We start from the raw sequence: 353,393 nt of genomic DNA on the forward strand, positions 1-353,393 counted from the left end.
CGAATCCTGGCGGGCGAGTATGGCGGCGAACTTGGACACCGCCTTTTTCACGCTGCGGGAGACCTTGCCGGCTTTGCTGCAGAGCCGCGGCAGCGCGGTCTTGGTTTCTTCGACCCTGGGGCTGTCCGCCGGACCGAAGGTCGCCGAATACACGACCGCGAAACATGCCGTGATCGGCTTGGCCAAGTCCGCGGCACGCGACTACAGCGGAGCCGGAGTCCGGGTCAATACGGTGTGCCCGGGCTGGGTTCGGACCGCCATGTCCGAAGCCGGCATGGCCCAGCTCGCCGCCTTGACTGGATTGCCCGGAGTAGCCGAGGCCTATGCCAAAGTCACGGAACAAGTGCCGATCGGTCGGGCCGCGGACCCCGCAGAAATCGCATCGATCATCAGCTTCCTGGGTTCGGCGGAGGCATCCTATGTCACCGGCGCGACCATCGCGGTCGACGGTGGCGCGGACATCGTCGACCTGCCGACGCTGCCGATGACCGGCGTTTTCTAAAGCCGGCTCAGGGGCACGGTTCCGCGGGACCGGTAGCGGTTCAACACCACCCCGGAGGGCAGTGCGCGCGAGTCGGCGAGCTGGAAGGCCTGGGCTGCGGTGCCCTCGGCGAAGAGCCGTTTGCCGGTACCCAGCAGCACCGGGTAGACGATCAGCAGCGCTTCGTCGGCGAGCCCGTGTGCCAGCAGCGTCGAGGTCAGGGTGGAACTGCCGGAGAGGATGAGATCGGGGCCGTCCTCCGCCTTGAGCTGCTGGACGCTGTCCACGAGGTCCGGTCCGAGTCCTGCTACGGGCCCCCATTCGAGGGATTCCGGGCGATGCGTGAGGACGAATTTCGTGGCCGCATTGAGCCGGTCCACCATGGGACTGCTCGGTACGTTGGGCCAGATCGCCGACCAGGAATCATAAGTGCGCCGACCGAGCAGCAGGTCGAAGCTTCCGCCGTGCTCGGCGAGCACCAGTTTGCCGCCCTCGGGTGTTCGGTAAGGCGCGGTCCAGTCATGGTACGGAAATCCGTCGCCGTCGGTGGAGTTCTGGATCACACCGTCGAGCGAGACGTGTTCGATGATTTTGAGTTTTCGCATGGGAAGTCTCCATAGCTAGGGGTTGTCGGCTGGGCAGCGGTTCGTTTTTCCCGGTGGTCGGGGTTCCGCCGGTTACTCGAGCTGTTGTAGGCGGCGCCGCAAATATGCTGCTTCGGCACGATTTCCGGCCAGCTCGATGGCTTTGCGGTATGCCGGCCGGGACTCGGAGTTGCGGCCCCGCCGACGCAGCAGATCGGCGCGGACGCCGTGGAAGGCGTAATAGCCGTCCAGTTCCCGGGCGAGCCGGCCGACGTGTGCACCGCGTTGATCGCGGCCAGCCGCTGGCGCAGCAATTGGTGGCCCTCGGCGATCTGGGCCGGATTCCACAAGCCGCGGTCTTGTTCGTCGAGCGGGACCAGATCGCCGGCCGCGGAGGTCCGACTGGCGCTCCGGGCTTCGATGAGCAGCATCAGGGCGAGCAGGCCGGCGACCTCGCCGTCGTCGGGCAGGAGCGTGTGGAGCAGCCGGGAGAGCCGGATCGCCTCGGCGGTCAACTCACTGCGGACCGGCTGAGGGCTGGCCCCGGTGGCCAAATAGCCTTCGTTGAAAATCAGGTACAGCACCGCGAGCACGCCGGAAGTCCGGGCGGGCAGGTCCGCAGCAGACGGCACCCGGTAAGGGATGCCGGCGACGGCGATTTTGGTCTTCGCCCGGGTGATCCGCCGGCCCATGGTGTTCTCCGGAACCAGGAAAGCCCGGGCGATTTCCGGCATGGTCAAGCCGCCCACCAGGCGCAAGGTGAGCGCAACCCGGGCTTCGATGGACAGGGCCGGGTGCGCGCAGGTGAAGATCAGGCGCAACCGGTCGTCGTCGATGGCACTGCTCCGCGCGGGGCTTTCATCGAGCAGCACGAGCGCCTCCTGCTGTTTGCCGTCGCGTTTGTTTTCGCGGCGGAGCCGGTCGATGGCCTTGCGGTTGGCGGTGGTGAGCCAGGCGCCGGGGTTGGCCGGAACGCCGTCGGCAGGCCAGTGTTCGACGGCGGTCGCGAAAGCCTCCGCAGTTGCCTCCTCGGCGATGTCCAGATCGCGGAATCGCCGGGTCAGTGCGGCGACCACCCGGGCCCACTCTTCGTGGTGGACCCGGGCGAGCGTCGCATTGAGGTCGGAGCGGTCCACGTGCCGGCGCTCAGAGGAACGGACGGACTTCGATTTTCCGCTGGCAAGCCCGCGAGGCCTGCTCCGCGAGGCTGAGCGCGGTGTCCAAATCAGGCACGTCCCAGATCCACAGGCCGTTGATGAATTCTTTGGTTTCCGCAAAGGGGCCGTCGGTGACTATCGGGGAGTCGTTCCGGTTGTCGACCGTGGTGGCCAGGTCCGGATTGCTCAGGCCGCCGGCGAAGACCCAGTAGCCGTCGGCTTGGAGTTGCTCGTTGAAGACGGTGATTTCGGCCATCCGGTCGTCGACGACGGGGTTGGCCGTGTTGTTGATGACTGAAACGAGGTACTGCATGCGGATCATCTCCTTGGTATTGGCTGCCGCGTGCGGGCAGCTTCACCTGCACTACGAACGTACCTGGGTCAATCCGACACCTTGGCCGGGAATCTTTCAAGGAATTTTTTGCGCCGCGCCCGCCGGGGCCGGGATCAGGCGGCGTCAGCCGCCCGGATAGCGCTGAGCACCGTCCAGAGCAGGCCCGCGATGAAGACCGTGATCGAGCCGATGGAAGCTGCCGGGGTGATGGTTCCGAGGATGCTGCAGAGCAGGCTGAGCACGAAGGCGACGAGTGCCGGGAGCACCGCGGCGGCATGTCCGGCCCGCCATGCCGCGGCGCTGCGCCGCAACGGCGGGATCCGGATGCCGAAGAAATGGTTCGGCGGAATCATCCCGCGGCCGGCCGCGAACGAGGCCAGGCAGAGCAGGAGCAGCAGGCCGGTGAACACCCAGCCGAGAATGACGATTTCCATGGCAGCTCCTTGCGCCGTCAGCCGTTCGTTGCGATCGACGAGCTAAGCGTACTGCGGGATGGGCTATTCGTCGTCGAATTCGCGCCGGGCTTTTTCGATCGCCGGCAGCTTCTCGTCGACCCAGCCCAAGAGCACGTCGATCGGGTCGCGGAGCGTCTTGCCCAGAGCGGTGATCCGGTACTCGACGGCGACCGGCCGGGAGCTGACCACGGTGCGGCAGACCACGCCGTTGCGTTCCAACCTGCGTAAGGTCGCGGTGAGCGATTTCTGCGTGACTTCCGGGATGGCGCGGCGCAGCTCGTTGAATCTGCTGGGGCGTTCGCAGAGTTCGTTGAGGACGCTGAGCGACCATTTGTCGAGGACTTGATCAAGCAATTCGCGATGCGGGGCGCTGATCACGAACGGGTCGTCGGTGCCGGTATCCATGCTGAAACCTGGTCTCGTTGTAGTGTCCTGGGGCGATCAAGTATCAATAGTATACCGCTTGATTCTGAACAGAGGAGGCTTCGATGCCAGTACGTTATTTCACCCCGGAAGGCCTGATGCAGCCGGTCCCGTACCACCATGTTGCGGTGGGGACCGGATCGCAGCAGATCCATGTCAGCGGGCAGATCGCCAGGACCGCGGACGGTACGCCGGTGGCGCCGGGGGATTTGGCCGGCCAGATGGTGCAGGCGCTACGGAACACTGCGGTCGGCCTCGCTGCGGCAGGGGCGACGTTCAGCGATGTGCTGCGGCTGAAGTTCTATCTCAAAGACTGGGCGCCGGAGATGTATCCGGACTTCATGGCCGGCTTGCAGCGGGCCGCCGTTGAGGTCGGATTGCCGCTGCCGACGCCGCCGTTGTCCGCGATCGGGGTTTCGTACCTGTTCGAGCCGGATGTGCTGGTTGAGGTGGAGGCGTATGCGGTGCTGGGCTGAAGGTTTAGCGAGCCAGTGATCTAGACGAACTGGCGAAGATATTCGCGTAAGTCGGGATCGCAAACATATAGATAGGATCCTTTCATGCCACGCGTCATCAGCACACGGTAGACATTGACGATGTATTTCAGCAGCTCGTCATCGCTGTACGGCTTGGCTCGCAGCCGGTTGTTTTCTTTGCCTTTGACGTCGAAATAGGAGGCGCGATCAAAGTAGGTCCGGTGCCGAATGGGATCGTAGCGGAGATCGTTTCCAATTATGACGCCGGCATAGTTGAGGTCGTACCCCTGCACGGTGTGTATAGACCCGACCTCCTCCAACGAGCCGGGGGAGCTAATCCAATCGACGATCTGGCTGTTCCAGCGCAGCCGTCGTCCGTCGAGTTCGATGTCGAAGGCGGTTGGTTCCCTCTTGCTTGCCCACGGCCAGGCATAGCCGGCAATCAAGCGAGACAAGCCATAGACGGCATCTTTGTCACGGATTGCTTCCTGCATCTGCCCGAAGTCATCGAACATCCGAAGCTCGTACTCGGGGAAATCCAGACGGCCGACCTGCGAGCCGCCGAGAATTTCGTGGATGTATCGGATGTAATCGCCGCCTGTTTGGAGGCGCATTTGCGATTGCAAGCGGTGATGGCGATGTGCGCTTCGAGCCTCGTAAACCAGCTCGGTGGTAGTTTTTCGAGGCAAATCAGCCGGCCGAACTGTTTGCTCAGTGTCCAAAAGCAGGATCTGATGTTTGCTTTTCTTCTTGATCCAATCAAGTTGCGTCCAGTTGGAATCATCGTTGCCGAACAAGTTTTGGTTGATCTCGATGAACTTCTTGTTCTGCGCACCTGACGATTGATTCGCGCGCTGGTTCAGGCGATGGGTTTCGTCCACGATCAGAAGATCGAATTCTTCTTTGCTTTCACCAACATTGAAGGGAGTCAGCACCATGCTCTTCGCAAGCCCGGGAGTCTTGTCGAAAACGCGTTGGATCGACTTCCGCAGGGACTGCTGTGGCACAACGAGTCCGATGTGGAAGCCCTGCAGCAACTCACTATGCCCTTCGAGGAAAAAGTCGGCGAAAAATGAGTCACTGTCCAACTCGGGTCCCGGCACCGTCGCAGCAATATCGCGCAGTAGCTTCATCAAATAAATTGCGACGATGGTTTTGCCTGTCCCCGGGTCGCCCTGAACCACGCTGGTGCTGTTCTGGTCCAGTTCGATGTCCTGGAAGAGTGCTTCGAGAATTTCGGTGACGGTGCTTGCTTGTTCGGGGTTCAACGCTTTGAAGGGCGAGAGTTTATACAACTCACTGTTTTCGATCTCGGGAATCTTGCGAGTGAACATTCCCGCGCGACGAAGCTCCTCGAAAATCTCGTGGAAGGTGTCCTGATAGGCGGCTCGGTTAAAATAGTCGGCGTCGATGATGCCTTCGTTACGGTTCAAGACCTGGTATTTTTTATCACCGGCGAACAACTTGATGAGAAAGGATTCGAGGTCGAGGCAGGCCGATTTGTTGAACGAGTCCCCAATGATCAGATTGATCTCGTGAAAGTTCTTTTTGTTAGGGGAAGCGCGGTGCTGGCGCATTCTTTTGACGGCCTTCAGCGATTCGCCGACGTACACCTCTTTGCGATTGTTGAGCGTATAGACGACGGGCCAGTTCTCATGCCGAGGATCTGCATCGACCCATGTTCTGACGGCTTCGGGTAGAAAGGAACGCTTATCGATCCTAAAATTCGTCATATTTATTACTCCGGCCGCGAGCTTTGTCCACCGGGTACTTGGTGCGAGTCTGTTCCAGCTTTTCTCGAACTATCTGCTCCGGGTCGACGCCAAGGCGGTCCGCGAGAAGCAAGCAGTAGGTTAGAACATCGGCAAGCTCCGCTTGCACGCGTTCTGATTTTGCATCGGTATTCCATTGAAAACACTCAAGTAGTTCGGCAGCTTCGATGGAAATGCTCTTCGAGAGATTCTCGGGGGTGTGGAATTGAGCCCAATCCCGTTCGGCCACAAAGGCTCGTAACGCATCGCGGAGAGATTGTTCGATCATCGTCTCAAAATAGCACGCGAGACTTCCCTCAACAGGGTGCCGCGCATAGCGGTCGAATTCGCTGGACGCACGCTGTGGCGGTATCGATGCCGAGGCCCAGTCTGATCACTTCGGATGTTGAGCTACCGGACCCGCAAATCAAAAGGCGGTACCGGCGAGTTGCCGGTACCGCCTTTTGCGTAAGGATCTGAGCCTACGAAGCAGAGACTCCGCTCGTGCTCTTGATCCACGATGCCGCGGCAACCGTGGACGCGTACATCACGGTTCCGCTGATGGTTCCGGGGGAACCCTGCAGCGGACCGGAGCACACGCCGACCTGCTTGCCGTTGACGATCAGCGGTCCGCCGGAATCGCCCCAGAGCGCCTGGCCGTTATCGCCCTTTTCCACGATCGACGGCCCGGGCCAGTTGCTGTTGTTGGTCCCGACGACCGTCACTTTCGCGGTCTTGAGGTAATCCGGGTAGGTCGGTGCAGTGTTGATCGCGCCCCAGCCGAAAATGTCACCCGGGGTATTGGCTGCCGGAGTGCTGGCGCCCAGCTTCGAGTAGGTGTTCTGGTACGGGCTGACCAGTTCGATCAGGGCCACATCGCCGCCGCTCCAACCGAGCGCACGCTTGGCCTTGATGGTGGTGCCTTGGCCGATCTTCGCGGCACCCAGCTGGACGCTCATCGAGCTGACGGATTGTTTCTCGATGCAGTGCTTGGCGGTCAAAACCCAGGTTGCGGAAATCTGCGAACCTGAGCAGTTGGCCTGGCCATTCACCAATTGCAGTGCGGCGAACGGGGCCTGCGAGATGTCCGCGGCATTGCCGCCGACGATCCTCGGGCTCGGCGTGCTCGACGCGGGGTGGCTTCTGGAGCCGGTGCTGCAGTGGATACCGCTGCACCGGACAAGGTCAAGGCTGCGGCTGCGCCCAGCGCTGCCGCTAGTCTTACCAATTTCATGATGAACCTTCCGTTGTTCTTGTAGGAATCGGGTGTTCAAACAAACCGGACCTCGTTGTCCGAATTAGTCGTCAAGGCTAGGTACAAACCCTGGCAACAACCCGGCAATAGCCTGGAAGACACCTCGATGCCGGTGCGGGGCCCCGGCCCTAGCCCAACTTTCACGCCCGGAAGTTGGGCAGGAACGCCGCTGCTCCACTTTCAGGCGTGAAAGTTGGGCTGGGGTGAAAGGGCCAAGCCCGGTCACACCGTCGCCTTGGCCTCCGCCGGTCCGCCGCAGCGGTCATCGCCGCCGACCCGGATCCAATCCGGGGAAACCGCGACGCTGCGCCGGACTGCGCCGTCCGCGCCGAGAACCTGTACCGTGAGCGCGTGGGGGCTGCGCATCGGGAAAGCGAAGGTCCAGTTCTGGCCGTCCCGGGAGTAGAAGCTCGCTCCGGAGAGATCCGTGCTGCTCGGCGGCGGGTCAGTGGCCGGCCTTGCCGTAGGCGCTGGGCTGGACGATGCCGGGCTGGGCGACGATGATTCCAGTGGCATCCGGTCCGTCGAGGAGATGCATTCGGCGTCGAGGCAGATCCGTACTCCGCCGACCGGCTCGAGCTCCGGGTCGACGGAAAGCACCAGATCGTTCGACCAGCCGATGGCGGTGCAGGCGGTCGGCGGAACGCAGCCGCCGAGCATCACGGCACCGGTCAACCCGAGGGCCGGAACCGGGACCGCCGCTGCCGTGCGGGTGAGCCGTCGCATGGAAACAGCGTAGACCGAAAACCGGATTCAGCCCAGGTTCCAGGCCGGAAATCGGCCTCGGCCCGGGTACGCCGGGGGTCGGTGCTGGCCGTCTACGGCAACGCGTAATAGGCTGGCCGGAAGACGCCGTCGAGCTTGTGGGGGAACTGGAATGAGTGCCCAGAGATCCAACCGGGATGAAGCGCCGGGCGCGCTGCCGGCAGGACTCGGACCGGTGGCTGGCCTACTGCCGGCGATGCCGCGGCAGGGCGGCTATGGTCCGGTTTCCACCCGGGACTGGTCGCAGCTGGACTACCACCATCCCGCTGCCGGGTGGGGTGCGGCGATGTCCGTGGGCAAAGTTTTGCTGACCCAGGGCGAAGTCGTCTCCGGCAGCTTGGCGATGATCAAGATGAACCATCCGGTGAAGGGTTTCGATTGCCCGGGGTGTGCCTGGCCGGACGACAACAAGGGCTTGATGCTCGACATCTGCGAGAACGGGATCAAGCACGTCACCTGGGAAATGACCCGAAAACGGGTGGACCCGCAGTTCTTCGCCAAACATTCGGTCACGGAACTCGCCACCTGGACCGACTTCGAGTTGGAGAACCAGGGCCGGTTGACCTACCCGATGGTCTACAACGCGGACACCGACCATTACGAACCGATCAGTTGGGATGCCGCCTTCGAGCTGGTCGCCGAAGAGCTCCGGGCCCTGGCGAGTCCCAACCAGGCTGCTTTCTACACCTCCGGACGGCTCAGCAACGAAGCTACCTTCGTTTACCAGCTGATGGTCCGCGAATTCGGCACCAACAACCTGCCGGACTGTTCCAATATGTGCCACGAGGCCTCGGGACGCGCATTGCAGGCCTCGCTCGGCACCGGCAAGGGCACCTGCGACCTGGACGACTGGGAGGAATGCGACGCCCTGTTCATCATGGGCGTCAACGCGGCGTCGAACGCGCCCCGGATGCTCACTGCGCTTTCCGAAGCGACTAAACGGGGTGCGGCCGTGGTGCACATCAATCCGCTCGTCGAGGCCGGTGCCACCCGGACCATCGTGCCGCACGACATTGTGGACATGGCGCTTTTCAAGACCTCCTCGACCAGCACCTTGAACTTGCAAGTGCGGCCGGGCGGGGATCTGGCTTTGCTGCGCGGCATGGCGAAGGCACTGTACGAAGCCGCCGAATCTGATCCCGGTGCGATCGATCAGGACTTCCTGGACGCCTACACCAGTGGCTCGGCGGAGTATCGCGAGTTGGTGGCGGCCACGAGTTGGGCCGAACTGAGCCGGCAGGCCGGGCTGGGCGAAGCCGAGATCCGCCAGGCCGCCGAGGTCTACCGGCAGTCCGACAAGTCGATTTTCAGTTGGTGCCTGGGCATCACGCAGCACGAACACGGCGTGGACACGGTACGGGAGATCGTCAATCTGCTGGCCTTGCGGGGAAACCTCGGCCGGCTCGGGGCCGGTCCGTCTCCGGTCCGCGGGCACAGCAATGTGCAGGGCAACCGCACGTGCGGCATCGATCACCGGCCGGCCGGGGAGTTCTTGGACCGTCTCGACGCGGTCTGCGGAATCACTTCGCCGCGCGAGCCCGGCTTGGACACGGTCGGCATCATCAAGGCGATGCACGACGACGAACTGAAGGTGTTCGTCGGTCTGGGCGGGAACTTCGTGCTCGCCGCCCCGGACACCATTTATACCGCCCGCGGTATGCAGAAATGCGAACTCACCGTGCAGGTGAGCACGAAACTCAACCGCAGCCACTTGGTGCATGGCAAGAAAGCCTTGATTCTGCCGTGTTTGGGCCGTACTGAGGAAGACCTGCAGGCGAGCGGTCCGCAGGGGGTCAGCTGCGAAGATGCCATGAGCATGGTCCAACTCTCGGTGGGGCGGCGGAAACCGGCCTCGCCGCATTTGCTCTCGGAGACCGCGATCATCAACGGGATGGCCCGGGCGCTGCTGCCGCAGAGCGCTACCCCGTGGGAGTCCTACACCGAGGACTACGATGCGATCCGTGAGGTGATGGCCCGGGTCCTGCCCGGTTTCGAGGATTACAACAGCCGGGTCCGCGAGCCGCTCGGCTTCCGGATCGCCCAGCCGCCGCGGGAACGCGAGTTCCAAACGCCGTCGGGCCTGGTCGAGTTCTCGCAAGCTCCGTTGCCGGACGTGATCCCAGCCGATGCCGAGGTACTGGTGTTGCAGACCATGCGCTCGCACGACCAGTGGAACACCACGATCTATTCGGACAACGACCGCTACCGCGGGGTGAAAAACTTGCGTGAACTGATTTTCCTCAATAAAGCCGACATGTCCGAGCGGGGCATCGGCCAGGGCGATTTCGTGGACATCACGGCTACCGCGAAGGACGGCAGCCTCCGCTCGCTGCGCAAGTACCGGGCGCTGGAGTACAACCTGCCGAGAGGGTCGGCGGCCGGGTACATGCCGGAGATGAATGTCTTGATCGGTTGGAGCGACTACAGCACGCAAAGCGATCAACCGCTCATGAAAAACCTGAAGGTCCGGGTGGTTCCGGCGCAATAGCGGCGGCCCGGGGTTGCCGCCGCTATCCGGCGTCGATCGTCAATTCGCCCATCTCGTCCCAGCCCGAACCGTCCACCTTCCGGGAAACGATTTTCGGGGTGGCGGCGAGCACCGGCCGCATGGCTTCCAGGCCGGCAGCGAAGTGCTGGCTGGAGACGTGCGCCGCGGCCGCATCGTCGCCGTCGAACGCTTCGATCAGCACATATTCGTTGGGATCCGCCAAGCTCCGCGACCATTCGAACCAGAGATTGCCCGGCTCCTGGCGGGTCGCTGCCGTGAACTCGGCGGTGATCTCCGGGAAACGGTCGGCATGTTCGGCTTTGACCGGGAATTTGACCACGATGAAGTACATGTTTTCAGCCTACCCCGGCACCCGGCTGAACCGTCGGGCGCGGAAGGCTCCGGCCACTACGACCCCGCCCGCCAGGAAGGTGATGATGCTGGCCGCGAGCAGGGCGGTGTCCGCTCCGGTGGTGAACGCCGCGATGATTGCGGCGTGCTGTTCCGGTGCCTGGAGCAACGCCTGCGCGACCGTGTGCGAGGTTTGCAGGCCAACCGGCAGACCCTGGGTGAAGCTCACGGTCAGCACGGTGCCGACGACCGCGACGCCGATGGCGCTGCCGAGTTCCCGGGTCGCGGATTGCAAACCGCCGGCGATGCCGGCTTGTTCGGCGGGTAGCGCTGCCGCGATTTCCGTGGTCAGGCTGGGCAGCGCCAGAGCCAAGCCGGTCCCGATGACCAGCAGCCAGAGGGCATAGACGGGGTGCGGCTGCTGTGCGGCCTGCGAGATGCCGAACAAGCCCAGACTGGTCAGCAGGAATGCCGCGCCCAGCGTCAACGGGACGCCCAGCCGGTTGCGGGTTTTCCGCGCATAGAGCGGGCTCAACAGGACCGGAATGGTGGTCGGCAAGATGCCCAGACCGGCCTGCAACACGGAATAGCCGCGGCTGTACTGCAGCACCGAGGCATTGACGTAGAACAGGCCGAAGTTGCCGAAGAACATGATCAACATGCCGAAGCAGGCACTGCTGAGCAGCGGATTCCGGAACAGGCGCGGATCCAGCATCGGGTGGCGTACCCGGAGTTCGACCAGAACCCAGGCACCGATCAGCACGGCGCCGAGGCAGAAGGCGAAGAGCACCGTGAAGCTCGCCCAGCCTTGTTCGGGTCCTTCGATGACGCCGATCAGCAAGGCCAGGACGGCCAGGACGAAAAGAAGCGTCCCCATCGGGTCGAGGTTTCGTTGGTGGCGGGCTGTCCGCGGGGCCGCGATCCCCATGCAGACGGCGAGCAGGGCGGCGATTGCCGCCGCTGCGATGAAGAGGCTTTGCCAGCTGCCGGTGCTCAGCAGCGCACCGCCGCCGAGGTTGCCGATCACGCCGCCGAACCCGGTGGTCGCCGCCCAGATGCCCAGGGCCCGGTTCCGGTGCTCGGCCGGGGTGACGTTGACGATCATGCCGACGCAGTTCGGCAGCACCAAGGCCGCGCCGAAGCCGGTGACGGTCCGGCCCAGCAGCATGAGCAGCACGTCGGGAGCCAATGCGCACAGCGCCGCGCCGAGCGCGAAGACGATCAAGCCGGTGGTCAGCACGCCTTTGCGGCCGAACCGGTCTCCCGCAGCACCGGACGGAAGCACGAACGAAGCGAAGATCACCACGTAGATGTCCACGATCCAGAGCAGGTTGGAGGCGCTGGGTTGCAACTGGCTGCGCGAAATCAGCGGTGCCGCGAGGTTGATCGAGGCGACGAACCCGATGACCAGGATGGTGCAAGCGCACATGAGCGCCAATACCAGGCCGGGGTGCGGAGCTTTCCGCTGCGGCTTGGGGCGGGTCGTGGTCGAGGTCATGGGTGAATCTCCTCAGTTATGAGTCATCGTGTATCGAAACTAAATATAACGATACACGATGTCCAGGTATCATGGATGCATGATTGAAGAATCGGGACCGGGCGGGCGGCCGCGAAGTGAAAAAGCCCGCGTCGCAGTGCTGCATGCGGTCGACGACCTGCTGGGCGAGGTCGGCTATGCGGCGATGAACATGAAGGGCATCGCCGAGCGGGCCGGGGTCTCCCGGATGACCGTGTACCGCTGGTGGTCCACCAAAGCGGAGATCCTTTTCGAGGCCAGTGTGATCGACGCCGAGCAGGAGCTCGCGGTCTCCGCTGAGGGGTCTGCTGCGGAGATTCTGGCCGACTATTCGACGAAGCTGGTGCGCTTCCTCACGGAATCTGCGGCGGGTGCGGCTTACCGTGCGCTGGTCGGCGAAGCGCAGCACGACCAAGTGGTCGCGGAGCTGATTTCGTCGAACGACGTGTTGCGGAGCAGTGCGCGGAAAGCCCTGCTCGCCTCCGGCTATTCGGACGGCTCCGGGGTTCCGTTGGAACAGGCTTGCGGACTGTTGGTGGGGCCGGTGTTTTTCTGGGCAATGAGCGGGCGTCTCGGGCGGGTTGACATCGAGGGTTCGGTGGCGGCGTTCCGGCGGGCGGTCGGATCGGAGCATTGACGCAACCGTTAGGTTGCAATAGCGGGTTGCGATCTGCCGAATCAACGAGGAGATGTCATGGGATTCCCGAATCACATCGAACGCACCATCGAAGTGCCGCAATCGCCGGAGCAGGTTTGGACGGCGATCACCTCAGCCGAAGGCCTGGGCAGCTGGTTCGGCAATCGGGCCACCGTCGACCTCCGCGTCGGCGGCCTGGCCCAGGTGGATTGGGATGAAGGCAGCGACGCCGAATTGCGGATCGAGCGTCTGGAGGAGCCGAACGTCTTCGGTTACACCTGGCGGGTCGATGAAGTACCGGCCGACAACCCGCAGCGGACCTACGTCGAATTCAGCTTGACTCCGATTCCCGGCGGAACCCGGATCCACGTCGTCGAGAGCGGGTTCGCGCAACTGGCCCAGGATCTGTACGACAAGGGGTTCGCCTCGCACACCGAAGGCTGGCCCCGGGAACTGGGCGAGTTGGTGGATTACCTCAATGCCGCGTGACAGCGCGGTGCCGTCCGGCGCGGCGACGCCGTCCGGCACCGAATCGGTTGCGGAACAGGTGTTCGCCGCGCTGGCGGATCCGAACCGGCGAAGCATCCTGGCCAAACTGGCTGCGCACGGTCCGCGCACCGCAACCGAATTGAGCCAGGCGTTGCCGATCACCAGGCAGGGCATCGCCAAGCATCTGGGACTGCTCGCCGACGCCGGGCTGGTCACGGCCGAGCCGGGGGAGGGCCGCCGGGTCAGGTTCCGGTTGTCATCGCAGCCGATCCGGGTCGCGCAACGATTCCTGACTGCCCTGGCCCGCGATTGGGACGGACCGCTGCAGGCGCTGCGCGAAGAACTCGACAAAAGATGACGCCGTCGAAATTGGCTGACGCCGCGGAAATTTCTCCGGCGCCCGCCAATTTCGGCGGCGTGGATCTGGATTGCGGACCCGCTCCCTATGGCGTCCCCGCTCCCTATGGCGTCGCCGACGCCTAATTCTTTTTGCGGGATTTCAGCCAGGGGAACAGCGAACCGATCGCGATGCCGACCACGAGCAGCACGAGGATCAAAGCCCACAGCGGCGAATTCACCGCCCAGACCAGGATCTGGACCCGTACCGTGCCTTGGTTCGTGACGATGAAGATCACGGCAAGGATCGCCAACCCGACGGCGGTGATCAGCCGGGTGGTCAGCCAGGCGGGGCGGGAGGACTGCGGGGGCGTCGCCGGGGAGTTCGTCATGGTCCTGCCTTTCGGAGTGCGGCTGTTCGGTGTGCCAACTCTATCCAAAGCGATTGCTGAGAAAGCCAAAAAGTATCCGATACCGGCCGTTTCACTCTTCTCCAGCGCGGTATAACCGAAGAAAGGCTGCGGTCTAAGGAGAGCGTCATGACAGCGACGGCGTCGTCGGGGATCAAGCGAAAAGACATCAGTGCCTTCCGGCCGGGAAACGGCTTGCCGGACGGTCCCAAGCTGCCGATCGCGCTGCAGACATTGATTTACTTCACCGCCCGGCCGCAATTGATGCGGTATTGCCGGGCGAAGTACGGTCCGGCGTTCACCGTGCGGTTCATGAAGCGGTCCGTGGTGGTGATCACCGAAGTCGAAGAGATCCGGAAGCTCTTCAGCGGTTCGCCGCAGGCGTTCCACGCCGGTGAAGGAAACCGGGTGCTGCAACCGATTGTGGGCGACCAGTCCTTGCTGATCCTCGATGAGGATCCCCATCTGCGGCACCGCAAGTTGCTGATGCCGGCCTTCGCCGGCGCTTCGCTGCGCGGCTATCGGGAACTGATCGCGGCCATCGCCGATGAAGAAGTACCTGGCTGGCGCCCCGGACGGACCCGCTTGGCCGAGCATACCCAGGCGATCACGTTGGAGATCATTTTGCGAGTGGTTTTCGGGGTGACCGATCCGGTGCGGCTCGCGAAAATGCGGACGTTGGTGCTGGGCGTCACCGGTGCCAGCCTGTTCACCATGGCCGGCACGCTGTTCCCGGTGCTGATGAAGCGGATTTGGCCCTGGAACCGGTTGCAGCGGACCCTTGATGGCTTGGATGAGTTGTTGTATGCGGAGATCCGGGAGTGCCGGGAGGCGCCGGATCTGGCTGCCCGGACGGACGTGCTGGCCCGGATGGTGCGGGCCGGTGACGATGCTGATGGCTTGTCGGATGTGGAGATCCGGGATGAGTTGGTGACCTTGTTGTTGGCCGGGCATGAGACGACGTCGAATGGTTTGGCGTGGACGTTGCATGAGTTGATGCGTGCTCCGGTGGAGCTGGCCCGGGCGGTGGCGGCTGCGGATCGGCAGGACAAGGAAGGCGATGAGTTCCTGGAAGCCTGTTTCAAAGAAGGGTTGCGGCTCCGCCCGGTGATCGGCGGCGTGGCCCGGCGGCTGACCGAACCAGCCGAAATCGCCGGCTACCAGTTGCCGGCCGGCGTCGTGGTCTCGCCCTCGATCGATCTGGTGCAACACGATCATGCGCTGCATGCCGATCCCGGGGAGTTCCGGCCGGATCGGTGTTTGGACGGCAGCCTCACGACGTCGAACTGGTTGCCGTTCGGCGGCGGGGTGCGGCGCTGCATCGGCGCCGGCTTCTCAATGCTGGAATCCGTGGAGATCCTGCGCAAGGTGCTGCAGACGTGGGAGCTGGCACCGGTGGCCGAAAAACCGGAAGCCACCAAGACCCGGCACATCACCTTGGTGCCGGCCAAGGGCGCCCGGGCGATCCTGAGCCGCCGCCGATGAGCCGGTACGCGACGCTGCCGCCCGGACCGGCATGGCCGGCAGTGCTGCAGGGGATGCTCTACTTCGTCGCCAGGCCGGAGCTGATGCGCTACGGTCGGAAACACTACGGAACCGTGTTCACGGTACGGTTGCCGCGCCGGCCCACGGTGATGATCGCGGACGTCGAAGCAATCCGCAGCCTGTTCAACGGCCCGGCGAACGTCTTCCACGCCGGGCAAGGGAATCGCGAGGTGCTCAAACCGGTGGTCGGGCAGCATTCGATGCTGCTGTTGGACGAGGATCCGCATCTGCGGCACCGCAAGTTGCTGATGCCGGCCTTCGCCGGCGCTTCGCTGCGCGGTTATCGGGAGCTGATCGCCGAGATCACGGCTCAGCAGACCGCAGGTTGGGCCGAAGGACGGGTCAAGCTGGTCAAATACACCCAAGCCGTGACGTTGGAGATCATTTTGCGGGTGGTTTTCGGGGTGACCGATCCGGTGCGGCTCGCGAAAATGCGGAAGTTGGTAGTAGGCATCACCGACGCCAACGTGGTGGTCATGGCGGGCAGCCTGAGTCCGTTCGCCACCCGCTATCTCTGGCCCTGGAAAACGTTCAAGCGGACCCTTGATGGCTTGGATGAGTTGTTGTATGCGGAGATCCGGGAGTGCCGGGATGCGCCGGATCTGGCTGCCCGGACGGACGTGCTGGCCCGGATGGCCCGGGCCGGCGGCCAAGACGGTGACGCATTGTCGGATGTGGAGATCCGGGATGAGTTGGTGACCTTGTTGTTGGCCGGGCATGAGACGACGTCGAATGGTTTGGCGTGGACGTTGCATGAGTTGATGCGTGCTCCGGTGGAGCTGGCCCGGGCGGTGGCGGCTGCGGATCGCCGGGACAAGGAAGGCGATGAGTTCCTGGAAGCCTGTTTCAAAGAAGGGTTGCGGTTGCGACCGGTGATCGGCAGTGCCTCCCGGCTCTTGACGCAGCCGGCGGAAGTGGCCGGTTACCGGCTTCCGGCCGGGGTGATGGTTTCGCCGTCGATCGACTTGGTGCACGAAGACCGGACCCAGCACGTCGACCCCGGGGTGTTCCGGCCGGATCGGTGTTTGGACGGCAGTGTCACGACGTCGAACTGGTTGCCGTTCGGCGGCGGGGTGCGGCGCTGCATCGGTGCCGGATTTTCCTTGCTCGAAGCGGTGGAGATCCTGCGCAGCATCCTGCAGACCTGGGAACTCCGCGCGGTGCAGCAACGCGTGGAACGGCCCAAGAGCAAGCACATCACCTTGGTCCCGTCGAAGGGTGCGATGGCGGTGCTGCGACGGCGCGACTGAAGTGCAACGTCGGGCGGCGGGATCCGTCTGGAAGCAAACGCGAAGCGCTTCAGCAGATTGCGGGGGATACCTTGGTTTCACACCTGAATGGTTTATTGCAGGACGATAACGAGGGTTGAATTTTGCGAAGTTGAACCAAATCTTCCACGCTTTTCCACAAATTGTTCCAACCAGATCGATTGAACCAGCGGCTCCTATCGAGTGTGCTTAACACAGGGTTCGCACAGCGAACCAAACCAAGCTGGCTACTCGAGAAGGACTATAGATGTTGATGGAAATCGGAGATAATCAGCTTCGAGGGCAACAAGCGTCGGGCGAAACGCCGGAGACCGGTTCCGGCCGCCGGCTCGACCTTGCCGCACAGACCTTGCGGGACGAAGTCGTCGCCCGTTGGGGGCGTGAGGTTCTCGCCGGGGACGGCCTTGGCTTCGACGACGAAGCGGTCTGTGAATCGCATCGACTCGATCCGGAAGGCGTCGACCATGCCTTGGACCTCCGCGTCGATTTCGAAGGCACCGGTCTCGGTTTGAGCGTAGAAGACGGCATGTGGCTGGCCGAATATCTGCGCGGCGTCGGCCGGCGGACCGGACGATTCTCCTCTTTGATCCACCGGGGCCAAATCGCCGGCGCGTTCTCCGGCTGGCGTTGGGGCCGGTACCGCGGTCCCGGCGCCACGATGGACCGGATCCACCTCAGTGTCTGCGAGGTTCATTCTGGCGAAGCCTCGCTGCTCGATCCTGCGATCTTCGATTCGACCAAGCCCTGGGGGATCAGAGCCGCATAATCCAGCTGCGTCGGGCCCCGTTTGTCCTTCCGGCATCCGCTTGGCAGAACCGGGGATGCCCCGTGACGCCGTGCCGCGCAAAGCTCGTCGACCGGCTTGCGCCGCAGAAAAAAGCAATGGGTCTTCGGCGATGAAGACCAAGCGGGTCCGTGGTTCCTGGGCTTTAGGGCGTTCAAGCGAGCGATGTCCGGCAGTCCGAATATCGGCTACCTGGCGAATTCCGGTTCAGAATGGTCGACCAAAACGTGGGCTCCGCCGGCCCACGTGCTATCCCCATGGGGCGGCCTTTGTCATCGAAACCAGGGACTTCGACCCGGCGTTGATCCGGCTCGGGATGGCGCAGGCCCCGGAGTGTTCCTGGGTCCATCGTGCAGATCCGCAGAGCACCGGACTGATCGGAATCTCCGAGATTTCGGCTTCTTCAGGATGCTGAATGCGAGCATTTCCACAGTGGAATGACCCGGCCAAATGACTGGAAGCTGTGGAATAATCGGTGAGCGCGGCATCTGCCGGTTCATTGCCGTGCAGTGATCGGCGGGGACTGAACAGACAGGACTACGGTGGCAGTGGATCGCACGGCGCTCGACGAAGCGACGATATCAGCATGCTGCGCAGAAATCGCGGAAAGATTTTCGCCGCGACAAAAAATCAACAGTTTGCGGGTCCAGGCCTGCCCGGCATTGGTCGGCGTCGCGAAACGGCTTTTTGGTTCCACGAGCGAGTCCGAACGCGATCTCAATGATCTGGTCCATTTTGCCGCGATGTTCACCGAGCCGACGCTTTCCGAAGCCAAAGAACGTGCCCTGTTGCGGGCCGGGGAAGCGTTCCTGTTTTGTTCCCGGGTGCCCAACGACCATGATTTCTTCCTGATCCAGCGCGGCAACCCGGGGCCGCGGATAGCTTCCCGGGACACCAAGAAAGTCCGCGACACCTGGGCGTTCATGACCTACAAGCGGAGCTTGCTCGGAAACCCCGAGGACAGCTTCACCGCGAAATCCGGTCAGAAGATGCGCCCCGACTTCCGCGACGCGACCATTGCCGCTGTGGCCAAGTCGCTGCGCAATTGGGACGAATTCCAGCAGACGGCTGCCGGATTCCGCGCGGAGCAACTAGCCAGCCGGCTGATGACCCGCCCGTACGACAAAACCTCGCCGCAGGTCGATACCTGCGAATTCATCACCGAGACGGTTCCCGATGGCAGCTTGATGCCCTTCGGCACCGCTTTTGTGAAAACCTGGACGATTCGCAATACCGGGAACGTGCCGTGGATCGGCAGGTCGAGCAAACGGATCACGCCGCTCACGCCGCTGTTTCCGCATACTGCCGAACTCACTCCGATTCCGACCACGCTTCCGGGCGAGACGGTGACGATTTCCGTCGACGTGGTCTCCAACCGGCTGCCGGGGTTCTCCGAAGTCCGGTTCAAAATGGTCGACGAGAACGGGGAGTTCTGCTGGCCGGTTCTGTACCCGTATGGTTTGACTATGGTGATTGAGACCAGGGACATGATCTGGACTGAGCGCAGTCCCGGAGCCGAGGACACTCCGTGGCAGAGTTGAGTCCCGGAGCCGCGGCCGAGCACGGCCTGGCAGTCTGGTTCGACGGGCCGATCGCACATCTCCAATTGGCCAGGCCGGAGAAGCTCAATGCGATCGATACCGGGATTCTCCAGGCGCTGCCGCGAGTTGCGAAGCGAGTGCGGCAGAATCCGCAGATCCGCGCCGTGGTCCTCAGCGCGCAAGGCCGCGAGTTCAGCGCCGGAATCGATATCGGGGATGTCTTCGGAAAACCGGAGAAGATCATCCGCGGCCTGATCCCGATGCCGTTCCGCGGCACGAACACCTTCCAAGAGGCTTTCTGGGCGCTGCGCCGCTTGCCGGTCCCGGTGATCGCGGCGGTCCATGGCCGGGCTTATGGCGCCGGTGCGCAACTGGCGCTCGCCGCGGACTTCCGGATTGCCACCGCGGACAGCGAGTTCTCCATCATGGAAGCCAAATGGGGGCTGATCCCGGACATGGCCGGCAGCGCTGCGTTGGCACAGCTGGTGGGCATCGACGTCGCCAAACGGTTGACCATGACCGCGGAGAAATTTTCCGGAGCCGAGGCCAAGGACTACGGATTGGTCAGCAGCCTCAGCCCGGATCCGGTGTCCGCTGCACTTGCCTTGGCCGAAGAAATCTCGACGCGTTCGCCGGACTCGGTCGCTGCCGCCAAATTCCTGTTCGAGAAGACCTGGCAGAAACCGCCGCTGCGGGCGTTCGCCGTCGAGCGGGCGCTGCAGGTCAGGCTGATCCTGGGCCGGAATTCCAAAATCGCCCGGAAGGCCGGGTTCCGCAAAGAGCAGCCAAGCTTTCCAGCACGGCAATTCTGGACTTAGCCGGTCACCCGGCGGAGCGGTCGACGAAGCGCAACTCGGCGCGTGGCGCCGGATTCGGCAGGTTTCCACGTTGCCTGCAGCGTGCTATTCCGGCCATTCGCTGCCCAGGACCACCTCGACGAAATCACCGCGGACGAAGCCCGGCGAGTAATGCGCCAGTACATCCGCATTGACATTTCCGAAAGTGCTTTCCGGGCGGTGCCGGATTTCTTGCGCGAAGGCGGAGAGGATCTGCCGTTTGAAATCCGGCCGCGGGTGCGCGGCGGTGACCTGTGCCACGTCGGCCGCGGGCAGGTCACGGTACCCGATGCCCAGCCAGACTTTGCGGATGTCCGCGGCAGACAAGCCCCGGGTGCGGAGGAAATCCTGTGCCGCGGTCCGTTCCGCAGTGGCCGGCCTGTACCGGAGGTTCCGCGCCGAGCGCGGTGGCGGCGATTTGGGCGATGCTGCCGCAGAAGTGCTCTCGGTGCTCTGCAAGTCCGGTCCGCAAACCCTGAAGGATCTGAGCGAGTTGCAACGGGTCACTCCGGCTTCGATGAGCCAGGTGGTCAACCGGCTGACCTCGGCCGGTTACGCCGAGCGGGGCGGCGATCCGCGCGACGGCCGGAAGGTGATCTTCACCGCCACCGCGCAGGGCGAAGAGCTCTTCCTGGCGGACCGGGCCCGGCGTCACGCCTGGTTCGACGCGAACCTGGTCGGGCTCAGTGCCGCGGACCGTGCGGCACTGGCGCGGGCTGCGGAAATCATGGAGCGGATCGCAGTATCGCCGAATCCCGGACTCTGATCGGCCGACGGCGTTGGGCGAGAAAGCCGAAAGCGGTCGTGGCGTCTCAGGGGGGTGGACGCCACGACCGCTTGTTTCGGGGGAGGAGCACGCAATTCCTCAGGAACCGGTCCTCACCGGCCCGGGGTCAACAATTGCCCAGCAGCTGCCAGGGGTATCCGTCGGCGGTTTTCGGAGGTTCGTTCTGCGTCCACCACTTGGCCTGCCACTTCTGGCCTTGATAGCTGACCTGGTTGCCGGCGGTGTACACGGCTGAGGCCGACCACGCCGCCAGGCCGCCGCATGCACCACCGGGCGGGGTGGTCGTCGGCGGGGTCGTCGTCGGCGGCGTGGTCGGCGGAGTAGTGGGCGGGGTGGTCCCTCCGGTGACCGGGCCCGGTTTGGCTGCCCGGAACTTGTCGACCAACGCCGAGCCCAAAGTGAAGCTCTGATCGCCGGAGAGATCCCACCACATGCCGCCGCCCAAGCCGTTCGCCTCGATGTAATCGGCTTTCTGCTTGATCGTCTGGGCGTTGTCGTAGCTCCACCACTTGTCGCCGTCATAGCGCCATGCGGCACCGATCGCGGCGTTGTAGTAGTCGGTTCCGACGTTCTTGATGTCGTCGTAGTTGTTGATCCCGGTTTCGAAGCGGCCCGGCGCGCCGGAGGAAGCAGCTCCCCAAGGCGTCGAACTCGTCACGCCTTGCCAGCCACGACCGTACATGGCCAGGCCCATGGTCAGTTGGCTAGGTTTCACACCATTGGAAGTGTAGGCCTTGATCGCCTTGTCCACACTGAATTTCTGATTGGCCGGGCGGGGGTCCTGCGGGTCGTCGTACAAGTTTCCCTGATGCCCGTCCATGGTCGGCGCCCAGGCGCCCCAGAGGTCATAACCCTGGACGTTCCCGAAGTCCAGGTAGTTGAAAATCTCCGGGTCGTTCCAGCCTCCGGAGGCGATGTCGGCAGGATTCGCCGGAGTGAAGGCGCTGAGCTCGTAACGTTTGCCGGTCTGTGCGCCGAGGGCATCCATCTGGGTGCGGAATTCTTTAAGCAACGCCTTGAAATTGGCTTTGTCATTGACCGTGTCGACGCTATTGCCGACGTTGCCATTGTTCGATCCGGGCCATTCCCAGTCGATGTCGATGCCCTCGAAGACGCCGGCCGCCGCGCCGTCGCCGCCGCGGCCGTCGATCACCGGAAGATTGCCTTTCAGGTAGAGGTTCACGCAGCTGGAAACCAGTTTTTTCCGTGACGCGTCGGTCGCCGCTGCCCGGGAGAAGTTCTTGGACCAGGTCCAGCCGCCGATCGAAATCATCGGCTTCAGCTGGGGATTCTTGGCCTTGAGCTGTTTGAGCTGGTTGAAGGAACCGGCGAGCTTCTGGTCCCAAGCGTCGGCCACGCCGGCAACCGAGTTGGCCGCGGTGTAGCCCATGCCGAAGTCGGCCCAGGCGTCTCCGGCCCCGTCCGAGCCATTAGGGCCTTCGCCCTGCGCCTTATTGGCGATGAAGCATTCAAGGGACTGGTTGTTGATGTTGCCGAAGGCGTAATTCAGGTTCGTGAGCTTCGATGCTCCACCCGAATCCTGCAATTTCTTGAGTTTGAAATCTCGTGCATAGACGCCCCATTGTGGGAAGTAGCCGACGTTGCGGTACCCGTTGATCGTGCTGGTCTGGGCAGCGGCCGCGGGTGCCGCGGAGGGGTTTGCGGAGGCGGCGCTCACGAACCCGGCGCCGAGGACCGCAGTTGCGGCTACGGCAGCGATGGTCACCGTGAGCGGAAGGCGTTTCTTCATGTTTTCAGACATATCCGACCTTCTGTTGATGATCCGTTGCGGCGGCCCGCACCGGTCTTCAAAGATTAGAAAGTCCAGTGCCTCCGCGCGTCCGTACTTTCCACATCATTAGGGCGGCGAAGGCCGTCCGGGTAAGTAGTTCCACGTACTCCGGCAACCACGTCCGCGCCGGTTCAGCCGACGCTGCGGCCCAGCCCGGCATCGGAACGGTGCGCCAGGATGCTCAATTCGACCCGGGACCGTACGCCCAACTTCGCGAAGACGCGGCTCAGATGGACTTCCACGGTGCGCACCGACAAATGCAAGGCGAGCGCCACCTCGCGGTTCGCGCTGCCGTCGGCTACGAGCAGGGCCACTTCCGACTCCCGCTCGGTCAACGGCCCAGTCCACTCCGGGCATTGTGGCGGCAAAGCCGTGAGCACCGGTTGCGGCAGGCCTTCCGCGGCCCCGGAGAGTTCGGATTCGGCGGTTTGCCGCCAAAACCCGGCACCGGCCTCTTCGAAAGACGAGGCGGCTGCCAGGAGATAGTGCCGGGCGGCATCTCGATTGCGGTAGCGGGCGAAAGCCCGGCCCAACTCGAATTCGGTACGGCCGCGTTCGAAGGGCGAGGTCGGAGCCTGGCCGAGGACGACGGCGGCGGTAGCCAGCTCCGCGAGCCCGGCTTGCTGGCTGCTGCCGATCCGTGCTCGGAGCCGGCTCGATTCGCGCTGCCGGGCGGAGTTCCCGAGGAGGCCCCATCGGTCACCGCCGTCGGGTTGGGGCAAATAGATGCTCTGCACCGCGGTATTTCCGCGTTCTGCGGCCACCGCCAAGAGGGTTTCCGCTTCGGCGCGCTGGCCGGCCAGATAGGCCAGCGTGGCGCGGTCCAGCAAGGAACCGGTGGAATCCGCTGGCTGGCTCTTCCGGGTCTTCAAGGCCGCAGCCATCGGGCCGGGTTCGCCGTAGATGTCGATGCCCAAGCGCTGTGCGAGCGGTCCGGAGATGCCACCCAGCACCGATTCGACCGGCAGGCGCAAGGCCGCTTCCTGCAGTTCCGCCTCGGCGGAACACAATTTTCCGGACCAGTAGTAGACCAGCGACCTGGCCACCCGCCGGGTTGCCAACCGCAACGGCGTCGGCGACCCGGGGCGGGCCGGAATGCCGGGGGCCGCATTCGGCTCCACCGGATCCGAGAGCGTCCGCAGCGCGGCTTCGAACTCATCCTGTTCGGCCAACCGGAAAGCTTCGGCGACCCGGCGGTATTCAGCGCCCAGTCCGTCGTCGGCCGGCTCCGGCAGCTCCCCGGCCGAGCCATCCGGGCGGAGCAAGGCCGCGGGCAAGCGCCCGGCCAAAAGCGTTGCGATCTGCTCGGCGCAGTGCTGGGCCCGCCGGTGCAGGTCGGGGTGCGCTGTGCTTTGCACCGAACTCGCCCAGCGATCAGCCTCCGCGAGGCAACCGGCGTGCAGTGCGGTCTCGGCGGCGAGCAATCGGGCTTCGTCGACGAGTTCCGCCGGGGCATGGCAGACCGCCTCTTTGGTCACCGAATGGGCCCAAGCGGCTTGCCCTCTGGACAAGGCCCGCCGAGCCACCCGCAGCAGTCCCGAGGCAAGGTCTTGATCGCCTTCGACGGTACTGAGCGTGCGGTGCCAATGGGCCATGTCGATTTCACCGGCCGCGGCGAAGGCCAAAGCCAAATCGGCATGCGCGGCATTGCGCTCGCCGAGTGTGGCGCCGGCGTGCACTGCGGCTCGGATCCGGGGATCTTCGAACTCGAAACCACCGGCGACGAACCGCAGATGCACTGCGGCCCGACTGGCTGCCGCCTCGGACATCGAAGCATTGCAGGAAACCAGTAGCGGCTGAGTCCGGCGGAAGACGCAGACTGCAGCCCGCAGCAGCATGGCACGTTCCCGCTCCGACAGTTCGGCGATCCGATCGCGCACTGCGGCCTGCGTCGCCGGTGACAAAGGCATCGGGTCTGGGAGCAGGGCTTGGCCGGAACGTTGCTCAGTGGAGAGCGTCCCGGCGGTTTCCAGGATCGCGGCCCAGTCGCCTTGCAGCGAATGATGCAGTCGGAATGCGACATGCGGCGCGAGTTGCAGTTCTTCGCCGGTGAGTGCGGCGAGGATTTCGAGAACCGGGTGCTTGCTTGCCGTGGCTGGCATGCGTCCTCCTCAAAAGTGCCCGATGGCCGGATGCCGCAATGGTACCGGGTGCAGGCTGGAGGAAGCTGGAGGCCTAGTTCGGGCCCGGATTTCCAGGGCGGACCCAGCCGAGCTTCGGTGCCAAGGATCCGGCGATGTCGCTGAGGATCTGCCGGTAGTCTTCGGGCTCGAAACTGAACGGAAGCGCAAAAGCCACTTCGTCGACCATGCGGAACGCCCGGTTGGCTGCCAGTTGTTCCGCGATGTCCGAAGAGTCGCCCACCAGGTCCGGAGCGAAAAGCATCCGTCGGGGGCCTTGCGGCGATCGGGTCCGTTCCAGCCGGCTGGCGGCGTATCTGCGATAACGCAGTTTTTGTTCCGCCGAGGCGTGGTCGGTGGGGATCACCACCAGCCCCTGGGAAACTCGGGCGGCCCCGCCCTGCCGGTGCCGTTCGCGGAAAAGCTCGATCTGCCGGGATTGAGCCGCGTCGAAGTCCGCCGAATCCTCGGCCGTGGTCACGCTGCTCACCAGCAGATTGAGATTCTGCTCGCCGGCCCATTGCGCCGAGCGCAGGCTGCCGGCCCCGTACCAGACCCGATCGGCCAGGCCCGGGGAGTGCGGTTGGACCCGGTTGGAGTACTCTTCGACCACGCCCGCTTTGCCGGCGAAGCTGCTCACCGGCTCGCCGCGCAGGTTGTGCAATAGCCGCTCGACCCTGGTGTAGCTGAAATTTTCCTGTTCCCAGCTGTCCGGGTAGAGGTGGGTTTTGAAGTCATCGAAACGCATCGGCGGCCCGACGCTCAGCCCCGGGTTGAGCCGGCCGCCGGAAAGCACATCGACGGTGGCCAGGTCTTCGGCGAGTCGAAGCGGATTTTCCAAGCCCAGCGGAATGACCGCGGTGCCGAATTCGATCCGTTCGGTGAGCTGGCTCGCCGCCGCGAGCACCGCGACCGGCGAGGAAATGCCGAATTGCAGATGCCTTTGCCGCAGCCAGACGCTGTCGAAGCCGAGTTCTTCGCCGAGCGTGATGAGCTGGAGCGTGTTCTGGTGGCCGGTGAATGGATCGGCCTCGTCGAAGAGGCCCATGGTCAAGAAGCCCAGTTTTCGCAGTGGGCGATTGGCCGACGTCATGGTTTGCCGGGTTTCCCTTCAGGTCCAGGGGGATTGAGTCGAGCGCGCGTCGAAATCCGAGCGCGGGCATCCAGTAGGGGCCGGCAAACCCTGGATTTCCAGCCAGGCGTCCTGCAGCCCCGGGTTGACGTTGTTTGCCTGACCGCCCGCCGGGTACTTCGGAGGTGGGCACCCCGCTGCGGAGAACGCTCCGATCGACGCGGAGGGCAGCTCAAATCCGACCACAAGATCGGTTGCCGCCGGTTTCACCGTCTGCATGATCGCTTGGATCCGCGGCCAAGCGGCGGTTCCGGTGATCGCGGCAAGGTCGTTGTCTGCTTTCGGCTTGAAATCCGGGGGAAGCGCCGCGGGCAGCGTGAACTCCACCATGATTTTCTCTCCGGGAGCAGTCCGGAACCTGAAGGCCCGTTCGTTCTGCGGATCGATCTCGGCCAACTGGGCGAAGGCCGCCTCGAAGCCGCGCAGCGTGGCCGGCAGCGCGGGCTGCATCGGCGGGTCGACTCTCGACTGGTCGGAGGACCGTGGGCCAGATTGGATCCGCACCAGCATCGGATCTTCCCGAGTCGCCAGATTCAGCCGTTCCAGCAGCGCCGCCTGACCGGAGGGGGAGATGCCTGGCCGCACAATCTTGGTACTGACTGGAACGTTGTTCAGCACTTTTCTCGAAATCTTGGTCTCGCTCGGCAGGCGGTCAAAAGCGTTCTGCGCCCATTCCGCTGCGTACGGGGTGATCTCCGCTTCGCGCAACCCCGGGTCGACCATCAGCAGAGCCGTCGGCTCTGCGGCCAGCTTCAGGTTGAGGTTTTCGCCCTTGCCGACCGGAAACGGTTCCGCACCGCCTTCCGGCAGCGAATTCCAGGTCGAAACAACCGTCTGGATTTGCGCCACGGTGACCGGATCGTCCATCGTGACCACGGTGTATCGCCTGATCCCGGCATCGAACCCGCCGTCGTCGACTTCACTCAGCACGCTCTGCACTGCGGGGAGCGCAGAGAGTGCGTCATGGACTTTCGCCGCCGCACGTTCGGCATTCGCGACGTCGGCGGGCAGCGAACAGCCGGCCAGCACCAAGCCCAGCGAAACCGCCGGCAGCAGGGCGCCGGCGAGCGGGCGCAACCTGGTCATCCGGCATCTCCCTTCCCCGCAGCACTTCCGATCTGAAGCCCAAATCTACCGGTCCGGCGGATCGGTCCGCCAGCTGATCGGGACCGCCGGGCCGCGGAGTCCTGCGATGGAACGTAGGCTGGTGCACATGGACCGGAGCCTGGGCAGACGATGGGGCCAGCGGGCCGCCGATTACGCCGCGGCGGTACGGGGCCAGACCTTGGCCTGGGTCTCCCGGGAGCAACCGGGTGCGCTCGCCGCAGGCGACCCGGAGAAGCCGTTGCTGGTGCTGATTCCCGGGGTCTATGAATCCTGGCGGTTCATGCTGCCGCTGGCCCGCAAACTCAATCGGCACGGCTACCGGGTGCTTCCGCTGCCTGGCCTCGGCGACAACCGGCGCCCGGTGATGCATGGTGCACGGCTGCTCAGCGCAGAACTCGAACGGATCGCAGCCCGGGCCGGGTCCGGCACCGAACGGGTGGTCCTGGTGGCGCACAGCAAAGGCGGATTGATCGGCAAGCAGGTGTTGCTGGATTTTGCTGCCGGGCAAACGGAATCAGGTGCGGCAGGCGGCCGCTTGGCGGTGCTCGGCATGGTCGCCGTGGCAACGCCGTTCCAGGGCTCGCGTTACGCCGCCCGTGCGGTGGGGCGGACCTTGCGCGAATTCCGCCCGGACAGCGAAACCATCCGGGCGCTTGCCGCCCAGGCCGAAGTCAATTCCCGGATCGTCTCGGTGCTGCCGAGTTTTGACCCGCACATCCCGGGCGACCGGACGCTGCCCGGTGCAGCGGAATTCCGGCTGCACGGATCCGGACACTTCCGGATTCTGGCCAGCCAGGAGGGCTTGGCTGCGGTGCTGGCCGGAGTCGAATCGCTGCAGTAGCTAGAATTCGAAGATCTCCGGCAATCCGAACAGAACAGGACCAACAGCATGCGGATCGTCGCCGAAAGCCCGGACCATCCGGAGGTCCGCGCTTTGTTGGCCGAACACCTCGAGGAGATGCTTCGAACCTCCCCGGCCGAAAGCGTGCACGCCTTGGACCTCGACCGGCTGAAGCAACCGGACGTCACGTTCTGGACGGCACGGGAACCAGGCTCGTTGCTGGGCTGCGGTGCTTTGAAGCAGCTGTCCGCGACCTCGGGGGAGATCAAGTCGATGCGGACCGCGGGCGGCGCCCGGCGCCGCGGCGTCGCCGGCGCGATCCTCGGCGAGATCGTGCGGGAAGCCGGAACGCGCGGTTATCGGAGTTTGTTCCTGGAAACCGGTTCGCAGGATTTCTTCGCTCCGGCCCGGCGGCTTTACCGGGCGCACGGCTTCACCGAGGCGGAGCCCTTCGCCGACTATTCGGCCGATCCGCACAGTGTTTTCATGGCCCTGCGGCTCGACTCCAACGGGCCGGTATCGCCTGCATCAACAACGCATGGTCGAACCTCGCGGAATCCGCCGGCAGGGCATTGAAAAACGACGACTCCAGTTCGCGGACCTCCAGCGGCGAGGTGGCCCAATACCCGGTCCGGAGCCGGACCCCGGTGAGCACCCCGGTCCGGGCTGCTGCGGACCAGGCAACTGGACTTGCCGCGACGAATTCCGAGGCCGCTCGATGGCTCGGGAACAGGTCGCTGTGCCAGTTCTCGGCCCGCTTCGCATGTACTCGGGTGAACTGTTCGCGCGCATGCATTTCGAGGCGGAATTCGCGGTCGGTTTCCTGGACCCGGAAGGTGCCGCGCTCGCCGGGGCCCGGCAGCCACCGGCCGCTGGCTGCCGCGAACCGCGAACCGGAAAACTGCTGCGGCAAGAACACCCCGCGTTGCACGCCGTCGGGCCCGTCCCATTCGACCGCGATCCGGTCCGCGGCATTTTCCATCCGCCAGCCCAAGGAAGCGGGAATTCCGGCCGGCCGGGCCTGCGCCAGGCGGATGAAACAAGTCCCGGCCACCGCGTTGCCCTGGACGATCTGCGGGCGCAACGGTGCGGGCAGCAAGTCCCGGGCAAGTGCCCGGTCGAGCTGGTAGTTGAGCAATATCCGTCGTTCGATGACTGACCTGATCTCCATCCGTCGAGTCAACCCTGAATCCGGCCGCGTTTTTGAACGGCAGGCCCGACCTCGCGCTGATTCCCAGCAGCACCGATTCGAGTTGCCGGACCGGGCCGGGGGCGCGGCATTCTGCAGTACCGTGGGAGGTACGTGGGGACCGGCAGGCCGAGTCCCTGGAACCAAGCGGAAAGGCAGTTCAATGGCGAAAGATGCCCTGGTGAGCGTCGGCTCGAAGTTCATGGTTTCCCCGGAGATCAGGGCGGCCGGTGAAGCGATCGGCATGCACGGATCGGCGTTGTACTTCCGCGGCCGGGTTGCGGCGCTGGGCGAGGTCAATGCGGTTGCGGCCGCAGAAATCATGGGCATCTTCCAACCCAGCCTGATCGAGCATCTGTGGCGCAAAACGGCGGGCGTCAGTGCGGCGGAGGCGCTTTCGGCCTACCTCGGAGTCTGTTCTGCCTGGGGCAGGAGCCATTTGGCCGGATTGAGCGATCCGGAGCGGCTGGTGGAACTCGCCGGCCGGGTGGTGGACCAGACCGGAATCTCCGCCTTGGCGCTTTTCGGCGCTTGGCGCCGGGTGGAGCGCCCGGAAGATCCGTTGGCTGCCGCGGCCTTTCTGCTGATGCTGTTGCGTGAATTGCGCGGCGGACTGCACTTCGCAGCACTCGCCGTGCAGGGACTGGAAATTCCATGGGCCATGATCGCTGATCCGGCGCTGAGCAGCCCGAAACATTTCGAGAGCCTGGGCTGGCGCGAGGCGGATATCGAAGCGGCTAATCGCGAGGCTGCTGCGGTGCCCCAGCTCGCCGAGCGTTGGGCGGCCGCGGAGGAACTCACGGTGGCGGCTTTCCGGAAGCGGCTGTCGGTATTGGACGACGCGGAACAAGCTGAACTGACCCGATTGATCGCAGAGTCGGACGAGCTCAGCTCGGCGCATTCCGCCTGACCGGAGTTCGCCGGACCAGGGATCGCTCCCGGGCCGGTGGGTCCGGACTGTTTCAGGTCTCGATTTCAGGTCTCGATCCAATAGCGCCGGACCGCTTCCGGGGCGTCCGGTGGAGTCCGGGAATCTTCGTAGACGCCGCGATTGGCCTCGATGGTCCGGCGGGAACCCTCGTTGGATTCCAGACAGGTCACCAGGACCCGGGGCAAGCCCAGCTCCGCCGCCTTGCCGAGCGCTTCTGCCAAGGCCCAGCTCGCAATGCCTTCCCGACGCCGGCTCGGCCGCACGCTGTAACCGATGTTCCCGCCATAGTTGAGCAGATAGTCGTTCAGCCGGTGCCGGATCGAAACTCCGCCGAGATACTCGGCTGCTTCGGTGATCCAGAAATAGCTGCAATGCACCATGCCCGGAGCAGGCGCCACGGCCGGGTCGTCCTGTAGCAGAATGCTCGCCAGCCAGGCGTCGAACGCGGCCGGGTCTCCGGCGTCTACACTCGGCAGCAGCCCGGTGCCGTCTTGGTGCGCGCCGGCGAATTCCCGGTGTGCTGCGAGCCAGGAATCGTATAGCCGGCCGTCCGGCCGGATCAGGGTGCGCATGCCATCAGATTAGTGCAGGCAGCGGCGTTATCGGGTGTGGTCGGGGGTTTCGAAATTGCGCAACCAAACCGTGAGCAGCCGTTCCAGCTGTGCGGCATCTTCGGCGGAGAGCGCGTCGAGGAGGCGCCGCTCGTTTTTCATGTGCTCCGTGAAGGCCTGATCGATCAGGCTTTTGCCGGCTGCGGTCAAACCGACGACCCGGCCACGGCCGTCGTCGGCACGCACCGATCTGACCACCAGGCCGGCCTTTTCCAAGCGGTCGATCCGTTTGGTGATCGCGCCGGTGGTCACCATGGTGAACCGGGCCAGCTCGCCGGGCGCACGTTCGTAAGGGGCGCCGGCCCGACGCAATGTGGCCAACACATCGAAGTCTCCTTCGCCCAGGCCGAACCGGCGGTACACCGTGCAGAGTTCTTCGGTCAGGAATCCGGAAAGCCGGTGCAGCCTGCCGATCACCCCCTGCGGATGCACGTCGAGGTCCGGCCGTTCCTGGCGCCATTCTGCCTGGATCCGGGCAACGTGGTCATGCGGCGTAGTCATGGCAACGATCATAATCTTCCGTGGAAGGTATGATAACTTCCATGGAAGGTAATTTTCGGTGGGCGCTCGTCGCGGCCATCGCGCCGATCGCCTGGGGCAGCAATTATTTCGTCACCAAGCAATTGCTGCCAGCGGACCATCCGCTTTACGGTGCCGCGATCCGCGCCCTGCCGGCCGGAATTCTGCTGCTGCTGCTCAGCCGGAGGATTCCGCAGGGCTCATGGTGGTGGAAGTCGGCGGTCTTGGGCACGCTCAACGTGGCTGCTTTCTTCGTGCTGATCTACGCTGCCGCGCAACTGCTGCCGACCAATGTCGCCTCGACGATCATGGCGACCTCGCCGGTGGTGATGATGCTGTTGGCCTGGCTGCTGCTTGCGGACCGGCCGAAGCTGTTGCACCTGCTCGGCGCCGCCTTGGGCATCGGGGGAGTCTGCTTGATGCTGTTCAGCGCGGAAGCCCCGGCGCGCCCGCTCGGCGTGCTGGCCTCGGTGGCCGCAATGCTGATGTCTTCGCTCGGCTACGTGCTGGCCAAGAAATGGAGCTCCGGAATCGACATCATGGCCCTGAGTTCTTGGCAGCTGCTGGCCGGCGGGATCGTGCTGCTCCCGGTGGCAATGCTCTTTGAAGGCGCTCCGCCGGCTTTGGACGGGGCGGCGCTTTGGGGCTTCGGCTATGTCACCATCGTGGCGACCGCACTGGCCTATGTGGCCTGGTTCTCCGGTCTGCGGCACCTGGGCGCCGGGAGCGTCGGCTTGATCGGGTTGCTCAATCCGGTGACCGGGGTGTTGCTCGGTACGCTGATCGCCGGCGAAGCCTTGGGGGCACAGCAGGCCGGCGGCTTGCTGCTGGTGCTGGCGGGCGTGCTGCTCGGGCAGCCGGTGGCCGCGAAGCTGCTCCGGCGCCGTCGTGCCCGGCCGGACGAGAGCTCGCCCCGCGGGTCTACTGGCCCGGTTGAATCGATTCGACCGGTCGCCGCGGACCCCGCGCGGCCGAAGTCCTCGCTTCGATCGCGCGGATGACGGCGGCCATGTCGGCGCTGCCGTGCCCCAAGGCGTCGGTCTCGGCGAACAGGGCATGGCAGGCATCCAGAACCGGCGTGGCGATGCCGGCGGCCCGGGCCGCCGAGGCGATGAACTGGTTGTTCTTCAACACATCGGCGATCGCGGCCTGCGCGGCGAAGTCGGATTCCACCAGCTTCTCCGATTTGATCCGCGAAACGCTGCTGGACATCGGGCCGGAATCCAGTATGCCACGCAGCTGCTGCAGGTCCAGGCCCTGTTGCCCGGCGAAATGGAAGGATTCGGCCAACCCGGTCACGGTGCTGATTAGGAAGATGTTGACCGAAAGCTTCATCATGAGCGCTGCCGGAACTGCGCCGCAGACCACGGTCTCCCGGCAGATCGGGGCCAGCAGCGGCCGGACCTCGGCCACCACCTCGTCCGGACCGGCCAGCATACCGATCAGCTCGCCCGCTTCGGCGGGTTTCCGGGAGCCGGAAACCGGCGCCTCCAGATAGGAGCCGCCGGCGGCGAGGATCTCGGTTTCCAGGCCGAGCGAATACTCCGGAGGCGTGGTCCCCATGTGCACGATCACCCGGTCCCGGACGTTTTCCGCGAACTCCTCGGTGCCCCGGCCGAGGACCGAGTCGATGGCATCGCCATTGGCCAGCATCATGATGGTGACCCGGGCGCTGCGGAATACTTCGGCAGCATCGGCTGCCGCCCGGGCACCCGCGGCCAGGAGTGCCGCGGATTTTTCCGGCCGACGATTCCAGATCAGCAGATCGGTGCCGGCATCGACCAGGTTCCGGGCCATCGGCTCGCCCATGATGCCGATGCCGATGAATCCCACAGTTGTTCGCATCACTCTGTTCTAGCCGAGATTCCTTCCGGAAAACAGGTCCAAACGGGCAGGTTAGTTCCACTTCGCGCCGGCCGGCTGCGCGATCGCCATGTTGATCCGGTTCCAGACATTGATCGTGCTGATCGACAAGATCAAGGAGGACAGTTCATCGGCCGAATAGTGCTCGGCTACCGCCGACCACAGCGCATCCGGCACTGGATCGGCCTGATCCGCGATCCGGGTCAGCGCTTCGGTCAAGGCCAAGGCTGCGCGTTCGGCCTGGTTGTACAGCGGCGAGTGCCGCCATGCCGCGATCGAGGCGATGCGTTCTGCGGATTCCCCGGCTTCGCGCAATTCCCGGGAATGCATGTCCACGCAGAAGGCGCAGCCGTTGATCTGGCTCGCCCGCAGGTGGACCATTTTGTGCGTGGTCTTGGGCACGGCTGAAGCTTCGGCGGCCTTGCCCAGGGCGAGCAGCGCCTGCATTGCTCCGGGGGCGGCGATTGCGGGGTTTTTGATCCGGGCTTCCATCAGTTCTCCTTGGTTTTCGCGGCATTGTCACATTCGGCGCGAACGCGCCGTCATACTGATGACGAATCCCCGAGGGAGAATGTGACAGATGGTGCGAAATGATCTTTTGACCGAGCAGTTCGAGGCGCAACGGCCGCGGCTGCGAGCGGTGGCCTACCGGATGCTGGGCAGTTTCAGCGAAGCCGACGACGCCGTCCAAGAGGCGTGGCTGCGGTTGTCCCGTCAGGATGCGACCACGATCGAAAACCTGGCGGGCTGGCTCAGCACAGTGGTCGGCCGGATCTGTTTGGATTTCTTGCGCAGCCGCGGTGCGCAACGCGAGGGTCCGTTGGAGGCGGCCGAGGAGCGGATCCGGCTCCCGGAGCTCATGCTGCGCCGCGCGGATGCCGCTGACCCGGAAGAACAGGCGATTCTGGCCGATTCCGTGGGGGTGGCGCTATTGGTGGTGCTGGAGACCCTGTCGCCGGCGGAACGGCTGGCCTTCGTGCTGCACGATGTCTTCGCGCTGCCGTTCGAGGAGATCGCCGAAGCGGTCGGCAAGTCGCCCGAAGCGACCCGCCAGCTCGCCAGCCGGGCTCGGCGCAAAGTGCAGGGCGTCGCGACGGTGCCGGATCCGGATCTTGCCAAGCAACGTGCCGTGGTGGCGGCTTTCCATGCCGCCTCGCTGACCGGCGACTTCGACGCGATGGTGGCGGTCTTGGATCCGGAAGTCGAGTTGCGGGTGGACCAAGGGGCGTTCAATGCGAATACCCAACGGATCCAGGGTGCGGCAAACGTCGCGTCGCAAGCATTGATGTTTTCGCAGTTCGCCCGGTTCGAGGTGCCGGTACTGGTCAACGGCGTCGCCGGGTTGGCGACGGTCGTGGACGGCAGATTGTTCTCGGTGCTCGCCTTCACGGTGTCGGGCGGTACGGTCAAAGGCATCGACATCCTGGCGGATCTGGAGCGGCTCGGCCGCATCGATATTTCGCAATTGACCGGCTGAAGGGCCTTGCCAGCGTGGTCGTTGCCGGATTCAATGAGGCATGAGCCTTATCGATCCGTCCGCAGCGGCCCGGGAGCGTGCCGCCCGGAAACGCGGCCCGTTGCCTCTGCTGGTCACCGGGGCGCTTCTGATCGGCTTCGGCGGATTCGCCGGTTACGGTTGGTCGGACTTCACGGCCGGCGGGTTCGAAGCGGCTCCCGAAGTACTCTCGATGGTCGCGATCCCGCTGGGCATGACCGGCAGCATCATCTCGTTCATCGCCTGGTCGGCGATGTCGTTGCGGCGGGAACGCTTCAACGTGGGGCTGGGCCTCGGCCTGATTCTGCTCGGTTTCGGCTCGGTGTTCCTCTGGACCGCGAGTTCTGCCGAGGCCGCGCGCTCGGACACCTCGGTGCTTTGGATTGTCGGTTCGGCCGCGCTGGCGGTCTCGGCGTTGCTGATTCTGCTCAGTGTGCTCGGTGCGGTCAGGCGGGCCGGCCGCGGCCGTTTGGAGGAAGAGATCATGCGCAATGGCCGGGAGACCGTTGCCGCGGTCTCCGATCAGGGGTACGTCCGGTTCCGGGAGAGCGCCAATATCCTGACCACGGTGACCTTCACCTTCCATGACGCCGAAAGCCGGCAGCGTTGGGTCCGCCGGAGCATGCTGATCAGCGAAAACGCCCCGGTGCTCAACGGGCAGAAAACCCGGCTCTGGTATGACCCGATGGAGCCGGGCAATGAGAAGAAGATCGTGGTCGAGATGGCCCGAAGCTCGAAAGTCTTCAGCCGGGCACCGGGGACTCAGGCGTAACGCTCTTCCGGAATCGATGCGAGCACCGACTCGGCGGTGCGTGGTGCCAAACCGTACAGCTGCTGGAAACCCATGATCATCGGATTCCAGACATCCGGATTGATCCGATTGGCATGTCCGGCGAGCTGCAGCTCGGGCCGGACGTGCACGGCGAGCACCTCGAGTTCCACGCTCAGGATCTTTCCCGTCTGCTCGGGCAGATCGGACATCAGGGGCGTGGCACCGACCAATCTGGTTTCCTGGTGCACCGGGCATTGCTCGATCCTCGGGGTGCTGATTTCGGTGCTGGGCAGGAAAACCAGGCCGGCCCGGCCGGCCTTGTCCGGCACCTAGCGGTAGCCGCGTTTCGCCTTGCCTGCCAAGAGCACCGGGGTTCCGAAATACAGGATCGACGGTGCGATCCGGCGGTGTTCGGCAGAGAACGGCATATGCCAAGTCTGCAGTTTCGACCCGGTCCGCGCTGGCGGAAATCGGACGGAGCGCTCCGCCGCCGGAAGATTCGGCTCAGAGCGCGGCGGCCAGTTCCGTCGCCTGTTTGATCGCACGTTTGGCATCGAGTTCCGCGGCGACGTCCGCCCCACCGATGACATGCGAGGCACCCGCGGACAGCTCGCGCACCGAGTCCTGGCCGGCGCACAGGATGATCGAATCGACCTCGAGCAGCCGGGTGCTGCCATCCGGCAGGCCCAGGTGCAGACCGGCGTCGTCGATCTTCTGGTAGGCCACACCGCCGATCAACTCCACCTTGCCGGCCCGCAGCGCGGCCCGGTGCACCCAGCCGGAGGTCTTGCCCAACCCGGCGCCGAAGGAACTGGTCTTGCGCTGCAGCAGGAACAATTCGCGTCGCGGGGGAGCGGCGACTGCGGTGCCCAATCCGCCCACCACGTCTGCGCCGTCGCTCACACCCCAGCGGGCCTGCCATTCGGCAAGCGATTCATGCGGTTCGTGCAGCAGGTATTCGCCCACGTCATAACCGATTCCGCCGGCGCCGATGATCGCGACCCGACGGCCGGCGGTCTTCTCGCCGCGGAGCAGTTCGTCGTAGCGGATCACCGAGGAGTGGTCGACGCCGGGAATCTGCGGCACCCGGGCTTTCACCCCGGTGGCCAGCACCACGTCGTCGAACCCGGAGAGCAGTTGTTCGGATGCGGTAGTGGAAAGCCGTACCTGGACGCCTAGGACTTCCAGCCGCCGGGTGTAATACCGCAGGGTCTGCGCGAATTCCTCTTTGCCCGGGATCTGCATCGCGAGGCGGAATTGGCCGCCGAGCTCGGCCCGGGCCTCGAACAAAGTCACCGCATGGCCGCGTTCGGCGAGCCCCACCGCGGCGGAAAGCCCGGCCGGTCCGGCACCGACCACGGCTATCGATTTGCGCCGTTGCGGGGGTACCGGGAGCAGCTGCAAACGGGTTTCCCGGCCGGCCCGGGGGTTCACCATGCAGCTGGCCTTCTGGTTCGCGAAGGTATGGTCCAGGCAAGCCTGGTTGCAAGCGATGCAGACGTTGATTTCATCAGCTCGGCCGGCCGCCGCCTTGTTCACGAACTGCGGGTCTGCCAGGAAAGGGCGGGCCATGGAGATCAGATCCGCGTTGCCTTCGGCCAGCACTTGCTCCGCGGTCTCCGGGGTGTTGATCCGGTTCGAGGCGACCACCGGGATGCCGACGGCGGCCTTGAGCTTCCCGCTCCAGGCGGCGAACGCGGCGCGCGGTACCGAGGTCACGATGGTCGGCACGCGGGCCTCATGCCAGCCGATGCCGGTATTGAAGAAGCTCGCCCCGGCGGCTTCGATCTTCTGCGCGAGTTCCAGGATTTCGGTCCAGGTCTGCCCATCCGGAACCAGGTCCAGCAGCGAGATCCGGTAGCTGATCAAGAAGTCGGGACCCATTGCTTCGCGGATCCGGCGCACGATTTCCACCGGGAAGCGCATCCGGTTCTGCGCGCTGCCGCCCCATGAATCGGTCCGGTTGTTGGTGTGCCGGGCCAGGAACTGATTGATCAGATAACCTTCGGAACCCATGATTTCAACGCCGTCGTAACCGGCTGAGCGCGCCAATCTGGCGGTTCTGAGATAGGCCCGGATGGTGCGTTCCACGCCGCGGCTGGAGAGGGCCCTGGGCCGGAACGGGGTGATCGGGGATTTGATCTTCGAGGCGCCCCGGCTCAACGGCTGGTACCCGTACCGGCCGGCGTGCAGGATCTGCAGCGCGATCAGTCCGCCTTCAGCGTGCACCGCATCGGTGATGATCCGGTGTTTCCGGGCCGTGTGTTCGGTGCGCAGCATGGAGCCGGCCGGCAGCAGCGCGCCTTCCAGGTTCGGCGCGAAACCGCCGGTGATCAGCAAAGCCGCACCGCCGGCGGCGCGCTCGGCGAAGTAGGCGGCGAGTTCCGGAAAGTGCTTCGCCCGGTCTTCCATGCCGGTGTGCATCGAACCCATGATGACCCGATTGCGCAGGGTCACCGAGCCCAGCTGCAGGGGTTCGAGCAAGTGCGGGTAGGTCATGGCTTCTCCTGCCGTGTCGGGGTGGGGTGCGCGGGGTCGCGGTCCAGCAGTTCCAGCATTTCTTCGCACCAGGCGATGTACCCGGTTTCGGTGCGGATCCCGCCGCGCAACACCAGATACGGTGGAAGCCGCGCGGCATCCAGGGCTTCCGGATCCGGGTAGTTGCGGGCGGCTTCGGCCAGATAGTAGGCCAGCCGTGCGCGGTGCGCTTCTCGTTGCCGCTCGATGTCCAGCCGCACTGCGGTCGGGTCGCCGAAGTTCATGCCGCGGATCTTCACCGCGAATTCACTGCGCGGCTGTTCCGTGGGGGTCGGTTCCCTGGTCCACTCATGCAGCGCCCGGCGGCCGGCGTCGGTCAAGCGGTAGACCTTCCGGCCGGGTTTCCCGGTGCCTGCCTGCAGCTCTGCGGCGAGCTCCCCGGAATTCTCCATTTTGGCGAGCAGCTGGTAGATCTGCTGATGGCTGGCTTGCCAGAAGAAGCCCAGGGATTTGTCGAAACGGCGCGCCAGGTCATAGCCGCTGGCCGCCTTTTCGGCGAGCGAGACCAGAATCGCGTGCTTCAATGCCATGCATCAAGTTTCATATGCAATAACTTGCATAGTCAAGCGTCGGGCCGATTTTCCGGATGTGTCCCAGACGACAGTCCGGGCGGAAATGATTTTGCGGCATCGCCGGTTGCTCCCTGGTGGAAGACGCGATTCCGATTTGAATGCCCGGTCCCGGGTGCCTGAGGAGGCAGCTATGTCCAGATTCGTCCAATATGAAGAATTCGGTGGCCCCGAGGTTCTGCAGATCGTCAATGTGGCCGATCCGGAGCCCGGTCCCGGAGAAATCCGGATCAAGGTGGCGGCTGCCGGGCTCAACCCGGTGGACTTCAAGATCTTCCACGGCGGACCGATCGCCGAAGCTTTCGGCGCCAGCCTGCCGTCCGGAGTGGGCAATGACTTCGCCGGAGTGGTGGACCGCGTCGGCGCCGGCGTTTCGGAGTTTGCGGTGGGCGATGAGGTCTTCGGCGCGGCGCGGAACCATGCGATAGCCGATCTGGTGGTGGTTCCGGTGGAATCGGTGCTTCCGCTGCCGGCAGGATTGAGCCTGGAAACCGCTGCTACGCTGTGGGTCGCCGGGCGCACCGCGTGGGCCTTGGTGGAGTCGCTGGAGCTGACCGGCCAGGACACCGTGGTGGTCAGCGCTGCTGCGGGCGGGGTCGGCGTATTGGCCGCCCAGTTGGCCAAGCGCAAGGGCGCCACCGTGATCGGCACCGCGAGCGCCGCGAACCACGAGTACCTGCGCAGCATCGGGGTGCTGCCGGTCGCCTACGGCGAAGGCTTGGCGGACCGGCTGCGCGCCGCCGCCCCGCAAGGATTGACCGCGATGGTCGACGCGCAGGGCGCGGCCAGCATCTCGGCGGCGCTGGCGGTCGGGGTGCCGACGGCCAGGATCGTCTCGGCTGCGGCCCATGCCCCGGACGAACTCCAGGGCGCCCGTGCGGTCGGCGGCAATGACGCGACGACGGAAGAGCTCGCGGTTGTCGCGCAGCTCGTGGCCGACGGCGCCCTTGAGGTGCCGATCGACTCGAGGTTCCCGCTGGACCAAGTCCAACAAGCGTACGTCCGGGCCGAAGGCGGCCACCTGCGCGGCAAGATCGTCGTTTCCCTGGCCTGAGCCACTGAGCCACTGAGCCACTGAGCCACTGAGCCACTGAGCCACTGAGCCACTGAGCCACTGAGCCGCGCCAACCTCGCGCTTTTTTGTGCCGTTTCTACTGTCGACTAGTCTCGAATCTGTCGGAATTTCGGCGCATGCTGCCGCGATGCGATTCCGGTCAGCAAGGACTTCAGGCTGCGGCTGCGCTGGCGTCCGCCAGATCGGCGAACATCGCGATATTGAGCTTGAACGCCGCGTGGACTTCGGCGACGACGCGTTCCTGTTCGGCCGGAGCGAGGCCCAGGGCGTTCAGTTTCGCCCGGTACCGGTCCTTGAAGGGCTTGGTTTTGGGGATCGCCGGGAAGCTGTAGAAACGCACGCCGTCAAGATTGAGTCCGAACTGCCGTTGCAGCAGCCGCTGCATGATCTGACCGCCGGACAGATCGCCGAGGTAACGGGTGTAGTGGTGCGCGATGAAGCCGACTGGCCATTCCGCGCTCCGGTCGATCTGTTCGAGGTAATCGGCAGTGGCGGGCAGCGGTGAAATCAGCTCGCGCCATTGCGGCCCGATCAGGAAGGCCAGGTCCTTTTCGATCTCCGGCACCCGGCTCAGTTCCGCGGAATGGAACCCGCCGACCACTTCGTCTTCGGCCAGTCGGGCGGCCATCGATTCGAGCGCGTGGTAGACGAAGTATTGCTGCGCGGCCAGTGCGGTGTAGTCGGCGAGCGAGCGTTTGCCGGACATCAACTCCGAGATGAACGGCGAATCGTGCGCTTGCTGATGCAGGAATTGGGTCGAATCGCGCAATGTTTGGGAAAAGCCGGTGCTGCTGGACATCTGGACCTCATACGCTGGGAACGGAACAATGCAAGTCTATTAGGTAAGGCTAACCTTTGCTATACTTCGAGTGTAACCAGCTAAGGCCTTGCTGACAATATGTCAGCAAAAATTCTTTGCCGGTTTCCGTCCGCTCGAAGCAAGCGTGCGCCGGTTCGGCTGTTTAGGATGGCCGGATGGCGAACTATCTGCTGGGAGCTCTCGAAACCGTGCCGGCGCTGAGCCGGCTTGATCTGTTGGCCCCGTCGACGGCGGATTTCCTGCGCGGGTTCGCTGCTGCGGACCGGGTGGGCGTCGTCGAAATCGATCCGGAGTTCTCGGATACCGCAGCGACCCGGGACGCCTATGCCTTGGCTCCGGAAGCGCTGGTCAACTGCGTGATCGTGGCCGGCAAACGGGAGGGCATCGAGCGGATCGCGGCTTGTCTGGTCCCTTTTACGAAACGGGTTGATGTCAACAATGCGGTCAAACGCCGGCTGGATGTGCGCAAAGCGTCGTTCTTACCCCAAGACCGCGCGACCGGACTCAGCGCGATGGAGTTCGGCGGGATCACCCCGTTGGGCCTGCCTTGGCCGGTGCTGCTCGATGAAGCGGTGGCGGAACTGCCGCTGGCGTTGATCGGGTCCGGGATCCGGAAATCGAAGCTGATCCTGCCCGGCGACCTGCTGGCCCGGCTGCCACAAGCCGAACTGCTGGCCGGGCTAGGGGTGCGGATCAGCGGCTGACCCGGCCGCCGGCGCTCAGACCGGCAAGCGCTCCTTCGCGAGCACGTTCTCGATCGCGTCCACTGCGGCCCGGAGGCCGCCGGCAGCACGCAGCGCCTCGGCGTGGGGCCGGGCGTTTTCCCGGTACTGCGGATCGCGGAGCACCTGTTGGGTGGCTTCGGCGATCTGCGCGGCGGTGGCCCGGGAGAACCGCACCGCGATGCCGATGCCGTATTCATCGCTCTTTTCCGCGAGCAGCGGCTGGTCGTCCCGGATGCCGGCCAGGACCATCGGGACTTGATGCCAAATGCCCTCCAGAACGCTGTTGTAGCCGCCGTGGTTGATGAAGCCGACCACGTGCTGGAGCAGTTCCTGCTGCGGCACATGCGGTACCACCAGGATCTCCGGATCGTCGAATCCGGCCAAGGCGTTCGAAGGGTCCGCGATGATGGCCCGCAGCCCGGCTTCGCGCAAACCCTGCGCGGCGGCTTGGATGAACCGGTCCCCGGCACCGACGTTCGTGGTGCCCAAGGCCACCAGGACGGTCGGCGATTCCTGGGCGAACCGGATGATCCGCCGATTCTCCGCCGCCGCTTCCGGGGAAACCGCAGCTGGGCGGAACACCGGCCCGACGAACTCCACCGGCCCGGGCAGCTCGGTGCGGGCGTCGAAGAGTCCGCCGATGCCGAAGGCGATGGTCAGGAAAGGGGAGTAGAGCGGGTCAGCGCCGGAATCCGGATCGCCGATGTCCTGGCGCAAGCCGCGGAACAGCTCATCGCGCCATTCCAGGACCTTCGGCAGTTTGCCCACCGGGTTGATCAGTTCGATCATCGTGGTGGCCGAAGTCACCCACGGCACGCCCAGGCGTTCGGCCACCATCGAGCCGGCCAGAGCCTGCTGGTCGACCAGCATCAGATCGGGCCGGAAATCGCGGACCGCAGCCTCGACGTCGGCCGCCATGCCGCGGGCCAATGGCACGAAACCGTCCTCCCAGAGGAATTTCAGCGCGCCCGGACCCATCAGCTTCACCGGCCGCTCCGGCTGCACATCGGCTTCCCAGCCGGTGCGGTAGTTGTAGAACTTGGTCTCCGGCGCCAGGAACCGGGAATGGAATTTCCACAAACCGGACCAGGCCACCTGGTGGCCGCGGCGTTCGAGTTCATCGGCGATGGCCAAGGGCGGGCTGCTATGGCCCACCAGCGGCGGGACGACGATCAAAATGCGCATGCGAGGGCACCAATCAGTGGGAAGGTTCGTGGTTGGGGACGGGGCTGAGGGCCTTGCCGGAGACCACCGGGTGTTCCAGCACCCAGTCGATCAAAAGCTCTTCGAGCAGGCGGGGCACATCGGTGAGCAGCGAATGCCCGACGCCGGGCACGATCACGGTCTTCACGTTCTTGATCAGTTCCCGGACCTTGGGCTCCTGTTCGACCAGTTTGAATTCACTGCCGTAGACCGCCAGGACCGGCATCTCCAATCCGGCGATCGCATCGTCGGCGACCAACTGGGCTTGGGGCAGTTCTTCGAAGAAATTGGTGTCCTTGGCCATCCGTTTGCCGTTTTTGAGCATTTTGACCCCGGGCATGCCGAAGCTGGCGAGCATCCGGACCATGGCATCGGGCCGGCGCATCTCGGCATAGCTCTCTTCGAAGGCCTGGACCATTTCATTGGCCCAGAACGCGGTGGGCGGCTCGGCCTCCAAAGAACCGAGACTGGCTACCCGCTCCGGGAACTTGAGCGCGAATCCATAGGCGATGGTGCCGCCGTAGGAGTTGCCGGCGATATGCACCGGAGTACCGTCGTGGATGGTGTCCAGCAATTCGGCGATGTCGTCCAGGATGTGCTCCATCTGGTAGCCGGATTTGATCCGTTCGCTTTTCCCGTGCCCGCGATGGTCGAACATGATCACGTCGATGCCCGCTGCCGCGATCGCCGGCGCGATGGTCAGGTAATAGCTGGCCAGATTGTCGATCACGATGCCATGGACCAAGACGAGCGTTTCCCGCGGCTCGTCCGGCGCCAGGTTGCTGGCCCGGAGGATTTCGTAGTTGAGCTTGAGCCCGTTGATGGTCAGGATGGTCATGGCGATTTCCTCAGGGTTCGGGGCGATCGGGTGCGGTTCAGGCTTGGCTTGCGCCGGTTCCGTTCAGGCTGCTGGTCACATAATCGACCAGCTGGCCGACGTTCATGCTGATGATCTCCTCGAGGTCCAAGGATCCGAGGAATTCGGCGAAATTGATTCGCTCACCGTAGATTTCGCGCAGTTTCCCGCCGAGCGTGACCAGGTCGATGCTCTCCAGCTCCAAATCCTCCTGGAACTGGGTCTCCCTGGTCACTTCGATGTCCTCGATGTCGTATTCGTCGAGGATCTCTTCAATGACCCGGGTGATTTCGGCGAGTACGGACTCGGCGGTCGGAGCAGTGGTCGGAAGTTCGATGGTCATTGCGGTGTCCTTTCAGAGTCGTCCAGACCGGTTGTCCAGGCGACGATGTAGCTTCGTTCGGTGAGTATTTCGAGGTTGTGGATGGTGCTGACCGCCACCCGGTAGCGCCGCCCGGCCGCAGTGTCGACGTCGAGCCGGTAGTCGCAGTCCGGGGTTCCCGGATGCACTGCGACCACTTCGAGTTCCCGCGGCCGGCCGGCCAGGCCGGTGCCCAAGGCTTTGCCCACCGCTTCCTTCGCGGAGAAGAACCTGGTCAACCAGGCCAGCGCCTCGGCCGGCTCGGCGTCCTTGCGCAGCGCATCCAGCCGAGCCTGCTCGGCGTCGCCGAAAAGCACTGCTTCGATCGATTCCGGCCGGCTTTCGATGGCTTCGACGTCGATGCCGACGCCGGCCGATCCGGGCACCCGGGGCCGGGCGATGGCGACGCCGACGTCGTTGCTGTGCGCGATCGAGAACTCGAGTTCGGGCAGTTGCCGCCCGTGTACGCCGGACACCGTCGGTTGCCCGCTGGGCAGGTGCCCGATGGCCAACTCGGCCGGGAAGACGCCGGACGGGTCCGTGCTCCACAAGACGCGCCGGATCGCGTCTTTGGCCGCGATCTTCCCGAGCAGCCGCTGCCGTCGGCCGCGCGGCGGGCTGGCCAGGTGTTCCTGCCGTTCGGCCCGGCCGAAATACTTGCGCAGGGTCAGGTCCCGGCTGGCCAAATCGGGCCAGAAATCCGGCAGCAAGACCCAACCGCCCGGCTGCGGCAGGGAGAAGGTGTGTTTCTCGATCGCCTCGTCCATGTCGTGGATATTGGGTTCGTTGTCGAAACGGTGTTCCTGCCACCCGGTGATTTGGCACCATACCCGGCCGTCGTGCACCAATTGGCCCGTCACGGCGAACGAATCTTCGGTGAATTCGGTGATCTTCAGGTGGCATTCCAAGACTTCGCCGGGCAGCGGCTCCGGCCCGCTGAACGCCATGGTCTGCACTCCGACCGGGAACACCCGGGAACGACGGCTGAACTGGAGCTGGACCCAGTACCCGGCCAGCTGGCCGATGCTGTCCATCAGCGAACCCTTGGCGTCCTTGGCGACCAGGCTGGCCCGGATGTGCCGTTCGCCGACACCGTGCACCGCCGTAATGATCTGGTATTGCGGCCCGTGGAACATCCAGCCTTCGCTGTAGAGCTGCGAGGCATGGCTGATTCCGGCGGGCCGTTCGGCCGACGTGTCGACCGGCCAGACCTCGCTGGCCGGAGCCGGGTACTCTGCGGCCAGTTCGATGGTGCCGTGGGCGAACCCGCCGAAGGAGACGGCCAGCCGGTGGTCATCCAGCCAGTCCATCGCGATTTCGACGTCGGTCGGCTCGCTGAGGTCCACCCAGCGGTCCAGCCGGACCTCGTGCAGCGCGACCGCGGACCGGCCGGTGGCGGCTTCGGCGGCGTCCATCATGAACCGGATGATCGCGGTTCCGGGCACCACCGGGAACCGGTCGCTGACATCCGGCCAATCCTCGCGTTGCCGGAAGAAGCTGTGGTCGATCAGGTAAGGCATCCGGTCGAGCGAAACCGTCAATGCGCGCGGCGGAAGCTTTGGCCTCGAGTCGGCCACGGGTTCCGCCGGCCCAGCGGTTCCCGGCGCTTCCGGCGGAAGCTGCGGTGCCGGAAGCGCCGCGGGCGGGAGGCTTGCGGCAACTGACGGTGGAACCTGGATTTGCCGGAGCGCGCCCGGCAACGCGGCGGCCCGGGCCAGCGAGCCATCGAGCAGGGCGGCGACCAGGGCCTCCGATTCGGTGAGGAACGCGTCCAGCTCCGCGGCGAGCAACGGCGAAAGATTGCTCCCGCTGCGGAAGCCCGCGGCGCGTTCGGAAGCGTCGACGGGGGAAGCCGCTCCGCCGGCCGCAGCCGCAGCTGGGGCTTTCGGCGGCCCGGCGGATTCGACCGGTGTGTCAGATTCGGCCGGTGCGCCGGATTCGACCGGTGCAGCAGCGGGCGAACTGACGCCCAAAAAGCCCAAATCCACCTCCCGGCCGCAGGCCCAAAGCGCCGTGAGCACACTGCGCAGCTGGTTCAACCCGGTGCGGTGCGAGGCATTGGCGCTGACCACCACATGCTCGGTGTGGTGCAAGGTGTCCGAGATCAAACTGCCCAACTGGCCCGGACCGAGCTGAATGAAAACCGTGCTGCCGTCCGCGTGCATATTCGCGATGAGTTCGCGGAACCGGACGTGCTCGACCAAGTGCCGGATGAAGATTTCCTGGATCTGCGCCACGTCTGCCGGGAACGGCCGCATTGTGGTGGCGGACCACACGGGCCGCTGCGCCGGGGAGATCGCCCAGGATTCGGTCAGTGCCTGGATCTGGCCGACGTGTTCGCGGAACATCGGCGTGTGGAAACCGGAAGCGAACGGCAGCACCCGCGAGATGAAGCCTTGTGCCCGGAATTCCGCGACGATCTCCTCGACGGTCTGCAAGGGGCCGCAGATCATCGATTGCTGCGGCGCATTGTCGTGCGAGAGCACCACATCCCCGCGGCCCTGCAGAGCTGCGGACACGGTCTCGGCAGAGGTGCCGATGACTGCGAAGGCCAAGCCCGGGAACTGGATTTCGGTCATTCCGGATTCGTCCAGGAACCGGTCGACGGCGCCGCCGTCGTAAATGCCGCCGATGATCATCGCGGACCATTCGCCCACGCTGTGCCCGGCAAGTTCATCGGGAATCACCCCGATCCGCTGCAAAGCCGCGGCCAGCACCCGGGAGACCTGCAGCACCGCGCTACTCTGCAACTGGGTGCCCTGCAGCGCATCGCCCTTTCCGGCCGCGCCACGCAGCGCCGGCAAACCGAAGTGCTCGATGACGTCGTCGATCCGCGGGCTGAAGTCGGCCTCCAAACCGGGGCAGACGAAAGCCAGTTTGCCGCCGCCCCCACCCGGTCCGGAATCCGCCCGAGCGCGCAGCAACGGGCCGGGCCGGAACCAGACATCATTCCGACCGTGCCAGGGATTGCCCCGGCTGACTGCTTTGCGGGCCACGTTGAGCTGCTTCTTGCCGGGCGCCACGATGCCCAACCGCACTGGCCCGTCTCCGGGCGGCGTGCCGATCCGGGCGAGCAGTTCGGCGTCTTCGGCCATCAGGAGCTGTTGCATCTCCGGCAGGCTGCCAGCGCTCAACAGCAACACCTGTGCGGCATCGGGCTCGACCGCGGACCGGACGGCGGCGGTGCGCGGCAGGTTGCCCAGTTCGGTGCTCAACTCACCACTCCGAAGCGGTGTAGACGACGGCGTTCACATGGCGCTCGCCCCAAGCGAGCTCCTTGAGCAGCGCATGCGTCCCGGCCTCGGGGTCGATCAGTTTGATGCCGCGCCGGACGAAGTCGCGGCCGAGTTCGTCGCTGACCATTCCGGGATTGCTGCCGGAGGGCGCCCAGGGCCCCCAGTGCACCGTGACGGCACGCTGCCCGGTGCGCAACGACCAGGCGGTGCCCATGGCTTCCAAGGCGTCGTTCGCGGCGGCGTAATCGCTTTGCCCCCGGTTGCCCATCGCGGCCGCGATGCTGCCGAAGAAGACCACGAATCCGGGGCTGACCGGCAGCGAATCCAGCACCGCCAGAATCGTGGCGGCCCCGTCCACTTTGGTGCTGTACACCCGGCGGAACGATTCCGGGTCCTTGTCCGCGACCAAACCGTCTTCGATCACTCCGGCCGCATACACGATGCCGTCGATCCGACCGTTGCGGTCATGGATCCGGCCCAGCGCCTCCCGGACCGCATCCGCGTCCCGGACGTCCACCGATTGGTATTCCACGCTGCTGCCGTTGGCGCGCAGCCCTTCGATGGTGCCGGCGACCTCGCGCCGGGCCAAAATCGCTGCGGCTTCGCGTTCGATCGAGGCCGCGCTGGCTCCGGGGCGGCCGGCCAAGACGCGGCGCAGGGCCGGAAGATCAGCGGCTGCCGCGGTGTCCGCGGGCTCGGCCAGGCCGTCGAAAGCGGTACGGCCGATCAGCTCGATGCGGCAGCGGCTGGTGCTGGACAGGGTGTTCGCGAACTTCGCGGTGATCCCGCGGGCGCCGCCGACCAGGACGACGACAGAGTCCCGGTCCAGCTGCAGGGCTTCGGCTTCGGCAGCGCCTTCGCCGGCCGGACCGGCTCCGGTGGCACCGAGCAGGCCCAGATCGGTGTTGACCAGTTCCAGGCCGGTGCGTTCGCCGTTGAACAGATCCACGATCGGTTCATTCGAGACATCGGTGAGTTCGGCCAGCAGCGACGCTGCGACCGCATCGGCCGGCTTGGTGGGCTCGATGTCCACGAGACGGACCAAGGACTGCGGGTATTCGCGGGCCAGGCTGCGGAACAGTCCGCGCAACCCGATCGTGCGTTCGGCCCGGCCGGATCCGTCCGAGGCGATCGGCCGGGCGGCCAGCAGGTACCGCGGCCCGAGCGCCATGGCCGCTTTGAAGAGCGGGAACAGGTCCGGCACCGCGGCGGTCTGCGGATTGTCCAACGGATCGAGGTAGAGCACGCCGTCGATGCCCGGTTGCAAGGCCTCGGTTGCTTGCTCCGGCCCGGCCAGCACCGCAGTGGCGCCGAGTGCGGCGGCGGCCGACACAGCCTGGCCGGCGATCTCGCCGGAACCGATGATCAGCAGTTGCCGGCCGGCCAGCGCGCCCGCGGTGGCTTGCGGCAAGTCCAAACGGGTTTTCTTGAAGAGCAGCCGTTCCGGAGTGTGGCCCGGTACCGCCGAACCAGCCTGGGCGGGCTCTGCCGGTTGCTGATCCGCCGCGGCCGGTGTGGCCGGTTCGGCCGGGGTTCCACTGAGCGATACCAGGAGCCAGTCGGCGATCGCGCCGGTGGTGCGGGCTTTGGAAAGCTCATCGAGCTGGTTGTCGCTGAGTTTGCTGCTGCCCCCGGCCTCCGCGAAGCGGGCGGCCAGCTCTCCGGCGATTTCGGTGCGTTTGATCGAATCGACGCTCAGATCGGCTTCCAGGTCGAGGTCCGGTTCGATCATTTCGGCCGGGTATCCAGTCCGTTCGCTGATGATCTCCACGACCGCGTCCAAAATCGCCGAGATGTTCAACGCGGCGGCTTGCGGGCTGACGGCTGAGCCGGTTGCCGGACCGGCGGGGGCGCCGATCGGGGATCCGGCCGGGGCCGCTGCCTCGACGGCGCTGCCGATCCGCGCGCTGAGCCAGTCGGCGATCGCGCCGGTGGTGCGGGCCTTGGAAAGTTCTTCGAGCTGCCGGTCGTCCAAGGCGATCGCGGAACCTTCGACCTTGCTGAGCCTGGCGGCCAGCTCACCGGCGATTTCGGTGCGCTTGATCGAATCGACGCTCAGATCGGCTTCCAGGTCGAGGTCCGGTTCGATCATTTCGGCCGGATACCCGGTGCGTTCGCTGATGATCTCCACGACCGCGGCCAGGATCGCGGCAGGGCTCAAGCCGACCGCCGGGGCCGGGTTCGCCTGCGGTTGCAGCAGCGTCGCAGTGGCCCCGACCGGAGCGCCTCCGGCCAGGCCCGCTCCGGCTGCGACGGGGCTGGCCGGCGCCGGCGCGGGCGGTCCCGGCACAGCCGGAGCCGCGGCGGCGAACTCGGGCGTCGCGGCAGGGGTAGGAAGGAAGGACTGGGATCCGGCCGATGGCGCGGACGGCGTGCCGGAACCGGATCCGAAGTAGCCCAGGAGCACGTCCCGTTGCGCGGCGACCATTTCACGGCTGGTCTTGAGGAACTCGGCGACCAGGGCATCCCGCTCGGCGAGTTGTTGCGGCTGTTGCGCTGCGGATTGCTGCACTGGGGTGACCTCCTGGAGACGTCGTGCTGGGGCGAGCGCGCCGGGGACTACTTTCCCGTCGCGAGTTTTGATGGTGGCGCCGTTGACGGTCCAACCCGGAGTCAGCGGAATGATCGAGCTGTTGATCGTCTGGGCATCGCGGCCGCGGTAGAGCCAATCGACCGATACCTTGGTCCCGGCCGTGGCCAAGCTCGCGAAGGCGACTAGGAGCTCGCGGATGCTGCCGCGCGAACTCCTGGCCAGCGGAACCACGGTGTGCGGCCGTTCGCCCAGGATTGCCGCGACCAATTTGCTGAGCACCTGGCCGGGGCCGACCTCGACGAAGGTCCGGGCACCGGCGGCATACATCGATTCGATCTGCTCGACGAAGCGCACCGGTGCGGTCACTTGGGCCGCGAGCTCGGCACGGATCGAAGCCGCACCCTGCGGATACGGCTGGGCGGTGCGGTTGCTCCAGACCGGGAATGCGGCTTCCGCCAGCGGCACTCCAGCCAGGGCAGCGTCGAAGCTGCGCGATGCCGCGGCGATCACCGGGCTGTGGAAAGCACAGGCCACCGGGAAGGTCTTCACCCCTAGGCCGGCCTCGCGCGCGGCGTCAACGGCCGCATCGATGGCTGCACTGGCACCGGAGATCACCGTTTGGGCCGGTGAATTGCGATTCGCCAGGGTGACGGTCGCAGCGAGCCCGGCCTGCTCCAGAGCGGCTTCGACGGCTTCGGCGGAGGCCGAGACGGCAGCCATCTTGCCGGGGTCTGCACCGATTGCGCCGACCACCGAGGCCGCACGGTCCGCGCTCATCGAAATCAGCGTCTTGGCATCGAAGACCCCTGCTGCGCTGAGCGCCGCGAGCTCGCCGTAGCTGTGCCCGGCGGCCAGATCCGGCCGGATGCCGGCTTTGCCGAGCAGCTCGCCCAAAGCGATGGCGGCAAGGCCCAAAACCGGTTGCGCGACCCTGGTATCCGTGATCCGGAGCGATTGCGCCTCGGATTCCTCCGCGGTGAAGGCCGCCGGCGGAAGCATCGCACCCAGCCAGGGGCGGCCCAGGGCCAAGGTTTCGTGCAGCTCCGGGAAGGCGACGAAAAGCTCCCGCAGCATCCCCGGACGTTGGCTGCCCTGGCCGGGGTAGAGGAACGCCAAGGACCCGGGCTCCGCAGGTTTCGCGGCCGTGAACAAGCCTGCGTCCGGGTCGTGTTCGCCTTTCGCAGCGCGGGCCAGCAGTACTGTGAGCTCGTCGATGTCGCGGGCCACCAAGGCGATGGACGCCGGTTTGCCGGCGTTCGCCGAGCGGACGGCGTTGCTCGCGGCCAGGTCCCGCAGCCGCCAGGGCCGGCCATTGTCGTCGCCCAACGAGACGACGGCACCGAGCTCCTTCACCGATCGCATCGCGTCGGTGGCGTCGCCGTGGAAGAGGAACAGTTCGGCCGGCCACTCGTCGATGCTGTGCCGCGGCGGGGCGGATTTCTTGTGCCCACCCAAAACCACGTGGAAGTTGGTCCCGCCGAAGCCGAAGCCGCTGACCCCGGCAAAGCGTTCGTCCAACGGGGCGGTCCACGGAGTGGCTTCCTTGTTGAACACGAACGGACTGCTGTCCAGGTCCCAAGCCGCGCTCGGCGTGGTGACGTGCAAGGTGGGCGGTTTGACCCCGTTGTAGATCGCCATCGAGACCTTGATCATGCTGGCCATCCCGGCCGCGCACTTGGTGTGCCCGATTTGCGATTTCACCGAACCGATCGCGGCGTTTCCGGCCGGCACGCCGGACTCGGTGAAAACCTTGGTGAGCATGGTCAGTTCGGTGCGGTCGCCGACCACGGTCCCGGTGCCGTGCGCCTCGACCAGGCCGACCTGGGCCGGATTCACCCGGGCGTTTCGGTAGGCGCGTTCCAACGCCGAACGCTGGCCTTCCGGACGGGGTGCGGTCAAGCCCAGTGATTTCCCGTCGCTGGAACTGCCGATGCCGCGGATCACCGAGTAGATCCGATCGCCGTCGCGTTCGGCGTCCGCGAGCCGTTTCAGCACCAAACAGCCCACGCCTTCACCGAGTGCGATGCCGTCGGAGTTCCGGTCGAAAGCCCGGGACCGGCCGGTCGGGCTCAACGCCGTGACCGAGGCGAACAAAAGGTAGTCGTTGATCGTGTTGTGCAGATCGGCGCCGCCGCAGAGCACCATGTCCGCGGTGCCGAGAGTCAGTTCCTTGCAGGCCACGTCGAGGGCGGCAAGCGAGGAAGCGCAGGCCGCATCCATGGTGTAGTTGGCGCCACCGAGGTCGAGCCGGCTGGCGATCCGGCCGGAAATCACGTTGGAGAGCATGCCGGGGAAGGAATCTTCGGTGAGCCGGGGCAGCTGTTCGGAGAGCTCTGCCGGAATGTTCGCCACATAATTGGGCAAGATGGTCTGCACCAAGCTGGCGTTCGCCAGGTCGCTGCCCATCTCCGCGCCGAAGAACACCGCGATCCGGGAACGGTCCGCGGACGAGTTGAAGTTGGCGTCGTCCAGGGCTCGGCGGGTGACTTCCAGGGCGAGCAACTGGACCGGCTCGATCGCGCCCAACGACGCCGGCGGAATGCCGTAACGCAGCGGATCGAAGGGGATCTCCGGCAGGAACCCGCCCCACTTCGACGGGCTCTTGATCCCGTTGGAGGTGGCGCCGTCGTAGTAGACCGCCGGATCCCAGCGATCCGGGTGCACCTCCGTGACTGCATCTTTGCCGTTGACGATGGTGGACCAGAAGGCGGCGAGGTCCGGGCTTCCGGCGAACATGCCGGACATGCCGACGATCGCGATGTCCAGTGGCGCGGCGGTGGCCGGTTCGGCGTCGACGGGCTTCGCCTCGGGGGAGTGCCGGGCCAGGAATTCTGCGGCGTCGCTGCTCAGCGTGCGGTGCAAATCGGCCACCGTGGTGACCGCGGAACGCAAGGCGACGACTTCGCCGGCCATGAACATGCCGTCGGAGAGCTGCCGTTCGGCGGTGACTTCGTGCAGTTCGGAGCCGATGCGTTCAATGCCCTTGCTGGCCAGACGCAACCGGCCGAGATTGAGCGATTCGAGCTCTTGCCAAGCGTCCCGGTCCGGGATTCCTTCTGCGGACATCCGGGCTTTGATCGCCAGGAACTCTTCGGTGAACGGACTGCTCACGCACCGGGTCGCGTGCCCCGGGGCGGTTTCGAGCATCGCGGTCGTGGTGCCTGCGACGACTTGCTGCTGGAATACCTCGCTGATCGCACCGGAGGCAACTGCTTCCTCGGTGAAAAGATACGCGGTGCCGATCAGCAGGCCGATCAGGGCTCCTTTGGCGGCCAGCGGAGCGGCCATCGCGGCGACCATCGCCGCGGAACGTTCATCGCTGATGCCGCCGGCGAAATAGACCGTGACCGGGTCGCCGTCGAGCTTGTCGATGCGGTCTTCGAGGACCGCGATCTGGGCTTCCCAAAGCGCGAAGCTGTTGCGCGGTCCGATATGGCCGCCGCATTCGGAACCTTCGAAGATGAACCGGCGGGCGCCGGCGGTGAGGAACTGCCCGAGCAGGGCCGGCGAAGGAACGTGCAGGAAGGTTTTGATCCCCGCAGCTTCCAGCGCCGCGGCCTGGGCCGGGCGGCCGCCGGCGATGATCGCGTGGCTGGGCTTGACCTCGTGCACGATGGCCAATTGGGCGTCCTTGGTCGCATCGTCGGCGAAGCCCAGGATCCCCACGCCCCAGGGCTTGGCACCGATCCGGTCGCGGGTGCCTTCGAGCATTTCCCGGGACTGTGCGGCATTGGACAGGGCCAGGGCGATGAACGGCAACGCGCCCTCGGCCGCGACGGATTCGGCGAAAGCGGGCTGATCGCTCACCCGGGTCATCGGTCCTTGGGCCAGTCCCAACCGAGTGCCCATGTTCTGCGCCAAGGGCGAATCCGGAAGCAGGATGTCGGCGTGCTGCGGCTCGCGGATCGCCTTGCGCAAGCCTTTCACGCTGCCGGAGACATTGCGCCAGAGCGAGGCGAAACGGGCGGCCAGGAATCCGTCCTGGCCGATCGGCACCAGCTGCCGGTCCAGATCGGTGCTGCCGAGGTCGGCGGGCAGCTGCGGGTTGCCGCGCTCCGGTCCGGTGCCGGCTTCCGGTTTGCGGGCCGGGCCGCGACGGCGCAGCACCCGGTAGCCGTCGACCAGGAGGGTTTCCGAGCCGTCCATGGTGGCCAAAGCCGAGGCCAGTTCGGCCGAAGTGCCGGCTTCTTCCAGCAAGGCGAGCTGGGTGTCCAGGAGCACGCCTGCAGCCCCACCTGTGATGGCCGCCCGGGCGGTATTCGGTCCGATGCCGCCGGCCGCCCAGACGGGCAGCTCGACGTCGGCTGCAGCGACCAACTGCTGCAGCAGCACGAAAGAACTCAACGAACCGACCAGCCCGCCGCCGTCGCTGCCCCGGGCGATCAGGCCGTGCGCGCCCAGGCGCTGCGCGTTCAGCGCGTCCTCGAGGCTGCGCACTTCCACCAAGACCAGGGTGCTGCCCGGGACCTCTCCGGGTTTCCAGCCGGGCAGCAGTTCTGGATCCTGCGCCAGCAACAGGTGGCTCGGCGCGCTCAAGTGCTCCGCGAAGACCTCCTGCGGACTCACCCGGCAGCCGGTGTCCACCCTGATCCCGAACGGTTCCGAGGTCCAGCGGCGCACTGATTCGAGCGCCTGCAGGGCCGGCTCGGCGCGCGACCCGAGGTCCAGGATTCCGAGGGCGCCACAATTCGAAGCTGCGGCCACGAGCCGGGCGTCCGGCGTGGCGAACGGGCTCACCGCGAGGATCGAGATGCGGTTTGCAGTGTCAGCGCGCATGGAAATTCCTGTCTCTAAAGCGTTTAAATACCGCCATGGTGTAAAAAATTTAACTGGTTGAGGCTCCAGATGGAAGATTCATTCCTAAGGCCACCGCAATCTTTATTGTAGAGTCGTCGGGGTTGGCGTCAAGCAACAAATCTTCAGGTGGCAATTTGTTTACCCAATACGTACCCAAAGTTATTTTTCTTGAAATATATTGAAACGTCCGGGTGCGGGCAATTCACCTCGGGTATTGTGCTCAGGAGCGATCCGGCGATTTATTGCGACTTAGCGTCGCAATAGTTGTCCGGTCGCGGCTTGAAGGGGCAAGTTGCCTTTAAATTCAAGGATCGGGAGCCGCGCTGTGAATTTTTTGCCGGCGTGCGCGACGGTCTGTCGCCGTGATTTTGTGACCTTGATTACATTGCCGACTTTCCCCAGAATGCTCCGGTTGAAAAGTAGGCAAAGTGGCGTATAAGCGGGTTGGGTCGCCTTGGTGCAAATTTGGGATCGACTACCGCAAAGATAGGCGCAGCGGGCGCCTCGGCGGGCGCTTCCGCGCTATCACTGAGATGGCCATTCGGTTATCCGAGTGGTTAGAAATTTAGCAATTCGCTGGCTATTTTGAGGCGGGTTGCCGGTCCGGGGTGGTGAGCGCGCTGAGAATGCATTGCAGGGTGAGCGGGCTCAGGTCTGCGGGCTCCGGGGCTCCAGGGTCCGGGAAGTGGCTGTGCGTCATGGCGCCTTCGTGTGCGGCCATGACCACTCGGATCAAGACCGAGATCGGCACCGTCGGTTTGCGGCCGGCCCGCTCGATCGCGCTCAGCAGGATCGGTTCCAGTCTTTCCCGGAGCCGGCGGCGGTGTTCGGAGAGCGCCGCAGCGGCCAGCGGGTTGCGCAGGGCTTGGGCGGTGAATTCGGCATTGAGCAGCTGCCAATGGCTGCCGACCTGAAGCAGGTTGAGCACTTTGCCAACGATCTCGCCGACGTCCGGCGTCGCCGCAGTGCTGGACAGGACCTCTTCGAGGCGATCCAGATAGAGCTCGATGTTCCACTCGTAGAGGGCGAACAGCAGCTCGTCCACGGACTCGAAGTTCGAATAGAAGGCGCCCCGGGTGAATCCTGCGCGTTCGCAGATCTCTTCGATGCTCGCCTTGTGGATCCCGTGTTCCACGAGAAGCTCGCCGGCCGCTGCGATCAGGCGTTTGCGGGTTTCGGACCTGCGCCGCGGAACTTTCTCGGAACCAATCATGGAAAAAGTCTATCCAATACAGAATGTTTTGAATACATTGTGTATTGAGACTCAACGAAGAGAGGTTCATGATGCCTGTTTTGCCCCCCGGCCTCAGCCTGAAGCGAATTTCGGTCAAGGGCCGCAGCACCCGGTATGCAGATCTGGGCGACGGTGCGCCGCTGGTGCTGTTGCACGGCATCGTGCGGAGCCTGGAGGATTGGGGCCAGGTGATCGAACCCTTGTCCAAGCAATACCGGGTGCTGGCTCCGGATCTGGCCGGATTCGGTTTTTCTGAAGGCTTGCCCAGCTACAACCTGGAAGCCTTGGCCGAGCACGTTTGGGATTTCCTCGATGCGCTCGGCGTCTCCGGGCCAGTACGCCTGGTGGGCAATTCGCTGGGCGGTGCAGTCACCATGAAAGCCGCGGTGCAGGATCCGGACCGGGTGGAGCGGGTGGTCCTGGTGAACAGCGCTGGATTCGGCAAGTCGGTGACCGTGGCGATTCGGGCATTGGCCATTCCGGTGATCGGCGGAAAAGTGATCAAGCCGCTGCTGCTCCGGCCGAATATGCGGATGGCCCGGGCGGTGGAGAGTTCGTTGTACCGGGACCAGCGCATCGTGACCCGGGAACGGGTCAACCTCGGCTACGACCTTTTGGGCCAGGAGCAGGCGATGCGCGCCTCGGTCGAATCCGGCGTCGCCCTGGGCAGCTTCTTCGGCGCGGCCGAAGGTTGGCGCCGGGAGCTTCTGGACGGCTATCGTCCCTTGTCCCATCCCACGCTGGTGCTGTGGGGCAGCCACGACAAGATCCTGCCGGCCAGTCATCTGCCCAATGCGCGGCGCGAACTGCCGGCCGCCCGATTCCACCTCTTCCAGCGGGTGGGCCATATGCCGATGACCGAGGTTCCGGAACAATTCCTGGCGGTCGTCGGGCCGTTTTTGGCGGAAAACGCCGATGCCTGAGGCCAGCATCGAAATCGCCGTGATCGGAGCCGGGTTCTCCGGGCTGGGAGTCGCCTGCGAACTCGTCCGGCACGGTCGCCGGGATTTCATCGTGCTCGAACGCGGCAGCACGGTCGGCGGCACCTGGCGGGACAACACCTACCCGGGTTGCGCCTGCGATATCCCCAGCGACCTCTACTCCTTCTCCTTCCAGCCGAATCCGCACTGGTCCAGCAATTACGCCGCGCAGCCCGAGATCCTGGCCTACCTGCAGCAGGTTGCCGCGGACTACGGCTTGCTGGAGCCCGACGGCGCGCCGGCCGGCTCGGACCTCTCGGCGGCAGCCCCGGGCAGCATCAGTTTCGGCACCGAACTGCAAGGTGCCGATTGGTTGCCGGATCGGCAGCGTTGGCGGATTTCGACGAACCGGGGCAGTTTGCTCGCCAGATACCTGATTTCCGGCCACGGCCCCTTGATCACGCCGAAATGGCCGGATTTGGCCGGGCTGGACGAGTTCCGAGGGGTCCGGTTCCATTCGGCGCAATGGGACCACACCGTCGATCTCGCCGGCAAACGGGTCGCGGTCATCGGCACCGGTGCCAGCGCCATCCAGTTCATTCCGCAGGTGCAAGGCGTGGCCGGCGAAGTCCACGTCTTCCAGCGGACACCACCATGGATCGTCCCGCGGGGTTGGCGGGAGACCTCGGCGAAACGCCGTGCCGTGTTCGCCAAATACCCCGTGCTGCAGAAACTCGACCGGCAGCGGAAATTCCGGATTCTGGAGACCCGGCATCTGGGCCTGAGTACCGCACGGTTCAACCGGGTCATGCAGGACTTCGCGCTGAGCTACCTCAATCGCAAGGTCAAGGATCCGGGGCTCCGGGCCAAGCTCACCCCGGACTATCGGATCGGCTGCAAACGGATCCTGATTTCGGACAACTATTTCAATGCGCTGCAAAAACCCAATGTGGAGCTGGTCACCGACGCCGTGGTCAGGGTCACCGAACGCGGCATCGTCACTGCGGACGGCGTGGAACGCGAAGCCGACGTCTTGATCTGCGGTACCGGGTTCAATGCCACGCAGCCGAAGATCGCCGGTTTGATCCGGGACGGCGACGGCGTCTCGTTGGCCCAGAGGTGGGGCGCGGATTTCGAGGCGCACCGCGGGACCACGGTGACCGGTTACCCGAACCTCTTCCTGATCGTCGGACCGAACACCGCCCTCGGCCACAATTCGATCATCTACATGATCGAAGCCCAGGTGCGTTATGTCCTGGCTGCGCTCAACGCGGCAGAACGGCGCGGCGCGGTGGAGTTGGCGCCCACGGAGGCCGCCCAGCGGGCATACAACCGCTGGCTGCAGAAACGCCTGGCCCGGCTGGTCTGGACCCGCGGCGGCTGCTCGAGCTATTACCTCAGCAGCACCGGCAAGAACACCACGCTCTGGCCGGAGCGGGCGGCTGCGTTCCGGCGCAAGCTCGGCCGCTTCGATGCGGCCAGCTATCGGTTTTTCAAACCCCGTCATCCTGTCCTGTCCGCCATCCCGACCAAGAAAGCGGTATCTCCCCATGTCTGAGTTCCCCTATGTATCCGGCGCCGCAGTACTCACCGGGGCCGCAAGCGGCATCGGCGAAGCGACCGCCAAAGGTCTGGCGATGCGCGGTATGGATATGGCAATCATCGACAAGGATGCGGCGCCGCTGGAGGCCCTGGCAGCCGGGTTGCGGGCCAATTATCCGAAACTGACCATCAGCACCCATGTGGTCGACCTTTCCGAAGCAGCACCGATTGCGGCTCTGCCCGAGGAAGTCCGGCGCAGTCACGAGCGGGTCAGCATGCTGATCAACAACGCCGGGGTGGCCTTGGGCGGCACCTTCGAGGATGTTTCGCTGGCTGACATCGAATTCGTGATGGCGGTGAATTTCTGGGCCGCGGTCCGGATGAGCAAGGCATTCATGCCAGATCTCCGCGCGGCCGATTCGGCCCTGATGATCAATATTTCAAGTCTCTTCGGCTTGATCGGCACTCCGGGGCAGACTGCGTACACGGCGAGCAAATTCGCGATCCGTGGCTTTTCCGAGTCATTGCGCACCGAGGTCTCGCGCTTCGGAATCAAGGTGCTCCAGGTGCATCCCGGCGGGATCAAGACCAATGTCGCGAACAACGCCCGGCTCGGCGCGAATCTCACCCGTGGGGATGTGGACCAGGTCCGCAGTTCGTTCAACAAGGTGCTCACCATGGATCCCCGCGTCGCGGCAGAGCAGATCTTGAACGCGGTGGCCGCCGGGAAAAACCGTTTGGTGATTACCAAAGAGGCCAAAGCGCTGGATCTGCTCGCCAGATTGTTGCCGGCGAAGCACGGCGAAATCATCGCCAAGGAAATGCTCCGCAGAACCGGGGTCAAGCTCTGAATCAGGCGCAAAACGCCGTTGTGGCCAGAATCTCAGCGACTTCATAGCCGCCGGCGCGGATCGCCGCGCTGGCGGGGATTTCGAATTCTGTGTTTTCCGGAATCAGCCGGTTTCGCGTCGTTATCAGTTTGTTATCGTTTGGTGCTTCCCGTAGCGTCGATGGAAAGCTCCCGTTCGGCATTGCGCCGTCGGAAGCTGAGCAGGCACCTCGCACCCGGCACCGCCACGGAGGATTGCCTATGATTTGTCCCCACATGAGGAAGCGGGCGGCGGTGGTTCGGTAGCGGAATGCTCCGTTCGGGTGACCGGAAGTGTCAAAACCAATGATGCAGAATTCAAAATTTCGTCGTACCGCTGGCCGGGTTCTGGCCATTGCCGCGATTGCCGGAGCCGGCGTCGCCGTGACCGGCACGGGTGCGCAAGCAGCCGACAGCAGCACCTGGGACGCACTGGCACAGTGCGAATCGGGCGGCAACTGGTCGATCAACACCGGCAACGGCTTCGGCGGCGGGCTGCAGTTCACCCCCAGCACTTGGGCTGCGAACGGCGGCGTCGGGAGTGCGCAGAACGCCTCCCGCGAGCAGCAGATCGCGGTTGCCGAGCGAGTGCTCCAAACCCAAGGCTGGGGTGCTTGGCCGGCTTGTTCGGCCAAACTCGGCCTGAGCGGCAAGAGCGGAGCCGCGCCGCAGGCGTACCAGGCTCCGGCTGCCCAGGCTCCCGTCGCCCAAGCCCCGGCGGCCCAGACCCCGGTGCGGCAGGCTCCGGTGCAGCAGGCTCCCGCGGCACAAGCTCCGGCGCATGCCGGCACGGTGCCGGTCTCGGGCGAGACTTACACGGTCAAAGCCGGGGACACGCTCAGCAGCATCGCCAAAGCTTTGCAGATTTCCGGTGGTTGGGATCTGTTGGCGGACGCCAATGCGGACAGCATCAGCGATGTGAACCTGATTTACCCCGGCCAGGTGCTGAACCTGCCGGCATGATCTGAGCGGCGACCAGGCCCCGGTCACCGGGGCCGGGAGCCCGTTGGAGAGGGCGGGGCGGCTTTGCGCAGGCAAGGCTGCCCCGCCCTCTTCGGCATCCCGGGGAGCGGCACCCCGGACGGACTCGGCGCTGCGGAACGTGGGGAACGGTCAGTTTTGTGATTCGAGTCCGTCAGTTTGTCCGGTGCACCAGGCCATCCGGCAGGCTGGGCACTTGCCCTGGGCCATCGGCTCACTGTTGACTGGGGGTAGCAGTTTTGCGCTGCTGGTCGTCCCGGCCCGATCCGTTGCAGAATTTAGACCTGAAAGGCGCCCCATGAGCAACATTCCCGCTGAATTTTCCTATACCGCCGAGCATGAGTGGGTCAGCGCACCCGATGCCGAAGGCGTGGTCCGGGTGGGCATCACGGATTTCGCCCAGGACGCCTTGGGCGACGTGGTCTATGTCCAGGTTCCCGAAGTCGGCAGTGCGCTCACCGCCAATGACGTGGTCGGCGAGGTCGAGTCCACGAAGAGCGTCAGCGACATCTTCGCTCCGCTCAGCGGCGAGGTGGTGGCCCGGAACGAAGGTCTGGACAGCGACCCGGCACTGATCAACTCGGACCCGTACGGCGAAGGCTGGTTGCTGGAGATCAAACTCGACGATGCATCGTCCCACGAGAGCCTGCTCAGTGCCTCGGAGTACGAACAGCAGGTAGGGTAGTCTGATACCTCGCATCGCGCCGGGCGGAGCAATCCGCAGCCCGGCTCCCGATGCCGGAATAGACCATTTGGAGCTTCCGGAACAACGGTTCTGGAAGGATTGCAGGAATGAAAACAGGGGAGGAACTCAGATGGGTGGCAATGAGCGCGACGCCGTGAACGCGACGCCGGAAGAGGCTCACACGCCCAAGGCTTCCGAAACCACGTCGATCCATGTGCCTTCGGCTTCGGCCGAGCCGGCGATCCAGCCGAATTTGAGCAATGAAGAACTTTCTGCGGTAGCGGCGCTCCCGGCTGGTTCGGCGCTTTTGATCGCGCACTCCGGGCCCAATCAGGGAGCCAGGTTCCTCTTGGACTCGGAGACCACGTTGGCCGGCCGGCACCCGGATGCGGATGTCTTCCTCGACGACGTCACGGTATCCCGCAGGCACGTGGAGTTCCGCCGCGAAGGCAATGGCTTCCGGGTCGTCGATTCGGGCAGCCTCAACGGAACCTACGTCAACGGCGACCGGGTGGATTCCGTGCTGTTGCGAACCGGCAGCGAGGTTCAGATCGGCAAGTTCCGCTTGACCTACTACGCCAGCTCGAAAGCCTAGGGCGGCTTGAGTGGCAGTACAGGGGGCGCGTCGGGCGGCCGGTGAAAACCGGCTCGGTGACGCGCACGCTTATGCCGGGCGACCGGTCATCTTCAACATCGGCGAAGTGCTCGCGCAGCTCACCGAAGACTTTCCTTCGGTCACCGCGTCGAAAATCCGATTCTACGAGGAGAAGGGCTTGGTCACGCCGCAGCGGACGGCAGCGGGATACCGGCAGTTCACCGAATCGGACGTGGAACGGCTGCGCTTCGTGCTGGCCTTGCAGCGCGACCACTATCTGCCCTTGAAAGTGATCCGGGACTACCTCGATTCGATCGACCGCGGCGAAGGGCCGGAGAACCTCCCGCCCGGAGTCAGCGCCTCGATCGCGCCGCGTCCGGTGAACCCGGAACTGGCCGCCGAAATGGCCGGCCGGGCCCGGCGGCTCAGCGTGGAGCAACTCCGAGTCGAGTCCGGCGCGAGCAACGAGCTGTTGGAGTCGCTGCTCAGCTTCGGCTTGATCGCTGCCGAGGCGGGCCATTTCGACGACCACGCGCTGCGGGTGGCGAAAGCCTGCGCTGCGCTTGCCGCGCACGGCTTGGAACCGCGCCACCTGCGCCCGTTCCAGGCCGCTGCGGAACGCGAGTTCGGTCTGGTCGAACGGGTGGTATCGCCTTTGGCCTCGCGGCGCGACGGCGCCTCCCAAGCCCGTGCGGCCGAGTCCGCCCGCGAAATCAGCGATCTGTGCCTTTCCCTGCATTCCGCCTTGGTCCAGGGCCATATTGCCCGGATGGACAGCTGAACGGTGAACGGCATGGGTTCAGATGATTGAACTCGAACTCGTCGGCGTCCGGATCGAGATGCCGTCCAGTCAGCCCCTGGTGCTGCTCAAGGAAGTCGACGGCGAGCGGCACCTGCCGATCTGGATCGGCACTCCGGAAGCCAGTGCGATTGCGATCGCCCAGCAAGGCGTCGCGCCGCCCCGGCCGTTGACCCATGATCTTTTCGGCGATCTTCTGGCTGCCGTCGGGTTGAGCCTGGCGCATGTGACGATCACCGCGGTGGAAGACGCGGTGTTCTACGCCCAGCTGGTGCTCGACGACGGAACCGTGATCGGATCCAGGGCCTCGGATGCTTTGGCGCTCGCGCAACGCGCGCATTGCCAGATCTGGTGCGCCGATGTCGTCTTGGACGAGGCCGGAGTGCGGATCGGCGACGATGACGGTTCCGCCCCCGAGGACGATGAAACGGAAGTGCAGCGGTTCCGGGCCTTTTTGGACGACGTCGAACCGGAAGACTTCGGCAACTGAGCGGATCGCTGAGGTTTCATTCAGGTTAGACCTGAAGGTTAAACTTTCGACACGCCGGAAGATTTTTGCTAGCGTCTTTGACCAATGCCCGCTGCGGTTCTAACGTCGGATTAGACAGTTCCCATTGCATGTCCGGCGATCTATCGTCACACTGGATTGAGAAGTTACACCGATGAGCTTCTGATCGTGCGTACTTCCGCACAGTGGTGACGGATTCCGGACGTACCTTCCCCGGGAACTTTGACAGATCAACGACGGAGGGTCCGATGAGTCCGAAAGGCGAGGGTGGCGAGCTGAAACAAGCCGCCAGTCCCACCACGGTGATACCTGCCGGGGCGCAAGGATTGCTTTTCACCGAGGACCTCCCTGTTCTGGATGAAGACGCGGGTTACCGCGGACCCACGGCTTGCAAAGCCGCCGGAATCACCTATCGTCAGCTCGATTACTGGGCACGTACCGGTCTCGTCGAGCCGACCGTGCGCAACGCCGCCGGCTCCGGCTCGCAGCGGCTCTACGGGTTCCGTGACATCTTGGTGCTCAAGGTGGTCAAACGCCTGCTGGACACCGGGGTTTCGCTGCAGCAGATCCGTTCTGCAGTCGAGCACCTGCGGGAGCGCGGGGTCGACGATCTGGCCCAAATCACGTTGATGAGCGATGGCGCCTCGGTGTATGAATGCACCTCCGCCGACGAAGTCATCGACCTGGTGCAGGGCGGCCAAGGCGTGTTCGGAATCGCGGTGGGCAAAGTCTGGCGCGAAGTCGAAGGCAGCCTCTCCGAATTGCCGAGCGAACACGCTGAGGACCAGTCCTTCCCGGACGACGAGTTGGGCAAGCGGCGCGCGGCGCGACGGATTTCCTGAGCCTGCTTCCCGGCACCGGACTTCCGGTCGCTGTTCGCCTGCTGTTCTTTTGCCGGGCGGAAAACGTTCACTCCTTGCTGGCAGCGTTTCAGCATGCCCGTCAATCACTCAGTCTTTGCCGCTGGCCGCCTCCGGAAAACCCTTGATTCCAAGGGCCGCCGGGTAGCCGTCATCGTGCTCTCCGGCCTCCTGCTGGCCGCAAGCGGGCTGCCCGCCCAAGCCGAACCGCCCGGCAGCGCAGAAACCCCGGATTCGATCAGCACCGCGATGAACACCGCGGTTTCCGGCAATGCCTTCGCCGGGAATCCCGACTACCAGCACACCGTGGTCGGGCACAACCAACCCTCGCACGGCCGCTTGGCGATCGCACCGAACGGCGATTACCGCTACACCCCCGAACCGGGCTATCTGGGCCCGGATTCATTCCGGGTGGACAGCTCGGACGCGGTGCAGCTCTTCCAGACGGACCTGCCGGCTTTGGCTTCCTTCAGCTCGGTGCCGATCACGGCAGGGGGATTCGGTTCGTCAGTGGCACCGGTGCCGGGCAAACCCGGACGCGTCTACGGGTTGACGGACCGGGGCCCGAACGTGGACGGACCGGCGAAAAACCTCAAGATCGAGGCGATTCCGGACTTCACCCCGTCGATCGGCGAGTTCCAACTCGATCAAGGCAAAGCCGTCCTGTTGCGCAGCATTCCGCTCAAGGCCGCGGACGGCACCCCGATGAACGGGCAGGTGAACTCCTCGGCATCGACCGGCGAGACCATCCAGGACCTCGATGGCAGGGTGCTTCCGGCCTCGCCCTACGGACTGGACTCCGAAGGCTTGGTGGCGATGCCGGACGGCAGTTTCTACGTCTCGGACGAATACGGTCCATTCATCGTCCATTTCGACGCCACCGGCCGGGAAATCGGTAGGATGAGCCCGTTCGGCGGCGGTCTGCCGGCGGAGCTTGCGAACCGGACGCCGAATCAGGGCATGGAAGGACTGACCATCACCCCGGACGGCAAGACCCTGGTCGGCATCATGCAGAGCGCCCTCAACCAACCGGATCTGGCCAAGGGCGTCAGCGCGAAGAAAATCGCGGCCACCCGGATCGTCACGATCGGCTTGGCAGACCGGGCAGTGCATGAATACCTGGTGCTGCTGGAGGATCCGGCGACCACCAAGGACGCGGTCAGCGAAATCACCGCACTGTCGGCGACCGAATTCCTGATCGACGAACGGGACGGCAACCTCCAGCCCGGCGGGCGCAAGCTGTTCTATCGGGTGGACATCAGCGGCGCCACCGACGTCGGACCGGCCGCGCAGCTGCCCGGGGCCGGGTACGACGGCGGAAAGGGCGGCTTGTTGCTGGCCGGCAAGACCATCGAGGCCACGCTCGGCGAGCGCCCGACGGCCGCAGCCGGCGCCGCGCTGGCGGACCTCGGGATCAAGCCGGCGGCCAAAAAACTGAGTTTGGACCTGGGTGCTTTGGTCAGCACGCTCAACCCGAGCGGGGCGTTCTTCGGGCACGACAAGATCGAGGGTGTCTTCCCGTTCGACGGCGGCAACAAGCTGCTGATCTCCAACGACAATGACTTCGGCATCGACGCGGTGCAACCCGGTAGCCAGAATCCATACGTGCTGCATCCGAAACTGCTGCCGGACGGCAAACAGGACGACGGGGAATACCTCGTGGTGGATCTGCGCAAATTGCCGGCTCGGCCGGTCTCCAAAACCATCGACATCTCGGTGACTGCTCCGGCTACCGAGGCTCCGGCCCTGCCACCGGCATCCGGCACCGCCGCTGCCACGGTGCCGGTGGCTGATGGCGAACCACTCGCCGCAACCGGCGTCGACCTCTGGGCGCTGGCTGCGGCAGCGCTGCTCATCGCGGCAGGGTTGGCCGGTTCCGGCTTCAGCCGGCGCCGGAAGCGGTAGTCAGCGGCCGAGGATTTGCTGCAACAGGGCGTCGAAGCCTGCTGCAGCGGTCTTCGCCGCGTCTCCGGGCCAGTGGTGCACCGCGCGGGCAGCGCCCTGGATCTGCTGCCAGTTGGCCTGTTCGGCGATCGTCGGCGTCAGCAACAAGGAACCGAACATGGTGGCCATTTCATCGAGCCGGTACTCGTGTTCGGCAGAGGACTGCCGGACCCGGTTCGCCACGATTCCGGCGGCGCTGAGCTTCGGCGCGAACTCATTGCGGAAAAGTTCGATGGCGCGCAGCGTCCGTTCCGTGCCGGCAACGGAAAAAAGCCCTGGTTCGGCGACCAGGAGGACTTTGTCCGAGGCGGTCCACGCGATCCTGGTCAGCCCGTTCAACGACGGCGGGCAATCGACCAGGACGAGTTCGTAGTCCGGCTTGCCGCCGATCACTTGGGTGTTCCGGGTGAGCCCGGCCAACACCGCGGAAAGCCGGCGCAAATCGCGGCGGCCCAAATCCGGCCGGTCGAAGATCCCGGAATAGGCGGAGCCGACGGCGACGTCGAGCACGGTCGAGGTCGCCCGTGCATCAGCCCGGTGTCCGGCACCGCGCCGCGAACTGGGGCGTTGCGCAGCTGCTTCCGTGCCGGCCGGGACGTGTTCCAGCCAGCCGGAGGGCTGGACTTGGCGGGTCAAATCGGCCTTCCGCGGGTTCTTCAGCATCCGGCCGATGTCGAGCTGCCCGCCGGGTCGCACCCCGAGGCCGGTGGTTGCATCGGCATGCGGGTCGAGGTCGATCACCAGCGTGGGAATGCCCGCGGCCAGAGCTGCCGAGGCGAGCCCCAAGGTCACGGAGGTTTTGCCTACGCCGCCCTTCAAAGAGCTGATACTCACTACCTGCACTCGAGATCCCCACTGAATAGATTTGATCGTCGTCCGGTCTGCCTGAACCTCTCCTCATCATATGTGCGACCGGGGCAGAATGCCGGTTATTGCGGGAACTGCGGTGCGGATCTACCCGGATGCAGGTGCCCGGGCAGATCCGCTTGGCGTAACCAAGTGACGGCGGACACTAAATCTGCACCGGGGAACCGGTATGCTGGCCCAGCAGTATCGGGGGGATTAAAAGTCGACTCAGCAAACAAGGGGAATGCATGTTTTCCAAGATTCTGGTGGCCAACCGGGGCGAAATCGCAATCCGCGCGTTCCGCGCGAGCTACGAGCTCGGCGCCAAGACGGTCGCCGTTTTCCCTTATGAGGACCGTAACTCGATCCACCGGCAGAAAGCCGATGAAGCCTACCTGATCGGCGAAGAAGGACACCCCGTCCGGGCCTATCTGGACGTCGCCGAGATCGTGCGGGTGGCCCAGGAAGCCGGAGCCGATGCGATCTACCCCGGCTACGGATTCCTGAGCGAAAATCCGGATCTGGCCAGAGCCGCTGCAGCTGCCGGCATCACCTTCATCGGGCCACCGGCCGAGGTGCTGGAACTGGCCGGCAACAAGGTGGCTGCGCTCAAGGCCGCGCGCAAAGCCGGAGTGCCGGTGCTCAAATCCTCCGAGCCGTCCAAGGACGTCGCCGAACTGATCGCGGCCGCGGACGAGATCGGTTTTCCGATCTTCGCCAAAGCCGTCGCCGGCGGTGGCGGACGCGGCATGCGCAGGGTGGAAACCCGCGAGGACCTGCCCGAAGCCCTCAACGCGGCGATGCGCGAGGCAGATGCCGCGTTCGGCGATCCGACCATGTTCCTGGAGCAGGCCGTGCTGCGGCCCCGGCACATCGAAGTGCAGATCCTGGCCGATGCGCAGGGCAATGTGATGCACCTGTTCGAGCGCGACTGCTCGCTGCAGCGGCGGCACCAGAAGGTCATCGAAATCGCGCCGGCCCCGCAACTGGACGAGTCGATCCGGCAAGCGCTCTACCGCGATGCCGTGGCCTTCGCGAAAGCCTTGGGCTACGTCAACGCCGGCACCGTGGAGTTTTTGGTGGACACCGCGGGGGAGCGGGCCGGGCAGCACGTTTTCATCGAAATGAACCCGCGGATCCAGGTGGAGCACACGGTCACCGAGGAAATCACCGACGTCGACCTGGTGCAGGCCCAGATGCGGATTGCTTCGGGGGCGAGCTTGGCGGACCTCGGGCTGAGCCAGGAGACCGTGTCGATCAAAGGCGCCGCGCTGCAATGCCGGATCACCACGGAGGATCCGGCAAACGGGTTCCGTCCCGACGTCGGCAAGATCACCGGGTACCGTTCCGCCGGCGGCGCGGGGGTGCGGCTGGACGGCGGCACGGTCTACTCCGGGGCGGAAATCAGCCCGCACTTCGACTCGATGCTGGTCAAGCTCAGCTGCCGCGGCCGGGATTATCCCGCCGCAGTGGCCCGGGCCAGGCGGGCTTTGGCCGAGTTCCGGATCCGCGGGGTCTCGACGAACATCCCGTTTTTGCAAGCGGTGCTGGACGATCCGGATTTCATCGCCGGCAATGTGGCGACGAGCTTCATCGAGGAGCGCCCGGAACTGCTCAAAATCCGGCCCTCGGCAGACCGGGGCACGAAGCTGCTGACCTGGTTGGCCGATGTCACGGTGAACAAACCGCACGGTGAACTCACCGTGCATTCCGATCCGGCAGCAAAGCTGCCGAAGCTGCCCGAAGGCCGGCCCCCGGCCGGGTCGCGGCAGCGATTGGCCGAGTTGGGGCCGGAAGGCTTTGCCGCCGAGTTGCGGGCGCAAACCGCGCTCGCGGTCACCGACACCACCTTCCGCGATGCCCATCAGTCCTTGCTGGCCACCAGAGTGCGCAGCCGCGACCTGTTGGCGGCCGGCCCCGCGGTTTCCGCACTGACCCCGCAGCTGCTTTCGGTGGAGGCCTGGGGCGGTGCGACCTATGACGTGGCCCTGCGCTTCCTCGGCGAAGACCCCTGGGAACGGTTGACCGCCTTGCGCGAAGCCTTGCCGAACATCTGTCTGCAGATGCTGCTGCGTGGCCGCAATACGGTGGGCTACACGCCCTATCCGGAGGAAATGACCGAGGCCTTCGTCCAGGAGGCGGCGGCGAGCGGCATCGACATCTTCCGGATCTTCGACGCGCTCAACGACGTCAACCAGATGGCTCCGGCGATCAAAGCGGTCCGCGCCACCGGGACCGCGGTGGCCGAAGTCGCGCTGTGCTACACCTCCGACATGCTCGACCCGGAAGAAAAGCTCTACACCCTGGACTACTACCTGGAGTTGGCGCAGCGCATCGTCGATGCCGGCGCGCATATCCTGGCGATCAAGGACATGGCGGGCCTGCTCCGCCCGGCTGCCGCGGCGAAACTGGTCAGCGCGCTCCGGGAACGGTTCGATGTGCCGGTGCACCTGCACACGCACGACACCGCGGGCGGCCAATTGGCGACCCTGCTGGCGGCGTCCGAGGCCGGCGTGGACGCGGTGGATGTGGCCTCGGCGTCCCTGGCCGGCACGACGAGCCAGCCTTCGGCTTCGGCTTTGGTCGCGGCATTGGCCCATACGCCGCGGGACACCGGGATCGCTCTGGCGAACGTCGGCGCCTTGGAACCGTACTGGGAAGCAGTCCGGAGGCTCTACGCGCCGTTCGAATCCGGGCTGCCGGGACCGACCGGCCGGGTCTACCAACACGAGATCCCCGGTGGGCAGCTTTCCAATCTCCGGCAGCAGGCGATCGCGTTGGGCCTGGGCGAACGGTTCGAAGCCATCGAAGACATGTACACGGCGGCGGACCGGATTCTCGGCCACCTGGTCAAGGTGACCCCCTCGTCCAAGGTGGTAGGCGATTTGGCCCTGCACCTGGTCGGCCTGGGCGCCGATCCGGCCGACTTCGAAGAAAACCCGCAGAACTACGACATTCCGGATTCGGTCATCGGCTTCCTCTCCGGAGAGCTCGGCGACCCGCCGGGGGGCTGGCCCGAGCCGTTCCGCAGCAAAGCGCTGCAGGGTCGGGAAGTCAAAGTCCGCGATGTGGAGCTCAGCGCCGAGGATTCGGCCGGGCTGGCTGGCGAGTCCGCCATCCGGCGCAGCACGCTCAACCGGTTGCTGTTCGCCGGCCCGACGAAGGACTTCCAGGCGGTCCGGGACAGCTTCGGCGATGTTTCGGTGCTCGACACCCGGGACTACCTGTTCGGCCTGCAACAAGGTCAGGAACACATCATCCCGCTGGGCAAAGGGGTCCGGTTGATCGCTTCCTTGGAAGCCATCTCGGACGCCGACGAAAAGGGCATGCGGACCGTGATGTGCACGTTGAACGGCCAATCCCGGCCGATCAGCGTGCGGGACCGCAGCATCGAGTCGAAGGTCAAAGCGGCTGAGAAGGCCGACCCAAGCAGCCCGGGCCAGATCGCGGCACCGTTCGCCGGCGCGGTGACCTTGCTGGTGGAAGCCGGCAGCGCGGTCCAGGCCGGTCAGACCGTGGCGACCATCGAAGCGATGAAGATGGAGGCCTCGATCACCAGTCCGGTCGCGGGCACCGTGACCCGGGCCGCGATCGGCCCGGTGGAGCAGGTGCAGGGCGGAGATCTGTTGATCGTGGTCGGCAGCTGAAGCCGCAGCATCCGGCGGAGCTTCAGGAAATTCCCAGGAGGTTTCGACATCTCGGCTGGTTCTAGGAATCTCCTGTGGGTTAGGGTGAATGCTGATCCATGCTGAACTCCGAACAGCATGCCGAGAGATAGAGAACGCAATGGCACAGGACACAGCTGAGACTGAACCGCGCTCGAACGGGGATCTCAGCCACGACGCTGCAGGGGACCCGTCGAGTACTGGAGTGATGACGGCGGTCGGCCCGGTCATCACGGTCGCCGGTGCGGAAACCGACAACCCCGGCGAGCCGGCGGAGCCGGGTTCCGGAACCGTTGATGCTTCGGCAGACGCTTCCGAAGCGGCTGCCGAGGAAGCCGCTCGGCTCGCGCCCGGCACTGAAGAAGCCCCGGCTGGCCAAGAGCCGGCCGCTGCGGCGACGCAGGCTGTGCAAACCGCAGTGGTCGCCGAGACTCCGGCGGCCGCGCCGCCGGCTTCGACGGAGCCGGTCTACGACGAGCTCAGCGCCTGGCAGCCTTCCGCGGGCAGCAGCAGCTCGCCGAAAACCGAAGCCGCGGAGTCGGAAACCCGGCCCAGTGCGCGGCGGGAACGCGAGGACGGCCCGGAGCCGGCTGCCGCCTTGACTGCGGACCGGCTGCTCGCCGGCCGGGAGACCCCGCCGGTTTCCGGTTGGCGGCGCCTGCTCTACTCGGCGTCGCTGGGCTACATCAACGTCGGCGATTCGGACAAGGTGCGGTTGCGCCGGGCCCAGGAACACCGGATCGCGATGCGTCTGGGGCGACGTACCCGCTATGTTCCGGTGCTTTCCCGCAAGGGCGGCGTCGGCAAGACCACGGTGACCACGCTGCTCGGCATGGCGCTTGCGGACCTGCGCGAAGACCGGGTGATCGCGATGGATGCCAATCCGGACCGCGGCACACTGTCCGACCGGTCCCCGGGACGCGCCGATTTCACCGCGCGGCAACTGGTGAAGAACCGTTTCGACGTGAACACGTTCTCCGAATTGGCTGCCTATGTGGCCCGGGACGGTTCCCGGCTCGATGTGCTCGCCTCGGACACCGATCCGGCGGTCGCCCAGGCGTTCGACGACGCGGACTACCGCGCGGTGACCGAGATCCTGAGCCGTTATTATTCGATCGTGCTCACCGATTCCGGTACCGGAATGGTGCACTCGGTCATGAAGGGCACCTTGGAAAAGGCCGATTCGGTGGTCTTGGTCTCCGGCGGCAGCGTCGACGAAGCCAGGCTGGCCTCGGAAACCTTGTCCTGGCTGGAGGCGCATGGCCGGCAGGATTTGGTGGCCCGGGCGATCGTCGTGGTCAACATGTCGGCCGGCGAAGGCACCCTGGTCAATATCGAGGAAATCGAAGACCACTTCCGTTCCCGGGTGAAATCGGTGTTGCGGCTGCCCTACGACCGGCACTTGGCCGAAGGCAGCCGGGTGAGCTTGGACCAGCTCAAGCCGGCGACCCGGGCTGCCGTGATCGAACTGGCGGCGCTCGTGGTGGACGAGCTGCAAGGACTCTGAGCGGGGGCGAGAATTCGCGGCTCGGTCCCACCGAGTCTGCCCGCTGAGTGGGCCACAACCATTTTGTCCCACTCGAAATACCGACCCGGTGGGACAAAACCGTTGGGACACATCCAGTGCGCCAGCCAGGCGCATCTAACCGCTCGAAAACGAGAAGCCGCCCCGGATCAGATCCGGGGCGGCTTCTCGTCGCTCGACGGCTTGCCGGGGCTAGGCCGGCTTGGGTGCCGAATAAATGTCTTCGACCACCGCGGAGAAATCTTTGAGCACTTGGGCCCGCTTGATCTTCAGCGACGGCGTCAGATGCCCGGAGGACTCGGAGAAATCGGTCGGCACGATCCGGAAGGCCTTGATCGCTTCGGCGTGCGAAACCGATTCATTGGCCCGGTCCACGGCTTTCTGCACCGCGGCCAGGACCGTCGGATCGGTGCTGGCCTGCTCCGAGCTGATGTCTTTGGCCAGGCCATTCTGCCCGGCCCATTGCGGCAGGGCTTCTTCGTCCAGGGTGATCAGGGCGGCGATGAACGGTTTGCCCTCACCGACCACGACGCATTGCGAAATCAGCGCATTGGCGCGGATCTGGTCTTCCAGCTGCGCCGGCGCGACGTTCTTGCCACCCGCGGTGATGATGATTTCCTTTTTGCGCCCGGTGATCCGCAAGTACCCTTCGGCGTCGAGCTCGCCGATGTCGCCGGTGCGCAGCCAGCCGTCTTCGAAGGTTTCGGCGGTCAGGTCCGGCCGGCCGTAGTAGCCCCGAGCTACGCAGACGCCTTTGACCAGGACTTCGCCGTCGGCCGCGATTTTGACCGCATTGCCCGGCAGCGGTTTGCCGACGCTGCCGATTTTGAACTGATCGGGCCGGTTCACCGTGACCGGCGCCGTGGTTTCGGTCAGACCGTAGCCTTCGAGGATCATCACGCCGACGCCGAAGAAGAAGTGCCCCAGCCGTTCGCCCAGCGGGCCGCCGCCGGAGACGGCGTATTGCAGCTGGCCGCCCATCGCGGTGCGCAATTTGCTGTAGACCAACTTGTCGAAGACCGTGTGCTGCAGGTTGAGCCAGAACGGCACCTTGCCGTCCTGCCGGGCACGGGAATACGCGATGGCCACTTCGACTGCTTTGCCGAAGATCTTCCCTTTGCCCTCTGACTCGGCCTTGAGCACCGCTCCGTTGTAGACCTTTTCGAAAACCCGCGGCACGGCCAGAATGTAGGTCGGTTGGAAGCTCTGGAAATCGGCGAGCAGGTTCTTGATGTCCGGGGTATGCGCCACCCGGGCTCCGCCGGCGATGTTCATCACCGCGATGTAGCGGCCGAAGACGTGGGCCAGCGGCAAGAACATGATGGTCTGCGCGCCTTCGGTGACGACTTCGTCGCCGAGCACTCCGAGCGCATTGTCGGCGAGTTCCACGAAGTTGCCATGGGTGAGTTCGACGCCCTTGGGCCGGCCGGTGGTGCCCGAGGTGTAGATGATGGTGGCCAGATCCCGCAGTCCCATTCCGGAACGACGGCGTTCCACCTCGTCGTCGCTGATCTGCGCGCCGCCGGTGCGGAGCTCGTCCAGGCCGCCATCAGTCAACTGCCACAGGTGCTGCACCGCATCGAGGCCTTCGGAAGCCACCGCTTGGCGCAGGCCGGCAAGGTGCTGTTCGGCTTCGCCGAAGGCTGCGATCGCGCCGGAATCAGCCAGATTCCAGGCGATCTGGCTCGGCGAGGAAGTTTCGTAAATCGGCACCGAAACGCCGCCGGCGTACCAGATCGCGAAGTCCACCAGAGTCCATTCGTACCGGGTCCGGGACATGATTCCGACCCGGTCGCCGGGCTTGATGCCGGCGGCGATGAGCCCCTTGGCCAGGGCGACCACATCGGCGCGGAATTCGGTGGCTTTGATGTCCTGCCATTGTCCCTGCGCGTCCAGGACCGCGAACAGGGCGCGGTTCACCGGATCGCTGGCCCGCCGTTCCACGAAATCGGTGCAATTCGCCGTTTCCGGAATCTGGACGACGGGTGGTACGGAAATTTCCTGCACGATAGCTCCCTCGATATCTTCGGCTAAACCGAGTAGCTGTCCGCGGAAAGCTACTGGTCAGTAACATTAGTGTGCCACAGAGTCGTTTCCCAACCAACGCGTGCAGATCCCGGTAGGTTCCGCGACTGCGTTCTCCTAGAATGATGCCTGATGAGCAGCGAAATTTCGCCCCTTTGCGGGGAAACCACAACAGATCGTCCTGAAATCGTCAATCCGGCGGAGAGCCCGAATCTGGCGATCGGGATCGATATCGGCGGCACCAAGGTCGCGGCCGGGGTGGTTGATGAACAGGGCACCGTGCTGGCCGAGCTGCGCAGGCAGACTCCGGGCCGGGATCCGCGGGCGGTGGAAGCCACCATCGTGGAGTTGGTGAGCGAACTCGGCCGAGCCTATCGGATCGCTTCGGTGGGCATCGGTGCCGCGGGCTGGATGGACCTCAGCGGCAGCACCGTGTTGTTCAGTCCGCATCTGGCCTGGCGCAATGAACCGCTGCGGAGCAACCTGGAGCGGCTGCTCTGCCGTCCGGTGATGCTCACCAACGACGCCGATGCCGCGGCCTGGGCCGAATGGCGGTTCGGCGCGGGCCGAGGCGAGAGCCGACTGGTCTGCATCACGTTGGGTACCGGGATCGGTGGCGCGATGCTGATGGACGGCCGGATCGAGCGCGGCCAGTTCGGCGTCGCGGGGGAGTTCGGCCACCAGGTGATCATGCCCGGCGGGCACCGTTGCGAATGCGGCAACCGTGGGTGCTGGGAACAATATGCGTCCGGAAACGCCCTGGGCCGCGAGGCCAGGGAACTGGCCCGGGCCAAGTCTCCGGTGGCCCAGGAAATCCTGCGCGCGGTGGACGGCGACGTCGAGGCGATCACCGGGGCGGTGATCACCGAACTGGCCCGGCAGGGCGATCCGGCTTCGATCGAGTTGATCGACGACGTCGGCGGCTGGCTCGGCCTGGGCATGGCCAATTTGGCGGCCGCGCTCGATCCGGGCATGTTCGTGGTCGGCGGCGGGCTCTGCGAAGCCGGGGAACTGCTGTTGGAACCGGCCCGGCGCGCCTTCGGCCGGAACCTCACCGGCCGCGGGTTCCGGCCGGCTGCGCCGATTGCGCTTGCCGCTCTGGGACCGCGGGCCGGACTGATCGGTGCGGCGGACCTGTCCCGGAATCCGCCGCGCTGAGCCGGCACCCGCCGGCTCAGCCGACGGGCGAGCCGGGTGAGAGGGGCAGGGCTCAGACCTGGGCGCCGTCGTCGTCGTGGTCCCGATGGCCGGGCATCCGGTAGATCAGGTAACCGGCCGAACCGATGAAGGCCAGCACCAGTCCCACGATCGCGAACCACGGCAGGCCGCGCCAGAACATCGCGGCCAGCAGCAACGCGATCGGAGCGCCGACGGCGCCGACCCAGCCGAGCGCGATCGCCGGTTCCACCGTGGCCAGCGAGGCGGGTTCCGCCGGCACGAACTCGGCGTCGGAATCGTCTTCCGGCGGGCTGTAGTCCCGGGGACCGGCCATCGCTCCGGACACCGGACGTGGTGGTGGGGAGTCGTCGGCTTTGCTGACATTGAGCGGATCAAAGCGGCTGAAGCCGGCGCCGGCCGGGCGCGATGGTTCGCTGGCCGCGGCGGGCCCGACCGGGCCGTCCGGGGTTTCGGCCTGGCCGAGCAGCGTGCTGTCCGAGTCCTCTTTGAGCCGGGAGACCAAATCCGCCCAAACCTCGTCTTCGCTCGGCTCGTTCCGCGGTTCAGGAGTTGTGGACACCGGCCAGCTCCTTGAAGAAGGCGGTGGAACGCTCGAAGATTTCAGGCGCATCGTTGTCCAGGGTAGCCACATGGTAGCTATTCGCCAGTTTGACGATGTGCAGATCCTTGCTGGAAACCCCGGCCCGGATCCGGTCGGCCGAGGAGCCTGCCACGATGTGGTCCACGGTCGACTGGAAGACCATGATCGGCGCGGTCACCTTGGGCAGATTGCCGGCGGTGTCTTTGATCAATTTCATCAGCTGCGCCACCGCGGCCACCGGGGTCCGGTCGTAGGCGTATTCCTCGACTCCGGGTTTCAAGATGTCGTTGCCGATCGCCGGCGTCGATTTGAGCACGTGCCGCATCACTCCGGCGAGTTTCGCGCGCGGGTCGACGACCGCCAGCGCCGGGTTGACCAGGGCCAGCCCGGCCACCGGATGGTGTTCGGCGATCCGCAGCGCCAGCGCGCCGCCCATCGAGAGCCCGGCGACGAAGACCCGGTCGCATTGGGCGCTGAGTTCGAAGTAGGCCCTTTCGACTTCGGTGTACCAGTGCTGCCAGGGAGTGCGCGCCATTTCCTCCCAGGTGGTGCCGTGGCCGGGGAGCAACGGCATGTTCACCGCGAAACCTTGGCCGGCGAAATATTCGGCCCAGGGCCGAACGCTTTCCGGGGAGCCGGAGAAGCCGTGCGAAACCACGACGCCGATCCGCGCCAGTTCGCCGTGTCCGGCTGCCGTCATTGGTTCGTGCAAGGCCATCTGCAGTGCCTCCGTTTGGCTTTCATGCTTCGTCTGCGGACTGTTCTGTTGCGTGCACAGTCCCACTGAGCAGGTTATCTCACTAGAGTATGGTGACAGAGAGCTTTGCCGCGACTGGACAGAGAGCAGTGCTGCCCGCGGCGTTCCGGAGCGAACGAAAGTGAGCAGCGTGTTCTATTGGGTGATGAAACGGATCTTCTTGGGTCCGGTGCTCAAACTGCTGTTCCGCCCCTGGGTCAAGGGGCTGGACAACTTGCCGGAGAACGGGCCCGCGATCTTGGCCAGCAACCACCTTTCGTTCTCCGACTCGATTTTCATGCCCTTGATGGTGCCGCGGCCGGTGGTGTTCTTGGCCAAGGCCGAATACTTCACCGGCAAGGGGATCAAGGGCAAGCTCACCGCATTGTTCTTCCGGCTGACCAATCAGCTGCCGATGGACCGGTCCGGCGGGGCGGCGTCGGCGAACTCGCTCAGCACCGGAGCGGATGTTCTGGCGCAGGGCGGATTGCTCGGGATCTACCCGGAAGGCACCCGCAGTCCGGATGGGAAGCTCTACCGCGGCAAGGTGGGCGTGGCCAAGCTGGTCCTGGCTTCCGGGGTCCCGGTGATCCCGGTCGCGATGATCGGCACCGACAAAGTGCAGCCGATCGGGCGCACGCTGCCCAATATCCGACGGATCGGCTGATCTTCGGCGCGCCGCTCGACTTCAGCCGTTATCAGGGCTTGGCGGACGACCGGTTCGTGCAGCGCAGCGTCACCGATGAAATCATGTACGAGCTGATGCGGCTCTCCGGTCAGGAATACGTGGATGTCTACGCGAGCACGGTCAAAGAACGGCAGGCTGCACGCAAGGGCGGAAGCACCGAAGCAGCCCTGGTGGACCTGCCGGTCGCCAACAGCCCGTTGCGCGAGGACGAGGCTGTGGCGCAGCCCGAAGCCGTTGAACCAGCGGCCGATTCCGAGGCCGCCGACGGTGATCCGCCTGCTGTGTGACGAAGATCGCCGGGCAGGTTACGGGTGGGCCGCACACCCGAGCCGCGGAACAACTAGGCTTAAGCCGTGCAAGATCAGACGAATTCACCCTTCATGACCATCGACGACTCTGCTGTCCGGCTTGGCCAAGCCGGTGCCGCGAACTACCCGGGCCTGGATGCCTGGCGCTCGCTGCCGATTTCCCAGCAGCCGACGTGGCAGGACGAAGCGGTTTATCAGTCGTCGATCAAAGAACTTTCCTCGCTGCCCCCGTTGGTTTTTGCCGGTGAAGTGGACATCTTGCGGGACCGACTCGCAGCTGCTGCCCAAGGCAAGGCGTTCCTGTTGCAGGGCGGCGATTGCGCAGAGACCTTCGACGGTGCCACCGCGGACAAGATCAGTGCCCGGGTCAAGACGATCCTGCAGATGGCGGTAGTGCTGACCTACGGCGCTTCGCTTCCGGTGATCAAGATGGGCCGGATGGCCGGCCAGTTCGCCAAACCGCGTTCGTCCAACGATGAGACCCGGGACGGGCTCACCCTGCCCGCCTACCGCGGCGATATGGTCAACGGCTACGAGTTCACTCCGGAGTCGCGCGGCCACGATGCGCAACGCTTGGTGCGGGCCTACCACACCTCGGCGTCGACCCTGAACTTGATCCGGGCGTTCACCCAGGGCGGGTTCGCCGACCTGCGGTTGGTGCACCACTGGAACAAGGGGTTCACGCAGAACCCGGCGCATGCCCGCTACGAATCGTTGGCCGGGGAGATCGACCGGGCGATCCGGTTCATGGAAGCCTGCGGTTCGGACTTCGAGGCGCTCAAGCGCACCGAGTTCTTCGCCAGCCACGAGGCGTTGCTGCTCGACTACGAGCGGGCGCTGACCCGGATCGACTCGCGGACCGGAACTCCGTACGCCACCAGCGGGCACTTCCTCTGGATCGGCGAGCGGACCCGGCAATTGGATGCCGCCCACGTTGACTTCCTCTCCCGGGTGCGCAATCCGATCGGCGTCAAGCTCGGCCCGAACACGTCCGGCGACGACGCGCTGCGGCTGATCGACAAGTTGGACCCGAACCGGGAACCCGGCCGGATCACGTTCATCACCCGGATGGGCGCGAACAACATCCGGGAGAAGCTGCCCGCGTTGGTGCAGAAGGTCACCGATTCCGGAGCCCAGGTGCTCTGGGTTACCGACCCGATGCACGGTAATACCGTGACCTCGCCGAATGGCTACAAGACGCGGAATTTCGACGACGTGATGGACGAAGTGCGTGGCTTCTTCGAAGTGCACCAGGCGTTGGGGACGTTCCCCGGAGGCTTGCACGTGGAGATGACCGGCGACGATGTGGCCGAGTGCTTGGGCGGTGCTGATCCGATCGACCAGGAGGCGTTCCTGACCCGTTACGAGTCGGTTTGCGATCCGCGCCTGAACCACATGCAGTCGCTCGAGATGGCGTTCCTGGTTTCCGGAGCTCTCTCCAAACGCTGATTAACCCCCGTTTTAGATAGTCGTCTGCTTTTTGGTTAGCCGTTTGCGCGTCAACCGGCTAACCAAAAAGCAGACGACTATCTGAAGTTATACACAGATCTGGGCCGGGTCTTCCACTGCGCTTAGCGGAGCCCAATAGTGATGACATGGCAGAGTCAATCCGCGACCAGATCCGTACTCCGGCAGAAGACCCACTGGATTCGAAGCTTTCACGGGATCTCCTCCGGCAGTTCCGTTCCGGAACTCTGGTGCGCTTGCGGCGGGCCAGCTACATCGCGCAGAGTACCTGGCTGTCGATGGATGAGATCCCGCGACATCTTGCCCGAATGCACGCGATCGATGCGGCTGCCAATAGCCGACCGGTATTCGCCGCGGAATCGGCGGCCTTATTGTGGGGGCTGCCGGTGCAGTCCATCCCGGAGCGGGTACAGATCAATGTGCCGCCAGGCAGCGGCCAGCGCAGTCGTGGTCCCGCGGTTCGACGGCAGTTCCCACAGCTAGACGACGGCGAGTGGTTCGTAGACGGACTGAAGGTGACTTCGGCGGTGCAGACCGCCGTCGAACTTGCCCTGCGTCAGCGCTACGCCTGGTCAATCGCATCGCTGGACAATTATTTGCATGGTCCGACCTCGAGCGCTGCGTGGAAGCCTTCGGCGCAGGGGCTTCGCGAAGCGGCGTGCCGCCTGCCGAGCCGGGCAAAGACCCGACGGGTTTTGGCGCTCACGGAGTTGGCCGATGCCGGCTCCATGTCAGTTGGCGAATCGATCAGCCGAGCGAATATGCATTTGGCCGGTTTGCCGAAGCCAACGCTCCAAGCCTGCTTCCATGACGACGACGGATTGATCGGCTATACGGATTTTTGCTGGCGGGAATTCGGCGTTGTCGGCGAATTCGACGGAAAGGTGAAATACCGGAAGCCGGAGTACCTGCAGGGGAGGGATCCGGCGGAAGTGGTCATCGAGGAGAAAATAAGGGAAGACCGACTCCGTGCGCTAGGGCTGAAAGTTGTCCGCTGGACCTGGGCAACGGCCAATTCGCCGAATCAGTTGCGGAGCAGGCTCGTGGCTGCGGGGCTTCCTCGCTAAACCCGCTGTTTCAGATAGCCAGTTGCCTTTTAGTTTCCGATTTGCGCGTCAAGAGGCTATCGGAAAGGCAGGAGGCTATCTGAAACGGGGATCAGACCACGGTGAGGTTGATGACCGTGCCCTCGGGGACCGAAGTGTTGACCGGATCCTGGGCCCGTACCGTGCCGAAGAACCCGCCCAGGACCTCAGTGATCTTGTAGGGCAGGTCGAGCTTCTTCAACTCGTCGATCGCCTGCTGCACCTGTTTGCCCACGAAGCTCGGCACGGTGACCATTTTCGGACCCTTGGAAATCACCAGGGTCACCTGGCCACCCTTGGTCAACGTGCCGCTCGCCGGAGTCTGCGAAACTACCGCGCCGGCCGGGACTTTCGCGTCATTGACCTGCTCCGGAGCCACCGCCGGCACCAAGCCGGCATCGGTGATGGCCTTGACCGCGGCGTCCTGGGTCTGCCCGACGACGACGGGCACCGGAATCGGTTGCGGACCTTGGGACACGACGAGATTGATCTGGGTTGCGGCTCGTTTCTGGGTTTCGGGTGCCGGGTCCTGGCTCAGCACCTGCCCCGCTGGCGCCTGCTCATCGTATTTCTGCGTCACCGTGCCCAGCGCCAGATGATTGGCGTTGAGCGCGGTTTTGGCGGCGTCCAAGGTGCCGCCGACCATGGCCGGCACCGGATAGAGCGTGGGTCCCTGGGAAACCAGCAAAACCACCGACAGGAACTTGCGCTGCTGGGTCTGCGCCGGCGGTTGGCTGCTGACCACGTTGCCTTGGGCGATGAGCTCGTCATTCACGTTCTGCGTGGTCGAGGCGAAACCCAGGCTGCTCAATTCGGCTTGCGCCTGCGAGACGGTCTTGTCTTTGAGGTCGGGGACCGTGGCCAGGGCACCGGGCCCCATGCCGAAGAACCAGCCCGCAGTGGCCCCGAGCAGGGCCAACAGCAAAATCAGCACCAACCAGATCAGGCCCTTGCGCCGGGTGTTCCCCTTGCGCAGCGTGGCCACCGGGGTGGCGGCGTTGCGAGCCGCATCGCGGGCCGCGAGCTTGTCCGCCTTCTTCTTCGCGGAGCGTGCCGCCCGGGGCGCGATCCGGGGCGCCTCCCCAGTGTCCACGGTCAGCGGGGGAGTCCGTTCCAGCATCGCGGTCGGCTGCACCTGCCGGTCGAACACCTCGGTGTACTGCCCCGCGGCGTCGTTGCGGTCGGCGACCAGTTCCGTCGGCCGCGACTGCGGGTCCAGAGCTTCGGTCAGATCGGTCGGGTCCACCGGTCGGGCCGAAGCCACCGGCCGGGTCAGCGCCGACGTCGGCGGGAAGGCCGGTGGGGCGGGCAGGCCTCGGCGGGTACCGGGGCCGAAGTCGAGTTGGGCATCACTGAGCGAGGTCCGGATGTGCCGGATTTCACCCAACAGCGCGCTCGCGTCGTGCGGCCGGCCTTCGGGATCGGATTCGGTGCACCAACGCACCAACTCGTCGAGGTCCGGAGCCAGGCCCGGCCGGACGCTGGACGGCGCCGGCACGGCGGAGTTCACGTGCTGGTAGGCAACCTGGATGGGCACCTCGCCGCGGAAAGGCTGTTCGCCGGTGAGCAGTTCGAAGAGCATGATTCCGACGGCGTAGATGTCGCTGCGCGTGTCTGAAGGCTTGCCCATCACCAGCTCGGGCGAAAGATAGGCCACGGTACCGATCAGAGTGCCGGTGCTGGTCGAAGTGGTGACCGCGCGGGCCAGGCCGAAATCCGCTACCTTGATCCGGCCGTCGTCGGCGATCAGGACATTTTCCGGTTTGATGTCGCGGTGCACCAGGCCGGCGCGGTGCGCCGCGGCCAACCCGTCCACGACCGCGTCGAGGTAGGCCAAGGCCAACCGCGGAGTCAGCGCGCCCTGGTCGTTGAGCACATCGCGGAGGGTGTGCCCGGGCACGTACTCCATGACCAGGTAGGCGAGCTGCGCGCCGTCGCGCAGCTCTTCGCCCTGATCCAGGACCCCGACGACGTGCGGGTGGGAGAGCCTGGCTGCGGCTTTGGCTTCGGTGCCCAGCCGGTCCAGGAAAGAGTCGTCCATGCTCAGATGCGGGTGCAGCACTTTGAGCGCCACTTCGCGGTCCAGGCGCAAGTCAGTGGCAAGGTACACGGTGGCCATGCCACCGCGCGCTACCTTGCTCAGCACCTGGTACCGCTGGTCTACCAGTGAGCCCACCAACGGTTCTTGAACCTTATCCTGCACCCTTCGATCCTAGGCGCAGATGCGAAAAGCGCCCGAATCCAACACGGAATCGGGCGCTTTTCGTTATCTTGTCGACCAGGTCGGGCCGGGCTGGGCCAGCTAGCTGAACATCTTCTGCTTGGCCAGAACTTCCGCCACGTAGACCTTGGTGTCCGGGTACATCCCGTAGAGCTTCACCGCAGTCTGTCCCTGGTAGTAGCCGGCAATCGCGGTTTCCAGCGAGGGCGACGTGCGGACCAGGGCGCGGATGATCGCGATCCCGGCGACGATGTTGTCCTGCGGGTTCAACAGGTTCAAGTGCCGGCCCACCAGCTCGGAAGCCCACTGCCCGGACTGCGGAATGACCTGCATGGTGCCGATGGCGTTGGCCGGCGAGACCACATGGGCCTGGAAGCTCGACTCCTGGAGCGCGAAGGCCAGAGCCAATGACGGATCCACGCCCATCTGCGCCGCTGTGCTCGCGACCAGTTGTTTCACCTCGGCGATGCTGGGCAGCGGTGCTGCAGCCAGTGCCGCGCGGTTCAGATTCGCCTGCGAAACCACGGCCTCGGGGTAGGTGTAGTTGCCGAATGTGCTCGGCCCGGTCGCCGGGGCCACCGGGGTGATGTTGCTGGCCGCCACGGCGGCGCCGGGGATGGTCAGTTTCTTGCCCGCATAGATGACGCTGTTCATGCCCAGGTTGTTGGCCCGGAGCAGCTCGCCGAGGCTGACGCTGTTCCGGGCGGCGATCGAGGTCAGGGTGTCGCCGGGCTTGATCGTATAGCTGCCACCGGCCGGAGCCGGAGCCGGAGCGGGGGCGGTGGTCGCCGGCGCGGGTGCTGCCGGGGCCGGTGCGGCGGGAGCCCCCGCGCTGAGGCTGAGCACCTGGCCGGGACGGATGATGCTCATCACACCGAGTCCGTTGAGCTTGAGCACATCGTTGACGTTGAGCCCGTTCCGCGCGGCGATCGCGCTGACCGTATCGCCGGCCCGGACCGTGTAGCTCGCGCCCCCGGTGCTGGGGGCGGCCGGAGCCGGTGCCGCGGCCGTGCCGCTGAGCTTGATTTGCTGGCCCGGGAAGATCAAGGAGTTCGCGCTCAGCCCGTTGAGTTTGAGCACATCGTTGACGTTGAGCCCGTTCCGCGCGGCGATCGCGCTGACCGTATCGCCGGCCCGGACCGTGTAGCTGCTGGCCGCAGGGGCGGCAGGCTTCACCGAGCCGGTGAAGGTCGGGACCAGTCCGGCCACTTGCCCGGCAGGTACCACCGAAGCTTGGCCGCGGTTCGCGATGGCTTTGGCGACGGCGTTTTTGACCGCGGCGCTCAACGAGGCCGGAGCAGAGTTCGCGGGGTTGGATCCGGTCCGTGGATTCTGCGGCTGATTGCCGGCAACTGCATTGGCGGGCTGCGCCAATGCGAGTGAGGAGAGCATGATGACGGGCAGAGCTGCCGTACTCACGGCGGCAAGCTGCTTTGCTTGCCTGCTCGCCCCGGGTTTGGGCTGGCGGGGGGATGTCATGGGCGATCCTCATCGTCAGTGGCTAAAGTTGCCAGAGTTGTCTATGTTTCCTATGTGACTAATGTGAATTTACACGATTTTTCGATTATCACAAGTGGCCCTGAATACTAGGTATTTGGATTTTCCGCGTGTCGCAAAATGTGGTATCCGGTGATTCAGCCGGAACGGATCGTCGGCAATGGCCGGCAAGAGGCCGAAAATATGGCAGTCTTGTCTGGTGAGTACTGCAGAAAACCCTGAATCGAACCCGGCGGAAACCCAGCATTCCCGGGTGGAAACGCTTGTAGGGCAATGGTTGCCGTTGCCCGACGTAGCGGAGCTTTTGGACGTTTCGATCACCCGGGTGCACAGTCTGATCGATGAGCGCGCGGTGTTGGCCTTGCGCATCGGGGAACGGAAAATCCGATCGATACCGGCGGAGTTCTTCGCCGAGAACCGGCCGCTGGACAGTTTGAAAGGAACTTTCGCGGTTCTTTTGGACGCCGGTTATTCCGATGACGAGGCGATCGCCTGGTTGTTCACCCCGGACGATTCGCTGCCCGGGCGTCCGGTCGATGCGCTGCATGCCGGACGGAAGACCGAGATCCGACGTCGGGCCCAAGCACTGGCCTGGTGACCCGGCCTGAGCTGCCCCACGGGGCAGCTCAGGCGCTGCGCTGGACCGCGGCCTGAGCCATGGATTGCAGCGCTTGGCCGCTGAGCGGATCCAAAGGCAGGGCAGACAAGGCTGAGAACGCCGCATTGCTGTAATCGTCGATGAGCGATTCGGTGGCATCCACCGCGCCGCAGCTTTGCATGATCTGCCGGACGCGCGCGATATCGGCTTCGCCCAAATCCGGAATGCCCAGACGCTGGTCGACGAATTGGGCGTCGTCCGGCCCGGCCAGCCGCAGCGTGTAACCGATCAAAACCGTGCGTTTGCCTTCCCGGAGGTCGTCGCCGGCCGGTTTGCCAGTGGTCGCCGGATCGCCGAAGACCCCCAGCATGTCGTCCCGCAGTTGGAACGCTTCGCCCAGCGGCAACGCGAAATCGGAATAGCCACGCAACAGGCTTTCCGGCGCCCCGGCCAAGGCCCCGCCGAGAACCAGGGGGTGCTCGGTAGAGTATTTGGCCGATTTGTACCGGATGATCGATTGCGCCCGCTCCACCGCGTTTTCGGGTCCGCGCGAGGGGCCGGCTACTTCTTCCAGGATGTCCAGGTATTGGCCGGCCATCACTTCGGCCCGCATCGTGTTGAACACCGACCTGGCGCGCTTCGGCTCGGGCACCTGGAAACTGGCGAACACTTCTTCGCTGAAGGAGAGGCAGAGATCGCCGGCCAGGATTGCCGCCGCATGGCCGAACCGCTCCGGGTCCAAGGCCCAGCGTTGCCGCTGGTGCAGCTGGCTGAATTGCCGGTGCACGCTGGGTGCGCCGCGCCGGATGTCCGAGCGGTCGATGATGTCGTCGTGGATCAAGGCCGCGGCCTGGAACAATTCGAGGGCGGCGCCTGCGGTGGTGATCGGGGTGGTCGGTGCCGGGTCGCCGCCGGCTCCGCGCCAGCCCCAGTAGCACAACAGTGCGCGCATCCGCTTGCCGCCGGTGACCAGGCCCGAAATCGTCTCGATCAAGGCTTGGGCGTCGCTGGAGATCACCGCCAGCTCGGAGCTCTTGACCGCCAGGAAGTCCTGCAGCTCCTGATCCAGTGCGCCGGTGTAGTCGGCCTGGTCCTGTTGAATGCTCACTTGAGGGCGGCTTGGGCGACGTTGGCGCCCAAGGTGAAGGTGTTCAGACCGTTTTCCGAGGTGATCGACAGGCTGATCGTCTCTTTTCCGTCACTGCGGACGAAATCCTTGCTGAGCAGACCGCCCGAGGCGTCGCCGGCCAGCAAGCTGAAGCCCTGATCCGTGAAAGCCTTGGTGTAGAAGGCCACGATGTCGTCGTTGCTGGCGGTGGTGGTGGCGACGAGCGATGCCGCGGCAGGGTCTTTGCTCTTGTCGAAGGCGCTCTGCTTGACTTGGGCTCCGGTGAACAAAGGCAAGAGCGTGCTGGGGAACCCGCCGACCAGATTGCCGACGGTCGAGGTGGCTTGGGCGGAGGCGGTGCCCGGGGTGGACTCCGACGGCGTCGCCGGGCTGCTCGGCGAATCGGCAGACGTCGTGCTGGTGCTGGGCTGCGGCTGCGGTTCCGCGGTGCTGCAAGCGCCCAACGCCGCGATGCAGAGCAAAGCCCCGGCCGCAATCGAAAGGGTCTTCGTGGTCGATGTCTGCGGGGTCCTGGTCTTCGCGGGCGCTGCCGGCGAAGCCGCTGGGCGTTCAGTCATGGTTTCCAGTCTAACTGTCGGTGCCTGGAACTATCATGGAGTTGCTATGGCCCCCGGTGCAATTGACCCCCAGGAGCCCGGTGGCGGACTACCGGCCGGGCGCGATTTCCAGGCTGCTCCGGGCCGGGGGGAAACTCCTCAGCAGCATGCCGATTGCGGCATCCTGCACGTTGACATGGATGCCTTTTTCGTGGCGGTCGAACAGCTGGAACGGCCGGATCTGGTCGGCAAACCGATGATCGTCGGATTCCCGCACGGGCGCTCGGTGGTGCTTTCGGCCTCCTACGAGGCGCGGGCTTTCGGTGTCCGTTCGGCGATGCCGATGGCCGCGGCGATCAGATTGTGCCCGCAGGCGGTGATTTGCGAGCCTCGGCACCAGCGGTACTACGAAGTGTCCAAGCAGCTGATGGCGATCTTCGAATCGATGACCGACAAAGTGGAGCCGCTCAGCGTGGACGAGGCTTTTTTGGACGTTTCCGGAGCCCGGTTGCGGCTCGGTTCCCCGCTTGAGATTGCGCGGTTGATCCGGCGCCGGGTCCGGGCCGAACTCGGGATCACGGCGTCGGTCGGCGTGGCCGCGAGCAAATTCGTTGCGAAAATCGCGTCGACCCGTTGCAAACCGGACGGGCTGCTGCTGATCCCGGCCGAGGAGACCGTGGCCTATTTGCACACCTTGCCGGCCCAGGCGCTGTGGGGCGTCGGCGCCAAGACCACGAAAGTGCTGGAAAGCCGGGGCATCCACACTGTGGAGCAGATCGCCAAAACCCCAGTAGCGCTGCTGCGCCGGATGCTCGGCGCCACGGGCGAGCACGTGCACCGGCTCTCCTGGGGGATCGATCCGCGTCCGGTGACTGCGCTGCGGGTGGACAAAAGCATCGGGGCGGAGGAGACCTTCGGCGAAGACACCACCGACGATGTGCTGCTGCACCGGGAATTGCTCCGGCTCGCGCACCGGACCGGGAGCCGGTTGCGGGCTGCCGGCTATTCCGCCCGAACGGTTGCGATCAAACTCCGCTATGAGGACTTTTCCACGATCACCCGCTCGCGCACGGTTCCGGTTCCGGTGGACAGCGCGCAATTGATGTACCAGGAAGCGGTGAAGCTGTTGCGAAATCTGGGTGATCGTCCGATGGCGGTGCGGCTGATCGGCTTGCGTGCGGAAAATTTGGAATCCAGCGCGCAGGCCGCAGTGCAGCTGAGCTTCGAGCGCAGTGAAGACAATTGGCGCAGCGCCGAAGCGGTGATGGACGCCGTCGGCCACCGCTTCGGCGCCGAGCAGGTGGTTCCGGCCCGGCTGCTGCGCAAGGCCCCGCCAAAGCTTACCGATGGGTAACGACTGCGGGTAGGAAGGCTTCCCGGCTTTCGGTTCTCAGCCAAGAAGCCTATTCTTAAAGGTACGACGACGATGAATCGCTTCCGCCGGCAGTGCGAGTGTGAAGTCCGAGTCAACACTGGGAACCAGAAGCATGCCGCGGTTCGTTGGGTTGGTTGAGGCCGAGCCAATGGCAAGGCGTGATGACGGCATTGACCTGAAGGAGGTCGTGATGCCCCTGTCGGAGCACGAACAGAGGCTGCTCGATCAGTTGGAGCAGCAGTTGCATGAGACCGATCCGAAGTTTGCCAGCGCGCTCGGAAACGATCGCGCCCGGACGCTGTCCACCAGGCATATCGTCTTCGGCGTCCTGATCAGCATCGTCGGCATCCTGGTGTTGCTCCTGGGCGTCGGCATCCAGCAGATCGTGGTCGGCGTGCTCGGATTCCTGGTGATGGGCGTCGGCGTTTATGTGGCGACCGTCCGCAAGGGAACGGTCAAAACCCCGGCTTCTGACGACGGCGCGAAAGTCGGCAAGGCGAAGAGCGGGTTCATGAGCAACCTCGAAGAGCGTTGGGACGAACGGCGTCGTGGCGAGTAGCCGCGATTGTGCTGATTGACGATCGAAGCCCTGCAGTAGTCTGCGGGGCGGGCGGACCGGCTCGGTAGGAGAGATTCGGTCCGCAGGATAGGCCCCGGTAGCTGCCGGGGCTTTTTTGTGCCCGGAAACCGGGGCGAACCGGAGCGCCCCGCGTTGCGCGTGGCAACTCCCGGGTGAATGCCTGAGCTAGCCAGCCGGAATCGGCATCGACCCGGGCGACGGCTTCCGGACTTGAGCCGCAGTATTGCCTCCACTTTCCTCCACGCTGGCTGGACTGTGCCGCAAAACAACTGGACTGTGCCGCCAAAAACTAAGCGCATGGCGGAACGCGCGGGATCCGAGCTCCGTGGCGATGCGTTACAGCGGGTGTTGGTCAAATTTCCCTCCACTTTCCTCCCTGTGCAAAAAGTCCCTAGAAATAAAGGGAAAAGAAGTGAAAATTTCGGCGACACACAGGAATGAAAGCCAGACGCGCGTTGACGGTGGTGGATTGTGGAGTAAAGTGGAGCGTGTAAGAGGGCGGTGGTGAATCGGGAGGTGGCGAGGTGTTCCTTGGGACTCACTCACCGCGCCTCGATGAAAAAGGGAGGTTGATCCTCCCCGCCAAATTCCGGGATGAGCTCGGCAACGGTTTGGTCCTCACCCGAGGGCAGGAACGTTGCATCTACGTCTTCAGCCAGCGGGAATTCGAACGAGTGCACGAGCAGATGCGGGAGGCCCCGATTTCCTCCCGGCAGGCACGCGATTACATTCGGGTTTTCCTTTCTGGAGCGTCGGACGAAATGCCGGACAAGCAAGGGCGGGTCACGATTCCGCCGGCGCTTCGGGCGTATGCCGGCTTGGACCGGGAGTTGGCCGTGATCGGCGCCGGCACCCGGGCTGAAATCTGGGATGCGGCAGCCTGGAACGACTACCTCCTGGAGAAGGAAACCGCCTTCTCCGACACCGACGACAACGACATACCCGGAATCTTCTGACGGATCTTGGATGAGATCTCCAGCCGCCCGGCCCCTCCTGACGCACCTTCCCCGGTGTCAGGCGGAGCGCATGGTGCGGAGGGGGATCTGGTCCAAGAACCACAGACGGGCCGGAGAGCTTCGCATCAGACCGCAGGGAACCAGGCAGGGGAGAGCAGCAGTGGCAAACACACCACCGCCCGAGGCGTCTTCCCGGCATGTACCGGTGCTGCGGGACCGTTGCGTCAACTTGCTCGCGCCGGGCATTGAATCCGCGAATGCGCAGGGCCGCCGCGCAGTGGTCATCGATGCCACGCTGGGCATGGGCGGGCACAGCGAGGCCCTGCTGCAGCGCTTCGAAGAACTCCACCTGATCGGCATCGACCGGGACCTCCAAGCCTTGGATCTCGCCGGTAGCCGATTGCAGGAATTCGAGGACCGGACCGATTTGGTGCACGCGGTCTACGACGAGATTGCCGAAGTGCTCGAGGATCTCGGCATCGATCCGATCGGCGGCGTGGACGGGGTCCTGATGGATTTGGGCGTGTCCTCGTTGCAGCTCGACGAAGTGGACCGGGGTTTCGCCTACTCCTATGACGCTCCGCTGGACATGCGGATGGACACCAGCCGGGGCCAGAGCGCTGCCGAGGTGGTGAACAACTATTCGGAAGCGGAGCTGGCCGCTTTGATCCGCCGCTGGGGCGAAGAAAAATTCTCCGGCCGGATCGCCAACCGGATTGTTGCGGCCCGGGCGGATCGTCCGTTCCGCACGACCGCGGAATTGGTCGAAGTCATCCGGCAGGCGGTGCCGGCTGCGGCCGCACGCACCGGCGGGCACCCCGCGAAACGCACCTTCCAGGCGCTCCGCATCGAAGTCAACGAAGAACTCGTGGTGTTGGAGCGGGCAGTTCCCGCCGCCGTCGACGCCCTCGGCATCGGTGGCCGGGCGGTGGTGATGTCCTACCACTCTTTGGAAGACAAGATCGTGAAGAAGGTCTTCAGTGCCGGAGCGACTTCGGCGGCGCCTCCGGGGTTTCCGGTGGAGCTGGATTCGCAGAAGCCGGACCTGAAGATCCTGACCAAGGGCACCGAAGTGCCCACTGAGGCCGAAATAGCAGAAAACCCCAGAGCCGCGTCGGCGCGGCTGCGGGCAGTCGAACGAATCCGGCAGAGGAGAACCCCATGAGCGCCGCCGCACAGAACGCAGGCAATGCCCGGAAGGCGTCATTGAGCGCTGTCGTGGGCAACACCGCGCGCAAATTGTCCGGGGACAATCTGCCCGGCCGCCCGGGTGCGGGCGCCAAACGGGAACGCACTCCGTTGTCGGTCGTGGCCGGGGCTCCGGCCCGGCGGACCGTGCCGTTCGCGGTTTTCTGCCTTTTGGCCCTGGTTGCCGCCTTGGCCACGGTACTGGTGCTGAACATCTCGGTTTCTTCCAGCCAGTACGAACTGGTGAAGCTGAAAAATGACCAAAGCAGCTTGAACAAGACCAACCAGGATCTGACACAGCAGCTGCAAAATGCCCAGGCTCCGCAGAATCTGACCAACAAGGCGCGAGAATTGGGAATGGTCAGCGCGGCGTCGACGGGACAGATCAATGTGGACACGGGAACAGTTGCCGGGAATCCCAGCCCGGCAGCAGCGGCGGACAAGCCGCTGCCGATCATTGCCGCGCCGGCGCTTCCCGGAACCGCGGGCAACCCCGCAAATCCGGGCAGTGCCGGGAATCCGGGAGCTGCTGCCAACTCGGGCGCTCCCGCGGGCCAACCGGCCGGAACTCCCAGCGGCCAACCGGCCGGCACGACACCGCCGGCCGCTGCAGCAGCACCGCCGGTGGAACTGTACGGCGGAAGCATTCCGTCGCCGCTGCAGAAGGCTCCTTGATTCCGAGACCAACCCAAGCCATGAACCCGATGTGAAATGTAATGAGGACTTTCCGTGCCAGGACAGCTGAACGGCGCCCCGCAAGCGAGTAAGCCGAAGAAAATCCCGCCGGCGAAGCTCTCCGCCAAGGCGAGACGGAGGCTCCGCTTCGGCTTGGGCTTCATGCTCGCCCTGCTGCTGCTGATCTCCGGCAAGCTGGTGTTGGTGCAGGGCCTGGACCTGGGCGGCTATGCCCAGGCCGCGACCAATCAACTCACCGAGACGCAGACGCTTGCCGCGAACCGCGGCCAAATCGTCGATGCCAACGGCAAGGTGCTTGCGCAATCCGTGGTGCGTTACGACATCGTGATCGATCAGGTCAACAACGTGGCCGGCGATCCGTTCAAGCGGGTCAACCAGAGCAAACAGGTCACCGAAGAGATCAGCCGGGACCAGGGGTTGAGCGAACTCGCCGATGCGCTCGGCATGAAGCCCGAAGACGTCCGGACCCTGGCGACCGGTACCGCGAAATACCAAGTGTTGGCCAAAGCCGTCACCCCGGAGGTGGAAGCCAAGGTCGCCGCGCTGCGGGTGCCCGGCGTCGCCTCGGTGCCGATCGAGCAACGGGTCTACCCCTTGGGCCAAGTGGCCGGGAACATCGTGGGTTACACCGGGGAAAACAGCGACAAACCGGGTGTCGTGGCCGGCAACGCCGGAATCGAACAGACCTTCAACGAGCAACTGACCGGCCAAGACGGCTCCCGGACCTATCAGCGAGGCCGGGACGGCATCATCATTCCGAGCGCCCCGGCCCAGGTCAAGCCGGCGGTCGACGGCCAGACCGTCAAGCTGACGATCAACAGCGACATTCAGTATCTGGCCCAACAGGCGATCCGCAACCAGGTGCAGACCCTGAATGCGCAATGGGGCAATATCGTGGTGGTCCAAGTGAAGACCGGCAACATCATCGCGATCGCCGAGGACACCACGGTCGACCCCAACAACCCCGGAGCCACGGCTCCGGAGTCCAGGGCCTCCCGAGCAGTCACCAACGCGATCGAGCCTGGATCGACTGAAAAGTCGGTCACCGCATCGGCAGCGATCGAGGAAGGCAAGGTCACCCCGGGAACGCAGTTGACGATTCCGCCGACGTTCACGATCGACGGGCAGACCTTCACCGATGCGGAGCCGCATGGCACGATCAACCGGACTTTCGCCGGGGTGATCGGGGAATCCCTGAATACCGGAACCGTGATGGTGGGATCGCAATTGACCCCGCAGCAGCGCTACGACTATCTGAACAAGTTCGGCGTGGGCCAAACGACCGGAATCCCGCTGCCCGGTGAAGCCCAAGGCATTTTGGCCACTCCGGACAAATGGGACGGGCGTCAGCAGTACACGGTGCTCTTCGGCCAGGGTGTGGCGCAGACTCCGCTGCAGACCGCGATGATCTACCAAACCATCGCCAACAATGGCGTGCGCTTGCAGCCGAGGCTGGTCGATTCGGTGACCGATGCCAACGGCAAGGAGACCAAAATGCCGGGGGCCGCGGCCACCGACGTGATTTCACCGAGCACCGCCCAGCAGATGCGGGACATCTTGGAAGGCGTTGCGACGCAGTATTCCTACAACAAGCTCGGGATCCCGGGTTACCGGGTCGGCGGCAAGACCGGCACGGCGGAGTCTCCAGGGGCGAATGGCGCCTTCGACGGCTATACTGCTTCTTTTGTCGGTATGGCTCCGATGGAAGATCCGGAATACGTGGTCCTGGTGACCGTGCAGCGGCCGCAGGGGAACATTTTCGGGATCACCCAGGGGCCGGTGTTCGACCAAGTGATGGGACAGGTGTTGCAGGACTATTCGGTGCCGCCCTCGACCACGCCGCCGGTGAAATTGCCGCAGACATGGTGATCTGCATGCCCGGGATCCAAGGATTCCGGGCAACGGGCCACCAGAACGAATTCCAAAGAAAGTAACCGCAGTGACCGAAAGCCAGCCGCCCTCCGGCGGCACTCCGTCATCCCCGCAGCGCAGTGCCCAGCGGCCGAGCGCCGTGCTACCGGTCGAGGTGGCCGAACTGGCGGTGTCCATCGGCCTGGTTCCGGATGCCGGAGCCGGCCGGGTCGAAGTCACCGGCATCAGCTTGGATTCGCGCACCGTGCAGCCGGGCGATCTTTACCTGGCCCTGCCCGGGGAACGGGTGCATGGCGCCAGTTTCGCCGCCGCTGCCATTGCGGCAGGAGCAGCGGCTGTGGTCACGGACGAGGAGGGTGCGCAGCTGCTGGCCGCAGTGCCGCCGGTTCCGGTACTCGTGGTCGAGAACCCGCGTTCGGTCGCCGGCGGTTTGGCGCAACGGATCTACCGGCATTCCCCGGTGGAGCTGTTCGGGCTGACCGGGACCAACGGCAAGACCACCACCAGCTATCTGATCCGGTCTCTGCTGGCTGCCCTGGGCCGGGGCAGCGGGCTGATCGGCACGATCGAGACCCTGGCCGGGGATACCGCGGTGCCCGCGACCCTGACCACCCCGGAAGCCACCGATGTGCATGCCTTGATTGCCCTGATGGCCGAAAAATCGCTCGATGCGGTGGTCATGGAAGTGTCCTCGCACGCCTTGGCGTTCGGCCGGGTCGATGGGCTGGTGTTCGACGTCGCCGGATTCACCAACCTCACCCAGGACCATCTGGACCTGCACGGCACGATGGAAGCGTATGCCGCGACCAAAAGCCGTTTGTTCAGCAAGGCGCACAGCAGGACGGCGGTCGTCACCGTCGACGACGCGTGGGGCCGGTGGATCGCCGATGCGGCCGAGGTCCCGGTGCTGACCCTGCAGACCGAACCCGCGGAAGCGGGCCCGGCCGACTGGCGGGTGGAAAGCGCGGTGCCACAAGGGCTGGGTTGGCAGATCGAACTGCGCGCCGACGCCGCGCAGGGTGAGGACCGGAGCTTCCGTTTCCGGACGTCGTTGCCGGGCCGGTTCAACATCGCGAACGCGGCTCTTGCCGTGTTGATGGTCTTCGCCTCCGGGGTTCCCGCCGAGCAGTTGCAACGGGCCCTCGACGAGCAGGATCCGCTGAGCATCGACGTGCCCGGTCGGATGCAATTGATCGGCCGCGAGCCGGTGGCGGTAGTGGACTTCGCGCACAACCCGGATGCGCTGCAACGGGCCATGGACGCGGTACGGCCCAACCGTCCGGGCCGGCTGATCACGGTCTTCGGGGCCACCGGCCAACGGGACCAGGGCAAACGTCCGATCATGGGCGCCCTCGCGGCGCGCGGCTCGGATGTGGTGATCGTCACCGACGACGATCCGCACGATGAGGACGCTTCGCAGATCCGGGAGCAAGTGCTGGCCGGTGCTCTGGAGGCTGTCGCGACCGATGCCCCCGACACACTTCTGGAAACGGTCGCGCCGCGGGCGGCCGCGATCGAGCGCGCCGTGGCCATGGCCGGCCGGGCAGACACGATTCTGATCGCCGGGCGGGGGCACGAGCACTGGCAAGAGGTGCGCGGGGTGAACCTGGCCCTGGACGACCGCCAGGAGCTCAGAGAGGCTTTGCTGCGGCACGGATTCACCCCCGAACCGGTTCCCGGGATAGAGTCCTGAATCGAGATGATTGAACTTTCCGCGGCTCGAATCGCCGCTTTGACTGAAGGCCGGCTCACCCGCACGGTGGCCGGCGACCTGACCATCGACGTCGCGAAGATCGGCACCGATTCACGCGAAACCGGTGCCGGATCGGTGTATGTCGCAAAGGTCGGCGAGCATGCCGACGGGCACGATTACATCCCTGCGGCGATCGCTTCCGGTGCGGTTCTGGTGTTGGCCGAACGCGAACTGAACGCGGCGGACGGCGCGCCTTACCCGGCCGTGATCGTGCCTGATGCGGTGGCCGCGATGGGCTTGCTCGCCGCCGAAGTCGTCCGGGTCATCCGGGCCGCAGGCGAGCTGACCGTCGTGGGCATCACCGGTTCGGCCGGGAAGACCACCACGAAGGATCTGCTGGCCGGGGTTTTCGCCCGGGTGGCGGAAACCGTGGCACCGCAAGAGTCCTTCAACGGCGAGATCGGGGTTCCGCTCACGGTCTTCCGGGCGGATCTGAGCACCCGTTTCCTGGTGGTCGAGATGGGCGCGACCAAAATCGGGCACATCCAGTATTTGGCCCAGATGGTCAAACCGGACATCGGGGTGGTGCTCGGCGTGGGCAGCGCGCACTCCGGCGAATTCGGCGGAGTTGCCAACATCGCGCAAGCCAAGGGCGAGATGGTCGAAGCCTTGGGGCGTAGTGGCACCGCGGTGCTCAACCTGGGGGACAGCCGGGTTTCGGCGATGGCCGCCCGGACCGTGGCCCCGGTGCTCTGGTTCGGCGAGGCCGGATTGCCGGTGCCGGACGGCCAGCCTGCGCTGCTCGCCGAAAACGTCCGGAGCAGCGCCCGGGCCACCCCGGAATTCGACCTGCGTTTCCCGGACGGTTCGGCGTGGCCGATTCGGTCCGAGCTGATCGGCGGCCATCATCTGAACAATCTGCTGGCCGCCGGCGCAGCGGCCTGGGCAGCCGGTCTGCCGGCCGAACAGATCGCGGCCGGACTGAGCGGGCAGGGCGCGAAGAGCCGTTGGCGGATGGAGCGCACCGAACGGGCCGACGGCGTCACCGTGATCAATGACGCGTACAACGCGAATCCGGAATCCATGCGGGCCGCTTTGCGGGCCTTGGCCGAATTGGGCCGCGGCGACGGCGACCCGGCCAACCGGCGTCGCACCTGGGCGGTTCTGGGCGCCATGCTGAACCTGGGCGAGGAATCGATCCAGGCGCACAGCTCGCTGGGCCAGACCGTGGTCCGCTTGAACATTTCGCGGCTCCTGGTGATCGGCGCGCAAGCCCGGCCGTTGCACATCGGCGCGATCAATGAAGGGTCCTGGGGGGAGGAGTCCGTGCACGTGCCGGATCTCGACTCGGCTTTCGACTTTTTGCAGGAGGAACTCCGCCCCGGAGACATCGTGCTGTTCAAATCGTCACGCGACTCGGGGCTGCGTTACCTAGGCGATCGGATAGCATTGGCCCAAGCACAAGACGCCGAGCAGCATCCGGTGACTTCCCCGGAAGACAGCATTTCGACTGTCTCAGACGAGACCAGCGGAGAGGACTGAGCCGACGATGATTGCAATATTGTTGGGCGCCGGAATCAGCCTTGCCCTGGCCATGATCGGGACGCCGCTGTTCATCCGGCTCCTGGTCAAGAAGGGCTACGGCCAGTTCATCCGCGACGACGGGCCGACCTCGCACCACACCAAGCGCGGCACCCCGACCATGGGCGGTGCCGTGGTGGTCGGCTCGGTGATCCTGGCCTATCTGCTGACCCACTTGATCATCTGGATGATCAACCCCAGATCGCAGGGCCCGACGGCGTCCGGCTGGCTGCTGATCTTCCTGATGGCAGGCATGGGCCTGGTCGGGTTCCTGGACGATTTCATCAAGATCTCCAAGCAGCGTTCCCTGGGCCTGAACGCCCGGGCGAAACTCATCCTGCAGGCCGCGATCGGAATCATCTTCGCGGTTTTGGCGCTGAATTTCCCCGATCACGGCGGCCGGACGCCGGCGTCCACGAAGATTTCGTTCACCCGGGATATCTCCGGGCTGGACCTCGCTTTCGCCGGAGCCGGGCTGGGTGTCGTGCTGTTCGTGATCTGGTCGAACCTGATCATCACGGCGGCAACCAATGGAGTCAATCTCACCGATGGTCTGGACGGGCTTGCTGCGGGAGCATCGGTGATGCTCTTCGGCGCTTATACGCTAATGGGGATCTGGCAATCCAACCAGAGCTGCGGATCTGCCCGGGCGGTCTCCTCGACGGTCTGCTACGAGGTGCGCGATCCGCTGGATCTGGCCTTGCTGGCCGCGATCCTGTTCGGCGCATTGATCGGCTTCCTGTGGTGGAACACTTCGCCGGCGAAGATTTTCATGGGCGACACCGGTTCGCTCGCGATCGGCGGCGCGATTGCCGGCTTCGCGATCCTGTCCCGGACCGAGCTGCTGCTCGCCATCATCGGCGGCCTGTTCGTGCTGATCACGCTTTCGGTGATTTTGCAGGTGGGCTTCTTCAAACTCTCCGGGGGCAAGCGGATCTTCAAGATGGCTCCGTTGCAGCACCATTTCGAACTCAAGGGCTGGGCCGAGGTGACCGTGGTGGTCCGGTTCTGGATCCTCTGCGGCTTGTTCGTGGCCGTCGGGCTGGGTGCTTTCTACGCCGAATGGGTGGTCTTCCAGCTGTGAGTCCTACAGATGATTCCCGGCTGGCCGGACTGACCAGCTGGGATTCTGATTGGTCCGGATTGCGGGTCGTGGTGACCGGAATCGGCAAAACCGGTTTTTCGATCGCGGATACCTTGGCGGAACTCGGGGCCCGGGTGGTGGTGGTCGCCGCTTCCGACGATGCCGCCGCCGAGCAGGCTGCGGAAACGCTGAAGATCGTGGGCGTGGACGAGGTGCTTCTGGGTGCCGAAAGTTCCCTGGATTTGCCGCTGGTCGGCGGCGAACCGGCCGAACTGGTGGTGACCTCGCCCGGCCTGCCGCCCGCGCACCCGCTGCTTGTGGCCGCGCAGCAGTCCGGGATCCCGATTTGGGGCGACGTCGAGCTGGCCTGGCGGGTACGCCAGCGTGCCGGGCGCAAAACCGCCGACTGGATCACGATCACCGGGACCAATGGGAAAACGACGACCACCACGATGGTTGCCGCGATCCTGCAGCAGTCGGGACTGCAGGCCATTGCCGCCGGCAATATCGGTACGCCGATCCTGGACGCGATCCGGGATCCGAACGGCTATGACGCACTGGCTGTGGAACTGTCCAGTTTCCAATTGCACTGGACCGAGTCGGTGTCCCCGGTGGCGAGTGTCTGCTTGAACCTCGCCGAGGACCACGTGGATTGGCACGGCTCTTTCGAGGCTTATGCGGCAGACAAGGCCAAGATTTACCAGCACACCCAGAAAGCCTGCGTCTACAACGCGGAACAGATCGAAACCGAGCGGATGGTCGAGGCGGCGGACGTCGTCGAAGGCTGCCGGGCCGTGGGTTTCAGCACCGGAACGCCCGCGGTCAGCATGGTCGGAGTAGTCGAGGGATTGCTCGTGGACCGGGCATTCATCGCGGAACGCAGAGACTCCGCGGTGGAACTGGCGAAGATTTCGGACATCGGCGATCTGGTGCCGCGGCACTTGGTGGCCAATGCGGCCGCCGCAGCGGCATTGACCCGGGCCTACGGGGTTGCCGTCCCGGCGGTCAAAGCGGGCCTGCTGGCTTACGACAACGGCGCGCACCGGATCCAAGCCGTGGCGCAGCAGGACGGGGTGCTCTGGGTCAACGATTCCAAAGCCACCAACCCGCACGCGGCCTCGGCCTCGCTCGCGGCCTTCAAACCAGTGGTCTGGATCGCCGGCGGAGATGCCAAAGGCGTGGGTTACGACGAGTTGGTCCAAGCCCATGCCGGCCGGTTGAAAACCGTGGTGCTGATCGGTGCCGACAGCTCCGCGCTGCGTGCGGCGTTGCAACGACACGCGCCGAATGTCCCGGTGATCGCCCCGGATCCGGGCGAGACTGGAGGGGTGCAGCAGACCGAGGCCGTCCCGAACGGGACCCAGGCTGAACCGCGATCCCTGCCAGGGGACGCGGTAATGGCATGGGCCGTGAAGTCGGCCGCCGGCGTCGCCACCGAAGGCGATACGGTGCTTCTGGCTCCGGCTGCTGCCTCCATCGATCAGTTTTCTTCCTACGCCCATCGGGGCGATGCGTTCATCGACGCCGTCCGTGGGCTCCTGGAAGGCGCAGGCAACAAGTAGCGAAGGGCAGGTAGTCGTGGTCAACTCGCCCGTTCGCAGCAAGCCGTCCGTCCGCCAACCGAGCAGCGGCGCGCAAAAGCGCACGGTCCGCAGCCTCGGCAAAAACTTCTGGTCCAAGTTGGAGGGCCGCAGCAGCTCCGCGGGCTCCAGCTATTACCTGATCCTGGGCGCGACCTTGGCCCTGGTGGTGATCGGCTTGATGATGGTCTTCTCCGCCTCTGCGGTGGAACAGACCTCGAGCAACAGCAATCCGTTGGTGCTGGGCACCAAGCAGTCGGTTTTCGCGGTACTCGGCATCATTGCGATGCTGGTGCTGTCCCGGATGAGCCCGAGACTGCTCAAAGGCGCTGCCTGGCCGCTCATGGCGCTTTCCTTGGTCACGCTGCTCCTGGTGGTCTTCGTCGGCTCGAACCGGGGCGGAAACCAGAACTGGATCGGCATCGGCGACTTCAGTTTCCAACCTTCGGAACTGGCCAAGTTCTCCTTGGCCCTGTGGATGGCCACGGTGCTCGCGGCGAAAGAGAAACTGCTCGACCAATGGCAGCACATGTTCCTGCCCGTGGTCCCGGTGGCGGCCCTGGTCGTGGGCTTCATCCTGCTCGGACGCGACCTCGGCACCGCGATGATCGTGATGGCGATTGCGGCTTCCGGATTGTTCTTCGCCGGGGTGTCCCGGAAGATCTTCATCGGGGCGGCGCTGATCGGTTTCCTCGCCGCGGTGGCTTTGGCGTTGACCAACAGCAACCGGCAGGACCGGCTCGGCGCCTGGTTGGGGCGCTGCGATCCAGGACAGGATCCGCAGGGCCTCTGCGACCAGGCGCGCAGTGGCATGTACGCCTTGGCCTCCGGCGGTTGGTGGGGCGTGGGCCTGGGCCAGAGCCGGCAGAAATGGAATTGGATCCCGGAGGCGCACAACGACTTCATTTTCGCGATCATCGGCGAGGAGTTCGGGCTGTTGGGCACGCTGGTGATCATCGCGCTGTACGCCGTGATCGCGATTGCGATGTTCCGGGTGATCGTCCGGTTCAACGACATGTTCGTCCGAGTGGTTTGCGGCTGCATCATGACCTGGGTGATCGGACAGGCCTTCGTGAACATCGCGATGGTCACCGGGATCCTCCCGGTGATCGGAGTGCCACTGCCCTTGGTCTCCTACGGCGGAACGGCGTTGACCGTGGGGCTCGCCGCGATGGGCGTCGTGCTTTCTTTCGCCCGGAACCAGCCCGAAGCCGACGCTGCCGGCGGCCGCAGCCGAACCCTGAAGAGAAAAACCAAGGTTTCATGACCAACCCTTCGCCGAACCGCCCGCTGTCAGTCGTCCTGGCGGGCGGTGGTTCTGCCGGACACGTTTCCCCGCTGCTCGCCGTCGCGGCCAAGCTCCGGGCCCTCGTGCCGGACGCCAAGCTGCTCGCGGTGGGCAGCGCGTCCGGCCTGGAAACCCGATTGGTGCCTGCGGCCGGGCTGGAACTGGCCTTGATCGACCGGGTCCCGATGCCGCGCCGGCCCAATGCCGATGCGTTGAAATTCCCGATGCGGATGCGTCGGGCGATTGCCGATTCACGGCGGATCCTCCGGGAGGCCCGGGCCGATGTGGTGTTCGGCGTCGGCGGCTTCATTTGCACTCCGATGTATTTGGCCGCGCATCGGGCCGGAATCCCGATCGTGATCCATGAAGCCAACCTCCGGCCGGGTTTGGCCAACCGGCTCGGCGCCAGGTACACCGGCACCATCGGCACCGCCTTCGAGCAGACCGCGCTGCGCGGCTCGGTCTGGGTGGGCATGCCGATGCGCGCGGAGGTCGCCGATTTGGACCGGGCGGCCGCCCGTCCGGCGGCACGGCAGGCACTCGGCCTCGACCCGGGGAAGACCACCCTCGTGGTCACCGGCGGTTCACTCGGCGCGGTCCGGATCAACGAGGCGTTGAGCCGTTCGCTGCCGGCGCTGGCCGAGTCCGGGATCCAGGTGCTGCACATCACCGGCGCGGGGAAGTCGCTCAAGGACCAGGCGGGCAACCTGCTCCGCGCCCCGGGATACCACCAGGTCGAATACGTGGACGGAATGGAACTGGCCTACGCCGCGGCTGATCTGATGGTCTGCCGGGCCGGTGCCGGAACTGTGAGCGAGGTGGCAGCCACCGGCACCCCGGCCGTTTTCGTGCCGCTGCCGGTCGGCAACGGCGAACAGGCGTTGAACGCCGGGACCCTGGTGCGCCACGGTGCCGCGTTGGCGGTAGCGGACAAAGACTTCTCGGCAGACTGGATCGCAGCGAACCTGTTGCCGTTGCTGCGCGACGAGCCCCGGCTGATCGCGATGGGGGATGCCGCGGGCCGGCACGGCATTCGCGATGCCGCGCTGAAAATGGCCGAACTCGTGGTCGGAGCCGCCCGATGAACGGAGAATTGAGCACGGTGACTCGAACAGCTGATCTGGGCCGGGTGCATTTCATCGGGATCGGCGGAGCCGGGATGTCCGGAATCGCCCGGATCCTCCTGGCCAGGGGGGCGGCGGTCTCCGGCAGCGATGCCAAGGATTCGGCAAGCGTGGCGCAGCTGCGCGAGGCCGGTGCCCAGGTGTGGATCGGGCATCACGCCGAAAACGTCGACGATGTGGACACCGTGGTGGTCTCCAGTGCGATCCGGCCGAACAATCCCGAGCTGCAATGCGCCCGGGAACGCGGCCTCCGGGTGCTGCACCGGTCCGAAGCGCTGGCCTCGGCGATGGCCCAGGACACCGTGGTGGCGGTCGCTGGAACCCATGGCAAGACCACCACCACGGCGATGATCGCGGTAGTGCTGCGCGGTGCCGGGCTGGATCCCTCATTCGCGGTCGGCGGAAACGTGCCGGCTTTGGGGGTCAACGCTGCGGCCGGAAGCAGCGGGATCTTCGTCGCGGAAGCGGATGAGTCCGACGGTTCGTTCTTGAACTACCGGCCCCGGATCGAGGTGCTGACGAACGCCGAGCCGGATCATTTGGACCACTACGGAACTGCCGAGGCCGTGATGGCTGCCTTCACCGCGTTCATCGGGTTGCTGCCTCCCGAAGGGCTGCTGGTGGCGTGCGCCGACGACGAAGGCGCCTTGGCCCTGGCCGAACAAGCCGAAGCCGCCGGGAAACGCGTGGTCGGCTATGGCCGCGCGGCCTCGGCCCGGGTCCGCTTGATCGGGACGGATCTGGAGTTCGACGGTCCCACCGGGCGACGGAGCCTGCCGCTGGAACTCCAAGTCCCCGGGGAACACAATGCGCTCAATGCCGCCGCGGCCTTCGCCGTCGCCACGGAATTAGGCGTCGCTCCGGAAACCGCCTTGGCGGGGCTGGCCGGCTTCACCGGAGCAGACCGGCGCTTCCAGCTTAAGGGCGAGGCTTCCGGGGTCCGGGTGTTCGACGACTATGCGCACCATCCCACGGAACTCCGGGCGGCACTGGCCGCGGCCCGGACCGTCGCTTCCGGGCACCGGGTCCTGGTGCTGTTCCAACCGCATTTGTTCAGCCGCACCCGGGAGTTCGCAACGGAATTCGGCCAGGCTCTCGGCTTGGCCGACGCCGCCGTGGTGCTGGATGTCTTCCCGGCCCGGGAGGATCCGATTCCCGGCGTCGACGGCGGCCTGATCACGGCGACGGACCCGGCTTTGGTTTTCCAGCCGGACCGGGAAGCGGCAATCGCCCTCTTGGCGGCGCAGGCCCGGCCAGGAGACATCGTCCTGACCATCGGTGCCGGAGACGTGACCGAAGCGGGCCAAGCGCTCCTGCTGGCCTTGCGCGCGGCCGGCACCCCGGCGGCGGGAGGCGGATCCCATGGCGGGTAAGCGGAAGCCCCCGGTGATCGCAACCGGCGGCGGCCAGGCGCAGACCCGGCGTCCGGGGAACCCGGCCGAAGCCGGGCCGGCAAGCCCGCGCACCGAGCCACCGGCGGCGCAATCCACTCCGCTCCCGGAACCGAACCGGACGCCGGAACCGAAGCGGGCCGAAGCGCCGTGCAAAGTCTCGGTTGCGCCGATTCCGGGCGGCGAAGCGAAGCGGCCCGAAGCCAAGCCGGCGCAGGCCAAGGTTTTGGCATTCCCCGATTCGAAGCAGCGCCAACGCAAGCAGCAGGCCGCCGGGGGAGGCCGCCGCTGGCGGCTCTGGGCAGTACTGGGCGGGTTTGCGGTAGTGCTGGCCCTGCTGATGCTCGCCGTGATGTTCTCACCGCTGCTGGCGCTCAAGACGATCACCGTGGACGGGACGAAATTGGCCTCTTCGGACCAGGTCCAAGCGGCCTTGGCGCCGCTGAAGGGCAAGCCGCTGACCCAAATCGACCAGGGCCAGGTCCAGCAGCTGCTGACCGGCTTGGTCCAAGTCCAGTCGGTGAGTGTCGAAGCGCGGCCGCCGAGCACCTTGTTGGTACACGTCGTGGAGCGGATTCCGGTAGCGGTGCTCAAGAACGGCGAACAGTTCATCCTGGTGGATCCGCAGGGCACCCAGTTGGGTACCGTCGCGGACCCCGCAGCGGCGAAACTGCCGCTCATCGACGGCGGCACGGCGGCGATCGGCCAAGCGACGTTCAGCTCGATCACCGCGGTCCTCGCCGCGTTGCCGGAAGAAGTCCGAGCCCAAATGCAATCGGCTGCGGCGAGTTCGCCCAACGCCGTGGAACTGACCTTGCTGGACGGCAAAAAGGTCGTCTGGGGCGACGCCTCGCAAATGGCGCTCAAAGCCAAAGTGCTGCAAACCCTGCTGAACAACCCGCCGGTTGCCCAGCCGGGGAAGCCTGCGCCGGCGCCGATCAACACCTACGACGTGAGTACGCCGAAGTACCCGGTGACCCGATGACGGGCGAGCTGGAAACAGGCGATTTCATGGGTATTCGTACGACACGCGGGCAGGGTTATTGCATGAGCGGGCTTAGCCCCATAGCGTCGCAATCAAGAGTTACTTGACATAACTATAACCCTCAAGTAGAGGGTTAAGGTTTGCAAGCTTCAAGCACCGTTGAACTTCAGGCACTATCGAACAAGGGACAGCAACCGTGGCAGCACCGCAGAATTACTTGGCCGTCATCAAAGTCGTCGGCATCGGCGGCGGCGGCGTCAACGCAGTCAACCGCATGATCGAGGTGGGTCTGCGCGGCGTCGAGTTCATTGCGATCAACACGGACGCGCAGGCGCTGCTGATGTCCGATGCGGATGTGAAGCTCGACGTCGGACGGGAGCTGACCCGCGGGCTCGGTGCGGGAGCTGATCCCGAGGTAGGCCGCAAGGCTGCCGAAGACCATGCCGAGGAGATCGAAGAAGTGCTGCGCGGCGCCGACATGGTGTTCGTCACGGCGGGCGAAGGCGGCGGTACCGGTACTGGCGGTGCGCCGGTGGTCGCCCGGATCGCCCGCTCGCTCGGTGCGCTCACCATCGGCGTGGTCACCCGGCCGTTCACCTTCGAGGGCCGGCGCCGGTCCAACCAGGCCGAGTCTGGAATCGAGGGCCTGCGCGACGAAGTCGACACCCTGATCGTGATCCCGAACGATCGGCTGCTCTCGATCAGCGACCGCAACGTCTCGATGCTCGATGCCTTCCGTTCGGCGGACCAGGTGCTGCTCTCCGGTGTGCAGGGCATCACCGACCTGATCACCACGCCCGGTTTGATCAACCTCGACTTCGCGGACGTCAAGTCCGTGATGCAAGGCGCCGGTTCGGCTTTGATGGGCATCGGCTCGGCACGCGGTGAGGACCGCGCGGTCAAAGCCGCGGAACTCGCGATCGCCTCGCCGCTGTTGGAAGCTTCGATCGATGGCGCGCACGGCGTGCTGCTCTCCATCCAAGGCGGTTCCGATCTGGGTCTGTTCGAAATCAACGAAGCGGCGCGCTTGGTCCAAGAGGTCGCGCACCCCGAAGCGAACATCATCTTCGGTGCCGTGATCGACGACGCACTCGGCGATGAAGCCCGGGTGACCGTCATCGCTGCCGGCTTCGACAATGTGGACGCGACCAGTGCACCGGCCGGCGACCCGGTGGCCAAAGCGGCCGCGAAGAGCGCCGAGGACGAAGCGCCACGGCAAGCGGCGCCGGCCGCGAATTTGTCCAACTGGAGCCAAGGCGGCCAGGGGGCTTCGATTCCGGTCGACAACGGCTTCGACCTGGACCTGCCAGCCGTGGTGGAACCGGACTTGAGCAGTGCCCGGCAGGACGACCTGGACGTTCCCGACTTCCTCAAATAAGCCCGATGTTCTTCTGGCGCCGTGAAGTCCGGCCCGGCTGGAGCGTCGCGTTCACCGATGTGGCTGCGGGTTCGATGAGCACGTCGGTGCCGGCAGATTCCACCGCTGCGGCGCACCGGGCCGCAGTCGGCGGTGCCCTCCGATTGGCCTCCGGGTTCCAGTTCATGAACCAGGTGCACGGCTCAACAGTCGCCGTGCTGGAAAAGGCCGGGGCGCAGCCCGAAGCCGATGCCTTGGTGTCGGAAACCCTGCCGTTGGCCGTGTTGGTCGCCGATTGCGTTCCGGTGCTTCTGCTCTCCGAAACGGACGACGGTGCCGGAATGGCGGCCGCTGTGCATGCGGGCCGTAAGGGGTTGGCGGCGAACATCGTGGCCGAAGCAGTTGCGGAGCTGCGCAGCCAGGCGGATTCGGATCGGCCCGGCGGCAACCGGATTGCCGCCTGGGTCGGCCCTGCGATCTGCGGGAAGTGCTATGAAGTTCCGGAGGCGATGCGTGCCGAAATTGCCGCCGGCAATCCGGCCAGCTATGCGGAAACGTCCTGGGGCACGCCCTCGATCGACCTGCGGGCCGGTGTGGGCAGCCAATTGGCAGCGCTCGGCGTCGAGGTGAACCACATCGAGGTCTGCACGCGTGAAGAACCACGGCTCTTTTCGCACCGCCGTGCCGTCGCGCGACCCGGGATCGAACCAATCGGCCGGTTCGCCGGACTGGTGTACCGCACCGGTGCCGGGGAGCCATGAGCACGCCGGATGCGGCGCGGCAGACCGTTCTGCGCCAGCGACTCGACGCGGTCAAAGCCCGGATAGCGGCCGGAACCGCTGCGGCTGGCCGTAGCGTCGAGCCGGAGTTGATCGTGGTCACCAAGTTCCACCCAGCCGCCGACGTCGTGCTGCTGGCCGGCCTGGGCGTGTCCGACGTCGGCGAGAACCGGGACCAGGAGGCTGCGGCCAAAGCCGCCGAATTGAATGCGGACGGCGTCCGGTTGCGTTGGCACTTCATTGGGCAATTGCAGAGCAACAAGGCCAAGTCGGTGGCCAATTACGCCTCTGCGGTGCATTCGGTAGACCGGCTTTCCTTAGTGCCGGCCTTGGCCAGGGCCGCAGCGGCAGCACTCGCCGAAGGGCGCCGGGCGGAACCGCTGGGCTGCTTCATCCAAGTGGACCTCGATGCCGAACCGGTCGGCACGCAACGCCTCCGCGGCGGAGCCCGACCCGGCGAAGTACCCGGAATCGCCGACGCCATCGCCGCGGAAACGAGTTTGGAACTGCGCGGCGTGATGGCGGTTGCGCCGCTGGGCGCGGATCCGGTCGCCGCCTTCGCCCGGTTGTCCCGGGTCAGTGCCGAGCTGCGCCGCAGCCACCCCGGTGCCACGGAGATTTCTGCCGGTATGAGCGCAGACCTGGAGGCGGCGATCGCGCACGGGGCGACACACCTGCGTGTCGGTTCAGATGTTCTCGGTCCGCGGCCTGTGGTGCGGTAGCGTCAAAGTACCGCAGCAACGTGGATTTCTAGACACCGGGAGCAAAAATGGCTGGCGCTCTGCGCAAGACAATGATTTACCTTGGGCTCGCTGACGGCGACGAGCAGTACGAGCCCCAGTACGAGGGCAAGCAGACTCGAACCGCTCAGAAGAATGAGGAATACGTGGATCAGGACACTCGTCACGCAGAGCCAGTCGAGGCTCGTCAGCCGGCCGAAGAGGAGTACCGCGCGCCGGTCACTCCGATCAAGCGGGCCGCTTCGAGCCGGGACGATTCGGCCAGCCTGCGCCAGATCACCACGGTCCACCCGCGTTCGTACAATGACGCCAAGCTGATCGGCGAGAGCTTCCGCGACGGCATCCCGGTGATCATGAACGTGACCGACATGGGTGAAGCCGACGCCAAGCGTCTGGTCGATTTCTCCGCCGGGTTGGTGTTCGGCCTGCACGGTTCGATCGAGCGCGTGACGAACAAAGTGTTCCTGCTTTCGCCGGCCTTTGTGGAGGTCATCGGCGATGACAAGAAGGCCAGCGAGAACCAAGCCAGCTTCTTCAACCAGAGTTAAGTCTTAGACTGATCTCGTGGGACTGATTTTTACGCTGCTGTATCTGCTGCTTTTGCTGTTCTTCCTGGCTATGATGGTGCGCTTGGTTTTCGACTGGGTGCAACAGCTGGCCAGGGAGTGGCGGCCCAGCGGAATCGCCCTGGTTGCTGCGACCGGGGTGTACTCGGTGACTGATCCGCCAGTCAAGTTGGTGCGGCGATTGCTTCCGCCGCTGAACTTGGGCGCGGTCTCCCTCGACGTCGGGTTTTTGCTCCTGCTTTTCGTGACCGGAATCGCGATGTCGATCACTTTCAACTTCGCTGCATGAATCCAGTTCGTTTTCGAGGGTGAATAGTTATACTCTGATTCACGAACGAAGTACCCGTAATGCCCAAGATTCACTTGATAGAGAATCCTATTAGGTATCGTAGTTGAGATGGCCGCAGGCGGTCTGAACTCACTAAACCCAACGAGGTGACTAGATGGCTCTGACGCCAGAAGATGTTGTCAATAAGCGGTTTCAGCCGACGAAATTCCGGGAGGGTTACGACCAAGACGAGGTCGATGACTTCCTGGACGAGATCGTCGTCGAACTGCGCCGATTGACCCAAGAGAACGACGACCTCCGCAAGAAGGTCGCCGCGCTGGAATCCGGCGCGCCGGTTGCTGCCGCTCCGAATTCCGCTGCGCCCAAGGCCGCGGTGAAGGACGAAAAGGCCGACGACGCTGCCAAGGGCAACAAGTCAGAGCCGGCTGCCTCGGTCGCTGAAGAGAAGGCAGCCCCGGCCGCCGCTTCGGCACCTGCCGCCCCGGCGGCAACCGCTGCGCCGCTGGCCGCAACGACCGCCCCTGCGGTGACCTCGAGCGTTCCGGCAGCTGCGGTTTCGCCCAGTGCCGAGTCCGCCGCCGGTGTCCTCGCCATGGCGCAGAAACTGCACGACGAGTACGTCAACGCCGGTGTCGAACAGCGTGACAAGATCATCGCCGAAGCCCAGATCGAAGCCTCCAGCCTGGTCAACGATGCACAGGAGAAGAGCCGCAAGACGCTCGGCGCCCTGGAGCAGCAGCGGTCGGTGCTCGAGCGCAAGGTCGAGCAGCTGCGCGGCTTCGAGCGTGACTACCGGGCCCGCCTCAAGACCTACATCGAAGGTCAGCTGCGCGATCTTGACTCGCGCGGTTCGGTTGCCGCCCCCGACGTTTCGGACGGCAACACCGAGTCCTGATTTCGGTAGCTTCCTCAGTATCCGATTTCGCAGCATGCGAAAAGCCGGTGGTCGGGTAATGCCGACCACCGGCTTCCGCGTTAAGTCCATCCCCTGGCCGCAGCCAGGAATACCGTGCAGTGTGAAAGACCATGACTGAATCACCTTCCGCCTCAGCCCTGCCGCAGCCCGCCAAAAAGCACGCCCGGGGGGTGCTGCTGTCCTGGTTCATCGGCTTCGCCCTGCTGGCCTATGCCCTGGACCAATTGGTGAAGCTCTGGGTTACCTCGAACATGGTGTTGGGCCAGAGCATCGAGGTCATCCCGTCGGTGCTGCGTTGGTACTACATCACGAATTCGGGTGCGGCATTCTCCATCGGCGAGAACTTCACCTGGGTTTTCAGCCTGATCTCGACTGCGGTGGCGGTCGCCATCATCACGCAGTTCCGGAAGATCGGCTCGGCCTGGTGGGCGGTTGCGGTGGGCATGGTGCTCGGCGGCGCTTTGGGCAACTTGACCGACCGTCTGTTCCGGCCGCCGTCGTTCGGTATCGGCCATGTGGTCGACTATATTTCGATTGGCAATTTCGCGATCTTCAACCTGGCGGACTGCGCGGTGGTCGGCGGAGTGATCCTGATCTGCATCCTGACCCTGCTCGGCGTGCCGTTCCGCGGCGGGCCCCGGCACGGGGCTGCGGCCGCGGACAGCGCCGCCGCTGAATCCGGGACCGGGCCAGGGGCCGCGGGCGGCAATGGCTGACCGGGCTGTGGAAACCCGGCAACTGGAAGTCACCGAAGAGTTCGACGGGGCGCGCGCGGATGCGGCTCTGGCCAAATTGCTCGGGGTCTCCAGATCGGTGGCGGCGGGATTGCTCGAGGCCGGGCAGATCAGCAATGCGGGGAAAGTGCTCGGCAAATCCAGTCGGCTCGACGCCGGGATGCTGATCCGGGCGGAGATACCGGCGCAGCGCGACCCTTTGGCAGTGATCCCGGAACCGGTGGAGAATCTGCACATCCTGCTCGACGACGAGGCCTTCGTGGTGATCGACAAACCGGTCGGCGTGGCAGCCCACCCGTCCCCGGGCTGGGTGGGGCCAACCGTGGTCGGCGCCTTGGCCGCAGCGGGCTACCGGATCGCCACATCCGGGGCGGCGGAGCGCGCCGGCATCGTGCACCGCTTGGATGTGGGCACTTCCGGAGTGATGGTGGTGGCCAAAACCGAGCAGGCGTACACCGCGCTGAAACGCGCATTCAAAGAGCGCACCGTGGAAAAGATCTACCACGCGGTGGTCCAAGGCATGCCGGATCCGTTGCAAGGCACGATCGATGCGCCGATCGGCCGGCACCCCGGGCACGATTGGCGGTTTGCCGTGATCGAAGACGGCCGTCCGTCGATCACGCACTATGAAACCCTGGAAGCTTTCGGTCGGGCATCATTGCTGGAAGTCCATTTGCAGACCGGCCGCACGCATCAGATCCGGGTGCACTTTTCCGCGCTGAACCATCCTTGCGTGGGTGATTTGACCTATGGTGCAGATCCGCGGTTAGCCGCAGAACTCGGCCTGACCCGGCAATGGCTGCACGCCAAGCAGCTGGGGTTCGAGCACCCGGTGAGCGGGGCCTGGGTGGAGGTCTCCAGCGAGTATCCGGAAGACCTCGATTATGCCTTGCACGCTTTGCGTGGTTGATTCTGCTAACTTTGGCTCCATCATTCAATTGAGACGCGTTGTCGCGTTAGCTGAATGGGGATTGAAATGGACGTTCGCGGAGCCACCGCAACGGAGTACCGGCAATCGGCGGGCGCCCTGGTCGCGGCCGCAGTCGGCGGACTGGTCATCGCCGGGCTGGTGACCCTTGCCGGACTTGCATTCCTGCCCGGCTGGAGCATTCCGTTGCGGACGAATCGGCCGTTGGTGGCTTCGATTTCGTTCAGCGCCGGCGGACTGGTGCTGCTGCTGAGCTGGCTGTCGGTGTTCTGGTGGAACCGGTTCTCGGTCCTGGTCGACAGCAGCCGGGTCACCGTGTCCAAGGCGTTCCGGACCGTGGCGGAGTTCGATGCCCGAGCGGTCAAGGTGCGGAGCCATGTGCTCAAACGCACGACCAACGGCGTGCCCAGTTCGACCACGCGGACGCTGATCGTCGAAGCGGGCGGTTTGGAACAGCGCTTCACCTGCCCGCGGTTCAGCCGGGAGACCTTCAGCGCGATGATTTCCCAGTTGCAGGCACTGGCCGCGCCGCAGCCGGTTCCGGTGGGCAACGGGTTGCCCGCCGGAACGCAGCGCTCCGGGCAGAACCAGGCTCCGGTGCAAAGCCAGGGTTTCCAACTCAACCGGGAGGCGCTGTCGCTACGGAGCCGCAGACTGCTGATCGTGATCGGAATCCTGATTGCCGCGGTGCTCGGGTACGTGGCGTTCCTGCAATTCAGCAGCGGTCCGGAGGACGTCTTCATCGGACTGGTGCTGGCCGGCTCCTTGGCCGGGATGGTCCTGTTCTTCTGTTTCATCGCACTGGCTGCGGTCGCCCGGGTCAAAAGCCGGACTCCGGACCGGGTCGGCGTCGACCACGGCGGAATCTACCTGGACCAGGAGTATTTCCCGTTCGCCGGGCTGCGCCGGATTCAGGCGACCCCGCCGGACTACGGGATCAGCCAACACAACCGGCTCGAGCTGCTCGCCGCCGACGGGCGCAAGCGCAGCGTGCTCCTGGGCTTGAACAGCGATCGGGGGAAGCGGCCGGTCTTCTCGGAATATCCGCAATTCATCGCGCTCCTGCAGCGTGCGGCAGCGCCATGGCCGGGACTGCTGGTCATGGACCTGCAATAGCGACCCGCGAGTGCACACGTGCGCGTTCGCGGGGATCTGAGGGGTCGAGCGCGCGTCGGTCGCCCGGGCGGCCGAGGCGGTCCTAGAATGGACGGGTGGCCGGCACCGATTCTTCCTTCGTACATCTGCACAATCACACCGAGTACTCGATGCTGGACGGCGCGGCCAGGCTGACCGATCTTTTCGAGTACACCGCCGAACTCGGGATGAATTCCCTGGCGACCACCGACCACGGCTTCGTTTTCGGGGCTTTCGATTTCTGGTCCAAAGCCAAAAACGCCGGGATCAAGCCGATCATCGGCGTCGAGGCATATCTGACCCCGGGCACCGCCCGTCAGGACCGCAGCCGGGTCAAGTGGGGCGACGGCTCCGGAAAAGACGTGGCCGGCGCCGGCGCCTACACGCACATGACGCTCTGGTCCGAGAGCACCGAAGGCATGCACAACCTCTTCCGGATGTCCTCGCTGGCTTCGCTGGAAGGGTACCTCTACAAGCCCCGAATGGACCGGGAACTCCTGCAGACCTACGGCAAGGGCCTGATCGCCACCACCGGTTGCCCCTCCGGAGAGGTGCAGACCAAGCTGGGCCTGGGCCTGTACAAAGAAGCGGTCCAGGCGGCCAGTGACTTCCAGGACATCTTCGGCCGGGGCAATTTCTACTGCGAGCTGATGGACCACGGGCTGGACATCGAACGCAATGTGAAGGCCGATCTGCTCAAATTGGCCAAAGAACTCGACCTGCCGCTGGTCGCCACCAACGACCTGCATTACACGCACGCCGAAGACGCGCCTTCGCACGCTGCCTTGCTCTGCGTGCAGTCCGGCTCCACGATGGCCGATCCGAAGCGGTTCAAATTCGACGCGGACGAGTTCTACCTCAAATCCCCGTACGAAATGCGCGAACTCTTCCGCGATTTCCCGGACGCCTGCGACAACACCCTGGCGATCGCAGAGCGCTGCGAAGTCGAGTTCAACACCAAAGCCAACTACATGCCCCGGTTCCCGGTGCCCGAAGGCGAAGACGAGCAGTCCTGGTTCGTCAAGGAAGTGGAGCTGGGCCTGCGTTACCGGTTCCCGCAGGGGATTCCGGAAGCGGTTCGCAAGCAGGCCGAATTCGAAGTCGGAGTGATCACCCAGATGGGTTTCCCCGGCTACTTCCTGGTGGTCGCCGACTTCATCAACTGGGCCAAAGACAACGGGATCCGGGTGGGGCCGGGCCGTGGTTCCGGCGCCGGTTCCATGGTGGCTTACGCGATGCGGATCACCGACCTGGATCCGCTCAAGCACGGTCTGATCTTCGAACGCTTCCTGAACCCGGAGCGCGTCTCGATGCCCGACTTCGACGTGGACTTCGATGATCGGCGGCGCAGCGAAGTAATCCGGTACGTGACCGAGAAGTACGGCGACGAGCGGGTCGCCATGATCGTCACCTACGGCACGATCAAAGCCAAGCAAGCGCTCAAGGACTCCTCCCGGGTCCTGGGCTATCCGTTCTCGACCGGCGAGCGGCTCACCAAGGCGATGCCGCCGGACGTGATGGGCAAGGGCATGCCTTTGGCGGATGTGCACAACAAGGACGCGAAACGCTATTCGGAAGCCGAAGAACTCCGCGAATTGGTCAAAACCGATCCGGATTCGCAGAAGGTCTTCGACATGGCGATCGGCCTGGAAGGGCTGAAGCGGCAATGGGGTGTGCACGCGGCCGGGGTGATCATGTCCTCGGATCCGTTGATCGACATCATCCCGATCATGCGCCGCGAACAAGACGGCCAGATCATCACGCAATTCGATTACCCGACCTGCGAAGGCCTCGGCCTGATCAAGATGGACTTCTTGGGTCTGCGGAACCTCACGATCATTTCCGACGCGATCGAGAACATCAAGCTCAACCGGGACTTCGAACTGGACCTGGAAAGCCTTGAGCTGGACGACGTCGCCTCGTACGAATTGCTGGCCCGCGGCGACACGCTGGGCGTGTTCCAACTCGACGGCGGGCCGATGCGTTCGCTGTTGAAGCTGATGAAACCGGACAACTTCGAAGACATTTCCGCAGTGCTCGCGCTGTACCGTCCGGGCCCGATGGGCGTCAATTCGCACACCAACTATGCGCTGCGCAAGAACAAGCAGCAGGAGATCACCCCGATCCATCCGGAGTTGGAGGCGCCCCTGGAGGAGATCCTGGGCGGCACCTACGGCCTGATCGTGTACCAAGAGCAGGTGATGGCTGCCGCGCAGAAGCTGGCCGGCTTCTCGCTGGGCCAAGCAGACATCCTGCGCCGTGCCATGGGCAAGAAGAAGAAATCCGAGCTGGACAAGCAGCAGGCCGACTTCTTCGCCGGCATGGCCGGGAACGGCTATTCGCAGGCCGCGATGGACGCGCTCTGGAAAGTGCTGGAATCCTTCGCCGACTACGCCTTCAACAAAGCGCATACGGCGGCCTACGGATTGATCTCCTACTGGACGGCTTATCTGAAAGCCCACTATCCGGCCGAATACCTTGCTGCGCTGCTCACCTCGGTGGGCGATGACAAGGACAAATCGGCGATCTACCTCAACGAGTGCCGCAGGATGGGCATCACGGTTTTGCCGCCGGACGTGAACGAATCTTCGTTGAACTTCACTCCGGTCGGCACCGATATCCGGTTCGGCATGGGCGCGATCCGCAACGTGGGAGCGAACGTGGTGCACGCCATGGTCGCCGCGCGCGAAGAGAAAGGCGCCTTCGAGAGTTTCACGGACTATCTGCTCAAGGTGCCGGCGATCGTCTGCAACAAGCGGACCATCGAATCGCTGATCAAAGCCGGTGCCTTCGACTCCTTAGGGCACCCGCGGCGCGCTTTGGCCGCGGTGCACGAGGAGGCGATCGATTCGGTCGTGGTGCTCAAACGCAATGAAGCGGTCGGCCAGTTCGACCTCTTCGCCGGATTCGACGAAGCAGAGGCGGAGCCCGGCTTCAGCACCGATGTGCCGGATCTGCCCGAATGGGAGAAGAAGGACAAACTCGCGTTCGAACGGGACATGCTCGGCCTCTATGTCTCCGACCATCCGCTGCGCGGCCTCGAGGGCGTGCTCAGCCAGCATGCCGAGCACTCGGTCAGCTATCTGCTCGGCGAGGACAGCCCGGCCGACGGCTCGATCGTGACGATTGCCGGAATGATCACCTCTTTGTCCCGGCGGATCGCCAAGGCCAGCGGCAACGCCTATGCCCGTGCGGAGATCGAGGACCTCGGCGCCTCGATCGAAGTGATGTTCTTCGGGCAGGTCTACGGGCCGATTTCCACGATCCTGGCCGAAGACCTAATCGTCACGGTGAAAGGCCGGCTGCAGAAGCGCGACGATGGCTCGATCACGCTCAACGCGATGGAGCTGACCGTGCCGGACGTCACCGACAGCACCGGCGGGCCGGTGGAAATCTATATTCCGCACCACCGGTTGCCGGAGGGGCGGGTCAATGAGCTGGGCGATATCCTGCGCAACCACCGGGGAAATTCGGAAGTGCGTTTGCATATCCAAGAGGATCGGAAAACCGTGGTGTGGGGCCTGCCGCTGCACTTGCGGGTCAACCCGAACCCGGCACTGTTCGGCGATCTGAAGGTGCTCCTGGGCCCGGCTTGTCTGGAGGCCTGATGCCGGATCCCAGGTTCCCGCAGCCCGGCCCGGACGCGCCTTACGGTTCCGCCGAGCAGGTCTATTCCGGCCCGGTGGCAGCGGACGCCAGGACCGCGCCGTCGGCCTCGTTGCTGCGCTGGTTCTCGACCCCGGCGCTCGCCGGGATCCTGGTCGGGTTGCTCTGGTGGTGGCTGGCACCCGGTGGCGCGTTTTACGGCCAGGGTACGGATGCCGCCAGTTGGTTGCCCAGGGACTTGGTGCTGGCCGGGCTGTGCTTGCTGGCCGGGCTGGTCACCGCTGTGGTCCTGATTCCGCAGCGGAGCAACCCCGCAGCCTGGCTCAAGCTCTGCGCAGCGCTGTTGGGCGGTGTGCTCGGGGCGGTGGTGGCTTGGCAGATCGGCACCTTGGCCGGAGCGGTGTGGGGTCCGGAAGTCACCGGCAGCGTGAATGAGTCGGCAGCATTCTCGCTCCGGAGTTATTCGGCGCTGCTGCTCTGGCCGCTCGGCTGCGCCCTGTTGTTCTTCGTGGTCTCCCTGGGCAGCATGCTGCGTTCCCCGGATCGGCCGGGGACATCCTGAAAGCCGGAAGCGGCTAGACTTTTTCGGTGAGCATCCCTGGCGAATCCCCGATCCTGCGCACCATCGACTGGCGCGGCAGGGCGTTGTCCCTTGCCGAACTCCGGCGCGAGCTGCCGCGCGTGGCGAGCGCCAGCACCCACGACGCCGAGTCGAGCGTGCGCAGCATCCTGGACCAGGTCCGCAGCGCGGGGCTGCCGGCGCTGCGTTCGTTCGCCGAAAGGTTCGACGGCGTGGCGCAGGAACAGCCGAAGGTGCCGCAGGCGGCCCTGGACCGGGCCTTGGCCGAGTTGGATCCGGAAATCCGCCGGGCATTGGAAGAGTCCATCGCCCGGGCCCGGACCGTTGCCTTGGCGCAGCGTCCTGAGGATGTCCCGGTGCAGCTGGCCCCCGGCGCCAACGTCACACTGCGCTGGGAACCGGTACGGCGGGTCGGCCTGTATGTGCCCGGGGGATTGGCGGTGTACCCGTCATCGGTGATCATGAACGTGGTTCCGGCGCTTGCCGCCGGAGTCGGTTCGATCGCCTTGGCCTCGCCGCCGCAGAAGGAATTCGGCGGCTTGCCGCATCCGAGCATTCTGGCTGCCGCGCAGTTGCTCGGCGTCAGCGAGGTCTACGCGATCGGCGGTGCCCAGGCGATCGGCGCGTTCGCCTACGGGATTCCGGCCAGTGCGGGCTTCGCGGGTTTGGAGCCGGTCGATTTGGTGACCGGACCGGGAAACATCTATGTGGCCACCGCGAAACGATTGGTCAAAGGCGTCGTGGGCATCGACGCCGAGGCCGGTCCGACCGAGATCGCGATCCTGGCCGATGCCAGCGCCCCGGCGGATTACGTCGCGGCAGACCTGATCAGCCAGGCGGAGCACGACCCGTTCGCCGCATCGGTCCTGGTGACCGATTCGGCCGAACTCGCGGATGCCGTACAGGCCGAGCTCGCCGCGCAAATGGGCTGGACCAAACACCGCGAGCGGGTGGCCCGGGCGTTGGCCGGGGAACAGTCCGCCGTGGTCCTGGTCGATACCGTGCAGCAGGGCATCGACGTGGTCGACGCCTATGCTGCCGAGCACCTCGAAGTGATGACCGAAAATGCGGCCGCGGTCGCGGCCCGGGTGCGCAGCGCCGGTGCGATCTTCGTGGGGCCGACCGCACCGGTCAGCCTGGGCGACTACTGTGCCGGGTCCAACCACGTGCTGCCGACCAGCGGCACCGCCGCCTTCGCGTCCGGGCTGGGCGTGCATACCTTCCTGCGCGCGATCCAAGTGATCGACTACGACCGGGCCGCCCTGGCCGCGGTCGCGGAACACATCGTGGTGCTCGCCGGGGCCGAAGACCTGCCGGCCCACGGGGATGCTGTTTCGGTGCGTTTCGCAGACCGCGGTGCAACACCCTGATCGGCGCGCCGAAATACTACATCTAGTAATTACGTTCTTGTAATTCACCCATATCTAGTTGTAAAGTTGCTCTTAGCAGCATCGATCCAGTGCAGAAGGAGGCCCGTCGGATGTATTGCCCCTTCTGCCGGCATCCGGATTCCCGCGTCGTCGATTCCAGGGTGGCCGACGACGGTTCCTCGATCCGGCGGCGGCGGCAGTGCCCGCAATGCGAACGCCGGTTCACCACGGTGGAGACCACCAGCCTGACGGTGATCAAGCGTTCCGGCATCGGAGAGCCGTTCAGCCGCGGAAAAGTGATCAACGGCGTGCGCAAGGCCTGCCAGGGCCGACCGGTCACCGAAGACGATCTGGCCCTGTTGGCCCAAGAAGTCGAAGAGAACATCCGAGCTGCCGGCGCGGCGGAAATCGAAGCGCACGAAGTGGGCTTGGCGATTCTCGGCCCGTTGCAGAAGCTGGACAAGATCGCCTACTTGAGATTCGCCAGCGTCTACCAGGCGTTCGAATCCCTCGATGATTTCGAACACGCCATCGAGATCCTCCGGCACGAAGCGGAGCTCGATCCGGCCGGGCAAACGCAGACCGGGGAAAACCCGGTCCGCCCCTGAACTCCGGTGGTGGCCAGGGAGGGGAAGCCCGGGCCACCACCGGCACCATCGACTAGCTGTTGAGCTTCAATTCAAAGCTCGGCGCAATCTGCGGCACGTTCGCCCGGGCATTTTGCAAGTACTCGTCCAGGTAGCCGGAACGGTCGCCCTGGGTGGCCAGGTCGGAGGCGGGATCCTGCAGCAGCAGGTCGATGCTCCCGCCGGTGACTTTGATCGATCCCTGGTTTGCCGGACCAGACCAATTGCGTGCATCATCGGAGGATATCCGCACCGCCAGGCTGTGCCCCTTTTCCAAGGTCCAATCCGTCGATTTGAGTGCGAAGTCAGTCCGGCCGTTGCCGGCCAGCACCGAGATGTTGAGATCGATCTGCACCGCGGAGCCGTCGGCCGCCACATCGTACAGGGCGGCCACGGCGTTGCCCTTGGTCGAGGAACTCTGCAGATGCACCATCGGGGTCCCCGTGATCCGGGTGCGTTGGGCGACCGGCTGGGAGCGGGTCCAGACGCCGGAGCTGCCGGCCGCTGCCGGGCTGCTGAGTGGAGTTCGGCGCATGGTTTCCATATCGGTTTGCGGGGCCGGTTGCTCCGACTGCGCGGAGAAGGCGTTCTTGGTCGTGGCCGAGTAGCTTCCGGAGCCGATTTTCGCCGAAGCCGCGGTGCTCTGGCCGGGCCAGGAACCCTGTTGCCGCCAGATTCCATCGCTGCCCTCGATGGCGAAGGCCGGATCCGTTACCGACGGGGTGATGCCTTTGAGGTTCCGGTCGTAGAAGCGCATCACTTCGTCGAACCAGCCGGCCCGGCCCATGGCGAGGTTGCCCTCGGCATCAGTGTCGTTGCCGCGCACGTGGTCCCATTGGCCGAACCAGCCGCGGACCGGCCCTTTGAGCACGCTCAAGAGTTCGTCGACGCCCTCCGGTTTGGTATTCGGTTCGATCATGCCCTGGGTCAGGAACAAGGGCACCGTGGAGCCGGCCGCTTTGGTGATGAGATTCCGGTCCTGCCAGAAGGCCGCCGAATGATCCGGGTTCTGGGTCAAGGTGTCATTGTTCCGGACGCACTCCGGGTGCGATTTCTCGTATCCGGCGTTCTTCGCATAGTGCGCATCGTCGCCATTGGCGCCGCCCACCGGCGCGATCTGCGCGATGCCGTCGTAGGCAGCCGGGGTGCCCGAATGGTTGGGCCGGGCCACCCCGTTGCTGTACAGGTACCGGTAAGCGTCGTAGACCGGTTCTTGGGCGACCACGGCTTTGAGACCGGAAGCACCCGAGCCGAGTCCCATGAGCCCGGTGCTGGCATCGTAAGATTTGCCGTACAGACCGACTTTCCCGGTGGACCAGGGCTGGCTCGCTGCCCAGTTCACCGAGGCCGCCACATCGGCTTGCTCGCCGAGGCCCTGCCAATCCAGGCAGCCGGTGCTGCCGCCGAAGCCGCGCAGATCGACCAGCACCACGGTGTACCCGCGGTCCATGAGTTTGGCTCCGTCGATCAGATCGGTGAACCGGGAGGACGGTCCGGTTTGGCTCCGGCCCTCGGATCCGGTCTGCCCGGCATGGCTGAAATACGGGCCGACCGAGAGGATCACCGGGGTCTTGGCGTCCGCGGCCAGATTCTTCGGCCGCAACACGTCGGCGTGCAGTTCCACGCCGCCGGTCGAGCCGAAATAGGACTGCGTCCACAGCGCGCCGGCGGGCACGTAGGGGTTGCTCGAGTTGTCCACGCCCGGCGCCGCCGGATGCTGGCCGGACGCCGGTTGCGCAGTGGCGGCACCGGCGCCCAGGGAGAGCAAAAGCAGAGCAGTGCTGGCGGTGGTGGCCAGCGCAGAAAGAGCGAACTTGCGGTTTTCCATCGGATTCCCTCGTCGTCGAAAAGACGCCGGATCCGATCAACGGCCCGGCCCTGTGCCAAAACCTTAAGGATCAGGACTGGAGACAAGCTGGGCGTGGCATGGCATTTCTCCGCAAGCCGACCGGGAGGTTCAGGCCTCGTACACGAAGCCGCCGTCGATCATGGTCTTGACCACCTCGGCTTGCGGCAGGCGGGCCGGATCGCTGCGGAGGAGGTTCCGATCCAAAACGCACAAATCCGCCACCTTGCCCACCGATACCGTGCCTTTCCACTGCTCTGCGCGGTTCTGCCAGGCCGGCCGGGAAGTGTAGCAGCCCAGCGCCTCGACGAGCCGGATCTTCTGTTCCGGTGCGGTTTGGTTGCCGTCGAGATTCCGTCTGGTGGCGAGCAGCGCCACATGTTCGCGCCAATCGGGAGCCGCGACCGGGGCGTCCGAACTCGCCATCGCGACCACCCCGGCGTCGAGCGCGGAACGGTAAGGCAGCAGCGCTCGGCCGGGAACCGTGGGCGGCACGCCGCGGACGAAGAAGCTCGGCTGCATATTGAGCCCGATCCCGCCCTGGGCGGCAGCGCGCAACGAATCCTTGCCGATCCAATAGCCGTGGATCAAATAGTGCCTCGGATCCGGCCGGGTGTTCTGGGCCTGCGCGGCGAGCAGCGCCTCGACCGTGATCCCGGTGTCGTCCGGGCCGATCACATGCACCCCCAATTGGAATCCGCGCTCGTGCACCGTCCGGGCGATGTCGAAGAGTTCCTGGCGCCGTTCTTCCGGGGAGTCCCCGCCGGTATTGAGCGGATCGTCGAGTCCGTCGGCGAAGGCTTTCACGGACTCGATCCGCAGCCACCGTCCGTCGATGCCCGACGGCGCTTTCCAAGCGTCGAGGAAGTCCCGGAATTGTGCGGCCCGGCCGCCGGACTGGCCCACCGGGGCCAACTGGATGTCCACCCGCATGGGCAGCTTCCCGGCCCGGGCCAACTCCAGATAAACCGCCAAAGTGTCCATGCCGAGCCCGGTGCCGTCGCCCATGCCCGGGCCGATCACCGGCTCGGTGTAGCTGGTCAGGCCGAGCCGGTGCAATTGTCCGAAGGACTGGGCCAGCGCGGTGCGGTGCTCCTCCGCGGTGTACGGCGGGACGACGCCGTTGACCAGATTCTGCGCCGCTTCGTAGAGCACCCCGGTCGGCTGGCCCTGCGCGTCCAGGCCGACCCCCGGATCTTCGCCGCCGCGGATCCCGGCCAGCTCCAGCGCCCGGCTGTTCACGATCGTGATGTGCGAGCTGGACTCACGGATCGCGACCGGATGGGCCTCGGCGACCGCATCGATGTCGCGCCGGTTCAGACTCGCCCGCTCGGCGGCGGAAAACAGCTCGAGGTCCAGGCCGAAGCACTTGATCCAGGATTCCGGATCGGGCTGCCGTTGCACGGCCGCACGGATCGCGCTCTGCATTTGCGCAATCGTCACGGCTGCGCCCAAATCGACGGTCAACGGCGGCCTGGTCAGGGCGTACTGGGCGAAGTGGAAATGCGAATCGTTGATTCCGGGCAGCAGGGTTCCGCCGCGCAAGTCGATGCTGCGCGCACCTTTGGCGCTGCGCCGCAGCTCGTTCCCGCCCACTGCGGCGATCCGGTTCCCGCGGACCAGGACCGCGCTGGCCTCGGGGCAGGCCGGATCCATGGTCAGCACGGAACCGCTGTGGAACAGCACCGCGTCTTGCGGGCTTTGGCTCCGCGGCGCGGTGGACGCTGCTGCCGGCGCCGCCGCCGAGGCGGCAAGGCCGGTCAAGGCGAACCCGGTTCCGGCTACTTTGACCAATGACCGTCGGCTGATGGCTTGCATGAAGTACTCGCTTCCTGGCTGAGGGGCGGCCGTTGGAGAAGCTCGCGACCGGTGCTTACATGCTGCTGATCGCAGAACCGAAGAGTCCAACAGATTCTCCTCTGAGGAATTCGACCGGGGCATTCCGGTTCCGAGGCCATGCGACGTTTTGTTACGGTGGAGGAAGCCTGCCGAGGTTTCCGACCCGGCCGGTACGGAGATGACGGACGATACGAGAGTGTGGCGTGCTGCCAACGATGACAAGAAGTACTGGAAAGGCCCGACGGAACCCGATATTCGCGGCAACGGCGACATTGCTGGCGCTCCTGCTGCTCGGCTCGGGCTGCAGCATCGGGCCACAGCAATCCGACGCCGGGCAATCCGGGGCGAATCCGCCGTCGGGCACTGGCCAGGAGGCTTCTGGTGGATCGCCGTCATCGGCCGCGCCGCTGCCGCCGAAGCCGCCGGAGCTGATCGGCGGCGGGCGGGCGGTTTTCCCGGATCGCCGATTCGTCGCACTCTACGGCCATCCCGACACTCCGAGTCTGGGAGCCCTGGGCGAGCAGGACTTGGCCGGCTCGATTGCCCGGGTCAAGGATTTGGCCGCGCAATACCAACCCTATTCGTCGGTGCCGGTGGTTCCGGCCTTCGAGATCATCGCCACCGTGGCGGCCGGAGCGGCCGGGCAGGACGGGAACTACTCCAACGAGACCCCGGTCGAGAAGCTCCGGCCCTGGGTGGCCGAGGCAGCCCGGGCCGGGGTCTACGTGGTGCTGGACCTGCAGCCGGGGCGAACCGATTTCAGCACCCAGGCCCAGCAGTACCAGGAACTCTTGGCCCAGCCGAATGTCGGTCTGGCACTCGACCCGGAATGGCGGCTCGGCCCGGAGCAGCTGCCGCTCGGACAGATCGGCTCGGTGTCCGCGGAAGAGGTCAATGCCACCGGGGCTTGGCTGGCCGGGATCACCAAAGCCGGCAATCTGCCACAGAAGATTTTCATGCTGCACCAGTTCCGGATGAGCATGGTGCAGCACCGCGAGCAGTTGCAGAACCTGCCGGAGCTGGCCACCGTGGTCCATGCGGACGGCCAGGGCGCCCGCGGCGACAAGTTCGCCACCTGGACGGCATTGCAGGCCGGTCTGCCGGAGTGGGTCCGGTTGGGTTGGAAGAATTTCCTGGACGAGGACCCGGAATTGCTCAGTCCAGCGGAAACCATGCAGGCAGTCCAGCCGGTGCCGTGGTTCATTTCCTACCAGTAGGCGGCGTCAGCGGCCGCCGCTGACCGGCAGCACTGCTCCGGTGATGTAGGACGCTTCGGGGGAGAGCAGCCAAAGCACGGCCTCGGCGACCTCGGCCGGTTCGGCGGCGCGGCCCATCGGGATTGTGCCCGACAACCGGCTGACCCGGTCGGGCATCCCCGCGGCCTGGTGCAATCCGGTCTCGGTCAACCCCGGGGCCACCGCGTTGACCCGGATGCCGAGCCCGGCAGTTTCCGCAGCCAGGCCGCGGGTGAGCACGTCGATCGCCCCTTTGCTCGCCGCATAGTGCACCCATTCGCCCGGCGATCCGGCCTTCGTCGCGGTGGAGGAGATGTTCACGATCGCCCGCGGCGGACCCGGATGCGGTTGCCAGTGCCGCAGCACGGCTTGGCTCAGCAAGAGGGTGCCGAGCAGATTGACGTCCAGGGTGCGGCGCAGCACCGATTCCGGCACATCCACCAGGTTCCCGGGCGAATTCCCCGTGATCGCGGCGTTGTTCACCAACGCGGTCAGCTCGCCGAGTTCGGCGGCCGCAGCCACCAGCGCATCGCAGTCCGCGGCATCCGCGACGTCGCCCTGGACCGCCCGGGCAGTGCCGCCAGCCGCGGAAATCCGCTGCAAAACCGATGCGGCGCCCTGCCGGTCAGCCGAATAGTTGACGATCACCGAATAGCCGGCCCGCGCAGCGCGCAACGCAACGGCGGCGCCGATTCCGCGGCTGGCGCCGCTGATCAGCACGACCCCCGGCGGCTGGGCGGCGGTCATTTCTTCTTGAAATGCCTGGATGCCTGCAGTGCCGCGCCGACGATGCCGGCATTGTTCTTAAGTTCCGCGGTGACGATCTTGGTCTGCAGGTTCAGCTTCGGCAGGAAATCTTCGCTTCGCTTGGAAATCCCGCCGCCGACGATGAAGAGTTCCGGGGAGAACAGGAACTCGACGTGCGCGAAGTAGCGCTGCAGGCGTTCGCTGTAGGTGTCCCAATCCAAGTTCTCACGTTCCCGGGCCGAGGCGGAGGCCCGGGACTCGGCGTCGTAGCCGTCGAGTTCCAGGTGCCCGAGCTCGGCGTTCGGCACCAGCTTGCCGTTGAAAATGAACGCCGATCCGATTCCGGTGCCCAGAGTGATCACCAGCACGGTGCCGTCCTGGCCTTTGCCCACGCCGTAGGCGACCTCCGCGACGCCGGCAGCGTCGGCGTCGTTCATCACGTGCACCGGACGGTCGAGTTCTCCGGTCAGCAGAGCGTCGACGTCGGTGCCGATCCAGCTTTTGTCCACGTTCGCGGCGGACCGGGCCACGCCGTGCGCGATGATCGCGGGGAAGTCCACGCCGACCGGGTTTTCCGCCGAAGGTGCTTCGTCCCGGCTCATCAACTCATCGACGATTTGCTTGACCACCTTGGCCACGGCCTGGGGCGTGGAAGGCTGCGGGGTGTCGATCCGGAACCGGTCGCCGACCAGTTCGCCCTTTTTGAGATTGACGATGCCGCCCTTGATCCCGGTGCCGCCGATGTCGATACCGATGACGTAATGGGGTTTCTGCGCGTTCTTCGACATGGTCACTCCGGATAGCTGGAAGGGAAGGGAAAGGCGGAACTGGAATGGTTCTGGAGGCTCAGGGCAAGGTCAGGATTTCGGCCCCGGAGTCGGTGACCAGGAGCGTGTGTTCGAACTGGGCGGTCCGCTTGCGGTCTCGGGTGACCACGGTCCAGTCGTCGTCCCACATGTCCCATTCGACAGTGCCCAAGGTGAGCATCGGTTCGATGGTAAAGGTCATCCCGGTCTCGATCACCGTGCTGTAGGCCGGAGCGGCGTCATAATGCGGGATGATCAAGCCGGTGTGGAAGGCTTCGCCGACGCCGTGCCCGGTGAAGTCCCGGACCACACCGTACCCGAAGCGCTTCGCATAGGACTCGATGGCCCGGCCGATCACATTGATCTCACGGCCCGGCGCCACCGCCTTGATCGCGCGGCGCAGCGATTCTTCGGTGCGTTCGACCAGCAGGCGGGACTCCTCGTCGACTTCGCCGACCAGGAAGGTGTAGTTGGTGTCGCCGTGCACCCCGTCTTTGTAAGCGGTAATGTCGATGTTGACGATGTCGCCGTTGTTGAGCACGGTGGAGTCCGGGATGCCATGGCAGATGACTTCGTTCACCGAAGAGCACAGCGATTTGGGGAATCCCCGGTAGCCGAGGGTCGACGGGTAAGCCCCGCTGGCGATGACGAATTCGTGGCCGATCCGGTCCAACTCATCGGTGCTGACGCCGGGTGCAATGTGCTTTCCGACTTCCACGATGGCTTGCGCCGCGATTTTCGAGGCCGCCCGGATTCTGGCGATCGTGTCCGCGGACTTCACCTCGGAGCCGGTGAACACGGCAGGGCCCGCCTTGCCGACGTATTCGGGGCGGGCGATGGCGGCAGGCACGGCGCGTTCCGGGCTCAGGGTTCCGGGCAGCAGGGTTCCGAGGGGCGCATGAAGCATGAATCCATCCTACGCATTCGTCCCCTTCATTGCCCGTCCCGGTTAGGCTGGAACTGCCGGGCCGAAATGTCCGGCATGCAAAAGAGAAGCCAGCCGTGACAATGAACGGAGCCGGAATGCCGCAGTTTTGGTACAACGTGAAGACCCATGAAGTAGAAGAAGACGCCCAGTCTGACTGGACGCAGCTGATCGGCCCGTATGAAACCCGGGCCGAGGCCGAACAGGCCCTGGCCAAGGTGCGGGAGCGCAATGAAGCCTGGGACGGCCAAGACGACGACTGAGCCGTCGCCCCCGGAGCGCCGGGTGGTCCTGGTCAACGGGATCAGCGGTGCCGGGAAGACCACGCTGGCGAAGCAATTGGCATCCCGGCTCGGCATGCCGCTGTTCAGCAAGGACGACTTCAAAGAAGCCTTCTACGATTTCGGCCCGCCCAGCATCCCTCCGGCCGAGTTGGGCATGTTGTCGATGGAGGCACTCTGGACTGCGGCGGCGGCGGCGCCGTTGTGCCTCGTGGAATCGCATTTCCACCGGCAACGTGACCGGGCTTTCGCCGCGGCCGGATTGGCCCGCGCCGGCCTAGTGCCGGTGTTGGAGATCTACTGTCGGCTCGACCCGGAAATCGCGCGTGCCCGCGCGATTGGCCGGGCCGCGGCAGGGAACCGGCACCGGGTGCACGCAGAGGATTCCTTCAGCTCGGAACAGTGGGCTTTGCTGGCCCAAGGGGCAGAACCGCTCGGCTTCGGTGCGGTGCTCGAACTGGATGCGGCAAACCCCATCGATGTTGCCGGCGTGGTCGACCGGGTGAGCTGGAAGCTGCGCTGCTGAGGCATAGATTTCTCAGCCTGCGGCACAGGGAACTTGGCAAAGACTCAGCCCGGGTTTAGCTGCGTTGCGGCCGCGGCACAAGTCGCGTTGGGAAACTGGTTGCCCAAGGCATTTTACTAAGGAGCCACAGTGATCTATTCACCCCCCTCGGAATCGCCCGAACGGCCGCAACGAAAAACTGGCCGGCGCTGGATCCGGAACGCCGCGATCGGTACCGCCGCAGTCGCCGTCGTGATCGGAGCCGGTGCCACCGCGGTCTACGCCGCGGACGCCTCCGACAGCGGAACGCTGGCTGCCGCGAGCAGCCAAACCGCAGGTCAGCACAAAACGCATGCGGGCAAGGTCCTGCACAGCGAATCGGTCGTGGACCGGAACGGCAACACGGTGACCCTGGACCGGCAGTCCGGAACCGTCGAATCCGTTTCGGCGACCTCGATCACGGTCAAGAGCAGCGACGGCTTCAGCCAGACCTATGTGCTGGACAGCTCGACGAAGCTCCTGCAGGCGCCGGCCAAGCCGGCAGCCGGTGAAGCGAAGCCGGCCCAACCGAAAGCCGAGCGGCCGAAGCCGACGTCGATCACCAGCCAAGACCTCAAGGCCGGCGACTCGGTGCGGGTCAGCGCGCTCAAAGCAGGATCGACCTTGACCGCGGAACAGGTGGTGCTGGCCGCCAAGTAGTCCGGGCAACCGGGTCGAGGAGCTCACTTGGGCGCAGTTCAGCAGGGTTCGCAATGCTCAGACCCTGCTGAACTGCGCCCAAGTGCCGAAACGGGCTAGCGGGTTCTTGGCTCAGAACGAGTGTTCCGGGCCGGGGAAGACCCCGTCCCGGACTTCGGCGCCGAACTGCTGGGCCGCGTCGCTGAGCGCCGAGCGCAGGTCGGCGTACTGCTTGACGAATTTCGCCACTTGGCCGCCGCGCAGTCCGGCCATGTCCTGCCAAACCAGCACTTGGCCGGTGGTCGCGGAGCCCGCGCCGATGCCTACCGTGGGCACGCTGACTGCGGCGTCCACCGCTGCGGCGACGTCGGCAGGGACCATTTCCATCAAAACGCAGAAGGCGCCTGCTTCGGCCAGGGCGACCGCGTCGTCCACAACGTCTTGCCCGGCGTCGCCGCGGCCCTGCACCCGGTACCCGCCCAGGGCGTGTTCGCTCTGCGGAGTGAATCCGATGTGCGCCACCACAGGGATCCCGGCGTCGGTCAGGGCCCGGATATGCGGCGCCAACCGGGCGGAGCCTTCGACTTTGACCGCGGCGACCAGGCCTTCTTTCAGGAACCGCACCCCGGTGGCCACGGCTTGCTCGGGTGAAACCTGGTAACTGCCGAAGGGCAGATCCGCGATCACCAGCGCACGTCGCGCGGATCGGGCGACGGCCCGGCACAAGGGCAGCAGCTCATCCACGGTGACCGGAATCGTGGTGTCGTAGCCGTACACGTTGTTCGCCGCGGAATCGCCGACCAGCAGGGTTTCGATGCCGGCTTCGTCGAAGATCTGGGCGGCATATTGGTCGTAGGCGGTGAGCATGGCGAATTTCCGGCCTTCGTCCTTTGCCTGCTGCAAGTGGTGCAGCCGGATTTTGCGCGGTGAAAGCGGGGCCGGCGAGGCCGAGGCAGATGCGGGTTTTTCGATGCCCGAGCCGTAGGGGGCGGGCAGTTCTGCGGAACTCATGGCTTGAGCCTACTTGACCCCGGTCACATCGCTGCCGACATGACGGATTGCTCGGTAGAGTTGGGGGAGCTCGCCAGGAGCAGAACTCGATCATTGAGGAGCCCCGATGGACCGTCAGCAAGAATTCGTCCTCCGCACCATTGAAGAACGCGATGTGCGTTTTGTGCGGCTCTGGTTCACCGACGTCGTCGGATCGCTCAAATCGGTGGCCCTGGCGCCGGCCGAAGTCGAGGGAGCCTTCGAAGAAGGGCTGGGTTTCGACGGCTCTTCGATCGAAGGGCTGGCCCGGGTGTTCGAATCGGACATGTTGCTGCAGCCGGACCCTTCGACCTTCCAGATCCTGCCCTGGCGCGGCGAAACCGAGCAGACGTCGCGGATGTTCTGCGACATCCTCACCCCGGACGGCCAGCCTTCGACGGCGGACCCGCGGAACGTGCTCAAACGGACCTTGGCCAAGGCCGCGGACATGGGGTTCACCTGCTACACGCACCCGGAGATCGAGTTCTACCTGCTCAAGTCGGAAGAACTCGGTGCGGATGGGCAGCCGGTGCCGGTGGACCGCGCCGGATATTTCGACCATGTCCCCGGAGGGGTCGCCCAAGACTTCCGCCGGACTGCGGTGGCGATGCTGGAGAGCGTCGGAATCTCGGTCGAGTTCAGCCATCACGAGGCCGGCCCCGGGCAGAACGAAATCGACCTGCGTTACGCCGATGCGCTGCAGACCGCGGACAACATCATGACCTTCCGCACCGTGATCAAAGAGGTCGCCTTGCAACAAGGCACTTACGCGACCTTCATGCCGAAGCCGTTCTCCGACCATCCGGGTTCCGGGATGCACACGCATTTCTCGCTGTTCGAGGGCGACTCGAACGCCTTCTACGAAGCCGGCGCGGAATTCCAGCTTTCGGCCACAGCCCGGCAGTTCATCGCCGGAATCCTCAGACATGCACCGGAATTCACCACGGTGACCAACCAGTTCGTCAACTCCTACAAACGGCTCTGGGGCGGCGGCGAAGCGCCCAGCTACCTTTCCTGGGGGCACAACAACCGCTCCGCCCTGGTCCGGGTCCCGTTGTACAAGCCGGGCAAAGGCCAATCGGCACGGATCGAATACCGGGGCATCGATTCGGCCACCAATCCCTATCTCGCCTATGCGGTGCTGCTGGGCGCAGGGCTCAAGGGCATCGAGGAAGGCTATGAATTGCCGCCGGCCGCCGAAGACGACGTTTGGTCGTTGACCTCGGCCGAACGCCGGGCCCTGGGCCACGATCCGTTGCCTTCGAGCCTGCATGACGCGATCCGGCTGACCGAAGAGTCGGAGCTGATGGCGGAAATCCTCGGCGAGCAGGTCTTCGAACACTTCCTGCGGAACAAGCGGGCCGATTGGCTGGACTACCGGCTGGAAGTCACCCCGTTCGAGTTGCGGCGCAACCTCGGCATCCTCTGAGCCGATGCCGCAGATGGTCCGAATATGGTGAAAAGTCCGCAACGCGCCCTGATCGCACAAGGCTTCGCCGACCTCGAGAAGAGCGCGCGGTTCCTGGCCGCACCGGAATTGGCGGATCTGCCGCAGGCGCAGATTTTCGCCGGGCTGGCCTTTTCGGCGGATCCGGATCTCGCGCTGCAATCCCTGGTCCGGATGCTGGCTGGACCGCCCGCGCTCGCGGAACAAGTCAAGTCCCTGCTCGGTGCCGGGCCCGACCGGATGGAACCGATGTTCCGGCTGCTGGGCGCTTCAGAGGCTTTGGCCGACTTCCTGATCCGCAATCCGGAGCACGCCGGGGCCTTGGCCGCCGAAGCCGGCGCCGAACCGGTGGGCACTCCGGCAGCAGGTTTGCGGGCTTCTCTGCTCCAGGCCGTCGGCGCTGATCCGGAGGCCCGGGCACCGATCAGCACGTTGGGCATTGCGGAAGCGTCTACGGCGCTGCGGCGGCAGTACCGCCGGCATCTGACCGAACTGGCGATCCGGGACCTCTGTGCCGCATCGCCGACGGATGTGCTGCCGATCGTCGCGGCGGAATTGGCCGATTTGGCCGGTGCGGCAATCGACGCCGGACTGGCGGTTGCCCGGGCCGAGCTGGTCGGCGCGCACCCGGTCGAGGAGGTCGCCGCAGTGCAACTCGCGGTGATCGGCATGGGCAAATGCGGAGCCCGGGAGCTGAACTACATTTCCGACGTCGATGTGGTCTATGTGGTCGCGGCCCCGGACCTCCCGGAGCGCACCGCGCTCCAGATCGGCGAACAACTGGCCAGCCGGCTGGCCCGGGTGGTGAATGCCCCGGACCGGGAACCCGGGCTCTGGGAAATCGACGCCAATCTGCGCCCCGAGGGCAAGGACGGGCCGTTGGTCCGGACCTTGGACTCGCACCTGGAATACTATCGGCGCTGGGCCGCCAGCTGGGAGTTCCAGGCCCTGCTCAAAGCCCGGACCATCGCCGGGGACCAAGCGCTGGGCGAAGCCTACGAAGCCGCACTGGCGCCGATGATTTGGAGCTCCGCGGAACGCGACGGATTCGTCGAATCAGTGCAGTCGATGCGGCGCCGGGTCGGAGCGAATATTCCGCAGGAAGAGCAGAAACGACAGCTCAAGCTCGGCCCGGGCGGCTTGCGCGACGTCGAATTCACCGTGCAATTGCTGCAGCTGGTACACGGCAAAGCCGATGCCGGCCTGCGCACCAGGGACACCACCGGGGCCATCGAAGCGCTGTCCAACGCCGGTTACGTCGGCCGGACGGATGCCGCCGAATTCGATGCGGCTTACCGGTACCTGCGGGTCCTGGAACACCGGATCCAGCTCGTGCACCTGCGCCGGACCCACCTGATGCCGGTGGCCGAACCCGCTTTGCGGGCGCTCGCAAAGGCAAGCCAGGGTTCGCTGCAGGCCGGCCGGCCTTCGGCGCAGAGCCTGCTCGAGCAATGGCAAACGGTGAAGCGCCGGGTCCGAACGTTGCACGAACGAATTTTCTACCGGCCACTGCTCAATACCGCAGCGCACCTGAGCGCCGAAGAGGCCGCTTTGAGCCCGGAAGCCGCCCGGGCCAGACTCGCCGCGCTGGGTTACCAGGACAGTGCCGGAGCGATGCGGCACATCGAAGCCCTGACCGCCGGGGTATCCCGCCGGGCGGCATTGCAGCGGCAGCTGCTTCCGGTCCTGCTGGATTGGCTGGCCGACGGCGTGGACCCGGACGGTGGTTTGCTCGCCTTCCGCCGGCTCAGCGAGTCCTTGGGCACCACGCACTGGTACCTCGGCATGCTGCGTGACTCGCGGGCGGCAGCCGAGCGGCTGTGCCATGTGCTGTCCAGCTCGAGGTTGATCGCGGACTTGTTGGAAGTCTCCCCGGAAGAGACCAAATGGCTCGGCTCGGACAAAGACCTGATGCCGATCGGATTCCAGGCCCAGTGGCAGGAAATCCAGTCGAAGATGTCCCGGCACCCGGATCCGGCCGAGGCGATGCGGTTGATCCGGCTGATCCGCCGCCGTGAAGTGCTGCGCATCGCGCTCGCGGACAGCGCCGGGTTGCTGGACCAAGACGCGATCGGCGCAGCGCTCTCCGATGTGGACCGGGCCGCAGTGCTGGGTGCATTGCACGTTGCAGAGGCGCAGGCGGGCGAGCCGAAGACCGACGTCCTGGTCGTCGCGATGGGCCGGCAGGGCGGCCGGGAAATCGGCTACGGCTCAGATGCCGATGTGCTTTTCGTGCACAAAGCCCGGCCGGGCGCGGATCCGGCTGAAGCGCAAGCCCAGGCGGTGCAGATCGTGAGCCAGCTTTCCGCGCTGCTCACCCAGCCGTTGAAACCCGCGATCCGGGCCGAGCGGGTGCTCTCGATCGATGCCGATCTTCGGCCGGAAGGCAAAAGCGGCGCCTTGGTCCGCTCCTTGGACTCGTACCGGGAATACTACGGTCGTTGGTCTGCGGTCTGGGAGGCGCAGGCCTTGCTGCGCGCCCGGCCGATGGCCGGCAGCGACGAATTGGCCGCCGAGTTCATGGCGCTGGTGGATTCCGTGCGTTATCCGGAGCACCTCGAGGAAACGGACGTCCGGGAAGTGCGCCGGATCAAAGCCCGGGTGGAGTCGGAGCGATTACCGCGCGGCGCCGACCCGGCACGGCAGATCAAGCTCGGACGCGGCGGGCTCAGTGATGTGGAATGGCTGGTCCAATTGCTGCAACTCGAGCACGCCCGGGAGCACCGGCAATTGCGCACCACGTCGACCCTCGAGGCTTTGCAGGGCGTGGCCGGGCTCGGCCTGATCCCGGAAGAGGACGCCGAGGTCCTGGCCCGGGCGTGGCGGATGGCCAGCCGGATCCGTTCCGCCAATGTGCTCTGGAGCGGCAAAGGGTCGGACTCTTTGCCGTCTTCGCGCCGCGATCTGGAAGCGGTGGCCCGTTGGTGCGGATATCCGGCCGGACACGGCAGCGCGTTCGAAGAGGATTACTTGCGGATCACCCGGCAGGCCCGGGCGGTTTTCGAGCGGCTTTTCTACGGGGAGTGAGCCCTGAGCCGGCCGCCCGGGACAGCTCCCGGGTAGCCGGCTCGAACCGGGCATTACGTGATATGACGCACTTTTCGGTACTCTCTATGGGTGCAATCACTCTTTCGCAAGCCTCCCGGGTCCAGACTGTTCCGAGCCAAAAACCCTCTGATCGCGGTGTTCGCGACCGTGCTGACCGCGGTCGTGGTGATCTTCGGGACCGGGTTCTTCGGCCTCGGTGCGGCCAATGCGCAGCCGGCGCCGGGAGCCGTGCAATCGGCCTCGGTGCAAGGCAAAACCTTCACGATCGGCACGGACACCACCTTCGCGCCGTTCGAGTTCCGGGACGGCAACGGCAATTTGGCCGGCATCGACATGGACCTGATCCGGACCATCGCCAAGGACCAGGGCTTCAACGTCGAGATCAAATCGCTGGGCTTCAACGCGGCGCTTCAGGCGCTCAGCTCCGGGCAGGTCGACGGTGTGATCGCGGGCATGTCGATCACCGACACCCGCAAGCAGGTGTACGACTTCTCCGAGCCGTACTTCGATTCCGGCGTGCAGATGGCGGTGGCGAAGAACGACGAGACGACCAAGGGGTACGGGGATCTGCGCGGCAAGACCGTGGCAGCGAAGACCGGCAGCGAAGGCGAGAGCTACGCCAAGTCGATCGCCGACCAGTACGGCTTCACGGTCAAATCGCTGGACCAGTCGGCCACGATGTACGAGCTGGTGAAATCCGGAAACGCCGTCGCGGTGTTCGACGACTACCCGGTATTGGCCTACGGCATCGCGCAGAACAACGGACTGAAAACCGTCACCGACAAAGTTCCGGGGGCTTCCTACGGCTTCGCGGTGAACAAAGGGCAGAATCCGGATCTGCTCGCGGCGTTCAACGACGGTCTGGCCAAACTCAAAGCCAATGGGGAGTACCAGAAGCTGCTGGACACCTACCTCAAGGCGCCGCCGGCGGCCGCGACCTCGTTCTGGGAGCTGCTTGCGCAGAGCATGCCGGCGCTGCTGAGCGGTTTGGGCAACACCTTGCTGGTCACCGTGATCTCGTTCGCGTTCGCGATGCTCCTGGGCTTGTTGTTCGGCTTCCTCAAGGTGTCGCACAATGTACTGCTGCGCGGCATCGCGACCACCTTCGTGAACGTCTTCCGCGGCACGCCCTTGCTGGTCCAAGCATTTTTCTTCTACTTCGGCATCCCGCAATTGACCGGGCAGCCGATCAACATCTGGGTGGCCGGGGTGCTGACCCTGGCGCTGAATTCCGGGGCCTATGTCACCGAAATCGTCCGCGGCGGCATCCAATCGGTCGATCCGGGACAGCTCGAAGCCAGCCGGAGTCTCGGCCTGGGTTATCTGACCTCGATGCGCAAGGTCGTGGTGCCCCAGGCGTTCAAGATCATGACGCCGTCATTGATCAACCAGTTGGTGATCCTGCTCAAGGATTCCTCCTTGCTGCTGGCCATCGGCTTCGCCGAACTGCTCTATCAGGGCCAGCAGATCTACGCCGGCAACTTCCGGGTGGCGGAGACCCTGCTGATCGTCGGCGTGATGTACTTCATCGTGATCATGGCGCTGACCAAACTCGCCAACGTCGTGGACAAGAAGGTCAACAAATGAGCGTGCCCACAGCCCAGAACCCAGCCAAGATCGCGGTACACGGTTTGCATAAGACCTTCGGCGCCAATCAGGTGCTCAAGGGCATCGATGCGCAGATCGCGGAAGGCGAGGTGGTCTGCGTGATCGGCCCGTCCGGTTCCGGGAAATCGACGTTCTTGCGCTGCCTGAACAAGCTCGAGGAGATCACCGGCGGCACTGTGGTGGTCGACGGATTCGATCTGACCGACGCGACGATCGATCTGAACCAGGTCCGCCAGCGCATCGGCATGGTGTTCCAGCACTTCAACCTGTTCCCGCACATGACGGTGCTGGAGAACATCATGCTGGCTCCGGTGGAATTGAAGAAACTGTCGAAGCCGCAGGCCCGCGCCAAAGCCGTGGAGTTGTTGGAGCGGGTCGGCCTGGCCGAGAAGGCGGATGCCCGGCCAGCCTCCTTGTCCGGCGGGCAGAAGCAGCGCGTGGCGATCGCCAGGGCGTTGGCAATGGCCCCCGGGATCATGCTCTTCGACGAAGCGACCAGTGCGCTCGATCCGGAAATGGTCGGCGAGGTGCTGCAGGTGATCAAGGATCTGGCTGCCGAGGGAATGACCATGGTGGTGGTGACCCATGAAATGGGTTTCGCCCGGGAGGTTTCCGACCGGGTGATCTTCATGGCGGACGGCGTGATTTGCGAAGAGGGCACTCCCGAGCAGATTTTCGGCGCTCCGCAACAACCCCGATTGCAGGATTTCCTCGCCAAGGTGCTCTGAGTGCTGGAACTGCTTCTGCTCGAGGACGTTCCGGATGCCGAGCGGGCCGCGTTGGAGGCCGGGATCGCCGGACTGGCGATGCTGCCGGGCCAGGAGGCTTTCGTGTCCGGTCCGGAACGGTTGCTCCGTGCCGCGGCAGCGGATCCGGATCGGAAGCTCTTTGCGATCCAGTACCAGGACGAAGTGGTCGGCACCGGAACCTTGCACCGCGGCGGCGGCGCGGCCGCGCTCGGCTGGCCCGGCGACTGGGTGTTGCTGCGCGGTCTGCTGATCGCCGCGCCAGGGCAGGGCCGGGGTTATGGCAGTGCGGCGGCGGCTGCCGCGGTCGCGTTGGCCCGGCAGCTCTTCCCGCAGGCCGAAGGCGTGGTCCTCGGGGTCAATATCGCGAATCCGGCCGGGCAGCGGGCCTATGCCAAGGCCGGGTACGCCGTCGTCGGGGAGTACCTGGAGCCGCGGAACGGACCGCAGTTGGTCATGGCCCAGGGCTTTTCGTCAACTAAGGTTGACGACTGGACTGCTGTCAACTAAGGTTGACGCATGGAGGTGGAGCGAATGCGGACTCTGCTCGGAGACATGGACGGGAACAGCCCCTCGGACGCGTTGTCCGCCTTGTCGGAAGTGCAAAAAGAACTGGGCCGGACTGAGGCGGCATTGGTGCGCCGGGCCCGGCAATCCGGCATGTCCTGGGAAATGATCGCGGCGTGCTTGGGCGTGAGCAAACAAGCGGTGCACAAAAAATTCGGCAAACGCTGAACTGGCCGCCGATCGATTCAACGGGTCAGGAACTCGTTCCGGCCGGTGACGAGGCGATGTAGGTAACGCTCCAGGAAGATCCGTTCGGCGAGCCAGCCCAGCGGACCCAGTGGCGCGGTGACCACCAGGGCGTCGGTCATCAGAGTGCCTTCGGCGGTCTCGGTGAACCGGTGTTCGTGGCGGAAGCGCTTGAAGGGGCCGCGTTGTTGCTCGTCGACGAAGCGCCAAGGCGCCTCCAGCTCGGTGATCTTCGAGGTCATGGTGAACCAGACGCCGAAATGCCGGGCCCGCCAGGTGACCGATTCACCCCAACCGATCTGCCCCTGCCGGACGCCGGCGATCGCGGTTTCGGCGCTCTCCGCCATCGAGGCGGTGTGCTCGTCAATGCTCAATGAACGGTCGAAGAGCTCCTGGACGCCGAGGCTGGAGACGGTGCGCAGCACCAGACGGAAAGTCACTGCTCCAGCCTACGGCGTGCTCAGGCGGCTTTGCCGTAGGCGGCGATTTCGAAGATCGAGTACCCCCACGAAGTGGCCCGCTTGATGCCTTGGATCTTGATGAATCCGATCGGTTGGCTGGCACTGACCGCGACGGTTTGCACCCCGCAGACCGGCTTGTCCACCGGGTAGTCGGTCCAGTTCACACCGTCCGGCGAAGTCTGCACTTTGTAGGCCGAGGCGCAGGCGGATTCCCAGTTGATCTGCACTGAGTCCAAACGGGCCGACTGGGTCAGCTTGACCTGGATCCAGGCGTTGTCCGCATAGTTGGAGGCCCAGCGGGTGCTGGAATCGCCGTCGACCGCCTTCGGCCCGGTGAAGGAGGTGCCTGGCTCGACGCCGCTGACCTTCACCTCGGGTGAATTGAGCGCGAAGTTCGAGGTTTTGGTGACGATATTGTTGAGCGTGCTGATCAGCGTGTCCAGGACGCCGTCGCCGAGCTTGGGTGCAGGAGTGGCCTTTTCGCTCCAGGTGTTCTTCTTGTCGGTGATTTTGACTGCCCGCGCCTGGTCGACCGCGGCCTGCGATTGTTGCACCAGGGCGGTGGCTGAATTCTGCTCGCCGGCCCGGGCGGCCTCGACCGCTGCGGCGGCCTTTTGCAGAGCGCGTCCCCAGAGCGGCTCCGCGTCGAGCCAGGCGCTGGCGTCCTGGACGAAGATCCGGTCTGCCAGCTGATTCCGGATCAACGGCGCTCCGGTGACCATCGAATCGGCATAGTCTTTGATCGCAGCCAGCGAAGCGGTCTGCGGAGCGGCATTGAACGCGTCGCTCAATTGCTTCAGCGCCGGGGCCTGGGGGAGCCAGAAAGTGTTCCCGAAGGTGGGCGCGGCGTAATTGAGGTCCGCGAACGTGGTCAGCGCTGCGGCCAGTGCCGGATTGCCCTGGTTCGCGCTGCCCTGGGCGAGATAGGCCAAGGCCCAGCGCCAGGTGCTTGCCGCATCGTAGGCCCCGTCGTTCCAGGCAAAGCCCGCGACGCCGATCACCGCAGGTTTGCTCGCGGAAGCTTGGTTCATCGGGTTCGAGACGATGCCCTGCAAAGAGGTGGAGAGTCCGGCTTCGCGTTTGGCATAGGCGCCCATCAGCAATCGGCCGGTGGTCTGGCCGAAGTCGTTGACCGGGTAGTTGTCCCAGAGGAAGACCTTGCGCCCCCAAACCGCAGCTGCCGCGGCGGCGTCGGAATTGCTGATTTTCGGCGGGACCACATCGGTGCCGGTCCACATGATCACGATGTCCGGTTGCAGGGTCTTGAATTGCTGCTTGTAGGCCGTGGGCCTGACGTCCGAATACTCCGTGGGCACCATCTGCAGCGGGAAGATCCCGGACTTGGTTTTGATGAAGCTGCTGTTGAGGTAGTTCAAGAAGTCGACCTGGGCTTTGCCGGCATTGCCCGAGCCCGGAGCGCCATAAGCGGTCTGGTCTGCCGAACAATTCCACTTCGTGTAGGAGATATCGTCCAGCGGGATCGAAAAGGCCCGAACGCCGACGTCGTACATCGCCTGCATTTTGGCGATCGCCGCATTCCGATCGGCTTGTGAGGAGAAGCACACCGATTCGCCGGGGGAGAGCGCGAAGGTGAACCGGACGTGGTTCGCGGTGCTGGCGTCGACCAGGGCCTTCAGCTCGGCCAGTTTGGCCGCCGGATAGGGATCGCGCCATTGCGAGCGGTGATAGGGGTCGTCCTTGGGTGCATAGATGTAGGTATTCATTTTGACGTCGCCGTAAAAGGCCAGCTGGTCCAAGCGGTCCTGTTGGCTCCACGGGGCGCCGTAGAAGCCTTCGATGGCGCCCCGGATCGGCATTGAAGGGCTGTCCGTGATCGCGAGTTTGGCCACGGCGGTCTGCGCGCCTTCGCCGGCGAGCAGCTGTTTGAGCGTCTGCACGCCGTAATACTGCCCGGCGCCGTCCGAGCCGCCGATCACGACGTCGGTATCGGTCACCAGCAACGCATAGCCTTCCGCTTTGCCCGGCACGCTGTTGCCCACGGCCGGCGTGATGTCCGCCCGGGACCCGGAGCCGAGCCGCAACTTGCTGCCGTTGCCCGGTGCCGCGGGTGAGTTGATCGTGACCTGCACGCCGCGGGCCTGCAGGATTTTCTGCGCCAGTGCCTGTGCTGCGGGGTCGGTGTCCGGCGAAACCACCAAAGAAACCTGGCTGCCCAAGACCACAGGGGCGCCCAACGACGTCGTGGACTGCGGCGTCGGCACGATCACCGGCGGCGGCGGGGCTACGGCCTCAGGCGTCTGGCTGTTTCCGGCCAACGGGCTGAGCCCGAGCAATCCGGTAGCCATAAGTGCGCTCAGGCCGAATTGCACGGCCCGACGACGCGTGCTGGGCAGTTGATTGGTTTTCGAAATCGGCATCTTTCCCCCTGATGTTGCTTCCGCAGATCGCGGACAACGGCTACCGTCATTTGCTTGTAGAGCAGAATGCCGTACTTTTCTGGGTAAATCCATGGATTTCCGGCCTTGATGCCGGCATCCCGCAATACTCACAGATTGCGGTGCACCGTTCAGCCTGGAAAGCCGTCCAATACCGGCCGAAAATCGGCGTGTTCCGCCGACACGCCGTGCGGCCACGCCAACCTGCTATCCGGCTCGGTTGGATCAGAGCGGAAAAGAAGCGCCCCTGCCGAGGAATACCTCGAGGAGGGGCGCGCAAACCGTAAAGGTTTATGCCGGGGAAGGCGATTTCAGTTTATCCCAAGAAGGGCGTAAGTGGTAGGGGGCTTTCAATTCGAAAGTCCGATTCCTGCGGAGCCGGAGCCGGCCGGAATTGGTTAGGCTGGCAACCATGAAAAGAAATGGCGCCATTGGAGCCGGAGCCTGCCTCGTTCTGGGGGTGGCCATCGGGTTGGCAACCAACCAGTTGATCTGGGGCATCATCATCGGCTTGCTGGTCGGAGCGGTCGTCGGGGGCACCACTTCGCGCCGCAAGAGCTGATCCGGCGCGAAAACGGCCCGGTCACCGAAAAGGTGACCGGGCCGCCGTCGTGCGTCGGCTGGTTACACGCCGTAGTAGAGCTCGAACTCGTAGGGGTTCGGGCGCAGTGAGAGCGGCTTGATTTCGTTCTCCCGCTTGTATTCGATCCAGGTGTCGATCAGGTCCTGGGTGAATACCCCGCCGGCCTGCAGGAACTCGTTGTCCGCTTCCAGCGCGGCCAAGGCTTCTTCGAGCGAACCCGGGGCCTTGGGGATGTCCTTGGCTTCCTCCGGCGGCAGCTCGTAGAGGTCCTTGTCCACCGGAGCCGGCGGTTCGATCCGGTTGCGGATGCCGTCCAGGCCAGCCATCAGCTGCGCGGCAAACGCCAAGTACGGGTTCGACGAGGGGTCCGGTGCGCGGAACTCGATGCGCTTGGCCTTCGGGTTGGATCCGGTGATCGGGATCCGGATACCAGCGGAACGGTTGCCCTGCGAGTAAACCATATTGACCGGAGCTTCGAAGCCCTTGACCAAGCGGCGGTAGGAATTGACCGTCGGATTTGTGAAAGCCAGGATCGCCGAGGCGTGTTTGAGCACGCCGCCGATGTACCAGCGGGCCAGATCGGAAAGGCCGGCGTAGCCCTTCTCGTCGTAGAACAACGGCTCGCTGCCGTTCCACAGCGACTGGTGGCAGTGCATCCCGGAGCCGTTGTCGCCGAAGATCGGCTTCGGCATGAAAGTAACCGTCTTGCCCCATTCGGCGGCGGTGTTCTTGATGATGTACTTGAACTTCTGCAGGTCGTCCGCGGCGTGCACCAAGGTGGAGAACTTGTAGTTGATCTCGGCCTGGCCGGCGGCGCCGACTTCGTGGTGCGAACGCTCTACCTCGAGGCCGGAATCGCCGAGCGCGATGCACATCGCATCGCGCAGATCTGCCTGGTGGTCCACCGGCGCCACCGGGAAGTAACCGCCTTTGAACGGCGTCTTGTTGCCCAGGTTGCCGCCCTCTTCTGCCCGGCCGCTGTTCCACGGGGCTTCGATCGAATCGACCTTGTAGAACGCGCCCTGCGGCGAGGACTCGAACTGGACGTTGTCGAAGACGTAGAACTCGGCCTCCGGCGCGAAGTACGCGGTGTCCGCGATGCCGGTCGATGCCAGGTAGGCTTCGGCCCGCTCGGCGACGCTGCGCGGATCGCGGTGGTACGGCTCACCGGTGCGCGGGTTGACGATCGAGAAATTCAGGGCGAGGGTCTTTTCGATCCGGAAGGGGTCGACGAAGGCCGTGGTCACGTCCGGGATCAACTGCATGTCGGATTCATGGATGCCCTGGAACCCGCGGATCGACGAGCCGTCGAAAAGCTGCCCGTTGACGAAGAAGTCGGCGTCGACGCTTTGCGCCGGCACATTGAAGTGCTGCTGCACTCCGGGCAGGTCGGTGAAGCGGATATCGACGAACTTGATGTCTTCGTCTTTGATGAACGTGAGGACTTCGTCCGCGGTGGTGAACATCTATGCTCCTTCGGCATTTCGGCTGGTGCCGCGGGCAGGCCAGAAGCCCCCGCAACTGTTAACAGCATAGTCAGAGGGCATTTCCCGACCGTGTCGGCATTGTTTCGGGCAGGTTACAGACGCGGCGGCCGCCGGGATTGCCGGTAAACTCGAGTGGTGGTAGATCGCAAAGACCTCGGTTCCTGGCTCTCCGGACCCGACACGAGTCATATTTCCAAGTATCCGGGGGAGCGCTTGGGCTTGCCGGAATCGGGTCCCGGCTCGATTGCCCGGGCCGGCCGCCGGATTCTGGCGATCTGCATCGACTGGCTGCTGTGCCTGCTGATCAGCCAGTTCCTGTTCGACGGCGCAGCTTTGGCCACGATTGGGATCTTCTTCGTCGAGCAGGTGCTGTTGGTCGGAACGCTCGGTTACAGCGTGGGGCATCGGATCATGAACATCCACGTGGTCAGATTGGCGCCGCGCGCCGGAGCGGCTTCCGGAGCCAGCGGCCCCGGCGGCCCGGGCACGCTGCCCGCCGGCCCTTTGGCCGCCGTCGTCCGGACTTTGCTGCTCTGCCTGGTGATCCCCGCAGTGGTTTTCGACCCGGATCAACGCGGGCTTCATGATCGCGCAATGAACACGGTGTTGTTGCGGCGTTGACGGTACTCTCGGGCTAGGGGCGCATCCGGCGCACGACGAGTTCAAAGGAGAACCTGTGTCAGAAAAAGCCGTGGAAGCCCAGCCTGGAGCGGGTGTCGAATTGAGCCGCGAAGAGATATTCGCCGCCCATCTCGGCGGGAAATTGAGCGTGGAAACCCGACTGCCTTTGCTCAGCAAACGGGATCTGTCGATCGCCTACACCCCGGGCGTCGCCGAGGTCAGCCGGGCGATCGCCGAAGAACCCGGATTGGTGGACAGCTACACCTGGACCAAGCGGCTGGTGGTCGTGGTCAGCGACGGCACCGCGGTGCTCGGGCTGGGCGACGTCGGCCCCCGGGCCTCGCTTCCGGTCATGGAGGGAAAGTCAGCGCTGTTCAAGACGTTTGGCGGGTTGGATTCGATTCCGTTGGTCCTGGACACCACCGACGTCGACGAAATCATCGAAACCCTGGTCCGGTTGCGGCCGAGCTTCGGGGCGGTCAACCTGGAGGACATTTCCGCGCCGCGGTGTTTCGAATTGGAAGCCCGGCTGATCGAGGCTTTGGACTGCCCGGTGATGCACGACGACCAGCACGGCACGGCGGTGGTGGTTCTGGCCGCGTTGCTCAATGCGGCCCAGGTGGTGCAGCGCGAGATCGCCGGTTTGAAAGTGGTGATTTCCGGGGTCGGCGCCGCCGGCGTTGCGGTGGCGAAGATCCTGCTCGCGGCCGGGGTGCAGGACTTGGTCCTGGTTGACTCCCGGGGCATCATCCACCACGGCCGGGAGGACCTTACCGCGGTGAAAACCGATCTGGCCGGACAGAGCAATCCGCAGGGCCTGACCGGCGGACTGGCGGAAGCGTTGCGCGGAGCCGACGTTTTCGTCGGGGTTTCTTCCGCGCAGGTCCCGGAGGCCGAAATCGCACTGATGAGCGATGACGCGATCGTCTTCGCCTTGTCCAATCCGACGCCGGAGATCCACCCGGAGATTGCCGCGAAGCACTGCCGGGTGGTGGCCACCGGCCGCAGCGACTTCCCGAACCAGATCAACAATGTGCTCGCCTTCCCGGGGATCTTCAAGGGCGCTTTGGACGCGGCAGCGCTCCGGATCACCGAACCGATGAAACTGGCCGCGGCCTAGGCGATTGCCGGAATGGTTCCGCAGCCCTCGGCCGCGATGATCGTGCCCAGCCCGTTGGATCCGGAGGTGGCTGATGCGGTAGCCGCCGCGGTGGCTGCCGCGGTGCACTTGACGGACTGACCCGGAACGTGAAAAGGCCCCGATGCACGCGCGTGCATCGGGGCCTTTTCACGTAATTTCAGCGGCCGCGGGCGGCCTTGCGGTCCGGTCTGGCCTTGTACGGATCGATGCCTTTGGGGATCGGCAATCGGGAGCCCAGCGAAGAAATCCGCTTGCCGACCGCGCTGACTTCGGCTTTGGTCAGTTCCTTTTTGAGCTTCTGCACCGTTTTGGCGACCTTGGCCAGCGGCACCTGGCCTTCTTCCCGGCCGGACTCGATCACGTGCACCGTGACATTGGGCAGGATCCGGTTGAGCTTCTTCTGCTCGGCCTGGACCAGCGTGCGGACCCGGTGCGAGGGGCCTTCGGTCACCAGGACCACGCCCGGGCGGCCGACGGCACGGAACACGGCATCCTGGCTGCGCGGGTTGACCGCCACCGGTTGTTCTTCGACCACCCAGCCGCGGCGCAGCGTGTTCAAGGCTGCACCGGAAGCACCCGGCTTGCCCTCGATCTGGCCGAACGCGGCGCGCTCGGCACGCCGGGAAAGCACCAGCATGGCGCCCAACAGGCCCAAGGGGATGCCCAGGATCAAGCCAGTGATCCAGTTTCCGTTGAACGCGAAGAAACCGACCGCGAGCGAGACCGCGATCACGCCCAGGAAGACCAACAGCATCAGCCAGACCACCGTCGGGTCGCTGCGGCGGGTCATCTTGAAGATGTCCACCATCTGCTTGAGCCGGCCGGGTTTCTTTTCCGGTTTGGGCTTGTTGTCTTTGGGCTTGCGGGCGAACAGGCTCCGTTTGGGCTTCGGTTCGGAGGCAGCGTCGGGTGCGGAATTCTTGGCCATAGTGCATCCATTCTAGCCGGTCGGCGAGGTTCGCACCCGCCGCCGTCGGTTCGCTCGCCGACAGCTGAATGACGGGCGTACGAGTTCGGTCTGGAATGAGGAGCGGCTCAGCTCCGCGCGGCGACCAGGCTGGCGGCTTCTTGCCGGGTGCTGCCGGCGTCTTCGATGCCTTCGGCGATATGCGCCAACTCGGCCGGAATCTCCAGGCCTTTTTTGCGCATCGCGGTGGCCCACAATCGGCCGGCCCGGTAGGAGGAACGCACCAGCGGGCCGCTCATCACGCCGAGGAATCCGATCTCCTCGGCCTCGTCGCGCAGATCCAGGAACTCCTGCGGCTTGACCCAACGGTCCACCGGCAAGTGCCGTTCGCTGGGCCGCAGATACTGGGTGATCGTGATCAAATCGCATTTGGCCTCGTGCAGGTCGCGCAGCGCCTCGGAGATCTCCTCCCGGGTTTCGCCCATGCCCAGGATCAGGTTGGACTTGGTCACCATGCCCAAGTCGTGGCCCTGGGTGATCACATCGAGCGAGCGTTCGTAACGGAAGGCCGGGCGGATCCGCTTGAAGATCCGGGGAACGGTCTCGACGTTGTGCGCGAAAACCTCGGGCTTGGCATCGCAGATCGCCTGGATGTTCTCCGGTTTTCCGGAAAAATCCGGGATCAGGATCTCGACGCCGGTGCCCGGGTTGAGCTCGTGGATCTTCCGGATGGTCTCGGCGTAGAGCCAGACGCCTTCGTCTTCCAAATCGTCACGGGCGACGCCGGTGACCGTGGCATAGCGCAAATTCATCTTGACCACGCTGCGGGCCACCTTGGTCGGCTCGAAGCGGTCCAGGGGGGAGGGTTTGCCGGAATCGATCTGGCAGAAATCACAACGGCGGGTGCACTGTGCTCCGCCGATCAGGAAGGTCGCCTCGCGGTCTTCCCAGCATTCGAAGATGTTCGGGCAGCCGGCTTCCTCGCAGACCGTGTGCAGCCCCTCTTTTTTGACCAAGTTCTTCATCCCGATGTATTCCGGGCCCATGTTGACCTTGGCCTTGATCCATTCAGGCTTGCGTTCCACCGGGGTCTGCGCGTTGCGGGCTTCGACGCGCAGCATTTTGCGGCCTTCAGGTGCCAGGGTCACTGGAGAACTCCTTCTGCGGCTGTTAATTCGGGTTTTTCGGCGGCGTGCACCGTGCTTCCGGTCAACGCGTTTTCGCGTGCCGAGAATTCCCGGATGATGTGCGGCAGCACTCCGGTGGGCGAAATGTCGGATCCGGTTTCCGCCGACATCGTGGTGGTCCCGGCGTCCGAAATCCCGCAGGCGATGATCTGCGCGAAGGGCGCCAGGTCGTTGTTGCAGTTGAGCGAGACGCCGTGCATGGTCACGCCGTTGTGCACCCGGATGCCGATCGCGGCGATCTTCCGGTCCGGCCCTTTCGCGTCGGCGGGCAACCAGATGCCGGCCCGGCCCTCGACCCGCTGGCCTTTGATGCCGAATTCGGCGAGCACTGCGAGGAGCACGTCTTCGAGCAGCCAGACGTATTCCCGGATCGCGTGCGGATCGCGCAGCGCGATGATCGGGTAGGCGACCAATTGGCCCGGGCCGTGCCAGGTCAATTTGCCGCCGCGGTCAACCGGTACCACAGGGGTCCCGTCGAAAGGCCGTTCGTGGTCTTCGGTGCGTTTGCCGGCGGTGTAGACCGCGGCGTGCTCCAGGAGCAGCACAGTGCTCGGGGCCTGTCCGTCGACGACGTCGTCGTGCAGTTTCTGCTGCATGTCCCAAGCCTGCATATAGTCAACAAAGTTCGGTGCGAACCCGACTTCGGAGAACTCAAGCGTCATGCCTAACAGCGTAGCCCCGTTGCTTCCAGCGCCTAAATTCATGACCTGTGGATAACATCTGCGCGAAGTGCCGGTTCCGGGGCACACTGGGGTATGGAGACCAGCTTCCCGCCGGGCATTCCGATTGCCCCCGGCTACCGGTTCGAGCGCTTACTCGGGGCCGGCGCGAGTGCCCAAGTCTGGCTTGTGCTCGGCGATGCCGGGGTCGAGCGGGCGATCAAGTGTTTTCCAGCCGCGGCATGGCCGACCGGCGCGACGGCTCCCGGAGGGCGTGCCGGGCAGCTCCGCCGGGAGATCCGGATCCGGGTGAACGTGCAGCACGAGCATTTGCTCGCCGTTCATGATGTGGTCAAACTCACAGGGGCCTGGGCCGGCGGTACCGGCTTGCTGATGGACTATGCCGCTGGCGGGTCCCTGGCCGCCGTGCTGGCCAACCGGGGCCGGATCAGTCCCGGTGAACTGGTCACGGTCTTGGTCCCGATGTTCCAGGTACTGGCTTTTCTGCACCGGCAAGGCATCGTGCACGGGGACGTTTCGGCGGCGAACGTCCTGTTTACCGAAACTGGCAAACCGCTGCTGGCCGATTTCGGCACGGCAAAGCTCCGCGGCGACCGGTCCGACGGCGAGCTTTTCGGCACCGACGGCTTCGTGGATCCGGCGTTGCTGCGGCCGGCCGGCGGCACTGGGCGCTTGGCGGTGGACGCCGCTGCGGATGTCTATGCGCTCTCGGCCTTGGGCTGGTGGTGTCTCAGCGGGGCGCTGCCGGGACCCGCGAATCCCCGCTTCCCGATGCCCGGCGGGGTTCCGACGGCGGGCAGCGCCGAGCTGTTCAGCCTCTTGGCTTCCGGAATGGATCCGGAACGACGACGGCGTCCAGCTGCGGGCGACTTGGCCCGGGAACTGTTCCGTTCCGCAACTGCCGAACCGCTGGACCTGATGCCGTCGGTGCATCCGAGCGTGCTGCCCCGGTTGCTCACCCGACGGCAGCTGCGCGGCGGCCAGGCGTCGTCGCTGCCGACCGCCGCCGCTGTCCGGGCGGCCGACGCCCCGGCGAGCACCACTCCGGCCGGCCGCAACGCGTCAGGCAGACCGGCCGGCAGCAGGCGGCGCAACCGGAGTTTTCGGTGGGCGCGGAGTTCTCGGGGCGGACGGCGTCGGGCCGGCTTGCCGCGGCCCGATCTGCGTCGCTCCGGGCTGCCCGGCCGTGCCGTGGCCTTGTTTGCTCTGCTGGGCGGCATCTCCTGGTTGCTCGCGGTGCTGCCCGACCACGGTCCGCCCGGCGAAACCACGCCGGTCCCGGCGCGGCAGAATCCGGCCCAGCAGAGTCCGGCGCAGCAGAGTCCGGCGCAGCAGAACCCGACGCAGCAGAACCCGGCCGAGCGACGTTTGGACCAAGCCGCGCCGTCGGCCGAGGACGCTGCTGCGCTGCGGCTTTCCGGGGATCCGGTCTTGGCGCTCCATGGGCTGAGCCGGTTGCGGGCCGAAGCCTTCCGGACCGCTGACGCGAGCCTCCTGGCAGCGGTGAACGCCCCGGATTCGCCGGCCTCGGCGGCGGACCGGCAGACCATGGCCGAACTGGTCAGCCGATCCCGGGTGCTCGCCGGGTTCTCGGCGACGGTTCGGGCCGCGGCGGTCCAAGCCGGCGATGCGACACCGGATCCGGTGGTTTCGGCCACGGTCGAATTGAGCCCGTTCGTGGAGCAGGACGCCGCGGGTACGGTGTTCAACCGGCAACCCGCAAGCCGGCTCCAAGTGCTGAACTTCCGGATGGTGAACCAATCCGGCCGGTGGCTGATCGCCGAGGTGCGGAACGCCGGATGATCCGGGACGCTAACCTGGTGGAATGGACACCGCCGGCAAAGTATTGGAACTTCAGGGCATCAATCGGTCGTTTTCCGGCCGCCAGGTGCTCGACGACGTCGGCCTGACGGTGCGACCGGGCCGGATGACCGGCTTCGTCGGGGCGAACGGGGCGGGCAAAACCACCACTATGCGGATCATCCTCGGCGTGCTCACCGCGGACAGCGGGAGCGTGACCCTCGACGGGCAGCCGCTCGTGGCGGTCGACCGCCGCCGTTTCGGATACATGCCCGAGGAACGCGGGCTCTATCCGAAAATGAAAGTCGCCGAACAGCTCGGCTACTTCGCCCGCTTGCACGGCCTGGGGCCGGCGGCTGCCAAAGCCAACACCAAGGTGTTGCTCGAGCGGTTGGGCCTGGCCGAACGGGCCGCCGAGCCGGTCGAAAAGCTCTCCTTGGGCAATCAGCAACGGGTCCAAGTGGCCGCGGCGCTGGTCCACGACCCCGAAGTCCTGATTCTGGACGAACCCTTCTCCGGTCTCGACCCGGTCGCGGTCGAGACCGTGCAGACCGTGCTCACCGACTATGCCGCCCGTGGTGTGCCGGTGCTCTTCTCATCGCACCAACTCGATATCGTCGAGCGGATCTGCGACGACGTGGCGATCATCGCGCGAGGCAGCATCCGGGCGAACGGGGAACGGGAGGCCCTGCGAGCCGAATTCTCCGAACCGGAGTATGAAATCCAGTTCGGCGGCGACCTCGGCTGGCTGTCCGGATCGCCGGGCCTCACGGTGCTCGAAACGTCGGCCGGCCGGGCCCGGTTCCGCGCCGAGGACCCGGCGGCGGCGCAACAAGCACTCAGCCGCGCGGTGGGCTTGGGCCCGGTCATCAGTTTCGCGCCGTCCAGGCCTTCACTGGCCGATATTTTCAAGGAGATCATCCAATGACCGAGCAGACCGCGCCCGCGGGCAACGCAACCTGGTTGGTCGCGCAACGCGAAATCTTGGCCAAGCTCCGCAGCAAAGCCTTTTTGTTCTCCACCGGATTCCTGTTGGCCGCGGTCCTGGTCTCGGTGCTTCTGGGCGGACTTCTGGGCGGCCAGCAGAGTTCCAGCAAGGTCGCGGTGATCGGCGGCAATGTCGAGGTGCTCGGGCAGTTCAAGGGCATGGAACCGATTGCCGCCCGCGACGCTGCGGAGGCCGAATCGATGGTCCGTTCCGGTGAAGTCGAGGCGGCGATCGTACCGGATCCCAGCAGCCCGTTCCTCGGATTCAAAGTCGTGGCGCTGAACCAGGCACCGACGGCGATCATCCAATCGTTGAGCATCGCCCCGAGTCTGCAGTTGCTCGAACCGGGAGCGCAGGACCCGTTGCTGGCCTACTTCGTGGCGATCGGCTTCGGCTTGGTCTTCTTCGTTTCATCGATGATGTTCGGGCAGACGATTGCGCAAAGCGTGGTGGAAGAGAAACAAACCAGGATTGTGGAGATCCTGCTTTCCACGGTCAGCGCCAGAACCTTGCTGACCGGGAAGATTTTGGGCAACAGCGTGCTGGCGTTCGTCCAAATCGGCTTGATCGCGCTGCTCAGCACCGGAGGGCTGCTGCTCACCGGACAGCAGAACCTGTTCGCCGCGCTGGGTCCGAGCATCCTGTGGTTCCTGGTGTTCTTCATCATCGGCTTCGTGATGATCGCGGCCCTCTACGCCGGTGCGGCGGCCCTGGTTTCCCGGCAGGAGGACGTCGGTTCGGCGACGGCCCCGGTGATGACCCTGGTGATGTTGCCGTACATCCTGGTCATCGTGTTCTTCAACAATCCGACGGTGCTGACTATCATGTCCTACGTGCCGTTTTCAGCTGCAGTGGGCATGCCGATGCGGCTTTTCGCCGGTACCGCCCAGTGGTGGGAGCCGCTGCTGTCGCTGTTGATCCTCTTGCTGAGCACGTTGCTCATGGTCTTGCTCGGCGCGCGGATCTACCGGAACTCGCTGCTGCGCACCGGTGCCAAAGTACGGTTGTCCGAAGCCTTCAAGGCCTGAGTTCAGCGCCGTTTGAGTTCTTCGGCCACCCAATCCGCGGCGTCGGCCAACTCGGGATAATCGAAGTCGAAGCCATGGTCCAGCAGCACCGCCGGACGCATTGTGGTGCTGGCCAACAGGACCTCTTCGGCGGGCGCGCGGCCCAGCGCCAACTTGAGCAGGGCCGCGGGCACCGGCAAGACCGTGGGCCGGTGCAGGGCACGGCCGAGTTCGGCCACGATGGTCCGCACATCGGCGTGCTGCGGAGCGCTCAGGTTGACCGGACCGGAAATCCGGTTTTCCAGGATGAACAGCATGGCTTTGCTCAAGTCCGGCAACGCGATCCACGGCCAGAATTGCCTTCCGTCACCCAACCGGCCGCCGACTCCGGCCCGGATGGGCAGCAGCAGTTTGCCGAGCGCGCCGCCCCGCGGACCGAACACGATGCCGGTGCGCAGGAACGCGGTTTCGGTCACCGCCGGGGCGGCCTGGGCAGTCGCCTCCCAGCGTGCGCACAAATCGGAGAGCACGGTACCGCCCTGGTGCGGCGAAGATTCATCGAACTCGCCGCCCTCGCCGTAGAAATCCTTCCCGGACTGGCTCAGGAACATGGCCGGCGGGGCATCTGCGCGCTGCATCGCTTCGACCAGCGTCCGGGTCGACCCGATCCGCGAGGCGTAGAGCTCTTCGATGAAGCTCCTGGTCCAGCGGCGCGGCGGTTGGATCACGAGCGAGCCGGAGAGATTGACCACCGCGTCGACGTCGTCGAACACCGAAGGGTGCAGATCGCCTTCCGCTGGATTCCAGAAAACCTCCTCCGGAGCCTGCACCGGGCGCCGGACCAAGCGCCGGATCTGATGCCCGTTCTGCTGCAAAGCGGCGCGCAGCGCCGAACCGACCATTCCTGAGGCTCCGGAGACCAATACTCGCATACCCCCATTTGACCACTGCCGCCTGGGTTTGGATCGTTTTTCCGAAGACTTTCCGGCGCCAGCCGGCTTCCGGAGGGCAGTTTCGCACCGTTGCCTGCCGGAGCCGTATGACTAAGATCGACACATGACCGAACAGGCTTCGAGCTACCTCCGTTACCCGCACCTCCACGGCGATTTGATCAGCTTCGTGGCAGAAAACGATGTCTGGCTGGCGCCGTTGGCCGGCGGAAGGGCTTGGCGGGTTTCGTCCCTGGGCCTGCCGGCCAAGAATCCGCGATTCAGCCCGGACGGCAGTCGGTTGCTGTGGACTGTGGTGCAGGGCGCTGCCCCGGAATTGGTCTCGGCCGCAGTGGACGGCGGGGACTTCCGCCAGCTGACCTGGTTCGGGCACGCCTCGACCAAGTTCCGCGGCTTCACCCCGCAGGGCGCCGCCTTGGTGGTCAGCGCCTTCGAACAGCCGGATGCCCGGCACACTTTCGGTTATGCGGTCTCCATCGAGGACGGCTCCCGGAGCATCCTGCCGTACGGACCGATCGATGCGGTGGCCTATGGCCCGGTGGTCGGTGATGAAAAGCCGCTGCTGGTCGCCTCGCCTGCTTCGCGGGAGCCGGCTTGGTGGAAGCGTTACCGCGGCGGCACCGCGGGCAAGCTCTGGTTGGACCGGGACGGTTCGGGGGAGTTCGCGCGGCTGGTCCCGGAGCTGGACGGCAATCTGGTCGATCCGATGTGGATCGGCGACCGGATCGCCTTCCTGTCCGACCACGAGGGCTACGGAAACCTCTACTCGGTCAAACCCAATGGCAAGAAGCTCCGCAGGCACACCGACCACCAGGGCTTCTACGTCCGGCACGCGAGTTCCGATGGCCGCCGGGTGGTTTTCGAGTCGGCGGGAAACCTGTTCCTGCTCGACGGCCTGGACGCCGAACCCGTGCAATTGGACATCACCCTGGGCTCAGCCGGGACTTCGCGCCGGCCGTATCCGCTCAATGTGGCGGAGCATTTGGGCGGCGTCCGGCCGCTGGGCGACGGCAAAGCCAGCCTCGTGGAATCGCACGGCACCGTGCATTTGCTGAGCCACCGGGATGGTCCGGCCCGGGCCATCGAGTCGACGTCCGGGGTCCGGGCCCGCCTGGCCCGGCCCTTGGGCGAGGCCTCAGTCGCCTACATCGCCGACCACGACGGCGTGGAAGCGCTCTACCTGGCGCCCCTGGACAAAACCTTGGCGGCCGATGAACCGCAGCCGGCCCCGACGCGGGGATCCGGCTCGGAAACCTCCGGGGACGCTGAAGCCGGAGCGGTCCTGCCGCAACCGGTCCCCGCGGCCTCGGTCAACGGCTCGGTGCAAAAGCCGGCGACCACCCCGCAGCCCGGGCCGAGTCCGGAACCTGCTGCAGCGGAGCACGCGGCGGATGTCCCGACGGCGGTCGGTGCCAAGCCGGCCGCTTCACCGGAAGCGGCCCGCAGAGTCGATTTCGCTTCGCCGACCCGGGCCTGCGCAGTGGAAACCAGCCCGGATGGGAAATTCGTGGCGGTTGGCACCGAGTACGGGCAGGTTTTACTCGTGGAAGCGGCCAGCGGCACGGTCCGCGAAATCGCGGCACAGAAGATCTCGCATGTCTCAGACCTGGTCTTCAGCCCGGACTCGCAGTGGCTGCTTTGGTCGGAGTTCACCAGTGCCGAGGCCGAACGTGCCAGATTGCGGATCGTGCCGGTCGCCGGAGGCGAGATCGAAGACCTCACCGATGGCCGGTTTGCGGACTTCTCGCCGTCGTTCACCCCGGACGGGAAATTCATCGCGTTCCTCTCCAGGCGCAGCTTCGACCCGGTGTACGACACACACAATTTCGACCTGGCATTCCCGACCGCGGTCAAGCCATATCTGCTGGCGCTCGATGCCGAAACCCCGTCGCCGTTCGGGCCGGCGGTGTCCGGCCAGGAACCCGCAGCGGCCTCGGCCGCCGAGGACGATCAGCGCACGCCGGCCGGCTCTGAGCCGCGGAAGAATCCGGTCCCCACGATTCGGCTCAGCCGCGACGGCTTGGCGGAACGGATCATTCCGGTACCGGTGCCACAGGGTGACTATCTGAATCTGCGCGCGGTCGACGGCGCGCTGCTCTGGCTCAACCGCGAACTCCAGGGGGTCACCGGGGACGGCCGGGGGAGCAGTACGGATCAGGCACGCCCGCCGAAGCTGGAACGGTTCGAGTTTTCCAGCAAGGAGAGCAGCACTCTGCTCGATGCGGCGGACTCCTTCGAGCCCACGGCCGCCGGTGCCAAACTCGTGGTCCGGGACAAAGCCAAGATCCGGGTGATCCCGAGCGACAAGAAGGCCGAGCCGGATTCCCCGGAGCACACCCTGGTCGATCTGGGCCGGATCCGGGTAGTCCTGGAACCGGTCAAGGTCTGGGGACAGGCTTTCGACGAGGCTTGGCGCCTGCAGCGGGATTTTTTCTGGACCGAAGACATGGCCGGCATCGATTGGCAGGCGGTCCACCGGAACTACCGCCCGATCGTGGAACGCCTGGGCTCGCACGACGACTTGGTGGACCTGCTCTGGGAGATGCACGGTGAGTTGGGCACCTCGCACGCTTACGTGACGCCGAAGCCGGCCAAGGAGCCGGGGGCCGGGGCGCAGGGCCGGCTCGGTGCGGAGTTCGAAGCGGGCGCCGAAGGCTGGTTGATCGCCTCGATCCTGCCCGGTGAGTCATCGGACCCGTTGGCGCGCTCCCCGCTGAACGCGCCGGGCGTCGCGGTTAAACCGGGCGATCTGCTGCTCGCCGTGGACGGGGTGGAGTTGGGCTCGGCCGGACCGGAACCGCGGTTGGCGGGCGCCGCCGGGAAGATCGTGGAGCTGACCGTGCGCAATGGCGCCGGGCACGGCGATGCCGCGGGCCGGCAGCGCCGGGTGGCGGTGTTGCCGATCGGCGACGAAGAACGGTTGCGTTACCAGGAATGGGTGCGGAAGAACCGGGAATTGGTGCGACAAGCATCGGACGGCACGTTCGGCTATGTGCATATTCCGGACATGCAGGCCAGGGGTTGGGCCCAGCTGCACCGCGACATCGACGCGGAGTTCGGCAAGGACGCGCTGATCGTGGACGTGCGCCGGAACCGCGGTGGCCATACCTCGCAACTGGTCGCCGAGCTGATCGGACGCAAAGTCACAGCCTGGAACAAGCCCCGAGCAGTCGAAGACATCACGTATCCGCACAACGCGCCGCGCGGGCCGGTGCTGATCTTGACCGATGAATTCGCCGGTTCGGACGGCGACATCATCACGCAGGTGGCGAAACTGCGCGGCATCGGGCCGGTGGTCGGCACCCGGACCTGGGGCGGCGTGGTCGGCATCGACGGCCGGTTCTCTTTGGCCGACGGCACCGGGGTCACCCAGCCGCGCTATGCCTTCTGGTTCACCGGAGGCGTGGGCTGGTCGGTGGAGAACTACGGCGTCGATCCGGATATCGAGGTCGGCTTCCCGCCGCATGCGTATGCGGCCGGTCAAGACCCGCAGTTGGAGTACGGCCTCGGGGCGTTGCGCGAAATGCTCGCCGAGTTGCCTACCGACCGGCCGCCGGCCCGGACCGGCTATCGGAACCTGCAGCCTGGAGCCCTGCCGCCCCGGCCGCAGGCAGCGGACTGACCCTGGACGGGAGGCAGGTCCGGCCAGCCCCGGGGCGCGGTCCGATTCAGCGCTTTGCCGGGCTGAGCCGGGTGCCTACGCCGATCCGGTTCCAGGCATTGATCGTGATCGCGGTCGCCATCACCCCGGCGAGCTCCGACTCGCTGAATGCTGCCGCGGCACGCTGGTAGACGTCGTCGGGCACTCCGGCAGCCGGGAGCAGGGTCAGCGCTTCGGTGAGCGCCAGGGCAGCCTGTTCCGGTTCGCTGAACAGGGCGCCGGCTTCATGCCAGGCGCTGAGCACGTCCAGGCGCTGCTGCGACTCTCCGGCGCTGCGGGCGTCATTGACGTGGATGTCCAGGCAAAAGGCGCAGTTGTTCAACTGCGAGGCCCGGATCCGGATCAGCTCGACCAGAATCGGGTCCAAGCCCGCGGCCCCGGCGGCATCCAGGGCGCCGAGCGAGGCGTAGAAATCCGGGCGGAGTTTCGGAATGCGGATCCGGCGGGCGGTTGGGTTCGGTGTGTTCATGGAGCCAGCTTAAACCGCGGCGGCCGCCCCGAAGTACCGGAGCGGCCGCGAGTTCGGCGAATCGGACGATTACGCCTCGAGGCTGGCCTCGAGCGTGATCGTGGTACCGGTCAGCGCTGCGGAGACCGGGCAACCGGTTTTGGCGCCTTCTGCGATTCGCTGGAAATCGGCTTCGCTCAGGCCCGGAACCGAAGCATTCAGGGTCAGATGGATGCCGGTGATGCCTTCACCCGGTTGGAAGCTGACGTCGGCCGTGGTCTGCACCCGGTCCGGAGTCTTGCCTTCTTCGCCGAGCGCGTGGCTGAATGCCATCGAGAAACAAGCCGAATGCGCGGCCGCGATGAGTTCTTCGGGACTGGTTTTGCCTTCTGCCTGTTCTGCGCGAGCCTTCCAGGTCACGTCATAGGTGCCCAAACCCGAACTGTCCAAAGTCACCTGGCCGCTGCCGCTGGGCAAATCGCCCTGCCAAACCGTGTGGGCTGTGCGTACTGTCGCCATCGAAGGCTCCTTCATGTGGTCCGTTAATCTTCCGGTTCCATCCTAGGCAGGTCGCGGCTAGGAAGCCCAGGGCCTTGGCCAAGCCGGGGCAGGCTGTTAGCATGAGCGCATGTTGCGGCTTTCCACGGTGATGATCAATACCGAAAACCCCGAACGGCTGGCCCGGTTCTGGGCGCAACTGCTGGGCACCGAGCCCGTTTCGGAGCACGGGGATTTCATTTGGCTCAAGGCCGTCGAGGGCCAAACCGGCTTGGCTTTCCAAGCTGTTTCCGAACCCACCAGCGGTCCACGGAGGCTGCATTTGGACCTGGTCGCCGACGATTTGGCGGCCGAGCTGGCCCGGGCCGAGAGTCTCGGCGCGAGTCAGCTGGCCGACCATTGGTCCGGATCCTTTCATTGGTACGTCATGGCGGATCCGGATGGCAATGAATTCTGCATCTCGCCCGGGCACTAGTCCCGGACGTCACCGGGATGGCAGGCTAACCGGTCAGTTCCAGAGCGTGGCCACCGCGATATTGATCAGGGCCATGCCGCCGACCGCGTGGGCCAAACCGGTGGAGACCTGCTCGCCCTTTTTGGCCTTCCGGTAACCGATGATCGCCGGAACCAGAACCGCGATGGCGATCAGCAGTTTGACCGTGATCTTGATGTAGTTCAGCGGGTCGCGGCTTGCCCCGGCCAAGCCCACAAGGGCCAGGCCGGTGATCAATTGCGCAGTGGCGCCCCAGAGCTGGATCGGCAGCACCGTAGGCTTTTTGAAAGTGGCGAACCAGCCGCCGACGACGGCCGCGGCACCGAGGATGTGCAAGAAGATCAGCAGGTATTTGACGAAGTCCATATGGTTATTCTACGGGATGTAGAAGGTGCTTGGTGACACTGCGTCGACAAAATTTCTACCAATCTCGTCCACTTTCGCCGGATCCGGCCCCGGCAAGCCTCCGGGCACCGGAACTCGCCGGCAGCCAAAAGCTGTGGGAGCGGCCGGAACCCGGCCACTCCCACAACCAACCCTTCGATGCCGTCGGCCGGTGTTGGACCGGTTGATTATTGGACCGGTCAATTACTGCGTCGGTCGATTACTGGGCCGGTCGATTACTGGACGAAGACGGCCTTGGCCGGCCCCCAATTGCCATCCGCGTCCTTGGCCCGGACGAAGATGGTCTGCTTGCCGTCGGCGACGTTGCCAGCGGTCCCGTTGAACGATTCCGTCGTCGAATTCGCCGACCCGTCGGACAATGCGAGTGCGGTGCCGCTGCCGGCCGCAGCCGGCAATTTGCCCACCGAGTATTCGGCTGCAGTGACGTTTTGCGCCGCGGGTTTGCGGTTCGACGGGTTGGTCCCGAAGGCGTTGTCGTTTCCGGTGGCGTTGATCGACACCGACTTGTCGCTGTTGCGGCTAGCGGTCAATGAGGTGACCGTCGGCCCGGCCGGAGTCTTGTACGGTGCCGAAGCCGCGTTGGCGGCGTAGAAGATGCCTCCGCGGTACTGGTTGTACAAACCGGCAGTCCGGGAGAATGCCGGGAAGAATCCGCCCTGGCTGCTCGTGCCGATTTCCCAGGTGTAGGCCGGAATGCCGTTTTGCTGGTAAATGGTGTCGATATCGCCGCCGGCCGCGTTGTAGATGACGTCTCCGGCGGCACCGGTCTTGAAACCGTTGTAGAAGCTCTGCCGGAAGCCCAGATTCTTGATCGCCGCGATGTTCGGCGGGATCACCGTGTTGTCATAGGCATAGGGGTAAATCACCAGGTTCGAGAAGCTGTGCAGGTTCAGCACGGTTCCTTGCCGGCTATCCGGCGCCGGGGTGTTGCCCGTGACCGTGAATTTGCCGAACAGCTGGCTGAAGAAATCGGCTTGCTGCTTGGACTCCGGCTCGGAGAGCGGCCCCTTGCCCCGGTACGACTGGTCGCTGGGATCGTTTGAGGTGCCTTGGCCGCCCCAGCCGGTGGACCAGTTGCGGTTCAAGTCGATGCCGGGCTGGCTCTGCGTGTAGTCGCTGCTGCCACCGGTGTAGCCGTCGGTGTCCATGTTCTTGCGCTGCCAGGCGGTGTTGTTGGCCGCCGGGTTGCCATCCCCGCTCGAAGTGGTCGCCGCGGTTTTGAGGCCCTTCTCAACGGTCGCGATGCCATCGGGGTTGGAGCCGAAAACCACCCAGACTTCGGTCGAATCCAGCAGTGCGGTGGCTTCCGGATCGGTGCCGTAGCCGTTGAGGATGTCCGCGGTGAAGCGGGAGACGAATTCACTGCCGATGATTTCCCGGGCGTGGATCTGGCCGCTGAACACGAATCGAGGTTTGTGGTTGGTGTTGGTCTTCCAATCGCTGCCGTCGTTGGCGTTGGCCGTGATCCGCAGGGCGAACAGATCGTGCCCGCCTTGGCCTTTGGTTTTCTGCCAGGAATCTCCGTAGTCCACGTACTGCGCGAACTCGGGGTATGCGCTGGCGATGTCAGTGGCGAGTTTTTGATAGGCCGCGATGGTCTTGTATCCGCCGAAATACGTTTCGTAGCTGTTGTTCTTGACCCGCTCCGGCAGCGGGGAGGCTGCCGCGGCGGCCCGGGCGTTGGCTCCCGGAACCGGAGTGAAGTCGCTGCCGTAGGGCGTCTCTTTCACGACCTTGATGCCCTTGGCAGCCAGGTCCAGGGCTACCCGGTGGCTGCCGATGATGGTTCCGCTGTTGGCCGAGCCCGGGTCGACGTCGTAGCCGGCGAGCAGCGACTGTGCTTTCGCCGGGTCCATGCCGTCGGTTCGGAACTCGATGACCTGGACCACATTGTCCAAGTTTTGCGCAGAGGGGGAAGCCGCGGCGGAAACACCTAGGGTGCCGCCGGAGACCGCCATGACGACTGCTGCAGCCAGCAGTCCGTATCGGGTTTTCTTCATCATGGGAAGTTTTCCTGACCGTCGGGGCGCTGGGTGTGCGCCGGTTGGATGGATCTGGGCCCGTTCAAACTATTGGAAAACTTCCTCCATCTTTGGGGAGTTCTTGCTGTGAATTCACCGGCAAGCAGGATTGCCGCCACGGCTGACGGTGGCCGAGGCGCAACAAAAAGGCCGGGGCGGACATCAATGGATGTCCGCCCCGGCCTTTTACTGGAAAGTGCTCAGAGGCCCAAATCGGCTTCGAAGGCTCCTTCTTCGAGCCGGGCTTTGAGCGTCTGCAGGAAGCGTCCGGCGTCCGCGCCGTCGACCAAACGGTGGTCGTAGGTCATCGACAAGTACATCATCTGCCGGATCGCGATGGTGTCGCCGCCGTCCGCGTCGGTCAGCACGACCGGGCGCTTGACGATCGAGCCGATGCCGAGGATCGCGACCTGCGGTTGGTTGATGATCGGGGTGTCGAAAAGCGCGCCGACCGAACCGAAGTTCGTGATCGAGAAGGTCCCGCCGGAAAGCTCGTCCGGGCCGATCTTGTTGTTGCGCGTCCGATTCGCCACGTCGGCGATCTTTCCGGCCAGGCCGGCCAGGTTGAGATTGCCGGCGTCGGAAATCACCGGAACCAGCAGGCCACGGTCGGTATCGACCGCGATCGCCAAGTGCTCGGCATCGTGGAACGTGATTTCCTGCTTTTCTTCATCGTAGGAGGCGTTGACCTTGGGGTGCTGCTTGAGCGCCTCGGCCACCGCCTTCGCGATGAAGGGCAGGAAGGTCAGTTTCACGCCGCCGTTCTGTGCCTGGAAGGTGTTCTTCGCGGCATTGCGCAGCTTGGCGATTTTGGTCATGTCGACCTCGTGCACCTGGGTGAGCTGCGCCGAGGTGTCCAAAGACTCGCGCATCCGCCGCGCGATCACCTGGCGGATCCGGGGTGCCTTCTCCACCGTGCCGCGCAGCGGCGACGGAGCCGCCGGGGTGCTGGCCACGGGGAGCTTTGCCGCTGGAGCCGTGAGCGGTGCGGCGGCTGCCGTCGCTGCGGGGGCCGCGACGGCCTTTGCAGCTTCTGCTGCGGCGAGCACGTCCTGCTTCCGGATCCGGCCGCCGACTCCGCTTCCGGTCAGGGCGCTGATCTCGATTCCGTGCTGGTTCGCGAGCTTGCGGACCAACGGCGTGACATAGTTCGACTCGCTGCCGGAGGCAACCGGAGCTGCGGCCGGAGGAGTAGCGGGTGCGGCCGGTGCCGGAGCAGCCGGTACTGCGGGAGCCGGTGCCGGAGCGGCCGGTGCTGCTGCGGGAGCCGCGGCCGGGGGAGCCGGTGCCGCCGGGGCAGCAACCGGTGCCGGAGCGGGCGCTGCCGGTGCGCTGGAGCCGATGACCGCGAGCACGGAGCCCACTTCCGCGGTCTCATCTTCGGCGACCTTGATTTCCAGCAACGTCCCGGCGACCGGCGACGGGATCTCGGTGTCTACCTTGTCCGTGGAGACTTCCAACAGCGGTTCGTCCACTTCGACCGTTTCGCCGACGGCTTTGAGCCAACGGGTCACGGTGCCTTCGGTGACGCTTTCGCCCAACGCCGGAAGGGTCACATCCTGGCCGGCTGCGGCGGGTGCAGCGGCCGGAGCTGCTTCGGCGGCCGGCGCGGCCGGAGCCTCGGCGGCAGGAGCCGGCTCGGCAGCCGGCGCCGCTTCGGCGACCGGTGCGGGCGCGGCTTCGGCAGCGGGTGCCGCTTCGGCGGCCGGAGCCGGGGCGGCCGCGGCATCGCCGGAACCGATCCGGACCAAGGGCGCGCCGACTTCGGCAGTCTCGTCTTCGGCGACCAGAATTTCCTCGATCACTCCGGCAACCGGGGAGGGGATTTCGGTGTCGACCTTGTCGGTGGAAACCTCCAGCAGCGGTTCGTCGACTTCAACCCGGTCTCCGACCTGTTTGAGCCAGCGGGTGACCGTACCCTCGGTGACGCTTTCACCAAGAGCCGGCAAATTCACGGATTCAGACATGTCGTCCCCGTTTCTCCTTCAGAGATGCTGTTGTACTTTCAATCGTCTTCGTATCGAGCCTAGCGCCTAAGCCGCTTGCAGCCATGCTCCGCCGTCCTAACCGTGCAACGGCTTGCCGGCGAGCGCCATGGCGGTCTCGCCCAGGGATTCGTTCTGCGTCGGGTGTGCGTGCACCAGTTGCGCCACGTCTTCCGGGTACGCTTCCCAGTTGACGATCAACTGGGCTTCGCCGATCTGTTCGCCCATCCGGGCGCCGATCATGTGCACGCCGACGATCGGGCCGTCTTTCTGCCGCACCATTTTCACGATGCCGCTGGTGCCCAGGATCGAGCTCTTGCCGTTGCCGGCCAAGTTGTACTCCTGCGCCTGGACATTGTCCGCGCCGAACTTCTCTTCGGCGGCCTTCTGGGTGAGGCCCACCGAAGCGATTTCCGGGTCGCAGTAGGTGACTTTCGGGATGTTGACGTCTTGCACCACTACCGGGTTGAGGCCGGCGATTTCTTCGGCGACGAAGATGCCCTGCTGGTAACCGCGGTGTGCCAGCTGCAAGCCCGGCACGATGTCGCCGATCGCGTAGACGTTGCCGACTCCGGTGTGCAGCCGCTCGTTGGCGAGCACGAAGCCGCGGTCCATCGGGATGCCGGCTTCTTCGTAGCCCAGTCCTGCAGTGTTCGGTCCACGGCCCACCGCGACGAGCAGCAGCTCGGCCTCAAAGGTGGTGCCATCGACCAAGGTGACCTTGACGCCGTCGTCGTTCTGTTCGACGCCCTGGAAGAAGGTGCCGGTGGAGAACTTGATGCCGCGCTTCTTGAAAGCGCGCTCCAGGTTCTTCACGATCGTGGCGTCCTCGTTCGGCACCAACGACGGCAGACCTTCGACGATCGTGACGTCGACGCCGAAGGACTTCCAGACCGAGGCGAATTCGCAACCGATGACGCCGCCGCCGAGGATGATCGCGCTCTTCGGAATGAAGTCCAGATTCAGCGCGGATTCGGAGGTGATCACCCGGCCGCCGATTTCCAGTCCGGGCAGGGTCTTCGAGTAGGAGCCGGAGGCCAACACGATGTTCTTGCCGGTGTAGGCGGTTGCCTTGCCGTCGGCATCGGTCACGGTGACGGTGTCGGGGGCGGTGAGTTTGCCCTCGCCCTCGAGCACCGTGATCGCCTTCTTGGACTTGATCAGTCCCTGCAGGCCTTTGTATTTGCCCGCGATGATGTTGTCTTTGTACGCGACGACCGCGTTGATGTCGATGCCCTGGAGTTCGACATTGACGCCGTATTTCGCCGAGTCGCGGGCGTGGTCGGCGAGTTCCGCAGAGTGCAGCAAAGCCTTGGTGGGGATGCAGCCGGTGTGCAGGCAGGTGCCGCCCAGCTTGCTCTTCTCTACCAAGCCCACGGTGAAGCCCAGCTGGACCGCGCGCAAAGCGGTCGCATAACCGGCGCTTCCGGCGCCGAGAATAAGGATGTCGAATTCTTGCCCAGTTGCCTGTTCGGCCACGTGAACGCTCCCTCGCGTGTATGACTGTTCAACGGTGTGATGGTCGGTAGGACAGTCGATTGCTGAACTTCCCTGGGCGCCCGCCGAATCCACACTTAAGCCCGGCACGTTCGGGAAATACTTTCAGGATTCACCTTAGCGTCCGGCGCACGCCGTCTCCACCTGTGACAGGGTGTCAGCGTCCGTTTGTGGTGCGATTCACTCAGGGTTGTGATTCAGCAGCCATCCGGGACTACTTGGCGCCTGCGGCTAGGCCCTCCGCGTAACTCACCAAGGTCCGCACCGATACTCCGGTGCCCTGTTTCGGTGTGTATCCGTAAGGCGCGGATTCGTTGAAGGCCGGTCCGGCGATATCCAGGTGCGCCCAGGGGATCTGCTCGCCGGACTTCGCCTGGCCGACGAATTCGTTCAGGAAGGCCGCTGCGGTCATCATGCCGCCGGCCTTTTCGCCGATGTTCGCCAGGTCGGCGACCGGGGAATCCAGGCTGGGCCGGAGTTCTTCGGGGATCGGCATGGTCCAGAACAGCTCGCCGGCCTTGTCCGCCGCGGCTTTGACCGCGTTGCTGGTCTGCTCATCGCCCATCACGGCACTCACCCGGTTGCCGAGCGCGACCATCTGGGCGCCGGTCAGCGTGGCCACATCCAGGATCACGTCGGGGTGTTCGGTGGAGGCGACGGCCAAGCCGTCGGCCATCACCAGACGGCCTTCGGCATCGGTGTTGAGCACTTCGACGGTCTTGCCGCCGAAGATGGTGATCACATCGGAGGGGCGGGTCGCCGTAGCCGAGGGCATGTTCTCGGCGATGCACAGCCAAGCGGTGACCTTCACCGGCAAGCCGAGCTCGGCTACTGCCAGGGTCGCGTTCAGGATCGCCGCGGCACCGCCCATATCGCACTTCATGGTCATCATCGATGCTGCCGGCTTGAGCGAAATTCCGCCGGTGTCGAAAGTGATGCCTTTGCCGACCAGGGCCATGTGCTTCTTCGCCCGGGCCGGCGCGTACTCGACCTTGACCAGGCGCGGCGCCCGGGAAGAACCCTTTCCGACGCCCAGGATTCCGCCGAAGCCTTCCTTTTCGAGCTTTTTCTCGTCCCAGACGGTGACCTTGACCGGCAGGCCTTTGGCCAAGTCTTTGGCGGCCTCGGCGAAGGTCTCCGGGAACAGGTGGCTCGGCGGTTCGTTCACCAGCGAGCGGGTAGCGTTCACCGCTTTGCCCACCGCCGTCGAGCGGTTCAGGATGGTTTTCGCGGCCCGGGAGTTCAGCGACGTCGCAATCACCGCTTTCTGCACCGGGGATTTCAGTGCGGCCGGATCGCTCCGGCGGGCTTGGTAGCTGTAGGCGCCCAGCGCAGCGCCCTCGGCGATCGCGGTGAGCTGGGCGGCTTCGGCGGCGGGCAGGGCCAGCACCACGGTGTCGGTTCCGGCGAGTTGCCGCAAGGCGGAGCCGGCTGCGCGGCGCAGCGCTTCCGGGCTCGGCGCGGCGTCCGGGCCGGTGCCGATTGCGCCCAATCCGGCCAGGACCAGGACTTTGGCTTCGACTCCGGCCGGAGCCGGCAACCGGTGGAATCCGTCCGCGTTGCCGGTCACCCCGAGCGAACTCAGCGATTCGTTCAACGCTGCGGTCTCCTCCGCAGCCAAGGGGCTGTCCAAGAGCGCCGGACCATCGCTTCCTTTGACCACGCCGATCACCAGGGCATCGCCCTCGATCGATCCGGCGGGAGAATTGCTTGCTGCAAGCGAAACGACACTGTTCAAGGCCACGGGGGATTCCTCACTGCTCTACGCTGATTCTTTTCGGGCTGCTGGAGGTTGCACTGCAACCTCCGCGTTCTTGATCGTAGTCTTTTCCGCGCCGCGGTGTTCGCCGGACCGTGTTCGCTGCCGGAGAACCCGGCCCGGCGTCGGAATGTTTCGGCCGGGTGCCGGTGTTGCAGAAGTAGATTGTTAGGCTTGTAAGCCCAGAGTTGCGGGAGGACCGGGATGAAAGAAATCAAGTACGTGCCGTTTTTGGATCCGGAGTCCCTTTACGCCTCGAATGAAGATTTGCTGCACGACGGAGGCCTCAAAGGGCTGAACTTGTTGATGGGATTCACCGGATTCACCGATGCCGGCCATGTGGTGAGCCAGATCAATGCCGAGCTCCTGGACAAATTGGATGCCGAGCCGGTTGCGCTGTTCGACATCGACCAGTTGATCGATTACCGTTCCCGCCGCCCGCAAATCAGCTTCGTCGAGGACCACCTCACCGACTACCAGCAACCGGCGATGATCCTGTACAAACTGGTCGACGGTTTGGGCCAGCCGTTCTTGTTCCTGGCCGGAAACGAGCCGGATCTGCAGTGGGAGCGGTTCAGCGCCGCGGTCGTCGACCTGGTGCAGCGGCTGGACGTGAACCTGGTGGCCTGGGTGCATTCGATCCCGATGCCGGTGCCGCACACCCGGCCGATCGGCGTCACGGTGCACGGCAACCGGCCGGATCTGATCGAAGGCATGTCCACCTGGAAGGCCACCGTGCAGTTGCCGTCGGCGATCGGGCACCTCTTGGAAGTGCGTCTGGCCGAGGCCGGGCGGAACATCGCCGGCTACGCGGTCCATGTGCCGCATTATCTGGCGGATGCCGAGTACCCGCGGGCCGCAGTGGCCGCCTTGGAGTACTTGGGCGCAGCCGCTTCGTTGATGCTGCCGACCGACCGGTTGCGCGAGTCCGGGCGCGAGGTGGAGCGTCAGATCACGGAACAGGTGAAAGGCTCGACCGAGGTGCAGGGCGTGGTGCAACGGTTGGAGCAGCAATACGACGAGCGGCAGCAGGACGTGCCGGTGCGGTCCTTGTTGGCCGCGGACGGCGAACACCTGCCCGACGCCGACGAGCTGGGTGCCGCGATCGAGGCCTATCTCGCCGACCAGGACTGATTCGCCGACCAGGACTGATTCGCCGAGCAGGGCTGATTCGCCGAGCAGGGCTGGGCGGTTGGGCTGGTTCGGGCAACGCTTCCCGGGTGGGGGCTCGGGCCGCCGGGCCTGTGCCCCGTGGCCGCTTGCCGCTCCCTGGTCTTTTCCTCCGCTCCTTGTCTCTTCCTCCGCAGGGGCGAGTTCAGCCGGTTTCCCCACATCCGCTGTTCCGCCGTTGTACCGAGCCGGCGTCGTTGGGCAGGCTGGGGAAATGGATCGCGAAGAGGTAGTCTCCGTCGCTTCACCCGAGGACGTTTTGGCTTACGTGCCGCATTTCCTGGGTTATTGGCCGCAGCGCTCGCTGGTGGTTCTGGCCTTGCGGGGCAAGCAGCTCGGGGCCAGCCTGCGGCTGGATTTGCCGGACCGTTCCGCTAGTTTCCCGGAGCAGATCCGGTATGCCCGCAATGTTGCCGGGCACCTCTCGGTGGATGATAGGGCAGACGGTGCTTTGCTTGCCGTGTATGCCGGAATCGACTGGCGCGACGCTGCGGATCCCGGCTATGACCGGTTGATGTTCTGCTTGGCCCAATCCCTGGCATCGGCGGGGCTGCCGGTGCGCGAGGCTTGGTGGGTCGGCGAAACCAAGTGGCGGGATTACTTGTGTCGGGACGCCTCGTGTTGCCCGTTCGACGGCTATTCCCTGAAAACCGTCCTGAACAGTGCACTGAGCGCAGAGTTGGTGTTCCGCGGCAGCTGTTACGAACCGGATTTGGCGGCAGCGATGGAACTGCCGGAGACGAGCCCGGCGCGGCGCGCAGCCGGCCGGGCGGCATTCGAAGCTGCAGGGCGCGGTGTTTCCCTCGGGCAGCCGGAGGCCGCGGAATTCGACCGGGCCCTGCGCCACTGGGAGGCCGCGTTGTCCACTGAAGATTCCGTACCGGACGCCGTCGTACCCGACACTGCCGTACCCGACACTGCCGTACCCGACGCGGTTCGGCCGGATGCGGCCGCAAGCGGAATGCCGGGGGCCGGGACCAGTGCCGGAGGCATGGGCCAGGCGGGTCGGCTCGCCGTTTGGCTGTGCAATCCGCATCTCCGGGACGCCATTTTGGTGCTCGCGCTTGCGGATCGCAGTCGGGCTGCGGAAAAAGGTGCTGCGGAGCTGCTGCTGGGCAGCCCGGAGCTGGTGCCGGACTGGCCCAGGTTGGCCCGGCTCGAAGCAATCCTGCGTCAGATCGTCGCTTTGCACGGAATCAAGGCGGTTCCCGGAACGGCCGGATCAGGCGGAGTGCTTGCCGAAGAATCTTGCTCCGGAGAACCCTGCTCCGGGCCGACGCTCCGTGGCGCGGCCGTAGCGGCGCTGACCGGTCTCGGCTGGCTGGAATGGTGCCGAGGCCGGGGGAGCCGTGCCGGTGCCCATCTGGATGCCGCGCTCGCCCTGCAGCCCGGCTACCGTCTGGCCGCGCTTTTCCTGCAGCTGATCGAATCCGGACTGCTCTGCAACTGGGCCAAAAATGAAGCGACCGCTTGGCAGCGCGGCCCGGAAGCTGCCTGACCGGAAACCGGGGAATGCCCGCCGCTGCTCGGTTCACGGAGCTTTCCTAGCCGGTCTTCAGGGAGTCCGAGGGTGCGTCCCGATGAATTCGGCTCTTCGTTCAAAAGCGGCCCGCAAGTCGTGAGACAATATATGGACGACCCGGTGGGGTCCGTGAATGATTCGCGTAGTCGGTTTCCGAATTCCTCAGTGGTTTCGGGAACAAGATGACATTGTCGGCAGTTGTAACCATTGACCCTGCAGGCTGTGATCGCGAGTGATAGCGATCACGGACTTGACAGGGTCATAGTGGTGTTGCGCGCAGGTAACGCTACAAGCTGCAAGGAAAGGTAATCAGTGTCTCCAACTGCACGGAAGATCAGCGCAACCGCTGCCCCCGAGGAACCTGCCGTGGCAGCGACGTCCGGCACCCGTACCGCGGTGAAGGATGCCCCGGCGACGAAGAAGCCGGCCGCCAAAAAGACCGCCGTTTCAGCCAAGGCTGAGCCGGCGGAGGAAAAATTGACTCCGGCACAGAAGCGGGCAGCCACTGCTGCCGCGAAAAAGGCCGAACTTCCCGACGGGGAGGCTGCAGCCAAACCTGCCCGTGGCCGCAAGCCCAAGGCCGAAGCCGAAGAGCCGGCCGCTGAGGTCGACGAGGATGCCGAAGAGCCGGCAGAGCCTGCCGAAGGCGAGTTGGGCGAAGCCGCGGCAGTTGCCGAGGAGCCGACCGGTTCCGGTTTCGTCTATTCCGATGCCGACGATGACGATGCTCCAGTGCAGCAGGTCATGTCCGCCGGAGCCACTGCGGATCCGGTCAAAGACTATTTGAAGCAGATCGGCAAAGTCGCCCTGTTGAACGCGGAGCAGGAAGTCGACCTGGCCTTGCGGATCGAAGCGGGTCTTTACGCCGAGGAAAAACTTGCTGCGGACGACGGCAAGCTCGCGGACAAACTCAAGCGGGAATACCAGTGGGTCATCCATGACGGCAAGCGGGCGAAGAACCACCTGCTCGAGGCCAACTTGCGCCTGGTGGTTTCGCTCGCGAAGCGTTACACCGGCCGCGGCATGCTGTTCCTGGATTTGATCCAGGAAGGCAACCTCGGGTTGATCCGCGCGGTGGAGAAGTTCGACTACACCAAAGGCTTCAAGTTCTCCACCTATGCCACTTGGTGGATCCGGCAGGCGATCACCAGGGCCATGGCGGACCAGGCGCGGACCATCCGCATTCCGGTGCACATGGTCGAAGTGATCAACAAACTTGCCCGGGTGCAGCGCCAAATGCTCCAGGACTTGGGACGCGAGCCCACGCCGGAAGAGTTGGCTCTGGAACTCGACATGACGCCGGAAAAGGTCGTCGAGGTGCAGAAGTACGGCCGGGAGCCGATTTCGCTGCACACGCCCTTGGGCGAAGACGGGGATTCGGAGTTCGGCGATCTGATCGAAGACTCCGAGGCCGTGGTGCCGGCGGATGCGGTCAGCTTCACCTTGCTCCAGGAGCAATTGCACTCGGTGCTCGATACCCTCTCCGAGCGGGAAGCCGGAGTGGTCGCGATGCGCTTCGGACTGACCGACGGACAGCCGAAGACTTTAGACGAAATCGGCAAAGTCTACGGCGTCACCCGCGAGCGGATCCGGCAGATCGAGTCCAAAACCATGTCGAAACTTCGGCACCCCTCGCGGTCGCAGGTCTTGCGCGACTACCTGGACTAAATCGGTTCCACATCGCCGGTCGGCCCACGGCTGCTGCGATGCCGGATTGAACGGAAGGGCGGAACTCCCAGGAGTTCCGCCCTTCCGCGTACTCGGCCCGTGAATCTCCGGTAGACGCAAAGGGCACCCGGCGGATTGCCGGGCGCCCTTCAACGCTACTGTTCAGTTCGGTGCAAATCTTCAGTCGTCGACGAGGACGGCGTCCTTTTCGAACAGTCTCGAGGTCTCGTCGTGCCACTCGGAGGACATCGGCTTGAGTGTCGCTTCCACGGCACGAGCATGGTGTCCGCAAAAAAGCAGCTCGCCGCCAGAGGACTCGAGGATCACTCGGACATATGCTTGCGCTCCACAGCGGTCGCAACGGTCCAAGGCGTTCAGTTCACGACTTACGGTTGCAGTTGTCATGATCCCTCCTTCTTCTCTGGCCTATCTTCGGCTCTATCCCGATACAAGCTCCAGCCTTATTGCTTGTACATCTATACAACCATTATTCGGTTCCAAACCATCTCAGGCTGGGTGTTCTTTCGCTGTGCGCGTATTGCAATTTCATAACCGAAAAGATTCCCTCCGGAATGCCGTGACGCCCGTCACGGCACGCCTAAGCCCTTGCGGCGGCCCGAGGAGATAGCCTGAATAAGCTCACTGTGCCCAGGAAACTGCGGCTGCACGACCCGAGGAGGAACGCCCTAGTGGCCGCCACCAATTCCGATTACAACGCACGTCACCTTTCCGTCCTGGAGGGACTCGAAGCGGTCCGCAAACGACCCGGCATGTACATCGGCTCAACCGACTCCCGGGGGCTGATGCATTGCCTCTGGGAAATCATCGACAACTCGGTCGACGAGGCCCTCGGCGGGCACGGGCAGAAGATCCTGGTGATCCTGCACAAGGACAACTCGGTGGAAGTCCACGACGACGGCCGCGGCATCCCGGTGGACATCGAGCCCAAGACCGGGCTCAGCGGCGTCGAAGTGGTGCTGACCAAATTGCACGCCGGCGGCAAGTTCGGCGGATCGTCGTATGCCGCCTCGGGCGGTTTGCACGGCGTCGGCGCTTCCGTGGTCAACGCGCTTTCGGCGCGGCTGGACGTCCAGGTCGACCGCGGTGGCAAGACCTACCAGATGTCCTTCCGTCGTGGCGAGCCGGGCACCTTCAAAGACACCGGTCGTTCGTTGAGCCCCTCGGCTACCTTCGAACCGTTCGTGCAGAAGTCCAGCCTGGCAGTGGTGGGCAGCACGAAACGCGGGATCACCGGAACCCGGATCCGGTATTGGGCGGACCGGCAGATTTTCACTCCGGACGCGAAGTTCTCCTACGACGAGTTGGCCGCCCGGGCCAGGCAGACCTCATTTCTGGTCCCCGGCCTGAAGATCACGGTCCGGGACGAACGCGGTCTGCCGGGTACCCCGGGCGAACTCGGAGCGCATGAAGAAGTTTTCCACCACGACGGAGGCATCTCCGAGTTCGCGGACTACCTCGCGGTGGATGCCCCGGTCACCGACATTTGGCGCCTGCACGGCACGGCGAGCTTCAAGGAGACCGTGCCGGTACTCGATGCCAACGGCCATATGATGCCCACCGAAGTTGAGCGCGACTGCGAGGTGGACATCGCGGTCCGCTGGGGCATCGGCTACGAAACCACAATGCGCAGTTTCGTGAACATCATCGCCACGCCCAAAGGCGGCCGGCACCAGGAAGGCTTCGAGCAGGCGTTGCTGAAGACCTTCCGCAAGGTGATTGAAGCGAATGCGCGCAAGCTCAAGGCCGGCAACGACAAGATCGAGAAAGATGACGTGCTGGCCGGGCTGACCGCGGTGCTCACGGTGCGCTTGGCCGAGCCGCAGTTCGAAGGCCAGACCAAGGAGATCCTGGGCACGCCTGCGGTCCGGGCGATCGTGGCCAAGGTGGTCGAACAGGAGATCACCGCGAAGCTGAATTCTTCGAACCGGAATGACAAGGCCCAGTCGGCACTGCTGCTGGAAAAAGTCGTCTCCGAAATGAAGTCCCGGATTTCGGCCCGGGTGCACAAAGAGACGCAGCGCCGCAAAAACGCCCTGGAGACCTCCTCGCTGCCGGCCAAGCTGGCGGATTGCCGATCGGAGGAGACCGAGCGCACCGAGCTGTTCATCGTCGAGGGCGACAGCGCTTTGGGCACCGCCCGGCTGGCTCGCTCTTCGGATTTCCAAGCGCTGCTGCCGATTCGCGGCAAGATCCTCAACGTGCAGAAGGCCTCGGTGGGGGACATGCTCTCCAACGCCGAGTGCGCCGCGTTGATCCAGGTGGTGGGTGCCGGCTCCGGGCGGTCCTTCGATTTGGAAGCGGCCAGGTACGGGAAGATCATTCTGATGACCGACGCCGACGTCGACGGCGCGCATATCCGCACGCTGCTGCTGACCTTGTTCTTCCGCTACATGCGGCCGATGGTGGATGCCGGCCGGGTTTTCGCCGCGGTGCCGCCGCTGCACCGGGTGGAGGTGATCAACCAGGGCCAAAAGGCCAACGAGCTGATCTACACCTATTCCGAGACCGAGCTGAACACGCTGCTCAAGCGTTTGGAGCAGGAGAAGAAGCGTTACAAAGAACCGATCCAGCGTTACAAGGGCTTGGGCGAGATGGACGCCGACCAGCTGGCCGAAACCACCATGGACCCGCGGCACCGGACCTTGCGCCGGGTGACTGCGGCGCATGCCGAGGCTGCCGAAAAGACCTTCGAGTTGTTGATGGGTTCCGACGTGGCGCCGCGCAAGGAGTTCATCATCGCCGGCTCGTCCTCGCTGGACCGGGAGCGGATCGACGCCTGAACCTCGGATTCCGCCGAGTATCGGAGTCCAGCCCGAATATCCATGACACCCCGCGCGAGTGCACACGTGAGCGTTCGGCCCTTTCGTGTCGAACTCCGTTCGCCACGTAGGGACCCTGGCGAACGCACACGTGAGCGTTCGGCCCTTTCGTGTCGAACTCCGTTCGCCACGTAGGGACCCTGGCGAACGCACACTTGGCGCGGGTGTTTCGCGGAATTACCCGCGCCAAGTGTGCACTCGCGCAGGGTTTGGGGCTGCGGGGTTCGGGAGGTTCAGCCCAGGGCGGGGAGGACCAGCAGCGCGGTGGGCGCCGCCAGCAGCAGCACCGAAGCGGCCAGTACCAGGGCCTGCAGTGGGGTGCTCAAGGGCGGTTCCGGGTTGATCAACCGCTGGATCCGCGAGGCGGTGGTGGCTTCGGTGTCGAAACCTTCCAGCGGGACCGCGTGGCTGCTGCCCTCGAGCGAGCCCGAGGCGACCAGGGCGATGGAGCGGACCAGGACCGGCTCCGAGACCACGGTCAGCGCCGCGTCGTCGGCGAGCATTTCGATCAGCTCGTTGACCGAGCGCTGGGCCAATTTCGACGTCGGCAACCAGGGCAGGGCGGATTTCCAGGCGGCGAAAGCCCAGAGCAGCAGGTGGTGCCGTTGGGTCAGGTGCGTATTTTCATGGGTCAGCACGGCACGCAGTTCTTCGGGCTTGAGCAGTTCGAGCAACCCGTCGGAAAGCACGGTCACCGATCTGGCCCCGCCGGGCAGGCAATAGGCGACCGGCATCCGGTGGTTGATGACGACCGTGCCCGGCTGTTCTGCCGAAGGCGAAGAAAGCAGGAGCAGCAGTTCCCGGTGCCGGCCGCGTTGCCGTTGGATCCGCACGTAGGTCAGCAGCAAGGTGAACAGCAGATGCGCGCCGAGCAGTCCGGCCGCGGAGAGGGCGAAGGCGTGCCAGAAGCGCAGGCCGCCGATCGGCGCGTTGAAGAATACGATGTCGATCAGCCGGTGCGAGGCCGAGAAGATGTTGCTGCCCAAGGGCGCCAGGCCCCAGGTCAGCATGGCGCCGATCATCGACAGTCCGCCGGCCAGGCCGATCGCCTGCCAGAGGATCATCGCACTGGCCGGCGAGCGGCGGGGCCACTGCGCCCGGGAGAGCAGTACCGGTGCGGGCCAGGCCAAAATGACCGCCAGGGCGGCCAGCACCCAAGCAGCGACGGTGAGCGGATCCAGGCTCAAGGAGATCCTCCCTGAACCGGGGTCAGTCCCCGCTGCGTTCGAGCAGCTTGCGCAGCGTTGTGGCTTCGTCTGCAGAGACCGAGCCGATGAAGCGGGCCAGAACGGCTTCCCGGTCCGGAGCGGAACCGAGCACTTCGTGCATCAACTCCGCGGTGTGCTCCGCGCGGGAGGTCACTGAGCGGTAGCGGTGCGGACGGATGTCCCGTTCACGTTCCACCAGCCCCTTTTTCTCCAATCGCGACAACACCGTCAAAACCGTGGTCACCGCGAGTTCTTTGCCGTGCGAAGCCTCCAGGTGCGAGAGCAGATCCCGCAACTCGTTGGCCGTGAGCGGCTCGGGTTGCTGCCACAGCAGATCCATTACGGATCGCTCCAGTTCACCCAGTGTCGCCATGCTCGTCCTTCGTTCGTCTGCCATTGCTGCAGATACCAATGTAGCTTGTTTCCCGGGTTATTTCTACGACCAGTAGAAAATGTTCTACACTGTGTAGAAGTTATATTTCTACAAGACGTAGAAGAGGATGGGATGGAAGCCCTCGACATCGCCCGCTGGCAATTCGGCATCACCACGGTGTACCACTTCCTGATGGTGCCGCTGACCATCGGCTTGGGTCTGGTGGTCGCAGTTCTGCAGACCGTGTGGCTCAAAACCAAGAAGCCCGAATACTTGCGGATGACCAAGTTCTGGGGCAAGTTGTTCCTGATCAATTTCATCCTCGGGGTGGCTACCGGCCTGGTTCAGGAGTTCCAATTCGGCTTGGCCTGGAGCGAATACAGCAGGTTCGTCGGCGACGTCTTCGGGGCGCCGCTGGCGATGGAAGCCCTGCTTGCCTTCTTCATCGAATCGACCTTCCTCGGTTTGTGGATCTTCGGCTGGAAGAAGCTCCCGGCGAAGCTGCATCTGGCTTGCCTGTGGATCGCGGTGCTCGGCTCCGTGGTGAGCGCCTATTTCATCCTGGTCGCCAATTCCTGGATGCAGCATCCGGTGGGCGTCACCATGGTCGATGGCCGTCCGCGGATGACCGATGCCTGGGCGGTCTTCACGAACAACACCGCGCTGGTGGCCTTCCCGCACACGATTTTCGGTGCACTCGCGGTGGCCGGGGGATTCCTGCTCGGCATCTCCTGGTACCACCTTTGGAAACGGCGGCGTCTGGGCATCGACACCGTGGACGCGAAAAAGCGCGTGGTGGTAGGCGAAAGCCCCGTCGTGGACGGCAAGATGCAGTACCCGGGGCGGGACAAAACGGACCACAAGGTCTGGATCCGTTCCTTGCGGATCGGCGCCGTGGTCGCGATGATCGCTTTTGCCGGAACCGCGATCAGCGGGGATTTGCAGGGCAAGCTGATGTTCGAACAGCAGCCGATGAAAATGGCCGCGGCCGAGGCCGCCTGCCAGAACGGCACCAGCTTCTCGATCCTGTCGATCGGCGACGTCGGCGCAAAAAACTGCAATGACGTCGCGGCGCTGATCGAAATCCCCGGTCTGCTGTCCTTCTTGGCGCACGGCGATTTCGACACCGAGGTGAAGGGCGTCAACACCCTGCTGCCGGAATACCAGGCGAAATACGGGACCAACCTGCCGGACAATCCGATTTACGGCGACCGGGCCGGCCAGCCGATCCAGTACGTTCCGGTGATGGCGGTGACCTACTGGGGATTCCGGATGATGATCGGCTTCGGCGGGATCGCGGCTTTGGCGGCCTTCGTGGCCTTCTTCATCGCCAGACGCGGCACTGTGCCGGAATCCAAGTGGCTGATGCGGCTCGCGGTCTTCGGCATCCTGGCGCCTTTCGGGGCCAACTCGGCCGGTTGGATCTTCACGGAGTTGGGCCGGCAGCCCTTCGTGGTGGCGCCGAATCCGCAATTGAGCGGCATCGACCAAGTCTTCATGTTCACCGCGGCGGCGGTATCGCCGGGGGTGAGCGTGGGCGAGCTGGTCTTCTCGTTGGTGGCCTTCATCGTGGTCTACGCGGCGCTGTTGGTGGTCGAAGTGTTCCTGTTGTTCCGTTATGTCCGAGGCGGAGTGGCCTCCGCGATGCCGGAGCTGGCGGCGCCGCCACCGGACCCGGACGACGAAGCCGACGACGGCGACGCTGAAAACCAGAAAAAGGACGACGACGATGTGCTCGCCTTCGCCTATTAATGTCACTGGGCATACTGACCGCAAACCCGAGACGAACGGAGCACTCTGATGGATTTCCTGCCCACCTTGTGGTTCGTGGTGATCGCGGTGCTGTGGACCGGGTACTTGTTCCTGGAAGGCTTCGACCTGGGCGTCGGCATGCTGATGAAGCTGTTCGCCCGCGACAATGCCGAGCGCCGGGTGCTGCTCAATACCGTCGGGCCGGTTTGGGACGGCAACGAGGTTTGGCTGATCACGGCGATCGGCGCGACTTTCGCGGCGTTTCCGAGTTGGTACGCCTCGCTGTTGTCGGCGCTCTACTTGCCGATGATCCTGGTGCTCCTGGGCCTGATCTTCAGAGCGGTGGCTTTCGAGTACCGCGGAAAGGTCGATGCGGTGCGCTGGCGCGGAGTCTGGGACTGGGCGATCCTGCTGGGCTCGGCAGTGTCGGCCTTCGGGGTCGGCGCGGCATTGGCTTTGACCAGCACCGGGCTGCCGTTGAACGCGAACGGAGACCGGATCGGCGGCGCCTTCGCCTGGTTCAACGGCTATGCCGTGCTGGGCGGTGCTGCGGTAGTGCTCTTCTGCGTGGTCCATGCCGCGGCGTTCCTGGCGCTCAAAACCGATGGCACGGTGCGCGAACGCGCCCGCAAGCTGTTCCGCCGGGCGGCGCCCTTCGCGCTGCTGCCATTGCTCGCCTGGGGGCTGGCGGTGCAACTGTCGAACCAGAAGCCGCTCGGTTGGGCGTTGCTGCTGCTCGGCGTGCTGGCGGTGGGCTTCGCGGTGATCGCGGCTGCCCGGCGGCGTGAAGGCTGGGCGTTCGTGGGTTGCGGCGTGTTCCTGCTCAGCATGATGGCCACGATCTTCCTCAACCTGTTCCCGAATGTTCTGCCCTCGACGCTCTCCGCGGACTTTTCGTTGACCGTGCAGAACGCCTCGGCCTCGCCTTATACCTTGGGCCTGATCAGCATCATCGCGAGCTTCGGCGTGCCTCTGGTGCTGGCTTACCAGGGTTGGACCTACTGGGTGTTCCGCAAGCGGATCAGCAGCCGAAGCCTGCCGGCGCACTGAGGACCGGCAGATGAAACCCGAAATTCCGCGTTCCAGTCTGCCGGGGCTCTATCTCCTGGGGGTGCTCAACGCGCTCAAAGCCGCCTCGATGGTGGTTTTCGCCGACGGCCTGGCGAATGCGATCATGGCCTCGATCGAGGGCCGTCCGGTCAACGGTCCCTTGGGCGTTGCCGCGGCCGCGGTGGTGCTCCGCGCTGCGATGGTATGGGCCGTGCAGGCGAGTGCGAAACGGACCGGGCTCGGTGCCAAGGAGAAGCTCCGCGCCGAGCTGACCCGCAATTGGCTGGACAAGGCCGGGACGAAACGCACCGAGGCGGCTGGCGGAGCTTCGGTTTTGGCGAGCAACGGCTTGGACGCCCTGGACGGGTACTACAACCAATATCTGCCGGCCCTGGTCAGCGCGGCGACCGTGCCGCTGGTGATCGGCACCCGGATCCTGACCGCCGATTGGGTCAGTGCGCTCATCGTAGTGCTCACGATTCCCCTGATTCCGATCTTCATGGCTTTGATCGGCTGGTACACCGAAGAAAAAGTCAGTGCGGCGACCGGCGCCTTGTTGCGGTTGTCCGGGCAGCTCGCCGAACTCGCCCGTGGATTGCCGGTGCTCATCGGGTTGCGCCGGGCCAAAGAGCAGCGTGCGGCCCTGGACCAACTGGGCGAAGCATACCGGAGCACTACCATGGCGACGCTCCGGGTCGCCTTCTGGTCGGCATTGGCCTTGGAACTGATCGCAACCCTGTCGGTGGCGCTGGTCGCGGTATTCATCGGCGTGCGGCTGGTCTACGGCCAGCTCGGTCTGGGGACCGGACTCCTGGTGCTGATCCTGGTCGCGGATTGCTACCTGCCGTTCCGGGAGCTCGGCTCGGCGTTCCATGCCAGCGACGACGGGCGCGAGGCCTTGCGTCGCAGCCGGAAGGAGCTGGCCGCGCCGGCGGGCCGTCGCTTGCCGGAGCATTCCGGGCCGGACGCTGCGGGATTGCAGGTCGAGCGGCTCAGCGTGCGCTACTTGGACCGGGCAGTACCGGCTTTGAACGGCGTCCGCCTCCGAATCCCTGCGGGCTCGCTCTGTGCAATTTCCGGCCCGAGCGGGTGCGGCAAATCGACTTTGTTGGGTGTGCTGGCCGGGACCGTGACCTCTGCGGATGCCGAGATGTCCGGCAGCGTGCAAGGCCTCGATCCGGAAAAGCTGGCATGGCTGCCGCAGAACCCGGGCAGCACCGAAACCACTGCGGCCGATGAACTGGTGTTGTGGGGTGCCAGCGGGGAGGCGCAGATCTCTGCTGCCTTGGCCGCGGTGGGACTGGCTGGACGAGAAGCGCAGCACCCGGCCTCGCTGAGTCCCGGGCAATTCCGGAGGCTCGCCTTGGCGCGGATTCTGCTCCGGGTGGAGGCGGGAGCCACCGTGGTCCTGGTTGATGAACCGACGGCCCATGTGGACGCTGCTTCAGCGCGACTGATCGAAGCGGCTCTGGTCTCGCTGCGCGGCCGGGTCACGGTGTTGTTGGTGAGCCACGATCCGCGCGTCGTGGCGCTCGCCGACCAGCATCTGGAGTTGGCCGGGCCGGTGGTCCCGGAATTCCGGACGCAGCCGGCTGCGGATGCACCAGCAGTCCGTCCGGCCGGGAATCCGGCAGCTCGGGAGCTGTCTGCTGCCGAGGCCGGTGCTGAATCACAGTCGGACCCTGATATCGGAAGCGGCCAGGCGAGGTCCCGGGCCGGATCGACGTTCCGGATCTGGCTGCGGGTTCTGCAACCCTGGCGGCCGGGTTTCCTGGGTGCGGTGGGCTTCGGCGTCTTGGCCGCCTTGGCCGGTCTGGCGCTCACTGCGCTTTCCGGCTGGCTCATCGTCCGGGCGAGCCAGCAGCCGCCGATCCTGTATCTGCTCACCGCGATCGTCGGGGTGCGGTTCTTCGGTCTGCTGCGCGCGGTTTCCCGTTATCTGGAACGGCTGAGCACCCATCAAGCGGTCTTCGCCGCCGCCGACCGGTTGCGTGGGCGGCTGTGGGACGCCTTGGCCAAAACGCTGCCCGGGAACCGGGCCTTGGGCAGGGGAGAGGCGGTGCTGCCGAGGCTGGTTGGCGAAGTGGACGAACTCCGGAACTTGATGCCCCGGGTGCTGCTGCCGCCGGTCACCGCAGTGCTGGCTTCGGTCGCGGTCCTGATCTGCACTTCGCTGCTGTTCCCGCAAGGTTTCGGACTGCAGCTGGCCGTAGTCCTCGGCGCGGCACTGGCGGCTCCGGCGTTGGCGCTTTGGGCGGATCGGCGCTCGGTACGGTTGGAACAACAGCAACGCGATCAACTGTTCCGCGGTCTCACGGTGCTACTCGGTGCGGCCGCGGAACTGCGGACGAACCGGGTAGACGGGCCGCTGCTCGCCCGGCTCTCCGCGGTGGACCGCGGTGCGACTGCCTCGGCGCAACGCGGAGCTTGGGCCGAGGGGCTGGCCATGGCGGCGCTGACCTTGTTCGGCTGCCTGGCGGCGCTGGGCATGGTGTTCATCGGCGCTCCGTTTCTCAGCTCCGGCCAACTCCGACCGGAAGTGCTGGTGGCGCTGGTGCTCCTGCAATTGGGGTTGGTGGATGCGTTCTCGCCCTTGGTGCAATCAGCGCCGGGCTTGCCGCTGCTGCGGCGCATGGCCCGGTCGCTCGGCGCCCAACTGCAGGTTCCCGAGCTTCCGGTGGTCCCCATCGCGGCACCGGGCCGGGCGATCCAGGCCGAAGCCCTGGCGATCGGCTGGCAGGGCAGCACGGTGGCCGAGGCGCTGGAGGTGGATCTGGCGTCCGGGGATTGGCTGACTGTGACCGGGCCTTCCGGATCCGGCAAGTCGACCTTTCTGGCGACCTTGATGGGTTTCACGCCTGTGCTCGGCGGGCGGCTGGCCGTGAACGGAAAGCTTGCCTGGTGTCCGCAGGAAGCCCATCTGTTCAACTCGAGCCTGCGCGGGAACCTGGCTTTGGCCAGAGCCAAAGCGGATGCCCCGTCGGCAGAGGAGATGACCCGGGTTTTGACCGAGGTCGGCCTGGGCGAGTGGCTTGGCGGGCTCAGCCGGGGACTGGATACCCCACTCGGCGTGGCCGGCGGATTGGTTTCCGGTGGTCAGCGGCAGCGAATCGCGGTGGCCCGGGCATTGCTGACCCGGGCCGACATCGTTTTGCTCGATGAGCCGACGGCGCATTTGGACCGGGCATCCGCTGCCGAGCTGATGGCCGATCTGCGGCGCAGCCTGGCCAGCAAAGCGGTAGTGCTGATCACCCACCATGTGGCCGACCGGAGCGCCGGGGATGCGGTGCTCGACCTCGGCACGCTCGAGCCTGCCAGGCGCTGAGCCGCAGCGCTTCCGCGCGCGAACGAGCACAGGAATCCTGATTATTCGCAGCGGATCTTGACGATGATGTTATCGTTTCGTTAGGAATTGGTTTGGACTAATAAGAAGTTCGCGATGAAGAGCCTGTTCAGATCTGGTGTCGCTTTGTTGGGCGCCAGTGCGGTATTGGTTACTCCGGCATTTGTGGCTTTGCCGGTTGCGACGGCCGCAGAAGACACGGGATTCACGGTGCGGGTGACGGCGGTGGATGCGGACGCTGCAGCTTCGTCGCTGGACCGGACGGTGACTGGAACCTGGTCCTGCGTGCTGGGCGATGCGCCCGCGTTGACCGGGAAATGGTCGGCCACTGCGGCAAAGGAGGCCCGGGTCAGCGAAGCTCCCGAAGGTGCCTCGTGCACGATTTCGGTCGACCCGGATGCGCAGCCTCCGGCTGCTGCTCCGGGCTCGGTCTGGGCCCAGCCCGCGATCGAAACGCCGACGCAGACCGTGCCGGCCAAGGCTGCGGAGCCGGTGGTATTCGCGGTGCGGGCGCCGATGGTCAAAAATGCGGTTGCCGAGCCGGTGCCGACTGATCAAACCAAGGAACCCGCTGCGGAGCCTGCGGCTCCGTTGAATCTGACGTTCAAGGTCAATGTCGTGGATCTGCAGGGTAATCCGGCTCCGTTGTGGGGGAAATACGACTTCAATTGGAGTTGCACCGCGCCGGACGGCCAGTCCCTCCCGCTCACCGCGAACCAGCCGGTTTCGGTGCCGCCGAACGGCACTGCGACTCCGGATGCGCGCGATAATCCACCGGTTGGCAGTACCTGCTCGGTAGGAGAGCCATCGCCGTTGTTCCGGGAGAACCGCACGGCTTCGTTCCTCAGCAGCACACTTTCAGTTGAAGGTGGCCCGTACACCAAAGAACTGACTCCGATCAACGAATTCCAGTTCGTCGAGTTTACGATCCAGGCCCCGATGACGGTCACTCTGCAGGTGGTTCTGGGCCCGCAGATCGTGTCGCAAAACGGCGCAGTCCCGGGTTTGAAGTTGGTGGCGGATGGGGGCGGAAAGGCTACCGTGGGGCAGCCGATGGGGTTTACCCTGCGATTCGACCCGGCCTTGGCAAGCTCGCAGCTTCCGGTGGAGCCTCGGATCTCGTTGGCTAATCTGGGCACGTCGGCAACTTTGGTTCCGGGGTCCCTGACGACCAACCTTGGCACTGCCCAGGTGCAGAGCTTTCCTAATTCCACGTCGCAGATGATCGTCTGGAAGGCAGGTGTGTTGCCCGGTACCGTGGTTCCCGAATTGCGATTCCAGGTGCAAATCGATCTGACTGCATTGGGGAAGACGTTCGAACTCAGATACACATCCTTCCCGGGAGAGTGCTTCGTGAGCGTGATGTACCAGGTAACGACGCCAATTGCTGCGCGAAGGGGCAGTGATTTGAACTGGTGTCGGAGCAGCTTCACCGTCTCGGCGCCGGACCCCGTGGTCCCGGCTGTTGCGGTTTCCTCCGGGGACGAACTGGCCGCGACCGGAAGCAACGGTTTGGGGCTGGCGGGTCTTGGTGCTCTGCTGTTGCTGAGCGGCACAGCTGCAGTGGCCTATGGCTCGAGAACTATGCGGAGCAGCGGTCGCTGAGTACGAATTCGAGCGACTTGGCAGGTTCCACAGCCGACGCCGAGCAGGATAGCGTTGCGGTATGACACTGCCTGGCCGGGAACAAGGACTCGAATTCCGTCCGATCACCGAAGCCGATCTGGCCGCTTGGTACGAACTCGTGTTGCGGATTTCCGAGGCCGAAAAACCGCCTTGGCATGATCAGCCGGAAGATCTGGCCAATGCACTCAGTTCGGCCAAGAACGATCCGCGGCAGAACACGCTGCTCGGTCTCGACGAATCCGGCGTGCCGCGCGCCTTCGGCCGGGTGTCGAAGAACCCCGGGGGCGACAAGGCCCACGTCTTCGGCGGGGTGGACCCGCAGTGGCAACGCCGGGGGATCGGCTCGGCCGTGCTCAGCTGGCAGCTCCGGCAAGTCGCCAAGCGGTTTGCGGAGCAGGGGCAGAGCCCGGCGCGGGCCAGGGGGTTCCTCGAAGCGGACAATGCTGCCCAGCGGGCGCTCTATGCCGCCCAGGGTTTCGAAGTGGTCCGGTACTTCTCGGAGATGCGCCGGCCGTTGGCCGAAGCCATCCCGGACATCGATTTGGCGCCAGACCTGCAGTTGGTCCGGTACCGGCCGGAGCAGTCGGAAGCGGTCCGGCTGGCGCACAATGCTGCCTTCGCCGATCATTGGGGCTCGGAACCCCGGGACGCCGAAGCCTGGGCGAACACGGTGGGGCATCCGCAGTTCCGGGCCGACTGGAGTTCGGTGGTGCTCGACGCCGGCAGTGGAGACGTAGTCGGCTACCAATTGGCCAGCTATGACGATGAAGTGCTCACCAAGTTCGGCCGACGCGAGGGCTACACCGAGTTGCTCGGCGTCCGCCGGGAGTACCGGGGCCGGCGGATCGCGGCCGCACTGCTCGCTGATGCGCTGCAGCGTTTCGCGGAAGCCGGGATGGACTATGCCGCCCTCGACGTGGACACCGAGAGTCCGACCGGAGCGGTGGGGCTGTACGACCGAATGGGCTACCGCCCGACGCACCGGTCGATGGCATTGGATCTGGTACTCTAGGCACGTTCCAACCCTTGCAACCGGGAGTCCTAAATGCCCTATGTTTTCCTCGCGGTAGCGATCGTCTGCGAAATCATCGCCACCTCACTACTGAAGGTCTCCGACGGCTTTTCCAAGCTCTGGCCCTCGGTCGGTGTGGTGATCGGCTATGGCGCGTCGTTTTATTCGCTCAGCCTGGCGCTCCGCGAAGTCCCAGTGAGCACCGCCTACGCGATTTGGTCCGGGGTGGGTACCGCGGTGATCGCGGTGATCGGTTTCTGGCTTTTCAAAGAACCGCTGTCCCTGACCAAAATCATCGGGATCAGCTTGATCGTGGCCGGTGTGGTCGCGCTCAATCTGGACGGCGGGCATTAGCCGGCCCTCCAGATTAACCTCATTCGGCAGATTCCGGCAGCATCGGTTGTGCATCGGCGCCGGCGTCCGAAGTGGCGGCTGGCGGCTCTTCAGCCGCACTCTGGTGCAGCGTCGGCCCGATCTCATCGATCGATTGCGCCAACGGAATCCCGGACCCGTCACGCCGGCCGTGTTCGGTCGGCAGCGCCCGGGCCACCCCGGCCGATGAAGCGGCTTTGGCCGGCCCCGGACCGGCCCAGGCCAGCAGCAGCACGTCTTCGCCTTTGAGGAACCGGTGTGCCCGGACCCCTGCAGTGGCCCGGCCCTTCGCCGGATACTCGGTGAAATCGCTGACTTTGGCGGAACCCGGCGCAGTGCCGGGCAGAGCGTCGGTGCTGCCGGAGACGGTCACCACGACCGCGCTCGGATCCCCGGCCGGAACCACGGTGAAACTGAGCACCGCATCTCCGGCACCCAGTTTGATCCCGGCCATGCCTCCCGCGGTACGGCCTTGCGGTCGGACCGCGGAAGCCGCGAAGTGCAGCAATTGGGCCTGTTCCGTGATGAAGACCAACTCGTCGTCGTCCTTCGCGGCCGCCGCGCCCACGACCGAATCCTTGTCCTTGAGCGCGATCACCTCCCAATCCTCACGGTTGAGCGGGTACTCGGGGGTGACCCGTTTGACCACGCCGTATTTGGTGCCCAGGGCCACCACGGCGTCGATCGGCACGAAGCCGACCAGGCTTTCGCCCTTGAGCAAGGTGATGAACTCCTTGGCCGGCACACCGCCGGCCAGATTGGGCAAGCCGGCGGTCGGCGGCAGCACCGGCATGTCCAGCACTTGCAATCGGAGCATCCGGCCGGCCGAGGTCACCGCCGCGACTTCGCCGCGGGCACTCGTGGCGATCACCGAACGGAACACATCGTGCTTCACCCGGCCGCCCGAATCCAGCAACGGCTCGCGCGAGCTGGTGCGCGCGATCTGTCCCGAGCTGCTCAGCAGCACCCAGCAGGGGTCGTCGGCGATCTCCAAAGCCAGCGGCGCGGCCTTGCTGCTGGCCGACGTTGCGGCCAGGGCTTTGGCCACGGTGGCCGAAACCGCTTCGGATTCGAGCAGCACAGTGCGCCGCGGGGTGCCGTACTTGGCGGCGACTTCGGCCAACTCGTCGGAGACCAGGGCGCGCAGGACCGACTCGGAACCCAAGATGCGTTCCAGCTCGGCGATTTCGCGGCGGAGTTCGTCTTGTTCTTTTTCCAATTCGATCCGGGAGAACTTGGTCAGCTGACGCAGCCGCAGTTCCAGGATGTAGTTGGCCTGCAATTCGCTGAGGTCGTAGATCGCGATCAAACGTTCCCGGGCCGCGGCGGTCTCGTCGGAAGTGCGGATGATCTGGATGACCTCGTCGATGTCCAGGATCGCAATCAACATGCCTTCGACCAGGTGCAACCGGTCCTGCTTCTTGCGCAGCCGGAAAGCGGTCCGCCGGCGCACCACATCGATCCGGTGCGACACGTAGACGCTCAGCAGCTCGACCAGGCCCAGAGTCTTCGGTTGGCCGTCCACCAGGGTGACGTTGTTGATCCCGAAGGAGTCTTCCATCGGCGTGAGCTTGTAGAGCTGCTGGATGATGGCTTGCGGATTGAAGCCGTTCTTGAGTTCGATCACCAGACGCAGGCCGTGGTTGCGGTCGGTCAGATCCATGATGTCCGAGATGCCTTGGAGCTTCTTGGCGGTGACCGCGTCCTTGATCTTCTCGATCACTTTTTCCGGGCTGACGGTGTAAGGCAGCTCGGTGACGATCAATCCGGTGCGCCGGGCGCTGAGCTGTTCCACCTCGACTTTGGCGCGGGTCTTGAACGACCCCCGGCCGCTTTCGTAGGCGTCGCGGATGCCGTCCAGGCCCACGATCCGGCCGCCGGTCGGCAGATCCGGCCCGGGCACGAAGCGCATCAGGTCATCCAGCGTGGCGTCCGGGTGGTCGATCAGATGCCGTGCGGCGGCGATGACTTCGATCAGGTTGTGCGGCGCCATATTGGTGGCCATGCCGACCGCGATGCCGGTGGCGCCGTTGACCAGCAGATTCGGGAAGGCCGCCGGCAGCACTTCCGGCTGGGTGAGCTGGTTGTCGTAGTTCGGCACGAAGTCGACGACGTCTTCGTCCAGGTGATCGGTCAAGGTCAGTGCGGCGGCGGCCAACCGGGCTTCGGTGTACCGGGGGGCGGCCGGGCCGGCATCGAGCGAACCGAAGTTGCCGTGCCCGTCGATCAGCGGCAGCCGCAGCGAGAAGTCCTGCGCCATCCGGACCATCGCGTCGTAAATCGCGGCGTCGCCGTGCGGGTGCAGCTTGCCCATCACTTCGCCGACCACCCGGGCGCTTTTCACATGGCCCTTCTCCGGCCGCAGGCCCATCTCGCTCATCATGTACAGGATGCGGCGTTGCACCGGTTTGAGGCCGTCCCGGGCATCGGGCAGCGCCCGGGAGTAGATCACCGAATAGGCGTACTCCAGGAAGGAACCTTCCATTTCCTGGGACACATCGATGTCAATGATGTTCTCGGTGAAGTCTCCGGTTTCCGGAGGTTTCGGTGGCGTGCGCCTTGCCATGCTCTGCGGGTTCCTGCCGTGTACGTGTGGATGCGGGTTGCGCGCGTGCAATACATGCGCAACTCACATCCTATGGTGCAAGGGGCCGGAATCCGCGGATTAGCGCGGCTGCCGGCCTTCGGAGCCGAACCCTCCGGGCGCCGGTCCGGGCGCCGGTCGGGACGCCGGGACGGGCCCGCGCGCCGGGGCAGCCGACCCGGTACAGTGAAAACATGACCGAGCCGCCGGCGGAGCCGCGATATCCGCACCATTGGGAGGCCGACGTCGTGCTCCGGGATGGCGCGACGGCCCACTTGCGCCCGATCCGGGCCGCGGACGTGGAGGCGGTCCGGACATTCCACAGCGGGCAGTCCGAAAACTCGATCTACATGCGGTTCTTCACCTACAAATCGGTGCTCAGCGACAAGGAGCTCCGCCGCTTCACCGAAGTGGACCACCGGGACCGGGTGGCGTTCGTGATCACCGTGGCTGGTGCGATCATCGGGATCGGCCGCTACGACCGGTTGCCGGATCCCTCGGTCGCCGAAGTCGCCTTCAATATTTCGGATGCCCACCAGGGGCGCGGCCTCGGCTCGATCCTGCTCGAACATCTGGCGGCGGCCGCAAGGGAAAACGGGATTACCCGGTTCACCGCCGAGGTCCTGCCGGAAAACCGCAAGATGCTCACGGTCTTCGCCGAAGCCGGTTACGAAGTGAGCCGGCACTTCGACGACGGCGTGGTCAGCCTGAGCTTCGACATCGATCCGACCGAGAAATCCCGTGCCGTGATGGAATCCCGGGAGCACCGGGCGGAGGCGCGGAGTGTGGCCGGGCTGCTTTCGCCGGCCTCGGTCGCGGTGATCGGTGGCCGGGCACCGGATGCCGGCGCCGCTACCGGTGGGGAATCCTTGGCCGAGCAACTGCTGGAGAACTTGGTGCGCGGCGGTTTCACCGGGCCGGTGCACCGGGTCAACCGGCTGGATCCGGAGAGTTTTCCGACCATCGCGGCGGTCGGTTCCGTGGTGGATCTGGTGATCATCGCGGTGCCCTACGATCAGGTTCCGGCGACGGTCGCCGAATGCGCGGCGGCCGGCAGCAAAGGGGTGCTGATCGCCACCGGAGGCTTCGCCGACGACGGCGAGCTCGGCCTGGTGGCGCAACGCGGCTTGGTGCGCACAGCACGGGCCGGCGGCATGCGGCTGATCGGGCCGGCTTCGTTGGGCGTGGTCAACACCCGGCCCGGGGTGTCTTTGAACGCCTCCCTGGCACCGACCATGCCCAAGCGGGGGAGCCTCGGTCTGTTCAGCCAATCGGCGGCGCTCGGCGCCGCACTGTTCGCCGCCACAGTGCAACGCGGCTTGGGCTTTTCCACGGTGGTTTCGGCCGGCAACCGGGCGGACGTCTCCGGCAACGACATCATGCAGTACTGGGAGGACGACGCCGACACTGCGGTTTGCGGGCTGTATCTGGAATCGATCGGCAATCCGCGGAAGTTCTCCCGGCTGGCCCGGCGGCTGGCCCGGAGCAAACCGGTGATCGTGGCGAAGTCGGACGCTCTCGGCTTGCAGCTGCCGCCCGGACACGCGGTACGGACCACGCAGGCTCCGGTGGGAGCCTTGGACGCGATGCTCCGGCAATCCGGGGTGATCCGGGTGCGGACCATCGACGAGCTGGCGGATGTGGCGCAGATCGCGGTGAGCCAGTCGCTCCCGGCCGGACCGCGATTGGCCGTGCTGAGCAATTCGCTTGCCTTGGCCCGGGTCGTGGCGGATTCGGCCGCGCAGCGCGAACTGAGCGTGACCCGTACCGAGGCCGGCCTGCGGCTGGACGGCGGACCTGAGGCGGCCTTGCCGAAGCTGCGCGAAAAACTGCTTTCGGCGCTGCGCAGCAGCGACGTGGATTCGGTGATCCTGACCATGCTTCCGGTCCGGAGCTTGAGTGTGCGGGAGATCGCCGGAACCCTCGCCGAATGCGCGGCAGAGGTCGGCAAACCGGTATTGGCGGCGTTCAGCGGATTCGTCGACCAGCAGGTGACGGTCAACGGGCTGCTCCATGCTGAGACGGCTGCCGGTCCGCTTTCGGTGCCCGGTTACACCAGCCCCGGTGCCGCGATCGCCGCGCTCGCGGCTCTGGTGCGCTACACCGCCTGGCTGCGCCGGGAACAAGGCCATTTCGAGGATCCGCCGGGCATCGACCGGGTGGCTGCCGAGGAGTTCATCGAGGCCAGGCTTTCCGGCACCGAGAGCGCGGAACTGCTGACTCTGTCAGCTGCCGAGACGGCACGGCTGCTGGCCTGCTACGGGATCGAACCGCTGCCCTCGATTCCGTTCGGCACGGTCCGCGAAGCGGTCGCCGCCGCGGAACAGCTCGGCTGGCCGGTCGCGATCAAGACTTTGGACTCGGCGCTGCGGCACCGGCTGGATTTGGGCGGCGTACGGTTGAACATCGACGACGCGGCAGCACTGGGCGCCAATATCGCGCAGATGCGCGAATCCCTGCGCGCGTTCGGGAACTTCGACCTGGAAGTCCAGTCGATGGCCCCGGTGGGCCAGTCCTGCGTCCTGCGGGCCATCGAGGACCCGTTGCTGGGCCCGGTGGTCTCCTTCGGCCTGGCCGGCGATGCGGTCAATCTGCTCGATGACTGGGCGCACCGGATTCCGCCGCTTTCCAGCACCGATGTCAGCGAGTTGGTCCGCTCACCCAAAGCGGCCGCCCGGCTGTTCGGCTACCAGGGCCTGCCCCCGGTGAACATCGCGGCGTTGCAGGACTTGGTGGCCCGGCTGGCCGCGCTCAAGGACCACCACCCGGAAGTCGCTTCCGTCGAGTTCCACCCGGTGCTGGCCGGCAGCGCGACCGCGACGGTGCTCTCGGCCCTGGTGAAACTCGGCAATGCGGAACAGCGTACGGACAGCGCCCGCCGCGCGATGAATGCCTGAGCCGGTGGATCGGACCGCGCCGCAGGCGGGACCGGTTAGCTTGCCGGGGAGCTTTCTGGGAAAATGTCCACTATGAACGCATTCCGCGCGGCCGGCTCCCACTCGGCGCAAGGCCAAACTTTGGACCAAGCTTTGCAACGCGCGGGCTTTTACCCGCGTTTGGTGGGCGACGTGGTGATCGATGCCTTGGACGGACGCGAATGCCTCTCCCACCTGGCCCACTTGGAAACGCATTTCGACCGCACCGAGGTGCACCGGCACATCACGGTGCTGGCGCTGACCGAGGACATGCTCGTGATCGTCCACGTGGACGACCAGCAGATGGACGACGCCGGTGAGCAAGTAGTGGCCCAAGTTTCCACCGAATCGGTTCCGGTCAGCCAGATCCGCTCGGTGGTGCTCAGCTACCTCTACAACCAGCCGCAGGATTACCGGCCTTCGGATCCGATCCGGGAGCTGACCCTGTCCATCGGCTGGTCGGGCGGCCAGCGGATCGACATCGCCCCGGCCGCCTGCGGCGACCCGCAGTGCGAGGCCGATCACGGGTACACCGGAAATCTGGCCCAGGAAGACATCGCGCTGCGGATCAGCGCAGAAGCGGACGGGCTGCAGGCGGTCCAGGACGCCAAGGTCTTCGCCCGGGCGCTGCGGGCAGTGAACACCAGGGCGCTGCCGGAACAGCCGGCGCCGCGGACCGGGCTGTCCACCTTGGGTACCAGATTGGGCCGGAACCATCACCGCTGAGTTTTCCGCGCGGCCGGGAACCCCCGAGCTGCCGAAAGCCTCCGGCTACGCCGCAGCGTCGATCGCCCAGGTCTTCAGCAGCTCCGCAGCGGCCATGGGGGCGCCCGGTTTCGAGAACGCGCTCGCGCTCCCGCCGGCCAGACGGGTGTGCGTGGTCCTGGTCGACGGCTTGGGTTCGGCGTTGCTGAAGCGCAAGATCGCGCATGCCCCGTTCCTGCGCAGCGTGCTCAATGGAACCCTGGCCGGTGCCGGGCACCGCACGATCCAATCGGCTTTCCCTTCGACCACCGCGAGTTCGCTCTCCAGCCTGGGCACCGGCGTCGAACCCGGACTGCACGGCATGGTCGGCTACGACGTGCTCGACCCGGACCAGGACAAGGTGGTGAACCTCCTGGGCAATTGGGACGCCGGCGTGGATCCCTTGCGTTGGCAGCCGTACCCGACGGTTTTCGAAAAGCTGGACGGCGTCCTGCCCAGTGCGACGGTCAGCCTGCCGAAATTCGCCGACTCGCCGATGACCCGGGCCGCTTTGCGCGGCAGCCGCTTCGTACCGGCTGGCTCTCCGCATGCCCGGACTTCGGCTGCCGCGGAGCTGATGGCCGCCGAACCGGAGCTGTTGATGTACTTCTACTGGTCCGAATTGGACAAAGCGGGGCACCGGCACGGGGTGGACTCGGCGCAGTGGGAACACGAATTGGAAGAACTCGATGCCGCGGTGCGGCGGCTCGCCACGCAATTGCCCGCCGGCACCCTGCTGTTGTTGACCGCGGACCACGGCATGATCGATGTGCCGGAAAGCGCCAGGATCGATTACTCGCGCTCCGCCGAACTGGTGGCCGGAGTCAGGCATACCGGCGGTGAACCGCGATTGGTACAGCTTTATCTGGAGCCGGACGCCGATGCCGCAGCCCTCGCGGACGCCTGGCAGCAGGCTTGGGGCCAACAGGCCTGGGTGCTCAGCCGGGCGGAAGCGGTGCGGAGCGGCTACTTCGGCACGGTGCGTCCGGAAGTGCTCCCGCGGATCGGCGACCTGCTCATCGCGGCCCGTGAACCGGTGGCGTTCTACGATTTGCGCCGTTCCGCACCGCACGCCATGGCGATTGTCGGGCAGCACGGATCATTGACTAAAGTGGAGCGCGACGTGCCGCTCCTGCGAATTCCGGTCGACGGGAAAGCCGGCGGAAAAGGAAGAACGGGCAAGCGTGGCTGAATTGGTTTTCTACTCCGGGACCATGGACTGCGGCAAGTCGACGCTTGCCCTGCAACTGGACCACAACCACAGTGCCCGGGGCCGGGCCGGGGTGTTGTTCAGTTGCAACGACCGGGCCGGGGAATCCATGATCTCCAGCCGTCTGGGATTGCGGACCGGGGCCGTGGAAGTCGCGCCGGAGACGGATTTCTGGGCCGAAGTGGTCCACCGGCGCACCCGCGGCGGGGCGGTGGATTACCTGATCTGCGACGAGGCCCAGTTCTACACGCCGGAACAGGTGGAGCAGCTGGCCCGGGTGGTGGACGAAATGGGCGTCGATGTCTTCGCCTTCGGGATCACTGCGGACTTCCGGACCCGCTTGTTCCCCGGCTCGCAGCGGCTGATCGAGCTGGCCGACCGGGTGCAGGTGCTGCAGGTCGAAGCGTTGTGCTGGTGTGGTTGCCGGGCCACGCACAATGCACGCACGGTGGACGGTGTGATGGTGGTCGAGGGCGACCAAGTGGTGGTCGGCGATGTGGCCGGCGCATCGGCTGACCCTGAGCCGTCGACCGAGCCGCATATCGGATATGAGACTCTGTGCCGCAAGCACTACATGCGGAGGGTTACCGAGTTCACCGCCAACCGGCTGGTGGAAGCAGACCAATTGCTGCCTTTCGAGCCGAGCGCGTAGCACCTCGGCGATTGCCCGGAGGCGCGGCACCGGCCCGGGCGTTGCCGGTGGCCGGCCATTGCCCGGCCGCCAGTTTCCGGCTCAGTCGCCTTTGGTGCCGAAGACGATTTCGTCCCAGCTCGGCACACTCGACCGTTTCGGTTTGACGGTTGGCCGCCGGTCGTTGGCTGCCGGGGTTTCTGCCGCGTCTTCCTTGCTGTCTTTGCCAGGTTTTTCCTGGGGCTCAGCGGGTACATTGTGGCCCGAAGCCGGCGCCCGGTTGGGCGTGGCCGGCCGGATCGGCGGAGCCGCCGAGATCCGGATTTCCCGAGTCTGGGTGCTGATGCCCTCGGACAGATCCAGTGGATCCGGCCGCACGGTGCCGGCGAAATCTTCACTCTGTGCCGGCCGTTCGACCGGATCCGGGCTGAGCGCGGGCGCCAGGCTGAGCGCCGGGAAGAAAGCGGGTTGTTCCGATGCCGATTCGTCAGCTTCCGCAGGCTGCTCCGGGGAACCCCTTTCCTCCCGCGGTTGCGCGGCCGGCACGCCGTCGGTGAGCAGCAGGGCCAAAGCGTCGTCGTCGTCCTCGTCGATGCCCAAACGCTGGCCGCGACGCGAGCGCAAAAGGTCCAGCAGACCGTCCGAGCTGTCGGCCGCGGGCTCAGCGTCGGTGGGCTCGGTGTCGGGCGCCGCCGAGCCGGATGCTTCCGCGCCGGGTTCGGCGGTGGCCTCCTCGGCTTCCGGGCGATCGGTTTCGAAATCGAAAGGACGGTCCGCTACCGCGGCCAGACGCCGGGAGGGCAGCGGAGCGTCCAAGGGCTCCATTTCGCTGAGCAACTGCGCCCAGCGGTTGGTGTTCTGGATGGTTTTCCGGGAAACGCTGTAAATCCATTGCGCCGGCGCGGATTCGCCGACGCCGGTCAGCTTCGCCTGGCTGCTGTCGAAGTCCGCAGTAACTGCCCATTGGCCGTCCGGCCGGCGCCAGGCGTCCCAGACCAGGGTGTTGGCGTCGATGCCCATCGCGATCAACCGGTGCGAGACCATTTCATCGAGGCTGGCCGGGTCGTCGCCGAAGGCGGAGCGATAGCCGTCGTGGCTCGGAATGGCATCGGAGACCTCGACGCGGCGGGCCTGCAACGCGATGTGTTCGCGTTCGGCCAGTACCGGGCCCTCATAGCGCTGCACGTGCGCCAAGGGGACACCGGCCGCCTCGGCGACTTCTTCGGCGCTGGCGCCGCCACGGATCCGCTGCTGGATGTCTTTGGGCGACAACCGTCCCGGAGCCGAATCCTGGCTCATCGGCGCCGCCGGCCGCGGTGGGGTGCGCGAAGACGCCACACGGAGTGCTTCGTCGATCCGCAACCGGTAGATTTCACCGCCGGCGCCACTGAGCAGCAGGTGTTCGCCATCGTCGTGAACGCCTACCAATCTAAGATCCTGCATGCTTTTACCCACCCGATTCACCGACCTCACTGGAATCTCGGTCCTCCCAGCTATTCATCTGAAACTCTGCCACTGAACGCGGCCATTTCCTACGACCGGCACAGGCGTGGCGGATGTTGTATGGTGGCGTATGCCATTTGCGTTACGTAACCATGAAACGCGGTGGCAAGGGGCCGCAATGGCTGCCCGAACCAGTGAGAATGCTGTGATTTTCCGAGGTTTTTGCCGCAGTGTGAGCAGGAACATAGGGGATTATGGCGCTTGAATTGGCGTTTGGGAAGATTTTCGGGAAAAATCACCCCGTTACCGGGCACAAAATCGACTTTCATGACGTTTGATCTGAGAGGCGCCGAGAGGGCCTGAGTTAGACATTGAGAAAAGACCGGAGCGTGAGCATAGAACTATGGCGACTGATTACGATGCGCCGCGGAAGACCGACGACGAACTCAGTGAGGATTCAATTGAAGAATTGAAGTCCCGCCGCACCGACAAACAGTCTGCGGTTGTCGATGAGGACGAGGCGGAAGCGGCTGATAGTTATGAGCTCCCCGGAGCGGACTTGTCCGGCGAGGAGCTTTTGGTACGGGTACTGCCCGCCCAGGCGGACGAATTCACCTGTTCGTCCTGTTTCCTGGTCCGACACCGTTCGCAGATTGCGCGGGAGAAGAACGGCTTGCTGTACTGCAAGGATTGTGAGGGCTGAGCCCGAGCAGGTGCCGCCGGCCCGTTAGCGGGGCCGGCGGACCGGAGGAAAATCTAACCGATACGCGAGGTGGTCAAGGCGGCGACGAGCTGCTCTGGCCGCCTCGTCGAGGTTAACCAGTAAGGCGTCGGATCGGATTCGTCCGTGACTTCGATCCGGACCACCGGACCGATCCAGCCCCGGATGCACAAATAGGCCAGTCCGTTGAGCTGGGTGCCCCGTTGGGCGACCGCATCATCGCGGTTGAAGCCTTCGACTTTGCCGATGAAAGCACGGTCGATCGTGGCCCTGCCGACGGTCAGCGTCTGCCCGTCCACCTCGATCCGCGGGGTGCTCATCAGCAGGAACAGAGCCTCCAGTGCGAAGATCACTACGGCCGCGGTGTAACCGGCCACGATGCTGATCGGAGCCAGGATCAAGATGCCGGCGACGGCGATTCCCGCCGCCACGACCCAGATCCAAAGTGCGGGCCAAAGTTTTTCGGAATAGACGACGTCGGCATTGCCATGGTCTCCAGGTGCATTCTGCGGCATGGCATCAGCTTGTCACCTTTCGCTGTGCGTCGCGAAATCAAGCTGCGCCGCCCGGCCGCTGCTCGGCACCCGGCCGGGCGGCGCAGCTTGATTTCGCGACGCACAGCCGCTGCTCGGCACCCGGCCGCGCATGATCCGCTGTGGGCTACGCTCGGTTCAGGGAGAACAGGGTGCCGGCTGTCAGGAACTCCCGATAGAGTAATTCGCGGAGCCACCGGTTCCGACGTTCCGCGGAACGTGCAGATTTTGCCGACGACGACCGTGCCGACCCCGGAGGACGACCCCGTGCCAGAGACAACCGAGCCGACGCTTTCGGTGCAGCTCAAAATGCTCGATCCGGAGATCGAAGCGCCCAGTTATGCGCATCCGGGCGATGCCGGCGCGGACTTGCGGGCCAGGGTCGATGTGCTGATCGCGCCGGGCGAGCGGGTTCTGGTGCCGACCGGGGTTTCGATTGCGCTGCCCGAGGGATTCGTGGCCCTGATCCACCCGCGTTCCGGACTCGCCACCAAACACGGCCTGACCATCGTCAACGCTCCGGGTACGGTCGATGCCGGGTACCGCGGCGAGATCGCGGTGACCTTGCTGAACACCGATGCGCGGCAGTCGATCAATCTCGCACGCGGCGATAGAATTGCCCAAATGGTGATCCAACGCGTCGAGTACGCCAGGTTTGTTCCGGTTGCGGAGCTCCCGGACTCGGTTCGCGGGGCCGGTGGATTTGGTTCGACCGGCGGCTTCACAACGACCCCTACCCAGGATTAGCAGGAGAAGCAGATGGCATTCGGGCGCAAACGATCCAAAGCGGGCAACGACGAAGCGGTGCCGGCCGCAGCAGAGGCTCCGGAAGAATCGGCGGACTCGACCGAATCGGCTGACCCCGGGGCGGCCGGTGCCAGCGCGGCGAACCCGCTGGACTCGGCGTACGAGCGCGAGGTGCACGGGCCATTCGACGTCGACGAGATCGAGAGCCAGGACGGCTACGTCGACCTCGGCGCGCTGTTGATCACGCCGCACGAAAATCTCCAGCTGCGCCTCGAAGTGGAGGAGGCGAGCCAACGGGTCATCGCGGTGACCCTGGATTTGAACGGGTCGAGCCTGCAGCTCCAGGCCTTCGCAGCTCCGCGTTCCGAAGGACTCTGGGCCGATATCCGGGAACAGATCGGCATGTCGGTCGCCTCCCAAGGCGGCAGCATCGAAGAGCTCGACGGCACCTTCGGCGCCGAGATCCTGGCCAAGCTGCCGGCCGAAGCCTCCGACGGCAGCCGCGGCTTCCGGGTGGCCCGGTTCATCGGCGTCGATGGCCCGCGTTGGTTCCTGCGCGGCGTGATCGGCGGCCAAGCCGCCTTGGAGCCGGAAGCAGCCACCGAGCTCGAAGCCTTGTTCCGCGCCGCGGTGGTGGTCCGCGGCGAGACTCCGATGCCGCCCCGCGACCTGCTTCCGTTGTCACTGCCCAAGGATGCGGTGGCCGATGCCGAAGGCAATGTGCCGGCCGAAGAGCCGGCCGCGGGCAAACCGAAGTTCGGGCCGGTGGAACGCGGTCCGGAGATCACCCAGATTGGGTAATTTCGCGGCCAAGGTCGAACTGAGCGCGATCAGCCAGCTGCCGGAGCGCGGCCGGGCCTTGTGCCGCGGCTACATCGAGTCGATCACGATTGCACCGGCCAATCGGGCGCCGGAATTCTCCGCCGTGGTCACCGACGTCGACAAGTACGCTCCGCGGCAGCGGCGGGAGCCTGCCGGCGCAGACGCCGAGCGGAAGCCGCAGGGCAGCCGGGTCCGTCTGGTCTGGCTGGGCCAACGCACGGTGCCCGGCATCGAAGCCGGCACCGAGCTTCGCTTCGAGGGCATGGTGGCCCGCCGGGACGGGATGCCCACGGTGTTCAACCCGCGATACGAAATCATCGGCAAACCAGAATTCCAGGAGTACCCGGCGTGAGCGAAGATACCCCGAAACCGGAGTCCGAGCCGGTACCGCCGAGCTTCGCGCAGATGGCGGAGAGCTATGCGGCGAAATCCGGGCTGAAACGCAATGAGCACGGGCACATCGACATCATGTCGGCGGTCGGCGGATGGCGTGGCTTGGCCGAGACCCTGCTGCCCGGATTGGTCTTCCTGTTCAGCTTCATCATCGGGCAGAACCTCACGGTGTCGCTGGTCGCGGCAATCGCGGTGGGCGCCGGGTTCACGGTGCTCCGGCTGATCCAGCGCAGTACCGTGGTCCAGGCCTTTTCCGGGCTCGTAGGCATCGCCATCTGCGCATTCTTCTCCGGGAGCACCGGAAGCGCCCTGGACTATTACGTGCCCGGTTTCATCACGAATGTGGTCAGCATCGTGGTGGTACTGGCATCGATCCTGGCCGGTTGGCCGATCACTGGATTGCTGTTCGGCTTCATTCGGGGGGAAAACCTCGAATGGCGGGCGAATCCGCTGCGCCGGCGGGCCTATGTGCTGGCGGCATGGATCGTGTTGTCCTTGTTCGTGCTCCGGCTTGCAGTTCAGGTGCCGCTGTATTTCGCCGAGAACCTCGCCGCACTGGGCACCACCCGATTGGCCATGGGCGTGCCGCTGTACGCGCTGGCACTCTGGCTGGCCTGGATGGTTTCCCGGCCGGTGCCGACTAGCTCGGCGTCGGATCCGGATGCTCCGGATCCGAGCGGCGACGGGCGCCCAGCAGTTCCCTGAGATCGTCCTCAGCCGGAATCGTGCTGATGAAGAACAGTTCGTCGCCGCCGTCGACCACATCGTCGATGCTCGGCGTGATCGGGGCTTCGTCGCGCAGGATCGCGACCAAGGTCGAATCGGCCGGCCATTGGATCGAGCCGACCGTGGCGCCGACGATATATGAATCGCTCGGAACCGTGAATTCGACGAGCGAAGACACTCCGGTCTGCAGGGTCAGCAGCCGGACCAGGTCGCCGATCTCGACGGCTTCCTCGACCAAGGCGGTCATCAGCCGGGGCGTGTTCACCGCGACGTCGACGCCCCAGGAATCATCGAACATCCAGTCGTTTTTCGGATTGTTCACCCGGCCCACGGTGCGGCCGACGCCGAACTCGGTTTTGGCCAGCAAGGAGACCACCAGGTTGACTTTGTCATCGCCGGTCGCCGAGACCACGACGTCGGCCTCGTCGAGCTTCGCTTCCCGCAAAGTGCTGATTTCGCAGGCATCGCCGACCAGCCAACGCGCGCCGCGCAGGCCGCTGCGGCCGATCACTTCCGGCTTCGGATCGATGAGCAGGATCTCATGGCCGTGCGCCAGCAGTTCCCGGGCGATGGACGAGCCCACGCTGCCGGCCCCGGCAATGACTACCTTCACTCTGACTCCTTAGCTGGCGCACTGGCCAGAATCCGTTCGATGTCCGCCATTTTCGCGACCTCCAGGATCACGTGCACGGTGTCGCCCTGCTGGTAGCTGGTTTCGCTGCCCGGCAGGATCCCCTCGCCGAAGCGGGTCAAATAGGCCACCCGGGCGCCGCTGGCATGTTCGATGTCATCGAGATGCCGGCCGATCCAGCCGTCATGCAGTGAAACTTCGCTGAGGATCAGCCGCCCCGACGGCTCGCGGAAGTCGCCGCTGATGCTCTGTTCCGGCAGGATCCGGCGCAGCACCTGGTCGGCGCTCCAACGCACCGCGGCTACCGTGGGGATGCCCAACCGCTGGTAGATTTCGGCTCGGCCGGGATCGTAGATCCTGGCCACGACGTGTTCGACATGGAAGGTTTCGCGGGCGACCCGGGTGGCCAGGACATTGGAATTGTCACCGCTGGAGACCGCTGCGAAGGCGTAGGCCTGTTCGATGTCCGCCTGCTTGAGGGTTTCCCGGTCGAAGCCGATGCCGGTCACCTTGCGTCCGCTGAAGCCATTGCGCAGTCTGCGGAAGGCCCGGTCGTCCTGGTCGATGATGGCTACCGAGTGCCCGGAGTCTTCCAGCGTATGCGCCAGCGTGGCGCCCACCCGGCCGCACCCCATGATCACGTAATGCGCCACTGGCTCTCCTCTTTTGTCGTACTGCTCGTGCTGCCGCGGTTTGCTGCGGTACCGGAGCCAATTGTAGGCACACGCTCCTGGTGGCTGCAGCGTCGAAGCGGTCGGGTTCCGCAGCCCGGGTACCCGGGCTGCGACCGGCAGGCCCGTGCACCGTGGTACAGCGGTGGTACATTTGTGCAGTTGCGGGCAGCTGGACGTACGCAGCACCAGGGCGGGTTCTTGCACTTGCCGCCGAATTTACGCAGAGTGGGAATCGTGCTGACCTTTTTCAACGCCCTGAAACGGGTTCTCGTCGGACGGCCGTTCCGCAATGACCGGCTCGCGCACACCCTTTTGCCCAAACGCATCGCCTTGCCGATCTTCGCTTCGGATGCGCTTTCATCGGTGGCCTACGCACCCGATGAAATCCTGCTGACCTTGGCTCTGGCCGGAGCCGCCGCGGTGACCATTTCGCCACTGGTCGGGCTGGCCGTGATGATCGTGCTGATCACCGTGGTGGCTTCCTACCGGCAGAATGTGCACGCTTACCCGTCCGGCGGCGGCGACTACGAGATCGCGAACACCAACCTCGGCAAGTTCGCCGGTCTGACCGTGGCTTCTGCGCTGCTGGTCGACTATGTGCTCACCGTCGCAGTTTCGATGTCCGCAGCGGCGAATTACTTGGCCACCGCGGTGCCCGGAATGCACGGCAGCCAGGCCTGGATCGCGGTGATCGGCGTGGTGATCCTCGCCCTGGTCAACTTGCGTGGGATCAAAGAGGCCGGCACCGTTTTCGCGATCCCGACGTACATCTTCATGGTCTGCATCTTGGGCATGACTGTGGTCGGCATCATCCAAGGCGTGACCGGCACGTTGGGGCAAGCGCCGAGTGCGCAGTTCGAAATCATCCCGGTGCCGGAGTACGAGCAGGGCATTGTGGGGCTGGCCGGCGCCTTTTTGCTGCTCCGGGCTTTTTCCTCCGGGGCTGCTGCCCTGACCGGCGTGGAAGCGATCAGCAACGGCGTGCCGAACTTCCGCAAGCCGAAGTCCAAGAACGCCGCCACCACGTTGTTGCTGCTCGGCGCGGTTGCGGCAGCGATGCTGGCCGGCATCCTCTACCTGGCCAATGCCACCAAAGTCCACATCGTGCAGGACCCGGCGACCGAGTTCCTGATCAATGGCCAACCGCCGCCCGCGGACTACGTGCAGAACCCGGCGATCAGCCAGATCGCTTCCACGGTCTTCGGTTCCGGATCGGTGATCTTCTTCATCATCGTGGCGGCCACCGGGGTGATCCTGGTGTTCGCTTCGAACACCGCCTTCAACGGGTTCCCGGTGTTGGCCTCGATCCTGGCCAAGGACGGCTATCTGCCGCGGCAGCTGCGCACCCGTGGCGACCGCTTGGCGTACAGCAACGGCGTGCTCGCTTTGGCAGCTGGCGCGCTCGTGCTGATCATCGCGTTCGACGCCGACGTGACGAAGCTGATCCAGCTGTACATCGTCGGCGTGTTCATCTCCTTCACGGCCAGCCAACTCGGCATGATCCTGCACTGGGGACGCCGGTTGAAGCTGGTCAAGGAGCGCGCGGAGCGGCTGCGGATCATCAAGTCGCGGACCATCAACACGCTGGGCTTCTCGATGACTTTGTCGGTTTTGGTGATCGTGTTGATCACCAAGTTCGAGCAGGGGGCTTGGATCGCCTTGTTGGCGATGCTGGTCCTGTTCCTGATCATGTGGAGCATCCAATCCCACTACCGCAATGTGGCCCGCGAGCTGGCGGTCGACGAGGATGCCTCGCCACGGGCATTGCCCACTCGGGTGCACGCGGTGCTGCTGGTTTCGCACGTGCGCAAACCGGTGCTGCGGGCCCTGGCGTTCGCCCGGGCTTCGCGGCCCTCGCAGCTGGACGCGATCGTGGTGGATAACGATTCCGAGGAGACCCAGGAAACCGTTGCGCAGTGGGAGAAGCTGAAAATTCCGGTGCCGCTGACGGTCTTGGCCAGTCCGTACCGGGAAACCGTGACGCCGATCATGGAATACGTGAAAAACATCCGACGCGAATCGCCGAGGGACCTGATCGTGGTCTACATCCCGGAATACGTGGTGGGCAAATGGTGGGAACAGCTGGTGCACAACCAGACCGCGTTGCGAATCAAGACCAGGCTGCACTTCGAGCCCGGCGTCATGGTGGCATCCGTGCCGTGGCAGCTCAAGTCCTCGGAATCCGCTCGGCGTTTCCAAGAACTCGACTAGATGACTGAAACGCAGATGACTGAAGCACAGATGACTGAGGCACGGGTAGATGACTGAGGCGCAGGGCAAGCGCGAGGTGCCGGGAACAGCCGGCGCTGCGACGAAGGAAGTAATTCTGGAGATCGGTCCGGTGGCGCATGGCGGCCACTTCGTCGCCCGCTTGGCGGGGGATGCCGGTTCGACGGGATATGCCGATTCGGCGGGGGATACCGATTCGATGGGGAATGCCGGCTCGGCCGGGGACCGATCCGGTGCAGTGTCGGATGATGCTGCCGTCGCCGGGTCCGGGCTGGCCAAAGCCAGCCGCCGGGTGGTCTTCGTGCGGCATGCGGTGCCCGGCGAACGGGTCCGGGCGATCCTGACCGAAGCTGAAGCAGATGCGGCATTCTGGCGCGCCGACGTGGTCGAAGTGCTTGCTGAATCGGTGGAATTCGCCGGGGCCCGGGTGGCCCATTTCTGGCCGGAGGCGGACTCCGGCCGAGCACATTCCGCAGGGACGTTGCCGATCGGCGGCGCGGAATTCGGGCATCTGCGTCTGCCGGCGCAGCGGGCCTTGAAAGCCATGGTTTTGGCCGAGCAATTGCAGCGGCTCGCCGGACTCGAGGTGACCACTGAGGTGCAGGAGGTTCCGGGTGAAGATCCGACCGGCCTGGGTTGGCGGACCCGGACCGGATTCGCGGTCACTCCCGAGGGCCGGCTCGGCATGCATGCGCACCGCTCGCATGAGGTGATTGCGGTCCAGGACATGCCGCTGGCCGACCGGAGGATCCGGGATCTGGCGTTGTGGGATCTGGACTTCAGCGGACTCGATCGTGTCGAAGTGGCAGCGCCGACGTCGGGGGACGGTCCGTTGGTCTTGCTCTCCGGAACGAAGCAGGCGGCGGCGCGGCTTGCCCGGGAACTGCCCGGCGGAGTTTCCGCAGCCCACTGGGACGCCAAGAGCAGCCGGGTCTCGGCGCTGCGTGGCCGCCCGTGGTTGCGCGAATCGGTGCCGGCTACGCCGGGATCGGGTTCCGCCCCGGAATTCCGGGTCAGTGGTGACGGATTCTGGCAGATCCACCGCAAGGCCCCGGAGGTGCTTTCGGACACGGTACGCGCGTATCTGGGCGACTTCCTCAGTGCCGGATCGGCTGCTGCGGACCTCTATGCCGGAGCGGGATTGTTCACGTCGCTGCTCGCCGATGCCGTCGGCCCCACCGGGAGGGTGCTTTCCATCGAGGGCTCGCCGGTGACCAGCAAAGACGCGATGCGCAATTTCGACGGCCGCGCCGAGGTGCTGGTCCGGCCCGGCCGGGTGGATCGGGTGCTTGCGGCGGTGGCTCGGGAAAACGGGGTGCTGCCCGGTGCCGGCAAGCTCGATGCCGTAGTTCTGGACCCGCCGCGTGCCGGGGCGGGCAAAAATGTGGTGAAACAGATTTGCGCCAGCGGGGCGCGAGCGGTGGCTTACGTTTCCTGCGATCCGGCATCATTCGCCCGCGACGTGGCGTACTTTGCTGCTGAGGGTTGGCAGTTGGCCGAGTTGCGCGCCTTCGACCTCTACCCGAACACTCACCACTTGGAAACCGCGGCCCTGCTGCTGCCGACCGCCTGAGCCGACCCCGACGAGGCGCACCGCACAAAGCGCCTGTGGCCAGGCGCACGTGACGGGGTGGCTTGACTGGCTTGGCCCGGCCTAGGCCACCGCATCCAGTCGGTGATAATTGTTCCGCAAGGCGCGCTGTTGCGGATCGATCCATGGCGGCGGTCTGAACCGGGGGAGTCCTAGCCGGTTGTCCAGCTGCCAATCGCCTTGGTGGATCAGATGGTGGTGATGCGAGCAGAGCAGCGCGCCGTTCTGGACCGAGGTCGCACCGCCGTCCCGCCAGCTTTGGATGTGGTGCGCTTCGCACCAACTGGCCGGGATCGTGCAATCCGGGAAAGTGCAACCGCGATCCCGGGCGAAGAGCGCAGCCCGCTGGCTCCGGCTGAACAAACGTCGTCTGCGGCCGAGGTCGAGCACCTCGCCGGCTCCGCCGAGGACTACCGGGATCAGCTCGGCGTCACAAGCGATCCGGCGAATGGTTCCCGGGTTGATCGGGCCGGTGAACTCTGCGGAGGAAACCATGGCAGCAGCGCCCCCGGAGCCGGAGCGCCCGGGACGTCGGGAGTGGATTTCGCCGAGCAAATGCCGGTAGTCGATGGTGACTTGGACCTGTGGCCTGTGCCCGCCGGTTGCCGGCAACGAATCGGTGCTCAGCGCTGCGGCCAGGGCACTGACCAGGGTGTCGAGCTGCCGCTGCGGCGCACTCCGTCGATCTGCTGGGGCGTCCGCCTGGCCGCGGTTCCCGCTACTGTTCCCGCTACTGCGCGGGTTGTTCCCAGCATTCAGCACGGCCAGCAAGGTTTCGGTCTGGGCTGGATCGGCCCAAAGCTCGAAATGGTTCAGTCCGCGGTATTCGCCACGTCGGAAAAGCCCTTGCCGGTGTTTCAGCTCGGATTCCTCCGGCGCAGTGCCGTCCTGGTCCAAAAGCGTCAGCCATCGTTTGACCAGCGGGCTCAGGAAATCAGGGTCCCGCGCAACCAGCGCTTCGGCCAGACTCGTTTCCATCCGGCCCAGCAGCTCGGAATCCTGCGGGTGAAGCTGCTGCGGCCAGGACCGGCCACGGAGGATGCTCTGCGCGGTGTCGAGCGCATCCATCGCTTTGCTGAGCCCCTGCAGGCAGGCGGCACCGCTGCTGGCCACCACGCCGAGCCGCGGGTATCCGGCCGGAACCGGTTCTCCGGTCAGGCTGTGCGCCGGCAAGAGTTTCCCAGCCACGCCGAGCCGGCGCTTGGCCTCGCTCCGGGGGATGCGCAGCCGGGCCTGCAGGAAATCCGCGGTATTGCGGAACGGCGCCCGGGCTGCGGCCGGACAATCACGATCGATGGCTGCTGCGGCCAGGACTTGGCCGTAAGCCACCTGCCGGGCCAACGCCTCGAGGGCATCGGCCGCGGCCAGCAGTTCGGCGGCATTTGACGAGTCGAAGCAGCCAAGGAGTCCGGCAATTGCCTCGGCCGCCGTGCCCCGAGCCCGCGCTATGCGGGCTTCGGCAGTCGACGGAGCGTGGGTTCCCATGAACTGATTTTACTAGAACAAATATTCGATGACCAAGCTGCCATTGCAGCACTGTGGATAACCGGAGACGCCCCGGGCCGCCGGCGTCCGGGCTTCCCGAACAGCCCTGTCTACTCCCGGTGGCTGGGCTTAATTCATACTCAAGAGTGATTTCCGGGTTCCGGCAACCGCATAGAGTTGAACCTAATATGAGCAGCTCAACTCGCCCCGCGCCCAGTCATGCCGAAGTCAAACAACGCGCTCGCCTCGAGTCGATGGCGGCGGCCAAAAAGCAGCTTGCCGCCGTCGACGAAACGACGCTGGCCGCGTCCGGGCTGAGTTCCGGCCAGGTCGCGGAGCGGCTCGCGTTGGACCTGGGAAACGCGGTGCCGAACGATTCCAGCCGGACCATCGGCCAGATCCTGCGCGCCAACCTCTTGACTTTGTTCAACATCGTGCTGGGCATCTGTCTCGTGATCGTGCTGCTGGTCGGCAAGTGGCAGGATGCGCTTTTCGGTTTCATCGTGATCGCGAACGCCGCGATCGGCGTCGTGCAGGAATACCGCGCCAAGCGCACCCTGGACCGGTTGGCCGTGCTCAACGCGCCCAAAGCCCGGGCGCTGCGCGACGGCGTCGTCCAGGACATCCAGGTGGAACACGTCGTCTACGACGATGTCCTGGTGCTGCGCACCGGAGACCAGGTGCCGGCGGACGCCGAAGTGCTCAGCGTAGCGGGCCTGGAAATCGACGAGTCGCTGCTGACCGGAGAGTCCGATCCGATCGACAAGAGCCCCGGCGACGAGGTGCTGTCTGGTTCCGCGGTGGTTTCCGGATCCGGCACCGTGCGGGTGCAGCGGGTCGGCATCGAGTCCTTCGCCTCCAAACTCACCGCCGAGGCCAAGCGGTTTTCCCTGGTGAACTCGGAGATCCGCAACTCGATCAACAAGATCGTGCTCTACATCACCTGGGCGTTGGTGCCGATCATCATTCTGGTGATCAACGGCCAGATGCAGGCCAAAGGCGGTTGGGGAGTGGCCCTGGGCAACGGGGACTGGAAGGAAGCGGTGGTCTCCGCAGTCGCCTCGATCGTGGCGATGATCCCGGAAGGCTTGGTGCTGTTGACCAGTATCTCCTTCGGCCTGGCCGCGATGACCTTGGCCCGGCGCCAGGTTTTGGTCCAGGAATTGCCTGCGGTCGAGGGGCTGGCCCGGGTGGACATGGTCTGCCTGGACAAAACCGGCACGCTCACCGAAGGCGAGATCGTGTTCGACGCCGAGCAGCAGCTCAATGATGTGCCGGGCTGGCGTGCGGCGTTGGCCTGGATCGGCGCGGACGACAACGCGAATGCCACCGCGGCCTGCCTCGCCGTCGAGTACCACACCGGGCCCACGAAGCCGGCCTTGTCCAGCGTTCCGTTCAACAGCGCGCGGAAGTGGAGCGCGGTGTGCTTCGAAGCCGAAGGCGCCGCCGGTGACGGGGTTTCGACCTGGGTCTTCGGCGCACCCGAAATGGTCCTCGATGCCGGAGCCGCGGAGCACCGGGCAGCGCTGGCACAAGCCGGCAGCCTGGCTGAAAAAGGCTTGCGTGCTTTGATCCTGGCCAACAGCGGCGAGCGGATCGAAGACGAGGCGATCCCGGCGGCGCTGGTCCCGGTGGCGATCCTGACTTTCCGCGAGAAAGTCCGTCCGGACGCCGGGGAAACCTTGGCGTATTTCCGCGAGCAGGGCGTGCAGCTGCGGGTGATTTCCGGGGACAACCCCCGGACCGTGGCAGCGGTGGCCCGCGAAGTCGGCTTCGAAAACGTCGGTCAGGGCTACGACGCCCGGCAGCTGCCCGAGGACCTCGACGAACTCGGCGAAGTGCTGGCGAAGGAGCAAGTGCTCGGCCGGGTCACCCCGGAACAGAAGAAGTCGATCGTGCTGGCTTTGCAGAAGCGCGGCCATGTGGTGGCGATGACCGGGGACGGCGTCAACGACGCGCTCGCGCTGAAAAACGCGGACATCGGGATCGCGATGGGTTCCGGTGCCGCCGCGACCAAGGCGGTGTCCCGTCTGGTGCTTTTGGACGGCCAGTTCTCCCGGATGCCCGGGGTGGTGGCCGAAGGGCGCCGAGTGATTGCCAACGTGGAGCGGGTGGCGAACCTGTTCCTGACCAAGACCGCGCACGCGGTGATCATTTCCCTGGTAATCGGGGTGCTGCTCTGGCAGTACCCGTTCCTGCCCCGGCAGCTCTCGATCACCAGCGCACTGACCATCGGCATCCCGGCGTTCTTCCTGGCGCTGCTGCCGAACAAGCGCCGGTACCAGCCGGGATTCCTGCGCCGGGTGTTGTCCTTCTCGATCCCGGTGGGTGCCGTGATCGCGGCCTGCATCATCGGCGTCTACAGCTTCTCCAGGGCCTTCCCGGACGCGAGCCTGGATCCGGCCGGCCAGTTGCAGGACGGCCGGACGGCGGCGACCATGACGATCCTGTTGCTTTCGCTCTGGGTGCTCGCGGTGCTCGCCCGGCCGTTCGACCGCTGGCGGGCGCTGCTGGTGGGCGCGATGTTCCTGTTGCTGGTCCTGGTTTTCGTGGTGCCGTTCTCGCGGACCTTCTTCGCGCTCGCGGTGCCCAGCGGAACCCTGTTGGCGGTTACCATAGGAGTAGTGGTTCTTGGCTGTGCGGTGATCGAAATCCTGTACCGGATCCTCAAACGCCGTGGTGCCGTCTCCGAACGGGAGTAATTGCTTAGGCGTACCTAACTAGCGACCTGACTCTCGCGAGACAAAGATAAAAGCTGAGGCGAGAGGAGTCCTGTTGTGAGTAAAGTGGACAGCTTCGGATCCAAAGGCGTACTGAATGTCGCCGGGACCGAATACGAGATTTTCCGTTTGAGCTCGGTCGAGGGATCGAACGACCTGCCGTACAGCTTGAAGATCTTGTTGGAAAACCTGTTGCGCACCGAAGACGGTGCCAACATCACCGCGGACCATGTCCGCGCTTTGGCCAACTGGGACCCAAACGCCCAGCCCGATACCGAAATCCAGTTCACCCCGGCCCGGGTGATCATGCAGGACTTCACCGGCGTGCCCTGCGTCGTGGACTTGGCGACCATGCGCGAGGCGGTCAAAGAACTCGGCGGCGACCCGACCCGGGTCAACCCGCTCGCCCCCGCCGAACTGGTGATCGACCACTCGGTGCAGATCGACGTGTTCGGCACCGCCAACGCCGTCGAACGCAATGTCGAAATCGAATACGAGCGCAATGGCGAGCGGTACCAGTTCCTGCGTTGGGGCCAGACCGCGTTCGACGACTTCAAGGTCGTCCCGCCGGGCACCGGCATCGTGCACCAGGTCAACCTGGAGTACTTGGCCCGCACCGTGATGACCCGCGAGGTCGACGGCGTGCTGCGCGCTTACCCGGATACCGTGGTCGGCACCGACTCGCACACCACCATGGTCAACGGTCTGGGCGTGCTCGGCTGGGGCGTCGGCGGCATCGAAGCCGAGGCGGCAATGCTCGGCCAGCCGGTCTCCATGCTGATTCCGCGCGTGGTCGGGTTCAAGCTCTCTGGCTCCATTCCGGCCGGCGCCACCGCGACCGATGTGGTGTTGACCATCACCGAGCAACTCCGCAAGCACGGTGTGGTCGGCAAGTTCGTCGAATTCTTCGGCGAAGGCGTCGCCGAGGTGCCGTTGGCGAACCGCGCCACGATCGGCAATATGAGCCCGGAATTCGGCTCCACGGCTGCGATGTTCCCGATCGACCAGGTCACCATCGAGTACTTGAAGCTGACCGGACGCTCGGACGAAAACGTCGCCCTGGTCGAGGCCTACGCCAAGGAACAGGGCTTGTGGCACGACCCTTCGAAAGAGCCGAAGTTCTCCGAGTACTTGGAGCTCGACCTTTCCACTGTGGTTCCTTCGATCTCCGGACCCAAGCGTCCGCAAGACCGGGTCCAGCTCACCGACGCCAAGGAGCAGTTCCGCAAGGATCTGCACAACTATGTCGCGGTGGGCCATGAGGACATCGAAGACGGCAGCGTGGACGAATCGCTGGCCGAAAGCTTCCCGGCCTCGGACTCGCCGTCCTTCAACCACGCGGACAACCACGCCACGGATTCCGAACGCAAGGTTCTGGTTTCGGCTGCGAACGGAGCCTTCGGCCGCAGCTCGAACCCGGCCAAGGTCAATATGGCGGACGGCCGGGAATTCGAGCTGGACCACGGCGCGGTGACCATTGCCTCGATCACCTCCTGCACCAACACCTCCAACCCCTCGGTGATGCTGGCCGCCGCGGTGCTGGCCCGCAACGCGGTGGAGAAGGGCCTGGTTTCCAAGCCCTGGGTCAAGACCTCGGTGGCGCCCGGCTCCAAAGTGGTCACCGACTACTACGAGAAGTCCGGGTTGAACCCCTACCTCGAGAAGCTCGGCTTCTTCACCGTCGGTTACGGCTGCGCCACCTGCATCGGCAACTCCGGGCCGCTGGAAGAAGAGGTCTCCGCCGCGATCCAGGGCAACGACCTGGCCGTCACTGCGGTGCTTTCCGGCAACCGGAACTTCGAAGGCCGGATCAATCCGGACGTGAAGATGAACTATTTGGCCTCGCCGCCGCTGGTCATCGCGTACGCCCTGGCCGGGTCCATGGACTTCGATTTCGACGTCGACCCGCTGGGCCAGGACGAAGCCGGCAACGACGTCTTCCTGCGCGACATCTGGCCGAACCCGGTCGAAGTCCAACAGGTCATGGACGACTCGATCGACAAAGAGATGTTCGTCGACAGCTACGCTTCGGTCTTCGAAGGCGACCACCGCTGGAAGAGCCTGCCGACGCCGGAAGGCAATACCTTCGAGTGGGATGCGAATTCCACCTATGTGCAGAAGCCGCCGTACTTCGAAGGCATGACCATGGAATTGACCCCGGTCCAGGACATCACCGGTGCCCGGGTCTTGGCAACGCTCGGCGACTCGGTGACCACGGACCACATCTCGCCCGCCGGATCGTTCAAATCGGACAGCCCGGCCGGAAAGTACTTGTTGGAAAAGGGCGTGGCCCGCAAGGACTTCAACTCCTACGGTTCCCGTCGTGGCAACCACGAAGTGATGATCCGCGGCACCTTCGCGAACATCCGCCTGCGCAACCAGTTGCTCGCCGCGGAGAACGACGGAGCCGGGGTCGAAGGCGGTTTCACCCGGGACTTCACTCAGGACGGCGCCCCGCAGACCACCATCTACGATGCCGCGCAGAACTACGCTGCCGCGGGCACCCCGCTGGTGGTCTTGGCCGGGAAGGAATACGGTTCCGGCTCCTCCCGCGACTGGGCGGCCAAGGGTACCGCCTTGCTGGGCGTCAAAGCCGTGATCACCGAAAGCTTCGAGCGGATCCACCGCTCTAACCTGATCGGCATGGGCGTCGTCCCGCTGCAGTACCCGGAAGGCGAGAACGCCGCTACGCTCGGCCTGGACGGAACCGAGACTTTCTCGATCACCGGTCTGACCGAGCTCAACGAAGGCCGGACGCCGAAGACCCTCAAGGTCACCGCCACCAAGGCGGACGGCACCGAGAAGTCTTTCGATGCCGTGGTGCGGATCGATACGCCCGGCGAGGCGGACTACTACCGCAACGGCGGCATCTTGCAGTACGTGCTCCGGCAGATCGCGAACAGCTGAGCGTTGCTCGCGGCAAATAACCCCTGAATGGTCCGAAGGACGGCTGGCTCTCGCAGAGCGAGCCGTCCTTCGGTCGTTCGGCAGCGAAGCACAGATGGACACGAAGTAAACTATTAGCTGAGGCATAAAGCGCAGACACAGGAAATGGGGAACGATGGGACTTCTGGAGACGATCCACCATCCGGCGGACCTTGCCCGGCTCAGCGACGGGCAGATGCTCCAGCTGGCTCAAGAGATCCGCGATTTCCTGATCAGCAACGTGGCGCAGACCGGCGGCCATCTCGGCCCCAATCTGGGTGTCGTCGAACTGACTTTGGCGGTGCACCGGATCTTCGACTCGCCGCGGGACTCGATTGTTTTCGACACCGGCCACCAGTCCTATGTGCACAAGCTGGTCACCGGACGGCAGGACTTCTCCACGCTGCGCCAGCAAGGTGGCCTTTCCGGCTACCCGGAACGCGCCGAATCGGTGCACGACATCGTGGAGAGTTCGCATGCCTCATCCTCATTGTCCTGGGCTGATGGGATTTCCCGGGCGCGCAAGCTCACCGGCGAAGGCGACCGTTATGTGGTCGCGGTGGTCGGCGACGGTGCATTGACCGGCGGCATGACCTGGGAAGCCTTGAACAACATCGCCGCGGACAAAGACCGCAGGGTAGTCATCGTGGTCAATGACAACGGGCGTTCCTACGCGCCTACCGTGGGCGGCCTTGCCGACCACCTGCGTTCCTTACGCCCGGCGATCGACTCGGTCCGGACGCACCGCGCCTATGAAAGCACCTTGGGCTGGGGCAAAGCCAAACTGCAGAACGGCGGCCCGTTGGGCCAGTTCATGTACAAGTCCTTGCATGCGGCCAAAAAGGGCGTCAAAGACTGGTGGGCACCGCAGGGCCTCTTCGAGGATCTGGGCATGAAGTACATCGGCCCGATCGACGGCCACGACCAGAAGTCCCTGGAATCCGCACTGCAGACCGCAAAGAACTTCGCCGGCCCGGTCATCGTGCACGCGATGACCGAAAAGGGACGCGGCTATGCGCCGGCCCGGGCGAACGAAGAAGACCAATTCCACGCGGTGGGCGTGATCGATCCGGAAAGCGGCTTGCCTCTGGACTCTGCCAAGGGGCAGTCCTGGACGTCAGTGTTCGGCGACGAGATCGCCGCGATCGCGGATGAACGGCAGGACATCGTGGGGATCACCGGGGCGATGCTGATCCCGGTGGGCCTGCACAAAATGGCCGCGCGGCACCCGGACCGGGTGATCGACGTCGGCATCGCGGAGCAGCATGCGCTCACCACTGCGGCCGGCATGGCCTATGGCGGGCTGCATCCGGTGGTCGCGTTGTACGCGACGTTCCTCAACCGGGCCTTCGACCAACTGCTGATGGACGTCGCGCTGCACAAGGCCGGCGTCACCGTGGTCCTGGACCGGGCTGGGGTCACCGGCCCGGACGGGCCCAGCCACCACGGCATGTGGGATCTGTCGATTCTGCAGGTCGTGCCGGGACTGCATCTGGCCGCGCCACGGGACGCCACCCGGTTGCGCGAAGAACTGCGTGAAGCGGTGCAGATCGCCGATGCGCCGAGTGTGCTCCGCTACTCCAAAGGCACCGTCGGCGCCGAGGTGGAAGCCTTGGACCGGCTCGACGACGGAGTCGACGTGCTGAGCCGCCGACCGGCCGGTTCGACGGAAAACGACGTGCTGATCGTTTCGGTCGGTGCGATGAGCGAAATGTCCTTGCAAGTGTCCAACTTGATCGGTGCGCAGGGGATTTCCTCCACCGTGGTCGATCCGCGCTGGGTGCTGCCGGTGCCGAAGTCGGTAGTCCGGCTGGCTGCAGAGCACCGCATCGTGATCGTGATCGAAGACGGGGTCCGGGCCGGCGGAGTCGGTTCCCGGATCCGGCAGGAAATGCGGGCGGCCGGGGTGGACACCGCGCTGAACGAAGTGGGCCTGCCCGTGGAGTTCCTGGCCCATGGGACCAGGGGAGAAGTCTTGGAGCGGATCGGACTGACCGCGCAGAAAGTGGCGCACGACGTCGTCGCGCAGGTTCTCGGTGCAAAGGTCCCGTTCGCGCGGCCGTTGCCGGGTCAGCAGATCACGCATACCGGACAGCTGCCCACCCTGTGACCGCCTCAGCCAAGCGCGCCGGGCTCGGCACCGCGCCGGCACTGGGCGACTTGGTCGTCGCCCGAAACCGGAAGTGGGACGGCTGTTCGCACTGGACGGTGCCCGGCCGGTATCTGGGCAGCGATGACATCGGGCATTGGGTGCACCAGGCCACGGGCGCCTTCGTGGCGAAACCCGGTTCGGGCTTCCTGGCCGAGTCGCCGGCGGTGCTGCTGGTGCCGTTCACCGGCGAATGGGTGGCCACGTTCTACGATGAACGGCATCCTGACCACTGCAGCCTCTACGTGGACATCGTCACCGGAATCGACTGGCATCAGCTGGACCGCGGGAACGGCTGGGAGATGACGCTGATCGACATGGATCTGGACGTGATCATCGCCGATGGCAGAACCTGGGTGGACGACGAGGATGAATTCGCCGAGCATCAGGTGCGCTACGGCTACCCTGCAGAAGTCATCTCCCGGATGGAAGAAGCCTGCGCCGCGGTATACCGGGACGTGCTTGCCGGGGTGCCGCCATTCGACGGCCGCGATGCGGTTTGGCGCGGCAAGGCTCAAGGCTTGGGCTGGGATGCCCCGTTGCGCGAAACGTCGCTCGGCGAAGCGTCGCTGGCCGAAGTCTCGCGCGGTTCCGTGCCGGGCTGATCGGGCAGAACTGCGGCGGCCCGTTTCGGGCGGCCGAGGAAAAGGAAGCCGAGCAGGAAGCTCAGCGGAGTGATCGCGACGAAGACCGCGTTGGTGCCGAAGTCCGCATTGGTGAAGGTCGCCAGGGTGAGGATCAGGGTCGTAGTCGTGGCGATCAGGCACAGGGCGGCGATCGCCGAGCAGATGATCACGGCCGGACGGGAATCGGAACTCCGGCGTTTGGCGAAGAAGACCACTGCGCCGATCGCGGTCAGCGCCTGCAAGCTGCTGATCCCGACCAGGCCGGGCGAGTTGATCCAGAGCATCAGCTGCAGGAACGGGTCTGCATCGGCCGCAGCGAAACTGAGCACGATGACCAAGGCCAGTGCGGATTGCAGCAGGCCAGCCACGTAGGGAGTCCGGAACGTCGGATGCACCTTGCCGAACAAGGGCGGCAGGATCGCGTCTTTGGCCAGGCTGTAGCAGTATCGGTTGTTGGCATTGTGGATCGCCAGCTGCGAGGCGAAGATGCTGATCACGATCAGAATGGACATTGCGGCCGAGGCCCAGGGGCCCAGGTAGATTTCCATCGCGCCGAAGAAGAGACCTTCCAATTCTTCGCCGGCAATGGCTTGCACTTCGGCAGCGCCGAAACCCTGCACGATCGACCAGGTGATGAAGGAATAGAACAGGGCCAGAAAGGCGATCGCGACCACGGTTGCGCGCGGTATCGTGCGGTTCGGGTTCCTGGCTTCCTCGCGGTACAGTGCGGTGGATTCGAAGCCCAGGAAGGCCGCGAACGCCACGGTCAGGATGACCGCCATCCCGGGGGCGAAAATCGCTTCGGGCGAGAAGGACTCGAGGCCGATGCCGTTGGCTCCGCCGCGGAACAAGATCGCTGCCGCGAGCAGGGCCAGGATCGCGGTCTCGGCGGCGAGCACCAGGGCCAGCACCCGCGCACCGGTGTTGATGCCGCGGAAGCCCAGGAACCAGACCACCGCGATGGTGGCCAGTACCGGCAGGATCCAAGGCACGTCCCAACCGAACAGATTCCGGAACATCAAACTCGCCTGGGCGCCGAGCAGGCCGTAGAGCCCGATCTGCAAGGCGTTGTAGGAGACCACCGCCACGATCGCGGCGCCGACTCCGGCCCGCCTGCCGAATGCCGCCGCGATGAAGCCGTAAAAGCCTCCGGTGGAACGGACGAAGGGCACCATGGCGATGAATCCGACCGCGAACAAGCCGAGCACCGCTCCGGCGACCAGGTAGACGACTGGTGTGCCGATGCCGCCGATGCTCAATGCCAGCGGTGCGACTCCGGCGAGAACCGAGAGCGGTGCGGCGGCGGCGATCACCATCAGGGCGACACCGGCTGTGCCGAGGACGTTCCCTTTGAGACGGGCTGAATCAGTCATTCGTCCAGCGTCCTCGGTCAGCTGTCCAACGGGTAGCAAATTCTTGTGAGCAGAATCACATTCATTTACTTTTCGCCGGACCTCCAGTTTCCACCCGATTGCCGACTAGTAGTCTGGAGCCATGACTGATTACCGCCCGCTGGGCAATTCCGGACTCATCGTTTCCACCGTCGGACTGGGCTGCAACAATCTGGGCCGGCCCGGAACCGTGACCGAGAGCCAGGCCGGCACCGACGCCGTCGTGCACGCTGCGATCGACGCCGGAATCACGCTTTTCGACGTCGCCGATGTCTACGGCAAAACGCCGGGGGTCAGCGAGGAGATGCTGGGCAAGGCCCTGAGCGGGCGGCGCGACGACGTAGTGGTCGCGACCAAGTTCGGTTTGGACGCCAAAGGGGTCAACGGAGCGGACTGGTCGGCCCGCGGATCCCGGCGCTATATCGTCAAGGCGGCAGAAGCATCTTTGCGCCGCTTGGGCACCGAGTGGATCGACCTGTACCAGTACCACAGCCCGGACGGGGTGACCCCGATCGAAGAGACCCTGGCCGCGTTGGACGATCTGGTCCGGGCTGGAAAGGTCCGCTACCTCGGGCACTCCAACCAGACCGGGTGGCAAATCGCCCAGGCCGCCTACGAGGCCCAGATCGGCGGTTATGCCCCGTTCATCTCGGCCCAGAACCATTACAACCTTTTGGATCGCCGCGCGGAACTCGAAGTGCTGCCGGCCGCCCGGCAATTCGGCCTGGGCGTGCTGCCGTATTTCCCGCTGGCTAATGGTCTGCTCACCGGAAAATACCGGGCCGGCCAGGCTCCGGAGGGCAGTCGGCTCACGCATTCACGGACCAACCTGCTCACCGACGCGGACTGGGGCCAATTGCAGGAATTCAGCGAATTCGCGAAGCAGCGCGGGGTGAGCGAGCTGGACCTCGCGTTCTCCTGGTTGGCCGCCCAACCCGGGGTCGGTAGTGTGATCGCGGGGGCGACCAAGCCCGAGCAGGTCCGGGCCAATGCGCAGGCCGCCTCGGTGCTACTGAGCGCCGCGGACCTGTCCGCGCTGGACTTGATCTTCCCGAAGACGCCGAAGGTCGCGTTGTTCTGATTCCTGCGGCCGAGCGGCCAGCTCTGCAGGTTATCCGGCCCGGAGAACCTGCAGAACTGGCCGCTCGACGGGGAAGCCGGGCCGGTTCAACTCGTCAGGCTAGTTCAGCCGGCCGGGACCTTGTCCACGAATTGCGTGGTGTAGGTTTTGGACATGTCGATCGAGCCGCCCTTGCCTTTGAGGTCCGCGGCGTAGGTATCCAGGATCCGCAACACGTTTTTGGCTCCTTCCGGATCCATTTTTCCGTCTTGGTTGAAGATGCCCTTTGAATCGTTGACCGATTTTTCGTAGAGTTCCTTGCCTGCAGCGGCGTAATCCGCAGGCATTTTCGCAGCGATCGTCGCAGCGTCATTGGCATTGATGTAGCGCAGCGTCTTGACCAGGGCATTGGCGAGTTTCTGCACGGTCTCCGGGTTCTTCTGGACGTAGTCGCAGCTCATGTAGAGCGAGGACGCCGGGTAGAGCCCGCCGAGCGCGGCCTTGGTGCCGTCCGCGGTGCGCATTTCCACCAGTACTTTGCCTTCGCCGCTGCTTTCCAGCTGGGCGATCGTGGGGTCGGTGGTCATCCCGGCATCGATGCTGCCCTGCTGCAACTGCGCGATGAACGTGGGTCCGGCGCCGACTTTGACCGGAGTGTAGTTCTGCACTCCGGCCTGGCCGGCCAGCGCCTGGGTCAGGAAGTCGGTGGACGAGCCGAAGGAGGTCATCCCGAGGTTTTTGCCTTCCAGGTCCTTCATGGATTGGTAAGCCGCCGCGTTCTTGGTGGAAATCACCTCCGCTTCGCCGGGGATGTTGGCGAATTGCACCACGGATTGGATGCACTGCCCTTTCGGCTGGACCATGATCGTGTGGTCGTAGAAACCGACCGCGCCGTTGACCTGCCCGGCGAGCACCGCATTGGTCGAGTTCGCCCCGGACTGCTCCTCGAGCAGCGTGACGTTGAGCCCCTCGTCTTTGAAGTAGCCGAGCTGTTCGGTCAACTTGGCCGGCAGGTAGATCACCTTGTTCAAGCCGCCGACCATGATCGAGACTTCTGGGCTGTTGCCGTTCCCGCCGGCATTCCCGCCGCAGGCGGCGGTGCTGAACAAGACTGCTGCAGCGATCAGAGCGGCGCCGGCCAGTTTCAGCCGACGGCCGGTTCGTGCAGCACGGTAGAGTTTGCGGATTTCCATCAGAGTCCTTTCGTGTGGGAACCGGATTGCGACGGTTTCCATTTCAGAAGTTTGTTTTCCGCCACCGTGAGGATCCACTCGGCGAGCAGTGCGATCACCGTGACGATGATCATGCCGGCGAAGATCCCGGCGGTGTCGAAGGAGCCTTGCGACTGGTTGATCAGCAGCCCCATGCCGCGCTTCGCGCCGGCGTATTCGCCGACGATCGCGCCGATCAACGCGAAGCCGAAGGCGGTGTGCATGGAAGAAAGGATCCAGCTCGTGGCGCTCGGCAGCACGATCGAGGTGAGCACTTTGCGTTTGCTCGCGCCGAGGATCCTGGCGTTGTTGATCACGTTCTGGTCGACTTCCCGGGCGCCGGTGAAAGCGTTGAAGAAGATCACGAAGAAGACCAGCACGAAGACCGTGGCGACTTTGGAGTTGATTCCGCTGCCGAACCAGATGATGAACAAGGCGGCAAGCACGATCCGGGGGATCGCATTGGATGCTTTGATGAACGGGGCCAGGACTTCGGCCAGGAACCGGTTCCGGCCCAAGAACACGCCGACGACGATGCCGGTAATGGTGCCGAGGATGAAGCCCAGCACCGCTGCGGAAACCGTGTAGCCGATGTTCTCCCAGATGCTGCCCACCGGGGTGCCGACGGTGAACCACTGGACCAGCCGTTCCCAGATCAAGGAGGGCCGGGAGATGAAAAATGTCCCGCTGAGCCCGACGATATTGGCCGTGATCTCCCAGCTGCCCAACCAGATCGCGACCAGGGCGGCGCGAAGCCCCCAGATCCGCAGCCTGGTGTTCCGGGCATTGGCCCGGACCCGGTTCATCAGGTCCTGTTCGGTTTCCTGAGCGAGCACCGGTGGGCGCGTGATGATGCTTGTCATGGTTTGATCCTCCGCGCTCAACCGGCGACCGCGACGGCGGCGCGGGCGACTTCGACTTCTTCGCGCAGGCTGTCCCAGACCTGGCGGTAGATGTCCAGGAATTCCGGAGTCAGCCGGATCTCTTCGACATCCCTGGGCCGGGGCAGATCGACCGCGAAGTCGGCCTTGATCGAGGCCGGGCTCGCGGTCATCACCACGACGCGATCGGCCAGCACGATGGATTCCTCCAAGTCGTGGGTCACGAAGATCACCGCGGAATCGGACTCGGCCTCGGACCACAGCCGCAGCAGTTCGGCTTGCATCAACTGCCGGGTCTGCACATCGAGGGCGCTGAACGGCTCGTCCATCAAGATGATTTCCGGGTTGTTGACCAGGGTTTGTGCCAAAGCCACGCGTTTGCGCATGCCGCCGGAGAGCTGGTGCGGATAATAGCCTTCGAACTTGGCCAGACCCACCCGTTGTACCCAATCCCTGGCGTTTTCCCGGGCTTCGGCCTTGCCGATGCCGCGATAGCGCGGCCCGGAGGCCACATTGTCGAGGACCGTGAGCCAGGGCAGGGTGGCGTCGGTCTGGAACATGTATCCGATGCCTTCCGGGATCCCTTCGACGACTTGGTCGCGGACCCGGGTTTCGCCTTCGGAAGCCGGTTGCAGGCCGGAGATCAAGGAGAGCGCGGTCGACTTCCCGCAGCCGGTGGGGCCGACCAGGGCGACGAACTCGCCGGGCTCGACGCGCAGGTTCACCTCGCGGATCGCAGTGTGGATGCCACCGCCGGTTTTGGGGAAACGTTTGGTGGCGTTCCGCAGTTCGATCAATGGAGTGCTCATGGACATCTTTGTCCTTTCGTTCAGTTTTCTTTCAGAAATGTGTGCTGAGTCACATGCAAAGCTGGGATGAGCCTAGGCCGCGGATGCGGTCCGGCAATGGTTGTGTGCGCAAATCCGGATTCTGCTCATTACGCGCTTTGATCCGCTTGTGCGCGAGCAGATCGTCAGGGTCCGGTATTGCGCATACTATTGGCGCAGAAAACTTTCCGGGATCGACTGCGGTGCAAAGGGGCATGGAGTGGGTATTCTCGATGCCTTCGCCCGGCGGCGGCGCAGCTTGCCGAAACCGGGTGGGATGAGCTTTTCCAGCCGATTGTTGATCCAACAGATTGCGATCATCTTGTTGATCATGCTGCTCTCCAGCGGCATCTACGGGTGGTTGACGTACCAGCGGCTGGTCGCCGAAGTCGGCGCCAAGACTCTGGCCGTGGCGCAGAGCCTGGCCGAAGACGAGGACCTGAAGCGGATTCTGGATGCCGACCGGACACCGCCGGATCCGAGTACCCTGCCGGCCGGTCCGGTGCAGGCCCATGCCGAAGTAGTCCGGGCCCGGATCGATGCGCTTTTCGTGGTGGTCACCGATCGCAATGGGATCAGGCTGGCGCATCCGGATCCGTCCCGGTTGGGCGAGATGGTCAGCACCGACCCCAGCGCCGCGTTGAGCGGCGAGGAGGTCACGGTCCAGGAGGTCGGCACGCTCGGTCCGTCGGTGCGGTCCAAGGTCCCGGTGTATGCCGCGGACCGGGAGATCGTCGGTGAAGTCAGCGTCGGATATTCGACCACGGACATCCTCGACGCGATGTGGCTTTCGGTGGGTCCGATCGTCGCGGTCGCCGGTTTCGCGGTGCTGCTCGGCGCCGGCGGCTCGGCGTTGTTGATGCGGCGGTTGCGCAAGGTGACATTGGGCCTGCAACCGGAGGAGATCGGCGAATTGGTGAAAGACCAGGAAGTGGTGCTCTACGGGGTCGACGAAGGAGTGATCGGGGTATCCGCGGACCGCAGGCTGACCATTTGCAATGACAAAGCCAAGCGGTTGCTGAACCTTCCGGAGGCGGCGGGCCAACCGTTGACCGAATTGGATTTCCCGCCGGCGATGCTGGCGCTACTGGAACAGGAATCCGGCCAGGAGAGCGCTCAGATGCTGGTCGGCGCCACCGTGCTGATCGTGTCGGTCCGCAAGGTGATCCATTCCGGGCAGGATCTGGGCTGGGTCGTGATGGTCCGCGACCGAACGGACGTCCAGGAACTGAGCCGGCAATTGGATGCGGTGGGGACGCTGAGCCAGGCCTTGCGCGCGCAACGGCACGAATTCGCGAACCGCCTGCATGCGGTGTCCGGCCTGTTGGACATCGGACAGCCGGCCGAAGCTTCCGCCTACTTGCGCCGGACCTTGGAAACCGGCCCGTTGAAGTATCCTTTGGAAAACGGGGGGTTGCTCACAGACACCTTCCTACTGGCCTTCTTGGGTGCCAAAAGCACCCAGTCCGCCGAGCGCGGCGTCAATTTGAGGCTGGGGCAGAACACCTTGCTGCACAGCCCGTTGGCGGACGCCCAGGACGTCACCACGGTCCTGGGAAATCTGGTGGACAATGCGATCACGGCAGCGGTGCAGGGCACCTCGCCGGACCGCTGGGTGGAGGTCGAGTTGCTCAGCGACCGCAGCACCTTGCACCTGACGGTCTCCGACTCCGGCGACGGGATTCCGGAACAGCTGCGCGGCAGCCTGTTCGAAGAGGGGATTTCCAGCGCTGGTGCCGGCTACTCCGCCGGCCGGGGCGAAGGCATCGGTCTGGGCTTGGCCAGGCAATTGGCACGGCTGGGCGGCGGTGAATTGCGGTTGCTTTCCGCCGGGACGCCCGGTGGTCCGGGCGCGGTTTTCGTTGCCCGGATGGAACGGGTTTTGGAAGAGACAATCATGGGGGGCCAGGTTGACTGAGGATTTTCGGGTATTGATCGTCGACGACGATTTCCATGTGGCGCGGCTGCACTATGCCTACGTCGAGGCGACGCCGGGGTTCATCGCGCTCGAACCGGTGGGCGGCGGCGAGGCAGCCCTGCGGGCGGTGGCCTCGTTGCGTCCGGACTTGGTGCTGATCGATGTGTATTTGCCGGATTGGAACGGCTTGGACGTGCTCCGGAATCTCGACGTGGACGCGATGGTGCTGAGCGCGGCGAGCGATTCCGACTCGGTGCACAAGGCGATCCGGCGCGGCGCCCTGGGCTACCTGATCAAACCCTTCGGCGCTGAAGTGCTGACTGCCAAGCTGCGCGGATACGCGCGTTACCGGCGGTTGCTCAGCGCCGTCGGCAGCATCGACCAGGAAGGTCTGGAGCGGGCGCTGCGGCAACTGCATCCGGTGGACAGCGCGGCCAAACCGCGTTCGGTGACCGAGCAGGCAGTCGTCGGCTCGCTGGAGCGGGCCGGTGCGCTCAAGCGCACCGCAGCGGAGGTGGCGTCCGACGTCGGCATCTCCCGGGCCACGGCGCAACGTTACCTCTCCGCCCTGGTCGAGGACGGCGCGGTCGAAGTCTCGTTGCGCTACGGAACCGCGGGGCGGCCGGAACACCAATACTCCGCCCGGCCTTAAAACGGACGAGCGTTGACTTATGGCTGGTATCAGAAGCCCAAACCAGCCATAAGTCAACGCTCATCGCGGGGGACTAGGCCCGGGAAGCGACTCCCGGAGCGTGGAACCGCTTGCCGTTGACCCGTTCCGAAGCCCCGACCCGGTCCAGGTACGGCGTGATGCCGCCCAAGTACATCGGCCAACCGGCGCCGAGGATCATGCACAGGTCGATGTCCTCGGCCGCTGCGACGACGCCCTCATCGAGCATCAAGCCGATTTCCTCGGCCAAGGCGTCCTGGGTGCGGGTGAGCAGTTCTTCGCCGCTGATCGGAGTGTCGCCGAATTCGAGCAGGTCCAGGGTCTCCTGCGGGACGAACGGCTTGCCGTCCTCGCCGATTTCCCAGATGCCTTTCTTGCCGGCATCGATCAGCCGCTGTTGGTTCTGCGAGACCCAGAATCGGTCGCCGAAGGCAGCGTGCAGCGATTCCGAAACATGCAGCGCCACGGGCACGCCGACCATCGAGAGCAAGCTGAACGGAGTCATCGGCAAGCCCATCGGACGCAATGCGGTGTCCGCGGTTTTCGCGTCGGTGCCCTGGTCGAAAGCCTTGGCGATCTCGCCCATCAGGCGCAACAGGATCCGGTTGACCACGAAGGCTGCGGCATCCTTGACCAGCACGGCATTCTTTTTCAACGCTTTGGCGGTCTGGAATGCCGTGGCGAGCACTGCGTCGGAAGTTTCCGGCGCCCGCACGATCTCCAGCAACGGCATGACTGCCACCGGATTGAAGAAATGGAAGCCGACCACGCGTTCCGGATGCTTGAGCCCTTCGGCCATCGCGGTCACCGAAAGCGAAGAGGTGTTCGTCGCCAGGATGCAGTCTTCCGAGATGATCTCTTCGAGTTCCGCGAAGACGTCCTTTTTGACCTGCAGCTCTTCGAAGACCGCCTCGATCACGAAGTCGGCGTCGGCGAAGGCCTGCTTCGACACCGAACCGGTGACCAGGGCCTTGGTCCGATTGGCCGCATCCGGCGAAATCCGCTTCTTGGCCAGCAGCTTGTCCACTTCGCCGTGCACGTAGGCCACGCCTTTGTCCACGCGGGCCTGATCGATGTCGGTCATCACCACCGGCACCTTGAGCTGCCGCGCGAACAGCAGCGAGAACTGTCCCGCCATCAGCCCGGCGCCCACCACGCCGACCTTGGTCACCGGCTTGGCCAGCGATTTGTCCGGTGCCCCGGCGGGCCGCTTGGCCCGTTTCTGCACCAGGTCGAGGAAGGCATACACCGTGGCCCGGAATTCGTCGGTCTGCATCAGATCGGCCAACGCGTCGTCCTCCGCGGCGAAGGACTCCTCCTTGCTCCAGGTCTTGCCCTTTTCGAACAATTCGATGAGCCGCAATGGCGCCGGAGCGGCGTTCGAGGTCTTGGCCTTGACGATCGCCTTGGCCTTGGCGACCGCGGCATCCCAGGCTGCCGACTGGGTTTCGGTCAACGGATCCGAAACCGCGTTCGGCCGCTGCACGGTGATTTCGCCGGAGATGACCTTGGCCGCCCAGGCGATGGACTGCTCGAGGAAATCAGCGGGTTCGAACAAGGCATCGGCGATGCCCAGGCGGAAGGCCTGCGGCCCGGAGGTCGTGCGGTTGTTGTTCAAGGCGTTTTCCACCATCACGGTAACCGCGTTCTCCGGACCGATCAGCCGCGGCAGCAAGTAAACGCCGCCCCATCCTGGAACGAGACCGAGGAAGGCCTCGGGCAAAGCGAGTGCTCCGGCGCCCGTGGACACCGTGCGGTAATTGGCGTTGAGCGCGATTTCCAGTCCGCCGCCGAGCGCCAGTCCATTGATGAAGACGAAACTAGGCACCTCCAGCTCGTTCAGGGTCCGGTAAACCTCATGGCCCAGCTGCGCCATCCATTTGCCCTGTTCGCGTTCGCCGAGCGAGCCGACCGCGGAAAGATCCGCACCGGCCACCAGGAAATAAGGCTTCCCGGTCACGCCGACGCCGACGATCTCGCCCCGGGCGGCCCGTTCGCGCTGTGCTTCGAGCAGGGTGCCCAATTCCACCAAGGTGTTCGGACCCAGCGTGGTAGGGCGCTGGTGGTCCAGACCGTTGTCCAAGGTGATCAGGGCGAAGGTGCTGCCATCGGGCAGTGCCACGTCGCGGAGATAAGAGTGCGTCACGACCTCGTTCGGGAACAATTCCGCGAGCTTGTTGAATTGCTCGCCAATGGTTTGCTCGGGGGTGCGGTTCATGCTGCGGCTCCTTCGTCCTGCTGACCGGCGAAATGCGGCCCGACAAAATGGGGATTGGCCCAGATCACGGTCGCGCCCATGCCCAGGCCGATGCACATCGTGGTGATGCCGTACTGGACCGAATGGTCTTCTTCGAACTGCCGGGCCAACTGGTTCATCAAGCGGACGCCGGACGAGGCCAGCGGGTGGCCTACCGCAATCGCTCCGCCATAACGGTTGACCCGGGGGTCGTCGTCGGCGATGCCGAAGTAGTCCAAGAACGACAGGACTTGGACGGCAAACGCCTCATTGATCTCGAACAGGCCGATGTCTTCGATACTGAGTCCGGCATTTTTGAGCGCCTTTTCAGTGGCCGGAACCGGTCCGATGCCCATGACTTCGGGTTCGACGCCGGCAAATCCGTAGCTGACAAGTTTCATCTTGACCGGAAGTCCGAGCTCCTCGGCTGCCTCGGCCGAGGCCAGGATCGCGGCCGTGGCGCCGTCGTTCAATCCGGCGGCGTTGCCCGCAGTGACCCGGCCGTGCGGGCGGAACGGGGTGCGCAGCCCGGCGAGGTCTTCCATCGTGGTTCCGGGCCGCGGCGGTTCGTCTGCGGTGTTGAGCTGCCAGCTGTGTCCGGGGTTCGCTTCAGTAGCGCCGGCCTCGGCTTTGAACGCCGCGACCGGCACCAGATCCGGCTGGATCTGGCCTTTTTCGTAGGCTGCGGCGAGCTTGTTCTGCGAATTGACCGCATAGCGGTCGGTGCGCTCCTTGGTGATCGCCGGGAACCGGTCGTGCAGGTTTTCCGCGGTATTGCCCATGTTCAGCGCAGCCGGATCGACCAGGCGTTCGGACATGAAGCGCGGGTTCGGGTCGGCGCCGGAGCCCATCGGATGGTGCCCCATGTGCTCGACGCCGCCGGCGATCACCACATCGTAGGCGCCGAAGCCGATGCCTGAGGCCGTGGTGGTCACGGCCGTCATCGCGCCGGCGCACATCCGGTCGATCGCGAAGCCGGGAACCGACTTCGGCAGGCCGGCCAGCAGAGCGGCGGTGCGGCCGATGGTGAGGCCTTGGTCCCCAGTTTGCGTCGTCGCCGCGATCGCCACGTCATCGATGCGTTCCGGCGGCAACGAAGGGTTGCGGCGCATGAGGTCGCGGATGCATTTGACCACCAGATCGTCGGCCCGGACGTTGGCATAAATGCCCTTTTCGCCGGCCTTTCCGAAGGGGGTCCGCACGCCGTCGACGAAGACTACTTCACGGACTTGCCGTGGCTTTGGGCTCACCTGTTGCTCCTCTTGTCGAAAACTCGCAGGAGTTCGGCGGGGCTCCATTGGCACACCGCTCCACTAAGGCTATGTTACTCATTGGTAACATAGCCTTCAAGCGAAACGTCAGTCGGTTGCCTCGGGATCTGCCGCAGTGTTCGCTTTGGCCGGCAGCTGATCCGGATGCCGGAATGCTTCCGCGAGCAGGGGTGCCGTCTGCCCGATTTGCCAGGGCCGGGCACCCAGGTCTGCCAGGGCTTCGCCGATCCCGGATTCGGTGAGTTCGGCCGGCGGGCGCCAGGAGATCCGACGCACGAAGTCCGGGGTGAGCAGGTTTTCCACCGGCAGGTTCAGGGTTTCGGCCAGCGCGAGCAGCCGAGGCCGTACCGTGGCGAACCGGGCTGCGGCCGCCGGGTCTTTGTCCGCCCAGGCGCGCGGTGGTGGCGGCGAACTGCTGGGCAGGTGCAGCGGTGGCAGCTCCTTGAGCGCTTTGGCCTCGTTGATCGCCCGCATCCAGCGCGGTGCTTCGCGTTGCGCGGCACGGCCGTGGAAACCCGAGGTCGCCAAAAGTTGCGGCACGGTGTCCGGCATTGCCCGGGCCACTGCCACCAGGGCTGAATCCGGCAGCAAGCGGCCCGGGGCGACGTCCCGGTTCTGCGCCAAGGAATCACGCTCCAGCCAGAGTTGCCGGACTACGGCCAGCTGCCGGCGGTCCCGGAGTTGGTGCACTCCGGAGGTGCGGCGCCAGGGGTCGGTCCGCGGCGCGGGCGGGCCGGCGTCGAGGATCGCCTGGAATTCCTGCTCCGCCCACTCGAGCTTTCCATCGGCTTCGAGCAGTTCCACGAGTTCGTCGCGCAACTCCGCGAGGACTTCCACATCCAAGGCCGCGTAGCGCAGCCAGGGTTCGGGAAGCGGCCGGGTCGACCAATCGGCGGCCGAGTGCTCTTTGGCCAGGCCGAAGCCGAGCAGCTGCTCGACGACGGCGGCCAGGCCGACCTTGGGCAGACCGGCGATCCGGGCGGCCAATTCGGTATCGAAGAGCGAGCTGGGCCACATGCCCAGCTCGGAGAGGCAGGGCAGGTCCTGGCTGGCCGCGTGCAGGATCCATTCCACGCCGGCGAGCGCCTCGTTGATGCTCGTGAGGTCGTCGAACGGCTCCGGGTCGATCAACCAGGTCCCAGCTCCTTCCCGACGGATCTGCACCAGGAATGCACGTTGGCCGTAGCGGAAACCGGAGGCGCGTTCGGCGTCCACTCCGGCGGGACCGGTGCCGGCGGCCAGCGCCCGGGCAGCCCGCTCGAGTCCTTCCGGGGTGTTGATCACCAAGGGCACGCCGTCTCGGGGGGTATCGAGTTCGATCACCTCGGGCAAGGCGGACAGGTCGAGCTCCGCGGATGGTTCTCCGGATCGAACCGCGGCCGACGACGTCGGAGCAGCCGGTTCGGCTGTGGATTTTCCGGCTTCCGGCGCCGGAACCTTCCGGGCCGGTGGTTTTTTGCCCGTCGCTTTTGCGGCTTTCGTCTTCGTCGCCGTCGCTTTCGTCGTCGTCTGCGTGGCCGATGGCTCATCGGCAGGCGGTACGGTGTGGTTCGAGGCCGGGGCATCGGCGCGACGGCTCTGCCGTGCGGAACGGTCGCGGGTTCGTTTTTCGATGGGATCTGCCGGATCGGCTTGGAATGTCATGATGAGACCAGTTTATCCATCAGCTGGCTGGAGCGGTGCGCCACGGCCGGATGCCGCCGGGATGGAACGACGGTCAATTCCGGCGTCGATTCGGCAGGGCGCTGACGCCTTCCGGCAAGGGGGGGGAGCCCGGCAAAGGTGCAGACCATGTCCGACCAGGCTTCCAGGTGGGCCTTGACGTCTTCGCTGGCCGGAGTCCAGGAAGCGCGGAGTTCGATGTCGATCGAATCCGGCCGCCCGGCCAAGGAGCCGTAGCTTTCGGAAAGGATCCGGGTGGCGGTGCCGCCGGCCGCCCGGTAACCGGCGCGGTGCGTGTCGAGGGCTTCGACCAGCCAGGTCCAGGCGACTGAGCCGAGCATCGCATCGGTGCCGATGTCCGCCTCAAGCTGCGCGCGGATATAGGTGACGATCCGGAAAGTCCCGTCCCAGAGGGCGGAACCCTCCGGATCGTGCAGCAGAATAAATCGCCCAGTGGCCAATTCATCGGCGTCGTCGGGCTCTTGGCCAGGAGCGACTCCGGGTGTGAAAACTTCGGCTCCGAGGGCCACCGCGTAGGGTGCGAGCCGGGACGGCGCGGGGATTTCTTCCAACCGCAATTCACTGCGACACGTTGCTTGTCGCAGTGTTCCTAAGGCAGTCAGGAAGTCTGAGGGTACCTGTGCTAGCGCGCTCACCCTCGCAGACTATGCCCGGGCACCGACAATTAGGCTCAGGCGCGCCGCCGGAGCTCAGTCGGCGCCGTTGCTTTTGTTCGAAACTTCGGTTCGGATCGCGGCCAGAAAAGCGTCGATGTCTGCTTCGGTGGTGTCGAAGGAGCACATCCAACGCACTTCGCGCCGGGCCTCGTCCCAATCGTAGAAGCGGAACTTCTCCCGGACCCGGTCGGCGACGCCGTCCGGCAGGATCGCGAAGACCCCGTTGGCCTGGGTTCGCTGGCTCGCTTCGACGCCCGGGATCTGATCGATTCCGGCGCGCAGCCGGGCTGCCATCGCATTGGCGTGCGCTGCCGAACGGAGCCAGAGGTCGCCGTCGAGCAGTGCGATGAACTGGGCCGAAATGAAGCGCATTTTCGAGGCGAGCTGCATATTGAGCTTGCGCAGGAATTTCATGCCGGGCGCTGCCGCAGGATTCAGCAGCACCACGGCTTCACCGAAGATCATGCCGTTCTTGGTGCCGCCGAAGGAGAGCACGTCCACGCCAGCATCGGTGGTGAAGGCTTTGAACGGCACACCGAGTGAGGCTGCCGCATTGGCTAACCGGGCGCCGTCCATGTGCAGCAGCATGCCGCGTTCGTGCGCGTGGTCGGCGATCGCCTTGACCTCTTCCGGCGTGTAGCAGGTGCCCAATTCGGTCACCTGGGTGATCGACACCACCAGCGGTTGGGCCCGGTGCTCGTCGCCCCAGCCCCAAGCTTCCTGGTCGATCAACGCGGGGGTGAGCTTGCCGTCCGGGGTTTCCACGGTGAGCAGCTTCAGCCCGCCGACCCGTTCCGGGGCGCCGCCCTCATCTAGGTTGATGTGCGCGGTCTTCGCCGCAATCACGGCACCCCAACGCGGCAGCATGGCCTGCAGGCCGAGCACGTTCGCTCCGGTGCCGTTGAACACCGGATAGACCTCGATCTCCTGGCCCGAAAGCGATGGTCCGAAGTGCTTTTCGAACACTTCGGCCAGCTTTTCGGTGTACACGTCTTCGCCGTAGGAAACCTGATGGCCTTCGTTCGCAATGGCCAGCGCGGCGAGGATTTCGGGATGCACGCCGGCATAGTTGTCGGAGGCGAATCCGCGCAGCTTCTTGTCATGGAGTGGTTCGGTCACAGTGATGTCCTCGGGTTGATGCGTTTGGGATAGCGTTGTGTCGTTTCGATAGCGTTTCGACTGCCAAAAGGCTATCGCAGATGCAAAACGCTATCCGAGACTGATGATGCTGCTGTTGAGTTCGGCAGTGGCTCCGGTGAAGGAGTCATAGATGCTGGCCGCGAGTTCATCGACGTGCGTGTAGCCCGGGAACTTGCGCTCCGGTTGCGCGGCTTTCATTTCTTCGGTCAAAAGCGCCTTGACGCGGAAAATGACGGCGGCTGCGGCCGCGGAATTGCGGCCTTCGACTACTTTGGCGAAGCCGTCGGCAAGCGCCAGCGTCCAGGCTTCGGCTGCGGCTTTGGCCGCGACGTAGTTGGCGTTCGACGCCGTCGGCTTGGCGAGGCCAGTCGAGGAGACGATGGCGAGCCGGCCGGAATTCTCCACCAGCTCGGTGAAGAACTCGCGGCTGGTCAGCCGCAAGGTCTGGATGACGTTGTTCGACAGGAAGTCCCAATCGGCGTCGTCCTGTTCCGGAATCGAGCCGCCGCCGCGCCAACCGCCCACCAGGTGGGCGAGTCCGTGGACCGGGCCGTATTTCGCCGCGATTTCTGCGTGCAGACGCGCCACGTCGTCGGCGCTGGAGAGATCGGCGACCATCGCCACCGCGCCGCTGATGCCGGCAGCGGCGGCGATCCGCTCGGCCGAGGAGCCGACGGTGAGCACCCGGTGCCCGGCCGCAACGAAGACCTTGGCGGTGGCAACGCCGGCGGCCGAGGAGCCGCCGGCGATCAGAATATTCTTCATGCCCCCATTGTCTCTGCCGTGCCGGCCGGATCGGCGATGCTGTCCTTGCCGGTAATTCCGGTGGTGGATTCGATCACGGTGCGCATCTTCTTTTCCAACGCTTCATAGAACATCGAGAGCGGGAATTCGTCGTCGAGCACCTGATCGGTGAGTGCGCGCGGCGGTTCGTTGAGCGGCAGCGCGTCCGGGCCCTTGGCCCAGACCGAAGCCGGGTTCGGCGTCACGGTTTCCGAAACCAGTTCATACGCAGCCAACCAGTGCGCGGTCTTCGGCCGGTCGATGGACCGCCAGTACAGATCGTGGATCTTCTCGCCCAGTGCCACGACGACGTCGGCGACCTCGTCCCAGTCGATGGTCAGTTTGGTGTCGGTCCAGTGCAGCACATGGTGCTGGTGCATCCAGGCGAAGAGCAGCTGGCCGCCGAGTCCGTCATAATTGCGCACCCGGGAACCGGTGATCGCGAAGCGGAAAATCCGGTCGAAAATCACCGCGTACTGGACCAATTTGGCGTATTTGCGCACGTCTTCGGAGGCGTTTTCGTCCTTTTCGAGCTTCACCGATTCGCTGAACGCGGTCAGATCGCAGCGCAGCTCCTCCAAGGAGTACAGGAAGTACGGCATCCGCTGCTTGATCATGAACGGATCGAAGGGCAAATCGCCGCGCATATGCGTGCGGTCATGGATCAGGTCCCACATCACGAAGGTTTCCTGGGTGAGCTTCTGGTCATCGAGGAACTCCGCGGCATCGGCGGGCAGCTCCAGAGAGGTGATTTCCGCTGCGGCCTTGAGCACTTTGCGGAACCGGGCAGCCTCGCGGTCTTGGAAGATCGCGCCCCAGGTGAACTTCGGCGTTTCCCGCACCGCGACCGACTCCGGGAACAGCACCGCGGAGTTCGTGTCGTAGCCGGGCGTGAAATCGATGAAATTGATCGGTACGAAGAGCCGGTTGGAATAGGCGCCGGCTTCCAGCTCAGCGATGAACTCCGGCCAGACGACCTTGATCAGCACTGCTTCGACGAAGCGGTTGCTCGAACCGTTCTGGGTGTACATCGGGAAGACCACGAGGTGACCCAAGCCGTCGATCCGGTGCGCTTGCGGTTGGAATGCCAGCAACGAGTCGAGGAAATCCGGCACGCCGAAGCCGGTCGCGGCCCAGCGCCGGAAATCCTCCACCAGCAAGGAAAGGTACTCGGCATCGTGCGGGAAGCTCGGGGCGAGGGCTTCGACCGAGGCGGTGATCGCGGCGACCAATTCGCCGGCCCGGGGCAGATCCGCCGCTTCCGGAACCGATCCGTCCTTGATTTGGAGGCCCTGCAGTTCAGTTGCTGCGCGCTTGAGCTGCAACCAAGCCGAGCCATGGGCAATCGCCTCGAGGTCTGGCGCACTGGTAGGGGCGATGCTTTCCGGGGCAGTCACAGTCTGGGTCATGGCTCGGTCCTTTCAGGTGTTCTTGATGATTTCTTTACACCGTAACAAGGGATCATCAAATCTTATGCCTGAATGCTTGGAAAGATAAGTGATGCTGTTGCTAAAGCTCTCTGCCGCGGCTCTGACCACGAGCAGTGCAGGCGCTCGGCCGAAACGGCGGCGCGGTGGCCCGCCGGGCATGAAAATACCGCCTGCCTGGCCGGGGCCTGCAGGCGGTATTTCGATTCGGTGCTTATCCGACGGTGGCTTGCCGAATCACTCTGCGGGCACCAGCTTCATGGACAGGGAATTGATGCAGTACCGCTTGTCCGTGGGGGTGCCGTAGCCTTCGCCTTCGAACACGTGGCCCAAATGCGAATCGCAGTTCGCGCAACGCACTTCGACCCGGTCCATGCCCATCGACCGGTCGTGGATGTAACGCACGGTGCCTTCTTCGGCGGGGGCGAAGAACGACGGCCAGCCGCAGTGCGAATCGAACTTTTCCTTGCTGCGGAACAACTCCGCGCCGCAGGCCCGGCACTGGTAGACGCCTTCGGTATGCGTATCGGTGTATTCGCCGGTGTAAGCGCGTTCGGTTCCGGATTCGCGGAGTACCCGGTATTCCTCCGGGCTGAGTTCGGCCCGCCACTGCGCATCGGTTTTCACCACGGCGGGGGTGTAGCTGTTCTGGAAGTAGCCAGCATTCGAATCAGTCATGTCCGGTTAACGCTCAGGAGTCGCCAATAAATCCCGAACCGGCATACAAATGCAGCACCGGCAGGCCGAGCTTGGTTTGCGCCTGAGTGGCCCAATCGGTGCGGAAGGTGTCCTCCACGGCATGCGGTTCGGTGATCACCACCGCTTGGCGCGCGCTGCTCGACTGGACCTCGGCGACCAGCCCGGCCACCGCGTCGCCGTCCAAGATTTTCCCGAACACCGTTGCGCCGCTGGTTTCCAGCGCGGCGACCGATGTCTGCAGCGTCTGCACTGCCTGGCTGCGTGCCTCTTCGGCGCTCTGCCGGCCGCTGATCTCCTTGAGCGCGGCGGGAATGTCCCACAGGCTCAATTGGTCGATCACATCCACGAGCAAGTTCCGCCGGACGTCCGCAGGAACCAGCACGGTCAGCTCGATCTGCTCCCCGTCTTCGTAGAGCCCGGTGATGTTTTCCACATCGATGGCGGCCAGTGCGGCTTCGGTGAGGATGATGATGCGTTCAGTCATGGCACAAGCGTATCGGCTCGGCCCGCTGTGTCGACTCGACGGCGCCGGCGAACTCGGCGAGAATGGACGCATGGCGGCTGTCCAGGATCCGGATCACACAGGCACGGCGGGCGGCTGGCTCAAATGGGCGGCCCTCGGAGCGGCGGCCGGCGCCGGAGCGCTTTCGCTCGCTGCGGCAGGAGGCTCTGCCCTGGCCGGCTATTTCGCTCGCCGGGTGGTCACGCCGGAGCGGGTGCAGCCGGAGGACCTGCCGATTCTCGCGGTGCTCCGGGAAGCCGACGAACTCCACATCGTGTTCCCGGCAACCGAAGAGACGATCGTGGACGGCTGGTACGGCCTGAGTTTCACCGGAGGCACTGGATTCGCCCGGATCGGGCCGATCCGTTCCTATGTGCCCCGCGAAGGCACGGTGACCAGAGTGGTCGACCGGGTGCTCGCCGGCAACCTGCACGAAGCGCTCCGCGGCCGTTGGACCGGAGCGCTCTACCGCAGCCCCGCGGAGCTCGGACTGCCGGCCCAGGACGTGCTGATCGACTTGCCGGTGGGCCCGGCCCCGGCCTGGGTGATCCAGCCGAATCCCGGCACCGAGATTCCGACCTGGGCGATCATGGTGCACGGGCGCGGAGTGCAGCGTTCGGAAGGTTTGCGTGCGGTGCGGACCACGCAGGATTTGGGCATGACCTGCCTGTTGATGTCCTACCGGAACGACGGCGATGCTCCGGACGCCGAAGACGGCCGTTATTCCTTGGGCCTGACCGAGTGGCGCGATCTGGAAGCCGGGATCGAATACGCTTTGCAGCACGGAGCGAAAGACGTGGTGCTTTTCGGCTATTCGATGGGTGGTGCGATTTCACTGCAGTTGCTGGACCGGAGCCGCTACCGGCGCAATGTCCTGGCCCTGGTGCTGGACGGGCCGGTGATCAACTGGGTCGATGTGCTGGCCCATCAGGCCACGGTGAACCGGGTTCCGGCGGCGATCGGCCGGTATGGCCAGCTGATCCTGAGCCATCCGCTGGGCCGCCGGATCACCGGGCTCGCCGCGCCGCTGGATTTGAAAAGCCTGGACTGGGTCAGCCGGGCCCAGGAGCTGCGGACGCCGACATTGATCCTGCACAGCAAGGACGACGATTTCGTGCCGTACGGTCCGTCCGCGGAATTGGCCCGGCGCAATCCGGAATTGGTCGATTTCGTCGAATTCGATGCCGCGGCGCACACCCGGGAATGGAACGTGGACCCGGAGCGCTGGGACGCGGTGGTCAAAGCCTGGCTCGGGCCGAAGCTGGGCCGTTACGAGTTGCCGCGGGACAATGTTCCGGAGGAGTTCCGCGACTGAGTGCACCGCCGGCCCCGACCGGGGTTCATGCGGTGATCCGGCCGGACACCTCGGCGAGTTTGACCACGGTCCCGCCACCGCCCGGATGCCGGAAAACCGGGGCCGGGCATGGGTTTCCTCCGGATCGGCTGGGCATTTTGATTCGTTGAGCGAACTTCATGCTACGGTTTCGCTAATTTAGTTCACCCCACGAACCACTGAGCCGATGAGCCACGGTGCATCGCCGAAAGTGAGGGCAGCATGTCGCTACCGGGTTCTGCCTCCGGCGGTCCGGATCCGGCCGGGCAGACGAGGGCCAAACTGGCGAGGGTTCCCGGGCTGGCCGTCGCCGCAGCCGGGACGTTGCTTGCTTTGGTCCTGTTCACCGGTCCGCTGTCCAGCACCCCGACGCTGAGCCGACTGCTCGGCGCGGATGCCGCACAGCAGTCCTGGATCCTGAGTTCGACCTCGCTCGGGTTGGCGGTGGCGCTGATTGCCAGCGGATCGCTGGGCGATGAGTGGGGCCGGCGCCGGGTCTTCCTGCTGGGCACAATGTTGGGAACCGCTGGCTCGCTGCTGTGTTTCGCCGCCGCGGCGGTGCCGCCCGGTGCGGCCGCGGCAATCTTCATTGCCGGCCGGGTGGTCCAAGGGCTCGGCGCTGCGGCGATGATCTCCTGCAGCGCGGCGCTGATCGCCGCGGGAGCTGCCGATGCGGTGCAACGGACCAAAGCGATGGGGGTCTGGGGCGCTGCGGTGTCCTTGGGCATCGCGCTCGGGCCGATGCTCGGTGCGATCACCTCGGATGCCGGGATCTGGTACTTGGCTTATGCGGTGATGGCGGTCAGCGGGGCGGCCCTGGCGATCTGGGGGCGGCTGCGCCTCGCCGAATCGAAAGCTGCAGAACCCCGGCCCGTCGACTGGACCGGCGCCTTGCTGTTGGCTGCGGCCTTGGCACTGATCTTGACCGGGTTGACCGAAGGACGCCGCGGCTGGGGGCAATGGGGCGTGCTCGCCGCTTTGGCCGCCGGCGGTCTGCTGCTCCTGGTTTTCGGCTGGCAGCAATGGCGCGGCAAGGACCCGATGCTGGATCTGCGGATCTTCCGGCTGCCGGGATTGCTGGGGGCTTCCGTGGCGGCGTTCGCGATGGGCGCCGGCGCGATCACCATGATGAGTTATGCCAGCGTGATCTTATTGCAGGACTACGGATTGCCCGCTGTGGTCGCGGCCATGTGCCTGGCCGTGTGGGCCGTGGTCGGAATTTTCGCCTCGCTGCTGGCGCGCAGGCTGCCGCACGGGTTCGACGGTCCAGGCCGGTTCGCCGTCGGGTTCCTGCTCTGCGTCATCGGATTCCTGCCCTGGGCGTTCCTGCGTTTCGGTGCCGGTCTGCTGCTGCCGGTCCTGGGGCTGGTCGTCGCCGGAGCCGGAACCGGCTTGGTCAATGCCACGCTGGGCCGCGAAGCGGTGGCGCACCTGGCTGCCCGGCAAGCCGGCATGGGCTCCGGGTTGAACAACACCGTGCGCTATCTCGGTTCCGCGATCGGGGTCACGGTTTTCGGGGTTCTGGCCACGGCCGGGTTGGGCGCGCGGGCGGCGACCATCGGAACCTCGGCCGCTGCGGTCGAGGGCTGGGACCGGGCAGTCTGGGCCTGCCTCGGAGTGATGCTGCTCGCTGTGCTCCTGGTGCTGTGCTGCGGGCGGGCGATGCGGATCGCGGAACGGGCTGCCGCCGGTACCGTGCGCTAGGCCTTCGCGATCGCCGCGACGTCGGCCGGAATCAGCCGGGCCAATTCGGCCGGGGCGAGTTCGATTTCCAGGCCGCGCCGCCCCGCGGAGCAGAAGACGGTCTCGAAATCGAAACTGCTTTCGTCGAGCACCGTGCGATGCGGATGCTTCGAACCCAAGGGTGATATCCCGCCGAGTACATAACCGGTGCGGCGCTGCGCCAGCAGCGGGTCGGCCAACTCGGCCTTTTTCGCGCCGAGCAGGCCCGCCAAAGCCTTCAGATCGAGGCTGCCGGAAACCGGGACCACGGCGGCCAGCAGCACCGGATCGGGTTCGCCCGGCAATCCGCTGACCGAGACCATCAGAGTTTTGAAGACCCGCTCCGGTGCGACGCCGAGCGCCGAGGCGGCTTCCAGACCATAGGCCGGAGCAGAAGCCGCATGCGGAAAACTGTGCAGCCGATAGCGTACCCCGGCCGCGTCGAGCAGATCTGTGGCCGGGGTGCCGCTGGGGCTCCGTTTTGGCATGGCCTCAGGCGGCGTCCAAATCCCGCAGTTGGCGCTTGATCCGGCCGAGCATCGCGGACATGCCGCGCAGTCGCAGCGGGGTCAGCGCCCGCATGAGGCCGAGCTTTTCCGGCATGTCGTCCGGTACCGCCAAGATCTCCGCCGAGGTACGGCCGTTGAGTCCTGCATAGAGCACGCTTGCGAAGCCGCGAGTGGTCGGGGCTTCGGCCGGTGCCGAAAAGTACAGCTGCACCGCGCCGTCGTCGGCCTTTTCCAAGGTGAGGAAAAGCGGCGACTGGCATTCGACCACTTGCTCCAGCAACTCCAAGTGGTTTGCCAGCCGCTCCGGCAGCGCAGGCAGGCTGCGGGAGAATTCCAGCAGCAGCTGCAGCCGTTCCTTCTCCTCGAGCGCCTGGAAGTCGTCGATGATCTCCGCCAACGCGGTCGGGATAGCAGTATCAGTCACGTTTCCAGCGTAGTCCTAGACCGTGCCGGGTGCTTCACCCTTGACGATCGGAACCCGTACCGCATTGCCCCACTCGGTCCAGGACCCGTCGTAGTTGCGCACGTTTTCAAAGCCCAGCAGGTGCTTGAGTACGAACCAGGTGTGGCTGGAGCGCTCGCCGATCCGGCAGTACGCCACGACGTCGTCGCCGCTTCTGAGCCCGGCACCGCCGAGGTAGATCGCTTCCAGCTCTTCGCGGCTGCGGAAGGTTCCGTCTTCGGCCGCCGCCTTCGCCCACGGCACCGAAGCGGCGGTCGGGATGTGGCCGCCGCGCAGGGCGCCCTCTTCGGGGTACGCGGGCATCGAGGTCCGGGCCCCGGTGTATTCCTCGGGGGAGCGGACATCGATCAGCGGGCCCTGGCCCAAATGCTGCAGCACATCGTCTTTGAAGGCGCGGATCTCTTCGTCCTCGCGCTCCACCGTGGGATATTCGGCGGCAGCCGGAGCAACGGTCTCGGTGGAAACTTCACGGCCCTCGGCGAGCCACTTGTCCCGGCCGCCGTCGATCAGGCGCACGTCTTCGTGCCCGAACAAGGTGAAGACCCAAAGCGCATAGGCGGCCCACCAATTGGACTTGTCGCCGTAGATGACCACCGTGGTGTCCCGGCCGATCCCTTTGCGGCCGAGCAGTTCGGCGAACGCGGCGCCGTCGATGTAATCACGGGTATCCGGGTCGTTGAGATCGGTATGCCAGTCGATTTTGACCGCCCCCGGAATGTGCCCGGTCTCGTAAAGCAGCACGTCCTCGTCGGATTCCACGATCGCGAGTTCGGCGGTCCCGGTTTTGCCGGCGGCAATCGCATCGGCAACCCATTGCGTGGAGACGAGTCGCTCGGGGTGTGCGTAGCCGGCGAACTTCGTTGCGTTCGCGGCGTCGGTTTCGGGGGCGAGACTCATGGTGGAACTCCTGTCAGATCGGCTGGTCATCGGCGGTGCATCACCTTGGCATCAGCTTAACGATCACGGCAACAAGCACCGAAGCGAATTGCTTCCCGAGGTCACGGAAAGACACATGGCCGCCCCGGTGCCGGTATCCTTGCTGTGCATCGCCGATTCCCGACGGCGGAGCTTTGTGGAGTTTTTTTCGGTGCCGCGGGCACCCGGAATGGATTGATTTTGGTTCAGGTCGAACACCTCGCTACGCGCAAGCCCGCGGTCTCCGTCGACGAGTTGCTGCAGGGTTTCTATCCCTCGCCGCGCTTCGGTGACGTTTCCTTCGACAGCTACCGCCCGGACCCGGCACAGCCCACGCAGAGCACCGTAGTCGAAGCACTGCGGAAGTTCGCGGCGTCGGTGGGCGGCACTGAGGCGCATGGTCTGCGGAAGCTTTTCAGCGCGAAGAAACCCGCATCCCGCGCCGGGATCTACTTGGACGGCGGCTTCGGCGTGGGCAAGACCCACCTGCTGGCCTCGCTCTGGCATGCGGCGCCCGGGCCCAAAGCCTTCGGGACCTTCGTCGAGTACACCAACCTGGTCGGCGCTTTGTCCTTCCGGAAAACCGTGGACGCGCTGAAGCAGTACAAGTTGGTCTGCATCGATGAATTCGAATTGGACGATCCCGGCGACACCGTCTTGATGTCCCGGCTGATGCGTGAGCTGGCCGATGCCGGAGTGAAACTGGCAGCGACCTCCAATACCCTGCCGGGTTCGTTGGGCGAGGGGCGGTTCGCCGCGGTGGACTTCCAGCGCGAGATCCAGGTTCTGGCCGACCAATTCGAGGTATTGCGGATCGACGGCGAAGACTTCCGGCACCGGGGCCTGCCGACGCCGCCGGAACCGTTGGAACCCGCAGCGCTCGACGCCGCGATGGAAAGCGAGTTCGCCGGCAAAACCGTGGCGGTCGACGACTTCGCTGCGCTGCTGGACCACTTGGCCGGGGTCCACCCGAGCCGGTACCGGCAACTGGTCGACGGCATCGATGCCGTGGTCTGGCGGAATGTGCAGACCATCACCGAGCAGAGCGTGGCCCTGCGTTTCGTGGTGCTCGCAGACCGGCTCTACGATCGGGATGTGCCGATCCTGGCCAGCGGGGTGCCGTTCGACCAGCTGTTCAGTGCTGAGATGATGGCCGGCGGGTATTTGAAGAAGTATTTCCGCGCGGTGTCCAGGCTGACCGCTTTGGCCCGCGAGGCGCAGAAAGCGGCCTGAACCGGCGGCCGGATCCGGCATCGGCTCAGGCTGGCCGGTCCGGAACCGGCGGGGCCGGCGCCTCGGGAACCGGGACGGGGCGGGGATTCCGGGCAGCCAGCAGCCAGCGGACCAAGAGCCCGGCGAGCAAAGCCCAGAAAGCCGCACCAATGCCGCCGAAGCTCAAGCCGGAGGCGGCCAGCAAAAACGTGATCCCGGCAGCGACCCGTTCTTCGAGTTGCGCGAATGCCGCCGAAATCGAGCCGATGAAGGTCGACATCAAGGCCAGGCCGGCAACGGTTTCGATCACGCCGCGCGGAGCGGCCACGACCACGGTGACCAGTGCGGCGGACAGCGCCGCCAGTGCCAAATAGGCCCAGCCGGCACTGAACGCGGCGATCCAGCGCCGGTTTTTGTCCGGTCCGGCTTCGTCGCCGGCGGCCAGCGCCGCGCTGAGCGCGGCCAGGTTGATCGCGTGCCCGCCAAACGGCGCGCCGAGCACGGTGCCGAGCCCGGTCACCAGCATCGACGGGCGCCACGGGGTGCGGAATCCGAAGGAGCCGAGGACCGCGACGCCCGGGATGTTCTGCGAAGCCATGGTCACGACGAACAGCGGCAAAGCGATGCCGACCATGGCCTGCCAGCTGAACCCCGGGGTGGTCCAGGTGAACGCGGGCAGCATGCTGCCGATGGCGATCCGGGTTCCGCTGCTGGCCAGCGAGATCCCGATCACCAGCAAAGCCACGGCGAACGCCACCGGCACGGCCCAACGGGCGGCGACTTTGACCATGATGAGCCAACTGAGGATCACCGGTGCGATCAGCAGGGGATTGGCGCTGAGCGCGCTGAAAGGCTGCAAACACAGCGAAAGCACGACACCGGCCAGCATCGCCTGGGCCAGCGCGCTGGGGATTCGGCTCAGCAATTGGCCGAAAGCCGGCAGCAACCCGGTCAGGATGATCAGCAGCCCGACGAGCAGGAAGGCGCCGACGGCCGCGGGCCAACCGCCGTCGACGGTGCCGGTGCTGACCAGCAGCGCCGCACCCGGGGTGGACCAGGCCAAGGTGATCGGAAGCCGGCTGCGCCAGGCGAGGAAGACGATGCCGAGCCCGAAGGCCACGGTCAGCGCGAGCAGCCCCGAGGCGGCTTGCGCGTCGTCGGCGCCGACTGCGTGCAAACCGGCGAGCACCACCGCGAAAGAGGAAGTGAAACCGACCAATGCGGTGACGATTCCGGCAACCACTGGACGCGAGAGGCTAGGGCTCAGGGTACTTGCGGGCATGCTGGATCCTCGGGCTAGATCGATCGGTTCGGAACGATCCTAGGCCCTAGCCGCTCCGAAACAAGTGCCGGCTAAGCATTTTTGGCCGCAATTCGGGGCCGCACGACGGGGCACAGCCGAGAGGGGGGGGCAGTTGGCGGGGACCGGTTAAACGCCAAAGGTGCCGGTGTCGCCTCTCGGCGGTGCCGGCACCCCTTTGACAAATCGTGGAACCGGGACTCAGCCCTGCTGCGCTTCGCCTTCCGGCGCCGCTTCAGCGGCAGGAGGTGCTTCTGCCGGAGCCTCCGGGGCAGCTTCGGCGTTTCCACCGGAAAGCTTGTCCACGAGACCTCCGACAGTGCTCTGAACCGAGTCGATTTGGTCTTTGAACTTGTCACCGGTCTTGCTGTCGATGAAATCGCCAGCCTTCTCGATGCCGTCCTTGATGGCGTCTTTATTGCCACCGACCAAATCCCCGGCTTTGCCCTTGATTTCGTCAAATAAACCCACGGGCACCTCCTTTCGATTACCGGAGCCAGATCGCCCCTCTGCATTGATCCTAGTCCGCGGGCTGCGGGCATTGCTAGAGCCTGTCGCAGATCTTCGCCGAACTACGCCGAGGGCGAATGTGAAAGGATTGGATCGCCGAAGGCACCCGGACGAGGTGCGCCGTACCCGGCCAGCGACAAGACGGCGCAAGGAGTGAATCATGGCATGGATTATTTTGGTGATTTCCGGCGTCCTGGAAGCGGTGTGGGCAACGGCCCTGGGCAAGTCCGAAGGGTTCAGCAAGCTCTGGCCCAGCGTCGTCTTCGGGGTCTCGGTCACTGCGAGCATGATCGGCTTGGCCTGGGCGATGCGCACGCTGCCGGTGGGTACCGCTTATGCGGTGTGGGTGGGCATCGGCGCGGTATTGACCGTGGCCTATGCCATGCTGACCGGGACTGAGACCGTGTCCTTGCTCAAGATCCTCTTGCTGCTGGGCATCGTGGGCTGCGTGATCGGGCTCAAACTGCTGCACTGATCTGCTGCCCCCCGCGATCCGTGGGCCGAGGTGTGCTCGGGGCGCGGACGTTATCGGATTAAGCCGATGGTGGGCTAGAGACCAGGTTAAACGAGTGCGGCCCCGGTGTTTCAACCGGGGCCGCACTTTTGGTGGGCGATACTGGGATCGAACCAGTGACCTCTTCCGTGTCAGGGAAGCGCGCTACCGCTGCGCCAATCGCCCAAAAACAGTCGTGCACACATGCAGCACTCGAGGTGGGAACGGGATTCGAACCCGTGTACGCGGCTTTGCAGGCCGCTGCCTCGCCTCTCGGCCACCCCACCGTGTTGTCAAACTCCGGAACAATTAGACTAGCTAGCCGTTGAACCGGGCACGATCGACAGTTTCCTGCGAGCGGATGACGAGATTCGAACTCGCGACCCTCACCTTGGCAAGGTGATGCTCTACCACTGAGCCACATCCGCAGAAGGAACCAGTTTGCACTGTGATTCCGGGTTTTTCGAGCCGGCCGATTGGCCTTTTCGAAGAACATTTCCTCGTGTTCCTGCGAGTAAAAACTCTATAGGACGATCGGGCAAACGCAAAATCCGCATTTCGGCAGAGTGTCGGGCTGCCGGAAATTTCCCGGAATGACGCGGATTCCGCCGACGTCGACAAGAATATTCCGGGATTTTGCCGAAACCACGGCTTCGGCCTGCTGCGGAGGGTGCCGAGATCGGGGCCGGCGTCGATGAGCCAGAAGCGTCGGATGGCGCGCGCAAATTCCCCGATTAGGCGCTGGGCCGAGAAATCCGCTACGATCTTTTAGCAGCTTGCGGGCGATTGGCGCAGTGGTAGCGCGCTTCGTTCACACCGAAGAGGTCACTGGTTCGAACCCAGTATCGCCCACCGCAACGAAAGGCCCCGGACTCAGGTCCGGGGCCTTTCGTTGTCCGGCAGCAGGCCGGTCGAAAACTCGGCACTGGACGTCGCGCGACTGTTATCGTGAGGCAATCACTCGGAGTCCGAACCCGAGGGCCAGCGAAGGAGCTGATCCCAGATGAAATACGCCCGCGCCCGATTGCTCGGCTACGGAGTGTTGATCTGCGCGCTGGGCGTGCTGTTCATCCTAGTGGCGACGAACCTCTCCGCTTACCTGTTCGGGCTGCTGGGCCGCCCGGATCCGATCGCCGGGGTACTCATCGACTACCTGATCACGCTCCTGCGGTTCGGCATGGTCCCGCTCGGCGCAATGCTGATTGCCGCCGGAATCGCGATCCACCTGCTCGATCGCGGCCGGGAAATCGAGGCGGCCGGCACCGGATCCGCGGAGCTGCCGAGCGCCGATGGAACCCCTTCGGACAACCCGAAACTGATCGACTAAACACTCCGCCGGCCGTAGGGTTGGCAGCACGGGACGGAAGAAGGGCGGGCTCCATGGGCCAGTGGATCGAGTTGGGCGACCAGGCCGGCGAACTCGGCGGCAATCCGCAACTGCGCGGCTATCTCGCGACACCCGAGGGTGCAGGGCCTTGGCCCGGTGTGGTGATGATCCATGAAGCGACCGGTCTCGACGCGATCCAAGAACGGCATGCCGAGCGTTTGGCGCGTGCCGGGTACCTGACCCTGGCCGCGGATCTCTACTCCGGCGGGAACATGCGCAGTTGTCTGGTGGCAACCATGAGGTCCTTGGTGCAGGGCCAGGGCCGGGCTTTCCAGGACATCGAAGCCTCCCGGCAATGGCTGTTGGCCAGTGCCGACTGCACCGGGCAGACCGGTGTGATCGGATTCTGCATGGGTGGCGGGTTCGCCTTGCTGACCGCCAAAGACGGCCATGCCGTGGCGTCGGTGAACTACGGACGACTGCCCAAGACCGACGCGGCGCTCGCCGAAGCCCTGGCCGGCTCCTGCCCGATCGTGGCGAGCTACGGGGCCAAAGACCGTACCTTGCGCGGCGCCGCAACCCGGTTGGAGAAGGCGCTCGACGACGCTGGCGTGCCGCACCAGGTCACCGAGTATCCGGCGGCCGGACATGCCTTCCTCAATGACGAAAAATCCGGTCCCTGGATCATGCAGCCGCTGCTCGCGGTGCTCGGCATCGGCCCGGAGCCGGAATCCGCAGCAGTCGCCTGGCAACGGATCGAAGACTATTTCCAAGCGCACCTCAAAGCCGGTTAACCGGTTCAACGGACACCGGGCAGCATCGGTTTAGGCTGATTCCATGGTGGCCAGCGATGCACAAAAGACCCAGTATGCGACCGAACACTGGTTCCGCGAACAGGGCCTGCCTTATTTCGTGCAGCCGAGAAACCGGGGCCGCCGGCTGTTGGCGCGCTGTGCGCCGATGCTGCTCTTCCTGGCTATGTCATCCTTCGCCTGGTCGTTGTATGCGCACAGTTCGGCAATCCAGCTGATTTCCGACGAGGCGGACAGCGAGTTCGACCTCGGGCCCGGTCAAGCGGTGTTGCTGTTGTCGATGCCGATCGCGGTCGTGCTGTTGCCCGTACTTCTGGCGATCGTCGGCCGGCGCTTCCTGGCCCGGCACCGGGGCTGGGCGCGGCTGGTCTCCGCGGGCGCCATCGTGACGCTGTTGCTGATCAACCCGCTCGTGGCGATCGGCTCCCGCGAGTCGTCCTGGGGAATCGAGTTCTCGAGCAATCTGATCACCGTGCTCCTGGTGCTCGGTCTGGCCTGGTTGGGCATCGGTTCGTTTCTGGGCTGGAGCGTACGGGCTGCGGTCCGGCAGCTGTCCGCGATCTGGTTGCTCGCCGCGATCGCCTTGCCACTGCTCATGCTGGTGGTGATCTTCGCCTTCTATTCGCAAGAGACCTGGCAGATGACGGCGGGCTTGCAGCGCGGCCAGATCTTCTGGTTGCTGGTGTTCCTGCTAGCCACCGGATTGCTCTTCGTGGTCTACAGCGCACGCAAGGAATTGCGCGATCTGCCGGCCAGCCTGACCGAAGAGAGCCGGGCGGAATTGCGTGGCGGGACCCCTTTGGCCCTGGTCGACGAGCTACCCGGCGGAGCCGGCGAAGGCTGGCAGGGGCTCAACCGCGCGGAGCGGGCGAATGTGGTCTGGGTGCTGGTGCTGGCGCAGTGTTTCCAGGTGTTGATCTTCGGATTGCTGGTGTTCAGTTTCTTGATGGTGCTCGCGATGCTCTCGGTTCCGGAGCCGCTGGCCGTGCAATGGAGCGGCCAAGCCGCGGTCCCGCTGCAGATGTTCGGGTTGAACCTGCCGATCGGACAGGCCCCGGTCCGGGTATGCGCGTTCCTGGCTGCGATCGCGGCCCTGAATTTCGTGGTTTCGGTCAATTCGAGCAAGGCCTACCGGGATGCGTTCTTCGATCCGCTGATCGAACAGACCAGCCGGGCGCTCGCGGTGCATGCCGCTTACCAGAGCCGTTTCTGCCGCCCCGAACCGGGTCCCGACGCACCGCAGGATCCGGTGCGGAAGCCCGGGCTGTCGGCACCGGATGACATAGTTGATGCATGACCCAGCCTGCCCTAGCCCACGCCACCGACTTCGGCCGGATGTATGCCCGCTCCCTCGCCGAGGCACCTTCGGTGCCGTCGATCACTACGGTGATCGGGCTGCAGGCGATCGATCTGGACGGCTGGATCGGCTATATGGCGGCGAAGGCGCTGGCCGACCACCCGGGGCTGCCGGAAGCTGCCGGCCGAAGCGAGAAATTGCGTCCGTTGGTCCGGGAAGCCGCGAATGCCGCAGCTTCGTTCCGGGACGCGGCTGCAGAACGCGGGGACCGGGTGCATTTCTATGCGGAACAAGTCTCACTGCGGGCCTTGGACCGGGAACATGAACTGGAACGGGCCCGGGAACAACTGGCGGAGCGCGGCGAGTCCGGATATGCGGACCGCTTCGACGCTTGGTGGGAAGACTATGCGGTTCAGCCGCTGGCGCCCGAGGTGACGGTCTGGAACCGCACTGTGGGCTATGCCGGCACCCTGGACCTGGTGGCCCGGATCGCTGGGCGCCTGGTGCTGATCGATTTCAAAACCAAAGGCACCGACCGCAACGGCCAGGTCAAAGCGCTGGACCCCAAGGTGGTGATGCAGCTGGTCGCCGGGATGAAGGCCGAAGAAAGCCTGCTCGACGCTGCCGCGGGCCAATGGGAGGAATGGCGGTACGGCGGTGATCCGTTGCTGCTCGCGGTGGCGATCGGCGAGACCGAGGTCCGGCCGATGCGCGCCAACCCGGACGTGCTGCCGCAGCAGTGGTACAAGTTCTGCGCGTTGCGCCGGCTCTGGGAGCGCAATGCGGATGCGGCCGGTGCCGGGGCCCCGCTGCTGCCGGTGGCACCGCCGCCGGTCCGCTGAAGCCGGTGCCGCCGGTGCCGTGCGCCGACTAGAATCAATTGACGATTCACAACGAGCAGACAGGGTTCTACGGGCATGGCCATTCTGGAAATACGGATCATGGGGGACCCGGTGCTGCGCACTGCGGCCGAGCCGGTGACCGAGTTCGGGCCCGAGCTGGCCAAGCTCGTTGCGGACATGTTCGAAACCATGGACGACGTCGACGGCGCCGGTTTGGCGGCCCCGCAAGTGGGCGTCGGAAAGCGGATTTTCACCTATCGGGTGGCTGAAGTTTCGGGTTACGTCATCAACCCGGTGATCGAAAACGGCGAAGTGCTCCAGGAATCCGGTGCCGAAGGTTGCCTCTCGGTGCCCGGACTGGGGTTCGGAGTACCCCGGTGGCAGCGCAGCGTGGTGCGTGGCGTGGATTTGGCCGGCGAGCCGGTTCTGATCGAAGCGGAAGGCATGCTGGCGCGTTGCATGCAGCATGAAACAGACCATTTGGCCGGCAGCCTGTTCATCGACCGGCTCAGCGGGGAGGACCGGCGGGACGCGATGCGGAGCATCCGGCACGCCCGGTTCGATCAGCTGACCGCCAAGACCAATGCCCACCGGGCGCAAACCGTGGGCTCGAGCTTCGGCACGAGTTTCGGAGGCCAGGCGTGAGGGTGCTCTTCGCCGGCACCCCTGCGGTGGCCCTGCCCGCGCTCGAGGAACTCCGGGCTGCGGGATTCTCGGTGGTCGGTGTGCTGACCAGACCGGATGCACCGGTCGGCCGGAAACGGATTTCGACCCCGTCCCCGGTGGCGGCGCGTGCTGCGGAATTGGGCCTGCCGGTGATCAAAGCAGCCCGCGTCGACGAGGCAGCGCAAGCCGCGATCGCCGCGCTGCGCCCGGATGTCGCCGCCATCGTCGCCTATGGGGCGATCGTTCCGCCGTCGGCCCTGGTGCTGCCCGAGCACGGTTGGATCAACCTGCATTTCTCGCTGCTTCCGGCCTGGCGCGGTGCTGCTCCGGTGCAGCACGCGGTGATCAACGGCGACGACCTGACCGGTGCTTCCACGTTCCAGCTCGAGGCGGGTCTGGACACCGGGCCGGTTTTCGGCACGGTCACCGAGCCGATCCGCGCCGAGGACACCGGGTCCGCCTTGCTCGACCGGCTCTCCCGTTCCGGCGCGGTGCTGCTCGCGCAGACCCTTGCCGCGATTGCGGACGGCTCGGCGGTCGCGATCGCCCAGTCCGGAACGGTCTCTTTGGCTCCGAAGCTCACCATCGAGGACGGGAAGATCGACTTCACCGCGCCGGCGTTGGCGATCAGCCGAAGAATCCGCGGGGTCACTGCGGAACCGGGGGCTTGGACGTGGTTGGACGGGCAACGCTTCAAAGTGGGCCAAGCGGTGCTGCGCCCGGACCAGCGGGACCTGCCGCCTGGCCGGTTGGCGGTGCTGGGCAAGTCGCTCCTGGTCGGCACCGGATCGCACGCGATAGAACTGCTGGCCGTGCAACCGGCCGGGAAAAAGATGATGAAGGCCGCCGATTGGTTGCGCGGGATCGGAACGGTCGAGGGGATGGTATTCGGTGGATGACAGGGCCAATGGCCGGAAGCACAACGGCCAAACACACAAAGGCCAGGGCAGCGGCCCGGATCGGCGCCGTCGGGATCCGGACGGCGAGGGCCGGCGCAACAACCGCGGGCGGGAACGCAACCGCGGCGGCAATGCGCCCCGCGGATTCTCCGAATCGACGCCGGCACAACGGGTCCGCGAGGCCGATGCGGCCCGCCTGGTGGCGTTCGAAGTGCTGCGCGCGGTGTCCAAGGACAATGCCTATGCGAATTTGGTGTTGCCGGCCAAAATCCGCGCCAACCGCTTGGATAAACGCGATGCCGGTTTGGCCACCGAGCTCGGTTACGGCGCCCTGCGGGCGAAAGGCAGCTATGACGCGGTGATCGCAGCCTGTGTCGACCGGCCGTTGGCCGACGTCGATGAAGCGATCCTGGACGCCTTGCGGCTGGGCGCGCACCAGCTGCTCGCGATGCGGATCCCGCCGCACGCCGCGGTCAATCAGACCGTCGGCTTGGCGCGAGCCGTGATCGGCGCCGGTCCGGCGTCGTTCATCAACGCGGTGCTCCGGAAGATCGCCGCCAAAGACCTCAGCGAATGGCTGGACGAACTGACCGCCGGGCTGTCCGATCCGGTGAAGATCGCGGCCATCCGGCAGGCCCATCCGGAATGGATCGTGCGGGCGCTGCGGCAGTCCCTGGTAGCGCACGGCCGGCCGGTCGAAGAAATCGATGCGCTGCTCGAAGCGGACAACGCCGCGCCGGTGGTCAATCTGGTGGCGCTGCCGGGCCTGGGCGATTTGGCAGAGGCCTTCGACGCGGATTTCACTCCGGGGCCGTTGGTCGCCGATTCGGCATTGTCCGCAGGCGGCGACCCGGGGCGGCTCGGCAGCATCCGGGAAGGCGTCGTCCGGGTGCAAGACGTCGGATCGCAGTTGGTGGCCCGGGCCTTGGCCGCAGCGCCGCTGACCGGGACGGGCGGCGCCCCGGAACGCTGGTTGGACCTGTGCGCCGGGCCCGGCGGCAAAGCGGCCTTGCTGGCGGCTTTGGCCAAACAACGCGGCGCGACGCTATTGGCCAATGAGCCGGCCGAACACCGCGCGGAACTCGTGCGCAAAGCCCTGGCCGCGGTGCCCGGTGAACTCTGGCAACTGCGGGTGGCAGATGGCCGTACGATTGCCGAGGACTACCCCGAAACCTTCGACCGGATCCTGGTCGACGCCCCGTGCAGCGGGCTTGGCGCCTTGCGTCGGCGCCCGGAATCGCGGTGGCGTCGGACGCCGGCCGAAGTGGCCGAATTGAGCCAATTGCAACGCGAATTGCTCGTTGCCGGCTTGGCCGCACTCAAACCGGGGGGAGTGCTCGGCTATGCGACCTGTTCGCCGCACCCGGCGGAGACCCTTGCCGTGGTCACCGATGTGTTGCGCAAACGCGATGATCTGGAGCTGCTCGATGCCGGCGAAGTGCTCGACGGAGTCGCTTTGAAGCCGCTGCACGCCGGGCAGCCGGCTGCTGGATTGGGCAATTCCGGCTCGGGTGCCTCGGCCCAGCTGTGGCCGCACCTGCACGCGACCGACGCGATGTTCCTGACTTTGATCAGAAAAACCAACAGGGAGAACTGAGCATGAGTTGTGCCATCCATCCGAGCATCCTGTCCGCGGATTTCGTGAACCTGGAATCCGAATTGCTCCGGATCGGCAATGCCGATGCGGTGCACGTCGACGTCATGGACAACCACTTCGTGCCGAACTTGACGTTGGGCCTGCCGATTGTCCGCCGGATTCAGGAAGTCAGCCCGATTCCGCTCGACGTGCATCTGATGATCAGCGATGCGGACCGCTGGGCCCCCGAGTATGCGGACACCGGAGCCGCTTCGGTGACTTTCCACGCCGAAGCTTCGGCGGCTCCGATTCGTTTGGCGCGCGAACTTCGGGCGCGCGGTGCCAAAGCCGGCATGGCGTTGCGCCCGGCCACCCCGTTGGAACCGTACCTGGACATGCTCGACGAGCTGGACTTGCTGTTGCTGATGACCGTGGAGCCGGGATTCGGCGGCCAAGCCTTCCTGGACCTGGTGCTGCCGAAGATCGTCCGGGCGCGGGCCGCGATCGACGGATCCGGAGCTGCCGTGGCCCTGCAGATCGACGGCGGCGTCTCGCCGGAGACGATCGAACGGGCGGCTGCTGCCGGTGCCGATGTGTTCGTCGCGGGATCCGCGGTTTACAACACCCCCGACCCGGCTGCGGCGATCGACCTGCTCCGCAGCCTCGGAACCCGCTAGCCGAGGCCCGATCCGTGAGCGGAGCGGCCCCCGGACGGTTCGTCGTCGAGCTTCCGGACGAAGACGTCGCCAGGATGCTGCAGCTGATCGACCAGGAACGCCGTCGGGCGCCCGCGCCGGAGGCCGCTTGGGCGAGCGCGGCGGACTGCCGAGGCTTCGACCGGCTGTGCGATTACTGGTTGAACGGCTTCGACTGGTCCGCGCAACAAGCACGGCTGAACGAACAACCCCAGTTCACCCTGGAGGTCGACGGTGTGCTGGTGCATTTCGTCCACCAGCGTGCCGCCGGCGGGCCGGGGATCCCGCTGCTGCTGGCGCACAGCTGGCCCAGCACGTTCCTCGAATACCTGCCGCTGGTGCCGGTTCTGACCAATCCTTCGGCATACGGCATCCCGGGTCCCGGCTTCGATGTGGTGATCCCTTCGCTGCCGGGCTTCGGATTCTCCGAACGCCCCCGCGGCAAAGCGTGGAGCTACGCCGCCACCGCCGGTTTGTGGCACCGGCTGATGCAGCAGTTGGGCTATTCCGAGTTTGCCGTTTCGGGAACCGGATTCGGTGCCGGAGTGGCCTCGATGATGGCCTGGCAACATCCGGAACGGATGTCCGCTTTGCAATTGAACAGTGTGGACGTGCCCCCGCCGCCGAGCCCCGAGCAGGCTTTGTCGACCGCGGAACTCCTGGCTCTGGCGCAAAGCGGCTGCTGGGATGCGGCGGCACCGGCCCAGCCGTGTGGACTGGTGCCGAAGTCGAACATGCTTTCTTTTGCCCTGGCGGATTCGCCCTATTCGGTTGCCGCCTGGATCGTCCAGCGCTGGCGGTTGTGGGCCGGCCCAGCGGCCGATCTCTCCGAAGCCTCGGACCACGACTCGCTGTTGACCATGCTCAGCCTGTACTGGCTTACCGGGACCACTGGAGCGTCGATCCTCGACTTCTACGACAACCGGGCCGAGCCGCCGCGTCTGGAGCCCGGCCAGAAGATTACCGTGCCGACGGCGATCGGCGTGTTTCCGGATTCGGCCGGAAACCGGGGCCCCGACGGAGCGGAATTCGAGTGGCAGAAGCGGCTCTACCGGCTCGAACGAATCACCGAGTTCCCGCGGATCGGCAGCTTCGGAGTGATCCACGATCCGCAACTGCTGGCCCGGGAGCTGTTCCAGTTCGTCCAAGATTGCGCCCGATGACGGCGAACCGGCAGCTGCCGGGCCGGCCAGGAATAAGCGTGCCGGCAATGCGGTTCGACATGTCATAATCGTTAGATCAACGTGCTCCGGGGTCGGTGTAAGTCCGAACCGGCGGTAATAGTCCGCGACCCGTGCGCGGCGGCTGGGAACGGTCGTCGCAATCGGTTGAACCGGTGAAATTCCGGTACCGACAGTTAAAGTCTGGATGGGAGAAGCACGTGTGATGCAGTGCGCTGTGACGAGCGCGCAGCATTGACGTTCCCCGGAGCCATCGCAGTGGATGGAAAGGGAGAACATGATCGACTTTCTGCGATGGCTCTTTGACGCCAAACTCGAATTCGCCGGTGGCGGGTTCTTGCTCTGGCGCGAAGTGCTAGGCAATCTTTTCGGGCTGCTCAGCGCCCTCGGCGGAATGCGCCGCAAAGTCTGGGCCTGGCCGGTCGGCATCGTCGGCAATGTGCTGCTCTTCACGGTATTCCTGGGCACGGTTTTCGGCGCCCCGAATCCGGTGAACCTCTTGGGCCAAGCCGGTAGGCAAGTGATGTTCATCGTGGTCTCGGTATATGGCTGGTACCGCTGGCGACAAGCCCGCAACGGGAATCCGGGGCAAGCCGCGGGGGAGTCCAACGCGGTGGAACCGCAGTGGGCTTCCTGGTCGGCCCGGATCTTCCTGGTGGCCGCGCTGATCGCGGGTACTGCGATCCTGACCCCGGTGTTCCGGGCGCTCGGTTCCTATGAGCCGGTGTGGGCCGATGCCTGGATCTTCATGGGCTCACTGTTGGCCACCTATGGCATGGCCCGGGGCTGGGTCGAGTTCTGGCTGATCTGGGTCGCCGTCGACGTGGTGGGCGTACCGCTGCTGTTCAGTGCCGGCTACTATGCCAGCGGATTCATGTACATTTTCTACGGCGCATTCACCCTGGTCGGCTTCTTCGTCTGGTGGCGGGTCAAACGGCGCAGCGACCAGGCGGTCTCGGTGGAGACCGGGTTTCCGGATCCGACGGTCAATGTAGGGGAGCGCAAATGACCTACGAAGCGGCCATGCGCTTGGCGCTGGAACAAGCAGTCAAAGGCGTCCGGGGTGCGAATCCGCTGGTCGGTGCGGTGCTGCTGGATTCGAGCGGCGGGCTGCTCGGCGTCGGGCACCATGAAGGCGCCGGGACGCCGCACGCGGAAGCCGCCGCCTTGGCCGGGTTGCCGCCGGAGCGGATCCGCGGGGGAACCATGGTGGTCAGTTTGGAACCGTGCGGGCACGTCGGCCGGATGCCGGCCTGCAGTCAGAGCCTGATCGAGGCCGGGATCGCCACCGTGGTCTACGCGGTGGCAGATCCGGCTCCGTTGGCGCGCGGCGGAGCGGCGCAGCTCCGGGCGGCCGGCGTCACCGTGGTCGAGGGGGTTTCGGCCGGGCCGGCCGCAGAACTGAACCGCCGGTGGTTCGCCGCAGTCCAAGCGCAGCGCCCCTACACCAGTGTGCACATCGCGCAGACTCTGGACGGCCGGATCGCGGCGGCCGACGGAAGCAGCCAATGGATCTCCAGCCCGGAGTCGCTCGTCGCCAATCACGCCCTGCGGGCCCGGGTCGACGCGATGCTGGTGGGCACCGGCACGGTGATCGCGGACGATCCCCGGCTGACCGCCCGGCGTCCGGACGGTTCGCTCGCCGCGAAGCAGCCCCGGCGGGTGGTGCTGGGCCTCCGCGAGGTCCCGGAGCAAGCGGCATTGCGCGGCGACGGCAATTGGGTCCAGATCCGCAGCCACGATCCGGAAGCGGCCGGGCGGATCTTGAAAGCCGAAGGCGTCGACCATTTGATGGTCGAAGGCGGGGCGAAGGTCACCGCGGCGTTCCTGCGCGCCGACCTGGTGGACGAATTGATCGTGTCGATCGCACCGACCGTGCTGGGTGCCGGGACTTCTTCGATCGGCGACCTCGGCATCGAAACGCTCGGTGCCGCGCGGCACTTCGCGTGGGATCCGGCGGCAGCGGTTCGCCGCGACGGCGATGATCTCACCTTGAGCCTGATCCCGCAGCCGTTACCTACGACCTTCATGAAGGAGAACTGAGATGTTCACAGGAATCATTGCCGGGCGGGGCTCGGTGAAAAGCATTGTCCAGGATCCCGACGGCAGTGCCAGATTGCAGCTGGACGCCGGCGGGTTGGCCGAATCGCTCGCTTCGGGCGGCTCGATCGCGGTGGACGGAATCTGCCTCACCGCGGTCGCTGTCGACGCCGGAACGCTGCGGATCGATGTGATGGGCGAGACGCTCTCGCGCAGCACACTGGGCGAACGGCAGGCCGGCGATCTGGTCAATCTCGAACGTTGCGTCGCGGCGGGGGAACGCTTCGACGGGCACGTGGTGCAGGGCCATGTGGACGGCGTCGGGACCTTGTTGCGCCGCGAGGACTTGGCTGCTTGGCAGCGGCTCCGATTCTCCCTGCCGCAGCAGTTGGCGCGCTATCTGGCGGAAAAGGGTTCGATTGCGATCGACGGGGTTTCACTCACGGTCACCGCGGTGAGCCCGGTCGCGGAGGCGGAGCCCTGGTTCGAGGTGGGTCTGATCCCGATCACGCTGGAACAGACCGGACTGGGCACGAAAGCGCTCGGCGCGGGGGTGAACCTGGAGGTCGATGTGCTGGCGAAATACACCGAACGGCTGCTGGACTTCCGGACGGAGGCGGCGGGATGAGCATCTTGGATCCGATCGAGCGCGCGGTCGCAGCCATCGCTGCGGGTCGGGCGGTCGTCGTCGTCGATGACGAAGACCGGGAGAACGAAGGGGACATCGTGTTCGCCGCGGAACACAGCAGCCCGGAGCTGATGGGCTGGACGATCCGGCATTCCTCGGGAGTGATTTGCATCCCGATGTCCGCGGAGCGGGCCGAGCAGCTCGGCTTGCCGCCGATGGTGGAATTGAACCAGGACGCCAAGGGCACGGCGTACACGGTCAGTTGCGATGCCGCCGGGGTGCTCAGCACCGGAATCAGCGCTACAGATCGCTCAATCACCGCGAAGACCTTGGCCGATCCGGGAGGAACGGCCAGAAAACTGACCAGGCCGGGGCATATTTTCCCGCTCCGGGCAGTTGCAGGAGGTGTCAGGCAGCGTCCTGGGCACACTGAAGCCGCGGTCGAGTTGTCGGCGCTGGCCGGCTGCACGCCGGTCGGTGTGATCAGCGAAGTGGTCCGGGACGACGGTGAGATGATGCGGCGTGACGAATTGCGTCGATTCGCCGATACGTACGGTTGCCCGATGGTGTCGATCGCCGATTTGGCGGATTATCTTGACTTGAAAGACCAAGAATCCGTCGGACATTTGGATACAGCGGAGGTAGCAAGATGAGTGAGCCAACGAACCCCAGTGATCCCGAGGTCGTGTTGACCGGCGGTCCGGTGGTGCAATTGCCGACGGTGCACGGCACATTCCAAGCGCAGGCTTGGCATGAGGAGGCCACCGGGATCGAGCACATGTCGGTGACGGTTCCGGTCGCCGAGGGTTCGCTGCCCCTGGTCCGGGTGCATTCGGAGTGCCTGACCGGAGACGTCTTCGGCTCCTACCGCTGCGATTGCGGGGAGCAGTTGGATTATGCGCTCCGGCAAGTGCAGGAACACGGCGGAGCGGTGGTCTACCTGCGGGGTCAGGAAGGCCGCGGGATCGGGCTGTCCAACAAACTCCGGGCCTATGCTTTGCAGGAGGCGGGAGCGGACACGGTGGAAGCCAACGAACAGCTCGGTTTGCCGGTCGACGCCCGCTCTTACGGCGCAGCGTCGGCGATCCTGCGCCAGCTCGGGTTCGAACAGATCCGGCTGCTCTCCAACAATCCGGTCAAGGCGGAGCGGCTCCGGGCGCTCGGCATCGACGTGGTGCAGACCGAGCCCGCCGAGGTTCCGTCCAGGGCGGAGAACCTGCGCTACCTGCAAACGAAGCGAGACAAGATGAACCACCAGCTGACGTTGGCCGATTCGGCCCAGCAGCACCGGAACGGACGTCCGGCATGAGCCGGGCCGGAGCTCCGCAGGCGCCGAAACTGGACGCCGGCGGATTGCGGGTGCTGATCATCGCGGCATCGTGGCACGAAAAGGTGATGGACGGGCTGCTCGGTGGTGCCTTGCGCGCGGCCCGGGACGCCGGGATCGATTCGCCCACGGTGCTGCGGGTTCCGGGATCGTTCGAACTCCCGGTGGCGGCGGCCCGGCTGGCTCCCGACTACGACGCTGTGGTGGCACTGGGCGTGGTGATCCGCGGCGGCACGCCGCATTTCGATTATGTCTGCCAGGCGGCGACGCTGGGGCTGACCGAGGTTTCGGTGCGCACCGGTGTACCGATCGGCTTCGGCGTGCTCACCTGCGACGACGAATCGCAGGCGCTCGACCGGGCGGGGCTGCCCGCGGCTGGCGAATTCGCCGGTTCGAAAGAGGACAAGGGCTTCGAGGCGACGTCCGCGGCCTTGCAAACGGCGCTGTTGCTGCGCTGAGCGTCGACTTGTGGCGGGTTTCCGGGCGTAATACCCGCCACATGTCAACGCTCAGCGAGGTCCGAGGGGCGGAAACGGGTTAGGCTTGAGCACGTGAAATCATTCGAAGACCTCTTCGCCGAACTGGGCGAAAAGGCAGTGCAGCGCCCGGAAGGGTCCAAAACGGTCACCGAACTGGACTCCGGCGTGCACGGGATCGGCAAGAAAATCGTCGAAGAGGCCGCTGAAGTTTGGATGGCCGCCGAGTACCAGAGCGACCGCGAAACCGCAGAGGAAATCTCGCAGCTGCTCTACCACGTGCAGGTTCTGATGATCGCCAAAGGCCTGTCCCTGCAGGATGTCTACGAGCATCTATAGCCGCCGGCCTTTCGGCTGGTGGCAAGATTTGTGCGTGACCGCTCTGCCCTGATTCCACCACTTGCGAAAGAAACCACCATGCTCCGTGTAGCTGTCCCGAATAAGGGATCCCTGTCCGAATCCGCAGCCGCGATGCTCTCCGAGGCCGGTTACCGGCAACGCCGCGACAACCGGGAACTCGTTCTGGTCGATGCCGAGAACGAGATCGAATTCTTCTACCTCCGCCCGCGCGACATCGCGGTCTATGTCGGGTCCGGAACCCTCGACGTCGGAATCACCGGCCGGGACCTGCTGCTGGACGCCGCGGTCGACGCCGATGAGTTGCTGACCCTGGGGTTTGCCGGATCGACCTTCCACTTCGCCGGGCCGGTGGGCGATTTCACCGAGATCTCCCAATTGGCCGGAAAACGGCTCGCCACCAGCTACGACGGACTGCTCCGGAACTACTTGGCGGAGCGCGGGATCGAAGCGAAAGTGGTCCGGCTGGACGGCGCGGTGGAATCTTCGGTCCGTTTGGGCGTCGCCGATGCGATCGCCGACGTCGTGGAGACCGGCAGCACCATGCGGGCCGCCGGGATGGAGATCTTCGGCGAACCGATCCTGCGATCGGAGGCGGTGCTGATCGGTCGTTCCGGCGAAGCGCCGGCCGGGCTGGATGTGCTTTTGCGGCGTTTGCAGGGGGTTCTGGTCGCCAGGCAGTACGTGATGATGGATTACGACATCCGCAAGGACCTGGTGGAACAGGCCAGCGCGCTCACGCCAGGCCTGGAATCCCCGACGGTTTCGCCGTTGCGGGACTCGGAATGGGTCGCGGTCCGATCGATGGTGCCCAAGAAAGACACCAACCGGGTGATGGACGAGCTCTACGGCATCGGCGCCCGGGCGATCGTGGTGTTCTCGATCCACGCGGCCCGGATCTGAGATGAGCCTCGCGATCAGAGTCATCCCGTGTCTGGACGTCGACGCCGGGCGGGTGGTGAAGGGCGTGAACTTCGCCGAGCTGCGCGATGCCGGCGATCCGGTCGAGTTGGCCCGGCGGTACGACGGTGCCGGCGCCGATGAACTGACTTTCCTGGATGTCACAGCCTCTTCCGGCAACCGGGAAACCACTTTCGACATGGTGGCCCGCGCTGCCGAGGAATTGTTCATCCCGCTGACCGTCGGCGGTGGCGTGCGCGGAGTGCGCGACGTCGACCGACTGCTGCGGGCCGGCGCCGACAAGGCGTCGATCAACTCCGCTGCAGTGCTCAAGCCCGAGGTGATCGACGAGATCACCCGGCATTTCGGCTCGCAGGTCCTGGTGCTTTCGCTCGACGCGCGCCGGGTGCCGGACGGATCGACGCCGTCGGGCTTCGAAGTCACCACGCATGGCGGGCGGCGCGGTACCGGGATGGACGCGATCGCCTGGGCCAAAGAAGCCGCTGACCGCGGGGTCGGTGAAATCCTGCTGAACTCGATCGACGCGGACGGCACCAAAGCCGGCTTCGACGTGCCCATGATCCAGGCGGTCCGGGCCGCGGTTTCCGTCCCGTTGATCGCTTCGGGCGGGGCCGGCCAGCCCGAAGACTTCCCGGCCGCAGTGCTCGCCGGGGCCGATGCGGTATTGGCCGCGAGCATCTTCCACTTCGGCCCGGTCGATGCGATCGCCCAGGTCAAGGCCGCAATCCGGGCTGCCGGGTTCCCGGTCCGCTGACCTGCGCGCCAGGTAGGGACCTCCCCAGTCGCCCCCTCGCCTCGCAAGCTCGGCCAGGGAACCCTGCGACTGTTGGCCCAGCCGAACGCACACTTGGTGCGGGTGTTTTCGGAAAACACCCGCACCAAGTGTGCACTCGCACGCTGGGGTGTCGGGGCGCCCGGCGTTGGGGGAGCGTGGGGTGTGGATCGCCGAGTGTGGCGCGGCCGAGTGGCTAGACCAGGGGGATCCAGGCTTCTTTGAGCCATTGTTTGCGCCGGAAGTCCCGGGCCGAGATCCTGACCTGGTCCGGGTAAACGGAAACTTGCAAACCGGTGTTCTCCAGCCGGTCCAAGGCCCTTTCCCCGCCGGTGCCGTTGTCCGTGTAGAGGGTTTCGATGGCGCCCGTATTGAACACCTGGAAACCGAGCAGATTGCCGCTGCCGGGCACCGTGCGCCGGACTTCCCAATCGGCCAGGGTGAGTGCCCAGTGGGTGTGCGAACTGAACAGGAAGACATTCGGGTACGGGCCCAGAATGCCCAATAGCCGATCCGCCTGCAGGTAGTCCGCCGAGTAGAGCTTGTTCCTGGTTCCGGAGACGGTGTCCGGCAACGGGTGGTGGCTGAACACCATGACCGGCTTGCCGCGGGCGGCCCAGAAAGCCAAGCGCTCCCGCAGCCAAGCCAACTGCGCATCGCTCAGCCAGACTTCGTCCCATTTGCTTGCGTCGTGGTACTTCATGTACTTCTCGGTGCCCAGGATCAGCCCGGGAACGCCGCCGAGCGAGATTTCGGTGTAGACCTGGTCGCGTCCGGTGAACTTGTAGAAGCTATTGAACAGCGACGCTTCAGTGGTGCCGTTGGGCCAAGCGGCTTGGTTGAGCGTGTTCGGGTCTTTGTATTTGGGGACATAGAACTCGTGGTTGCCGATGCCCCAATGCACCTGCCCGGCGTGCGGGTGTTCGTCGAGGGTCTTGCGGACCGCAGCGTACTCGAAATCGTAGCCGCGAGGCGTGATGTCGCCGTTGACCACCAGGCCGGTGCTGCGCGGATTGGTGCTGGACATGTCATCCAGCGCGCGGCCGAAGTCGCCGAGGTCGCCTTGGATGTCGCTGATCACATTGAAGCTGCTCAGTACCGGGCCGGGATCGGTGCTCGCGGACCCGGAGACGGAAGCGGTGCGGCTTGGGCTGGCGTTGGCTGGAGCCGCGGCGGCGACTGCGGCCCCGGCACCGGCAAGCGCGGCGATGGAAGCAACCATCGCGTTCCGGCGGGATAGCGGGGAGCGGCTCGGGAAGGTCGGTCCTGGCATGGTTCGGTGGCCTTTCGGTTCGAAAGTGGTGCGGACACCACGAACCTATGCGGGCCATGTGAACATGTTCCAAACTTGTCATGACATCTTTGAGGATGCCGCCGTCGGGGAGGCCGACGGCTCAGAGGCCCACCTCGGCGGTCTGCAGAAGTGCGACGGCGTCCGGTTGCCCTTCAAAGGTCACCAGGGCGTGTTCCGTGCGACCGTGCGCGTGCATCAGCAGCTCGCCCGGCTCGCCGACGATCGCCACGGAGACCGGAGCACGTTTGGCCACGTGCCGTGGCCCGGAGGGCTGCACCAGGACAATGCCCAGGTCCACGCCCCGGTAGAGGATCGCCGCACGTTTGACCAGCTCGGACCACAGGGCGTCCGAATATTCTTCGTCGAGCGCCCGGGGAGCCCAACGGTCCGTGGCGCGTCGGACGTCCTCGGTGTGCACGAAGTATTCGATCAGGTTCGAGCTTTCGTCGACCGCTTTGATCCGCATCGGGGACAGCGCCGGAGGACCGGAGCGGAACTGTTCCACCAGCCGTGCGTAGGCATCGGCAGTGGAGGATTTCGCGGCCAATTTCCGGGTCGATGCGTCAGAAGCGCGGGCAAAGGCCCGCAGGATCAAGCCGAGCCCGACGCCGGCATTCCGCTCCCGCAGGAACAGGTGTGCGGCCAGTTCTTGGGTGCGCCAGCCGGTGCACAGGGTAGCGGCGTCCGGGCCGGCTGCGAGCAGCGTTTCGGCCAGGACTTCGCGGGAAGGATCTACAAAATGCATCACTTGTGAAATTAGCACGATCTGGCCGCAAAATCCCGGTCCGAACCGCCGGGGATGAAGTTGTTCTACCGCGGCCCGCCGACGACGCGGCGAATGCCGCCGGATACCAATAGAATTGAAAGGATGCCCGCAGAAATCAGCTCCGACAATGAACAGCTTCCGGTGAAAATCGCCGAACGGCTCAAACGCGACCCGGCAGGTCTGGTCGCCGCCGTGGTCCAGCAATTCGACAGCAAAGAAGTGCTGATGCTCGGCTGGATGAACGATGAAGCATTGCAGCGCACACTCAGCACCGGCCGGGTCACTTTCTTCTCCCGGTCCCGGCAGGAATTCTGGCGCAAGGGCGACACCTCAGGCCACATCCAACTGGTCAAGTCGGTGGCCTTGGACTGCGACGGCGATGCGCTGCTGATCACCGTCGACCAGCACGGGCCGGCCTGCCACACCGGCACCCGAAGTTGCTTCGACGGCCGGTCCTTGCCTGCCGTGGTGCTGACCGCGGAAGACCAGTCTGAAAACCCGAGCCGATGAGCACGAAGGAAACCCCCACCATGCCGGCAGCCGCCCGCCCAAGCCAGGCCCGCCTGGGCCAGATCAGCCCGAGCCTCGAAGAATTCCGGGTGCTCGCCCGGAACCACCGGGTGATCCCGGTGACGCTGCGGGTGCTCGCCGATTCGCACACGCCGATTGGCTTGTACCGGGCTTTGGCCGACGGGGCGCCGGGCACTTTCCTGATGGAATCCGCGGCTCCCGGCGGAGTCTGGTCGCAGCACTCGTTCATCGGGGTCCGTTCCCGGGCCACGTTGACCACCGCCGACGGCCAGGCCCATTGGATCGGCGAGCCGCCGGTCGGCGTGCCGCTGGACGGCAATCCGGTGCAGGCACTCGCGCGGACCGTCGAACTGCTGCAGACCGAACGGTTCGCCGGCCTGCCGCCATTCACTTCCGGGATGGTCGGCTTCCTGGGCTGGGAGTCGGTGCGGCACTGGGAGAAGCTGCCCCATCCGCCGGTGGACGACTTGGGCCTGCCGGAGTTGGCGATGAACCTGGTCAGCGATATGGCGGTGCATGACAACACCGACGGTTCGGTGCTGTTGATCGCGAATGCGATCAATTTCGACGGCAGCGACGAGCGGGTCGACGAAGCCTGGCAGGACGCGGTGCAGCGCTTGGACGAGATGCTTTCCGCGATGGGCGCGCCGCTGCGCCAGCCGGTCAGCACCGTGGCCGCTGCCGGAGACCCGGTCGACGACGAGGCAGGCTTCCGGGCCGCGGTCCAGGAACGCTGGGACGAGGCCGAGTACCTCGGCGCGATCAAACTGGGCAAAGCAGCGATCGTGGACGGCGAAGTTTTCCAGGTGGTGATTTCCCGGCGCTTCGAAATGGCGAACGCGGCCACGCCGCTGGATGTCTACCGGATGCTGCGGGCCTCGAATCCCAGCCCCTACATGTACCTCTACAGCTTCGTCGATGCGCAGGGGAACGACTACGCGATCGTGGGATCTTCGCCGGAAGCCCTGGTCACGGTCACCGGGGACGAGGTGATCACCCATCCGATTGCCGGCTCGCGGCCGCGCGGGAAAACCGTGGAGGCGGATCAGGCGCTCGCCGAGGACTTGCTCGCGGACGAAAAGGAACGGGCCGAGCACCTGATGCTGGTGGATTTGGCCCGCAACGACATCTCCAAGGTCTGCCTGCCCGGCAGCGTGGACGTCACCCAGTTCATGGAGGTGGAACGGTTCAGCCACATCATGCATCTGGTCTCCACCGTAGTCGGCACGCTGTCTCCGGAGAAGACCGCCTACGACACGCTGGCCGCGACCTTCCCGGCCGGCACGCTCTCCGGTGCGCCGAAGCCGCGGGCCATGCGGCTCCTGGACGAATTGGAACCGCACCGGCGCGGACTCTACGGCGGAGTGGTCGGGTACCTGGATTTCGCCGGCAATATGGATACCGCGATCACCATCCGCACCGCATTGCTCCGCGACGGCGTAGCCTATGTACAGGCCGGCGGCGGCATCGTCGCGGATTCCCAGGACGCGGCTGAAGCCTTGGAAACCGTGAACAAAGCGGCAGCGCCGCTGCGCGCAGTGTATTCGGCGCAGCGGCTGCAGGTGTTCGAGGCGTCCGCCGCGAACGCCGGCGAAACGAAGGGTTCTTCCGATGACTGATCCAGAAGGCGTCAAGCCCGCCGAGGCAGCGGACGGCGACAGCATGCCGGCCGAAGCCGCGCCGGAACACCACTCGGCTACGGCCCCGCTCGCCTGGTACCGGAGGAAATCGATCCTGGTGCTGGCCGCGTTGCTGTTCGCGGCTGTGGCTTTCGGCGCGAGCACGCAGACCTGGCTGCACGTTTCAGCGAACCAGGGCGCGATCCGGGCCGACAACATCGCGATTCCGGGGTCCAAAGCAGCCACCGCGGTCACGGCCTTGACCCTGGTCTCGGCCGCGGGGGCACTGGCCCTGTCGATTTCCGGCCGGTTGGGCCGGATCATCGCGGGCAGCATCGTTTTCCTCGCCGGCATCGGGGTCGCAGCCACCGCGATCGCGGTCCTGGCGGATCCGAAAGGTTCGGCCAATGGCCCGCTCGGCGCGCAGATCGGCGTCACCGGAATCCCGATCGAGGCCAGCACCACGCCTTTGGTCTGGGTCGCCCTGGTGGCCGGTGTGCTGCTGAGCTTCACCGCGATCGCGGTGCTGGTCTGGGGACGCAATTGGGCCGGATCGAAAAAATACAGCTACCGACGGGCCGCCGAGGCGCAACCGGAGGGCGAGCCGCTGGACGACATCGACAGCTGGGACCGGCTCAGCCGGGGCGACGATCCGACCAATCCGCAGCGTGCCTGAGCCGGTCCGGCTGCCTACGGTCCGGCCCGAGGTGCGGATACTCCGGGGCAATCTGGCAGAATGTAAGCGAAGCAAACGACAACCGCTACCTCTTCAGGAGAGATCATGAGCAGCAAGACCACCACGACCAACGCCTCCACCGCTACCGAGCCGGTGCAGCGTGCTGTGGTGGAGAGCCACGGCAGCAGCCCGGCAGCCTGGACCACGGTCTTCGTGGCGCTTGCCGGTGCTCTGGTCTGCTCGATCGCCTTCGTCTTCGCGAACACGCCGTTGTTCATCGTCGGCCTGGTGGTCATGGTGATCGGCGGGATCATCGGAATCGTGATGCGCAAGATGGGCTTCGGCGTCGGCGGATCCAGAGTCAAGCAGACGTCGGGCCACTGAACGTGAGCGTTCTCGACGACATCATCGCGGGAGTCCGCGAGGACCTCGCAGAGCGCAGAGCGCAGCTTCCTCTGGAGCAGCTCCAAGCGCTTGCCGCGGCCCAGCCTGCCGCGCTCGATGCCCTGGCCGCATTGCGCGCACCGGGATTGCAGGTGATCGCCGAAGTCAAGCGGCGCAGTCCGTCCAAAGGGCAGCTTGCCGAAATTGCCGACCCGGCCGGGCTCGCCGCGCAGTACGCGCAAGGCGGGGCGTCGGTGATCAGCGTGCTCACCGAGCAACGCCGGTTCACCGGTTCTTTGGCGGATCTGGACGCGGTGCGCGCCGCCGTGCGGATCCCGGTGCTGCGCAAGGATTTCACCGTAGACCCCTATCAGATCTGGGAAGCCCGGGCGCATGGTGCAGACCTGGTACTGCTGATCGTGGCGGCCTTGGACGACGCGCAGCTGCGCGAGTTCCTGGCGCTGACTGAGGAGCTGGGCATGCAGGCCCTGGTCGAGACGCACACCGCCGAGGAGATCGATCGGGCGCTGGCCCTCGGGGCGAAGATCATCGGCGTCAATGTGCGAAATCTGAAAACCTTGGAAGTGGACAACGCAGTCTTCGCCTCGCTGGCCGGAGCGGTTCCGGCCGGCAGCGTGCTAGTCGCGGAGTCCGGGGTCAAGACCGCCGACGACGTAGCGCACTACGCGGCGCACGGCGCCACTGCGGTGCTGGTCGGCGAAGCGCTGGTCAGCTCGGTTGAGCCCGCGGCTACGATCGCGGCTTTCCGGGCCGCAGCGGAGACGGCGCAAGCGCCGGCCGTCTGAGTTCCAACTCCGGCAAGCATCACCTTGTTCGAATCGACTCGAAGGAATCCCATGGCAGAGAACGCCGTCCCCGGCGCCCCCGAAGAGGCAGCGGATGCCTTTCTTTCCGATGCCCGTGCCGACCGTGGCGCAGCGGCTTCCGGCCCGGCAAGCCTCAAACACGCGAGCGGGCCGTATTTCGGCGAGTACGGCGGCCGTTGGATGCCGGAGTCTTTGATCGCGGCGATCGACGAACTGGAAGACACCTTCGAAAAGGCCAAGGCGGATCCCGAGTTCCTCGCTGAGATCGCCCGGCTGAACAAGACCTACTCCGGCCGGCCTTCGATGCTGACCGAGGCCAAACGCTTCGCCGAATACGCCGGTGGCGCCCGGGTCTTCCTCAAGCGGGAGGATCTCAACCACACCGGTTCGCACAAGATCAACAATGTGCTGGGCCAGGCCCTGCTCGCCAAGCGGATGGGCAAGACCCGGATCATCGCGGAGACCGGGGCCGGCCAGCACGGCGTGGCCAGTGCTACCGCCGCAGCGCTGTTGGGCCTGGAATGCGTGGTGTACATGGGGGCCGAGGACACCCGGCGGCAGTCGCTCAACGTGGCCCGGATGAAACTGCTCGGGGCTACCGTGGTCCCGGTGACGAACGGCTCGCAGACGCTCAAGGACGCGATCAACGATGCGTTGCGCGACTGGGTCGCGAACGTCGATACCACGCACTACCTGCTCGGCACCGCAGCCGGTGCCCACCCGTTCCCGGCGATGGTCAGGTTCTTCCATGAAGTGATCGGCGAGGAGGCCCGGGAGCAGATCCTGGAGCAGACCGGCCGGCTCCCGGATGCGGTCTGCGCCTGCATCGGCGGCGGATCGAATGCGATCGGCATTTTCCACGGCTTCCTGGATGATCCGGAGGTCGCGATCTACGGTTTCGAAGCCGGCGGCGACGGGGTGGAAACCGGACGGCACGCCGCCACGATCACGCTCGGCCGCCCGGGTGTGCTGCACGGCGCCCGGTCCTATCTGATGCAGGATGAAGACGGCCAGACCGTGGAATCGCATTCCATTTCGGCCGGGTTGGACTATCCCGGCGTGGGCCCGGAGCATTCCTACCTGGCGGACATCGGCCGGGTCGCCTACGAGCCGGTCACCGACGCCGAAGCCATGGAAGCATTCCGGTTGCTCTGCCGGACCGAAGGCATCATCCCGGCGATCGAATCCGCGCATGCTCTGGCCGGTGCGATGCGGGTCGGCAAGGGGCTGACCGAAGGCCTCGCCGATCCGCAGCAGGTGATTTTGCTGGTAAACCTCTCCGGCCGCGGCGACAAGGACGTGGGCACTGCCGCCGAATGGTTCGATTTGATCGACGCGGACGCTTCCGAAGGAGTGGAAAAATGAGCATCGGGGACCAGCTGGCACGGAGCAAGGCCGCGGCCGCGATCGACCGGGCGCATGCGGCCGGACGCACTGCGCTGATCGGGTACCTTCCGGCTGGCTATCCGGATGTGCAGAGCACCATCGAGGCCGGGGTCGCGATGGCCCGCAACGGGGTGGACTTGATCGAGATCGGGGTGCCGTATTCCGATCCGGTGATGGACGGGCCGGTGATCCAAGCGGCTACCACGGAAGCACTCGCCAACGGATTCAAAGTTTCCAGCGTGTTCGACGTGGTCGCCGGGATCACCGCGGTCAGCGAGGTCGCGGTTCTGGTGATGACGTATTGGAACCCGGTGATGCAAATGGGCGTGCGCGAATTCGCGGAACGGTTGGCTGCAGCCGGGGGAGCCGGCTTGATCACGCCGGATTTGATCCCGGATGAAGCAGCCGAGTGGCTCGCCGCTTCGGACGAATTCGGCCTGGACCGGGTCTTCCTGGTGGCGCCTTCGTCCAGCCCGGAACGTTTGGCCAGCACGGTTGCTGCCAGCCGGGGATTCGTCTACGCGGTATCCGTGATGGGCGTGACCGGAACGCGGCAGAATGTCTCCTCGAGTGCGCAGTCCCTGGTCGAGAAAACCCGACAGGCCGGCGCGCAGCGGGTCTGCGTGGGCCTGGGCGTCAGCCACGCCGGGCACGTGCGTGAAATCGGAAGTTATGCCGACGGGGTTATTGTGGGCACAGCGCTGGTGGCCGCAATCCGCGATGGCGGGGTGGCCGCCGTCGCGCACCTGACCGAAGAACTCAGCGCGGGAACTCCGCGCGAGACCCTTGCAGAAACACCTCGGCAGTTCCCGGAAGGCCAATGATTTGAGCACCTTTGCACTTGCCGGCCAGGCATTGAGCGTTCTGCCCGCCAGCATTCCCAGCCCGACCTGGTCCGGGTTCGAGATCCCGCTGCCCTGGGGGCAGCTCTCGATCCGTGCCTACGCCCTGTGCATTCTGCTCGGCATCATTGCGGCCTTGTGGCTGACCAGCGTCCGTTGGAAAAAACGCGGTGCTCCGGAAGGCTCGCTCTGGGACATCGCGATTTGGGCGATCCCGTTCGGGATCGTCGGCGGCCGGCTCTACCATGTGTTCTCCTCGCCAGAAGCCTATTTCGGTCCGGGATTCAACGGCACCGGCGACCTGTCGAAGATCTTCCGGATCTGGGAAGGCGGCCTGGGCATCTGGGGCGCGGTCCTACTGGGCGTGGTCGGCGCCTGGATCGGATGCCGCCGCGCCGGGGTGAAGATCACTGCGCTCATCGATGCCGCTGCGCCCGGATTGCTGCTGGCCCAGGCCATCGGCCGTTGGGGGAATTACTTCAACCAGGAACTCTTCGGCGCGCCCACTACGCTGCCTTGGGGACTGCAGGTGGATCCGAACAACCCGAATTTCCCGACCGGATACGCTGCGGACACACTGTTCCAACCCACCTTCTTGTACGAATCCTTGTGGAACTTGGTAGGCGTGCTGATCCTGCTGCTCATCGACCGCCGGTTCCAACTCCGCCGCGGCCGGTTGTTCTGGCTCTACGCGATGTACTACACCTTGGGCCGGGTTTGGATCGAAGCGTTGCGCATCGACACTGCGGAACAGATCACCTTCTTCGGCATCACCACGCGGTTGAACGTCTGGACGTCGATCTTGGTCTTCCTGGTGGCCCTGGTGGTCTTCCTGGTGCTCAGTTTCACCGGGCGCAAGGACGGATCCGAGGACTCGGTGCTGCTGCCCGGCCGGGTTCCGGCGGGCGTTGCCGCGGAACCTGCCGAAGCGGCGGGGGAGCCTGAGCTGTCCGAGCTCGATGCCTCGGGCGAAACACGCGTCCAGAATGTGGACAAAGCGTCTCACGATGCTGTCGAAGATTCCGCGCGTGGTAATCTCGCCGATAACCCTTCGGAGGTGCAGACCAGCGCCGAAACCGAAGCTGGGAAGCAGGCCGGAAGCACAGACCGGCTCTGAGCATCCGGCAACAGAACAAAGTCGCCGGAGCGCCTCCCACCGGTTGTGACGGACACCCGTGTGCACCCGTCTGCAACCTGACGAGTGTGACCGCTGTCATATAATTCCGGTTAAGGAATGCTTTATCAGCTCGGCTGCGTGCCTCTGGCGCGAAGCCCGAGCGGGGCCAGTGTTGTCCCCTCCGAATGCTCTCTCAGGGGGAAGGACTCAGCTATGACTCAGAACCAACCGGCAGTTCCCACGTACACTGCCGTTTCCCCGTTCGAACGGTTTTCCACGATTCCGGCAGCGCAGGGCCTGTATTCGCCGGAAGCCGAAAAGGACGCTTGCGGTTTGGCGATCATCGCCACGCTGCGCGGCGAGGCCGGACACGATATCGTCGACGCGGCCTTGACTGCGCTGCGGGCCCTGGAACACCGCGGCGCGGTGGGCGCGGACGAAGGCACCGGAGACGGTGCGGGCCTGCTCACCCAGGTGCCGGATGAATTCTTCCGCGCGGTGCTGGACTTCGGGCTCCCGGCACCGGGTCACTACGTGGTCGGCACGGCCTTCCTGCCGGTGCAGGAGGACGAGGCCCGGATCGCCACCGAGGGTTTGGCGTCCTTGGCCGCCGAAGAAGGCCTCCGGGTGCTCGGTTGGCGCAAGGTCCCGGTCGTCGCCGATCTGGTCGGTTCGATGGCGCGCACCTCGATGCCGCAGTTCCGGCAGCTTTTCCTGGCTTTGCCGGACGGCGAAACACCGGCCTCGGGCGAGATCGCCCAGGTCTTGGACAGCCGGGCGTTCCGGGTCCGCAAGCGGGCGCAGAACAAACTGGGAGTCTACTTCCCGTCGCTCTCTTCGCGGACCATCGTGTACAAGGGCATGCTCTCCACGGCGCAGCTCGAGCCGTTCTATCCGGACCTTTCGGACAGCCGGTTCAAGACCAAGCTGGGCATCGTGCATTCCCGGTTCTCCACCAACACCTTCCCGTCCTGGCCGCTGGCCCAGCCGTTCCGGACGATCGCGCACAACGGCGAGATCAACACGGTCAAAGGCAATCGCAACTGGATGCGGGCCCGGCAATCGACTTTGGCGAGCCCGCTGCTCGGCGACAACCCCGAGGAGTTGTTCCCGATCTGTACGCCCGGGGCTTCAGACTCGGCGTCTTTCGATGAAGTCGCGGAGCTGCTCTGGCTCTCCGGACGGCCGATCACCCAGGCGATCATGATGATGATCCCGGAGGCCTGGGAGAACCACGCCACGATGGATCCGGCCCGCCGGGCGTTTTACGAATACCACTCGCTGTTGATGGAACCCTGGGACGGTCCGGCCGCGGTGTCCTTCACTGACGGTTCGCTGGTCGGCGCGACGCTGGACCGCAACGGCCTGCGGCCCGGACGGTATTGGATCACCGAGGACGGATTGGTGGTGTTCGCCTCCGAAGTCGGCGTGATCGACATCGAACCGGCGAAAGTGGTCAAAAAGGGCCGGGTCTCGCCGGGCAAGATGTTCCTGGTGGATACCGAAGCGGGCCGGATCGTGGACGATTCGGAAATCAAGTCCGAGCTGGCCAGTGCTGAGCCCTGGGCCGATTGGCTCAAGGACAATCTGATCAAGTTGAGCGATCTGCCCGAGCGGGAGCACGTGGTGCACACCTCGGCCTCGGTGAACCTGCGGCAGCGGACTTTCGGTTACACCCAGGAAGAACTGCGGATCCTGCTCGCGCCGATGGCCCGGACCGGAGCTGAACCCTTGGGTGCGATGGGCTCGGATACGCCGATAGCGGTGCTGTCCACCCGGCCGCGGTTGCTTTTCGACTACTTCGTGCAGTCCTTCGCACAGGTGACCAACCCGCCGCTGGACGCGATCCGCGAAGAACTCGTGACCTCGCTGAAAACTTCGATCGGCCCCAATGGCAACCTCTTGGCCAGCAACAAGGTGACCAAACCCCAGGTCGCGCTGGATTTTCCGGTGATCGACAATGACGAACTGGCCAAGATCGCCAACATCGAGTCTTCCCAGGGCGAAAACGAAGGCGAGCGGCTCGCGATCAAGGTGCGCGGCCTGTACCGGCCCGACGGCGGCGAGGCCGCACTCCGGGCCCGGCTTTCCGAGATCTGCGAACAGGTTTCCGGCGCGATCAACCGCGGTGTGCATTACGTGGTGCTCTCCGACCGGGACTCGAATGCGCAATGGGCGCCGATTCCGTCGTTGCTGCTGATCAGTGCGGTGCACCACCATTTGCTGCGCAGCGCGAACCGCACCAAGACCTCGCTGGTGGTCGAAGCCGGAGACGTCCGGGAGGTGCACCATGTGGCCCTCCTGGTCGGTTATGGAGCCGCCGCAGTCAACCCCTACCTGGCGATGGAATCGGTCGAAGAACTGATTCGCAGCGGAGACGTCACCGGGGTCACCCCGGAGGCGGCAGTCCGCAATCTGATCAAGGGCCTGGGCAAAGGCGTGCTGAAGATCATGTCCAAAATGGGCATCTCCACCGTGGCTTCCTATTGCGGGGCGCAGACGTTCGAGGCGCTGGGCTTGGCGCAGGACCTGGTGGACGAGTTCTTCGCCGGTACCCGCAGCCAGCTCTCCGGCGTCGGGCTGGGCGTGATCGCGGCAGAAGTCGCGGCCCGGCACGCCATGGCATACCCGCCAGAAGGCGTCGAGCAACCGCACCGGCCGCTGTTGGGCGGCGGCGAATACCAATGGCGCCGGGAAGGCGAGCCGCACCTGTTCAACCCGGATACCGTGTTCCGGCTGCAGCACGCCACCCGGGAACGCCGCTACGACATCTTCAAGAGCTACACCAGTGCGATCGACGACCAGTCGAAGAGCCTGATGACGCTGCGCGGCCTGCTCGGCTTCAAAGCCGGAGCGCGGGCCGCAGTCCCGATCGATGAGGTGGAGCCGGTTTCGGCGATCGTGAAGCGCTTCTCCACCGGCGCGATGAGCTACGGCTCGATCTCCAAGGAAGCACACGAAACCCTTGCGATCGCGATGAACCAGCTCGGCGCGAAGTCGAATACCGGTGAGGGCGGCGAAGACATGGACCGGTTGTTGGACCCGCGCCGCCGTTCGGCGATCAAACAGGTCGCCTCCGGGCGATTCGGGGTCACCAGCCTGTATCTGAGCAATGCGCAGGACATCCAGATCAAAATGGCCCAGGGCGCCAAACCCGGCGAAGGCGGCCAGCTGATGGCGCAGAAGGTCTACCCGTGGGTAGCGGCGACCCGGCACTCCACACCCGGCGTCGGACTGATTTCGCCGCCGCCGCACCACGACATCTACTCGATCGAAGACCTGGCGCAGCTGATTTACGACTGCAAGCGGGCCAACCCTTCGGCCCGGGTGCACGTCAAACTGGTCTCCGAAGTCGGCATCGGCACGGTGGCCGCCGGCGTGACCAAGGCCAAGGCCGACGTCGTCCTGGTTTCCGGGCACGACGGCGGAACCGGTGCCTCGCCGCTGAACTCGCTCAAGCACGCGGGCGCGCCCTGGGAACTGGGTCTGGCCGAAACGCAGCAGACCTTGATCCTCAACGGCTTGCGCGACCGGGTGGTGGTGCAGGTGGACGGGCAGCTCAAGACCGGCCGGGACGTGGTGATCGCGGCCCTGCTCGGTGCCGAAGAGTACGGCTTCGCCACCGCGCCGCTGGTGGTTTCCGGCTGCATCATGATGCGGGTCTGCCATTTGGACACCTGCCCGGTGGGTGTGGCCACGCAGAACCCGGAATTGCGCGCGCGGTTCTCCGGCAAGCCGGAATTCGTGGTCAACTTCTTCGAGTTCTTGGCCGAAGAGGTCCGTGAAATCCTCGCCGAACTCGGGTTCCGGTCGCTCGAGGAAGCCATCGGGCACAGCGATGCGCTGGACATCCGCAAGGCGGTGGACCACTGGAAGACCGAGGGGTTGGAGCTGGCACCGCTGCTCGAAGGGCAGAGCTTCGACCGCGATGTCCCGCTGCGCAACCTGATCGGGCAGAACCACGAGTTGGACAAGCACTTCGACCAACAGCTGATCACCATGGCCGCCGAAGCGCTGGCCGACCGGGTTCCGGTGAAGATCAGCGTCGGCATCGTGAACACCGATCGCTCGGTGGGCACCATGCTGGGGCACGAAGTGACCAAGAAGTTCGGCATCGAGGTGCTCGGTACCGACACCATCGATGTCACGCTGACCGGCCAGGCCGGGCAGTCATTGGGCGCGTTCCTGCCGGCCGGCATCACGCTGCGGCTGTACGGCGATTCCAATGATTACGTGGGCAAAGGCCTCTCCGGCGGTCGGATCATCGTCCGGCCGGACCGCAGCAACACCTTCCCGGCGGAACAGAACGTGATCGCCGGCAATGTGATCGGTTACGGAGCCACCAGCGGCGAGTTGTTCCTGCGCGGCCAGGTCGGCGAACGGTTCCTGGTGCGGAACTCGGGTGCCACCGCGGTGGCCGAAGGGATCGGCGACCACGGCTGCGAGTACATGACCGGCGGCCGGGCACTGATCCTGGGCCGGACCGGGCGCAACTTCGGCGCCGGGATGTCCGGCGGCGTCGCCTTCGTGCTCGATCTGGTGCCGGCCAAGGTCAACAAACAGGCTTTGGATTCGGGAGAGCTGCAATTGCTCGCCTTGGATGCCGAGGACCGGGAATTCGTCCGCAACCTGCTGCGCCAGCACCAGGAGGAGACCGACTCGGCATTGGCCGCCAGACTGCTCGAAGATTTCGATGCCGTGGCCGGGCAAATCACCAAGGTGCTGCCCCGGGACTATGCCGCGGTATTGCAGACCAGGGCTACCGCCGAGGCGGAGGGCTTGGACCCCGACGGAGACGTCGTTTGGCAACGAATCCTGGAGGTGACCGGTGGCTGATCCACGTGGCTTTCTGAAGACCCGGGAACGGCAGACCCAACCGCGCCGGCCGGTCCCGGTGCGGATCATGGACTGGAAAGAAGTCTACGAAGCACAGGAAAAAGGCGTGCTCAAGTCGCAGGCCGGCCGGTGCATGGACTGCGGAGTGCCGTTCTGCCATCAGGGCTGTCCGCTGGGCAACCTGATTCCCGAATGGAACGACCTGGTCTGGCGGGACAAGGGGGAAGAGGCGATCGAGCGCTTGCACGCGACGAACAACTTCCCGGAATTCACTGGAAGGCTCTGCCCGGCGCCGTGCGAATCATCGTGCGTGCTCGGCATCAACCAGCCCGCGGTGACCATCAAACAGGTCGAGGTTTCGATCATCGATCAGGCCTTCGAACAGGATTGGGTCAAGCCGCTGCCGCCGGCCAGGCTGACCGGGCACACCGTCGCGGTGGTCGGTTCCGGCCCGGCTGGGCTGGCTGCGGCGCAACAACTCACCCGGGTGGGCCATACCGTTGCGGTGTACGAACGGGACGACCGGATCGGCGGCTTGCTCCGTTACGGCATCCCGGATTTCAAAATGGAAAAGGAGCACTTGGACCGCAGGCTGGAGCAGATGCGCGCCGAAGGCACCCGGTTCCGGGCCGGCGTCGAAATCGGCAAGGACATTTCTTGGGAGCAGCTGCGCCGGCGCTATGACGCAGTGGTGATCTGCACCGGTGCCACGGTGCCGCGGGATTTGCCGATTCCGGGCCGGGAGCTGGCCGGAGTGCATTACGCGATGGATTACCTGGTGCAGTCCAACCGGGCAGTGGCCGGCGATCCGGTGCCGGACCAGATCGATGCGCGCGGCAAACACGTGGTGATCCTCGGCGGCGGGGACACCGGAGCCGACTGCCTGGGCACTGCGCACCGGCAGCAGGCCGCCTCGGTGACCACCTTGGCGATCGGCAAACAGCCACCGGCCGAGCGTCCTGAACACCAGCCGTGGCCGATGTTCCCGACCCTGTTCGAGGTCGCCAGCGCGCACGAAGAGGGCGGCGAGCGGACCTATTTGGCCTCCACGGTCGAGTTCATCGGTGCGGACGGCGTGCTCACCGCGTTGAAGATCGCGGAAACCGAGTACCGGGACGGCAAGCGGCTGCCCAAGCCGGGCACGGAACGCGAGATCCCGGCGGATCTGGTGTTCCTTTCCCTGGGCTTCACCGGGCCCGAGCCGGCTGGGATCGCGGAACAGGTAGGCGCCCAGTTCGACGGACGCGGCAATCTGGTCCGGGACGGTTACTACATGACCGACGTCGACGGCGTTTTCGTGGCCGGTGATGCCGGGCGCGGCCAGTCGCTGATCGTCTGGGCGATCGCCGAAGGCCGGGCCTGCGCTGCGGCGGTGGACCAGCACCTCAGCGGAAGCACCAGCCTTCCGGCACCGGTCGCGCCCACCGACGTCGCTATTTCCCCGCTGTGAGTTCGGCCTGAAGGACCGGCACCGGCACTGAAGATTCACTGGAGGGTCAACTCCAGGTCATGCGAGCACATGGGGCTCAGATTAGGGTAGGTATATGAGACGCGCAAAAATTGTTGCAACTTTTGGGCCGGCCATCTCCGGTTACGAGCAGGCCCTGGCCGTGCTCGACGCCGGCGTGGACGTGGCCCGGATGAACATGAGCCACGGTGACTACACCGTGCACAACGAGACCTATGAGAATGTCCGCAAAGCGGCTGCGGCGTTGGGCAAGCCGGTGGCGATCATGGCCGATCTGCAGGGGCCGAAGATCCGCCTGGGCCGTTTCGTCGACGGTCCGTACGCCCTGGCGCCGGGCGATGTCTTCACGATCACCACGGAAGACGTTCCGGGCACCAAAGACATCTGCTCGACCACGTTGAAGAGCCTCACCGAAGACGTCAAGGTCGGCGATGCGCTGCTGATCGACGACGGCAAAGTCTCGTTGCGGGCCACCGCTGTGGACGCGGTAAAGGTGGTCACGGAAGTAGTGGTCGGCGGCATGGTGTCCAACAACAAAGGCATCAATCTGCCCGGCGTCGCGGTGAACGTGCCGGCGCTGAGCGAAAAAGACGAAGAAGACCTGCGCTGGGCGATGGGCCGAGGCGTGGATCTGATCGCTTTGTCCTTCGTCCGGGACGCCTCGGACATCGTGCGGGTGCACGAGATCATGGACGAAGAGGGCCGCCGGGTCCCGGTGATCGCCAAGATCGAGAAGCCGCAGGCCGTGGACAACCTCTCCGAGATCATCGATTCCTTCGACGCGATCATGGTGGCGCGCGGCGACTTGGGCGTGGAACTCCCGTTGGAGGAAGTGCCGATCGTGCAGAAGAAGGCGATCGAGTTGGCCCGTCGTTGGGCCAAGCCGGTGATCGTGGCCACCCAGGTGCTCGAATCGATGATCGAGAACCCGCGGCCCACCAGGGCGGAGGCTTCGGACTGCGCCAATGCGGTGCTCGACGGCGCCGACGCGGTGATGCTCTCCGGCGAGACCAGCGTGGGCAAGTATCCGATCGAGACGGTCAAGACCATGGCCCGGATCATCGAATCGACCGAAGAACACGGTTTGGAGCGGGTCCCCGCGCTGGGCACCAGCCCGAAGACCCGCGGCGGCGCGATCACCCGGGCCGCCGTGGTGATCGCGGATCAGCTCAACGCCAAGTACGTGTGCGCGTTCACCCAGTCCGGCGACTCGGCACGCCGGTTGTCCCGCTTGCGGCCGGTCAAGCCGGTCTTCGCGTTCACCCCGGATGAGCGGGTCTGGAATCAGCTTTCGCTGACCTGGGGGATCCAGCCGATCATGGTCCCGATGGTGCACCACACCGATGAGATGACGGAACAGGTCGACCACATGCTGCTGGAAAAAGGTTTGGCGCAGGTGGACGACGTGGTGGTGATCGCCGCCGGTTCCCCGCCCGGGCAATCCGGCTCGACCAATACGGTCAAAGTGCACAAAGTGGGGGACCTCTCCGACTTCTCCGAATCCGGACGCAACAATCGGGAAAAGGTCGGCCCTTGGCCGGTCGTGGAACCGAAAAACTAAGCTGAAATTGACGACGGCGGGCGGCCACCTTTCGGTGGCCGCCCGCCGTCGTCAATTCTGCGTGCAGCCGGTCAGTTGACCGGGCTGGCTCAGTTGAGCGGGCTGACTCAGTTGACCTGGCTGATGATGGTGTCCGCGACCTCGCGCATGCTCAACCGGCGGTCCATCGACGTCTTCTGGATCCAGCGGAAGGCTTCCGGCTCGGTGAGCCCCATTTTGGTGGTCAGCAGCGACTTCGCGCGTTCCACCAGTTTGCGGGTTTCGAAACGGTCCTGCAGATCGTGCACCTCGGCCTCGAGGATCTTGATTTCCTCATAGCGCGAGAGTGCGATCTCGATCGCTGGAACCAGATCGGCCGGGGTGAACGGCTTGACCACGTACGCCATGGCGCCGGCGTCGCGGGCCCGTTCCACGAGTTCCTTCTGGCTGAAGGCGGTCAAGAGCACTACCGGGGCGATGCGTTCCTTGACGATCTTCTCCGCGGCGCTGATCCCGTCCATGACCGGCATCTTGACGTCCATCAGGACCAGGTCGGGTTCGAGCTCCCGGGCGAGGTCCAAAGCCTTCTCGCCATTGTCCGCTTCGCCGACCACATCGTAGCCTTCGCCACGGAGGATCTCGATGATGTCCAAACGGATCAGGGTTTCGTCCTCCGCGACAACGACGCGCCGGGGAGCGGGTACGGGCGCGGACTCGGCGGGTTCGGGGGATTCTGACACGGTGGCTCCTCGTACTGCTGGATGGTTTTCATAAAACAGCCTATCTGCATGTAGAGTTATTTCTCGCACGTGAACGTCAAGCTCAGCTGAAAGCGGAGCGTGATCTTCATCGCTGCAACTGCCGGGAAGTGCCCGCCCGAGTGGCGGAATTGGCAGACGCGCTGCACTCAAAATGCAGTATCGAAAGGTGTGTGGGTTCGAGTCCCACCTCGGGCACTGGTCCCAAGCCGCTGGTCAGCTTAGCTGGCCAGCGGCTTTCTTTTTGACCCGAAGTTCTGCCCAACTTCCGAGGGCGGGAGCTGGGCAGGAGTGCTGCAGCCCAAGATCCGGGTGCCGAAGCTGGGCGGTATTCCACTGCCGGTTGAGATACAACTATGGTTGACTTGTATCGCAAGCGCCCGGGTCACCTCGGAACGGGCAGCACCGCCGAACAAGGGAGTTCTGATGCCGCAGCAAACACCGGACCGGCAATCCGAGCTGAACAGTCCGCTGACCCTGCCCTGCGGCCAAGTGCTGCCCAATCGGATCATGAAGGCCGCGCTCAGTGAAGCGCTCGGCGATCCGGGGCACCGGCCGAGCGACCGGCTGGAAACGCTGTACCGGCGCTGGGCCTCCGGCGGTTTCGGCCTTTTGGTCACCGGGAATGTGATGGTCGACCGCGGACAGCTCGGCGAACCGGGCAATGTGGCCGTCGAGGACCGCCGGGATCTGGCGCGGTTGCGCCGTTGGGCCGACGCCGGGCAAGGCCACGGCAGCCGGATCTGGATGCAGATCAACCACCCCGGGCGGCAGGCGAATCCGTTGGCCGGCCGCTCGCGACCGGTGGCGCCCAGCCCGGTGGCGTTGAAGATCCCCGGGGCCTCAGCGCCGCAGGAACTCGACGAAGCGCAGATCGAGGAGATCATCGGCCGGTTCGCCGAAACTGCGGCAGTCGCGGAAGCGGCCGGCTTCGACGGCGTGCAGATCCACGCCGCGCACGGCTACTTGATCGCGCAGTTCCTGTCCCCGCTGTCGAACCTGCGCAGCGATGACTGGGGCGGCGATGCAGAACGCCGGAGCAGGTTCCTTTTCGCCGTGATCCGGGCGATCCGGGCCAATGTCGCACCGGAGTTCGCGGTCGGGATCAAATTGAATTCCGCGGATTTCCAGCGCGGCGGCTTCAGCGAGCAGGAATCGCTCCAGGTCCTGGCCCGCCTCGCCGAGGCGAACATCGACCTGATCGAGATCAGCGGTGGCAGCTACGAGGCGCCGGCGATGATGGGGCAGGCCAAAGCGCAGAGCACCTTGGACCGTGAAGCGTATTTCCTGGAGTATGCCAAAGCCGCCAGATCGCTGGCCGGCGCGGTTCCACTCGCGGTCACCGGAGGGTTCCGCAGCCGGGCGGCGATGGCCGAGGCGGTGTCCTCCGGCGCCTGCGACGTGGTCGGCCTGGGCCGGCCCACTGCCACCGCCCCCGATGCGGCCGACCTGGTCCTCGCGGGGGCCAAGGAGAAACTGGCGGCGCCGCGGATCCGGGCGGGTCTGCGCCCGGTGCTGGGCCGGGTGACGGACGTGAAAACCATCGACGGATTCTTGGACCTGCAATGGCATACCGACCAACTGCATCGGATCGGCGCGGGGAAGAATCCGGACTTGTCCCGGCCTTGGTGGAAAACCGTCGGCTCGATGCTCAACCGGAACGGCGTCGAGGCGCTGCGACCCAAGCGGCGGTCCGGCTGAACCCGAAAACCTGAGTCGGGCCGGGTTCGGCACTCTGGTCCGGGCCCGGCACGGTGGGTCGGTGGCGTGCGGCCGGGTTGGTGTTAGATTGATGCCAGGTTCCAGCCGATGCCTTGGGCCTGGTGCCGGGCGAGTCCGGGGAGGAGCGTGCGCATGGCCGATGTCGGGCCGGATCTGAGTGCCTCCGAATTGGCGTCGGGCTTTGCCTCCGGAGCATTCAGCCCGAGCGAAATCTGCACAGCCGTGCTTGCTCGGATCGCGGAACGGGAGCCGGTGATCAACGCCTTCTACCGCTGCGATCCGGATGCTGCGCAGCAAGCCGCGGCGGCGAGCACCCGGCGTTGGGCCAGCGGCCGGCCGCTGGGCCCGCTCGACGGAGTCCCGGTGACGGTCAAGGAGAACATTGCGCGCCAGGGTATCCCGATGCCGTCCGGGACTGCGTTGCCGAACCCTCCGGTGGCGCTCGCGAACGCCCCGGTGACCGATCGGATCTTGGAAGCCGGCGGCGTGCTGCTCGGCTCGACCGTGATGCCGGACTGGGGGATGCTTTCCTCCGGCGTCTCGAGCCGGCATGGAATCAGCCGGAGCCCCTGGAATCCGGCCTGGACCACCGGCGGCTCCAGCGCGGGCGCCGGAGCGGCTGCTGCGGCAGGTTTCGGACCGCTGCACGTCGGCACCGACATCGGCGGTTCGGTCCGGCTGCCGGGCACCTGGTTGGGCCTGGCCACGCTCAAGCCCAGTGCCGGAAGGGTGCCGCTGGACGTGCCGTATGCCGGACGGGCCGCCGGCCCGATGGCCCGGACGGTGCGCGATGCCGGCTTGCTGATGTCGGTCATCGGGCAGTTCGATGCGCGCGACTACTCGACCCGCCCGTACCCGGCAGCCGACTGGCGCTCGCTCGGCGCCGGGGAGCCCGAGGTGGCCGGACTGCGGGTGGCGGTGCAGTTGGATGCCGGCGCCGGAGCGCCGGTGGATGCCGAGGTCGCCGCTGCCGTGTGGGCGGTCGCCGAACGTTTCGCCGAGGCGGGGGCCGACGTCGGGCCGCTCGGGCCGTTGCTCGACCAGGCGATGCTGGACGGCTTGGACAATTTCTGGCGGATCCGCGCCTTCAAGGACTTCCGGGCCCTGGACGAAGCCGGACAAGCCTTGCTGCTGCCGTACATTGCGCGATGGTGCGCGATCGGGGCCCGGTTCGACGGTGCCGACGCGCTGGCCTGTTACGAAACCATCGGGAGGGTGCAGCAGGCCACGGTTGCCGCGACTTGGGCGTACGACGTCGTGCTCTCCCCGGTGGCTCCGATGGCCGCCTTCGCCGCCGAGAAGCCGATGCCGAACGACGACCCCGAAGCGACCATGGACCACATCGCATTCACCGTGCCGTACAACATGTCCGGTCAGCCCGCGGCCACGGTCAATTGCGGATTCAGCTCGGACGGCCGACCGATCGGCGTGCAGATCGCGGGCCGGGTGGGCGACGATCTCGGGGTGCTCAAGGCTGCTGCCTGGTATGAAGCGAACCGGCCGGCGACGGCGGTGCCGGATTGGGCGGGTCTGGCACAGTCGGTGTGATGCCCGGCCCGGAGCGGTTCCGGCTGCGGGTGCGGGTCGCGGGCCTGCGAGCTGCGTCAATCTCTTGATGGATTGGTTGCGCGAGGACATCAATCTTGCTATATTCCAATTGGAATAATTCAGCTGTACTAATCAATCTTGTAGAAAGGCTGCGCATGGTCGAGGTCACGCCGTTGGGCGCCGCAGTCCTGGGCCTCGTCATGGAGCGCCCGATGCACCCGTATGAGATGTTCCAACTCCTTTTGGAACGGGACAAAGACGAACTGCTCAAGATCAAACCGGGTTCGCTGTACCACGCCGTGGACCGGCTCGCTACGCAGGGCCTGATCGAAGAAGCCGGCACGGAGCGGGAGGGGAATCGCCCGGAACGGACCAGGTACACGATCAAACCGGAAGGCTACGAGGCGTTGCACGGACATGTCAGCCAGTTGCTCCGCGAAGTCGTCAACGAATATCCCGGATTCCGGCGTGGCATTGCCGAGGCCCATGATCTGCCAGTGGAGCAAGTGGTCGCCCTGTTGCGCGAACGCCAGACGGCATTGCGCGACAAGGTCGACGCGACCGAAGCCCATTTGGCGAGATCCGGGCCGGAGCGCCGCCAATTCCTGCTGAACTACGAATACTCGCTCGCGATGCTCCAAGCCGAGTTGGCCTGGCTGGAGAACATCATTTCCGAACTGGACCAAGGCGACATCATCTGGTCGATCTTCCCGCAAATCGTCGCCGAAGCACCGCATTTGCTCACCGCGAAGACGCACACTCTCACTTTTAAGGAAAAACCATGAATCAACACACCCGGGCTTGGCCGGCGCTCTGGTCGCTGGTCATCGGCTTCTTCATGATTTTGGTCGATTCGACCATTGTCACGGTAGCCATGCCTTCGATCATGAAAAGCTTCGATGCCGACATCAACCAGGCGGTCTGGGTGACCAGCGCCTACTTGCTGGCCTACGCCGTGCCGCTGCTGATCACCGGCCGGCTGGGCGACCGCTTCGGACCCAAGAACATCTACCTCATCGGCTTGGTCATCTTCACCCTGTCATCAGCCTGGTGCGGGCTGTCGAACAGCATCGAAATGCTGATCGTGGCACGCGTGGTACAGGGGTTGGGTGCCGCGTTGATGACCCCGCAGACCATGGCCGTGATCACCAGGGTCTTCCCGCCGGAACGCCGCGGTGCGGCCATGGGCCTCTGGGGCGCCGTGGCCGGCGTGGCCACCCTGGTGGGTCCGATCCTGGGCGGGGTCCTGGTGGATGCTGCGGGATGGGAGTGGATCTTCTACATCAACATCCCGGTCGGCGTGATCGGTTTCATCCTGGCCGCCCGTCTGGTGCCGGTGCTGCCGACCAGTGCGCACCGCTTCGACTGGCTGGGCGTCGCGCTCAGCGGTCTGGGCATGTTCTGCATCGTCTTCGGCATCCAGGAAGCCGAGACCTACAACTGGGGCACGATCAGCGGTCCGATCACGGTCTGGTCGCTGATCGGCACCGGGATCTTCCTGATGGTGGTCTTCGTGCTGTGGCAGCGGTTCAACCGGGCTGAACCCTTGTTGCCGCTGGGGCTCTTCAAAGACCGGAACTTCTCGTTGTCGAACCTGGCGATTTCCGCGATGGGCTTCACGATCACCTCGATGATGCTGCCGTTCATGCTGTACGCGCAGAACGTGCGCAGTCTGAGCCCCACCCAGGCGGCGCTCCTGCTGGTGCCGATGGCGCTGATTTCCGGTGGTCTGGCTCCGGTGGTCGGGAAGCTCGTGAACAAAATGGATCCCAAGTACTTCGCGATCGGCGGCTTCGCGATCCTCTCCGCGGCGCTGTTCTGGCTCGGGTCGATCCTCACCGCGGATGTGCCGATCTGGATGCTGCTGTTCCCGATCGCCTTGTTCGGTTTCGCCAATGCTGGAATCTGGGCCCCGGTGTCGATGACCGCGACCCGGAACCTGGAACCGAGGCTCGCCGGTGCCGGCTCGGGGGTCTACAACACGACCCGCCAGGTGGGTGCAGTGCTGGGCTCGGCCGCAATCGCGGCAGTGATGCAGGCGCAGCTGAACGCCAACCTGCCGAAGCCGCCGGCCGGTGCCGCGCCGGCCGGCGAAGGCGTGCTTCCGGAGTTCCTGCACGCCGGGTTCTCCACGGCGATGGGGCAATCGTTGTTCGTGCCGGCTACCGTGATCCTGATCGGGGTGGTCGCCGCGCTGTTCTTCGCCAAGCCGAAGAAGCGCGCCGCGCAGCCGGAGGAAGTGCCGGTCTTCGCGGCGGAATAACCGCAGCCGGCCACTGGCGCGCGATCCTGTCGGTGCCCGGGACTATTGTGCTGGGCATGGGATCAACACAATATTTCGTGGCTGCCAGCATCGACGGTTTCATCGCGACCGAGGGCGACGATTTGGCCTGGCTCTTCGAGTTCAATGGAGCCACCGGCCAAGAAGCAGCATATGAGCGGTTCATCGAAGGTGTCGGCGCCCTGATCATGGGCGCCGACACCTATCGTTTCATGCTCGGCGAGGATCTCGCCGAATGGCCGTATCGGGGTTTGCCCACCTGGGTTTTCAGCCACGGGGATTTGCCTGTGCCGTCCAGATTCGCCGGCGAGGACATCCGATTCGTGCAGGGCCCGGTCGGCCCGGTGCACCAGGAAGCGCTGGCCGCCGCGGGGGAGAAGAACCTCTGGTTGGTCGGCGGCGGGGCGCTGGCGGCGCAATTCCAGGAGCTCGGATTGCTCGACGAGTTGCTGCTGACGCTGATTCCAGTAGTGCTCGGCTCCGGCAAAGCGCTGTTGCCGATGAACGGTCCGAGCGAGCCGCTGGAACTGCTCGGCCAGCAAATCCTGGGCAAGGGCATGCTGGAACTGCATTACCGATTGCCCGGGCGGCCGGCTGGTGGACTACCGGAAGCCCCGACGTCCGGCGTCTGATCCGGGCCCCGGAACGGGGTGGACCGGCCGGGTCATTCGCTGGATCGTTTGTCCGGCTGGGGGAGCTTGGTGTCCTTGATCATATTGGTCATCCGCACGGTGGACAGTCTGCGTCCTTGCTCATCGGTCATCACGATCTCGTGCGTAGTCAACGTTCGGCCGAGATGGATCGGCGTACAGGTGCCGACCACCAGGCCCTCGGTGGCTGCCCGGTGGTGGCTGGCGCCGATCTCGATGCCCAAAGCCTGCCGGGAGCCCAAACCGGCATGGATTCCAGCGGCGAAGGATCCCAGGGTCTCCGCCAGGACCACATGGGCGCCGCCGTGCAGCAGCCCGGTGACCTGGGTGTTCCCGCGCACCGGCATGGTCGCCACCACGCGGTCCCGGGTCAGCTCCAGGAAAGTGATCTCCATTTTCTCGACCAAATCGCCGACTCCGTGGTGGCGGAGCATGTCGTGCATGGCTTCGGGCACGCCGGCTTTGAGCAGCTGCTGCCGGTAGGGGTTGGCGGTATCGGAATCGGTTTCGCGGTGCGTCATGGTTCTAGGCTGGCATGCCCGGCCGATTCGGCCAAGTGACCCGGCTCAACCGAGTACCTTCGGGCAAACCTGTTTTGCGGCAGTGCCAGCTTGCTCCCAGCCGGAGGGGGATATGATTTTCAAGGTTCGGCGGCGGTACTTGCCTGATCGAACCTTTTTACGGTCGTTGCAAGGCAAAGTTTAAGGAGTCCTCGTGGACTTACTGGTCATCGTCGTTCTGGTGATCGCAGTCGCTCTGTTCTTCGACTTCACCAATGGATTCCACGACACGGCCAATGCCATGGCGACGCCGATCGCCACCGGCGCGATCAAGCCGAAAGTCGCCGTCGGGCTTGCCGCGGTGCTGAATCTGGTCGGGGCATTCCTGTCCACCGAAGTCGCGAAAACCATCTCCGGCAATCTGCTCAACGAGGGCTCCGGCGGGGTCAGCATCACCCCGGCATTCATCTTCGCGGGTCTGCTCGGCGCGGTGCTGTGGAACATGCTGACCTGGATGCTGGGGTTGCCCTCGAGTTCTTCGCACGCCTTGTTCGGCGGGCTGATCGGGGCAGCCGTGGTGGGCGCCGGATTCGGTGTGGTCAATTACAGCGTGCTGTTCAGCAACGTGATCATCCCGGCGTTGCTGGCCCCGCTGGTCGCCGGTTTCGTCGCGTTCGTCTGCACCCTGGTGGCCTATGCGATCACGCAGCGCACCGCGGAGAGCGGTGACAATCTGCCGAACCGGCGCGGCGGCTTCCGGCATGCCCAGATCTTTTCCTCGTCCCTGGTGGCTTTGGCGCACGGGACCAACGATGCGCAGAAAACCATGGGCGTGATCACCCTGGTGCTCATCTCGGGCGGCTACCAGGCGGCCGGCACCGGGCCGCAGTTCTGGGTGATCTCCGCCTGTGCCGTGGCGATCGCCCTCGGCACCTATTCCGGCGGTTGGCGGATCATCAAGACCCTGGGCACCGGCTTGACCGAGGTGAAACCGGCGCAGGGTTTCGCCGCCGAGACGTCGACGGCGGCAGCGATCCTGGCCTCGTCGCACTTGGGTTTCGCGTTGTCCACCACCCAGGTGGCCTCCGGCTCGGTGATCGGCTCCGGCTTGGGCCGGCCCGGCGCCGTGGTCCGCTGGCGCCTGGCCGGTCGAATGGCCTTGGGCTGGCTTTTCACCCTGCCCGCTGCCGCGGTGGTCGGCGCCATCGCCGCCCTGATCGCGCAGCTGGGGTTGACCGGTTTGATCATCGACGCGGTGCTCGGCACCGCTGGAGTGCTCGCGATCTTCCTGTATTCGCGGCGCAGCAAGAGCCATGACATCGCCGGTGTGGCCGAGGTCGAGGCGGCCGCGGACATCGTCAAACGGGCCGGCCGCGGCGGCCGGGCGCGCACGGAGCCAGCAGTGCCCTCCGAGGCGAAAGTGGGCGGAAGCAAATGAACATCAACTGGAACGCTTTTTTCGTCGTCGGCATCGCCACTTTGGTGGGCGCACTGGTCGTGGTGACCCTGTTCTCCTCCGCGGTGCGGCTGCACGCGGCTGCCCTGGACCGGACCGGCCGGGCCCGGACCTGGACCAGGGCCACCGAATACGCCTGCTACCTGCTCTCCGCCCTGGCCGTGCTCTACGGCATCTACCTGATCATCCCGATCTTCCACGCCAAATCGTGAGGTGAAACTGTCGTGGCGGCGCACTAGGCTAGAGCAGTGAGCCAAAACAGCACTGACACGCCAGCCGCCCAGACCGCCAAGCTCCTGGTCCTGGACGGCCACTCGATGGCCTTCCGTGCCTTCTACGCCTTGCCGCCGGAGACCTTCGTCACCGACACCGGCCAGCACACCAATGCGGTGCACGGCTTCACATCGATGCTGCTGACCATGATCCGGCAGCAGAAGCCCAGCCATGTGGCGGTCGCTTTCGACCTCGACACGCCGACTTTCCGCTCCGAGGAGTACACCGAATACAAGGCCGGCCGGTCCAAGACCCCGGAAGAATTCCACGGCCAGGTGGACTTGATCATCAAGGTCATGGAAGCGATGAACATCCCGACGATCAGCATCGACGGCTACGAAGCGGATGACATTCTGGCCACTTTGGCGGCCAAGTCAGAGGCCGCCGGCTGGCAGACCCTGCTGGTCTCCGGTGACCGCGACGCCTTCCAGCTGATCACGGACAACACCTTGGTGCTGTACCCGAAGAAGGGCATCTCCGACATCCCGCCGATGGACGCGGCGGCAGTGGAGGCAAAGTACTTCGTCCGTCCGGACCAGTACTCGGACCTCGCCGCGCTGGTCGGCGAAACCGCGGACAACCTGCCCGGGGTTCCAGGCGTCGGCCCGAAGACCGCGGCCAAGTGGATCAACCAGTACGGCGGCTTGGAAGGCATCCTGGCGAATCTGGATTCGATCGGCGGCAAAGTCGGCGATGCTTTGCGCGAACACATCGACGACGTCAAACGGAACCGCCGGTTGAACCGGTTGCTCACCGATCTGGATCTCCCGGTGACTTTGGCCGAGATGGAACTGCAGCATCCCGACCGGGAGAAGGTCGAAGAGCTATTCGATGCGCTGCAGTTCAATACGTTGCGCAAGCGGTTGTTCGACCTGTTCGGCGAAGCCGAAACCGAGGCTTCGGCCGAAGGCCATGCGGCTCCGGTCCACGGATCGCTCGGCTCGGCGCAGGAGATCGGTGCTTGGTTCGAGGCGGCCGGAACCGCGACAATCGGGGTGGCGTTGGCGGGGGAGACCCTGCCGTTGGCCGACCCGGTTGGTCTGGACGTGCAGGGGATCGCTTTGAGCACCGGCGATTCCGCGGCATTCGTCGCCCTGGCCGGCCTGGACCAGGCGGCCGACCAATCGCTCGCCGAGTGGCTGTCCGGGCCGGCGCCCAAAGCGGTGCACGACCTCAAGTCAGCACTGAAAGCGTTGTCCGCGCGCGGCCTGAGCCTCGACGGGGTGATCGACGACACCTCGATCTCGGCCTACCTGATCCAACCGGAACGCCGGAATTACGATCTGGCGGATTTGAGCCTCTACCACCTCAAGACGCCGATGAGCGTGGGCGCGGCCAAGGATTCCGGCCAACTCGACCTGGGTCTGGACGGCGACGACGGCGCCCAGGAGGCGGTGCTGCGGGCCTTCGCGACGCAGCAGCTGAGCAGCTACTTCGCGCCGATCCTGATCGAGCGAAACGCGGCCCAGTTGCTGACCGGATTGGAATTGCCGCTCGCCCGAGTGCTCGCCGAGATGGAACTCGCCGGAATCGCGGTGTCCCGGGACACCCTGGACACGCTGATGTCCGATTTCAGCAAGACCATCGAAGCCGCGCAAACCGAGGCCTACGCGATCATCGGCCACGAAGTGAACCTCGGTTCGCCGAAACAACTGCAGACCGTGCTCTTCGACGAACTCGGGATGCCCAAAACGAAGAAGATCAAGACCGGGTTCTCCACCGATGCCGAGGCTCTGGCGGATTTGACCGCAAAACACCCGCATCCGTTCCTGCTCCAGTTGCAGGCTTATCGGGACGCGAGCAAATTGCGCCAGACGGTCGAGGGCCTGATCAAGTCGATCGGCCCCGATGACCGGGTGCACACCACCTATGCGCAGAACGTGGCCGCCACCGGACGGCTCTCCTCGAACAATCCGAACCTGCAGAACATCCCGATCCGCAGCGCCGAAGGGCGGCGGATCCGCGGTGCCTTCATCGTCGGCCGGGCACCCGGGAAACAGCCTTTCGAAACCCTGCTCACCGCCGACTATTCGCAGATCGAAATGCGCATCATGGCGCATTTGTCCGGCGACGAAGCGCTGATCCAGGCCTTCAAAGACGGCGAAGACCTGCACCGCTTCGTCGGCTCGCACATCTTCGACGTCGAGCCGGACGAAGTCACCGCGGCGATGCGCTCCAAGGTGAAGGCGATGTCCTATGGCTTGGTTTACGGTCTGAGTTCCTTCGGGCTCTCCAAGCAGCTCAATATCTCGGTGGACGAAGCGCGCACCTTGATGAAGGACTACTTCGACCGCTTCGGCGCGGTACGCGATTACCTGCGCGGCGTCGTCGAGCAGGCGCGCCTGGACGGCTACACCGAGACCATCGAAGGCCGGCGCCGTTACCTCCCCGAGCTGACCAGCGACAATCGGCAGCTGCGTGAAATGTCCGAACGGGCCGCGTTGAACGCGCCGATCCAGGGCTCCGCGGCGGACATCATCAAACGCGCCATGCTCGGCGTGGATTCGGCCTTCGCGGAGGCCGGACTCGCTTCCCGGATGCTGCTCCAAGTGCATGACGAATTGGTTTTCGAAGTCGCGCCGGGGGAGCTGGAACAGGTGGAGTCCCTGGTGATGCAGCAAATGGCCGGCGCTGCCGAGATCGGAGTTCCGCTCGATGTGCACATCGGCATCGGAACCAGCTGGTTCGATGCCGGCCACTGAGCGGCTGGCCGGGTACGGGGCCGACGGCGTGGTCGAGTTCGAGGTCCGGGACCGGATGGAACTGGTCGCGGGCAAGTACCGGCTCACGGTGCGGGACGGCCAGGGCGAAGTCTCCCGGCTGGCCCCGGACACCGAACTCGCGTGGTCTTTGGACACGGCCGATTTGGCCGCTTTGTACCTTTCCGGAACGCGGGCCGGATTGTTCTTGGCCGCCGGTCGGTTCGGGGCCCCGTCGTCGGGCCTGGAAACGGCGGTTGCCCAATTCGATGCGGTGTTCGCCGTCCCGGCGGCACCGCTGAACCGGACGGGGTTCTAATGGCTTTCACCGATGATTTCGAGCTCCGCCGGATCCATCCGGTGGCACCCGGCGAGGCCGGTTACGAAGCCGCGATGACCTGGTTGAAGGCCGTGTCCTACGGCTTTCACAACCCCGGGCGCAGTACCGAGCGGGCAGCGGAAGCCATGGTGCGCTCGATCGCGGACCGCACCGAATTCATCGGCGTGTACCGGAAGGCCGCGCAGCCCGGATTCGACATCGGCTGGCCGGTGGCGACGTTCGAGAGCTTCCGCAAGGACCTGAACATCGGCTCGGGCCGGATGCTCCGAGCGGAACTGATTTCGGCCGTGACGGTGCGCTCGGACCACCGCCGGCTCGGCATCCTCCGGGCGATGATGCAGGACGACCTGCGCCGTGCCCGGGACGAGGGGATTGCCGTGGCCGCCTTGACGGTGTCCGAGGGCAGCATCTACCGGCGCTTCGGTTTCGGGGTTGCCACGCAGGAGCGCAGCATCACGGTGGACAGCAGCAAGGGCCTCGACTTGGTGCGGCAGACCACCGGGGTGGTGCGCAACGTGCCACGGCAGGACCTGTTCGAGCTGGCGCCCAAGATTTTTGCCGAAGCGCATGCACGGCAACCCGGTTCGATCGACCGGACGGAGAGTTATCGCTATTACGCGGCGGGCAAAATGGGCAAAGACGGCGAGGACAAAGATGTGATCTCCGCGGTGCACTACTCCGCGAACGGCGTTCCGGACGGCTATGCGAGCTACAAATATTCCGGCTGGGACGAAACTCCGCGCCGGCTCGACATCGTGGACCTGGTCGCGGCCGACGACGTCGCCTACTTGGAACTGTGGCAGTTCCTCGGCTCGGTCGACCTGACCACCCGGATCGTCTGGGAGGACGCTCCGCTGGTCGATCCGATGCAGTGGGCGTTGGCGGACCCGCGGCTGGTCGAATCCACGCGGCAGCGGGACATGATCTGGCTGCGGATCCTGGATGTGCGCCGGGCTTTCGCCGCCCGGGAGTACCAAGCGGACGGCCGTTTGGTGATCGAGGTGGCGGACCAGATGGGACTTGCCGGCGGACGGTTCGAGCTCGAGGTCCGTGCGGGGCAGGCCAACGTGACTGAGCTTTCGGATGAATCCGGTGCCTCGACCGAACCGGACCTGAGCCTGGACATTGCGGATTTGGGCTCGGTTTACCTGGGCGGAGTGCTGCCGAGCAGCTTGCTGGCTGCGGGCCGGATCGTGGAACACCGGGCCGGTGCCGCGCGGCTGCTCCAACTGATGCTCGCCCCCGAGCGCGCCGTGCATTGCCTGTCGCATTTCTGAGCCGGGCTGGCGGCTGCGGACGCTTTTGCGTTGCTAGGCAGATCGGACTAGACTAAACGGGCGCGCATTGCGCGTAATCAACACCACAAACATTTCAGTGCGTTCGATTCGTCTTGTGCGCTGACCAAATCAACTATCCACATCGGAGCCCCTACTACATGACCATCACGACCCCCGAGAAGACCAGCACCCCTGTCGTCGCAGTGAACGACATCGGATCAGCTGAGGACTTCCTCGCCGCTATTGATGCCACCATCAAGTACTTCAACGACGGCGATCTCGTCGAAGGAATTGTCGTCAAGGTTGACCGCGACGAAGTTCTGCTCGACATCGGCTACAAGACCGAAGGCGTCATCCCTTCGCGAGAGCTTTCCATCAAGCACGACGTCGACCCTTCCGAGGTCGTTTCCGTAGGCGATGAGGTCGAAGCCCTGGTTTTGACCAAGGAAGACAAAGAAGGCCGCCTGATCCTGTCCAAGAAGCGCGCACAGTACGAGCGTGCCTGGGGCGACATCGAGAAGGTCAAGGAAGAAGACGGTGTGGTCACCGGTACGGTCATCGAGGTTGTCAAGGGCGGCTTGATCCTGGACATCGGACTCCGTGGCTTCCTGCCGGCATCGCTGGTGGAAATGCGCCGCGTCCGCGATTTGGCTCCGTACATCGGTCAGCAGATCGAAGCGAAGATCATCGAGCTGGACAAGAACCGCAACAACGTGGTCCTGTCTCGCCGGGCATGGCTCGAGCAGACTCAGTCCGAGGTTCGTTCGACCTTCCTCAACAAGCTGGAAAAGGGCCAGGTTCGTCCGGGCGTCGTTTCCTCGATCGTCAACTTCGGCGCCTTCGTCGACTTGGGCGGCGTCGATGGTCTGGTGCACGTTTCGGAACTGTCCTGGAAGCACATCGACCACCCCTCCGAGGTTGTCGAAGTTGGCCAGGAAGTCACCGTCGAGGTGCTCGAAGTCGATCTGGACCGCGAGCGGGTATCGCTCTCGCTCAAGGCTACCCAGGAAGATCCGTGGCAGACCTTCGCCCGCACGCACGCACTGGGCCAGGTTGTCCCGGGCCGCGTGACCAAGCTGGTTCCGTTCGGTGCGTTCGTCCGCGTCGAAGACGGCATCGAAGGCCTCGTGCACATCTCCGAGTTGGCGGTTCGCCACGTTGAGCTGGCCGAGCAGGTTGTCTCCGTCGGCGACGAGCTGTTCGTCAAGGTCATCGACATCGATCTCGAGCGTCGTCGGATCAGCCTCTCGCTGAAGCAGGCCAACGAAGGCGTCGACGCCGATTCGACCGAATTCGATCCGGCTCTCTACGGCATGGCCGCGGAGTACGACGAAGAGGGCAACTACAAGTACCCGGAGGGCTTCGATCCGGAGTCCAACGAGTGGCTTGAAGGCTTCGAGACCCAGCGCGCCGCTTGGGAAGCTCAGTACGCCGAGGCGCAGACCCGTTGGGAAGCGCACAAGAAGCAGGTTGCTCAGCACGCTGCCGACGACGCGGCCGCCGCGAACGAAGGCAGCGGAGAAGGTGCAGCGACCAGCTACTCCTCCGAGGCTCCGGAAGCCGATGCCGGAACCTTGGCTTCGGACGAAGCTCTCGCCGCACTGCGCGAGAAGCTCACCGGAAACTAATCTTTCCGACTAGCACTTCCGGGAGGGCCGCTGCGCATTGGCGTGGCGGCCCTCCCTTTTGCCCGTTTCAGTTAGCCTTTTGCGCCTTAGATAGTGTTTTGAGGCGCAAATGACTATCTAAGGCGCAAAAAACTATCTGAAAGCAGCAAGAGATGATTCCAGCAGACTGGTTGCGGGTAAACCGGCCCGGTGATCGGGAAACCGTCGGATACCTGGAAATGTCCGACGACGGCTTCCGGCCTTTCGACTTGTTGGGCCGCCCGGTCGCCGAGCCGTTGCCTTACGAGGCAGCCGAGGAAATCCTGCTCGAACAAGGCCTCAGCTACTTGGCCAGCAGATGGCGGCTGGCCGTCGATGACGCAGCGGAGCCGATCGACGTGGTGATCCGCGACGTGAGTCCGGAACAGGTCACCGTGCTCTCCGACGATTACGCCTATCCGCAGCCGATCGGCACGGTTTTCAGTCTGCCGGTCCCGGAGACCAGCGGGCGGCTGCAACCGGGAGCCCCGGGCAGTTCCGCCCGCTTCCTGCAAGCCATACCGCGGCCGCCCGCCGGCTGAACCGGTCAACCCCCGGGCTGAAACAACCGGTCCCGTTTGCGCCTGAGGGCGCAGCCGGCGCGCCATCGCCGGCGCACTGATTCTAGTGTCGACAACGGCGCCTCCCACCTCGGGAGGCGCCGTTGTCGTTTTGCTAGAACGGAGTCGCCGATGAGTGCTTATCCCGAAACCGAAACCGAAACCCCGCCGCCGGCCCGGCGTTTTGCCGGGCGCTCCGGCTCGCGCCGGCTACTGCCCGGTTGGATCCTTCCTGGCTGGTCCCGGTTGCACCGGTCCTTGCTGAACTGGCCCCGGTTCAGTCGGCCGCTGTTCAATCGGCCCGGGTTCAGTCGGCCCCTGCAACGGCTGGAATATCTGCCCTTGCTGATCTTGATGGCGGCAGCGGCGACGCTCTACATCAACTGGTCGCTCCGGCGGTTCGACCAGTTCCTGGCCGGCAGCTACGACCTGGGCATCTTCGACCAGATCATCAGGCAGTACTCCTTGTTCAAAGCTCCGATCGTGCCGATCAAGGGCCCGGACTTCAATGCGCTGGGCGACCATTTCCATCCTTTGCTCGTGCTGATCGCGCCCTTGTATTGGATTTGGCCGGATCCCCGGATGCTCGGCATCGCGATGGCCCTGCTGATCGTGGCGTCGGCTCCGGCGATCTATCTTTTCGCCCGGAAGCGGTTCTCCGGTCTGGCCGCATTGCTGGCCACCGCGGCGTACTTGCTCTGGTGGCCGTTCCAACAGCTGGTGATTTTCGACTTCCACGAGGTCACGCTGGCGATCCCGCTGGTGGCCTGGCTGATTTGCTGCATCGATCGCGGCAAGACCGTCTGGATGCTGGTACTGAGCGGTTTGCTGCTCCTGGTCCGCGAAGACATGGGTTTGGTGATTGGGGTTTTCGGGGTGATTCTGCTGATCGGGAAAAGGTATTTGTTGGGCTTGGGCTATCTGCTCGGCGGGGCCGTGATGCTGTGGCTCGCGACGAGTGTGCTGATTCCGGCTTTTTCCACGCAGAGCGGATACGGCTATTGGCATTACGTCACGATCGGATCCAGCGCCGGAGCGGCATTGCTGTTCCTGCTGGGCAGACCGCTGGATGCGCTGGCCGAATTCTGGAACAGTCCGGTCAAACAAGGCCTGTGGGCCGCGTTGCTGCTGCCTTTCGGCTGGTTCGGTTTGGCCTCGAAGTACGTGTTGCTGCTGTTGCCCCTCCTGGCCGGACGATTCTTCAGCGATCGCGCGCAGACTTGGGGCGTCGTCTACCACTACAGTTCAATTTTGGCGCCTATTGTGGTTCTTGCGGTTTTGGACACCGCCCGAAAAGTGCATGACCGGTTTGCGTTCGGCAAACGCTTGGCGCCGGCGATGGTCTACGCGTTCAGCGTGCCCCTGTCGATCGCTTCGGTCTCGATACCGCTGCTTTTCCCGGTGAGCACCGGGCAGCCGCAGAACGGCATCCAGGTGGCGGCGCAGACCCGGGCGCTGAGCTACGTTCCGGAAGGGGCCTGCGTCGAGGCCGACGACGTCTCGGTGCCACATCTGGTCGCCACGAATTGGGTGACTATGCCGGGGCACGCGCCGGGCAAAGCGACCTGGCTGGTGCTCAACCTCGCCTATCCGGATACCGGCGGGGGCGACGACGGCCACTTCCCGTCGCGGCAAGTGCTCGCCGCGGCGTTGGCCGAAGGCTGGTCGGTGGTTTTCGCCGAGGGCGACGTCCGAGTGCTCAGCAACGGCCAGCCGAGCAGCCCGGACTGCCAGGCCTATCTGCGCTGACCTCCCGCCCAGGCGCAGCTGCCCGTTCGGCTAAGCCCCAGGGCTGAAAAACCAGGGATTCCGGCATTCCGGCGATGGCAGTATGCGGATCCGGACGTATCGTGGCAACGTGAAGCATGTTTACCGTTGTGCCGCCAGCTGGGGCGCCCCGGTTGTGGCGTTGCTGTTTTTCGCCGCCGGCTCGTTGCTGGTTTTCGATCGGCCGTCGTGGTTTTGGCTTTGGGGCCAGGACTGGATGATCATTTACCGCTTCCTGTTGCCGATCTTGTTGGCGATGGCGTTCTCCGCCCGGTTTCCGGCGGCCAGCGTGCTGGTGGCCCTGCTGACGCTGATCGGGCAGTTTTCCGGCTTCCTGCCGACGATGTTCGGCGTGATCGACTTGCCGACCTACTTCGGCTTGGTCGCGGTGTTCTTCTTCGCGGCGTTCAACGGGAACCGGGCGACGCTCTGGCTGAGCGTGGCCGGATCCGTGCTCGCGGCGGCCCTGGTCGGGGCGATGATCGCCGATCTCGGGGCCCGGGACTGGCAGCGGGCCTCCAGCACGCCCTGGGTGATCTGGGGCAGCTATTTCGGTGAAGCACCGCAGTTCCTGGTGCTGTTCCTGCTGGCCGTGGTTGCCGGCTACGCCTTGAAGACCGGCCGGGAACGGAGCTCCCTGCAGGCCGAAAAGGCCGAGGCGGAGGACGCGCGCCGCCAGATCGAACTGGAATTGGCCCGCAGTGAAGAGCGGAACCGGATCTCGCATGAACTCCATGACGTGCTGGGCCATTCGCTGGCCGTGGTGATCGCCCAGGCCGACGGCGCCCGGTACCTGGCGGCACAACGTCCGGAGGCGGTGCCGCAAGCGCTCTCGGAAATCTCGCTCGCCGCGCGTGGCGCCCTCAACGACGCCCAGGCGGTCTTCGAAGACTCCGCGGAGAACTCGCCGGGGCTCGCCGAGCTGCCGGATTTGCTGCAGACCGTCCGGGAAACCGGGTTGCCGGTCGATTGGCTGGAATCGGGGGAGCGCCGTCCGCTTGGCCCGGCGCTGCAATTGGCGCTGTACCGGGTGGTCCAGGAGTCGCTGACCAATGCGCTCAAACACGGCGGCACCGATGCCCGCGTCGAGGTCGCTTTGAGCTGGCAGGAAGACCATCTGACGATCTCGATCGACTCGGCCAACGGTGCGGATCCCGCCGGGCCGTCCGGCGGCGGGCACGGGATTTCCGGAATGCGGCAGCGCACGGCCGCGCTCGGCGGCAGCCTGCTTGCCGAACCGACAAGCATCGGATTCTTGGTCCGGGCGGTCTTCCCGATCAAGGAGTTCCCGGCCGAGCAGGTGGTGCTTTGACCGTGCGGATCCTCTTGGTCGACGACCAGGCGCTGTTCCGAGCCGGCATCAAAATGCTGCTCGAATCCCAACCGGACCTGTGCTGCGTCGGCGAAGCCGAAGACGGGCTGCAGGCGGTGGCCCAGGCCGCTCAGTTGCAACCCGAAGTGATCCTGATGGATTTGCAGATGCCCGGGCTCGACGGCGTGCTGGCCACCCGGGAGATCATGGCCGTAGCTCGGGCAAAGGGCCGGCCCGGTCCCAAAATCATCGCTTTGACGACCTTCCGGCAGGACAAAGCGGTGCTTGCCGCAATGCGCAACGGGGCCAGCGGTTACTTGCTCAAGACCGCGGATCCGGAGTTCCTGCTGGCTTCGATCCGGGCGGTGCACAAGGGCCAGTCGGTGATCGTGGCAGATGCCGGTGGCGGACTGTTTTCCCGGGCCGCGCCGGCACCGGACCACGAATCGGTGGAGCGGCTGTCTGCCCGGGAGAAGGAAGTACTCCTGCTGGTCGCGACCGGTTTGGGCAATCCGGAGATCGCCGCGGCCCTGTTCCTGACCGAAGCGACGGTGAAGAGCCATGTGCGCAGCATCCTGGCGAAATTGGAACTGAAGACCAGGGTGCAATTGGTTTCCTTCGCGTACCGCAAGCATCTGCTCAGCTGAGCCGGGGCGCCGCCGGATCGGCGTCGGCTTCCGGAACCGGCTGGGATAGGATCTGGGATTATGGCGTTGCGACTTGTGCAAGTGAATTTCAAGGCCGGGGACGACTCGGCACTAGGCCGTTTCTGGGCCGAGGCACTCAGCTGGGGGATCTCCAGCGAAGGGCCCGGGGTGAGCAATCTGGAGCCTTTGGGGTTCAACTGGCCGGATCCGGCCGCGGTCTGCATCGACCTGGTCACGGTGCCGGACCCGGAAACCGTGGCCTACCGGGCGCACCTGGATCTCAACAGCAGCTCGACGGCGGACCAGGCGGAACTGGTTGCCCGCCTGGTGCAGCTCGGCGCGACCGCCGTGGACGTCGGTCAGGGCGAGGTGCCTTGGACGGTGCTGGCGGATCCGGAAGGCAATCTGTTCTGCGTGCTGGAGCCGCGAGAGCTCTACCAGGCCGCCGGGCCGATCGCCGCCGTCGTCGTCGACTGCGCGGATCCGCGGGCGATGGCCCGGTTCTGGGGCGAAGCGATGGACTGGACGCTGCACGAACTCAGCGATGACCTGGCGAGATTCCGTTCCTCGGCCGGGGTGGGGCCGTACCTGGAGTTCATCCGCCGCCCGGAGCCATTGCAGGGGGTGGGCCGAGTCCATCTCGATCTGCTGCCCTATGCCGGTGACGATCAGGCGGTCGAGGTGGCCCGGTTGAAAGCGCTCGGCGCGAGCGCGGCCGACGTCGGTCAGGGCGAGGTGCCCTGGACGGTGCTGGCCGACCCCGAAGGCAATGAGTTCTGCGTGCTTTCGCCGCGTTGAACCCGGGATTCAGCCGTCGATCCACGTGGTTCCGACCGGTTGCAGGAGCGTGCTTGCCGCCGCCGACCGGTCGATGGCGGCAACCAGTTCACGCAAGCGGAATTCCGCGGAACCGCCGGATTCGATCGCGACCTCCAGGCTCGCGGCATCGGCATAGCGGGCTTCGCCGAGCCGGCAGCCGGCCCGGCTGAGCTCGTGCTGATAACGCCCGGCCACAGCATGCGGCACGGTCAGCCGGTATACCGAAAACAGGGTTCGCGGAATGGTCCGCGCGGTGCCGAGCACTCCGGAAGCGGCATCCGAATAGGCCCGGATGAGGCCTCCGGTGCCCAACAGGGTACCGCCGAAATACCGGATCACGACCACACAGACATCGGAAAGCGCGGGCTGGCCGGGAGTGTCCGGCCGGCCCGCCGGGTCCGGCCGCTGCCGCAGGACATCGAGCATCGGCGCTCCCGCGGTGCCGGCGGGTTCGCCGTCGTCGTTGCTGCGCTGGATCTCCTGGTCCGGCCCCAGCAGGTAGGCACTGCAGAAATGCCGGGCGTCGCGGAACTCCCGGCGGAGTCCGGCGAGCAGGTCCCGGACTGCCGACTCGTCGGACACGCGTTGCAGCACCGCGATGAACCGGGACTGTTTCACCAGAAGCTCGTGGCGATGCCTGGAATCATCGGCCAGGACGCGGTATTGCACGGATCCAGCATAGTCTGGTGCCATGCTTTCAATCGGACTCACCGGCGGAATCGCGGCAGGGAAATCCCTGGTCGCGGCGAAACTCGCAGAATTGGGCGCGGTGCTCATCGACGCCGACGCGCTGGCCAGAGAGGTCGTGGCGCCGGGCACTGCGGGCTTGGCCGAAGTAGTCGAAGCCTTCGGCCCGGAGCTGCTGCTGGCCGACGGCAGTCTGGACCGACCGGCCCTGGCCGCGAAGATCTTCGCCGACGGGACGTTGCGGCAGCGGCTCAACCAGATCGTCCATCCTCTGGTGCGTGCCCGGGCAGCGGAGCTCAAGCGGGCGGCCGGTCCGGAGTCGATCGTGGTGCAGGACATTCCATTGTTGGTCGAGACCGGTCAGGGCCCGGGATTCCACTTGGTCTTGGTGGTCGATGTTCCGGTGGAGCTGCAGCTCGCCCGGATGCAGGAGACCCGGGGACTCGACGGGCCGGCCGCACAGGAGCGGATCGCGGCGCAGGCGAGCCGGGCCGAGCGGATCGCGGCGGCCGACCTGGTGATCGACAATTCCGGGCCGGCGGAGGCAACGCTGGCCACCGTGGCGGCCCTGTGGCAGGATCGGTTGCTGCCATTCGCCGAGAATCTGGCTGCCGGACGCCGTGCTGCGCGGTCCGGGCCGCCGATCCTGGTCCCGGAAGATCCTAGCTGGCCGGCCCAGGCGGCCCGGCTTTCCGCACGGATCATGGCCGGGCTGGCCGGAGCCGCGCAGACCGGTGAGGTGCTGGGCGTGGACCACATCGGATCGACCTCGGTGCCGGGGCTGGCCGCCAAAGACGTGATCGACCTGCAGCTGCGGGTGGAGTCCTTGGCGGCGGCGGACGCGCTTGCCGCCGGACTGGCAGCCGCGGGTTTCCCGGTCGTACCCGGGGACTGGGCGGACACGCCGAAGGCGTTCGATCCGGACCCGGCGCACTGGCGGAAACGGTTGCACGGAAATTCGGATCCGGGCCGGGCGGTGAACTTGCACGTCCGGGTGTCCGGTTCGGCCGGCGCGGATTACGCCTTGGCCTTCCGGGACTGGCTCCGGGCGGATTCCGCGGCGCGGGCCGAATACCTGGCGGAAAAACGCCGGGTGGCAGCACTGCATGCTTCGGATCCGGGCACGGCCGGCTATGCCGAGGCCAAAGAGCCCTGGTTCACCGAGGTGGCCGAGCCGGCGCTGGAGGCATGGAAAACCCGGAGCGGCTGGCAGCCGCCCCGGGTTTGATTCCGTCCGGATTCCGGGGAATCAGTACCGGCCGTCGATCGTGTAGCCGGAATTGACGATCGCCACGATGGCGATGATGTAGATGATGATGAAGACCACGCCGATGATCGTGAAGATGATGCTCAAGATCAAACCGACCTTGGCCGGCGTGTTCGGCATGCCGACGGCTTTCGACTGTTTTCCCGCAATGGCGCTGATGATCCAGCCGGCCAGCGGGAACACGAAGGCGAAGACCAAGCCGACGATGCCCAAGGTCTTGCCCGGGTAATCGCCGCCGGCGGCCGGCGGGTAGTTGCCGGCCGGGCTCGGGTAGTTGTAGTTCGCAGCCGCATTCGGGTCCGGTTGTGCCGGATACTGTGGCACGCCCGGTTGCGGCTGGTTCGGCGGCACAGATTGCTGCCCGTAGTTTTCGCTCATGATGGCCTTTCTCGGTGATTGCTGAACATTTCCTTTGTTCGGGCTTACTTTAGGCCAAACCAAAGCGTTTCCCCAAGGATTATGCCGCAAAGATTCGTGGCGCGGGGTGCTGTCCGGTGGAAAACCGTGCCCCGGCCCAAACCGGCAGCAGAAGCAAGGCGGCTCCGGGCAGGCTTCCGGACATCGCCGAGAGCTGATTCGGGCGGTACCGTCGCAAACTGTCGGTGTCGCGCAGTAGCGTAGTCGTATGAGCCTGGCCCAAGAGATCAATCGAGTCGTTGCGCCCTTCGAAGTCATCAGCGAATACCAGCCCGCCGGGGATCAGCCGACGGCGATCGCCGAGTTGGCGGAGCGGATCAACAACGGGGAAAAAGACGTGGTTTTGCTCGGTGCCACCGGTACCGGCAAATCGGCGACCACCGCTTGGTTGATCGAGCAAGTGCAACGGCCCACTTTGGTGATGGTGCAGAACAAAACCCTGGCCGCCCAGCTGGCGAATGAATTCCGGGAACTGCTGCCGAACAATGCGGTCGAGTATTTCGTCTCCTATTACGACTACTACCAACCCGAAGCCTATGTCCCGCAGACCGATACCTTCATCGAAAAGGACTCTTCGGTCAACGAAGAAGTCGAAAGGCTGCGGCACTCGGCGACGAACTCGCTGCTGACCCGGCGGGACGTGGTGGTAGTCGCCACGGTTTCCTGCATCTACGGCCTGGGAACGCCGGAGGAATACGTCGCCGGAATGGTGACCCTGCGCCAGGGCGAGGAAATGAACCGGGATGACTTGCTGCGCAAGTTCGTCAGCATGCAGTACACCCGCAATGACACGGACTTCCACCGCGGTACTTTCCGGGTGCGCGGGGACACCGTCGAAATCATCCCGATGTACGAAGAGCAGGCGCTGCGCATCGAGTTCTTCGGCGACGAGGTCGAAAAGATCTACACCTTGCATCCACTGACCGGAGAAGTGATCCGCGAAGAGACCGAGATGTACGTTTTCCCCGCCTCGCACTACGTGGCGGGTCCGGAACGGATGGCCCGGGCGGTCGCCCAGATCGAGACGGAACTGGCCGAACGGTTGAAAGTATTGGAAGGCCAGAACAAATTGCTGGAGGCGCAACGGCTCCGGATGCGCACCACGTACGACTTGGAAATGATGCAGCAGATGGGCTTCTGCAATGGCATCGAAAACTACTCCAGGCATATCGACGGCCGCGACGCCGGGTCCGCGCCGCACTGCTTGATCGACTACTTCCCGGACGATTTCCTGCTGGTCATCGACGAATCGCATGTCACGGTGCCACAGATCGGTGCGATGTACGAAGGCGATATGTCCCGGAAACGGACGCTCGTGGACCACGGGTTCCGGCTGCCGTCGGCGATGGACAACCGCCCGCTCAAATGGGATGAATTCCTGGAGCGGATCGGCCAGACGGTGTATCTCTCAGCGACGCCGGGCAAATACGAATTGGGCAAATCGGACGGCGTGGTGCAGCAGATTATCCGGCCAACCGGCTTGATCGACCCCGAGGTCGTGGTGAAGCCCACCAAGGGGCAAATCGACGATTTGCTGGGCGAGATCCGGACCAGGGTGGAACGGGACGAGCGGGTCCTGGTCACCACGCTGACCAAGCGGATGGCCGAAGACCTCACCGAATACCTCTTGGGGCACGGCGTCAAGGTGCAGTACCTACACTCCGACGTGGACACCCTGCGCCGGGTGGAGCTGCTGCGCGAATTGCGGCTGGGCACTTTCGACGTGCTCGTGGGCATCAACTTGCTCCGCGAAGGTTTGGACTTGCCGGAGGTGTCGTTGGTCAGCATTCTGGATGCCGACAAGGAAGGGTTCCTGCGCTCGGCCACCTCGTTGATCCAGACCATCGGCCGAGCGGCGCGGAACGTTTCCGGCGAGGTCCACATGTACGCGGACAAAATCACCGATTCAATGGCCAAGGCGATCGACGAGACCAATCGGCGCCGGGAGATCCAGGTTGCGTACAACACCGAACACGGGATCGATCCGACACCGCTGCGGAAGAAAATCGCCGACATCACCGATTCGCTGGCCCGGGAAGACGCCGACACCAAGAGCTTGCTCGATTCGGCTGGAAAAGGCCGCTCCCGGGGCAAAGCGCCGACGCCGGTGCGCCACGACGGACTGGCCGCGGTGCCGGCGGAAGACCTGGTGGACCTGATCGAGCAGATGACCGCCCAAATGCATGCCGCAGCGGCCGAGCTGCAATTTGAGCTGGCCGCCCGGTTGCGCGATGAAGTCGGCGATTTGAAGAAGGAGTTGCGCCAGATGCAAGCCGCCGGTCATGCCTGAGTCGCGGATCCGTGATCTCAGCGGCGTTCGGGCAGTGTAGACTGGTGCGGTACGTAGGGGAGTATCCCTCAGCGCTATGAACGTCAACACGTAGGGCACCGATGCTCTGCCGGGCGTAGCGGCCGGCTCTGAAGAGCCGGTGGAGAGACTTGCGGTAGTTGCTCATGCCTACCGGAAGGTGTCCCATGGACGTCACCCCCTTAGTCTGGATTCTGACCGTGGTCGGAATCCTCGGCCTACTGGCCTTCGACTTCTTCGCCCACGTGCGCAAGGCGCATGAACCCAGCCTCAAAGAAGCTGCCATCTGGTCCGGGATCTATGTCGGCATCGCGGTGCTCTTCGGCATCGGCATGCTGATCTTCGCGGGCCCGACCTCGGGCACTGAGTTTTTCGCCGGATACATCACGGAAAAAGCGCTCTCCGTCGACAATCTCTTTGTCTTCTTGATCATCATGAGCTCCTTCGCGGTGCCGCGTGCGGATCAGCAGAAAGTGCTGCTCTTCGGCATCGTCTTCGCGTTGGTCGCGCGGACCGTGTTCATCCTGCTCGGGGCCGGTCTGGTCAACAGTTTCGCCTGGATTTTCTACCTCTTCGGCGCGATCCTGATCTTCACCGCGGTCAAGCTGGTCGGTCAGAAGGACGACGACGGCGAGGGTGCGGCCAACAACATCATGGTGCGGTTGGCGAAGCGCTTCTTCAACACCAGCGACGAGTACGACGGCGACAAGCTCTTCACGGTCAAAAACGGCAAGCGGATGCTCACCCCGATGCTGCTGGTGATGGTGGCCATCGGCGCGACCGACATCCTCTTCGCCTTCGACTCGATCCCGGCGATCTTCGGTCTGACCCAGAACGCCTACATCGTGTTCGTGGCCAATGCCTTCTCCTTGATGGGCCTGCGCCAGCTGTACTTCCTGATCGACGGGTTGTTGGACCGTCTGGTCTACCTCTCGTACGGCTTGGCAGTGATCCTCGGCTTCATCGGCGTGAAGCTGGTGCTGCACGCGCTGCATGAGAACAACCTGCCGTTCATCAACGGCGGCGAAGGCGTACCGGTGTTCCAGATTTCCACGGAACTGTCCCTGCTGGTGATCTGCGGCGTCCTGGTAGTCACCGTAGTCGCGAGTCTGCTGAGTCCGAAGGGCAAAGCCAAGAAGTCGCTGCCGGAGCAGGCGACGCCGACCGAGTCGAACTGACGCGCGGCAGCTTCGACGTCGGGGGCTTTTTCATTGGTTTCCCGCCGATGGTGGATCTGAGCGGTTCGGATGCCGGCTGCCGCCATGGTGACCACTTTGCTCACCTTGGCGGCAGCCTTCACGGCTTTGCCGATTGCTTCGTTGGCTGCTTGACGTCGGTATAGTGATCGGGCGGAACCTGAGCTGTCCCGGGATGGTCGCCACATTGTGGACCGTGATAGGTTCGCATGCCGTGATGCAGAGGATGCCGTCATTTTGAAGCTCGTGGATCAGCGTTTGACGATGGGACACCACGGTACGGATGTGCTGCCCATCATCGAATTCACGATTTTCCCGTTTATGGATAACTTAGGACGCTTCATTCTCGGGGCACTTCGGGTCTTCACAGGGCGGAGTCTTCGGTCTTTTGCCGTTTTTTCCGTACCCAGTCGTGGACGCGGTCAACTAACGGCTCAGTGAATCCAAGTTCCTTGCGGACGGCGTTGAGCATGGCGATTGAGGCAGCGGACTCTGCCTCTTGTGCGGCTACCATTTCAGGGCTTGCGATTAGAGGCTGTGCAAGGAACTGCGGATTAGTGTGCAGCTGATCGGTCTCTGTCTGAATGGTGGCTTGTAGCAACTCGACCAGTGCTACATGGGTGCGGGACCAAAGCAGGACTTTGTACGCGAGGCGGAAGTGTGCCAGGAGCAGGATTTCTTGTATATCCGTCGTACGTGAAGGTGAGTCGGAATGGAGCAGCATTTTGGCTCCTTCTCTGAAGGTGCTGTTACAGATCTTGCGATAATATCGGTTCTGCATCTCCACTTCGCGGAGAAAGTCCACGTAAACTCTGTACTTCTGATCCAGTATCCATCTCTTCTGCTCACGACGCCCTGTCAGCGTGTGAGTAATGAGGCCGACAAGCCCGGTGATGATCGCGCCGCCAAAGGCGCTTGCAACGATAGCGACTGGGTCCATGTCCCAAATTTAGCCGCTATCAGCCTCCCGGAGCCGTCTTTCAGCTATGTGCGTCGGCGGCCGGCATCGCTTTGGCGGTCTGGGGCTACGCCGGGCTCAACCTCATCGCCGCGGTACTGGTCGTCGCGGTTCTGGCCGCGGTGTTCACGCTGGTGCGGAACCGCCGCGAGCCATCGCCAGCAGGGTAGCGAAAATCTTTTCCCCGTCCGCCCGCAGCCCGTCGTGGTGGTAATCCCCGGTCTCCCAGAGTTTCAAGCCACGCACTGCGGCAGCGGTTTCACTGGCCAAGCCGTGGTCCACGTAGATGTCGTCGAAGTAGGCGGTGGCCGCCACCGGAACCTCATTGCGGGCCAAGCGCGCCGGATCGTACAGCGCCGGCCAGTCGGCCTTCCGAGCGAGCAATTCGGCGACTTCGCGCAGCGGGACCAACGCCGGGTCCTCGTCGAAATACCAGGGCATGATGGCTTCCCCGGTGAACATGAAGGAATCCGCCAGGGCGTCCATGTCACCGCGCTCGGCGGCGACCCGGGCGGCAGACCAGTTCGACGCTTCGCCCTGGCAATAGACGGCTTCATGCAGCACGGCGTAGAGCGGGTTCTGCGCGTAGGAAACCACCGCGGAAACCTGTTCCAGGAAGGCATCGGAAAGCGCCGGCGCAGACTCGGCCCGCCCGGTCGGCGAGGGGAATGCGTCTTCGAGCAGGTAGTGCAGCAGATCGATCCGGCTGTTGCCGCCGAGGAGCCCGCCCAGCATCTGGAACCGGTGCGGCGTCAGCCGTTCCCCGCTGGGCAGGAACTCAGCATGCTCGGCCAAATGCCGGGCGATCCGTTTGGCCAAGTCCTGGTCTGCCGGGTACCGGGCGAAATACTCCGCATTGCGGGCCGCGGTGCGGGCGAAAGTCGCCCGGTAGACCCGGTCCGGATGCCCGTGCAGCGGGGCGAGTCCGGCGGTGATCAAGACCTCGCGCAGGCCCTCTGGATGCTGCGAAAGATAGCTCAAGGCGCAGAATCCGCCGAAGCTCTGGCCCAGGATGGTCCAGGGTGGGCTGCCGAGCGCGGTCCGGATGGCTTCGGCGTCGGCGACGATCGAGTCGGCTCTGAACTGGCTGAGGTACGCAGCCTGTGCCGCGGCGTCGCCGCGGGCCGGCAGGGTCTTCCGGTTCGCCGGGCTGGAAAGGCCGGTTCCGCGTTGGTCCAGCAGCAGCACCCGGAATTCTTTGAGCGCTTCTTTGATCCAGCCGGCGGGCGCCGCCGGCCGGTCTGCCCGGAATCCGGGCCCGCCTTGGAAGTAGACCAGCCACGGTGCATCCGGCCGTGCGAGGTCGCTGATTTCCCGGGCGAAGACTGAGATCGATTCGCCGTCCGGAGCCGCATGGTCCAAGGGCAACCGGAAGACGTGCGTGCGGTAGCCGAACCCGCCGCGTTCCAGCAACTCGGTCTGCCGGTGCGCAGGATCCAGCGGGTTCATGCGGCGAACTCGGTCAACGCCTCGGCGGTCAGCCGGAAAGTGGACCAACCATCCATCGGGAACGCGCCCAAGGACCGGTAAAAGTCGATCGAGGGGGTGTTCCAATCCAGCACGCTCCACTCGACGCGGGCATAGCCGCGGTCCACTGCGGTCCGGGCCAGTCCCTGGAGCAGTGCCTTGCCGTGCCCGCCGCCACGCGCCTCGGGACGCACGTAGAGATCCTCCAAATAGATCCCGTGCACGCCTTCCCAGGTGGAGAAGTTGAGGAACCACAAAGCGAAGCCCTGCACGCCGTGTTGGTCTTCGGCGATGTCGGCGAAGACTTTCGGCTCCGGGCCGAAAAGCGCCGATTCCAGCATCTGCGCGGTGGTTCTCACCGCGTCCGGCTCTTTTTCGTAAATGGCCAGATCGTGGATGAGTTCGAGGATCACGGGGACGTCGCTGAGCACGGCGGGGCGGATGGTCATACCCCGACCATATCCCAACCTTCAGCCGTCTGCGCGGCCGAAATCAGTCAACCGCAGCACCGCGTAGCCGGCTTCGTCCGAAGCGTCCAGATCCACCTCGGCTTGGATCGCCCAGTCGTGGTTGCCCGCCGGGTCGTCGATGATCTGCCGGACCTTCCACAGCCGGGCCGCGGAGTCGGGTTCGTGCACGAACAGAGCCGGGCCCCGGGCCGAGGGGCCGGCGTTGATGAACTCGTGTTCATCCCAGTAGTCGTCCAGGGCGTCCGCCCATCGGTCGGCATTCCAGCCGGCGTCGGCATCGAGTTCGCCCAGCGCTTCGAAGTTGTCCCGGGAGGCCAATTCCACCCGACGGAACAGTTCGTTGCGGACCATCACCCGGAATGCCCGGTCATTGCGGGTCAGCGCGGGCGGGGCGGCCAGTACGCCGTCCGCGGAGGCGGGATCGGCGGCTGAAGCGGTTTCGTGCCCGGCGGCCAGGGCTTCCCATTCGTCCAACAGGCTGGAATCGACCTGCCGGACCAGCTCGCCGAGCCAGGCGATCAGATCCGAAAGGTCTTCACTGAGCGCATTCGGCGGCACGGTTTGGCGCAAAGCCCGGTAGGCGTCGGCCAGGTAACGCAGCACGATGCCCTCGCTGCGGGCTAGCGAGTAGAACTGGACGTATTCGCCGAAGTTCATCGCCCGTTCGGCCAGGTCCCGGACGATCGACTTGGGCTCGACGGTGAAATCGCCCAGCCACGGCGCGGACTTCCGATAGGTGTCGAAAGCCTGGCGCAGCAGCTCGCCGAGCGGCTGCGGATAGCTGATTTCCTCGAGGGCGTTCATCCGTTCCTCGTACTCCATGCCTTCGGCCTTCATCGCGGCGATCGCTTCGCCGCGGGCGTACTTCAACTGGGCGGAAAGGATCTGCCGGGGGTTCTCCAGCGTCGATTCGATCACCGACACCACATCGTGCGCGTAGCTGGGCGATTCCGGGTCCAACAACTCCAGCGCGGCCAGCGCGAACGGGGAGAGCGGTTGGTTCAGGGCGAAGTTCAGCTGCAGGTGGACGGTCAACCGGAGCGTCCTTCCGTCCGCGGTCTGTTCCGCGAGCGGGATCCTTTCCACCACATCGGCCACCAGCAACTCGCGCAGGATGCCCAGGGCCTTGCGCATCAGCTTCAACTGGACGGCCCGGGGTTCCCGGTTCTCGCTGAGCAGCCGGCGGGCCGCGGTGAAGGGGTTGCCCGGCCGCTCCAACAGATTCAGCAGCATGGCATGGGTGATCGTGAAACTCGAGGACAGCGGTTCCGGCTCCGATTCGACCAAGCGGGTGAAGGTGGGCTCGCCCCAGCTGACGAAGCCTTCCGGGGGTTTCTTCTTCACCACTTGGCGCAGCTTGCGCTGATCGTCGCCGAACTTCGCCTGCGCCTTCGCCATCGCCTTGGCGTTTTCCACGGTGTGTTCCGGCGCCTGCACGATCACCGTGCCCGCAGTGTCGAACCCGGCCCGCCCGGCGCGGCCGGCGATTTGATGAAATTCGCGGGCCTGCAGTGTCCGGGTCCGGACGCCGTCGTACTTGCTCAAAGCGGTGAAGAGCACCGTGCGGATCGGCACATTGATGCCGACGCCGAGCGTGTCAGTGCCGCAGATCACCTTGAGCAGCCCGGCCTGGGCCAGTTGCTCGACCAAGCGCCGGTACTTCGGCAGCATCCCGGCGTGGTGCACCCCGACGCCGTGGCGGACCAGACGGTTCAAGGTTTTGCCGAATCCTGGGGAGAAGCGGAAGCGCGCGATCATTTCCGAGATACGCTGCTTTTCCTCCTTGCTGCACATGTTGATGCTCATCAGGGTCTGCGCGCGCTCGATCGCCTCGGCCTGGCTGAAGTGCACGATGTACACCGGAGCCTGATGGGTATTGAGCAGTTCTTCGATGGTTTCGTGCACCGGGGTCTGCACGTAGTAGTAGTGCAGCGGGATCGGCCGTTCGGCGGAGGCTACGGTGACCGTGTTCCGCCCGGTGCGCTCGGTGAGTTCCTTTTCGAAACTGCTCACATCGCCCAGTGTGGCGCTCATCAGCAGGAACTGGGCCTGCGGCAATTCGAGCAGCGGAACTTGCCAGGCCCAACCGCGTTGCGGGTCGGAGAAGTAGTGGAACTCGTCCATCACCACGGTGCCCACCGCAGCGGCTGGGCCTTCGCGCAGGGCGATATTGGCCAGGATCTCCGCAGTGCAGCAGATGATCGGCGCCTCCGGGTTGACCGAGGAATCGCCGGTGACCATGCCCACGTTCTTCGCACCGAAGATCTCGATCAGGGCGAAGAACTTCTCCGAGACCAGGGCCTTGATCGGCGCGGTGTAGTAGCTGCGTTCCTGGGCCGCCAGCGCGGTGAAATGCGCGGCCACGGCCACCAGGGATTTGCCGGAGCCGGTCGGCGTGGCCAGAATGACGTTGTTGCCACTGGCGAGTTCCATCACGGCTTCGTCCTGGGCCGGGTAGAGGCTCAGCCCCTGAGCCGCGCTCCAGTCCACGAATCCGTCGTAAATGGCGTCCGGGTCTTCGCCGGACATCGGCAGCTTGTCAAGGAGTGTCATCGACTCCAGCCTAGCCGCAAGCCGTCCGCAGCTTGCCCGTCGGCTCGGTTCGGCAACCAGGATGACAGTATGCTCGGAAGCAGACGTTGGCAACGAGCGCGGAGGCTGCAATGACAGTAACGTGGGACCCACAGCGATACGTCCAGTTCGGGGATTTCCGGAACCGGCCCTTTTTCGACCTGACCGCACGGGTTTTGGCCGATCGACCCGCCTCGGTGGTCGATCTGGGTTGCGGCCCCGGCAATTTGACCGGCACGCTCGCCGCCCGGTGGCCGCAGGCCCGGGTGCTCGGCCTGGATTCCTCACCTGAGATGATCTCCGCCGCAACGGCGGCGGAACATCCGCAGAATCTGAGTTTCTCGGTGGCCGACGTGGTGGACTGGCAACCCGCAGCCGACACCGACGTGGTGGTGACCAATGCCGTGCTGCAGTGGGTGCCGGAGCACCGGGAACTGCTCCCGGCCTGGCTCGCGGCGCTGCGGCCCGGAGCATGGTTCGCGATGCAGGTGCCGGGGAATTTCGGCGCGGCCTCACATGTCCTGATGCGCGAAGTGGCGGAGTCGCCAGTTTGGCGGGACCGGCTCGACGGCGTGCTCCGGCACGAGGACGCGGTGGGCGAGCCGGCGGACTACTTGGAGATTTTCCTGGCTGCCGGGATGCGCGCCGACGCCTGGGAAACCACTTATCAGCAAGTGCTGCAAGGGCCGCATCCGGTGCTGGACTGGGTGCGCGGCACCGGCCTGCGCCCGGTGCTCAATGCGCTCTCCACGGACGCCGCGGCAGCCTTCGAGGCGGAATACTCGGCTCGGTTGGACCTGGCGTATCCGCAACGCGACTTCGGCACGGTCTTCCCGTTCCGACGAATCTTCGTGGTGGGCCGGAAGATCTGAAACCGGACCGCAGGCGGTGATTCACCAGCCCCGGGCGAGCCAATCCGCCAACTGGGGCCGTTCGGCACCGAGTGTGGTGCCGGCACCGTGCCCCGGATGCACCACGGTGTCGTCCGGGAGCCGGTCGAAGATCCGTTCCTTGACGTCGCGGAACAGCTGGTCGAACCGGGCCGGGTCCCGATCGGTGTTGCCGACGCCGCCCGGGAACAGCGAGTCCCCGGTGAACAGGTGCGCCGGACCGGTCGGGTCCCGGTAAAGCAAGGCGATGGACCCCGGCGTGTGCCCGCGCAGCGCGATCGCTGCCAACTCGAAACCGTCGAATTCGCCGATGTCGCCGTCGCCGACCGGGCTGTCCGTGGCCACTTCGATGTCCGGCGCGTCCGGTGCCCCGGCGACGGTGCGCGCGCCGCTGGCCGCCACGACCGCGGCCAACGCCCGGACGTGGTCCCAGTGCGAGTGCGTGGTGATCACCGCCTGCAGCTTCGGCGGCCGTCCATCGGCGGTGTCCGCGCTCGCGGATGCGAGCATTCCGAAGATCGCCGGCGCGTCGTCGGCGGCATCGATGAGCACCTGGCTGCCGCTCGTGCGGGAGGTCAGCAGGTAGACGTTGTTGTCCATCGCGCTGACCGAAATCCGGCGGATGGTCAGGAGCGGGCTCTGCAAGAGCACTTCGGGCAGCTGCGATTCGACCATGCTGCAAGATTAGCCGAGGCCGGGCGGCGGAGCTGATTCGATAAGGTATATAGTTGACTTAGTCAAGCAATTTTTCTGGGAGGAATCATGGCGGTCGAGGATCAAACCCTCGTCGACCTGGTCAATGAAGTATTCCGGCTTTTCCGGACGCTCAAAAGCCTGTCGCACGAACCTTCAGTGGAAGGCCCGAGGTTGGCCCACATCGGGATCATCGGGCTTTTGGCCCAGTCCGGGGAATGCCGGGCCAGCGCCCTCGCGGAGATGATCGGCGTCGGGCCCAGTGCGCTGAGCCGGCAGCTGGCCGATCTGGCGGAACAGGGTCTGGTGCTCCGCCGGCCCGATCCGGAGGACGGACGGGCCACCTTGATCAAAGTCTCCCCGGAAGGCGCGCAAGTCCTGGCCGGAGTGATGTCGCAGCGCGCCGATCGGATGCGGCAGCGGCTGCGGGGCTGGAACGAGGCCGAAGCCCGGGACGCACTGGCCGCCGTCGCGCGGCTGGCGAATGCGCTCCAAGGCAGCACGCCGTCCCCGGTGCCGGAGGCGGCAGACGCCCCGGCGGCAGAGGGTTCGCCGGAACTTCGCTGAGAGGCGAATTTCCGCGACAATCCGAACATTTGCTGACAATCTGATTGCCTGAGCGTAGTTTTGGTCCGGGGGATTGCTCAAGATTGAAGCTTGCCGGGCGACTTCCGCCTGGCAATCGGGCGCACCGCAGGAGGATCCTTTGTTATTCCGGTTGATTGCGAGGAACCTGGCTCCGCACAAGGCAGTGCTGAGCGGCATCGTGGTTCTGCAATTGCTTTCCGTCGTGGCGACGTTGTACCTGCCCACCCTGAACGCGGACATCATCGACGAGGGCGTGGTCAAGCAGGACACCGGCACGATTTATTCGCTCGGCCTGTGGATGCTGCTGATTTCTTTGGGGCAAATCATCTGCGCGATCGCCGCCACCTATCTGAGCGCCCGGCTGGCGATGACCGTGGGCCGGACCATCCGCAGTGACCTGTTCCGCAAAGTGGAATCATTCTCCGCCCGGGAAGTCGGCACTTTCGGCGCGCCTTCGTTGATCACCCGGACCAGCAACGACGTGCAGCAGATCCAGATGCTGACCTTGATGTCGTTCACCATGATGGTGACCGCGCCGATCATGTGCATCGGCGGAATCGTGCTCGCCCTGCAACAGGATGTCCCGCTCTCCGGATTGCTCCTGGTGATCATCCCGGTGCTGGTGATCGCGATCGGGCTGATCGTGCGCAAACTGGTTCCGCTGTTCCGCAAAGGCCAGGCCCAGCTGGACGCGATCAACGCGGTCCTGCGGGAGCAGATCATGGGGGTGAGCGTGATCCGCGCCTTCGTGCGCCGGGAACACGAAGCTGCCCGGTTCGACGTGGCCAACCGCAACCTCACCAGGACCCAGCTCGGCGCCGGCCGGCTGCTGTCGCTGATGTTTCCGATCATCATGGCCGTGGTCAGCATGGCCTCGGTCGGGGTGCTCTGGTTCGGCGGCCTGCGGATCGACGCCGGCGGTATGCAGATCGGTGCCTTGACCGCCTTTTTGAGCTACATCATGCAGATCCTGATGGCGGTCATGTTCGCTTTGTTCATGTTCATGATGATCCCGCGGGCAGCGGTCAGCGCGGAACGGATCCAGGCGGTGCTGAACACCGAATCCTCGGTGTTGGACGCTGCCGGCGCGCGGACGCTGCCGGACCTGGACGGCAGCATCGAATTCCGGGACGTCGAGTTCAGCTATCCGGGGGCCGAGGCGCCGGTGGTCTCCGGGCTGAGCTTCCAGGCCAAACCGGGCACCACGACGGCGGTGATCGGTTCCACCGGCAGCGGAAAGACGACCTTGATCAATTTGATTCCGCGGCTTTTGGACCGCACCGGAGGGAACATCGCGTTGGGCGGGGTGGAAAGCCACCAGCTCACCCTGGACTCCTTGCGGTCCTCGATCGGTCTGGTGCCGCAGAAGGCGTATTTGTTTTCCGGAACCGTGGCCTCGAATGTGCGCTTCGGCAAACCCGATGCGAGCGAAGCGGAAATCTGGGCGGCCTTGGAAATCGCCCAGGCAGCCGATTTCGTCCGGGAACTGCCGGACGGGCTGGACGCACCGATAGAACAGGGCGGGGCGAATGTCTCCGGCGGACAGCGGCAGCGGTTGTGCATTGCCCGGGCGATCATCGGCCGGCCCAAGGTCTATCTTTTCGACGACAGTTTTTCGGCGCTCGACTTCAGCACCGACGCCAGGCTCCGTGCGGCGTTGAAACCGGTGACCACTGAGGCGACCGTGATCCTGGTGGCGCAGCGGGTCAATACGATCCGGCATGCGGACAACATCCTGGTCCTGGACGAGGGCAGGCTGGTCGGCCAAGGCACCCACGACCAGCTGATGGCGGACAATCCGACCTATCAGGAGATCGTCACCTCGCAGCTCACCGCCGAAGACCAGGAGAATGCCGCATGAGCATGATGGGGCGCGGCGGGCCGCCGCAGAAGGCCATCGCCTTCGGAGCCAGCCTGAAACGGATCCTCGGTCTGATGCGGCCGGATCGGTTGCGGATGGCCTGGGTGATTTTCCTGGCCGCAGTTTCGGTGCTGCTCTCGGTGGCGGCGCCGAAAGTCCTGGGGCACGCGACCGACTTGATCTTCCAAGGCGTGGTCGGCAAGATGCTCGGCGGGCAGTTCCCCGCCGGAACCAGCAAGGAGCAGGCGGTGGCTGCGCTCCGGGCGGCGAACCAAGGACAGCTGGCCGACTTGGTCAGCGGGACCGATGCCGTGATCGGGCAGGGCATCGACTTCCAAGCGCTCGGCTGGGTGATGCTCTCGGTGCTGCTGCTCTACGTGATCTCGTTCTTCTTCAACTGGAGCCAGGGCTACATCACCACCGGGATCGTGCAACGGGCGATGTACCGGCTGCGCCAGGACGTCGAAGCGAAACTGGACCGGTTGCCGATGCGCCACTTCCAAGAAGCTTCGCGCGGCGACGTGCTCAGCCGGGTCACCAATGACATCGACAATTTCGCCCAGACGCTCAACCAGACCCTGACCCAGCTGCTGACCTCGGTGCTGACCGTGATCGGCGTGATCGCGATGATGTTCTCGATCTCCTGGTCGCTGGCCCTGATCGCACTGTGCTCGGTGCCGTTGATCGCCGGCATCACGGTGCTGGTGGCCCGGCGCTCGCGGGTGCAGTTCGTGGCACAGTGGAAGACCACCGGCGAACTCAACGGGCATATCGAGGAGATGTTCACCGGGCATGAGATCGTGAAGGCTTTCGGCCAGCAGAAGGCCGCGATCGAGAAGTTCGAGCTGGCCAACGACGGGCTGTACAAGTCCAGTTCCAAAGCCCAGTTCATCTCCGGAATCATCATGCCCTCGACCGGGTTCGTCGCGAATCTGAGCTATGTGGCGATCGCCGTCGTCGGGGCTCTGCAGATCACCGCGGGGCAGATCACCTTGGGCTCGGTGCAGGCCTTCATCCAGTACTCGCGGCAGTTCAGCCAGCCGATCGCGCAGATCGGCGGAATGATCAACCTCCTGCAATCCGGGGTGGCTTCCGCGGAACGGGTCTTCAAACTGCTCGACGAGCCGGAACAGAGCCCGGACCACGAACCGGCTGCCAGCCTGGGCCGCCCGGGCGAGCCGATCCAGGGCCGGGTGGTCTTCGACCGGGTCGATTTCAGTTACAAAGCGGACGAGCCGCTGATCGAAGACCTCTCCCTGGTCGCAGAACCGGGCCAGACGGTGGCTATCGTGGGGCCGACCGGGGCGGGCAAAACCACCCTGGTCAATTTGCTGATGCGGTTCTACGACATCGACTCCGGAAAGATCTCGATCGACGGCGTGGACACCGCGCAGTTGACCCGGGACGACCTCCGGCAACGGTTCGGCATGGTGTTGCAGGACGCCTGGCTGTTTTCCGGGACGATCCGGGACAATCTCGCCTACGGCCGGCTCGACGCCTCCGAGGCGGAGATCATCGAAGCCGCAGAGGCGACCTATGTGGACCACTTCGTGCGGGCGCTCCCGGACGGCTACGACACGGTGCTTTCCGACGACGGCGATTCGCTGAGTCAGGGGCAGCGGCAACTGATGACCATTGCCCGGGCTTGGCTGGCCAATCCGTCGATCCTGATCCTGGACGAAGCCACGAGTTCGGTGGACACCCGTACCGAGGTGCTGATCCGGCAGGCGATGGGCAGGCTCCGCGAGGACCGGACGAGCTTCGTGATCGCGCACCGGCTGTCCACGATCCGGGACGCGGATCTGATCCTGGTGATGGACCACGGCCGGATCATCGAACAGGGCACCCATGAGGAGCTGCTGGCGGCCGGCGGTTTTTACGAAAAGCTTTACATGTCCCAGTTCGGGGACCCGATGGTGGAAGAACAGGTGCCTACGGTATGAGTGTGACAAAAACCAAGCCGGTCGACGGCGGCCTTTCAAGCTGGCGGCCGGCCGCGGGGAGTTCGGTGGCGCCTTTCGAGCAGCTGCGCCTGCTGATTGCGGACCTGATCGGCCGGGGCGTGCTCCCGGTGGGCTCGAAGCTGCCCACGGTCCGGGCGCTGGCCTCCTCGAGCGGTTTGGCGGTGAACACCGTAGCCCGGGCATTCCGCGAACTGGAGAGCGCCGGCGTGGTGCACACACTGGGCCGCGGCGGCACCGTGGTGGCCGCATCCGGCGATGCGATCCGCGAACAGGTGGCGCAGGCCGCGGCGGAATTCGCCGCAGTGGTGCACGGCCTGGGGCTTCCGGAAGCCGATGCCCTGGCCATCGCGGGGGCAGCGTTGCGGCGGTGACTGGCACCCCGACTCGATACTGTCGGTGGCTCCGGCTAAGCTGACCGCGGAACAAACGTCATTCGAAGACATTTTCGATTAGGATATGAGTCGTGCCTAAAGCTGCTGAATCTTCCCTTGCCCCGACGCGCGAGCTGAACAGCGTCCGCGAACCGGTGAAACGCCCGGACATGTCCCGCCTCGTGGTCAAAGGGGCGCGGGAACACAATCTGCGCAATGTCGATCTGGACCTGCCCCGGGACTCGATGATCGTGTTCACCGGGCTTTCCGGCTCCGGAAAATCCTCGCTCGCCTTCGACACGATCTTCGCCGAAGGGCAACGCCGTTATGTGGAGTCGTTGTCCGCCTATGCCCGGCAGTTCCTCGGCCAAGTGGACAAGCCGGACGTCGACTTCATCGAAGGTTTGTCGCCCGCGGTCTCGATCGACCAGAAGTCGACCTCCAAAAATCCGCGCTCCACAGTGGGCACGATCACCGAGATCTACGATTACATGCGTTTGCTCTGGGCCCGGGTGGGCCGCCCGCATTGTCCGATCTGCGGCGAGCCGGTGGCCAGGCAGACCCCGCAGCAGATCGTGGACCAATTGCTGGAGATGGCCGAAGGCACCCGGTTCCAGGTCTTGGCCCCGGTGGTCCGCGGCCGGAAGGGCGAGTTCGTCGACCTGTTCAAGGAACTGACCGCCAAGGGCTACTCCCGGGCCAAGGTGGACGGCGAATTGATCCAGCTCGCCGAAGCCCCGAAGCTGGGCAAACAGTACAAGCACACCATCGAGGTCGTGGTCGACCGGTTGGTGGTCCGCGACGGGATCCAGCAACGGCTCACGGACTCCGTGGAGACCGCATTGCTGCTCGCCGAGGGCCGGGTGCTGGTGGAACTGGTCGATGTTGCGGAGGACGACGCCGAGACCGTGCGGATCCGGAGCTTCTCGGAGAACTTGGCCTGTCCGAACGAACATCCGCTGGCGATCGACGAGATCGAGCCGCGGTCCTTTTCCTTCAACAACCCGTTCGGCGCGTGTTCGGCATGTTCCGGAATCGGCACGAAGCTGGAAGTCGACGAAGAACTCGTGGTGCCCAATCCGGCCCTGCCGTTGGGCGAAGGAGCAATCGCACCCTGGTCCCTGGGCGCGGCGACCACCGAATACTGGAACCGCCTGCTCGAGGGGCTGGGCAAGGAGCTCGGCTTCGATCTGGGCATGCCGTGGCGGAAACTCTCCACCGAAGCCAGGCAGGCGATCCTGCACGGCAAAGACCACAACGTGGTGGTGCAGTACCGAAACCGCTTCGGCCGGGAACGCAAGTACTCGACCGGATTCGAAGGCGTCATCCAGTACATCCACCGCAAGCACCTGGAAACCGAGTCGGATTACGCCCGGGACCGCTATGAAGAGTACATGCGGCAGGTCCCGTGCCCGGAGTGCGGGGGTGCCAGACTGAACCCGGCCTCGCTTTCGGTGCTGATCAACAACAAGTCGATCGCCGCGGTGGCTGCGATGCCGATGCGCGAATGCTTCGAATTCCTCTCCTCGCTCGAACTGACCGACCGGGAAGCGCAGATCGCCGCCCAAGTGCTCAAGGAAATCCAGGCCAGACTTACCTTCCTGCTCGACGTCGGCTTGGAATACCTGAATCTGGAGCGGGCCTCGGCCACGCTTTCCGGCGGTGAAGCGCAACGGATCAGGCTCGCCACCCAAATCGGTTCCGGTTTGGTCGGCGTGCTGTATGTGCTCGATGAACCTTCGATCGGGTTGCACCAACGGGACAACCGCCGGCTCATCGAGACGCTCACCAGGCTCCGGGACCTCGGCAACACGCTGATCGTGGTGGAACACGACGAGGACACCATCCACGAAGCGGATTGGGTGGTCGACATCGGACCGGGCGCGGGGGAGCACGGTGGCCAGGTGGTGCACTCCGGGCCGTTGGCGGGCCTGCTCAGCAATACTTCTTCGTTGACCGGGGATTACCTCTCCGGACGGAAGAAGATCGAAGTCCCGGCGAAGCGGCGCAAGTTCGACAAGAAGCGGGTGCTCAAAGTCGTCGGCGCCCGGGAGAACAACCTGCGCAACCTCGACGCGGTGTTCCCGCTGGGTGTTTTCACCGCGGTCACCGGGGTCTCGGGCTCCGGAAAGTCGACCCTGGTCAACGAGATCCTGTACAAGGTGCTCGCGAACAAGCTCAACGGCGCCAAGCAAGTCGCCGGTCGGCACACCAAGGTCGAAGGGCTGGAGCAACTGGACAAGGTGGTGCACGTCGACCAGAGTCCGATCGGCCGGACTCCGCGTTCCAACCCCGCCACCTACACCGGAGTCTTCGACAATATCCGGAAGCTCTTCGCGGAGACCACTGAAGCCAAGGTCCGCGGATACCAGCCGGGGCGGTTCTCGTTCAACGTCAAAGGTGGGCGCTGCGAAGCGTGTTCCGGAGACGGCACCTTGAAGATCGAAATGAACTTCCTTCCCGATGTCTATGTTCCGTGCGAAGTCTGCCACGGTGCACGCTACAACCGGGAGACCTTGGAGGTGCATTACAAGGGCAAGACCATTGCGGACGTGCTCAATATGCCGATCGAAGAGGGCGCCGAGTTCTTCGCGGCCTTCACCCCGATCGCCCGGCACCTCAACACCCTGGTCGACGTCGGCCTGGGCTATGTCCGATTGGGCCAGCCGGCCACCACGCTCTCCGGCGGCGAAGCGCAACGGGTGAAGCTGGCCTCCGAGCTGCAGAAGCGTTCCAACGGGCGGAGCATCTACGTGCTCGATGAACCGACTACGGGCTTGCATTTCGAAGACATTCGCAAGCTGCTCCTGGTCTTGCAGGGATTGGTGGACAAAGGCAACACCGTGATCACCATCGAGCACAACCTCGATGTGATCAAGAGCGCCGATTGGTTGATCGACTTGGGTCCGGACGGCGGTTCTGGAGGCGGCCAGATCATCGCCACCGGCACCCCGGAGACGGTAGCCAAGTCCACCGAGAGCTACACTGCGGCCTTCCTCCGCGAGGTGCTTTGAACCGCAGCCGAGGCGGCCGCACCGGTGATAGATATGCCGTGACAGGCATGGATGTTCGGTGCAGGCTGCTAGTCGTGAGAAACTAGGGCGGTGATGATGAGTAGGCCACCTGGTTCCGACAGCCTTCCGGCTGCGGTGTTATTCGATTTGGACGGAACCCTGGTCGACCCGGCCGGTGGCATCACCGGCGGGATCGCATATGCTCTCGCAGGCATGGGTTTGCCGGTTCCGGAGCTGCCGGTGCTCAACTCCATGGTCGGTCCGAAGCTGGCCGAGTCGTTGCTCAGTTCGACCGAGGCGAGTCCGGAACAGCTCCCCGAGCTGATCGCGCGCTACCGGCAGTGGTACCACGAACACGCCTTGGCGATGAGCCGGCCCTATCCCGGGATTCCGGAATTGCTGGCCGGCCTGCAGGCCGCCGGAGTGCCGCTTGCCGTGGCCACGCAGAAACCGCAGGGCGCCGCGCGTGCGGTACTGGACCGGCACGGTTTGTCCAGATTCTTCGAGGTGCTTTCCGGCGCCGATGACGACGAGACCCTGCCTGCGCCGGCCGATCAGGTGCCGAAAGCCGGAATCGTCGCGGTCGCCGTGCAGGGCCTCGCCGACGCCGGTCTGCTGGACCCGGCGCCCGGCGCCGTCGGCCGGGTGGTCATGATCGGGGATCGGGAACACGACGTGCTCGGCGCGCGGGCCAATCAGTTGGATTGCATCGGCGTCGGCTGGGGCTTCGGCTCGCCCGGCGAGCTGCTCCGGGCCGGTGCGGTGGCCGTGCTGGAGTCCACCGCGGAGCTCGCTGCGGAACTCGGGGCCGGAGACTTCGTCCGGACGCGGCAGGAGGCACTCGATGGCGCTCTATGACTTGGCTCGCGGAACCACTCGCGGTCTGATCGCGGTGGCCTGCCGGCCCACGATCACCGGTCTGGAAAACGTGCCCAAAGAAGGCCCGTTCATCGTGGCCCCGAACCACCTGTCGTTTTTGGACAGCGTGCTGATCCAAACCATCATGCCGCGCAAAGTGGCGTTCTTCGCGAAAGCCGAATACTTCACCACCAAGGGCATCAAGGGTCGGTTCATGAAGTCGTTCTTCACCGGCGTCGGGTCGATTCCGGTGGAACGCGGCGAGCAAGCGGCCAGCGTGGCCGCGCTCAAATCGCTGCTGGACATTCTGGGCTCTGGAAACGGTGTGGGCATTTACCCCGAAGGCACCCGGTCCCGGGACGGATTGCTGTACCGCGGCCGTACCGGAGTGGGCTGGTTGGCGCTGACCACCGGCGCTCCGGTGATTCCGGTCGGGCTGAAAGGCACGGAAAAGTTGCAGCCGGCGGGCAGCAATGCCATCAAACCGCAGCACTTCTCGATGGTGGTGGGAAAGCCGATCTACTTCGACAAAACCGGTCCGGACCATTCGCTGCCGGCGCGGCGGGCCGCGACCGACGCGATCATGGACGCGATCGCAGCGCTCAGCGGGCAACCGCGGGCCGAAGGCTACAACCAGAGCAAAAGCCTCTGACCAGCGTGCCCGACGGCGGGAGCGCGGCGTCGGGCACTGGCCGGCGGTGCATAGTGTCGGCGCCGCAGAATAGGATGGGGCCGTGGCAGATCCCGCAAGTTACCGGCCCAAAACGGGCGAAATCCCCACCGATCCCGGGGTCTACCGGTTCCGTGACGAACACGGACGGGTCGTCTACGTCGGCAAGGCCAAGAACCTCCGGTCCCGGCTGACGTCGTACTTCGCCAATCCGGCGACCTTGCTGCCCAAGACCTACGCCATGGTGCACACCGCGGCGAGCGTGCAGTGGACCATCGTGGGCAGCGAGTTGGAAGCGTTGCAACTCGAATACACCTGGATCAAGGAGTTCGCGCCGCGGTACAACCTGGCCTTCCGGGACGACAAAACCTACCCCTACTTGGCGGTGACCATGGGCGAGGAATTCCCCCGGGTCCAGGTCATGCGCGGGGAACGGCGCAAGGGCACCCGGTATTTCGGCCCTTACACCGCTGGGGCGATCCGGGAGACCGTGGACACGCTCCTGCGGGTGTTCCCGGTGCGCACTTGCAGCCCCAGCACTTTCAAGCGGGCCCAGCAGAGCGGCCGGCCGTGCCTGCTCGGCTACATCGACAAATGCGCGGCCCCGTGCGTGGGCCGGGTCAGTCCGGAAGAGCACCGGCAGCTGGCCGAAGAGTTCTGCGCTTTCATGGGCGGTGAAGCGAAGCGCTTCATCACCACGCTGGAAAAGCAGATGGCGGCTGCGGTCGCCGAACTCGACTACGAGCGGGCGGCGCGGTTGCGCGACGACGTGATTGCGCTCCGGAAAGTCTTTGAGCGGAATGCCGTGGTGTTGGCCGAAGACACCAGTGCGGACATCTTCGCGGTGCACCAGGACGAACTCGAAGCCGCCGTGCAGGTGTTCAACGTCCGCGCCGGTCGGATCCGGGGGCAACGCGGGTGGGTCGTGGAAAAGGTCGAGGACATCGAACCTCCGGAACTGATCGAACGCCTGTTGCAGCAGGTTTACGGCGACGAACGGGACGACGACGACCGGATCCCGCGGCAGATCCTGGTTCCGGAATTGCCGGCCAACGTCGAGGAACTCGCCGAATGGCTCAGCGAGCTGCGCGGGGCGAGAGTGGAGATCAAGGTCCCGCAACGCGGCGACAAGGCCGCGCTGATGGACACCGTGGCGTCCAACGCCGAGCAGTCCATGAAGCTGCACAAATCGCGCCGGGCCGGCGACCTCACTCAGCGCTCCTTGGCTTTGCGCGAGTTGCAAGACGCCTTGGACCTGCCGATGCCCTTGCTCCGGATTGAGTGCTACGACATTTCGCACGTGCAGGGCACCAATGTGGTGGCGTCCATGGTGGTAGTCGAGGACGGGCTGCCCAAAAAGAGCGAGTACCGTCGGTTTTCGATCAACGGCGATGCCGCCCGCGACGATACCGCATCGATGTACTCCGTGATCACCCGGCGGTTCAAAAACTACCTGCAAGAACAACAGGACCGGGCCGAGGCGCTGGCCGGGCCGGTTGAGTTCGAAATCGTGCCGACTGCCGAACCCGCGCCGCGGAGCAAATTCGCCTACCCGCCCAACCTGGTCGTGGTCGACGGCGGTCCGCCCCAGGTCTCGGCGGCCAGCCGGGCTCTGGCGGATCTGGGCATCGTCGACGTCGCGGTGGTCGGTCTGGCCAAGCGGTTGGAGGAAGTCTGGCTGCCGGAGGACGAGTTCCCGGTGATCCTGCCGCGTACCTCGCAAGGGCTCTATCTCCTGCAGCGGATCCGGGACGAGGCGCACCGCTTCGCGATTTCCTTCCACCGGCAAAAACGCGGCAAGTCGATGACGGCTTCGTTGTTGGATTCGGTTCCCGGGCTCGGCGAATCCAAGCGCAAGGCGCTGTTGAAGCATTTCGGCTCGGTCAAGAAGTTGCGGGCGGCAGAAGTGCCGGAGATCACTGCGGTCAAAGGGATCGGCCCAGTACTCGGGCAGGCCGTGTACGATGCGCTGCAATCCGCGGAATCGGAGCCTGCGGTCAATATGACGACCGGCGAAATTCTGGAATCTTAGCTAGGCTAAGGGGAACCGGATCCCCGCGGGCGGTATCGGGCGAATAGACAGACAGGACGTGCGGCAATGACAGATTCAACCCCTGGGGCTGGGGCTGAAGGCGAGTTCACCCCGGTGAAACCCCAAGAATCTGAGCTGCTCGTGGTCACCGGAATGTCCGGGGCAGGCCGGAGCACCGCAGCCAACGCACTCGAGGACCACGGCTGGTACGTCGTGGAGAACCTGCCGCCGCAGATGCTCAGCACCTTGGCCGACTTGGTGGCGCGCACGCCGCAGGCTTTGCCCAAGTTGGCGGTCGTGGTCGATGTGCGGGGCAAGGCCTTTTTCAGCGACATCCGCGATTCGCTCAACACCCTGGCGGCGAGCGGAATCAGCTACCGGGTGTTGTTCCTGGACGCCAGTGACGGAACCCTGGTCCGACGCTTCGAACAGGGCCGGCGGCCGCATCCCCTGCAGGGCGACGGCCGGATGCTCGACGGCATCGCTGCCGAACGCGAAGCCCTGGCGCTGTTGCGCGATGCTGCGGACATCGTGGTGGACACTTCAGACCTGAACGTGCACGAATTGGCCAGCCAGGTGACCGGTTTGTTCTCCGATTCCGGGCCGGTGGTGCTCCGGCTGACCGTGATGAGCTTCGGCTTCAAATATGGGCTTCCGGTGGACGCGAACTATGTCGCCGACGTGCGGTTCCTGCCGAATCCGCATTGGGTTCCGCAATTGCGCCCGCACACCGGTTTGGACCAGGACGTCAGCGATTTCGTGCTGGCGGAGAACGGCGCCAATGAATTCATCAGCTTGTACGTCAAAGCTTTGGAGCCGGTGCTCGAAGGCTACCGGCGAGAGAACAAGCACTACGCCACTATCGCCGTCGGCTGCACCGGCGGCAAGCACCGCTCGGTGGCGGTCGCCGTCGAACTGGCCAAACGGCTCGCGCAACTGCCCCGGGTGTCGGTCAGTACCAAACACCGTGATCTGGGGCGCGAATAGTGGCGCTGCTCACCGGGCCGCTGCCGCTGATCCCGCCGAAGAACCAAGCGCAGAACGGCGGTTCCGATACTTCGGTGGTGGCCCTGGGCGGCGGGCACGGGCTGTACGCCTCGCTTTCCGCACTCCGGTTGCTCACCAGTGACCTGACCGCAGTGGTCACCGTGGCCGACGACGGAGGCTCATCGGGAAAGCTGCGCGACGAACTTGGGGTGCTGCCACCCGGAGACCTCCGGATGGCGCTTTCCGCACTGTGCGACGACACCGATTGGGGCCGTACCTGGCGCGACGTGATGCAGCACCGGTTCCAGTCGAAACCGGGGCGGAACAGCTCGTTGGACCAACACGCGATGGGCAATCTGCTGATCGTCACCTTGTGGGAGCTGCTCGGCAATACCGTCGACGGGCTGCGCTGGGCCGGCGCACTGCTGGGCGCCCGGGGCCAAGTGCTGCCGATGGCGAGCGTGCCGCTGACCATTCAGGGCCGCAGCCGGAAGACCGCCGAGGACGGAACCGAAACCACGCATCGGATTGCCGGGCAGTCGGTTCTGGCCACCGCCGGGATGGTGGAGGACGTCCGTTTGCTGCCGGAGAACGCCGCGGCCTGCGTCGAGGCGCTGGAAGCGATCGAGTTGGCCGACTGGGTGGTGCTCGGCCCGGGCTCCTGGTACACCTCGGTGCTGCCGCACCTGCTGCTGCCGGAATTGCGCCAAGCGCTCTGCAACACTCCGGCGAAACGCTGCCTCGCGATGAATTTGGACGTCAACGACAAAGAAGCCGAAGGCATGAGCGCGGCCGACCATCTGCGGGTGATTTCGAAGTATGCGCCGGAATTCGGGGTGGATGTAGTGCTCGCGGATCCGACCAGCGTCGGAGACCGGGACGAATTCGAGGCTGCGGCCACGGCTTTGGGCGCTGAGGTGGTGTTGACCCGGGTGCGGGCGAGCAACAAACAGGCGGTCCACGACCCGCTCCGGCTCGCCGCCGCGTTCCACGACGTTTTCGCGGGTACCTGATGGATCCGGCGACTCATTTTCGAAGACTTCGACGACAAGGCAGGAACAACAGATGGCGCTGACCGCAGCGGTAAAAGAGGAGCTTTCCCGGCTCGAGGTGCGCAAATCCTCGGTGCGCAAAGCCGAGGTTTCCGCCATGCTGCGCTTTGCCGGGGGACTGCACATCATTTCCGGTCGGATCGTGATCGAAGCCGAAGTCGATCTGGCGGCGACGGCCCGCCGGCTGCGCGTCGCGATCGCGGAACTCTACGGGCACCAGAGCGAGATCATCGTGGTTTCCGGCGGCGGCTTGCGCCGGGGCAACCGGTATGTGGTGCGGGTGGTCCGGGAGGGTGAAGCCCTGGCCCGGCAAACGGGTCTGTTGGACAGCCGGGGCCGTCCGGTGCGCGGCCTGCCTTCCGTGGTGGTCAACGGCTCGGCGGCCGACGCGGAGGCGGTCTGGCGCGGCGCATTCCTGGCGCACGGTTCGTTGACCGAGCCCGGCCGTTCGTCCTCGCTCGAAGTGACGTGTCCGGGACCGGAGGCCGCACTGGCCCTGGTCGGTTCGGCCCGGCGTCTGGGCATCGCGGCGAAAGCCCGGGAAGTCCGCGGCATCGACCGGGTGGTGATCCGGGACGGCGATACGATCGCTGCGCTGCTCACCCGGATGGGCGCGCATGAGACCTTGTTGGTCTGGGAAGAGCGCCGGATGCGCAAGGAAGTGCGGGCCACGGCGAACCGCTTGGCCAATTTCGACGACGCAAATCTGCGCCGCTCGGCGCAAGCCGCGGTTGCTGCGGGAGCGCGGGTGGACCGGGCCTTGGAGATCCTCGGCGACGATGTGCCGGATCATTTGAAGTACGCCGGTGAGCTCCGGGTCGCGCACAAGCAGGCGAGCTTGGACGAACTGGGCCGCTTGGCCGACCCGCCGATGACCAAGGACGCGATTGCCGGGCGGATCCGGAGGCTGCTCGCTATGGCGGACAAGCGTGCCTCTGATTTGGGCATACCCAGCACGGAGGCGAATGTGACATTGGAGATGCTCGAGGAATAGCCTGGGCTGAGAAAGTTTCCGCCCATCGGAAATACATCACAAAAGTGTTGCGTTATTACGATAGCGGAGCTTGGACCGCCGAAGATTCCGGTCGGAAGACCCGATCGGTGAGATGGATTAGTTGCTCATTCACACACTACGGAGGAATCGTGACATTCACGCAGTACACACTTCCCGATCTGCCCTACGATTACGCGGCTCTAGAGCCGCATATTTCGGCCAGGATCATGGAACTGCACCACGACAAGCACCATGCGGCATATGTGGCCGGCGCGAACACGGCCCTCGAGCGCTTGGCTGCGGCCCGGGAAAAGGGTGACTTCACCTACATCACCGGCCTGTCCAAGGATCTGGCCTTCCACTTGGGTGGACACACTAACCACTCGATCTTCTGGAACAACCTTTCGCCGGACGGCGGCGACAAGCCCGAAGGCGAACTGGCCGCGGCCATCGATGACGCGTTCGGCTCGTTCGACGCTTTCCGGGCGCAGTTCTCGGCGGCAGCACTCGGCCTGCAGGGTTCCGGTTGGGCGATCTTGGCATACGAGCCGATCGGCGGCAACCTGGTGATCGAACAGCTCTACGATCAGCAGGCGAATGTGCCGGTGGCGACCACTCCGCTCTTGATGCTGGACATGTGGGAGCACGCTTTCTACCTGGATTACGTCAACGTCAAGGCGGACTACGTCAAGGCGTTCTGGAACATTGCGAACTGGGCGGATTCCGCCAAGCGCTTCGAAGCGGCGCGCACCGGCGCCCGGGGACTGGTCGTCCTCTGATCGGAGCCCGGAGGCTGTTCGCACGCTGAGCATCTGCTGTAAGCTGCGTCACAATTTGTTCCACATGGTGGAAGTTTGCCCCTGCGTTTGCAGGGGCAAACGTTCTTAAACGTAAGATGGATCACGAGGCCGCTGCCGGTCCTTCCGGCAACTGTTTCGACAGGTAAGTCATCTCTGCCCAGCGTCGTGCGGGATTCGTTTCGCAATTGGCCCCATCGGCCAAATCACGAGAACTAGAAGTGCTCGCAAAAGCACTAAGGGAGATTGAACAGTGACCACAAAGATCGGCATCAACGGCTTCGGCCGAATCGGACGCAACTACTTCCGTGCGGCTCTGGAGCAGGGCGCAGACCTGGAGATCGTCGCGGTCAACGACCTGACCAGCCCGGAAGCGCTGGCCCATCTGCTCAAATACGATTCGGTCACCGGCCGGATCAAGGCGACCGTCGACGTCGTCGACGGGAACCTGGTGGTCAACGGCAAGACCATCAAAGTCCTGGCCGAGCGGGATCCCGCGAATCTGCCGTGGGCCGAGCTGGGCGTGGACATCGTGATCGAGTCCACCGGATTCTTCACCAAAGCCGCCGATGCGCAAAAGCACATCGATGCCGGCGCCAAGAAAGTGTTGATCTCCGCACCCGCTTCCGATGAAGATGTCACCATCGTTTTGGGTGTCAATGACGGCGATTATGATCCGGCGAAGCACAACATCATCTCGAATGCTTCCTGCACGACCAACTGCTTGGGCCCGCTCGCCAAGGTGCTGAACGACAACTTCGGCATCGAACGCGGTTTGATGACCACGATCCACGCCTACACCGCGGATCAGAACCTGCAGGACGGCCCGCACAAGGATCTGCGTCGCGCCCGCGCTGCCGCGATCAACATTGTGCCTACCTCGACTGGTGCGGCGAAAGCGATCGGTCTGGTGCTGCCGGAACTGAAGGGAAAACTCGACGGTTACGCATTGCGGGTGCCGGTTCCGACCGGCTCGGCAACTGATCTGACTGCAACCGTTTCGCGTGAAGTTACGGTTGAAGAAGTGAACGCCGCGTACCAGGCAGCAGCTGAGAGCGGCCCGCTCAAGGGCTACCTGACCTACACCGAGGATCCGATCGTCTCCTCGGACATCGTAACCGATCCGGCGTCGTCGATCTTCGATGCCGGATTGACCAAGGTGATCGGCAACCAGGTGAAGGTGGTTTCCTGGTACGACAACGAATGGGGCTACTCGAACCGCTTGGTGGACCTGACCGAGCTTGTAGCGTCTAAGCTCTAAACATGACATTGCACACCCTTGACGAACTCATCGCCGACGGTGTCCAGGGGCGGTACGTTTTGGTCCGAAGCGACCTGAACGTGCCGCTTTCTGGCGCTCCGGACGGAACGCAGACAGTGGCCGACGACGGCCGGGTCCGGGCCTCGCTCCCCGTGATCGAGAAACTGGCCAAGGCCGGTGCCCGGGTCCTGGTGCTCGCGCACCTGGGCCGACCGCAGGGCGTGCCGGAGGCCAAATACTCTTTGCGCCCGGCGGCCGACCGGTTGGCCGAGCTCGCGGAGGTACCGGTTTCTTTGGCCGGAGATGTTTCCGGCACCGCCGCGAAAGCCGCAGCTGCGGGGCTCTCCGATGGCCAGGTGCTGGTTCTGGAGAACGTCCGCTTCGATCCGCGGGAGACGGCCAAAGACGACGCGGAACGTGCGGCCTTCGCGGCCGAGCTGGCCGGTCTGGGCGGATCCGGTGCGGCGTATGTGGACGACGCATTCGGCGCGGTGCACCGCAAACACGCCAGCGTCTACGACCTGGCGTTGAAGCTGCCTGCTTATCAGGGGGATTTGGTCCGTACCGAACTCGAGGTGCTGCGCAAGCTCACCGAGTCGCCGGAGCGGCCCTATGTCGTGGTACTGGGCGGTTCAAAGGTCTCCGACAAACTGGCCGTGATCGACAATCTGATCGGCAAGGCGGATGCGATCCTGGTCGGCGGCGGAATGCTGTTCACCTTCCTCGCGGCGTTGGGCTATCGGGTGGGCGCGAGCCTGCTCGAGGAAGACCAAGTGGGGGCGGTGACGAACTACCTGAACCGCGCGAAGGGCGCCGGGACCCGCTTCATCCTGCCGACCGACGTCGTGGTGGCGGAAAAGTTCGCTCCGGACGCTGCGCACGAGTTGGTCGCTGCGGACGCGATCGAGTCGAGTTCCTTCGGCGGCAGCGGCATCGGGCTGGACATCGGTCCGGCCACTGCGGCAGCGTTCGCCGAGCAGATCACTGCGGCGAAGACCGTATTCTGGAACGGCCCGATGGGCGTGTTCGAGTTCCCGGCCTTCGCCGAAGGCACCCGCGCGGTGGCTGCGGCCCTGGCCGGGAGCGGCGCGTTCAGCGTCGTCGGCGGTGGCGATTCGGCCTCGGCCGTGCGCAGCCTGGGCTTCGCCGACGATGCCTTCGGGCATATTTCCACCGGTGGCGGTGCCAGCTTGGAGTTCTTGGAAGGCAAGGAGCTGCCCGGGCTGAGTGCCCTGGACCGCAACTAACCCGCACTCCGCAGGCCCGTCCTATCGGCCGGTTCAGGGGGGGCAGAGACGTCTCTGCCCACTGAGTTCCGGAATTGGGCGGGCCTGCGTTGGTTCGGCAGGTTTCGTTCTGCGTCGCGATGTTGAGTTGTGTTGCTTGAGATTTCGCGAGGTTGCCGCAAAAGCCGGTCCTGCTTGTTTGGCCCTGCGCGGCGTGGTTGATTGGCGTCATCAGTATCGCCGGACGCAACCACCGAGGAGCCACCGTGACTTCGCCGTACGACATCAGCCCGAGCAGCATGCGCGCGGTCCTCGGCCATTTCGCCACCGGGCTCGCGGTGATCACCGCCGCAGGTCCGGACGGTCCGATCGGTTTCACCTGCCAATCGTTGACCTCGCTCTCGCTCGATCCGGCGCTGGTCTCCTTCAACCCGAGCCGGAATTCGGCCAGCTGGCCGGCGATCCGCAGCGTCGGCCGGTTCGCGGTGAACATTTTACCGGCGGGCGCCGAAGCGCTCGCGCTGCGCTTCAGCCGCAAGGGTGTCGATCGGTTCCACGGCGTCGAATGGCGGCTCTCGGCGCAGGGGAGTCCGCATTTGCAGGCCGCGGCCGCCTGGGTGGACTGCGAGCTGCATACCGAGTACGACGGCGGCGACCACACCATCGCGGTGGGCCGCGTGAACGGCCTCGCGACGGCGGAGTCCGGGACTGATCCCTTGCTGTTCGTGTACGGAAAGTTCGCCGCCCTGCGCCAGGGCGCGTGGCAGGCGTTGAGCGCGTGAAATTCCAACTCCTCGACCTCGTCGCGCATCAGCCCAACCCGGTCTCCGGCCGCCTGGTGAGCGTTGCGGAACGGTTCGCGCAGACCGTCGGTTTGGCCAGCCGGGCTGAAGCGCTGGGCTTCGACTGCTTTGCGGTCGGCGAACGCCATGCCGGCCCGTTCCTGTCCAGTTCACCGGCAGTGCTGTTGGGTGCGATCGCCGCCGCGACGAGCCGGATCCGGTTGCAGACCGGGGTCACGGTGCTGACCCTCGCAGATGCCTTCCGGGCCGCCGAAGACTACGCCACAGTCGACCAGTTGTCCCGGGGCCGGCTGGAAATCACCATCGGCAAGGGGAACGAACTCGCCCAGTTCCCGCTCTTCGATGTCTCCGCCGAGCAGCAGTATGAAATCCTGGCCGAGAAATACGGCCTCCTGCGGCGACTCTGGCGGGAGGAAAATGTGGACTGGCAGGGCAGTTTCCGGAGTGCTCTCGAATCCGCAACCAGCCAGCCGCGCCCTTATGGCGGCCCGATCCGGATCTGGCACGGCTCGGCGACGTCGCGAGCTGCCGTGGAGCTCGCCGCGCGATGGGGCGACCCGCTGTTCAGCGCGAACGCGATTCAGCCGCTGGCCGCCTACCAGGAACTGATCGCCTACTACTTCGAAAGCTATGAACGGCATGGACACGATCCCAGCCGGGCCTACTTGGGCGCCGGATCCGGGGCCGGCGGGGTTTTTATCGCGGACAGCGCCGCGGAGGCGAAGCGGCAGTTCGGTCCGGTCTACGAGGGCCTGGTCGCAGCCCGCAATGTCCCGGGGAACAACTCGCCGTTCCGCGGCATCGAACATGCCATCGCGGAAGGTCCGGCCCTGGTCGGCACGGCGGAGCAGGTGGTGGACAAAATCCTGCGGTTCCATCAGAGCTTCAGCCACGATTTGCAGTCGGTCTCCTTGCCCAGCACCTTGCCCTTGGAACAACAGCTGGAGGTCTTGGAGCGCTTTGCCGCCGAGGTGATTCCGGCGGTCCGGCGAGAGGTCACGACCACGCTGTGGCAGGATGGCGATCCTTATGCACGGCGGCCCGCTTTCGCCGGCGGCCGCGGTGCGGACCCACGAAGGCCGCCGATTACCCAGCAGACGGCGCTGTTGGCGCTCTGAGCTGGACCAAGGGCAGGATCCGGCCGACGGCCGGTCAACCCCGGATGTTCAGTGGACCGCCTCGGCGAGTGCCGGTGTCCGGGCGCCGATCCAGGCCAAGAGCCGGTGGGCCAGCGCATCGTTTTCCCGGAAGGCCGGCGCGTTGCTCCCTGGCCGGCTGAACGCCCCGGTTTTCGGCGCACTGGTGAAAGGGCCGGCGGCGAAGCGTCCGGGGATCGGCCGGCCGTCCGGCCCGAGCATCCGGGCTTGCCGGTCCACCGGAACCGGTTCCGGCTGCACCGGCAAAAAGGCATCGATCAGGATCTCGGCGGAAGCCGAGCCGGCCGAGCCGGCGGCGGCGAACCGGCCGTTGCCCGGATCGGGCCAAACCCGAAGACCGGCGCCCAGAAAGCGGATCAAACCGGCCTCGTGCAAGGCCAGCAGCTCCCGAAGCCGGGCCGGTGGCGGACCGGAGGCGAGATAGCTGAAGAACGAATGCCAGCGGCCCGCCATGGCAGGTCGCGAGGCTGCGCTGAACCGGTCTTGCGGAATTGCCGAAATCGCCCGGTGGCAGCCGATCAACGCCAGGAACAAGCCGTAGCTTTCGGAGTGGCCTTCCGCGGTCCGCAAACGCAGATCAGCTGCCACGTGCCGGCTGATCTGCGTTTGCCGGTCCGGATCGGAAAGCCCGTCGAGCGGGCGGTCCAGACGGGCGAAATCGAGCAGGTCCGCCGGATCAGCCAACATCTTCCGCAGTTCGTCCGCTGGTGCGTCCCGGTCCACCGCGGCCTGGAATTCCGGCCAGCCCACGGTGATCCGGTGCGGATGCCCGGTGGCCAGTTCCTGGTAGTAGCCATGCGCGAGTTCCCGGAGCAGCAGGGGTTGCAAGTGTTGTTCGAAGTCCACTTCCCGGTGGGTTTCGAGTAATCCGCGCACGGTGCTTTCGGTCAAGTACCGCACCGCAGCCGGGCTCCCGTGCAGTTGCGGCCGGGGCTTGCAGCGGTACGGCACGCCCCGTCCCGAACCGACCAGCAGAACCGGCTCTGCCCCGGAAGGCCGGTAGCGCAACCCCTCGGACGTCTGCTCGAACCGGCCGCCGCGGCCTTCCATCAACAACACCATGAGGTCGATGAACGCCAATCCCATGCCCCGGACGATGACTTCGCGGCCCGGCGCGACCCGGGAGAAATCGCTGTCCGCGGTGTACGACGGCGGCTGGTAATGCAGGCCGTGCTCCCGGGCGAATTCCGCGAACCCGGAGTCGGTCCCGGTTTCTTCGGCATGGCCGGTGGCCAGCACCACCGCGTCCACGGTGAGCGGAGCGAAACCGGAGGAAAGCCGGACTCGGTGCCGGTCGCCGGCCGCGGGCTCGACCGCCTCGGCCCGGCAGCGGTGCCAATGCACGGTGACCTCCGGAGGCATGGCACGGAGCACCCCGGCGTAGCACCACTGCAGGTAACGCGCGTGCAGCACCCGGCTGGGGAAGCTCTGCGGGGACAGCGAAGCCGCTTCGTCGGCCAACTCCGGGTTCCAGTCGGGAAGCTCCCGGATCCGGCCTTCGCGGATCCCGGCGGCCCATTCGGCCAGGGACGGGCCGGGCGCGGGCGGGCCGGCCATCCGGACACTGGAGTCGGTGAACATGGTCACCTCGCCGGCCAAGGAATTCAGCTTCAGCAGAGCAGACTGTCCGCGTCGCCAGATCCGTCCTGAACCCGGTTCGAAGGGTTCCACCACATGTATGTCCAAAGGACCGGAAGAAGCGCCCGAATTCTTGGCCAAGCGTTCCAGGATGCCCAGTGTCCGCGGCCCGCCGCCGATGAATGCGATACTCGATTCCCGCTGTTGAGGCATGGTTCTCCTGTTGGATTCCAGGTGTTCTGCCAGGACTGTACGTGCTGCGCCGGGTGGCCGCCAGTGCCGGTTCGCCTGCGGTCAAAGACCGTAACCGGCGTTCACCGGAGGACCCATCCCGCCATGAACCGAAGTCATCCGGAGCCATCTCCCGACGTCTGGCGACGCCGGAGTACCACCGGGGTCACCGGCGTTGACCCGGGATCAGCCGGGCCATACCGTCGAGCCACGAGTACCGGTCGAGGGGAAGGAACAGGCAGTGGGCATCGAATTTCTGGGTATGGGCGCGCTCAATGACGGGACCGAAATCCAACCGCGCAGCGGCCCGGTGTTCGACCGTGAATATGCGGCGAGGCTGGCCCGGGTGCACGAGGAGAACGGCTTTACCCGGGTGCTTTTCGCTTACAGTTCGGGCAGCCCGGATCCGGCGCAGGCCGCAGCCTACGTCGCGGGGCAGACGACGAGCCTGGGTCTGCTGGTGGCGCATCGGCCGAACGTTTCAGCACCGACCTTCGCGGCCAAGACCTATGCCACTTTGGACCAGGTCTCGGATGGCCGGGTGGCGGTGCATTTCATCACCGGGGGCTCGACCGCGGATCAGGCAGCCGAAGGGGACCACCTGAGCAAGGACGAGCGGTACGTGCGCACCGGAGAATACCTGCAGATCGTCAAAAAGGCCTGGACTGAACGGGGCCGTTTCGATTATGCCGGGCGGCACTACCGGCTTCAGGACTTCGCCCTGGACTTCCAACCAGTGCAACAGCCCAGGCCGCTGATCTCCTTCGGCGGGTCATCCGAGGCGGCCTATCGGATCGGAGCCGCCGAATCCGATGTCTTCGCGCTGTGGGGCGAAACCCTGGAGGGCACGGCCGAGCAGATCCGTTCGATCCGGCAGGCTGCGGCCGACGCCGGGCGCACGGTGCCGCCGCGGATCCAAATCGCGTTCCGGCCGATCCTGGGCAGCACCCGGGCACGGGCCTGGCAGCGTGCCGAAGAAATCGCGGATCGGCTCGCGGACCGGGTCAAGGGGGCCACCGTCTTCCGGCACCGCCGTTCGCTCACCGACCCGGAGAACAGCGGATCCCAGCGGCTGTTGCGGTTGGCCGCGCAGGGCGAAAAGTTCGGCACGGCGCTTTGGACCAAAACCGCGCAGCTGACCGGCGGGGGAGGGAACTCCAACGCCTTGGTGGGTACTCCGGAGATCGTCGCCGAGGCCTTGCTGGAATACCTCAAGCTCGGCGTGGACATCATTTCGGTGCGCGGCTACGACACCCTGCAAGACGCCGAGGACTTCGGCAAACAGGTGATTCCCTTGGTGCGGCAGGAAGCGGCACGCCTCGGGCTGGGCCAGCCGCAGTCGGCCGAGGTGGCTTGAGATGGCGACTTCCGCCGGGCTGGCCGAGACCGCGGCCGCAGTCGCCGTTGCGCCGGATGACCCGAGATTGGGCACTCTGTACCAGGAGCTCGCTGCCGAATACAGCCGCAGGTACGGGCATCCCGCGGAGCAAGCGCATCGTGAGCTGGTGGACTATCCGGCAGCGGAGTTCCGTGCGCCGGACGGGGCCTTCGTGCTGCTGCTGGAACAAGGACAGCCGGTCGCCGGCGGAGCCTTCCGGAAATACGACCGCCAGACTGCGGAACTGAAACGGATCTGGACGCATTCGGCGCACCGGCGTCGCGGATTGGGCCAGCGGGTGCTGGCCGAGTTGGAAGCCGAGGCGGCTCGCCGCGGCTACCTGCGGATCTATCTGACCACCGGCCCGCGGCAGCCGGAGGCCAAAGAGCTCTACTTGGCTGCGGGCTACCTTCCGCAGTTCGACCTTGCCGCAGACCCCGAATCGATCTGGCACTTGCCGTTCCGGAAGGAATTGAAACGATGAGCGCAACCCTGCTCCGGTCCAGCCCGGGCACCCCGCAGCAGACCGGCCCGGAAACCGGCCCGGAGACCCTCGGGATCGTACCGGCCCGGCATCCGGGCCGACTGGCTGCCTCCGTGCTCGTCGGGTTGTTGTTGCTGCCGCTGCTCTGGTCCCTGGTGGCGAATCCACGCTGGGAATGGGCGGTGGTGGCCCAATGGTTCACGGCCGAGTCGGTCATCCGCGGGCTGGGCTCGACCTTGCTGCTCACCGTGATCGCCGGCAGCGCCGGCTTCGTCCTGGGCTTCCTGCTCGCTTTGATGCGGATCTCCGATTCGCCGCTGTTGCGTACGGTTTCCTGGGCCTACACCTGGATTTTCCGCTCGGTGCCGCTCCTGGTGCAACTGCTGCTTTGGTACAACCTGGGCTATCTGTACGAGAAAATCCAGCTCGGCGTGCCTTTCGGGCCGGTGCTCTTCGAAGTGCAGACCACCACTTTGATCAGCCAATTCGCCGCCGCGGTACTCGGCTTGACCCTGCACCAGGCGGCCTATTCCGCAGAGATCATCCGCGGTGGGATTCTGTCCGTGGACCAAGGGCAGTTGGAAGCTGCGGCAGCGCTGGGCATCCCGCGCCGCCGTCGGGCCCTGCGGATCGTGCTTCCGCAGGCCCTGCGCGCGATCCTGCCGAGTGCCTTCAACGAGATCATCGGCCTGGTCAAAGGGACTTCGGTGGTCTATGTGCTCGCCTACAGCGAGCTCTTCTACACCATCCAGGTGATCTACAACCGGACTCAGCAAGTGATTCCGCTGCTGCTCGTGGCGACGCTCTGGTACGTGCTGATCACCTCGGTACTGAGCGTGGGCCAGTACTACATCGAGCGCAGGTTCGCCCGCGGCGCGCTGCGGACCTTGCCGCCCACCCCCTGGCAACGATTCCGGGTGCTGCTTTCCGGCGCTGCCAAGACTCCGGGAGCAGGCCGATGACGACGGCGGCAACTGCGAGCCGTGGCCGGGTCAGCATCGAGTCGGTGCACAAGAGCTTCGCCGGCACCGAAGTGCTCAACGGGATCGACCTGCAGATCGGCCCGGGCGAGGTCACCGTGGTCCTGGGTCCATCCGGTTCCGGGAAATCGACGCTATTACGGACCATCAACCATTTGGAGAAGCTGGACCGGGGCAGCATCGACATCGACGGCGAATTGGTGGGCTACCGGCGGCGCGCGGGCAAACGGGGCGCGAGCTTGCAGGAGCTGCCGGAACGCGAGGTGCTCAGACAGCGCACCCGGGTGGGCATGGTCTTCCAGAACTTCAATCTCTTCCCGCATCTGACCGTGCTGGAGAACATCATCGAAGCCCCGGTTTCCGCCTTGCGCCAGCCGAAGGCCCAAGCGAGCAGCAGGGCATTGGAGTTGCTGGCCCGAGTCGGCCTGCAGGGCAAGGCCGGAGCGTACCCCCGGCAGCTTTCCGGGGGACAGCAGCAACGCGTGGCGATCGCCAGGGCGCTGGCCCTGGAGCCCAAAGTGCTGCTCTTCGACGAACCGACCTCCGCACTGGACCCGGAATTGGTCAATGAAGTGCTCGATGTGATCAAAGACCTGGCCCGGAGCGGGACCACGCTGATCATCGTGAGCCACGAGATCGGTTTCGCCAGGGAAATCGCGGATCGAATCGTGTTCCTGGACCAGGGGCAGGTGGTCGACCAAGGGCCGCCGGCCCATATTTTCGGCCCGCAGGCGCATCCGCGCACCCGGGCGTTCCTGGCCAAAGTACTCTGAGGAGCATCGATGAAATTCAAGGTTTTGCCGGCATTGCTGTTGGCCGGACTCTTGTCGCTGACCGGTTGCGGCGCCCCGGACCCGACGCCGGCCCAGGCTGCAGGCGCGGCCGGAGGTCCGGCCGCCGCGACCGGCCCTGCCGTCCGGATCAACACGAGCCCGGAGCAGAACCGGATCCGGGCCGACCGGGATCCGGATGCGGCGGCGCTGCTGCCGCAAAAGAACCGGGACCGCGCGCGCCTGGTCGTGGCAACTACCGCCGGTTCGGCGCCGTTGAGCTTCCACGCGAGCGACGACAAGACCGTGATCGGATCGGAACTCGACCTGGCCCAGCTGGTCGCCGACAAATTGGGGCTGGCCTTGGAGATCCAGGTGACGTCCTGGGAGAGCTGGCCGCTGAAGACGCAATCAGGCGACTACGACGCGGTGTTTTCGAACGTCGGAATCAACGACGAACGGAGGAAGATTTTTGACTTCGCGAGTTATCGGGCGGCCTATATGGGATTCGTCGCGGCGGCCGGATCGACCCGGCGGCTCGAGTCCGCGGAAGACATCGCGGGTCTGAAGATCGCGGTCGGGCCCGGAACCAACCAGGAGAAGATTCTGCTGGCCTGGAACGAGACCCTGCTGAAAGCCGGCCGGGCACCGGCCGAGCTGGTCAATTTCGGCAGCGCGAGCGATACTCTGCTGAGCCTGCAATCGGGTCGGATCGATGCGGCACTGCAGCCGTATCCGACCGCGGTCTACCAACAAGCCACGGCATCCGGAGTGAAAGTCGTCGGCAAAGTCAATGCCGGCTGGCCCAAAGAGACCTTGGTCGCAGCGACCACCGCGAAAGGAAACGGGCTGGCCGCGGCCTTGTCCGCAGCGATCAATTCGGCAATCCGGGACGGCAGCTACGGCAAGGTCCTGGACCGCTGGGGATTGGCCGAGGAAGCGCTGCCCGAGTCGACGGTGGTCTCATGAAACCGCGGAATCTGCGGCAACGCCCCGGGCCCCGGTCCCGGCTGCGGCTGCTTGGCTCGCTGCTCCTGCTGCTCAGTTTGCCCGGCGTGCTCAATGCCTGTGCCGACCCGTCTCCAGCCAGTCTGGCCCCGGCCGGGACCTCGGACCCGGTGGCTTCGCCAACCGGGCCGGCAGCCACCGGGGAACCCATCCGCGCGGCATTGAACCCGGCCGCCGCCGCGCTGCTGCCCGGTAGTTTCGCAGCACGCGGCACGCTCGTGGTCGGCAACGCCCCGGGATCCGCGCCTTTGGGCTTCTATGCCGCCGACAACGTGACGGTCGTCGGCTCCGAGCCGGCGATGGCGCAGCTCCTGGCCGATGCGCTGGGACTGAAACTCTCGCTCCAGGCGACCAGTTGGGCCGATTGGCCGTTGGGGCTGGGGTCGGGCAAATACGACGCGGTGATATCCAACGTCACCGTCACCGAAGAGCGCAAAGAGCGCTTCGACTTTTCCAGCTACCGCAATGACCAGCTTGGCTTCTATGCCCGCCGGGACAGCCCGATCAGCAAGATCGAGCGGGCCGCGGACGTGGCCGGAAAGAAGATCATCGTGGGTTCCGGCACCAATCAGGAGAAGGTCCTGCTCGCCTGGGACGCCGAGAACCGGGCTGCGGGATTGGCTGCCGTCGAGTTCCAGTATTACGACGATGCTTCGGCAAGCGATCTGGCGATCCAATCGGGCCGGTCGGATCTGAGCTTCGGTCCGAACGCCACCGGGGCCTACAAGGCTGCGGTCAGCGGTAAGACCAAGCTGGTGGGCCTGGTGTCCGGCGGCTGGCCGGACACTGCGGAAATCGCCGTGACGAGCAAAAAGGGCTCCGGCCTGGCTGCGGCGTTCACCGCCGCGCTCAATGGGCTGATCGAGGACGGGAGCTACGCCAAGGTGCTCGAACGGTGGGGGCTATCCAGCGAAGCGATCCGGCAATCCCGGACCAATCCGCCCGGCTTGCCGAGACGTTGAGCTCGGTTTGCCGGATTGGACGCCGCACCCGCCGGAATCCGATTCACTCCGAGACCGCTACGCCGCTTAGGATTGGTGCGTGACCACATCGACTAATGGCAAATTCGACCGCACCCCGCTGATCGCCGGCAACTGGAAGATGAACATGGACCACGTCCAGGGCATCACTTTGCTGCAGAAGCTGGCTTGGACGCTCTCCGATGCGAAACACGACTTCGGCAGGGTGGAGGTGGCGGTGTTCCCGCCGTTCACCGATCTGCGCGGCGTGCAGACCCTGGTGCAGGGCGACCAATTGAAAGTAGTCTACGGCGGCCAGGATCTTTCGGATCAGGATTCCGGGGCGTACACCGGGGACATCTCCGGGGCGTTTCTGGCGAAGCTGGGCTGCCGTTACGTTTTGGTCGGGCACAGCGAACGGCGCTCGATCCACGGGGAGAGCGACGAGCTGCTCAACCGCAAGCTGAAGGCGGCGTACCGGCATGCGTTGACCCCGATCCTCTGCGTCGGCGAAGGCCTGGAGATCCGCCAGGCCGGAACCCATGTGGCGCACACGCTGGACCAGGTGCGCGCCGGGGTGGCCGGTTTGACCGAAGCGCAGGCGGCCGAGCTGGTCATCGCCTATGAACCGGTCTGGGCGATCGGGACCGGCGAAGTCGCCGGTCCGGAAGACGCCCAGGAGATGTGCGCGGCGATCCGGGCCGAGCTCGCTGAGCTGTTCGACCAGGCGATCGCGGACAAGATCCGATTGCTCTACGGCGGATCGGTCAAAGCCAGCAATGCGGCAGCGATTTTGCGCGAACGCGACGTCGACGGCGTGTTGGTCGGCGGCGCGAGTTTGGACCCGGCCGAGTTTGCTAATATTGTCAGGTTCGAGTCGCATCTTTTGACTGACTGAACAGTTTCGACCAAGCGACCTGCTTGGACCACCGCGGAAGGGCTACTGTGCAAGTACTCACCATCATCCTGCAGATCCTGCTGGGCATTACATCGTTGTTGCTCACCTTGCTGATCCTGCTGCACAAGGGCCGGGGTGGCGGCCTTTCCGATATGTTCGGCGGTGGCATGTCCTCGTCGCTCGGCTCGTCCGGCGTCGCGGAGAAGAATCTCAACCGGTTCACGGTCATCCTGGGTTTGACCTGGGGCGTTGTGATTGTGGCGCTCGGCTTGGTGATCAAGTTTTCCACGGTTTCCTGACCCTGGTCAGGGCAAACCGAAAATCCCCGGGATCCGAAAGGATCCCGGGGATTTCTTTTTGGCCCAGGCCGGGCGGACGGCCCGAGCAGGGTGCCCGATCAACTTTACTGCAACATCAGATTCTCCGGGACTTTGGCTGCCGCATCCTGGTCGATCAGCCACAGGGTTTTCGACCGTCCGGCCGGACCGGCCGCCGGAACCTGCACTGGATTGGCTCCGGCCAAAGCGAGCCCGACGGCGCCGGCTTTGTCGCTGCCCGCAGCCACCATCCAGACCTCCTGGGCCGAGTTGATCGCCGGAAGGGTCAGCGAAACCCGGGATGGCGGCGGTTTGGGCGAGTTCTCCACGCCGACCGCGACAGCTGCTTTCTCCCGGATCCCGGCCATTTCCGGGAAAAGCGAAGCGATATGGGCATCCGGCCCGATGCCCAGCAGGAGTACGTCGAAACGCGGCAGCTTCGTGCGGAGCTGTGCTTCGGCGTCTGCCTCGGCGCCGTCGGCGGCCTCATCGTCGGCTGGCTCTGCGGAAGCCGCGAGTTCCTGGGCGTAGCTTTCAGCGGCCGAGAACGGGTCCGGAAAACGGTCCGGACCGCCCATCGGGTGCACCCGGGCCGGGTCCACGCCGATCCTGGACAGCAGGGCGTCCTGGGCTTGTTTGGCGTTGGTTTCCGGGTCGCCGGCCGGCAGGAAACGCTCGTCGCCCCACCAGAAGTTCACTTTCGACCAGTCGACCGCGGGATAGGCGGGCGAGTCCAGAACTGCTTTGAGCGTTGCGATGCCGACTGTGCCGCCGGTCAGCACCACGGTGGCTTCACCGCGTTCGTTCTGCGTGTCGAGCAGCTTGGTGATCAGCCGGGCCGCAGTAGCGGCCGCCAACACGTCGAAACTCGGATGGACGTTGATGCGGATGCTCATCAGGATTCTCCCCCTTCACTGGCCAGCAACGACTGCAGGCCTTCGGTGATGACTTCGCCGAAGACTTCGTCCGGATCCAATCTGCGCAACTCCTCGGAGAGGCAGTCCTGCAGGCTCCTCCGGGGCAGCGAAATGTGTTGCACCGGTTGTTCCGGCTGGGTCAGCGTCGCTTCCAGGACGCCGGGGCGCAGCAGCTCGATCGAGCCGCCCGGGCGTTCCAGCAGGACCCGGCGGATTCCGGTTCCGGCCGGATCCTCGATCACCGTCGTAGGCACCTGGAGCGCCTTGTGCAGCCAGGCCGCCAAGAGCAGCGTGCTGGGGGAGTCGGAAGCGCCTTCCACGGTCACCGCGGTGACCGGCGAGTCGTCGAGCTGATCGAAGGCGGCGGCGAGCTGGATCCGCCAATTGGTGAGCCGGGTCCAGGCGAGATCGGTGTCGCCTTCGGCGAAGCTGGCGCTGATGTGCTTGAGCGCTTCCCGCGGATTGGCTTCATTGGCCGAATCCGTGATCCGCCGATGCGCGATCTTGCCGATCGAGGTCTGCGAAGCGACTTCGGGCATGCCGTGCGGCCACCATGCCACAATCGGTGCATCGGGCAGCAACAAGGCGGAAACCAAGGATTCGCTTTGCGAACCGAGTTCGCCGTAGCCGTGCAGCACGATGACTTCCGAAGCTCCGGCGTCCCCGCCGACCCGGATCTGGGCGTCCAGCCGGGTCGCTTCGCCGGCTTCGCCTTCGGCCAGCACGATGATCCGGCAAGGATGCTCGCGACTGGCCAGGTTGGCTGCTTCGATCGCCTCTTCTTCGTAACCGCCCTTGGTCAGCACCACCAGGGTCAAGACCCGGCCGAGCGTGACCACGCCGCCCTGTTCGCGCATCGATTGGATCTCTTTGGAGATCTTAGAGGTGGTGGTATTCGGCAAATCGACAATCACGGCCTTCTCCAGCTTCGTCCGTCCCTGGCCAGCAACTCGTCTGCTGACGCCGGGCCCCAGCTCCCGGGCTGATAGGCCTCGGGTTGTTGGTTTTTCGCCGCCCAGAAATCTTCGAAGGGATCGAGGATTTTCCAGGACAGTTCCACTTCCTGGTGCCGGGGGAACAGCGGCGGTTCGCCCAGCAGCACATCCAGGATGAGCCTTTCGTAGGCTTCCGGGCTGGATTCGGTGAAGGCATGGCCGTAACCGAAGTCCATGGTCACATCGCGGACCTCCATTTGGGTTCCGGGGACCTTCGAGCCGAATCTGATCGTGACGCCTTCGTCGGGCTGGACCCGGATCACCACCGCATTCTGGCCGAATTCATCCTCGCCGTGGTCGGTGAAGAGCAGGTTCGGCGCCTTTTTGAACACCACCGCGATCTCGGTGACCCGGCGGCCCAAACGCTTTCCGGTGCGCAGGTAGAACGGCACGCCGGCCCAACGACGGGTGTTGATGTCGAGTCGGATCGCGGCGTACGTCTCGGTCGTGGAGTCCGCCGGAATGCCCTCTTCTTCCAGATAACCGAGCACCTTCTCGCCGCCTTGCCAGCCGCCGGCGAACTGGCCGCGGGCCGAATGACCGGAGAGATCGTCGGGCAACTTGACCGCGGAGAGCACTTTCTCCTTTTCCGCGCGCAGGTCTTCGGCGTTGAACGAGATCGGCTCTTCCATCGCGGTCAGCGCCAGGAGCTGGAGCAAGTGGTTCTGGATCACGTCACGGGCGGCACCGACGCCGTCGTAATACCCGGCCCGGCCCCCGGTACCGATGTCCTCGGCCATGGTGATCTGCACATGGTCGACGTAGTTGGCATTCCACAGCGGTTCGAACAGCTGGTTCGCGAACCGCAGGGCCAAGAGATTCTGTACGGTCTCTTTGCCCAAATAGTGGTCGATCCGGAAGACCGCGTCCGGCGGGAACACCGATTCGACCACGTCGTTGAGCGCCCGCGCCGATTTCAGGTCGTGGCCGAACGGCTTTTCGATCACCACCCGGCGCCAGGACTGCGGAGTCGACTGCGCCAGCCCGTGCGCGGAGAGCTGCCGGCAGACCAGTTCGAAGGCCTTGGGCGGGATCGACAGGTAGAACGCGTGGTTGCCCCGGGTGCCGCGGTCCGCGTCGAGTTCTTCCAACGTCGCTTTCAGCCGCTCGAAGGCCGCGTCGTCGTCGAATTCGCCCTGCACGAACCGGATGCCCTCGGAAAGCTGGTTCCAGACTGCCTCGTCGAACGGCGTGCGCGAATGGGCTTTGACCGAGTCCTTGACCTCCTGGGCGAAGTCTTCGTTCTCCCATTCCCGGCGCGCGAACCCGACCAAGGCGAAGCTCGGTGGCAGCAGCCCCCGGTTCGCGAGGTCGTAGACCGCGGGCATCAGCTTCTTGCGGGCCAAATCTCCGGTAACCCCGAAGATCACCAAGGAGGACGGGCCGGCCACCCGGGAAAGGCGGCGGTCCCGCGGATCGCGGAGCGGATTACTGCGCCGGGCGCCGTTCCGCTCGGAGTTCTGGCTGTTTCCGGAGTCGGGCATCGGGCTAGTTTCCTGCCTTTTGATCGGTTTCCGCCGGCAGCCGGCCGATCACCGATTCGAGTTGCGCCACGCCGTCCGCGCGCTCGGTCAAATGCAAACGCAGCACCGGCCGGCCGTGGTCGGCCAGGACTTGGGCGTCCCCGGCCGCCTGGGCTTCGATCAGCTGGCCGAAGCTGAACGGGCGGTCCGGAATGGCCAGGTCCTCCAGCGGCGCTGCGGTGATCTGCAGGAAGACGCCGACTGCCGGGCCGCCCTTGTGGAATTGGCCGGTGGAATGCAGGAACCTCGGCCCCCAACCGAAGGTCACCGGGCGGCCGGTGACCGCGGCGAGCTGATCGGCGACGCCGGCCAACGAACTGTGCGTGATCCGGTCGAGATAGGCCTGCACGCTGAGGTAGCCTTCCGGGCCCAGTTGGCCGAAGAGCGCTTCGAGGGCTTCGGTCACGGTGGCCGCATCGCCGAGCCATTCCCGCGGCCCGCGGACCTCGATCGCGCCGTCGGTGAAGTTCGCCGGCACGGTCTCCGGACGGGCGTCGAGCAGGCCGCGGGCGGCCTGCTTCGCGGCTTCCACATCGGGCTGGTTGAAGGGGTCGATGCCGAGCAGCCGCCCGGCCACCGCGACGGCGAACTCCCAGAGCATCAACTGCGCGCCCAGAGTGCCGGAAAGCACCACTTGGTCGCCCTCGGCCGCAGCCTCGGACTCCGCGGCGACCAGACGCACCACGAGGATGTCCGCTGCGCCGGAATGCACTTCGGGGGACTGCGGATCAGCCACCACCGGCAGCACGCCGGTGCCGAGCTTGCCGGTGGATTCGGCGATCAGCTGTTCCGCCCAATCGGCGAAGCCGATGATTCCGGAACCTTCGTCGACGATCACGATCTTGTCCCGCAGCGGGTTGGTGCCGCCCAAGGCGCTGCCCAGGGCCAAGCCGATGTTGTCGGCGGCATCGTCGCGCAGGATCTCGCCGGCCTCTTCGGCGTCGTCGAGCAGCTGCTGGATGTCCACGCCGGCCAAACCGGACGGCACCAGGCCGAAGGCGGTCAGGGCCGAGTAACGCCCGCCCACCTGAGGGTCGGCATTGAAGACTGCGCGGTAACCGGCTTCCCGGGCCGCTGCGTCCAAAGGCGAACCGGGGTCGGTGACTACGATGATCCGCTGTTTCGCGTCGATTCCGGCAGCCGTGAACTCCTGCTCGAAGATCCGGCGCTGCGAATCGGTTTCCAGAGTGGACCCGGACTTCGACGAAACCACCAACACGGTCTCGGCGAGCCGCTCCCGGACCGCCGCGCGCACCTGGTCCGGGTCGGTCGAATCGAGTACCACCAGTTCGACGCCGGCGGTTTTGGTGATCACTTCAGGCGCCAACGAGGAGCCGCCCATGCCGGCCAGGACAACCCGGTTCACGCCTTCGGCCTGGAGCTCGGCGCGCAGTGCCAGGATTTGCGGGACCAGCAGCGCGGAAACCGCGGGGGCCTCGACCCAGCCGAGCCGGATCGCGGCTTCGGATTCGGCGTCCGGACCCCAGAGCGTCGGATCCTTCTCGAAGATCCGCGAGGCGACCCGGTCAGCGACCAGCGCGGGCAGGTGCAGTTCGGCAGCCGCCAGGGCGGCTCCGGTGGCTTCGTAGCCGAGGCTGGACATCAGGACTCCTTTCCGGCGGCGTCGAGCGCGTTCTGCACATCGCCGAGCAATTCGTTCCAGCTCGCGACGAACTTGTCCAAACCTTCGGTTTCCAGCAGAGCGACCACGTCGTTGTACGAAACGCCGAGGCCTTCGAGGGCGTTGAGCACCGAATTGGCCTCGTCGTAACGGCCGGAAATGGTGTTGCCTTCGATCACGCCGTGATCGAAGGTCGCGTCCAAAGTCTTCTCCGGCATGGTGTTGACCACGTTCGGCGCCACCAGCTCGGTCACGTACAGGGTGTCCGGATAGGCCGGATCCTTGACTCCGGTGGAGGCCCACAGCGGGCGCTGCGGCAAGGCGCCGGCTTCGGCCAGCAACGCCCAACGCTCGGAGCTGAAGATCTCCTCGAACACCTGGTAGGCCAAGCGCGCATTGGCGACGCCGGCTTTTCCTTTGAGCGAGCTCGCCTCTTCGGTGTCGAGCGCATCCAGTCGTTTGTCGATCTCGGTGTCCACCCGGGAGACGAAGAACGAGGCCACCGAGTGGATCGTGCTCAGATCGTGGCCGTTCGCCTTGGCCTTTTCAATGCCCAGCAAGAACGCATTGATGACCGCACGGTAACGCTCCAGGGAGAAGATCAAGGTGACGTTCACGCTGATTCCGGCGCCGAGCGTTTCGGTGATCGCTTCCAGCCCCTCCAGGGTCGCCGGGATCTTGATCAGGACATTGTCTTTGCCGACCGCTTCGTGCAGCCGTTTGGCTTCTTCGATGGTGCCTTGGGTGTCCCAGGCCTTGCGGGGATCGACCTCGATCGAAACCCGCCCGTCCACGCCCTGGCTCGCCGCCGCGACCGGGGCGAACACCTCGCAGGCATCCGCCACGTCCTGCGTGGTGATCCGGAAGACCGCGGCCTCGGCGTCGAGCCCCTGGCCGGCTAGCTCCGCCACCTGGGCGTCGTAGGCGGTGCCCTTCGAAATCGCCGCCTGGAAGATCGACGGGTTGGTGGTCACGCCCACCACGTTCTTCTCCTCGATCAGCTTCTGCAAGCCGCCGCTGGTGAGCCGGTCACGGGACAAATCGTCGAGCCAGATCGAGACTCCGGCTGCCGAAAGCTCTGCGGTGGGGGTTGGGTTGCTCATTGCTCTCCTTGAAATCTGTATTTCGACGGTTGGTCGCGATCCGGAAATCAGTCGCCCGAAGCGACTGCGGCCAAGGAATCCCTGGCCGCGGCTGCCACGGATTCGACGGTGAGGCCGAACTCGGCGAACAGCCGTTTGTAGTCGGCGGAAGCTCCGAAGTGTTCCAACGACACGGAACGCCCGGCGTCGCCGACGAATTCCCGCCACGGCATGGCGATCCCGGCTTCGACCGAGACCCTCGCCTTGACGGCTTGCGGCAAAACGGACTCCCGATAAGCGGCGTCCTGGGCCTGGAACCATTCCACGCATGGCATGGAGACCACCCGGGCTGCAATGCCTTCAGCCTGCAGGGCTTCCCGGGCCTGGACGGCCAATTGCAGCTCCGAGCCGGTGCCGATCAGAATGACCTGCGGCGCCACCACGGAGGCTTCGCCGGCGGCGTCGACCTGTACCGACTCCGCCAGTACGTAGCCGCCGCGCAGCACGCCCTCGGCCGAGCCGAACTCGGTGGCGGTGGCCGCTCCGGTGCCCCGGGCGTAGGTGGGGATGTTCTGCCGGGTCAGCACGATGCCGGCCGGGTTGTTGCGGTTTTCCAGGATCCCGCGCCAGGCCTGCGCGACCTCGTTCGGGTCGCCGGGCCGCACCACGTCGAGACCCGGGATCGCCCGGAGGCTGGCCAATTGCTCCACCGGCTGGTGGGTGGGCCCGTCTTCGCCGAGGCCGATCGAGTCGTGCGTCCAGACGTAGATGCTGGGCACGCCCATCAATGCGCCGAGCCGGATTGCCGGGCGCTGGTAGTCGGAGAAGATCAGGAAGGTTCCGGAGAACGCCCGGGTCGGCCCGCCCAAGTGGATGCCGTTGACGATCGCCGCAGCCGCCTGTTCCCGGATGCCGAAGTGCAGCACCCGGCCGTAGGGGTTGCCACTCCAGGCATTGGTCTGCCGGTCGGTGGGGATGAAGGACGGCGCGCCTTCGATCGTGGTGTTGTTGGATTCGGCCAGATCGCAGGAGCCGCCCCAGAGCTCGGGCAACTCGCCGGCCACCGCATTGATCACTTTGCCGGAAGCTGCCCGGGTGGAGACCTCTTTGCCGGCTTCGAAGCTCGGCAAAGCGCCGGTCCAGTCAGTGGGCAGGGCTCCGGCCTCCAAGCGGTCCAGCAGCGCAGCGCCTTCCGGGTGGGCGGCTTGCCATGCGGTGAGTGCCCGGCTCCATTCGGCGTGCTCGGCGGCACCGCGCGCGGCCACCTCACGGGCGTGCGCCAGGACCTCGTCGTCGACCTGGAAACTGAGCTCCGGATCGAAGCCGAGGATCGTCTTCAAGCCGGCCAGTTCTTCGGCGCCGAGTGCCGACCCGTGGATTTTCCCAGTGTTCTGCTTCTTCGGCGAAGGCCAGCCGATAATGGTCCGCAGCGCGATGATCGACGGCTTGGAGGTTTCGTTTTTGGCCTCCAGCAGTGCGTTGTACAGGGCCTGCACGTCTTCGACGTATTCGCCGGTCTTGGTCCAGTCCACGCGCTGCACATGCCAGCCGTAGGCTTCGTAGCGCTTCAGCACGTCTTCCGAATAGGCGACGTCGGTATCGTCCTCGATGGAAATGTGGTTCTGGTCGTAAACCACGACCAGATTTCCGAGTTCCTGGTGTCCGGCCAACGAAGAGGCTTCGGAAGTCACGCCTTCCTGCAGGTCGCCGTCCGAAGCGATCACCCAGATGTTGTGGTCGAACGGGCTGGTGCCCGGTGCCGCGTCGGCGTCGAACATGCCGCGCATCCGGCGCTGCGAATAGGCGAAGCCGACCGAGGACGCCAAGCCTTGGCCCAGGGGGCCGGTGGTGATCTCGACGCCCGGGGTGTGCTTGTATTCCGGGTGGCCCGGGGTCAGAGAACCCCAAGTCCGCAAAGCTTCCAAATCGCTCAGTTCCAAGCCGTATCCGGAAAGGAACAACTGGATGTACAGAGTCAGCGAGCTGTGTCCGGGGGAGAGGATGAACCGGTCACGTCCGGTCCACTGCGGGTCCGCCGGGTCGTGTTTGAGGAACTTCTGGAAGATCAGATAGGCGGCCGGCGCCAAACTGATCGCGGTTCCGGGATGGCCGTTGCCGACCTTTTCCACCGCATCGGCGGCCAACACCCGAATCGTGTCGACTGCTCGCTTGTCCAAATCGGTCCATGAAAATTCTTGCTGTTCCTGTGGCATGGAAAACCGGCGCCCTCTCTTGCAGAAAAATTGGCATCTTGAACTCCGGTTCCAGCTTAGTGGTTCCCGGAGCCCGGCGACATCCAGGCAAGACGGTCTGCTACGTCACAACCCGTGCCGGCCGACGCCGGGCTGCAACGGCGCAGGCTGTGCAATGGGCATGACCGGGCTGGGGGAAGGTAACATTGCTGTTGTCAGATCAACTCTTTTGAGGTAAGTGGGGCATCCGTGCGCTTGACGCAGGCACCAGCGGCCATCGCGGCAGAGGGAACTCCGCCGCACAAACTCGGCTTCGCGGCAAAAACCAAGGCGTATATCGCGCTGACCAAACCCCGGGTCATCGAGCTGCTGCTGGTCACCACCTTGCCCACCATGATTTTCGCCGGCCGGTCTTTCCCGGACATCTGGCTGATCGTGGCCACCATGGTCGGCGGGGCGTTCGCCGCGGGCAGTGCCGGGGCCTTCAACTGCTACATCGACCGGGACATCGACAAACTCATGCACCGGACGGAGAACCGCCCGCTGGTCACCGGGGCAGTGACCCCGCGCGAGGCGCTGGTGTTCTCCTGGGCGCTGGGCGTCCTGGCGATCGCGATCCTGTGGTTCGGGGCCAATCCGCTGGCCGGCCTGTTGGGCGCTGCCGCCATTTTCTTCTACGTGGTGGTCTACACGCTGATCCTGAAGCGCCGGACCGCGCAGAACATCGTCTGGGGCGGAGCCGCCGGCTGCATGCCGGTGCTGATCGCCTGGGCTGCGGTGACCAACAAGGTCGAATGGCCAGCGGTCATCTTGTTCATGATCATCTTCCTCTGGACCCCGCCGCATTACTGGCCGCTCTCGATGCGCTACAGCGACGATTACAACGCGGCAAAGGTGCCGATGCTCGGTGCCATCGCAGGCGCCCGGCTGGTTTCGGTCCAGGTGGTCCTGTATACCTGGGCGATGGTGGCCTGCTCGCTCCTGATGATTCCGCTCGGCCGGGCCGGCATCGTGTACACCGTGGTCGCCGTGGCGGCCGGGGTGTGGTTCCTGATCGAGGCGCACCGGCTGCATTCGAAGGCCCAGCACAATACCGTGACCAACAAGAGCGCGATGAAGGTCTTCCACGGGTCGATCAGCTATTTGACCGTGGTCTTCGTGGCACTGGCAGTCGACCCCTTCGTGGGCATGCCGCTGATGGGCTGAGCGCCGCATGGCTGAAACCGGTATCCGGGCCAATGAAGCCACGGTGCCGGTGCTGCACTGCGTCTCAGCGGAGCAGACCGTGGATTTTTCCAAGCCCTGGGCTTCGAAACCACCTACCAGCAACGCAAACCATATCTGTATTTGGCGTTTCGCTGGAGCGGATTCGACGTGCATTACGGCAGTGCCCCGGCGGACGTGGACCCGGCCCGCGAGGAGACCGGAGGCTGCCTGGTCATGGTGGATTCGGTAGCTCCTTACCAGGCATCGTTCAGCGAAGCGATGCGTCGCCGCTACGGCAAAGTGCTGGCCCGCGGCTTGCCCAGAATCACCCGTCACCGTCCCGGCGCTTCCCGGTTCACGCTCATGGATCCGTCCGGAAATGCGATCATTTTCATCCAGCGAGACGAGCCCGAGGACCTGGAATAGGGCGGCGCGAACGCGCTGTCCGGTCTTGCGAAGGCCCGGGACAACGCCAGAATCCTGCGCGATTTCAAGAATGCTGAGAAGCAAGCGTTCCAGGCGTTGAAGCCGGCGCTGGAACTCCATGCAGCCTGGCGCGAATCGGGTGGGCACGCCGAACGCTTGGCCGATTGGCTGGCCGGTCAGTCCTGAGCGCGGAGTTCGTCGAGCAGCCCGCGCACCCGGGCGTCGATGTCGTCCCGGATCAGGCGCATCCGGGCGATTCCGCCGATGCCGTGTTCGGACGGCTCGGGGGTGTCCCAGGTCCGGATCGGGATTCCCGGCTTCGGCTCGACGACGGCCGCCCGGCCGAGCACCACGATCAGATCGACCGTGCGGAGCAGCTCCGGGCTGATCGGCTTGGGGTGTTCGCCCGGAACCGGAATGCCCCATTCGGCGAGCGACGCCACCGATTCCGGATTGAGTTCCTGGCCCGGCTCCGTCCCGGCGGAATAGACCCGGACCGAGGTCCCGGCACGGTGCCGCATGAGCGCCGCGGCCAGCTGGGATTTGCCGGAGTTGCGGACGCAGACGAAGAGCACGCCAGGCTCGGTGCGGTCCATTCAGGCCTTCCGGGAACGCAGCGCCACGTCTGCCATATTGGTTCCGGCCGCGAGCATCGCCGCCGCGCCCAGCATGTGCATGCCGACCAGCAGCGGCGGCAGTCCGGTGAAGTGCTGCACGTAGCCGATCGCCGCCTGCAGGATCAACGTGGCGAAAAGCCAGAGGCTCGCCGAGCGCAGGAGGTCGCCGCGGCCGCGTTTCCAGCAGAAAATCAGCAGCAGCACCGAGACTGCGACCAGGAGATACACCGGAAGCACGTGGATCCGGGTGATCAAATCCGAATCGAGCCCGTTCCGGGGCGCGTTTGCGTCGCCGGCGTGCGGACCGGATCCGGTCACCATCACCCCGATGACCACGGTGATGCCGACCAGCACCGCGGAGGTCAGGGCCAGTTGGCGCAACAGCGGCCGGACTGCCGCTTGCGAACGGGGCGGCCGGTCGTAGGCCCGGTTCACCAGGAGCGTGGCGAAGACCACGAGCGCGGCGGAGACCAGGAAGTGCAGTCCGACCACCCAGGGATTGAGCTTGGTCAACACGGAAAGCCCGCCGATTACGGCCTGCGCCGGGATGCTGGCGAGCAGGCCGAAAGCCAGCCAGAACAGGTCCTTGCGTTCCTTGCGCAGGTTCCAGAGGAACACCAGCATGGCGAGCGCCACAAACGCCAGGACGAAGGTCAGCGCCCGGTTCCCGAACTCGATGAAGCCGTGGATGCCCATTTCCGGGGTGTTCACCAGGGAATCGGCGGTGCACTTGGGCCACGTGGGGCAGCCCAGGCCGGAGGCGGTGAGCCGGACCGCGCCACCGGTGCCGATCAGCACCGCTTGGCCGATCAGGGAAGCGATCGCCAACCGCCGGATGACCGTGTTGACGCGCGTGGGCAACTTCGCGGTGACGGCCCGGTACCAAGAACTCATGTCAACTCCATTTGAACCATTTGATGGCCGCTGCCGAGGCGAGCACCGACCACAGAATCAGAATCACGACGGCGAAAACATCCAATCCGCCGCCCAGGAAGGCTTGCCGCATGGCATCGCCCAAGGCACCGGATGGCAGGAAATGCACGATGTCCTGCATCAAGCCCGGCAAACGGTTCGCCGGAAGCACGATGCCGCCCAGTGCGCCGAACAGGATCCAGAGCAAGTTCGCCAGGGCCAAGGTGGCCTCCGGCCGGGCTGTGCCGGCGATCAGCAAGCCCAAGGAACTGAAGGACAGCGCGCCGAGCACCAGCAAGGGGACGCCGAGCAGCAATCCGGGGAAGTCCGGACGCCAGCCGATCAACAGGGCGACGAATGAAATCACCGCCACTTGCACCACCAAAACCGCCAGCACGGCCAGGACTTTGCCGGCGATCAGACCGGCCCGGCCCAAGGGCGTGGTGGACAGGAACCGCAGCACGCCGTAGCGCCGGTCGAACCCGGTCGCGATGCCTTGGCCGGTGAACGCGGTGGACATGGCGCACAGGGCCAGGATCCCGGGGGTGGCGATGTCGATCCGGGGATGGCCCAGGCCATCGAGCAGCGGCGTGACGGCCAAGGCGATCAGGCCGAGCAACGGCAAGACGATCGCCAAGGTGAGCTGCTCGCCGTTGCGCAGCATCGTGATGGTCTCGTGCCGGCCCTGCTGCAGGATCCGCTTGGCCAGCGTTGCCGGCCGGGAAATGGTCCGACCCGCAGCTGCGAAGCCGGCCGGCGAGGGAACGGTGCTCATCGGGTGCTCCGTTCTGCGGCAGCGGCTTGGGCGATTTCGAGGAAGACGTCTTCGAGCGAATGCGAGGCCAAGTTGATCGCACTGGGCATGATGCCGCGTTCGGCCCACCAGCGAGCCAAATCCGCCAGGTCCTGAGGTTGCAGCGGCCCGCTCACGGTATAGCTGCCGGGGCGGGTCTCCTGCCAGTCGAGTTCCGGCCGCAGGATGCGCCGCCCGTCCAAACCGGCCTCCGCATCGAAGCTGATCAGTCGTTCGGCCTCGGCTTTGGCCGCATTGCTCAGCAATTCCGGCACGGTGCCTTCGGCGACCGTCCGGCCGTCGTCGATGATGTACACGTAGTCGGCCAAACGCTGGGCGTCGTCCAGCAAATGCGTGGTCAGGATGACCGCCAAGCCGGCGGCCCGGAGTTGCCGGATCAGCTCGAAAACCAAGTGGCGCGATTGCGGATCGAGCCCGGCACTGGGCTCGTCCAGGAACACCACCTCGGGCTGGCCGACCAAGGCCGCGGCCAAAGCCACACGCTGTTTTTGGCCGCCGGAAAGCCGGCGGATGGTGGTGTTGGCGAACTCGCCGATGCCCAGCAGTTCCACCAGTTCGGCGACCGGTCGGGGTTCCTGGTACATCCCGGCGACCAGTTCGAGCAGCGGCACCGGGCGCATCGCCGGCGGGAGTCCGCCGTCCTGGAGCATGACGCCGACCCGGGCGCGCAATGCGGCGTCGGCGTGCTCCGGGTCCTGCCCGAGAAGGGAAACCGTGCCGCCTTGACGCTTCTGCAAGCCCTGGGCGCACTCCAGAGTGGTGGTTTTCCCGGCTCCATTGGAACCCAGCAGGACCGTGACTTGGCCGAAATGGGCTTGCAGCGAGAGATCGCTGATCACCCGTTTCATCCGTCCGTCAAGGGCCGGCACAGGGCCGACGTCTTTGACTAGCCCGTCAATGGACAGGGCGGCTGCGGGGGCTTCGGGCACTGGATTATTCTACGACAGGTAGTAGCACCCGGCGGTCAACATTAGTCGATACCTTTGGCATACTTGGAGCATGCTGAACCGAAAAGCCCTGGCGATTGCTGTTTCCGCGACCTTCCTGCTGGTCGGGTTGAGTGCTTGCGATGCGGGCGACAACGGGGCCAAGGACGCGGCCCAAAAACTGGCCGACGGCTTGTCCGCGTTGAATGTCGATCAAGTCGGATTCACTGGAGTCCCCGATGGTTCGACTGCCACCGGAGCCCTGGCGGAGCTGGTGAAGCCGTTGGATCCGGTGAAGCCCAAAGTCAGTTTGGCGTCTGCGGTGCCGGCCAAGGACAACAAGGACCAAGTCACTGCGACGTTGCAGTACGAATGGGCCTTCAGCGGCGGCACCTGGAGCTACAGCTCCACCGCGGAACTGAGCCGCAAAGACAATGCCTGGACGACGGCGTGGACGCCGGGCCTGCTGATTCCCGGATTCAAGGCCGGCAACAGCCTGGCGATGCAGAGCAACGCGGCGCCGCGCGGCCAGATCCTGGGCGATGGCGGCGAAGTCCTGGTCCAGGACCGTCCGGTGCTGCGGATCGGCATCGACAAGACCAAGGTCGATCCGGCGGCCGTGGCTGCGTCGGCCAACGCCTTGGCAAGCCTGGTCCAGGTCGATGTCGAGGGTTACGCCAAGGAGGTCGCCGCGGCCGGGCCGCAGGCTTTCGTCGAGGCGATCAGTCTGCGCGACGATCCGAGCCGCACGGTCAGCGATGCGCAGATCGCGGCGATCGCCGGTGCGGTCGCGATCAAGGACAGCCTGCCGCTCGCGCCGACCCGCACCTTCGCCCGGCCGGTGCTCGGCACCGTGGGCGAGGCCACCGCGGAACTGATCGACAAGTCCAACGGACGGCTCAAGGCCGGCGACTCGACCGGGCTCAGCGGATTGCAGGCGCAATACGACACCCAGCTCGCCGGGACTCCCGGGATCAAGGTGGTGGAAAAGGACCCCAAAGCTGCTGCGGGCGATCAGCCCCGGGTGCTGTTCAGCACCCAGGCCAAGCCGGGAAGCAATTTGCAGACCACTCTGAGCAGCAAGTTGCAGAACCTCTCCGAATCGCTTTTGTCGAAGCAGACCTCGGCCTCGGCGATCGTCGCGATCAAGCCGTCCACCGGTGCGATCCTGGCTGCCGCCAGCGGCCCGGGCAGCAACGGCTACAACACCGCGATGATCGGGCAATACGCGCCCGGCTCGACGTTCAAAGCAGTCACCTCCTTGGCGATGCTGCGCAAAGGAATGACGCCGGACAGTACCGTAGCCTGCACGCCCACGATTGCCGCCGGCGGCACCAGCTTCAAAAACGCCCCGACCTACAACCCGGCGAAAATCGGCGAGATCCCCTTGCGCACGGCGTTCGCGTACTCCTGCAACACCGCCTTCGTGTCGAACGCCGCAACCGTCAGCCAAGCGGACTTGGCCAGCGCTGCGGCGTCGTTGGGCGTGGGGGTCGCGAGTCAAGTTGGCGCGGACAGCTTCGCGGGCTCGGTGCCTGCCGACGTCACCGAGGCCGAGCACGCCGCGTCGATGATCGGCCAGGGCAAGGTGCTCACCTCGCCGTTGGCCATGGCGAATGTCGCCGCCAGCATTGCCGCCGGATCCCTGGTCAAACCGGTACTGGTGCCGGCGGCTCCGGGGTCGACGACGTCGGCCGCGGCGCCGACTGACGCCAAGTCCGGCCCGCCGCTCAGCGCCGCCGAGGCGGCTTCCTTGAAGGACATGATGGCTGCCGTGGTCACCGAGCGCAATGCCGGCGGTCTGAACGCGGTCGCAAGCGGACAGGTCTTCGCCAAAACCGGCACCGCCGAGTACGGCAACGACAATCCGCCCAAGACGCACGCCTGGTTGATTGCGATCCAAGGGGATTTGGCGGTGGCGATGTTCTTGGACGACGGCGGATACGCCTCGGTGGTGCTCAGCCCGTTGATGGTGGACTTCTTCAATGGGGTGGCTGCGCCGTAGCGGCTGTGCTGGGAAGCCGAGGAAGGCCCGCCTAACTAGTTGGCGGGAAGCTATTAGGTCATAATTGTGTTGTGTATTCCATGAAGGTTAAATCTCAGGGATTTGGCGTGCCCGCGCCCGGTTCCGGAGTGCCCTCTGGAGGTCCGCTTCCGGTCGGTGCCGAAAGCGATGAACGGACCCGGGACCGGGTCCGCGGCGCGGTGCTGGAACATGGCCCGGTGAGCGCAGCACAGCTCGGAAGCCTGCTCGGGTTCACCCCGGCAGCAGTACGGCGGCACCTCGACCAGCTCGAAAAAAGCGGCGTGATCGAGGTCAAGCTGGTCCGCGGATCAGGCAAGGGCGCGGGGCGCCCGGCTCGCCGGTATGTGCTCTCCAGCCACGGCCAGTCGGATCTGGGCAACGACTATTTGCAGATCGCCCGGACGGCGCTCGCCCAGCTGGTCGAACTCAAGGGCGATCAAGCGATCCAGGAATTCGCGGAACAGCGGTTTGCCCGGATGGAGCAGCGCTACCAGCCGTTGCTTGCCGAAGCCGGCGAGGACGTGGTGCGCCGGGCCGAGATCCTGTCCCGGGCTTTGAGCGCGGATGGTTACGTCTCCTCGGCCAATGAACTGCCGGCCGCAGGCGCCCTGCAAGCCGTGCAGTTGTGCCAGGGCCATTGCCCGGTGCTCGAACTCGCGGCCGAATTCCCGCAGTTCTGCGAGGCCGAAACCGAAGTCTTCTCCCGGTTGCTCGGCGTCGACGTCCGCAGGCTCTCCACCTTGGCGAGCGGCAGCCACGTCTGCACCACCCACATTCCCACCGGCCGGCTTCCCCAGGAAGCCGAATCGGCGCGAACCGCATCATTCGCCCCCACCGATCTGCAGAAAGGCAGCAACTGATGACAGATCAATTAGACACAGAGAGCACCGATACGGTGATCACTGACATCCTGGAACGCAATCCGGAGCTTGAAGGCATCGGAAACTATGCCTTCGGCTGGTCGGACAAAAACGAGGTGAGCGACAATGCTCGGCGTGGTCTGAGCGAGGAAGTCGTTCGCGACATTTCCGCCAAGAAGAGCGAACCCGAGTGGATGCTCGATTTGCGGCTCAAGGGTCTCAAGTACTTCGACCGCAAGCCGATGCCCAATTGGGGTGCGGATCTTTCCGGAATCGATTTCGACAACATCAAATACTTCGTGCGGTCCACCGAGAAGCAGGCTGCTTCATGGGAGGAACTGCCGGAAGACATCCGGAACACCTACGAGAAGTTGGGCATTCCGGAAGCCGAACGGAACCGCCTGGTTTCCGGTGTCGCCGCGCAGTACGAGTCCGAGGTGGTCTACCACCAGATCCGGGAAGACTTGGAACAGCAGGGTGTGATCTTCCTGGACACCGACACCGCGTTGAAGGAGCACCCGGAGATCTTCAAGGAGTACTTCGGCACCATCATCCCGGTGGGCGACAACAAGTTCGCTTCGCTGAACACTGCGGTCTGGTCCGGCGGCTCCTTCGTCTACGTGCCGCCGGGCGTGCACGTGGAGATCCCGTTGCAGGCCTACTTCCGGATCAACACCGAGAACATGGGGCAGTTCGAGCGGACGCTGATCATCGCCGACGAAGGCTCCTATGTGCATTACATCGAGGGCTGCACCGCGCCGATCTACACCTCGGATTCGCTGCACTCGGCCGTCGTCGAAATCGTGGTGAAGAAGAACGCCCGGGTGCGCTACACCACGATCCAGAACTGGTCGAACAACGTCTACAACCTGGTGACCAAACGCGCCATCGCGCATGAAGGCGCCACCATGGAGTGGATCGACGGCAACATCGGTTCCAAGGTGACCATGAAGTACCCGGCGGTTTATCTGGTCGGCGAGCACGCCAAGGGCGAGACGTTGTCGATCGCGTTCGCCGGCGAAGGCCAGCACCAGGACACCGGTTCCAAAATGGTGCACATCGCGCCGAACACGAAGTCCTCGATCATCTCCAAATCGGTGGCCCGCGGCGGCGGACGGGCTGCCTACCGCGGTCTGGTGCAGATCCGGGAAGGCGCTGAACACTCGGCCAATACGGTGCGTTGCGACGCGCTCCTGGTGGATACGATTTCGCGTTCGGACACCTATCCCTATGTGGACATCCGCGAAGACGACGTCTCGATGGGCCATGAAGCCACGGTTTCCCGGGTCAGCGAAGAGCAGCTGTTCTATTTGATGTCCCGCGGCATGCGCGAAGACGAGGCAATGGCGATGATCGTGCGCGGCTTCATCGAGCCGATCGCCCGGGAACTGCCGATGGAGTACGCGCTGGAACTGAACCGGCTCATCGAACTGCAAATGGAAGGATCGGTGGGCTAGTAGTGAGCACGCCAGTTATTGCCGGAATGAGCGAAGAGGGCGAAACCCTGCTCGATTCCAAGGTGGACAAACACCATACGCACGGCACCGAAGTCATGGCCTCGCGCGCCGAGCGGCTGACCAGCCAGAACGTCGCGGACTTCAAAATCCCCAGCGGGCTGGAAGAGGAATGGCGCTTCACCCCGGTGAAGAAGCTCGCCACGTTCTTCAGTGATGCGCCCGGCGACGCGGCTGCGGCCGACTACCGGGGCGAGATCCCGGAAAGCATCGTGGAGCGCGCGCTGGCGCTCGGCGAAGCGCCCCGCGGGACCGCGTTGGTACCGGCCGACCGGGCTGCCGCGGTGGCCTCCCAGGTCGCCGAAGCGCACTACTTCGGCATCCCGGCGGACCAGGAACTAGCGGAACCGCTCAAGCTCACGGTGACCGGCCAGGGCGAGGGGCTCCGCGCCCACTCGCACTGCGTGATCGAAGCGGGCGCCAATTCGCGCGCCGTGGTGATCATCGACCACCACGGCAGTGCCGATTTCAACGGCAATCTGGAGATCATCGTCAACGAAGGCGCCGAGCTTACCGTGGTGAGCGTGCAGCGCTGGGCGGACAACGCGAAGCACCTGGGCCAGCACGACGCCGTCGTCGGCAAGGATGCCAAGCTCAAGCACGTCGCGGTCACCCTGGGCGGCTCCATCGTGCGGCTCAACGTGAACGCGCGGTATGCCGGTGAGGGCGCCGAGGCCGAGCTGTTCGGCCTGTACTTCGCCGATGCCGGCCAGCACCTGGAACACCGCACCTTCATCGACCACAATGTGCCCAACTCGAAGTCCAATGTGCTCTACAAAGGCGCTTTGCAGGGCGTGGACGCGCATACCGTATGGGTGGGCGATGTGCTGATCCAGAAGCAGGCGATCGGCACCGACAGCTACGAGAAGAACCAGAATCTGATCTTGACCGACGGGGCACGGGCCGATTCGGTGCCGAACCTGGAAATCGAGACCGGGCTGATCGAAGGCGCCGGGCACGCCAGCTCCACCGGCCGGTTCGACGACGAGCACCTGTTCTACCTGATGGCCCGTGGTATTTCGGAACGCGATGCCCGCCGTCTGGTGGTCCGCGGTTACCTCAACGAAATCATCCAGAAGATCAAGGTGCCGGCACTGGAAGAAGAGCTCGCCGCTGCGTTGGAGCACGAGCTCGAGGCCTCGGGAGCGCTCTGAATGGCTGCTGAGCTGGTGTGCCGGGTGGATGAAGTCCAGGTCAAAAGCGCTTTGCGCGTGGAGATCGACGACATCCCGGTGGCAATCGTGAAGGATTCCGAAGGTGTGCTGCACGCGGTCAGGGACACCTGCTCGCACGCTGAGATATCGCTCAGCGAAGGCGATGTCGAGGGTTGCACGATCGAGTGCTGGGCACATGGTTCCAGCTTCGATCTGAACTCCGGACAACCGCTCACCCTGCCCGCGTACGAACCGATTCCGGTGTTCGCGCTGAGCGTCGATGGCGACGACGTCTATGTGGACGTCGCCCAGGTGCTCAACGGCGTCGAACCGATCAACTAAGACTTTTCACGGAAAGAAGAAGACATGTCCACTCTGGAAATCAAGGACCTGCACGTCAGCATCGAGACTGAGCAGGGCAAAAAGGAAATCCTCAAAGGCGTCAGCCTGACCATCAACACCGGCGAAACCCACGCCATCATGGGGCCGAACGGCTCCGGCAAGTCGACCTTGGCGTCGACTATCGCGGGGCACCCGCGCTACCTCGTCGACTCCGGTTCGATCACCCTCGACGGCGAAGACGTGCTGGAGATGAGCGTGGACGAGCGTGCCCGGGCCGGCCTCTTCCTGGCCATGCAGTACCCGGTGGAGATCCCCGGCGTGACCATGAGCAATTTCCTGCGCACCGCGAAGACCGCGATCGACGGCGAAGCGCCGGCGCTGCGGACCTGGACCAAGGACGTCAAGGCCGCGATGACCCAGCTGCGGATCGACACCGACTTCGCGCAGCGCAATGTCAATGAAGGCTTCTCCGGTGGCGAGAAGAAACGGCACGAGATCTTGCAGCTCGAGCTCTTCGCGCCGAAGTTCGCAGTGCTCGACGAGACCGACTCCGGCCTGGACGTCGATGCGCTCAAAATTGTCTCCGAAGGCGTGAACCGGGCGCAGGAGGGCGGCAACATGGGCACCCTGCTGATCACCCACTACACCCGGATCCTGCGCTACATCAAGCCGCAGTTCGTGCACGTTTTCGTGGACGGCAAGGTTGCCGAAGAGGGCGGTCCGGAGCTGGCTGACCGGCTCGAAGAAGAAGGCTACGACCGCTTCCTCACCGCGCAGGCCCAGGCGTAGGCTGGCGTCATGAGTGCAACTGTCGAATTGCCGGAGCTGGAAGAAGCCCTGCGGGACGTCATCGACCCTGAGTTGGGGGTCAATGTGGTGGATCTGGGGCTGCTGTACGGTCTCCGCTACGCCGAAGACGGCGCTTTGCTGCTCGATATGACGCTGACCACCGCGGCCTGCCCGCTGCAAGACGTGATCGAGGAGCAAGTCGAGAAGTCGCTGGGTGGCCTGGTAGACGAGTGGCGGATCAACTGGGTCTGGATGCCGCCGTGGGGTCCGGAAAAAATCACCGACGACGGCAAAGACCAGATGCGCGCCCTCGGCTTCAACATCTGAACCCCTGCAGATTCTCTGCGCGAACGCACACGTGAGCGTTCGGCCCTTTCGTGTCGAACTCCGTTCGCCACGTAGGGTCCCTGGCGAACGCACACGTGAGCGTTCGGCCCTTTCGTGTCGAACTCCGTTCGCCACGTAGGGTCCCTGGCGAACGCACACTTGGTGCGAGTGTTTTCGAAAAACACTCGCACCAAGTGTGCGTTCGCGCTTTGGTTTAAGGAGATTGCCGGCCGGCGAAGCCGAAACGCGGTCGGCCGATGTCGAGCGACATCACCGCGCCGAGGACCAGCAGCGCGAGCGCCAACGATGCGCTGACATCGGTGAGCCAGTGATAGCCCAGATACAGCCGGCTCACCGCGACCGCGAGGATGCCCAGGCCGGCCGCCGAGGCCGCCGCCGGGGCGACGAATCTGCGCTTCGACCTGGAAACCACCAGATATGCCGAGACCAGCAGAAACACCGCGGCCACCAAGGTGTGGCCGGACGGGAAAGAGTGCTGATCGTCCGGGCCGAGCAGCATCTGGTCGGCTGCGGGCCGATCGTGCGTGATGAACAGCTTGAGCAACACCGTCAGGGCTACCGTGAACAGCATCGCGCCGATCAGCAGCAGCGGACGCCACCACTGCCGCTTCCAGAGCGCCCAGACGAGCGCCCCGGCGATCACCAGGAAAGGCAGCAGCTCCGGAGCGGACACCGAAGTGACTGCCGTGAAGACCGCGGTGGCCGCAGCACTGCGTTCGGCGACGAACCACGCGTGGTCCGGTTGGTCCACGCTCATGGCGGAGGCCCCGGAAAAGACGAAGACCGCAATACCGGCGAAAGCGAGGAGGCCGAACAGAAGGCAACTGGCGGCCAGGGCGATCCGGCGACGGGGCAGCCGGGCAGGCGGTGCAAAACTCATCTGACCAGCATCCAGCATTCAGCTATGCCCCAGCTGAAGGTTCAGTTGAGCGAAACGAGTTCCAGGTAGCTTTCGTCCCACAAGTCCTCGTCGCCGTCCGGCAACAGGATGACCCGGTCCGGATTCAGCGCGACGACGGCTTGCCGGTCGTGGGTGACCATCAGGATCGCCCCGGGATACTGCCCGACGGCGTTGAGCACCTCGGTCCGGGAGGCCGGGTCGAGGTTGTTGGTGGGTTCGTCGAGCAACAGCACGTTGGCGCCCGAATGCACCAGGGCCGCCAAGGCCAAGCGGGTCTTTTCACCTCCGGACAGCACCCGGACCGGTTTGTCCACCTCGTGGCCGGAGAACAGGAACGAGCCGAGTACCGCCCGGGCCTGCTGATCGTCCAACTGCGGTGCCGCGTCGCGCAGGTTCGCCAACACCGTTTCGTCGTGCCGCAGGGTCTCGTGCTCCTGGGCGAAGTAGCCCAGACGCAAACCGTGCCCGGCCACGACCCGGCCGGAATCCGCGGGTTCCAGCCCGGCCAAGATCCGCAAAAGTGTGGTCTTCCCCGCACCATTGGGCCCCAGGACCACGGTCCGGGACCCGCGGTCGACCGCCAAATCCAGGCCGCGGAGCACTCGGAGCGCGCCATAGGACTTGGCCAAGGAGACCGCGCCGAGCGGAATCCGTCCGGACGGCAGCGGATTCGGGAGCTTGATGCTGGCCACCCGTTCTGCGCGCCGGACCGGTTCAGTCCCGGCCAGCAGCCTTTCCGCGCGTCGGACCATGTTTTTGGCCGTGACCGCGGTGGCCGAGCGGGCGTGCATCTTGGCGGCTTGGGCTTGCAAGGCCGCTGCTTTGCGCTCGGCATTGTGCCGTTCGCGGAGCCGACGGCGTTCCGCAGCGTCCCGGTGTTCGAGGTAGTGCTGCCAACCCGCATTGTGGATGTCGATGGTCTTGCGTGCCGGATCGACCGCGAAAATCCGGTTGGCGACCTCGGCGATTAGCCGCACGTCGTGGCTGATCAGCACGAGGGCGCCGGGATATCCACGCAGGTATTGCCGCAACCAGGCGACTGCCTTGGCATCCAGGTGGTTCGTCGGCTCGTCCAACAGCAGGGTCTGATGCCCGGCGAACAGGATGCGGGCCAATTCCACCCGACGGCGCTGGCCGCCGGAAAGTGTGGCCAACGGCCGTTCCGCGGTCGGCGTGTCCATGCCGAGGCCGGCGGCAATCTGCGCCGCCTCGGCAGCTGCCGAATAGCCGCCCAGCGATTGGAAGCGTGCTTCGGCATCGGCGTAGCGGCGCATCGCGCGATCCGTTCCGGAGGGGTCGGCCGCGGCCAGCTCGGTTTCCGCTGCACGCAACGCACGCTCGGCGGTGCCCAGCTGCCGGGCCGAAAGGATTCGGTCGATGGCGCTTTGCCCGGGTTCTCCGGCGCGCGACTCCTGATGCAGGTAACCCAGCGAGCCGGTTCGGAGCACGGTTCCGGCGGCAGCCGGAAGGTCGCCGGAGAGCACCCGCAACAGCGTGGTCTTGCCCGCGCCGTTGCGTCCGACCAAGCCGATTCGGTCGCCGGGGGAGAGGATGAAGGAAAGATCGGTCAGCAGAATATCGGCGCCGACGCGTACGTCGACACCACGAAGGGTGATCATGGGAATTGACTCCGGGAAAGCTAAAAATGGACAGACTTCTGGTGTGGAAGCTGGGTCCTAGCTAAGAAATCCGGGGAGTCGACATGTTCACAGCATACCGTGGCCGTTTTTCGACCCGCAATTTCGACCGGTAATTTCGACCGGCCAGCCGAGTCCGCACCCGCGCCCCGAGTCAGCACGCCGCGCGAGTGCACAGTTGGTGCGGGTATTTTCGGAAAACACCCGCACCAAGTGTGCACTCGCGCGAAGTGGAGAGGACGAGGGGTAGGGATGGGGAATCGGGAATAGGGTGGGGACGGTTTAGGGCTGGCTGACCGCGAAAGTGTCGCATTTGTTGATGTCGCCGCTCTGGTAGCCAGTGGTCAGCCACTTCTGCCGTTGGGCGCTCGATCCGTGCGTCCAGGATTCCGGATTCGTCCGTCCGGTCGCTGCTTTCTGGATCCGGTCGTCACCGACCGAGGAGGCAGCGGAAAGCGCATCCCCGAGATCCTTTTGGGTCAGTTGCGCCAAGAACGGCTGGCCGGAACTCGGGTCCTTGGTGGTCGAGGCGTAACGCATCCAGATCCCGGCGTAGCAATCGGCTTGCAGTTCCACGCGCACCGACCCCGAGCTGGGCCCTTGCGGATCGTTCTGCGCGTTGCCGATCGTGCCCAAAACGTCTTGCACATGATGGCCGAATTCGTGTGCCACGACGTATTCCTGGGCCAACGGACCGCCCGAGGATCCGAAGCGGTCCACCAGCTCTTGGAAGAACCCCGGATCGAAATAGGCGGTTTTGTCGCCGGGGCAGTAAAACGGTCCGACGTCGGTGCTGGCCGGTCCGCAGGCGGTGTTGGTGCTAGTGCTGAAGAGCACCGTCTTGACCTTGCCGTAGTTCGCGCCGAGCGGTTTCAGATAGCCGGGCCAGAAAGCATTGAGGCTGTTGACCGTCGCGGTGATCCGGCAGTCCAAGCGGTTGTTGGCGTCCGCGCCGGTTTTGCATTCCGCGACGCCGTTGCTGCCGGAGGCCACCGGGCCGATCTGGGACTGCCCGCCGTCGAGCATGCCGACCACCCCGTTGAGCAGATTGGGGTTAATTCCGAAGGCGCCACCGATCAGCAGGATCAAGGCGCCGCCGAGCCCGATGCCGACTTTGCCCCGGGTGCCCATTCCGCCGGAACCGCGCCGGTCGTCGACCTGCGACGGGTCGAGGTTTGCCCCTTCGTTGAAACTCATGGAACAAGAATAACCACAGCATCCGCACAGTTAGCGGCGCACTGCCTCGGAGCGCGGCTTAGGATGGTCAGCGATGCCATTTTTGAATCGTTTGGAACACTGGGCGCAAACCGCGCCGGACCGGCCGGCCGTGGTCATCGGCGAGGCTTCGCTGAGCTACGCCGAACTCGCTGGAGCGGTGCGTGCGCAGCACCGGGCCGGCAGCGCGCTGACCATCCTGCAGCAGCGGAATTCGGTCGATTTCGTGGTGCGATTCGCGGCTGCGGTCGCCGGCTCCGGCCGGGTCGCGGTTCTGGATCCGGACTGGCCGGCGGAAATTTCCGACGCAGTACGGAGCAGGTTGGCGGAACTACCGGTGCCGCCCGCGCCGGAACCTTCCGGTCCGCTGCCGGGCGGAGCGGCACCAGCCGGGCTGCAGGATGGGCCGGGGGCCAGCGAATTCCTGATCGGGCTGACCTCCGGAACGTCCGGTACCCCGAAGGGTTTCAGCCGCAACCGCGCTTCCTGGCAGCTCTCCTTCGAGGCCAGCGTCGAATTCTTCGGTTTGTCCGAAGCCGAGCCGGTGCTGGTCCCGGGACCGCTCTCGAGCAGTCTCAACCTCTACGCGCTGGCGGAATGCCTGTATGCCGGGGCGACGTTCTACGGACTGCCGGAATTCGATCTAGCCGAGGCGCTGAGGCTCGTGGAACGGCAGCAGATCCAACGCCTGGTGCTGGTCCCGACGATGTTGGCGATGCTGGCACGGCGGGCCGCGGAACCGGAGCGCGCCGGAACCATTCGCACCGTGTTGTGCGCCGGATCGGCTTTGGAACCGGCGATCGCGGAAGCGGCACGCCGTTGGCTGCCCGGTGCAGTCATTTTCGAATATCTGGGTGCGTCGGAACTGGGTTTCATTGCGGCGGGCCGGCTCGAATCGTCCGCCGGCCGGGAGGACACCGCCGTCGGGCCGGCGTTCCCCGGGGTCGAAATTTCGATCCGGGACCGGGCCGGCGCCGAGCTGCCGGCTTGGTTGCCGGGGAGCATTTTCGTGCGCAGCCAGCTGATCAGCGACGGGTATCTCTGGGGCCAGGACGGGGAGGGGTTCCAGCAGGACGGCCAGTGGAGCACGGTCGGCGACCAGGGTTTCCTGAGCGGCAACGGCGTCTTGCATTTCCTCGGCCGTCGCAGCGACATGATCAACAGCGCCGGGCACAACGTCTACCCGCATGAAATCGAGCACGCCTTGTCTGGGCTGCCGGGAGTCCAATCGGCGGTGGCCGTAGGCATTCCGGACGGCGTCCGGGGGCAACGCATCGTGGCCGGGGTCGTGCCGGCCGATCGGTTCAGTTCCTCTGCGTTGACCGGGCGGGTGCTCCGCCAGGGATTGC

The 353,393-nt window shown here is 65.1% G+C and carries 307 protein-coding genes, 5 tRNA genes, 3 pseudogenes and 2 riboswitches (1 of these 317 cut by a window edge); of the genes and pseudogenes, 200 read left to right on the forward strand and 115 right to left on the reverse strand.

Annotated features, from left to right (window positions below; all coding sequences use genetic code 11):
- A protein-coding gene (locus JOE69_RS16255; RefSeq protein WP_309800508.1) for an SDR family NAD(P)-dependent oxidoreductase crosses the window boundary here: on the forward strand, positions 1 to 502 show its 3' portion. The gene continues 329 nt to the left of window position 1, outside the view; 502 of the gene's 831 nt are visible here — the last part of the coding sequence; its start codon lies beyond the left edge, outside the window; it ends in the stop codon at positions 500 to 502.
- Here JOE69_RS16255 and JOE69_RS16260 read toward each other — a convergent pair.
- From JOE69_RS16260 to JOE69_RS16280, 5 genes are all read right to left on the reverse strand, one after another.
- Positions 499 to 1,086: a dihydrofolate reductase family protein gene (locus JOE69_RS16260; protein WP_309800509.1), complete on the reverse strand. Its 588-nt coding sequence runs from the start codon at positions 1,084 to 1,086 to the stop codon at positions 499 to 501. The two genes, JOE69_RS16255 and JOE69_RS16260, sit on opposite strands and share 4 nt — an antisense overlap.
- A complete protein-coding gene (locus tag JOE69_RS16265) occupies positions 1,041 to 2,201 on the reverse strand; it encodes an RNA polymerase sigma factor (RefSeq protein WP_374709723.1) in 1,161 nt (386 codons plus the stop codon). Before JOE69_RS16265 ends, JOE69_RS16260 begins: the two co-directional genes overlap by 46 nt.
- A 10-nt stretch (positions 2,202 to 2,211) precedes the next feature.
- Entirely contained in the window at positions 2,212 to 2,535 is a 324-nt protein-coding gene (locus JOE69_RS16270) for a YciI family protein (protein ID WP_309800511.1), read from the reverse strand.
- Between the two features lie 134 nt (positions 2,536 to 2,669).
- Positions 2,670 to 2,990 (reverse strand): SdpI family protein, encoded by a 321-nt coding sequence (locus JOE69_RS16275; RefSeq protein ID WP_309800513.1) that lies wholly within the window; start codon positions 2,988 to 2,990, stop codon positions 2,670 to 2,672.
- A gap of 63 nt (positions 2,991 to 3,053) precedes the next feature.
- A complete protein-coding gene (locus tag JOE69_RS16280; protein WP_309800515.1) occupies positions 3,054 to 3,416 on the reverse strand; it encodes a winged helix-turn-helix transcriptional regulator in 363 nt (120 codons plus the stop codon).
- 83 nt (positions 3,417 to 3,499) lie between these two features.
- Between JOE69_RS16280 and JOE69_RS16285 the strand changes: the two genes are divergently transcribed.
- Positions 3,500 to 3,910, forward strand: coding sequence for a RidA family protein (locus JOE69_RS16285; protein ID WP_309800517.1), 411 nt, complete (start codon positions 3,500 to 3,502; stop codon positions 3,908 to 3,910).
- 20 nt (positions 3,911 to 3,930) lie between these two features.
- Here JOE69_RS16285 and JOE69_RS16290 read toward each other — a convergent pair whose 3' ends face one another.
- The 4 genes from JOE69_RS16290 to JOE69_RS16305 all read right to left on the reverse strand — a co-directional run bounded on the left by JOE69_RS16290 (position 3,931) and on the right by JOE69_RS16305 (position 7,642).
- Entirely contained in the window at positions 3,931 to 5,643 is a 1,713-nt protein-coding gene (locus JOE69_RS16290) for a DNA/RNA helicase domain-containing protein (RefSeq protein ID WP_309800519.1), read from the reverse strand.
- Positions 5,630 to 5,950, reverse strand: a complete 321-nt coding sequence (locus JOE69_RS16295) for a nucleotide pyrophosphohydrolase (RefSeq protein ID WP_309800521.1) — start codon at positions 5,948 to 5,950, stop codon at positions 5,630 to 5,632. Before JOE69_RS16295 ends, JOE69_RS16290 begins: the two co-directional genes overlap by 14 nt.
- A gap of 193 nt (positions 5,951 to 6,143) precedes the next feature.
- A complete protein-coding gene (locus JOE69_RS16300) occupies positions 6,144 to 6,713 on the reverse strand; it encodes a S1 family peptidase (RefSeq protein ID WP_309800522.1) in 570 nt (189 codons plus the stop codon).
- A 425-nt stretch (positions 6,714 to 7,138) separates the two neighbouring features.
- A complete protein-coding gene (locus JOE69_RS16305; protein WP_309800524.1) occupies positions 7,139 to 7,642 on the reverse strand; it encodes a hypothetical protein in 504 nt (167 codons plus the stop codon).
- 151 nt (positions 7,643 to 7,793) lie between these two features.
- Between JOE69_RS16305 and JOE69_RS16310 the strand changes: the two genes are divergently transcribed.
- On the forward strand, positions 7,794 to 10,169 hold the full coding sequence (locus JOE69_RS16310; protein WP_309800527.1) for an FdhF/YdeP family oxidoreductase: 2,376 nt from the start codon (positions 7,794 to 7,796) through the stop codon (positions 10,167 to 10,169).
- A gap of 22 nt (positions 10,170 to 10,191) precedes the next feature.
- Here the strand turns inward: JOE69_RS16310 and JOE69_RS16315 are convergent, their stop codons facing one another.
- Together JOE69_RS16315 and JOE69_RS16320 are read right to left on the reverse strand one after the other, a co-directional pair.
- On the reverse strand, positions 10,192 to 10,521 hold the full coding sequence (locus tag JOE69_RS16315; protein ID WP_309800530.1) for a putative quinol monooxygenase: 330 nt from the start codon (positions 10,519 to 10,521) through the stop codon (positions 10,192 to 10,194).
- A gap of 9 nt (positions 10,522 to 10,530) precedes the next feature.
- Positions 10,531 to 12,018, reverse strand: a complete 1,488-nt coding sequence (locus JOE69_RS16320; RefSeq protein WP_309800532.1) for an MFS transporter — start codon at positions 12,016 to 12,018, stop codon at positions 10,531 to 10,533.
- A 79-nt stretch (positions 12,019 to 12,097) separates the two neighbouring features.
- On the opposite strand from JOE69_RS16320, the gene JOE69_RS16325 reads away from it, so the two are divergent.
- The 3 genes from JOE69_RS16325 to JOE69_RS16335 are packed head-to-tail and all read left to right on the forward strand — an operon-like array spanning position 12,098 to position 13,520.
- Positions 12,098 to 12,673, forward strand: coding sequence for a TetR/AcrR family transcriptional regulator (locus JOE69_RS16325; RefSeq protein WP_296361308.1), 576 nt, complete (start codon positions 12,098 to 12,100; stop codon positions 12,671 to 12,673).
- Between the two features lie 57 nt (positions 12,674 to 12,730).
- Positions 12,731 to 13,162, forward strand: coding sequence for an SRPBCC domain-containing protein (locus JOE69_RS16330; RefSeq protein WP_309800535.1), 432 nt, complete (start codon positions 12,731 to 12,733; stop codon positions 13,160 to 13,162).
- On the forward strand, positions 13,152 to 13,520 hold the full coding sequence (locus tag JOE69_RS16335; RefSeq protein WP_309800537.1) for an ArsR/SmtB family transcription factor: 369 nt from the start codon (positions 13,152 to 13,154) through the stop codon (positions 13,518 to 13,520). The genes JOE69_RS16330 and JOE69_RS16335 overlap by 11 nt, the downstream gene beginning before the upstream one ends.
- Positions 13,521 to 13,641: 121 nt before the next feature.
- Here JOE69_RS16335 and JOE69_RS16340 read toward each other — a convergent pair whose 3' ends face one another.
- Positions 13,642 to 13,890, reverse strand: a complete 249-nt coding sequence (locus JOE69_RS16340) for a LapA family protein (protein ID WP_309800539.1) — start codon at positions 13,888 to 13,890, stop codon at positions 13,642 to 13,644.
- A 147-nt stretch (positions 13,891 to 14,037) separates the two neighbouring features.
- Here JOE69_RS16340 and JOE69_RS16345 point away from each other — a divergent pair, with 147 nt between their 5' ends.
- From JOE69_RS16345 to JOE69_RS16365, 5 genes are all read left to right on the forward strand, one after another.
- On the forward strand, positions 14,038 to 15,393 hold the full coding sequence (locus JOE69_RS16345; protein WP_309800541.1) for a cytochrome P450: 1,356 nt from the start codon (positions 14,038 to 14,040) through the stop codon (positions 15,391 to 15,393).
- Positions 15,390 to 16,703, forward strand: coding sequence for a cytochrome P450 (locus JOE69_RS16350; RefSeq protein WP_309800543.1), 1,314 nt, complete (start codon positions 15,390 to 15,392; stop codon positions 16,701 to 16,703). The genes JOE69_RS16345 and JOE69_RS16350 overlap by 4 nt, the downstream gene beginning before the upstream one ends.
- A gap of 271 nt (positions 16,704 to 16,974) precedes the next feature.
- Positions 16,975 to 17,487 carry a hypothetical protein gene (locus JOE69_RS16355; RefSeq protein ID WP_309800545.1) on the forward strand — a complete coding sequence of 171 codons (513 nt, stop codon included), beginning with the start codon at positions 16,975 to 16,977 and terminating at the stop codon, positions 17,485 to 17,487.
- Between the two features lie 656 nt (positions 17,488 to 18,143).
- Positions 18,144 to 19,046, forward strand: coding sequence for an NBR1-Ig-like domain-containing protein (locus JOE69_RS16360; protein WP_309800547.1), 903 nt, complete (start codon positions 18,144 to 18,146; stop codon positions 19,044 to 19,046).
- Positions 19,034 to 19,864, forward strand: coding sequence for a crotonase/enoyl-CoA hydratase family protein (locus JOE69_RS16365; RefSeq protein WP_309800549.1), 831 nt, complete (start codon positions 19,034 to 19,036; stop codon positions 19,862 to 19,864). Before JOE69_RS16360 ends, JOE69_RS16365 begins: the two co-directional genes overlap by 13 nt.
- An 84-nt stretch (positions 19,865 to 19,948) precedes the next feature.
- On the opposite strand, the gene JOE69_RS16370 is transcribed toward JOE69_RS16365, so the two are convergent.
- Positions 19,949 to 20,209 carry a hypothetical protein gene (locus JOE69_RS16370; RefSeq protein ID WP_309800550.1) on the reverse strand — a complete coding sequence of 87 codons (261 nt, stop codon included), beginning with the start codon at positions 20,207 to 20,209 and terminating at the stop codon, positions 19,949 to 19,951.
- Between JOE69_RS16370 and JOE69_RS16375 the strand changes: the two genes are divergently transcribed.
- On the forward strand, positions 20,193 to 20,648 hold the full coding sequence (locus JOE69_RS16375; protein WP_309800552.1) for a MarR family winged helix-turn-helix transcriptional regulator: 456 nt from the start codon (positions 20,193 to 20,195) through the stop codon (positions 20,646 to 20,648). The two genes, JOE69_RS16370 and JOE69_RS16375, sit on opposite strands and share 17 nt — an antisense overlap.
- Positions 20,649 to 20,775: 127 nt before the next feature.
- On the opposite strand, the gene JOE69_RS16380 is transcribed toward JOE69_RS16375, so the two are convergent.
- From JOE69_RS16380 to JOE69_RS16395, 4 genes are all read right to left on the reverse strand, one after another.
- A complete protein-coding gene (locus tag JOE69_RS16380) occupies positions 20,776 to 22,419 on the reverse strand; it encodes a glycosyl hydrolase family 18 protein (protein ID WP_309800554.1) in 1,644 nt (547 codons plus the stop codon).
- A 173-nt stretch (positions 22,420 to 22,592) separates the two neighbouring features.
- Positions 22,593 to 24,563 carry a helix-turn-helix transcriptional regulator gene (locus JOE69_RS16385; protein WP_309800556.1) on the reverse strand — a complete coding sequence of 657 codons (1,971 nt, stop codon included), beginning with the start codon at positions 24,561 to 24,563 and terminating at the stop codon, positions 22,593 to 22,595.
- Between the two features lie 73 nt (positions 24,564 to 24,636).
- Positions 24,637 to 25,674, reverse strand: a complete 1,038-nt coding sequence (locus JOE69_RS16390) for an LLM class flavin-dependent oxidoreductase (protein ID WP_309800558.1) — start codon at positions 25,672 to 25,674, stop codon at positions 24,637 to 24,639.
- An 18-nt stretch (positions 25,675 to 25,692) separates the two neighbouring features.
- A complete protein-coding gene (locus JOE69_RS16395) occupies positions 25,693 to 26,799 on the reverse strand; it encodes a hypothetical protein (RefSeq protein WP_309800560.1) in 1,107 nt (368 codons plus the stop codon).
- Positions 26,800 to 26,905: 106 nt separating this feature from the next.
- On the opposite strand from JOE69_RS16395, the gene JOE69_RS16400 reads away from it, so the two are divergent.
- Both JOE69_RS16400 and JOE69_RS16405 read left to right on the forward strand, forming a co-directional pair.
- On the forward strand, positions 26,906 to 27,661 hold the full coding sequence (locus tag JOE69_RS16400; RefSeq protein ID WP_309800562.1) for an esterase/lipase family protein: 756 nt from the start codon (positions 26,906 to 26,908) through the stop codon (positions 27,659 to 27,661).
- A gap of 48 nt (positions 27,662 to 27,709) precedes the next feature.
- The gene (locus JOE69_RS16405) at positions 27,710 to 28,237 is read left to right on the forward strand and encodes a GNAT family N-acetyltransferase (protein ID WP_309800564.1); all 528 of its coding nucleotides are present in this window, start codon (positions 27,710 to 27,712) and stop codon (positions 28,235 to 28,237) included.
- On the opposite strand, the gene JOE69_RS16410 is transcribed toward JOE69_RS16405, so the two are convergent.
- Positions 28,146 to 28,832 carry a DUF2071 domain-containing protein gene (locus tag JOE69_RS16410; RefSeq protein WP_309800566.1) on the reverse strand — a complete coding sequence of 229 codons (687 nt, stop codon included), beginning with the start codon at positions 28,830 to 28,832 and terminating at the stop codon, positions 28,146 to 28,148. The two genes, JOE69_RS16405 and JOE69_RS16410, sit on opposite strands and share 92 nt — an antisense overlap.
- A 181-nt stretch (positions 28,833 to 29,013) precedes the next feature.
- Here JOE69_RS16410 and JOE69_RS16415 point away from each other — a divergent pair, with 181 nt between their 5' ends.
- A complete protein-coding gene (locus JOE69_RS16415) occupies positions 29,014 to 29,760 on the forward strand; it encodes an SCO6745 family protein (RefSeq protein WP_309800568.1) in 747 nt (248 codons plus the stop codon).
- Between the two features lie 65 nt (positions 29,761 to 29,825).
- On the opposite strand, the gene JOE69_RS16420 is transcribed toward JOE69_RS16415, so the two are convergent.
- Together JOE69_RS16420 and JOE69_RS16425 are read right to left on the reverse strand one after the other, a co-directional pair.
- Positions 29,826 to 30,353: a GNAT family N-acetyltransferase gene (locus JOE69_RS16420; protein ID WP_309800569.1), complete on the reverse strand. Its 528-nt coding sequence runs from the start codon at positions 30,351 to 30,353 to the stop codon at positions 29,826 to 29,828.
- Between the two features lie 27 nt (positions 30,354 to 30,380).
- Positions 30,381 to 30,893, reverse strand: a complete 513-nt coding sequence (locus JOE69_RS16425; RefSeq protein WP_309800572.1) for a MarR family winged helix-turn-helix transcriptional regulator — start codon at positions 30,891 to 30,893, stop codon at positions 30,381 to 30,383.
- 41 nt (positions 30,894 to 30,934) lie between these two features.
- Between JOE69_RS16425 and JOE69_RS16430 the strand changes: the two genes are divergently transcribed.
- The gene (locus JOE69_RS16430; RefSeq protein WP_309800574.1) at positions 30,935 to 31,912 is read left to right on the forward strand and encodes a DMT family transporter; all 978 of its coding nucleotides are present in this window, start codon (positions 30,935 to 30,937) and stop codon (positions 31,910 to 31,912) included.
- On the opposite strand, the gene JOE69_RS16435 is transcribed toward JOE69_RS16430, so the two are convergent.
- Together JOE69_RS16435 and JOE69_RS16440 are read right to left on the reverse strand one after the other, a co-directional pair.
- Positions 31,833 to 32,756, reverse strand: a complete 924-nt coding sequence (locus tag JOE69_RS16435; protein ID WP_309800577.1) for an NAD(P)-dependent oxidoreductase — start codon at positions 32,754 to 32,756, stop codon at positions 31,833 to 31,835. The genes JOE69_RS16430 and JOE69_RS16435 overlap by 80 nt on opposite strands.
- Positions 32,757 to 32,807: 51 nt before the next feature.
- The gene (locus JOE69_RS16440; RefSeq protein ID WP_309800579.1) at positions 32,808 to 33,266 is read right to left on the reverse strand and encodes a carboxymuconolactone decarboxylase family protein; all 459 of its coding nucleotides are present in this window, start codon (positions 33,264 to 33,266) and stop codon (positions 32,808 to 32,810) included.
- An 88-nt stretch (positions 33,267 to 33,354) separates the two neighbouring features.
- Between JOE69_RS16440 and JOE69_RS16445 the strand changes: the two genes are divergently transcribed.
- Both JOE69_RS16445 and JOE69_RS16450 read left to right on the forward strand, forming a co-directional pair.
- The gene (locus JOE69_RS16445) at positions 33,355 to 34,251 is read left to right on the forward strand and encodes a sigma-70 family RNA polymerase sigma factor (RefSeq protein WP_309800581.1); all 897 of its coding nucleotides are present in this window, start codon (positions 33,355 to 33,357) and stop codon (positions 34,249 to 34,251) included.
- Between the two features lie 40 nt (positions 34,252 to 34,291).
- Positions 34,292 to 35,041, forward strand: coding sequence for a hypothetical protein (locus JOE69_RS16450; RefSeq protein ID WP_309800583.1), 750 nt, complete (start codon positions 34,292 to 34,294; stop codon positions 35,039 to 35,041).
- Here the strand turns inward: JOE69_RS16450 and JOE69_RS16455 are convergent.
- From JOE69_RS16455 to JOE69_RS16465, 3 genes are all read right to left on the reverse strand, one after another.
- A complete protein-coding gene (locus tag JOE69_RS16455; RefSeq protein WP_309800587.1) occupies positions 35,032 to 35,370 on the reverse strand; it encodes a hypothetical protein in 339 nt (112 codons plus the stop codon). The genes JOE69_RS16450 and JOE69_RS16455 overlap by 10 nt on opposite strands.
- 175 nt (positions 35,371 to 35,545) lie before the next feature.
- Positions 35,546 to 37,540 (reverse strand): FAD-dependent oxidoreductase, encoded by a 1,995-nt coding sequence (locus JOE69_RS16460; protein WP_309800593.1) that lies wholly within the window; start codon positions 37,538 to 37,540, stop codon positions 35,546 to 35,548.
- Positions 37,537 to 38,109 (reverse strand): PadR family transcriptional regulator, encoded by a 573-nt coding sequence (locus tag JOE69_RS16465; protein ID WP_309800595.1) that lies wholly within the window; start codon positions 38,107 to 38,109, stop codon positions 37,537 to 37,539. Before JOE69_RS16465 ends, JOE69_RS16460 begins: the two co-directional genes overlap by 4 nt.
- Before the next feature lie 172 nt (positions 38,110 to 38,281).
- Here JOE69_RS16465 and JOE69_RS16470 point away from each other — a divergent pair, with 172 nt between their 5' ends.
- Positions 38,282 to 39,202 (forward strand): NADP-dependent oxidoreductase, encoded by a 921-nt coding sequence (locus JOE69_RS16470; RefSeq protein WP_309800599.1) that lies wholly within the window; start codon positions 38,282 to 38,284, stop codon positions 39,200 to 39,202.
- 172 nt (positions 39,203 to 39,374) lie between these two features.
- Here the strand turns inward: JOE69_RS16470 and JOE69_RS16475 are convergent, their stop codons facing one another.
- Positions 39,375 to 40,022, reverse strand: a complete 648-nt coding sequence (locus JOE69_RS16475; RefSeq protein ID WP_309800602.1) for a biliverdin-producing heme oxygenase — start codon at positions 40,020 to 40,022, stop codon at positions 39,375 to 39,377.
- Between the two features lie 176 nt (positions 40,023 to 40,198).
- Here JOE69_RS16475 and JOE69_RS16480 point away from each other — a divergent pair, with 176 nt between their 5' ends.
- Entirely contained in the window at positions 40,199 to 40,747 is a 549-nt protein-coding gene (locus tag JOE69_RS16480) for a YbaK/EbsC family protein (protein ID WP_309800604.1), read from the forward strand.
- Between the two features lie 15 nt (positions 40,748 to 40,762).
- Here JOE69_RS16480 and JOE69_RS16485 read toward each other — a convergent pair whose 3' ends face one another.
- From JOE69_RS16485 to JOE69_RS16510, 6 genes are all read right to left on the reverse strand, one after another.
- Positions 40,763 to 41,953 carry a glycosyltransferase gene (locus tag JOE69_RS16485; RefSeq protein WP_309800608.1) on the reverse strand — a complete coding sequence of 397 codons (1,191 nt, stop codon included), beginning with the start codon at positions 41,951 to 41,953 and terminating at the stop codon, positions 40,763 to 40,765.
- A 13-nt stretch (positions 41,954 to 41,966) separates the two neighbouring features.
- The gene (locus JOE69_RS16490) at positions 41,967 to 42,809 is read right to left on the reverse strand and encodes an alpha/beta fold hydrolase (protein WP_309800610.1); all 843 of its coding nucleotides are present in this window, start codon (positions 42,807 to 42,809) and stop codon (positions 41,967 to 41,969) included.
- Positions 42,810 to 42,846: 37 nt separating this feature from the next.
- The gene (locus JOE69_RS16495; protein WP_309800612.1) at positions 42,847 to 43,170 is read right to left on the reverse strand and encodes an acyl carrier protein; all 324 of its coding nucleotides are present in this window, start codon (positions 43,168 to 43,170) and stop codon (positions 42,847 to 42,849) included.
- Positions 43,167 to 46,403, reverse strand: a complete 3,237-nt coding sequence (locus JOE69_RS16500; protein ID WP_309800618.1) for an acyltransferase domain-containing protein — start codon at positions 46,401 to 46,403, stop codon at positions 43,167 to 43,169. The genes JOE69_RS16495 and JOE69_RS16500 overlap by 4 nt, the downstream gene beginning before the upstream one ends.
- Before the next feature lies 1 nt (position 46,404).
- On the reverse strand, positions 46,405 to 53,733 hold the full coding sequence (locus tag JOE69_RS16505; RefSeq protein WP_309800620.1) for an SDR family NAD(P)-dependent oxidoreductase: 7,329 nt from the start codon (positions 53,731 to 53,733) through the stop codon (positions 46,405 to 46,407).
- 601 nt (positions 53,734 to 54,334) lie between these two features.
- A complete protein-coding gene (locus JOE69_RS16510) occupies positions 54,335 to 54,967 on the reverse strand; it encodes a TetR/AcrR family transcriptional regulator (protein ID WP_309800622.1) in 633 nt (210 codons plus the stop codon).
- Positions 54,968 to 55,038: 71 nt separating this feature from the next.
- On the opposite strand from JOE69_RS16510, the gene JOE69_RS16515 reads away from it, so the two are divergent.
- From JOE69_RS16515 to JOE69_RS16560, 10 genes are all read left to right on the forward strand, one after another.
- Entirely contained in the window at positions 55,039 to 55,911 is an 873-nt protein-coding gene (locus JOE69_RS16515) for an alpha/beta fold hydrolase (protein ID WP_296361367.1), read from the forward strand.
- The gene (locus tag JOE69_RS16520; protein WP_309800629.1) at positions 55,904 to 57,466 is read left to right on the forward strand and encodes a flavin-containing monooxygenase; all 1,563 of its coding nucleotides are present in this window, start codon (positions 55,904 to 55,906) and stop codon (positions 57,464 to 57,466) included. The genes JOE69_RS16515 and JOE69_RS16520 overlap by 8 nt, the downstream gene beginning before the upstream one ends.
- Positions 57,459 to 58,301, forward strand: a complete 843-nt coding sequence (locus JOE69_RS16525; protein ID WP_309800630.1) for an SDR family NAD(P)-dependent oxidoreductase — start codon at positions 57,459 to 57,461, stop codon at positions 58,299 to 58,301. The genes JOE69_RS16520 and JOE69_RS16525 overlap by 8 nt, the downstream gene beginning before the upstream one ends.
- A 326-nt stretch (positions 58,302 to 58,627) precedes the next feature.
- Positions 58,628 to 59,281, forward strand: a complete 654-nt coding sequence (locus JOE69_RS16530; RefSeq protein WP_309801358.1) for a transglycosylase family protein — start codon at positions 58,628 to 58,630, stop codon at positions 59,279 to 59,281.
- A gap of 316 nt (positions 59,282 to 59,597) precedes the next feature.
- Positions 59,598 to 59,984: a glycine cleavage system protein GcvH gene (gene gcvH, locus JOE69_RS16535; protein ID WP_309800633.1), complete on the forward strand. Its 387-nt coding sequence runs from the start codon at positions 59,598 to 59,600 to the stop codon at positions 59,982 to 59,984.
- Between the two features lie 130 nt (positions 59,985 to 60,114).
- Positions 60,115 to 60,579, forward strand: a complete 465-nt coding sequence (locus JOE69_RS16540; protein ID WP_309800635.1) for an FHA domain-containing protein — start codon at positions 60,115 to 60,117, stop codon at positions 60,577 to 60,579.
- An 88-nt stretch (positions 60,580 to 60,667) separates the two neighbouring features.
- Positions 60,668 to 61,360: a transcriptional regulator FtsR gene (gene ftsR, locus JOE69_RS16545; protein WP_296362075.1), complete on the forward strand. Its 693-nt coding sequence runs from the start codon at positions 60,668 to 60,670 to the stop codon at positions 61,358 to 61,360.
- Between the two features lie 22 nt (positions 61,361 to 61,382).
- A complete protein-coding gene (locus JOE69_RS16550; RefSeq protein WP_296361376.1) occupies positions 61,383 to 61,868 on the forward strand; it encodes a bifunctional nuclease family protein in 486 nt (161 codons plus the stop codon).
- Between the two features lie 266 nt (positions 61,869 to 62,134).
- The gene (locus tag JOE69_RS16555; RefSeq protein WP_296361377.1) at positions 62,135 to 62,728 is read left to right on the forward strand and encodes a MerR family transcriptional regulator; all 594 of its coding nucleotides are present in this window, start codon (positions 62,135 to 62,137) and stop codon (positions 62,726 to 62,728) included.
- A 93-nt stretch (positions 62,729 to 62,821) separates the two neighbouring features.
- Entirely contained in the window at positions 62,822 to 64,651 is a 1,830-nt protein-coding gene (locus JOE69_RS16560; protein ID WP_309800637.1) for an esterase-like activity of phytase family protein, read from the forward strand.
- Here the strand turns inward: JOE69_RS16560 and JOE69_RS16565 are convergent, their stop codons facing one another.
- The gene (locus tag JOE69_RS16565) at positions 64,652 to 65,533 is read right to left on the reverse strand and encodes a ParA family protein (protein WP_309800639.1); all 882 of its coding nucleotides are present in this window, start codon (positions 65,531 to 65,533) and stop codon (positions 64,652 to 64,654) included.
- Positions 65,534 to 65,784: 251 nt separating this feature from the next.
- On the opposite strand from JOE69_RS16565, the gene JOE69_RS16570 reads away from it, so the two are divergent.
- Positions 65,785 to 69,183, forward strand: coding sequence for a pyruvate carboxylase (locus tag JOE69_RS16570; protein ID WP_309800640.1), 3,399 nt, complete (start codon positions 65,785 to 65,787; stop codon positions 69,181 to 69,183).
- A 139-nt stretch (positions 69,184 to 69,322) separates the two neighbouring features.
- Positions 69,323 to 70,708, forward strand: coding sequence for a MinD/ParA family ATP-binding protein (locus JOE69_RS16575; RefSeq protein ID WP_309800642.1), 1,386 nt, complete (start codon positions 69,323 to 69,325; stop codon positions 70,706 to 70,708).
- Between the two features lie 210 nt (positions 70,709 to 70,918).
- On the opposite strand, the gene JOE69_RS16580 is transcribed toward JOE69_RS16575, so the two are convergent.
- Entirely contained in the window at positions 70,919 to 72,733 is a 1,815-nt protein-coding gene (locus JOE69_RS16580) for an AMP-dependent synthetase/ligase (RefSeq protein ID WP_309800644.1), read from the reverse strand.
- 150 nt (positions 72,734 to 72,883) lie between these two features.
- Between JOE69_RS16580 and JOE69_RS16585 the strand changes: the two genes are divergently transcribed.
- Complete coding sequence (locus JOE69_RS16585; RefSeq protein ID WP_309800646.1) at positions 72,884 to 73,909, forward strand: ROK family glucokinase; 1,026 nt, start codon at positions 72,884 to 72,886, stop codon at positions 73,907 to 73,909.
- Positions 73,910 to 73,961: 52 nt separating this feature from the next.
- On the opposite strand, the gene JOE69_RS16590 is transcribed toward JOE69_RS16585, so the two are convergent.
- Entirely contained in the window at positions 73,962 to 74,489 is a 528-nt protein-coding gene (locus JOE69_RS16590; protein ID WP_309800648.1) for a hypothetical protein, read from the reverse strand.
- Positions 74,473 to 75,228: an alpha/beta hydrolase gene (locus JOE69_RS16595; protein WP_309800650.1), complete on the reverse strand. Its 756-nt coding sequence runs from the start codon at positions 75,226 to 75,228 to the stop codon at positions 74,473 to 74,475. Before JOE69_RS16595 ends, JOE69_RS16590 begins: the two co-directional genes overlap by 17 nt.
- A 169-nt stretch (positions 75,229 to 75,397) precedes the next feature.
- Here JOE69_RS16595 and JOE69_RS16600 point away from each other — a divergent pair.
- The 3 genes and pseudogenes from JOE69_RS16600 (at position 75,398) to JOE69_RS16610 (ending at position 78,776) form a co-directional block, all read left to right on the forward strand.
- A pseudogene (locus JOE69_RS16600) lies at positions 75,398 to 76,221 on the forward strand (lysophospholipid acyltransferase family protein).
- A 93-nt stretch (positions 76,222 to 76,314) separates the two neighbouring features.
- Positions 76,315 to 77,691, forward strand: a complete 1,377-nt coding sequence (locus JOE69_RS16605; protein WP_309801360.1) for a class II 3-deoxy-7-phosphoheptulonate synthase — start codon at positions 76,315 to 76,317, stop codon at positions 77,689 to 77,691.
- Between the two features lie 146 nt (positions 77,692 to 77,837).
- Positions 77,838 to 78,776, forward strand: coding sequence for a hypothetical protein (locus JOE69_RS16610; RefSeq protein WP_309800652.1), 939 nt, complete (start codon positions 77,838 to 77,840; stop codon positions 78,774 to 78,776).
- A 91-nt stretch (positions 78,777 to 78,867) separates the two neighbouring features.
- On the opposite strand, the gene JOE69_RS16615 is transcribed toward JOE69_RS16610, so the two are convergent.
- Together JOE69_RS16615 and JOE69_RS16620 are read right to left on the reverse strand one after the other, a co-directional pair.
- Positions 78,868 to 80,997: a protein kinase domain-containing protein gene (locus tag JOE69_RS16615; protein ID WP_309800653.1), complete on the reverse strand. Its 2,130-nt coding sequence runs from the start codon at positions 80,995 to 80,997 to the stop codon at positions 78,868 to 78,870.
- A gap of 99 nt (positions 80,998 to 81,096) precedes the next feature.
- The gene (locus JOE69_RS16620) at positions 81,097 to 82,494 is read right to left on the reverse strand and encodes a LysM peptidoglycan-binding domain-containing protein (protein WP_309800655.1); all 1,398 of its coding nucleotides are present in this window, start codon (positions 82,492 to 82,494) and stop codon (positions 81,097 to 81,099) included.
- Between the two features lie 217 nt (positions 82,495 to 82,711).
- Here JOE69_RS16620 and JOE69_RS16625 point away from each other — a divergent pair, with 217 nt between their 5' ends.
- A complete protein-coding gene (locus tag JOE69_RS16625; RefSeq protein WP_374709725.1) occupies positions 82,712 to 83,110 on the forward strand; it encodes an Rv2175c family DNA-binding protein in 399 nt (132 codons plus the stop codon).
- Between the two features lie 28 nt (positions 83,111 to 83,138).
- On the opposite strand, the gene JOE69_RS16630 is transcribed toward JOE69_RS16625, so the two are convergent.
- Positions 83,139 to 84,218 (reverse strand): polyprenyl synthetase family protein, encoded by a 1,080-nt coding sequence (locus JOE69_RS16630; RefSeq protein WP_309800656.1) that lies wholly within the window; start codon positions 84,216 to 84,218, stop codon positions 83,139 to 83,141.
- Positions 84,215 to 84,796: a hypothetical protein gene (locus tag JOE69_RS16635; RefSeq protein ID WP_309800658.1), complete on the reverse strand. Its 582-nt coding sequence runs from the start codon at positions 84,794 to 84,796 to the stop codon at positions 84,215 to 84,217. The genes JOE69_RS16630 and JOE69_RS16635 overlap by 4 nt, the downstream gene beginning before the upstream one ends.
- 46 nt (positions 84,797 to 84,842) lie before the next feature.
- On the opposite strand from JOE69_RS16635, the gene dinB reads away from it, so the two are divergent.
- From dinB to nrdR, 27 genes are all read left to right on the forward strand, one after another.
- On the forward strand, positions 84,843 to 86,129 hold the full coding sequence (gene dinB / locus JOE69_RS16640) for a DNA polymerase IV (RefSeq protein WP_374709726.1): 1,287 nt from the start codon (positions 84,843 to 84,845) through the stop codon (positions 86,127 to 86,129).
- A gap of 211 nt (positions 86,130 to 86,340) precedes the next feature.
- Positions 86,341 to 86,709: an SCO2097 family morphological protein gene (locus JOE69_RS16645; RefSeq protein ID WP_296361393.1), complete on the forward strand. Its 369-nt coding sequence runs from the start codon at positions 86,341 to 86,343 to the stop codon at positions 86,707 to 86,709.
- A 545-nt stretch (positions 86,710 to 87,254) separates the two neighbouring features.
- Entirely contained in the window at positions 87,255 to 87,686 is a 432-nt protein-coding gene (gene mraZ, locus JOE69_RS16650) for a division/cell wall cluster transcriptional repressor MraZ (RefSeq protein ID WP_296361394.1), read from the forward strand.
- 160 nt (positions 87,687 to 87,846) lie between these two features.
- A complete protein-coding gene (gene rsmH, locus JOE69_RS16655) occupies positions 87,847 to 88,851 on the forward strand; it encodes a 16S rRNA (cytosine(1402)-N(4))-methyltransferase RsmH (RefSeq protein WP_309800660.1) in 1,005 nt (334 codons plus the stop codon).
- Positions 88,848 to 89,549 (forward strand): cell division protein FtsL, encoded by a 702-nt coding sequence (ftsL, locus tag JOE69_RS16660; protein ID WP_309800662.1) that lies wholly within the window; start codon positions 88,848 to 88,850, stop codon positions 89,547 to 89,549. Before rsmH ends, ftsL begins: the two co-directional genes overlap by 4 nt.
- Before the next feature lie 54 nt (positions 89,550 to 89,603).
- Complete coding sequence (locus tag JOE69_RS16665; protein WP_484793085.1) at positions 89,604 to 91,439, forward strand: peptidoglycan D,D-transpeptidase FtsI family protein; 1,836 nt, start codon at positions 89,604 to 89,606, stop codon at positions 91,437 to 91,439.
- Positions 91,440 to 91,509: 70 nt separating this feature from the next.
- Complete coding sequence (locus JOE69_RS16670) at positions 91,510 to 93,135, forward strand: UDP-N-acetylmuramoyl-L-alanyl-D-glutamate--2,6-diaminopimelate ligase (protein WP_309800664.1); 1,626 nt, start codon at positions 91,510 to 91,512, stop codon at positions 93,133 to 93,135.
- 6 nt (positions 93,136 to 93,141) lie between these two features.
- Entirely contained in the window at positions 93,142 to 94,677 is a 1,536-nt protein-coding gene (locus JOE69_RS16675) for a UDP-N-acetylmuramoyl-tripeptide--D-alanyl-D-alanine ligase (protein ID WP_309800667.1), read from the forward strand.
- A 7-nt stretch (positions 94,678 to 94,684) separates the two neighbouring features.
- Entirely contained in the window at positions 94,685 to 95,800 is a 1,116-nt protein-coding gene (mraY, locus tag JOE69_RS16680; protein ID WP_309800669.1) for a phospho-N-acetylmuramoyl-pentapeptide-transferase, read from the forward strand.
- Entirely contained in the window at positions 95,779 to 97,362 is a 1,584-nt protein-coding gene (gene murD / locus JOE69_RS16685) for a UDP-N-acetylmuramoyl-L-alanine--D-glutamate ligase (RefSeq protein WP_374709727.1), read from the forward strand. The genes mraY and murD overlap by 22 nt, the downstream gene beginning before the upstream one ends.
- 16 nt (positions 97,363 to 97,378) lie before the next feature.
- Positions 97,379 to 98,647, forward strand: a complete 1,269-nt coding sequence (gene ftsW / locus JOE69_RS16690) for a putative lipid II flippase FtsW (RefSeq protein WP_309800674.1) — start codon at positions 97,379 to 97,381, stop codon at positions 98,645 to 98,647.
- Complete coding sequence (gene murG, locus JOE69_RS16695) at positions 98,644 to 99,753, forward strand: undecaprenyldiphospho-muramoylpentapeptide beta-N-acetylglucosaminyltransferase (RefSeq protein ID WP_309800676.1); 1,110 nt, start codon at positions 98,644 to 98,646, stop codon at positions 99,751 to 99,753. The genes ftsW and murG overlap by 4 nt, the downstream gene beginning before the upstream one ends.
- Complete coding sequence (gene murC / locus JOE69_RS16700; RefSeq protein ID WP_309800678.1) at positions 99,750 to 101,165, forward strand: UDP-N-acetylmuramate--L-alanine ligase; 1,416 nt, start codon at positions 99,750 to 99,752, stop codon at positions 101,163 to 101,165. The genes murG and murC overlap by 4 nt, the downstream gene beginning before the upstream one ends.
- Positions 101,155 to 102,168: a cell division protein FtsQ/DivIB gene (locus tag JOE69_RS16705; protein ID WP_309800680.1), complete on the forward strand. Its 1,014-nt coding sequence runs from the start codon at positions 101,155 to 101,157 to the stop codon at positions 102,166 to 102,168. Before murC ends, JOE69_RS16705 begins: the two co-directional genes overlap by 11 nt.
- Before the next feature lie 196 nt (positions 102,169 to 102,364).
- Positions 102,365 to 103,546 (forward strand): cell division protein FtsZ, encoded by a 1,182-nt coding sequence (ftsZ, locus tag JOE69_RS16710; RefSeq protein ID WP_309800683.1) that lies wholly within the window; start codon positions 102,365 to 102,367, stop codon positions 103,544 to 103,546.
- A gap of 5 nt (positions 103,547 to 103,551) precedes the next feature.
- The gene (locus JOE69_RS16715; protein WP_309800685.1) at positions 103,552 to 104,286 is read left to right on the forward strand and encodes a purine nucleoside phosphorylase YfiH/LACC1 family protein; all 735 of its coding nucleotides are present in this window, start codon (positions 103,552 to 103,554) and stop codon (positions 104,284 to 104,286) included.
- Positions 104,283 to 105,026 (forward strand): YggS family pyridoxal phosphate-dependent enzyme, encoded by a 744-nt coding sequence (locus JOE69_RS16720; RefSeq protein ID WP_309800686.1) that lies wholly within the window; start codon positions 104,283 to 104,285, stop codon positions 105,024 to 105,026. Before JOE69_RS16715 ends, JOE69_RS16720 begins: the two co-directional genes overlap by 4 nt.
- Positions 105,027 to 105,073: 47 nt before the next feature.
- On the forward strand, positions 105,074 to 105,592 hold the full coding sequence (locus JOE69_RS16725; RefSeq protein ID WP_296361414.1) for a cell division protein SepF: 519 nt from the start codon (positions 105,074 to 105,076) through the stop codon (positions 105,590 to 105,592).
- A gap of 16 nt (positions 105,593 to 105,608) precedes the next feature.
- Positions 105,609 to 105,899, forward strand: a complete 291-nt coding sequence (locus JOE69_RS16730; protein ID WP_296361415.1) for a YggT family protein — start codon at positions 105,609 to 105,611, stop codon at positions 105,897 to 105,899.
- Positions 105,900 to 106,053: 154 nt separating this feature from the next.
- The gene (locus tag JOE69_RS16735; RefSeq protein ID WP_309800689.1) at positions 106,054 to 106,794 is read left to right on the forward strand and encodes a DivIVA domain-containing protein; all 741 of its coding nucleotides are present in this window, start codon (positions 106,054 to 106,056) and stop codon (positions 106,792 to 106,794) included.
- A 131-nt stretch (positions 106,795 to 106,925) separates the two neighbouring features.
- Positions 106,926 to 107,531 carry a signal peptidase II gene (gene lspA, locus JOE69_RS16740; RefSeq protein WP_309800691.1) on the forward strand — a complete coding sequence of 202 codons (606 nt, stop codon included), beginning with the start codon at positions 106,926 to 106,928 and terminating at the stop codon, positions 107,529 to 107,531.
- Positions 107,524 to 108,459 carry an RluA family pseudouridine synthase gene (locus JOE69_RS16745; protein ID WP_309800694.1) on the forward strand — a complete coding sequence of 312 codons (936 nt, stop codon included), beginning with the start codon at positions 107,524 to 107,526 and terminating at the stop codon, positions 108,457 to 108,459. The genes lspA and JOE69_RS16745 overlap by 8 nt, the downstream gene beginning before the upstream one ends.
- Before the next feature lie 66 nt (positions 108,460 to 108,525).
- Entirely contained in the window at positions 108,526 to 109,593 is a 1,068-nt protein-coding gene (locus JOE69_RS16750; RefSeq protein ID WP_309800696.1) for a hypothetical protein, read from the forward strand.
- 95 nt (positions 109,594 to 109,688) lie between these two features.
- Positions 109,689 to 113,219 (forward strand): DNA polymerase III subunit alpha, encoded by a 3,531-nt coding sequence (dnaE, locus tag JOE69_RS16755; RefSeq protein WP_309800699.1) that lies wholly within the window; start codon positions 109,689 to 109,691, stop codon positions 113,217 to 113,219.
- Positions 113,219 to 113,779, forward strand: coding sequence for a hypothetical protein (locus tag JOE69_RS16760; RefSeq protein ID WP_309800701.1), 561 nt, complete (start codon positions 113,219 to 113,221; stop codon positions 113,777 to 113,779). The genes dnaE and JOE69_RS16760 overlap by 1 nt, the downstream gene beginning before the upstream one ends.
- Positions 113,780 to 113,805: 26 nt before the next feature.
- Positions 113,806 to 115,167, forward strand: coding sequence for a histidinol dehydrogenase (hisD, locus tag JOE69_RS16765; protein ID WP_309800703.1), 1,362 nt, complete (start codon positions 113,806 to 113,808; stop codon positions 115,165 to 115,167).
- A 110-nt stretch (positions 115,168 to 115,277) separates the two neighbouring features.
- A complete protein-coding gene (gene nrdR / locus JOE69_RS16770) occupies positions 115,278 to 115,775 on the forward strand; it encodes a transcriptional regulator NrdR (RefSeq protein ID WP_296362082.1) in 498 nt (165 codons plus the stop codon).
- Between the two features lie 52 nt (positions 115,776 to 115,827).
- On the opposite strand, the gene JOE69_RS16775 is transcribed toward nrdR, so the two are convergent.
- Entirely contained in the window at positions 115,828 to 117,621 is a 1,794-nt protein-coding gene (locus JOE69_RS16775) for a CocE/NonD family hydrolase (RefSeq protein WP_309800705.1), read from the reverse strand.
- Positions 117,622 to 117,750: 129 nt separating this feature from the next.
- The gene (locus tag JOE69_RS16780; RefSeq protein WP_309800707.1) at positions 117,751 to 119,457 is read right to left on the reverse strand and encodes an amidohydrolase; all 1,707 of its coding nucleotides are present in this window, start codon (positions 119,455 to 119,457) and stop codon (positions 117,751 to 117,753) included.
- Positions 119,458 to 119,693: 236 nt separating this feature from the next.
- Here JOE69_RS16780 and JOE69_RS16785 point away from each other — a divergent pair, with 236 nt between their 5' ends.
- Positions 119,694 to 120,695 carry a hypothetical protein gene (locus JOE69_RS16785; RefSeq protein WP_309800709.1) on the forward strand — a complete coding sequence of 334 codons (1,002 nt, stop codon included), beginning with the start codon at positions 119,694 to 119,696 and terminating at the stop codon, positions 120,693 to 120,695.
- 6 nt (positions 120,696 to 120,701) lie between these two features.
- Here the strand turns inward: JOE69_RS16785 and JOE69_RS16790 are convergent, their stop codons facing one another.
- The 3 genes from JOE69_RS16790 to map are packed head-to-tail and all read right to left on the reverse strand — an operon-like array spanning position 120,702 to position 123,173.
- Positions 120,702 to 121,460, reverse strand: a complete 759-nt coding sequence (locus JOE69_RS16790; RefSeq protein WP_309800711.1) for an SDR family oxidoreductase — start codon at positions 121,458 to 121,460, stop codon at positions 120,702 to 120,704.
- On the reverse strand, positions 121,457 to 122,248 hold the full coding sequence (gene ppgK, locus JOE69_RS16795) for a polyphosphate--glucose phosphotransferase (RefSeq protein ID WP_309800714.1): 792 nt from the start codon (positions 122,246 to 122,248) through the stop codon (positions 121,457 to 121,459). Before ppgK ends, JOE69_RS16790 begins: the two co-directional genes overlap by 4 nt.
- A gap of 58 nt (positions 122,249 to 122,306) precedes the next feature.
- Positions 122,307 to 123,173 (reverse strand): type I methionyl aminopeptidase, encoded by an 867-nt coding sequence (gene map / locus JOE69_RS16800; RefSeq protein ID WP_309800716.1) that lies wholly within the window; start codon positions 123,171 to 123,173, stop codon positions 122,307 to 122,309.
- A 116-nt stretch (positions 123,174 to 123,289) separates the two neighbouring features.
- Here map and JOE69_RS16805 point away from each other — a divergent pair, with 116 nt between their 5' ends.
- The 3 genes from JOE69_RS16805 to JOE69_RS16815 all read left to right on the forward strand — a co-directional run bounded on the left by JOE69_RS16805 (position 123,290) and on the right by JOE69_RS16815 (position 124,676).
- Positions 123,290 to 123,454, forward strand: coding sequence for an SPOR domain-containing protein (locus tag JOE69_RS16805; protein WP_296361433.1), 165 nt, complete (start codon positions 123,290 to 123,292; stop codon positions 123,452 to 123,454).
- Positions 123,423 to 123,998 (forward strand): P-loop nucleotide/nucleoside kinase family protein, encoded by a 576-nt coding sequence (locus JOE69_RS16810; RefSeq protein ID WP_309800718.1) that lies wholly within the window; start codon positions 123,423 to 123,425, stop codon positions 123,996 to 123,998. Before JOE69_RS16805 ends, JOE69_RS16810 begins: the two co-directional genes overlap by 32 nt.
- A 129-nt stretch (positions 123,999 to 124,127) precedes the next feature.
- Positions 124,128 to 124,676, forward strand: coding sequence for a DUF5666 domain-containing protein (locus JOE69_RS16815; protein WP_309800719.1), 549 nt, complete (start codon positions 124,128 to 124,130; stop codon positions 124,674 to 124,676).
- A gap of 111 nt (positions 124,677 to 124,787) precedes the next feature.
- Here JOE69_RS16815 and panB read toward each other — a convergent pair whose 3' ends face one another.
- Positions 124,788 to 125,666 carry a 3-methyl-2-oxobutanoate hydroxymethyltransferase gene (gene panB, locus JOE69_RS16820; RefSeq protein ID WP_309800721.1) on the reverse strand — a complete coding sequence of 293 codons (879 nt, stop codon included), beginning with the start codon at positions 125,664 to 125,666 and terminating at the stop codon, positions 124,788 to 124,790.
- Between the two features lie 106 nt (positions 125,667 to 125,772).
- On the opposite strand from panB, the gene JOE69_RS16825 reads away from it, so the two are divergent.
- The 6 genes from JOE69_RS16825 (at position 125,773) to JOE69_RS16850 (ending at position 133,268) form a co-directional block, all read left to right on the forward strand.
- Positions 125,773 to 127,113, forward strand: a complete 1,341-nt coding sequence (locus JOE69_RS16825) for a glutamine synthetase family protein (RefSeq protein WP_309800723.1) — start codon at positions 125,773 to 125,775, stop codon at positions 127,111 to 127,113.
- 24 nt (positions 127,114 to 127,137) lie between these two features.
- Positions 127,138 to 130,158, forward strand: coding sequence for a bifunctional [glutamine synthetase] adenylyltransferase/[glutamine synthetase]-adenylyl-L-tyrosine phosphorylase (locus tag JOE69_RS16830; protein WP_309800725.1), 3,021 nt, complete (start codon positions 127,138 to 127,140; stop codon positions 130,156 to 130,158).
- Positions 130,159 to 130,341: 183 nt separating this feature from the next.
- Positions 130,342 to 131,766, forward strand: coding sequence for an amino acid ABC transporter substrate-binding protein/permease (locus JOE69_RS16835; protein ID WP_374709753.1), 1,425 nt, complete (start codon positions 130,342 to 130,344; stop codon positions 131,764 to 131,766).
- Positions 131,763 to 132,515, forward strand: coding sequence for an amino acid ABC transporter ATP-binding protein (locus tag JOE69_RS16840; RefSeq protein ID WP_309800729.1), 753 nt, complete (start codon positions 131,763 to 131,765; stop codon positions 132,513 to 132,515). The genes JOE69_RS16835 and JOE69_RS16840 overlap by 4 nt, the downstream gene beginning before the upstream one ends.
- Positions 132,516 to 133,043: a GNAT family N-acetyltransferase gene (locus tag JOE69_RS16845; RefSeq protein WP_309800730.1), complete on the forward strand. Its 528-nt coding sequence runs from the start codon at positions 132,516 to 132,518 to the stop codon at positions 133,041 to 133,043.
- A 9-nt stretch (positions 133,044 to 133,052) separates the two neighbouring features.
- Positions 133,053 to 133,268: an AsnC family protein gene (locus tag JOE69_RS16850; RefSeq protein WP_309800733.1), complete on the forward strand. Its 216-nt coding sequence runs from the start codon at positions 133,053 to 133,055 to the stop codon at positions 133,266 to 133,268.
- A 17-nt stretch (positions 133,269 to 133,285) separates the two neighbouring features.
- Here JOE69_RS16850 and JOE69_RS16855 read toward each other — a convergent pair whose 3' ends face one another.
- The gene (locus JOE69_RS16855; protein ID WP_309800735.1) at positions 133,286 to 133,726 is read right to left on the reverse strand and encodes an SRPBCC family protein; all 441 of its coding nucleotides are present in this window, start codon (positions 133,724 to 133,726) and stop codon (positions 133,286 to 133,288) included.
- Between the two features lie 20 nt (positions 133,727 to 133,746).
- Positions 133,747 to 136,125, reverse strand: coding sequence for a glycoside hydrolase family 84 protein (locus JOE69_RS16860; protein WP_309800737.1), 2,379 nt, complete (start codon positions 136,123 to 136,125; stop codon positions 133,747 to 133,749).
- A gap of 430 nt (positions 136,126 to 136,555) precedes the next feature.
- Here JOE69_RS16860 and JOE69_RS16865 point away from each other — a divergent pair, with 430 nt between their 5' ends.
- Positions 136,556 to 136,705, forward strand: coding sequence for a glycine zipper domain-containing protein (locus JOE69_RS16865; RefSeq protein WP_296361454.1), 150 nt, complete (start codon positions 136,556 to 136,558; stop codon positions 136,703 to 136,705).
- Between the two features lie 62 nt (positions 136,706 to 136,767).
- On the opposite strand, the gene glnA is transcribed toward JOE69_RS16865, so the two are convergent.
- On the reverse strand, positions 136,768 to 138,192 hold the full coding sequence (gene glnA / locus JOE69_RS16870) for a type I glutamate--ammonia ligase (protein WP_296361455.1): 1,425 nt from the start codon (positions 138,190 to 138,192) through the stop codon (positions 136,768 to 136,770).
- 156 nt (positions 138,193 to 138,348) lie between these two features.
- Here glnA and JOE69_RS16875 point away from each other — a divergent pair, with 156 nt between their 5' ends.
- Both JOE69_RS16875 and JOE69_RS16880 read left to right on the forward strand, forming a co-directional pair.
- The gene (locus JOE69_RS16875) at positions 138,349 to 138,834 is read left to right on the forward strand and encodes an RDD family protein (protein ID WP_309800740.1); all 486 of its coding nucleotides are present in this window, start codon (positions 138,349 to 138,351) and stop codon (positions 138,832 to 138,834) included.
- A gap of 70 nt (positions 138,835 to 138,904) precedes the next feature.
- Positions 138,905 to 140,074, forward strand: a pseudogene (locus JOE69_RS16880) (NAD(P)-dependent malic enzyme).
- A gap of 58 nt (positions 140,075 to 140,132) precedes the next feature.
- Here JOE69_RS16880 and JOE69_RS16885 read toward each other — a convergent pair.
- The 3 genes from JOE69_RS16885 to lipB form a co-directional block, all read right to left on the reverse strand.
- Positions 140,133 to 140,903 (reverse strand): DUF4191 domain-containing protein, encoded by a 771-nt coding sequence (locus JOE69_RS16885; protein ID WP_296361458.1) that lies wholly within the window; start codon positions 140,901 to 140,903, stop codon positions 140,133 to 140,135.
- Between the two features lie 107 nt (positions 140,904 to 141,010).
- Positions 141,011 to 142,030 carry a lipoyl synthase gene (lipA, locus tag JOE69_RS16890; protein WP_296361459.1) on the reverse strand — a complete coding sequence of 340 codons (1,020 nt, stop codon included), beginning with the start codon at positions 142,028 to 142,030 and terminating at the stop codon, positions 141,011 to 141,013.
- Positions 142,027 to 142,731 (reverse strand): lipoyl(octanoyl) transferase LipB, encoded by a 705-nt coding sequence (lipB, locus tag JOE69_RS16895; RefSeq protein WP_309800743.1) that lies wholly within the window; start codon positions 142,729 to 142,731, stop codon positions 142,027 to 142,029. The genes lipA and lipB overlap by 4 nt, the downstream gene beginning before the upstream one ends.
- Positions 142,732 to 142,824: 93 nt before the next feature.
- Here lipB and JOE69_RS16900 point away from each other — a divergent pair, with 93 nt between their 5' ends.
- The 3 genes from JOE69_RS16900 to JOE69_RS16910 are packed head-to-tail and all read left to right on the forward strand — an operon-like array spanning position 142,825 to position 146,565.
- On the forward strand, positions 142,825 to 144,552 hold the full coding sequence (locus tag JOE69_RS16900; RefSeq protein ID WP_309800746.1) for a serine/threonine protein kinase: 1,728 nt from the start codon (positions 142,825 to 142,827) through the stop codon (positions 144,550 to 144,552).
- Positions 144,553 to 144,574: 22 nt separating this feature from the next.
- Positions 144,575 to 145,477, forward strand: a complete 903-nt coding sequence (locus tag JOE69_RS16905) for an ABC transporter ATP-binding protein (RefSeq protein ID WP_309800748.1) — start codon at positions 144,575 to 144,577, stop codon at positions 145,475 to 145,477.
- A complete protein-coding gene (locus JOE69_RS16910) occupies positions 145,474 to 146,565 on the forward strand; it encodes an ABC transporter permease (protein WP_309800750.1) in 1,092 nt (363 codons plus the stop codon). Before JOE69_RS16905 ends, JOE69_RS16910 begins: the two co-directional genes overlap by 4 nt.
- A 2-nt stretch (positions 146,566 to 146,567) precedes the next feature.
- Here the strand turns inward: JOE69_RS16910 and JOE69_RS16915 are convergent, their stop codons facing one another.
- The gene (locus JOE69_RS16915) at positions 146,568 to 147,476 is read right to left on the reverse strand and encodes a TIGR01777 family oxidoreductase (RefSeq protein ID WP_309800752.1); all 909 of its coding nucleotides are present in this window, start codon (positions 147,474 to 147,476) and stop codon (positions 146,568 to 146,570) included.
- Positions 147,477 to 147,600: 124 nt separating this feature from the next.
- Here JOE69_RS16915 and JOE69_RS16920 point away from each other — a divergent pair, with 124 nt between their 5' ends.
- Positions 147,601 to 151,116 (forward strand): S41 family peptidase, encoded by a 3,516-nt coding sequence (locus tag JOE69_RS16920; RefSeq protein WP_309800754.1) that lies wholly within the window; start codon positions 147,601 to 147,603, stop codon positions 151,114 to 151,116.
- Between the two features lie 46 nt (positions 151,117 to 151,162).
- Here the strand turns inward: JOE69_RS16920 and JOE69_RS16925 are convergent, their stop codons facing one another.
- Entirely contained in the window at positions 151,163 to 151,624 is a 462-nt protein-coding gene (locus JOE69_RS16925) for a carboxymuconolactone decarboxylase family protein (protein ID WP_309800756.1), read from the reverse strand.
- A 69-nt stretch (positions 151,625 to 151,693) separates the two neighbouring features.
- Positions 151,694 to 152,122 (reverse strand): OsmC family protein, encoded by a 429-nt coding sequence (locus JOE69_RS16930; protein WP_309800758.1) that lies wholly within the window; start codon positions 152,120 to 152,122, stop codon positions 151,694 to 151,696.
- Positions 152,123 to 152,231: 109 nt separating this feature from the next.
- Between JOE69_RS16930 and JOE69_RS16935 the strand changes: the two genes are divergently transcribed.
- Positions 152,232 to 152,576 (forward strand): VOC family protein, encoded by a 345-nt coding sequence (locus JOE69_RS16935; protein WP_309800760.1) that lies wholly within the window; start codon positions 152,232 to 152,234, stop codon positions 152,574 to 152,576.
- A 33-nt stretch (positions 152,577 to 152,609) separates the two neighbouring features.
- Here the strand turns inward: JOE69_RS16935 and JOE69_RS16940 are convergent, their stop codons facing one another.
- From JOE69_RS16940 to JOE69_RS16960, 5 genes are all read right to left on the reverse strand, one after another.
- Positions 152,610 to 152,960, reverse strand: a complete 351-nt coding sequence (locus tag JOE69_RS16940) for a hypothetical protein (RefSeq protein WP_309800761.1) — start codon at positions 152,958 to 152,960, stop codon at positions 152,610 to 152,612.
- 254 nt (positions 152,961 to 153,214) lie between these two features.
- The gene (locus JOE69_RS16945) at positions 153,215 to 154,999 is read right to left on the reverse strand and encodes a M14 family zinc carboxypeptidase (RefSeq protein ID WP_309800763.1); all 1,785 of its coding nucleotides are present in this window, start codon (positions 154,997 to 154,999) and stop codon (positions 153,215 to 153,217) included.
- Between the two features lie 221 nt (positions 155,000 to 155,220).
- Positions 155,221 to 156,987, reverse strand: coding sequence for a 2-oxoglutarate dehydrogenase, E2 component, dihydrolipoamide succinyltransferase (gene sucB, locus JOE69_RS16950; RefSeq protein ID WP_309800765.1), 1,767 nt, complete (start codon positions 156,985 to 156,987; stop codon positions 155,221 to 155,223).
- Between the two features lie 96 nt (positions 156,988 to 157,083).
- Complete coding sequence (gene lpdA / locus JOE69_RS16955; RefSeq protein ID WP_309800768.1) at positions 157,084 to 158,484, reverse strand: dihydrolipoyl dehydrogenase; 1,401 nt, start codon at positions 158,482 to 158,484, stop codon at positions 157,084 to 157,086.
- A gap of 232 nt (positions 158,485 to 158,716) precedes the next feature.
- Positions 158,717 to 160,246 (reverse strand): leucyl aminopeptidase, encoded by a 1,530-nt coding sequence (locus JOE69_RS16960; protein WP_374709729.1) that lies wholly within the window; start codon positions 160,244 to 160,246, stop codon positions 158,717 to 158,719.
- Between the two features lie 219 nt (positions 160,247 to 160,465).
- Here JOE69_RS16960 and JOE69_RS16965 point away from each other — a divergent pair, with 219 nt between their 5' ends.
- The 3 genes from JOE69_RS16965 to JOE69_RS16975 all read left to right on the forward strand — a co-directional run bounded on the left by JOE69_RS16965 (position 160,466) and on the right by JOE69_RS16975 (position 164,621).
- On the forward strand, positions 160,466 to 161,395 hold the full coding sequence (locus JOE69_RS16965; protein ID WP_309800770.1) for a proteasome assembly chaperone family protein: 930 nt from the start codon (positions 160,466 to 160,468) through the stop codon (positions 161,393 to 161,395).
- A 250-nt stretch (positions 161,396 to 161,645) separates the two neighbouring features.
- Entirely contained in the window at positions 161,646 to 162,929 is a 1,284-nt protein-coding gene (locus JOE69_RS16970) for a DUF4192 domain-containing protein (RefSeq protein WP_309800772.1), read from the forward strand.
- A gap of 390 nt (positions 162,930 to 163,319) precedes the next feature.
- The gene (locus JOE69_RS16975) at positions 163,320 to 164,621 is read left to right on the forward strand and encodes an RNA polymerase sigma factor (protein WP_296361482.1); all 1,302 of its coding nucleotides are present in this window, start codon (positions 163,320 to 163,322) and stop codon (positions 164,619 to 164,621) included.
- Between the two features lie 180 nt (positions 164,622 to 164,801).
- Here the strand turns inward: JOE69_RS16975 and JOE69_RS16980 are convergent, their stop codons facing one another.
- Positions 164,802 to 165,026 carry a DUF7455 domain-containing protein gene (locus JOE69_RS16980; protein ID WP_296361484.1) on the reverse strand — a complete coding sequence of 75 codons (225 nt, stop codon included), beginning with the start codon at positions 165,024 to 165,026 and terminating at the stop codon, positions 164,802 to 164,804.
- A 284-nt stretch (positions 165,027 to 165,310) separates the two neighbouring features.
- Here JOE69_RS16980 and JOE69_RS16985 point away from each other — a divergent pair, with 284 nt between their 5' ends.
- On the forward strand, positions 165,311 to 167,422 hold the full coding sequence (locus JOE69_RS16985) for a DNA gyrase/topoisomerase IV subunit B (protein ID WP_296361485.1): 2,112 nt from the start codon (positions 165,311 to 165,313) through the stop codon (positions 167,420 to 167,422).
- A gap of 272 nt (positions 167,423 to 167,694) precedes the next feature.
- Here JOE69_RS16985 and JOE69_RS16990 read toward each other — a convergent pair whose 3' ends face one another.
- Both JOE69_RS16990 and JOE69_RS16995 read right to left on the reverse strand, forming a co-directional pair.
- Entirely contained in the window at positions 167,695 to 168,648 is a 954-nt protein-coding gene (locus tag JOE69_RS16990) for a M56 family metallopeptidase (RefSeq protein WP_309800776.1), read from the reverse strand.
- A 22-nt stretch (positions 168,649 to 168,670) separates the two neighbouring features.
- Complete coding sequence (locus JOE69_RS16995; RefSeq protein WP_296361488.1) at positions 168,671 to 169,042, reverse strand: BlaI/MecI/CopY family transcriptional regulator; 372 nt, start codon at positions 169,040 to 169,042, stop codon at positions 168,671 to 168,673.
- A gap of 132 nt (positions 169,043 to 169,174) precedes the next feature.
- Here JOE69_RS16995 and JOE69_RS17000 point away from each other — a divergent pair, with 132 nt between their 5' ends.
- From JOE69_RS17000 to JOE69_RS17025, 6 genes are all read left to right on the forward strand, one after another.
- On the forward strand, positions 169,175 to 170,794 hold the full coding sequence (locus JOE69_RS17000; protein ID WP_309800779.1) for a cytochrome ubiquinol oxidase subunit I: 1,620 nt from the start codon (positions 169,175 to 169,177) through the stop codon (positions 170,792 to 170,794).
- Positions 170,795 to 170,842: 48 nt separating this feature from the next.
- The gene (gene cydB / locus JOE69_RS17005; RefSeq protein ID WP_309800780.1) at positions 170,843 to 171,844 is read left to right on the forward strand and encodes a cytochrome d ubiquinol oxidase subunit II; all 1,002 of its coding nucleotides are present in this window, start codon (positions 170,843 to 170,845) and stop codon (positions 171,842 to 171,844) included.
- Between the two features lie 10 nt (positions 171,845 to 171,854).
- Positions 171,855 to 175,169 (forward strand): thiol reductant ABC exporter subunit CydC, encoded by a 3,315-nt coding sequence (cydC, locus tag JOE69_RS17010; protein ID WP_309800782.1) that lies wholly within the window; start codon positions 171,855 to 171,857, stop codon positions 175,167 to 175,169.
- Positions 175,170 to 175,283: 114 nt separating this feature from the next.
- Positions 175,284 to 176,792, forward strand: coding sequence for a DUF5979 domain-containing protein (locus JOE69_RS17015; protein ID WP_309800784.1), 1,509 nt, complete (start codon positions 175,284 to 175,286; stop codon positions 176,790 to 176,792).
- 61 nt (positions 176,793 to 176,853) lie between these two features.
- A complete protein-coding gene (locus tag JOE69_RS17020; RefSeq protein ID WP_309800786.1) occupies positions 176,854 to 177,825 on the forward strand; it encodes a GNAT family N-acetyltransferase in 972 nt (323 codons plus the stop codon).
- A gap of 33 nt (positions 177,826 to 177,858) precedes the next feature.
- Positions 177,859 to 178,179 (forward strand): DMT family transporter, encoded by a 321-nt coding sequence (locus JOE69_RS17025; RefSeq protein WP_309800788.1) that lies wholly within the window; start codon positions 177,859 to 177,861, stop codon positions 178,177 to 178,179.
- 19 nt (positions 178,180 to 178,198) lie between these two features.
- Here JOE69_RS17025 and JOE69_RS17030 read toward each other — a convergent pair whose 3' ends face one another.
- Positions 178,199 to 180,763 (reverse strand): DNA gyrase/topoisomerase IV subunit A, encoded by a 2,565-nt coding sequence (locus JOE69_RS17030; RefSeq protein ID WP_309800790.1) that lies wholly within the window; start codon positions 180,761 to 180,763, stop codon positions 178,199 to 178,201.
- Between the two features lie 212 nt (positions 180,764 to 180,975).
- Here JOE69_RS17030 and JOE69_RS17035 point away from each other — a divergent pair, with 212 nt between their 5' ends.
- The 4 genes from JOE69_RS17035 (at position 180,976) to JOE69_RS17050 (ending at position 186,302) form a co-directional block, all read left to right on the forward strand.
- Positions 180,976 to 183,678 (forward strand): bifunctional acetate--CoA ligase family protein/GNAT family N-acetyltransferase, encoded by a 2,703-nt coding sequence (locus tag JOE69_RS17035; protein ID WP_309800793.1) that lies wholly within the window; start codon positions 180,976 to 180,978, stop codon positions 183,676 to 183,678.
- A 63-nt stretch (positions 183,679 to 183,741) separates the two neighbouring features.
- On the forward strand, positions 183,742 to 184,422 hold the full coding sequence (locus tag JOE69_RS17040) for a DUF5998 family protein (protein WP_296361503.1): 681 nt from the start codon (positions 183,742 to 183,744) through the stop codon (positions 184,420 to 184,422).
- Positions 184,423 to 184,516: 94 nt separating this feature from the next.
- Positions 184,517 to 185,632, forward strand: coding sequence for an alkaline phosphatase family protein (locus JOE69_RS17045; protein ID WP_374709730.1), 1,116 nt, complete (start codon positions 184,517 to 184,519; stop codon positions 185,630 to 185,632).
- The gene (locus JOE69_RS17050) at positions 185,625 to 186,302 is read left to right on the forward strand and encodes a thymidine kinase (protein WP_296361505.1); all 678 of its coding nucleotides are present in this window, start codon (positions 185,625 to 185,627) and stop codon (positions 186,300 to 186,302) included. Before JOE69_RS17045 ends, JOE69_RS17050 begins: the two co-directional genes overlap by 8 nt.
- An 81-nt stretch (positions 186,303 to 186,383) precedes the next feature.
- Here JOE69_RS17050 and sepH read toward each other — a convergent pair whose 3' ends face one another.
- A complete protein-coding gene (sepH, locus tag JOE69_RS17055) occupies positions 186,384 to 187,724 on the reverse strand; it encodes a septation protein SepH (RefSeq protein WP_309800797.1) in 1,341 nt (446 codons plus the stop codon).
- A gap of 403 nt (positions 187,725 to 188,127) precedes the next feature.
- Here sepH and JOE69_RS17060 point away from each other — a divergent pair, with 403 nt between their 5' ends.
- Positions 188,128 to 188,427: a DUF4193 domain-containing protein gene (locus JOE69_RS17060; protein WP_285724173.1), complete on the forward strand. Its 300-nt coding sequence runs from the start codon at positions 188,128 to 188,130 to the stop codon at positions 188,425 to 188,427.
- 53 nt (positions 188,428 to 188,480) lie between these two features.
- Here JOE69_RS17060 and JOE69_RS17065 read toward each other — a convergent pair whose 3' ends face one another.
- Positions 188,481 to 188,960 carry a DUF3093 domain-containing protein gene (locus JOE69_RS17065; protein WP_309800799.1) on the reverse strand — a complete coding sequence of 160 codons (480 nt, stop codon included), beginning with the start codon at positions 188,958 to 188,960 and terminating at the stop codon, positions 188,481 to 188,483.
- 285 nt (positions 188,961 to 189,245) lie between these two features.
- On the opposite strand from JOE69_RS17065, the gene dut reads away from it, so the two are divergent.
- Genes dut through JOE69_RS17085 form a run of 4 tightly spaced genes read left to right on the forward strand, consistent with a single transcriptional unit; the run spans position 189,246 to position 191,645 of the window.
- Positions 189,246 to 189,725, forward strand: coding sequence for a dUTP diphosphatase (gene dut, locus JOE69_RS17070; RefSeq protein WP_296361514.1), 480 nt, complete (start codon positions 189,246 to 189,248; stop codon positions 189,723 to 189,725).
- Between the two features lie 12 nt (positions 189,726 to 189,737).
- Complete coding sequence (locus JOE69_RS17075; protein WP_296361516.1) at positions 189,738 to 190,526, forward strand: DUF3710 domain-containing protein; 789 nt, start codon at positions 189,738 to 189,740, stop codon at positions 190,524 to 190,526.
- Positions 190,519 to 190,899, forward strand: a complete 381-nt coding sequence (locus JOE69_RS17080; protein WP_296361518.1) for a single stranded DNA-binding domain-containing protein — start codon at positions 190,519 to 190,521, stop codon at positions 190,897 to 190,899. Before JOE69_RS17075 ends, JOE69_RS17080 begins: the two co-directional genes overlap by 8 nt.
- Positions 190,896 to 191,645, forward strand: coding sequence for a DUF3159 domain-containing protein (locus tag JOE69_RS17085; RefSeq protein WP_309800802.1), 750 nt, complete (start codon positions 190,896 to 190,898; stop codon positions 191,643 to 191,645). Before JOE69_RS17080 ends, JOE69_RS17085 begins: the two co-directional genes overlap by 4 nt.
- Here the strand turns inward: JOE69_RS17085 and JOE69_RS17090 are convergent.
- Together JOE69_RS17090 and JOE69_RS17095 are read right to left on the reverse strand one after the other, a co-directional pair.
- Entirely contained in the window at positions 191,581 to 192,279 is a 699-nt protein-coding gene (locus tag JOE69_RS17090) for a potassium channel family protein (protein WP_309800804.1), read from the reverse strand. The genes JOE69_RS17085 and JOE69_RS17090 overlap by 65 nt on opposite strands.
- Positions 192,276 to 192,950, reverse strand: a complete 675-nt coding sequence (locus tag JOE69_RS17095; protein ID WP_309800806.1) for a potassium channel family protein — start codon at positions 192,948 to 192,950, stop codon at positions 192,276 to 192,278. The genes JOE69_RS17090 and JOE69_RS17095 overlap by 4 nt, the downstream gene beginning before the upstream one ends.
- A gap of 255 nt (positions 192,951 to 193,205) precedes the next feature.
- On the opposite strand from JOE69_RS17095, the gene JOE69_RS17100 reads away from it, so the two are divergent.
- A complete protein-coding gene (locus JOE69_RS17100) occupies positions 193,206 to 195,182 on the forward strand; it encodes an APC family permease (protein ID WP_296361522.1) in 1,977 nt (658 codons plus the stop codon).
- A 49-nt stretch (positions 195,183 to 195,231) separates the two neighbouring features.
- Positions 195,232 to 196,773: a class I SAM-dependent RNA methyltransferase gene (locus JOE69_RS17105; RefSeq protein WP_309800808.1), complete on the forward strand. Its 1,542-nt coding sequence runs from the start codon at positions 195,232 to 195,234 to the stop codon at positions 196,771 to 196,773.
- 81 nt (positions 196,774 to 196,854) lie between these two features.
- Here JOE69_RS17105 and JOE69_RS17110 read toward each other — a convergent pair whose 3' ends face one another.
- Positions 196,855 to 198,276: an HNH endonuclease signature motif containing protein gene (locus JOE69_RS17110; RefSeq protein ID WP_309800811.1), complete on the reverse strand. Its 1,422-nt coding sequence runs from the start codon at positions 198,274 to 198,276 to the stop codon at positions 196,855 to 196,857.
- Between the two features lie 188 nt (positions 198,277 to 198,464).
- Between JOE69_RS17110 and JOE69_RS17115 the strand changes: the two genes are divergently transcribed.
- From JOE69_RS17115 to JOE69_RS17130, 4 genes are all read left to right on the forward strand, one after another.
- The gene (locus JOE69_RS17115; RefSeq protein WP_309800813.1) at positions 198,465 to 200,978 is read left to right on the forward strand and encodes an HAD-IC family P-type ATPase; all 2,514 of its coding nucleotides are present in this window, start codon (positions 198,465 to 198,467) and stop codon (positions 200,976 to 200,978) included.
- A gap of 75 nt (positions 200,979 to 201,053) precedes the next feature.
- The gene (locus JOE69_RS17120) at positions 201,054 to 203,903 is read left to right on the forward strand and encodes an aconitate hydratase (RefSeq protein ID WP_309800815.1); all 2,850 of its coding nucleotides are present in this window, start codon (positions 201,054 to 201,056) and stop codon (positions 203,901 to 203,903) included.
- 154 nt (positions 203,904 to 204,057) lie between these two features.
- A complete protein-coding gene (gene dxs, locus JOE69_RS17125; protein ID WP_309800817.1) occupies positions 204,058 to 206,031 on the forward strand; it encodes a 1-deoxy-D-xylulose-5-phosphate synthase in 1,974 nt (657 codons plus the stop codon).
- Positions 206,028 to 206,675: a DUF402 domain-containing protein gene (locus JOE69_RS17130; protein ID WP_309800819.1), complete on the forward strand. Its 648-nt coding sequence runs from the start codon at positions 206,028 to 206,030 to the stop codon at positions 206,673 to 206,675. The genes dxs and JOE69_RS17130 overlap by 4 nt, the downstream gene beginning before the upstream one ends.
- On the opposite strand, the gene JOE69_RS17135 is transcribed toward JOE69_RS17130, so the two are convergent.
- Complete coding sequence (locus JOE69_RS17135; RefSeq protein ID WP_309800821.1) at positions 206,585 to 208,069, reverse strand: APC family permease; 1,485 nt, start codon at positions 208,067 to 208,069, stop codon at positions 206,585 to 206,587. The genes JOE69_RS17130 and JOE69_RS17135 overlap by 91 nt on opposite strands.
- Before the next feature lie 121 nt (positions 208,070 to 208,190).
- Here JOE69_RS17135 and JOE69_RS17140 point away from each other — a divergent pair, with 121 nt between their 5' ends.
- Entirely contained in the window at positions 208,191 to 209,168 is a 978-nt protein-coding gene (locus JOE69_RS17140) for an aldo/keto reductase (RefSeq protein WP_296361531.1), read from the forward strand.
- 104 nt (positions 209,169 to 209,272) lie between these two features.
- Here JOE69_RS17140 and JOE69_RS17145 read toward each other — a convergent pair whose 3' ends face one another.
- The 3 genes from JOE69_RS17145 to JOE69_RS17155 are packed head-to-tail and all read right to left on the reverse strand — an operon-like array spanning position 209,273 to position 212,048.
- On the reverse strand, positions 209,273 to 210,340 hold the full coding sequence (locus JOE69_RS17145) for an ABC transporter substrate-binding protein (protein WP_309800825.1): 1,068 nt from the start codon (positions 210,338 to 210,340) through the stop codon (positions 209,273 to 209,275).
- Positions 210,340 to 211,221: an ABC transporter permease gene (locus JOE69_RS17150; RefSeq protein WP_296361533.1), complete on the reverse strand. Its 882-nt coding sequence runs from the start codon at positions 211,219 to 211,221 to the stop codon at positions 210,340 to 210,342. Before JOE69_RS17150 ends, JOE69_RS17145 begins: the two co-directional genes overlap by 1 nt.
- A 17-nt stretch (positions 211,222 to 211,238) precedes the next feature.
- The gene (locus JOE69_RS17155; protein ID WP_296361535.1) at positions 211,239 to 212,048 is read right to left on the reverse strand and encodes an ABC transporter ATP-binding protein; all 810 of its coding nucleotides are present in this window, start codon (positions 212,046 to 212,048) and stop codon (positions 211,239 to 211,241) included.
- A gap of 238 nt (positions 212,049 to 212,286) precedes the next feature.
- Here JOE69_RS17155 and JOE69_RS17160 point away from each other — a divergent pair, with 238 nt between their 5' ends.
- Together JOE69_RS17160 and JOE69_RS17165 are read left to right on the forward strand one after the other, a co-directional pair.
- Positions 212,287 to 213,984 (forward strand): sensor histidine kinase, encoded by a 1,698-nt coding sequence (locus JOE69_RS17160; RefSeq protein ID WP_309800829.1) that lies wholly within the window; start codon positions 212,287 to 212,289, stop codon positions 213,982 to 213,984.
- Complete coding sequence (locus JOE69_RS17165) at positions 213,977 to 214,636, forward strand: response regulator (protein ID WP_309800830.1); 660 nt, start codon at positions 213,977 to 213,979, stop codon at positions 214,634 to 214,636. Before JOE69_RS17160 ends, JOE69_RS17165 begins: the two co-directional genes overlap by 8 nt.
- A 73-nt stretch (positions 214,637 to 214,709) precedes the next feature.
- On the opposite strand, the gene JOE69_RS17170 is transcribed toward JOE69_RS17165, so the two are convergent.
- From JOE69_RS17170 to JOE69_RS17210, 9 genes and pseudogenes are all read right to left on the reverse strand, one after another.
- Positions 214,710 to 216,872, reverse strand: a complete 2,163-nt coding sequence (locus tag JOE69_RS17170; RefSeq protein WP_309800832.1) for a 3-hydroxyacyl-CoA dehydrogenase NAD-binding domain-containing protein — start codon at positions 216,870 to 216,872, stop codon at positions 214,710 to 214,712.
- Positions 216,869 to 218,188, reverse strand: coding sequence for a thiolase family protein (locus tag JOE69_RS17175; protein ID WP_309800834.1), 1,320 nt, complete (start codon positions 218,186 to 218,188; stop codon positions 216,869 to 216,871). Before JOE69_RS17175 ends, JOE69_RS17170 begins: the two co-directional genes overlap by 4 nt.
- Before the next feature lie 60 nt (positions 218,189 to 218,248).
- Positions 218,249 to 219,805: a ribonuclease D gene (locus JOE69_RS17180; RefSeq protein WP_309800836.1), complete on the reverse strand. Its 1,557-nt coding sequence runs from the start codon at positions 219,803 to 219,805 to the stop codon at positions 218,249 to 218,251.
- Between the two features lie 73 nt (positions 219,806 to 219,878).
- Positions 219,879 to 220,479 (reverse strand): annotated as a pseudogene (locus JOE69_RS17185) (DUF3000 domain-containing protein).
- A gap of 54 nt (positions 220,480 to 220,533) precedes the next feature.
- Positions 220,534 to 221,619: a threonine aldolase family protein gene (locus JOE69_RS17190; RefSeq protein ID WP_309800838.1), complete on the reverse strand. Its 1,086-nt coding sequence runs from the start codon at positions 221,617 to 221,619 to the stop codon at positions 220,534 to 220,536.
- A 90-nt stretch (positions 221,620 to 221,709) separates the two neighbouring features.
- Complete coding sequence (locus JOE69_RS17195; RefSeq protein ID WP_309800840.1) at positions 221,710 to 222,405, reverse strand: SDR family NAD(P)-dependent oxidoreductase; 696 nt, start codon at positions 222,403 to 222,405, stop codon at positions 221,710 to 221,712.
- Entirely contained in the window at positions 222,402 to 223,832 is a 1,431-nt protein-coding gene (locus JOE69_RS17200) for a DUF6421 family protein (RefSeq protein WP_309800843.1), read from the reverse strand. The genes JOE69_RS17195 and JOE69_RS17200 overlap by 4 nt, the downstream gene beginning before the upstream one ends.
- A 255-nt stretch (positions 223,833 to 224,087) precedes the next feature.
- Positions 224,088 to 224,528: a peptide-methionine (R)-S-oxide reductase MsrB gene (gene msrB, locus JOE69_RS17205; RefSeq protein ID WP_296361553.1), complete on the reverse strand. Its 441-nt coding sequence runs from the start codon at positions 224,526 to 224,528 to the stop codon at positions 224,088 to 224,090.
- Between the two features lie 13 nt (positions 224,529 to 224,541).
- Entirely contained in the window at positions 224,542 to 225,033 is a 492-nt protein-coding gene (locus JOE69_RS17210) for a hypothetical protein (RefSeq protein WP_296361555.1), read from the reverse strand.
- Between the two features lie 70 nt (positions 225,034 to 225,103).
- Between JOE69_RS17210 and JOE69_RS17215 the strand changes: the two genes are divergently transcribed.
- The gene (locus JOE69_RS17215) at positions 225,104 to 226,366 is read left to right on the forward strand and encodes an alpha/beta hydrolase family protein (RefSeq protein ID WP_309800846.1); all 1,263 of its coding nucleotides are present in this window, start codon (positions 225,104 to 225,106) and stop codon (positions 226,364 to 226,366) included.
- 240 nt (positions 226,367 to 226,606) lie between these two features.
- Positions 226,607 to 228,088, forward strand: a complete 1,482-nt coding sequence (locus JOE69_RS17220) for an MFS transporter (RefSeq protein WP_309800849.1) — start codon at positions 226,607 to 226,609, stop codon at positions 228,086 to 228,088.
- Here the strand turns inward: JOE69_RS17220 and JOE69_RS17225 are convergent.
- The 3 genes from JOE69_RS17225 to JOE69_RS17235 are packed head-to-tail and all read right to left on the reverse strand — an operon-like array spanning position 228,085 to position 229,975.
- Complete coding sequence (locus tag JOE69_RS17225; protein ID WP_309800851.1) at positions 228,085 to 228,594, reverse strand: aminoacyl-tRNA deacylase; 510 nt, start codon at positions 228,592 to 228,594, stop codon at positions 228,085 to 228,087. The genes JOE69_RS17220 and JOE69_RS17225 overlap by 4 nt on opposite strands.
- Positions 228,595 to 228,598: 4 nt before the next feature.
- Positions 228,599 to 229,039 carry a SufE family protein gene (locus JOE69_RS17230; protein ID WP_309800853.1) on the reverse strand — a complete coding sequence of 147 codons (441 nt, stop codon included), beginning with the start codon at positions 229,037 to 229,039 and terminating at the stop codon, positions 228,599 to 228,601.
- Positions 229,040 to 229,054: 15 nt separating this feature from the next.
- The gene (locus tag JOE69_RS17235) at positions 229,055 to 229,975 is read right to left on the reverse strand and encodes a sulfurtransferase (RefSeq protein ID WP_309800856.1); all 921 of its coding nucleotides are present in this window, start codon (positions 229,973 to 229,975) and stop codon (positions 229,055 to 229,057) included.
- Between JOE69_RS17235 and JOE69_RS17240 the strand changes: the two genes are divergently transcribed.
- Together JOE69_RS17240 and zapE are read left to right on the forward strand one after the other, a co-directional pair.
- Positions 229,974 to 230,192, forward strand: coding sequence for a hypothetical protein (locus tag JOE69_RS17240; RefSeq protein ID WP_309800860.1), 219 nt, complete (start codon positions 229,974 to 229,976; stop codon positions 230,190 to 230,192). The genes JOE69_RS17235 and JOE69_RS17240 overlap by 2 nt on opposite strands.
- A 2-nt stretch (positions 230,193 to 230,194) precedes the next feature.
- Positions 230,195 to 231,226, forward strand: coding sequence for a cell division protein ZapE (gene zapE / locus JOE69_RS17245; RefSeq protein WP_309800863.1), 1,032 nt, complete (start codon positions 230,195 to 230,197; stop codon positions 231,224 to 231,226).
- A 25-nt stretch (positions 231,227 to 231,251) separates the two neighbouring features.
- On the opposite strand, the gene JOE69_RS17250 is transcribed toward zapE, so the two are convergent.
- Together JOE69_RS17250 and JOE69_RS17255 are read right to left on the reverse strand one after the other, a co-directional pair.
- Positions 231,252 to 232,487, reverse strand: coding sequence for a benzoate/H(+) symporter BenE family transporter (locus JOE69_RS17250; RefSeq protein ID WP_309800865.1), 1,236 nt, complete (start codon positions 232,485 to 232,487; stop codon positions 231,252 to 231,254).
- 219 nt (positions 232,488 to 232,706) lie between these two features.
- Positions 232,707 to 232,976 carry an antitoxin gene (locus JOE69_RS17255; protein WP_296361572.1) on the reverse strand — a complete coding sequence of 90 codons (270 nt, stop codon included), beginning with the start codon at positions 232,974 to 232,976 and terminating at the stop codon, positions 232,707 to 232,709.
- Positions 232,977 to 233,105: 129 nt separating this feature from the next.
- A riboswitch (guanidine-III (ykkC-III) riboswitch) is annotated at positions 233,106 to 233,166 on the forward strand.
- A 9-nt stretch (positions 233,167 to 233,175) separates the two neighbouring features.
- Here JOE69_RS17255 and JOE69_RS17260 point away from each other — a divergent pair.
- Entirely contained in the window at positions 233,176 to 233,490 is a 315-nt protein-coding gene (locus tag JOE69_RS17260) for a DMT family transporter (protein WP_296361573.1), read from the forward strand.
- A 129-nt stretch (positions 233,491 to 233,619) separates the two neighbouring features.
- Here the strand turns inward: JOE69_RS17260 and JOE69_RS17265 are convergent.
- The 3 genes from JOE69_RS17265 to JOE69_RS17275 form a co-directional block, all read right to left on the reverse strand.
- Positions 233,620 to 233,694, reverse strand: a tRNA-Val gene (locus JOE69_RS17265).
- Between the two features lie 30 nt (positions 233,695 to 233,724).
- A tRNA-Cys gene (locus tag JOE69_RS17270) sits at positions 233,725 to 233,795 on the reverse strand.
- A 69-nt stretch (positions 233,796 to 233,864) separates the two neighbouring features.
- Positions 233,865 to 233,936, reverse strand: a tRNA-Gly gene (locus JOE69_RS17275).
- A 352-nt stretch (positions 233,937 to 234,288) separates the two neighbouring features.
- Here JOE69_RS17275 and JOE69_RS17280 point away from each other — a divergent pair.
- The 19 genes from JOE69_RS17280 (at position 234,289) to hisF (ending at position 249,306) form a co-directional block, all read left to right on the forward strand.
- Positions 234,289 to 234,360: transfer RNA gene (locus JOE69_RS17280), tRNA-Val, on the forward strand.
- A 151-nt stretch (positions 234,361 to 234,511) separates the two neighbouring features.
- A complete protein-coding gene (locus tag JOE69_RS17285; RefSeq protein WP_309800868.1) occupies positions 234,512 to 234,835 on the forward strand; it encodes a hypothetical protein in 324 nt (107 codons plus the stop codon).
- Between the two features lie 53 nt (positions 234,836 to 234,888).
- Positions 234,889 to 235,629 (forward strand): dienelactone hydrolase family protein, encoded by a 741-nt coding sequence (locus JOE69_RS17290; protein WP_309800870.1) that lies wholly within the window; start codon positions 234,889 to 234,891, stop codon positions 235,627 to 235,629.
- A gap of 43 nt (positions 235,630 to 235,672) precedes the next feature.
- Positions 235,673 to 236,944, forward strand: a complete 1,272-nt coding sequence (locus JOE69_RS17295; protein ID WP_309800872.1) for a hypothetical protein — start codon at positions 235,673 to 235,675, stop codon at positions 236,942 to 236,944.
- On the forward strand, positions 236,941 to 237,786 hold the full coding sequence (locus tag JOE69_RS17300) for a cytochrome (RefSeq protein ID WP_309800874.1): 846 nt from the start codon (positions 236,941 to 236,943) through the stop codon (positions 237,784 to 237,786). Before JOE69_RS17295 ends, JOE69_RS17300 begins: the two co-directional genes overlap by 4 nt.
- A 75-nt stretch (positions 237,787 to 237,861) precedes the next feature.
- Positions 237,862 to 238,431, forward strand: a complete 570-nt coding sequence (gene def, locus JOE69_RS17305) for a peptide deformylase (RefSeq protein WP_309800875.1) — start codon at positions 237,862 to 237,864, stop codon at positions 238,429 to 238,431.
- Entirely contained in the window at positions 238,428 to 239,351 is a 924-nt protein-coding gene (fmt, locus tag JOE69_RS17310) for a methionyl-tRNA formyltransferase (RefSeq protein WP_309800877.1), read from the forward strand. Before def ends, fmt begins: the two co-directional genes overlap by 4 nt.
- The gene (locus JOE69_RS17315) at positions 239,344 to 240,948 is read left to right on the forward strand and encodes an RsmB/NOP family class I SAM-dependent RNA methyltransferase (protein ID WP_309800881.1); all 1,605 of its coding nucleotides are present in this window, start codon (positions 239,344 to 239,346) and stop codon (positions 240,946 to 240,948) included. Before fmt ends, JOE69_RS17315 begins: the two co-directional genes overlap by 8 nt.
- Positions 240,949 to 240,950: 2 nt before the next feature.
- Positions 240,951 to 241,604 carry a ribulose-phosphate 3-epimerase gene (gene rpe, locus JOE69_RS17320; protein ID WP_309800882.1) on the forward strand — a complete coding sequence of 218 codons (654 nt, stop codon included), beginning with the start codon at positions 240,951 to 240,953 and terminating at the stop codon, positions 241,602 to 241,604.
- A 14-nt stretch (positions 241,605 to 241,618) separates the two neighbouring features.
- Complete coding sequence (locus JOE69_RS17325; protein WP_309800884.1) at positions 241,619 to 242,785, forward strand: epoxide hydrolase family protein; 1,167 nt, start codon at positions 241,619 to 241,621, stop codon at positions 242,783 to 242,785.
- Positions 242,786 to 242,863: 78 nt separating this feature from the next.
- A riboswitch (FMN riboswitch) is annotated at positions 242,864 to 243,006 on the forward strand.
- A gap of 77 nt (positions 243,007 to 243,083) precedes the next feature.
- Positions 243,084 to 243,812 (forward strand): nicotinamide riboside transporter PnuC, encoded by a 729-nt coding sequence (gene pnuC / locus JOE69_RS17330; protein ID WP_309801373.1) that lies wholly within the window; start codon positions 243,084 to 243,086, stop codon positions 243,810 to 243,812.
- Positions 243,809 to 244,846 (forward strand): bifunctional diaminohydroxyphosphoribosylaminopyrimidine deaminase/5-amino-6-(5-phosphoribosylamino)uracil reductase RibD, encoded by a 1,038-nt coding sequence (ribD, locus tag JOE69_RS17335; RefSeq protein WP_309800886.1) that lies wholly within the window; start codon positions 243,809 to 243,811, stop codon positions 244,844 to 244,846. Before pnuC ends, ribD begins: the two co-directional genes overlap by 4 nt.
- A gap of 1 nt (position 244,847) precedes the next feature.
- A complete protein-coding gene (locus tag JOE69_RS17340; RefSeq protein WP_309800888.1) occupies positions 244,848 to 245,471 on the forward strand; it encodes a riboflavin synthase in 624 nt (207 codons plus the stop codon).
- Positions 245,468 to 246,124, forward strand: a complete 657-nt coding sequence (gene ribB, locus JOE69_RS17345; protein ID WP_309800890.1) for a 3,4-dihydroxy-2-butanone-4-phosphate synthase — start codon at positions 245,468 to 245,470, stop codon at positions 246,122 to 246,124. The genes JOE69_RS17340 and ribB overlap by 4 nt, the downstream gene beginning before the upstream one ends.
- Positions 246,121 to 246,780, forward strand: a complete 660-nt coding sequence (gene ribA, locus JOE69_RS17350) for a GTP cyclohydrolase II (RefSeq protein ID WP_309800893.1) — start codon at positions 246,121 to 246,123, stop codon at positions 246,778 to 246,780. The genes ribB and ribA overlap by 4 nt, the downstream gene beginning before the upstream one ends.
- A complete protein-coding gene (gene ribH, locus JOE69_RS17355) occupies positions 246,777 to 247,256 on the forward strand; it encodes a 6,7-dimethyl-8-ribityllumazine synthase (RefSeq protein ID WP_309800895.1) in 480 nt (159 codons plus the stop codon). The genes ribA and ribH overlap by 4 nt, the downstream gene beginning before the upstream one ends.
- Before the next feature lie 93 nt (positions 247,257 to 247,349).
- Entirely contained in the window at positions 247,350 to 247,613 is a 264-nt protein-coding gene (locus JOE69_RS17360) for a phosphoribosyl-ATP diphosphatase (RefSeq protein WP_296361591.1), read from the forward strand.
- A gap of 78 nt (positions 247,614 to 247,691) precedes the next feature.
- Positions 247,692 to 248,534 carry an ATP phosphoribosyltransferase gene (gene hisG / locus JOE69_RS17365; protein ID WP_296361592.1) on the forward strand — a complete coding sequence of 281 codons (843 nt, stop codon included), beginning with the start codon at positions 247,692 to 247,694 and terminating at the stop codon, positions 248,532 to 248,534.
- Between the two features lies 1 nt (position 248,535).
- Positions 248,536 to 249,306 (forward strand): imidazole glycerol phosphate synthase subunit HisF, encoded by a 771-nt coding sequence (hisF, locus tag JOE69_RS17370; RefSeq protein WP_309800898.1) that lies wholly within the window; start codon positions 248,536 to 248,538, stop codon positions 249,304 to 249,306.
- 214 nt (positions 249,307 to 249,520) lie between these two features.
- Here hisF and JOE69_RS17375 read toward each other — a convergent pair whose 3' ends face one another.
- Both JOE69_RS17375 and JOE69_RS17380 read right to left on the reverse strand, forming a co-directional pair.
- A complete protein-coding gene (locus tag JOE69_RS17375) occupies positions 249,521 to 250,597 on the reverse strand; it encodes a metallophosphoesterase family protein (RefSeq protein ID WP_309800901.1) in 1,077 nt (358 codons plus the stop codon).
- Positions 250,598 to 250,718: 121 nt separating this feature from the next.
- Positions 250,719 to 251,363, reverse strand: a complete 645-nt coding sequence (locus JOE69_RS17380) for a TIGR03085 family metal-binding protein (protein ID WP_309800903.1) — start codon at positions 251,361 to 251,363, stop codon at positions 250,719 to 250,721.
- A 123-nt stretch (positions 251,364 to 251,486) separates the two neighbouring features.
- Here JOE69_RS17380 and hisI point away from each other — a divergent pair, with 123 nt between their 5' ends.
- The 11 genes from hisI (at position 251,487) to pyk (ending at position 266,631) form a co-directional block, all read left to right on the forward strand.
- Complete coding sequence (hisI, locus tag JOE69_RS17385; protein WP_309800905.1) at positions 251,487 to 251,894, forward strand: phosphoribosyl-AMP cyclohydrolase; 408 nt, start codon at positions 251,487 to 251,489, stop codon at positions 251,892 to 251,894.
- Positions 251,891 to 253,534 (forward strand): anthranilate synthase component I, encoded by a 1,644-nt coding sequence (locus tag JOE69_RS17390; RefSeq protein WP_309800907.1) that lies wholly within the window; start codon positions 251,891 to 251,893, stop codon positions 253,532 to 253,534. Before hisI ends, JOE69_RS17390 begins: the two co-directional genes overlap by 4 nt.
- Positions 253,527 to 254,210 (forward strand): Trp biosynthesis-associated membrane protein, encoded by a 684-nt coding sequence (locus JOE69_RS17395; protein ID WP_309800909.1) that lies wholly within the window; start codon positions 253,527 to 253,529, stop codon positions 254,208 to 254,210. Before JOE69_RS17390 ends, JOE69_RS17395 begins: the two co-directional genes overlap by 8 nt.
- A gap of 105 nt (positions 254,211 to 254,315) precedes the next feature.
- The gene (locus tag JOE69_RS17400) at positions 254,316 to 254,594 is read left to right on the forward strand and encodes an HGxxPAAW family protein (RefSeq protein WP_296361598.1); all 279 of its coding nucleotides are present in this window, start codon (positions 254,316 to 254,318) and stop codon (positions 254,592 to 254,594) included.
- Between the two features lie 2 nt (positions 254,595 to 254,596).
- Complete coding sequence (trpC, locus tag JOE69_RS17405; protein WP_309800912.1) at positions 254,597 to 255,400, forward strand: indole-3-glycerol phosphate synthase TrpC; 804 nt, start codon at positions 254,597 to 254,599, stop codon at positions 255,398 to 255,400.
- A gap of 51 nt (positions 255,401 to 255,451) precedes the next feature.
- A complete protein-coding gene (gene trpB, locus JOE69_RS17410; protein ID WP_309800914.1) occupies positions 255,452 to 256,786 on the forward strand; it encodes a tryptophan synthase subunit beta in 1,335 nt (444 codons plus the stop codon).
- Positions 256,783 to 257,631 carry a tryptophan synthase subunit alpha gene (trpA, locus tag JOE69_RS17415; protein WP_309800916.1) on the forward strand — a complete coding sequence of 283 codons (849 nt, stop codon included), beginning with the start codon at positions 256,783 to 256,785 and terminating at the stop codon, positions 257,629 to 257,631. The genes trpB and trpA overlap by 4 nt, the downstream gene beginning before the upstream one ends.
- A gap of 1 nt (position 257,632) precedes the next feature.
- The gene (gene lgt, locus JOE69_RS17420; protein WP_309800918.1) at positions 257,633 to 258,766 is read left to right on the forward strand and encodes a prolipoprotein diacylglyceryl transferase; all 1,134 of its coding nucleotides are present in this window, start codon (positions 257,633 to 257,635) and stop codon (positions 258,764 to 258,766) included.
- A gap of 213 nt (positions 258,767 to 258,979) precedes the next feature.
- Positions 258,980 to 263,602: a glutamate synthase large subunit gene (gene gltB, locus JOE69_RS17425; RefSeq protein WP_309800922.1), complete on the forward strand. Its 4,623-nt coding sequence runs from the start codon at positions 258,980 to 258,982 to the stop codon at positions 263,600 to 263,602.
- A complete protein-coding gene (locus JOE69_RS17430) occupies positions 263,595 to 265,052 on the forward strand; it encodes a glutamate synthase subunit beta (protein WP_309800926.1) in 1,458 nt (485 codons plus the stop codon). Before gltB ends, JOE69_RS17430 begins: the two co-directional genes overlap by 8 nt.
- A gap of 94 nt (positions 265,053 to 265,146) precedes the next feature.
- Complete coding sequence (pyk, locus tag JOE69_RS17435; RefSeq protein WP_296361606.1) at positions 265,147 to 266,631, forward strand: pyruvate kinase; 1,485 nt, start codon at positions 265,147 to 265,149, stop codon at positions 266,629 to 266,631.
- A gap of 107 nt (positions 266,632 to 266,738) precedes the next feature.
- Here pyk and JOE69_RS17440 read toward each other — a convergent pair whose 3' ends face one another.
- The gene (locus JOE69_RS17440; RefSeq protein WP_309800930.1) at positions 266,739 to 267,350 is read right to left on the reverse strand and encodes an ANTAR domain-containing response regulator; all 612 of its coding nucleotides are present in this window, start codon (positions 267,348 to 267,350) and stop codon (positions 266,739 to 266,741) included.
- A gap of 134 nt (positions 267,351 to 267,484) precedes the next feature.
- On the opposite strand from JOE69_RS17440, the gene JOE69_RS17445 reads away from it, so the two are divergent.
- The 6 genes from JOE69_RS17445 (at position 267,485) to JOE69_RS17470 (ending at position 273,551) form a co-directional block, all read left to right on the forward strand.
- A tRNA-Leu gene (locus JOE69_RS17445) sits at positions 267,485 to 267,566 on the forward strand.
- Positions 267,567 to 267,794: 228 nt separating this feature from the next.
- Positions 267,795 to 269,069, forward strand: a complete 1,275-nt coding sequence (locus tag JOE69_RS17450; protein WP_309800933.1) for an NADH:flavin oxidoreductase/NADH oxidase family protein — start codon at positions 267,795 to 267,797, stop codon at positions 269,067 to 269,069.
- A 153-nt stretch (positions 269,070 to 269,222) separates the two neighbouring features.
- A complete protein-coding gene (locus JOE69_RS17455) occupies positions 269,223 to 270,638 on the forward strand; it encodes an amidase (protein WP_309800935.1) in 1,416 nt (471 codons plus the stop codon).
- A gap of 155 nt (positions 270,639 to 270,793) precedes the next feature.
- The gene (locus JOE69_RS17460) at positions 270,794 to 271,423 is read left to right on the forward strand and encodes a PadR family transcriptional regulator (RefSeq protein WP_309800937.1); all 630 of its coding nucleotides are present in this window, start codon (positions 270,794 to 270,796) and stop codon (positions 271,421 to 271,423) included.
- Entirely contained in the window at positions 271,420 to 272,901 is a 1,482-nt protein-coding gene (locus JOE69_RS17465) for an MDR family MFS transporter (protein ID WP_309800939.1), read from the forward strand. Before JOE69_RS17460 ends, JOE69_RS17465 begins: the two co-directional genes overlap by 4 nt.
- A gap of 56 nt (positions 272,902 to 272,957) precedes the next feature.
- Positions 272,958 to 273,551: a dihydrofolate reductase family protein gene (locus JOE69_RS17470; protein WP_309800942.1), complete on the forward strand. Its 594-nt coding sequence runs from the start codon at positions 272,958 to 272,960 to the stop codon at positions 273,549 to 273,551.
- Between the two features lie 32 nt (positions 273,552 to 273,583).
- Here JOE69_RS17470 and JOE69_RS17475 read toward each other — a convergent pair whose 3' ends face one another.
- The gene (locus tag JOE69_RS17475) at positions 273,584 to 274,090 is read right to left on the reverse strand and encodes a hotdog fold thioesterase (RefSeq protein ID WP_296361617.1); all 507 of its coding nucleotides are present in this window, start codon (positions 274,088 to 274,090) and stop codon (positions 273,584 to 273,586) included.
- A 193-nt stretch (positions 274,091 to 274,283) separates the two neighbouring features.
- On the opposite strand from JOE69_RS17475, the gene JOE69_RS17480 reads away from it, so the two are divergent.
- The 11 genes from JOE69_RS17480 to JOE69_RS17530 all read left to right on the forward strand — a co-directional run bounded on the left by JOE69_RS17480 (position 274,284) and on the right by JOE69_RS17530 (position 286,844).
- Entirely contained in the window at positions 274,284 to 275,507 is a 1,224-nt protein-coding gene (locus JOE69_RS17480) for an inorganic phosphate transporter (protein ID WP_309800946.1), read from the forward strand.
- Positions 275,504 to 275,737, forward strand: coding sequence for a hypothetical protein (locus tag JOE69_RS17485; RefSeq protein ID WP_309800948.1), 234 nt, complete (start codon positions 275,504 to 275,506; stop codon positions 275,735 to 275,737). The genes JOE69_RS17480 and JOE69_RS17485 overlap by 4 nt, the downstream gene beginning before the upstream one ends.
- An 84-nt stretch (positions 275,738 to 275,821) precedes the next feature.
- Positions 275,822 to 278,500, forward strand: a complete 2,679-nt coding sequence (gene polA, locus JOE69_RS17490) for a DNA polymerase I (RefSeq protein WP_374709754.1) — start codon at positions 275,822 to 275,824, stop codon at positions 278,498 to 278,500.
- The gene (locus JOE69_RS17495) at positions 278,487 to 278,816 is read left to right on the forward strand and encodes a sterol carrier protein domain-containing protein (protein ID WP_309800950.1); all 330 of its coding nucleotides are present in this window, start codon (positions 278,487 to 278,489) and stop codon (positions 278,814 to 278,816) included. The genes polA and JOE69_RS17495 overlap by 14 nt, the downstream gene beginning before the upstream one ends.
- Positions 278,816 to 280,114 carry a GNAT family N-acetyltransferase gene (locus tag JOE69_RS17500; RefSeq protein ID WP_309800952.1) on the forward strand — a complete coding sequence of 433 codons (1,299 nt, stop codon included), beginning with the start codon at positions 278,816 to 278,818 and terminating at the stop codon, positions 280,112 to 280,114. The genes JOE69_RS17495 and JOE69_RS17500 overlap by 1 nt, the downstream gene beginning before the upstream one ends.
- 158 nt (positions 280,115 to 280,272) lie before the next feature.
- Positions 280,273 to 281,742 (forward strand): 30S ribosomal protein S1, encoded by a 1,470-nt coding sequence (rpsA, locus tag JOE69_RS17505; protein WP_296361624.1) that lies wholly within the window; start codon positions 280,273 to 280,275, stop codon positions 281,740 to 281,742.
- A 152-nt stretch (positions 281,743 to 281,894) separates the two neighbouring features.
- On the forward strand, positions 281,895 to 282,302 hold the full coding sequence (locus JOE69_RS17510; protein WP_309800955.1) for a hypothetical protein: 408 nt from the start codon (positions 281,895 to 281,897) through the stop codon (positions 282,300 to 282,302).
- 150 nt (positions 282,303 to 282,452) lie between these two features.
- The gene (locus tag JOE69_RS17515) at positions 282,453 to 284,069 is read left to right on the forward strand and encodes a DUF2079 domain-containing protein (RefSeq protein WP_309800957.1); all 1,617 of its coding nucleotides are present in this window, start codon (positions 282,453 to 282,455) and stop codon (positions 284,067 to 284,069) included.
- A gap of 109 nt (positions 284,070 to 284,178) precedes the next feature.
- Positions 284,179 to 285,399: a sensor histidine kinase gene (locus JOE69_RS17520; RefSeq protein WP_309800959.1), complete on the forward strand. Its 1,221-nt coding sequence runs from the start codon at positions 284,179 to 284,181 to the stop codon at positions 285,397 to 285,399.
- Between the two features lie 2 nt (positions 285,400 to 285,401).
- Complete coding sequence (locus JOE69_RS17525) at positions 285,402 to 286,046, forward strand: response regulator (protein ID WP_309800961.1); 645 nt, start codon at positions 285,402 to 285,404, stop codon at positions 286,044 to 286,046.
- Positions 286,047 to 286,106: 60 nt separating this feature from the next.
- On the forward strand, positions 286,107 to 286,844 hold the full coding sequence (locus tag JOE69_RS17530) for a VOC family protein (RefSeq protein ID WP_309800963.1): 738 nt from the start codon (positions 286,107 to 286,109) through the stop codon (positions 286,842 to 286,844).
- A 9-nt stretch (positions 286,845 to 286,853) separates the two neighbouring features.
- On the opposite strand, the gene JOE69_RS17535 is transcribed toward JOE69_RS17530, so the two are convergent.
- Positions 286,854 to 287,534, reverse strand: coding sequence for an IMPACT family protein (locus tag JOE69_RS17535; protein WP_309800965.1), 681 nt, complete (start codon positions 287,532 to 287,534; stop codon positions 286,854 to 286,856).
- A 22-nt stretch (positions 287,535 to 287,556) separates the two neighbouring features.
- Between JOE69_RS17535 and coaE the strand changes: the two genes are divergently transcribed.
- On the forward strand, positions 287,557 to 288,780 hold the full coding sequence (gene coaE / locus JOE69_RS17540) for a dephospho-CoA kinase (RefSeq protein ID WP_309800967.1): 1,224 nt from the start codon (positions 287,557 to 287,559) through the stop codon (positions 288,778 to 288,780).
- Positions 288,781 to 288,801: 21 nt separating this feature from the next.
- Here the strand turns inward: coaE and JOE69_RS17545 are convergent, their stop codons facing one another.
- Entirely contained in the window at positions 288,802 to 289,197 is a 396-nt protein-coding gene (locus JOE69_RS17545) for a DUF4190 domain-containing protein (protein ID WP_309800969.1), read from the reverse strand.
- Positions 289,198 to 289,444: 247 nt separating this feature from the next.
- Here JOE69_RS17545 and uvrB point away from each other — a divergent pair, with 247 nt between their 5' ends.
- Together uvrB and JOE69_RS17555 are read left to right on the forward strand one after the other, a co-directional pair.
- Positions 289,445 to 291,526: an excinuclease ABC subunit UvrB gene (uvrB, locus tag JOE69_RS17550; RefSeq protein WP_296361637.1), complete on the forward strand. Its 2,082-nt coding sequence runs from the start codon at positions 289,445 to 289,447 to the stop codon at positions 291,524 to 291,526.
- 185 nt (positions 291,527 to 291,711) lie between these two features.
- Positions 291,712 to 292,722: a TerC family protein gene (locus tag JOE69_RS17555; protein ID WP_296361638.1), complete on the forward strand. Its 1,011-nt coding sequence runs from the start codon at positions 291,712 to 291,714 to the stop codon at positions 292,720 to 292,722.
- Positions 292,723 to 293,104: 382 nt separating this feature from the next.
- Here JOE69_RS17555 and JOE69_RS17560 read toward each other — a convergent pair whose 3' ends face one another.
- The 4 genes from JOE69_RS17560 to JOE69_RS17575 form a co-directional block, all read right to left on the reverse strand.
- Positions 293,105 to 293,680 carry a hypothetical protein gene (locus JOE69_RS17560; RefSeq protein WP_309800972.1) on the reverse strand — a complete coding sequence of 192 codons (576 nt, stop codon included), beginning with the start codon at positions 293,678 to 293,680 and terminating at the stop codon, positions 293,105 to 293,107.
- Between the two features lie 144 nt (positions 293,681 to 293,824).
- Complete coding sequence (locus JOE69_RS17565) at positions 293,825 to 295,147, reverse strand: alpha/beta fold hydrolase (RefSeq protein WP_309800974.1); 1,323 nt, start codon at positions 295,145 to 295,147, stop codon at positions 293,825 to 293,827.
- On the reverse strand, positions 295,144 to 295,614 hold the full coding sequence (locus JOE69_RS17570; protein WP_309800976.1) for a GNAT family N-acetyltransferase: 471 nt from the start codon (positions 295,612 to 295,614) through the stop codon (positions 295,144 to 295,146). Before JOE69_RS17570 ends, JOE69_RS17565 begins: the two co-directional genes overlap by 4 nt.
- 21 nt (positions 295,615 to 295,635) lie before the next feature.
- Positions 295,636 to 298,188 carry a DEAD/DEAH box helicase gene (locus tag JOE69_RS17575; protein ID WP_309800978.1) on the reverse strand — a complete coding sequence of 851 codons (2,553 nt, stop codon included), beginning with the start codon at positions 298,186 to 298,188 and terminating at the stop codon, positions 295,636 to 295,638.
- A gap of 110 nt (positions 298,189 to 298,298) precedes the next feature.
- Here JOE69_RS17575 and JOE69_RS17580 point away from each other — a divergent pair, with 110 nt between their 5' ends.
- A complete protein-coding gene (locus tag JOE69_RS17580; protein WP_309800980.1) occupies positions 298,299 to 299,078 on the forward strand; it encodes a trans-aconitate 2-methyltransferase in 780 nt (259 codons plus the stop codon).
- Between the two features lie 21 nt (positions 299,079 to 299,099).
- Here the strand turns inward: JOE69_RS17580 and JOE69_RS17585 are convergent, their stop codons facing one another.
- Complete coding sequence (locus JOE69_RS17585; protein ID WP_309800981.1) at positions 299,100 to 299,771, reverse strand: MBL fold metallo-hydrolase; 672 nt, start codon at positions 299,769 to 299,771, stop codon at positions 299,100 to 299,102.
- Between the two features lie 87 nt (positions 299,772 to 299,858).
- Here JOE69_RS17585 and JOE69_RS17590 point away from each other — a divergent pair, with 87 nt between their 5' ends.
- From JOE69_RS17590 to JOE69_RS17665, 16 genes are all read left to right on the forward strand, one after another.
- Complete coding sequence (locus tag JOE69_RS17590) at positions 299,859 to 300,356, forward strand: MarR family winged helix-turn-helix transcriptional regulator (RefSeq protein WP_309800983.1); 498 nt, start codon at positions 299,859 to 299,861, stop codon at positions 300,354 to 300,356.
- Between the two features lie 139 nt (positions 300,357 to 300,495).
- Positions 300,496 to 302,238 (forward strand): ABC transporter ATP-binding protein, encoded by a 1,743-nt coding sequence (locus JOE69_RS17595; protein WP_309800985.1) that lies wholly within the window; start codon positions 300,496 to 300,498, stop codon positions 302,236 to 302,238.
- Complete coding sequence (locus JOE69_RS17600) at positions 302,235 to 304,181, forward strand: ABC transporter ATP-binding protein (RefSeq protein ID WP_309800987.1); 1,947 nt, start codon at positions 302,235 to 302,237, stop codon at positions 304,179 to 304,181. Before JOE69_RS17595 ends, JOE69_RS17600 begins: the two co-directional genes overlap by 4 nt.
- Positions 304,178 to 304,573, forward strand: a complete 396-nt coding sequence (locus JOE69_RS17605; RefSeq protein WP_296361650.1) for a GntR family transcriptional regulator — start codon at positions 304,178 to 304,180, stop codon at positions 304,571 to 304,573. The genes JOE69_RS17600 and JOE69_RS17605 overlap by 4 nt, the downstream gene beginning before the upstream one ends.
- A 92-nt stretch (positions 304,574 to 304,665) precedes the next feature.
- Positions 304,666 to 307,587: an excinuclease ABC subunit UvrA gene (gene uvrA, locus JOE69_RS17610; protein WP_296361652.1), complete on the forward strand. Its 2,922-nt coding sequence runs from the start codon at positions 304,666 to 304,668 to the stop codon at positions 307,585 to 307,587.
- A gap of 96 nt (positions 307,588 to 307,683) precedes the next feature.
- The gene (locus JOE69_RS17615; protein WP_309800990.1) at positions 307,684 to 308,445 is read left to right on the forward strand and encodes an HAD hydrolase-like protein; all 762 of its coding nucleotides are present in this window, start codon (positions 307,684 to 307,686) and stop codon (positions 308,443 to 308,445) included.
- Positions 308,432 to 309,097, forward strand: a complete 666-nt coding sequence (locus tag JOE69_RS17620) for a lysophospholipid acyltransferase family protein (protein WP_296361656.1) — start codon at positions 308,432 to 308,434, stop codon at positions 309,095 to 309,097. The genes JOE69_RS17615 and JOE69_RS17620 overlap by 14 nt, the downstream gene beginning before the upstream one ends.
- A gap of 82 nt (positions 309,098 to 309,179) precedes the next feature.
- Complete coding sequence (uvrC, locus tag JOE69_RS17625) at positions 309,180 to 311,147, forward strand: excinuclease ABC subunit UvrC (protein ID WP_309800992.1); 1,968 nt, start codon at positions 309,180 to 309,182, stop codon at positions 311,145 to 311,147.
- 66 nt (positions 311,148 to 311,213) lie between these two features.
- Positions 311,214 to 312,134, forward strand: coding sequence for an RNase adapter RapZ (gene rapZ, locus JOE69_RS17630; protein WP_296361659.1), 921 nt, complete (start codon positions 311,214 to 311,216; stop codon positions 312,132 to 312,134).
- Positions 312,134 to 313,147, forward strand: coding sequence for a gluconeogenesis factor YvcK family protein (locus JOE69_RS17635; protein ID WP_309800994.1), 1,014 nt, complete (start codon positions 312,134 to 312,136; stop codon positions 313,145 to 313,147). Before rapZ ends, JOE69_RS17635 begins: the two co-directional genes overlap by 1 nt.
- 52 nt (positions 313,148 to 313,199) lie before the next feature.
- Positions 313,200 to 314,180, forward strand: coding sequence for a DNA-binding protein WhiA (gene whiA, locus JOE69_RS17640; protein ID WP_296361664.1), 981 nt, complete (start codon positions 313,200 to 313,202; stop codon positions 314,178 to 314,180).
- Between the two features lie 149 nt (positions 314,181 to 314,329).
- Positions 314,330 to 314,959, forward strand: a complete 630-nt coding sequence (locus tag JOE69_RS17645; RefSeq protein WP_296361666.1) for a superoxide dismutase — start codon at positions 314,330 to 314,332, stop codon at positions 314,957 to 314,959.
- Positions 314,960 to 315,230: 271 nt separating this feature from the next.
- Positions 315,231 to 316,238 (forward strand): type I glyceraldehyde-3-phosphate dehydrogenase, encoded by a 1,008-nt coding sequence (gene gap / locus JOE69_RS17650; RefSeq protein ID WP_296361667.1) that lies wholly within the window; start codon positions 315,231 to 315,233, stop codon positions 316,236 to 316,238.
- 2 nt (positions 316,239 to 316,240) lie between these two features.
- On the forward strand, positions 316,241 to 317,485 hold the full coding sequence (locus JOE69_RS17655; RefSeq protein ID WP_296361668.1) for a phosphoglycerate kinase: 1,245 nt from the start codon (positions 316,241 to 316,243) through the stop codon (positions 317,483 to 317,485).
- Positions 317,486 to 317,730: 245 nt separating this feature from the next.
- Positions 317,731 to 318,246: a flavin reductase family protein gene (locus JOE69_RS17660; RefSeq protein ID WP_309800999.1), complete on the forward strand. Its 516-nt coding sequence runs from the start codon at positions 317,731 to 317,733 to the stop codon at positions 318,244 to 318,246.
- Positions 318,243 to 319,385, forward strand: a complete 1,143-nt coding sequence (locus tag JOE69_RS17665) for an LLM class flavin-dependent oxidoreductase (RefSeq protein ID WP_309801001.1) — start codon at positions 318,243 to 318,245, stop codon at positions 319,383 to 319,385. The genes JOE69_RS17660 and JOE69_RS17665 overlap by 4 nt, the downstream gene beginning before the upstream one ends.
- Before the next feature lie 48 nt (positions 319,386 to 319,433).
- On the opposite strand, the gene JOE69_RS17670 is transcribed toward JOE69_RS17665, so the two are convergent.
- The gene (locus JOE69_RS17670; protein WP_309801003.1) at positions 319,434 to 321,215 is read right to left on the reverse strand and encodes an FAD/NAD(P)-binding protein; all 1,782 of its coding nucleotides are present in this window, start codon (positions 321,213 to 321,215) and stop codon (positions 319,434 to 319,436) included.
- Positions 321,216 to 321,474: 259 nt separating this feature from the next.
- On the opposite strand from JOE69_RS17670, the gene JOE69_RS17675 reads away from it, so the two are divergent.
- From JOE69_RS17675 to secG, 8 genes are all read left to right on the forward strand, one after another.
- The gene (locus tag JOE69_RS17675; protein WP_309801004.1) at positions 321,475 to 322,590 is read left to right on the forward strand and encodes an LLM class flavin-dependent oxidoreductase; all 1,116 of its coding nucleotides are present in this window, start codon (positions 321,475 to 321,477) and stop codon (positions 322,588 to 322,590) included.
- Between the two features lies 1 nt (position 322,591).
- Entirely contained in the window at positions 322,592 to 323,095 is a 504-nt protein-coding gene (locus JOE69_RS17680; RefSeq protein ID WP_309801006.1) for a GNAT family N-acetyltransferase, read from the forward strand.
- Positions 323,092 to 324,057: an amino acid ABC transporter permease gene (locus tag JOE69_RS17685; protein WP_309801008.1), complete on the forward strand. Its 966-nt coding sequence runs from the start codon at positions 323,092 to 323,094 to the stop codon at positions 324,055 to 324,057. The genes JOE69_RS17680 and JOE69_RS17685 overlap by 4 nt, the downstream gene beginning before the upstream one ends.
- Complete coding sequence (locus JOE69_RS17690) at positions 324,054 to 324,848, forward strand: amino acid ABC transporter ATP-binding protein (RefSeq protein ID WP_309801010.1); 795 nt, start codon at positions 324,054 to 324,056, stop codon at positions 324,846 to 324,848. Before JOE69_RS17685 ends, JOE69_RS17690 begins: the two co-directional genes overlap by 4 nt.
- 9 nt (positions 324,849 to 324,857) lie before the next feature.
- Positions 324,858 to 325,814, forward strand: coding sequence for an ABC transporter substrate-binding protein (locus JOE69_RS17695; RefSeq protein WP_309801013.1), 957 nt, complete (start codon positions 324,858 to 324,860; stop codon positions 325,812 to 325,814).
- The gene (locus JOE69_RS17700; RefSeq protein ID WP_309801016.1) at positions 325,811 to 326,815 is read left to right on the forward strand and encodes an ABC transporter substrate-binding protein; all 1,005 of its coding nucleotides are present in this window, start codon (positions 325,811 to 325,813) and stop codon (positions 326,813 to 326,815) included. Before JOE69_RS17695 ends, JOE69_RS17700 begins: the two co-directional genes overlap by 4 nt.
- A 79-nt stretch (positions 326,816 to 326,894) precedes the next feature.
- The gene (tpiA, locus tag JOE69_RS17705) at positions 326,895 to 327,710 is read left to right on the forward strand and encodes a triose-phosphate isomerase (RefSeq protein WP_296361679.1); all 816 of its coding nucleotides are present in this window, start codon (positions 326,895 to 326,897) and stop codon (positions 327,708 to 327,710) included.
- A gap of 47 nt (positions 327,711 to 327,757) precedes the next feature.
- Complete coding sequence (secG, locus tag JOE69_RS17710) at positions 327,758 to 328,009, forward strand: preprotein translocase subunit SecG (RefSeq protein WP_309801018.1); 252 nt, start codon at positions 327,758 to 327,760, stop codon at positions 328,007 to 328,009.
- A gap of 104 nt (positions 328,010 to 328,113) precedes the next feature.
- On the opposite strand, the gene pgl is transcribed toward secG, so the two are convergent.
- The 6 genes from pgl to tkt are packed head-to-tail and all read right to left on the reverse strand — an operon-like array spanning position 328,114 to position 336,378.
- The gene (pgl, locus tag JOE69_RS17715; protein WP_296361683.1) at positions 328,114 to 328,923 is read right to left on the reverse strand and encodes a 6-phosphogluconolactonase; all 810 of its coding nucleotides are present in this window, start codon (positions 328,921 to 328,923) and stop codon (positions 328,114 to 328,116) included.
- Positions 328,923 to 329,858 carry a glucose-6-phosphate dehydrogenase assembly protein OpcA gene (locus tag JOE69_RS17720; RefSeq protein ID WP_296361684.1) on the reverse strand — a complete coding sequence of 312 codons (936 nt, stop codon included), beginning with the start codon at positions 329,856 to 329,858 and terminating at the stop codon, positions 328,923 to 328,925. Before JOE69_RS17720 ends, pgl begins: the two co-directional genes overlap by 1 nt.
- The gene (gene zwf, locus JOE69_RS17725; protein ID WP_309801022.1) at positions 329,855 to 331,423 is read right to left on the reverse strand and encodes a glucose-6-phosphate dehydrogenase; all 1,569 of its coding nucleotides are present in this window, start codon (positions 331,421 to 331,423) and stop codon (positions 329,855 to 329,857) included. Before zwf ends, JOE69_RS17720 begins: the two co-directional genes overlap by 4 nt.
- Before the next feature lie 4 nt (positions 331,424 to 331,427).
- A complete protein-coding gene (locus JOE69_RS17730; RefSeq protein WP_309801023.1) occupies positions 331,428 to 333,065 on the reverse strand; it encodes a phosphoglucose isomerase-related protein in 1,638 nt (545 codons plus the stop codon).
- Positions 333,065 to 334,186 (reverse strand): transaldolase, encoded by a 1,122-nt coding sequence (tal, locus tag JOE69_RS17735; protein ID WP_309801025.1) that lies wholly within the window; start codon positions 334,184 to 334,186, stop codon positions 333,065 to 333,067. Before tal ends, JOE69_RS17730 begins: the two co-directional genes overlap by 1 nt.
- Positions 334,187 to 334,233: 47 nt before the next feature.
- Positions 334,234 to 336,378, reverse strand: coding sequence for a transketolase (gene tkt / locus JOE69_RS17740; RefSeq protein WP_309801028.1), 2,145 nt, complete (start codon positions 336,376 to 336,378; stop codon positions 334,234 to 334,236).
- 228 nt (positions 336,379 to 336,606) lie between these two features.
- Here tkt and JOE69_RS17745 point away from each other — a divergent pair, with 228 nt between their 5' ends.
- Together JOE69_RS17745 and JOE69_RS17750 are read left to right on the forward strand one after the other, a co-directional pair.
- Positions 336,607 to 337,563, forward strand: coding sequence for a heme o synthase (locus JOE69_RS17745; RefSeq protein ID WP_309801030.1), 957 nt, complete (start codon positions 336,607 to 336,609; stop codon positions 337,561 to 337,563).
- A gap of 96 nt (positions 337,564 to 337,659) precedes the next feature.
- On the forward strand, positions 337,660 to 337,989 hold the full coding sequence (locus JOE69_RS17750; protein ID WP_510183261.1) for a DUF8817 family protein: 330 nt from the start codon (positions 337,660 to 337,662) through the stop codon (positions 337,987 to 337,989).
- Between the two features lie 176 nt (positions 337,990 to 338,165).
- Here JOE69_RS17750 and JOE69_RS17755 read toward each other — a convergent pair whose 3' ends face one another.
- From JOE69_RS17755 to JOE69_RS17770, 4 genes are read right to left on the reverse strand one after another with little or no spacing between them, the layout of a single operon-like run.
- Entirely contained in the window at positions 338,166 to 338,585 is a 420-nt protein-coding gene (locus tag JOE69_RS17755; RefSeq protein WP_309801034.1) for an arsenate-mycothiol transferase ArsC, read from the reverse strand.
- Positions 338,586 to 339,500, reverse strand: a complete 915-nt coding sequence (locus JOE69_RS17760) for a COX15/CtaA family protein (RefSeq protein ID WP_296361693.1) — start codon at positions 339,498 to 339,500, stop codon at positions 338,586 to 338,588.
- A gap of 1 nt (position 339,501) precedes the next feature.
- Positions 339,502 to 340,293: an ABC transporter permease gene (locus JOE69_RS17765; RefSeq protein ID WP_309801037.1), complete on the reverse strand. Its 792-nt coding sequence runs from the start codon at positions 340,291 to 340,293 to the stop codon at positions 339,502 to 339,504.
- Positions 340,290 to 341,261, reverse strand: a complete 972-nt coding sequence (locus JOE69_RS17770) for an ABC transporter ATP-binding protein (protein ID WP_296361695.1) — start codon at positions 341,259 to 341,261, stop codon at positions 340,290 to 340,292. The genes JOE69_RS17765 and JOE69_RS17770 overlap by 4 nt, the downstream gene beginning before the upstream one ends.
- Positions 341,262 to 341,331: 70 nt before the next feature.
- Here JOE69_RS17770 and JOE69_RS17775 point away from each other — a divergent pair, with 70 nt between their 5' ends.
- The 7 genes from JOE69_RS17775 to JOE69_RS17805 all read left to right on the forward strand — a co-directional run bounded on the left by JOE69_RS17775 (position 341,332) and on the right by JOE69_RS17805 (position 348,270).
- Complete coding sequence (locus JOE69_RS17775; RefSeq protein WP_309801039.1) at positions 341,332 to 343,263, forward strand: penicillin-binding transpeptidase domain-containing protein; 1,932 nt, start codon at positions 341,332 to 341,334, stop codon at positions 343,261 to 343,263.
- Between the two features lie 80 nt (positions 343,264 to 343,343).
- Positions 343,344 to 344,144, forward strand: a complete 801-nt coding sequence (locus JOE69_RS17780; RefSeq protein WP_309801041.1) for a helix-turn-helix transcriptional regulator — start codon at positions 343,344 to 343,346, stop codon at positions 344,142 to 344,144.
- Entirely contained in the window at positions 344,144 to 345,601 is a 1,458-nt protein-coding gene (gene sufB / locus JOE69_RS17785; RefSeq protein WP_296361698.1) for a Fe-S cluster assembly protein SufB, read from the forward strand. Before JOE69_RS17780 ends, sufB begins: the two co-directional genes overlap by 1 nt.
- 26 nt (positions 345,602 to 345,627) lie before the next feature.
- Positions 345,628 to 346,812 carry a Fe-S cluster assembly protein SufD gene (gene sufD, locus JOE69_RS17790; RefSeq protein ID WP_309801377.1) on the forward strand — a complete coding sequence of 395 codons (1,185 nt, stop codon included), beginning with the start codon at positions 345,628 to 345,630 and terminating at the stop codon, positions 346,810 to 346,812.
- The gene (locus tag JOE69_RS17795) at positions 346,813 to 347,154 is read left to right on the forward strand and encodes a non-heme iron oxygenase ferredoxin subunit (protein WP_309801044.1); all 342 of its coding nucleotides are present in this window, start codon (positions 346,813 to 346,815) and stop codon (positions 347,152 to 347,154) included.
- A gap of 24 nt (positions 347,155 to 347,178) precedes the next feature.
- The gene (gene sufC / locus JOE69_RS17800; RefSeq protein ID WP_296361701.1) at positions 347,179 to 347,943 is read left to right on the forward strand and encodes a Fe-S cluster assembly ATPase SufC; all 765 of its coding nucleotides are present in this window, start codon (positions 347,179 to 347,181) and stop codon (positions 347,941 to 347,943) included.
- A 9-nt stretch (positions 347,944 to 347,952) separates the two neighbouring features.
- Positions 347,953 to 348,270, forward strand: coding sequence for a metal-sulfur cluster assembly factor (locus JOE69_RS17805; RefSeq protein WP_296361703.1), 318 nt, complete (start codon positions 347,953 to 347,955; stop codon positions 348,268 to 348,270).
- Between the two features lie 214 nt (positions 348,271 to 348,484).
- Here JOE69_RS17805 and JOE69_RS17810 read toward each other — a convergent pair whose 3' ends face one another.
- From JOE69_RS17810 to ypfJ, 3 genes are all read right to left on the reverse strand, one after another.
- The gene (locus JOE69_RS17810; protein WP_309801048.1) at positions 348,485 to 349,171 is read right to left on the reverse strand and encodes a phosphatase PAP2 family protein; all 687 of its coding nucleotides are present in this window, start codon (positions 349,169 to 349,171) and stop codon (positions 348,485 to 348,487) included.
- Between the two features lie 41 nt (positions 349,172 to 349,212).
- Positions 349,213 to 350,811: an ABC-F family ATP-binding cassette domain-containing protein gene (locus JOE69_RS17815; protein WP_309801050.1), complete on the reverse strand. Its 1,599-nt coding sequence runs from the start codon at positions 350,809 to 350,811 to the stop codon at positions 349,213 to 349,215.
- A 300-nt stretch (positions 350,812 to 351,111) separates the two neighbouring features.
- Positions 351,112 to 352,026, reverse strand: coding sequence for a KPN_02809 family neutral zinc metallopeptidase (gene ypfJ / locus JOE69_RS17820; RefSeq protein ID WP_296361709.1), 915 nt, complete (start codon positions 352,024 to 352,026; stop codon positions 351,112 to 351,114).
- A 73-nt stretch (positions 352,027 to 352,099) separates the two neighbouring features.
- Here ypfJ and JOE69_RS17825 point away from each other — a divergent pair.
- Positions 352,100 to 353,393, forward strand: a 1,294-nt coding sequence (locus JOE69_RS17825) for a class I adenylate-forming enzyme family protein (protein ID WP_309801053.1), incomplete at its 3' end; no start/stop codon positions are given.

The sequence above is a fragment of the Arthrobacter russicus genome (genome assembly GCF_031454135.1).
In the GTDB taxonomy this organism is placed as follows: Bacteria; Actinomycetota; Actinomycetes; order Actinomycetales; family Micrococcaceae; genus Renibacterium; species Renibacterium russicum.

Coding starts and splice junctions, on each gene's coding strand:
- JOE69_RS16505 (WP_309800620.1), bottom strand. CDS start 53,733: ATGCGCGCTGACACTGCAAACCGCATCTCGATCCTCGCGGTGAGCCCG.
- JOE69_RS16520 (WP_309800629.1), top strand. CDS start 55,904: ATGCCTGAGGCCAGCATCGAAATCGCCGTGATCGGAGCCGGGTTCTCC.
- JOE69_RS17465 (WP_309800939.1), top strand. CDS start 271,420: ATGAATCAACACACCCGGGCTTGGCCGGCGCTCTGGTCGCTGGTCATC.
- JOE69_RS16270 (WP_309800511.1), bottom strand. CDS start 2,535: ATGCAGTACCTCGTTTCAGTCATCAACAACACGGCCAACCCCGTCGTC.
- JOE69_RS17460 (WP_309800937.1), top strand. CDS start 270,794: ATGGTCGAGGTCACGCCGTTGGGCGCCGCAGTCCTGGGCCTCGTCATG.
- JOE69_RS16325 (WP_296361308.1), top strand. CDS start 12,098: ATGATTGAAGAATCGGGACCGGGCGGGCGGCCGCGAAGTGAAAAAGCC.
- whiA (WP_296361664.1), top strand. CDS start 313,200: ATGGCGCTGACCGCAGCGGTAAAAGAGGAGCTTTCCCGGCTCGAGGTG.
- JOE69_RS16280 (WP_309800515.1), bottom strand. CDS start 3,416: ATGGATACCGGCACCGACGACCCGTTCGTGATCAGCGCCCCGCATCGC.
- JOE69_RS16450 (WP_309800583.1), top strand. CDS start 34,292: ATGAGCCTTATCGATCCGTCCGCAGCGGCCCGGGAGCGTGCCGCCCGG.
- JOE69_RS16540 (WP_309800635.1), top strand. CDS start 60,115: ATGGGTGGCAATGAGCGCGACGCCGTGAACGCGACGCCGGAAGAGGCT.
- rpsA (WP_296361624.1), top strand. CDS start 280,273: ATGACCATCACGACCCCCGAGAAGACCAGCACCCCTGTCGTCGCAGTG.
- JOE69_RS16715 (WP_309800685.1), top strand. CDS start 103,552: ATGTTCTTCTGGCGCCGTGAAGTCCGGCCCGGCTGGAGCGTCGCGTTC.
- JOE69_RS17760 (WP_296361693.1), bottom strand. CDS start 339,500: ATGAGTTCTTGGTACCGGGCCGTCACCGCGAAGTTGCCCACGCGCGTC.
- JOE69_RS17575 (WP_309800978.1), bottom strand. CDS start 298,188: ATGACACTCCTTGACAAGCTGCCGATGTCCGGCGAAGACCCGGACGCC.
- JOE69_RS16330 (WP_309800535.1), top strand. CDS start 12,731: ATGGGATTCCCGAATCACATCGAACGCACCATCGAAGTGCCGCAATCG.
- JOE69_RS16290 (WP_309800519.1), bottom strand. CDS start 5,643: ATGACGAATTTTAGGATCGATAAGCGTTCCTTTCTACCCGAAGCCGTC.
- JOE69_RS16470 (WP_309800599.1), top strand. CDS start 38,282: ATGTCCAGATTCGTCCAATATGAAGAATTCGGTGGCCCCGAGGTTCTG.
- JOE69_RS16335 (WP_309800537.1), top strand. CDS start 13,152: ATGCCGCGTGACAGCGCGGTGCCGTCCGGCGCGGCGACGCCGTCCGGC.
- JOE69_RS16620 (WP_309800655.1), bottom strand. CDS start 82,494: ATGACATCCCCCCGCCAGCCCAAACCCGGGGCGAGCAGGCAAGCAAAG.
- JOE69_RS17105 (WP_309800808.1), top strand. CDS start 195,232: ATGACTGAGGCGCAGGGCAAGCGCGAGGTGCCGGGAACAGCCGGCGCT.
- JOE69_RS17075 (WP_296361516.1), top strand. CDS start 189,738: ATGGCATTCGGGCGCAAACGATCCAAAGCGGGCAACGACGAAGCGGTG.
- lspA (WP_309800691.1), top strand. CDS start 106,926: ATGACTGAATCACCTTCCGCCTCAGCCCTGCCGCAGCCCGCCAAAAAG.
- gltB (WP_309800922.1), top strand. CDS start 258,980: ATGACTCAGAACCAACCGGCAGTTCCCACGTACACTGCCGTTTCCCCG.
- ribD (WP_309800886.1), top strand. CDS start 243,809: ATGACCTACGAAGCGGCCATGCGCTTGGCGCTGGAACAAGCAGTCAAA.
- JOE69_RS16275 (WP_309800513.1), bottom strand. CDS start 2,990: ATGGAAATCGTCATTCTCGGCTGGGTGTTCACCGGCCTGCTGCTCCTG.
- JOE69_RS16320 (WP_309800532.1), bottom strand. CDS start 12,018: ATGACCTCGACCACGACCCGCCCCAAGCCGCAGCGGAAAGCTCCGCAC.
- JOE69_RS17775 (WP_309801039.1), top strand. CDS start 341,332: ATGCTGAACCGAAAAGCCCTGGCGATTGCTGTTTCCGCGACCTTCCTG.
- JOE69_RS16480 (WP_309800604.1), top strand. CDS start 40,199: ATGGCGAACTATCTGCTGGGAGCTCTCGAAACCGTGCCGGCGCTGAGC.
- JOE69_RS17580 (WP_309800980.1), top strand. CDS start 298,299: ATGACAGTAACGTGGGACCCACAGCGATACGTCCAGTTCGGGGATTTC.
- JOE69_RS16675 (WP_309800667.1), top strand. CDS start 93,142: ATGATTGAACTTTCCGCGGCTCGAATCGCCGCTTTGACTGAAGGCCGG.
- glnA (WP_296361455.1), bottom strand. CDS start 138,192: ATGTTCACCACCGCGGACGAAGTCCTCACGTTCATCAAAGACGAAGAC.
- JOE69_RS17380 (WP_309800903.1), bottom strand. CDS start 251,363: ATGCATTTTGTAGATCCTTCCCGCGAAGTCCTGGCCGAAACGCTGCTC.
- ypfJ (WP_296361709.1), bottom strand. CDS start 352,026: ATGAGTTTCAACGAAGGGGCAAACCTCGACCCGTCGCAGGTCGACGAC.
- JOE69_RS16380 (WP_309800554.1), bottom strand. CDS start 22,419: ATGAAGAAACGCCTTCCGCTCACGGTGACCATCGCTGCCGTAGCCGCA.
- JOE69_RS17240 (WP_309800860.1), top strand. CDS start 229,974: ATGGTGGAACTCCTGTCAGATCGGCTGGTCATCGGCGGTGCATCACCT.
- trpB (WP_309800914.1), top strand. CDS start 255,452: ATGGCAGAGAACGCCGTCCCCGGCGCCCCCGAAGAGGCAGCGGATGCC.
- sufD (WP_309801377.1), top strand. CDS start 345,628: ATGAGCGAAGAGGGCGAAACCCTGCTCGATTCCAAGGTGGACAAACAC.
- JOE69_RS16350 (WP_309800543.1), top strand. CDS start 15,390: ATGAGCCGGTACGCGACGCTGCCGCCCGGACCGGCATGGCCGGCAGTG.
- JOE69_RS17555 (WP_296361638.1), top strand. CDS start 291,712: ATGGACGTCACCCCCTTAGTCTGGATTCTGACCGTGGTCGGAATCCTC.
- JOE69_RS16400 (WP_309800562.1), top strand. CDS start 26,906: ATGGAACGTAGGCTGGTGCACATGGACCGGAGCCTGGGCAGACGATGG.
- hisF (WP_309800898.1), top strand. CDS start 248,536: ATGAGCCTCGCGATCAGAGTCATCCCGTGTCTGGACGTCGACGCCGGG.
- JOE69_RS17400 (WP_296361598.1), top strand. CDS start 254,316: ATGAGCAGCAAGACCACCACGACCAACGCCTCCACCGCTACCGAGCCG.
- lipB (WP_309800743.1), bottom strand. CDS start 142,731: ATGACGCTTGAGTTCTCCGAAGTCGGGTTCGCACCGAACTTTGTTGAC.
- JOE69_RS17235 (WP_309800856.1), bottom strand. CDS start 229,975: ATGAGTCTCGCCCCCGAAACCGACGCCGCGAACGCAACGAAGTTCGCC.
- JOE69_RS16860 (WP_309800737.1), bottom strand. CDS start 136,125: ATGCCGATTTCGAAAACCAATCAACTGCCCAGCACGCGTCGTCGGGCC.
- JOE69_RS16495 (WP_309800612.1), bottom strand. CDS start 43,170: ATGACCATCGAACTTCCGACCACTGCTCCGACCGCCGAGTCCGTACTC.
- sepH (WP_309800797.1), bottom strand. CDS start 187,724: ATGCAGGATCTTAGATTGGTAGGCGTTCACGACGATGGCGAACACCTG.
- tal (WP_309801025.1), bottom strand. CDS start 334,186: ATGAGCAACCCAACCCCCACCGCAGAGCTTTCGGCAGCCGGAGTCTCG.
- hisI (WP_309800905.1), top strand. CDS start 251,487: ATGCCCGCAGAAATCAGCTCCGACAATGAACAGCTTCCGGTGAAAATC.
- cydC (WP_309800782.1), top strand. CDS start 171,855: ATGAAACCCGAAATTCCGCGTTCCAGTCTGCCGGGGCTCTATCTCCTG.
- JOE69_RS16945 (WP_309800763.1), bottom strand. CDS start 154,999: ATGAAGAAAACCCGATACGGACTGCTGGCTGCAGCAGTCGTCATGGCG.
- JOE69_RS17805 (WP_296361703.1), top strand. CDS start 347,953: ATGAGTGCAACTGTCGAATTGCCGGAGCTGGAAGAAGCCCTGCGGGAC.
- JOE69_RS16375 (WP_309800552.1), top strand. CDS start 20,193: ATGTCCGCGGCAGACAAGCCCCGGGTGCGGAGGAAATCCTGTGCCGCG.
- JOE69_RS17220 (WP_309800849.1), top strand. CDS start 226,607: ATGTCGCTACCGGGTTCTGCCTCCGGCGGTCCGGATCCGGCCGGGCAG.
- JOE69_RS17765 (WP_309801037.1), bottom strand. CDS start 340,293: ATGAGCACCGTTCCCTCGCCGGCCGGCTTCGCAGCTGCGGGTCGGACC.
- JOE69_RS17045 (WP_374709730.1), top strand. CDS start 184,517: ATGGGGGCGCCCGGTTTCGAGAACGCGCTCGCGCTCCCGCCGGCCAGA.
- JOE69_RS16390 (WP_309800558.1), bottom strand. CDS start 25,674: ATGACGTCGGCCAATCGCCCACTGCGAAAACTGGGCTTCTTGACCATG.
- dinB (WP_374709726.1), top strand. CDS start 84,843: ATGGCCCCCGGTGCAATTGACCCCCAGGAGCCCGGTGGCGGACTACCG.
- JOE69_RS16865 (WP_296361454.1), top strand. CDS start 136,556: ATGAAAAGAAATGGCGCCATTGGAGCCGGAGCCTGCCTCGTTCTGGGG.
- JOE69_RS16750 (WP_309800696.1), top strand. CDS start 108,526: ATGGACGTTCGCGGAGCCACCGCAACGGAGTACCGGCAATCGGCGGGC.
- JOE69_RS17140 (WP_296361531.1), top strand. CDS start 208,191: ATGACTGATTACCGCCCGCTGGGCAATTCCGGACTCATCGTTTCCACC.
- msrB (WP_296361553.1), bottom strand. CDS start 224,528: ATGACTGATTCGAATGCTGGCTACTTCCAGAACAGCTACACCCCCGCC.
- JOE69_RS16315 (WP_309800530.1), bottom strand. CDS start 10,521: ATGTACTTCATCGTGGTCAAATTCCCGGTCAAAGCCGAACATGCCGAC.
- JOE69_RS17145 (WP_309800825.1), bottom strand. CDS start 210,340: ATGGAAATCCGCAAACTCTACCGTGCTGCACGAACCGGCCGTCGGCTG.
- JOE69_RS17290 (WP_309800870.1), top strand. CDS start 234,889: ATGGGCCAGTGGATCGAGTTGGGCGACCAGGCCGGCGAACTCGGCGGC.
- trpA (WP_309800916.1), top strand. CDS start 256,783: ATGAGCATCGGGGACCAGCTGGCACGGAGCAAGGCCGCGGCCGCGATC.
- nrdR (WP_296362082.1), top strand. CDS start 115,278: ATGTATTGCCCCTTCTGCCGGCATCCGGATTCCCGCGTCGTCGATTCC.
- JOE69_RS16570 (WP_309800640.1), top strand. CDS start 65,785: ATGTTTTCCAAGATTCTGGTGGCCAACCGGGGCGAAATCGCAATCCGC.
- JOE69_RS16840 (WP_309800729.1), top strand. CDS start 131,763: ATGAGCGTGCCCACAGCCCAGAACCCAGCCAAGATCGCGGTACACGGT.
- JOE69_RS16340 (WP_309800539.1), bottom strand. CDS start 13,890: ATGACGAACTCCCCGGCGACGCCCCCGCAGTCCTCCCGCCCCGCCTGG.
- mraY (WP_309800669.1), top strand. CDS start 94,685: ATGATTGCAATATTGTTGGGCGCCGGAATCAGCCTTGCCCTGGCCATG.
- JOE69_RS17215 (WP_309800846.1), top strand. CDS start 225,104: ATGGCGGCTGTCCAGGATCCGGATCACACAGGCACGGCGGGCGGCTGG.
- JOE69_RS16485 (WP_309800608.1), bottom strand. CDS start 41,953: ATGCGCATTTTGATCGTCGTCCCGCCGCTGGTGGGCCATAGCAGCCCG.
- JOE69_RS17620 (WP_296361656.1), top strand. CDS start 308,432: ATGGCGCTCTATGACTTGGCTCGCGGAACCACTCGCGGTCTGATCGCG.
- JOE69_RS16965 (WP_309800770.1), top strand. CDS start 160,466: ATGAAAGAAATCAAGTACGTGCCGTTTTTGGATCCGGAGTCCCTTTAC.
- JOE69_RS16425 (WP_309800572.1), bottom strand. CDS start 30,893: ATGACTACGCCGCATGACCACGTTGCCCGGATCCAGGCAGAATGGCGC.
- JOE69_RS16550 (WP_296361376.1), top strand. CDS start 61,383: ATGATTGAACTCGAACTCGTCGGCGTCCGGATCGAGATGCCGTCCAGT.
- JOE69_RS17515 (WP_309800957.1), top strand. CDS start 282,453: ATGAGTGCTTATCCCGAAACCGAAACCGAAACCCCGCCGCCGGCCCGG.
- JOE69_RS16490 (WP_309800610.1), bottom strand. CDS start 42,809: ATGACCATCCTGACCATCAACGGGCTCAAGCTCAACTACGAAATCCTC.
- JOE69_RS16305 (WP_309800524.1), bottom strand. CDS start 7,642: ATGCGACGGCTCACCCGCACGGCAGCGGCGGTCCCGGTTCCGGCCCTC.
- JOE69_RS16260 (WP_309800509.1), bottom strand. CDS start 1,086: ATGCGAAAACTCAAAATCATCGAACACGTCTCGCTCGACGGTGTGATC.
- JOE69_RS17030 (WP_309800790.1), bottom strand. CDS start 180,763: ATGGCAAGGCGCACGCCACCGAAACCTCCGGAAACCGGAGACTTCACC.
- JOE69_RS17210 (WP_296361555.1), bottom strand. CDS start 225,033: ATGACTGAACGCATCATCATCCTCACCGAAGCCGCACTGGCCGCCATC.
- map (WP_309800716.1), bottom strand. CDS start 123,173: ATGCTTCATGCGCCCCTCGGAACCCTGCTGCCCGGAACCCTGAGCCCG.
- JOE69_RS17695 (WP_309801013.1), top strand. CDS start 324,858: ATGAAATTCAAGGTTTTGCCGGCATTGCTGTTGGCCGGACTCTTGTCG.
- JOE69_RS17390 (WP_309800907.1), top strand. CDS start 251,891: ATGAGCACGAAGGAAACCCCCACCATGCCGGCAGCCGCCCGCCCAAGC.
- JOE69_RS17560 (WP_309800972.1), bottom strand. CDS start 293,680: ATGGACCCAGTCGCTATCGTTGCAAGCGCCTTTGGCGGCGCGATCATC.
- JOE69_RS17300 (WP_309800874.1), top strand. CDS start 236,941: ATGACCCAGCCTGCCCTAGCCCACGCCACCGACTTCGGCCGGATGTAT.
- JOE69_RS16905 (WP_309800748.1), top strand. CDS start 144,575: ATGGACACCGCCGGCAAAGTATTGGAACTTCAGGGCATCAATCGGTCG.
- JOE69_RS16780 (WP_309800707.1), bottom strand. CDS start 119,457: ATGCAAGCCATCAGCCGACGGTCATTGGTCAAAGTAGCCGGAACCGGG.
- JOE69_RS16525 (WP_309800630.1), top strand. CDS start 57,459: ATGTCTGAGTTCCCCTATGTATCCGGCGCCGCAGTACTCACCGGGGCC.
- JOE69_RS17585 (WP_309800981.1), bottom strand. CDS start 299,771: ATGGTCGAATCGCAGCTGCCCGAAGTGCTCTTGCAGAGCCCGCTCCTG.
- JOE69_RS17700 (WP_309801016.1), top strand. CDS start 325,811: ATGAAACCGCGGAATCTGCGGCAACGCCCCGGGCCCCGGTCCCGGCTG.
- JOE69_RS16405 (WP_309800564.1), top strand. CDS start 27,710: ATGCGGATCGTCGCCGAAAGCCCGGACCATCCGGAGGTCCGCGCTTTG.
- JOE69_RS16720 (WP_309800686.1), top strand. CDS start 104,283: ATGAGCACGCCGGATGCGGCGCGGCAGACCGTTCTGCGCCAGCGACTC.
- JOE69_RS16900 (WP_309800746.1), top strand. CDS start 142,825: ATGGAGACCAGCTTCCCGCCGGGCATTCCGATTGCCCCCGGCTACCGG.
- hisG (WP_296361592.1), top strand. CDS start 247,692: ATGCTCCGTGTAGCTGTCCCGAATAAGGGATCCCTGTCCGAATCCGCA.
- JOE69_RS16460 (WP_309800593.1), bottom strand. CDS start 37,540: ATGACCTACCCGCACTTGCTCGAACCCCTGCAGCTGGGCTCGGTGACC.
- ftsL (WP_309800662.1), top strand. CDS start 88,848: ATGAGCGCCGCCGCACAGAACGCAGGCAATGCCCGGAAGGCGTCATTG.
- murC (WP_309800678.1), top strand. CDS start 99,750: ATGAACGGAGAATTGAGCACGGTGACTCGAACAGCTGATCTGGGCCGG.
- JOE69_RS17730 (WP_309801023.1), bottom strand. CDS start 333,065: ATGTCCAGCCTCGGCTACGAAGCCACCGGAGCCGCCCTGGCGGCTGCC.
- JOE69_RS17065 (WP_309800799.1), bottom strand. CDS start 188,960: ATGCCGCAGAATGCACCTGGAGACCATGGCAATGCCGACGTCGTCTAT.
- JOE69_RS16435 (WP_309800577.1), bottom strand. CDS start 32,756: ATGCGAACAACTGTGGGATTCATCGGCATCGGCATCATGGGCGAGCCG.
- JOE69_RS17040 (WP_296361503.1), top strand. CDS start 183,742: ATGTCCACTATGAACGCATTCCGCGCGGCCGGCTCCCACTCGGCGCAA.
- JOE69_RS16705 (WP_309800680.1), top strand. CDS start 101,155: ATGGCGGGTAAGCGGAAGCCCCCGGTGATCGCAACCGGCGGCGGCCAG.
- JOE69_RS17025 (WP_309800788.1), top strand. CDS start 177,859: ATGCCCTATGTTTTCCTCGCGGTAGCGATCGTCTGCGAAATCATCGCC.
- JOE69_RS16775 (WP_309800705.1), bottom strand. CDS start 117,621: ATGGAAAACCGCAAGTTCGCTCTTTCTGCGCTGGCCACCACCGCCAGC.
- JOE69_RS16510 (WP_309800622.1), bottom strand. CDS start 54,967: ATGATTGGTTCCGAGAAAGTTCCGCGGCGCAGGTCCGAAACCCGCAAA.
- JOE69_RS17015 (WP_309800784.1), top strand. CDS start 175,284: ATGAAGAGCCTGTTCAGATCTGGTGTCGCTTTGTTGGGCGCCAGTGCG.
- JOE69_RS16560 (WP_309800637.1), top strand. CDS start 62,822: ATGCCCGTCAATCACTCAGTCTTTGCCGCTGGCCGCCTCCGGAAAACC.
- JOE69_RS17000 (WP_309800779.1), top strand. CDS start 169,175: ATGGAAGCCCTCGACATCGCCCGCTGGCAATTCGGCATCACCACGGTG.
- JOE69_RS17815 (WP_309801050.1), bottom strand. CDS start 350,811: ATGATCACCCTTCGTGGTGTCGACGTACGCGTCGGCGCCGATATTCTG.
- JOE69_RS17450 (WP_309800933.1), top strand. CDS start 267,795: ATGCCGCAGCAAACACCGGACCGGCAATCCGAGCTGAACAGTCCGCTG.
- JOE69_RS17755 (WP_309801034.1), bottom strand. CDS start 338,585: ATGGACCGCACCGAGCCTGGCGTGCTCTTCGTCTGCGTCCGCAACTCC.
- def (WP_309800875.1), top strand. CDS start 237,862: ATGGCCATTCTGGAAATACGGATCATGGGGGACCCGGTGCTGCGCACT.
- JOE69_RS17170 (WP_309800832.1), bottom strand. CDS start 216,872: ATGAACCGCACCCCCGAGCAAACCATTGGCGAGCAATTCAACAAGCTC.
- JOE69_RS17545 (WP_309800969.1), bottom strand. CDS start 289,197: ATGAGCGAAAACTACGGGCAGCAATCTGTGCCGCCGAACCAGCCGCAA.
- JOE69_RS16585 (WP_309800646.1), top strand. CDS start 72,884: ATGAGCAGCGAAATTTCGCCCCTTTGCGGGGAAACCACAACAGATCGT.
- JOE69_RS16915 (WP_309800752.1), bottom strand. CDS start 147,476: ATGCGAGTATTGGTCTCCGGAGCCTCAGGAATGGTCGGTTCGGCGCTG.
- JOE69_RS16920 (WP_309800754.1), top strand. CDS start 147,601: ATGACCGAACAGGCTTCGAGCTACCTCCGTTACCCGCACCTCCACGGC.
- JOE69_RS17200 (WP_309800843.1), bottom strand. CDS start 223,832: ATGACCCAGACTGTGACTGCCCCGGAAAGCATCGCCCCTACCAGTGCG.
- zwf (WP_309801022.1), bottom strand. CDS start 331,423: ATGCCCGACTCCGGAAACAGCCAGAACTCCGAGCGGAACGGCGCCCGG.
- JOE69_RS17500 (WP_309800952.1), top strand. CDS start 278,816: ATGGCTTTCACCGATGATTTCGAGCTCCGCCGGATCCATCCGGTGGCA.
- uvrB (WP_296361637.1), top strand. CDS start 289,445: ATGAGCCTGGCCCAAGAGATCAATCGAGTCGTTGCGCCCTTCGAAGTC.
- JOE69_RS17195 (WP_309800840.1), bottom strand. CDS start 222,405: ATGAAGAATATTCTGATCGCCGGCGGCTCCTCGGCCGCCGGCGTTGCC.
- gcvH (WP_309800633.1), top strand. CDS start 59,598: ATGAGCAACATTCCCGCTGAATTTTCCTATACCGCCGAGCATGAGTGG.
- JOE69_RS16930 (WP_309800758.1), bottom strand. CDS start 152,122: ATGGCGACAGTACGCACAGCCCACACGGTTTGGCAGGGCGATTTGCCC.
- JOE69_RS16595 (WP_309800650.1), bottom strand. CDS start 75,228: ATGGCCTTGCACGAACCAATGACGGCAGCCGGACACGGCGAACTGGCG.
- JOE69_RS16415 (WP_309800568.1), top strand. CDS start 29,014: ATGGCGAAAGATGCCCTGGTGAGCGTCGGCTCGAAGTTCATGGTTTCC.
- JOE69_RS16310 (WP_309800527.1), top strand. CDS start 7,794: ATGAGTGCCCAGAGATCCAACCGGGATGAAGCGCCGGGCGCGCTGCCG.
- JOE69_RS17655 (WP_296361668.1), top strand. CDS start 316,241: ATGACATTGCACACCCTTGACGAACTCATCGCCGACGGTGTCCAGGGG.
- dxs (WP_309800817.1), top strand. CDS start 204,058: ATGGGACTTCTGGAGACGATCCACCATCCGGCGGACCTTGCCCGGCTC.
- JOE69_RS16980 (WP_296361484.1), bottom strand. CDS start 165,026: ATGACAACTGCAACCGTAAGTCGTGAACTGAACGCCTTGGACCGTTGC.
- pgl (WP_296361683.1), bottom strand. CDS start 328,923: ATGAGCATCCGCATCAACGTCCATCCGAGTTTCGACGTGTTGGCGGCC.
- JOE69_RS16465 (WP_309800595.1), bottom strand. CDS start 38,109: ATGGCATTGAAGCACGCGATTCTGGTCTCGCTCGCCGAAAAGGCGGCC.
- JOE69_RS16430 (WP_309800574.1), top strand. CDS start 30,935: ATGGAAGGTAATTTTCGGTGGGCGCTCGTCGCGGCCATCGCGCCGATC.
- JOE69_RS16790 (WP_309800711.1), bottom strand. CDS start 121,460: ATGACCGCCGCCCAGCCGCCGGGGGTCGTGCTGATCAGCGGCGCCAGC.
- JOE69_RS16635 (WP_309800658.1), bottom strand. CDS start 84,796: ATGACTGAACGCCCAGCGGCTTCGCCGGCAGCGCCCGCGAAGACCAGG.
- JOE69_RS16725 (WP_296361414.1), top strand. CDS start 105,074: ATGGCTGGCGCTCTGCGCAAGACAATGATTTACCTTGGGCTCGCTGAC.
- JOE69_RS17680 (WP_309801006.1), top strand. CDS start 322,592: ATGGCGACTTCCGCCGGGCTGGCCGAGACCGCGGCCGCAGTCGCCGTT.
- JOE69_RS16385 (WP_309800556.1), bottom strand. CDS start 24,563: ATGCCAGCCACGGCAAGCAAGCACCCGGTTCTCGAAATCCTCGCCGCA.
- JOE69_RS17485 (WP_309800948.1), top strand. CDS start 275,504: ATGAACATCAACTGGAACGCTTTTTTCGTCGTCGGCATCGCCACTTTG.
- JOE69_RS17600 (WP_309800987.1), top strand. CDS start 302,235: ATGAGCATGATGGGGCGCGGCGGGCCGCCGCAGAAGGCCATCGCCTTC.
- JOE69_RS16735 (WP_309800689.1), top strand. CDS start 106,054: ATGGCTCTGACGCCAGAAGATGTTGTCAATAAGCGGTTTCAGCCGACG.
- cydB (WP_309800780.1), top strand. CDS start 170,843: ATGGATTTCCTGCCCACCTTGTGGTTCGTGGTGATCGCGGTGCTGTGG.
- JOE69_RS16515 (WP_296361367.1), top strand. CDS start 55,039: ATGCCTGTTTTGCCCCCCGGCCTCAGCCTGAAGCGAATTTCGGTCAAG.
- JOE69_RS16605 (WP_309801360.1), top strand. CDS start 76,315: ATGACCATCGACGACTCTGCTGTCCGGCTTGGCCAAGCCGGTGCCGCG.
- JOE69_RS16935 (WP_309800760.1), top strand. CDS start 152,232: ATGTTGCGGCTTTCCACGGTGATGATCAATACCGAAAACCCCGAACGG.
- JOE69_RS17115 (WP_309800813.1), top strand. CDS start 198,465: ATGAGCAGCTCAACTCGCCCCGCGCCCAGTCATGCCGAAGTCAAACAA.
- JOE69_RS17110 (WP_309800811.1), bottom strand. CDS start 198,276: ATGGGAACCCACGCTCCGTCGACTGCCGAAGCCCGCATAGCGCGGGCT.
- JOE69_RS17285 (WP_309800868.1), top strand. CDS start 234,512: ATGAAATACGCCCGCGCCCGATTGCTCGGCTACGGAGTGTTGATCTGC.
- JOE69_RS16825 (WP_309800723.1), top strand. CDS start 125,773: ATGGACCGTCAGCAAGAATTCGTCCTCCGCACCATTGAAGAACGCGAT.
- sufC (WP_296361701.1), top strand. CDS start 347,179: ATGTCCACTCTGGAAATCAAGGACCTGCACGTCAGCATCGAGACTGAG.
- JOE69_RS17150 (WP_296361533.1), bottom strand. CDS start 211,221: ATGACAAGCATCATCACGCGCCCACCGGTGCTCGCTCAGGAAACCGAA.
- JOE69_RS17590 (WP_309800983.1), top strand. CDS start 299,859: ATGGCGGTCGAGGATCAAACCCTCGTCGACCTGGTCAATGAAGTATTC.
- JOE69_RS17530 (WP_309800963.1), top strand. CDS start 286,107: ATGGCGTTGCGACTTGTGCAAGTGAATTTCAAGGCCGGGGACGACTCG.
- JOE69_RS16295 (WP_309800521.1), bottom strand. CDS start 5,950: ATGATCGAACAATCTCTCCGCGATGCGTTACGAGCCTTTGTGGCCGAA.
- JOE69_RS16285 (WP_309800517.1), top strand. CDS start 3,500: ATGCCAGTACGTTATTTCACCCCGGAAGGCCTGATGCAGCCGGTCCCG.
- rpe (WP_309800882.1), top strand. CDS start 240,951: ATGAGTTGTGCCATCCATCCGAGCATCCTGTCCGCGGATTTCGTGAAC.
- JOE69_RS17670 (WP_309801003.1), bottom strand. CDS start 321,215: ATGCCTCAACAGCGGGAATCGAGTATCGCATTCATCGGCGGCGGGCCG.
- JOE69_RS17180 (WP_309800836.1), bottom strand. CDS start 219,805: ATGACATTCCAAGCCGATCCGGCAGATCCCATCGAAAAACGAACCCGC.
- JOE69_RS16850 (WP_309800733.1), top strand. CDS start 133,053: ATGGAGGTGGAGCGAATGCGGACTCTGCTCGGAGACATGGACGGGAAC.
- JOE69_RS16805 (WP_296361433.1), top strand. CDS start 123,290: ATGCCGCAGTTTTGGTACAACGTGAAGACCCATGAAGTAGAAGAAGAC.
- sucB (WP_309800765.1), bottom strand. CDS start 156,987: ATGTCTGAATCCGTGAATTTGCCGGCTCTTGGTGAAAGCGTCACCGAG.
- JOE69_RS17135 (WP_309800821.1), bottom strand. CDS start 208,069: ATGACTGATTCAGCCCGTCTCAAAGGGAACGTCCTCGGCACAGCCGGT.
- JOE69_RS17570 (WP_309800976.1), bottom strand. CDS start 295,614: ATGACCATCCGCCCCGCCGTGCTCAGCGACGTCCCCGTGATCCTCGAA.
- panB (WP_309800721.1), bottom strand. CDS start 125,666: ATGAGTTCCGCAGAACTGCCCGCCCCCTACGGCTCGGGCATCGAAAAA.
- JOE69_RS17495 (WP_309800950.1), top strand. CDS start 278,487: ATGCCGGCCACTGAGCGGCTGGCCGGGTACGGGGCCGACGGCGTGGTC.
- JOE69_RS17510 (WP_309800955.1), top strand. CDS start 281,895: ATGATTCCAGCAGACTGGTTGCGGGTAAACCGGCCCGGTGATCGGGAA.
- JOE69_RS16475 (WP_309800602.1), bottom strand. CDS start 40,022: ATGTCCAGCAGCACCGGCTTTTCCCAAACATTGCGCGATTCGACCCAA.
- JOE69_RS17035 (WP_309800793.1), top strand. CDS start 180,976: ATGACCGAGCCGCCGGCGGAGCCGCGATATCCGCACCATTGGGAGGCC.
- JOE69_RS16355 (WP_309800545.1), top strand. CDS start 16,975: ATGGAAATCGGAGATAATCAGCTTCGAGGGCAACAAGCGTCGGGCGAA.
- JOE69_RS17020 (WP_309800786.1), top strand. CDS start 176,854: ATGACACTGCCTGGCCGGGAACAAGGACTCGAATTCCGTCCGATCACC.
- JOE69_RS17375 (WP_309800901.1), bottom strand. CDS start 250,597: ATGCCAGGACCGACCTTCCCGAGCCGCTCCCCGCTATCCCGCCGGAAC.
- JOE69_RS17250 (WP_309800865.1), bottom strand. CDS start 232,487: ATGCCCGCAAGTACCCTGAGCCCTAGCCTCTCGCGTCCAGTGGTTGCC.
- JOE69_RS17780 (WP_309801041.1), top strand. CDS start 343,344: ATGAAGGTTAAATCTCAGGGATTTGGCGTGCCCGCGCCCGGTTCCGGA.
- ribB (WP_309800890.1), top strand. CDS start 245,468: ATGAGCATCTTGGATCCGATCGAGCGCGCGGTCGCAGCCATCGCTGCG.
- JOE69_RS17155 (WP_296361535.1), bottom strand. CDS start 212,048: ATGAGCACTCCATTGATCGAACTGCGGAACGCCACCAAACGTTTCCCC.
- JOE69_RS17475 (WP_296361617.1), bottom strand. CDS start 274,090: ATGACGCACCGCGAAACCGATTCCGATACCGCCAACCCCTACCGGCAG.
- JOE69_RS16420 (WP_309800569.1), bottom strand. CDS start 30,353: ATGCGCACCCTGATCCGGCCGGACGGCCGGCTATACGATTCCTGGCTC.
- pyk (WP_296361606.1), top strand. CDS start 265,147: ATGAGACGCGCAAAAATTGTTGCAACTTTTGGGCCGGCCATCTCCGGT.
- murD (WP_374709727.1), top strand. CDS start 95,779: ATGGGTGGTCTTCCAGCTGTGAGTCCTACAGATGATTCCCGGCTGGCC.
- ppgK (WP_309800714.1), bottom strand. CDS start 122,248: ATGTCGAAGAACGCGCAGAAACCCCATTACGTCATCGGTATCGACATC.
- JOE69_RS17295 (WP_309800872.1), top strand. CDS start 235,673: ATGGTGGCCAGCGATGCACAAAAGACCCAGTATGCGACCGAACACTGG.
- JOE69_RS17795 (WP_309801044.1), top strand. CDS start 346,813: ATGGCTGCTGAGCTGGTGTGCCGGGTGGATGAAGTCCAGGTCAAAAGC.
- sufB (WP_296361698.1), top strand. CDS start 344,144: ATGACAGATCAATTAGACACAGAGAGCACCGATACGGTGATCACTGAC.
- JOE69_RS16440 (WP_309800579.1), bottom strand. CDS start 33,266: ATGGAAGCCCGGATCAAAAACCCCGCAATCGCCGCCCCCGGAGCAATG.
- JOE69_RS17175 (WP_309800834.1), bottom strand. CDS start 218,188: ATGGAGCCCCGCCGAACTCCTGCGAGTTTTCGACAAGAGGAGCAACAG.
- JOE69_RS17690 (WP_309801010.1), top strand. CDS start 324,054: ATGACGACGGCGGCAACTGCGAGCCGTGGCCGGGTCAGCATCGAGTCG.
- coaE (WP_309800967.1), top strand. CDS start 287,557: ATGCTTTCAATCGGACTCACCGGCGGAATCGCGGCAGGGAAATCCCTG.
- JOE69_RS17685 (WP_309801008.1), top strand. CDS start 323,092: ATGAGCGCAACCCTGCTCCGGTCCAGCCCGGGCACCCCGCAGCAGACC.
- tkt (WP_309801028.1), bottom strand. CDS start 336,378: ATGCCACAGGAACAGCAAGAATTTTCATGGACCGATTTGGACAAGCGA.
- JOE69_RS16925 (WP_309800756.1), bottom strand. CDS start 151,624: ATGAACACACCGAACCCAACCGCCCGCCGGATCCGCATTCCGAAACTC.
- JOE69_RS16885 (WP_296361458.1), bottom strand. CDS start 140,903: ATGGCCAAGAATTCCGCACCCGACGCTGCCTCCGAACCGAAGCCCAAA.
- JOE69_RS16410 (WP_309800566.1), bottom strand. CDS start 28,832: ATGGAGATCAGGTCAGTCATCGAACGACGGATATTGCTCAACTACCAG.
- JOE69_RS17395 (WP_309800909.1), top strand. CDS start 253,527: ATGACTGATCCAGAAGGCGTCAAGCCCGCCGAGGCAGCGGACGGCGAC.
- JOE69_RS16995 (WP_296361488.1), bottom strand. CDS start 169,042: ATGGCGACACTGGGTGAACTGGAGCGATCCGTAATGGATCTGCTGTGG.
- JOE69_RS16610 (WP_309800652.1), top strand. CDS start 77,838: ATGGCAGAGTCAATCCGCGACCAGATCCGTACTCCGGCAGAAGACCCA.
- JOE69_RS16745 (WP_309800694.1), top strand. CDS start 107,524: ATGGCTGACCGGGCTGTGGAAACCCGGCAACTGGAAGTCACCGAAGAG.
- JOE69_RS17340 (WP_309800888.1), top strand. CDS start 244,848: ATGTTCACAGGAATCATTGCCGGGCGGGGCTCGGTGAAAAGCATTGTC.
- JOE69_RS16575 (WP_309800642.1), top strand. CDS start 69,323: ATGGCACAGGACACAGCTGAGACTGAACCGCGCTCGAACGGGGATCTC.
- JOE69_RS17225 (WP_309800851.1), bottom strand. CDS start 228,594: ATGCCAAAACGGAGCCCCAGCGGCACCCCGGCCACAGATCTGCTCGAC.
- JOE69_RS16445 (WP_309800581.1), top strand. CDS start 33,355: ATGGTGCGAAATGATCTTTTGACCGAGCAGTTCGAGGCGCAACGGCCG.
- JOE69_RS16810 (WP_309800718.1), top strand. CDS start 123,423: ATGAAGCCTGGGACGGCCAAGACGACGACTGAGCCGTCGCCCCCGGAG.
- JOE69_RS16395 (WP_309800560.1), bottom strand. CDS start 26,799: ATGACCAGGTTGCGCCCGCTCGCCGGCGCCCTGCTGCCGGCGGTTTCG.
- JOE69_RS16830 (WP_309800725.1), top strand. CDS start 127,138: ATGGTGAAAAGTCCGCAACGCGCCCTGATCGCACAAGGCTTCGCCGAC.
- rapZ (WP_296361659.1), top strand. CDS start 311,214: ATGACAGATTCAACCCCTGGGGCTGGGGCTGAAGGCGAGTTCACCCCG.
- JOE69_RS16910 (WP_309800750.1), top strand. CDS start 145,474: ATGACCGAGCAGACCGCGCCCGCGGGCAACGCAACCTGGTTGGTCGCG.
- murG (WP_309800676.1), top strand. CDS start 98,644: ATGACCAACCCTTCGCCGAACCGCCCGCTGTCAGTCGTCCTGGCGGGC.
- JOE69_RS16645 (WP_296361393.1), top strand. CDS start 86,341: ATGCCCCTGTCGGAGCACGAACAGAGGCTGCTCGATCAGTTGGAGCAG.
- JOE69_RS16345 (WP_309800541.1), top strand. CDS start 14,038: ATGACAGCGACGGCGTCGTCGGGGATCAAGCGAAAAGACATCAGTGCC.
- JOE69_RS17565 (WP_309800974.1), bottom strand. CDS start 295,147: ATGAACCCGCTGGATCCTGCGCACCGGCAGACCGAGTTGCTGGAACGC.
- JOE69_RS17455 (WP_309800935.1), top strand. CDS start 269,223: ATGGCCGATGTCGGGCCGGATCTGAGTGCCTCCGAATTGGCGTCGGGC.
- JOE69_RS17260 (WP_296361573.1), top strand. CDS start 233,176: ATGGCATGGATTATTTTGGTGATTTCCGGCGTCCTGGAAGCGGTGTGG.
- JOE69_RS16555 (WP_296361377.1), top strand. CDS start 62,135: ATGAGTCCGAAAGGCGAGGGTGGCGAGCTGAAACAAGCCGCCAGTCCC.
- JOE69_RS16970 (WP_309800772.1), top strand. CDS start 161,646: ATGGATCGCGAAGAGGTAGTCTCCGTCGCTTCACCCGAGGACGTTTTG.
- JOE69_RS16785 (WP_309800709.1), top strand. CDS start 119,694: ATGACAAGAAGTACTGGAAAGGCCCGACGGAACCCGATATTCGCGGCA.
- ribH (WP_309800895.1), top strand. CDS start 246,777: ATGAGCCGGGCCGGAGCTCCGCAGGCGCCGAAACTGGACGCCGGCGGA.
- JOE69_RS16940 (WP_309800761.1), bottom strand. CDS start 152,960: ATGGACTTCGTCAAATACCTGCTGATCTTCTTGCACATCCTCGGTGCC.
- ribA (WP_309800893.1), top strand. CDS start 246,121: ATGAGTGAGCCAACGAACCCCAGTGATCCCGAGGTCGTGTTGACCGGC.
- JOE69_RS16760 (WP_309800701.1), top strand. CDS start 113,219: ATGCCGGATCCCAGGTTCCCGCAGCCCGGCCCGGACGCGCCTTACGGT.
- JOE69_RS17810 (WP_309801048.1), bottom strand. CDS start 349,171: ATGAGTTTTGCACCGCCTGCCCGGCTGCCCCGTCGCCGGATCGCCCTG.
- JOE69_RS17060 (WP_285724173.1), top strand. CDS start 188,128: ATGGCGACTGATTACGATGCGCCGCGGAAGACCGACGACGAACTCAGT.
- JOE69_RS17470 (WP_309800942.1), top strand. CDS start 272,958: ATGGGATCAACACAATATTTCGTGGCTGCCAGCATCGACGGTTTCATC.
- JOE69_RS17615 (WP_309800990.1), top strand. CDS start 307,684: ATGAGTAGGCCACCTGGTTCCGACAGCCTTCCGGCTGCGGTGTTATTC.
- JOE69_RS16530 (WP_309801358.1), top strand. CDS start 58,628: ATGCAGAATTCAAAATTTCGTCGTACCGCTGGCCGGGTTCTGGCCATT.
- JOE69_RS17605 (WP_296361650.1), top strand. CDS start 304,178: ATGAGTGTGACAAAAACCAAGCCGGTCGACGGCGGCCTTTCAAGCTGG.